The following is a 459,465-nucleotide window of genomic DNA, read 5'->3' as shown; positions in this document are numbered from 1 at the left end:
GTGATCGTCGTAGGTGTCGATCGCTGCGTTCGGCGTGAGTTGCTCGGGCGGACGCACGATCAGGTAATCAGGGCCCTCTTCCACGTTCGCGCCCACCTTGCGCAGTTCCGTGGCCATCGCGGCGATGCGGTCGGTTTCCTTCACGCGCCAGCTCGCGATGTTGCGTAGCGTAGTTGCGCCGTCGGCGAAGAGCGCCGCCACGGCGATCGTCATCGCTGCGTCGGGAATCAGGTTGAAGTCCATGTCGATGGGGTCGAGCTTGCCGTGATCGTTGCCGATCCCGCGCACCTCGATCCAGTCATCGGCGACCGTGACGTTCGCGCCCATGCGCATGAGCGCCGCGGCGAACGCAACGTCGCCCTGGATACTCGATCGTCCCACGCCTTCCACACGCAGCGGGCCGCCGCCGATCGCGCCCGCGGCAAGAAAGTACGACGCGCTCGATGCATCGCCCTCGACCATGATCTTGCCCGGCGACTGGTAGCGCACGCCCGCCGGGATCTCGAAGCGGTGCCAGCCGTGGCGCTCGACCTTCACGCCGAAGCGCTCCATCAGCTTGATCGTGATTTCGATGTAGGGCTTGGAGATCAGCTCGCCGTCCACTTCGACGATCGTCACGCCGTCCTTGGCGCGCACGAGCGGCAGCGTCATCAGAAGCGCCGTGAGGAACTGGCTCGACACATCGCCGCGCACGCGGATGGGCGCCTCGACCGAAACCGGCGCGGGGCGGATGCGCAGCGGCGGATAGCCTTCGTTTTCTTCGTAATCGATCTTCGCGCCGATCTGGCGCAGGCCGTCCACGAGGTCGCCGATGGGTCGCTCGTGCATGCGCGGTACGCCGTGAATGCGGTAGTCGCCGCCGTTCACCGCGAGCGCGGCCGTGAGCGGACGCACCGCCGTGCCTGCGTTGCCGAGGAAGAGATCCGCGCGCACCGCCTGGAACGCGCCGCGCGTGCCCTGCACGACGCAGGTGTCGTCCTCTCGTTTGAGCTTCACGCCGAGCTTTTCCAGTGCGTCGAGCATCACGCGCGTGTCGTCGGAGTCGAGCAGGTTCGTGATGGTCGTTTCGCCCTCGGCCAGCGCGGCGAGCAGCAGCACGCGGTTCGAGATGCTCTTCGAGCCGGGCAGACGGATCGTGCCGGACGCACGGGTGAACGGTCCGAGATCGAGGTGTTCCATGAGCGTGTCCTGAGAATGCCTGGTGTTACCTGAGGTTGCCTGGGTTGCGGCGCTCGCGCCGTCGGGCTGGGTCCTGCTTGCTTATTTGCCTGGTGCTGTATCGATGGCCGCCGCCGCGCCCTTGCCGCCGCGCTCCTGCCACGCCTCGCGCGCCGCGCGCGAGCGCGCGAACACGGTTTCGAGCGCTGCGCCGTCGCCGGCGTCGATGGCCGCGCGCAGCTTCGCCAGCACTTCAGTGTAGCCGTCGAGTTCGGCGAGCAGCGCGGCGCGGTTCGCGAGGCACACGTCGCGCCACATTTCGGGGCTCGACGCGGCAATGCGCGTGAAGTCGCGGAAACCGCCTGCCGCGAACGAAAATTTCAGTTGGGCGTCGGGCGAAGCGAGAATCTGGTCGACGAGCGCAAACGACAACACATGCGGCAAGTGACTCACCGAAGCGAACACGCGATCGTGCTGCGCGGCCGGCATCTCGCCGATCAATGCGCCCGTGGCGAGCCACATCGCGGCGATGCGCTCGACCGATGCCGGCGCGTTTTCCGCGAGCGGGCACAGCACGACGTTGCGGCCGACGTAGAGATCGGGCAACGCGGCGTCGACGCCGCTCGATTCGCGCCCGGCGATGGGATGCCCCGGCACGAACTGGGCGATGCGCGCGCCGAGCGCGGCACGGGCCGCGGCGATCACGTCGCTCTTGGTGCTGCCGGCGTCGGTGACGATGGTTGCTTGCCCCAGGTACGGCGCGATGCGCTCGAGCAGGGCCTGGGTTTGCGCAACGGGAGCGGCGATCAGCACGATGTCGGCGCCGTCGAGCGCGGCGGCGAGCGCCGCTTCGTCGTCGAGCGTCGCGGCGGCATCGATCACGCCCAGTTCGAGCGCGCGCGATACCGACTTTGCACTGCGGCCCACACCGATCACCTGCGCGCCTTCGCCGCCGTGCGAGCCTCGCTCGCGCAACGCGCGCGCGAGCGACCCGCCGATCAGGCCCACGCCGAAAATCACCAGTTTGTTAAACGAAAACGCACTCACGACGTCACCGAAAAAAGTAAGGGTTGCGCGCTCATTGCGCGCCAAGCGCTCGCTCGAGGGCCGCGACGAATGCCGCGTTCTCCTCGGGCAAGCCGATCGTCACACGCAGCCATTGCGGCAGGCCATAGTTGCCCACCGGACGCACGATCACGGCTTGTTTGAGCAGCGCGAGATTCACGCGCTCGCCGGCGCCGTCGTCCGTTGCGTCCTTCGCCACGCGCACCAGCACGAAATTGCCGTCCGAAGGCACGTATTCGAGGCCGAGGCGCTCGAACGCCGCGGTAAGCGTGCGATAGCCCTCGGCATTGAGCGCCGCGCTGCGCTCGAGGAACGGCGTGTCGCCGAGCGCGGCAATCGCAGCGGCCTGCGCGAGCGTGTTGACGTTGAACGGCTGGCGCAGACGGTTGAGCAGATCGGTCAGTTCCGGCTGGGCGATCGCGAAGCCGATACGCAGGCCGGCGAGTCCGTAGGCTTTCGAGAACGTGCGCGAAACGAGCAGGTTCGGATAGCGGCGCACCCACGCGATCGAGTCATAGCGCTTCTCAGCCGCGAGGTACTCCGTGTACGCCTCGTCGAGCACGACCGCGACATGCGCGGGCACCTTCGCGATGAACGCCTCGAGCGTCGCGCCGTCGACGAACGTGCCGGTCGGGTTGTTCGGGTTCGCCACGAACACGAGACGCGTGTCTTCGTCGATCGCCGCCAGCATCGCGTCGAGATCGTGGCCGTAGTGCACGGCCGGCGTCACGATATGGCGCGCGCCGAGGCCCTGGGTCGCGAGTGCGTAGACCGCGAACGAGTACTGCGAATAAACGATCGCCTGACCGCGCTCGACGAACGCATGCGCGGCCATTTCGAGAATGTCGTTGCTGCCGTTGCCGAGCGTGATCCACTCGGGCGGCACGTCGTAGCGCGCGGCCAGCGCAGCCTTCAGCTCGAACGCGTTCGAATCGGGATAGCGGCCCAGTTCGCTCGCGGCCTGCACGATCGCGCGCTGCGCCGATTCGGGCATACCGAGCGGATTCTCGTTCGACGCGAGCTTCACGATGCGCGCTTCGTCGAGTCCAAACTCGCGCGCGACTTCGGAAATCGGTTTGCCGGCGATGTAAGGCGCGATGGCGCGCACATACGAGGGGCCGAATTGCGTGGTCATGCGTCTCTCCAGGGCTCAAGGCGCCGGGCGTACAACGGTCTCTACCGGACGGATCGGAAAGGCGCGCCGCCCGGCATTCTCATGCGGCGGGCGGCGATTGGCGGCGGGCCGCCCGCACCTTCCACGCCTTAGCGTGCGCGCGGATACGAACCAAGGATCTTCAGATACGCGGCTTTCTTGCTGAGTTCGTCGAGCGCGGCGGCCACGGCGGGTTCGTCACGATGACCTTCGAAGTCGATGTAGAAGTAGTACTCCCACGTGCTGCCAAGGCGCGCCGGCCGCGACTCGAATCGCGTCATCGACACGCTGTGGCGCGCGAGCGGCTCGAGCAGCTTGTACACCGCGCCCGGCTCGTTCTTCACCGACACGATCATCGAGGTCTGGTCGCGCCCCGTCGCGCCCGCCGGCTGCTTGCCGATCATGACGAAGCGCGTGCGGTTGTGCGGGTCGTCCTGGATCAGCGCGTTTGCGATCAGGAGACCGTAGTGCGTGGCGGCGCGATCGCCCGCAATCGCGGCGACCGTCGGGTCGGCGGCGGCGAGGCGCGCGGCTTCCGCGTTGCTCGACACGCTCTGGCGCTCGAGCTGCGGCGCGTTCGCCGTCAGCCAGTGCTGACACTGTGCAAGCGCCTGCGGATGCGCGCACACGCGCGTAACGCCTTGCAGGTTGCCGCTTTGCGTCATCAGATTGTGCTGAATCGGCAACGCGATTTCGCCGCCGATGACGAGCTGCGTTTCGAGGAACAGGTCGAGCGTGCGCGAAACGGCGCCCTCGGTCGAGTTCTCGACCGGCACGACGCCGAACTCGGCGGCGCCCGCCTCGACCGAGCGGAACACCTCATCGATCGACGGGCACGGCAGGCCTTCGATCGACTGACCGAAGTACTGGTACATCGCCTGTTCGCTATAGGTGCCGACCGGGCCGAGGAACGCGGCCGAAATCGTCTTTTCGAGCGAACGGCTCGCGGCCATGATCTCGCGCCAGATCGCGCTGATGTGATCGTTGCCGAGCGGGCCGTCGCTCATGTTCTGCAGGCGCTCGATCACCTGTTGCTCGCGCTCCGGGCGAAACACCGGCGCGTTGAAGTGCTTCTTGACCTCGCCGACTTCGAGCGCGACCGAGGCGCGCTGGTTCAGGAGCGCGATGAGCTGCGCGTCGATCGCATCGATGCGTTCGCGCAGCGGCTTGAGTTGGGAGTTGAGTTCGTCGTCCATGCGTGAAACCGGCAATCTGAAAGGATGCGCGCGGCGCCGCTTCGCCCGTGAGCGAGGAGCGCTTACGCGTGCTTCGCCTCGAATTCCTTCATGTACTCGACCAGCGCATTCACTGCTTCGAGCGGCACCGCGTTGTAAATCGATGCCCGCATGCCGCCGACGGACTTGTGGCCCTTCAGCTGCAACAGCCCGCGCTCTTTGGCGCCGGCGAGGAAATCTGCGTTACGTGTTTCGTCGGCGAGGAAGAACGGCACGTTCATCCGCGAGCGCGCGCGGCGCTCCACCTTGTTGATATAGAAGCTGCTCGCGTCGATCGTGTCGTAGAGCAGCTTCGCTTTTTCCACATTGCGCGCCTCGATGACTTCGAGACCGCCCTGACGCTTCAACCACTTGAACACGAGCCCGGCGATATAGATCGCGTAGGTCGGCGGCGTGTTGAACATCGAGTTGTTCGCGGCCACGGTCTTCCATTCGAACGCCGAAGGACAGATCGGCATCGAGCGGTCGAGCAGGTCCTCGCGCACGATCACGACCGTCACGCCCGCCATGCCGATGTTCTTCTGCGCGCCGCCGTAGAGTACGCCGTATTTGGCGATGTCCATCGGGCGCGAGAGGATGTGCGACGAGGCGTCGGCCACGAGCGGAATGTCGCCCAGGTCGGGAATCTCGAAGGTCTCGACGCCGTCGATCGTCTCGTTCGTGCACAGGTGCACGTAGGCGGGGTCGCTGGAGAGCTTCCACTCGCTCTTCGGCGGTGAATGCGTGAAGCCGGCCTCGGTGCGGCCCGTGGCGGCGATATGCGCTTCGCCGTACTTGAGCGCTTCCTTCTGCGACTTCTGCGACCAGGAGCCGGTCACGACGAAATCGGCGCGCGGCTTCGAGCCAAACAGGTTGAGCGGCACGATCGCGTTTTCGCCGATGCCGCCGCCCTGCAGGAACAGAATCTGGTGACTTGCGGGGACCTGCATCAACTCACGCAGATCGAGCAGCGCCTCGGCGTGGATCTGCATGAATTCCGGGCCGCGATGGCTCATTTCCATCACGCCCATGCCGCTGCCGTGCCAGTCGAGCATTTCGTCAGCGGCCTGACGCAGGACTTCCTCTGGCAACGCTGCCGGCCCGGCTGAGAAGTTGTAGACGCGCATCGTAAAGAGATCCCCGAGGCAGGCGCTGTGGCAAAAACCGCCGGAAAACACGCCAGAAAAAAGAAAATGGCCGCTTGCGCTCATCGCGCAAACGACCATTATCGCATTGTCGCCGGGAACCCGCCACGCACCGCGCGGCAGTGGGCTTCCCGGTCTATGCGGCCGATCCGGCCCCGCGACCGTGCATCATGGCTGCGGACCTGAAGGGCTTAAGTGCCGGGCTCATTTGCCAGGCTTACTTGCCGACCTTGACCGAAGCGACTTCCTTGTCGGCCTGGTCGCGCGTTGCCTTGATCGACTGCGGCATGTACTTCTGCATCAGGCTGTTCACGACGTCGCGGCCAACCTGGTCTTGAACCTGAATGAACTTGCGGCCGGTCGGGCTGCGGTAGAACGTCGTCAGGTCCTTGATTTCCTGCGTGCTGTAGTACTTCGCGTAGGCGTCGTACTGAGCTTGCATGGCGTCCGTCTTGAACGAGTCGGTCGCGAAGACCTGGCCTGCCGAGTCAACCAGCTTCGGCACGGCGTTCTTTTGCAGCGACGGCACGGCAGCTTGCTTCTGCTTGTCCGTCATCGTCTTGTTTTCCGAGAGCGCGTCCGACAGGATGGCCGGGACGAGCTGCTTGGCTTGCATCTGGGCGCTGTTGCCGATTGCGCCGACGAGCTTCTGTGCGTCGATCGCGTCGAGCAGGTCCTTGATCGCGGCTTGCTTGGCCGGATCGACGGGTGCTGCAGCCGCTGCCGGTGCCTGGGGGGCGGGCGCCTGGTTCTGGAGCGCCTGAGCCATGGCAAACGTCGGCACGAGAGCGGCCAGCAACATCACCTGCTTGAATCGTTTTTGCATCATTACTCCCTTTGAGAAATTAATCGATTTGCGCTGCCGCGCGGACTGCGGGGCGCCGCATTGCGTTCTGCGCCCGCTCACCGGTCCGCCCGGCACACCATTCATTTCGCTGACACTAACAAGGTTCGCTGAAACCCACCTTAAAGTCCGCGTAAGCGCATCGATTGAACACGCTTGTGCGGGCCAGGATGACGCATCACTCTTCGCCTTCGCCCGGTTCGCCCTCACCTTCGGCGTCCACTTCTGCGTCCGCTTCGGCGACCTGCTGCAGTCCGGAAAGCTTCGTACCTTCGTCAAGGCTGATGAGTGTAACACCTTGCGTTGCACGGCCCATTTCGCGAATTTCCGACACGCGGGTGCGAATCAAAACGCCCGTGGTGGTGATCAGCATGATCTGCGCTTCGGAGTCGACGAGTGTGGCCGCAACCACCTTGCCGTTGCGCTCCGACGTCTGGATCGCGATCATGCCCTTCGTGCCGCGGCCGTGGCGCGTGTACTCCGTGATCGGGGTGCGCTTGCCATAACCGTTCTCGGTCGCGGTGAGCACCGACTGCTGCTCGTCGCCCGCCACGAGGAGCGCGATGACCTGCTGATTGTCTTCGAGCTGCATGCCGCGCACGCCGCGCGCTTCGCGGCCCATCGGACGCACGTCGTTCTCGTCGAAGCGCACCGCCTTGCCGGCGTCGGAGAACAGCATGACGTCGTGCTCGCCGTCGGTGATCGCGGCGCCGATCAGATAGTCGCCGTCGTCGAGACCGACCGCAATAATACCCTTGCGCAACGGGCGGCTAAAGGCTTCGAGCGGCGTCTTCTTTACCGTGCCCAGCGCCGTGGCCATGAAAACGAACTTGTCGGCCGAGAATTCCTTGACCGGCAGCACGACCGTGATCTTCTCGCCGTCCTGCAGCGGGAACATGTTGACGATCGGACGGCCGCGCGAGTTGCGCGAACCCTGCGGCACTTCATACACCTTCACCCAGTACACGCGACCGCGATTCGAGAAGCACAGGATGTGATCGTGCGTGTTGGCGATGAAGAGCGTGTCGATCCAGTCGTCGTCCTTCATCGAAGTCGCCTGCTTGCCGCGACCTCCGCGCTTCTGGGCGCGATATTCCGACAACGGCTGCGATTTCACATAGCCGGCGTGCGACATGGTCACGACCATGTCCTGCGGCGTGATCAGGTCTTCGGTGTTGAGCTCCGTGGCGTTCATCTCGATCTTCGAGCGGCGGGCGTCGCCGAATTCGCTCTTGATCGAGGTGAGTTCGTCGGAGATCATGACAGTTACGCGCTCGGGGCGCGCAAGGATGTCGAGCAGGTCGGCGATCTGCGCCATCACTTCGCGGTACTCGCCGATGATCTTGTCCTGCTCCAGGCCGGTCAGGCGCTGGAGGCGCATTTGCAGGATTTCCTGCGCCTGCGTGTCGGACAGACGGTAGAGGCCGTCGGCCTGCATACCATATTGCGGGTTCAGCCCTTCCGGACGGTAGGCTTCGCGCCCGCCTGCCGCCGCATTGTCCTGCTCCGCGCGCGTGAGCATCTCGCGCACGAGCGACGAATCCCACGAGCGATTCATCAACTCCTGCTTCGCGATGGGCGGCGTGGGCGCGGCCTTGATGAGCTCGATGAAATCATCGATGTTCGCGAGCGCAACGGCGAGACCTTCGAGCACGTGGCCGCGTTCGCGCGCCTTGCGCAGCTCGTACACCGTACGACGCGTGAGCACTTCGCGGCGATGCGAGAGGAAATGCTCGAGCATTTCCTTCAGGTTCAGCAGCTTCGGCTGGTTGTCCACCAGCGCGACCATGTTCATGCCGAACGTGTCCTGCAGCTGCGTCGCCTTGTACAGATTGTTGAGGATGACCTCGGGCACTTCGCCGCGCTTGAGCTCGATCACGACACGCATGCCGCTCTTGTCCGATTCGTCGCGAATATCGGAGATGCCTTCGAGCTTCTTCTCGTTGACGAGCTCGGCAATGCGTTCGAGAAGCGAACGCTTGTTCACCTGATACGGCAGTTCGTCGACGATGATCGCCATGCGTTGACCGCGATCAATTTCCTCGAAGTGCGTAGCCGCGCGCATCACGACGCGGCCGCGGCCGGTGCGATAGCCGTCGCGCACGCCGGCGACGCCATAAATAATGCCGGCGGTCGGGAAATCGGGTGCGGGAATGATCTCGATCAGCTCGTCGATCGTTGCCTGCGGACTCTTCAGCAGATGCTGGCACGCGTCGACGACTTCGTTGAGATTGTGCGGCGGAATGTTCGTGGCCATGCCGACCGCGATACCCGACGAACCGTTGATGAGCAGGTTCGGGATGCGCGCCGGCAGGATCTGCGGCTCGCTCTCGCTGCCGTCGTAGTTCGGCCCGAAGTCGACCGTTTCCTTGTCGATGTCGGCCAGCAGCTCGTGGCCGATCTTCGCCATGCGGATTTCGGTGTATCGCATGGCGGCGGCGTTGTCGCCGTCGATGGAGCCGAAGTTACCCTGGCCGTCGACCAGCATGTAGCGCAGGGAGAAGTTCTGCGCCATCCGCACGATCGTGTCGTAGACAGCCGTGTCGCCGTGGGGGTGGTACTTACCGATTACGTCGCCGACGATACGCGCCGACTTCTTGTAAGCGCGGTTCCAGTCGTTATTCAGCTCGTGCATTGCGTAGAGCACGCGCCGGTGGACAGGCTTCAGGCCGTCACGAACATCCGGAAGTGCTCGCCCGACGATCACGCTCATCGCGTAATCGAGATACGAGCGGCGCATTTCCTCCTCGAGGGAGATTGGCAGAGTCTCTTTGGCGAATTGATCCATTATCGATGTCTTATTTGGGCACGCGGTGTGCTAGCGCCTCGCCCCAACTTGTAGAGCGGAGGTCGCCGCAGTCACCGCGGGACGCCCAGCTGTCGCATGGACGCCGCGGACGCAGCGCATCACGCGATTCTACCATGCACGACACCCTCGCCCGCCGCCTGCGTATACCTATTAGAGGAGTGAAGCCGAAGGGCTCAAAAGCGCCTTGAGCGTGGCGCAAACGCCGCAGTGCGAACCGGAATCAGATGCATCGCCACTGATTTGGATGACAATGTGTGACGCTCCCGCTACCCAGGCGCAATACCAGGTAAAATTAAGGGAACTTTTTTGTTGCGGGCGTACCACGTTCGACCAGCAGCAGTGAAAGGGGCGGATTTTTTTTATCGTCGGAGGGGAACGATATGGCAAAATGCCAACGCACAAAGTTAGACACTGCTCGAAGTCTACACAACGCAAAGCGTTCCCCACAACTTGCCAATGTTATACTTCGAGCAATGTATGACTTGTCTTCGTCATATGGCTCGCAGTAAACCTGCGGTAATCTCAATTTCGAGAGGAGAAATATGAATAAACTTTCAAAGCTCGCGTTCATTGCAGCTACCGCAGTTGTGGCTGCATCCGCTCAGGCACAATCGGTGCCGGCGTCGCGACAAGCCGTCAATGACAACTGGGTGAATGGTACCGGCGAATACGTGTGGATGAACGGCACGAACGAGCTTTGCTGGCGCGATGCATTCTGGACGCCGGCCACCGCCAACGCCAAGTGCGATGGCGCCCTGGTCGCCCAGGCACCGCAGCCGCCGGTCGCTCCGCCGCCGCCGGCCATCACCAGCCAGAAGATCACGTACCAGGCTGACGCCCTGTTCGACTTCGACAAGGCCATCCTGAAGCCGGCTGGTAAGGAAAAGCTGGACGACCTGGCAAGCAAGATCCAGGCTCTGAACCTCGAAGTCGTCGTCGCGACGGGCTACACCGACCGTATCGGCTCGGTCGCCTACAACGACCGTCTGTCGCTGCGCCGTGCGCAAGCCGTCAAGTCGTACCTCGTCAGCAAGGGCGTTCCGGCAGAGCGTATCTACACGGAAGGCAAGGGCAAGCGCAACCCGGTTACGACGGGCTGCAACCAGAAGAACCGCAAGGCTCTCATCGCCTGCCTCGCACCGGACCGTCGCGTGGAAGTCGAAGTCGTCGGCACGCAAAAGCAGTAATCGCGAGCGCTCGACCGCAAGTCTCAAAAGCCCCGCTTCGGCGGGGCTTTTTTTATCCCGCGCTTTATCCTTCTTTCATTTCGCCTGTCTGCGCGCGGCGTCATCGCTCCGGAAAGCCTGACGGCACGGCGCGGCATTTTGCTGCCCTGTGCACCCGCCTGTATACTCTGGGCTTATTCTTTCCGACCCGCACCGCGCTTCAGGCTGCCACGACATGACGAATGCCGATCCCCACGAGCTGCAGAAATTCAGCGATCTCGCTCATCGCTGGTGGGACCCGAACGCCGAATTCAAGCCGCTGCACGAACTCAACCCCATTCGCCTCGCCTGGATAGACAGCCATGCGCATCTGCCTTCCAGGCGCGTGCTCGACATCGGCTGCGGCGGCGGCATCCTTTCCGAATCGATGGCGGGACTCGGCGCAACCGTAAAAGGCATCGACCTGTCGCGCGAGGCGCTCGGCGTGGCCGACCTGCATAGCCTCGAGAGCGGCGTGACGGTGGACTACGAGCTGATCGCAGCCGAAGCGATCGCCGCGCGCGAACCGGCGTCGTTCGACGTCGTGACCTGCATGGAAATGCTCGAACACGTGCCGCAGCCCGCCGAAGTCGTGAAGGCCTGCGCGACGCTAGTGAAGCCTGGCGGCTGGGTGTTCTTTTCGACGCTCAATCGCAACGTGAAGTCGTATCTTCTCGCTGTGATCGGCGCGGAATACATCGCGCAGATGCTGCCCAAGGGCACGCACGACTACGCGCGCTTCATCCGCCCCTCGGAGCTTGCCGCGTTCGTGCGTGACGCCGGCATGCACGTCGCCGAGATCAAGGGCATCACGTATAACCCGCTCACGCGGCACTTCGCGCTGTCGAACGACTCCAGCGTCAATTACATGATCGCTTGCCGGCGCGGCGCCTGACGGCTCTTGCGCGAGCGGCGCCGCCGGATCACCCTGCTCCGGCGGCATTCCCTGCACACCGGCGCGCCGCGCCATCGCTTCCAGACATGAATTCACCCACGAACGCCCAACCTGCCGCGGAGAGCGCCGCAGCGCTTGCCGCCTGCGACGCCGTGCTGTTCGACTTCGACGGCACGCTCGCCGATACGGCCCCCGACCTCGCCGCCGCCGTCAACCAGATGCGCCACGCGCGCGGTCTCGTGCCCACGCCGCTCGAGAAGCTGCGTCCGCTCGCTTCGGCGGGCGCACGCGGCCTGATTGGCGGCGCGTTCGGGATCGGCCCCGACGATCGCGAGTTCGCCGCGATGCGCGAGGAGTTTCTCGCCAACTACGAGGCGAATCTGCGCATCGAGACGGCGCTCTTCGCCGGTATCGATGCGGTGCTCGACGACCTCGACGCACGCGGCGTGCGCTGGGGCATCGTGACCAACAAGGTCGCCCGTCTCACCGAGCCGCTCGTGAAACTGATGCATCTGGACACGCGCGCTAGCTGCGTGGTGAGCGGCGATACGACGCCCTATTCCAAGCCGCATCCGGCGCCATTGCTGCACGCGGCCGAGGCGCTCGGCATCGCGCCGCAGCGCGTGGTCTATGTCGGCGACGATCTGCGCGACGTGCAGGCGGGCGCCGCGGCGGGCATGGCGACGATCGCCGCCGCCTACGGCTACTGCGGCAACGACGTACCGCCCTCGCAGTGGGACGCGCAATATGTCGCGGACACCACGGCGGCACTGTTCGCCCTGCTTCAGCACATCGGCAAGGCGGCCTGAGGCGGTGCTACAGCGGCTTTTGATCGCGAAGAGCCCCGCGCGCCCTTGAACCGGGCACGGTTCGCCTCATATGGCGAACTATGGGATAATTGTTTCATCCTCTGGGGCCGACCTGGTTTCGACAGGGGTTATGAAGTAATCAGGGCATGCCGAGGACCCGTCACCTCGTTAATCAATGGGAAAAACGTAACTGCAAACGACGATACGTTCGCACTGGCAGCCTAAGGGCCGCCGTCCTCTGCCTGGCTCACTGACGGGCTAGCGTCGCAAGACCGGTAGCAATACCGCCAGAGGTCATTTACGTCAGTTAAGCCTTGGTGGCGTCACGACGCCAAGGTCGAAAATCCAGTGAATCGCCGTAGCGCAGCGTGTTCGTCCGCGTCGCTCCGGTTAAATCAAACGACAGAACTACGCATGTAGAACTGGTTATGGACTGCTTCTGGACGCGGGTTCGATTCCCGCCGGCTCCACCAGAATTTGACGATAAAACCCCGTAAGTTCAAGACTTACGGGGTTTTCTTTTTTCTGGCCCATCATCTGGCGGGGGCTAGGCGACTCGTTTTTATGTCGTGGTTAGGGAAAGTCCCTTTTGGACACCCTTGGTACGCGCTGGCAGGTTTTGGCGGGTGCCAGGGTAGCCCCTCCGGCGTTGCGCGAAGCAGGAACCGCACAACCCTACGTCGACACATGTTCGGGCCGAAAAAGGATATCGACGCGTACTCGCAGCGCCTGACCGTGCTGGCGGACACCATCATCGAGGGCGACACGCGCGGCGTCGCTTCCGGCCAGAAAAAAAGACGGCACACCCCCGCCCTGTGCGCGGGTCCTTCCAAGCCGGATTGCAATGCGGGTTGCGGAGGCGCGATATTGCACCAGCTACGCGGTGCAAAACTTGTCCTGGGACAACAGCATGAGCGAACGAATCAGCGCATCGGAATTCGCACGTCGCGCAGGTTGCGATGTGAAACAGGTTCGCCGTGCGCTCGCACGCGGGACGCTTGAGCGCGGCGCAGATGGCCTGATTGACGCGGCGATGACCGGGGCTGCGTGGCGCAAGGCGAATCGGCGCACGCTCGCGAAAGGCGCGCTGGCGGCTCGTACAGACCGGGGCGAGCGGACACGGCAACGCGACCGCAGAGAACCCGGCAGGAAGCGCAATCGACCCGTTGCCTAGGATGTTGCCGCTGGCGGAAGCGCTACGCCTGAAAGAGCACTATGCGGCGATGTTGCGCAAGTTCAATACGAGCAACGCGAAGGCAGCCTGATCGAACTTGCGCAGGCCGAGGCCGTGGTGTTTGACGTGTTTCGTGCTGCGCGCGATACATGGCTCGCGTGGCCATCGAAGGTCGCACCGTTCATTGCCGCCGAACTGGGGCGTAGTGGTAGACGCGGTGACGATGCCGCTCAGTGAGTACGTGTACCGCCGGCTCCAGGAGCTTGCCGATCCGCAGCCGCATTCACCGAAAGTTGAACCGGGCCGCCAGCATTGAGCTCCATCAACAGGTGCCACACTTTCGAACTTCGTCTGATTGAGTCCATGCCGTCCGTGCGCTAGAAGTCCCAGGCGGGATGAGATATCGCCCCGCATCGCGGCCTCCCAGCCTGTGCAGTCCTGATGCGTCAGGCCACATGCTGGAAACCCGTCTGGGTGCGCTGCTCGCAAATGGGAGAAATCTGCATTGGCTACACAAGAACGCATTATCCAGCCGAAGATCGCCGACGACGGATCGGTTCACTATTCGTCGGTCATGTCCGCGCCTGACGACAGCACGGCAGTCTGCTACATGGTGCCGGATCGGGTCATTCCAGTGGTCTTTGTGCCGGGTGTCATGGGCACCAATCTGGAATCCAACGGCACGCAACCGAAGCCTGTCTGGCTGCTCGACAGCCTGTCTACCGTCAAGCCTTGGATGACGAAAGGTCCAGACCTGCGCCAGCGCATTCTGTATCCGGATGGAACCCAGGTCCACGGTCGCGGCAAGATCGCGCCCGGTACGGCGCAGACCGACGATGAACTGCGCCGTCGAGGCTGGGGCGAAGTCGCGTACATGAGCTACGGCGAGTGGCTGGTATGGCTTGAAAACGCGCTGAACGACGCTCATGCCGCAACGGATTACGGGCGCAAGGGACTGCGCGAAAGCCTTTGCCATATCGTCACGCCTGGCCTGGAAAAGCTGGAGCGCGATGAGGTGGCGCTCTCGTACAGGTATCAGTTTCCAGTGCATGCGGTTGGCTACAACTGGCTGCAATCAAACGCCGTGTCGGCGCAGCGCCTGAAAACGCGAATCGATGAAATCACGGCCTGGTATCGAGAGAAATTCGGCTGGCGATGCGACAAGGTGATTCTCGTCACCCATTCGATGGGGGGACTGGTAGCCCGCTACTATTCCGAAGTCGCGGGGATGCGGGACAAGGTTCTCGGGATCGTGCATGGCGTGATGCCCGCCACAGGCGCAGCGACCACGTATAAGCGGATGAAGGCGGGCACCGACGGCATGGCAGGGCTGGCACTGGGCCCAACCGCTGCAGCGATGACTGCAGTAGTTGGCAGTGCGCCCGGCCCGCTGCAACTGCTGCCGAGCCGGGACTACGGCATGGGCTGGTTGCAGATTCGGGACGGTGACCGGTTCGTTGCCTTGCCGCAACCGGACAAGGACGGCAACATCGATCCATACAGCCAGATCTATACGGTACGCGGTACCTGGTGGGGGCTGTGCGATGACTCGCTGCTCAATCCGCTCGATCCCGCCAAGAAAACCGTCGATCAAGATTGGAAAGCCTTTGTGGACCTGGTGCTAGGCGATGTTCAGCCATTCCACGAGGACATCAGCGGCAAGTATCACGGCAACACCTATGCCTTTTACGGCGACGATGACAAGCACAGGGCGTACGGCAATGTCACAGTGGACACAGCAAACCCCGCCGCTCCTGCGCGGTGGCACGCCTCCCATTACCGACCTGCTGCGAGCGCGTGGCAGTGATGACCTCTCATCCGGCGGGCAGACGGTCAAGACGACGCTCAACGGGCAATCCATATATTCCACGTTTGTCCTTCGGGATGCGGACGAGCATGGCGACGGGACGGTGCCTGTGCGCTCGGCAGGCGCGCCCGGCCACAAGGTGCGTGCCTGTGTCGCCTTTGCGGCTATCGACCACGAGGGAGGCTTCAAACTGGATGCGACCCGACGCTTCACGCTTCACGCCATTACCCGCATCGCGCAGAGCGTGAAAGGTACGGCACTGGACTACCAGGCATGAGGACAACGCGCGCAATGCTCGCTGTTGCCTGCCTGATATTTACCGTTGCCGCATGCGATCACAAGCCGGCACCGTTGAGCCAACAGGAAAAGCAAATCGTGACTGAACTGACTGCGAATATGAAAACGCGGTGCGTGGGCCGCTATCTGGTTGACATGCCGGGCGATGCCTGGGAATGGGGGCGCGCAAAGATACGGGGCGTCAGCATCGAGGCGAAGGCGATGACGGAAGACGCCTGGCGGCAGGAGGTCGCGCAACGCGAGGCGGCATTGAAAGCCACGACGAGCCGCGATGCGTATCCGTTCCTGTATGCCGCTGGTAAGGCACGGGGAGATAACACCAACTACTTTGTCCATCGCGGCACCATCTACGAAGCTCCGAACAGACGATATATCGAGGGCTACAAGTGGGATCGCGGTTATCGCTTCTTGCTAAAGGTGAAAACCTACGACTACACCCGTCCGGACCGGACCAATGATCCCATCGTCAAGCAGTTCGATGTGAAGAATGAGGTACCCGAGAAAACAGCCGTGGTGTTCAGCCTGATGGATAAGCTGCGAGGCCGCGCACCGGACGAAGTTCCAACGGAGCCAGGCGTGTGCTTTGCAGGCGGGTTTCTGCCAGCGCCTGCGGGGAGCAACGAAGAGGTGGACGCCCAGTTTGGCTGGGACAACATGCAAGATGTGAGTTTCGACATGATGACCACGCCAGATATTCGCGAGAGCACGACCCTGCTGCAACGAGCCGACGGCGCTGAAATGCACGCAGAATTAAAAGCGGCAGACGGTCATCTGGTTCGCACGGGGCCAGTCGCGCTCACTGGCATGAAGGCCGAGGAGTGGCTGGCAGAAAGTCGGATGGAGGGAGGCGGGCGCGGCAACTTGTTCTCGCTCTTCATCAACGAGACCACGAGTGGACCTTCCACGCCGTACCTGTCGCTAGACCTGACCACTGGCGGGCAGATCGAACTTCAAGGGAAGCTTGTAAAACTCGAAAAGGGGTCGCTCACCACTGGCGAAGCCATTGCCTTATGGGACGCCGTATCGCGAACCTTGCGTATGAGGCCCGGCGCGCTATGACGCGCCTCCGAGTTACGTCAGGACGAGAGAACATGCCCCGTCCATGCTTCCATCATCGGGTAGCGCTGTTCGAGCAGGTCTGTGCGGTGATAGGCCGCTTCGACCTTGTTCGCAACCGTGTGTGCGAGCGCCCGCTCGGCATAATCGCGGGCGTAGCCGTTTTCGCTGGCGCAATCCCTGAACGAGCTTCTAAATCAGTGCGCAGTCGCCTCGCGCCGAGGCGTATCGCCTTTCCCTTTCACGCGGCGCAATAGCGCCGTCAAGGTCATATCGGACAGCACCATGCCGCGCACCGATGGAAACACCAGCGTCTTGTGACACTCAAGTTCTTTCAGCGTCTTAAGCATCGCACCGACCGGTACCGCCATCGGGACGCGATGCGGTTCCCCCGCTTTCATCCGCTCGCCGGCGATCGTCCAGATTCCGGCGTCGAGGTCGAACTCGCCCAGGTCGCGCTGCGCACCGGCACAGCGCAAACAAAAAAACTCGCGACGGCCCGTTCAGGCCTCGCGAGTTTTTCTTTACTCCACAAGCGGCGCAACTTTCGCGTGCGCCCCGTGATCATCAATTGTCCTGCGGGCACTGCAGATTACAGCCGTTCTGATCACCCAGATCGCCACGCTTGCGTGCGGCAGTCGGCTTGCCATGCTGATACTTGGCCGACGGCGCCGAAGCGGCGAACTGCATCTGCGGATGCTCGTTAAACTTGAACTGATCGCTCAGAATACCGCCAGGCACGCCCGGCGAATTCTGCGCAAAGGCAACGTTGAACGTAGCAAACAACACTGCCGCCGTTGCGGCCGCGGCACCAACTTTGAGGACAAATTTCATGGTCGATCGGCGCGACGGGCGCGCATCTGAAACGTGAGAGCGAATACAAACTGAAAGTATCACAAAAAGCGCCTCAGTCTGCAGCATAGTCCGACCATTCCATTGCCTTCTGTTACAACGGCCGCGCCTCGCCCTCGAGCGGCCCGCCCCATGCGGCTTCGAGTTCCAACACGTCGCCGCACGACGCCGGATCGTATCCCTCCAGTTGCGCAACGGATGCGCGGAACCCCGCACCGCGCAGCAAACCGAGCACGGTCGCCAGCGGCTCGTGCGCGAGGTGGCCGCGATCACACGCGAAATAGTAGTCTTCGTCGGCGATTTCAATGAAATCGAGCCCGAAATGGTGCGCCGCCGGCGCAACGCCGAAGCCCACGTCGGCCATTCCGCTCGCCACAAATGCGGCGATCGCCGAATGCGTGAGTTCCGACGACGCATAACCGTTCACGCGCTCAGGATCGACGCCGATACGCGTGAGCAGCAGATCGATCAGCATGCGCGTGCCCGAGCCCGGTGGCCGGTTCACGAAACGGATATCGCCGCGCGCGAGGTCGGCGAGACCTGTGATCTGCTTTGGGTTGCCGCGCCCGACGAAGAGTCCCTGCTTGCGCTGCGTGAGATGGATGAGCACGTGCCGCTGCGGGTCGAGCCAGCTCCGGTAGGCGTTGGCGCAGGCGGCCCGAAAATCGCCGCGCGGTAGATGAAAGCCGGCAAGATCGCATTCGCCGCGCGCGAGCGCCGTGATCGCATCGACGCTGTCGCGGTACTTGATCTCCACGGGCACCTGGTCGGCGACGAGCGCCGTCACGAGCGCCGCCACCGCGTAGCCGTGCGAAGCATGGATGCGCAGATCCTGGGCGTCGGGCGCGAGCCAGCGGTTCAGGTCGCTCGCCACTTCACTGGCCAGCGCCTCGAGGTTGCCCTGCAGCCGCTCCCCGCACAGGCGCTGGGAGCGCAGCACAGCCTCGCCCAATTCGGAGAGAACGGAGCCGCGGCCACGCGCTTTCGCGATCAACGCGCCCCCCAGGCGCTCCTCGACTTCACGCAAAACGCCCCACGCATGGCGATAGGACAAACCCTTACGCTGCGCGGCCTGCGCAATGCTTCCTTCCTCGGCGACGAGCGCAAGCAACGGCACAACGTCCGTCAGGCTTGCCTCGCGGCCGTCCGCGTCGCGCACGACTAGCTGCGCATGGCACTCGACCTTGATCATTATGAAATTTTCCTTCCTATTGCGTCTGCCTTTCCACGGGCCTATTGTTCGGTCAGACAACAAGACAACCGCAGCATAGATGCACACTTTATGAATAACAAGTGCATATATGCCCAGGAGAAGCCCCATGATGGAAGAGACAGCTGTTAGCGCGCCGGACGATCTCGTCCTGCGTCACGCACAACCAGGCCGCACGCTGCTTGCGATCCTGCATGCGATCCAGGACGAAGTCGGCTTCGTGCCGCCGTCCACGGTCGTGCCGCTCTCGAAGGCGCTGAATCTCTCGCGCGCCGAGGTCCACGGCGTGATCACCTACTATCACCACTTCCGCACTGCGCCGCCCGCGCCGGTCACGGTTCAGCTGTGCCGCGCCGAGGCCTGCCGCAGCATGGGCAGCGAGGCGCTCGCGCAGCACGTCGAGTCGCATACCGGCTGCCGGTTCCGACAGCACGGCCACGACGCCGAACACGCGCACGCGCACGAAGGCCCGGTCGCGCTCGAATCCGTCTATTGCCTCGGGCAATGCGCGCTCTCGCCCACCATGATGATTAACGGCACGCTGCACGCAAAAGTGACCCCGCAGAAGTTCGACAAGCTCTACGCAGCCGCGCTCGCGACCGTGCGCACCGAGGAGGCCGCATGACTCGCGTCTACGTTCCCCGTGACTCCTCGGCGCTTGCGCTCGGCGCGGATGCCATCGCCGAGGCCATCGAACGCGAAGCCGCCGCGCGCGGCGCGAGCATCGAACTCGTGCGCAACGGCTCGCGCGGCCTGCTTTATCTCGAACCGCTCGTCGAAATCGAAACGCCCGATGGCCGCGTAGGCTATGCGAACGTCGAACCCGATGAAGTCGGCGCACTCTTCGACGCCGGCTTCCTGCAAGGCGGCCAGCACGCACGCAGCGTCGGCCTCGTCGAGCAAATTCCGTATCTGCGCAAGCAGCAGCGCCTCACGTTCGTGCGCATCGGCATCACCGACCCGCTTTCCACCGACGACTACGTCGCCCACGGCGGCCTCGAAGGATTGCGCAATGCGTTGAAGATGACCGGCGCCGATATCTGCGAAGCGCTGCTCGAGTCGGGCCTGCGCGGCCGCGGCGGCGCGGCGTTCCCGGCCGGCATCAAGTGGCGCACGGTTGCGAACGCGCATGCCGACCAGAAGTACATCGTCTGCAATGCAGACGAAGGCGATTCGGGCACGTTCTCCGACCGCCTCGTCATGGAAAGCGATCCGTACGTGCTGATCGAGGGCATGACGATCGCGGGCATCGCGGTGGGCGCGACCGTGGGCCATATCTACGTGCGCAGCGAGTATCCGCATTCGATCGAAGCGCTCGAAGAAGCCATTCGCCGCGCACGTGCTGCCGGCTGGCTCGGCGACGACGTGCTCGGCAGCGGCAAGCGCTTCGAACTGTTCGTGGCCAAGGGTGCGGGCGCCTACGTATGCGGCGAGGAAACGGCGCTGCTCGAGTCGCTCGAGGGCAAGCGCGGCATCGTGCGCGCCAAGCCGCCGCTGCCCGCGCTCGCCGGCCTGTACGGCAAGCCCACGGTCATCAACAACGTCATCACGCTCGCCACGGTGCCGATCATCTTCGCGAAGGGCGCGGCGTTCTACAAGGACTTCGGCATGGGCCGCTCGCGCGGCACGCTGCCGTTTCAGCTCGCGGGCAATATCGCGCGCGGCGGGCTTGTGGAGCTTGCGTTCGGCGTGACGCTGCGCGAGCTGATGGTCGACTACGGCGGCGGCACCGCCAGCGGCCGTCCGGCACGCGCGGTGCAGGTGGGCGGCCCGCTCGGCACCTATCTGCCCGAAAGCCAGTGGGACATTCCCATGGACTACGAAGCGTATGCGGCCGTTGGCGCGGTCGTGGGCCACGGCGGCCTGGTCGTGCACGACGACACGTCGAATCTCGCCGAACTCGCCCAGTACGCGATGGAGTTCTGCACGCTCGAATCGTGCGGCAAGTGCACGCCGTGCCGCATCGGCTCGACGCGCGGCGTCGAGGTAATCGCGAAGATCCGCAAGGGCGACACGTCCGAAAAGCAGGTCACGCTGCTGCGCGACCTGTGCGACACGATGGTGTCCGGCTCGCTGTGCGCGATGGGCGGCATGACGCCCTACCCCGTGATCTCCGCACTCAACCATTTCCCTGAAGATTTCGGTCTCGAACCCGTCGCCCAACAAGCAGGCCAGCAACCGGCGGCCGCCTGAACGAGGAACCACCATGTCCGACACGCTCATGTCCCAAGCCGGTGGTTGCGGTTCCGGCAATTGCGCCTGCAAGTCCCAGGCAAAGAAGCAACGCTCGCCCTTCGACGATACCGATTTCGGCACGCCGCTCGTTCACGCCGACGTGGACGTCACGCTCGAGATCGACGGCCAGTCCGTCACCGTGCCGGCCGGCACGTCGGTGATGCGCGCCTCGATCGAGGCCGGCATCAACGTGCCGAAGCTCTGCGCCACCGACTCGCTCGAACCGTTCGGTTCGTGCCGTCTGTGTCTCGTGGAAATCGAAGGCCGTCGCGGCTATCCCGCTTCGTGCACGACGCCCGTCGAAGCGGGCATGAAGGTGCGCACGCAAAGCAACCAGCTGCAGAAGCTGCGCCGCAACGTGATGGAGCTCTACATCTCCGATCACCCGCTCGACTGCCTCACCTGCCCCGCCAATGGCGACTGCGAGCTGCAGGACATGGCCGGCGTGACGGGCCTGCGCGAAGTGCGCTACGGCTTTGACGGCGCGAATCACCTGAAGGACAAGAAGGACGAATCGAATCCGTACTTCACGTATGACCCGTCGAAGTGCATCGTCTGCAATCGTTGCGTGCGCGCCTGTGAAGAGACGCAAGGCACGTTCGCGCTGACCATCGCCGGGCGCGGCTTCGAATCGCGCGTCGCCGCCGGCGCGAGCGAATCGTTCATGGACTCGGAATGCGTGTCGTGCGGCGCCTGCGTGGCCGCGTGCCCGACCGCGACGCTGCAGGAAAAGACCGTCGTGATGCTGGGCCAGGCCGAGCACTCGGTCGTGACGACCTGCGCCTATTGCGGCGTGGGCTGCTCGTTCAAGGCCGAGATGAAGGGCAATGAAGTCGTGCGCATGGTCCCGCACAAGAACGGCCAGGCGAACGAAGGCCATGCCTGCGTGAAGGGCCGCTTCGCGTGGGGCTACGCTACACATAAGGACCGCATCAAGAAGCCGATGATCCGCGCGAAGATCACCGATCCGTGGCGCGAAGTGAGCTGGGACGAAGCGATCAACTACGCCGCGAGCGAGTTCCGCCGCATCCAGGCGAAGCACGGGCGCGATTCGATCGGCGGCATCACGTCGTCGCGCTGCACGAACGAGGAAACCTACCTCGTCCAGAAGCTCGTGCGCGCCGCGTTCGGCAACAACAACGTCGATACCTGCGCACGCGTGTGTCACTCGCCCACCGGCTACGGTCTCAAGACCACGCTCGGCGAATCGGCGGGTACGCAGACCTTCGCTTCGGTCGATCACTCCGACGTGATTATCGTGATCGGCGCGAACCCCACCGACGGCCATCCGGTGTTCGGCTCGCGCCTGAAGCGCCGCGTGCGTCAGGGCGCGAAGCTCATCGTCGTCGATCCGCGCCGCATCGACATCGTCGATACCGCGCACGTGAAGGCCGAGCATCACCTGCAACTGCGCCCGGGCACCAACGTCGCGATGATCAACTCGATCGCGCACGTGATCGTGACCGAAGGGCTCGTGAATGAGTCGTTCGTGGCGGAGCGCTGCGAGACGCGCGCGTTCGAGCAATGGCGCGATTTCGTCTCGCTGCCGGAAAACTCGCCCGAAACGATGGCCGAAGTGACCGGCGTGCCCGCCGAGCAGGTGCGCGCCGCCGCGCGCCTCTATGCGCAGCAAGGCAATTCGGCGATCTACTACGGCCTCGGCGTCACGGAACATGCACAAGGCTCGACGATGGTGATGGGCATCGCCAACCTCGCGATGGCCACGGGCAACATCGGCCGCGAAGGCGTGGGCGTGAATCCGCTGCGCGGCCAGAACAACGTGCAGGGTTCGTGCGATATGGGTTCGTTCCCGCACGAGCTGCCGGGCTACCGCCACGTGGGCGATTCGATCGTGCGCGGCGAGTTCGAGGCGGCCTGGAACGTCGCGCTGCAAAGCGAGCCGGGCCTGCGCATTCCGAACATGTTCGAAGCGGCGCTCGACGGCACCTTCATGGGCCTCTACTGCCAGGGCGAGGACATCGTTCAGTCCGACCCGAACACGCAGCACGTGGCGGCGGCGCTTGCGTCGATGGAATGCATCGTCGTGCAGGACATCTTCCTGAACGAGACGGCGAAGTACGCGCACGTGCTGCTGCCGGGCTCGTCGTTCCTCGAAAAGGACGGGACGTTCACCAACGCCGAGCGCCGCATCTCGCGCGTGCGCAAGGTCATGCCGCCGATCGCCGGCTACTCGGACTGGGAAGTGACGATCCTGCTCTCGCGTGCGCTCGGCTACGAGATGGACTACACGCATCCGTCGCAGATCATGGACGAGATCGCGCGCCTCACGCCTACGTTCCACGGCGTCTCGTACAAGAAGATCGACGAGATGGGCAGCATCCAGTGGCCGTGCAACGAAGATGCGCCCGAAGGCACCCCGATCATGCACATCGACGAGTTCGTGCGCGGCAAGGGCAAATTCGTCATCACGAAGTTCATCGCCTCGCCGGAGAAGGTCACGCGCCGCTTCCCGCTCCTGCTCACGACGGGCCGCATCCTCTCGCAGTACAACGTGGGCGCGCAAACCCGCCGCACCGAGAACTCGCGCTGGCACGAGGAGGACCGCCTCGAGATCCATCCGGTGGACGCCGAAGACCGCGGCATCCGCGACGGCGACTGGGTGGGGATCGAATCGCGCGCGGGCCATACGGTGCTGCGCGCGCAAGTCAGCACGCGCATGCAGCCGGGCGTGGTCTATACGACGTTCCACTTCCCCGAGTCGGGCGCGAACGTCATCACCACGGATGCCTCGGACTGGGCCACGAACTGCCCCGAGTACAAGGTGACGGCCGTGCAGGTCAGCCACGTGCAGCAGCCTTCGGAGTGGCAGCGCGAATACTCGCGCTTCAACACCACCCAGCTCGAGCTGCTCAGCAAGCGCGAACCGCTTACAACCTCAGGGAAATAAAGCGATGAAAGCGGATCACTTGATCGAAATGGCGAACCAGATAGGCATGTTCTTCGACTCGCTGCCCGATCGCGAGGAAGCGCTCACGGGCATCGCGGAGCACATCCGCAAGTTCTGGGAGCCGCGTATGCGCCGCACGCTGCTCGCGGCGCTCGATGGCGAAGGCGAACAAGCGGGCTTCACGGAGATCGTGCTCGCCTCGCTCACGAAGCATCGCGAGGCGCTGACGCCCGCGGCGGCTTGAGCGGGGCCAGCCGGCCCGTCACATGAGACGCACGGCGCCGCGCGGTTCAAACCGCCGGCGCCTGGGCAAAGCCCGCAGCCGCGTACCACGTCTCGCAGTGGCGCAGCAGGGCATTGAGGTCCGACGCGGGACGCCCCCGCGCGCCGATATAGCCGTCGGGCCGCATCAGATAAAACGCGGGCCGCGTGCGCCCGTACGATTCGGTGAGCGTTGCCGCGCCCTCGCCCGCCAGCGGCGTCTCGCCATTGGCGAGATCGGCGATCCACCACACTCGCAGCGCCTGCGGAAACAGCCGCTCGACGGCTTCGGCAAGACGCTTGAGCATTGCGCTCACCTCTGCACCGTTTTTCGCCGCTGCCGCGTCGGCGTCGCCCTCCACCAGCAGGAACAACGAAAAGCACGCTGGGTCGTGCAGATCGAAGATGCGCCCCTTGCCCGGCGCCTTGCCAAGCGGACCGTTCACCACGCGCACGAATGCATCCGGGGCGCGCTCGCCCGCGCGAGGGCCGCCGTCCAGCACGCGCTCGAGCGTGAGCGGGCTGCGGCGGTACTGGATCGACAGCTCGCTCACCGCCTGGCGCGCCGCGTCGCGCAGCGGCCCGAGCGCGACGAGCGCCGGCATCACGCGCTCGCGCAGCAGCTTGAGCGGGCCGTGATCGGCTTCCACCAGTTGCGTCATGAAGCTCGTCTGTTGCAGCACGAGCCGCTCGATCGGATAACGCTCCGCATGATAGGTGTCGAGCAGGCGCTCGGGCGCGCCGCGCGCGTGCACGCGCGCGATCTTCCAGCCCAGATTGAAGGCTTCCTGGATGCCGGTGTTCAAGCCCTGCGCGCCCGCGGGGCTGTGCACGTGCGCGGCGTCGCCGGCAAAGAAGGTGCGCTCGACGCGCAGCTGCCGCACCATGCGGCTGTTCACGCTGAAGTACGAAGCCCAGCTCATGTCCGAGACCGACACCGGATGGTGCACGCGCTGCAGGATGATGTCGCGGCATTCTTCCAGCGTGGGCACGGGGATCGTGCCTTCGGGCGCGGCGGGCAGCATGGCCTTGTGATCGGCGATCAGGCGGTAACGGCCGTGGCCGAACGGAAAGAGCGCGGCGAGACCGTCGCCCGAGGCGAAGATGTGGAACTCGTCGTCGGACCAGGGCGTGCTCGCGCTCAGGTCGGCGAGCAGGAACGACTGCGCCATCGTCTCGCCGTCGAACTTCATGTCGAGGCGATGGCGCACGGTGCTATGCGCGCCGTCGGCAGCGATCACGTAAGCGCAGCGCACCGACTCGACGCGCCCGTCCGGGCGGCGCACTTCCGCGCTCGCGCCGGCCGAGCCCTGGGTGTACTCCAGCAGTTCGCAGCCGCGCTCGATCTCCACGCCGAGCGTCGCGAGATGCCCGCCGAGGATGCGTTCGGTAACCGTCTGTTCAATGAAGAGCAGATAGGGATAGCGCGTGAAGAGCGGATCGAAGTCGAGCCGCGCGCGGCGCTGACCGTTCGAATAGAGATTCGCAATATGGGCGCGGTGGCCGAGTTCGAGAAACGGCTCGACGATGCGATGCTGCTCGAACAGCTCGAGCGTGCGCGCCTGAATGCCGATCGCCCGCGAGTGGCGTCCGGGCTGCGGCGCGCGATCGATCAGCCGCACGGGGATATGCGCGCGCGCAAGACTCATCGCGGCGGCGAGCCCGGTGGGTCCCGCGCCCACAATGAGCACGGGCGCGAGAGAAGAAGCCACGGCCATGCAGACCTCCATGCGCTCGACACGATACAAGGGCCTGCTCACATGAACAACAGGCTTGCGAACGCGCCTTGCCGGCTGCAGTGCAAGGAGGGCGGCGCGCCGTTTGGCCGAGCCAATCAAGCGACGCGCGACGCTGCAATGCGGCCGGCAAGGCACGTTCCCCAAACCAACTAATTGCATTACAGGGGCTGGCCACCAGAAGGGCCGATCGCTGCGTCATGCTCCTCACGAATACGTTGAGTATTCGCTTCGTCGCAATCCTTGCGCTCGGCCCTTCTGGTGGCCAGCGCAAGCCTGTTATTCATGTGAGCAGGCCCTTAGTGTATCGCCCGCGCCGGGACCGGTCGCGCGGCAGCGCATCAAATGCGCTTTGAATCGAGCGGGAAGTCGCTGCGCGAATGGCCGCGCTTCAGTGCGCGTGCGGATGCCCGCGCGTTGGCGTGTGCCTGTGCGCGACGTCCGGCATCTCCAGTGCGCAGCGATGCTCGCTCGTGCCGAGATCCACCTGCAACGTCACGTGCCGCATGCCGAAGCGCACCTGGAGCGACTCGACCATATGATCGAGCGCGGCGTCGCCGGGGTGCCCAGCCGGCATCACGAGGTGCGCGCTCAACGCACAGCCCGTGGTCGAAAGCGCCCAGACGTGCAGGTCATGCACGTCGACGACCCCCTCCTGCTGCACAAGGAAGCCGCGCACGCGCACGATGTCGACGTTCTCGGGCACGGCCGCGAGGGCAAGCCGCACCGACTCGCGCAACAGCCCCCAGGTGCCGTACACGATCACGAGCACCACGGCGATCGACATGAGCGGATCGATCCAGCTCCAGCCGGTCGCAAGAATCAGCAGACCGCTCACGGCCACGGCGGCGGAAACACCGGCGTCGGCGGCCATGTGCAGGAAGGCGCCGCGAATGTTCAGGTCGTCCTTTTGCCCGCGCATGAAAAGCCATGCCGAAAAACCGTTGACCACCATGCCGATGGTCGCCACGACGAACACATCGAAGCCCGCGACCGGTGCCGGATGGAACAGCCGGCCAAGCGCCTGCGCGAGGATCGCGCCGCACGCGAGCAGGAGCAGCGCGGCGTTGGCGAGCGAGGCGAGGATCGACGAGCTGCCGAACCCGAATGTGAAGCGCGCCGACGGACGGCGCATGGCGAGCCACCCGGCGCCCCAGGCGAGCAGCAGGCCGAGCACGTCGGAGAGATTGTGGCCGGCGTCGGCGAGCAGCGCGGTGGAATGCGCGAGCACGCCGTACACCGCCTGTACGACGACGATGAAGACGTTTAGCGCGACGGCGATGGCGAACGCGCGGCCGTGGCCCGCGACGCTCGCGTGATGATGGTGATGGTGGCCGTGCGCGTGAGCCTGTCCGTGCGGCGCGTGGGCGTCGTGCGCAGGGTCGTGCTCGCCCTCGTGCTTCCCGGCGCCCTCGCCGTCATGCGCGTGTTCGTGATCCGCTGCGCTCATGCGCCCTCCTGCCATTGCGCCGAGGGCTCGGCCACGTGTTCCAGCATGCCGGCGATCATCGCGCTGATATGCGCGTCCGCGGCCGTGTAGAACATCTGTTTGCCCTCGCGTTCGGCGCGCACGACGCGCGCGGCGCGCAAAAGCCGCAGATGGTGACTCACGAGCGACGGCGAAAGACCGAGCGTGTCGGCGATCGCCCCCACCGCGATCCGGTCCTCAACACAGGCGAGCACGATACGCAGACGGGTTGCGTCGCCGAGCAAACGAAAGAGGTCGGCGAGCGGTACGATGCGCTCGTCATCGGAAACTGGGGTCATGACTACACACGATACATATGAACAGATGTTCATATGTTAGTTCGGCAACAGCGGCAGGTCAACTTTCATTCAACATTCGGCCAACTTCGGGAACGGGTCCGCGAGTGTGGGAAAATGCCGCCTTTGTGTCTCGATCGTTTTGCTTCTTCAGTCATGGAACAGCTTTTTGTCCGCGCGTACGCCGCACATCGCGACGGCCGGCTGGACGACGCCGAGCGCGACTACCGCGCGACGCTCGCCGCCGATCCCGTGCACGTCGATGCGCTGCATCTGCTCGGCGTGCTGCGGCATCAGCGAGGCCAGCACGCCGAAGCCGCGGACCTCGTGCGTCGCGCGGTCGCCTTGCGCCCTGACGACGCCGCGCTCCAGCTGAACCTGGGCAACGCGCTCAAGGCACTCGGCGAACTGGAAGGCGCGATCGAGCGCTTTCGCAACGCGCTCACGCTCGCACCCGCCTTTGCCCTCGCGCATTACAACCTCGGCAACGCCTATGCGGCGATAGGCCGGCACGAGGACGCGATGTACGCGCTCGGCCAGGCCGTGCGCCTGCAGCCCGGCGACGCCTCCTCGCACAACAATCTCGGCAACGCGCTGCATGCGCTCGGCCGCCATGCTGAAGCCGCCGACTCGTTTCGCCGCGCGCTCAAGATCCGCCCGGGCCATGCAGGGGCGCACAACAATCTCGGCATGTCGCTCAACGCGCTTGGCGACAGCGCGAGCGCGATCGAACAGTTCCAGAAGGCGCTGCGCGTGCAGCCGCGCTTCGTCGCCGCGCATTTCAATCTTGCGAATACGCTCGATGCGACCGGCCATCACAGCGAGGCCGTGGCCGCCTTCGAAACGGCGCTTTCGCTGCAGCCGCATTTCGGGCCTGCCCTCTTCGGGCTCGGTAATGCGCTCGCCGCGCTCGGCCGCCACGACGCTGCCATCGGACCCTACGAGCGCGCGATCGGCTTCGATCCGAAATTTGCCCTCGCCTGGCTTGCGCTCGGCGTGGCGCATCACGCGCTCGGCCGCCATGCGGCCGCGCTGCGCGCCTTCGACGAAGCGCTGCGCGTGCGGCCCGATCTGGCCGCCGCGCATTTGAATCGCGCGCTCACGTGGCTCACGCTCGGCGACTTCCGGCGTGGACTGCCCGGGTACGAATGGCGGCTCGATCCGGCCGCACGCGACGAGGCGCACGCCAACGCACCGCGCGGCGCGGGCTACACCCCGCCCCCGCAGGTGAGTGCACCGATTGCGCCGCGCACGCCGCAAAGTGCGCTGCCACGCTGGCACGGCGAGCCCCTGAACGGCCGCACGCTGCTGATCGAGGCCGAGCAGGGTTACGGCGACACGCTCCAGTTCGTGCGCTTCGTGCCGCAAGTCGTGGCCGTGGCACAGAAAGCCAGTGCGCGCGTCGTGCTCGAAGTGCAGCGCGCGCTCGTGCCGCTCATCGCGCCCGCGGCCGAGGCCTGGCGTGTCACGCTCGTCGAGCAGGGCGCGCCGCGGCCGGCCGCCGACCTGCACTGCCCGCTCCTCTCGCTGCCGCTCGCGCTCGGCACGAGCATCGACACACTGCCGGCGCGCACGCCCTACCTCAACGCGAGCACTGCCTACAGGCGCAAGTGGCGCGGCTCGCTGGGCGGCCAGGCGCGGCGCAAGATCGGCCTCGCGTGGTCCGGACGCATCCAGAAGCACGAAAATCGCGCGATTGCGCTCGCCGCGCTCGGACCGCTCTTCGCGCTCGACGGCATCGACTGGATCGTCCTGCAGCCCGAACTCAGCGCCGCTGAGCACGCGGCGCTCGACGCGCATCCGCGAGCGCGCTCGATCCACCGGCTGGGCCGCAAGCTGCAGGACTTCGCGGATACCGCCGCCGTGATCGAACGTCTGGACGCCGTCGTGTCGATCGATACGTCGATCGCCCACCTCGCGGGCGCGCTGGGCGCAAAACTTTGGGTCATGCTGCCGTTCGCCGCGGACTGGCGCTGGTTTGCGGGCACCGACGAAAGCCCCTGGTACCCGCGCGCGCGACTCGTGCGTCAGCCGCGCCCGCATGCGTGGACGGAAGTCGTGGAGACGGTCGCGCGCGAGTTGCGCGACGCGTAAGCGACACAATGAAAAACGGGGCGCCTGAGCGCCCCGTTTTTTATTGCTTTTGCCGCGAAATCGCAGATCAACCGATCCGCAAATCAAGCCGCCTTGTACTGATTGCGCGCTTCCGGCGTGCGATAGAGCACGAGCGTCGCGATCAGGCCGCACACGCCCGCGACGCCCATCCACGCCCCCGGCGCAGCCTTGTTGCCGCTCACGTGAATGAGGTAGGTCGAGATCGCCGGGGTGAAACCGCCGATCGTCGTCGCGAGGCTGTAGGCAAGCGAGAAGCCGGCGGTGCGCACGTCGGCGGGCATGACTTCGGTGAGCGCCACGACCATCGCGCCGTTGTAGCAGGCGTAGAGGAACGACAGCCACAGCTCGACCGTGAGCAGGCGGCCGAACGACGGTTCCGCCACGAGCCACTGCACCGTGGGATAGGCGGTGAGGATCGTGAGCACGGTGAAGGTGATCAACATCGGGCGGCGGCCCACACGGTCCGAAACCGCGCCGGAAACCGGCAGCCAGAAGAGATTCGACAAGCCGATGCAAACCGTCACGATCAGCGTGTCGATCTCGTTCAACCTGAGCACTTCCTTGCCGAAGGTCGGCGTATAGGCGGTGATGAGGTAGAACGACACGGTGGTCATGATGACCATGCCCATACCGGCAATCACGACGCCCCAGTTCTGCACCATCGACGCCATGATTTCGCCCATCGAGGGACGATGCTTCCTCTTCGCGAACTCCTCCGTTTCCTGGAGCGAGCGGCGAATGATGAAGAGGAACGGCACGATCAGGCAGCCGATGAGGAACGGCACACGCCAGCCCCAATTCGTCATATGCTCGACCGGCAGCAGGCGATGCAGCAGCACGCCCAGCAGCGCGGCAAACACCACGGCGACCTGCTGGCTGCCCGACTGCCACGAGACGTAGAAGCCCTTGTTGCCCTTGGTCGCGATCTCGGAGAGATAGACCGAGACGCCGCCCAGTTCCACGCCCGCCGAGAAGCCCTGCAGCAGGCGCCCCACCAGCACGAGCGCCGGGGCGAGTATGCCGATGGTCGCGTAACCCGGCACGACGGCAACCGCGAGCGTGCCGAACGCCATCAGGCCGAGCGTGAGCATGAGGCCCTTGCGGCGGCCGTGATGGTCGATGTACGCGCCGAGGATGATGGCGCCGAGCGGACGCACGAGGAAGCCTGCGCCGAACACGGACAGCGTGAGCATCAGCGAAGCGAACGCATTGTCACTCGGGAAGTAGGTCCGGGCGATCGCCGAAGCGTAGTAGCCGTAGACCATGAAATCGTACATTTCCAGGAAGTTGCCGCTGACGACGCGGAAAACTGTCCGGAACTTTGATTCGCTTGGGGATGCGTGGGACGCGGTAGACATGACACTCTCTGAAGAGACTGTCCGGGAAACCTGAGCGGCTCGCGGGACAGTGAAAAACAATCACTCGCGGTAAAGCGAGGGTCGCGCGGGCGCGCGCGCGGGCATTTTATTGTGCGGTACGCGCCGGGACTCAGATATTCGGGCATTTCCTTAAAAGAGGCTAGCAAAAAGCATCAACGGAAGTCATTTCTTCCATTTTTATTACTATTTCACTTCGTCATGCTTTCATGCGTGGCAAGCCCGCCGCGAATATCCTCGAATGGGGCAAAATATCTTGCAGCAGGGCTCGGCGCGCGGCCCCCGACGCGCACCCTGATCCAGACGCCCACACGTCCGCCATCCGCATGCCCGAAATCCCCGCCCTCACGCTGCGTCCGGCCACCGTCGCCGATGCTACCTTGCTCGCCGCCATGCACGCGGCAAGCTGGCAGGCCACGTATCGTGCGCTGCTGCCCGCTGCGTTTCTCGAGCGCGAAGTCGACGCCGAGCGCGCGGCTTACTGGCGCGCGCGCATGGAGGCGCCAGGCGGCGAACGGCGGCTCGTTCTGATCGCCGAGCTTGCATCGGGTGCGGCCGTGGGCTTCGTGTGCGTCGAACGCCAGCCAGGCTCTCCCTGGGGCGTGTTGCTCGACAATCTTCATGCGCTGCCGGCGCATCAGGGCACCGGCGTCGGCAAGCGGCTCATGCGCGCAGCGCAGGACTGGGCGCGCGCCCAGGGCGAGACGCAGCTCTATCTGTACGTGCTCGACGGCAACACGCCCGCGATTGCGTTCTATGAGCGCCAGGGTTGGACCTATTCCGGCTCGGAGCCCGACCGCATGGGCGGCATCGACATTACCGCACTGCGTTACGTATACCGGCTCGACGAGCTCGGAATCGGGTAGGACTCCGAGGAAGGCGACCGAAATAAAAAAGCCGCACGCAGGTTGCGCGCGGCCGGGATGGGGTTGCAGCGTGGTTGGCAATCAGAAGCGGGTTTCGCGCGCGGTTCGCAAGAAGGTGTCGAGCAGCGGCGTGCAGTCGAGCAGTTCGGGACCGCCTGCGCGATGGAACTCCGGGTGCCACTGCACGCCCACGACGAACGGCGAGCGCCGGTAACGCACCGCCTCGATGAGCCCGTCGCCCGCCGAAACGGCCTCGACGGTCAGATCGCGTCCGAGATTCCTCACGGCCTGATGGTGAATCGAGTTGACGATCGCCTCGCGCCGCCCCGGGAACATGGTCGCGAACGTCGAGCCCTCCGGGAACGTGACCGCGTGTCGATGCTGGTCGTAATGCTCGCTCACGTGCACGCCGGCCGTCGGCACGTCGCTCGCGATGTCCTGGTAAAGCGTGCCGCCGAACGCCACGTTGATGAGCTGGCAGCCGCGGCACACACCCAGCACCGGCTTGCCCGATTCGACGAACTCGTGCAGCAGTTCGAGTTCGTACATATCGCGCACACGGTCGCCCGGCCATTCGGGGCGTGGCGAGATTTCCGCATACGTCTGCGGCGAGACGTCGGCGCCGCCCTGGAGCAGCAGGCCATCGAGGTGCTTCGCGTAATCGCGCAGGCGGATATTGCTCGGGTGCAGCATCCCCTGGTGCCCGACCGTCGGAATCATGAACACGATGACGTCCCGGGACATCACCCAGTGTGCGATCGATTCCTCCAGGTACTGCAACGTCTTGCCGCGCAGCCCTTGCGCGCCCGGCTCCGGGTGGAAGATCCGCGCCGAGACGCCGATGCGCAGCGTGCGCTGCGTGATGCGCTGTCCGGCGCGGTCGAACAGTTGCCGCGCTCGCGCCACGACGATGCGGCCGAACACCGCCCAGGCCGAATCGCTCGCGCGCAGATAGCGCGGCGGTTCCGGCGGAATGGCACCGGGCGGCGGAGGATGATGTGCCGTAAAGTCGGGTGCCTGGCCGAAGCCGGCCGGCGCGGCACCAGGACGTTGCGGCGCAGCAGACGCTGCCGCCTCGCCCGTGCTCGCCGGTTCGGTATGCGGGGCCGGCGCGGGCGCGGCCTTGCCGGCCTCGGCGGTTTCGCTGATCGGAATACTCGGCGTCGTACCCGCCGGCGTCTGCTTCGGCAACTCGCCGGGCGTGGAAGCCGCTGCTGCCCCCCCAGCGCTGGGCGTAACGGTCGAAGCGCTTTCGGGCGCGTCGGTCGAGGCACGTTGCGCGGCCTCCCCAGAGGGTGAACCGGAGGGCGATGCGGAGGGAGAACCAGCAGAAGTGCCGGGAGAACCGGCGGGAGGAGAGGACGGGGCCGCGGGAGCGCCGGCGGGACCGGCATCGGCAGGACGGCTTGCGCCGTCAGGGACCTCGGGTTGGTCTGATTTGTTATCGCTCATGACGTGGGGTCAGGCGCGCGGCGCGCGAACGAATGAACAGGCTTTGATTATCCGTCGCACGGCACGCCGCCGCCACCCCCGCACACAATTGCTCACATCCCGTCACACCAGCGGCGTCTCGACCGTGCTCAGGTCAGGCATCCGGACGCTCGTCGAAGGTCTCGCGCAACGCAATCTGCATCGACGCGTGGATCCTCACGCACCAGCGCCACAGCAGCATGGTCAGCGCCGCCGCGCACACCAGCACGCCGACGAGGAACCCCGTGGGCGGCAGGATCGTCCCCGAGAGCGCCGCCACGAGCAGGAACACGCCGAACATCGAGACCACGGGCACCAGTTCCGCAATCACATGACGAATCGCACGTGTGAAGCGCCCTGCCTTCTCCGGCTGCACACTCACTTCGGCGAGCAACAGCGCGAGCGACTGCGTCTTGCGCCACACCGCCACGAGAAACGGCATCGCGAGCACGAGCGCGGCGCTCCAGAGCACGACGCGCTGAATGCGCTCGTCGCCGATCCAGTGTGCAAGCAACGGCGACGCGTAGCGCGCGCCATACGACACGCCGATGAAGATCGCCGAGACGAGCGCGAGATTCACGGCAATCTGCACGACGATGCGCTTCGTGAGCGAAAAGATCGTCGGCCCGTCCGAGCGCGGCACGAGGCAGCGCAGCCATTGGCTGTACATGCCGAACACGTTCGAGACGGCGGGCGGCATGGCGCGCGCGAGGCGCTGCGAGAGCGGATCGGCAATGCGGATGAGGTAAGGCGTGGTGAGCGTCGTGATGGCCGAGACGGTCACGGCGATCGGATAGAGAAACCCGCTCGTCACCTTCAGCGTGAGTCCGAGCGAGGCGATGATGAACGAGAACTCGCCGATCTGCGAGACGGTCATGCCCACGCGCATGGCGGTGCGCCCGTCGCGGCCCGCGAGAAAGGTGCCGAGGCCGCACGACACGAGCTTGCCGAGCACCACGGCAATCGAGATCACGGCGATCGGCCAGGCGTAATCGACCAGCACGAGCGGGTTGAGCATGAGCCCGATCGTCACGAAGAAGATGGCGGAGAACGCATCGCGCAGGGGCGCGACGAGATGCTCGATGCGGTGCAGATGGCGCGACTCGGCCATGACCGCGCCGATCAGGAATGCGCCGAGCGCGATCGAATAGTCGAGCTTCACGACCAGCAGGCAAAAGCCGAAGCAAAAGCCCAGCACCGAGACGAGCAGCATCTCGTCGTTGCCCACGCGCGCGATATAGCCGAGCACGCGCGGCACGATCAGGATGCCCGCGAGCAGCGAGACCAGCATGAAGAGCAGCAGCTTGCCGAGCGTGATGAGCGCGATGCCCGGCGAAAGCTCGCCCGTCTGCGCGATGCCGCCCAGCAGCACGAGCATGGCAATGCCGAGAATGTCCTCGACGATCAGGATGCCGAACACGAGCTGTGCGAACGGCTCGCGCTTCACGCCGAGATCGGAGAGCGCCTTGACGATGATCGTGGTCGAAGAGATGGCGAGAATCGCACCGAGGAACAGGGAATCCATCGTGGCCCAGCCGAACGCGCGACCGATCTCGTAGCCGATCCACAGCATCAGCACGATTTCCGAGAGCGCCGCGACGATGGCGGTCGCGCCCACCTGGAAGAGCTTGCGCAGGCTGAATTCGAGCCCGAGCGAGAACATCAGGAACACCACGCCGAGCTCGCCGAGCGTCTGGATGGTCTGCTCGTCGTGAATGAGCTGGAACGGCGGCGTGTACGGCCCGATGATCACGCCCGCCGCGATATAGCCGAGCACGACCGGCTGCTTCAGGCGATGAAACAGCACGGTGACGACGCCTGCGAGCGCCATCACGACTGCCAGGTCCTGAATGAAGCCGATTCCGTGGTGCATGAAGGTCTTTCCTTACAAATAGCTATCGAGTCTGAGCATGTTACCCGATGCACGGCGTGAGCCAAATCGCACGCGAGGAAAAAAGCCGACCTACAATGATGCGACCCTTGCAGGCGCCGACCGCCCTCGGCGCCCTTCGCCGGCGGCCCGCCCGCCTGCTTTGCTGAACTTCGCGCAGCGCGCCGCCGCGCATTGACCGAGTCTTCCGCCGCCATGACCACCGCTTTTACCCCGTTCCCTCCCCTCGCCCAGCTCGCGGCCGATCTCGCCGCGGGCCGCACGACGAGCCGCGCGCTCGCCGAAGCCGCGCTCGAGCGCATCGCCGACCCGGCCGGCCAGGGCGCGACCGTCTTCACGGAGGTCGACGCCGAGCGCGTGCGCGCCGCCGCCGACGCGCACGACCGCCTGCGCGCGTCCGGCACGGTGCTTTCGCCGCTCGCGGGCATCCCCGTCTCGGTGAAGGATCTGTTCGACGTGGCGGGCGAAGTCACGCGCGCGGGCTCCACGGCGCTCGCGAACGCGGCGCCCGCCAAAGAGGACGCCACCGCCGTCGCGCGGCTGCGCCATGCGGGGGCGGTGCTGATCGGCCGCACCAACATGAGCGAATTCGCGTTCTCGGGGCTCGGCCTGAATCCGCACTACGGCACGCCGCTCTCGCCCTGGCGCCGCGGCGTGGCAGGCGACGCGCGCGTGGCGGGCGGCTCGTCCTCGGGCGCGGCGGCCTCGGTCGCGGACGGCATGGCCGCCGTCGCGCTCGGCACCGACACCGGCGGCTCCATTCGCATTCCCGCCGCGTTCTGCGGTCTCACGGGCTTCAAGCCCACCGCCGGGCGCATTCCGAAAACGGGCGGCGTGCCGCTCTCCCCCACGCTCGACTCGTTCGGCCCGATCGGCAACACGGTGGCGTGCTGCGCGCTCACGGACCGCGTGCTCGCCGGGCTGGCGCCGCACGTACCGGCCACGCGCCACCTCGAAGGCGTACGCCTCGGCGTGCTCACCCACTACGTGACCGACGGCGTGGACCCCGAAGTCGCGGAAACGATCGATACGGCGCTCAAGCATCTGGATGCCGCCGGCGCGATCGTGAGCGAAGTCCGCTTCGCCGCCTTCGAGCGCTTCGCCGAGATCAACCGCATCGGCTTCTCGCCGATGGAAGCGTATGCATGGCACCGCGAGCTGATTGCGAAGCATCGGGACCAGTACGACCCGCGTGTGCTGGTGCGCATCCTGAAGGGCGAGCACGCGACGGCCGTCGACTATCTGGATCTGATCGCCGCGCGCGCGTCGGTCATGGCTGAGGCGCAGGCTACGCTCTGGTCGCGCTTCGACGCCGTGATCGCGCCGACTGTCCCCATCGCGCCGCCGCCCGTCGCCCCGCTTGCCGCCGACGACGATGTCTTCGCGCGCACTAATGCACTCGTGCTGCGCAACCCGAGCGCGTTCAACTTCCTCGATGCCTGCGCGCTCTCGCTGCCATGCCACCACTACGGCGCAGCGCCAGTCGGGCTGATGCTCGCCGCCGCGCCCGACAACGATGACGCGCTGCTCGCCATTGGCCGCGGCGTCGAGGCCGTGCTCGCGCCGCTGCGCTGATTTGAGCGGGAATCGCTTGAGCCCCCCTGCGCGCGGGCAAGGACACGTCCGCGCCGCGCGCAACCTTCGCGCTAGAATCCCGTCACGCCGTCGCAGCCGCCTGTGCGCTGCGCCAGATAACCCGAACGAACGAGCCTCATGAACGACGATAACGCGCTGTTGCGCCGCGAGCGCGGCCTGCTGGTCCTCCTTGGCCTGATCTGCCTCGCGCTCCTGGGCGGCGCCCTGTACTTCCAGTATGTCGAGCATCAGGACCCGTGCCCGCTGTGTATCCTGGGGCGCTATTTCCTGATCCTGATTGCGGTCTTCGCCTTTCTCGGCGCGCGTATGACGAGCTGGCGCGGCGTGCGCGTGCTCGAAGCGCTCGTGGTGCTTTCGGCGGCAGGCGGCGCAGTCGCGTCCGCGAAGCTCGTCTGGGTGCAGGCGTTCCCCAACTACAGCTGCGGTTTCGACACGCTGCAGCCCATCGTCGATAGCCTGCCTTTCGCGCACTGGCTGCCCGGCGTGTTCAAGGTCCAGGGTCTTTGCGAAACCACCTACCCGCCGACGCTCGGCCTGACCATGCCGGTGTGGTCGTTGCTCGCCTTCATCATCGTGTTCCTGGCCGTGATTCTGAGCCTGTGGCGCAACCGGCGCCGCCAGGTGTCGTGGCCCGGCATCCGCCGCTGACCGGTTAAAGGGCGCACCGCGCCATTTCAGGCTCCGCCGGCTCTTCAAACGCTTGCGCCGCCCAGCCATCGGGCGGCCCGCCCGCCAGCGCGAGGCGAGCGTGAGCCTTGCACCATAGCATCGAATCGCGCACGACTTGCGCACCTTCCCCGTCCATCCGGGCGCGATTGCCGCACGCAACGGCGTTGCGCCGCCGTGCGCGCTGTGACGGCGTCATGACCCAAGTCACATAACCCCCATCTTGCGGGGGAAATACTTTCCTGCGGCAAGCGGTGCTATCTTCGGAACTGGATGGCGATCTACGTGCGCGAGGCCGGTGTTGGCGCGCCCCTCTCGTAACGCGCGCCTGATCCGCAATGTCCCCGGGTTCACCATGACAACGCAAACCATCCGCTTCCTCCACCGAGGCGCCGTGCACGAAGTGCGCGACCTGCCTCCCACGCGCACGGTGCTTCAGCATCTGCGCGAGGATCTGCATGCCTGCGGCACCAAGGAAGGCTGCGCGGAGGGCGACTGCGGCGCGTGCACGGTCGTCGTGGGTGAACTCGACAGCGAAGGTCATCTCGCGCTCAAGGCCGTCAACGCCTGCATCCAGTTCCTGCCGACCCTCGACGGCCGCGCGCTCTATACCGTCGAAGACCTGCGCCAGCCGGACGGCGCACTGCACCCGGTCCAGCAGGCGATGGTCGATTGCCACGGCTCGCAGTGCGGCTTCTGCACGCCGGGCTTCGTCATGTCCATGTGGGCGCTTTACGAGAACCAGCCCATCGGTGCGGGCCTGCCGACCCGCGAGGAGATCAACGAGGCGCTCTCGGGCAACCTCTGCCGCTGCACCGGCTACCGGCCGATCATCGAAGCGTCGCTGCGCATGTTCGACGAGACCTGCCATGCACGCGTGGCGCTCGATCGCGCTCGCGTCGAAGCGCAGCTGCGCGCGCTGCAGCGCACCGGCACCTTCGAATATCGCGGCCCCGACGTGCGAGGCGCCGCGCACGGTGAAAGCACGTTCTACGCGCCGCGCACGCTCGCCGCGTTCGCGGCGCTGCGTGCCGCGCATCCTGACGCGCGGGTGCTCGCGGGCAGCACCGATATCGGCCTGTGGGTCACGAAGCAGTTCCGCGACTTGGGCGACCTCATCTACACCGGCAACGTCGCGGAACTGGCGACCGTTTCGCGCGACGCGCAGACGCTCACGATCGGCGCGGCCGTCTCGCTCGAAGCTGCCTACGCCGCGCTCGCCATCGATTACCCCGAACTCGCGGAACTGTGGGCGCGCTTCGCCTCGCTGCCGATTCGCAATGCGGGGACGCTCGGCGGCAACGTCGCGAACGGCTCGCCGATCGGCGACTCCATGCCCGCGCTGCTCGCGCTCGATGCCACGCTCGTGCTGCGCCGCGCGGCGCACGTGCGCACGCTGCCGCTCGCGGCCTTCTACACGGGCTACCAGCAGAACGCGCTCGAAGCGGGCGAATTCGTCGAAGCGGTCCGCGTGCCGCGCCCCGCGCCGACACTGCGCTTTCGCACCTACAAGGTCTCGAAGCGCTACGACCAGGATATCTCGGCGGTGTGCGCCGCGTTCGCACTCGACGTGCGCGAGGACGGCACACTCGCGAGCGCACGTATCGCCTACGGCGGCATGGCCGCGATCCCGCAGCGCGCCGCGCTTGCCGAAGCCGCGCTAACCGGCGCACGCTGGGACGAAACCAGTGCGCAGCGCGCGATGGATGCGCTCGCCACCGACTATCAGCCCCTCACTGACATGCGCGCGAGCGGTGCCTATCGCCTGAAGGTCGCGCGCAATCTGCTGTGGCGCTGCTGGCTCGAAACGCGCGACGAGGCCCCGCTCGCGCTGTGCGACGTCAACGCGTTCGCTTTCGCCGAAGGCGACGACGATGACCAGGGCACTGCAGCCGCGGGAGTCACGCCATGAACGATCAGGCCGAAGCGCTCGTCATGCGCCCGCAGCAAGGCGATGAGCACGCCCACGAGCGCGCGCTCGGCGCACCGCTGCCGCATGAATCCGCCGATGCCCACGTGAGCGGCGAGGCGCGCTACACCGACGACATCCCCGAACTGCACGGCACCGTGCACGCGGCGCTCGGCCTGGCGCGCCATGCGCACGCGCGCATCGTCGCGCTGGATCTCGACCGTGTGCGCTCGTCGCCGGGCGTGCTTGCGGTGTTGACAGCCGCCGACATCCCCGGCGAGAACGACTGCGGCCCGGTCGTGCACGACGATCCAGTGCTCGCGAGCGACGTCGTCCAATATCTCGGGCAACCCGTGTTCGCGGTGATCGCCACGAGCCACGAGCTCGCACGCCGCGCTGCAGCGCTCGCCGCCAGCGAAGACGTCGTGCGCTACGCGCCGCTCGAACCCGTTCTCAGCATCGAAGAGGCGCGCACGCGCCAGCATTACGTGCTGCCGCCGCTGCGTCTCGTGCGCGGCGCACCCGATGCCGCGCTCGCCGCGGCGCCGCATCGCCTCGCGGGCACGTTTGCCGTGGGCGGCCAGGAGCAGTTCTATCTCGAAGGCCAGGTGGCCTACGCGCTCCCGCAGGAGCAGACAGGCATGCTCGTCTACAGCTCGACACAGCACCCGAGCGAAATGCAGCAGGTCGTCGCGCATCTGCTCGGCTGGCCCGCGCATCGCGTGAGTTGCGAATGCCGGCGCATGGGCGGCGGCTTCGGCGGCAAGGAATCGCAGTCGGCGCTGTTCGCGTGCGTCGCCGCGCTCGCGGCGCACAAGCTGCAGCGGCCCGTGAAACTGCGCGCGGATCGCGACGACGACTTCATGATCACGGGCAAGCGCCACGACGCGCTCTACACGTACGAGGCGGGCTACGACGACGAAGGACGGCTGCTCGGCGCGCGCGTCGAGATCGCGCTGCGCGCGGGCTATTCGGCCGATCTTTCGGGCGCGGTCGCCACGCGCGCGGTATGCCACTTCGACAACGCCTACTTTCTTTCGGATGTCGAAATCGTCGCGCTCTGCTGCAAGACGAACACGCAGTCGAACACTGCGTTTCGCGGCTTCGGCGGCCCGCAAGGCGCGCTCGTGATGGAGGTGATGCTCGACGAGATCGCGCGCGCACTGGGCCGCGATCCGCTCGATGTGCGGCGCGCGAACTATTACGGCATCGGCGAGCGTGATGTCACGCCGTACGGCCAGCGCGTGGAGGACAACGTGCTCGCGCCGCTGACCGACGAACTGCTCGCGTCGAGCCGCTATCACGAGCGCCGCGCGGCCATCGCCGCGTACAACCGCACGAGCCCCGTGCTCAAGCGCGGCCTGGCGCTCACGCCGGTCAAGTTCGGCATCTCGTTCAACGTGCCGCATCTGAATCAGGCGGGCGCGCTCGTGCATGTGTACCGCGACGGCTCGGTGCTCGTGAACCACGGCGGCACGGAAATGGGCCAGGGGCTCAACACCAAGGTCGCGCAGGTCGTGGCGGGCACGCTCGGCTTGCCGCTCGCACGCGTGCGCGTGAGCGCCGCCGATACCTCGAAGGTCGCCAATACGTCGGCGACGGCCGCCTCCACGGGCAGCGATCTCAACGGCAAGGCCGCCGAAGACGCAGCGCTCACGATCCGCGCGCACCTCGCGGCCTTCGCGGCGGCGCAATACGGCGGCTCGCCCGAAGACGTCGCGTTCGAAGATGGCCAGGTGCGAGCGAACGGTAAGGCGATTGCGTTTGGCGAATTCGTCGAACTCGCCTACATGAAGCGTGTGCAACTGTGGTCCGATGGCTTCTACGCCACGCCCAAAGTGCATTGGGATGCACGTACGCTGACCGGCCATCCGTTCTATTACTTCGCCTATGGCGCAGCGGTGTCCGAAGTGGTCGTCGATACGCTCACGGGCGAATGGAAGCTCGTGCGCGCCGACGTGCTGCACGACGCGGGCCAGTCGATCAATCCGGCCATCGATCTCGGCCAGGTGGAAGGCGGCTTCATTCAGGGCATGGGCTGGCTCACCACCGAGGAGCTTTGGTGGAACCGCGACGGGCGGCTCATGACGCATGCCCCGTCCACCTACAAGATTCCAGCGGTGAGCGACACGCCCGAGGCGTTCGACGTGAGGCTCTATCGCAGCGGCGGCAACGACAACGTGGAACCGACGGTGTTCCGCTCGAAGGCCGTGGGCGAACCGCCCCTGCTGTTGCCGTTCTCGGTGTTTCTCGCGATTCGCGAGGCCGTGGGCGCGGCGGTGCCCGAGGCGCGCGAGGCCGCGCCGCTGCGTGCGCCCGCGACGCCTGAAGCGATTCTCGATGCGTTGGACGCGCTGCAGGCAAACAGCCGCAAAATGAACTGACCGCGCGAACCGGCCGGCGCCTCGCACACTCCAACCGCGAAGCGCCGCCCGCGCGAGGCCACGAAGATTAACCGGCGGCACAGGCAAGAACGTGCCGCCCCGTAGGGAGAAGCGCCAGATGCAAACCTGGCTTTCCGATCTGCAGCAACTGCTCGCGCACGGCGACGCCGCCGTGCTGGTCACCGTTGCGCGCGTCGAGGGATCGGCGCCGCGCGAGGCCGGCACGAAGATGATCGTCACGCGCGAAGCGGCCCGCCACACCATCGGCGGCGGCCACCTCGAATGGAAGGCCATCGAAATCGCGCGCCAGGTGCTGCGCGACGGCATGCGCACGCCGCACGCGCGACGCCTCGAGCGTCTCGCGCTCGGGCCGAGCCTCGGCCAGTGCTGCGGCGGCGCCGTGGTGCTCGCGTTCGAGCGCCTCGACGTGGCCGACCTCGGCTGGCTCGCCACGCTCGCGCGCCGCCTCGCGGCAGGCGCGTCGACCGTGCGTAGCGTATCATTTCGCTCCTCGCGGAACGGGAGCCCGGAGGGCGAAGGCACCGCGGCCGATCCGGCCATGCTGTCCGAGCCGGAACCGGGCGTGGAAGCGCCCGACTGCCTGCTTTGGGAAACGGGCGGCGCGCTGCTCCTGACCGAAACCATCGCGCCGAACGACTTTCCCGTCGTGCTGTTCGGCGCGGGCCATGTGGGCGCGGCCCTCGTGCGTGTGCTCGGCACGCTGCCCTGCCGCGTGCTGTGGGTCGATGAGCGCGACGCGGCGTTTCCGACGCCCGAGGCGTTCGCGCTGCTGAACGCGCCCAACGTGGCGATCGACGCCAACGACGCGCCCGACGAAGCCGTCGACACGGCCCCGCCCGGCACGAGCTTCATCGTGATGACGCACGATCATTCGCGCGACCTCGATCTCGCCGAGCGCATCCTGCGCCGCGGCGACTTCGTGTTCTTCGGCATGATCGGCTCGCACACGAAGCGCAAGCAGTTCGAGCACCGGCTCGCCGCGCGCGGCATCGATCCCATGCAGATCGCGCGCATGCACTGCCCGCTCGGCGTGGACGGTATCGTCGACAAGTCGCCCGAAGTCATCGCCGTGTCGGCCGCCGCGCAACTGCTGCAGGCGATCGAAGCGGCGAAGCGGGCGAGCGCGGCGCATGCCCCCGCCACCCATTCCGCGTGATGTCAAACACTGAAGAACCCATCAGCGAATCGAACCTAACATGACGATCACGACCACCGCCAACACCGCCGCCAACGCAAAGGCGCTCGTCGAAAAGGCCGCCAATGCGCCGAAGGCCGAGCTGCACATCCATATCGAAGGCTCGCTCGAACCCGAGCTGATCTTCGCGCTCGCGCAGCGCAACAACGTGAAGCTCGCCTACGACTCGATCGACGCGCTGCGCGCCGCCTACGCGTTCACCGACCTGCAGTCGTTCCTCGACATCTACTACGCGGGCGCGAGCGTGCTGCTCTCGGAGCAGGACTTCTACGACATGACGATGGCGTACTGCGAGCGCGCGCTCGCCGACAACGTCGTGCACACCGAAATTTTCTTCGATCCGCAAACGCACACCGAACGCGGCGTGCCGATCGAAACCGTGGTCGCGGGCATCGACCGTGCGCTTGGCGACGCCGAAAAGCGCGGCCTCACGAGCAAGCTGATCCTGTGCTTCCTGCGCCACCTGAGCGAAGCCGATGCGCTCGCCACCTTTGAAGCCGCGCGCCCGCTGTTCGAGCGCTATGCGCGCCTGATCGGCGTGGGCCTCGACTCGTCGGAGCGCGGTCATCCGCCTTCGAAATTCGAGCGCGTGTTCGAGAAGGCGCGGGCGTTGGGGCTGAAGCTCGTCGCGCACGCAGGCGAGGAAGGCCCGCCGTCCTACATTTACGAAGCGCTCGACCTGCTCAAGGTCGACCGCGTCGATCACGGCGTGCGCAGCATCGAAGACGCGGCGCTCGTCACGCGTCTGGCCGACACGCGCGTGGCGCTCACGGTGTGCCCGCTCTCGAACACCAAGCTGTGCGTGTTCGACGACATGACGCAGCACACGCTCAAGGCTCTGCTCGACAAGGGCGTCGCAGTGACCGTCAATTCCGACGATCCCGCCTACTTCGGCGGCTACGTCAACGAGAACTACCGCGCCATCATCGAAGCGCTCGAGCTCGACGACGACGAGGTGTACACGATCCTGCGCAACGGCTTCGAGGCGTCGTTCGTCACGCCCGAAGAGCGCGCCGCGCTGATCGCGAAGCTCGACGCGAACTGGCGTCGCGCAACGGCTTAAGCGTCGACTCAGGCGCAAACTGAAAAGCGGACTCGTTCGCACAGCAAGCCCCAGCCCGGGCTGTCACACGAATCCGGTCCAGCGCGCGAGCGCCGGACCGTGGGCCCTCGCGCGTGCCTTTCTGGCATGGGACCAGAGTAAGCGCTGAAGCGCCAACTCTGGTCGACACGTTTTCAGGAGCGGCACGCGCCATGCGGGCATGCATTGGACGAATACCTGAATTTTTCGGAGACGAAGTTCCCATGACTCAATCGGCTTACCGCGCGAAACTGTTGACGTTCACAGGCGACCCTGCGCAATCGTCCGACGCCGCTGTCTTTGACGAGGACGGCGTCGTGATCGTCGAAGACGGCCACGTGGTCGCCTCGGGCGCGTGGTCCGCGCTCAAGTCGCGCGTCGATGAAAACGCGACGGTCCACAATCTGCGCGACAAGCTGATCGTGCCGGGCTTCATCGACACGCACATCCACTACCCGCAGACGGACATGATCGCCTCGCCCGCGCCGGGTCTGCTGCCGTGGCTGAACACATACACGTTCCCGACCGAGCGCGGCTTCGAAAACGAAGCGGTGGCGCAGGACACGGCGCGCTTTTTCGTCGACGAGCTGCTCGCCTGCGGCACGACTACGGCGCTCGTGTACTGCACCGTCCACAAGCAGTCCGCCGACGCGCTCTTTACCGCGAGCGAAGCGAAGAACCTGCGCATGGTCGCGGGCAAGGTGCTGATGGACCGCCATTGCCCCGAGTTCCTGCGCGACACGCCGCAAACGGGCTACGACGACAGCGCCGAGCTGATCGGGCGCTGGCACAACCGCGGGCGCCAGATGTATGCGCTCACGCCGCGCTTCGCGCCCACTTCGACCGAAGCGCAGCTCGAGGCGTGCGGCGCGCTCGCGAAGGCGCATGGCGATATCTTCATCCAGAGCCACGTGGCCGAAAACCCGGACGAGGTGAAGTGGGTCAAGGAACTGTTCCCGGGCCATCGCAGCTACCTCGACGTGTACGATCACTACGGACTCCTGCGCAAGCGGGCCGTGTATGGCCACTGCATCTGGCTCGACGACGAAGACCGCCGCCGCATGGCGCATACGGGTACCGTCGCCGCGCACTGCCCGACCTCGAACCTGTTCCTCGGCAGCGGTCTGTTCGACTTCGACAAGGCGGGCGAATCGTCGATGCCCGTCACGCTCGCCACCGACGTGGGCGGCGGCACCTCGTTCTCCATGCTGCAAACCATGAACGAGGCGCACAAGGTCGCGCGCATGGGCGGCCACCACCTCACGGCCACGCGCATGTTCTGGCTCGCGACGGCGGGCGCGGCGCAGGCGCTCGATCTCGCCGACAAGATCGGCACGCTCGCGCCCGGCAGCGAAGCGGACTTCGTCGTGCTCGATGCGCAGGCCACGCCGCTGCTCGCGCGGCGCACGGCGCGCGCCGAATCGCTCGAGGAGTTGCTGTTCGCGCTCGCCCTGCTCGGCGACGACCGCGCCGTGTTCGAGACCTACGCGGCAGGCAAACGCGTGCACAGCCGCGACGGCGCGCGGCGCTGAAAGCCCCGCCCAGCGCGGGTTGCAGGAAAAAGCGTCAGACTGCAATCCGCGCCTGGGCGCCGGACACGAGGCCCGGCGCGTCGCTTACTGGGCGAGCACGACGATACGTGCCTATTTCGCCGGCGCGTTACCCGTCGCGGCCGCCCCGCCCTGCCCCGCACCCGCCGCAGCAGCTGTCTCGTTCGGAGCGCCGCCGTTCTTGCCGACCGGGATCTTGACCTCCGTGACCGTGCCGTTGGCCAGCGGGAAATTCCCCAGCGCGCTCTGCACGAGAAATGGCATCACTCGCACGAGCGAGGGATCGTCGCCCGAGGTGCGCGCCTGCACGTTATAGATCTCCTTGCCGCTCGCCTTTTCCGTGATGCGAATGCCGAGCGCATGCGAATACACCGGATAGCTCTGGTTCACGTAGGCGGGCTGATACGGTCCCCACGCGCCCCACGGGTTCCACGGCCCCCAGTACGGGCCCGGCCAGGGGTTGTAGAACACGGGCTGCGCGACCGTCACCGTGTCGGTGCGGCTGCCGTAGGCGAGGCCCACCAGATAGCGCGCCTGCGGCTCGGGCACGAGGCGGAACGCGTGCATGGCGAGCCCGTTGGCCACGAACTGCTCGTAGGTGCTCTGCTCGATGCTCTGGTTCTGCTCGGGGCTGCGTTTGAACGCGAAGGTGCGCGCGGCGTCGCTGCCGCCGTCCCATGCGGAGAAAGCGGTCACCTGGCTCGTCACGTACGTCGTGCAGCCGGAGAGCGTGAGAGCGAGCGCCGCCAGCATCAGGAGGGCGCGGCGGGTCCATCTGTCGTGCATCATGGTCTTCTCGTAGCAGGGTTGCTTCAGTTGGAAAAGTGCAGTCGTGGGGGCCGCTCTCTCCGATACGATCGTTGCGCCGCGCTTATTCCGTGTCCGCTCCGTGCGCATTGCGCGCCGGTCGTGTCTTGTTTTGCGCTCCGCCAGCCGCGCGGCAGGGCCTGATCATACTGACTTGCGGCCCGGCGCGAAAGTTCGGCGGCCGTGCCCCGACGGACAAAGCGGCCCGAGCCTTTGTACAATGAGGCGATCCGCCGCGCCCCCGCGACGGCTGGCAGCGCCCGCTGGCGCGCACGCCGCCGCGGCCGGCCCATTCGATCAACACCGAGCGATCCCCCCCGATCCGACCCGCCCCTATCCAGACCATGTCCGATACCGCCACGCCCACCGTGATCCGCCGCGAAGACTACGCGCCGCCCGCGTTTCTGATCGATACCGTCGACCTCGAATTCGACCTCGTGCCCGAGCGCACGATCGTCAAGAGCACGTTGCGCGTGCGTCGCAATCCCGACGCGCAGCCCACCGCGCATCTCGAACTCATGGGCGAGCAACTCGAATTCATCGGCGCGGCGATCGAGGGCAAGCCTTACGCGAATGTGCGCGCACACGAACACGGGCTCACGATCGAGAACGTGCCCGAAGCTTTCGAACTCACGCTCACCGGCGCGTGCGCGCCCGCCGCCAACACCACGCTCTCGGGCCTGTACGTGTCGAGCGGCAACTTCTTCACGCAATGCGAAGCCGAAGGCTTTCGCCGCATCACCTGGTTCCTCGACCGGCCCGACGTGATGGCGACCTACACGGTGACGCTGCGCGCAGACAAGACCGCCTACCCGGTGCTGCTCTCGAACGGCAACCTGATCGCCGAAGGCGAGCTGCCCGACGGCCGTCACTATGCGAAATGGGAAGACCCGTTCCGCAAGCCGAGCTATCTGTTCGCGCTCGTGGCGGGCAAGCTCGTGGCGCTGGAAGAGCGCATCCAGAGCGGCTCGGGCAAGGAAAAGCTGCTGCAGGTCTGGGTCGAGCCGCACGATCTCGACAAGACGCGCCACGCGATGGACTCGCTCGTCCACTCGATCCACTGGGACGAGCAGCGCTTTGGCCTCGAGCTCGATCTCGACCGCTTCATGATCGTCGCCGTGAGCGACTTCAACATGGGCGCGATGGAGAACAAGGGGCTCAACATCTTCAACACGAAGTACGTGCTCGCGAATCCGGAAACGGCCACCGATGTCGATTTCGCCAACATCGAGGCCGTGGTCGGCCACGAGTACTTTCACAACTGGACCGGCAACCGCGTGACCTGCCGCGACTGGTTCCAGCTGAGCCTGAAGGAAGGCCTCACGGTGTTCCGCGACCAGGAGTTCTCGGCGGCGATGTCGGGCGGCGACGAGAACGAAGCGGCGCGCGCGACTAAACGCATCGAAGACGTGCGCGTGCTGCGCCAGATGCAGTTCGCCGAAGACGCAGGCCCGATGGCGCATCCAGTGCGCCCCGAGAGCTACGTCGAGATCAACAACTTCTACACGATGACCGTCTACGAAAAGGGCGCGGAAGTCGTGCGGATGTATCAAACGCTGCTCGGCCGCGATGGCTTCCGCAAAGGCATGGACCTGTACTTCCAGCGCCACGACGGCCAGGCCGTGACCTGCGACGACTTCCGCCACGCCATGGCCGACGCCAATGGCCGCGACCTCGCGCAGTTCGAGCGCTGGTACAGCCAGGCGGGCACGCCGCGCGTGAGCGTGAGCACGAGCTATGACGAAGGCACGCGCTGCTACAGCGTGACGCTCACGCAGGGCTACGCCAACGGTTCGCCCGCCGCGCGCGAAACGCAGAAGGGCCCGCTGCACATTCCGTTTGCGATCGGCCTGATCGGCCCGGACGGCGCGGACCTGCCGCTGCGCCTCGAAGGCGAAGCCGCCGCGCACGGCACGACGCGCGTGCTGGAGTTGACCGACACACAGCAGACCTTCACGTTCGCCGATGTGATGGCCAAGCCCCTGCCCTCGCTGCTGCGCAACTTCTCGGCGCCGGTCATCGTCGACTACGACTACGGCAACGACGAACTCGCGTTCCTGCTCGCGCACGACAGCGATGCGTTCAACCGTTGGGAAGCGGGCCAGCGCCTCGCCACGCGCGAACTGCTCGCGCTCGCCGGGCGCGCCGCCGCGGGCCAGCCGCTCGACATCAACGACGCGCTCGTCGATGCCTTCCGCCGCGTGCTGACCGACGAATCGCTCTCGCCGTCGTTCCGCGAGCTTGCGCTCATGCTGCCTTCGGAAACGTATCTCGCCGAGCAGATGACCGAATCCGATCCGGCCGCCGTGCATGCCGCGCGCCAGTTCGTGCGCAAGCAACTGGCAACGGCGCTGCAAGGCGAATGGCTCACGGCCTATGAGCGCAATGTCACGCCTGGCGCGTACGAGCCGACGCCCGAGGCGGCCGGGCACCGCGGGTTGAAGAACCTCGCGCTCTCGTATCTCCCGGAACTCGACGACTCCGCGCAAGCGGTACGGCTCGCCACGGCGCAGTACGACGCCGCGAACAACATGACCGACCGTTCGGCGGCGCTTTCCGCGCTGTTGAACGTGCAGGCGGCCACGGGCGGCGACGTCGCGCGCCGCGCGCTCGAAGACTTCTACGTGCGCTTCGAGAAGGAACCGCTCGTGATCGACAAGTGGTTCGCGCTGCAAGCCACGCAACGGGGCACTGCGCAACGCCCGACCATCGAAACGGTGCGCGCGCTGATGGGCCACCCGGCGTTCAACATCAAGAACCCGAACCGCGCACGCTCGCTGATCTTCAGTTTCTGCGCGGCGAACCCCGCGCAGTTCCATGCCGCCGACGGATCGGGCTACGCGTTCTGGGCCGACCAGGTGATCGCGCTCGACGCGCTCAATCCGCAGGTCGCGGCGCGCCTCGCCCGCAATCTCGAACTGTGGCGCCGCTTCACGCCCGCACTGCGTGACGCGATGCGAGCGGCGCTGGAGCGCGTCGCCGCCGAAGCCAAATCGCGCGATGTACGCGAGATCGTCGAAAAAGCGCTGGCTTGATCAGACGAAACATAGCGATTCGGCGAACAACGCGCGGCGGCCGGGCAGCGCCGCGCGGCGATACACGAACCGGCCTTCGCGCCGGTTTTTTTGCGCATTTTTTCACGATTATTTTGGCGGGGTGAAGCGATCCGTCGCCGCGCGAAAAGCCGCTCCAGCAAGCCCAGCCGCGCCCCGGCGCTTTATTTTGCGTGGCTGTGCGGCGGGCGGTCACAGTCGAGCGGGTAGAATTGCGACATCCCTAAGCGTATCCGGAGTACTGCAATGGCTTTGCAACGTCGCACCACCCTCACCAAGTACCTGATCGAGCAGCAGCGCCAGCACAGCAACCTGCCCGCCGACCTGCGTCTTCTGATCGAAGTCGTCGCGCGCGCGTGCAAGGCGATCAGCTTCAACGTCAGCAAGGGCGCGCTCGGTGACGCCCTCGGCACGGCCGGCAGCGAGAACGTCCAGGGCGAAGTGCAGAAGAACCTCGACATCCTCTCGAACGAAATCCTGCTCGACGCCAACGAATGGGGCGGCAACCTCGCCGCGATGGCCTCGGAGGAAATGGAAACGTTCTTCCCGATTCCGGCCAACTATCCGAAGGGCGAATACCTGCTCGTGTTCGATCCGCTCGACGGCTCGTCGAACATCGACGTGAACGTGTCGATCGGCACGATCTTCTCGGTGCTGCGCTGCCCGGACGGCCAGCAGGCAACCGAGGAATCGTTCCTGCAGCCCGGCACGAAGCAGGTCGCCGCAGGCTACGCCGTGTACGGCCCGCAAACGGTGCTCGTACTCACGACCGGCCACGGCGTGAACTGCTTCACGCTCGACCGTGAACTGGGCTCGTGGGTGCTCACGCAGAGCAACATGCGCATTCCGGAAGAGACGCGCGAATACGCGATCAATGCGTCGAACGCACGCCACTGGTATGAGCCGGTGCAGAAGTACATCGGCGAGCTGAACGCCGGCAAGGACGGCGCGCGCGGCGAGAACTTCAACATGCGCTGGATTGCCTCGATGGTCGCGGACGTGCACCGCATTCTGAACCGCGGCGGCATCTTCATGTACCCGGCCGACAAGCGCGATCCGTCCAAGCCCGGCAAGCTGCGCCTGATGTACGAAGCGAACCCGATGTCGTTCATCGTCGAACAGGCAGGCGGCATGGCGACCAACGGCGAAGAGCGCATTCTCGACATCCAGCCGAAGAGCCTGCATGAGCGCGTTGCCGTGTTCCTCGGCTCGAAGAGCGAGGTCGAGCGCGTCACGCGCTACCACCACGAAGCGAAAAAATGAAAAAAGAGGAGGGAAGGGCTTGCATAGTTCGCGGAGACTTCCTATAATCTTTCTTCTCTGATGCGCGCCGGAATAGCTCAGACGGTAGAGCAGCGCATTCGTAATGCGAAGGTCGGGGGTTCGATTCCTCTTTCCGGCACCAGGATTCAAAGCAAAAAGCCCAGTCTTCGACTGGGCTTTTTGCTTTGTGGCGTCGGCGTGCGCGCAGCGGCCTCGCCCGCCTCTGCCATCCCATCCTCCCATCGCCCCCCAAGTCGCGCTACCTGAGCTTAAGCGCCCTCACGCTTCTCGCGCAGAAAGTCGATGAACGCACGCAGCTTGGGCGGCAACTGCGCACGTCCGACCGTATACAAATAGAACCCCGGAAACGATGCGCCCCACGGCTCGAGCACCGGCACGAGCCGGCCTTCCTCCAGCGGCGCGCGCACGTAATCCTCGATCACGTGCAGAAGACCCACGCCCTGCTCCGAGGCGCGCACCATGGTACGCAGATCGTTCGTCACGAAGCGGCCCTCGGTGACCACTTCGAACACGCGCCCAAGGTCGCCCGGCTGCGCGAACTCCCATCGGTAGACCCCGCCCGTCGTGAAGCGATAGTGCAGGCAATCATGCGCGGCCAGGTCGTCGGGGGTGACCGGCCGGCCGTGGCGTTCGAAGTATGCGGGCGAGCCCACCACGACGATGCGAATCGGCCCGCCGATCGGCACCGCCACCATGCCCGGCGCAACCGATTCGCCCAGGCGAATGCCTGCATCGAACCCGTCGCCGACCAGATCGGCAAAACCATCGTCGAGCGCGAGTTCGAGCTTGATCTGCGGATAACGCGTCATGAATTCCGCGAGGTGCGGCATGACGAGCAGCTCGCTCGCCACGCGCGGCAGGTTGATGCGCAGCGTGCCGGCCGGCGCGTCGCGCGAGGCGTCGAGCGCCTCGAACGCCGCCTCGATCTGTGAGAGCGCGGGCTGGACGCGCGCGAGAAACTGCGCGCCGGCCTCGGTCAGCGCGACCCGGCGCGTCGTGCGATTGAAGAGCCTCACGCCGAGTTGCGCTTCGAGCGCACGCACGGTTTGCGATAGCGCCGACGTCGAGAAGCCCGCGGCGGACGCCGCACGCGTGAAGCTGCCGTGGCGCGCGACAGCAGCCACCGCCAGCAGTGCAGGCAGGCGTCCCGCCAGTCCCGAGGTGACGGGCGGCGCTAACGCCGGAGTGGAAACCGGGCTCATCTCGTCTCCATTGTGAAGCCTGACTTCACAGTGCTTTCAGGTGAACCCGATTTTTCCACAAAAAGGAATAGCGCAAGATGAGTTCGCGTTCGCCAATCACTCTTTGAGGAAACCGCCATGAAACTCGACAGCTATACCCTGCTCGGCCGCTCGGGCCTACGCGTCAGCCCCATCGCCCTCGGCACGATGACGTTCGGCACCGAATGGGGCTGGGGCGCCGACGAAGCCGCCGCACAGCGACTCTTCGACCTCTATGTCGACGCAGGCGGCAATTTCATCGATACCGCCGATCTCTATACAGAAGGCACGAGCGAAACCTGGGTCGGGCGCTTCGCGGCGGCACGCGGTCTGCGTGAGCGACTCGTCATCGCCACCAAGTATTCATACAACGCGCAAGCGGGCAATCCGAACGCCGGCGGCAACCATCGCAAGAACCTGCTGCGTGCGCTCGACGGCTCGCTCAAACGCCTCGGCACCGACTACATCGATCTCTATTACCTGCATACGTGGGACCGTATGACGCCCGTCGACGAAGTGATGCGCGCCATGGACGACGCCGTGCGCGCCGGCAAGATCCGCTACGTGGGCCTCTCCGACGTGCCCGCCTGGTACGCGGGCCGCGCGCAGACGCTGGCCGACTGGCGCGGCTTCGAGCCGGTAGCCGCCATGCAGCTCGAATACTCCCTGATCGAGCGCAACGCGGAACACGAATTCGCCGATCTCGCGACGCAACTCGGCATGGGGCTCGTGCCCTGGAGTCCGCTCGGCATGGGCGTGCTGTCGGGAAAATATCGGCCGTCGCAGGCAAGCGAAGGCGTGAGCGGTGCGGGCCGCTTGCACACGATGGGCGCCAAGCCGCCGCCCGGCTTCGACAAGCTCTCGGCGCGCAACTTCGCGATCGTCGCCGAGCTCGAGCGGGTCGCGCACGAGGCCAACCGGCCCATGGCGCAGGTCGCGTTGAACTGGCTGTATCAGAAGCGCGGCGTGGCGAGCATCATCGTGGGCGCGACCAGGTCGGAGCAACTCGAAGAGTCGCTTGGCGCGCTCGACTTCACGCTCGCGCCCGAACTGGTCGCGCGTCTCGATGCGGCCTCCGAGCCCGCACACCCGTTCCCGTACTACATGTTCGCGGACGTCCACCAGTCACGTATTCACGGTCAGGTGGACGTGCGCGCGACGCCCGCAAACCATGCTCACGTGCAGCGCGTGCCGGCGCCGCCGGAGGCCCAAACGTAACGAATTATCGGAGTGCATCAATAGGGCGCGCCCCAATGCGCGGCCATTTACGCACGTTCGGTCATTAATCGCGCCCAAATGACGCGCAACAAAGTATTAATCGCCTAATTGGATAGAAACGGTCGCTTACATAGTTTTAATTCTTATTAACGTTTCGACGTCAACGGCTAAGCATAATCGACCGTTGTACATAGACGGTATGTGCAAGCCAAGCCCCGAGGGACCGGCCCGCCCTTGCGGCGTCGCGCAATACGAACGCGGCAAGGCGGCAGGACCCGCGCCGTGCTCAGACCCAGGGGAAGTGCGCTCGTGGCGTTGTGCGAGTGCAGCAGATGCTGCGCGGGAGTGTTGGGAGAAACGTGGGACGTGCGGTGGGACGTGCGCGATTCACGCAGCATGCGACAGTATGAAGGACATCTCAACAATTATATTCCCGCGCCGTTAATCATTTGTATCGCTGTGCGAAGAAGCAACACGCGTGCGAGAAAAGCACTGTTACCGTAAGCGGGACTAGCGCAGCAGAAGTAGCGAGCCGGATAATCGGCTTACATAGGAGAAAGATCATGGACGCCAAACCGCCAAGGGTTCCGACCCCGGACCAAGTCTTCAGCCCGGATCCGGAACCGGTGGCCGTTGAGTTTCTCGGCGATGAATTGCCCGCTCACGTGCGCGCATTTCTCGACGAGCAACGCAAGGCACACGAACAGAAGTGACGGGGAAACGCACACGTACGCGCTCGCGAGCACGCGGTAGACGTTCGTGTGCCTAAAGACACGCGTAGCTCGGGGACGCGCGTGTCGTGCTGCGCGCAGTTTTGCGCAATAGCAGCTTGCACCCGGCGCGCTCGATCGCGGGCGCGCCTCGATGCGACCATCTCGAAGGTTCGACCTCAGCGCCGTTAGACCAAGCGCGCCATAACCGGCTATGCTTCGGTTTTTATTGCCGGCGTCTCTCTTCCACTCGATGACATTGCTGACCCGTGCGAGCGCGCGTTGCGCTGCAGCGCTGCTCTTCGCCCTGCCGATCGCATCCGTCCACGCCGACGGTGACGACACCGCCCTGACCAACCTCGTCGCGCTCGTTTCCCAGCGGCTGGCGCTCGCCGAACCGGTCGCGCACTGGAAATGGCAGCATCACAAGCCGATCACCGATACGCCCCGCGAAGACGCCCTGCTCGCCGACGTGCAGAAGCGCGCCACGGCAGCCGGCGTCGATCCCGCGTTTGCGCGTGCATTCTTCCGCGATCAGATCGATGCCAGCACGCAAATGCAGAAGTCGCTATTCGACACGTGGCGTGCCTCCCAGGCGCCCAGCGACCCGGCACCCGATCTCGCTACGGCGACACGGCCGCAACTCGACAGACTCACCGGACAATTGATCGGCGCGCTCGCACGCGTGCAGCCGCTGCGCAGCGCACCGGATTGCCCGGCGCGCGTCGCAAGGACGGTGGCGAACTGGAAGGAGCTCACACGATACGACTCCGCGCGCACGAATGCGATGAATCAGGCGCTGGAACACGTGTGCGAAGCGGGCGGCGTGGGCGGAACCGCCTAAGCGCTGCTATGCCGCGCTCGTGAGGCCGTCGGCCTCGGAGGGCTGCAGCACCTGCACGCGAAGGCCGCGTTCGAAGTGCGTCTGCAGGATGCGCCAGGTCGAGAGCTCGAATACCCGCTCGGCGCTGTGGTCCACCAGCGCCTCAGCCTCGGTAGTGGTGGGAAAGGCGCCCATATAGCACCAGCGATCGATCAGGTGATAAACGTCGGCGCCATTCGTCGAGTCCTGCTCGAGCACGACCACTGCGCCGCCGAATGGCCAGGGCGCCGCCCCAAGGTCGGCAGGGTCGCGCTTCGACACACGCGGCATGCGATTGAACGAGGGCTTGAGCGTGGCGATCCATTGCGCCTCGACAAGGAGCGCGCCAAGCTCGCCGCCTGTCGCTCGCCACTCCACGCGACGGACCTGCTGCGCCATCCGTTGTTCGCGCGACGAGCGCCGCTCACCCGAAAGATGCGCACGCACACGCTGGCGCACCCGCACGCTGCGCCCCACATAGAGCGGGACGTCGTTCTCGCCATAGAACGCATACACGCCGTGGCCTGCCGGCGCCGTGTCGATGAGTTCGTCGGTAATGTCGCCGGCGAGTACGTGGCGGCGCGTCGTACGCTCGATCTGCGACGCCAGCGCTTCCCCGGGCACTAGCGCGGGTAGCCGCTGCCAGAATTGCCAGAGGAGATCGGCGTCGGCGAGCGCGCGATGTCGATCGGACGGCACGAGCGCGTGGCGTTCGACCAGCGCGTCGAGCCCGTGGCGCTTCTCACCCGGAAAAAGCGCCCGCGAAAGGCGCACGGTGCACAGCACATCGGGATTGAAGGAATAACCGGCACGCTCGAACTCTGCGCGCAGAAAGCCGCGATCGAAGGCCGCGTTGTGCGCCACAAAGAGCTTGCCGGCGAGTCGCTCGTGGAGTTCCGCGGCAATCTCGTCGAAGCGCGGCGCGCCGCGCACCATCTGGTCCGTAATACCGGTGAGCTGCTGGATAAAGGGCGGGATAGGCTGACCGGGATCGACGAGGGTGCTCCATCGTGTCACCTGTCCTTGGGCCACCTCTACAACGCCAACTTCGGTAATGCGGTGCTCGCCTGGCGAACCGCCGGTCGTCTCGAGGTCCACGAAGACGATGGGAAGATCGCCGGCGGGCTGTGCGGCGCTCGAGGAGGATTCAAACATGGGAAAACGACAGGGGAAATGGAAAACGGCCCAAGTATGCACCGTTTGGACGCCATGCGCCGACGGTTCCGGCAGTGCAACTACGACTTTTGCCTTTTAGTGAAAACCCGAATCAGAAGAATCCCGGATTCCAGGGTTTTCCCGATTAATTCCGCGACTAAAAGCATGACAAGTAGATTTGACTAAATATCAATATGTCAAAATAAAAAACCCCGGGGTTTGCCCGGGGCCTGGTGTCGCATGAGCGTACGCGTAGCGAGCGCTCGCACGCTGTACTTACAGCGGCTGAATGTTCGCGGCCTGCTTGCCCTTCGGACCGACCTTGACGTCGAACGACACACGCTGGTTCTCCTTCAACGACTTGAAGCCGTCGGCGCGGATTTCCGAGAAGTGCGCGAACAGATCGTCGCCGCCCGCGTCAGACGTGATGAAGCCAAAGCCCTTCGCATCATTGAACCATTTGACGATACCGGTTTCCATGTTTCAGTTTCCCTCGAGATTTTAATGACGCGGGTAATAACCCTCACGCCGTATCCAGCCAATTCCCGCCGTCCCGCTTCGCGAATTCCAGGTTTTGAAATGCAGCAGAACGAAAATCAGCCTTGCCGTTATACGGGGAACGACAATCGCCAGTCAAGCGAATTTTTTATAACAGCATTCCCGATTCAGCGATAAAAGCGGTACGCATCAAAAAGCGGCAAGAAAACTGTATGCCATCCGAATGAATATATAAAAGTACGTCGTTTTTACCCGATTATCTCGCTCACGTCATTTCTACCGGGAAGTTTTCCCGAAGTGTAACAATTCGTGTCAAACGTAAGTGTTTCTCCCGGTTGTTCGAGTAATACATTCAATTCATGATTCATATTGTTAGCGGCATCGGAGGTCATCATGCTGACAGCTCTGCAGCGATGGATTCACTGGCTCGTACAAACGGACGGGATTGCGCCAACGGCTGAAGAAGCCGAAACCTACGGCGCATGGCATGGGGACCACTGGCACAACCTGCTGTGTTCCCCTATGGACGCCAGGCACTACGTAATGGAAGACTGGAGCCTGCAGCCGGAACCGCCGCATGCGGGCACCCGATAAGGTACGCGTAGCGCGCGTGGCTGAAGACAGGCAAAAAAAAGCGCGGCTGAAAAGGCCGCGCCGACAAAGGTTTGGAGATCTTTTTCGTCAACGAAAAAGTCTGCTTCGGAAAGCAGCGATTGAAGTATAGCCGGAGCCAGGTCTCACGATTAAGTATACGGCGCGCAATCATCTGTTACGCTGCGCGCAATAATCAGTTGAAATCGTTTTAGGCCGTTTTCCGCAACCGATTGTTGTAGCGATCGCACAACGCTCGATCGGTTGACAGTTTCATCCCTCTCCCGAGAAATCCGCTCAAAGCCTTTACCAGCAGGGCTTAAGACGAGCGAGATAATCATTTCCGATATCGCAATACTTTATTGCGGAATTCGGAATACCCCCTCTTCGAGCACCCTCTCTACACTCTGCCTGTCTGGAAACCGTCTCGGACTGATTGTCTCGGACTGATTAATTCGTACCACGCGAACTTTGCCTCTCGCTGCGCTTCGCATGGTCGGTTTCCCAAACAGGGTTCAACGAAACCCACCTCTGTTCTCGGAGTTACAAAGATGAAAAAGACTCTCATGGTCGCCGCCCTGACGGGCGTTTTTGCAACGGCTGCACACGCGCAAAGCAGCGTTACGCTGTACGGCCTGATCGACGCAGGCATCACCTACGCAAACAACTCCGGCGGCCACAGCCTCTGGAAGGCATCGAGCGGCACCGTCAACGGCAGCCGTTGGGGCCTGCGTGGCGCTGAAGACCTCGGTGGCGGTCTGAAGGCCATCTTCACGTTGGAAAACGGCTTCAACATCCAGAACGGTACGCTTGGCCAGTCGAGCCGCATGTTCGGCCGCCAGGCGTTCGTCGGTCTGGCAAGCGACCAGTTCGGCGCGGTCACCCTCGGTCGCCAGTACGACTCCGTGGTCGACTACCTTGCACCGCTGTCGAACACCGGCACGCAATACGGTGGCACGATCGCTGCCCACCCGTATGACAACGACAATCTGAACAACTCGGTCCGTTTCAACAACACGATCAAGTACTCGAGCGTCAACTACGCTGGCTTCAAGTTCGGCGGCACGTACTCGTTCTCGAACAGCACCGAATTCGCGAACAACCGTGCGTACAGCTTCGGCGCGACGTATAACTACGCCGGCCTGAACGTTGCAGCTGCTTACCTGCACGCAAACAACAACATCAACAACCAGCAGTTCAACTCGTCTTCGTTCTCGGGCGCGCAAGCGGGCGACTACACGTTCGGCGCAGGCCGCCAAAGCACGTTCGGCGGCGGCGTGAACTACACGTTCGGCCCGGCAACGGCTGGCTTCGTCTACACGCAAACCCAACTGGGCAACGCGATCAACATTTCGCCGGCGCAGTCGGGTACGAGCAAGGGCATCTCGCTGGGCGGTAACAGCGCACGCTTCCAGAACTTTGAAGGCAACATCCGTTACGCTCTGACCCCGGCCCTGAGCCTGGCTGGCGCGTACACGTACACCCGTGCGAACTTCGGCGGCGGCGTGAACCCGAACTACAACACGGTCGCACTGCAGTCGGACTACGCACTGTCGAAGCGCACCGACGTCTACCTGCAAGGCGACTGGCAGCACGTGTCGTCGAACCAGGACGGTATCGGCGCGTACCTGAACGGTCTGGGTTCGGCTTCGACCCGTCAAGACCAGGTTGCTGTGACGGTCGGTATGCGTCACCGCTTCTAAGCAGCACGCTGCTGGCCGTCTCGGCCAGCACTGCAGCGGAAAAAGGCACCCGCGGGTGCCTTTTCTTATTTCTGCGGCAACCGATACGCTCAGCCTCGCGGCGGCGGATAGCGCACGTCCAGGACGTCGATCGGCTCCGGCCCCGCCGGCGTGTGCAGCGTGACCTGATCGCCGATCTTCGCCTTCAGAAGCGCCCGCGCGATGGGTGACACCCAGCTCACGTGGCCGAGGTCGAGATCGACCTCGTCGATGCCGACGATCGTGATCGAATGCGCCTCGCCGTCCCCGGTGCCGTACTCGACGGTCGCGCCGAAGAACACCTGGTCCACACTCTCCTGCCGGCTGCTGTCCACGACTTCGGCCAGATCCAGTCGTTTCGTGAGGAAGCGGATGCGGCGGTCGATTTCGCGCAGCCGGCGCTTGCCGTAGATATAGTCGCCGTTTTCGGAACGGTCGCCGTTCGAGGCCGCCCACGAAACGAGCTTGACCACTTCGGGCCGCTCCTCGTCGATCAGGTGCAGCAGTTCGCTGCGCATGCGCTCATAGCCGGCGGGCGTGATGTAGTTCTTCGTGCCGGCGGGAATCTCCGGGAGACCGGCTTCGAGATCGTCGTCGTCGTTGTCGGTCGATTCTTTGACAAATGCCTTGTTCATGATGGGATCACTGCGGTACGTGTACTGATTCAGTCATGACTACCAGCGTACACGAACCTCGCCGCAACACAAATCACGACAGGGCCTTCCCTTTTTTTAAAGCCCTGCTATAATCTCTTTTCTGCGTGCGGCTGTAGCTCAGTTGGATAGAGTACTTGGCTACGAACCAAGGGGTCGTGGGTTCGAATCCTGCCAGCCGCGCCACTTATTCGAAACGTTTCTCGTCTGTTCGATCCGGGAAGGGTTTCAAGCAGTATACTGTACTAAGTAGTATCGTTTTAGCGTGCGGCTGTAGCTCAGTTGGATAGAGTACTTGGCTACGAACCAAGGGGTCGTGGGTTCGAATCCTGCCAGCCGCGCCACCAAATAAAGGGCCTTTCCGAATGGAAAGGCCCTTTGTCTTTTCAGCTGCTGAATTGGCTGCGCAGGGTTCGCGCGAGAAGCGGAGCCTAACGCGGTGGCGCGCCGATATCGCCAATCTGGGCGTCGGGACGCGGCAGGTCCTCCACGTCGCCAATCGCACTGGGCTCCGCCACCGGCTCCATGCCCATCCCTAGCAATGCCTGGGGCTGACGCAGCATCTCCCCTACCGTCTCACCAAAGCGGCTCGCGACAAACGCCCGCAGCAGCGCCTCGCGCGTGGTTTCTCCGTAGGCTTGCACTGCACGCGATTCACCCTCGAACTCGGCCGCACAAGAAGCTGGCTCGCCTTCGCGCAGTTCCACGCGCCTCGCGCGGTCGAGCACCACGCCGGCCGCCTCCCACGAATCGGTGGGCATGAAGCGGCCATCCCACGGGCGCCCGCGGTCGTTGCCGCGCACGGCGACGGTCTCGCCGCTGTCGGTGAAATAGATTTCACGCACGAAGTCCGGCAGGCTGCGTGCCACCCAGTAATCGAGTGCGAGGCCGGTCAGTTCAGCTACGTTCATTGCGAGTCCCTCGTTTCGGTTCGAAGGAAGATGGCGCACGCGCCCCGATCAATAATCCGCGCGCTCGCGCTCGATGCGCATGCCGCCGTCGTGGCGATGGTGCCCGTCGTCGCTCGAGCGCTCGCGCGCGATGCGCATCACGTCCGGATTCGTGCGCACGCGGCGCATGACGTTCGCGAGGTGCACGCGATCGCTCACCTGGATCACGAAGCGCAACATGTTCGATTCCTGCGCCAGATCGTCGTCCATCGCGATGTGCACGATATTGGCGTCTGCCGACGTAATGTCGGCCGCCACGCGCGCGAACACGCCCTTGGTATTCTTGACCAGCACCTTGACGGCGACGTCGAACAGACGCCCCGGTTGCGGCGCCCACGCCACGTCGATCCAGCGGCCCGGGTCGCGCCGGTGGATGCGCTGTGCCACGCGGCAGTCGGTCGTATGGATCGCCATGCCGAGGCCGATGCCTATGTAGCCCATGATGTCGTCGCCGGGAATCGGGCGGCAGCAAGCCGAAAGCTGCACCGACATGCCCTCGGTGCCCGTAATGACGACAGGCGGCGCCGGCGGCGCATTCGGGTCGCGCGGCGGATGGTGATGCTCGGCGTCGTCGGCGTCCTGGCCGCTCATCAGCACTTCGATGCGCTTGGCCATAACCGCCGCCACGCGCCGGCCAAGACCGATGTCGGCGAAAATTTCCTGGCGGTTCTTGTTGCCGGTCCACAGGACCAGCTTCTCCCACACTTCCGGCGTGACCTCCGAAAGCTGGTAGCCATAGCCCTTGAGCGCCTGATCGACGAGCCGCTCGCCCAGCTGCACCGACTCCGTGAGACGCATCGTCTTCAGGTAGTGCCGGATCGCCGAACGCGCCTTGCCGGTCCGCACGAAGCCGAGCCACGCCGGATTCGGCTTGGAGTACGGCGCCGTGATCACCTCGACGATGTCGCCGCTCTTCAGTTCCGTACGCAGCGGCAGCAACTCGTTGTTGATCTTCACGGCCACGCACTGGTTGCCGAGGTCGCTGTGGATCGAATAAGCGAAGTCGAGCGCTGTGGCGCCGCGCGGCAGCGCCATGATCCTGGACTTCGGCGTGAAGACATAGACGGCGTCCGGGAACAGGTCGATCTTGACGTGTTCGAGGAATTCGCTCGAGTCGCCCACCTCGCTCTGGATGTCGAGCAGCGACTTGAGCCACTGGTGCGCGCGCTTTTGCACGTCGTTGAGATCGGCGCCGCCGTTCTTGTAGAGCCAGTGCGCCGCCACGCCGGCTTCGGCGATCTCGTGCATCTTGCGCGTACGCACCTGGAACTCGATCGGCGCGCCGAACGGGCCCACGAGCGTGGTGTGCAGGGACTGATAGCCGTTCACCTTGGGAATGGCGATGTAGTCCTTGAACTTGCCCGGAACCGGTTTGTAGAGCGCATGGAGCGCGCCGATGCAGGTGTAGCACTCGAGCGCCGATTCGACCACGACGCGAAAACCGTACACGTCGAGCACCTGCGAGAACGACAACTGCTTGTCGCGCATCTTCTTGTAAATGCTGAAGATGGTCTTCTCGCGGCCGGTGACTTCGGCGTCGAGCTTAGCGTCGGCAATTGCGCGCTGCACCGCTTCCAGAATCTTGCTGACCACTTCGCGGCGATTGCCGCGCGCGGCCTTCACCGCCTTTTCGAGCGTGGCGTAGCGATTCGGATTGAAGTTCGCGAAGCTCAGGTCCTGCAGTTCGCGATAGGTGTTGTTCAGGCCTAGACGGTGCGCGATGGGCGCGTAGATGTCGATGGTCTCGCGCGCCACGCGGCGGCGCTTTTCGGGCGGCACCGCACCGAGGGTGCGCATGTTGTGCAGCCGGTCGGCGAGCTTCACCAGAATCACGCGCACGTCGCGCGCCATCGCGAGGAGCATCTTGCGGAAGTTCTCCGCCTGCGCTTCCTCGCGGTTGCGAAACTCCATCTTGTCGAGTTTCGACAGGCCATCGACCAGTTCCGCGACCTTCGCGCCGAAGCGCTCGGCGAGTTCCGCCTTGGTCACGCCCTGGTCTTCCATCACGTCGTGCAGGAGCGCGGCCATGATGGACTGCGCGTCGAGCTTCCAGCCGGCGCAGATTTCCGCGACGGCGACGGGATGGGTGATATAGGGTTCGCCGCTCTGGCGATATTGCCCGAGGTGGGCCTCATCGCTGAAGTGGAACGCCGCCTTGACCTCCTTGATTTCCTCGGGAGTGAGGTAACCGGAGAGCGCGGCGGTCAGATTGGCGATGGAGACGACCCCGTGCTTGCGGGGCTGCTCCGGCGTCGCGGTCGGACCGAACAGATGTCGAAACGACTGTTCGAGGACCGCGTCGATGTAATTGCGCGCAGGGCTCGCAGTCTCGGCTTCCTGGTCCACGTCGGTGGCCGGCGAGGGCGTGATGCTCATGTTCCCCTCCGTATCAGGTTTGGCGTTGACGGTTAAGCGGCTGCGGCGGTACGAACTACATGGCGATCGACAATGCCTCGGAACGCGCCCTTAGACGGGCACCTTCTTCAGCATTTCGAGGCCGACCTGGCCAGCCGCGATCTCGCGCAGCGCGACAACGGTTGGCTTGTCGCGGCTTTCGATCTTGGGCGTGTGACCTTGTGCGAGCTGGCGGGCGCGATACGTCGCGGCGAGCGCCAGTTCGAAGCGGTTCGGAATCTGTTTCAGACAATCTTCGACGGTGATGCGGGCCATGTCGGGTTCCTTCTCATTCTCAGCAGGTTCTTATTCTACCTTATGTGCCCGACGCGCCGGGCTGCGGGTGGTGGATACCGAGCTGCACGAAGAGCTCGGTATGCCGCGCGTATTGCGAAGCGAAGCGCAGGCGCGTAGCACTCACGATATTGCGCAGCTCCTGCAACGCGCGATCGAAGTTCTCGTTGATCACGACATACTCCGATTCGCTCGCGTGCGCGATCTCGCTGCCCGCTGCGAGCAGGCGCCGCGTGATGACGTTCGGCTCGTCTTCGCCGCGCTTTTTCAGGCGGTCGGCGAGCGCTTCGAGCGAGGGCGGCAGGATGAAGATTTCCACCGCATTGCGGAACTGCTTCTTCACTTGCTGCGCGCCTTGCCAGTCGATTTCGAGCAGGACGTCATGGCCGATTTTCATCTGGTCTTCGATCCACACGCGCGACGTGGCGTAGTAGTTGCCATGCACTTCCGCGCTCTCGAGAAACTCGCCCGCGGCGTGGCGCGTGAGGAAGTCGTCGACGGTCGTGAAGTGATAGTGCTCGCCGTCGCGCTCCTTCGAACGCGGCGCGCGCGTCGTGTACGAAACCGACAGGCGGATCGCGCTGTCTTCAGCGAGCAGCGCGTTCACGAGCGTCGACTTGCCCGCCCCCGAAGGCGCCACCACCATGAAGAGGTTGCCGGGGTACATGCCCGCATACGGATTGCGCTTTTTGTCGTGCTTCGCGTCCGTTTTGGGGGCGCTGCTTTGGTCGGTCATGTTCGTTGCTTCCTTCATTCGAGATTCTGAACCTGCTCGCGCATCTGCTCGATGAGCAGCTTGAGCGTCATCGAGGCGTCCGCGAGTTCCTTCGCCGCCGCCTTCGAGCCGAGCGTGTTCGCTTCGCGGTTGAGCTCCTGCATCATGAAGTCGAGACGCTTGCCGACCCGGCCGCCCTTCTCGATCACGTGACGCGTTTCGTTCAGGTGCGCCGTGAGGCGCGAGAGCTCTTCGGCGATGTCGATGCGAATGCCATACATCGTCACTTCCTGGCGAATGCGCTCGGCGATTTCTTCGCGCGAGATGTTACCGATGCTGCCGCCGTTGCCGTTGCTGTCCGGCGCGGCGATGCCGAGCGCTTCCTGCAGGCGCTCGACGATCTTCTGCTGGTGCTTCGCGATCAGCTCCGGCACGAGCGGCGTGATGCGTGCGACGATCGCCTCCATTTCGGTCACGTTCGCGAGCAGCATGTTGGCGAGCTGCGCGCCTTCGCGCGCGCGCACTTCGATCAGGTCGGCGATGGCCTGCTTGCCACAGCCGAGCACGGCGTCGCGCAGCACTTCGGGCGCCACGCCGCTTTCCGCCAGCACGCCGGGCCAACGCAGGATCTCGCCCGTGCGCAGACGACCCGACTCGGGAAACGCTTCGAGCACCGCACGCTCGAGCCCGGCGAGTTGATCGAGCGCATCGCGGTTGAGCGCGCCCGCATTGGCGCCCTGCTCGCTCTTCTGGATGTTGATGCGGATGTCGACCTTGCCGCGCGAGAGCTTCGTCATCAGCATTTCGCGCAGCGTGGGCTCGCACACGCGCACGTCTTCGGGCATGCGGAAATTCAGATCGAGAAAGCGCGAATTCACCGTGCGAAATTCGACGGAGACACTCGCGCCGCCCGTGCCCGAAGCCGCAGCAAGCTCGCGCGTGGCGCTGGCATAGCCGGTCATGCTGTAAATCATGGTTCGTCTCGCGAAGAAAGCCGTGGCGTCGTGCGCTGGGCGCGCGGGTCACGGCGAGGAAATCGAGGCGCCCGGCGTGTTGTCGCGAATGGACGAAAAGCGCGGGGCGGAGAAATCGCATTATCCCATTTTTGAGGGCGCGCCTTCGCAAGCGCGGGCTGCGCGGTCCGCCTGGCCGGGGCGACCCCGTTTTCGCGCTCCCGCCGCCTTCCGGGCGTGCCCGTCGCGAGGCGCGCGGAGGCGGTAAAATCACGCTTTCCCCTTCCCTCTCGTGCCCTCGCGCACCTTCACGATGACCCAATCCATCCAGCGCCCCTCCGGCCGCGCCGCCGACCAGCTTCGCGAAGTCCGCATCACCCGCAACTACACGAAGTACGCCGAAGGATCGGTCCTCGTCGAGTTCGGCGACACCAAGGTGCTGTGCACCGCGAGCGTGTCCGAAAGCGTGCCGCCGTTCCTGCGCGACAAGGGCCAGGGCTGGCTCACCGCCGAATACGGCATGCTGCCGCGCGCCACGCACACGCGCAGCGACCGCGAAGCCGCGCGCGGCAAGCAAACGGGCCGCACACAGGAAATCCAGCGCCTGATTGGCCGCGCGATGCGCGCCGTGTTCGACCTCGAAGCGCTGGGTGCGCGCACCATCAACATCGATTGCGACGTGCTGCAGGCCGATGGCGGCACGCGCACGGCGAGCATCACGGGCGCGTTCGTGGCGGCCCACGACGCCGTCTCGAAGCTGCTGGCCACGGGCCGCATCGAACGCTCGCCGATCTCCGACTACGTCGCCGCAATTTCGGTGGGCGTATACGACGGCGTGGCCGTGCTCGACCTCGACTACGACGAAGACTCGCAGTGTGACACCGACATGAACATCGTCATGACGGGCTCGGGCGGCATGGTCGAAGTCCAGGGCACAGCGGAAGGTGCGCCGTTCTCGCGAGAAGAACTGAATGCACTGCTCGATCTGGCGCAAAGCGGCATCCGCTCGCTGATCGAGAAGCAAAAGGCGGCGCTGGAGATTTCGCATGGCTGATCTGCAGCCGGATTCAGCGGCTAAAACCGCGGCAGACGCGCTCTCGCGCGTCGTGCTCGCTTCGAACAACGCAGGCAAGCTGCGCGAGTTCGCGGCGCTGCTCGGCGCGGCCGGCATCGAGCTCGTGCCGCAAGGCACACTCAACGTGCCCGAGGCCGAGGAACCGCACCCCACCTTCGTGGAAAACGCGCTCGCCAAGGCACGCCACGCGGCGAAGCTCACGGGGCTGCCCGCGCTCGCCGACGACTCGGGCCTGTGCGTGCGCGCACTGCACGGCGCGCCGGGTGTGTATTCGGCGCGTTACGCGCAGCTTGCGGGGGGCGAGAAGAGCGACGCGGCGAACAACGCGCTGCTCGTCGCGAACCTGAGAGATCGCGCGGATCGCCGCGGTTACTACTATTGCGTGCTCGCGCTCGTGCGCCATGCCGACGACCCCGAGCCGCTCATCGCCGAAGGCCGCTGGCACGGCGTAATACTCGACGTGCCGCGCGGCGACAACGGCTTCGGCTACGACCCTTACTTCTACATTCCGGAACTCGAGGCCACGGCCGCCGAGCTCGATCCGGCGCTCAAGAACGCGTCGAGCCATCGCGCCATCGCGCTGCGCCAACTGCTCGCGCGCCTCCAGGAGGAAGCGTGAGCCAGCAGCATCGAATCGGCATCGAAGTGGTCCAGTCGTTCACGATGCCTGGCAGCATTCGCCTCACGTCGCTGCCACCGCTCGCGCTCTACGTGCATTTTCCGTGGTGCGTGCGCAAGTGCCCGTATTGCGATTTCAACTCGCATGAATGGAAGGGCGAACGCTTCCCCGAAGACGATTACCTCGACGCGCTGCGCGCCGATCTCGAACAGGCGCTGCCGCTCGTTTGGGGGCGCCAGGTGCATACGGTGTTCATCGGCGGGGGCACGCCCAGCCTGCTTTCCGCGGCGGGTCTCGATCGACTGCTTTCGGACGTGCGCGCCCTGCTGCCGCTCGACGCTGACGCCGAGATCACGCTCGAAGCGAATCCAGGCACCTTCGAAGCCGCGAAGTTCGCGCAGTTTCGCGCGAGCGGCGTGAACCGGCTTTCGGTGGGCATCCAGAGCTTCAACGAGGCGCATCTGAAGGCGCTCGGACGCATTCACGACGCGGCGCAGGCGCGCCATGCGGTCGAGGTCGCGGCGAATACTTTCGACAACTTCAACCTCGACCTGATGTTCGCTCTGCCGCAGCAGACGCTCGCGGAATGCCAGGCCGACATCGATACGGCGCTCTCGTTCAAGCCGCCGCATCTGTCGCTGTATCACCTGACGCTCGAGCCGAACACGCTGTTCGCCAAGTTTCCGCCCGCCCTGCCCGACGACGACCAGTCCGCCGACATGCAGGACTGGATTCACGAGCGCACGTCGGGCGCGGGATACGGACGCTATGAGGTTTCGGCTTACGCACAGCCGGATCGCCAATGCCGGCATAACCTTAACTACTGGCGCTTCGGCGACTATCTCGGGATCGGCGCCGGCGCGCATACGAAGCTCTCGTTTCCGAACCGTATCGTGCGCCAGGCGCGCTACAAGCATCCGGCGACCTTTATCGAACAGGCGCGCGCGGGCACGCCGGTCCAGGAAGAGCACGAAGTGAGCGCGCGCGATTTGCCGTTCGAGTTCATGCTCAACGCGCTGCGGCTCGTGGAAGGGTTTCCGGTACATCGTTTCATCGAGCGCACAGGCCTGCCGATCACAACGATCGAACCGGCGCTGCAGGAAGCGGAGCGGCGCGGGCTCATCACGCGCGATTACGAGAAGATCGCGCCGACCGAGTTGGGGCAGCGCTTCCTCAACGACTTGCAGGCGCTGTTCCTGAAAGACCCGCACTGAGGTCGACGCCGGTCGCCTGTGCGACTGCCGTCGCGCGTGCGTTTCGGGTTACAATGCGCGGCTTCGGAGGTGTGGCAGAGTGGTTGAATGCACCGGTCTTGAAAACCGGCGAAGGGGTAACCCTTCCGTGAGTTCGAATCTCACCGCCTCCGCCAATTCGTGAAACCTGGCGCGACTGAACGCCAGCGTGTCGTCAAGATGCCGGCCCTCAGGCCGAAACGCCATCGATCAACGAGATGCCTGCCCTGCGCTACGCGAAAATGCGTGGTCAGCATTGCACCCTCAGTAATCAGGACTGCGAGTTATTTTGCGCTGATCATCTCGCGCCGAGCGTATGACACGGCAATCAACAATTAAAGGGTCAAACCCAAAAATCGCCCCAGAAAATCGCGCTCAATTCACTAGGTGAAAACCCTAACCATGAGGTAAAATGCTACCCATTGATGGGAAAGATCGCCATGCCGCACCAATACCAACTGCTCGAGAAATTCGCGTTTTCGCTCGTCGTCCTGTTCGCCGTGATGTGCTCCAGCTACATCGCGTGGGAAAGCTCGCCCAATCTGCGTGACAACTTCCAGGTCGGCAAGGAGCTGTTCCTGAAGAGCGGCGAATACTCGTACGCCTGCGCAACCACCGCGGCCGATCCCTGCGCGCAGTTCCCGGTCGAATAAGCACCTCGAATACCCTCGCCGTTTCGCCAGTCCCGTGACTACGCGGGACAGTTCTGATTGCTTCCCGCTGCGTATCGTCTAAGCTCGATTCAGGTTCCGCTTCCGAGCTTGTTCGACATGCTCATCCGCGTCCAGTGGTCTTGCGGTTCGTCCGCACACAGCGCCTCCCTCGCACGGCGCCTCGGTCTGGTTTTGCTGCTCGCGATGCTCGGGTGCCTCGGCGCCTGCACGATCACGCCGCCGCCCAGGCCGCTTCTCGTCATTCCCCCCGCGGCGATCAATAGCGCCACACTCGACGACTACCGCACCACGGTGGCGAAACACATCGTCGAGCACAACCCGTCCTACGTTCTGCACGGCGCGCCCCAGGCCATGCTGCGCTCGCTCGTGGTCGTGTCGTTCACGGTCAATCGCAATGGCCAGATCGTGAAGTCGTCGGTTTACCGGACCAACGGCGACGACGAAGCCGAAGCCACTGCCCTCGCAACGTTGCGCCGCGCCGCGCCTCTGCCGCCGCCGCCGGGCGGCCTGCTCAATTCCGCGGGCCAGCTCGAGATGTTCGAGGACTGGCTCTTCAACGACAACGGCAAGTTCCAGTTGCGCACGCTCGCCTCGCCGCAGGCGCAGAACTACCAGTGACCAACGCGCTTCGCGCGATACCTGACGCGCGCGAGCCTGCTTACGCCCGCCTTGCTGCACGGCGCGCACGGTCGTTATAATTTTTCGCTATCCCCAGCCGGCGCCCGCCGGCCATACCTCTTGCCATGCGCCATCCGCGCGGCCGCGTGAGGCTTCGACCGCGCTTTCGCCTTCTTGCGCCTATCGGCGCGCGCTTTGGCCGGTCGGGAATCAACGCGCACGGCCCGCGCTGTGCGTTGCATACTGGCGAAGCGTCGCCGCCTGACGGACGCTGCCGGAGCGTCGAGCATCAGGCACGCGCCCCGCTACGCTTCGAGCCTGTACAAAGACGCCCGCGCAAAGCCACGCAAGACTCAGGCGCAAGCGCGTCACAACGACTGGAGACCCTTGAATGTCCACCTCACCCATTTCGCCCGCGCGCGCCGATCAGGCAAACGCAGCGAAGCAGCAAAGCACCGCGCGCGTGATCTTTGCGAGCTTTATCGGCACCGCGATCGAGTTCTACGACTTCTATGTGTACGCAACGGCCGCCGCGCTCGTGATCGGCCCCGTGTTCTTCCCGCACGGTTCGGCTACGGCGCAGGCGCTCTCGGCGTTCGTCACCTTCGGCATTGCGTTCGTCGCGCGGCCGATCGGCTCGTTCATCTTCGGCCACTTCGGCGACCGTATCGGCCGTAAATCGACGCTGGTGGCGTCGCTGCTCGTCATGGGCCTCTCCACCACGCTGATCGGCTTCCTGCCCGGCTATGACGCGATTGGCAGCCTCGCGCCGATCCTGCTGTGCATCCTGCGCTTCGGCCAGGGCATTGGCCTCGGCGGCGAATGGGGCGGCGCCGCGCTCCTCGCGACGGAATACGCGCCGCAAGGCAAGCGCGGCTGGTTCGGCATGTTCCCGCAGCTCGGGCCGTCGGTGGGCTTTCTCGCCTCGAACGGCCTTTTCTTCGGCCTCGCTTCGACGCTCTCCGACCAGCAGTTCCGCGACTGGGGCTGGCGCGTGCCGTTCATCGTCTCGGCGGTGCTCGTCGCGCTCGGTCTGTACGTGCGCATGAAGATCGCCGAAACGCCCGCCTTCAAGGCCGCTGTCGAGCGCGAGGAACGTGTCAAGGTGCCGGTCGCGACGCTGCTCTCGCAGTACTGGTGGCCGACGCTGCTCGGCGCGCTCGCCATGGTCGTGTGCTACACGCTCTTCTACAACGCCACGGTGTTCTCGCTCTCGCACGGCGTGACGGCGCTCCACATTCCGCGCCCGACCTTCCTCGGCATGCTGTGCATCGCGGTGGTGTTCATGGGTATCGCGACGCCGATCTCGGCCTGGCTTTCCGACCGCTTCGGCCGCAAGCCCGTGCTGATCGTCGGCTGCATTCTGGCGATTCTCTCGGGCTTCACGATGGAGCCGCTGCTCGGCAGCGGTGCCACGCCGCTCGTGCTGCTCTTCCTCGTGATCCAGCTGTTCCTGATGGGCGCCACGTTCGCGCCGATGGGCGCGCTGTTGCCGGAGCTGTTCCCGACCAGCGTGCGCTACACGGGCGCGGGCGTGGCGTACAACCTGGGCGGCATTCTTGGCGCATCGGTTGCGCCGTATATCGCGCAGGTGCTGGCCGCGCGCGGCGGACTCTCGTGGGTCGGCGCGTATGTGTCGATCGCCGCCTGCGTGAGCCTGTTCGGTGTCCTGTGCATGCGCGAGACGCGCCATACGTCGCTCTCGTAACGCAACGCCGCAACAATGAAAAAGCGGAGGCCGCCAGGCGGTCTCCGCTTTTTTTATGCCTTTTTTGATCGCTTTGGGTACGCGCGAGGCGTGTCTATACTCGAATCAGCTAGCGGGGAGCGATCTCCCGGGGGAGCCGACGATGAACCTGCATCTGAGCAACGCCGACATTGTCCTGATCATCGCCCTCGCCCTGGGCATCTCGCTCCTGCTGGCGTTTCGCCTGCGCACCGCGAGCTGGCGTGCGGTCCTGCTCGAAGCGCTGGCCGCGAACGCCGCGGCAATTGCCGCGGTTATCGCGATTGAAATGCTGCTTGCCTGAAGGCTGCTGTGCCGCTGGTACCGTTGGTGCGGCACCGTCCGGCGGCGATCAGCGATAGTAATAGCCGTGATGGTAGCCGCCGCCGTAGTAGCCGCCGGCCGGCACCACGACGCAGCCGCCCAGCGAAGCCGCGAGCAATGCGCCGGCGATGAGGGTAAGCGTCAATCGTTTCACAGTGGTCTCTCCCTTCAAGTCAGTGTCTGTGTCCGGCCATGCGATGTCGGGCTGGACGGTTACGATTGAACACGACGGCGAAGGCGTGAGGCGTTGCAATTTGTAAGCAGCGGTATGGCCCGTGTAACAGCATCGGAGCGCAAAGCCTTTTGCACGCGCTGTCAGGCGCGCCCCTGCAATACAGGCACGACACTTTTAACAAGCTCGTAATGGGAAACGGCGGGGGAATGCCCGCCGCAACGCGCGTGGCGACCCGCCAAAATCAAGCGGCGTGAACGCGCGATGACGGCACGGACACGCCGCCGTCGCGCACCGGGTAGATGCGATCGACGGCATCGATCGCCACCTGCACGGGCGGCACGTGACGGCCATCGCCGATCGAGATCGAGCGATTGGGCGCACGCACGCCGCTGTGTTCGGCGTCGGTCGAAACGAAGACCATCACCGTCGGCTTGATGAGCGCGTGCGAGAGATGCACGAACCCCGTGTCGGTGCCGACCACGAGCGCGCAATCCTCGATGCGCTGTGCGACCTGAGAAACCGTGAGGCGCGGCAGCACCGTCGCGCCCGGGATGAGCGCCGCGATCTCGCGCGCCGTGGCGTGCTCGGTATCGGATCCCCACGGCAACTCGATACGCAGGCCACGCGCGATCAACGCATTGCCCAGTTCCCCCCAATGCGCGACCGGCCACTTCTTCTCGTCTTTCGAAGTCGCGTGAAAGAGCAGCGCCGTGGGCGCGTCGGGCGCGGGCAGCGCGGTGCCGTCGCGCGGAACGCGCATCTGGAATTCGGGCGGCGTGTCGACCGTATAGCCGAGCGCCTCGCCGGCGCTGATGCGCATGCCGTGCCATGCATCGCACTTCGGACGCGGCCCGAAACGGCCGTTGTACGCGAAGGCTGCGCCACGCTCGCCGAGGTCCTGCGTGAGATAGCCAAAGCGGCGCCGCCCGCGCGCGAGAAACGCGATGATCGCGCTCTTGTACACGCCGTGAATGTCGACGATGGCGTCGTAGCGGTAGGCGCGCAACTCCGAAATCGACGCCCAGATCGACTTGAAGTCGCTCCAGCGGCGCGCCTTCTTGAAACGGCGCAGCGGCGCGCAGAGCACGCGGTCGATGCCGGCATTCCAGCGCACGATATCGGCAAAGGCCTCATCGGCGGCCCAATCGACCTTCACGCCGGGGAAGGCGCGCTGCACGTCGGCCACGACCGGAAGCGCCTCGACGATATCGCCGAGCGAAGTCACTTTGACAATCAAAACTCGTTTCATTGTGCTGCGGGCCTCAGGGCCCGATATTCCAGTCTTCAGGGGATTGGCGGAGATTTTAGCGGACGAACCTTGCGCCAACCTGCGAATGGGCGATTCGGCACGAGCGAAATCTGTCCCTTTCTTACAGGTTCCCTGTGCGGCGTCGACAAAGTACGCCGCAAAACGCACCGGGCCCGACACGCCAATGCGTGTCGGGCCCGGTCGGGACGATCCGTCGAGGAGCGATAGAAACGGTCGACGGCTAGTAGACGACGACCGGTGCGGGTCTCACGTACATGGGCCGCGCCGGCACGACGATGCAGCCCGCCAGCATAAGCGCGAGCACGGCCGCCGCGAGCAATTTTTTACTCATGATAGGGCTCCCCTCAGGCTTGAAGGATCAGACGGCCCAGTGGCCTTCGACCCAGCGCCAGTTCGGGCCGTGCGCGATCCAGTGGCCCGGCACCCAGTGGTAGCCGACACGCTCGGCCTGCCAGTGGCCCCTCACCCACACGTACTGGCCGTGGTCCCAGCGCCAGTGGCCCTTGTCCCACACGTAGCCCACGCGCGGCGCCGGCGCGACTTCCACACGTTCGGCAGGCGGCGGCGCGCTCGGCTCGACCACGACGATTTCGGCAAGCGCCGGAGCCGCGACCGCGCAGGTGCCAGCGGCAACGATTGCGACCTTGGCGATGAAGAGGCGAATAGAGTTGTTCATGTTGGCCACCCTTGATTGTTTGACGCCTTGATTGGCGTTACCCGATCAATGCGCGAGCACGGCGTTGCGCTGACAGCGGCGGTGTTACGGCGCGGGGTGATGTGAAACGGAATATTTCGGTAAGACAGGCGACCGGGCCAAAGCACGGCGCAGGAGAAGGGAAGGCGCGAAGGAACAGCGGGGCGATACGACGAACGACGCGCGCAGCGCAGTGGCTGCGCGCGTTGAAACTCAAGCCTGCGGAATCTCGATCTTGACCTCGAGCACTTCGAGATCGTCCTGACGTTCGAGGCTCACGCGAATGTCTTCATCGGAGATCTTCACGTACTTCGAGATCACCGCGACCAGTTCGCGTTGCAGGGCCGGCAGATAGTCGGCGGGCGGATGGCCGCCTGCGCGCTCGTGAGCAATGATGAGCTGCAGGCGTTCCTTCGCTACCGAGGCGGACTTCTTCTTCTCGCCGAGAAAAAACGAAAGAAACGACATGACGTTCGCCTCCCTTACTTGCTACCGAAGAGGCGCTGCAAGAGGCCCGGCTTCTGGTAATCGGTGAAGCGAAGCGACTTGTCCTCGCCGAGAAAGCGCGACACGACGTCCTTGTACGACTCGGCGACGTCGGTGCCGTCCAGATGCACTGCCGGCAGACCCTGGTTCGATGCGTGCAGCACCGCTTCCGATTCGGGAATCACGCCGATCAGTTCAATGCGCAGGATTTCCTGAATGTCGTTCAGCGAGAGCATTTCGCCTTCGCTCACGCGCTTCGGGTTGTAGCGGGTGATGAGCAGGTGCTCCTTGATCGGGTCCTTGCCTTCGATCGCACGCTTCGTCTTCGACGACAGCATGCCGAGGATACGGTCCGAGTCGCGCACGGAAGAGACTTCCGGGTTCGTCACGATGAGCGCTTCGTCGGCGAAGTGCATCGCGAGCAGCGCGCCCGACTCGATGCCCGCGGGCGAATCGCACACGATGTACTCGAAGTCCATCTTGCGCAGGTCCTCGATCACCTTCTCCACGCCTTCTTTCGTGAGCGCGTCTTTATCGCGCGTTTGCGAGGCCGGGAGAATGAAGAGGTTTTCGCACTTCTTGTCCTTGATGAGCGCCTGATTGAGGTTCGCCTCACCCTGGATCACGTTGATCAGGTCGTACACGACGCGGCGCTCGCAACCCATGATGAGGTCGAGATTGCGCAGGCCCACGTCGAAGTCGATGACCGCGGTCTTGTGGCCGCGCAACGCGAGGCCCGATGCGAAACTCGCGCTCGTGGTCGTCTTGCCGACACCACCTTTGCCCGAAGTCACCACAATGATTTTTGCCATTCCCTTACCTTGCGTTCGTCAGTTTCTCAGTTTGGTCTCATCGCGTGCCGCTCATGCCCCTGATCGCCTGCGCACGACGCTCGAGCTGCGACTCAGGTGAGCCTCAACGGTTCGATCAACAGCTTTTCTTCCTCGAGCCGGATTTGCGCCGGCTTGCCCCGCACGTCGTCGGCGAGTGGAACTTCAGTCGTACGGTAGATGCCCGCAATCGAAATCAGTTCCGCCTCGAGGCTCGTGCAGAAAATGCGTGCGTCGTGGTTGCCGTGCACACCCGCGAGCGCGCGGCCGCGCAGCGGCGCGTAAATGTGGATGTTGCCCTCGGCGATCACTTCCGCGCCATTGGATACGAGGCCGAGCACGACCACGTCGCCCTTCGCGTAGATGCGCTGGCCCGAGCGCAGCGGCCGGTCGATCACGAGCGTGGGTTCCGCACGCGTGCCCGACGCGCCGGCGTCGAGGGCCGCCGCGGCACTCACCGTTGCCGCTGCGCTCGCTTCGGCGGCGGCCGGGTCCGTTTCGGCCGTAAAGAGTTCGGGCTGTGCAGCGGTGGCGTGCGGCGCGGCCGAACCGGTGGCGGATGCGCTCGCCGATGCATTCGCTGCCTCGCCTTCGCTTGCGCCTTCTTCGGCGGCCGGCTTCGCGCCCGCGCCGCGGCGGTCGCGGGCCTCGAGGAACGGCAGGCCTGCCGCAGCGGCCCAGCTGTGTTGTTCAGGTTGCGCAACCACGCCTACCGGACGCATGCGCACGCTTTCGAGCAGGCGCGCGATGTCGCCGAGCGCGACCTGCTCGCCGTCGGCGAGACGCCGCACGTCGATCGCGACAGTGTCGTTCGCGAAGAATTCGGGCGTCGCCTCGAAGCGCCGCGTGAGCTCGGCGCGCGTGGCGTCGAGCTCGGTCGTCTTGACCACGAACAGAAGCGTATCGACTGAACCGCTCTTCAGTTCAAAATATGGCGATTTCTTGGGCGACATGGCGTTCGGCTAAAAATTTTGCGTATTTTACAGGCGCGGACGCACACGGCCATTATTTTTAATGGTGTTTCGGTGTGACGTGCGGAGGGCAGCGGAACGCGCGCGACGCCGCACGCAGCGGCGCGAACGCCGGGCGTTACGGCGAGGAAGCGGACTTCGTATGCTCGCCGAGCGTGCGCATGAGCAGCGTTTCCCACTGCTCGGGCTGCTGCTGGCTGCGCGCGTGGTCGCCGGTGGCGACAAAGCCGAGGCGCTCGTAGAAGCGCATGGCCGTGGCGTTCGTGTCGGTGATCCAGGCGTAGACCTGCGTGGCGCCTTCGCTCACGAGCCAGTCGATGGCGCTGTTCAGCAGCAGTTCGCCGCCGCTCAGATGACGCACCGCAGGCGCGACCCACAGCGCCGAGACGAACGCGCGGCGCGCCGGCGCGCTTTCGAAGCTCGCGCCGATCAGACCGGCCGGATGGCCCTCGGTATAGAGAATGAACGACGTGCCCGTGTGCGAGACCGCATGCCGGGCCGCCGCGGCGTCGAAAACGGCGACATCGGCGGATAGCGCGTCTTCGAGCGTGTCGCCGAATGCATAAGGCGCGTCGCGCAGCGAAGCTGTTCGAAGCTCGCGGAGCACGGCACCCTGATCGGCGGCGATACGGCGAACGGTCAGTGACGGACTCATGCAGTCGTAAACCCCAATAAAGCGCTAACGCGTAGCTTTAACCGAACTGGCTTGAGAGTCAAATCCTTATTTGACAATTGCCGGCACGCGACGCCCCGCGCGCGAGCCTTGACAGACGGCCCCAGAGGCCGCACAGCCACGCTCATGGGGCCTCGTAGGCGCCTGTGCCGTCCGGCCAGGGCGTGAGGAGTTCGTAGCCGTCGTCGGTAACCGCGACCATGTGTTCCCACTGCGCCGAAAGCGAGCGGTCCTTCGTGACGACCGTCCAGCCGTCGCGCTGCACCGATGTGCCGGCGCGGCCCGCGTTGACCATCGGCTCGATCGTGAAGACCATGCCCGGCTTCAGGCGCACGCCCTGCCCCGGCTGGCCGTAGTGCAACACCTGCGGTTCCTCGTGGTAGACCTTGCCGATGCCGTGGCCGCAGTACTCGCGCACGATCGAGAAGCCGTCCGCCTGGGCGCGCTTCTGGATGGCGTTGCCGACGTCGCCGAGCGTCGCCCCCGGCTTCACCTGGCGGATGCCCGCGAGCATCGCCTCGTAGGTCGTGTCGATCAGCTGGCGGCCCACCGAACTCGGCGTGCCGACGCAGTACATGCGGCTCGTGTCCCCGAAATAGCCGTCCTTGATCACGGCCACGTCGATGTTGATGATGTCGCCGTCCTTGAGCACCTCGCCGCGATTCGGAATGCCGTGGCAGACCACGGAATTGACGGACGTGCAGATCGTCTTCGGAAAGCCGAGGTAGCCGACATTGGCCGGCACGGCCTTGAGCGTGTTGACGATGTAGTCGCTGCAGATCGCGTCGAGGTCGTCGGTGGAGACGCCCGGCTTCACGTGCTCGCCGATCATCGCGAGCACGTCGGCGGCGAGCCGGCCCGAAATGCGCAGGCGGGCGAGATCATCGGCAGACTTGTAGGTGATAGGCATCGATGGACCGGAGTGGGCGCGGCGGTGGCAGAGAAGCCTGCGCCGCAATTCAAAGGAGCGATTGTACCGGCGCTGCGGCGTCGCCAGCGCAGCAACCCGCAGCAATCTGTGTCATCCCGATGACGCCGGACGCAGAATTTTCAGAGATCTCCGATCGTTCGAGCAAAAGCCGCCGTCAAGAATGAGAAATATCTTACATCGCGCGCTGGCAGTCCGATCATGACCCCAAGTGCAAGTGAATGCGCGCGCCGGCCTGCATGCCGGATCTCGAGCAGAAAAGCAAAAACCCCTGCAGCGGTTAAGCATGCAGGGGTTTTCTGAATCTGGCGGAGAGGGTGGGATTCGAACCCACGGTACGGGGAAACCGTACGCCTGATTTCGAGTCAGGTACATTCGACCACTCTGCCACCTCTCCGGTGTACGGCTCTTTACTGCTTCCCCGGTGTTGGTCGGCAACCGGAGAAGCGAAGATTATAGAACATTTTTTGACTTCTGCAAGCCCTCATCGGAAAAAAGTTTCGAGGGCAAGGAATCACATGTCCTGCGCGCGAGACAGCGCCTCAGGCGCCGGCTTCGAGACGCGCCACGCCACCCATATACGGCCGCAGCACCTCCGGCACGGCGACCGAGCCATCGGCTTCCTGATAGTTCTCCAGCACGGCAACCAGCGTGCGGCCGACGGCGAGGCCCGAGCCGTTGAGCGTGTGCACGAGTTCCGGCTTGCCCTGCGCGTTGCGATAGCGCGCCTGCATGCGGCGCGCCTGGAACGCTTCCGTGTTCGAGCAGCTCGAAATTTCGCGATACGTGTTCTGCGCAGGCAGCCACACTTCGAGGTCATACGTCTTGGTGGCCGAGAAACCCATGTCGCCCGTGCACAGCGTGATGACGCGATACGGCAGGCCGAGCTTCTGCAGGATGGTTTCCGCGTGGACGACCATCTGCTCGAGCGCGTCGTACGACGTTTCGGGCGCAACGATCTGCACCATCTCGACCTTGTCGAACTGGTGCTGACGGATCATGCCGCGCGTGTCGCGGCCATACGAACCCGCTTCCGAGCGGAAGCACGGCGAATGCGCCGTGAGCTTGATCGGCAGCGCGCTGCCTTCCACGATGCTCTCGCGCACGGTGTTCGTGAGCGAGATTTCCGAGGTCGAAATGAGGTACTGCGTGACCGTGTTTTCGCCGCCGCCCTTTTCCACGCGGAACATGTCGTCGGCGAACTTGGGCAGCTGGCCCGTGCCGTACAGAATTTCCGGGTTGACGATGTAGGGCGTGTACGTTTCCGTGTAGCCGTGGTGGAGCGTGTGGGTGTCGATCATGAACTGCGCGAGCGCGCGGTGCAGGCGCGCGATCTGGCCGCGCAGCATCGTGAAGCGCGCGCCCGAGAGCTTCGCGCCCGTTTCGAAGTCCAGACCCAGCGGCGTACCGACGTCCACGTGATCCTTCACCTCGAAGTCGAACGCGCGCGGCGTGCCCCAGCGGCGCACTTCCACGTTGTCGGCCTCGTCCTTGCCCGCGGGCACGCTTTCGTGCGGCAGGTTCGGCACGCCGAGCAGCAGGTCCGAGAGCTTCGACTGGATCTCGTCGAGCTTGGCCGCCGACGTCTTCATCTCGTCGCCGATGCCGCCCACTTCGGCCATGACCGCCGAGGTGTCCTCGCCACGGCCTTTCATCGCGCCGATCTGCTTCGACAGGCTGTTGCGGCGCGCCTGGAGCTCTTCGGTGCGGGTCTGGATGGCGCGGCGTTCCGCTTCGAGCGCGGAGAAGGCCGCGACGTCGAGGGTGTAGCCGCGGTCGGCGAGGCGCTTCGCGACGCCTTCGAGGTCTTTGCGCAGCAGCTGGATGTCGAGCATGGGATTGTGAGACGCAGTTTCGTTGTGTGAAGGGACGATTTTAGCGCACCGGCCGGGCAGCCCGGCGCGGCGGGCATCGCCGTTGTTTGGGGCGATTCAGCCCTTGCGCTTCCTCTCGCGGATGTCCGCGCGGTGCTCCTCGCGCCAGTGCGCGTCGAGGTCGGCCAGGCGCGCGAGCTTTTCGCCGATCTTGCCCTCGAGCCCGCGCGGCGTGGGCTGATACCAGCGCGGCTCGCGCATGCCGTCGGGCAGATAGGTCTCGCCGGCTGCGTAGGCGTCGGGTTCGTCGTGCGCGTAGCGATATTCGTGACCGTAGCCCAGCTCCTTCATCAGCTTGGTCGGCGCATTGCGCAGATGGATGGGCACCGCGCGCGACTGGTCCTTGCTCACGAAGCGCCGCGCCTCGTTATAGGCGTTGTAGCCCGCGTTCGACTTCGGCGCGACGGCCAGATAGATCACGGCCTGCGCGAGCGCGAGTTCGCCTTCGGGCGAACCGAGGCGCTCGTAGGTTTCAGCGGCATCGAGCGTGATGCGCCCGGCGCGCGGGTCGGCCAGGCCGATGTCCTCCCACGCCATGCGCACGATGCGCCGCGCGAGATAGCGCGGGTCCGCGCCGCCGTCGAGCATGCGGCAGAACCAGTAGAGCGCGCCGTCCGGATTGCTGCCGCGCACCGACTTGTGCAGCGCGCTGATCTGGTCGTAGAAGGCGTCGCCGCCCTTGTCGAAGCGGCGCAGGTTCTCCGCCAGCGCGCTGCCGAGCAATTCGCCGTCGATCTCGGTTTTCTTTTGCTGGGCGGCCGCGCGCGCGACGATTTCGAGGTTGTTCAGGAGCTTGCGCCCGTCGCCGTCGGCGGAACCGATCAACGCCTTCTTCGCTTCATCCGTGAAAGTCAGGCCGCCCAGTTCCTCGCTCGCGCGCGCGAGCAGTTCGCCCTGCTCTTCCTCGTCGAGGCTCTTGAGCACGTACACGGCGGCGCGGGACAGCAGTGCGCTGTTCACCTCGAACGACGGGTTTTCCGTCGTCGCGCCGACGAACACGAAGAGGCCCGACTCCACGTGCGGCAGGAAGGCGTCTTGCTGGCTCTTGTTGAAACGATGGACCTCGTCGACGAACACGAGCGTCTGGTGGCCATGCGCACGATGCAGCTGCGCCTGCTCCACGGCCTCACGGATGTCCTTCACGCCCGAAAGCACCGCCGAGAGCGCAATGAATTCGGCGTGGAAGGCATCGGCCATGAGGCGCGCGAGCGTGGTCTTGCCCACGCCCGGCGGCCCCCAGAGAATCATCGAATGCGCTTCGCCGGACTCGAACGCGACGCGCAGCGGCTTGTTGGGCCCGAGCAGATGCTTCTGGCCGATGACCTCGTCGATGGAGCGCGGGCGCAGCCGTTCGGCGAGCGGGACGTTGGCACGGGTTTCTTCAAACATGACGTTTTCGCGATAATGACGGCTTTCCGGCTGGCCGCACATGTGCGGCAAATTCGGTGGCAGATTCGGGGACACAGCGCCCCGCTCCACAAAACGGCGCGCCGCACCGGATGCAGTCGTGCATTATGACAGCGTGCGCCGCGGCGCGAAGCGCGGGCCGAGCTGCTGAAGCCGACGCACCCGGACAAAACAGACAAAACAGACGATACAGAGGAAAGCGTTCCACATGACTCAAGATTCGCACGCCGGCGAGACCGGCTCCACCTACGCGCCGAATGTGCCCGTGCCCGACGCGCGCCGTCAGTTCCGCACCGGCGACGCCTTCGCGCTATGGTTTTCGCTCGGCATCGGCCTGCTCGTCGCGCAGGCAGGCGCACTGCTCGTGCCGGGCCTCTCGCTGCCCCACGCGCTCATGGCCATCGTCATCGGCAGCGTGATCGGCGTCGTGCTGCTCGCGCTCGCGGGCGTGATCGGCACGGACACGGGCCTCGCCGCCATGTCGTCGCTGCGCCCGACGCTTGGCGTTCGTGGCGTGTCGGTGCCGGCCGTCATCAACATGGTGCAGCTCGTGGGCTGGGGCTCGTTCGAGATCATCGTGATGCGCGATTCCGCCGATGCGCTCGCCAAACAAGCCTTCGGCCTGTCGATGCCGCTCGTCTGGACCGTGATCTTCGGCGTGCTCGCCACGCTGCTCGCCGTGAGCGGGCCGCTCTCCTTCGTGCGGCGCTTCCTGCGCACGTGGGGCATCTGGCTGCTGCTCGCGGGCGCCGCCTGGCTCACGTGGAGCCTGCTCGTGAAGCAGGACCTGGGCGCGCTGATGCGCCGCCCCGGCACGGGCGAAATGCCGTTTGGCAGCGCCATCGACCTCGTGGTGGCGATGCCGCTCTCGTGGCTGCCGCTCATCGCCGACTACACGCGGTTCGGCCGCAAGGCGGGCGAAACCTTCCGCGGCACGCTGTTCGGCTATGGCATCGCGAACCTGTGGTTCTATGCGCTCGGCGCGATCTACGGCCTCGCCGCGGGCGGCGGCGACGCCCTCCTCACCACGGCGCTCGCGCAGGCCGGCGGCGGCTTCGCGCTGCTGCTCGTGCTGATCGACGAAATCGACAATGCCTTCGCCGATATCCACTCGGCCGCGGTCTCGACCGGCACGTTCTGGACGCGCGCCAGTGTGCCCTGGCTCTCGGCGGCGTTCGGCGCGCTGTGCACGCTGATCGGCCTCGTCGTGCCGATGGCGAAGTACGAGAACTTCCTGCTCTTTATCGGTTCGGTGTTCGCGCCGCTCTTCGGGGTAGTGCTCGCCGATCACTTCATCGTGCGCCGCCGCCGCATCGACACCCAGGCCCTCGCCGATCTGAACGGCGCCTATGGCTATTCGGGCGGCTGGCACGTGAGCGCGTTCGTCGCGTGGGTGGTCGGTTTCGGCGCGTATCAGGCGCTCAACCAGTGGCTGCCGAACCTCGGCGCGACGCTGCCTTCGCTCGTGATCGGCGCGCTGTGCTATCTCGTGCTCGCGGGGCGCCGGCGCGCGGCTTACGCGTAACGCGCCGTACTTTCGCTGGACAATAAAAAACGCCAGGCTTCGCAGCCTGGCGTTTTTGCTTTTGGCGACATGCGCAGCATCACTCGCAATGGCCGCAGCCGCCGTGCGCATGGCCGTGGTGGCCGTGATGGTCGTGATGAGCGTGGTCTTCGGCGGGCAGATGCTGCGCGGCCTGCGCCGTGATGCCCAGACGCTGCAGCAGCTTGCGGTCGGCTTGCGCCTGCGGGTTGCTCGTGGTGAGCAGCTGGTCGCCGTAGAAAATCGAGTTCGCGCCTGCCATGAAGCACAGTGCCTGGAGCGCGTCGTCCATCTGCTCGCGGCCCGCCGAGAGGCGCACCATCGCCTTGGGCATCGTGATGCGCGCCACCGCGATCGTGCGCACGAATTCGAACGGGTCGATCGGTTCCGTGCCTTCGAGCGGCGTGCCCGCGACCTGCACGAGATTGTTGATGGGCACCGACTCCGGATACGGCTCCATGTTCGCGAGCTGGGCGATCAGGCCCGCGCGTTCGCGGCGCGACTCGCCCATGCCGACGATGCCGCCGCAGCACACGTTGATGCCCGCGTCACGCACGCGTTCGAGCGTCTCGAGGCGGTCCTCGTAGGTGCGCGTCGAAATGATCTTGCCGTAGAACTCCGGCGACGTATCGAGGTTATGGTTGTAGTAGTCGAGGCCCGCATCGGCCAACGCCTTCGCCTGGTGATCTTCGAGCATGCCGAGCGTCACGCAGGTTTCGAGACCCATCGCCTTCACGCCGCGGATCATGTCCTTGATCGGTTCGAGGTGGCGATCCTTCGGATTGCGCCACGCCGCGCCCATGCAAAAGCGCGTCGCGCCGTTTGCCTTGGCCGCGCGCGCCGCGTCCAGCACGGCGTCGACTTCCATCAGCTTGCCGGCTTCCAGTTCCGTGTCGTGATGCGCCGATTGCGGGCAATACGCGCAGTCTTCCTCGCAGCCGCCGGTCTTGATCGAGAGGAGCGTGGAGAGCTGCACGGAGTTCGCATCGAAATGCTCGCGATGCACCTGCTGCGCGCGGAACATCAGGTCGTTGAACGGCAACTCGTAGAGTGCGGCGACGTCGGCGACTTTCCAGCGTGCGGCGGCTTCGGCGGCGGCCTGGGCGCTCGGCGCGGTGGCCTTGAGCGTTGTGATGTCGATGTGGGTTTGCGTCATGGTGTCGGGTCCTTCTTTACGTGACTGTGCTTGACTGTGCTTGAGTGCATTACGCGTTGGCGCGCAGGCGTGCGAGCAACGCATCGATGTTCAGATGTCCGGCTGCGTCGTCGGCGCTCGCACCGCGCATGTGCGGCACGACGCCGACGAGCGGCGCACCGTACTGAGCGGCGAGGCGCTCGCGCAGCGTGCCGATGTTTTCCTCGGGGAACGTCATGGCCGGGTCGATACGGTTCGCGACCCAGCCCGCGAGCGTCAATCCGCGCGCGGCAATCGCTTCGGCAGTGAGCAGCGCGTGGCTGATGCAGCCGAGGCGCATGCCCACCACGAGCACGACGGGCAGACCGAGCGCGACGGCGAGATCGGCGGTGTCTTCGGTCGGCGTAAGAGGCACGCGAAAACCGCCCACGCCTTCCACGACGACGGCATCCGCGCGCTCGCAGGCCGCCTCGTAGCAATCGACGATGCGCGCCATATCGAGCGTCACGCCTTCGAGCGCGGCGGCGATGTGCGGCGCGGCGGGCTCCTTGAGCAGGAACGGCGTGCGGATCTCGGGCGGCAGCAGCACGCTCGCGGCGGCGTCGAGCTGATCGGCGTCCTCGTTGTGCCACACGCCGTCGCGCTCGTAAGCGCCCGCGGCGATCGGCTTGAGCGCCGTGGCGCGCAGCCCCGCGCGGGCGAAGCCGCGCAGCAGCGCCGCGCTCACGAAGGTCTTGCCGATCTCGGTATCGGTGCCGGTGACGAAAAGCGAAACCGTCATTGCACAAGCTCCCGTGCTTCGAGGCTCGCGCGTTGCAGCGATGCGTTCAGCCGGTCGAGGTCGGCATCCGAATGCGCAGCGGAGAGCGAAATGCGCAGACGCGAGGTGCCCTCGGGCACGGTCGGTGGACGAATGGCGGGCACCCACAGGCCGTCGCGCTCGAGCGTGGCCTGCAGCGCGAGCGTCGCCTCGTTCGCGCCGATGACGAGCGGCTGCACGGCGGTATGCGAATCGACGGGTTGCCAGCAGGTATCGCTGAGCAGCGCACGCGTGCGCGCGATCAGATGCTTGAGATGCGCGCGGCGCGCATTGCCCTCCTCGCCTTCGATCAAACGCAGGCTCGCGGACACCGCATGCGCAACCGCCGGCGACGAAGCCGTGGTGAAGATGTACGGACGCGCACGCTGCACAAGCCACTCGATCACGGTGCCATGCGCGCAAATAAACGCGCCCGACACGCCCGCCGCCTTCCCGAGTGTGCCGACCATCACGAGATGCTCCGAGCGCAGCGCGGCTTGCGCGAGCGAGCCGCGGCCCTGCGGGCCCAGTACGCCGAAACCATGTGCGTCGTCGACCACGAGCCACGCGCCATGCTGTTGCGCGAGTTCGACGAGACGCGCGAGCGGCGCGACATCGCCGTCCATGCTGAACACCGTGTCGCTCACGATCAGCTTCGCGCTCGCGTCGGAGGCTTCGAGCATCGCGGCGAGCGCCGCCATGTCGGCATGCGGATAGATCTGGATGTCGGCGCGCGAGAGCCGCGCGCCGTCGATCAGCGAGGCGTGGTTGAGCGCATCGGAAAAGATCGTCGTGCCGCGCCCGGCGAGCGCCGTGAGCACGGCCAGGTTGGCCATGTAGCCGGTGCTGAAGTACAGCGCGCGCGGCGCAGCGACGAAGGTGCCCGCGAATGCCGCGAGATCGTCTTCGAGCTGGGCGTGAGCGCGCGAGTGGCCACCGAGCAGATGCGAGCCGCCGCTGCCCGCGCCGTAACGCTGCGCGCCTTCAGCGATGGCCGCGACCAGTTGCGGGTGCGCGGCGAGGCCGAGATAGTCGTTGCTGGCAAAACCGATAGTCGCGCGGCCGTCCACCTGCATATGGGCGCTGCAAGGCGTGTCGGCGGTGCGGCGGCGGCGGCGCAGGCCGTGCGCGTCGATATCGCGCAAGCCCTGTTCGAGGATATCGAGCAATGCCATGTCAGAGGTCCTCCGCGACGGTGGCGTCGAAAGTCTCGCGCGTGCGTGCAGCGAGGAACGCCTGCATTTCGTTGTCCAGAATATACGGCGGCATGACGTAGACCGTCGTGCCGATCGGGCGCAGCAGCAGTTCGCGCTGCAGTGCGTTTTCGAAGAAGCGGCGCGAAAACGTCGCCGCGCGCTGCGCGTCTTCGAGCGCCACGTCGAACGCGAGAATCGTGCCGCACTGGCGCAGGTTGCGCACGAGCGGATGCGCGGCGAGAGGATCGAACAATTCGCGCAGATGCGCCGATTTGCGGGCGTTCGCAACCAGCACGTCATCGCGCTCGAACAAATCGAGCGTGGCGAGCGCGGCGCGGCACGCGAGCGGATTGCCCGTGTACGAATGCGAATGGAGGAAGCCGCGCGTCGTGTCGTCGTCGTAGAACGACTCGTAGATCGCGTCGCGCGACAGCACGATCGAAAGCGGCAGATAGCCGCCGCTGATGCCCTTCGAGAGCGTGAGCAGATCGGGCCAGATGTCGGCCTGCTCGCACGCGAAGAAGGTGCCGGTGCGCCCACAGCCGACGGCGATTTCATCGGCGATCAGGTGAACGCGATGGCGGTCGCACAGCGCGCGCAGGCCCTTGAGATACGCGGGATCGTGCATCGCCATGCCGGCGGCGCACTGCACGAGCGGCTCGACGATCAACGCAGCGATGCGCCCCTCGCGCTCGATGAAAAGACGCTCGACATCGGCCAGCGCGCGCACGGCGACATCCGCCGCCGTTTGGCCGGGTTGCGCCGCGCGGGCGTCGGGCGAAGCGACCACATGCGCGTGATGCAGCAACGGATCGTACGCATCCCTGAAGAGCTTCACATCGGTCACGCCGAGCGCGCCGATGGTCTCGCCGTGATAGCTGTTGGCAAGGCAGACGAATTCACGCTTGCCGCTCTCGCCGCGGTTGCGCCACGAATGAAAGCTCATCTTGAGCGCGATTTCGACGGCCGACGCGCCGTCGGAAGCGAAGAACGCGTGGCCGAGCACGCCGCCCGTGCGCGCCGACAGCCGCTCGGCGAGCTCCACGGCGGGCTCGTGCGTGCAGCCCGCGAGCATGACGTGCTCGAGCGTGTCGAGTTGCGCCTTGAGCGCGGCATTGATCGAGGCGTTGGCGTGGCCGAAGAGGTTCACCCACCACGAACTGATCGCGTCCAGGTAACGGCGGCCCTCGCGGTCATGCAGCCACGGGCCTTCGCCCCGTGCGACGGCCACGAGCGGCAGGCGCTCGTGATGTTTCATCTGGGTGCAAGGGTGCCACACGGCGCGCAGGCTGCGAGCGACCCAATCGGTCGCGGCGCGATCTTCGCGGGCAATGTGAGATTGCGAATTCAAATACGACTCCCGATACGACAGCGGGACCGAGATTAACGTGTTAGCTGCCGCAATGCACTACCCCGGAAATCGCCCTCCAACGCACGGCGGTGCGGCGTTTCGCGCCGTTCGGGACAACTCCGGACCGATGGAAAAGAAAGACCAGAAATGCGCGGAGATGACGACGGCAAAGTGAACCCGCCTTACGCAAAAAAATCTGCGCGGCGGTGCGAAATTGCAGAACGCAGGACGGCACGGCGGATATTTTTGGCGACGCGTCCGCCGGCGCAGGCGCGCGAAAGTCAGCCGATAGTGGGCGGCACAACGGGTTGCGTGCGAGGCAATGGGCCGCGCAAAAGCAAAGCGGCCCGCTCTGGGGCCGCAAGCTTCAAACGCGATGGAGAGTGTGAGCCCGGCGCTCGCCGGGCAGCGGTCCTTACCGGCTCGCCAGCGGGTGGTCGCTGTCGTTGGCGGTGTTGTCCGCCGTGGCGCGCGTGGTGTCGCTCTCGTCGGTCTGGGCGGTCTGCGTGCCGCCGTTGTTCCAGACCACCGTGTTGTTGACGGCATAGAGGCGGCAAGGATCGGCGCTGTGCTTTTCACAGTTCGAGATCGCCACGGCCATCGGATTGTCGCCGCCTTCGGCCCACGACCACGCGCCGGAGTCGGACACCGCGAAGGCGCGGCTCGGATACTGCTTGAGGAAGTTGCGATAACCGTCGCGGCCCGCCTGATCGACGAACGGCACCGCGCCGACCGAGTCGATCTGCGCGAAGCCGGTGCCGCGCGGCGCGACCGGCGTGGCCACGCGATACTGCACCGCCGTCGGCAGGCCGCGGTTGGCGAGGAACGCCTCGACCGTGGGCCACCAGATCTTCACGCCGTCGCGATCGCCCACGAGGCGATGCGCGTCGTTCTTGTAGGCGCCGAAGTCCACGAGCTTGGCCGTCGCGGCCGGGTGATCCTCACCCGTCTGCGCGTCGCGGTAAGCGGCGAACATCTTCGCGACGAGATCGGGCGACCAGACCGAGTCGTTGTCGCCGTAGAGCCAGAGCGAGGCCACGCGGGCCTTGCCGCCGTAGTCGCCGAATGCCTGCGTCAGGTTGTTCTGCCAACCCGTGCAGGCGTCCTGGCGCAGGCCGCCCGAGAAGTTGATGAGTGCGCGCACGCCGTTGGCCGCCTCGGTGCCATAGGCCATGGTGGCAAGGCCGCCGTGCGAGGTGCCCGCGACGATGATCTGGCTCGCGTCGACATAAGGCTGCTTCGACATGTACGCGATGGTCGAGGCAACATCGGCCGCCTGGCCGAGGCCGTTGTTCGCGACATCGCAGCCGTCCTGCTGATACGAGCCACCTGACTCCGCGAAGCCCTGGCGGTTCGGCGCGACGACGACGTAGCCGCGGCGCACGAATTCGCGCGCGAACGAGAGCGGGTCGCTGCGTGACTGGAGGTGCGGGTCGCCGGGAATCTTGCCGTGGTTGAAGATCACCATCGGGAACGGGCCGGGGCCGTTCGGGCGGTAAATCGTGGTTTCGAGCGTGACGTCACCCGATGCATCGACGGGAACGCGGATCACCTGCTCGTTCATGCTGGCGGGCACGACGGGCAGATACGCGTCGTCGAGCGCGATGCGCGGCACGTTGGCGCTGCCGAGGGGACCGCCTGCGAGGCTGGATTGGGGGCCGTTGGCGGAATGCGTGGCCGGGGTGTTGGCGGCGAGTTGCGCGTTCGCGCTCGCACTTGCCGGATCGGAAAGCGACGCTGCGTGAGCCACCGAAAGCACACACGCGGTGCCGGCTACGACCCATCCGGTAAGGAGCTTCCTGAACGCCATGCGCTACACCACCTGCAAAAGACCTGCTGCTGTGAATCCGACAACCGTCCGACCATTACCCACGCTTCAGCCCTTTCAGGGCACAACGAGACACCGTTGCGCCTGGCCGCGACGCCAGGAGCGGGCGTGTACCCGTAACGTGGAATTGCATCGATCGGAACACCTGCGCGGCGCAGTTCTATCGTCGATCAGACCCGCCGCCAGCACCCGTTGCAGTCGATACACGCATCACGTGAAAAAACTTCTTCACTATGCACTTACGTATCGTGCGGGGCACCGTGATTAGATACTCGCACGACAAATATTTGTTGTGCAATTCAGGGCTAACCCGGCATAAGGCATGCCACCCTCGCGCGGCCCTACGAGGCAAGGCGGACAAGCACTTTCGGCCCGCGCCGGACGCGCGCGTTTTAAAAAAGGTCCGGGTGGTGAGCGTCGCGCGCGGACAACAGCCGCGGGATTCTGCAGCAAGCGCCTGTTTGCAAAGGCATCAATTTCGGCGTCGTTAGCGAACCGGCGAGGGAATTCGCTGCGGAAAATATTGCCGGCAGTCAGTTATTCGTTAGCCCGACGAAACGTCGCCGTCAACATAACGCCAGCGGCCGTCGTCGCCGCGCGTAAAGCGGCTCGTCTCGTGCAGCCGGAACGCGCGGCCGCCCGTTTTGTAGCGCGCGACGAATTCGACGATCGCGTGCGCGTCGTCGCGTTGTTCGTGGCGCTTCACCGCGAGACCCAGCCAGCGCGGGGCGCCTTCGGCTGCGGGATCGACGTCGAGATCGGCGGGACAGGTTTCTGACGCCCACGTCGAGCGCAGATACGCCTCTTCACCCAGCACGTAGGCCGTGTAGCGCGAGCGCATCAGTTCGAGCGCCGTGGCGGGGATCGCCGCTGCGTCGATGAAGCGGCCACAGCACTGCGCGTAACGCGGCGGCTTGCTGACCGCCTTCTGGTTGGGCGCAGCGCCGCCGCAAGGACAATCGGTGGGCCGGGTGGCGGGCGAGACAACGCGCGCGGTTTCAGCGTTCATGGGTCGAGGCTCCGTTGCGAGAGGCCGCAAGCGTAGCGCAGACGGGCGGCGCTTTACCAGTCGAGTTCGGTGCCGTCGTACTGGAAGAAGCGGCCATTGAAGACGTCGCGCGCGGCGGCCGCCTCGGCCACCACCTCGCGCATGCCGGCGACGCTCACCGCCGGGTCGATCGCCGCGTGCGCGCCGCCCATGTCGGTGCGCACCCAGCCCGGATGCAGCGCGACGCAGGTGGCGCGGCGAGTTTGCAGCGAGGTGATCTTCAGCACGTCGTTGAGCGCGGCCTTGCTCGCGCGATAGAGCCAGCCCGTCGTGCCCGTGGTCTCCGCAATGCTGCCCATGCGGCTCGACAGCACGCCGAGCACGCCGTGGGCGTCGTCGACGAGCGGCAACAGAACGGGGATCAGTTGCATCGGACCGCGCACGTTGGTGTTCATCACGTATTCGAAGTCTTCGGCCGTGATGGTCTCCACGCCCTCGGTGCGCGGGCCGTAGACGCCGCAGACGACGAGCGCCACGTCGAGCCGTTCGCCGTCGAGCTTCCAGCCGAGCGCAGCAATTTCCTCGGGCCGCGCGATGTCGAGCTGGAAGGTCTGCGCGCCGATTGCGCGCAGGGCTTCGAGCGCTTCGGGCCCACGCGCCGTGGCCAGCACGCGCCAGCCGGCTTTCGCATACTGCCGCGCGAACTCGAAACCCAGGCCCCGCGACGCGCCCGCGATCAACGCTGTTTTCATCTCGTCACCTTGCTTGTCCGTGCATGGAAACCGCTGCAGCGCGCCGCCCGCCTTGCAATGCGGCGCGCTTCGTCTGGCGCCAGCCTACAGCAGTTCGACGCCCATCGCCGTGGCCTCTCCGCCGCCGATGCACAACGTCGCCACGCCGCGTTTGCCGCCGCGTGCGCGCAATGCGCCGATCAGCGTCACGAGAATGCGTGCGCCCGAAGCGCCGATCGGGTGACCGAGCGCACACGCTCCGCCGTTCACGTTGACCTTCTCGTGCGGCAGATCGTGCTCCTTCATCGCGGCCATCGTGACCACGGCAAAGGCCTCGTTGATCTCGTAAAGATCGACGTCGCCGGCCGTCCAGCCGGTCTTCTCGAACAGCTTCCTGATCGCACCCACCGGCGCCGTCGTGAACTTCGCGGGCTGCTGCGCAAAGGTCGAATGGCCCGTCACGCGTGCGAGCGGCTTGAGGCCGAGTTGCTTCGCCGTCGATTCGCGCATCATCACGAGCGCCGCCGCGCCGTCCGAAATCGACGACGAATTCGCCGCCGTCACCGTGCCGGTTTTGCTGAACGCGGGCTTGAGCGTCGGGATCTTGTCGAGATTGGCCTTGAACGGCTGCTCGTCGCGTTCGATGGTCGTTTCGCCTGCGCGCGAGGCCACCTTCACCGGCGCGATCTCCCATGCGAACGAGCCGTCCTCGTTGGCGCGTTTCGCGCGCTTGAGCGACTCGATCGCGAACGCGTCCTGGCGCTCGCGCGAGAAGTCGTACTCGCCCGCGCATTCTTCCGCGAACGTGCCCATGAGGCGGCCCTTGTCATAGGCGTCTTCGAGGCCGTCGAGGAACATGTGGTCGAGCACCTGGCCGTGGCCCATGCGCATGCCGGAGCGCGCCTTCGGCAGCAGATAAGGCGCGTTCGACATGCTCTCCATGCCGCCCGCGACGATCACATCGGCCGAGCCCGCCAGCAGCATGTCGTGCGCGAACATCGCCGCGCGCATGCCCGAGCCGCACATCTTGTTGACGGTCGTGGCGCCCGCTGCGAGCGGCAGCCCCGCGCCGAGCGCCGCCTGGCGCGCGGGCGCCTGGCCCTGCCCCGCGGGCAGCACGCAGCCCATCACGACCTCGTCGACCTGTTCGGGCTTCAACCCGGCGCGCTCGACGGCCGCCGCGATCGCGGCCGCGCCAAGCTGCGGCGCGGTGAGCGTCGCGAAATCACCCTGAAAGCCCGCCATCGGCGTGCGCGCCGCCGAAACGATCACGATGGCGTCCTGCTTTTGCGTCTCACTCATGTTTGTGCTCCTTGATGAATCCGTTTGCATTCGCTGTTGGCCGCACGCGCGTTCAGGCAACGCGCGCGACCGGCGCGTCTTCACGCCCGAAACGTTCTGGGTAACACACGCTAAAACGAATCGATGCGTCGTAGGGAAAGCAGTCCGGCACTTCGCCCGCGATGAGCCTCGCGCGGCTTTCCTGCCAGAGCCCGGGCTCGAAGAAGTCCGCGTGATGGGCGAGAAATGCGCGCTTCACGCGCGGATCGCCGAGCAAAAATGTGCCGTACGTCTCCGGAAAGATGTCGCGCGGGCCGACCGGGTACCATGGCTCGCCCGATAGTTCGTCTTCCTCATTACGCGGCGGCGGCACGGCGCGCACGTTGCAGTCGGTGAGATATTCGATCTCGTCGTAGTCGTAAAACACCACGCGGCCGTTGCGCGTCACGCCGAAATTCTTGTAGAGCATGTCGCCCGGAAAGATGTTCGCGCGCAGCAGGTCCTTGATCGCGTTGCCGTATTCGCGAATGCCATGCTCGACTTCCGCGTCGCTGCCGTTCTGCAGATAGAGATTGAGCGGCACCATGCGCCGCTCGATGTAGACGTGACGGATCACGAGGTTATCGCCCTCGTACTCGAGCATCGAGGGCGCCAGCGTCTGCAGCTCACGCACGAGCGCGTGGTCGAGCCGCGCGATGGGCAGCGCCACGCTCGAATATTCCAGCGTGTCGGCAAGGCGCCCAAGCCGGTCGTGGCGCTTCACGAGCTGATACTTCGCTTCGACCTGCTCGCGCGTAGTCTCTTTCGGCGCGGGAAAGCTGTCCTTGATGACCTTGAACACATACGGATACGAGGGCAGCGTGAACACGATCATCACCATGCCGCGGATGCCGGGCGCGACGATGAACAGGTCGCTCGAATGCGAGAGGTGGTGCAGCAAGTCGCGATAGAACAGGTTCTTGCCCTGCTTCTGCAACCCGAGCGACGTGTAGATTTCGCCCTTGGCCTTGCGCGGCATGATGGTGCGCAGAAACTCGACATAGGCAGACGGCACTTCCATGTCCACCAGAAAGTACGAGTGCGAGAAGCTGAAGAGGATGAGCAGCTGCTCCGTGCGCAGCAGCACCGTGTCCAGTGCAAGCTTGCCCGACTCCACATGACGGATCGGCACGACGAACGGCGCGAGCAGATCGCCGTTGATGATGCGCCCGACGATATACGCGCCTTTGTGCCGGAAAAACAGCGACGACAGCACGTGAATCTGGAAGTTCGGCTTGGGCTCGACCACACCAAAGGTGTCGAGCATCGTCTGCATGATGCAGTCGACGTCGCGCCCGAGATCCTCGAACGGCGTCTGCAGCTGGAAGTTCGTGACGATGCGCTCGAGCGTCGCCGCGACGCCGTCCTTGCCCGGATAGTACGCGCGGTAAGTGGGCTTCGCGGCGGGCTCGTCGTTCTCGATGTATTCGGTCGAGATGGCGGGCCGCACGAAGATGAAATCGTTGTTGAAGTACGAGCGATGCAGGATCTTGCAGCACACGGAGTTGAAGAACGTCTCCGCGCATTCGGGCTGCCGGTGCGTCGTGAGCAGGCCGATGTAGTGCAGCTTGATCTGCTGCCACACCTCGTCGTCGATGCTCTCGGCACCGTATTCGTCTTCGAGCGCGACCACGCATTCCTTCACGCGATCGTCGTAAGAGGCGATGCGCTCGCGCGCAAGCTGCTGCAGGGCGCGCCAGTCGGCGGCCTCGAAGAACGTCCGCGCCCTCGCCGCCGCGTCGCAGAAGTTGTGGTAGTGACGGTTGAAGCCGTCGAGCATGGTCTGCGCGACATCGAAGCCGATCTGCGAAGAAAGCAGTTTCGGGAAGTGTTTCATGGCGGCCATGCCCGTTGCGCGGGCGTCAGGGTTTCGCGCGAGCGACGGCGGGAGCGTCGCTTTCGTGCGCCACATTCCTGTCGAGCAGCGCGCGCGCCTGGGACTCGTACTGCGCGAGGTCTTCGAGCGTCGCGTCGAGGTCCGCGCGCTGGCGCTCGAGTATCTCGCGGTGATGCACCACGGTGTCGAGGAACGCCTGGAGTTGCGGGAGCGTGTCGGTCGGCGACTCGTAGAGGTCGAGCAGCGTGCGGATCTCCGAGAGCGTGAAGCCGAGGCGCTTGCCGCGCAGCGTCAGCTTCAGCCGCGTGCGATCGCGCCCCGAAAAGACGCGCTTCAGGCCACCCGCGCCTTCCCGGCTGGGTGCCAGAAGGCCCTGGTCCTCGTAGAAACGGATCGCGCGCGGCGTTACGTCGAATTCCCGGGCGAGTTCGGTAATCGTGTACTGGGTTGTCATGGTGTGCAAAAGGCGGCTGGCCCGGCTGTTGTCTGCACGACAGCGCGCGGGACGATAGAATCGACGTTTACGTTATCGTCAAGTACGCGGTTACGCAACCGGCAGGAGCGACGCGCAAGACGCGCTTTGCATGGGGCCGGAGTCGGTGCTCAAGCGCTAACTCTGGTCGACCGTTTTACATGGGACCAGAGTAAGCGCTAACTCTGGTCGACAGGAGAAGACACCCCCAATGAACGCCCTCGAACACCAGCTCGACTATCCCTACGCCGACACCCTGCCGGAGCCCGGCCTCGCCTTCGACGTCGCGCCCGGCGTGAAATGGCTGCGCATGCCGCTGCCGTTCGCGCTCGACCACATCAACCTCTGGCTGCTGCGCGACGAGATCGACGGCCAGCAAGGCTGGACTGTGGTGGACTGCGGCATCACCAACGACACCATCAAGGCCCGCTGGGAAGCCGTGTTCGAGAATCAGCTGGAAGGCCTGCCGGTGCTGCGCGTGCTCGTCACGCATTGCCACCCCGACCATATCGGCCTTGCACACTGGATTTGCGCGGGCGGGGACAAAGCGCGCTGGGACGTGCGCCTGTGGACCACGCTCGGCGAATACATGCAGGCCCGCGTGATGGCGGCCGGCGACGGCTCGAACGCGGGCGGCGAAGGCGCCGCGCGTCATTTCGCGCGTCACGGGCTTAAGGACGAAGCCTCGCTCGACAAGCTGCGCAACCGCCGCGGCTACTACGGCAGCCTCGTGCCAGCGCTCCCCACGCAGTACCGCCGCCTGCGCGAAGCCGATACGGTGGCGATCGGCGGCCGCGACTGGCGCGTCATCACAGGCTACGGCCACTCGCCCGAGCATTGCGCGCTGTTCTGCGAAGCAACCGGCGTGCTGATCTCCGGCGATATGGTGCTGCCGCGCATCTCGACCAACGTCTCCGTGTTCGACATGGAGCCGGAAGGCAATCCGCTCGGCCTCTACCTCGAATCGCTCGGCCGCTACGAAACGCTGCCCGAGAACACGCTCGTGCTGCCCTCGCACGGCAAGCCGTTTCGCGGCGTGCGCATGCGCATCGCGCAGTTGCGCGCGCACCATGACGCGCGTCTTGCCGAAGTGATCGAAGCGTGCGGGCGAGCGCCGCAAAGCGCCGCCGACATCGTGCCGATGATGTTCAAGCGCGAGCTCGACATCCACCAGATGACTTTCGCGATGGGCGAGGCGCTCGCGCACCTGAACCTGCTGTGGCTCGAAGGCAAAGTCACGCGCACGACCGGCGCGGACGGCGTGATCCGCTTCACGGCCTGACAAACCGCTGCGCACAAAGAAAAACGGGCGGCCTGCAAAGAGCCGCCCGTTTTTACGTGGTGCGTGAGGTGAACGGCTTTAGTTCGAGCCGCCCGTGATCAGATCGGCGCCTGGCGGCCGCACGAACTTGAAGGTCGAAGCCGGCAGCGTCGGGTTCTTCTCGATGTTGGAGAACGTGAGCAGCGTCACGTTGCCGAACACGTCGTGCAGCTCCATGGCTTCGAGGTTGCCGTCGCGAAAGCCGATGCCCACGCTCTTGAACTGCGTGTCCTTCGACTTCGGAATCAGCTCCAGCCAGTCGATGCCGTTCTTCACGCCCGCGTCGGAGAGCGTGAAGTTCTTGTCGAGATCGTTGCTGCCGAACAGGATCGCCGCCGGGCTCGCGCCGAGCGCGCCGCCGAGCTTGCGCTCGGTCACCTGGTTCAGGTCCTTGTCATAGACGTAGAGGTTGTCGCCGTCCGACTGCAGCACCTGCTGATACGGCTTCTCATACGACCAGATGAACTTGCCGGGCCGCGCGAACACGAATGTGCCGCTCGAAGTCTTGGCGTTCATCGTGGCCGTGGCAATGGCGTCGCTGGCGTTCTTCGCGCCCGAGGGCGCCTTGAGTTCCCGCTGCACGAAACTGCCGCGCGCGGAATGGACCTGTGAGACGAACTGCTTCAGTTGATCGGTGCCGCTCGCATACGCCTGCGAGACCATCAGGACCGACGCGCCAAGCGCAGCGAAGAGCGCGCGGCGCGCGGCGCGCGCAAAGCGGGTCGGTAGTCCAGCCGGATACTGCATCTATCGTTCTCCAAGAGGTGTGTCTTTGGCCGTCGGGTTGCCGCAGCCGCTGCCGGGCCGTTGCCAAGGCGCGCGGCGGCCTGGCATGGCTTATTCGGCGTCGCCGCGGTTGGGCACGAGGATCTCGCGGTTGCCGCTCGACGACATCGCCGAAACGAGCCCGGACTGCTCCATCTGTTCGAGCAGCCGCGCCGCGCGGTTGTAGCCGATGCGCAAGTGCCGCTGCACGAGCGAAATCGACGCGCGGCGATTCTTGATGACCACTTCGACGGCCTGGTCATACAGTGGATCGGACTCGTCGCCAGTGCCGCTGGTTCCCGCAGCGGTGCCCTCGTCGCCTTCGCCGCCCACCCCGCCTTCGAGAATGCCCTCGATATAGTTCGGCTCGCCCTGCTCCTTGAGCTTCTCGACGACGCGGTGCACCTCGTCGTCGGCGACGAACGCGCCGTGCACGCGCACGGGCAGACCCGTGCCCGGCGGCAGGTAGAGCATGTCGCCCATGCCCAGCAGCGACTCGGCGCCCATCTGGTCGAGAATCGTGCGCGAGTCGATCTTCGAGGAGACCTGGAACGCAATGCGCGTCGGCACGTTGGCCTTGATGAGGCCGGTGATGACGTCCACCGAAGGCCGCTGCGTCGCGAGAATCAGGTGGATGCCGGCGGCGCGCGCCTTCTGCGCGATACGTGCGATCAGCTCTTCGACCTTCTTGCCGACCACCATCATGAGGTCGGCGAGTTCGTCGATCACGACCACGATATGCGGCAGCTTCTGGCACGGTTCCGGATCGTCAGGCGTGAGGCTGAACGGGTTCGGGATCTTCTCCTCGCGCTTGTTCGCCTCTTCGATCTTGTTGTTGTAGCCGGCGAGATTGCGCACGCCCAGCTTGCTCATGAGCTTGTAGCGGCGCTCCATCTCGGCCACGGTCCAGTTCAGCGCGTTGCCGGCCTGACGCATGTCGGTCACGACCGGGCAGAGCAGATGCGGAATGCCCTCGTAGACGCTCATTTCGAGCATCTTCGGATCGATCAGGATCATGCGGACCTGCTCGGCGCTCGCCTTGTAAAGGAGCGAGAGGATCATCGCGTTGATCCCCACCGACTTGCCCGAGCCGGTCGTGCCGGCCACGAGCAGGTGAGGCATCTTCGCGAGATCGGCGCATACCGGCTTGCCGCCGATGTCCTTGCCAAGGCCCATGGTGAGCGCCGAAGGCGCGTCGGAATAGACCGCCGAGCCGAGGATTTCCGAAAGACGCACAGTCTGGCGGCGCTGGTTCGGCAGTTCCAGCGCCATGAAATTCTTGCCCGGAATCGTTTCCACCACACGGATCGAGACGAGCGAGAGCGAACGCGCGAGATCCTTCGCGAGGCCCACGATCTGGCTGCCCTTCACGCCCGTGGCCGGCTCGATCTCGTAGCGCGTGACGACCGGGCCCGGATACGCGGCCACCACGGCGACGTCCACGCCGAAGTCCTTGAGCTTCTTCTCGATCAGGCGCGAGGTGAATTCGAGCGTGTCGTCGGAGATGGTTTCCTGGGTGGCCGAAGCCGGGTCGAGCAGCGAGATCGCCGGCAATGTGGAATCGCCCGGCAGATCCTTGAAGAGCGGCACCTGACGCTCTTTCTCGACGCGCTCGGAGCGCTGCGGCGTGACCACCGGCGGCACGATCGTAACCGGCTCGTGTTCCTCGATCTTCACGCGGCCACGCTCGACCTTGCCTTCGCGCTTGACGGCCGCCGCTTCGCCGAGCTTGCGGTCGCGGCCCGCCTCGCGGCGCAGCCTCGCCATGGTCACGGCGTTGATGATGTATTCGCCGACCTTTTCGGCGACCGAAAGCCACGAAAAGCGGAAGTAGAGCGAAAGACCGATCGCGAGCCCGAGCAGCAGCGCGAGCGTACCGCCCGTGAAGCCGAGCGCGTGTGAAACGCCGCGCGCCACCGCGCCGCCCACCACGCCGCCGGGCGTCTGGGGCAGTTGCACCTTGAGCGACCACATGCGCAGCGCTTCGATGCCGCAGCTCGACAGCATGACGAGCACGAACGACAAGGCTTCGGCGACCCAGCTGATGTCGCGCGGCTTGTCCTCGTCATCGTCGGCAATCGCTTCGTGGCGCGTGATGCGCTGGTAGTTTGCCGAGATGAGGCGCCCGAGCAGCACGATCCACCAGTAGGCGGACAGGCCGAACAGCAGCAGCAGGATGTCCGAGACGCGCGCGCCGACGCGCCCCGCCCAGTTCGAGATGTGATCGACCTGGGCCGCGTGCGTCCAGCTCGGGTCGTGGCGGCTGTAACTGATGAGCGCCATCAGCAGGAATACGCCTAGCGCGACCTGCAGAATCCAGCGAATTTCGGTGAAAAGGCGCGACATGCGGTGAGGCAATGCCTGCGCCTGCGCGGAAAAGGGAGCTTTGGCCATTGAATCCTGGGCTGATTCTTGATGCGTTTGCGGTCCGCCAGTCCTTCCGTATGCCCGAAACCCCGGGCAGACGGGCGCGGCCGCCGTCGTCCGATCGGGCCTATTGTAAACGCGTTGTTTCGGCCCCGGCGGCCCCTCGCTGTAAATGACGGTAACTGACAACGCTGCGGGCGCGCCACAAAGCGACATCCGGCCGCGCCGCACCCGCCGATCCGCACTGCGCGCCCCGCCCGCGACGCCCAGGCTATCGCGCCGATGAGGAAGCTTCATCGAGCGGCGAACGTCCCCCGCCTTTATAATTGCCGGCTGATGCCCAATTACATGCGTGAGCCCCGCCGCAATGCCGGGCGGCCCTCGCCGGGCGCCCGACCTTACGCGCCACGCAGCGTCTTTCTACGGAATTCGATCATGTCTGCAACCAAACACGCCAAAGTCCTGATTCTCGGTTCCGGCCCCGCCGGCTACACGGCCGCCGTCTATGCGGCGCGCGCGAACCTGTCGCCGCTGCTCGTCACCGGCCTGGCCCAAGGCGGCCAGCTCATGACGACGACCGACGTCGAAAACTGGCCCGCAGACCCGAACGGCGTGCAAGGCCCCGAACTGATGCAGCGTTTCCTCGAGCATGCCGAACGCTTCAATACGGAAATCGTGTTCGATCACATCCATACGGCCAGGCTCGACGAAAAGCCCATCCGCCTGATCGGCGATTCGGCCGAGTACACCTGTGACTCGCTCATCATCGCGACCGGCGCGTCGGCGCAATACCTCGGCCTGCCGAGCGAAGAGCTGTACATGGGCCGCGGCGTCTCGGCGTGCGCGACCTGCGACGGCTTCTTCTACCGCAACCAGCACGTCGCCGTGATCGGCGGCGGCAACACGGCCGTCGAAGAAGCGCTCTACCTCTCGGGCATCGCGAAGAAGGTCACGGTCATTCACCGCCGCGACAAGTTCCGCGCCGAGCCGATCCTGATCGACCGCCTGCTGGAAAAGGAAAAGGAAGGCGTGGTCGACATCAAGTGGGACCACGTGCTCGACGAAGTCAAGGGCAACGAAGGCGGCGTAAACGGCCTGCGCATCAAGAACGTGAAGACGGGCGAGACCACCGAGCTCGACCTGCAGGGTCTGTTCGTTGCGATCGGCCACAAGCCGAACACGGACATCTTCGAAGGCCAGCTCGAGATGAAGAACGGCTACATCATCACGAACGGCGGCCTGAACGGCAATGCTACCGGCACGAGCGTGCCGGGCGTGTTCGCGGCCGGCGACGTGCAGGATCACGTCTATCGCCAGGCGATCACGAGCGCGGGTACGGGCTGTATGGCCGCACTCGACGCGCAGCGCTACCTCGAGACCGTCAACGAGCTGGGCCAGGCGCACGTGATGAGCGCCGAAGCCGACCGCTGAGCCGGACGAGCGGGCTTCACCCAGCGTTTTTCGTCATGCCCAAGAACGTGCCCCACCCGGGCGAGCCCAGGCGCCCCGCCCCGGCTCGCCAGGCTCCAGCGCCCACGCCGGCTCCGGCAACGGAAGAAGCCACGCCAGGCAAGACGGCTTCTGGCTTCGCCGGCCTCGGCAGCCTGCGCGACGCGCTCAAGGTGCAAACCCGCCAGCGCGAGCGCGAACGCGTGGCCGCGCAGGCGGCGCGTGTCGAAGCCGCCGCCGACAGTGATCTCTTTCGCCGCGAGATCGGCCAGATCGCGCCGCTCAAGCAGCCCGCGCGCGCGCAGCCGCGCCGGGCAGCACCCGTGCCGTTGCCGCTGCAAACGCGGCTCGACGAGCAGGCCGTGCTGCACGAAGCGATCTCCGACGAATTCGACCCGGAAGCGTTTCTCGACACCGACGACTCGCTCTACTATCACCGCCCCGGCGTGAGCGAGGAAGTCGTCAAGAAGCTGCGGCGCGGCACGTGGATCGTGCAGGCGCAACTCGACCTGCACGGCATGCGCCGCGAGCAAGCGCGCGAGGCGCTACAGGACTTCATCCGTGAAGCGGGCAAGCGCGGGCTGCGCTGCGTGCGCGTGATCCACGGCAAGGGCCTCGGTTCCGTCGGCAAGGAGCCCGTGCTCAAGGGCAAGGTGCGCGCGTGGCTCGTGCAGAAGGAAGAAGTCATCGCGTTCTGCCAGGCGCGGCCGCACGACGGCGGCGCGGGCGCCGTGCTCGTGCTGTTGCAGCCGCACCCGGTCGGACACGGGCAGCATCATACGCACGCGCCCTGACCGAACCCGTCATCGTCGCGCCGATACGAAAAAACCCCGTTGCTGCTTGCGCAGCGAACGGGGTTTTTTTATCGCGCCGGACAAACCGGTGAACGAAGATCAGGCGATACGTGCTTCCGTCTTCGGGTCGAACAGCACGGCCTTCGAAACGTCGAACAGCAGATCCATGTTGTTGAGCGGCTGCGGATTCGCGCCCGGGTGCACGCGGCTCACGATGCGCTTGCCGTTGACCTGCGCGAACACGAGCGTGTCCGGACCGGTCGGCTCGATCACATCGACCTGCACCGCGTGGCGCTGCAGTTCGTGGCCGTGGCCGTCGTGCGAGCTGCGCGCGTCGGTGATGCGCTCGGGGCGCAGGCCCAGCACCACATTCTGGCCGATATGGCCGCGCACCTTGTTCGCGTCGAACGGCAGGTTCAGCACGTTGCGCGCCACGCCCGTGTCGAGCTCGATGCCGATGCCCGAACCCTGCTCCACCAGCTTGCCTTCGATGAAGTTCATCGGCGGCGCGCCGATGAAGCCCGCGACGAACAGGTTCGACGGCGAGTCGTAGATGTCCTGCGGCGCGCCGAACTGCTGCACGATGCCGTCCTTCATGACCGCGATGCGGTCGCCGAGCGTCATTGCCTCGATCTGGTCGTGCGTCACGTAGACGATGGTCTTGCCCACGCGCTGATGCAGCAGCTTGATTTCCGAACGCATCTCGATACGCAGCTTGGCGTCGAGGTTCGAAAGCGGTTCGTCGAACAGGAACATGATCGGATCGCGCGCCAGTGCGCGGCCCATGGCGACGCGCTGACGTTGGCCGCCCGAAAGCTGGCCCGGCTTGCGGTCGAGCAGATGCTGGATCTGCAGCATGCTCGACACGCGGTCGACGATCTGGGTCTGCTCGGCCTTCGGCACCTTGCGGATGTTCAGGCCGAACGAGATGTTCTCGCGCACCGTCATCGACGGATAGAGCGCGTACGACTGGAACACCATCGCGATATCGCGATCCTTCGGCGAGAGGTTGTTCACCACCTTGCCGTCCATCATGATCTCGCCCTTGGTCACGGTTTCGAGACCCGCGATCATGTTGAGCAGCGTCGACTTCCCGCAGCCCGAGCCGCCGACCAGAATCAGGAACTGGCCGTCTTCGATGTCGATGTTGACGCCCTTGAGGACGGGCACCCCGTTCGGGTAGGTCTTGTAGACGTCGCGAATGGAAAGGCTTGCCATGCTATGAATCCTTTAATCGAATGCGCGTTCTGTCGCGCAGTTAGCCCTTCACCGCGCCCGCCGTGAGGCCACGCACGAAGTAGCGGCCGGCGATTACGTAGACGAGCAGCGTGGGCAGCGCGGCGATGATCGCGCCGGCCATGTCGACGTTGTATTCCTTCACGCCCGTGGACGTGTTCACGAGATTGTTCAGCGCCACCGTGATCGGCATCGAATCGACGCCCGAGAACACGATACCGAACAGGAAGTCATTCCAGATCTGCGTGAATTGCCAGATCAGGCACACCATGAAGATGGGCAGCGAGATCGGCAGCATGATGCGCGTGAAGATCATGAAGAAACCGGCGCCGTCGATGCGCGCGGCCTTCACGAGTTCAGCGGGCACGCTCACGTAGAAGTTGCGGAAGAACATCGTGGTGAACGCAATGCCGTACACGACGTGCACCAGCACCAGACCGCCGATCGTGTTCGACAGGCCGAGGAAGCCTTCGAGACGCGCCATCGGCAACAGGATGGCCTGGAACGGGATGAAGCAGCCCACCAGCAGCATCGTGAAGAGCGCGTCCGCGCCGCGAAAGCGCCAGTGCGTGAGCACGTAGCCGTTGAACGCGCCGATGATCGACGAGATCAGCACGGCCGGAATCACCATCTTCACCGAGTTCATGAAGAACGGCTGCATGCCGTCACAGCGCACGCCGGTACACGCTTCGCTCCACGCCTTGACCCACGGCGCGAAGGTCGGGCTCGTGGGCAGCGAGAGCATGGTGCCCGTGTGAATCTGGTCGAGCGACTTGAACGACGTCGACAGCATCACGTAGAGCGGGAACAGGAAGTACAACGCGAACAGGATCAGCGCCGCATAGATGACCACGCGGCTCACGTTCATCTTAGGCTGCATTGCGCGTGCTCCTCGATTCCAGATACATGAGCGGCACGAGCACGGCCACGACCGTGGCGAGCATCATCATCGACGAAGCTGCGCCGACGCCGAGCTGCCCGCGGTTGAACGAAAACGTGTACATGAAGATGGCCGGCAGCGACGACGACGTGCCCGGACCACCGGCCGTCAAGGCGACGACGAGGTCGAACGTCTTGATCGTGATGTGGCACAGGATCAGCAGCACGGAGAAAAACACCGGACGCATGCTCGGAATCACGATCTTGCGGTAGATCGTGGGCAGCGTCGCGCCGTCCACCTGGGCCGCCTTGAAGATCTCGCTATCGACACCGCGCAGACCGGCGAGGAACAGCGCCATGCAAAAGCCCGTGGATTGCCACACGGCGGCGACCACGATACAGAAAATGGCCTTGTCCGGGTCGTTGAGCCAGTCGATGTGGAAGCTCGTCCAGCCGATGCTGTGCATCACCTGCTGAATGCCGAGGTCCGGATTGAAGATCCACTGCCATGCCGTGCCCGTCACGATGTACGAGAGCGCCATCGGATAGAGGAACACCGCGCGCAGCGCGCCTTCCTGACGAATCTGCTGGTCGAGCAGGATCGCGAGGAACAGCCCGAGCCCTACGCAGATCGCGATGAACGGGATGCCGAACCATCCGAGGTTCTGCGCCGACGTCCACCAGACGTCGTTCGCGAACAGCTCGCGATAGCGGTCGAGACCCGCGAATTCATAGCGCGGCATCAGTCGCGAGGTCGAGAGCGACAGATACCCGGTAATGAGAATGAAGCCGTAGACGAATACGAGGCTGATCAGAATGCTGGGCGAAAGCACCAGCTTCGGGATCCAGCGGTCTGCGAGCGCCGCCATGGGCGACGCGCGGCGGGTAGCAGGCGTGGCCGCCTTGCCGTTGCCGCTAAGAGAAGCAGTCACTGCGCAACTCCTGGTACGGTGCGAAAACCGCTTTCGCACGATGATGGGGTTCAGAGAGTGAACCGTCATGCCCGGGGCGCGCCACGTATGGCGCCCCCCGTCTTACAGCACTAACCTGCTACGCTCACTTCGTCTTCGCAGCCTTCGCGAGCGCTTCGACCGCGCTCTTCGAATCCTGGTTCGAGTTCATGAACTTCGTCACGACGTCGGTGATCGCACCGGCCGTTGCGTCCGGCTGAGCCATGCCGTGAGCGAGCGACGGCACATAGCCGCCGGCCTTGATCGCGACCTGCTCATCCGCGTACGACTTCTTCGCGCATGCGTCGAACTTGCTCATGTCCACGCCGAGACGAACCGGAATCGAACCCTTGTACAGGCTGAACTGCTCCTGGAAGCCCGGGCTCATGATCGTCTTCGCGAGGGCGAGCTGGCCAGGCGTTGCCTCCTTCTGGCCCTTCTGCTGGAAGAACACGAACGAGTCGACGTTAAAAGTGTAGGCCTTTGCCGTGCCCGGCACGGCTGCGCAAACGTAGTCCGTATCCGGCTGCTTGTTCGCGTTCGCGAACTCGCCCTTGGCCCAGTCGCCCATGAACTGCATGCCGGCCTTGCCGTTGATGACCATGGCCGTGGCGAGGTTCCAGTCGCGGCCCGTGCGGCCGTTATCCATGTACGACTCGATCTTGCGGACCGTGTCGAACACGCCGACCATCTGCTGCGACGTGAGGGTCTTCTGGTCGAGGTCGACGAGTGCCTTCTTGTAGAAGTCCGCGCCCTGCGAGAGGACCACGTCTTCCCACAGCGTCAGGTCCTGCCACGGCTGACCACCGGCGGCGACCGCCTGGATGCCCGCGGCCTTCATCTTGTCGGCCAGCGCGAAGAATTCCGGCCACGTGGTCGGCGCCTTGCCGCCCACCTTGTCGAGCGCTGCCTTGTTGATCCACACCCAGTTCACGCGGTGCACCGAGAACGGCGCTGCCACGTAGTGGCCGTCGGCGTGCATGATCTTGTCGATCTGCGGCGGCAGATTCGCCTTCCAGTCGCCGGCGACGGAGTCGACGTTCACCAGCACGCCCTGCTCAGCCCATTCCTGGATCAGCGGACCCTTGATCTGGGCGGCCGTCGGTGCGTTGCCCGAGATCACCTGGGTCTTCAGTGCGGTCATGGCCGCCGCGCCCGCGCCACCGGCGACCGCGAAGTCCTTCCACACATAGCCCTGCTTCGTCATGTCGTCCTTGAGCACGCCGACGGCCTTCGACTCGCCGCCCGAAGTCCACCAGTGCAGCACTTCGAGGGACTCGGCCGCTTGCGCCGTGGCGACGCCACCCAACAGACCTGCTGCGCACAGGGCGCCCATGATCGCGCGGAATTTCATTGCTTATCTCCTCCAGACACCTGAACAAAAAACGATTGGCCCCTGATCACCAGGGTGCGGTGGTTGGTCAAACAGGCAAAACAGGCAAAACACTGGACGGACGGGCGCCGGAGTGCCGCGCGCGCGTGCTTTTCATTAGATGCGCGCGGGCCGCGTGCCGGTTACCGGCCGCAGGACGCTCAAGAGATGAGTGGTTCGGAATGCAACTTGACTGTCTCCTCTTTTGATTTTCACCGGTCACCCGACCGGCCGAGGCGCCGCTTGCGTCACGCGGCCTTGAAGCCTCCGCACGGCGGGGAACCGGGCGCACGGCTCGCTGGCAAGCCGGGCTGAGTCCCGCGTGGTTCTCCGTTAACATGAGGGGGCATTCCGTCCGCTCGCGAAACCGCGCAAACCGCCTAGCTGGCTGCGTTCCACGCTTTTTTCATCGAATGAACGTTACCTCTTGATTTGGATTGTAGTTAAACTACAATTCAGTGTCAAAAAAAATTTTATCGGACTACGGCCGCCCGATCGCCCACACAGACGGGCACCCGTTGTACCCTGCAGCGGCCCCCAGGACTCTGACCGAGACTCATGCAAACCCCGATCGATTCAGGTTTCACGTTCGTGCTCTTCGGCGCCACCGGCGACCTGTCGATGCGCAAGATCCTCCCCGCCCTGTATGAAGCGCACCGTTCAGGCATGCTCGCCCAGGCCGGCAAGATCGTGGGCGTCGCGCGCCACGAAGAGGATCGTGCAGCGTACATCCAGTGGGTCGACGAGCACGTCAAGCCGCACGTGAAGAAGAACGGCGGCTTCGACGACAACGCGTGGGCCAGCTTCCTCGAACGCATCGTCTATGTGAAGCTCGACCTCTCGCGCGCCGAGGACTTTACTCACTTGCGCGACGGCATCGCGTCGCTGCCCGGCATTCGTGTGTTCTATCTGGCGACGGGCCCGTCGCTGTTCGTGCCGATCTGCCGCGCGCTTGCCGCCGTGGGGCTGAACGAGAATTCGCGCATCGTGCTGGAAAAGCCGCTCGGCTACGACCTCAAGTCGTCCAACGCGATCAACGACGCCGTGGGCGAGATCTTCGCCGAAGGCCAGATCTACCGGATCGACCACTACCTCGGCAAGGAGCCGGTGCAGAACCTGCTCGCGCTGCGTTTCGGCAACGCGCTCTTCGAGCCGCTGTGGCGCCGCGAATGGGTCGAGAGCATCCAGATCACGATTGCCGAAGAACTGGGCGTCGAAGCGCGCGGCGACTTTTATGACAACACTGGCGCGCTGCGCGACATGGTGCAAAATCACCTGTTGCAGTTGCTTTCGATCGTCGCCATGGAGCCGCCGCATTCGATGGATTCGGATTCGGTGCGTGACGAAAAGCTTCGCGTGCTGCGCGCGCTCAAGCCGATCAACCCGCTCGACATCAGCAAGGTCGCCGTGCGCGGGCAGTACCATGCGGGCGTGATCCGCGGCCAGGCGGTGCCGGGCTATGCGACCGAGCATGGCGTGAAACCCGAAAGCCACACGGAAACCTTCGTCGCGCTCAAGGTGGAGATCGAAAACTGGCGCTGGGCGGGCGTGCCCTTCTTCCTGCGCACCGGCAAGCGTCTTGCCGACCGCGTGGCCGAGATCGTCGTGAACTTCCGTCCGGTGCCGCATTCGGCGCTCGGCGCACCGGCGCTGCGCCCCGGCGCGAACCGCCTCGTGATCCGCCTGCAACCGAACGAGAACATCCGCCTCTACTGCCTCGCGAAGCAGCCCGGCGAAGGCATGAATCTCGCGAGCGTGCATCTGGATCTCGCGTTCGACCAGTTCTTCCGCGAAGGCCAGATGGAGGCCTACCAGCGCCTGCTGCTCGACGTGATCAACGGTCGCCTCGCGTTGTTCGTGCGGCGCGACGAGCAGGAAGCGGCGTGGACGTGGGTCGAGCCGATCCTCAACGAGTGGGCGGCAACGCCCCGCGCGCCCAAGCCGTATGCGGCCGGCACATGGGGACCGGCGGCCGCGAGCGCGATGCTTGCGCAGCACGGCACCTGCTGGCTCGAAGAAGAGAATTGATGGGATTGCATGGCGGCGCGCACAGCGAGCGCGACGCCGGACCGGACAGATGAACTACCCCGTAGACCTACAAAAAAGCAGCATGGAGGAGAAGTGATCGAGCTTCACGTATTCGACGACCCGCGCGTCCAATCCGACGCGCTGGCGCGAGCCGTGGGCGACGCGCTACATGCGTCGCTCGCCGCTCAGCAGGCGGCGCCCGGTACTGCCGCGCGCCGTGCAACGCTTGCCGTCTCCGGCGGCACGAGCCCGCGCCCCTTCCTCGAGGCCCTTTCGACGCACCGTTTCGACTGGGCGCACATCGACGTCACGCTCGTCGACGACCGCTGGGTGCCGGACACCGACTCCGCGAGCAACGCGCGCCTCGCGCGCGAGACGCTGCTGACGCACGAAGCGGCGCACGCGCACTTCCTGCCGCTCGTCGACGTGGCGCAAGACCTCGACGCGCGTGTCGCCGCGCTCAACGCCGACCCTGCCCGCAAGCTGCCGAACGTCGCCGTACTCGGCATGGGCGAGGACGGCCACACGGCCTCGATCTTCGCCGACGCCCCCGAATGGCACCAAGCGATCACCACGGCGCGCCCGTTCGTGGCCGTGCATCCGCAGGCAGCGCCCCATGCGCGCGTCTCGTGGTCGATGCAGGCGCTGCGCCAGGTCGATCGGCTGTTCCTGCTGATCGCGGGACAGCGCAAGCTCGAAGTGCTGCAACAGGCCGCCGCGGCCGAACAAAACAACGCCATCTCGAAGCTGGCGAACGACAAGGGAGTGAGACTCGATGTCTACTGGTGCGCCTAATAAAAACGCCCCTGGCGCAGGCCAGCACGCCGACGGTCCGAGGCTGCTCGCCGACATCGGCGGAACCAACGCGCGCTTCGCGCTGGAAACGGGTCCGGGCGAAATCGGCCAGGTGCGCGTGTATCCGTGCGCACAGTATCCCGGCGTCGCGGAAGTAATCCAGCAATACCTGAAGGACAACAAGATCGGCCGCGTGAATCATGCGGCCATCGCGATTGCGAATCCGGTCGACGGCGACCAGGTGCGCATGACCAATCACGACTGGACCTTCTCGATCGAAGCGACGCGTCGCTCGCTCGGCTTCGACACGCTGCTGGTCGTCAACGACTTCACCGCGCTCGCCATGGCGCTGCCCGGCCTGACCGACTCGCAGCGCGTGCAGGTAGGCGGCGGCCAGCGCCGCCAGAACAGCGTGATCGGCCTGCTCGGGCCGGGCACGGGTCTCGGCGTCTCGGGCCTGATTCCCGCCGACGACCGCTGGATCGCGCTCGGCAGCGAAGGCGGCCACGCAAGCTTCTCGCCGCAGGACGAGCGCGAAGACATCGTACTGCAGTTCGCGCGCAAGAAGTGGCCGCATGTGTCGTTCGAGCGCGTGTGCGCGGGGCCCGGCCTCGAGCTCATCTACCGTGCGCTCGCCGCACGCGACAAGAAGAAACTGCCTGCCGATCTCGGCACGGCTGAAGTCGTGCAGCGCGCGCACGACGGCGACGCGCTCGCGCTCGAGACCGTCGAATGCTTCTGCGGCATTCTCGGCAGCTTCGCGGGCAACATCGCGATGACGCTCGGCTCGCTCGGCGGCATCTATATCGGCGGCGGCGTGGTGCCGCGCCTGGGCGACCTCTTCACGCGCTCGTCGTTCCGCCAGCGCTTCGAAGCGAAGGGCCGTTTCGACACCTATCTCTCGAACGTCCCCACCTACGTGATCACGGCGGAGTATCCGGCGTTCCTCGGCGTGTCGGCGATTCTCGCGGAGCAGCTGTCCAATCGCGCGGGCGGCGGCTCGTCGGCCGTGTTCGAACGCATTCGCCAGATGCGCGACGCGCTCACGCCCGCCGAGCGCCGCGTGGCCGACCTCGCGCTCAACCATCCGCGCTCGATCATCAACGATCCGATCGTCGATATCGCGCGCAAGGCCGACGTGAGCCAGCCCACGGTCATCCGCTTCTGCCGCTCGCTGGGCTGCCAGGGCCTCTCGGACTTCAAGCTCAAGCTCGCCACGGGCCTCACGGGCACGATTCCGGTGAGCCACAGCCAGGTGCATCTGGGCGACACCGCCACCGACTTCGGCGCGAAAGTGCTCGACAATACCGTCTCGGCGATCCTGCAACTGCGCGAGCACCTGAACTTCGAGCAGGTCGAGAATGCGATCACGCTCCTCAACGGCGCGCGCCGCATCGAGTTCTACGGCCTCGGCAACTCGCATATCGTCGCGCAGGACGCGCACTACAAGTTCTTCCGCTTCGGCATCCCGACCATCGCCTATGGCGACCTGTACATGCAGGCCGCTTCCGCCGCGCTGCTCGGCAAGGGCGACGTGATCGTGGCCGTGTCGAAGTCGGGCCGCGCGCCGGAACTGCTGCGCGTGCTCGACGTCGCCATGCAGGCGGGCGCGAAGGTGATCGCGATCACGTCGAGCAACACGCCGCTCGCCAAGCGCGCGACCGTGGCGCTCGAAACCGATCACATCGAGATGCGCGAATCGCAGCTTTCGATGATCTCGCGCATCCTGCATCTGCTGATGATCGACATCCTCGCGGTGGGCGTCGCGATTCGCCGTGCTTCACCCGATGCGGACCTCGGCAACGCCGTCGAAAAGGTGCGCGAGCATGCCGACGACGATGCATCGGCCGTGCTCGACTGGCTGAGCCACGGTGCTTCGCCCACGGCGCGCGACTGAGGTCGGCTCATTCATCGACTCATTCGAGCGATGAAAAAATGGGACGCTTCGGCGTCCCATTTTTTATTTTGCACGTCAGATCGACGTACGGCTCACGGCGTTGCCGTTCGCACCGCGTCCGGCGCCGGCGTGCCGTGCCACTTCACGACGAGCGCGCGCCCCACCCACGTGAGCAGACCGCATACGCCGATCGTCACGCCCATGCCGAACGGCGAGATGCCCGGGAACCAGCCGACGACGGCGCTCGCGAGCGCGCCGAGCGCGAGCTGCGTCGCGCCGAATACCGCCGCCGCCGCGCCCGCGTTCTTCGGATAGCGGTACATGAGATCGGTCGCGCAGTTCGCACCGAGCAGCCCCACCACGCTCACCACGAAGAACAGGCCAAACACGATCGACCACAGGCCGCCCCAGCCCGTCACGCACATGAGCGCGACGAAGAGCGACGCGACGATGCTCACGCCCGAAGCGATCGACACCATGCGCAGGGTGCCGAGCCGCCCGATGAAGCGCGTGTTGAGGAAGTTGCCGAGCATGATGCCGAACACGTTCGCGCCGAAGAAGAAGCCGTAGTGCTGCGGCGAAACGTGGAAGTACTCGATATAGACGAACGGCGTGGCCGAGATATAGGTGAACATCGCGGCGAACGCCATGCCGCCGCAGAGCATGTGCCCCCAGACGAGCGGATCGCGCAGCAAGCGCCCATACGCCGCGAACGAGCGCAGCACGGCCGCGCTTTCGCGCTTTTCCGGCGGCCAGGTTTCCGGTACGCGCAGATAGGCCGCCACGGCGCACGCGAGGCCGAACAGCGTGAGCGCAACGAACACCACGCGCCAGCCGCCGATCAGCAGCAACTGTCCGCCGATCAGCGGTGCGAGCAGCGGCCCGATCGCCGTGACGATCGCGACCATCGAGAGGACTTTGGCAGCGTCCGATGGCTCGTGGGCGTCGCGCGCGATGGCCCGCGAGAGCACCGAGGCCGCGCCCGCGCCGAGCGCCTGCAGAAAGCGCACGATCACGAGCTCGCCCACCGAGAACGAGAGCCAGCAGGCAATGCTGGCCACCGTGAAGAGCGCGATGCCGCCGAGCAGCACGGGGCGGCGGCCGTAAGCGTCGGAAACCGGGCCGTAGAGCAGCATGCCGATCGAAAAGCCGGCCATGAAGCTCGTGAGCGTCGAGGCCGCAGCGGCAGCGCTCACGCCGAACGACTGCGCGATGGCGGGCAGGCTCGGCAGATACATGTCGGTGGCGAGCGGGCCGCAGGCGGCGAGTGCGCCGAGCAACAGGATCAGCCGGCCATCGGGCCGGCGGCGCGGGGAATGGGACATGGTGTGTGTGGCGGCGAAACTCGCGCGGCTCGCGCGGTCTCGATGTCAAGGGCCGATTCATCCGTCGCTGCAGGAGCGGACGAAAGCGGACAAAAACAGCAACGGAGTGCCGCCGAATTGTACCTGACACCCCTTGCCCGCCATCTGCCGCCCTACATGCGGCGGCGGCGCGGCTTTGCGCTAAGCTGCCCGCTTTCGCTCAACTTGCCGCGTTGCCGACATGACCGCCTTCCTGCTCATCTGGAGCCCCAAGAAGTGGCCCTGGCCCGAACTGCCCGACTTCGCGCTCCGTGTGCGCGCCGGGGAAGCCGTCGCCGACACCTGGGGATGCGGCTTCGCACGCGGCATCCTGCCGGGAGACCGGGTGTTCCTGCATCGTGTGGCTGCCGAGCCGCGCGGGCTCTTCGGTTCCGGCTACGTCACGCGTGCACCCTACGAAGTGCCGGACGCCGCGTACAAGCGCGGCTACCGGCTGTGTATCGACTTCGTCTACGACTGGCTCGTCGACGCGGGCGAGGATGTCGTCATCGCGCGCGACGACTTGCGCGTGCACCCGTTTTCGATCCAGACCTGGGACGCACAGAGTTCGGGCACCGTCATCAAGCCGGCGGCCGAAGGCGCGCTGGAAAAACGCTGGGCCGAACTGACCGGGCGGCGGCCCATGCCGGCGCCGGCCGTCGCGGCCATGCAGGCATGGCACGACAATCTGCGCGACACGGCGCCGCACCTCGCGCCGCCAGCCCGCAAAGGCAGAAAGTAGCAGGAAAAAAGGGGCCGTCAGCGCGCTGACCCGGGGCGCGCCGGGGACCGCCCAGACCGACCGGACGGGCCGGCCCGATCCGCGCGACTCCGGTACAATTTCAAGAGAACAGCCCCATCGCCCGCGCCCCTGCGGCGCCGCATGGGTCCGTACGCCGGCCCGTTTCGTCAGCGCCGCGCGCCACACCACTTTCGCAGGTCCAGCACTCATGTCCAACACCCAGTCCAGCACGCAGAACCGCAACGAAGCCCTCTTCGAACGCGCCCAGCGCACCATTCCGGGGGGCGTGAATTCGCCCGTGCGCGCGTTCCGCTCGGTCGGCGGCACGCCGCGCTTCATCGAGCGTGCGCAAGGGCCGTACTTCTGGGACGCCGAAGGCAAGCGCTATATCGACTACATCGGCTCGTGGGGCCCGATGATCGTCGGCCACGTGCATCCGGAAGTGCTCGAAGCGGTGCACCGCGTGCTCGCGAATGGCTTCTCGTTTGGCGCGCCCACCGAGGCCGAGATCGAGATCGCCGAAGAAATCTGCAAGATCGTCCCGTCGATGGAGCAGGTGCGCATGGTGTCGAGCGGCACCGAGGCGACCATGAGCGCGCTGCGTCTCGCGCGCGGCTTCACGAAGCGCGACCGCATCGTGAAGTTCGAAGGCTGCTACCACGGCCACGCCGACAGCCTGCTCGTGAAGGCCGGCTCGGGGCTGCTCACGTTCGGCAACCCGACGTCGGCGGGCGTGCCGGTGGACATCGCGAAGCACACCACCGTGCTCGAATACAACAACGTCGCGGCGCTCGAAGAAGCGTTCAAGGCGTTCGGCGACGAGATCGCCGCCGTGATCGTCGAACCGGTCGCGGGCAACATGAACCTCGTGAAGGCCACGCCCGAGTTCATCGGCGCACTGCGCAGCCTCACGGCGAAGCACGGCAGCGTGCTGATCTTCGACGAAGTGATGTGCGGTTTCCGCGTCGGCCTGCGCGGCGCGCAGGCGCTCTACGGCGTCGAGGCCGACATGGTGTGCCTCGGCAAGGTGATCGGCGGCGGCATGCCGGCGGCGGCCTTCGGCGGCCGTCGCGAAATCATGGATCATCTCGCGCCCAACGGCTCGGTCTATCAGGCAGGCACGCTCTCGGGCAATCCGATCGCGGTCGCGGCGGGCCTGAAAACGCTGCAGCTCATCCAGGCGCCCGGCTTCTACGAGCAGCTCACCGCGAAGACCGAACGTCTCGCGAAGGGGCTGTCGGCCGCGGCGCGCGAAACGAAGGTGCCGTTCGTGGCGGATTCGGTGGGCGGCATGTTCGGCCTCTATTTCGCCGACAACGTCCCGGGTAGCTTCGCCGAGGTCACGAAGAGCGACATCGCGCGCTTCAACCGCTTCTTCCACCGCATGCTGGACGCGGGCGTCTACTTCGCGCCGTCGGCCTACGAGGCGGGTTTTGTCTCGAGCGCCCACGACGACGCGATCCTCGACGCGACCATCGCCGCGGCGCGCAGCGCGTTTGCAGCGGAAGCCGCGGCGGAAAACGTCACGCAATAAGGCATCACGCCAACGACCGCCGGCGCGGCGCGCGCCTCGCCGGCCCCATCTGACCGCCGCCCGGGAGAAAGCCCGACGATGTTTTCGCAATCCGATTTCGTCCACATGGAGCGTGCGCTCGCGCTCGCCCACCGCGGCCTGTACACGACCGACCCGAACCCGCGCGTCGGCTGCGTGCTGGTGAAGGACGGCGTGGTGATCGGCGAAGGCTTTACGCAGCCGGCCGGCCAGGACCACGCCGAAATCCAGGCGATGAAGGACGCCCGCGCGCGCGGGCACGACCTGCGCGGCGCGACCGCGTATGTGACGCTCGAGCCGTGCAGCCACTTCGGCCGCACGCCGCCCTGCGCGAACGCGCTGATCGAAGCGAAGGTCGCGCGCGTGATTGCAGCGATGGAAGACCCGAACCCGCTCGTGTCGGGGCGCGGGCTTTCCATCCTGCGCGACGCGGGCATCGACGTGCGTTGCGGGCTGCTGGCCAACGAGGCGCGCGAACTGAACATCGGCTTCGTTTCGCGCATGACGCGCAAGCGTCCGTGGGTGCGCATGAAGGTGGCTGCATCGCTCGACGGCCGCACCGGCCTGCCCTCGGGCGAAAGCCAGTGGATCACGGGCGAAGCCGCGCGCGCCGACGGCCACGCCTGGCGCGCGCGCGCCTCGGCCATCCTCACGGGCATCGGCACGGTGAAGGAAGACGACCCGCGCATGACCGTGCGCGCCGTCGACACCCCGCGCCAGCCCAAACGCGTGCTGATCGACAGCCGCCTCGACGCCTCGCCGCTCGCGCAGATTTTCGTGGGCGCGCCCACGCTCGTGTTCTGCTCGGCGCTCGACGCGAGCAACGAAGAGCGCGCCGAAGCGTTGCGCGTGCGCGGCGCCGAGATCGTCGCGCTAGGCAACGAGCAGGGCAAGGTCGATCTGCCGGCCATGCTCACGGAGCTCGCTGCGCGCGGCGTGAACGAACTGCACGTGGAAGCGGGCTACAAGCTCAACGGTTCGCTGCTGCGCGAAGGCTGCGTGGACGAACTGCTCGTGTACGTGGCGCCGTCGCTGCTCGGCACGAATGCGCTCGGCATGATCGACATCGCTGCGCCCGCAACGCTCGACGAGCGCACGCGCCTCGCCTTTCATTCCGTCGATCGTCTCGGCAGCGATCTGCGCATTCTTGCGCGTGTCGTCACGACGCAAGACGCCTGACCCTCACTGAAGCACTGAACACAAGGAACAGCACGATGTTTACCGGAATCGTCGCGGCAGTGGGCCGCATCGAATCGATCAAGCCGCTCGGCACGGGTGCCGACGCAGGCGTGCGCCTCGCCGTCAATGCAGGGAGCCTCGGCCTCGACGACGTGCAGCTCGGCGACAGCATCGCGATCCAGGGCGCCTGCATGACCGTCATCGAGAAGTCGGCAACGGGCTTCGACGTCGATGTTTCGCGCGAAAGCCTGAACCGCACCGTGGGCCTCGCGGCGACGGGCGAAGTGAACCTCGAAAAGGCGCTGCGCGCGAACGACCGCCTGGGCGGCCACATCGTCTCGGGTCACGTGGACGGCCTTGGCACCGTCACGCGCTTCGCGCCCGTGGGCGAGTCGCACGAACTGCGCATTCTCGCGCCGGCGGATATCGGCCGCTATCTCGCCTACAAGGGCTCGATCACCGTGAACGGCGTGAGCCTCACGGTCAACTCGGTCGACGATCGCACGGACGGCTGCGAATTCTCGATCAACCTGATTCCCCATACCGTGGAAGTCACCACGCTCAAGCATCTTCAGACCGGTACGAAGGTGAATCTCGAAATCGATCTGATTGCGCGCTATGTGGAGCGGATGCTCTCGGCGGAGAAGGCCGCCAATTCGGCCGCACAGGACTAAGCGCCGCCTGGCCGGCGCCATGCCGGCCCCGGACGCGCGCAAGCACGCGGGCCGGGGCGCTGATAGAATCTAGCCTTTCCCTACGCGCTCGCCGCACGGCGTGCCGCGTTCCCATCACCCGAATCGAACCAGGAGGCACAGTTGGCAACGATTGACACGAGCGCCGCCATGCCGATGGTCCGGGTGATGTTGCACGTTGCGTCGCGTCACGCAACCGTCCCGCTTCCAGCGCAGCCGTAGCGCGTCCCGCGCGGCATGTTTTCAGACGCCGCGCCGTATTCAGCGAATTCGAGGTCAGGCCGTCCGGCAACCGATGCCCGGGCGTGCGAAGCCCGTTTTCCGTCTTAACGCTTCACGCTTGCTTCAGGAGAGTCTTCGGGCATCACGTCCGGAGCATGCTGTCCATGACAGAGCTAAACAACAAACCCGAATCGGGCGGACAAACCTTCCGCAAGGTCCTCGGCTTCACCTTCCGGCACTGGGCGCGCCAACCGGTGCGCGTCACGGCCGTCGCACTCGCCTCGCTCCTCGGCGCGCTCGCCGACGTGCTCACGCCGCACTACGCCGGCCAGCTCGTCGACGCCCTCACGCACAGCGGCGCAGCCAGCAGCGCCGCCGCCTGGCATGCGGCGGTCGTCGCGTTCTGGGCGCTCACGGCGCTCGGGCTCGGCGGCACGATCATGCGCCAGGCTGCGTACCGCAACATCATCACGCTGACGCTGCGCATGATGAGCGAGATCGCCACGCAAGCCTTTCACCGCGTGCAGCGCTTCTCGACGGACTGGCACGCGAACAGCTTTGCCGGCTCAACGGTGCGCAAGGTCACGCGCGGCATGTGGGCGCTCGATCTGCTCAACGACACGCTGCTCGTCGCCCTCTTCCCGTCGCTCGTCATGCTGGTCGGCTCGACCATCCTGCTCGCGGTGCAGTGGCACGTGATGGGCCTCGTTGTCGGCCTCGGCTCGGCCGTGTATCTGGCGATCACGGTCTCGCTCTCGCTCTTTTACGTCGCGCCCTCGGCCCGGCTCGCGAACCAGTGGGATACGAAGATGGGCGGCGCGCTTGCCGACGCCATTTCGTGCAACGCCGTCGTCAAGGCGTTCGGCGCGGAAACGCGCGAAGAAGCGCGGCTCGCGCGCGTCGTCACGAAGTGGAGCAGCCGCACGCGGCGCACGTGGCAGCGCGGCACGCTCAACGGCGGCGTGCAGGGCGCGCTGCTCGTGGGCATGCAGGCGGCCATCCTCGGCGCGGCGCTGCTGCTCTGGGCGCGCGGTCTCGCGAGCGTCGGCGACATCACGTTCGCGCTGACGCTGTTCTTCCTGCTCAAGGGCTACCTGCGCGATGTGGGCATGCACGTGCGCAACCTGCAGCGCTCGGTCAACGACATGGAAGAGCTCGTCGCGCTCGACGCGGCGCCGCTCGGCATCGAGGACCAGCGCGATGCGCCGCCCATCGTGATCGATCAGGGCGACATCCGCTTCGAGAACATGACGTTCCGCTACGGCGATCACGCGGACGCGAGGCCGCTCTACGAGAACCTCACGCTGCGTATCGCGCCTGGCGAGCGCGTGGGCCTCGTCGGCCATTCGGGCTCGGGCAAGACCACGCTGATCAAGCTGATCCAGCGCCTTTACGACGTGTCCGAGGGGCGCATCACGATCGACGGCCAGGATATCGCGCGCGTGCAGCAGGCGTCGCTGCGCTCGCAGATCGCCATCGTGCAGCAGGAGCCGGTGCTGTTCCACCGCTCGCTCGCCGAGAACATCGCTTACGCCCGGCCCGGCGCCACGCACGCCGAAATCGAGCGCGCGGCGAAGCTCGCGAGCGCCCACGACTTCATCACGGCGCTGCCGCACGGCTACGACACGCTCGTGGGCGAGCGCGGCGTGAAGCTCTCGGGCGGCGAGCGCCAGCGCGTGGCGATCGCGCGCGCGTTCCTCGCGAATGCGCCGATCCTGATCTTCGACGAAGCGACCTCGAGCCTCGACAGTGAAAGCGAGGTGCTGATCCAGCAGGCCATGGAGCGGCTCATGGAAGGCCGCACGACCGTGGTCGTCGCGCACCGGCTCTCGACCGTGCGCGCGCTCGACCGGCTGCTCGTGCTCGAGCGCGGACGCGTGGCGGAGGAAGGCACGCACGACGCGCTCGTGCGCCGCGAAAACGGCCTGTACCGGCGCCTGTTCGAGCGCCAGGCGCTGGAACTGACGAAGGGACTCGCCGACGATGTGATCCTGCGCTGACGCCTCGCCCGTTCGTGCCCCGTCGCGCCCGCGCCCTCCCGCCGCAAGCCGGCTCAGGCGGGAGCCGCGCCCGCGTGCGGCGCGATGCGCGCGAGCACGCGAGATGAACCACGAATAGGAACGTTTCACCTGAATGACGCATGGCGTTACTAGCGTGAAACAGACGCGATTCGCGCCTTCCCGCGTTCTGGGCGACGCGCCCGCCCGCGTGGCGTAAAATGTGGCCTTTCCAGCCAGAATCCCAACATGACGCTCGCCTCCACCCCTGAGATCATCGCCGAGCTCAAAGCCGGCAAGATGGTCATCCTCGTCGACGAAGAAGACCGGGAAAACGAGGGCGACCTCGTCATCGCTGCGGAGTTCGTCACGCCTGAAGCCATCAACTTCATGGCGAAGTACGGCCGCGGGCTGATCTGCCTCACGCTCACCCAGGAACGCTGCAAGCTGCTCAACCTGCCGCTCATGACCTACCGCAACGGCACGCAGTACGGCACGGCGTTCACGGTCAGCATCGAGGCCGCCGAAGGCGTTACGACCGGCATTTCCGCCGCCGACCGCGCCCGCACGATCAAGGCGGCCGTCGCGCACGACGCGCGCGCCGAGCACATCGTGCAGCCCGGCCACGTGTTCCCGATCATGGCGCAGCCAGGCGGCGTGCTCGTGCGCGCGGGCCACACCGAAGCGGGCTGCGACTTCACGGCGCTTGCCGGCCTCACGCCGGCCTCGGTGATCTGCGAGGTCATCAAGGACGACGGCACGATGGCGCGCCTGCCCGACCTCATGGAGTTCGCCCAGGAGCACGGCCTGAAGGTCGGCACCATCGCGGACCTGATCCACTACCGCAGCCGCACCGAATCGATCGTCGAGCGCGTGGCGGAACGCACCATGCAAACCGCGCACGGCCAGTTCCGCGCAATCATGTACGTCGATCACCCCACGCGCACGCCGCACATCGCCCTCGTGCGCGGCACGCCGAAGCCCGACGTCGATACGCCCGTGCGCGTGCACGAGCCGCTTTCGGTGCTGGATCTGCTCGAAACGGGTTCGTCCACGCACTCGTGGACGCTCGACGCCGCCATGCGCGAAATCGCCTCGCGCGACGTGGGCGTGATCGTCATGCTCAATTGCGGCGAACCCAAGGAACATCTGATCGACGTCTTCAAGGCGTTCGACCAGAAAGAGCGCGCGGAGGCGCTCGCACGCCGGCCCGTGGACTTCAAGACCTACGGCATCGGCGCGCAGATCCTGCGCGAACTCGGCGTGGGCCGCATGCAGGTGCTCTCGAAGCCGCGCCGCCTCGGCAGCATGTCGGGCTACGGTCTAGAGGTCACCGGCTTCGTGCCGATGCCTGGCGGGGACGCGCAAGCGCCCTGCCCGCCTGAAGCGGCTGACCCAGCCTCGTCGCGCGCCTGAAGTCGCATCGCGCTCTTTTCACGCGTCACCACGCTCAACCGAACTTACGGACACCACATGGAAATCGGACAATACCAACCGAACCTCGACGGCGACGGACTGCGCATCGGCATCGTCCAGTCGCGCTTTAACGAACCCGTCTGCAACGGCCTCGCCGACGCCTGCATCGAAGAACTCGAACGCCTTGGCGTGACGGGCGAAGACGTGCTGCTCGTCACCGTGCCGGGCGCACTCGAAATCCCGCTGGCGCTGCAAAAGCTCGCCGAAAGCGGCCAGTTCGACGCCCTGATCGCGCTCGGCGCGGTCGTGCGCGGCGAGACGTACCACTTCGAGCTCGTCTCGAACGAGAGCGGCGCGGGCATCTCGCGCGTTTCGCTCGACTTCAACGTGCCCATCGCGAACGCCGTGCTCACCACCGAGAGCGACGAGCAGGCCGTGGCCCGCATGACCGAGAAGGGTCGTGACGCCGCTCGCGTCGCCGTGGAAATGGCGAACCTGACGGTGGCGTTGGAGCAGCTCGACGGCGGCGACGACGACGAAGAAGACGAGGAAGACGAAGAGGAACAGCAATGAAGAGCGCGCGCCGCCGCTCCCGCGAACTGGCCACGCAGGGGTTGTATCAGTGGCTGCTGTCGGGTGTGCCCGCCGGCGAGATCGACGCGCAGCTGCGCGGTTCGCAGGGCTACGACAAGGCCGATCACGAGCATCTGGACGCGATCCTGCACGGCGTCATCCGCGAGTCGGACGAACTGTCCGCCGCCATCACGCCGTGCCTCGACCGTCCGATCGAGCAGCTTTCGCCCGTCGAACGCGCAGTGCTGCTCGTCGCGACCTACGAGTTCAAGCATCACGTCGACATTCCGTACCGCGTCGTGATCAACGAGGCGGTCGAGCTCACGAAGACCTTCGGCGGCTCGGACGGCTACAAGTACGTGAACGGCGTGCTCGACAAGCTCGCGGCGCAACTGCGCGCCACCGAAGCGCAAAACGCCCGCAAGTCGTAAGAACGCGAGCCGCCGGGGCGAGCGGGTGCGCCTGAGCGCCCTGCCCCGCGCGCCGCGTGATCTGTCAGTATTGGAAAGACCCGCATGAACACCGTTGCCGAACCGCTGCTGCGGCTAGCCGCGCGCGTCGACGAGATCCAGCCTTTCTACGTCATGGAACTGGCGAAGGAAGCCGCGAAGCTCGAACGCGCTGGACGCGACATCATCCACATGGGGATCGGCGAGCCGGACTTCACGGCGCCCGAGCCCGTCGTCGAGGCGGCCGCCGCCGCGCTGCGCCGCGGCGTCACCCAATACACGAGCGCGCTCGGCATCCACGCGCTGCGCGAGGCGATCGCCGCGCACTACCAGCACGCGTACGGCCTCACGGTCGACCCCGCGCGCATCGTCGTGACGGCCGGCGCCTCGGCGGCGCTCCTGCTCGCCTGCACCGCGCTCGTCGACCGCGACGACGAAGTGCTGATGCCCGACCCCTGCTATCCGTGCAACCGCCACTTCGTGGCCGCCGCGGAAGGCAAGCCGGTGCTCGTGCCGAGCGGCCCGCAAGCGCGCTTCCAGCTCACCGCCGCCGATGTCGAGCGCCTGTGGTCGCCGCGCACGCGCGGCGTGCTGCTCGCCTCGCCGTCGAACCCGACCGGCACCTCGATCGAGCCCGACGAACTCAAGCGCATCGTGCAAAGCGTGCGTGCGCGCGGCGGCTTCACGATCGTCGACGAAATCTATCAAGGCCTGTCGTACGACACGCCGCCCGTCTCCGCGCTGTCGTACGGCGACGACGTAGTGACCGTCAACAGCTTCTCGAAGTACTTCAACATGACCGGCTGGCGTCTGGGCTGGCTCGTGGTGCCGCCTTCGCTGGTCGGCGCATTCGAAAAGCTCGCGCAGAACCTGTTCATCTGCGCGTCGGCGCTCGCGCAGCATGCCGCGCTCGCCTGCTTCGACCCGGACACGCTGAAGCTCTACGAAGGCCGCCGGCTCGAATTCAAGCGCCGCCGCGACTTCATCGCGCCGGCGCTCGAGTCGCTCGGCTTCACGGTACCCGTGATGCCCGACGGCGCTTTCTACGTCTACGCCGACTGCTCGAACGTTGCGCACCCTGCCGCCGGCGACAGCGACGCGCTCACCCGCGCAATGCTGCACGACGCGGGCACGGTGATGGTGCCCGGCATGGACTTCGGCGTCGCCGCGCCGCATCAGTACGTGCGGCTCTCGTATGCCACGGCGTACGAGCGCCTCGAGGAAGCGGTCGAGCGGCTGCATACGTTCTTCGGACGCTAATGCGCTAGTGGTCGAGAAATGGAAAAAGGCACCCGCGGGTGCCTTTTTGTTTGGTCCGGTCTTTCAGCTAGCTGCTCAGGCACCCAGTTCGGACGAAGCGTGCTTCTGGGCCGTCGTGCTGGTGCTGGCGTCGTCCTGAGCGGAACCGCTGTTCGCGGACGACGACTTCTCGACGATTGCGTGGGCGTTGTCGAGCGTCACGTGCACGCGCTTCTCGCCGTTGATGCTCGCCACCTTCTGCGCAGACGTGCTGGCCGTGGTGGTGACGGGCGCCTGCGGCGCGTTGATCGGCACGTTGCGGCCGCGTGCGACGTCACGCAGACGCCCGCGCTCGGCCATCACCTTGGCGCCGTAGCCGCCGTCGTCCGGCGACGTCGAACCGACGTAGAGACGCAGGCCGCCCGGCAGCGAACCGCCGCGTGCGATGCAATCCTTGAGCACCAGCGCGCCGACCTTGATGTTGGCGAGCGGATCGAGCGCCGCGCGCTGACCGCCGAAGTACTGGAACTTGTCCGAGTGCACCTTCGACATGACCTGCATGAGGCCCTGCGCGCCCACGCCACTCTCGGCGTACGGGTTGAAGCCCGATTCGATCGCCATCACGGCGAGCAGCAGCAGCGGATCGAGCCCCACTTCACGGCCGGTGTCGAACGCCGCCTTCACGAGTTCGCCGACCGGCTCCTGTGCGACCCGGTAGCGGCGCGCCAGATAGGTGGCGACGAGCGCCTGTTCACGCGCCGAAACGAGCACGCGGTCATCGCGAGCGTCGGGCGTGACGCGCTGGGGCGGAATCATGCGCGCGAGCGAGCCGACGCTGGTCGGCAGCGCACGCGGATCGAGGCCGTTGAGCGTGACGGCATCGAGCGTGGCGATGCCGCCGTTCGACACCGAGCTCGCGACCTTCGCGACCGTGCCGTTGGAGCCTGCGGGCGAAATTCCCGTGGCGCCGGCGGCGGCAGTGACGCCGGCAGCACCGGCATCGGGCGCGAGCGCCGTGGGCAGCATCGCGCCGTCGGCGTTGTCGTCGTTGTTCGTCACGCCGGGGGGCGCGAACGAGGGCAGCGGGTTGCCTTGCAGCAGACGTGCCGGGCCGGCCTGCACCGCCGCCGAGACGAACGGCATCACGCGAGCGGCGAGCGTGCCACGCAGCGTGGGCATGAGCCAGACGGCAACAGCGAACAGAACGGCACAGCCGCCAACAATGCTGAACAGGTGATGGCTAAGACGCGTGCCACGACGCAGCAGCGCACGCAGGCCAAGCGCTACACGCTCGTCGGCGCGCCACCACGATAACCAGGTATTCATCTACAGATCTCCCATGTTGCATGATCCAGCGGGAGGGTCGGCGCGAAGCAGACGACCAATCGCAGGATCAAGACACCGCGCGCCCTGGCTGGTGCGGCAGCGGCGTCGGGAAAACGGCAAGTCGCCGTGGGTGGAACTCCTTTTGTACGACCAGGCACGCAGTGTGCGCGCGCGGAGTTCTCACGCGAAAAGCCAGCGCGAAGAGGCGCTGACGAGAACAGCCAATCTAAACCGTGGACAGCCGTGCAGGGATGCGGCTAAACGGCGACGCGTTGCGTCTGAAGGACCGGGAAGGTGGCTAAAAATTTCAAAACCTGCAACCAATGTGGACGGATTCTAGCAGCGTTTTATAGATCGTCAATACTATAGAATCCCGAAAACATAACCAATAGTAATAATAAACACTGTTCAATCGGGCGGAATCCGCGTCGCACGCGCGTCTGCGGGCGCTTATGCAGATTGGCACCCAGCGTGCGCTAGCCAACGCAGGTAAAATCGACAATCGTTACGCCGCGTCTGCCCGGCCAGATGTCTGATACGTCTTGATACGTCTGATACATCTGATACGGCGCCCGCGGAACCCGTGCCGCCGCCCCATGCGGCCCCCAAGCCGGCCATCCCCGTTGGCCACGATTGGTTCCCAATGAAATACAAAGACCTGCGCGACTTCGTTGGTCGCCTGGAGACGCTCGGCGAATTGCGCCGCGTCCCACAAGCTGTCTCTCCGGTGCTGGAAATGACCGAGCTGTGCGACCGCGTCCTGCGCGCCGGCGGCCCGGCCCTACTCTTTGAGAACCGTTCGACGCACGCGTTCCCGGTGCTCGGCAATCTGTTCGGCACGCCCCGGCGCGTCGCGCTCGGCATGGGCATCGACGCGCCGGAAAGCGGCGGCGACGGCGCCGCGCTCGAGTCGCTGCGCGACGTGGGTCGGCTGCTCTCGGCGCTGAAAGAGCCCGAGCCGCCGCGCGGCCTGAAGGATGCGGGCAAGCTCCTCACGCTCGCCAAGGCCGTCTGGGACATGGCACCGAAGACCGTGAACGCGCCGCCCTGCCAGGAGATCGTCTGGGAAGGCAACGATGTCGATCTCGCGAAGCTGCCGATTCAGACCTGCTGGCCCGGCGACGCCGGCCCGCTCGTCACCTGGGGCCTCACCGTCACGCGCGGTCCCAACAAGACGCGCCAGAATCTCGGCATCTACCGCCAGCAGCTGATTGGCCGCAACCAGCTCATCATGCGCTGGCTCGCGCATCGCGGCGGCGCGCTCGACTTCCGCGAGTTCGCGCTGAAGAACCCCGGCAAGCCTTACCCGGTGGCGGTCGTGCTCGGCGCCGACCCGGCGACGATTCTCGGCGCCGTCACGCCGGTGCCCGACACGCTCTCCGAATACCAGTTTGCGGGCCTGTTGCGCGGCGCCCGCACCGAGCTCGCGAAGTGCCTGACACCCGGCGTCGACACGCTGCAGGTGCCCGCGCGCGCCGAGATCGTGCTCGAGGGCTTCATCTACCCGCAGGCGGGCGAGCCCGGCCCGGCCCCCGCTGGCGCGCCGCCCCGCCCCGCCAAGGGCGCGAGCGCCGCGTACGAACACGCGCTCGAAGGCCCCTACGGCGACCACACGGGCTACTACAACGAACAGGAGTGGTTCCCCGTCTTCACGGTCGAGCGCATCACCATGCGCCGCGATGCGATCTACCATTCGACATACACGGGCAAGCCGCCCGACGAGCCCGCGGTGCTCGGCGTGGCGCTCAACGAAGTGTTCGTGCCGCTCTTGCAGAAGCAGTTTGCCGAGATCACCGACTTCTATCTGCCGCCAGAGGGGTGCAGCTATCGCATGGCGATCGTGCAGATGAAGAAGAGCTACCCCGGGCACGCAAAACGCGTGATGTTCGGGGTATGGAGCTTCCTGCGCCAGTTCATGTATACAAAGTTCATTGTCGTGGTCGACGATGACGTGGACATCCGCGACTGGAAGGAGGTGATCTGGGCGATCACCACGCGTATCGATCCGGCGCGCGACACCGTGCTCGTCGAGAACACGCCGATCGACTATCTTGACTTCGCTTCGCCGGTGGCCGGCCTCGGCTCGAAAATGGGGCTCGACGCCACCAACAAGTGGCCCGGCGAGACGGACCGCGAATGGGGCCGCGCAATCGAGATGGACGCGGCCGTGAAGACGCGCGTCGACCGTCTCTACGACGAGCTAGGCTTTAGCCGCAGCTAGCGCAACCCGGCGCAGTGCCCTCGGCGCCACGCCGGCCGATCCATCCGCGACGCCTTTTCGCGACGCCGCGCTTACCGCGTCACGCCTCGTGCATGGCATGAGCCGCGGCGCCAGTGAACCTGAAGGAGACTCGAGGATGATGCCCGCATCGGAGCGCCTGACGCAACTGAACGACCCCGCCCTCTTCAAGACCCGCGCGTACATCGACGGCGAATGGAGCGGCGGTGCGGCCACGTTCGCCGTGCTCGACCCCGCCGACAACGCCGAGATCGCGAGCGTGCCCGACTTTGGCGCCGACGAGGCGCATCGCGCGATTGCCGCCGCGAACGCCGCGTTGCCGACGTGGCGCGCGAAGACGGGCAAGGAGCGCGCAGCCATCCTGCGGCGATGGTTCGATCTCGTGATCGAACACGCCGACGACCTCGCTGCGATCATGACCGCCGAGCAAGGCAAGCCGCTCGCCGAGGCGCGCGGCGAAGTGATCTATGGCGCGTCCTTCCTGGAATGGTTTGCCGAAGAGGCCAAGCGAGTGAACGGCGACGTCCTCGCGAGCCCCGCCAGCGACCGCAAGCTCGTCGTGCTCAAGCAGCCGATCGGCGTGTGCGCCTCGATCACCCCCTGGAATTTCCCGATCGCGATGATCACACGCAAGGTCGCGCCGGCCATCGCCGCGGGCTGCACGATCGTCGTGAAGCCCGCCGAGCAAACGCCGCTTTGCGCGCTCGCGCTCGCCGAACTGGCGCAGCGCGCAGGCGTACCCAAGGGCGTGTTCAACGTGCTCACCGCCGACTCCGCGAACTCCATCGCAATCGGCAAGGCACTGTGCGAGAGCGACATCGTGCGCCATCTCTCGTTTACGGGATCGACGCCGGTGGGCCGCATCCTCATGCAGCAGTGCGCGCCGACGGTCAAGAAAATCGCCCTCGAACTGGGTGGGCACGCCCCCTTCATCGTGTTCGACGACGCCGACATCGACGCCGCCGTGGAAGGCGCGATGATCTCGAAGTACCGCAACGCAGGCCAAACCTGCGTCTGCACGAACCGCTTCTATGTGCACGACAAGGTGTACGACGTTTTCGTCGAGAAGCTCGCCGCCGCCTCACGCAAGATCAAGGTGGGCAACGGCTTCGAGGATGGCGTGAACCAGGGGCCGTTGATCGACGACGCGGCCGTCGCCAAGGTCGCGCAGCACATCAGCGATGCGACCGCCCAGGGCGCCAGAGTCGTCGCGGGCGGCAAGGTCAGCTCGGGACGCTATGTCGAGCCCACCGTGCTCGCAGACGTCACGCGCGACATGCTGATCGCGCGCGAGGAGACCTTCGGCCCGGTCGCGGCGGTGTTCCGCTTCAACGACGAAGCCGAAGTCGTCGGCCTCGCCAACGACACCGAATTCGGCCTCGCCTCGTACTTCTACAGCCGCGACATCGGCCGCGTCTGGCGTGTGGCGGAAGCGCTCGAGTACGGCATGGTCGGCGTCAACACCGGACTCATCTCGAACGAAGTCGCGCCGTTTGGCGGCGTGAAGCAGTCGGGTCTCGGGCGCGAAGGTTCGAAGTACGGCATCGACGAATATGTCGAACTGAAGTACCTGTGCATCGGCGTTTGAAGCACGCCTGAAGCTGATTTGAGCCGCGACGCCCGCTTGCTCACAGGCGGGCGTGTGCGGTGCGCAGTCCATACCAACAAGAAATCGTTTTCATGTCTCACGTTTCCCTGCTTTCCGACGGCTTTTTTCTGTCGCTTTCGCTTTGCCTCGACATCGGTCTCGTCAACGTCGCCATCATCTCGCTCACGCTCACGCACGGCTTCCGCCCGGGCTTCTGGCTGGGGCTCGGCTCGTGTTTCGGCGACCTCATCTACGCCGCGCTCGCGCTTGCGGGCATGGCCGCGCTGCTGCAGTTCTCGGCCGTACGCTGGGTCGTGTGGATCGGCGGCTCGGCCCTGCTGCTCATGCTCACATGGAAGATGGCGCGCGAAGCGCTCAATCCAGCATTGGCGCCGCCCGTGGAAGGCGAAGCCGATAACGCCGCGCCGCTGCCCAACCCGTGGCGCAGCTTCATGCGCGGCGTGCTGCTTGCCCTCTCTTCGCCGAGTGCGATTCTCTGGTTCGCGGCTGTCGGTGGCGCGCTCATCGCCAAGTCGGGGGCGACGAGCGCCGGCGCGGCCTCGCTCTTCCTGCTGGGCTTTTTTGCGGGCGGTCTCGGCTGGACCTTTTTCCTCTGCGGACTGGCCAGCCATGGCCGCAAACGCGCCGGCACCGGTCTGCTGCGCGCCTGCCACGTGCTTTCGGCGCTGCTATTCGCGTATTTTTCGTACAGCGTGATCGTGCACGGCTATCGCGAACTGATCCTGCAGGGCGCGGGCGCGTCGTAATCCATGTCGGGCGCAGGTGCGCCTATGGATCGATCCGCGCGCATCGATCTAGCATGCCATGCACGCGGCGAAAGCGAGCGCCAAAAACAAACAGCGCAACGCGGCGTGAGCCGGCGTTGCGCCGTTCGTGAAAACGCAGCCGGGCGGCGTGCGCCGCCCGTCACACTCAATGACGGTAGTAGCCGCGGCCGTAGTAACCGTGGCCGTAGTAGCCGTGATGCCAGTACGGACGGCCGTAGTACCCGTAGCCACCGTAGCCGCCTACGACGACGGCGGGCGGCGGCGCGTACACCACCGGCGGCGGCGCATAGACCACGGGCGGGGGCGGCGGTGCGTAGACCGGCGCAGCATAGACGGGATAAGCCGGGGCCACCGGAATGCCAATGCCGATACCCACCGAGACGTGCGCCTGGGCCGCGCTGACGAACCCCACACCCAGCGCCGCGGCAACGATGAACGATACGGTCTTTTTCACTTCTCTTCTCCTGGCGGCCGCCAGCGGCGACGCGCATATGACGGGCAGTGCCCACGCATTCAATGTATCGAAAATGGCGGCCGCCATTGGTAGCCATTTGTTTCGAATTGCAATCCTGTTTTGGGGGCGCTAAATAGCGCGTCAAGCCCGGTGGGCGCGGCAGCCGCGAAAAATCGCCGCACGCGCGCCCGAATACGCCGACATTGGTTACAAAAACCAGGGCGCTGTCATTGTTACCTGCGCGAGGGCATCGGGGGGCCAATCTCCCGGTAATGTTTGATTACAAATTGGTTCACCGGACTACGTTCGGCCTGCGGTCGCCACGCGCGACGAGGCTGTAAACGACGATGCCCGGTCATGGAACCGGGCATCTCATCCGACCCAGCCGGCGGCACACGAATCGCCGACCAGACAAGGCAAACTCTCCGCTATCCGACCTTCACGTAGGTGAACTCGCGCGTGACGTTCGGTGGGACATAAGCGCCGCTGATGCGCACACGTGGCGTCAGGCGCTTCTTCTGATCCCACCAGCGGCGACGCTGAAAGGGCGTGAGAAACCGCAGATGCTTTCGGTAAGCGAAGATGCTCATGGTGAACTCCCCGAATCGGACTACCGACAGGAACAAACCCAATTGCACGACTGCAACGACGAAACCGAAACGATGAAAAGTATTGTGCTCAGATTTCTAGACAAAAATGGCAGTGTTGCGAGATAGCCTCACAGGCGCCGTATATGCATTGCGCACTGTTCGTTACGGCTTCCGCGTGCTGGGTTTGAGTTGCGGCGCATAAATGCGCCGCGAGCCAACAGCAGAAATCGTGCCGCGTCAGGCTATTGGCGCGGCGCCGCGGCCACCCCCCTCATTTGTAGTCGCACCATCGGCGCGTGATCGGTACGAAGGCGAACACTTCGTGCGCCGCGCGGCTGTGGCGCAACACTCGCGCCGTCCGGCGCCTTCCCTGCGCTGCCTGTCAGAATCACTGTAGCCGTTCGCCGAAAAGCCTGCCGTGAGCGCAGCCATTTTGCGCGGCGCGCGCGCCGCGAGCACCGGCCGCCGCCTCGCGCGAGGCCCTCGCGGCGGCATCGCTCGCGGATACTGGCGAGGCGTAAGCCGTGTTAATGTGGCGACGGCGCGCATCGCAGCGGCAGGCAACGCGCGCCCATGGGACTCACCGACGAGCACGCACAATGATCAAGGTCAGCATCCTCTATCCCTATCGCGAGAACGGTCGTTTCGACAGCGGGTACTACTGCACGCACCACATGCCGCTCGCGGCGAAGCTCTTCGGCGAATCGCTCAAGGGCTGGTCGGTCGACATCGGCATCAACGCGGGGCCGCCGGGCACGCCGCCGCCGTACGTCGCGGCCGGACACTTCCTGTTCGAGACGGTCGATGCGTTCTACGCGGTGTTTCAGCCGCATGCCGACACCCTCCTCGACGACATTCCCAACTACACCGACGGCGGAAATGGCACCATTCTGATCAGCGAGGTCAAGGTGTCCGTCTGACGTGCTCCGCGTGGTTGAACGGGGCAAACGGAACCCCGACTGACCTTTTATCGGCCGCCACACGCCAAGCGCGCCGCCACCCACACAAGAAGGAAACAACACCGATGTTCGGCGATATCGCCCGCTTTCTGCTCAATACGGTCTTCACGCTGTTCGGCGCCGCCCTGCTGCTGCGCGCCTGGCTCCAGTACGTGCGTGTGCCGCCGTACAACCCCGTGACCCATGCGATCCAGCAGGTGACCAACTGGCTGGTGCTGCCGCTGCGGCACGTGATTCCCGGCGTACGCGGCATCGACTGGGCAAGCGTGGTCGGCGCGCTGATCGCGGCCATTGCCTACGTGCTGCTGATGGTATGGATCGCAGGCGTGGACCCATTGGGTCTTTTGCCGACACTGCTGATCGTCGCGTTGCTCACGCTCGTGAAATGGGCGCTCAACCTGCTGATCTGGCTGACGATCCTGATGGCGCTGCTCTCGTGGCTCAATCCGCGCTCGGCGGCAATGCCCGTGCTGTTCCAGCTGACGGCGCCGTTCCTCAACCCGCTGCGCCGAATCCTGCCGAACCTGGGCGGCCTCGATCTCTCGCCGATCCTGCTCTTCGTGATCGTGCAGGTGCTGCTGATGATCGTCACCCGCGCGGCGGTTTCGCTCACGCTGTTCGGGATTTGAGGGCATCGGCAAACGGTCTGATGCATCTGGCGGCGCGCCTGGCGCGCCGCGTCTCTTGAGCGCGTCATTGCGCAAGAAGGCCAAAAACGCGTAAAATAGCGCGCTCTGCGGGCGTCGTATAATGGCCATTACCTCAGCTTCCCAAGCTGATGACGTGGGTTCGATTCCCATCGCCCGCTCCACGTCGGCTTACCGACCTCTCTTCGAGGCTTGGGCTTCCAGACAGCGCTCCTGCCGGGACACCCTCGGGACGCCAAGCCCGCCCGACCGGCACACGCCGGGCACGACCTGAATTCCTCCGTTGCACAATGCACTCCGGCGCTCGTCGGGTCCTCCCGCACGCGCCGCGAGCTGGTCCGCCGACACGTATTTCGCACGACTTCGTCGTTTCAGCCGATTGAGGCACGGACCGTAGCCTGGCGAGGTACTGCCGCCCTCCTCAGCCGCCAGAGCCGTGCAAGCGCGCTGATATAATGCGCGACGGCTTCGGAGCCGCTTAGCTTCGAGCGCGCCGCGCCCGCCTGCCGGGCCCAAGGCCGTCGCCGATTCCGGCGAGCGCGAAAGCGGCCAACGAGGCGTCCGGCCACGCCGGCCCGCGTAGCTTCCGGCACCGCGTCGCCGCGTATGGCCCGACATGCCTCGCACCGAGCCGAAGGCGCAGCCCGCCCCCATTATCGACAGCCGCGACTTCCGCCGCTCTCACACCACCCGCGAAGATGAATCACGATCCCAACGACGCCGCCCGTCCCGACGCCACGCAGTCCGACGCACAAGACGCCGCCTCCGACACAAACGCGCACGGCGACGCGCTGCACCACCGCCGCATCCGCAGCTTCGTGACGCGCGCCGGCCGCGTCTCGACGGGCCAGCGCCGCGCGCTCGACGAACTGGGCCCGCGCTTCGTCGTGCCCTACGCGCCCGAAGCCGCCGACTGGGACGCCGTGTTTGAACGGCACGCACCGCGCATTCTGGAGATCGGTTTCGGGATGGGCGCAAGCACAGCGGAAATCGCCGCCTTGCGCCGAGAGGACGACTTCCTCGGCGTCGAGGTCCACGAGCCTGGCGTTGGCGCGCTGCTCAAACTGATCGGCGAGCAGAATCTGGAGAACATCCGCATCATCCAGCACGACGCCGTGGAAGTGCTCGAGCACATGATCGCGCCCGCGAGCCTCGACGGCGTGCACATCTTCTTCCCCGATCCGTGGCACAAGGCGCGCCATCACAAGCGCCGCCTGATTCAGCCGAAGTTCGTCGCGCATCTCGTCTCGCGCATGAAGCCGGGCGCGTACCTGCACTGCGCGACGGACTGGCAGAACTACGCCGAGCAGATGCTCGAAGTGCTCAGCGCGGAGCCCGCGCTCGAGAACACGGCCGCCGACTACGCGCCGCGCCCCGACTACCGCCCGGTGACGAAGTTCGAGCGCCGCGGGCTGCGGCTCGGTCACGGCGTGTGGGATCTCGTGTTCCGCCGCCGCGCGGACTAAAACCGCAACCGTGAAGAAAAACGGGCGCCGTGATGTCACGCGGCGCCCGTTGCGTTTTCAGTCGTCCCAGCCTAGCCCGCCGCCATAACCGAACAGCAGGACCACGAGACCGAAAGCGATCCGGTACCAGGCGAAGGCGGTGAAATCGTGCGAAGCCACGAAGCGCAGGAGCCAGCGCACACACGCGAACGCGCTGACGAACGCTGCGACGAAGCCGATGCCGAAGAGCCCGAGCCAGTCCATGGAAAGCTCGTGCCAGCTCTTGTACAGCTCATAAACGGTCGCGCCGAAGATCACGGGAATCGCAAGGAAAAACGAGAACTCGGTCGCGACGCGCCGCTCGAGGCCGAACAGCATCGCCCCGATGATGGTCGAGCCCGAACGCGACATGCCCGGAATCAGCGCGAAGCACTGCGCGCAGCCCACCTTGAAGGCGTCGAGCGGTGTGATCGCGTCAATCGAGTTCACGCGCGCGCCGCGCTGCTCGGCGACCGGCAGCCCCTTCGGGCCACGCAGGCGATTCTCGACCCACAGGATGACGAGGCCGCCGCCAACAAGGGCGAACGCCACCGGCACCGGCGCGAAGAGCACCGACTTGATCGTCTTTTCGAACATCAGACCGAGCACGACTGCCGGAATGGTGGCGACGATCACGTTGAGCGTGAAGCGCCGCGCATCGGGCCGCGAGGGCAACCCTGTGACCACTTCGCCGATCTTGCGGCGGAACTCCCAGCACACGGCGAGAATCGCGCCAAACTGGATCACCACGTAGAAGGTCTTGGCATAGGCGCCGTCGAAATTGAGCAAGCTGCCGGCGACGATCAGATGCCCCGTGCTCGATACGGGCAGAAACTCCGTCAGCCCTTCGACGATGCCGAGAATCAAGGCCTTGCAGGTCAACATCCAGTCCATCCCTTTTATCCCTCTTCCTTGAGCGTGGGGGACGGCGCACGCCGCGCCACGCGACCGACAACGGCCGCGTGCGCCGGACGGCGTCTCGTCGGTTTACTTCTCGACGATCTGCACGCGTATGCCGTTTGTAAGGATGGTGATTGTACCGGGTTCGTAGTTGACGCCGGCAAATTGGAGCTGGTCGGGCTTGAACGTATAGACGGGGTAATTGTTGAGCAGCTGGGTGGCGACGAGCGCGGCGACCGCGCTCACCTGCGGCGCGTAGGCGGCGGCGTTGCCCGCCATGTCGACACCATCCACCGAAGGCGAGCGCAGCACCACGGCGCGGCTCGTGCTGTCGTACGCGAGTTCGCTCGACACCGTAAACGCGCCGCTCACGGGTTGCTGCATCAACGGGCTTTCGAGGTGTGCGTCGAGGCGCACGGCCACGCGATTGCGATCGGGCTGCAGCGTGACCACCGGGTTCGTGAGCGAGACGTCGAAGATCTGCTGCATCGAGCGGTGATAGGGAAACTTGCGCTGCACCGCATCCTGCACTTGCTGCTGTGAAAACGTGTAGTGATCGGGAATGAACGGGAAGATCCCCGTCGCACACGCGCCGAGCGACATCGCCGTACCCGCCGCAGCGCAGGCTGAGAACAGGAAGGCGCGCCGGGAAACGCGCGTTGCGGTGTGGGCCATGCGAAATCTCCTTGTTGGGCCGGGACTGGCGCGCCGTCATTCTGGCGCATGGCTGCTGACCGACGCAGTTTGCGCCGGGTTCAGCGCGCCGCTGGCGCTTGTGGCTCGGTTCGCGGCTGAACTTGCGGCTGGGTTTGCGCCTCGAGACGCGTGAGCCAGAACATGGCCTCCTCGCGCGACTCGCCGCACATCTCGAGCTGCGGCTGCAGCCCCGAGCAGCACGCCGGCCGCAACGGCGAGCCGAAGATCATGCAGCGCAGGTCCTGGCCGAGTTGAACACAGCGCACGCCGGCCGGCTTGCCTTCAGGCATGCCCGGAATCGGGCTCGTAATGGACGGCGCAATGCAGCACGCGCCGCAACCGGGACGGCAGGCGTGCACTGAGGCATCGGCGGGAAAATCGGTACTCACTTCGGTTTCTTGGAACGCTGACAAATCGTGTCCGCGCGGCAGCGGACCAGACGGCATTGTGCCATCGCTCGCGTGCGACCTTTTTACACAATCGCTTCTTCCTACGCGCTCGTACACTTTGTCCATCTGGCGCTGTAGGACAAGGGACAGGCCACCTGTGCGCGGCGTTCCGCGGCACCGAACGCTGCCCACCCGTGCGCCGCCCTTCCCAGTGAGCTTTGCATGAGCGACGCCGACCTGCTCTTTCGCCCCGACCTGCTTGCCAAATACGGCGCCAACGGCCCGCGCTACACGTCCTACCCCACCGCCCTGCAGTTCCGCGACGACTTCGATCCCGCCGACTACCGGCGCGCGGCAGCCGATCCGGGCGCGAGCGAAACCGATCTCTCGCTGTACTTCCACATCCCGTTCTGCGACACCGTCTGTTTCTATTGCGGCTGCAACAAGGTCATCACGAAGAACCGCGGCCGCGCGAAACCGTATCTCGCGCAGATGATCCGCGAAGTGCAGTTGCAGGCCGCGCTCTTCGACACGAAGCGCCCCGTTTCGCAGCTGCATTGGGGCGGCGGCACGCCCACTTTTCTCTCGCTGGACGAAATGAGCACGCTCATGGCCGCCACGCGCGAACACTTCGCGCTGCAGCCCGACGACGCCGGCGAATACTCGATCGAGATCGACCCGCGCGAAGCCACGGCGCAGACCATTGCGCATCTGCGTTCGCTCGGCTTCAACCGGCTGAGCCTGGGCGTTCAGGACTTCGATCCGGTCGTGCAGAAGGCGGTCAACCGCATGCAGCCGCTCGAACTGACCGTCGACGTCATGAATGCCGCGCGCGCGAACGGCTTCGAGTCGATCAGCGTCGATCTGATCTACGGCTTGCCGTACCAGAACGTCAAAACCTTCGGCCGCACGCTCGAGACGATGCTGCTGCTCGCGCCCGATCGGATCTCGGTGTTCGGCTACGCGCACATGCCGCATCTCTTCAAGATGCAGCGCCAGATGGACGAAGCCACCTTGCCCACGCCTGCGGAGCGCATGGCGCTGCTCAGGCTCGTGATCGAGCAGCTCACCGAGGCGGGCTACGTCTACATCGGCATGGACCATTTCGCACTGCCCACCGACGAACTCGCGCGCGCCCAGGCGCAGCGCACGCTGCACCGCAATTTCCAGGGCTACAGCACGCGCGCCGACTGCGATCTGATCGGCTTCGGCGCCTCGGCCATCGGCAAGGTCGGCGACGTCTACGCGCAGAACGCGAAGGAGCTGATCGGCTACGGTGCGGCCATCGGCGCGGGCAAGCTCGCGACTGCGAAAGGCGTGCGCCTCACCGCCGACGACCGTCTGCGCCGCGACATCATCACGGAACTCATGTGCAATCTCGAACTGCGCTACGACGAGTTCGAGGCCGCCTACGGCATTCGTTTTCCGGCGACTTTTGCGACCGAACTCGAACGCCTGCGCGAGTTCGAACGCGACGGGCTCGTTGTGCGCAGCGCCGACCGCCTCGAGGTGCTGTCCGCTGGACGCATGCTGGTGCGCAATATTGCGATGGTGTTTGACCGCTACCTTGGCGCACAGCAGCCCGAGCGGTTCTCGCGGACGATTTGACGGCTTTCCGGCGCCGCACAGTTGCCTGGGAGGGCGATTTGCGTCATAATCACCGGCTACTTCGAGCGCTTGCATGTTTGCTCGAGTGCGAGAAACTCGCAAAAACACACGCCTCGGTGGTGAAATTGGTAGACGCGCCGGACTCAAAATCCGGTTCCGAAAGGAGTGCCGGTTCGATTCCGGCCCGAGGCACCAGAATGCTTTCCGGCAATGGCCGCCGGAGTCCTGAAACCCGCGAAAGCTCGACGCTTCGCGGGTTTTTTGTTGCCGGTCCGAATCCAGCACACCCTTCTTTGGACGAAGATCAAGCGTCCTGCGGATGCCGCGCGGCGTGCCGCGCCCCGCTGCTATCGTTGTCGATGTTATTGAGATAGCAAACCGGGAGCGCACAATGGACCGCATTTTCATGACGCGAGAGGAAGCCATTCGCATCCTCATCGAGGCCCACGAGTCCGTCTCGGGACGCGCCGCCGCCACGTTGATCCGCTCGAGCGCAGACAGATCCGCAAGGCTCGAAGCGCTGGACCGGCTGCTGCTCGACGTGCGCGCGGGCCGCGTCGATGAATTTCGCACCTGGCCAGAGGACAGCACCTGCGTCTCGATCACTGACTGACGCAGGTCTGTCGCACGAACCTCAGCGCAAATTCGTCTGCGCCAGCTCCACCACTTCGTCTCCGCGCCCGCTCAGCACCGCACGCAACATGTAGAGGCTGAACCCTTTCGCCTGCGCCCACTGCAGCTTCGGCGGCATGGCCAGTTCGTGCTTCGTCGTCACCACGTCGACGAGCGCCGGCCCTGCGTGAGAGAACGCCGCGCGCAACGCCTCATCGAGCGCTTCGGACGTCTCCACGCGCACGCTGAAAAGTCCCGCGCCTTGCGCGATATCCGCGAAGTTGGTGGCCGCCAGATCGGTGCCAGTCTCCACGTAGCCGCCCGCCTTCATCTCCATGGCGACGAAACCGAGCGAACTGTTATTCAGGACAACGATCTTGATCGGCAGATCGAGCTGACGCGCCGTGAGAATGTCGCCGAGCAGCATCGAAAGACCGCCGTCGCCGGAGAGCGAGACGACCTGGCGCCCGGCGTGGGCTGCCTGCGCGCCGAGCGCCTGCGGCATGGCGTTCGCCATCGAGCCATGGTTGAACGAGCCGTGCAGGCGGCGCCGGCCATTCATCGTCAGATAGCGCGCGGCCCAGAGCGTGGGCGTGCCAACGTCGACCGCGAAGATTGCATCGTCCTCGGCGAGCGCGTCGAGACGCGCCACCACATACTGCGGATGCAGCGGCTTGCCCGCGGCCGCCGGGCGCGCAAGTTCGTCGAGTCCCTTGCGCGCGTTCGCGTAGTGCTCGCGCGCATGCTCGATAAAGCGCCGGTCGGTCTTGCGCGTGAGCTTCGGCGTGAGCGCGCGCAATGTTTCGCGTACGTCGCCGATGAGTCCGAGCGTGAGCGGCGCGCGTTTGCCGAGCGCGGCCGCGTCGCGGTCGATCTGCACGATATTCGCATGCTGCGGATAGAAGTTGCGATACGGGAAGTCGGTGCCGAGCATGACGAGCGTGTCGCACGACATCATCGCGTGGTAGCCCGAGCTGAAGCCGATTAGCCCGGTCATGCCCACGTCGAATGGGTTGTCCCATTCGACGTACTGCTTGCCGCGCAGCGCATGCACCGTCGGCGCGCCGAGCGCGTCCGCGAAAGCCACCACTTCGTCGTGCGAGCCCTTGCAGCCGCTGCCGCACAGCAGCGTCACCGCTTCGGAGCGATTGAGCAGTTCGGCGAGCCGGTCGATATCCGCCGACGAAGGCAAGGTCGCCGGACGCGCCGCCTGAGCCCATGCGGGCTCCTCGTCGGACGCGTCCAGAAGCGCCACGTCGCCGGGCAGCACGATCACGGCGACGCCCTTCTGGTCGATCGCGGTGCGCAGCGCGGTGTCGAGCACGCGCGGAAACTGCGAAGCGTTCGTCACCAGCTCCACGTAATGGCTGCACTCGCGGAAGAGTTCGGTCGGGTGAGTCTCCTGGAAATAGCCGAGGCCGATTTCCGTCGAGGGGATGTGCGCCGCGATCGCGAGCACCGGCGAGCGGTTGCGATGGCAGTCGTAGAGACCGTTGATGAGATGCAGATTGCCAGGCCCGCAACTGCCCGCGCACACCGCGAGCCGGCCGGTTGCCGCCGCTTCGGCGCCCGCCGCGAAGGCGGCGACTTCCTCGTGCCGCGTGTGCATCCAGCGGATCGTGCCGAGCTTGCGCAGGCTCGCCGACAGCCCGTTCAGGCTGTCGCCGGTCACGCCCCAGATACGCTCGATGCCGACTGCCTCGAGCGTTTTCGCCAGATGATCCGCTATTGTCTTCGCCATGGTGTTCTCCACGTGAGCCGAATGGCGCAGCGCGCGCTCCGAGACCGGGCGCTGCGCGAGAAGAAAATTGGGGGGCAATTTCGTACGTGTCCAGGCGGTGCGAGCCGGCCGGACCTGCCGATACCTTGCGCTACGTTACGCCATCCGCCCGAAAAACGCGGTCAAGCCGTGCGAAGCGCACAGGCGGCGGGCACGGCGGCGCGGACCACGTCGCCACGGATAAAATAGCCGGCTCTACGCTGTCAGCCGTCCGTCATGAATCTCGAAAGCATCCTCTTCACTCAGGGTTTCGGCTCACGCCGCCAATGCCGCGCGCTCATCGCCGACGCGCGGGTCGCCGTCGCGGGCGAGCCCTGCAACGACCCCCTCGCAACGTTCGACACGGCAGGCCTCGTCTTCAGCGTGGACGGCACGCCGTGGCCGTTTCACGCGCGCGCCTACCTTGCGCTCAACAAGCCCGCGGGCTACGAGTGCTCGCGCGATCCGCAGCATCACTTGAGCGTGTTTCATCTGCTGCCGCCGCAGTTCGGAGAGCGCAACGTGCAGTGCGTGGGCCGCCTCGATCAGGATACGACCGGCCTCCTGCTGCTTTCCGACGATGGCCAGTTCGTCCACGCCTTCACGTCGCCCAAGCGCAAGGTGCCGAAGGTCTACGTGGCGAGCACGCGCCATCCGCTCGACGAGGTCCAGCTCAATGCCCTGCGTGCAGGCGTGCTGCTGCACGGCGAGCGCGAGCCGATTGCCGCCGTCGCTGCCTGCGCACGTTCAGATCACGAGCTGGAGTTGACCGTGCTCGAAGGCAAATATCATCAGGTCAAACGGATGGTGGCCGCGGCCGGCAACCGCGTCGAGGCGCTCCACCGCGAGCGCATTGGCGGCTTTTCCCTGCCCGCCGGTCTGGCGCCGGGCGCCTGGCAATGGCTCGACGCCGCGGCGCTCGACGCGTTGCGCAACAACGGGTAAACCACCACCGGGCGGCGCGGGCGCCCGCCGCTCAGTGGGTTGACGCACCGATGCTTGCAAACAGGCATCGTTTTCGCCGCGCCGCAGCATGTCCTTGCCGGGCTTCCGCCCTATACTCGTCTCAAGAACGATTACAAGTTGCAAGGAGGGGCATCATGATCATCAACGGCTCATTCGAAATCTCATTCGTGTTGATGGCCTTCATGGCGCTAGGGGCGGTTCTGATTGGTGGCCTGCTCGCGTCGATGCATATGCGACATCAGTATCATCCGAACCTCATCGGGGCGCTCATCGGAGCGCTATTGTGCTTCCTCCTGCTCGAAGCGCTGCCGGCCATCACGTGAACGGCACGCTTTGCGCCGCGCCGCCCGCCCGGAGTCACGGGTGCGGCGGCAGCGTGCGCAAGAACGCATCTACGTCGGGATAACGCAAACGCACGCGCAGTTCGCGCTTGAGGCGCGTATTGGCGAGCCGTCTCGACTCCCGCATGAACGACAGCAAGACCGGCTCGAGTTCGCGCTCGGCCTCGGCGCGGCTCACGCGCGGGGCGCGCGCGAGGCCGAAGGCATCGGCCACGCGGTCGAAGTACTCGCCCATCTTCAGTTCGCTGTCGTCCGTCGCGTGGATCGTGCGCCCCGGGCGGCCGTGCGTCGCGAGGCGCAGGAGAATCGCCGCGAGGTCGTCTGCGTGGATGTGGCTCGTGTAGACGTCGTCGCTCGCTACGAGCGCTGGCGTGCGCTTTTCCAGCCGGGCGAGCGGGAGACGGTTCGCGGCATAAATGCCGGGAATGCGCGCGATCGTGGCGCTGAGCGCGCCGCGCGCCGTCGCGCGGCGCAGTTGCCGTTCGGCCGACACCCGGCGAATGGCGCGGGCGTTGGCGGGCTGCACTGTGCGTGTTTCGTCGATGCGCGCGCCGCCGCAATCCCCGTACACCCCCGTCGTGCTCGCGTAGACGAGCCTCGGGCGTTCGAGCCGCTTGCGCCGGGCGCCGGAAAACCGCCGGATGCGCTCGGGTACAATGACGGATGCTCCAAAGGCTGCGGCTTGGCCGACAGCGCTGCGGCGCATGCGGTCCACGAGGCAATGCAATGGGGGCCGCAAGGCGCGCGGCGCGGCGCCCGCCAGCGCAGGCCGCGACACCGCGCGACGCCGCGCCGCCAGCGCCGCGATCAGGCGGCGCGTGCGCAGGTCGTCGTCGCCGGATTGTTGCGGTGGCGCGAGGTGCAGGACGGTGCGAGCCAGGCCCGCGATCCGCGCGAGACTCCTGCGGGAATCGAGGTCGCCGCGCACCGGCGTGGCTCCCGCGGCCCGTACGACGTCTGCGCGCTCGGCACGGCGCGCGAGCGCGAATACGCGCGCGCGGTCTGGCCGCTCGCGCAACTGGGTGACGCCGCGCAGGCCGACGTCGCCGCAACCGACAATCAGGATGCGCGCACGGCGCAAGGTTCGTGTGGCGATCATGGTGGAACCATTTTAGCGGCCCGGGCCTCGCGGCGAAGGCCGGCAAGAAAGCGCGGCAACCTACCCAAAGCGACCCGCGCCCGGAATCAACCCTCGGATACAGACTTACGCTTCCCTGAATATGGCTTTCAACGTAACGCTCAAGCAAAGCGGCCGGCAATTCCAGGTCGAGCCCGACGAACCCATTCTCAACGCGGCCCTGCGTCAGGGCATCGGCCTGCCGTATGGCTGCAAGAACGGCGCGTGCGGCTCGTGCAAGGGCACGGTCTGCCACGGCGAAGTCGAGCAGCGCGCCCACGCGGCTTCGGCGCTTTCCAATGACGAAAGAACGCGCGGCATGGCCCTCTTCTGCTGTGCGACGGCGCAAACCGACCTCGAAATCGACATCCGCGAAGTGGCGGGCGTGGGCGACGTGCAGGTGCGCAAGCTGCCTACCCGCATCGCCGCCATCGAGCGCCGCGCCGACGACGTCGTCGTCCTCAAGCTGCAACTGCCCGCCAACGAGCGCCTGCAGTATCTCGCCGGCCAGTACCTCGAATTCATCCTCAAGGACGGCACGCGCCGCAGCTACTCCATGGCGAGCGCGCCGCACGAGCAAGGCCCGATCGAGCTGCATATCCGCCACATGCCGGGCGGCAAGTTCACCGACCACGTCTTCTCGCAGATGAAGGAGCGCGACATCCTGCGCTTCGAAGCGCCGCTCGGCACCTTCTTCCTGCGCGAGGAATCCGATAAGCCCATCGTGCTGCTGGCCTCCGGCACCGGCTTCGCGCCGCTCAAGGCGATCGTCGAGCACGCGGTCCACAAGAACCTGAACCGCCCGATGACGCTCTACTGGGGCGCGCGCCAGAAGAAGGACCTGTACCTGATGGAACTCGCCGAACAATGGGCGAAGGAGATTCCGAACTTCCGCTTCGTGCCGGTGCTCTCCGAGCCCGCCGCCGGCGACGACTGGACCGGCCGCACGGGCTTCGTGCACCGCGCCGTGATCGAGGATCTGCCCGATCTTTCGGGCCACCAGGTCTATGCGTGCGGCGCGCCGGTGATGGTGGAGTCCGCGCAGCGCGACTTCACGCAGCACCACGGTCTGCCCGAAGAGGAGTTCTACGCGGACTCGTTCACGAGCGCCGCCGACCTCGCGAACGCCGTCTGAAGCTCGCCCGAGCGGGTCGTTGCGTGTGCAATGCATCGACCCGCCGGGCAGTCGTCACGAAAAATTCTTCGGCCGCCTGGAAAAATTCGGCACATTGATGGTTTACATCGCCATTCGGCTTGTCGTATTCTTGCGCCCATGAACTGCATCCTGTCCGCCCTTCGACGTCGCCGCTCGCCCCATCTTTAGGGCCTGGCTACTCGCGGACGCGCGTTGTACATCTCAACGCACAGCAAGTTCGAATCACGAAAGCCACGGCCAGTCCGTGGCTTTTTGTTTTTCCGCCGTATCTTCTTCAACCCTTGTGCAGCCCCAACGCGGAGCCCGTTGCCATGAATTATTCCGAATACCCGATCGAGTCGCTGATGTACATCACCAACCGGCCCGAAATCGTTTTCACGCATGGCAAGGGGTCGTGGCTCTACGACAACGAGGGCAAGCGATACCTGGACTTCATCCAGGGGTGGGCCGTCAACAGCCTCGGGCATTGCAACGACGGCATGATCGAGGCGCTGGAGCAGCAGTCGCGCCTGCTCATCAACCCGTCGCCGGCCTTCTACAACGAGCCGATGGCGAAGCTCGCGGGCCTGCTCACCGAGCACAGCTGCTTCGACAAGGTATTCTTCGCCAACAGCGGCGCCGAAGCCAACGAAGGCGCGATCAAGCTCGCGCGCAAGTGGGGCAAGAAGCATCGTGACGGCGCCTACGAGATCATCACGTTCGACCACAGCTTCCACGGCCGCACGATCGCGACGATGTCGGCAAGCGGCAAGCCGGGCTGGGACACGATCTACGCACCGCAAGTGCCGGGCTTCCCGAAGGCCGATCTGAACGACATCGCCTCGGTCGAGAAGCTCATCACCGCGAAGACCGTCGCCGTGATGCTCGAGCCGATCCAGGGCGAAGGCGGCGTGATTCCCGCCACGCGCGAATTCATGCAGCAACTGCGCGCGCTCACGAAGAAGCACGGCATCCTGCTGATCGTCGACGAAGTGCAGAGCGGCTGCGGCCGTGCGGGCACCCTCTTCGCCTACGAACTCTCGGGCATCGAGCCGGACATCATGACGCTCGGCAAGGGCATCGGCGGCGGCGTGCCGCTCGCTGCACTGCTCGCGAAGAAGGAAATCTCCGTGTTCGAAGCGGGCGACCAGGGCGGCACGTACAACGGCAACCCGCTGATGACCGCCGTGGGCTATTCGGTGATCTCGCAACTGGTTGCGCCCGGCTTCCTCGAAGGCGTGCGTGAGCGCAGCGAGTATCTGCGCGAAAAGCTGCTCGAGCTTTCGGCCGAACGCGGCTTCCAGGGCGAGCGTGGCGAAGGCTTGCTGCGCGCGCTGCTGCTCGGCAAGGACATCGGGCCGGAGATCGTCGAGAAGGCGCGTCTCATGCAGCCGGACGGCCTGCTCCTCAACGCCGCGCGCCCGAACCTGCTGCGCTTCATGCCGGCGCTGAACGTGACGACGCAGGAAATCGACCAGATGATGGCGATGCTGCGCACGATCCTCGACTCGCTGTAATTCGAGGGGAGCACGAGCGATGTCCGTCACGATCCGCGTGTTCAGCGAAGCCGACACCGAAGCGGTGATCGCGCTCTGGCTGCAGGCGTTTCCCGAGTACAACGATGCGAGCCGGCCGCATCGCAATCCGCGTCTGTCGATCGCGAACAAGCTCGGCACCCAGCCGGAGCTGTTCTTCGTTGCGGTTCGCGACGGTGGCGACGTCGACGGCGCGCTCATCGGCACGGCCATGGCCGGTTACGACGGGCATCGCGGCTGGCTCTATTCGGTCGCCGTCGCGCCCGATGCGCGGCGCCACGGCCTCGGCACGCGGCTCGTGCGCCATGCGGAAAACGCGCTCGCCGCGCTGGGTTGCCTCAAGCTCAACCTTCAGGTGCTCACCGACAAAGCCGAGGTGCTCGCGTTCTACGAGCAGCTTGGCTATCGCACCGATGCCGTGGTGAGTCTCGGCAAGCGCCTCGCCGTGCAGGAGTCCGAAGCGCTCGTCTGAGCATCATTGGTCGACGCCATCAAAAAAGCCGCATGGGTTTCGCACCCATGCGGCTTTTGTTTTGATGCGGCCGCGCGGACCGCAATGCCATGCAGCTTACTCGCCCAGGTACGCGGCCCGCACCTTCGGATCGTCGAGCATCTGCTTGGCCTCGCCTTCCATCGTCACGAGGCCCGAGTCCATCACGTAGCCGCGATTGGCCGCCTGCAGCGCGAGGCGCGCGTTCTGCTCCACGAGCAGCACCGTGATGCCTTCCGACGAGATCGTGCGCACCACTTCGAAGATCTTCTCCACCATGATCGGCGAGAGACCCATCGACGGTTCGTCGAGCAGCAGAAGCTTCGGCTTGCTGATGATCGCGCGCGCCATGGCGAGCATCTGCTGCTCGCCGCCCGAGAGCGTGCCTGCGAGCTGCGTGGCGCGTTCCTTCAGGCGCGGGAAGAAGCCGAACATACGCTCGACGTCCTTCTGGATGCCGTCGTTGTCGCTGCGCAGGTACGCGCCCATCTGCATGTTTTCGAGAATCGACATGCGCGCGAAGATGCCGCGGCCTTCCGGCACCATCGCGAGGCCCCGCTTGAGCAGTTCATACGCGGGCACGCCCTTGATCGACTGGCCCATGTACTCGATGTCGCCAGCCGAGTACGGCTTCAGACCCGTGATGGCCTTCATCGTCGTGGTCTTGCCCGCGCCGTTCGCGCCGATCAGCGTGACGAGTTCGCCCTGGCGAACTTCCATGTCCACGCCCTTGACTGCCTGGATCCCGCCGTAGTTGACCTGCAGACCCTTGATTTTCAGAACCGATGTCGACATCAGTGAACCCCCGCACCCAGATATGCCTCGATCACCTTCGGGTCCTTCTGCACGTCTTGCGGCAGCCCTTCGGAGATCACCTTGCCATAGTCGAGCACTGTCATCCGGTTGCACAGGCCCATCACCAGTTTCACGTCGTGCTCGATCAGCAGGATGGTCTTGCCATCGGCGCGGATCTTGTCGAGCAGGCGCGTGAGTTCGACCTTCTCGGTCGCGTTCATGCCGGCTGCCGGCTCGTCGAGCGCGAGCAGCTTCGGATCGGTCGCGAGCGCACGCGCAATTTCCAGACGGCGCTGGTGGCCGTACGAGAGATTGCGCGAGGTGTAGTCCGCGTATTGCGCGATGCCCACGTATTCGAGCAGCTCGATCGCACGTTCCTTGATCTCGCGCTCTTCCTGACGTTCCGAGGGAGTCTGGAACACGGCGCCGAGCAGGCCGTGCTTCGTGCGCACGTGGCGGCCGACCATCACGTTCTCGAGCGCGGTCATACCGCCGAACAGACGGATGTTCTGGAACGTACGCGCAATGCCGGCCTGCGCCACCTGATAAACGGCGGTCGGCGTGTAGGCCGTGCCGTCGAGCTTGAATTCGCCCGAGTCAGGCGTGTACAGACCGGTAATCACGTTGAAGAACGTCGTCTTGCCGGCGCCGTTCGGGCCGATCAGGCCGTAGATCGTGCCTTCCTCGATCTGAAGGCCGACGTCGGACAGCGCCTGCAGGCCGCCGAAGCGCTTGTTCACGCCCTTCACGGACAGGCGGATAGCTTTGTTGCTCATATTCTGTTCTCCCCGTTATGCGCGAACCGGCTTCTTGCTGGCGCGCTTGGCGATCTTCGCGATCTTGTCTTCGTGCTTCGCCGCCGGCCACAGGCCTTCCGAGCGATACAGCATGATGACGACCATGGCGAGGCCGTAGAGCAACTGGCGAATGACTTCCGTATCGACGACTTCGTGGCCGAACAGCATGTGCTGGAGCGGGCCCATCGTCGAGCGCAGGAACTCGGGGAAAATGGCGAGCAGCACGGCGCCGAGAATCACGCCGGGGATGTGGCCCATGCCGCCGAGCACCACGCAGGCGAGCACGACGACCGACTCCCAGAAGGTGAACGATTCCGGCGACACGAAGCCCTGGAACGCACCGAACATCGCGCCCGACAGCCCGCCGAACGACGCGCCCATCGCGAACGCGAGCAGCTTGACGTTACGGGTATTGATACCCATGGCCTTGGCGGCGATTTCGTCTTCGCGGATCGCGGCCCATGCGCGGCCGATACGCGAGTGCTGCAGACGCGTACACACCCAGATCACGAGCAGCGCGCAGATCACGAACACGTAGTAGTACATGTAGACCGACGTGAACGTGAAGCCCAGAATCTCGTGCGGCTGCGCGAGATTGAAGCCGAACACCTGCAGCGGCGCGACGCCGGTAATGCCCTGCGGCCCGTTGGTGATGTTCACCGGACGGTCGAGGTTGTTCATGAAGATACGAACGATTTCCCCGAAGCCCAGCGTCACGATGGCGAGGTAGTCGCCGCGCAGGCGCAGCGTCGGCGCACCGAGCAGCACGCCGAACAGCGCGGCGAGCGCCATGGCGCACGGAATCACGATCCAGTACGGCGTATGCATGCCGCCCGGGAACATGTTGGCGATCCATGTGAACTGCGTGGTCAGGTGCGGCGAAGTCAGCAGCGCGGCGACGTAGGCGCCCACCGCGTAGAACGCGATGTAGCCCAGGTCCAGCAGGCCGGCGAAGCCCACCACCACGTTCAGGCCCAGCGCGAGCATCACGTACAGCATCGCGAAGTCGAGCACGCGCACCCAGTAGTTGCCGCCCGCGGCGCCCACCACGAAGGGAAGCGCTGCCACGACGATGGCCGTCACGATGCCGACCGTGAGGGTCTTCGTCATGTTCTTTTCGGGGATGAGCGTCGTCGACGGCTCGATCGGTTGAATTGAAGTCATGTTGTGTTACTCCCTCTTATGCGCGGTCCGCGACACGTTCGCCCAGCAGCCCCGACGGACGGAACACGAGCACGACGATCAGCACGATGAATGCGAAGACGTCCTGATAGTTACTGCCGAACACCCCGCCGGTCAGGTTGCCGATGTAGCCTGCGCCGAGCTGCTCGATCAGACCGAGCACCACGCCGCCGACCATCGCGCCGCCGAGGTTGCCGATACCGCCCAGCACCGCGGCCGTGAAGGCCTTCATGCCGGGGATAAAGCCCATGTAGAAGTGCGCGTTGCCGTATTCCGAGGCGATCATCACGCCGGCCAGCGCGGCGAGCGCCGAGCCGATCATGAACGTGGCCGAGATCACGAAGTTCGGGTTCACGCCCATCAGCGAAGCATTGTTCGGGTTCTCGGCGATGGCGCGCATGGCGCGGCCGAGCTTGGTCTTGTGCACGAGGAGCAGGAGCCCCGCCATCACGACGAACGCGACGACGATGATGACGATTTCCGTCATCGAGATCACGGCGCCCACGCCGGTTTCAGTCGGCTTGATGACGTTGATCGGGTCGGTCGAGATGAGCTGGGGAAACGCGAGCGGATTGCGGCCCCAGATGATCATGGCGAGGGTCTGCAGCAGGATCGACACACCGATCGCGGTGATCAGCGGTGCGAGGCGCGGCGCGCGGCGCAGCGGCCGGTACGCGACCTTTTCGATCGTGTACCCGACGACCGCACACACGAGCGCGGCAACCGCGAGCGCAATGCACAGCGTGGGGATGTTCCCGAGGCCCGGGAAATGGTTATGGAGCACGTTGATCGCGGAGAGCGCGACCATGGCGCCCACCATGAGCACGTCGCCGTGCGCGAAATTGATGATGCCCAGAATCCCGTACACCATGGTGTAGCCCAGTGCGATGATGGCGTAGATGCTGCCAAGCACCAGCCCATTCAGGATCTGCTGGATGAAAATATCCATTTAATGCTCCTTAGCCCGTGCAACCGGATTCGCGCTCGTCATCGGCCGGTGGGCGATGTTTTACGGAACCGCAACGACACTTTCGGGTATTGAAGTAAAAACCGGTAACGGTTGGCCGCCCCGGTTCGCGTTGCCGCTGTGTTGCAGCGGCAGGCTCGCCAAAAGCGGATGCAAAAACGGCACCGTCGGATGGTTCGGTGCCGTCGGGTTCAATCAACTACGCGTCATATTCACGTTGGCGTATTCGCGGCGAGCCTTGCGGCCGGCAAACGCGAATGCGTCAAACGCCATGACTCCCACTCCCCGGCCGCCCGCGCACTGCGGGATCTCGGCTGCGAGACCCGTCGCACCCAGGCGGCGAACCGGCATGACAACGCCGCTGCATGCAAAAGCAATCTGCATGCCAGAAATGATCGATGTTGTGCTCGTGCCCGTCTCGACATTGCGGCTAAGCCACGCATTGCGCGGCGCAACCGCATTTGCCGATGACGCGGCAAAAGCCGACTTGAATTGCATTAATCAGGTCTCCTGCGCCTTCCGAAATGCTTGTCTGATGGCCTTCGCATGGAATGTCCAGCCTTCAGAACGCGCGCATTGTAACGCCAATTATGCGACGGGCAATATTGTTGAACCGGCAGGGTTTTCCTGCATTGCAACCATATTTTTAGATAACCGCATGGGGTGGGTTGCACCACCGGTTGCGCCGCATTTTCGTGCACCAGTTGCACCAAAAATCGACGCGCTTCGCATCATGTGTTGCAGATAATGGCCGCAATGCCTTGTCGCGCGGGCATTGGATCAAATGAAGGGTATTTAAGGGAGAGCATAATAATGCCGCCCCGGCGCGGTGCATTCGTATCGAAAGCATGTCAATTGCCCCCTATATTATGGGGTCACACCACGTAATTCGGTCCCGCACTCTAGAGAAAACACTGATAAGAACACCCGCCGAATGTGAGGTTAACCTGCCTTTCCCCATCATGCGACCCTTATTACTCGCGCGCAGTATGTGTCGCGGGCATAAAAAAACGCGCCACCTGGGCGCGTTCGTGCGGAGTGCAGCAGGCGTCAGACGGGTTGACCGAGTCCGCGCGGCAACGGGAATGCAATGTTCTCCTCGATGCCTTCGAGCGCACGCACGTTGCGCGCACCAAGTTCGTGCAGGCGGCGAATGATTTCCTGCGCCAGCGCCTCGGGAGCCGACGCTCCAGCCGTCAGGCCGATCCGGCGCTTGCCGGCTAGCCACTGGGGGTCGATCTGCTCGGGCGCGTCCACCATATAGGCAGGAATGCCGCGTTTCTCGGCCACTTCGCGCAACCGGTTCGAATTGGAGCTGTTCGGGCTGCCCACCACGATCACGACGTCGCACTGCGGCGCCATGAACTTGACGGCGTCCTGGCGATTCTGCGTGGCGTAGCAGATGTCCTGCTTCTTCGGCTCGCGAATGGCGGGAAAGCGCGCCTTGAGCGCCGCGATGATTTCCGCGGCGTCGTCCACCGAGAGCGTGGTTTGCGTGACGAATGCCACACGCTGCGGGTCGCGCAGCTTGAGCGCCTCGACATCGGCAATGTCTTCGACGAGATACATGCCCTCGGCCACCTGCCCCATGGTGCCTTCCACTTCCGGATGGCCCTTGTGCCCGATCATGACGATGTCGAGCCCTTCGTCGCGCATCTTCGCGACTTCCACGTGCACCTTCGTGACGAGCGGGCAGGTCGCGTCGTAGACACGCAGGCCGCGCGCCTCGGCGTCGGCGCGCACCGACTTGGAGACGCCGTGCGCGCTAAAGATCACCGTGTTGCCGGACGGGACCTCTTCGAGCTGCTCAATGAAGATCGCCCCCTTCTTGCGCAGGTCTTCGACGACATAGGCGTTGTGAACGATCTCGTGACGCACGTAGATCGGTGCGCCGTGGAGCTGGATGGCGCGCTCGACGATCTCGATGGCCCGATCGACGCCGGCGCAGAAGCCGCGCGGCTGGGCGAGCAGGATTTCCGCGTCGGCCAGTTCTGCGATGAGGGACGTGTCCGTGTTGGTCATGGGCTTTAAAGGATTCCGATGATTTGCACTTCGAACGCAACCGCCTGGCCTGCGAGCGGGTGGTTGAAATCGAACAGGGCGGAGGTCTCGTTCACTTCCTTGAGCACACCCGCGTAGCGCCCGCCGTTCGGGGCATTGAATTCGATCAGGTCGCCCGGGCTGAACTCCTCGCCGATCATGCCGTTCTCGCGCAGGGTCTTGAGCGAAACGCGCTGGATCAGGTCGGGGTTGCGCTGGCCGAATGCGACGCCGGGTTCTAGCTGAAAGGTCGAGTGGTGACCCACCTTCAGGCCCTGCAAAATCTCTTCCAGCGGCGGCGCAAGCTGGCCGGCGCCCATCAGCAGAGTGGCGGGACGGTCGACAAAGGTATTGACGATTTCGGTGCCATCGGCGAGTGAAAGCCGGTAATTCAGCGTCACGTGGGAACCGGATTTCACTTCGGAGATGTCGATGATGCTCATGCGTAACTCATTTCGTCGTAACGCGCGCTTCGCGCGTGCGCGCCGCAAGGCGCCGGTCCGGCCTGCCTCGGGCGGCAGGAAAGCATCTATTGTAAGCCACTTGGCCGAGGCGGTCGCGGCACGATTGTGCACTGCCAACGCTCGCGCTCGCGCGCGCCGGGCATGCCTTATTTGTCTGTGGAGAATGCCATGACGGAACGCGCCTGCATCCTGGACACGGCGCCCGATGCCGTCGGCGGCGCCCTCCCCGCGCCGGCAGCGCCTGCGGTTTCGAGCCCCGAGAGCGCGGCGCCTGCGGCGCCACGCCGCGACATGCCTCGCGAGCGACTGCGCACGGCCGGCGCCAGCGCGCTTTCGGACGTAGAGCTGCTCGCGATCCTGCTCGGCTTCGGCTTGCCGGGCCACGATGTCTTCGAAGTCGCCCGCACGCTGCTGGCCCAATTCGGCTCGCTGCGCGCCATGCTCGATGCGCCGCCAGAAGAATTCGAGGCCCTGCGCGGCATCGGGCCCGCAAAAGCCGCGATGCTGCAAGCGGTGACGGAACTCGCTCGCCGGGCGCTTGCGCAAGCGCTCGACGACAAACCGCTCGTCGATTCACCCGGTGCGGTCGAAGACTACTTGCGCCTGCTGATCGGCGGGCGGCCGCACGAGGTGTTCGTTTGCCTCTTCCTGGATGCGCGCCATCGGCTGATCCGCCTGGAGGAAAGTTCGCGCGGATCACTCACTCGCATGGCGGTGTACCCGCGTGAAATCGTGCGGCGCGCGCTGACGCTCAATGCCGCGAGCCTGATCGTCGCCCATAATCACCCTTCGGGCGCGGTACAGCCGAGCGCGAGCGACCGGCGCCTCACACGGGTGTTGCGGGAAACGCTGGCACTCGTGGAGGTTCAACTCATCGATCACCTGGTCATCGGCACCCGGGACACGTTTTCCTTCGCGCGCCATGGCTGGAGCTGAGGCGACACAGCGCCAGACGCGACGGCACACAACAATTGTGCAAATCGGGTTTGATTTTCCAGGCTTTTTCCTGCTAGAATTGTGGTTTGCCTATTTCCAACCCTGTTCCGAAGCCCATCGAGGCGTTCCAGGGGAAATATGGCCTGGGTTCGAGGTTGTCTCTCATCCATACGTGAGCGCGCTCTTATTCCGGCTATTTCTCGCCTGGGAAACCTAAGCGGCTCTCGAACTCAGAATTTCCGTAGGAGTGTCTCATGGCACGTGTATGCCAAGTCACTGGGAAAGCGCCGATGAGCGGCAACAACGTTTCCCACGCTAACAACAAAACCAAGCGCCGTTTCCTCCCGAATCTGCAAAACCGCCGTTTCTGGGTTGAAAGCGAAAACCGTTGGGTGCGTCTGCGCATCTCGAACGCAGGCCTGCGCCTGATCGACAAGAACGGCATCGATTCCGTGCTCGCAGACCTGCGTGCACGCGGCGAACTGTAAGGAGTAAATCATGGCCAAGGGCGTCCGCGACAAGATCAAGCTGGAATCGACCGCAGGTACGGGTCACTTCTACACGACCACGAAGAACAAGCGCAACATGCCGGAAAAAATGTCGATCAAGAAGTTCGACCCGGTTGTTCGCAAGCACGTCGAGTACAAGGAAACCAAGATCAAGTAATTGATCGGGTTTCCAGCCTGACGAAGACGGAAAAACCCCGCTTTTTAGCGGGGTTTTTCTTTTGGCTCGCCCGCCCCGCCTCGGTTCGCGCCCGGCAACGGTGTTTTAACGGCAGCGCCCAAACTGGCGCTATCCGTTCGCTCCTCTCTCGGAGTATGCTTCCCGCTTTATACCGGCTGCCACACGCGTGTCATATGGCATCACAGCGGGCATGACAGCGGCCATGACAGCGCAGCCCCGCGGCAAATGCGGCGGCCGGAAAGCGCAGAACAAGAGAGACGGAGAAGCAGGATCATGAATTTCGATGTAGCGATCGTCGGCAGCGGCCTCGCAGGACTGAGCGTCGCGCTGAATCTCGCCGGTTCGCGCCGCGTCGTGATCATCGCCAAGCGCGCGATGACCGAAGGCGCGAGCGACCGCGCGCAAGGCGGCATTGCCGCCGTGCTCGATTCGGCCGACAGCGTGGAGAACCACGTGGACGATACGCTCGTCGCCGGCGGCGGCCTGTGCGACGAGGCAGCCACGCGCTACATCGTCGAGCATGGCCGCGAGGCCATCGAATGGCTGATCGCCCAGGATGTCCCGTTCACGAAGGACGCCGCCGCCGAACTCGGCTTTCACCTCACGCGCGAAGGCGGCCACAGCCATCGCCGCATCATCCACGCCGCCGACGCCACCGGCCACGCAGTCGTGCAAACGCTGCTCGAGCGTGCGCGCTCGCACCCGAACATCACGATCCTCGAGGACCATCAGGCGATCGACGTCATCACGTCCGACCGGCTGGGCCTGCCTGGCCGTCGTTGTCACGGCCTCTATGCGCTCGATCTGAAGAATGACCGCACGGTGACGATCCAGGCGCCGCACACGGTGCTCGCCACGGGCGGCGCCGGCAAGGTCTACCTGTACACGACGAACCCCGACACGGCCACCGGCGACGGTATCGCCATGGCGTGGCGCGCCGGCTGCCGGGTGGCGAACATGGAGTTCATCCAGTTCCACCCCACCTGCCTGTTCCACCCGCACGCCAAGTCGTTCCTGATTTCGGAAGCCGTGCGCGGCGAAGGCGGCGTGCTGCGCCTGCCCGACGGCACCCGCTTCATGCCCTCGCACGACGCGCGCGCCGAACTGGCCCCGCGTGACATCGTCGCCCGCGCGATCGACTTCGAGATCAAGAAACACGGCATCGACTGCGTGCATCTCGACATCAGCCATCAGCCGCCGGCATTTCTCGAAGAACATTTCCCGACCATCCTCGCGCGCTGCCGCGAGTTCGGCATGGACATCACGAAGGCGCCGATTCCCGTGGTACCCGCCGCGCACTACACCTGCGGCGGCGTCGTCACCGACCTGGCTGGGCGCACCGACCTCGCGGGCCTCTACGCCGTGGGCGAGACCTCGTACACGGGCCTGCACGGCGCGAACCGCCTCGCAAGCAACTCGCTGCTCGAGTGCCTCGTGATCGGCCGCTCGGCAGCCGAGGCGATCGAGGCGGAAGGCTTCAGCGCGGGGGCGCATGCGCCGCTGCCCGACTGGGACGAAAGCCGCGTCTCCGATTCCGACGAGGAAGTCGTCGTGGCCCACAACTGGGACGAGCTGCGCCGGCTGATGTGGAATTACGTCGGCATCGTGCGCACCGACAAACGGCTCGAGCGCGCGCAACATCGCCTCGCCCTGCTGCGCGACGAAATTCTCGAGTACTACGCGAATTTCCGCGTCACGCGCGACCTGCTGGAATTGCGCAACCTCGTCGAAGTCGCTTCGCTGATCGTGGAAAGCGCGCGCTCGCGCCGCGAGAGCCGTGGCCTGCACTACAGCCGCGACTGGCCGAACTCGCTGCCCAAGGCGCTGCCGACCGTGCTCGCGCCGGAGCGCGTACGCAATCGCACGGTTTCATGAGTCGAGCGAACTGAAAGCGCCGCAAAAAACAAAGGCCGCCTCAATCGCGAGGCGGCCTTTTTCCTTCCGGTTCAGCTCAGCGAACTCGCGGCTTCAGACAATACGCATCGAAAAGTCCGTCGCGCGCACGTCCTTTGTGAGCGCGCCAATCGATACGCGGTCCACGCCCGTTTCCGCGATCGCGCGCACCGTGTCGAAACTCACGCCGCCCGAGACTTCGAGCACCGCACGCCCCGCCGTGAGCTTCACCGCGTCGCGCATCATGTCGGACGAGAAGTTGTCGAGCAGCACCGACTTCGCGCCGTGCGCGAGCGCCGTGTCGAGCTGTTCGAGCGTCTCCACTTCGATCTGGATCGGCACGCCCGCATCGAGCGCGAGCGCGGCGTCCATCGCCGCGCCAACGCCACCCGCCGCAGCAATGTGGTTTTCCTTGATCAGGATGCCGTCGTAAAGCGCGAGACGCTGGTTGACGCCACCGCCCACGCGCACTGCGTACTTCTGCGCGAGGCGCAGGCCGGGCATCGTCTTGCGCGTGTCCAGAATGCGCGTGCGGGTGTGCGCGATCATCTCGACGTAGCGGCGCGTCACGCTAGCCACGCCCGAAAGCAGCTGCAGGAAGTTCATTGCGTTGCGCTCGGCCGTGAGCAGCGAGCGCGCCGGACCGCGCAGCGAGCAGACGGTCGTATCGGCGGCCATGCGCTCGCCTTCGCGATAGTGCCAACGGACTTCGATGCGCGGATCGACCTGCTTCACCACGCCGTCGAACCAGAGCACGCCGCACAGCACCGCTTCTTCGCGCACGATGATGCGCGCGTCGCGCATTTCGTCGGCGGGCACGAGGCGGCCGGTCTGGTCGCCGGGGCCCACGTCTTCTGCGAGCGCGTCGGCCACGTTGCGTGCGATCGCGGCGTCGAACGCCGCGCCGTACTGCGAGCGCACTTCATCGAGCACGGGCGAAACGGCATCGACTGCGAGCAATTCGAGTGCGCCCATTTACGCCGCCCCCACTTGCGAGAACAGCGCGGTGTCGCGCGCGAGGTCGCCGCTTGCCTGCACGCGGCGCTTGTGCTCGGCCGCGAACGCCAGCATGCGATCGATCGGCAGACGCGCGCGCTCACCGATCGCGCTGTCGACGTGGATCTCGTTGTGACCGCGCTCCAGCACGTCCACGAGATTCGTCAGACCGTTCATGGCCATCCACGGGCAATGCGCGCAGCTCTTGCAGGTGGCGCTGTTGCCAGCCGTGGGCGCTTCGATAAAGGTCTTGCCCGGCGCCGCGAGGCGCATCTTGTGCAGAATGCCGAGATCGGTCGCGACGATGAAGCGTTGCGCGTCGAGCTTCACGGCCGCGTCGATCAGCTGCGTGGTCGAGCCGACCACGTCCGCGAGCGCAACCACGCTCTCGGGCGATTCGGGGTGGACCAGAATCCTGGCGTCCGGATATTCGGCACGCAGCAGATCGAGCTCGATGCCCTTGAACTCGTCGTGCACGAGGCAGGAGCCTTGCCACAGCAGCATGTCGGCGCCGGTCTTCTTCTGGATGTAGCTGCCCAGGTGCCGGTCCGGCGCCCACAGAATCTTTTCGCCCTTCGCGTGCAGGTCAGCGACGATCTCGAGACCGATGGACGACGTGACCATCCAGTCCGCGCGCGCCTTCACGGCCGCGCTCGTATTCGCATAGACGACCACGGTGCGGTCCGGATGCTCGTCGCAGAACGCCGAGAATTCGTCGATGGGGCAGCCGAGGTCGAGCGAGCAGGTCGCGTCGAGGTCGGGCATGAGAATCCGCTTGTTCGGACTCAGAATCTTCGCGGTCTCGCCCATGAAGCGCACGCCCGCCACGACGAGCGTCTGTGCCTCGTGGTCGCGGCCGAAACGCGCCATCTCGAGCGAATCGGCCACACAGCCACCGGTTTCGTCGGCGAGCTCCTGCAACTCAGGATCCACATAATAGTGCGCGACAAGCACTGCCTTCTCGCGCTTGAGCAACGCGCGAATCCGCTCCTTCAACGCAACGCGCTCTGCCGCGGACGGCGCATCGGGCACGCGCGCCCAAGCCTGTCCAACGCTGCAGACGGCACCCTGCGGCCGGTCATATTCGACCTTCCTGATCGCCTGACTCATCATCTCCTGCCCCTACCGATCGCCGCGCCATGAAGCCATTGTGGGGACTCCGGCTTTTTTTGCGGCCCAAAAAGAAAAACCCCGCCAGCGCGGGGTTTTGTGACGTCTCGTCATTCTAAAGGATTTTCCTGCGCCCCACTGAGGGGCCGAAATCCGCTCGGGACGATCGAGCCGATGATCAGGCGTAACGGCGCAGGCGCGAAGCGAATTCCTGCAGCGCCTTGATACCGCTTTGTTCAGCGCGATGGCACCAATCCTGAAGCTGCGTGAGCAGTTGTTCGCGCGAGGCGCTCGAACGCTCCCAGATTGCCGCGAGTTCATTGCGCAGTTCGATGAACGTGCGCAGCTTCTGGCTGTTCGCGAAGATTTGCGGCAGCTGGCGCTTTTGCGGTTCGTTCAGGCTGGCTTCTTCCTTGTCGAACCACTTGCGCGCGCCGCGCATGACCTTGTACTTCTCGCGTTCGCCCACTTCCTTCAGGTGCGCCAGTTCCTGGCGATAGGCCTGCTTCACGGCCTTCGCGTAGCTCGCCATGACTTCATAGCGGTTCGAGAGCACGGCCTGCAGCGTTTCGTGATCGGCCACGAGCTTGCCCTTGGCGAGACGCGGGGTAGGCGCGACCTTCTTCACCTTGGCAAGACCAACGGCCTGCATCATGCGGATGTACATCCAGCCGATGTCGAACTCGTACCACTTGTTCGACAGCTTCGCGGAAGTCGCGAACGTGTGGTGGTTGTTGTGCAGCTCCTCGCCGCCGATGATGATGCCGAACGGCAGAAGGTTCGTGCTCGCGTCGGACGAATTGAAGTTCCGGTAGCCCCAGAAGTGGCCGAGGCCATTCACGACACCCGCGGCCCAGAACGGAATCCACGCCATCTGCACGGCCCACACGGTGAGGCCGACCGCGCCGAACAGCGCGACGTCGATCACCATCATGATGCTCACGCCGAGAATGGGGTAGCGCGTGTAGACGTTGCGCTCCATCCAGTCGTTGGGCGTACCGTGGCTGAAGCGGCGCAGCGTTTCTTCGTTTTTCGCTTCGGCGCGATATAGTTCGGCGCCTTCGAGCAGTACCTTCCAGATGCCGCGCGTTTGCGGGCTGTGCGGATCTTCTTCCGTTTCGCACTTGGCGTGGTGCTTGCGATGGATTGCGGCCCACTGGCCCGTGAGCATGCCCGTGGTCATCCACAGCCAGAAGCGGAAGAAGTGGCTCGCGATGGGGTGCAGATCCAGCGCGCGGTGCGCCTGGCAGCGGTGCAGGTACACCGTCACGCCGATGATCGTGATGTGGGTGACCACCGCCGCGAACAGCACGATCTGCCACCACGAGAAATGGAGCACCCCGTGGGCGAGGAAATCAAGCAGGGAGTTCAACAAGGCATTTACCTGTGAAGCGAAGCGCGTCGGCCTTTCGGCCAGGCGCCGGTGTCAAGAAAGTGAAAGCGACTAGATGCGGTTGGACGGCATTCTACTAGAACCGTTCCAAGTGTTTGTAACAAAGGGAGATTTTTTTCTTTATTGGTTACGGCGTCAACGTCTGAAGTGCGTTTCGAGGCGCTTTGCCGCACCTCAACTGGCACTTTCCATGATATCTGACCCCATCTAATCTTTCACCGCGATCCCATGTGTCGCGCGCTCTACTGAGAATGCTAGTTCGAGCTGCACGGCATCGCCTGCTTATTCGATGCAGCAGGCCAGCGCGACTGTCGCGGACCATCCGGCTTCTCCCGCCGGACGGTCCCGCAAACGTCGTACCTGCGCCGCTTACTCCAGCGCGGCGTCCGGCTCGGCCGCTTCGCTTTCCTGCGCCTTCGCGATCGCGTCGGACGCCTCTTGTTCCGCGGCGGCTTCTTCAGGCGTGGTCTGCGCGCCGGCGGCCCTGGTCTTCGGCTTCGCTTCGCCGCGACGCTCCAGCACGGCGGCAAAGAAGCCGTCGGTGGCGTGGCGGTGCGGCCACAGCGAGAGGTAGTCGCCGGTATCGAGGCCCACACGCTGCTCGGCCAACACGTCGCGCGCACTCACCAGCACGAACTCGGGGTGCGCCTCGAGGAACTGCTTCACGACCGCTTCGTTCTCGGCTTCGAGAATGCTGCAGGTCGCGTAGACGAGACGGCCGCCACGCTTGAGCAGGCGCGCCGCGCTCGTGAGAATCGAAAGCTGCTTGGGCGCGAGTTCGGCGATCGACTCCGGCGACTGGCGCCACTTGAGGTCGGGGTTGCGGCGCAGCGTGCCGAGGCCCGAGCACGGGGCATCCACGAGCACGCGGTCGATCTTGCCGATCAGCCGCTTGATCTTGGCGTCGTGCTCGCTGTCGATCAGCACGGGATTGACGTTCGACAGGCCACTGCGCGCGAGGCGCGGCTTGAGCTTGGCGAGGCGCCGGTCGGACACGTCGAAGGCGTAGAGACGGCCGGTCGAGCGCATCATCGCGCCGAGCGCCAGCGTCTTGCCGCCCGCGCCTGCGCAGAAGTCCACGACCATCTCGCCGCGGCGCGGCGCCAGCAGCGTGCACAGCAGCTGGCTGCCCTCGTCCTGCACCTCGAACCAGCCGTTCTTGAACGAGTCGAGTTTCGCGAGCGCGGGCTTGCCCGTCACGCGCACGCCGAACGGCGCGAACGGCATTTCCCCGCCTTCGATGCCCGACTCGGACAGCGCGCGGATCAGCTCCTCGCGACTCGCCTTGATGGGATTGGCCCGCAGATCGAGCGGCGCCGGGTAATTGAGCGCGGCGGCCAGTTGCGCGAGTTCGGTGGGCTCAAAGCGCGTTTCCAGCGCCTTCATGATCCACTCCGGCAGATTCAGCTGCACGCGCAGCGGCAAGCTCGCCGGGTCGATCTTCGCGACGTGCTCGAGCCAGGTCGCCTCGGCGTCCGATACGAAGGGCCGGATCGCCGAGCGGCCCGCCGTCGCCATGAGGCCGAGCAGCGTGAGGCGGCGCGTCGGGCTGCCCGTGCCGCTTTCGGCCAGGTGCGCGAACTCCATGCGCCGGCGCAGCACCGCGAACACGGCTTCGGCGATCACACCGCGCTCGGCGTGGCCGAGCTTCGGATGCTCGCGGAAGAAGCGGCTCGTCACGGCGTCGGCCGGGCCCGTAAATTTGAGGACGTCGGCGAGCAACGTTTCGGTCTGTCCAATCAGAAATCCATGCAGTCTCATGCGCCCTCCCCGGCGGCTTGCGAGTCGTCAAAGAAGAGCCACTGTGGCTCGGCCGGCGTGAGCGTCACGCGTTCGCCGTCGAGCGCGAGGCGCCCTTCGACGAACCAGCGCACCGCGCGCGGGTACATCAAATGTTCGGTCTTGAGCACGCGCGCGGCGAGTGCCGCGGCGTCGTCTCCCGCGCGCACCGGAATTACCGACTGTGCGACGATCGGACCATGATCGAGCGTAGGCGTGACGAAATGCACCGTCGCGCCGTGCACGCGGCACCCGGCGTCGAGCGCCTGCTGGTGCGTCTTGAGGCCCGGAAACATCGGCAGCAGCGAGGGATGGATATTGAGCATCCGACCCGCATAATGGCCGACGAACGATTCGGTCAGCACGCGCATGAAGCCCGCCAGCACGACGAGGTCCGGCGCGTAGCCGTCGATGACTTGAGCGAGCGCCGTGTCGAAGCTGGCGCGATCGGGAAACTGGCGGTGATCGACGACCGCCGTGGCAATGCCGTTCGACGCCGCGAACGCGAGGCCCGCAGCGTCAGGACGGTTGGCAATCACGGCGGCGATACGCGCGCCCCAAGCTTCCTGCGCGCAAGCGCGCACGATGGCTTCCATGTTGCTGCCCCGCCCCGAAATCAGGATGACGAGATTTTTCATCCGCGGATTTTATCATCGGGGGGCCGGCTCAACGCTCGTGCGGCGGCGATCGTCGCCTCGTGCGTTTATAATCTTCTGTTTCGTCGCGGTCCTTGGGGCCGCGAGTGGCCAGGTCACCCGGTCAGCAGTCGATCATTAGCACGCGTGCTGCGCCAGCGCGCTTTTCGAGGTTCCACCAGGTTCCGCTATCGTGAGAGTCTTCCGCGGTCTTCCCAATGCCGAAAGCCGCGCGCCCTGCGCGCTGACCATCGGCAATTTCGACGGTGTCCACCGCGGGCATCAGGCATTGCTCGCGCGCGTGCGCGCGGCAGCCGACGCGCGCGGCCTGCCCGTCTGCGTGATGACCTTCGAGCCGCATCCGCGCGAATTCTTCAACCCGGCCAGCGCCCCGCCGCGCATCGCCATGTTGCGCGACAAGCTCGAAGCGCTGCGCGAGAACGGCGTGGACCGCGTCGTGGTCGAGCATTTCAACCACACGTTCGCGAGCCAGTCGCCCGAGGCGTTCGTCGAGCGCATCATCGTGGGCGGGCTGCACGCGCGCTGGATGATGATCGGCGACGACTTCCGCTACGGCGCGAAGCGCGCGGGCGACTTCGCTTCGCTGCAGGCCGCGGGCGCGCATCACGGCTTCGAAGTCGAGCAGATGGCGACCGTGGCCGACCCTTCGGGCGTGCGCATTTCCAGCTCTGCGGTGCGCGCGCAACTGAACGCGGGCGACCTCGACGCCGCGCGCGCTTCGCTTGGCCGCGGCTATCACATCAGCGCACACGTCACGCACGGCCTGAAGCTCGGGCGCGACCTGGGCTTCCCCACGATGAACCTGCTGATCGGCCACAAGCGGCCGGCGCTCAAGGGCATTTTCGTCGTGATGGTGCATGGCATTGCCGATCATCCGCTGCCCGGCGTCGCGAGCCTCGGCCTGCGCCCGACCGTGGACGACTCGGGCCGCGTGCTGCTCGAAGTGCATCTGCTCGACTGGCACGGCGACGCCTACGGCAAGCTCGTGCGCGTCGAGTTTCTCAAGAAGCTGCGTGACGAGGAGAAGTTTCCCGACCTCGAAACGCTCACCGCCGCGATCGCTCGCGACGTGGCGAACACCCGCGCGTGGTTCGCCGCCGTGGGCGCAGACGTGGCCGGCGGCGCCTCCACCGGCTTCGCCACCTCGGCCACCGACCGAATTAGGTGACCTGCGGCCCGCATGCGCGGGCTGCCCCGCCCCCAGGCGCCGCGTGCCCCCAGCACGGCATGCAGCGCCCGAGGCGACGGTTGCGCGGCATCGGCCGCAACGCTGACGCCATGCATCCCCCGAATTCCACGTGATCTCACCATGAGCGACAAGAAAGCATCCTCCGGCAAGCCGCAGAAGTCCGAATCGAAGTACCCCGTCAACCTGCTCGACACCCCGTTCCCGATGCGCGGCGACCTGCCCAGGCGCGAACCGCAATGGGTCAAGGAATGGGAAGAGAACCAGGTCTACGAGAAGATCCGCGCGGCTTCGAAGGGCCGCAAGAAGTTCATCCTGCACGACGGGCCGCCGTATGCGAACGGCGACATCCACCTCGGCCACGCGGTGAACAAGATCCTCAAGGACATGATCGTCAAGGCGCGCAATCTCGCGGGCTTCGACGCGGTCTACGTGCCGGGCTGGGACTGCCACGGCATGCCGATCGAAATCCAGATCGAAAAGCAGTTCGGCAAGTCGCTGCCCGCCCAGGAAGTGATGCAGAAGGCGCGCGAGTACGCGGCCGGCCAGATCGAGACGCAAAAGAAGGGCTTCAAGCGCCTGGGCGTGCTCGGCGACTGGAACAACCCGTACAAGACGATGAACTTCGCGAACGAGGCCGGCGAGATCCGCGCACTCGCGAAGATCATCGAGAAGGGCTATGTGTTCCGGGGCCTGAAGCCCGTGAACTGGTGCTTCGACTGCGGCTCGGCGCTCGCCGAGGCCGAAGTCGAGTACAAGGACAAGACCGATCCCACCATCGACGTGCTGTTCACGTTCGCGCAACCCGCCGAAACGGCGGCCGCGTTCGGCCTGCCCGCGCTGCCGCGCGAGGAAGGCGGCATCGTGATCTGGACCACCACGCCCTGGACGATTCCGTCGAACCAGGCGCTGAACGTGCACCCTGAGATCGACTACGCGCTCGTGGACACACAGCGCGGCCTGCTGATCCTCGCCGTCGAGCGCGTGGAAGCGTGCATGAAGGAGTTCGGGCTCGAGGGCAAGATCGTCGCCACGACGAAGGGCAAGAAGCTCTCGCTGCTGCGCTTCAATCACCCGCTCGCCTCGGCGCATCCGGGCTACAAGCGCACCTCGCCGATCTACCTCGGCGACTACGTCACGACCGACACCGGCACGGGCATCGTGCACTCTGCGCCCGCTTACGGCGTGGAAGACTTCGTGTCGTGCAAGGCGCACGGCATGGCGGATTCCGACATCATCAGCCCGGTGATGGGCGACGGCCGCTACATCGAATCGCTGCCGCTGTTCGGCGGCCTCTCGATCTGGGCCGCGAACCCGAAGATCGTCGACGCACTCGACGCCGCCGGCACGCTCCTGCGCAGCGAGAAGTACCTGCACAGCTACATGCACTGCTGGCGCCACAAGACGCCGATCATCTACCGCGCGACTTCGCAGTGGTTCGCGGGCATGGACGTGACGCCCAAGGACGCCGGCAAGACGCTGCGCGAAACGGCGCTCGAAGGCATCGAGGCGACGGCGTTCTACCCATCGTGGGGCAAGCAGCGCCTGTATTCGATGATCGCCAACCGCCCGGACTGGACGCTCTCGCGCCAGCGCCAATGGGGCGTGCCGATGGCGTTCTTCGTGCACAAGGAAACCGGCGAGCTGCATCCGCGCACGCTGGAGCTGCTCGAACAGGTCGCGCAGCGCGTGGAAAAAGAAGGCATCGAAGCGTGGCAGACGCTCGACCCGCGCGAACTGCTCGGCGACGACGCCAACCTGTACGAAAAGAACCGCGACACGCTCGACGTGTGGTTCGACTCGGGCACGACGCACTGGCACGTGCTGCGCGGCTCGCACAAAGATGAACTCCAGTTCCCGGCCGACCTGTACCTGGAAGGCTCGGACCAGCACCGCGGCTGGTTCCACTCGTCGCTGCTCACGGCATCGATGCTCGACGGCCGGCCGCCCTACAACGCGCTGCTCACGCACGGCTTCACCGTCGACGGCGAAGGCCGCAAGATGTCGAAGTCGCTCGGCAACGGCGTCGATCCGCATGAAGTGGCGAATCGTCTGGGCGCGGAAATCATCCGTCTGTGGATCGCCTCGACCGACTACTCGGGCGAACTGGCCATCTCCGAAGAGATTCTCAAGCGCGTGACGGAAGGCTATCGCCGTATTCGCAACACGCTGCGCTTCCTGCTCTCGAACCTCTCGGACTTCGACTTCGAGAAGCACGCGCTGCCCGCAAGCGAATGGCTCGAGATCGACCGCTATGCCGTCGCGCTCACGCATACGTTGCAAAACGACGTGCTCGCCCACTACGACCGCTACGAGTTCCACCCGGTCGTGGCCAAGCTCCAGACGTTCTGCTCGGAAGACCTGGGCGGCTTCTACCTCGACGTCCTGAAGGACCGCCTCTACACGAGCGCGGCGGATTCGAAGGCCCGCCGCGGTGCGCAAACGGCGCTGCATCACATCACGCACAGCCTGCTGCGCATCCTCGCGCCGTTCCTCTCGTTCACGGCCGAAGAAGCGTGGAAGGTGTTCCAGCCGCAAAGCGAAACCATCTTCACCGAAACCTTCCACGCCTTCCCGGACGTCGAAGGCGCGCCGGAGCTGATCGCCAAATGGACGCTGCTGCGCGAAGTGCGCGGCAACGTGACGAAGGCGCTCGAAGAGGCGCGCGTGGCGAACCAGATCGGCTCGTCGCTGCAGGCCGAAGTGCGCATTCTCGCGAGCGGCGCGCGCTACGATGCCCTCGCCTCGCTCGGCGACGACCTCAAATTCGTGCTGATCACCTCGGCGGCGGAAATCGTGAAGGTCGATAGCGAAGCCGAGGAAGGCGTCGAAGTGGTCACCTCGAAGTACCTCAAGTGCGAGCGCTGCTGGCACTACCGCGAAGACGTGGGCGCGAACGCGGAGCATCCGGGCCTGTGCGGCCGCTGCGTCGCGAATCTGTTCGGCGACGGTGAAAAGCGGAGCGCGGCATAATGGCAAAAACCCTGCCGAAGCAGTCCAGGTCGAATGGCGCGGGCGGCACGCTCGCGCCGTGGCTCGGAGTCGCGGTGATCGTGATCCTCGCCGACCAGCTCACGAAAATCGCCATCAACAAGGTGTTCAGCTACGGCGAAGGCCGCGTGATCACGCCGTTCTTCAACCTCGTGCTGGTCTACAACAAGGGCGCGGCATTCAGCTTCCTGTCGGCTGCGGGCGGCTGGCAGCGCTGGGCGTTCACGCTGCTCGGCGTCGTGGCGGCGCTCGTGATCTGCTATCTGCTCAAGCGCCACGCTACGCAGAAGCTCTTTTGCACGGCGCTCGCGCTCATCATGGGCGGCGCGCTCGGCAATGTGATCGACCGCCTGCTTTACGGCCACGTGATCGACTTTCTCGATTTCCACGTGGGCGGCTGGCACTGGCCGGCGTTCAACCTCGCCGATAGCGCGATCTGCATTGGCGCGGCGCTGCTGGTGTTCGACGAATTGCGGCGCGTGCGCGGCGCGCGCTGAGCGTGCGGGCTGCAGTCGGGCGCTAAAGCGCCAACTCTGGTCGACATAGGAGCTGTGACTTGAACACGTCCGCTGCAAACCCAGGCGAACTGGCCGGCCGCCACCTCGTGCTCGGCATGACGGGCGGCATCGCCTGCTACAAGATCGCCGAGCTCACGCGCCTGCTGACCAAGGCCGGCGCGACCGTGCAGATCGTGATGACCGAGGCCGCCACGCAGTTCATCACGCCGGTCACCATGCAGGCGCTCTCGGGCCGCCCCGTCTACACGAGCCAGTGGGACGGCCGCGTGCCCAACAACATGGCGCACATCGACCTCTCGCGCGAAGCCGACGCCATCGTCATCGCGCCGGCCTCGACCGACTTCCTCGCCAAACTCGCCCACGGTTTCGCCGACGACCTGCTCTCCACGCTGTGCGTGGCGCGCGACTGTCCATTGCTGGTCGTGCCCGCGATGAACCGGCAGATGTGGCAAAACCCGGCCACGCAGCGCAACGTCGCGCAACTGCGCGCGGACGGCATCGAAACGCTCGGCCCCGATTCCGGTCCGCAGGCGTGCGGCGAGATCGGCGACGGGCGCATGCTCGAACCCGAGGCCGTGTACGAGGCGATCGTCTCGTTCTTCGCGCCGAAGGTGCTCGCGGGCCGCAAGCTCCTGATCACCGCCGGCCCGACCTTCGAGCCGCTCGATCCCGTGCGCGGCATCACCAACCGCTCGAGCGGCAAGATGGGCTTCGCGCTCGCGCGCGCCGCGCAGCAGGCGGGCGCCGAGGTGCATCTCGTCGCCGGCCCGGTCGCGCTGGAAACGCCGTGGGGCGTGTATCGCGAAGACGTGCAGACCGCCCAGCAGATGTACGACGCGGTCATGCGCGCCGCGACCGACGCCGATGTCTTCATCGGCGTGGCGGCCGTGGCCGACTGGCGCGTCGATCACGTCGCCGAACACAAGATCAAGAAGACGGCCGAGCACCGCATGCCGACGTTCACGTTCGTCGAGAACCCGGACATCCTCGCCTCGGTCGCGGCCTTGCCGAATCCGCCGTACTGCGTGGGCTTCGCCGCCGAAAGCGGCGACCTCGACGTGCATGGCGAAGAAAAGCGCGCGCGCAAGAAGGTGCCGCTGTTGATCGGCAATCTCGGCCCGCTCACCTTCGGTCGGGACGACAATGAAGTCGTGCTGTTCGAGGCGGGTGGCCGCAAGCCGCTGCCGCGCGCGGCCAAGCAGGCGCTCGCGCAGACGCTCGTCGCCGAAATCGCGCGGCGTCTGCCGGACCCGAGCATCATCTCGTGACGCGCGCGCCGGCGCACCCGCGTGCCGGCGTGCGGCGCCGCGAACCCAGGCAAGGAGCAGTACTGCCATGACACTGCTTTCCGTACTCGACCAGTCGCCCGTCATCGCCGGGCACAGTGCGGCGGACGCCATCGCCGCCACCATCGAGCTTGCACAGCTCGCCGACGACCTCGGCTACACGCGCTACTGGTGCGCCGAGCATCATGGCCTGCTGGGCGTGTGCAACCCCTGCCCAGAAGTCATGCTCGCGCGCCTCGGCAGCGTCACGAAGCGCATCCGGATCGGCTCGGGCGGCATCATGCTGCCCTATTACAGCCCCTTCAAGGTCGCCGAGCAGTTCATGATGCTCGAAGCGCTCTTTCCCGGACGCGTCGATCTCGGTGTCGGACGCGCGCCGGGCGGCGACATGCGCACGGCGCAGGCCGTGGCCGCGGGCTCGTACAACCGCGGCGACCAGTTCGCGCAGCAAGTGCAGGATCTCGTCGGCCTGATGGACGGCACGCTCCCCGCCGATCATCTCGCGAGCGGCGTCGTGCTGCAGCCGCAGATCCAGACGCGCCCGCAGCTCTGGGTGCTCGGCTCGAGCGATTTCGGCGGCAACCTCGCCGCGCAGCTCGGGCTGCGCTTCTCGTTCGCGCACTTCATCAACGCGCACTTCGGGCATCTCGTGGCCGAGGCCTATCTCGACCGCTTCAAGCCGGGCCACGAAGCGAAGCCGTATCTCGCGTGCGCCGTGTTCGCGATCTGCGCCGACACCGAAGCGGAAGCCGCCGACCTCGAAAAGGCCGTCGACCTGCGGCGCGTGCAAATGGCCTACGGACTGAACGCGCCGATCCCGAGCCTCGAGCAGGGGCGCGCGCAGGAGTACGGCGAGCGCGAGCAGATCGTGATCGACCGCGAGAAGCCGCGCAGCGTCATCGGCACGCCCGAAAGCGTCACCGAGCGGCTTCTCGCCATCAAGGACAACTTTCGCGCCGACGAACTGATCGTGCTGACCGTTGCGGGCAGCTACAAGGCTCGTCTGCGCTCTTATGAACTGCTCGCCGAGGCCTTCCAGCTACCTCGCGCCTGAGCGATCCACCACCGCCCCCTCATCCTGACTTCATGAAAATCGACATCAAGATCCTGAACGAGCGCATGCGCGACCAGCTGCCCCACTACGCCACGCCGGGCAGCGCCGGCCTCGACCTGCGCGCGTGCCTCGACGCGCCGATCACGCTCGAACCGGGCGAAACGAAGCTCGTGCCGACGGGCCTCGCCATCCACGTGGCCGATCCCGGCTACGCGGCGCTGATCCTCCCGCGCTCGGGCCTCGGCCACAAGCACGGCATCGTACTCGGCAATCTGGTCGGCCTGATCGACTCGGACTACCAGGGCGAACTGATGATTTCGACCTGGAACCGCGGCCACACCACCTTCACGCTCAACCCGCTCGAGCGCCTTGCGCAGCTCGTGATCGTGCCGGTCGTGCAGGCGCAGTTCAACATCGTCGACGACTTCGAGGCGAGCGAGCGCGGCGCGGGCGGTTTCGGCAGCACGGGCAAGCACTGATCCAGGCGGCTGCGCCGACAACAAAAAAGCACGCCTTGGCGTGCTTTTTTGCGTTTAGACGGAGGCTTCGGTTCGCTGCGCCGCGCCGGGACGCCGACGATACCAGAGCGCATACACCACGACGAGCACCGCGAGAAACGCGAGGCCATAGGCGAGCGTCATGCGGAATTCGCGCGTGAAGGCCGTGCCGGCGAGAATGCCGAGCATCAACAGCGCACCCAGCACGCTCGTGAACGGAAAGCCCCACATGCGAAACGCGAGCGGCGCGCCGCCTTCGCGCGCCTGGCGCACGCGGAAAAAGATCTGCGTGACGAAGATCATGAACCACGTGAACATCGCGCCGAACATCGCGATCGACATCATCAGCGTGAACGCTGCCTGCGGCCAGAGCGCGTTGAGCACGGCCGCCACCGCAATGCCGATGGTGGACAGCGAAAGCGCTGCCGTCGGCACGCCGTGACGCGTGAGGCGCCCGAACGCCGCCGGCGCGTAACCCGCGCGCGAGAGACTGAACATCATGCGCGTGGTGATGTAGAGCTGGCTGTTCATGGCCGAGAGCGCCGCCACGAGCACGACGAAGTTGATCGCACCCGCCGCGTAAGGCACGCCTGTTGCGGCCATGACCTTCACGAACGGGCTCTCGTTGCCGCCCGCCTGGGTCCACGGCACGATGGCGAGCATGAGCGCGAGCGTGAGCAGGTAGAACAGCACGAGGCGCAGCACGGTTGCGCGAAACGCGCGCGTGACGGCGCGCTGCGGATCCTGCGCCTCGGCAGCCGCCACGGCGATCGTCTCTACGCCCAGGTAGCTGAAGAGCGAGACGATCGTCCCCACCCACACGCCCCACCAGCCTCGCGGCAGCAAGCCGCCGTGCGACGTGTAGTTCGCGAAGCCCACGCCGGAGCCGGCCGGCGCGCGCCATACGAACCATGCGCCCAGCACGATGAACGCAACGATGGCCGCGATCTTGAGGCTCGAAAACAGATATTCGATGGTGCCGTACGCGCGCACACTCATTGCGTTCACAACGATCAGCGCTGCTGAAAATCCGACGATCCAGTAGAGCCCCGGCACGTGGGGAAACCAGAATTTCATGTAGACGGCGATTGCCGCAACCTCGGTGCCCACCGCCAGCACGTACGCCGACCAGTACGCATAGCGCACGACAAACCCGGCGAGCGGCCCGACGTAGTGCTCGGCATACGCGCCGAACGAGCCCGATACGGGGTGCGCGACGGTCATCTCGGCGAGCGCGCCCATCAACAGCAAGGCGATCAGCGCGCCGATCGCGTAGGAAATCAGCACGCCCGGACCGGCAAAAGAGATCGCGAAGCCACTGCCGAGAAAGAGTCCGGTGCCGACTGCGCCGCCGATGGCGATCATTGTCATCTGCCCGGCGGACAAGCCCTGACGCAGCCCCTGTTCGCGCTCGACGATGGCTTCGAACGCGCCCGATTTACGTGGTACCACTGTTACACCCCTGCTACGCGCGAGACGCTACTCAGCGCCGCGCATCAAAAAACGCCGACGGCGGACAAACGTGCATTTTACCGGCTGATTGCCGGCAAACGGCGGGCGCGCCTGTGCGTCACGGCGCAACGTCTCTACCCGCCGGCGCCAAAGAAAAACGGCGCAGTCCTTTCGGACTGCGCCGTCTTGCCTGAAGGCTGTTTGCGCCGTAGCGCTGCCGCTTACTCCACTTCCACCGCTTCCGGATTGCGCGGCGCCGGCTGCTCGTCGAACGTGAGCTGGACCTTGTCTTCCGCATCGACGTCCACGGTCACGCGGCCGCCGTTCATGAGCTTGCCGAACAGCAGTTCGTCGGCGAGCGCACGGCGGATCGTGTCCTGGATCAGGCGCTGCATCGGCCGCGCGCCCATGAGCGGGTCGAAGCCGTGCTTGGCCAGATGCTTGCGCAGCGCGTCGGTGAAGACCGCGTCGACCTTCTTCTCGTGCAGCTGGTCTTCCAGTTGCATGAGGAACTTGTCGACCACGCGCATGATGATTTCCTCATCGAGCGCACGGAAGCTGATCGTCTGATCGAGCCGGTTGCGGAACTCGGGCGTGAACAGGCGCTTGATATCGGCCAGTTCGTCGCCCTGCTCGCGCCGGGTCGTGAAGCCGATCGTCGACTTGTTCATTGCCTCGGCGCCCGCATTCGTCGTCATGATGATGATGACGTTGCGGAAATCCGCCTTGCGGCCGTTGTTGTCGGTCAGCGTGCCGTGGTCCATCACCTGCAGCAGCACGTTGAAGATGTCCGGGTGCGCCTTCTCGATTTCGTCGAGCAGCAGCACGCAGTGCGGCTTCTTCGTGACGGCTTCGGTGAGCAGACCGCCCTGGTCGAACCCGACATAGCCCGGCGGCGCGCCGATCAGACGGCTCACCGCATGGCGTTCCATGTACTCCGACATGTCGAAGCGGATCAGCTCGATGCCGAGCGTGAACGCGAGCTGGCGCGCCACTTCGGTCTTGCCGACGCCGGTCGGGCCCGAGAACAGGAACGAGCCGATCGGCTTGTCCGTCTTGCCGAGACCCGCGCGCGCCATCTTGATCGAAGCCGAGAGCGCGTCGATGGCCGGATCCTGGCCGAACACCACGGCCTTGAGATCGCGGTCGAGCGTTTGCAGCTTGCTGCGATCGTCCTGCGACACGCTTTGCGCCGGCACGCGCGCGATCTTCGAGATGATTTCCTCGATCTCGCTCTTGCCGATGGTCTTCTTCTGCTTCGACTTCGGCAGGATGCGCTGGGCCGCGCCCGCTTCGTCGATCACGTCGATTGCCTTGTCGGGCAAGTGACGGTCGGTGATGAAGCGCGCCGACAGTTCAGCCGCCGCGTTCAGCGCGCCCGACGAATATTTCACGCCGTGGTGCTCTTCGAAACGCGACTTCAGACCGCGCAGGATCGCCACGGTTTGCTCGACGGTCGGCTCGACCACGTCGACCTTCTGGAAGCGCCGCGACAGCGCCGCGTCCTTCTCGAAGATGCCGCGGTATTCCGTGAACGTCGTCGCGCCGATGCACTTGAGCGTGCCCGACGAGAGCGCCGGCTTGAGCAGGTTCGACGCATCCAGCGTGCCGCCCGACGCGGCGCCCGCGCCGATCAGCGTATGAATTTCGTCGATGAACAGAATGGCGTGCGGACGCTCTTTCAGTTCTTTCAGCACCGTTTTGAGGCGTTGCTCGAAGTCGCCGCGATATTTCGTGCCCGCCAGCAGCGCGCCCATGTCGAGCGAGTAGACCTGGGCATCCGCGAGAATGTCCGGCACTTCGCCGCGCGTAATGCGCCAGGCGAGCCCTTCCGCGATCGCGGTCTTGCCGACACCGGCCTCGCCCACGAGCAGCGGATTGTTCTTGCGGCGGCGGCACAGCACCTGCACCACGCGCTCCACTTCCAGTTCGCGACCGATGAGCGGATCGATCCGGCCGTCCTTCGCCATCTGGTTCAGGTTCTGCGTGAACTGGGCGAGCGGGGTTTCCTTCTGGCCGGCGGCGTCTTCGGCTTCGGCATTCGCGTCGCTGGCCTTGGCGGCTTCGCCGCTGCCCGTCTTCGCGATACCGTGCGAAATGAAATTCACGACATCCAGACGCGTGACGCCCTGCTGCTGCAGGTAATACACCGCGTGCGAGTCCTTCTCGCCGAAGATGGCGACCAGCACGTTCGCGCCCGTCACTTCCTTCTTGCCGTTGGAAGTGGACTGAACGTGCATGATCGCGCGCTGGATCACGCGCTGGAACCCGAGCGTCGGCTGCGTATCGACGTCATCCGTGCCGGGCACCGTAGGGGTGTTGTCGTGAATGAAGTTGCGCAGGTTCTGTCGCAGGTCTTCGATATTGGCGGCACACGCGCGCAGCACTTCCGCCGCTGTTGGGTTGTCCAACAGCGCCAGCAGCAAATGCTCGACCGTTATGAACTCGTGCCGTGCCTGACGTGCTTCCATGAACGCCATGTGCAGGCTGACTTCCAGTTCCTGGGCAATCATGCTTCCTCCATCACACACTGCAGCGGATGCCCGGCCTGCCGTGCGTGGGTAACGACTTGCTCAACCTTGGTCGACGCGATGTCCCGCGTATAGACCCCACAAACACCCCTGCCCTCGCGATGGACCTTCAACATGATCTGCGTTGCGGTCTCGCGGTCCTTATTGAAATATTCCTGCACGACCATCACGACGAATTCCATCGGCGTGTAGTCGTCATTCATTAGCACGACCTTGTACATGGAGGGCGGTTTGACCTTTTGCTCCTGCCGCTCCAGTACGGTTGAATCCTGCTTGTCCGGGATAATCGCCATACACCCATTCTAAACAACTCGGACAGGCCCGCAATCCTGCCGTAACCTGACCGGCCGGCCGGTGAACCCGGCGCTCCCGACCTGCGACCCGCTGCAAGCAATTCATGCGCCCTGGCCCGGCTCCGATCCCTTGGACCGGCTGCGGGGCCGGTACACAATCCTGCTCTCAGCAGCTTTCACGCCACCGTTGAATCGAGTATCGCACAACCTTGCCGTTGCCGTGGGAAGCGACTGTAGGCGCCCGCACGCTCAGTGTCAGATTACATGGTGCGGTGCATCGCATATGCGTCACCTGTGCAATTTTTCAAGACGCTGTCCTGCACCTGCTTTATGCACCGGTGCTCAGCGTCGGCGAAAAGCAGGAAAAACCCTGGAAATGCGCTCTTTACAACGTGTCAAGGACCGTCTCAAAATATTCTTGACAGCAGATTAAAGACCCTCAACAATCAAGCTGGCACTTTTTTCAACCGCCTTAAATTCGAAAAAATGCCGTTGGTGAGCTTGTGAGGAGGGGGCGATCGCACCGCGATCGTTTAGCTTTTCGAACTGCTCGTGGTAGTGACATGAGTTACAGGGGAAGTTGGTATGGCAACCGGTACGGTCAAGTGGTTCAACGACGCGAAGGGTTTCGGGTTCATTACGCCGGATGAAGGCGGTGAGGACCTGTTCGCTCACTTTTCGGCTATTCAAATGAATGGCTTCAAGACCCTCAAAGAAGGGCAGAAGGTGAGCTTCGAGGTCGTGCAAGGCCCGAAGGGTAAACAGGCATCGAACATTCAGGCAGCAGCCTGATCTGTTCGGTACCCGTACCTTGGAAACCCGGCTTCGGCCGGGTTTCTTTTTGGTGTCATGGTTTTTTAACGTTCGCGTGCTAGCTCACCCGCAACGTACCCATCATGCCGAGATCCTCGTGCTCGAGGATGTGGCAATGAAACATGCGATCGCCCGCCTCGTGCTGGACGGTCGCGATGTGCACCGTTTCGCCGCGCCGCACGTTCACGGTGTCGCGCCATGCCAGCAGTTCCTCCTCATTGCGTACACCGCCACGCTCGCGCGCCAGCACCTGAAATTGCGTACCGTGCAGATGAAACGGATGATCCATGTCCGTGCCGTTTGCTATCGTCCAGTGCTCGACTTCCCCGCGCCGGCTCGCCAGCGTCACGCGCGCCGGATCGAATACCGCCCCGTTCACCATGAATCGCATGCCGCGCGGCATGGGCTGCGCTGAGGCACCCGGTGCGTGCATCGCTTTCATGTCCATCGCTTCGCTGAACACCACGCTCTTTTTCGGGACCGTTAGAAGACCTGACGAAATGAGCGGCGCAATCTCGCGCAGGCGCAACGGCAGTGCCGATTGCGTCGCGCTCGCCGGTGCGAAGCCAACGCTCGCGAGGATCAGCGATGGCCCCGCGGGCAAGCTGCCGTGCGTCATCGCCATCTTGTGGCGGTCGTACTGCGCGGCAATCAGCGACGCACGCGAGGCGCCCTGCCCCGCGCGCACGATCAGCTCCGCGCGCTCGCCCGGCGCGAGCAACAGCGAGGTGACGCCCTCGCGCGGCGCGCCCAGCAGCCCGCCGTCGGTGCCCACCTGCGTGAAGGCGCGACCGTCGTCGAAGGCGAGTTGCAGATAGCGCGCGTTGCAGCCATTCCAGACGCGCCAGCGCTCGTCGCGCACGACCTCGATGTGCGGCTGACGAGCGCCGTTGACGAGCACGTACTGACCTTCGCGGCCGTTCATCCAGTCCATCATGCCGTTCGCGGCAATCGCGCCGTCTGCCGCGAGCTTCAGGTCGGACACGAACAGATGCCGCTCCGGCCACGACGCGAGTGGATCATCGGCGGCGCGCACGACGAAGGGGCCCGCCAGTCCCCGGAACACCTGCTCCGAACTCAGCATGTGCGGATGCGGGTGATACCAGTAGGTGCCCGCGCTCCCCTGCGGCAGCGTGAAGCGATAAACGTGCTGCTCACCCGGCGCGACCGGTTTCGAGGGATTGCCGTCCTGATCGGGCGGCACGGGCAAGCCATGCCAATGAATCGTCGAAGGCTGCGGCAGCCGGTTCACGAACGTGATTTCGACAGTGTCGCCTTCGCGTACGTCGATCATCGGGCCGATGACCGGGCCGTCGTTTTCGGCCGCTGCGAGCGCGTCGTATTGCCAGAAGACCGTTTGCGGCTGTCCGGGCAGGAGCGCACGCGCCGCGGGCTGCGCAACGAGCGTCGCGCGAAACAGGCCCGGCTCCCGGCTCTGATTGGCGAGCGTGCGCAGCGCGGCAAGCGGCGCGCCGGCGGGCAACGCATCGGCAGGCGCAAGCGGGACTTGCGCGTGCATCATGCCGCCCGACATCGACGGCATGTCCGTCATGCCGTGCATGGCGTGCATCGCATCGCCCGCATCTTGTGCGAATGCGCGGCGCGCGAACAGGGTCGCGGTGGCGGCGCTCAATGCGCCGGATAGAAATGCTCTTCGTTTCATCGATGAAATCCTCATACCTCGTTCATGCCTGGCACGCGACGCGCGATAACACGCACGCCTGGCGCGCGGGAGTCGTTTTGCTCGCGAAAAAGCGCGAGCGCAGTACGCCGCCCGTAGCGAGCGGCCCGGCTCAGGCGATGGGAGGAGGCAAAGGAGGCGCGTGCGTAATGCCGGCACGCAAGGCCGCGGGAAGCACGACAAGCGTGGAACGGGCGCCGGTTTGCGCGTCGAATGCAGTCACGGCAGAAGGCACGCTGCAATGCGCGCAGCAGCCCGCGACACAGCAACTCGCGCCACAACTGGAATGCGAGCCGTGACGACGGTTGCTCGTCGCGGCGCAACGATCCGCGACGACGTGCGGCGTGAGTGCGGCGTGCGCCGCCATTGCATCGTGCTGCGTGTGCTCGCACGCCATCGCGCCGCGCATGGAAAGCAGCGCGAGCAGGCAGACGAGAAGGAAGCGATAGACGACTGGCACGATGAACGAAACCGCGGAGTGACTCGATTGACCAATGCCATGATAGCGCACGGACTGATCGAAGTCGGCTAGCCCATCCATCCGTGACGAATTTGCGGCGAGCCGGATAAAAAACCGGCAGAACTTTCGGTCTGCCGGTTTTTTCTGCTGGGACAGCGATGAACCGTCTTGCGCCTACATATTCTCGATCATCACCTGCCCGAAGCCCGAGCACGACACCTGCGTCGCCCCTTCCATCAAACGCGCGAAGTCATAGGTCACGCGCTTTTGCAGAATCGACTTCTCCATCGAAGCAATGATGAGGTTGGCCGCTTCGAACCAGCCGAGATGACGCAACATCATTTCCGCCGAGAGAATTTCGGAACCCGGATTCACATAGTCCTTGCCCGCATACTTGGGGGCCGTGCCGTGCGTCGCCTCGAACATCGCCACGGAGTCCGAAAGATTCGCACCCGGGGCGATACCGATGCCGCCCACCTGGGCCGCCAGTGCGTCGGAAATGTAGTCGCCGTTCAGGTTCAGCGTGGCGATCACGTCGTATTCGGCCGGGCGCAGCAGGATCTGCTGCAGGAAAGCATCGGCGATCACGTCCTTGACCACGATGTCGCCGCCCGTCTTCGGATTCTTGATCTTCATCCACGGGCCGCCGTCTATCAGTTCCGCTGCGAACTCCTTCTGCGCGAGCGCATAGCCGTAGTCGCGGAACGCGCCTTCGGTGTACTTCATGATGTTGCCCTTGTGCACGAGCGTGACCGAGCGGCGCTCGTTGTCGATCGCATACTGGATCGCCTTGCGCACGAGACGCTCCGTGCCCTCGCGCGACACCGGCTTGACGCCGACGCCGGAACTGTCCGGGAAGCGGATCTTCGCCACGCCCATCTCTTCGCGCAGGAACTTGATGAGCTTCTTCGCGCCTTCGGACTCCGCGGGCCATTCGATGCCCGCATAGATGTCCTCCGAGTTCTCGCGGAAGATGACCATGTTGACCTTCTCCGGCGCGCGCACCGGCGAGGGCACGCCCTTGAAGTACTGCACGGGACGCAGGCACACGTACAGATCGAGCTGCTGGCGCAGCGCGACGTTGAGCGAGCGGATGCCACCCCCCACCGGCGTCGTGAGCGGCCCCTTGATCGACACCACGTATTCCTTCACGACGTCGAGCGTTTCTTCGGGCAGCCACACGTCGGGACCGTAGACGCGGGTCGCCTTCTCGCCCGCGTAGATTTCCATCCAGTGAATCTTGCGCTTGCCGCCATAGGCCTTTTCGACTGCCGCATCGACCACCTTCAGCATGACCGGCGTAATGTCCACGCCCGTGCCATCGCCTTCGATGTACGGGATGATCGGCTGGTCCGAGACGTTGAGCGAGAAGTCCGGATTGACGGTGATCTTTTCACCGCCGGTCGGAACCACGATGTGCTGATACGGCATGATCGACTCCAGTAAGGGCAAGGCTGTTGTAGCGGGTGTGACGCGCGCTCGGCGGCTCGCGGCGGCGGCGAAGCCTGTTCGCCCGGCGAGAGCGGGCGGCTTGCCTTGGTGGCGCGAACAGCCCGTCGGCGTGAGGATCTGGCGGCTATTCTAGCCCACGCCTCGCGCATGCGTGGCGCGCCCTTCACACGAACGCCGGCGCAAGGCAAGCCGCTTGCGCCCCGATGGGTGATCGGTTCCGCTCGTGTCTTATATCTTATATAAGACATAGCAAACCGCTTAATGTAATATGCATTAAGATCTCGGCGCCAGCCCGTCATCTATTCGTCCCCGTCGCCCTGTCATGCGTTTAATCGCCCTCAATAAACCGTTCGGCACCATCTGTCAGTTTTCGCCGCACGAAACACGTCAGTCTCTCGCAGACTGGGTGAAGGTACCGGGCGTCTATCCCGCGGGCCGGCTCGACTCCGATAGCGAAGGTCTCCTGCTGCTCACCGACGACGGCGCCTTGCAAGCGCGCATTGCCGAACCGAAACGCAAGCTCGTGAAGCGCTATTGGGCACAAGTGGAAGGCGAACCCGATGCGGGTGCGCTTGCCGCACTCGAACGCGGCGTCGATCTCGGTGACTTCGTGACACAGCCGTGTCGAACAAGAATCATTGTTGAGCCCGACAATCTCTGGTCGCGTAATCCGCCGATTCGCTATCGCGCGTCGATACCCACCACGTGGGTCGAGATTGCGATCAGCGAAGGCAAGAACCGGCAGGTGCGACGCATGACCGCGGCAGTGGGCTATCCAACGTTGCGGCTCGTACGCGTCGCGATCGGCGCGCTCGATATTTTTTCGCTGGGCCTCGCTCCCGGCGAAAGCATCGACGTGCCTACCAATGCGCCCTGGCAAAACACCCCTGACAAACACAAGTGATTGTTGTGCAAGCACTTTTCGCGTGCTGATCATTTTTTTTCGAATTACGCGGCACGTCCCGCGCCTTTCTGTTGCGTCTCGTTACGAAGCAAATGAAAAGTTTGCGTCAACCGTCTCGCGAGACCATGCGTTATTCGACGCAGATGCCGCCAGAAGCTATCCGGCATTCAGCCTTCAGGGTCCTCGCAGCAATGTGCGGTCCCGACCGCTGGCAGACGCAAAAATCAAATTCACGCGAATTTGTCGAAAGCGACTGTCAACCGAAAGGTGGATGGCACGTTTACCGACCTGACTCCAAAAACCGGGTCACTTGGTTAATTAACTCAAGCTTGAGGATTCACAACATGAACAAACTGATCGCTGCTCTGGTCGCTGGTCTCTTCGCATCGGCTGCATTCGCACAAGCTTCGGCTCCGGAAGCTGCTTCGGCTGCTCCGGCTGCTGCTGCTTCGGCTACTCACAAGTCGTCGCACAAGAAGGCCCACAAGAAGTCGTCGCACAAGAAGGCAGCGAAGGCTGAAGCCGCTTCGGCAGCTTCGGAGTAAGCTTGTTGTAAGACGCATGAAGAAGCGGCACGCGTTGCCGTTCTTCAGCGCGACGAAAGGCAGAGCGCTGCAAGGCGTTCTGCCTTTTTGTTTGGCTGCCTGTTTTTTTAGCCAGTTTTTCGTCACGCACGCTCGCCGTATCACGTCGATGACGTGAACCGCGCCGCGCATTTTGACCCGCTCTGACCCGGTCGCGTAACATGCGCGGATTAACCTACAGCAAGGAGTCTCTCGTGCGATTTTCCCTGCGCTCGTTCTTCGTGCGCTGCGCGCTTGTCGTCGCATTGCCATTGGCCGCTTTCGCGGCGCTCATGTTCACCGCGACAGCCACGTCGAGCATCGCGCAGGCGCAGCAGATGCCGCCGGGCGCCAGGCAGCCGGGCGAATTTCCGCGCGTGAAGCTCACGGCAGGCATGTTCGTGATCGACGCAGCGGTCGCCGCCAACGACGCGGACCGTGAACAAGGCCTCATGTACCGTTCGCAGCTCGGGCCCAATGAAGGCATGCTGTTCGTGTTCGGCGAAAACGCCGTGCACTGCTTCTGGATGAAGAACACGCTGATCCCGCTATCGATCGCGTTCATTCGCGCCGACGGTACGATCACCGACATCGACGAGATGCAGGCCGAAACGACCAACAACCACTGCCCGCGCAACAACGGCGTCTTCGCGCTCGAAATGCCGAAGGGCTGGTTCACGGCGAAGGGCATCAAGCCCGGCATGAAGATTCAGGGACTGCCGCCGCTGCAGTAAGCGCGCGTTGTCCCAGCGCGCGCCATTCGCGCGCTGCGCGAAAAGCGCAAGCCGGCCCCGCACGTACGCGGCGCCGGCTTTTTTTGCGCCCGCCTGCCCGCCGGCGCACCGCCTGGCGCCGCTGTACAGCGCTGTCGCCGCTTCCCGCGCCGCGGCATACGCCCTGCAAAACCGGCGCGCAAGCGCTATCCTATAAATCCCCCGCATGACGCGTGCCACCAGGGCGCGCCCATGCGGCGCATCGGGCCGCGCGCTGGCCGCGCCGCGTGCCGCCCGGCAGCTTCCATGGCGCGTCATTCCTAGGAGATCACCGTGCCTCGCAAGACCCCCATCGAGCGCTATCGCAACATCGGGATCAGCGCTCACATCGACGCCGGCAAAACCACGACGACCGAGCGCATCCTTTTCTACACCGGCGTGAATCACAAGCTCGGCGAGGTTCACGACGGCGCGGCGACCATGGACTGGATGGAGCAGGAACAGGAACGCGGCATCACGATCACCTCGGCCGCGACCACTGCGTTCTGGAAGGGCATGGCCGGCAATTACCCCGAACACCGCATCAACATCATCGACACCCCGGGGCACGTGGACTTCACGATCGAGGTCGAGCGCTCCATGCGCGTGCTCGACGGCGCGTGCATGGTGTACGACTCCGTGGGCGGCGTGCAGCCGCAGTCGGAAACCGTGTGGCGTCAGGCGAACAAGTACAAGGTGCCGCGCATCGCGTTCGTCAACAAGATGGACCGCGTGGGCGCGGACTTCTTCCGCGTGCAGCGGCAGATCGGCGAGCGCCTGAAGGGCGTGGCCGTGCCTATCCAGATTCCGGTGGGCGCGGAAGATCACTTCCAGGGCGTGGTCGATCTCGTGAAGATGAAGGCGATCGTCTGGGACGACGAGAGCCAGGGTGTGAAGTTCGAGTACGAGGACATTCCCGCGAATCTCGTCGAGCTCGCGCACGAGTGGCGCGAGAAGATGGTCGAAGCCGCCGCCGAAGCCGACGAAACGCTGCTCGAAAAGTACCTTCACGATCACGAAAGCCTGACCGAAGAGGAAATCAAGGGCGGCCTGCGCAAGCGCACGATCGCCAACGAGATCGTGCCGATGCTCTGTGGCAGCGCGTTCAAGAACAAGGGCGTGCAGGCCATGCTCGACGCCGTGATCGACTACCTGCCCTCGCCGGTGGACGTGCCCGCGATTCTCGGCCACGACCTCCACGACAAGGAGATCGAGCGCCACCCGAGCGATGACGAGCCGTTCTCCGCACTCGCCTTCAAGATCATGACCGACCCGTTCGTCGGCCAGCTGATCTTCTTCCGCGTCTATTCGGGCGTGGTGAATTCGGGCGATACGGTGCTCAACGCGACCAAGGACAAGAAGGAGCGCCTGGGCCGCATCCTGCAGATGCACGCGAACGAACGCAAGGAAATCAAGGAGGTGCGGGCGGGCGATATCGCCGCGGCCGTGGGCCTGAAGGAAGCGACGACGGGCGACACGCTTTGCGATCCGGCGCATGCCATCGTGCTCGAACGGATGATCTTCCCCGAGCCGGTGATCTCGCAGGCCGTCGAGCCGAAGACCAAGGCCGATCAGGAGAAGATGGGCATCGCCCTCAATCGCCTCGCGCAGGAAGACCCGTCGTTCCGCGTGCAGACCGACGAAGAGTCCGGCCAGACCATCATCTCGGGCATGGGCGAGCTGCACCTCGAAATTCTCGTCGACCGCATGAAACGCGAGTTCGGCGTGGAGGCGACCGTCGGCAAGCCGCAGGTCGCGTATCGCGAGACCGTGAAGAACAAGGTCGAAGATGTGGAAGGCAAGTTCGTCAAGCAGTCGGGCGGGCGCGGCCAGTATGGTCACGCCGTCATCACGCTCGAACCGCAGACGCCGGGCAAGGGCTACGAATTCGTCGACGCCATTAAGGGCGGCGTGATTCCGCGCGAGTTCATCCCGGCGGTCGACAAGGGCATTCAGGAAACGCTCAAGGCAGGCGTGCTCGCGGGCTACCCGGTGGTCGACACGAAGGTCACGCTCACGTTCGGCTCGTACCACGACGTGGACTCGAACGAAAACGCCTTCCGTATGGCCGGTTCGATGGCCTTCAAGGAAGCGATGCGCAAGGCGAAGCCGATCCTTCTCGAACCGATGATGGCCGTGGAAGTGGAGACGCCCGAGGACTTCATGGGCAACGTGATGGGCGATCTGTCGAGCCGTCGCGGCATCGTGCAGGGCATGGAGGACATCGCGGGCGGCGGCGGCAAGATCGTGCGCGCCGAAGTGCCGCTCTCGGAGATGTTCGGCTACTCCACGTCGCTGCGCTCGCTCACGCAAGGCCGCGCCACCTACACGATGGAGTTCAAGCACTACGCAGAAACCCCGCAGAACGTGGCCGAAGCGGTCATCAACGCGAAGAAGACGTAAAGCCGGCGACGTGCAGGCGTTGCTGTGCACACGAAAGCCCGTCCCCTGCGGACGGGCTTTTTTTGCTTGCGCGCGGCGCAATTTTGACCATGCCACAATGCGGCGATGACGCTGCGCCGCCCACAGTCAAGGAGACACGACGATGAGTCACGAACACGACCATGAGCATCCTCGCGACGACGCGCCGATCGACTGGCGCGAAAACGGCGTCAAGGTGATACGCGGCGACCAGCTCGACACGAACACGGCGCAAACGCCCGGCATGAACCGCGCGGCCGCGATCAATGCGGCGCGCGTGGGCGCGCAGAAGATCTGGGCGGGCACGGTGACGATCCATCCGAACGCGAAGACCGGCGCGCATCATCACGGCGCGCTGGAAAGCGTGATCTACGTCGTGCGCGGTCACGCGCGCATGCGCTGGGGCGAGCATCTGGAGTTCACGGCCGAGGCGGGCCCGGGCGACTTCATCTTCGTGCCGCCCTACGTCCCGCACCAGGAGATCAACGCCAGCACCGACGATCCGCTCGAATGCGTGCTCGTGCGCAGCGACAACGAGGCCGTGGTGGTGAACCTGAACATCGACGCCGTCGAAGCGCCGGAAACCGTGTACTGGGTCGATCCCATCCACCGTCATCCGCACGACCATTGAGCGCGCGGCAGCCCGTTCCGCCTACCACGACGCAATGATCCACTGACGATGCCCGCCGCCTCGCTCCGCGCCCGCCTGATTCCGCTCTATGCCGCGCTCATCGCCGCCAACCTCGGCGCGTGGGCGTGGGCGCTGATCGCGTTTCGCCACTATCCGCTGCTGCTCGGCACGGCGCTGCTCGCCTACGGCTTCGGCCTGCGTCACGCGGTGGACGCCGACCACATCGCCGCCATCGACGCCGTCACGCGCAAGCTCATGCAGCAGGGCCAGCGCCCGCTCGGCGTGGGACTCGCGTTCTCGCTCGGCCATTCGACGGTCGTGATCGTCGCCACGCTCGGCATCGCGCTCACGGCGCTCTCGCTGCATGGCCGCTTCGAGCAGTTCCACGAGATCGGCTCGACCATCGGCACGCTCGTTTCGTCGACGTTCCTGCTCGTACTCGCGGGTGTGAACCTCGTGATCCTGCGCGACGTGTGGATGCGTTACCGCCGCGCGCAGCAAGGCGACGACGCAGCGCTCGCCGCCGCCTCGAATACACCCGCGCCCGCCGGCCTCTTCTCGCGCGCGCTCAGGCCGCTCTTTGCGCTCGTCACGAAAAGCTGGCATCTGTACCCCGTGGGCGTGCTGTTCGGCCTCGGCTTCGACACGGCCACCGAAATCGGCCTGCTCGCCATCGCCGCCGCCGAAGCGGGCAAGGGCCTGCCGATCTATTCGATTCTCGTGTTCCCCGCGCTCTTCACGGCGGGCATGACGCTCGTCGATTCCACCGACAACGTGCTGATGGTCCACGCCTACGGCTGGGCGATGGACGATCCCAGGCGCAAGCTCTACTACAACGCGAGCATCACGTTCGTCTCGGCGCTCGTGGCGATCGTGATCGGCGGCGTGGAAGCCCTCGGGCTCATCGCCGACAAGCTCGGCGCGAGCGGCGGCGCGTGGACGCTCATCGCAGGTCTGAACGAGCGCTTCGGCGAACTGGGCTACGGCATCGTTGCGGCATTCATCGCCTGCTGGATCGGCTCGGTGCTGTTCCATCGCTGGCGCCGGCCCGCCGCGGCCCGCTAGGACACTCGCGCCCCTCTCACGACTGCACGGCGCGCCACGCGCGCGCAACCCCGCGAAACCCTACCCTTCGCCTCGTTTGCCGAAAGCGCGTAAACTAGGCCCTGCTATTGCGCGCCTCGTGCGCCCGATAGCCCCGTCAATCGTTTCACCTTGCTGCACCCATTCGTCGTCTGCCGTACCGCATCCCGCCGTCGCGCACGCCCCCGGGCCTCGCGCGCCCCCTGAACGGAAAACGCACGGAATCCCGCACCGATGAAACGACCGCAGTCCCGCCGTCCGCTCCTCCCCAGCCTCGAAGCGCTGCGCCCCCAGGCCGGCGATCACGGCAACCACGCACTCGACGAATTCGCTGCCGGCCGCCTCACGCGCCGCGAGCTGCTGCGCTATGCCAGCGCAGTAGGCCTCACGGCACTGCCCGCGTTTGCGGGCTTCGCCGTGCCGCGCGGCGCGCATGCCCAGGGCGCGGCAAAGCCCGGCGAGCAGACCATCCGCGTGGCGCACCTGATGCCCGCGGGCGCGGTCGATCCGCTCACCGTGACCGATGCGGGCGCGCTGTGTCTCCTGAACCAGACCGGCGAATTCCTCGCCAACGACGACGCGCAAGGCCATCTGCAACCCGCCCTCGCGCTCTCCTGGCAAGCCAACGCCAAAGCAGACGTCTGGACGTTCAAGCTGCGCCCCAACGTGAAATTCCACGACGGCCAGCCGTTCGGCGCGAAGGACGTGGTGGCGACCTTCGATCGCCTCGCCGACCCCGCAAGCGGCTCGGCGGCGCTCTCGGTGCTCAAGGGCGTGCTTTCGAAAGGCGGCACGAAGGCCGTCGACGATCACACGGTCGAGTTCCACGTCGACGCGCCCAACGGCAACTTCGCCTACTACGTTTCTTCGGACAACTACAACGCCGTGATGCTGCCCGCCAACTATGCGGGCAATTACGAAAAGAGCTTTATCGGCACCGGGCCGTTCAAGCTCGACAAATTCGAAGCGCGGCGCGGCGTGAGCTTCGTGCGCAATCCCGACTATTGGGGCGACAAGGCGCTGCCCGCGCGCGTGGAGTTCGCCTTCTACGCCGACGAGCAGGCGCAGTTGCTCGCGCTGCAAGGCCACCAGGCCGACGTGATGGGCACCTTCACCGTGCAGGGCGGCATCGGCATCCTGAACAATCCCGACTTCAAGGTGATCGGCGTGCGCTCGAGCGCGCATCGCCAGATCCACATGCGCAACGACTCGCCCACGTTCAGGGACAAGCGCGTACGCCAGGCGCTCGCGCTTGCGCTCGATCGCGACGTGCTCGTGCGCGGGCTGTTCAAGGGCCGCGCCGTGGTGGGCAACGACAGCCCGTTCGCGCCCATCTTCCCGTCCACGGCGACCGACGTGCCCCAGCGCAAGATCGACGTCGCGAAGGCACGCCAGTTGCTCGCGCAGGCGGGCGTGCCCAACGGCTTCGACGTGACGCTCACCACCGAGAAGTACATGGAGATACCGGACCTCGCCGTGGTCGTGCAGAACGCGGCGAAGGCGGTCGGCATCCGCATCGCGCTCAAGGTGGAAAGCCAGTCGCAGTACTACGGCGCGGGCACGTTCGGCAAATCGGACTGGCTCGACTCGCCGCTCGGCATTACCGACTATGGGCACCGCGGCGTGCCGAACGTGTTTCTCAACGCGCCACTCACCTCGGGCGGCACGTGGAATGCTGCGCACTTTCGCAATGCGCAGTACGACAAGCTGGTCGCGCAGTTCGCGGCGACGCTCGACGTAGCGGCCCAGAAGCAGGTGGCGAGGCAGATTCAGACGCTGCTGCTCGACGAGACGCCCGTGATCATCCCGTACTTCTACGACCAGTTGATCGCACAGCGCGCCGTGCTTTCGGGTGTGCGCTTCACGGCGCTCGCCCAGCTCTATTTCGACCGCGCGACGCTCGCCGCCTGAACCGGCCCAAGCGCACCCGAAACGGAGGTCCGATGGCTACTCCGCTCCCGCCCATATCGAATCCGGCCGGCACCGCGCGCGCATTCGCCCCACGCGCCGGCGTCGCGCGCTTTCTCGGCCGGCGCGCCGCCTGGGCGATCTTCACGCTCTGGCTGCTCTCGGTACTCGTGTTCGCGGGCGGCCAGCTGCTCCCCGGCGATATCGGCCGCGCGGTGCTGGGCCCGCTCGCCGACGCGCGCGCCGTGGCCGCCCTCAATCACGAACTGGGCGCGGACCGGCCGGTGCTCGACCAGTACGTTTCGTGGATCACGCATGCGCTGCGCGGCGACTTCGGCATGTCGTGGAGCTACAAGCAGCCCGTCGCGCCGTTCGTGGGGGACGCGCTCCTGCAGTCGGCCAGGCTCGGCCTGCTCGCATTCGTCGTGGTGGTGCCGCTCGGCATTGCGGGCGGCGTATGGGCGGCGCTCCACGAAGGCCGCCTGATCGACCGTGCGATCAGCACGGGCGGCCTGTGCGCGAGCGCAGTGCCGGAATTCGTCTCGTCGATCGTGCTGATCCTCATCTTCGGCGTGTGGCTGCGCTGGCTGCCTATCGAGGCCACCGCGCCCAGCGGCGCGGGCGCGCTCGAACAATTGCGGCACCTCGTGCTGCCCGTGCTGCCGCTCGTGCTCGTGTTCTTCGGCTATCTCGCACGCATCGCGCGTGCGGGCACGATCACGGCGCTCGATGCCGACTACACGCGCACCGCGATTCTCAAGGGGCTGCCGAGCCACGTCGTGATCGTGCGGCACGTGCTGCGCAATGCGCTGCTGCCCAGCGTGACGGTGGCGGCCACGCAGCTCGGCTATCTGATTGGCGGGCTCGTTGTGGTCGAATCGCTGTTCCGCTATCCTGGCGTAGGCTCCCTCATCTTCAACGCGGCGAAGGCCAAGGACTTCCCGTTGCTCGAAGCGGGCGTGCTTGCGGTGGGCGCAGTCTATACACTCGCCAATCTCGCAGCCGACGCCCTGCACGCACTGCTCGACCCGCGCCTGCGCGCGCCGGGAGGCACATGAACGATACGGCATCCGAAGCAATTCTCCCGGGCGGCGAACCGGGCGAAGAAGCGCTCGCCGACACGCGTCTGCGCGACACGCTGCATCTGCTGCTGCGCTCGCCCTCGTTCGTCGCGGGTGCGCTGATCCTCTTATGGTGGATCGGCTGCGCACTCGCGGGCCCGTGGTTCGCGCCGCACGACGCCTACGCGTCCGATCCGCTCAGCTCGCTCCTGCCGCCGGACCATACGCACTGGTGCGGCACCGACCAGCTCGGCCGCGAGATCTGCTCGCGCGTGATCGTGGGCGCACGCGACATCCTCACGATCGCGCCGCTCGCCACGCTCGTCGGCACGCTCGCGGGCGCGGCGCTCGGACTGGTGACGGGCTATTTCGAAGGCGCCTTCGGCACGCTCGTCGCGCGCACGCTCGATGCCGTGCTCGCGCTGCCGCTCGTGATCGTCGCGCTGCTCGTGCTCGCGGCCGTGGGCGCCTCGAATCTCGCCGTGGTGCTCGTCATCGGCATCACGTTTGCGCCGCTCATCGCGCGCACGGTGCGCGCGGCGGTGCTCGCCGAGCGCCATCTCGACTACGTGGCGGCGGCTCGCCTGCGCGGCGCGAGCGCGTTCGCCGTGATGTTCACGGAGATTCTGCCCAACGTCTGGCCGCCCATCGTCGTCGAGGCGACGGTACGCCTCGGCTATGCGATCTTCGCGGTGGCGACGCTCTCGTTCCTCGGCTTCGGCATCCAGCCGCCATCCGCCGACTGGGGGCTCGCGCTCGCCGAGTCGTACACGCTGCTCGCGGGCGGCGCATGGTGGACCGTGGCGTTCGACGCGCTCGCCATCGCCTCGCTCGTGGTGGCCGTGAACCTGATCGCCGACAGCCTGCGCGAGGTGCTCCAATCGTGAACCGCCCCGCTTCTTCACGCCCCGCTCTCGCCACCTTCAGCGCGCCGCGCGACGACGACGCGCTCGCGCTCGTCGGCCTCACCGTCGCTTACCGCGTGCGCGGGCGCGACCGCGACGTGCTCACCGACGTCTCGCTGCGCATCCGGCGCGGCGAAGCGTATGGGCTCGTCGGCGAATCGGGCTGTGGCAAGTCGACGGTCGCGCTCGCCGCGCTGCGCTATCTCCCGCGCAACGGCCGCGTGAAGGCCGGGCGCATCGCGATCGCGGGCGACGACGTGCTCGCGCTCGACGCCGACGGCCTGCGCGCGCTGCGCGCCAACGCCGTTTCGATGGTCTATCAGGACCCCGCCAGCGCACTCAATCCCACGCTCACGATTGCCCGCCAGCTGAACGAAGCGTTCGAAGCCGCGGGCGCCGACGCGAGCGTGGCCCGCTCGCGCTCGCACGCGATGCTCGAACGTGTGCGCATTGCCGATCCGGGCCGCGTGCTGGCGAGCTATCCGCATCAGCTCTCGGGCGGCATGCAGCAGCGCGTGGTGATCGCGATGGCGCTCGCGTCGAACCCCACGCTCCTGATTCTCGACGAACCGACCACGGGCCTCGACGCCACCGTCGAGGCCGAGGTGCTCGACCTCATCGCGAAGCTGCGTGCGGAACTGGGCATGGCGGTGCTGCTCATCAGCCACGACCTCGCGGTGATCGGGCGCATGTGCGAACGCGTGGGCGTGCTCTACGCGGGGCGGCTCGTCGAGGAAGGCGCCACGCGCGACGTGTTCGAGCGCGCGCGGCATCCGTACACGGTCGGCCTGCTGCGCTGCCTGCCGGCGCAGGGCCGCAACAAGCATGCGGGCGCGCTCGACACGATACCGGGCGAGTTGCCAGCGCCTGGCGTGAGCTCGCCCGGCTGCATCTACGCACCGCGCTGTCGCCTCGCCGACGCGCGTTGCCGCGTGGAAGCGCCGCCGCCGCATCGCATGGCCTCGCCGCACGGCGAACAGATGTCGCGCTGCCACTATCACGAACGCGCGATCGACTTGCCGTTCGGGAATCTGATCGGAGGCGGCGACGGTTCGCAGACTTCGAGCGGTGGTCCGTCGAATGGCGAAGACGAACCGCGCGTCGTATTGCGCGCGCTCGACGTCTCGCGCACCTTCGGACACGGCGCGCAAGCCGTGCGCGCACTCGACGGCGTGTCGATCGAGCTGCATGCGGGCGAGACGCTCGGCGTCGTGGGCGAATCGGGCAGCGGCAAGACGACGCTCGCGCGCATGCTGCTCGGCCTGCATGCGCCCGACGCGGGCGGCGCCGTCGAACTCGACGGCAAGCGCCTGCACGCCCACGTCGCGCGGCGTCGCGCCGACGAGCGCGCGGCGCTGCGCGTCGTGTTCCAGCATCCGGACGCCTCGCTCAATCGCGCGCTGCCCGTGAAACGGCTGATCGAGCGCGCGCTGTCCCGGCCGCGCGACGACACGCCGGCAGTTCACCAGGCCTCAGACGAATCGCGCATCGCGGGACTGCTCGAGGCCGTACGCGTACCGGCACGCTATCTCGTGGCACGCGCGCGGCAACTCTCGGGCGGGCTCAAGCAGCGTGTGGCGATCGCCCAGGCGTTCGCGGGCGAGCCGCGCATCGTGATCTGCGACGAGCCCACCTCGGCGCTCGACGTCTCCGTGCAGGCCGCGATTCTCAACCTGCTCGCACGCCTGCAGCGCGAACGCGGCGTGAGCTACCTGTTCATTTCGCACGACCTGGATGTCGTGCGCTATCTCGCCGATCGCATCGTCGTGCTCTATGCGGGCCGTGTCGTGGAAAGCGGCCCGGCCGGCGCAGTCTTCGACGGCCCGTGGCATCCGTATACAGAAACGCTGCTGGCTGCGCGCGCGCTCGGTGCGGCAACGGCCAACGGCGCGAACGCCGCGGGGCGCGGCTGCATTTTCAGCGCGCACTGCCCGCGCAAGCTCGGCGCCATTTGCGACGAAGCGCCTCCACCGCTCGCCGACGCGGGCGGCGGCCATCGCATTCTCTGCCACATTCCCGTAGACGAATTGCGCGCGCAACAGAGCGCCACCGCGGCCACACAAGCGGCGACCTGACGGCGCGATAGTCCGCATATCGCATCCGGCTTCGTTGCGCTGTCCGCTTTCGCAACGCGATTCGCGCCATTCAGCGCGCGCGTTTCATCGCCGTAACGTTTTCCGCGTTTTTTCCGCCACGCGGGCGACACATCAATTGTCAAGTCCACCCCACACGCCTCTCCCCGGCCGATGGCACAAAACTGGCTATATCGCCACCAGGCATCCGGCCGCTGCAATCCAGTGCAATCCGCCCCGACACGCGCGGGGCGTCGCACCGGGCGGACGAATGACCGGTCGCTCGACGCGCTTGTAATCTGCCGTCCCACGCCAATGGGTCCCGACAATCCACAAGCAGTCCTGCGCAAACCGGTCATCCTGCGCACGGCCTGACCGGGTGCCTTTTGTTTGGCGAGTACCGCTCCAGCCGGATCGAACCCAATACGCCGGCGCGAAGCGGGTTGCGAGCCTGACGGAGTCGGCGCACGCGCACGAGGCGTGCGGCCTGCACGGGGGGCATGGGAGACGACAGCGCATCACGCTGCCGCCTTGCGGGGAGAACAAGATGAAAAAGATCAATATTCATCAGTACTGCGATTGGATAAGCCGGGGAGCTGGCATGTGCGCGGTGGGCGCGGGGGTTTTACTTGCCGTGATCTCTGCGCACGCTGCAGGGGATGCCATCACTCCGGTGATCCTGCTCGCCGACGCACCTTTGCCGGCGAGCGGGGTCGAGGGCTTCGGGGCTTTCGGCGCACCGGTTGCTGCCGATTCGCCTGCTGCCAGCATCTCGTCGAAAACTGATTCGGAGTCCGATTCGGCTGCGCTGGCGAGCGACGTCTCCACGGTATTCGCGCCGAACGATTGCATTAGCCGGACGGGTAGCGCATGTTTCCGGGGCAACGGCGGCGGCCGTGGCGGCCCGGGTTCATCGAGCGGCAGCAACGGCGGCAGCGGCGGCGGTGCGGGCGCCGCGACGGCCAGTACGGGAGGGCTTGGCCGCAGCGGCAGCTCTAGCGTGGGAGGGACGGGACCGAGCGGTTCGGGAGGCGGTTCCAGCAACTCCAGCGGCGGGAAAGGCGGCAGTGGGAAAGGCGGCGGTGGAAGCAACGGCGGTAGCAACAGCGGTGGCAGTAACAGCGGTGGCAGCAACAGCGGCGGTGCCAACAACGGTGGCGGAAGCAGCGGCGGTAGCAACAGCGGCGGCAGTTCAGGCGGCTGTGGCTGCGGCAGCCACGGCGGATCGGCTAGCGGCCCTTCGGGCGGCCCAGCAGGCGGATTCGGCGGCGGCTTTGGCGGGGGTTTCGGCGGATTCGGCGGTGGCTTCGGAGGTGGATTCGGCAAAGGTGGACCGTCGGGCGGCCCGGGCGGCGGGTACGGCGGCGGACACGGTGGCGGCCATGGCAGCGGTCATTGAACCTGTACGGCGGTGCAGGCAGACCGCCGCAGCCACTCCGATCTGGCGCGACGGCCAGGCGCGCCAGTCCTGGCGTCGGCGGCGGCGTCCCGGTCCCCCGGCCGGGCACCGCCGCCGTGGGCCGGTAGCCGGATGCGCGATGCGCGTGGCGTTCCCGGGCGGCCACACCGGCTGTCTGCTCGCCATACGCCGATGCCTGGTATGACCGCGCATGCAAACGCCTACCCCATTCGCGCCCTACAGCATCTCGAGCGGACGCTTGCTGCGCGGCGGCTTGAAATACGCGTCGAGCGCCGCGTGCTCTTGCTCGCCGAGTGCGAGATCGAGCGCCGCGCGGTTGTCGCGCACGTGCTCGACGCGCCCCGCCTTCGGAATCGCACAGACCCCGCTTTGACCCAGCACCCACGCCATCGCCACGCGATAGACCGACACCCCGTGTGCGTGAGCGATATCGTCGAGCGGCGAGCGCCTCGGCAAGCGCGCGTGATCGACGGGGCTATACGCCATCACCGGCATGCGATGCGCGGCGCTCCACGGCAGCAGGTCGAATTCCGCGCCGCGCCGCGCGATGTTGTAGAGAATCTGGTTGGTCGCGCACGCGTCGCCGCCAGGTGTGGCGAACAGCTCCTCCATGTCGTCGGTGTCGAAGTTGCTCACGCCCCAGTGACGGATCTTGCCCGCGCGCACGAGCGCTTCGAACCCTTCGACCGTCTCTTCGAGCGGCACCCCGCCGCGCCAGTGCAGCAGATAGAGATCGAGCCGGTCGGTGCCGAGACGTTTCAGGCTCGCCTCGCACGCGCGCGCGACGCCGCTGCGGCTCGCGTTGTGCGGATACACCTTGCTCACGAGAAACACCTCGTCGCGCAGGCCCTGCAAGGCCTCGCCGACGAGGCGCTCGGTCGCGCCGTCGCCGTACATCTCGGCGGTGTCGATGAGCGTCATGCCGAGCGCCACGCCTTCGCGCAGCGCGGCGATTTCCGCCGCGCGATGCGCGCTGCGCTCGCCCATTTCCCACGTGCCCTGCCCCAGCTTCGGAATGCGTTCGCCGTCCGGCAATGCGACGCTTGCGATATCGGTCGTCATGATCTCCCTTTGCGCGCTGCAACGGCGCCCACTGGCAAAGAACGGCCAGTGTATCGCCTCGCGCGCAATGCGGTCATACGCACTCTCGCAAGCCGTTCATTTCCGCGATTGCGCATCGATGACATAAAATTGCCGTTCGCCTTTCATGCCTGCCTCCCATGAACGCACCCACGGAAGACCGCTGGCGCGACCTGCGCCCGGACCCGGACAACGACACGCCGCTCTATCTGCAGCTCGCGCGCAAGCTGAGCCTCGCGATCCACGACAATCGCTGGAACGCGGGCGAAGCCCTGCCTTCGGAGCGCGTACTCGCGGAGTCGCTCGGCGTTTCGCGCATCACGGCGCGCAAGGCGATCGCGCTACTCGTCGAGCAGGGCCTGATTCGCCGCACGCAAGGCGCGGGCAGCTTCATCACGCCGCGCATCGAAGACCCGCTCTCGCGCCTCACGAGCTTCAGCGAGATGCTGCGCCAGCGCGGCTTCACGCCGAGCTCGCGCTGGCTCTCGCGCGAAATCCAGCCCGCGAGCCGCGATGAAGTGATCCAGCTCGGGCTCTCGCCGGCGGCGGCCGTCACGCGCCTGAAGCGCCTGCGTCTGGCCGACGGTATCGTCATGGCCGTCGAAAACTCCACCTTTCCCGCCGCGCTGATTCCCGACCCGAACGCGATCGGCGATTCGCTCTATAGCTTTCTCGAACAGCGCGGGCTTTCGATCGTGCGCGCGCTGCAACACTTTCGCGCCGTGAACGCGAGCGACGAAATCGCGCGGCAGATGAGCATCGCGCCCAACGAGGCGCTGCTGCTCATCACGCGCGTGGGCTATACGTCCGATCAGCGCGCCATCGAACTCACCGATACCTACTGCCGCAACGATTATTACGATTTCGTCGCGGAACTGCGCAAGTAGCGCGCGAAAACGCGGTGGCGTCTAGTCGTTCCATGCCGGCGCATCGCTGCCGATCGGCACCGGCGGCCGCGCATGAAACGCAGGCGTGAGTTCGAGCCGCTCGGCGGGCGCCACCGCGCGCACGCGCCCGAACGGCGAGTCCATTTCCTCCAGGCAATCGGCGAGATCGGCGGCGCCCACCTCGGGCGCCTGCTGGCCGTCTTCGAGCGTGCCCATCGTCTGCAGCCAGCGGCCCGTTTGCGCGAGCGAAAGGCGAACGTGCCAGCTGCCGCCTTCGCGCACGCGCCGCGCGAGCGCCACCATCGCGCCGAACGCGGCGAGATAGCCCGTGGCGTGATCGAGCGCCTGGCACGGCAACGGGCGGGCCGCGGTGAACGGCTGCGCGCCGGCTGCGCCGTTGCCGTGTTTTGCCGCGGCGACGCTCTCGGCCCACACGATGCCGCTCGCCGACTGCACGAGGCTGTCGAAGCCGCGCCGCTCGCGCCACGGCCCGCGATGCCCATACGCGCCGATCGACACGCACACGATGCCGGGCCGCACCTGCGCGAGCGCTTCGGGCGCGAAGCCGCGCGCGGCGAGCGCGCCCGGCCGGTACCCTTGCACGAACACATCGGCGTCGCGCGCGAGTGCGCGTAACTGCTCGCACGCGGCTGCGTCACGCAGGTCGAGCGTGGCCGAGCGCTTGCTGCGGCCGTTGTCGATCACGAGCGGCGCGATGTTCGGCAGATGCGGGCCGTTGATGAGCAGCACGTCCGCGCCGTGTTGACCGAGCGTGCGCCCCGCCACCGGCCCCGCGATGATGCGCGTGAGGTCGAGCACGCGTACGCCTTCCAGCGGACGCGCGCCGCCACCCGCTCGCGGCGCCTCGGCGGGCGCGTCGCCGATGCGCTCGATCTCGAACAGCGGCAGGCTCGCCACCGCCTTCGCCTGCTCGTGCGCGGCCCATTCGCGTGGTGCGCGCACGAGCGCGGCGCACAGGCCCGCTTGCGCGAGCGCGTCGTCGAGCGCCGCGCCTTCCCAGCCAAGAATCGCGCGCGCGACGGCGTCGCGGTCGTCCGCGCATTGGAGCACGCGCAGGATGCCCGCGAGGTGATGCGGGAAGTTCGCGTGCAGCTGGATCCAGCGGCCGTCGCCGGTCGGGAAATGGCCCGTCACCGGATGACGCAGCTCCGTGGGCGGCTTCCCGTCCACGCTCAAATAGCGCTCGCTGCGAAACGCGGCGAGCGCGCGGCGCACGTCGATCGCCACGCGCTGCATCCGGCCCGTGCGCAGCGCGTGCAGTTGCGCCGCCGCGAGCCCCGCCGCGCCGATGCTCGCCGCCGCGAGCGTGCCCACGCGAAAAATCGACGGCAAGCCCGGATCGGCGCCTTCGATGTCGAGCCAGTCGAGCGCGGACGGGTCGCAGCCCGCCAGCATCCAGAGGTGATCGAGCGCGTCGCGTGGCGTCATGGCGTGCAGTCCTTTTGCTAGGCAAGCGTGGAGAAAACGGGCCGTAGTGATGTCACGCATCGTCGCGCCGCTCGAATCCCGGATCAATCTTGATTATGATGATCAACATAGATTGATTTCTCCGGTTCCAGGAGGCGAGCCACCATGTCCAGCTATATGACCGCGGAACAAGCCGCTATCGAACTCGGCATCAGCCGGGCCACGCTCTACGCCTATGTGAGCCGCGGACTCATCGCCTCGGCACCCTCGCCCCATGGCCGCCACAACCGCTACGACGCCGCCGAGGTGCGCCGCCTCGCGCGCCGCAAGGCCGATGGCAAGCGCGCGGGCAAGGTCGCGCAGAAGGTGCTCGACTGGGGCGTGCCCGTGCTCGAATCGTCGATCACGTTGATCGCCGACGGCAAGCTCTTTTATCGTGGCGAGGACGCCATCGCGCTCGCGCGTCAGGCCTCGCTCGAAGAGGTCGCGGCGCTGCTGTGGCAATGCGCGCCGCGCCGCGTGCTGCAGGCGCCCGAGGCGCCCATCGCGGCCGCGCAATGGTCCGCATGGCTGAAGATCTGGAGCGGGCACACACCGCTCGAACGCGCGCTCGTGCTGTTGCCCGCCGCCGCCGCGCAGATGCCGCGCATCTGGGCGCAAGGCCGCGACGCGCAAATCGACACCGCTGCGATGCTCATGCGCCTGCTCGCGGCGGCGCTCGTTTCCACCGCGCCGTCGAACGAGCCGCTGCACCGCCAGCTAGGCGAGGCGTGGGGCGTGCGCTCGCGCGCGCAAACCGACCTGCTGCGCGCCGCACTCGTGCTGTGCGCGGACCACGAGCTGAACGCTTCGACTTTCACGGTGCGCTGCATCACCTCCACCGGCACGCATCTGTTCGGCGCGGCAACGGGCGGCCTGGCCGCGCTGGCCGGGCCGCGCCACGGCGGCGAGACCACGCGCGTGGCCGCGCTGTTCGACGAAGCCGCGCGCGCCGACGACCTGCATCGCTATCTTGCCGACCGTCTCGCGCCCGACGAACTCGGCGCAGCCGTGCCGCTGTCCGGCTTCGGCCATCCGCTCTATCCCGATGGCGACCCGCGCGCGCGCCTCCTGCTGGACCTGCTCGCCCAACGCGCGCCGGCGCGCTCGCCGATGGACGAAGTCGACGCGCTCGCCCAGGCCGTGGCCGAGACGAGCGGCGCGCGGCCGACGCTCGACTACGCGCTCGCGGCCATCGAGCGCGTGCTGGGGCTGCCGCGCGGCGCGGCGTTCACGCTGTTCGCCGCGGGCCGCGTGACGGGCTGGATCGCGCATGCGCTCGAACAGACCGCCGACGGCAGGCTGATCCGTCCGCGCGCGCGCTACGTGGGGGAAATGGCAGGCGATACGACGCCTGCCGCCCGGCACATCGCGTAGCACGAGCAACGACGCCAACCCGGCTCAACCCGCCGCCCGGACGCCCCACTGCCTGCGCTGCACCCAGCCGCGCAACGCCTCGCCGATGCGCGCCGCGACACCGCTCGCACCCGCCGCGCGCACGCGTTCCATGTCGACCGGCGCCACCGTCCACGCCGGCGCAGCGGCGCTTGCGCCGCCCAGCGCGAGCACGAAACGCGCCCCTTCGCGGCCCGCGCTCACGTGCACGCGCACGCCCGCGGCCAGTCCGATCGACTCGCCGGCGCGCAGCCAGTAGTCGCCGGCGTCGCCCGCGATCGTGAGCCACAGTTCGCCCTCGCTCACATGCAATTGAATTGCCTCGCCGAGCCGCCAGGTTTCGACGGGCTCGCCATGTTCCAGTTCGAAGATTCGGATTTCGCGCATTGCCGTGCTCCTTGCAGACTGGCCGCCGAGTCACCCTCGGACGGCCGTGGGAAGGCTGGCTGACAAGGACTTGAAGCGCCTTCCCGGTAGGAGCATTATTGCGATCAGTGACGCACGATCCCATGTACAGTTCCGAACAGTTCATCTGGAACTGTGCAGCCAAAAAACCGAACAGTCACTGCCGTTTCAAACCGCAGCCTCAAGCGGCCTACCCAGCGAGACCCAGATGAAACTCGAACTCGACCGCGCGAGCGATGTGCCGCTCACCGACCAGATCGTCACCGGCGTGCAGACGTGGATCCGCTCGCGCGCGGCGCACCCGGGCTCGCGCCTGCCGTCGATCCGCCAGTTCGCCGCCGATTACGCCATCAGCCGCTTTCCCGTGATCGAGGCCTATGACCGGCTCGTCTCGCTCGGCTATCTGGACTCGCGCCACGGCTCGGGCTTTTACGTAAGCGAGCACGCGCGCGCGGGACTCTCCGGCATGGGCACCTGCGACCTCTCGAACGCCGCCGACGAATCGGGTCACCTGCTCAGCCAGCTCGAACGCGAGGGCGAACTGCTGCAGCTCGACAGCGGCTCGATCCCCCAGGCGTGGCGCGACATCGACGCGCTTGGCCAGGCGATCCGCCATGTGTCGCGCAGCGACCCCGCGAGCCTCGTCGACTACGGCACGCCAACGGGCGACGCCACGCTGCGCGAGCATCTGCGCAACCGGCTCGCGCCGCTTGGCATCGTCGCCGAGACGCAGCAGATCCTCATTACCGAAGGCGCGAGCGAAGGCCTCGACCTGCTCATGCGCTACATGCTCAAGCCCGGCGACACGGTATTCGTCGAGGACCCAGGCTACTACAACCTGTACGGTCTGCTCAAGCTGCACGGGGTGCGCCTCGTGGGCATCCGCCGCACGGCGAGCGGACCCGACCTCGACCATTTGCACGCGATGCTCGCCGAGCACCATCCGCGCGCGTTCTTCGTCAACACGGTGTTCCACAACCCGACCGGCTCGACGATCTCGCCGCCTGTCGCGTTCCGCCTGCTGCAGCTCGCGCGCGAGCACCGCTTCACGATCGTCGAGGACGACATCTACGCCGACTTCCAGGCCGATCCCACCGACCGGCTCGCGGCGCTGGACCAGTTCGAGCACGTCGTGTACGTGGGCGGACTTTCGAAGACGCTCTCCTCGGCGCTGCGCGTGGGCTACGTGGTCGCGAACCCGGCGATCGTGCGCGATCTCGCGGCCATCAAGGCGCTCACCAGCATCAGCGGTTCGCGCTTCTCGCAGGCCGTGGCCGCCACGCTGCTCGAGCGCGGCGCGTATCGCAAATACCTCGAACGACTGCGCCGGCGCATCGCCGAGGCGCAAGGATCGGCCACGCGCACGCTCGAAGCGCATGGGTGGGAGCTGTTCGGCAGCGCGGCGGCGTCGACCGCCGCGGCGAGCGCGGCGCGCGGCTATGCGCAAACGGGCGGCAAGTTCGTCTGGGCGCGCGTGCCGCACGTGGAGGACTCCACCCGCCTCGCCGCCTGCGGCGAGCCGCTCGGCGTGGCGGTCTCGCCGGGCAGCCACTTCCGCCCGCAAGGCGAGGCGAGCCCGTGGATTCGCATCAACGTGGCGCTCACGCTCGATCCGCGCGCCCAGGCTTTCTTCGCGGCGGCGGCGCGCCTCGACGGATAAACGCGCGAGGCGCCGCACGCCCCGGCGCCTCGGCCGCTTACGCCACATTTGCGGCAGCCGGCCCGGCCGTCTGCGTGCGCGCGCCGTTTTCCCTACAATGGCGCTTGCCTGCGCGCCCCTCTCCTCGCCCATGTCCGAATCCACCGCTGCGTCCAGCACCACTGCGTCGCCCCGCTCGCTGTCCGTGATGCTGTGGCTCGTCGCCACCGGCTTCTTCATGCAGACCCTCGATTCGACCATCGTCAACACGGCGTTGCCGGCGATGGCGAGGAGCCTCGGCGAACTACCGTTGCGCATGCAATCAGTCGTGATCGCGTATTCGCTCACGATGGCGGTGATGATTCCCGTATCGGGCTGGCTCGCGGACAAGCTCGGCACGCGGCGCGTGTTCCTCGGCGCGATCTTCGTGTTCACGGTCGGCTCGCTCCTGTGCGCGAGCGCCCATACACTGAACCAGCTCGTGGCCTCGCGCGTCGCGCAAGGTGTGGGCGGCGCCATGCTGCTGCCGGTCGGCCGTCTTGCCGTGCTGCGCACGTTTCCCGCGGAACGCTATCTGCCCGCGCTCTCGTTCGTGGCGATTCCGGGGCTGATCGGCCCGCTCATCGGCCCGACGCTCGGCGGCTGGCTCGTGCAGATCGCCTCGTGGCACTGGATCTTTCTCATCAACGTGCCGGTGGGCGTGGTGGGCTGCATCGCCACCTTCATCTTCATGCCCGACAGCCGCAACCCCGACACGCCGCGCTTCGACCTGCCGGGCTACCTGCTGCTCGTGATCGGCATGCTCGCGATTTCGTTCGCGCTCGACGGGCGCAGCGAATTCGGCATTCAGCACGCCACCGTGCTCGTGCTCTTCATCCTTTCGCTCGCCGCGTTCGTGGCCTACGGTCTGCACGCGGTGCGCACGCCACAGCCGATCTTTTCGCTCGACCTTTTCAAGATCCACACCTTCAGCGTGGGGCTGCTCGGCAACCTGTTCGCGCGCATCGGCAGCGGCGCGATGCCGTATCTGATTCCGCTGCTGCTTCAGGTGGCGCTCGGCTACACGGCGTTCGAGGCCGGCCTCATGATGCTGCCCACGGCCGCTGCGGGCATGTTCTCCAAGCGCCTCGTGACGTATCTCATCATGCGCTACGGCTACCGCAGCGTGCTGGTCTCGAACACGGTGCTCGTGGGTCTCATGATGGCGAGCTTCGCGCTTTCCACGCCCCACGAGCCGCTGTGGATGCGCATCGCGCAACTGGCGATCTTCGGCGCCGTGAACTCGATGCAGTTCACGGCGATGAACACGCTCACGCTCAAGGACCTCGGCACGGGCGGCGCGAGCAGCGGCAACAGCCTTTTCTCGCTCGTGCAAATGCTCTCGATGAGCCTTGGCGTGACCGTCGCGGGCGCGCTGCTCACCACCTTCACGGGCATCATGGGCCACAAGTCGGGCGAGAACGTGATTCCGGCGTTCCACGCCACCTTCATTTGCGTGGGCATCATCACGGCGGGCTCGTCGTGGATCTTCGCGCAGCTCGCGTCGGACCTGCGCCGCACCGCGAAGAAGACCGATCCGTCCGAGCGGACCTGACAGCGCGCCTGACAAGCCGGGCCCGGGGTCGTTGCGGTCGCATCCTCACCGCCGGCGCGCGCACCGCAAAGGTGCGGCGCGCCTCGTGGCTGTGCGTCGCCTGGTTTCGCGCCGAATTCACGCACCATCCCGCACGCTATCCCGAAATAGCGCGTGCGCCACCGCACGGGCCAACGGGCACGGGACTTGGGACTCGCATACTTTTTGCTGTTCTATCCTGTAAACTTGACGCTCACGCGTCCCGCCCGTCACGTCCGTCCCGAGCGCCATCGAAACGAAATGACCAGCATGATCGACATCGATCCCCCCGGTTTCCAGTCTCGCCCCATCGCCGGCGAAGAAGGCGCCCGCCGCACCGTGCTATACGGCGGCTACACCGTCTTCAGCGTGTTCCAGCCCGTGTTTTCGGTCGCGCACCGGCGCGCGATCGGCTATCACGCGTCGCTGCGCGCGCACGACGAGCAAGGCCAGCACGTGCCCTCGCAGGAGGTGTTCACGCAGGCGGCGCGCCGCGGCGACCTGCTCGAACTGGGGCGTCTCGCGGAATCGCTGCATCTGGGCAACTTCAACGCGTTCGATTCGCATGACGAATGGCTCTTTCTGAGCCTGCACCCGGCCGCGCTCATGGACACGAGCTACGGCGACGCCCTGCTCGCCGGCCTCAAGGCGCTCGGCCTGCAGCCGCAGCGCGTGGTGCTGGAAGTGTCGGAACAGGCGGGCGGCGAGAATTCGCGCTTCGCGGAGATCATCGACGGATTGCGCAAGGCGGGCTTCGTGATCGCGCTGGATGGCTTCGGCGCGAAGCATTCGAACATCGACCGCGTGTGGCAGGTGCGGCCCGACATCGTCACGCTCGACCGCAGCCTGCTCGCCCAGGCGAGCCGCCACGCGCATATCGAGCGCGTGCTGCCGGGGCTCGTCTCGATGCTGCACGAGTCGGGTCAGCTCGTGCTCGTAGGCGGCCTTTCGACCGAGCGCGACGCGCTGATCGCGCTGGAAAGCAACGCCGACTTCGTGCAGGGCGCGTATTTCGCGCGGCCCGACGTCGAGCCCGTGCCGCCGGCCAAGGCTGCGCAGCTCATGGACGATCTTTCGTCGCGCCTGCGCGAGCGCGTGGCCGCGCGCGAGCGTTCGCAGTCGGCGCGTCTCGCGCCGTACGTGAGCGCCATCGAAGCGGCGGCAAAGCAGCTTGCCGAGGGCGCGACCATGAGCGACGCCACGCTGCCGCTGCTCGGCCTCGACGACACGGCGCGCTGCTTCCTGCTCGACGCGTCGGGCCGCCAGATCGGCGACAACGTGCTGCCCGACGGCCGCACGTCGCAGCGCGCCAAGCGCTTCCGGCCGCTGCTGCATTCTGAAGGCGCAAGCTGGGAACGGCGGCCTTACTTCATCGGCGCAAGGAAGGCGCCAGGCCGCGTGCAGTTCACGCCGCCCTATCTGTCGATCAACGAGGCGCACCTGTGCGTCACGGCCTCGGTCGCCTTGCAAACGGAGCACGGCGTGCAGGTACTGTGCGTCGATATCAACTGGGACGCCGCGTTGCGCGGCTAGCGCCCATTCAGGCCGAGGCCTGGCTTACGCGAGGACGAGCGGCTCGGTGAGCAGCGTCGCGCAGCCGTGTGTGGTGGACGCGCGAGCGGTGACGGTAAGCGTGGACACGCACGCCGCGCCGTCGCTCGAGGCGAGCCGGGCCAGCATCTTGCGCACCGCCTCGCCGCCGAAAGCCCGGTTGGCGGCCTGAAGCCGGTTGGCCGGCCCCGCGCTTCCCCCTTCCGTTGCCGCGACACAAACCACCGGCTCGGGCAGCCCGTCGCGGTCGTCGCGCACATGCAGCCAGGCGGCGAGCGCGCCATCCTGCGCGACGAGCGCCACGCCCGGCTCGCCGTCCAGCGCCAGCGCTTCGGCACGCAGAACGCGCGCAACGGGCGCTTCTTGCGGGACCTCGCTGCGAGACTCTTCGGCCGCGCTCGCCACGACCAGCGCGTTTGCCGTCACCCCCAGCAAATCCATCAATCCCACGCGATCCTGTGCTTGCAGTACGTCACGCAAGCGCTCGACCGTGCGCGCGTGCCGCACTTTGTCTGCTGGCGCCGCTTGCGGCACGGCCTCGCGAGCGAGCCGAACACGGGCACGCCGCACGATCTGCCGGCAATGCTCGTTGGTGCAGCCGGTAAGCGCGCCGATCTGCGCGTAGTCGCAGTCGAAGGCCTCGCGCAGCACGAACACCGCCTGCTCGAGCGGTCCCAGCCTTTCGAGCAGCAGCAGCAGCGCGTCCGAGAAGCGCCGCGCGCGCAAGCCCGCCTCTTCCGCAGAAGGCGCCGCGTCGTCGAGCCACGCGGCCTCGTGCTCGCCCGCTTGCTCGCGACGCAAACGCCGCAGCCGGTCGATCGCAAGGCGCACGGTGACCGTGGCGAGCCACGCCTGCGGTACGCGCAGGGCTTGTGCGTCGGCGTCGCGCCAGCGGAACCACGCGTCCTGCACGACGTCCTCGGCCTCCGCACGGCTGCCCAGCACGCGTGCGGCCAGCGCAATGAGCCGAGCGCGCGCCTCGCCGAAGGCGGCGGCGCGGCGCGCGTCGGTCCACGCTGCCGGCGCCGGATCGGCTTCGTCGCTCACTGGGGTCGCTGCCTCATTACACCCGGTGCCTTCCGGACTCGTTCCTTCGATTGTGTCGATCGCCTGCGTCATTCGCTTCGCTCCTTCGCCATGCGTGCTCGCTGCCGCCCTTTCCCTCATGACGTCCGGCACGCGGCCGGCGTGACAGCCTCACGCAAAAATATTTTCGTCACGGGCGACCCGCGGCGGGCGTCATGGCAGCAGTGGCGCAATCGCGCCGCCTACGGAAAAAACACGAGGCCCGTCATGCCATCCTTTGCACTGAATCATGCAGCATTGCCGCCGAACGCGCTCAATCTCGTCCCGACCGTGATCGAAACCTCGGGGCGCGGCGAGCGCGCCTACGACATCTACTCACGCCTCCTGCGCGAGCGCATCGTGTTCCTCGTCGGGCCGGTGACCGAACAAAGCGCGAGCCTCGTGGTCGCGCAACTGCTCTTTCTCGAAGCGGAAAACGCGGACAAGGACATCAGCTTCTATATCAACTCGCCGGGCGGTTCGGTCTACGACGGACTCGCCATTTACGACACGATGCAATTCATCAAGCCCGATGTCTCGACGCTGTGCACGGGTTTCGCCGCCAGCATGGGGTCGTTTTTGCTCGCCGCGGGTGCAAAGGGAAAACGCTTCGCACTACCGAACGCACGCATCATGATCCATCAACCTTCGGGAGGCGGCCAGGGCACCGCCGCCGATGTCGAGCTGCAGGCGCGCGAGATCCTGTACCTGCGCGAGCGCCTGAACGCGATACTCGCCGCGCGTACCGGACGCGGCATCGAGCAGATCGCGCACGACAGCGACCGCGACAACTTCATGTCGGCCCACGCGGCCGCCGAGTACGGCCTGATCGACCGCGTGCTCGAGTCGCGCGACGACCCGTTGCTGCGCTAAAGCGCTGTGTCCGCGGCTCGCGGGCTCACGCGAGCCGCACGGCGAGCCACGCCGCCAGCACGCCCTTGTACTCGGCGACCAGCAGCTTGCGCTCCTTCGGCTTCGCCGCGGCGTATAGTGGGTTGAGGCTCTTGATGACCTGCAGCATGACTTCGGCCACGCGATAGGCCTCGTCCGACGCAAGCGCCGGCTGATAACGCAGGAAGAGCGCCGTGAAACGCTGGCGCAGCAGATTGCGCACGGCCGCATCGCGCTTGAAGCCGAGCGGCACGGAAAGCAGCGGCAAATACGCGGGATAGTCGTGCATCAGATCGACCATCAGGTCGAACAGACGCTCGACCAACTGCGCGAGCGCAAGCTGGCCTGCATCGTCGTGCGCGGCGATGAGCGCGCTCCAGCGCGCGTCCATTTCGTCGCCATAGCGCTTGCGCAGCGCGAGGGCCAGTGCCTCCTTGTTCGGAAAGTACTGATACGCCGCGCCCACCGAAACGCCCGCCTGCTGCGCGATCTGCGTCATCGTCGCCGCTTCGAAGCCGCGCTCGGCGAAGGCTTCGCCTGCGGCTTCGAGCAGCGCGTCGACCGTGCGCGCCGCGCGTTCCTGACGCGGCACGCGCCGGGCGTTGTCGCGTGCCTCTTCCTTTTGCGCCTCTTTGCGCGCAAGCGGGTCTGCCGCCATATCTGAAGCCTCCTTCACATTCGTGTATGATTATGTGAAGCCATCCTCACATATAGGTGAACCATGACGCAAGCACTTTCACTGAATGCGCGCACCACGGCGCTCGTGATGATCGACCTTCAGCACGGCATCGTAGGCCGCCAGATCGCGCCCCATAGCGGCGCGCAGGTCGTCGCCAACGCCAAACCGCTCGCGGACGCACTGCGCGCCAAGGGCGGCACCGTCGTCTGGGTGCACGTGCTCCTGAACGAACTGCTCGCGTTGCCCGCCGACGCGCCCGGCCGCACGCCCGACACGCCGCCCGCACCGGCCGAAGCCTCGGAACTCGTGCCCGAGATCGGCGCGCAACCCGAGGACGTGATCGTCGCCAAGCGCCAGTGGGGCGCGTTCTACGGCACGAACCTCGAGCAGCAACTGCGCCGCCGCGGCATCGACACCATCGTCATCGGCGGCATCGCCACGAACTTCGGCGTCGAATCCACCGCGCGCGCGGCGTTCGATCTCGGCTTCAAGCTCGTGTTCGTCGAAGACGCCACCTCGGGTCTGAACGAAGAGATGCATCACTTTTCGTTCGAGAAACTGTTTCGCCGCATGGGCCACGTGCGCTCGACGCAGGAAACCATCGCCGCGTTTGCGTAATTTCGTTTGTATAAAACGCTTCGCACAAAACAAAAAAGCCCTCGACTCGCATCGAGGGCTTTTGCATGTGCCGCAGCCAGTGCGGCGCATTCAGCAGGGCTTCGTATTACGCGAAGTTCTGTGCTGCGAAGTTCCAGTTCACGATGTTCCAGAACGCTTCGACGAACTTCGGACGCGCGTTGCGGTAGTCGATGTAGTAAGCGTGTTCCCACACGTCGATCGTGAGGAGCGCCTTGGCGTCGGTCGTGAGCGGGGTGGCGGCGTTGCTGGTCGACACGATGTCGAGCGAGCCGTCAGCCTTCTTCACGAGCCACGTCCAGCCCGAACCGAAGTTGCCCACGGCAGCCTTCGTGAAGGCCTCCTTGAACGCGTCGTAAGAGCCCCACTTGGCGTTGATCGCGTCGCCGAGCGCGCCCGACGGTGCGCCGCCGCCTTGCGGCGAGAGGCTGTTCCAGAAGAACGTGTGATTCCAGATCTGCGCCGAGTTGTTGAACACGCCACCCGACGACTTCTTGACGATCTCTTCGAGCGAGAGCTTTTCGAACTCGGTGCCCGGAATCAGGTTGTTCAGATTCGTGACGTAAGCCTGGTGGTGCTTGCCGTAGTGGAACTCGAGCGTCTCTTCCGACATGTGCGGAGCGAGGGCGTTCTTCGCGAACGGCAGCGGCGGGAGCGTAAATGACATGATGCGGTTCCTTCGTCGTGTTATGGGGAGTTCTGCGTGATAACCGGCATGGAGCACTCGATTGTAGGCGAGTTGGAATAACCCCGCAAACGAGCGGCCTTTATGCCGGATATCGTTTGCGCAGGGCTTTTCCGAATGAACCGCGATGCGTTTTGCGCCGATGCAACGACGCTCGAACAACGCTTTCCATGCCTGCTTGGCGCGCAGGCGAGACGGCTGCAATCGCGTTGCAATCTTCGCGCAACCGGTGTGCAAACTTCCTGCAACGAGACTGCAACAATCGCTTGCCTCGACGATATTTCGTCGAGGCGAAGCGATCGGGCGATTGCGCCGGTGCCTCGCTGAGCAGCAAGCAACGGGCCCGGCAGGCCGGCTGCGAGCCCAGATCAGAAACCGTCGGCGAGACGCGGCTGGACATCGGCGAGCGCGACGTCGGCGCTGCCCTGCGCGAGATGCACGGTGAGCCGCTTGCCGGGCTTGAGCGTGGCGGGCGAGCGCACCGCTGCACCGCTTTGCGCATCGAGCAGCGCCGCGTAGCCGCGCTCGAACGTGCGTTGCGGGCTCAGCACTTCGAGGCGGGCCGTGAGCTCCGAAACGCGCGCCGCTTCGCGCTCGCGCTGGCGCGCGAAGGCGCCGTCCAGACGCCGGCCGAGCGACTCCAGCTGGGCGTGCTGCGCGGCGGCGTCGGGCCGCGCGCGCTGCCAGCGCATCTGCATGACGTTCAGGCGCGCACGGGCCTCGGCGCTGGCACGCGAGCCGGCCGAAGCGAGCCGTATCGTCAGCTGGCGCAGGTGCGTGCGCTGCTGCGCGAGCCGCTCGACGGGCGAAACGAGCCGGCGCGCCAGCCAGTCGAGCTGCTGCGCGCGCCGCTCGAGCAGACGGCCGAAATCGCGTGCGAGCGTGGCATGGCGCTGGTCGAGGTCGCGCAGCAGCAGCGTGCGCTGCGGACTGACGAGTTCCGCCGCGCCAGTGGGCGTCGGCGCGCGCACGTCGGCGGCAAAATCGGCGATCGTGAAATCGGTTTCGTGCCCCACGCCGCTCACCACGGGAATGGCGCTGGCCGCGATCGCGCGGGCAAGCGCCTCGTCGTTGAACGACCACAGGTCCTCGATCGAGCCGCCGCCGCGGCACAGCACGAGCACGTCCACCTCGTTGCGCGCGTTCGCTGTCTCCAGCATCACCGTGAGTTTTTCCGCCGAGCCCGCGCCCTGCACCGGCGCGGGGTAGACGATCACCGGCACGTGCGGCGCGCGGCGGCACAGCGTGGTCAGCACGTCGCGCAGCGCGGCGGCCTGCATCGACGTAATCACGCCGATGGCGCGCGGATGCGAGGGCAGCGCGCGTTTGCGCTCCGGGTCGAAGAGCCCCTCGGCTTCGAGTTGCGCCTTCAGCCGCAGGAAGGCTTCATAAAGGCGGCCCTGGCCGGTACGCCGCACGGCCTCGACATTCAGCTGGAGTTCGCCGCGCGGCTCGTACATCGTGACGAGCGCGCGCACTTCGATACGGTCGCCTTCGCGCGGCGTGAATTCGGCGTACTGCGCACGGCCACGGAACATCACGCAGCGAATCTGCGCCTGGGCGTCCTTGATCGAGAAGTACCAGTGGCCGCTCGCGGCGCGCGTAAAGTTGGAAACTTCGCCGGAAATCCATGCAAGCGGGAACGTGCGCTCGAGCATCGAGGCGATCGCCCGGTTGAGCGCCGAGACCGGCACGACGACGTCGCCCGAAGGCGCGGAGGAAGCGGAGAAGCGGTCGGATAGCATGCGTAAGGGTGTGGAGAAACCTTGGCCGGACAGACGATAGACCGTTCGGGGGGCGATAGTCCAGCACGAATGAGACCCGGCCCGCAAGCCCCGCGAAGTGTCCACATCGGCGCTGTCATGCGGCATGCTGACCGCAGCCGGCCCGCAAACGCTGAAAAAATCGCTCACGCCATTGATTTCTATACGTTTTTTATCGATATCACATCCTTACAGGCCGATGGAGAGGCCGAGGAATGGGCTTTTGCGCCTTCCCGGGATGTACTTCTCCACAAAGTTATCCACAGGCGTCGATTTTTCGGGCGTTTCGCGCGGCTTGCAGGCAACCGACAGTTGCGTGCGGCCCGGCAACTTGCCGCGTAACGCCTACCCGCGCTAGAGTGCCGGGTTCACGAACGCCTGTGCCGCATCACTCGCATGCGCAGGTCATTCGTCTGCCGTCCTGTTTGTCGCTCAGCTCACCTGGAACCGGAGAACCGACCCGATGCCCGCCCTGCCTGTCTGCTTCCCGCATACCGCGTGCGGCGCTTCGCGCGCAAATTACCGCGCATATTGCCGATGAGCGGCCCCGTCTCCAGTCTCAAGGAACGCCTCGAAGCGCAGTTTGCGCACGCCTGGCAACGCCGCGGCGCACTCGCCTGGGGGCTCACGCCGCTCGCCGCCGCGTTCGCCGCCGTGAGCGGTGCGCGCCGCGCCGCCTTCGCGGCGGGCTGGCTCAAGAGCGTTCGTGTGGGCGTGCCCGTGGTGGTGGTCGGCAACGTGACCGTGGGTGGCACGGGCAAGACGCCCACGGTGATCGCGCTCGTCGAGGCGCTGCGCGCCGCGGGCTTCTCGCCGGGCGTGGTCTCGCGCGGGTATGGCGCGAAAATCGCCCGCCCCACGCCCGTCACGGCCGATACGCCCGCGCGCCTTTGCGGCGACGAACCCCTGTTGATCGCCCGCCGCACGGGCGTGCCCGTCTGGGTCTCGCCCGACCGCGTGGCCGCGGCCACGGCGCTGTGCGGCGCTCACGGCGATGTCGACGTGATCGTGAGCGACGACGGCCTGCAGCACTACCGCCTGGTGCGCGACGTCGAGATCGTGGTGTTCGACCATCGCCTGGGCGGCAATGGCTTTCTGCTGCCGGCGGGCCCGCTGCGTGAGCCGCTCTCGCGCCGGCGCGACGCCACGCTGGTGAACAACCCGTTCGAGCGCACGCTGCCGGCCTGGCCGAATACGTTCGCGCTCAAGCTCGAACCCGCCGACGCCTGGCATCTCGCCAATCCGGCGCTGCGGCGTCCGCTCGCGCAGTTTGCCGCCGGCGCGGCCGCAGTGGGGCAAGACGCAGGCACACAGGGATCGCCGGGCGCGCTGCGCCTCGTGGCGGCGGCCGGCATCGGTTCGCCGGAGCGCTTTTTCGCGACGCTGCGCGCGGCCGGCCTCGCGCCGCAAACGCTGCCGCTGCCCGACCACTACGCCTACGCAACCAACCCGTTCGCCGACGTCACCGCCGACGCGATCCTGGTCACTGAAAAGGATGCAGTAAAATTGGGGGCCTGGAACGACGCGCGCATCTGGGTCGTCCCCGTTGAAGCCGCGCTCGATCATCGCCTCATTACCCTGGTTGTGGAGAAACTTCGTGGACGCTCGTCTGCTTGAAATCCTGGTCTGCCCGATCTGCAAGGGCCCGCTCAGCTATGACCGCGCCGCGCAGGAGCTGATCTGCAACGCCGACAAGCTCGCCTACCCGATCCGGGACGGCATTCCGGTCATGCTCGTCGACGAAGCGCGTCAAACCGTGGAAGGCACGCCGGTCGATCCGCACGGGCCGAGCGCCGCGTAAGGCGCGCGGGCGGCGCCACCCGCGCCGCTCACTCCGCTCATCTCGTCTTACTGGCTCGAAACCGGGTCACGCGCGCCGCCCCCCGGCGCGCTGTCGTCTCCCAAGGCGGTTTCCCGAACCGGTTTCCCCAATCCCCCTTTCCTGTCCTAGCTCGAACTGGCCATGACCGCACCCGTGCAACCCTTCATCGCCGTCGTCCCGGCGCGTCTCGCGTCCACGCGGCTGCCGAACAAACCGCTCGCCGACATCGGCGGCAAGCCCATGGTGGTACGCGTGGCCGAGCGCGCGCGCGCTTCGGGCGCGCAGCAGGTGCTGATCGCCTCGGACGCCCAGAGCGTGCTCGACGCCGCCCGCGCCCACGGTTTCGAGGCCGTGCTCACGCGCGCCGACCACCCGTCGGGCACCGACCGCTTAGCCGAGGTCGCCGAGCACTACGGCTGGAGCGACGAGACGATCGTGGTCAACGTGCAGGGCGACGAGCCGCTGATCGACCCCGCGCTCGTGTGCGACGTTGCGTCGCACCTCGCCGCGCACCCCGAATGCGCGATCGCCACTGCCGCGCATCCCATCACGGCGCCCGACGAAATCTTCAGCCCGAACGTCGTGAAGGTCGTGCTGGACGTCCGCGGCGTTGCGCTCTACTTCTCGCGCGCGCCCATTCCCTGGGCCCGCGACGCCTGGCAGCCCCACTGGTCGCCGGCGCGCCTCGATCTCGGCGCAATGCCCGCCCCGCCGGCTCCCGCGACCGTCTACCGCCACATCGGCCTGTACGCGTACCGCGCGAAATTCCTGCGCAGCTACCCCTCGCTCGCGCATTCGCCGATCGAGCAGGTCGAGGCGCTGGAGCAGCTTCGCGCGATGTGGCACGGCGAGCGCATCGCGGTGCTCGTGACGACCGAGGCACCCGCGCCGGGCGTCGACACCCCCGCCGACCTCGCCCGTGTGCAGGCGTTATACCGGCCTTAATTCCGTCCGTGGGGCAAAAATCCCATGGCATAATCAATTGTTTGCGCGAGCCGTCTAAAGCCTTTGTGCGTCGGGGTTTCCCCGCTTTTCGGCACCGTCTTGCAGCGCCGCCCCGTGTCCAGTGCCACTCATGAACACCGGGCGAAAGCCGCGCGGGACATGCCGTCGCCCCCGCCAGCACTGCCTCGACGGCCGTGAGCGAACGGGCGAGGAGACGCACGACGCTGACGATGCCGCCCCACCGCGCGTGCGGGGCAGCCGCCGCGCCGCAAGAATTCACACAGATCGGAGATTGTTCACATGCGTTTGATCCTGTTGGGCGCCCCGGGCGCGGGCAAGGGAACCCAGGCAACCTTCATCAAGGAAAAGTTCGGCATTCCGCAAATCTCGACGGGCGACATGCTGCGCGCGGCCGTCAAGGCCGGTACGCCGCTTGGCCTCGAAGCGAAGCGATTCATGGACGCCGGCGAACTCGTGACCGACGAGCTCATCATCAATCTCGTGAAGGAGCGCCTTCAGGAGCCCGACTGCCAGAACGGCTACCTGTTCGACGGCTTCCCGCGCACGCTGCCGCAAGCCGAAGCGATGAAGCAGGCGGGCGTCGCGATCGACTACGTGCTCGAGATCGACGTGCCGTTCGACGAGATCATCACGCGCATGAGCGGCCGCCGCATGCACCCGGCTTCGGGCCGCACGTATCACGTCAAGTTCAATCCGCCGAAAGTGGACATGACGGACGACGTGACGGGCGAACCGCTCGTCCAGCGCGACGACGACAAGGAAGAAACGGTGCGCAAGCGTCTTGACGTGTACGTCGCCCAGACCAAGCCGCTCATCGCGTACTACAGCGACTGGGCGAAGCGCGGTGAGGAAAACGGCCTGCAGGCGCCGCAGTATCGCGCCATCTCGGGCCTCGGCAGCGTCGACGAAATTCGCGAGCGCGCGTTCGAAGCGCTCAAGTAAGCGGGCCAAAGTCCGCCGGGTCAAAGTCCGCCCCGGAGCCGGTTTCGGCATACTTGCTGGTTTGCCTGCGGGCCGGCTGGCGCCGCACTCCCGAGGTGATTCGGGACGCGACGCCAGCCGGCCCGTTTTGTTTTTGGTGAGTCTCGCGCGCATTGCCTCTCTACGCGGGACAGCATGGCCATAACGACAGGAGACGAAAGATGCAAATCCGCGGCAACGTATTTCTCATCACCGGCGGCGCGTCGGGGCTCGGCGCGGCCAGCGCGCGTCTGATTGCGGCCGAAGGCGGCAAGGTCGTCATCGCCGACCTCAATGAGGACGCCGGCAACGCGCTCGCGAAGGAACTGGACGGCACGTTCGTGAAGTGCAACGTCGCGAGCGAGGACGACGGCGCGCGCGCCGTGGCCGCGGCAACTGCGCGCGGCACGCTGCGCGGCCTCGTGAACTGCGCGGGCATCGCGCCCGCCGTGAAGACCGTGGGCAAGGACGGCCCGCATCCGCTCGACACGTTCTCGAAGACCATTTCGGTCAATCTGATCGGCACCTTCAACATGATCCGCCTCGGTGCGGCCGCCATCGCCCAGACCGCAGCCAGCGAGGGCGGCGAGCGCGGCGTGATCGTCAACACGGCTTCAGTAGCCGCTTACGACGGCCAGATCGGCCAGGCGGCCTACGCCGCGTCGAAGGGCGGCGTCGTCGCAATGACGCTGCCGATTGCGCGCGACCTTTCGCGCAGCGGCATCCGCGTGATGACAATCGCGCCCGGCATCTTCGAAACGCCGATGCTGCTCGGGATGCCCAAGGAGGTGCAGGATGCGCTCGGCGCGATGGTCCCGTTCCCGCCGCGCCTCGGCAAGCCGGATGAGTACGCGATGCTCGTCAAGCAGATCGTCGAGAATCCGATGCTCAACGGCGAGGTGATCCGTCTGGACGGCGCGATCCGCATGCAGCCGAAGTAACGGCGCGCGCTCTCCCCGCGCGAAAAAAAGCCCGCGACTTTTGTCGCGGGCTTTTTTCTGCGGCCAGGCCGCGGGTTTCAGTCGTTATCGAGCGTGCGCTGGCGCAACTCGTGCAGCTGCGACTCGACGACGGTCGCGTCTTCCGCGTCGGGGCGCTCGTCGAGATAGTGTTCGAGGTCTTCGAGCGCCGGGCGCAGATAGTCGAGCCGAGCATAAGCGAAGCCGCGGTCGCGCACTTCCTCGATGTTCTCCGGCAGCAGGATGACGAGCCGCTGCTGGATGGCCAGCAGGCGCTGCCAGCGCTCGGTCTGCAGATAGACCGACTTCAGGTTGCGCAGCATGCGCGCGACGATCTCGCGGCGGGTGGCCGGCTCGAGCAGCATGCGCAGCGCGCGCGCCACGGAATCGCCGGCGTTGGCCACGAACGGCTCGAGCATCTCCACCATGTCGGATTCGGTGAGCGTGCGGCCCGTGGTGGGATCGAGCATCTCGTCGCCTTCGGGCAACGCCACGCGCAGCAGAAAATGTCCCGGAAACGACACGCCCTTCACCGGCAGGCCGAGCTGGGTCGCCATTTCCAGATACAGCACCGCGAGCGAAATGGGGATGCCGCGCCGGCGTTTGAGCACGGCGTTCAGATGGCTGTTTTCGGGGTCGAGAAAGTCGTTGAGGTTGGCCGCGAAACCCATCTCGCGAAAGAAGCAGCGGTTGAGCACGGCAACCTGCTGGCGCACGTCCGCCCCTTCGGGCATGCGGCGGCGCACACGCAGCGCGAGTTCGTCGATCTCGGCAAGCGTGCCTTGCAGATCGAGATCGGGATAAGCGTCCTGCGCGATCGCGAGTGCCGCCTCGGTGAGCGGCAGGCTCTCGTCGTCCGCAACGAGCGCGCTGAAATAATCCAGAACCCGCGTAGTCATCGTCGTCACTTCGCCCGCCTCTTGAAGTACGCGTATTTGAAGCCCATCAGCCAAAGCATACCGAAATATAGCGCCGCGAACAGGACGAGGCACGCACCGAGCAACGCGATGCGCTCGAGCGGCGCATGACGCAGTGCGATCCAGTCGTAGCTGATGGCGCACCAGTGCATCGCCCCGGCCAGCACGAGACATGCCCCGAGCAACTGCACGAAGAACGTCGCCCAGCCGGAGGACGGCATATAGATGCCGCGGCGGCGCAGCCCGATGAACAGCAGCAGCGCGTTCATGCAGGCGCCGAGGCCGACCGAGAGCGTCAAGCCCGCGTGCGAGAAGATCGGCACGAAGAGGTAGTTGCTGATCTGCGTGGCGATGAGCACGCCCACACCGATCTTGACCGGCGTCTTGATGTCCTGACGCGCGTAGAAGCCGGGCGCGAGGATCTTGATGAGGATGAGGCCGACGAGCCCCACGCCGTAGGCCGCGAGCGCGCGACCCGTCATGATGACGGACGTGGCGTCGAACTTGCCGTAGTGAAACAGCGTGGCCGTGAGCGGCTCGGCGAAGAAAAAGAGCGCAACGGCCGAAGGCGCGGCAAGCAGGAACGTCACGCGCAGGCCCCAGTCGAGCAACGCCGAGTACTCGTGCGGATCGGCATCGACGTGCGCTTTCGAGAGGCTCGGCAGCAGGATCGTGCCGAGCGCCACGCCGAGCAGCGCGGTCGGGAACTCCATCAGGCGGTCGGCGTAGTTGATCCACGACACCGCGCCGGGCCCCAGACGCGAGGCGATATTGGTATTGATGATGAGGCTGATCTGCGCGACCGAGACGGCGAACATGGCGGGCACCATCTTCGCGAGCACCCGCTTCACGCCTTTGTGCGCGAGCGCCTTGAGCGGGTTCAGGCCGATGCGCGGCATCATGTCGATGCGCTTCAAGCCCGGCAACTGCACGATGAACTGCAGCACGCCGCCGACGATCACGGCCCACGCGAGCGCGTAGACGGGCTGCTTCATGTGCGGCGCGAAGGCCACTGCCGCCGTGATGAACGAGACATTGAGCAGCACCGGCGCGAACGCGGGCAGCGAGAACTGCTTGTACGTGTTGAGCACGCCCGACGCGAGCGACGTCAGCGAGATGAACACGATATAGGGGAACATGATGCGCGTCATCGTGACGGCAAGCGGGAACGCTTGCCCGTCGCTCTTCAAGCCCGACGCGACCACGATCACGACGAACGATGCGCCGAAAATGCCGAGCAACGAGAGGACGGCGAGCACCCAGGCAAGCACGGTCGAGGTGGCGTCGACGAGCGCGCGTGTGGCGTCGTGGCCCTTCTGGTTCTTGAACTCCGCGAGAATCGGCACGAACGCCTGCGAAAAGGCGCCCTCCGCCGAGATGCGGCGCAGCAGGTTGGGAATACGAAACGCGACGTAGAAAGCGTCGGTGTACTGGCTCGCACCGAAGGCGCGCGCAATCAGCGTTTCTCGGGCCAGACCGGTCACGCGCGACAGCAGCGTGAAGCCGCTGACTGTCAGCAGGGCTCGGAATAGATTCATGGGGCGGTCATTATACGGGCGTCGTCCGCTCCATCGCGGATGCGCAGCGCAAAGGTCGGCGCAAAACCCCGCACGACGCCGCAGGCGAGCGGGAGGCAAAGACCAGGCGCGCTGATTGTGACCGTGTCGCGTGAAAGGCGTTCACGTCCGGCGGCGCTTGTCTTCGCTATCGCACTGTGATTGCCACCATCATGATTCTGTTGCTATAATCATCGATTCGAGTTCTCCCAGAGGGCTCGAAACGCGTCTTGGAAAGAGAGCAGGAAAGCGTCAGCAACCCGGCGTCAGCAACCCGCTCTGGCACAAAAGGCGCGGCTGGTTGAGCGAAACTCAGCTGGCAAATACCGTTTTGAACGTTTCAGGCATCGCTGCCGGTCGTTCAAATCCAGGCAAAGAGCGTCGGTCGCACCACGCTCCGCAATCACAAGGAATCGCAATGGCAAACTCCGCACAAGCACGCAAGCGCGCCCGTCAGGCCGCGAAAGCAAACTCGCACAACTCGGCACTGCGCTCGAAGTTCCGCACCGCCATCAAGGCTGTTCGCAAGGCAATCGACGCCGGCGACCAGGCTAAGGCTGCTGAAGTTCTGAAGGCATCGGGCAAGACGCTCGACATCATCGCCGACAAGAAGATCGTTCACAAGAACAAGGCCGCTCGCCATAAGAGCCGCCTGGCTGCTGCCGTCAAGGCAATGCAGGCCGCGCAGTAAAGAGATCCGGATTGCCGGCCACGGCTGGCATCCCTCTTTGAGCTGCACCACAAAAAACCCGCCTCGGCGGGTTTTTTGTTTCTGCCGGGCGCAAAAAAACCCACCGAGGCGGGTCCGTCCGTTGCCTGCGCCGCGCCGTCAGCGCACGTTGGCTTGCTGCGTGGCGTGGTCGTGAGGCAGTTCGCACGCCTCGGTCACGACGAGGTCGTTGTCCTTCGCGAAGTTCATCACGAAATTGAAGGCCATGGGCTCGATGTCCTTCAGGCGCGAGTCCAGCACGACGACCTTGAGGTCGCCGATCATCGTCGGGCGCACATAGAGCGAGTAGCGCAGATACGCATTCGGGCCGCGAGCATTGGCCGACGCTTTCGGACCAAAGCTCGACATCACCCCGGCGAGGCGCTCCGACCAGTCACTCGGACGAAACTTCTTCCCCGCGCTGGTGATGCCTTGAATGAAGTATTCGGTTGGAGCTTCGTCGGCCATGCAGGAGTACCTGTGTGTGTAGCTGCTGGGTGCGTTTGCAGCGTGTAACGGCGGCACGAGCGCTGCGCCCGCGCGGGTACCGCGGAACGCCGGCCGCGGGGGTCGCCCGCCGCCACACGCATGGACAGTCCGATGGATAGGAAACGGCTGCCGCGCATCCCGCCTGGCGTAAAGTCTCGATCATCGCCGCCGACGCGTGTCGCAAGCAGGTCTCGCAACGGGATCGACAGGACGATTTCGCGGCGCACTGCCAGTCGGCGCACAGGCCGCTCCAGCGGGCTTTCCTGGCGCGGCCGCGAGGTGTTGCCACCTTGCCGTCACACACGTTCAGGGCCCGTTTGTCGTGCCTAAGAAATCTCTGGGATTATAGCGCACTGACCGTTTTGACGCAGTGCACACAAGGCACTTGAAAGGCTGGATCCGGGCTCTCGCGATGCCCGCAAAACAGGCACGAAAGCCGTCGCAAAAGTGCCACCCACCGTACGCCGGGGCGCCCTGCCTATATTTTGGGCAACTCGTCAAAATGCGTAAAATCCTTTATGCTGCTTTGACTTACCACCAACCGCAGCGGCGTCGCCGGCCCAATCCTGTAGTTCGAGGCCGGATCGGGCGCCGTTTTTGTTTCATGACCTCCCGGACCATACGCCATTACCTGCAGTTCAAGGATTTCTCCCTTGACGAATATGAATATGTGCTGGAGCGTGCGCGCATCCTGAAGCGCAAGTTCAAGAACTACGAGACCTATCACCCGCTGCACGACCGCACGCTGGCGATGATCTTCGAGAAGAGCTCCACGCGCACGCGCCTTTCGTTCGAAGCGGGTATCTTCCAGCTGGGCGGCCACGCGGTGTTCATGAACACGCGCGACACGCAGCTCGGCCGCGGCGAGCCGATCGAAGATTCGGCGCAGGTCATCTCGCGCATGGTCGACATCATCATGATCCGCACATTCGGCCAGGACATCCTGCAGCGCTTCGCCGAAAGCTCGCGCGTGCCGGTCATCAACGGTCTCACGAACGAGTACCACCCCTGCCAGGTGCTGGCCGACATCTTCACGTACTACGAGCACCGCGGTCCGATCCGCGGCAAGACCGTGGCGTGGGTCGGCGACGCCAACAACATGCTCTACACGTGGATCGAAGCTGCGCAGATCCTCGGCTTCAAGCTGCGCATCTCCACGCCGCCGGGTTATCCGCTCGATCCGGCGCTGGTCGCGCCGGAAAGCAAACCGTTCTACGAAGTGTTCGACGACCCGCACGACGCCTGCGACGGCGCCGACCTCGTCACGACCGACGTCTGGACCAGCATGGGCTTCGAGGCCGAAAACGAAGCGCGCAAGCAGGCCTTCGCCGACTGGTGCGTGGACGCGCCGATGATGGCCCGCGCCAACGCCGATGCGCTTTTCATGCACTGCCTGCCCGCGCACCGCGGCGAGGAAGTGAGCGCCGAGGTGATCGACGGCCCGCAGAGCGTAGTCTGGGACGAGGCGGAAAACCGCCTGCACGTGCAGAAGGCGCTCATGGAGTTCCTGCTGCTCGGCCGCCTGAACCACTGAGCCTCGCGCACATCACCAAGAAGAAAGCCGACCTGAAAGTCGGCTTTTTTGTGCGCGCTGCGGCGCGCGCCTCGTTCATCAGACCGTTTCACCAAGACGGCGCGCCAGCGACTTCAGAAGCGGCGCCACGCGCTCGCGAAACACCTCGGGGCCCATCGACGAAGCCGGCCCGCTGCAGCTGAGCACGAGCCAGCGACGCTCGCGCGGCTCGCGAAACGGCACCGCCACCGCGTTGACGTCTTCGTGCCAGTCGCGAAACGAATAGCAGCACCCCTCCTTGCCGAACACCTCGATCTCGTGTTTCGCGGCCGCAACCAACGCCGGCCCTTCGGCGCCCGCTGTCTTCTCCAGTTCCGCGAACAACGCCATCCGCACATCGATGGGCTGCACGGCCAGATACGCGCGGCCCATCGAACTCGTCAGCATCGAGAGCCGCGAGCCCGACGCGAGGCCGAGCGTGAGCGCCGTCTCGCTGCGGATCGTCTCCAGATAGATCACGTCGAGGCCGTCACGGCACCCCAGCGACACCGCGGCGCCCACCTCGCGCGCGAATGCGCGCATATGCGGGCGGGCGAGTTCGAGCGTGTCCGTGCCGGAAAGCAGCGCAAAGCCGAGCGACAGCACCCCGGCGTCGAGCGCATATTTGCCTAGCGACTCGTCAAAGCGCAGATAGCCGAGCACGGTGAGCGTGTACGCGAGCCGGTTCACGGTCGCCTTGGGCAGGCCCGTGCGCTCCACGAAATCGCGGTTGCCGAGCAGCGTCTCGCCGGGACGGAATGCGCGCAGCAGGTCGAGCCCGCGGGCGAGCGCCACGACGAACTTGCGCTCGTCGACCGGCCCCTCAGCCAGCGAAGCAGAAAAAGAGGAAGTCGTAGTCATTCCGGATGCAGACATGGGTGCCCTGGTGCTACACTAAAGTCAATTTTCAAAACATTGTTCCGCATAGCGGAACTTACGTCAAGCGCAAATTTGCCCATTTCAAGGATTTGAGGAAAGGAGAGACACCATGGCCGCACACGCCCAGTTCCATTGGGAAGACCCGCTTCTGCTCGACCAGCAGCTCACCGAAGAGGAGCGCATGGTGCGCGACGCCGCCGCCGCGTATGCCCAGGACAAGCTCGCGCCGCGCGTGCTGGAAGCGTTTCGCCACGAGAAGACAGACGCCTCGATCTTCCGCGAGATGGGCGAAGTCGGCCTGCTCGGCCCGACGATTCCCGAGCAATACGGCGGCCCCGGCCTCAATTACGTCGCCTATGGCCTCATCGCGCGCGAAGTCGAGCGCATCGACTCGGGCTATCGCTCGATGATGTCGGTGCAGTCGTCGCTCGTGATGGTGCCGATCTTCGAATTCGGCTCGCAAGCGCAAAAGCAGAAGTACCTGCCCAAGCTCGCCAGCGGCGAATGGATCGGCTGCTTCGGTCTCACGGAGCCGAACCACGGCTCGGACCCGGGCAGCATGGTCACGCGCGCGAAGAAAGTGAACGGCGGCTACGCGCTCTCGGGCGCGAAGATGTGGATCACGAACTCGCCGATCGCCGATGTTTTCGTCGTCTGGGCGAAGCTCGAAGAAGACGGCAAGGACGACATCCGCGGCTTCATTCTGGAGAAGGGCTGGAAGGGTCTGTCGGCGCCGGCCATCCATGGCAAGGTGGGTCTGCGCGCTTCGATCACCGGCGAAATCGTGCTCGACGAAGTGTTCGTGCCGGAAGAAAACCTCATGCCGGGCGTGAAGGGCCTGCGCGGTCCGTTCACCTGCCTGAACTCGGCGCGCTACGGCATTGCCTGGGGCGCGCTCGGCGCCGCGGAATCGTGCTGGCACACCGCGCGCCAGTACGTGCTCGACCGCAAGCAGTTCGGCCGCCCGCTTGCCGCGAACCAGCTGATCCAGAAGAAGCTCGCCGACATGCAAACGGAAATCACGCTCGGGCTGCAGGGCTGCCTGCGTCTTGGCCGCATGAAGGACGAAGGCACGGCGGCCGTCGAGATCACGTCGATCATGAAGCGCAACTCGTGCGGCAAGTCGCTCGACATCGCGCGTCTCGCCCGCGACATGCTGGGCGGCAACGGCATTTCCGACGAGTTCGGCGTGGCGCGCCACCTCGTGAATCTCGAAGTGGTGAACACGTACGAAGGCACGCACGACATCCACGCGCTGATCCTCGGCCGCGCACAAACGGGCATTCAGGCGTTCTTCTGATCGCCGCCCGGCCCGGCTTCGCCGGCGCATGAAAAAACGCCGCACGATTCGTTTCGTGCGGCGTTTCTGTTTCGGCGCCCGTGACGCGGACGCTGGCCGAACGGCTTACTTGTTGGGCTGCGGTGTCATGCGCAGATACGGACGCAGGGCCTTGTAGCCCTTCGGGAACTTCTGCTTGAGGACTTCCTCGTCCTTCAGCGACGGCACGATCACGACGTCGTCGCCCTGCTTCCAGTTGCCGGGCGTCGCGACCTGATAGTTGTCGGTGAGCTGCAGCGAGTCGATCACGCGCAGCACCTCGTCGAAGTTGCGGCCCGTGCTCGCCGGATAGGTGATGATGAGGCGCACCTTCTTGTTCGGGTCGATCACGAAGAGCGAGCGCACAGTGAGCGTCTCATTCGCGTTCGGATGGATCATGTCGTACAGCGTGGACACCTTGCGGTCGCCGTCCGCGAGAATCGGGAAGCCGACGTTAGCGGCTTGCGTCTCGTTGATGTCCTTGATCCACTCGTTGTGCGACTGGGCGCTATCCACCGAAAGCGCAATCGTCTTCACGTTGCGCTTCTCGAATTCGTCCTTGAGCCTGGCGGTCAGGCCAAGCTCGGTCGTGCAGACCGGCGTGAAGTCGGCCGGGTGTGAAAACAGCACGCCCCAGCTATTGCCGAGCCACTCGTGAAACTTGATGCGGCCAATGCTCGAATCCTGCTCGAAGTCGGGTGCGATATCGCCAAGACGTAGACTCATGGTGCGGTTCCTCTGAACGAAGTGAACGGGTTTGATCGAACCGGCGCGCGCTGCCCGTTGATCCAGTAGACGTTTACAACACTCAAGCATACAGGCCCAGGTTGCGCCCCGCGAACGAACATCGGCTCACACCAGTATGAGTTTTTGTAATTTTGAGCCGATTGGAGGAAACTTTAGGTGCCGGATCAAATCAATGACTCACCTCGCGATTATTTGTGAGCGGGATCCAGAGCCCCGTCCATACACGCTCGCGGGAACGGATCGTGCGAACTCGCAGGTCGTGGCGGCGCGTCATGCTTGCCAGCGCCCGTATCTTTGTTACGATTCACGCGTGATGTGACACGATGGGAGCCAGTCAATGTCAGAAGTCAACAAGGAGAGGCTGATGTCCGATATCAAAACCGTCCTCGCGGACGCAGAGGACCTGCTCAAGCAGGCTGCGAGCGCTACGGGTGAGCGCGCTTCGGAATTGCGCGAAACGGCACTCTCGCGTCTGAAGCAGGCAAAAGAGAAGGCCGCCGACGTCCAGGTGGTCGTGGTCGAGAAAGGCAAGAAAGCGGCCCGCGCCACCGACGACTATGTCCACGAGCATCCGTGGGCGTCGATCGGGATCGCCGCCGGCGTGGGCGTGCTGGTCGGATTGCTGATCAACCGCAAATAAAGCAGCGCTCGCCGCGCTACGCGAGTGGGCTCCGGGCCCCTCGCGCGGCGCGCTCGACCAGGCGCTGGCAGCGCTTGCCTGACGGCTTTTCGTTGGCGCGGCCCACCGCACCGCTTGGTCTCGCCGGGCAATTCAGCCCGCTGTCTTTTGTTGCGTTTTTTCTTGCGCATTGCTCGGGCATCCGCCTGCGCCACCTGCCATCGCCATGACGACAGACACCCACTCGCAGCGACACGAACACGGGCCGTTGCGCCGACTGCTCGGCTCCGCGTCCGCGATGCTACAGACGCGGCTAGAACTGATCGGCATCGAACTCGCCGAGGAGAAGGACCGCCTCATCGGCGTGCTCTTTCTTGGCCTCGCGGGGATGATGTTCGCGATGCTTGCCCTGATCGCGCTCACGGCGCTCGTTGCCATCGCCTTCTGGGACACGTACCGCTGGGAGGCGCTCGCCGGTCTCACGGTCGTCTACGCGATCGCGGCCATTTTCTGCGGCCTGAAGGCGCGCCGCGGGCTGCACACCGCGCCACTCGTCTTCCAGGCGACGCTCGAGGAATTCGAGAAAGACCGAGACGCCCTGCGCAACCCCTAGCCGCGAGCCGACGCCATGAATCAACCTCGACCGGACACTGCTTTTCGCCCCCGCCGCGGCCGCGCGCACGATCTGTCGACGCCGCAGCTGCGCGCCCTGCGCAAGGAATTGCTGCTCGTGCGAGCGAGCGTCGAGCGTGCCGAAATGGCCGAAGCGCTCGTCGACATCCGCGCGACGGTTACGAACTTCAGCTGGCTGCGGTTCGTCGTGCCCGGATTCAGTCGCTCAGGCGGCGGCGTGGCTTCCGGCCTCGGCAGCCTGCTCAAGGAATATCCGCTGGTCAGTTCGCTCATCTCGCTCATCGTGGCAAAGCCGCTGCGTACGAGCATCGTCTCGGCTGCGCGCCCCGTCATCAAGTGGGGCGGCCTCGCTTTTACGGCGTGGGAAGCGTATCGCGTTTGGCAGCAGGTGCGGCGTCAGCGCGGCACCTCTGCGAACCGGCCTGCCCGCGACAAGTCCGACGAAGACGACCTCACCGGCTGATCACCGCCGCCCGCGGCAGCCCTCCAGGCCGTTCACCGGTCCCTCCAGCACATCTGCGTAGACGCCGGGACAACGCCGCTGCCTGCAGCACGATTGCTGCGCGCGCCGGTTGCGTCGAGTACGAAGGCGCCGCACGCATCGCCACGCATCGGCCCGGCTTCCACCGGCTCGGCTACGAGGGCGTAGCCGCCGTTGGAATCGTCGGCGGGCATGAGACGCAGGCGGTAGACGGGCGTTCCCGTCGGCGAAGCCTGGTCGAACCCAGTGGGCAAAAGTGCCATCGACGCGCTCTGCGTATCGACGAGTTGCGCTGCGCGATAGAGCGCGGCCACGGCGTCGATGCGATGTCCCCGCGCGATCTGCGCGCTCCACCCCGGCATCGCGAAGGCGGCGACGATGGCGGCCACCGCCAGCGCGATGACCAGTTCGAGCAGTGTGAACGCGTTGTACCGGTTGCTCTTCACCTTACCTCCCGTTTGCCTCGTCAAAAGGGCCTCGCGACGACGTAGCGCCAGTGATGCTCGACGCGTGTCGCGTCGCCCTCGGTTTCGATGACCAACTGGTCCTGCAGCCAGCTTTGGGTGTCTTCCGATGCGCCGAACCCTCGCGCCGTGACGAGATACGCGCGAACCAGCGGACGGCTATCGATGCGCCAGGCCTCGACGAGGCATTGCGGCAAGCGCACGGACCCCGGCCACGCAGCAAGGGGCGCAACCGTCTGCCGCTCGAAGCTGTCCTGCCGCCGCCAGGCTTGCGGCTCGCCTGACTGCGTGGCCGCCGCTGGTGGGGCCAGCGAGCCATTCGTCAGCGCACGCGAGCACAACACGAGCGCGGCGTCGGCGGCATGGAAGGCCTGCAGATGATCGGCGACGGCATCCGCGTTGCGCCGCCCCAGCAGCGCGGCCTCGAACCACGCCGCCGAGGTCGCGAGCATCATCGCGACGACAAGCAGCACGACTGGGAGCGCCACGCCGCGAGCCGTGGCCAGTGTGCGACGCTTCCCGCGCAGGCTCATTTTCATGACGCTGCCGGCAAAACGTTACGCAGCACGATGTGCCGCCAGAACGCTTGTCGCGCTCGCCCATCCGCGCCGAGCGCCTGCACGCCATCGCAATCGACGTATCGGATGCGCCGCGCAAAGGCCGCTCCGCGCACCAGCACGCACAGATCGACCGCGACGACCGACGCCCACTGATCGCGCGCCAGCGCCGAAGCCTCGACCGCTTGCGCCGCGCCCGCCGTCCAGTAGCGCAGGCGCAAACGCTCGACACCCTCGACGAGCGGCTGCGCCGTGCCGACCTTGCCGGAGCCCTCGCAGTAGAGCTCGCTCTCGCCGGTCGACCCGCTCACCTTGGCGTGATAGCGGTTCACGATTTCCACGCCTGCCACGCCAACCGCCTGCCCAAGGCAGTCGGTAACCTGGCCGTTTGCGACGGGCCAGGTCGATATGCTGTCACCTTGATAGCGCACGGCCAACCCATCGGAGCGACTCGGCAGCAGCTCGCAGGCAAGCGCCACATCGGTGCCGACCGGGCGCCCCGCCGTGCAGCCGAAAATCGCTCGGCCGCCAGGCGGCGAACGTGCGTCCGCCGCAACGAAGCCGGCCATCTGGATCTGCTCGCCGATCAGCATCAACGCATTCGTGCCAGCGTCGTGGATGCGCGCGGCGTCGTTCGCCTGCGCGTAAGCCAGACGCTGCGTGCGATAAGCCGAGAGCGCGCCAAGCGTCACCACGAGCCCCAGCGCCACGGCGATCGTCAGTTCGAGCAGCGTGTGGCCCGCCTGCTGGACCCCGTGGGCGCAGCGCATGTTCATCGCAGAAACGCCAGGGCGACGCAGGCGCGCTCGGCGGAAGCCGTGGCATCGAGACACCGCGCAACCCGCGAAACCGGCGTCGATCCCGACGCTGCGCCGAGCGGTGTCGCCGCCCAACTCACGGACGCGATCGATGCGTCGCCGCCCGCGCTCGACATGGTCAGCCGCCCTTCGGGCACGACGCTCGCCGCCAGCGCCTGCCATCGATCGGTCGTGGCGGGCGTTGCCCGCGCCACGCGCGCCGCTTCGGCCACGGCGTCAGCGGCAAAGGCCGCGCGCTCGCGCGCCGCTGCCAGTTGCGCGTGCCGGGCCAGCCCGAGCTGGGTGCTCATCAGGCCGAGCCCGCACATCGCCATGATGCCGAGCGCAATGGCGACCTCCAGCAGCGTCGACCCGCGCTCGCCGCGCTCGATCACCCGGCTCATGACGCCCCCGTGCATGCGCCGTCGCTGATGCGTGCCCGCCCCCCCTGTGCGATGCGTATGCAGCGACGCCAGCCCGCACCGCGTTGTGCCGCCGACGGGACCCGCGGGGCAATCTCGAAGTTGCGCAAGCTGCCGATGGTCTGCCCCGCCGGCGGCGAAAACGTGATGGCGGTGAGGCCCGACGCCACGGAGATCGCATCGAGCGCCGGCTGGATGCGCAACGGGATAGACGCTCCGGCGCGCTCGATCATGACGGCCCAGCCACAGGACCAGTCGGCAATTCCGGACGGACACGCTTTGGCCGCCTCGAGGCAATGGCGCGCGGCGTCGACGCGGCAAACGGTGACGCGCGCCTTGCGCCGTATGGCCTCGTTGCGTGCATAGGCGAGCGTGCCGAGCATGGCGTTGGCGCGCGCGTCGACCTGATCGCGCACGCGCCACGCGGTGAAAACAGGCGTGGAAACCGTTGCGCAGATCGCCAGCAGGACGATGACGACCATCGTCTCAATGAGCGTGAATCCTCCGGACTTCATGAGCAATCCTTAGTTCGAGCGGATTGCCATCAATCTACGGACGAAAACGAAACGAAGCAATTAGCCGAACGGCTAGCTGGTGCGCGCAACGTCGGCTCGCGAGAATGCAAGCGTTACGACAGCGGCCTGGCAGGAGGGAAGAAAAATGGGAATGCGCTCAGCGCTTTTTCGCGGGGTTGTTGGCGCCCGCGCGGCGGAATTCCTCGATCACGTCTTCGAATTCGGAGACGTCCTCGAAGCGTCGGTACACCGAAGCAAACCGTACGAACGCCACCTTGTCGAGTTCGCGCAATTCGCCCATGACAAGTTCGCCAAGGCGCTCGCTGCGCACTTCGCGCTCGCCGCTGCCGAGCAATTGGTCCTCGATACGGGCAACCGCCGCGTCGATCGCATCGGCTGCAACCGGGCGCTTGCGCAGCGCCAGTTGCATGCTCGCCACGATCTTGCGGCGGTCGAATTCCGTGCGGCTGCCATCCTTCTTGACGATCGAAGGCATCGCCAGCTCGACCCGCTCGTACGTCGTGAAACGCTTGTCGCAGGCCGGGCAGCGGCGGCGGCGCCGGATCGCGGCGCCGTCTTCGGACACGCGCGAGTCTACGACCTGCGTGTCCTCGTGCCGGCAGAAGGGGCAGCGCATGGGTTATCGCGTGGCTTAGCGGTAAACCGGGAAACGCTTCGTCAGCTCGGCGACCTGCGCCTTCACGCGCTCGATCGTCGCGGCGTCTTCCGGATTGTCGAGCACGTCGGCGATCAGGTTGCCGACCTGCTCGGCTTCCTTCACGCCAAAGCCGCGCGTCGTCATGGCCGGCGAACCGAGACGGATACCGCTCGTCACGAACGGCTTTTCCGGGTCGTTCGGGATCGCGTTCTTGTTGACCGTGATGTGCGCGGTGCCCAGCACGGCTTCCGCCGCCTTGCCGGTGATGTTCTTCGCGCGCAGGTCCACCAGCATCACGTGGCTTTCCGTGCGGCCGGAAACGATGCGCAGACCGCGCTTGACCAGCGTCTCCGCCAGCACGCGTGCGTTGTCGACCACTTGCTGCTGGTAGGTCTTGAACTCCGGCGAGAGCGCTTCCTTGAACGCCACGGCCTTGCCGGCAATGACGTGCATGAGCGGACCGCCCTGAATGCCCGGGAAGATGGCCGAGTTGATCTGCTTCTCGAACTCCGCCTTCATCAGGATCACACCGCCGCGCGGGCCGCGCAGGCTCTTGTGCGTGGTCGTGGTGACGAAGTCGGCGTGCGGCACCGGGTTCGGGTAGACGCCCGCGGCGATCAGACCGGCGTAGTGCGCCATGTCGACCATGAAGTACGCGCCAACCGCCTTGGCAACCTTGGCGATGCGCTCGAAGTCGATACGCAGTGCGAAAGCCGACGCACCGGCGATGATCAGCTTCGGCCTGGTTTCGTGCGCGCGCTTTTCGAGCGCGTCGTAGTCGATGTCTTCCTTGGCGTCGAGGCCGTAGCTCACGACGTTGAACCACTTGCCGCTCATGTTCAGCGCCATGCCGTGCGTGAGGTGACCACCTTCGGCGAGGCTCATGCCCATGATGGTGTCGCCCGGCTTGAGCACGGCGAAGAACACGCCCTGGTTGGCCTGCGAGCCCGAGTTCGGCTGAACGTTCGCGGCTTCGGCGCCGAACAGCTGCTTCACGCGGTCGATCGCGAGCTGCTCGACGATATCCACGTTTTCGCAGCCGCCGTAATAGCGCTTACCGGGGTAGCCTTCGGCGTACTTGTTGGTGAGCTGCGAACCCTGCGCGGCCATGACCGCGGGCGAGGTGTAGTTTTCCGACGCGATGAGCTCGATGTGCTCTTCCTGGCGGCGGTTCTCGAGTTCGATCGCCTTGAAGAGTTCGGGATCGACGTTGGCGATGGTGCTTTCGGCTCTGTCAAACATACGGATTCCGTTAAGTGTGTTCAGGTTGACCGGGTCTCGCGCGGAACGCGTAGCGGGTACGCGGCGCTGCTGGCGAGGAGGCCAGCCTTGACGTGGCGGAACGAGGTGCCGCACACGCGAGGCAGGACAGCCCCCGCAGCGCAAACGAAAGCGCGCGAAATCAGGCTGCCCAGGCGAACGGCAAAACGGCACCCTGCGCTTCACGGTGGGTCGTTCCACCTTGAGTCCCCAATAACGAGCGCATGGCTACCGCCAACGCCGCCATTTCGGAACCCTATCGCCAGTCACGCAGGGATTGAGCGCGTTAGTTTATTGGAACGGCAGGGAATAGGCAACCGCCCGCCCCCAGTGCGCTCGGGCGTCCCGCGGGCTGCGACGCGCCGTGCGGCGGCGCCGGCCATGCGATCCGCGCGCGTACTGTCCCTTTCTTGCCGCCATGCGGCATTGCAAGTAGGCTCTCCCCTTTTCCCGCCTTCTACCGACCAGAGAGCCACCATGATCGTTTTCGTCACCGGCGCGTCCGCAGGATTCGGCGCCGCCATCGCTCGCGCCTTCGTGAAGGGCGGACATCGCGTCGTCGCCACGGCTCGCCGCAAGGACCGCCTCGACGCCCTCGCCGCCGAACTCGGCGACGCCCTCCTGCCCATCGAGCTCGACGTGCGCGACCGCGCGGCGGTCGAAGCCGCGCCCGGCGCGCTGCCGCCCGGGTTCGCCGGCATCGACGTGCTGGTCAACAACGCCGGCCTCGCGCTGGGCGTGGAGCCGGCACAGAAGGCCGACCTCGACGAGTGGGAAACCATGATCGACACCAACTGCACCGGTCTCGTGCAGGTCACTCACGCGTTCTTGCCCGGCATGGTCGAGCGCAACCGCGGCCACATTTTCAATATCGGTTCGGTGGCGGGCCGCTGGCCGTATGCGGGGGGCAACGTCTATGGCGCGACCAAGGCGTTCGTGCGTCAGTTCAGCCTGAACCTGCGCGCTGACCTCGCGGGCACGGCACTGCGCGTGACCGACATCGAGCCGGGCCTGTGCGGCGGCACCGAGTTCTCGAACGTGCGCTTTCGCGGCGACGACACCCGGGCAGCCAGCGTCTACAAGGACGTGCAGCCGCTCACGGCCGAGGACATCGCCGATTCGATCTACTGGATCGCCACGCGCCCCGCGCACGTCAACATCAACACGATCGAACTGATGCCCGTTGCCCAGACATTCGCCGGTACCAGTATCCACCGCGGCTAAAAATACCTTACAAATTTAATACTTACGTCAGTCGTACGAAAGACGTGGGGGCCTCGCGTTCCGGTAGAATGCGCGGCATGGAAAATTCCACCAGCAAGCCGGACGCGGCGTCGTCACCGGCCGGGCGCGGCTTTACGTGGCCGGTGCGCGTCTACTACGAGGACACCGACGCCGGTGGCATCGTGTTTTACGCGAATTACCTGAAGTTCTTCGAACGCGCGCGCACCGAATGGCTGCGCGCGTGCGGCGTCGATCAGCGTCGGCTCGCCGAGGAAACGGGCGTGCTCTTCGTCGTGCGCAGCACCGCGCTCGACTACCGTTCGCCCGCGCGCCTCGACGACGTCGTCACCACCGTCAGCCGCGTCGAGAAGCTGGGCCGCGCCTCGGTCGACTTCATGCAGGAAGCGTGGCGCGAAAACACGCTGCTCGCCACGGGCACCATTCGCGTCGCCTGCGTCGACAGCACGGCCATGCGGCCCGCCCCCATTCCGGCCCCCGTTCATGAAGCCTTGCAACGTGGACCCCAGAAAGACCTGTACGCCGTGTCAACGGCAGTGCAGTAATTACCGTTGATACGACGCCAGTGAACTCGCGCCGGTCAATGCAGGACCAAGCAGGGTTCGGCCGCGACGGCACGAGAGCTTCCCAACCGCCTACGGGAAGCCTTGCGTTGTCTTGCAGCCGCTCGCCCCTTTCGGGACGTCACAACGAACCTATATGAACACTACACAAGATCTGTCGATCATTTCTCTCGTTCTTAATGCGAGCATACTGGCACAGGCGGTGATGGGGCTTCTTCTGCTCATGTCGCTGATTTCCTGGACTTTCATCTTCCGCAAGTGGTTTGCGATCCGCCGGGCGCGGTCCCAGACAGAGCGCTTCGAGCGCGACTTCTGGTCAGGCGGCGACCTGCAGGCGCTCTACCAGAGCGCAGCCAACAACCGTCACACGATCGGCGCGCTCGAGCGTATCTTCGAGTCGGGCATGCGCGAATTCCTGAAGGCGAAAGAGAAGCGCCTGAACGATCCGAGCCTCGTGCTCGACGGCGCCCGCCGCGCGATGCGCGCCGCCTTCCAGCGCGAAATGGATGCGCTCGAGGCGAACCTCTCGTTCCTCGCTTCGGTCGGCTCGGTGAGTCCGTACATCGGTCTTTTCGGCACGGTCTGGGGGATCATGAACGCGTTCCGCGGTCTCGCGAACGTGCAGCAGGCAACGCTCGCGAACGTCGCGCCCGGCATCGCCGAAGCGCTGACGGCGACCGCGATCGGTCTGTTCGCCGCCATTCCGGCGGTGGTCGCGTATAACAGCTACGCACACGACATCGACCGTCTGGCGATCCGCTTCGAAACCTTCATCGAAGAGTTTTCGAACATCCTGCAGCGTCAGGCCCACTAATCTTCACGAAGCAAGGAGTCGAAGATGGGAGGCTCAGTCCGTTCGAGCATGCGAGGCAGCCGCTCGCGCCGTGCGATGGCCGACATCAACGTCGTGCCGTACATCGACGTGATGCTGGTGTTGCTCGTGATCTTCATGGTGACCGCGCCGCTCGTGGCGCCGTCCATTGTCAACCTGCCGACCGTCGGCGGCGCGTCGCAGCAGCAGCAGGTGCCGCCCGTCGTGGTCAATATTCGCCCCGACGGCAATCTGAGCGTACGCTACAAGGATGACTCCGGCGCCACGCAGCAACAGACCATGACGCGCGCCGATCTCAACGGCTTCGTCGCCGATCGCGAGCAGAGCCATCCCGACCAGCCCGTCGTGATCGCCGCCGACAAGTCCGTCAAATACGAGACGGTGATGAACGTGATGTCCGACCTGAAGTCGCATGGCGTCAAACGTGTCGGACTGCTCGTCAAATCGCAATGATCCGCAAGAACGATTCGTATCCGCTGCAGCCTCCGCGAGAGCGTGGCACGGGACGTGCTATCGCCCTCGCGGTGCTCATGCACGTGCTGCTCGGTCTGTTCCTCTATCACGGCATCCGCTGGCAGAACAGCACGCCGGCGGGTGAAGAGGCGGAACTGTGGACCGAGGTGCCGGACCTGTCGACACCGAAGCCGCTGCCGCCGCCCGCGCCGGTCGCCCCTGCCCCGCCGCCGCCTCAAACCGAGGAAGCCGACATTGCGCTGCAACAGCAAAAGCGTAAGCAGCAGGAAGCGCAGCGCGAGGCGCAACTGGCCGAGCAGCAGCAGCGTCTGAAAGCCCAGCAGGAAGCCGAAGCGAAGCGTCAGCAGCTCGCGGCCCAGCAGGCCGCGCAGCAGAAGGCCGAAAAGCTCAAGCAGCAGCAGGAACAGCAGCAAGCCGCGGCGGAGAGGCAAAAGCAGCTGCAGCAGCAGGACGCGCTCAAGAAGCAGCAGCAGGAAGAAGAGCAGCAGAAGCAGGCGAAGCTCGACGCGCAGAAGAAGGCCGACGCCGAGAAGGCGGCCAAGGCGAAGGCGCAAGCCGACGCCCAGGCGAAGAAGCTCGACGCGGAACGCCGCGCTCGCATCGCGCAGATGCAAGGCTCGATGGGTGGCGGCGAAAGCACGAGCGGCAACGGTCTCGCAAAGAGCGGCACGGGCAGCGGCTCGGGCGGCAACGCGACGTCGCCGGGCTACGCCGACAAGGTGCGCCGCCGCGTGCGTCCGAACATCGTGTGGGCGGGCGAAACGTCGGGTCTCGAAACGGAGATCGCGGTGCGTTGCTCGCCGACCGGCACGCTGCTTTCGGCGACGATCTCGCGCAGCAGCGGCAACGCGTCGTGGGACGATGCCGCGTTGCGGGCAGTTCAGCGCTCGGATCCGATGCCGGTCGATACCGACGGCAAGGCGCCTTCTAGCTTCAAGATCACCTTGCGCCCGGCTGGTTGATGGCGAGCGCAAGGCGCAGAAAGGTTGAGGAAAGCCGCCGCGCAACAGTGGCTAATAAGGAACGATTCGAACGTTTTCGGGTCAGTCTGCTGTTGCGCGTTATGACAAAATTGCTTTTTTCAGGAAATATCACAGCATGACATTGATGACGAAGCTTGGCCTGCGAACCCTCGTCGCGTCCTGCCTGATCACGGCGGGCGGCGCGGCGAACGCACAACTCAACGTCCTCGTCACCGGCGTGGGCTCCACCCAGTTCCCCATCGCCACGGCTAACTTTGCCGGTGAAGCGAATTCGCCCGAGCAGGTCGCGGCCATCGTGCGCGCCGACCTGCAACGCAGCGGGAAATTTACGAATATCGATGCCGGCAGCGCACCGATCTCGGAAAACGACTCCGTCGACCTCGGCAGCTGGAAGGCCAAGGGCGCCAACGCGTTCGTTGCGGGCAGCGTGAACAAGCTCGCCAACGGCCAGTACGAAGTGCGCTTCAAGCTCTACGACACCGTGAAGGGCGAAAGCCTCGGCGGCCTTGTGCTCACGAGCCCGGCAAGCGGCCTGCGCATGAGCGCGCACAAGGTTGCGGACTACATCTATCAGAAGCTGCTCGGCGATCGCGGCGTGTTCGCCACGCGTCTTTCATACGTGATCAAGACGGGCGGCCGCTTCCAGCTGCAGGTTTCGGACTCCGATGGACAAGACGCGCATATCGCGCTGTCGAGCCCCGAGCCGATCATCTCGCCGGCCTGGTCGCCCGACGGCACCAAGGTCGCTTACGTATCTTTCGAAAAGAAGAAGCCGATCGTCTACGTGCACGACCTGCCGACGGGTCGCCGCGTGATCATTTCGGACCAGAAGGGCAACAATTCGGCGCCGGCCTGGTCTCCCGACGGCCGCACGCTCGCAGTAGCATTGTCGCGCACGGGCAACACGCAGATCTTCGCCGTCAATGCCGACGGCTCCGGCCTGCACCGCCTCACGCAAGGCACGACGATCGACACCGAACCCAACTACTCTCCTGACGGACGCTGGATTTATTTCACGAGCGACCGCGGCGGCCAGCCTCAGATTTACAAGATGCCGGCCCAGGGCGAAAGCGCCGCAGCGGCACAGCGTGTGACGTTTACCGGCAACTACAATACGAGCCCGAAGGCCAGCCCGGACGGCAAGCAACTGGCGTACATCTCACGCACGGGCGGCGGATTTAAGCTGTACATTCAAGATCTGCAGTCCGGTGTCGCCACGGCGCTCACTGACACGACACATGACGAGTCGCCCAGCTTCGCGGCGAACGGTCAGTACATTCTTTACGCCACACAGGTGAACGGCCGTGGCGTGCTGGCTGCTGTATCGACCGACGGTCGTACGCGGCAAATCCTGTCCGTTCAGGGCGGCAGCGTACGCGAGCCGTCCTGGGGTCCTTTTATGCAATAACACTTCAGGAGAGAAATAATGATGTCGAAGAAAGTACGCCTGGCCTTGGCCGTCTTGATGATCGGTGCACTGGCAGCGTGTAAGTCGGGTGTCAAGGAAACGAACCCGAACGCCGGTGCGATGAACACCCAGCCGAACCCGAACGCGGTCGCCCAGGTGAACGTCGATGAGCTGAACAATCCGAACAGCCCGCTCGCCAAGCGCAGCGTGTACTTCGATTTCGACAGCTACGCCGTCAAGGACGACTACCAGTCGCTGCTGCAAGCTCACGCACAGTACCTCAAGACGCACCCGGAACGTCACGTCCTGATCCAGGGCAACACCGACGAGCGCGGCACGAGCGAATACAACCTGGCGCTGGGTCAAAAGCGTGCTGAAGCGGTCCGTCGCGCCCTCTCGCTGATGGGCGTGCCCGATTCGCAAATGGAAGCCGTCAGCCTCGGTAAGGAAAAGCCGGTCGCAACGGGCCACGACGAAGCATCGTGGGCGCAGAACCGCCGTGCTGACCTCGTGTATCAACAGTAATTGAGCATTGGATGAAGGGGCGTATGTCGCACCGTTTCTCCCCGCTGCGCGTAGCCGCAGCCGCTTGCGTGGCTGGCGTCGCCTTTGCGGCGCTGCCGGCCCACGCGGGTATCTTCGATGACGATCAGGCGCGCCAGGCGATTCTCGACCTGCGCGCGAAAACGGACAGCCTGTCCAGCCAGCTGTCCGCCGCTCAACGCACGATCCTCGACCAGTCCAACCACCTCGACCAGCTCAACCAGCAGGTCGCGACGTTGCGCGGACAGAACGAGGATATGGCGAACCAGTTGGCGACCCTGCAGAAGCAACAGAAGGACTACTACACGGATCTCGACACGCGACTCAAGAAGTTCGAGCCGCAGCAGGAGACCGTGGACGGCATGCAAGGCACGGTTCAGCCGGGTGAGATGGACGCGTTCAACGCCGCTTCGCAGCAGTTCCGCAACGGCGACTTCAAGAACGCGGCGGCATCGTTCCGTAGCTTCATCGCGAAGTTCCCGCAGAGTCCTTACCAGCCGACCGCGCAGTACTGGCTCGGCAACGCGCTCTATGCGCTGAAGGACTACAAGGGGTCGACCGCGACGTGGCAGAACGTCGTCAACAAATACCCGCAACACCCGCGTGCCCCCGAGGCACTGCTGGCCATTGCAAACAATCAGATCGAGCAGGGGCAAAAGGCTGCGGCCAAACGCACGCTCGAGCAGGTCGTTTCGCAATACGGCAACTCGGATGTCGCCCAGACGGCGCAGAGCAAGCTTTCACAGCTCAAATAAGCGCTGCTGGATGGTTTTGGCGTGACGTGGCGCTGGCTAATGCCAATGCCGCGAAATGCGCCTCTCGCATACAGGGAAGGCCCGGGGCACGGCGTGCTCCGGGCGCTTCCATCGGTTTTATGACGGCAAAAGTTGACGCGTTGACCAGACGCCGCTATAATCCCGCTTCTCTTTTGGGTCGTTAGCTCAGCTGGTAGAGCAGCGGACTTTTAATCCGTTGGTCACAGGTTCGAATCCCGTACGGCCTACCAAAGCATCAAACAAAAAGCCCAGTCTCCGGACTGGGCTTTTTGCTTTGCAGCGTACGGCGCAGGCTCAAGCGTCTTGAGTGACTCGGCGCGCGAGCATGCGTCCAGCATGTATACTCCCTCCCCCGCCGTCCCATCCCCGCTGCACAGGCCACGTCATCATGAAGTTCACGACCCTTGCCTGCGCCCTGCTCGCGCTTTTCTGGCTCAGTCTGCGCGTTCAGGCGCAAATTCAACCGCAACCCGAAGACTACGCATACCTGCGCCGCATACGCGTGCCGGACGCCGTCGTCAATTGCGTTGCCGCGCTCGACCAGTGGGTGCATAAGGCGCAGCGTTACGATTCGCTGCTCGTGCCCGATCGGCGCGCGCTCTCGGCGAAAATCGAGCAGCCCGCGCCCGCGAATGCCACGCCCACGCCCGTCGCGAGCGACGCACTTTCGCCTGCCCCGTCCATCGACACACTGATCCATCTGCGCGCCTTCGCCAAGGTCCGCGGCAAGTACGCCTGGGTGCCCGTGAAGGCCACCTGCGGGATCTGGCATTCACACGTCGTCGACGTCGCGCTGTCGCCGCGCGGCACGCACGCAACGTCGCCGATCCACTGACGACACTTCGTCATCCTTATCGCTTCCCGCAACAAAAAAGCCCGCGCGCCTGACAGCGCACGGGCTTTTTCGCATCGAGCGACGCGCGGCCCATGCCGCGCGCAAACTCAGTCCGCCTTGACGCCTTCGACCTGGATCTGCAGCGTCGTCGCCGTCTTGAAGCCATACGACTGGCCCCAGTTCACGCCGTAGTCCGCGCGGTCGAATTGTGCCGATGCGTCCGCGCCGCACACTTCACGCTTGAGCATCGGGTTCTGGAAGCACTTGAACGAGTCGATCTTCAGGTTCAGCGGCTTGGTCACGCCATGCAGCGTGAACGTGCCGATCACTTCCACGGGCTTGTCGCCTTCGAAGCGGATCGACGTGCCCTTGTAGGTGGCCGTCGGGAACTTCGCGGTGTCGAGGAATTCGGCCGAGCTCACGTGCTTGTCGAGCTTCGCGTTGCCGGTATCGATCGACGATGCGTCGATCGTCACGTCCACCGTGCCCGTCTTCGCCTCGCGATCGAGCGTGACCGTGCCCGAGCTCTTCGTGAACTTGCCGCGCCACACCGAGACGCCGCCGAAGTGATCGGCTTCGAAGCTCGGATAGGTGTGCATCGGGTCGAGGTTATAGGTCGTGGCGGCTGCGAGCGCCGGCGTGGCGACGAAGGCTGCGAGCGAGGCGGCAACGGCCGCGGCGAAAATCGTGGTCTTCATGAATCGATTCCTGGTGCGGGAGAAACGGGATGAAAAAGCGGTGCCGTACGCGCGTCAGTGCGCGGCGGACACGATGTGAAACTTGATCTGCACGTCGTCGGCGACGATCGAGGTGTCCTTCCACTCGCCCGAGCCGATGCCGTAAGCGAGACGCTTGATCGGCAGCGTGCCGTCGAACACCTGGGTGGCGCCGTCCTTGCGGTACTGCACCGGCACGACGACGTCGGTCGTCTTGCCCTTGATGGTCAGCTTGCCGGTCACCGTGAACGCGCCGTTCGCGGCGGGCTTGATCTGTGTGGAGACGAAGGTCGCGTGCGGGAAATGCGAAGCGTCGAACCATTCGTCGCCGGCGACTTCCGTGTTGTATTCCGGCGCGCCGAGGTCGAAGCTCGCCACCTCGACGTCGAGCTTCGCGCTCGATGCCGCGACGTTCGCCGGATCGAAGCGCACGTCGGCGGTGAAGTGGTTGAAGCGCCCTTCGACCGGCACATTCATTTGCTTGAACACGGCGCTCACGGAGTTCTTCGCGGCTTCGGCCGCGGCGTTGGCGTTCGTGGCGAAAGTCGTGGCAAGTGCCGCGCCGGCGGCGAGCGCCGCGCCGAGCGCGACGACGGAAGCAGTATGGGCAAGACGCTGGATCATGGGCAGTCGGTCCAAGGTGGAAGGTATCGGGAAATGGAGATGGCGCATGCGCGCCGCGAAGTCATTCGCGCGGCGTGCCGAACGGCAGCATGCGAGAGAGGATGTTCTGGCGGTCGATCAACTGGTGCTTGATGACGGCGAGCACGTGCAGCACGACCACGGTGAGCAGGGTGTAGTTCAGCGAGATGTGCACGACGCGCAGCACGCCCTTGAGCGCGGTGTCGGGGCCGATCAGCACGGGCATCGGCCAGATGCCGAGGTACACGACCTGAATGCCGGCCGCCGAACTGTAGAGATATCCCGTGACCGGAATCGCGACCATCAGCACGTAAAGCGCGGTATGGCCCAGGTGCGCGGCGAGCCGTTCCCAGCCATGCATAGAGCCAGGCAGCGCGGGCGCGGTGTGCGTCACGCGCCAGAGAATGCGCACCAGCACGAGCGCGAGCACGGTCACGCCAATCCACTTGTGCCACGAGAAGTAGCGCAGCTTCGTGGGCGTGATGCCCGGAATGTCGGTCATGACCCAGCCGAGCGCAAAGCCCCAGACGATCAGCGCGGCGATCAGCCAGTGCAGCAGCATGGCAACGCCGTTATAGCGGCCGGCGGGCTTGACGGTGGGGTTCATCGGCATACGACTCCATTATTCGAGGTGTGCACTTTACCCGGCCAAACCTATTCAAACAATCGGCTAAAATGGATGGTTATCATCCATTTTTTCGATAGATCGAAAAGGACCGTACCTCGTGCACCGCACCTCGGACCGCTCCCCTAGCCTCGAGCAGCTGCGCGCGCTGATCGCCGTCGCCGAGACCGGCAGCTTCTCGGCGGCGGCGCGCCAGCTCGACCGCGCGCAGTCGGTGGTCAGCTATACGATCGCCAATCTCGAGGCGCTGCTGGGCGTCGCGCTGTTCGAGCGCGGCAAGCGCAAGCCGGAACTCACGGCCGCAGGCCGCGCGATCCTCGCCGACGCGCGCCGCCTCGATCTGCTCATGGGTCAGCTTAACGCCAAGGCGGCCGGCCTGCAGAGGGGGCTCGAGGGCGAGGTTTCGCTGGCCGTGGACGTGATGTTTCCGTCGCAGCGGCTCGTCGAGGCCCTGCAGGCGTTCGCGTTCACGTTTCCCACCGTCGCGCTGAATCTCACCATGGAAGCGCTTGGCGGCGTGCTCAAGCTCGTGCTCGACGGCGACTGCGCGGTGGGGATCAGCGGGCCGAACCACAACTGGCCGCACGTGATCGAAGCCCAGTCCATCGGCACCGTGGAACTCGTGCTCGTGGCCGCCCCCTGCCATCCGCTCGCCAAGGCGGAGCACCCCGTGCGCATTTCGGATGCGCGCGAGCATACGCAGCTGGTGCTCACCGACCGCAGCCGCCTTACCGAAGGCCAGAATTTCGGCGTGTACAGCAATCGCGCGTGGAAACTCGGCGACTTGGGCGCCAAGCACCGGCTGCTGCTCGCGGGCCTCGGCTGGGGGTCGATGCCGAAGCACCTCGTGGAAGCCGATCTCGAAGCCGGTCGGCTCGTGCGCGTCGCGCTCGCGGACCGGCGCTCGGTGAACTACAACATCTCGCTGATCCATCGCACCGACGCGGCGCGCGGCCCCGCCAGCGAGTGGCTCTGCCACTACCTCACGCAAGGTACGCCGCCGCAGGCGCCGTTGCCCGACGCGCGCTGAACGCTGAACTGGCGCGGGAGCGAAGCGCGTGCGGGTTGTACGAACGCAAGCCCGCGCACGCCTGAGTCTGCCCCTGGCGAGGTAGGGTGCGCCGCCCGCTTCAGCCCTTCTTGACCTTGGCCGCCTTGGCCGCCTTGGCCGCCTTGGCCGCCTTGGCCGGCGCAGCCGCTGGCGCTGGCGCCGCCGCCGCGGCTGGCACCACGCCCGACCAGCCCGGCAAATAACGCGCGTCGGCATCGTGCGCGTGCGATAGCGCCTCGGCGAGCGCAGCGTCGAAGTCCTTGCGCAGGCGCGTTTCGGATACCTTACGGCGCAGATAGTCGGCCCACAGGAATTCGCTGAACGGCGTCGTGTCCTTCGCGTAGCCGCCCGACGTGCGCAACTCGCCCGCGAGGCTGCGATACGGATCGTCGGCAAGGCCGAGAAGCTGCTTCGGCAACTGGTCGAATTCGCAGCGCTCGCCCGCGGCATCGAACGGATGCACCCACTGGTCGTGCTCCATCATGCGCCAGAAAATGGTGGGCTCGAGCCACGAGAGATCCTTGAGCACCGTCACCCGCACGCTCTGCACCGACTCTTCGAGCCACGCGCGGCCAAGGTGGTGATGATCGACCACGTAGTAGCGCGACTTCGGCCCCAGCACGGCGGGAAACCAGTGCGAGTCGATGGCCGCCGCGCGCCCCTTCTTGTCGAGCGTCTGCCAGTGCGCGCGCTTGGCGTTCACCTCCCGAAAGCCCACTGTGATCTGCGTGGGACGCAACTCGTCGAGCTTCACGGTGATGAGATGGAGATCGGTGTTCGGCAGGTTCATGGCGGGCCTCCTGTTTTAGTGTCGGTTCGTGTCGGGGTCGATCGCGCAACGATACAGCCGAACGGCCATGCACGCCGGTTCAATCGAACGAGCGCCGCGCGCCCCGTGCGCAGGGTCAACCCTGAGACGGGCGGGCACGCTGGATGCACGCTTTCGCCGCTTCGCCTATAAATGCGCCAAGGGACAGACGGCGCGCACCACCGCGCCCGTCATGCTCCCGCCGCTGTCAGTTGCACGTCTTCCAGGCTCAACCAACGACACAAGCGAGGGCATTTTGGATCTCGAAACCATCCGCGTATTCATCATGACCCGGGGCATCGACTTCGGGACCAAGGTCGTGGCGGCGATCGTCCTGTGGATCATCGGACGCTGGGCCATCAACCTCGTCGCCGGTGTGCTGCGCAAGGTGCTCGCGCGCAACGAGCGCGTCGATCCCACGCTCGCGCATTACCTCAGTTCGATCCTCGCCGCCGTGTTGAACCTGCTGCTGGTCCTCGCGATCCTGCAGGTGTTCGGCGTGCAGACCACCTCGTTCGCGGCGCTCCTCGCCGGTCTCGGCCTCGCCATCGGTACGGCGTGGGGCGGGCTGCTCGCGCATTTCGCGGCGGGCGTGTTCATGCAGGTGCTGCGCCCGTTCAAGGTGGGCGACTTCGTGACGGCCGGGGGCGTGACGGGCACCGTGAAGGAACTCGGCATCTTCGGCACGACCATCATCTCGCCGGACAACGTGGTCAACATCGTCGGCAACAACAAGATCTTCTCGGACACCATCTCGAACTACAGCGCGACGCCCGTGCGCCGCGTAGAGCTGACCGCGAAGATCGCCAACGGCGTCGATCCCGTCGATGCCGCCAGCCGTCTGCGCACGGCCATCGCCAAAATTCCGAACGTTTCGCAGGAGCCGCCGCCCAACGTCGAGATTCTCTCGTTCACGCCCGAAGGCCCGCTGCTGGCTGTACGTCCCTACACCAGCAACGACTCCTACTGGCAGGTGTATTTCGACACCAACCGCACGATTGTCGAGACCTTCAAGGACGCGGGCTACCCGACGCCCGAAACGCCCTCGATCATTCGTCGCGTGGGCACCTAGCGCGCCGCGTTCGACGCGAGCGCCAAAACAAAACGGCATCGCCTTCGCAGGCGATGCCGTTTTTCCTTGCGTTGCGGCCCGAAGGCGCCGGACGCTCAACCGCCGTTGGGCTTGCGCACCGCGCCGCCGCGCGAGTCCTTGCGCAGCATCTTCCACACGCCGCCGATCAGGATCGGCACGATCGCCGCGCCGATGCCGACGAGCACGATCACGTTGAGGTACTGGCGAATGAACGGAATGTTGCCGAAGAAGTAGCCGAGCAGCACGAGCAGCAACACCCAGGACAGCGCGCCCGTGACCGTGAAAAACTGAAAGCGTCGCATAGGCATTTGCGAGACGCCCGCCACGAACGGCGCGAACGTCCGCACGACAGGAATGAAGCGCGCGAGCACGATGGTCTTGCCGCCGTGGCGTTCGTAGAATTCGTGGGTTTTCTGCAGCGCGGCGCGGTCGAGGAAGCGTTCGAGCACAGGAATGTGCGTATTGAACACTTTCGGCCCGATGGCGCGCCCAATCAGAAAGTTCACCGTATTGCCGAGGACCGCAGCCACGAGCAGCAGCACGATCAGCACGCCGAGATTCATCTCATGCGTCGCGGCAAACGCACCGCCGATGAAGAGCAGCGAGTCGCCGGGCAGGAACGGCAGCACCACGAGGCCGGTTTCGCAGAACACGATCAGGAACAGCACCGCGTAGACCCAGCCGCCGTATTGCTGGATGAAGACACCGAGAAACTTGTCGATGTGCAAGACAAGATTGACGAACTGCAGAAGCGTATCCAAAAGTGTCCCTTATTGATCGTGGGCCGCGCGCCTGAAAAAGCGCATTCGCCCTGCGTTGCGCGAGAAGCCAAATTGATCGCGCCATGATACCGAAAGTGCCCGTGCGCCACGAAAATTTCCCGCCAATTTCGGTGAATTTGCGCACAAAGCGCTGCTACATGAGGGTTTCGCGGGCGCTGAAGCGCGTCGGGTCGGCTAGCGCCGACTCGCTATAATTGCGCGCATGTCTTCGAACTCCGAACCCACCGGCGCCGTGCCGGATTCCGCCAGCGCCGCCGACACTGGCGCCACGACCGGCGCCGCAGTCGCGTCGCGTGCCGCGCAGCCCGCGCGCGCGATCCAGGCGTTGCCCAACCAGCTCATCAGCCAGATCGCCGCGGGTGAAGTGGTCGAGCGGCCTGCCTCCGTCGTCAAGGAACTGCTCGAAAACGCGCTCGACGCGGGCGCGAGCACGCTGCGCATCCTGCTCGACGAGGGCGGCGTCAAGCGCATCTCCATCGCCGACGACGGCTGCGGCATTCCCGAAGCCGAACTCCCGCTCGCGCTCATGCGGCACGCCACGAGCAAGATCCGCTCGCTCGCCGAACTGGAGAGCGTCGCGACGCTCGGGTTCCGGGGCGAAGCGTTGGCGTCGATCGCCTCGGTCGCCGAGATGTCGATCACAAGCCGCAGCGCCGACGCGCAGCACGCCGTGAAGATCGACGGGCACACCGGCGCGATCTCGCCGGCTGCGGGCGGCCAGGGAACGACCATCGAAGTGCGCGAGCTGTACTTCAACACGCCCGCGCGCCGCAAGTTCCTGAAGAGCGAGCAGACCGAGCTGGGCCATTGCCTCGAGATGATCCGCCGCAGCGCGCTCGCACGACCGGACGTCGCGATCTCGGTGCTGCACAACGGCCGCGCGGTGGAGCACTGGAACGCGAGCGATCCGGCCACGCGCGTCTCGAAGATCCTCGGCGAAGTGTTCGCCACGGCGCATCTGCCGCTCGACGAGCGCGCCGGGCCGCTCGCCGTCTACGGTTGTGCAGGGCTGCCGACGGCGAGCCGCAACCGCGCCGACCAGCAGTACTTCTTCGTGAACGGCCGCTTCGTGCGCGACAAACTGCTCACGCACGCGGTGCGCTCGGCGTATGAGGACGTGCTGCACGGCGAGCGCTACCCGTCGTACGTGCTGTTCCTCGACCTGCCGCCCGAAGCCGTCGACGTGAACGTGCATCCCTCGAAGATCGAAGTGCGTTTCCGCGATTCGCGCTCGATTCACCAGTTCGTGTTCCATGCCGTGCAGCGCGCGCTAGCGCGCCACGCGGGCGCCTCGCCCGAGACGACCTCGGGCGGCCATGCCGCGGCGCTCATCGAGCCGCGGGCGTTGCCGGGCGCCGGGGTGCTGGGCGCCTCGGTCGGGCTGGCTTCGGGCGCGGCCGACTCCGCGCGCGCAGGCGCAGCGCCCGGCTTCGGCGCGGACGGCAAGTTCGGCACCGCGAGCGTGGCAAGCAGCTTCGGCGGCGGCGCGGGTGGCCTGCCTTCGCGCGCGTCGGGCTTCGGTCAGCCAGGCGGCGGCGGTGCAGGCGCGAGCAGCGGCAACACCTGGCTGCGCCAGTCGCGCATGACGCAAGGCAGCCTGCCTGTCGCGCAGCCGCTCGCGCTATATGACGCGTTGTTCGGCCGCAAAGATGTCGGCGCCGGCACGGCGCAAGGTTCGAGCGTCCCGCAGGCGCAAGACGGCGCAGCCGGTGCAGCCGATGCATTCGCCACCGGCGCGCCGCACGCCGCCTTCGAAGCCGGCGAGGACCACCCGCTCGGTTTCGCGCTCGGCCAGGTTCACGGCATCTACGTGCTCGCGCAGAACGCGCGCGGCCTCGTGATCGTCGACATGCACGCCGCGCACGAACGCATCCTGTACGAGCAGTTCAAGCAGGCCCTCGCCGAACGCTCGCTCGCCGTGCAGCCCTTGCTGATCCCGATCTCGATGACGGCCGATCCCGTCGAAACCGGCACCGTCGAGGAAGAAAAGGCCACGCTCGAAGCGCTGGGCTTCGATCTCGCCGTCCTCTCGCCCACCTCGATTGCGATCCGCGCGGTGCCCGCGCTCCTCAAGGACGCCGATCTCCAGGCGCTCGCGCGCGCCGTGCTCGCCGACCTGCACGAGTATGGCGGCTCGCGCGTGCTCACCGAGCGCCAGCACGAGATGCTCGGCACGCTCGCCTGCCATCACGCGGTGCGCGCGAACCGGCGTCTCACGCTCGACGAAATGAACGCGCTCCTGCGCCAGATGGAAGCCACCGAGCGTGCCGACCAGTGCAACCACGGCCGGCCGACCTGGTATCAGCTCACGCTCGCCGATCTCGATCGGCTCTTCATGCGCGGTCAATGACGCAGTCCACGAAACAGGAAGGCGCAGCGCTGCCCGTCGCGTGTCTGCTCGGCCCCACGGCCTCGGGCAAGACGGCGGCCGCGCTCGCGTATGCGGCGCAGTCGGCGGCGCGCGGGCGCACGGTGGAAATCGTGAGCGTCGATTCGGCGCTCGTGTACCGCGAGATGGACATCGGCACGGCGAAGCCGAACGCCGCGGAGCGTGCGGCCGCCGCGCATCATCTGATCGATATCGTCGATCCGCTGGATGCCTATTCCGCCGCCGACTTTCGTGCCGACGCGCTGCGCGTGACGGGCGAAATCGTTGCGCGCGGGAACGTGCCGCTGCTCGTGGGCGGGACGATGCTCTACTACAAGGCGCTCACCCAAGGCCTGAACGACCTGCCCTCGGCCGATCCGGCCGTGCGCGCGCAACTCGACGCCGAAGCCGCGCGCGATGGCTGGCCCGCCATGCATGCCCGCCTCGCGCAGGTCGATCCGGCCACGGCTGCACGCCTCGCCCCGAACGACTCGCAGCGCATCCAGCGGGCGCTCGAAATTTTCATGCTGAGCGGGCAGCCGATGTCGGTGCTGCTCGCCACGCCGTCCACGCGCGAAGATGAAGCCGCGCGCTACCGCTTCGTGCCCGTCGCGCTCGAGCCCTCTGATCGCAGCGTGCTGCACGCGCGTATCGAAGCGCGGTTCGATGCGATGCTCGCCGGCGGTCTCATCGACGAGGTGAAGGCGCTGCGCGCGCGCGGGGATCTGAACCCCAACCTGCCATCCATGCGCTGCGTGGGTTATCGCCAGGTTTGGGAATACCTCGATGGCGAAGTCGACTATGACACCATGCGCGACAAGGGCGTCTTTGCCACCCGCCAGCTCTGCAAGCGTCAGCTCACGTGGCTGCGCGCCATGCCGGAGCGCATCGTCGTGGATTGCTGCGCGCAGGATGCGACCGATCAGGCCGTCGCGGCCGTAGCGCAGATCGGCGGCTGAAGCCGCGTTCCCCTTTCCCCGCTTCGGCTCCCGGGCGCTTTGTGCGCCACAACATCCCCGCTCCGTCCGCAGGCGGCGCACGTGCGTGCGTTGCCCGCGCGCCATCGCCCGCCGCAGCGCGCCACCGAAAACCGCCCTCGCCCGCTTGACTTTCGACCGACCGGATACGATCATTCGTTCATCACTAGAGCAATTGCTCAGGCTTGAGCCGATCGGCCGCTTTGAGTAAGGAGACACCGAATGAACACCGAACGCAGCAATGCGAACGTGATCCTGCACATCGGCGGCGGGTCGTTTCACCGGGCGCATCAGGCGTGGTACCTGCATCGCGTGAACCTCGCGCGCAAGCCCGACGAGGCCGCATGGTCGCTCACCGTCGGCAACATCCGCTCCGACATGAACGCCGTGATGGAGGCGCTGGCCGCGCAAAACGGCGTCTACACGCTCGAAACAGTCACGCCGCAGGGCGAGCGCGCCTACGAGACGATCCGCTCGATTACGCGCGTGCTGCCGTGGTCGGCCGATCTCGCGAGCCTGATCGATGCAGGCGCCGACGCGAACTGCAGGATCATCGCGTTTACGGTGACCGAAGGCGGCTATTACCTCGACGAGCACGACCGCCTCGACACCGCGAACCCCGACCTCGCCGCCGACCTCAAGGGCGGCCGCACGACGATTTACGGCGCGCTCGCCGCGATCCTCGAAGCGCGCATGGCACGTGACGGCGGCCCCGTCACGCTGCAGACCTGCGACAACCTGCGCAGCAACGGCAAGCGCTTTCACGCGGGCATGCGCGAATTCCTCGCGCTGCGCGGCGCAACGGATCTGCGCGACTGGTTCGATGCCAACACGGCGTGCCCCGACTCCATGGTCGACCGCATCACGCCGCGCCCCACGCCCGACGTGCGCGAGCGCGTGAAAGCGGCGACCGGCGTGGACGACGCCTGTCCGGTGATGGGCGAAGCGTTCATCCAGTGGGTGATCGAGGATCACTTCTGCGCGGGGCGGCCCGCCTGGGAGCGCGCCGGCGCGGAAATGGTCGAATCGGTGATGCCCTACGAGGAAGCGAAGATCCGCATCCTCAATGCCACGCACAGCTGCATTGCGTGGGCGGGCACGCTCATCGCGCTCGACTTCATCCACGAAGGCACCCACGACGCCGACATCCGTACCTTCGCGCGCGAGTACGTGAGCGAAGACGTGATTCCCTGCCTCACGCCCAGCCCGCTCGATCTCGCGAAGTATCGCGACGTCGTGCTCGAACGCTTCAGCAATCCGTACATCCAGGACACGAACCAGCGCGTGGCCGCCGACGGCTACTCGAAGATCCCGGGCTTCATCGCGCCCACGCTCGCGCAACGCATCGCCGCGGGCGCGACGCCCGCCGCCACGGCCGTGCTGCCTGCGCTCTTCCTGCGCTTTCTGGAACGCTGGCACAAGGGCACGCTGCCCTACCGCTACCAGGACGGCGTGATGGACGAAGCGGCCGTCCACCGCATGTTCGAAACCGGCGACCCCGTCTCGACGTTTCTCGGCGACAAGCTGCTGTGGGGCGGCCTCGCCGGCAACCCGACTCTGGGCGGCGCGGTGCGCGGCGCGCTCACGCGCGTGGACCAGTGGCTCGCCTCTCGCGGCTGCAGCGTTTGAAAAAAGACCGCAGCGCAATCCGCAACACCCGTGCCACGCGCGCCCTCCGGGTCGGCGCGCATGGCGTCGCGCCCGGCGCGCGGCTAAAGTAGCGCAACTCTCCTCACGACTTCAGCGCGCCTATGTATCTCGGCATCGACCTCGGCACCTCCGAAGTGAAAGTCCTGCTGCTCGCGCCCGACGGCCGCGTGATCGGCACTGCCGGCACGCCCTTCGTCGTCTCGCGCCCTCACCCGCGCTGGTCCGAGCAGAATCCCGCCGACTGGTGGGACGGCACGCGCCGCGCGCTCGCCGCGCTGCGCGAGGCGCATCCTCACGAATTCGCGCAGGTGCGCGGCATTGGCCTCTCCGGCCAGATGCACGGCGCGGTGCTGCTCGACGCGCACGACAACGTCTTGCGCCCCGCGATCCTCTGGAACGATATGCGCGCGGTGGACGAATGCGCCGAACTCACCGCACGTGCGCCGCAGCTGCATCGCATTGCGGGCAATCTCGCCATGCCGGGCTTCACCGCGCCGAAACTGCTGTGGGTCGCGCGCCACGAGCCGCAGATCTTTCGCGAGACGGCCTGTGTGCTGCTGCCGAAGGACTATCTGCGCCTGCAGCTCACCGGCGGCAAGGTCTCCGATCCTTCGGATGCCGCGGGCACGCTCTGGCTCGACGTGGCCAAACGCGACTGGTCCGATGCGCTGCTCGACGCCTGCAACATGACGCGCGCGCAAATGCCCGCGCTCGCCGAAGGCAGCGCGCCCTCCGGCACGCTGCTGCCTGCGCTCGCACGCGAGTTCGGTCTGCGCGAGGACGTGGTCGTGGCAGCGGGCGGCGGCGACAACGCGACGAGCGCCATCGGCATCGGCGCCACGCAGCCCGGCGACGGCTTCGTCTCGCTCGGCACCTCTGGCGTGCTTTGCGTGGTGGGCGACCGCTTCCGGCCAAATCCCGCTTCTGCCGTGCACGCGTTCTGCCACGCGATTCCGGACCGCTGGCACCAGATGAGCGTCGTGCTTTCGGCGGCGAGTTGCCTGCGCTGGGTCTGCAAGCTCACGGGCACGAACGAGCCCACGCTGCTCGCCGAAGTCGAGCAGCTCAACGCGCCAACCCTCGCCGAAGCCCCGCTCTTCCTGCCGTATCTCTCGGGCGAGCGCACGCCGCACAACGACCCGTATGCGCAGGGCGTGTTCTTCGGCATGACGCACGCGACCGACCGCGCACTGCTCGGCTACGCCGTGCTCGAAGGCGTGACGCTCGCGCTCACCGACGGCCTCGACGCGCTCGCGGCCGCGGGCACCGAAGTGGGCGCGCTGTCGATGCTGGGCGGCGGCGCGCGCAGCGGCTACTGGGCGCAACTGGTTGCAGACGCATTCGACACGCCCACGCGCCAGCACGGCGGCGGCGAGACGGGCGCGGCGCTCGGAGCGGCCCGCCTTGGCTGGCTCGCGGCAGGCGGCAACGCGCGTGAAGTGCTGACCAAGCCGCCCGTGGTGGCCGAGTACGCGCCGAATGCGGCGCGCCACGCGGCGCTGCGCGAGCGGCTCACTGCCTACCGCGCGCTGTACCGCCACGTGCGCCCGCTCTTCGAGCCCTCGCGCGAACGCCTCGCGTAACGCGTGAAGTACACTTCGGCCCCGCATCCCCCCGACCCCCATCGTGCCCAAGTCCACCGAAAAACTCGATCTCGCGACCCGCGCCGCCTGGCTCTACTACGTGGCCGGCAACACCCAGAACGAAATCGCCGAGAAGCTGCAGGTGTCGCGCCCGGTCGCGCAGCGCCTCGTCGCGTTCGCGGTCGAGAAGAACCTCATTCGCGTGCGCGTCGATCATCGTCTCGCCGACTGCCTCGCGCTCGCCGACGCGCTTTCGAAGCGCTACGGCCTTTCGGTTTGCGAAGTGGTGCCCGTGGACAATGACACGCCCGAGGAAATCGACCGCAAGCTCGCCGTGGCAGGGGCGCAGGTGATGGAGCGCTATCTGGGCGAAGAGCGGCCGATGGTGGTGGCCGTGAGCAGCGGTCGAACGCTCAAGGCCGCCGTCGATCAGATCGCGCAGCTGGAGCGGCCGCAGCATCGGCTGGTATCGATGGTGGGCGCGATCGCCCAGGATGGTTCGTCGAACCGCTACGACGTCGCGCTGCATATCTCCGAGAAAACGGGCGGCAAGCACTTTCTGCTGCCCGCGCCGCTCATCGCGGATAGCGAGGCCGAGCGCGCGCAATGGTGCAATCACCGGCTCTATCGCATCGTCGAGTCGCTGTCGGGCGAGGCCGATGTCGCGTTCGTCGGCATCGGCAACATCGGCGAGCATTGCCCGCTGCATGAGGACGGCTTCATCACCTCCGACGAAGTGCGCGAACTGATGGACCAGGGCGCCATCGCCGAAATGCTCGGCCTGCCGATCGACGCCGCCGGCAAGCGCGTCGATTCGCCCACGGGCCGCCGCGTGACGAGCGTGTACCTCGATTCGCCGCCGCGCCGCCCGACCATCGGCTTCGCCGGCGGCGCGCGCAAGCGCGAAGCGGTGATCGCGGCGCTCAACGGCGGCTGGCTCTCCGGGCTCGTCACCGACGAGCTGTGCGCGCGCGCCGCGATCGAACGCTAAGCCCCAAAAAAGCGCCCGCACGAAGCGGGCTAACAAAGGCAACCTCAGGTACCTCGCCACACAAGACACCGTCTCACCCTCCTCCGAGGCGGTGCGTCCGGCAAGCCAGTGAATTCACGCAGCCAGTTGCTGCGCGAAGCGACGCTCGAACGCCTGGCCGTTCGCGTCGAAGAGGTGGCAATGGTCGGGCGTCGAGCCCACCTTGAACGCCTCGCCGCGATCGTGACGCTCCAGCGGCGGAATGCGCGCGATCAGGCCATCGGGCGCGACCGGGCATTCGGCGTACAGATAGGCGGCGTCGCCGAGCGACTCGACCGTCATCGCCTTCGCGCTCACGCCCTCCGCGCCCGTCATGATGTGCAGATGCTCGGGGCGGATGCCCACCGTCACCTTGTCGCCCTCGCGCGCCTTGCCCGGCTCGACGCCCACCTTCTGCGTATCGCCCGTTTCGTAGCGCACGACGATGCCGTCGCTGCCGATCTGCTGCACCGTGCCGTCGAGGAAATTCATCTTCGGCGAGCCGATGAAGCCCGCCACGAAGCGGTTTGCCGGCGCGTGATATAGACGGTTCGGACTGCCGACCTGTTCGACATTGCCTGCCGAGAGCACGACGATCTTGTCGGCGAGCGTCATCGCTTCGACCTGATCGTGCGTCACGTAGATCATCGTCGTCTTGAGTTCGTCGTGCAGGCGCGCAAATTCGAGGCGCATCTTCACGCGCAGCGCGGCGTCGAGGTTCGAGAGCGGTTCGTCGAACAGGAACACCTTCGGCTTGCGCGTGATCGCGCGCCCGATCGCCACGCGCTGGCGTTGGCCGCCCGAGAGCTGCTTGGGCTTGCGGTCGAGCAGATGGTCGATGTGGAGGATCTTCGCGGCGTTCTTCACGGCCGCGTCGATTTCGGGCTTCTTCGCGCCCGCGAGCTTGAGACCGAACGCCATGTTGTCGTACAGCGTCATGTGCGGATACAGCGCGTACGACTGGAACACCATCGCAATGCCGCGCTTGGCCGGCGGCACGTCGTTCATGCGCGTGCCGTCGATCATCAGGTCGCCGCCGCTGATGTCCTCCAGCCCCGCGATCATGCGCATGAGCGTGGTCTTGCCGCAGCCGCTCGGGCCCACGAACACGACGAATTCGCCGTCACCGATGTCGAGGTTCACGTCGCGCAGCACTTCGTTGTCGTCGTAGCGCTTCAGTACGTCTCTGAGGATCACGCTTGCCATGATGTGTCTCCGTTTCTGCTTGAGTCTGCCTAAGCCTGCCTAAGCCGGTTCAGTTCGAACGCGTTTGCGCCTTGTTCATCCAGTACGCCACCCGCGCGGGCAGCGTCGTCATATCGTCGAAGATTTCGCTTGCACCCGCTTCGCGCAACTCGTGCGCGTGCGCGTCGCCGCCCACGTGCGTGCCGCCCACGAAGCCGAGCACCGTCATGCCGGCCGCGCGCGCCGCGCTCACGCCCGTCACGCTGTCCTCGACCACGAGGCACGCGGCGGGCGCGACATCCATGCCCTGCGCCGCCGCGAGATAGACGTCGGGCGCGGGCTTCGGCCGGGCGACGATATCGGCGCAGTACACGCGCGCGCCAAAGAAGCGATCGAGCCCGTTGCGCGCCAGCACCTCGCGCACCACCGCCGTGTAGCTGTTGCTCGCACAGGCCTTGGTGAGCGCCACGGCTTCCAGTGCCGCCACGACGCCCGGAAATAGCGGCGCTTCGCGCGCTTCGGCTTCGGCCACGGTGCGGATCGCATCGACGTCGGCGGCGGTGAGGCTGCGCCCGAGCGCTTCGCCCGCGCCGCCCAGCACGCGCTCGATGCGCTGGCCGAGCAGCGGCATGACGACGGGCGCCGCGTCCACGCCGGGCCAGCGCGCTTCGAGTTCGCGCACCAGCACGCGTGCCGCTACGGCTTCGCTGTCGATCAGCACGCCGTCGCAATCGCAGATCAGGGCTTGACTGGACATCGCATTGGCCATTACTTGACCGCCCCGAAGGTAAGGCCGCGCACCAGTTGCTTCTGCGACAGCCAGCCGACGATCAGCACCGGCGCGACCGCGAGCAGCGACGCAGCGGAAAGCTTCGCCCAGAACAGCCCCTCGGGGCTCGAGTACGACGCGATGAACACCGTCAGCGGCGCGGCGTTCGAGCTGGAGAGGTTGATGCTCCAGAACGCTTCGTTCCACGAAAGAATGATCAACAGCAGCGCGGTAGATGCGAGCCCCGGCACCGCCATCGGCATGAGCAGATAGACGATTTCCTGCCAGGTGGCCGCGCCGTCCATGCGTCCGGCTTCGAGAATGTCTTTGGGAATCTCGTTGAAGTACGTGTACGCCATCCACACTGCGATCGGCAGATTGATGAGCGTGTAGACGATCACCAGCCCGCTCACGGTGTCGAGGAGCCCCGAGTTCTTCCACAGCAGGTAAATCGGCACGAGCACGCCCACCGAAGGCATCATCTTGGTGGAGAGCATCCACAGCAGAATTCCCTGCGTGCGCTTGTTCGGGAAGAACGCCATCGCGTAGGCCGCGGGCACGGCAAGGATCAGGCAGACGATCGTCACGCCGGCCGAAATCATCACCGAATTCCACGCGAACGCGAAGTAGTTGCTGCGCGCGAACACCTCTCTGAAGCTGTCGAGCGTGGGCAGGAAGAAGATCGTCGGGATATAGGCCTGCTGCTCGGTCTTGAACGCCGTGATCGTCATCCAGAAGATCGGGAAGAACAGCGCGATCGCGATCAGCCAGGCAAGCAGCCCCGGCAGCACGCGCCCGATGAACTGCATCGGCGACGAATGCTTGACCGCGTCGGGCGATTGCGCGGGCGTAGCGGTAATCTGGCTCATTTTTCGTACTCCCCTTTGAGGTTGCGCGCGAGCATGCGCACGAGGAAGAACGACACGATGTTCGCCAGCACGACGGCGAGAATGCCGCCAGCCGAAGCGATGCCCACGTCGAACTGCTGCAGGCCCATCGAGTAGATCAGGTAAGTGAGGTTGGTGGTCGCGTTGCCGGGACCGCCGCCCGTGGTCGTGTAGATCTCGGCGAAGATCGACAGCAGGAAGATGGTTTCCATCATCACGACGACGGCAATCGCGCGCCGCAGGTGCGGCAGCGTGATGTAGAAGAACAAGGCGATCGGGCCCGCGCCGTCGATCTTCGCGGCTTCCTTCTGCTCCTGGTCGAGCGACTGGATCGCCGTGAAGAGAATGAGGAACGCGAACGGCAGCCACTGCCACGCCACGATCATGATGACCGCGGTGAGCGGATAGACGGCGAACCAGTCGATCGGCGTCATGCCTATCGAGCGCATGGCGATGGCCACGAGGCCGTACACCGGATGCAGGATCATGTTCTTCCAGATCAGCGCGCTCACCGTGGGCATCACGAAGAACGGCGCGATCGCGAACAGGCGCGCGACGCCCTGACCGATGAACTTGCGGTCGAACAGCACCGCCATCAGCACGCCGCCGACCACGGTGATCACGAGCACCGCCACGATCAGCTCGATGGTGTGCACGATCGACGGCACGAACGAGGGATCGGTAGCGAGGAACCTGTAGTTGTCGAAGCCCGCGAATCCCTTGAGATCGGGGTTCAGCAGGTTGTATCGCGTGAACGAATACCAGATCGTCATCGCGAGCGGGATCGTCATCCACAGCAGCAGCACCGCCACGGACGGCGTCACGAGCCAGCGTGAGGCCGAGCGGCGCGATTCGACCTGCTGCGGTTTCTGTGGCGTGCGCGCTCGATTGAATATAGGCATGGGGAGATGGAGATGACGCATGAGGACCACCCTTCTCGGTTGCGCGCCTCTATGGAACACGGCGCGGCATCGGCTGTCGCGAGTGCGCGCGCCGCGCCGGGTCGCCCGGCGCGCGCACTCGCGCTACTACGCTGGCTGCCTGAACGGCGCAGCCCGACTTCCCGCAGTTACTTCTGATACCCGGCTTGCGCCACGGCACGGTTGGCAGCGGCGTTACCGGCGGTCAGCGCCTGATCGACGCTCATCTGCCCTGCCACGGCGCCCGCAATGCTCTGGCCCACGACCGTACCGAACGACTGGAACTCAGGAATCCCGACGAACTGGATACCCGTGTACGGCACCGGCTTCGCGGTCGGATGCGTCGGATCGGCGGTCTGGATCGCCTTCAGCACGAACTCGGAGAACGGCGCGGCCTTCTTGTACTCGGGATTCTGATAGGTCGAAATCCGCGTGCCCGAGGGCACCGAAGCCCAGCCCTCGTCCTGCGCGACCATCTGGACGTACTCTTTCGAGGTGGCCCATTCGATGAACTTCTTCGCGGCGTCCTGCGACTTCGACGACTTCGGCACCGCGAGCGCCCACGACCACAGCCAGTGCGCGCCGTTGGGCGTGGCTTCGGTCGGCGCGGCCGCGAAGCCGATCTTGTCGGCCACCTGCGACTGCTGCTTGTTGTAGAGGATGCCGGCTGCCACCGTCGCGTCGATCCACATCGCGCACTTGCCCGACGACATCAGCGTGAGGTTTTCGTTGAAGCCGTTCGAGCTGGCTCCCGGCGGGCCATCCTTCTTCAGCATGTCGACGTAGAAGTTCACCGCCTTCTTCCACTCTGGCGAAGTGAGCTGCGCCTGCCACTTTTCGTCGAACCAGCGGCCGCCGAAGGTGTTCGCGACCGTCGTCACATACGCCATGTTCTCGCCCCAGCCGGCCTTGCCGCGCAGGCAGATGCCGTAGGTGCCGGCGGACTTGTCGGTGAGCTTGTCGGCGAAGTCCTTGATCTGGTCATAGGTCGGCTGCTCGGGCATCTTGAGGCCCTTCTTGTCGAACAGGTCCTTGCGGTAATACGTCATCGAGCTTTCGACGTAGAACGGCAGCGCGTAGAGCGTGCCGTTGTACGAGAGGCCATCGCGCGCGGTCTTCACCACGTCGTCGAGGTCGTAGCTCGCGGGCAGGTTCGTCATCGGCACGATCCAGCCGCGCTTGCCCCATTGCGGCGCCTCGTAGGTGCCGATCATCATCACGTCGAACTGGCCGCTGTTGGTCGTGATGTCGGTGGTGGCACGCTGGCGCAGCACGTTTTCTTCGAGAATCACCCAGTTCAGCTTGATGCCCGGATTGGCCTTTTCGAAGGCCGGCGAGAGCTTCTTCAGCTCGATCATGTCCGGGTTGTTCAACATCGCGATCGTGACGGTCTGCGCGTGCGCGGCGCTCGCCGCCGCGACGAGTGCACCCACGCTCGCCGCTCGACTTATGCACTTTGCGGCGGTCTTCATTGCTGGCTTCATGACGTTGTCTCCTTGTTCGTTGCGTTATGTCTTGCTGCAGCCGGGCTGCTGTCGTGATGCGTTGGGCAAGGGTTGCGGGAAATTCAGCTCATCCAGTTTCCGCCGTCGACGTTGAGGGTCTGCGCGGTGATGTAATCGGCGTCGGCGGAAGCGAGAAAGAGCGCGGCGCCCGTGAGGTCCTCGGGCAGGCCCATGCGCCCGAGCGGCACGGCCTCGCCCACGAGGCGCTTCTTCTCGCCGGGCGGACGATGCTCGTAGCGTGCGAAGAGCGCGTCGACCTGCTCCCACATGGGCGTGTCGACCACGCCCGGCGCGATGCCGTTCACGTTGATGCGATGGGGCGCGAGCGCCAGCGCCGCCGACTGCGTGTAGCTCAGCACGGCGGCCTTGGTTGCGCAGTAGTGGGAGACGAGCGCTTCGCCGCGGCGGCCCGCCTGCGACGACATGTTGATGATCTTGCCGCCCTGGCCCTGCTCGACCATGCGGCGCGCCACGGCCTGCATGAGGAAGAACATGCCCTTCACGTTCACCGCGAAGAGGCGGTCGTACACGTCCCAGGATTCGTCGAGGAGCGGGCGCATGTCGAAGAGCGCCGCGTTGTTGAAGAGGATGTCGATGCGGCCGAAGCGTTCGACCGCGCTCTCCACGATGCGATCGATGTCCTCACGGCGGGTGACGTCGGCGGAGATCGCGAGCACGCGCTCGGGGTACGCGGCGGCCAGCGTTGGCGCGACGGACCCGGCGGGCTTCACGTCCACTAGCACGCAGCGCGCGCCTTCGTCCAGATAACGCTGCGCGACCGCCTCGCCAATGCCGCTCGCCGCGCCAGTCAGCACGGCTACCTTGTCCTGCAAACGTCCGGCCGCCGGGGTCGCGGTGTGTGCCACAGGTGTCTCCAATTTCGTTCGTGCGGGGCGCGCCCGACAGACGCTCCAGAGGAGCAGCTGAGCGATCGCCCGACATGTGAGCATTTGCTCTGTCGTTGATCGAATGATCGGATACGAGTCGGAGACTGTCAAGGCGAACAAACGCGATTGGCCGAGATTTCGATGGTGCGACGCGCAAGCCTCCACTGGCTGCGGCCTGCAGAACCGGCCCCCTGACCGGAGGACGAGCTGACTCGCCAATCGAAGTGATACGTTATATCATCTCGCCTTCGCGACGCCGACGCGACCGCGTCCGCTTTCAGGCTCCCTATAGACAAGGATAGAACCATGATCACGTTCAGCCGCGCCAACTGCACGCCCCGGTCTGCCACCACAGACGCGCGCCGTCGCGTCACGCTCGCGCGCCTCGCGGGCGGGCTCGCGCTCGCGCTGGTCGGCGCGTTCGGCGGCGCGAGCGCAGCCCTGGCGGCGCAGGCTGTCAGCGCCACGATTCCGGTTGTCGCGGCGGAGAACTTCTACGGCGATGTCGTCAAGCAGATCGGCGGTAATTACGTGAACGTGACGAGCATCCTGAGCAATCCCGACCAGGACCCGCACCTCTTCGAAGCCAGCCCGAAGACCGCGCGCGCGCTTCAGAATGCGCGCGTAGTGGTGTACAACGGCGCCGATTACGACCCGTGGATGACCAAGCTGCTCGGCGCCACCGGCGCCGGCAAGAACGGCGCCAACCGCACGACGATCGTCGCGGCGGACCTCGTCGGCAAGAAAGCGGGCGACAATCCGCACCTCTGGTACGACCCGAAGACGATGCCCGCCGTGGCGCGCGCCGTGAGCGCCGCGCTCGGCGCAGCGGACCCCGCGCACAAGAGCGTGTACGATGCCAACCTGGCAACGTTCCTCGCCTCGCTGCAGCCGGTCGACGCCAAGGTCGCGGCGCTGCGCGCGCGCTACCAGGGGCAGCCCGTCACGGCGACGGAGCCGGTGTTCGGCTATATGTCGGATGCGATCGGCCTCGACATGCGCAACCTGCGCTTCCAGCTCGCGGCGATGAACGACACCGAGGCAAGCGCCTCGGACATCGCCGCGTTCGAGCGCGACCTGCGCGAGCACCGCGTGCACGTGCTGATCTATAACAGCCAGGCGACCGAGGCGCTCACGCGGCGCATGCTGGCGCTCGCGAAGCAGTCGAAGGTGCCGTCCGTGAGCGTGACCGAGACGCAGCCGGCCGGCGTGACCTTCCAGCAATGGATGCTCGCGCAGCTCGACGCGCTCGACAAGGCGCTGGCAGCGGGAACAGCAGGGCAACACTAACCGTATTCAGCAAGGACAGATGTCATGACCGGGGCCGGCTCTTCGCCCACCGATATCGCTTCATCGCGCAACGCACGGCATAACGGCGCGCACCGCGCGCCCACGCCTGTGCTCACGCTAGCGGGCGTGACGCTGACGCTCGGCGAGCGCACGATCCTGCGCGACGCGAACTTCGCGGTGAACCAGGGCGAATTCATCGGCGTGCTCGGCCCGAATGGCGCGGGCAAGACCACGCTCATGCGGGCGATTCTCGGCCTCGTGCCGGCCTCGCACGGCGCGATCCGCGTGCTGGGCGAGCCGGTCGCGCGCGGCAACGCAAGAATCGGCTATATGCCGCAAACGCGCACGGCGCTCGCGAGCCGCCGCGTGCGTGGCCGCGACTTCGTGGCGATGGCCGCCGACGGCCACCGCTGGGGCCTGCCGCGCGCCGACGCCGCCACGCGCGCCGACGTCGCGCGCGTGCTCGATCTCGTGGGGGCGACCGCACTGGCGGACCGCCCGCTTTCGGAGCTTTCGGGCGGCGAACGCCAGCGCCTGCTGCTCGCGCAATGCCTGCTCGGCGACCCGAAGCTGCTGCTGCTCGACGAGCCGCTCATCAGCCTCGACCCCAACCACCAGCGCGGCGTGGTCGAACTCGTGCGCCGCGTGCAGCGCGAGCTCGGCATCGCGGTGCTGTTCTCCGCGCACGAACTCAACCCGCTCCTCAACGCGCTCGATCGCGTGCTCTATCTCGGCAACGGCGTGGCCGCGCTCGGCAGCGTCGATGAAGTCATCACCGCGCCCGTGCTCTCGCGCCTCTACGGCTCGCCGATCGAAGTGATGCGCATGAAGGGCCGCATCTTCGTGATGTCGGGCGACGTGGAAGTCGAAAAGCACGACCACGAGCATGAGCACGACCATGGCCACGACCATGGCCACGACCACGGCGGCCATGGCCACGCGCACGGACATGCCCACGGCGACAACAACGACAACACACACGGCCACACGCACGATGCTTGAATACGATTTCATGGTGAACGCCTTCGCGGCGTCGGGCATCGTCGCGGTGCTCGCGGGCGTGGTGGGCTATTTCCTCGTGATGCGCGGGCAGACCTTCGCGGGCCACGCGCTCTCGCACGTGGGTTTCACGGGCGCGACGGGCGCCGTGCTGCTCGGCGTCTCGCCGCTGTGGGGCATGGTGGGCTTCACGCTCGCCGCCGGCGTTTCGATGGGCGCGCTCGGCGAAAAGCTCGCGGGCCGCGATGTCGCGATCGGCGTGATTCTTTCGCTCGCGCTCGGCTTCGGCCTGCTGTTTCTGCACTTCTTCACGTCGTATGCCACGCAGGTCACGGCGCTGCTGTTCGGCAACGTGCTGGGCGTGAACCGCGAGACGCTCGGCGTGCTGGCCGCCCTCGCCGCGGCGAGCCTGGCGGCGCTGGGCGCCATCATGCGGCCGCTGCTGTTCGCCTCGCTGCAGCCCGAACTCGCCGAAGCGAAGGGCGTGTCGCTGCGCGCGGTCTCGATGCTGTTCCTCGCCATCGCCGCGCTCGCGGTGGCGGCGTGCACGCAGATCGTCGGCGTGCTGCTCGTCTTTACGCTGATGGTCGGTCCGGCCGCCGCCGCGCAGAATCTCACCACGCGTCTGTCCACCGGCCTCGTGCTCGCCGCGCTGCTCGCGCTCGTGCAGGCGTGGCTCGGCGTGACGCTCGCGTTCTACACCGACTGGCCCACCAGCTTCTGGATCACCGCGCTCGCCGCGCTCGTCTACGGCGCGAGTCTGATCGGGCGTCGCTAGAACGCTTCGTGCGCCCAATGAGAAAGGCGTTGCCCCTCGCGGTGGCAACGCCTTTTTTGCTTCTACGGCTTCACCTCGATGAGCACCTTGCCGGCGCGCGGACCGATGCCGGTGCGAACCAGGTTCGAACGCGGCCGTATAGATCGATGAAGCGCGCATAGCGCTGCGCGAGCGCGGCGTCTTCGCGCGGCGACGCCACTTGCGTCGCGGCCGGCGCAAGCACCGCGAGGTCGCTCATGCGCCAGTGTCCACAGGCGAGGCCGCCCAGCATCGCGGCGCCGCGCGCCGCTGCGTTCGGGCAGTCGATCGCGTAGAGGTCCGCGTCGAGCGTGTCGGCGAGCAACTGCCGCCAGCGCGCATCCACCGAGCCGCCGCCCGCGAGCTTGAGCGTCGGCACACTGCGCGCATCCCGCGTGTCTCCATCGGCGGCTTCACGGGTGCTGCGCACGGCATCGAGGCCTGCACGCAACGCAAACGCGACGCCCTCGAACGCCGCGCGCATGAGCGTGCCGCGCGAGTCGCCGAGCGCAGCGCCCAGCCAGCCGCCGCGCGCCGCGGGGTCGAGCCACGGCGAGCGCTCGCCGCTCAGGTAAGGCAGGAACGCGAGCGTCGCCGACGGCGGCACGGCGAACGCATCCGCGTAAGCCGAAGCCCAGTCGTAGGCCAGCCAGCCGCGTGCCGCTTCCAGCGCCACGCCCACGTTCTGCATGGCGGCCATGGTGTACCAGCCGCCCGTCGCCGAGCGGTAGCGATGCAGCCCGCGCCGTGCGCGCGGCTCGCTGCGCGCAGTCACGACGATCTGGCCGCCTGTGCCCGTCGTGAGGAGCGCGTCGCCTTCGTCGGCCAGGCCGCTGCCGAACGCGGCGCAAGGCGTGTCGCCCGCGCCCGTCGCGAGCACGATGCCGGCGGGCAGCCCGAGCGCCTGCGCGGCTTGCGCGCTCAGCGCGCCGCTCGCTTCATGCGACGCGGCCAGCGGCGCAAACCACCGCGCCGGCAGTCCGAGGCGCTCGATCAGCGCGAAGTCCCACATGCCGTCGGGTGCGGCGAGCGCCGTCGCGCACGCATCCGACGGATCGCCTTTGACTGCGCCACCGAGCGCCACGCGCAGCCAGTCCTTCGGCTGCAGCGCCCAGCGCGCGGCTTGTGCGACTTGCGGCTCGTGCTGCAGAACCCAGCGCAGCAGCGGCCCCGCCATGCCAGGGGCCACGGGGTTGGGCTGCGGATGTTCGGGGTCGTCGGGCCACGCGTCGAGCAGCGCATGCGCGCGCGTGTCGGGCCAGAGCATCGCGGGGCGCAACGCGCGGCCCGCTTCGTCGGTGAGCACGACGCCGTGCATCTGTCCGGAAAAGCCGATGCCACGCACCGCGGCGCGCTCGCTCTCCGGCAGTCGCGCGCAGGCCGCGACGAGCGCGTCCCACCACCGATCCACGGCGATCTCGGCCCAGCCGGGCTGCGGTGTTTCGAGCGCATAGGCCACGCTCGCGGCGGCACGCTCGACGCCATCGCCATCGATGATGCCGAGCTTGAGTGAACCGGTGCCGAGGTCGATACCGAGAAAACGCGTCTGCGATGGGCTCATGGGGAACGATGTGCGAGGTGGGTGAGGACGGGAAGAACGATCATACCGGCGAGCACGCCGCCGAATGTGCGTTGAGCGGGGGATTCAAACCTGCCGCGAACCCGCGTGCAACGCAGCCGATTTCGACGCGAATCATGCCCATTTGCGGGTTAACCCGGTGGGTGTTCGCGGGATGCAAAATGGCTCACATTGCGCATTCGAAATAGAGATCATAACGACGCTGCCATAGATGACATGACCCGCTGGGCATCGCCGGCCTCACTTCGAGCCACCTGCACGCGCTCCGCCATGGCGCCGTACCGCCACGCCGCGCCGCGGCACCCACAGCGCGGAGCCGCCCAATCGCCGCAAACAGGGGGCTCCCCGCCTTGCGCCGCCGCACGCGCGGTCCGAACCGGCGCCTCGCGACGCCGCCATGATGCCGCCACGCGCGCCGATCCCACCCTTATGTCGCCGGCCGATCGCGACGGGCGCATATCGTCGCCGGAAAGCACGGAATAGTCTCCAGTGGTCTTGTTGCATATTTTCTTACCGCATACCTTGGAGGCCATACCCTTAAACCAAGAGACGGAGACAGACGACATGCAAGCCAAGGGCATTGAGGACCAGGCCGCCCAGCGGTCTGGCCAGAAGCAGGTCCACCCCTGCGACGAGCGCCTGCCGTTCAGCCAGCTGCTGACACTCGGCATCCAGCACGTGCTCGTGATGTACGCAGGCGCGGTGGCCGTGCCGCTCATCGTCGGCGGCGCGATCGGGCTGCCGAAGGACCAGGTCGCCTTCCTCATCAGCGCCGACCTGTTCGCCTGCGGCATCGCCACGCTGATCCAGACGCTCGGCCTCTGGATCTTCGGCATCCGCCTGCCCGTGATCATGGGCTGCACGTTCGCCTCGGTGGGTCCGATGATCGCCATCGGCACCAATCCGTCGCTCGGCCTGCTCGACATCTTCGGCTCGACCATCGCGGCGGGCGCAATCGGCATCGTGATCGCGCCGATGATCGGCAAGCTGCTGCGCTTCTTCCCGCCTGTTGTGGTGGGCACCGTGATCGCAGTGATCGGCCTCTCGCTCATGGAAGTGGGCATCAACTGGGCCGCGGGCGGCGTGGGCAACCCCGACTACGGCAACCCGATCTACCTCGGCCTCTCGCTGCTCGTGCTGATGCTGATCCTGCTCATCAACAAGTTCGGGCGCGGCTTCATCGCCAATATCTCGGTGCTGCTCGGCATCGTCGCGGGCTTCGCCATCGCGCTTGCGCTCGGTCGCGTGAACCTCGAAGGCATGGCCAGCGCGCCGTGGGTCGGCATCGTCATGCCGTTCCACTTCGGCATGCCGAAGTTCCACATCCTGCCGATCGCGACGATGGTGATCGTGATGTTCGTCACCTTCATCGAATCGACGGGCATGTTCCTCGCGGTAGGCGACATGGTCGAGCGCCCCGTCGATCAGGCCACGCTCGTGCGCGGCCTGCGCGTCGACGGTCTCGGCACGATGATCGGCGGCATCTTCAACTCGTTCCCGCATACGTCGTTCTCGCAGAACGTGGGCTTGATCGGCGTGACGGGCGTGAAGAGCCGCTATGTGTGCGCGATGGGCGGCGTGATTCTCGTGCTGCTCGGCCTCTTTCCGAAGATGGCGCAGATGGTCGCCTCCGTGCCCGCCTTCGTGCTGGGCGGCGCAGGCATCGTGATGTTCGGCATGGTGGCGGCGAACGGCATCAAGGTGCTCTCTCGCGTGGACTTCGTGAAGAACCAGCACAACCTGTTCATCGTGGCCGTGAGCGTGGGTTTCGGCCTCGTGCCGGTGGTGTCGCCGCACTTCTTCGCCAAGCTGCCGCCCGCGCTTTCGCCGCTGCTCCATAGCGGCATCCTGCTCGCTTCGGTTTCGGCGGTGGTGCTGAACCTGATCTTCAACGGTGCGAAGAGCGAGAAAGCCGCCGAGCGCGCCATCCGCCGCGCCGGGCACGATTTCGAAGGCCGCCCCGATGCCGCGCCGACGCCGGATACGGGCCACGAAATGCCGCGCTCGGCCGCGCACTGAGTCGATCTCACTGCACTGATCGAACCGGGTTTGAATGTATTGAGTTGACGCGAGAGGTGCCCCGCTCGCAGGTGCCCATCCATACACAGGCGGGCGGGGTCTTTTGCTGGTTCGGCGCCATGGGAAACCATGGCGCTTTTTTTAACCGCGCTGCGCACGCTCACACGCGAAAAAAAACGCCACGGTCTCCCGTGGCGTTCTGGCTTCCGATTCCGAAACCGTAGAGCGTTATCCCGCCGTCGCCGTAGCCGCCGAAGCCGCTGCGGGCGCGCTGGCCGCGCCGTAATCGGCTGGCGCATCGGGCTCGCGCGGCGTCTCGCCTGCATGCGCGATCCAGCCGCCGCCCAGCGCGCGATACAGATCGACGAGGTTGGTCAGGCGCGCAAGGCGCGCCGTGACGAGCGACTGCTGCGCCGTGTAGAGGCTGGTCTGCGCGGCCAGCACCGGCAGATAGCTGTCCACGCCGTTTTTGTAGCGCAGTTCCGAAAGCGTGAGCGAGCGCTGGTTCGCAAAAGTGCTGCGCTCGAGCGCGGCGATCTGCTCGTCGTAGGTGCCCCGTGCAGCCAGGCCGTCGGCCACTTCGCGGAACGCCGACTGGATCGACTTCTCGTAGTTGGCGATCTCGATGCGCTTCTCGACGTTCGCGAGTTGCAGGTTCGCGATGTTCGAGCCGCCTTCGAAGATCGGCAGCGTGATCTGCGGCACGAAACTCCACGCCGCCGTGCCCGCCTTGAAGAGCCCGCCGAGCGAGAGGCTTTCGGTGCCGAACGCCGCCGTGAGCGAGATCTTCGGGAAGAACGCCGCACGCGCCGCGCCGATATTGGCGTTTGCCGCAAGCAGTGTTTGCTCAGCCTGCATGATGTCCGGACGACGCGTGAGCAGATCCGAAGGCAGGCCTGCCGGAATGTCGTTGACCAGCGGCTGGCCGTCGAGCGGCAGGCCTTGCGGCAGATCCGCCGGCAGCGGCTCGCCGATCAGCAGCACGAGTGCGTTTTCGGCTTGGGCGCGTGCGCGAAGTTGCGCCTGCATGTTGGCCTGCGCGTTCTCGACCACGGTCTGCGCCTGACGCAAATCGAGCTCGGTGCCGGTGCCCGTATCGAACTGCGCCTTCGCGATGTTGTACGAGTCCTGCGCCGTCTTGAGCGTTTCCTGCGTGACCTTGAGCAGCTCGTCGTCGGAGAGCATGGTCAGGTACTGGTCCGCGACTTCCGAAACCAGCGTGATTTCCGCTGCCTTGCGTGCATACGCCGTCGAGAGGTACTGCGCCAACGCCTGGTCCTTCAGGCTGCGGATGCGCCCCCAGAAGTCCAGCTCCCACGACGCCTGCACGCCCACGTTGTAGACGCTGTACGGGTTCGGACTGTTCGGTGTGGTCAGCAGATCCCTCGGTGTGCGCGTGCGCGTGTCCGTGGCCACGCCGTTGATCGCCGGGAACAGCTCGGCGCGCGTGATCTGATACTGCGCGCGCGCCGCCTCGACGTTGAGCACCGACACGCGCAGATCGCGGTTGTTCTTCAGCGCGATGTCGACGAGCTGCTGCAGACGCGGATCGACGAAGAACTCGCGCCAGCCGATGTCGGTAGCCGCGGCGCCATTGGCGCTCGGGGCGGCCTGGCCGTTCTGGCCATTCGCGCCCCCGGCAACCGGCTGCGTCGCGTACACGCCGCCTTGCGGGAAGCTCTGCGACACCGGCGCTTCAGGCCGGTGGTACCACGGCTCCATCGTGCAACCCGCGAGGAGCGCAGCGGCCGCTGCAATTACGGATAGTTTATGCATCTCAATGTCCTTCCTTGCCCGGGCCGTCGCCGTTGCTGCCGCCGTTGCCACCTTCGCCACCACGGTCGTTGCCACCCTGAGCGCCACCACCATTCGCGCCATTGTCCTGGTCGTGGTCGTGCGCGTGGTGCTCTTCGTAGTGCTGGAGCGCGACGTCCGCGTCCTCCTTCTCGCCGGCGAACTTCGCGCGAATCACCACGAAGAACATCGGGATCATGAAGATCGCGAGGAACGTGGCCGTGATCATCCCGCCGATCACGCCCGTGCCGATCGCGTGCTGCGAAGCCGAACCCGCGCCGTTACTGATCGCGAGCGGCAGCACGCCGAGAATGAACGCCATCGACGTCATGAGAATCGGCCGCAGACGCAGTCGCGAAGCTTCGAGCGCCGCCTCGATCGGTCCCATCTTTCCCTCGGCCTGCAGATCGCGCGCGAACTCCACGATCAGAATCGCGTTCTTCGCCGAGAGACCCACGGTGGTCAACAGACCCACCTGGAAGAACACGTCGTTCTCGAGGCCGCGCAAGGTCACCGCCAGCAGCGCACCGAGCACGCCGAGCGGCACCACCATGATGACCGCGAACGGAATCGACCAGCTTTCATACAGCGCCGCGAGACACAGGAACACGACGAGGATCGAGATGCCGTACAGGATCGGCGCCTGCGAGCCCGACTGGCGCTCCTGATACGACAGGCCCGTCCATTCGTAGCCGATACCCGCGGGCAGCTTCGCCGCGATCTGCTCCATGGCCGTCATGGCCTGGCCGGTCGACTTGCCCTGCCCCGCCTGACCCTGGATTTCCAGAGCGGAAATGCCGTTGTAGCGTTCGAGCTTCGGCGAACCGAAGGTCCAGCGGCCTTTCGCGACCGAGCCGAACGGCGCCATTCCGCCCGCGCTGTTGCGCACGTACCAGAGGTTCATGTCCTCCGGCGTCATGCGGAACGGTGCGTCGGCCATCACGTACACCTTCTTGATACGGCCGTCCGTGTCGAGGAAGTTGTTCACGTACGCCGACGCCCACGCGATCGAGAAGGTCTGGTCGACCGCGGCCGCCGTCACACCGAGCGCCTCGGCCTTTTCGCGGTCGATGTCCACGGTGAACTGCGGCGTGTCGTTCAGGCCGTTCGGGCGCACGAGTGCGAGCGTCGGATCCTTCGCAGCCATGCCGAGCAGCATGTTGCGCGCTTCCATCAGCTTCTCGTGACCGAGACCTCCGCGGTCCTGCAATTCGAAGTCGAAGCCCGACGCGGTGCCGAGTTCAGGAATCGATGGCGGATTCACCGGGAACACCATCGCGTCCTTGTAGCCCGCATAGTGCATGAACATACGCCGCACCAGCGCCTGGACCTTCTGGTCCGCGTTCTGACGCTGCTTGTAGTCCTTCATCCGTACGAACACGAGACCCGAGTTCTGGCCACGGCCCGCGAAGCTGAAGCCGTTCACCGTGAACACCGACTCGACGATGCTGCCTTCGTCCTTGAGCAGCCAGTTCTGGATGTTGGCGAGCGTGCGTGCCGTCGTTTCCTGGGTCGAGCCCACGGGCGTCTGCACGATCACGAACATCGTCCCTTGGTCTTCATCGGGCAGGAACGACTTCGGCAGGCGCACGAACAGCAGGCCGACCGCGACGATCACCGCGAGATAGATGATGAGCCAGCGGCCCGAGCGCTTGATCACATGGTGCACGCCGGAGTGATACTTGTCCCGGCTCGTCTCGAACGTACGGTTGAACCAGCCGAAGAAGCCCTTCTTCTCTTCGTGATGACCCTTCGGAATCGGCTTGAGGATGGTCGCGCACAACGCCGGCGTGAGAATCAGCGCGACGAGCACGGACAGCACCATCGCCGCCACGATCGTGAGCGAGAACTGCCGGTAGATGGCGCCGACCGAGCCGCCCGAAAACGCCACCGGCACGAACACCGCGGAAAGCACGAGCGCCACGCCAACGAGTGCGCCGGTAATCTGGCCCATCGCCTTGCGGGTGGCCTCCTTCGGCCCTAACCCCTCTTCCACCATCACCCGCTCGACGTTCTCCACGACCACGATCGCGTCGTCCACCAGCAGGCCAATGGCGAGCACGAGACCGAACATCGACAGCGTGTTGATCGAGAAGCCCACCGCCGCCATGATCGCGAACGTGCCCAGCAGCACCACCGGCACCGCGATCGTCGGAATCAACGTCGCGCGCAGATTCTGCAGGAACAGGTACATCACGAGGAACACCAGCACGATGCCTTCCAGCAGCGTCTTGATCACTTCCTCGATCGACAGGCGCACGAACGGCGTCGTGTCATACGGGTACTTCACGACGAGACCGTGCGGGAAGTACCTCGAGAGGTCGTCGATCTTCTGGCGCACGAGCTTCGCGGTCTGCAGCGCGTTGGCGCCCGTCGCGAGCTGAATGCCCAGACCGGCCGTCGGCGCACCGTTGTACTTCGTGTCGAAGTTGTAGTTTTCGCCACCCAGACCAATACGCGCCACGTCCTTCAAGCGCACCTGCGAGCCGTCCTGGTTCACCTTCAGCAGGATGTTGCCGAACTGCTCGGGCGTCTGCAGCAGCGTCGATTCGGTGATGGTCGCCTGGAACGCCTGCCCCGCCACCGCCGGCGTGCCGCCCAGCTGACCGCCCGCGATCTGCACGTTCTGCGCGGTGATTGCCGCTGTGACGTCGGTTGGCGTTAGCTGGAAGTTCGTGAGCTTGTTTGGATCGAGCCAGACACGCATCGCGTACTGCGAGCCGAACAGCGTGACCGTACCCACGCCGTCGATACGGCTGATCGGGTCTTTCACGTTCGACGCCACGTAGTTCGCGAGGTCGTACTTGGTCATGCTGCCGTCTTCGGACACGAACGCGAGCACCAGCAGGAAGCTGCTGCTCGATTTCGTGACGCTGATGCCAAGTTGCTGCACGACCTGCGGCAGAATCGGCGTGGCGAGCTGCAGCTTGTTCTGCACCTGCACCTGCGCGATGTCGGGGTTGGTGCCCGCCGCGAAAGTCAGCGTGATCGTAGCCGTGCCCGAGTCATCGGAAGTCGACGAGATGTACAGCAGGTGGTCGAGACCGCTCATCTGCTGCTCGATCACCTGCGTGACCGTGTTTTCCACCGTCTTGGCCGATGCGCCCGGATAGTTCGCGCTGATCTGGATGGAAGGCGGCGCGATGGTCGGATACTGCGCGACCGGCAGCGTGAACACCGACGCCACACCCGCCAGCATCAGGATGATGGCGATCACCCATGCAAAGATTGGGCGATCAATAAAGAACTTTGCCATGAAGCAGGCTCCCCGTTATTGCGCTGCGGAGGCGGCAGGTGCAGCCGAGGCAGCCTTCGGCCCCGATGCGGCGCTGGCGGCGTTCGCGTAGCCCGAAGCCGTTGCCATGTCGGCCGAAGGCGCGCCCTGCGGCGGCGGCGGCGGCAGCTGCGCGGGAACCGGCTTGACCTGCGCACCCGGCTTGACCTTGTCGGTGCCCTGAACGATCACGCGGTCGCCGGCGTTCAGACCGCTCTGAACGACCCAGTCCTGACCCTGCGTGCCCGCCGTGGTGATCGGCGTCGGCACGACCTTGTTGTCCTGGTTGACGACGTACACCGAGGCCTGCCCCTTCTGGTCATGCTGCACGCCGATCTGCGGCACGAGGAACGCGTTGTTGTTGATGCCTTCTTCGATGCGCGCGCGCACGAACATGCCCGGCAGCAGCACGCGGTCGGCGTTCGGGAAAATCGCGCGAACCGTGACCGAGCCCGTGGTCTGGTCGACGGTGACGTCGGAGAACTGGAGCTTGCCCTTTTCCGAATAGGTGCGGCCGTCTTCGAGGACGAGCGAGACCTTGGCGGCGTTCGGGCCGTTGGTCTTCAGGCGTCCTTCCTGGATCTCGCGGCGCAGCTTCAGGCCTTCGAGGCTGGACTGCGTGACGTCCACGTACATCGGATCGAGCTGCTGCACCGTCGACATCAACGTGGCCGCGCTCGCCTGCACGTAGGCGCCCGGCGTGACCTGCGAGATGCCGACCTGGCCCGAGACCGGCGAAGTGACGTCGGTGTAGCCGAGGTTGATCTGTGCCGTGTCGACGGCGGCCTTGCCGGCGGCGACGTCGGCTGCAGCCTGGCCCTGGGCGGAAATGGCGTTGTCGTAGTCCTGCTTGCTCACCGCGTTGGCCTGCACCAGCACCTTGTAGCGCGCGACCAGCGCGTTCTGCGTGACGAGGTTGGCCTGCGCCTTGGCGAGCGTGGCCTTGGCATTGTTCAGCGCAGCGATGTACGGCGCCGGATCGATCTTGTAGAGCCGCTGACCGGCCTTGACGAGCGCGCCTTCGGTGAATTCGCGGCGCAGCACGATGCCGTCCACCCGTGCGCGCACTTGCGCGACGAGATAGGCACTGGTGCGGCCGGGAAGCTCGGAGACGACCGGCACGGCGGACGGCTGGACGGTGACGATACCCACTTCGGGGGTTTGCGGCGGCGGCGCCGACTGCTTTTGCCCGCAGGCTGCGAGCACGATGGCAGCCGTCGCGACACTGATTAGGCGGAATGGAACCCGTTCGACGCGCATGGAGCGACCTCTGTCTATAACTGACAATAAAAGCGTGCGGCGTCCTGCAACGAGGAGGACGACCACGCACGCCAGCATCTGGCAAATACCTGACGGATAAACCCGGTACTTCTTCTAGAAGGCGCGTTCCGGTCTGCACATCCGTCCGGGCGATACTGCCGCGCGCCGCCGCGAGAGGCGTCGCGCATTGGGGTTTCTACGACCACTTGGCCAAGGACGGATATTAACCGGACATCACCATTTGAGGCACCCAGGTGGTGGGGTGCTATTATAGATACATTCGCGAACGAATGTAAAAGGACGTTACTTAACCGTTGAGTGGTGCTTCAGGAGCGATCCGCGCATCACCTCCATATTACAAATCAATACATTACGGTTCGCACCCCAAATACGTTCATTCACCCCCAACCTGCTGCAACGCACCGACTTTACAAAATGGCCCGCCGCACGAAAGAGGAAGCGCTGGAGACGCGCAACCGGATCCTCGACGCCGCCGAACACGTCTTTTACGAGAAGGGCGTGTCGCGCACTTCGCTGGCCGATATCGCCCAGACCGCGGGCGTGACGCGCGGCGCGATTTACTGGCATTTCGAGAACAAGGGCGACCTGTTCACGGCCATGTTCGACCGCGTGGTGCTGCCGCTCGACGAGCTGAAGGTGGCATCGACGGATCCCGGCGAGCCCGACCCGCTCGGGCGCATGCGCGATCTCTGCATTCTGTGTCTGCGCAATACGGCGACCGACGTGCGCCGCCGCCGCGTGTTCGAGATCCTGTTCCTGAAGTGTGAGTTCGTCGAGGAGATGGGCCCGGTGATGGCGCGCCATCAGACCGATATGCGCGAGGGCCTGGCGAGCATCGAACAGGGTTTGCGCAATGCGATGTCGAAGGGCCAGCTGCCCGCCGACCTCGACGCCAAGCGCGCTTCGCGCGTGCTCCATTCGTTCATCGGCGGCGCGCTGCGCGATATGGCGATCCTGCCGGACGCGTTCGACGTGGCGAGCAACGCCGAACTGCACGTCGACGCGATGCTCGACGCGCTGCGCTTCAGCCCGTCGCTGCGCATCGGCGCGAGCGCGTCGCAAGCCTGACGCCTACGCGCGCAGTTCCCGGATCGAACCAGGCGGCCCACCGACGGGCCGCCTTTTTCTTGAGCGCTCAGGCCGGCACGCGGGTCGCCCGGGCCCGTTGATTCGACGCGTAGATGTTGTCGCGCGCGAGCGGCACGCCTTGTTCGACGGCGGCAAGCCAGGCATCCGTGTTCACGACCGCAGCGAAACGCGTGTGCATCACTGCGCTGAATACGCGGTGGATCTCCTCGGCGCTCGCCGTTCCCGCCTCGTTTGCATACGGCACCGAACCGGTCGCATCGGCGAGAAACTCCACGGCAAGACCCGCGTGGGTCGCCTCGAACACCGTCGAGGCGTCGCAGTTATGCGTCATGTAGCCCACTACCGTGAGCGTGTCGATGCCGCGATCGGTCAGCCAGGCCTTGAGATCGGTGCCCGCGAAGGCGCTCGGCAGCGCTTTTTCGACGTAGTGATCGCGCTCGCGCGAGGCCACGACCGGATGCAGTTCGGCGCCCACGCTGCCGCGCGCGAACAGCGGCGAGTCCGCCGGGGCGAAGTTCTGCACCACCACGACCGGCACGCCGGCCGCGCGCGCAGCGTCGATCGCGCGGCCGATATTGGCAAGCGACGTCTCGATGGGGGGATATTCGATCGGCAGATCGCCGCTGACATATTCGTTCTGCACGTCGATGACGACGAGCGCCCGGCGCGGATTCGCGGACATGGCCATGCCTCCAGGGGTTGAAAGGAACCGACCGGTCCGAAGACGCGAAGTCGATGGCGGGATTGTGGCGCCGCGAGCGCCCACGCGACAGTGGCCCGGACGACAACTTTCGCTAGAATCGGGCCATTCCTCTTCGGGACTCGTCATGGCCACCGCTATTCGTCAGGCTCCGTCACCGGCCCCCTTGCGCGTCGCCGTGATCGCCTTCGACCGCATCAGTCCGTTCCATCTCTCGGTGCCTTGCGTCGTGTTCGGCGAAGACCGCAGCGAAGGCGGCGTGCCGCCGTTCGAACTCGCAGTCTGCGCGGCGGAGCCCGGCACGCTCACCACCACGGCAGGCTTCACGATCGGCGCGCCGCAGGGCCTCGAGGGGCTGCGCGGCGCGGACGTGATCGTCGTGCCGAGCTGGCGCGACACCCACGAGGCGCCGCCCGCCGCGCTTTGCGACGCGCTGCGTGACGCGCACGCGAGCGGCGCGATCCTCGTCGGGCTCTGCCTCGGCGCCTACGTGCTCGCGCATGCGGGCCTGCTCGACGGCCGCCCGGGCACCACGCACTGGGCCGCGGCGGACGACTTCGCGCAGCGCTTTCCGGCCGTACGCTTCGATCCCGGCGTGCTCTACATCGACGACGGCGACCTGCTGACCTCGGCGGGCACCGCGGCGGGACTCGATTGCTGCCTGCATCTCATGCGGCGGCTGTGCGGCTCGGGCGCCGCGAACTACGTGGCGCGGCGGCTCGTCGTGCCGCCGCATCGCCAGGGCAACCAGGCCCAGTACGTACAACAGCCGCTTGCGGCGCCCGGGCGCGGCGAGCGGCTGCCGAGTCTGCTCGACTGGATTCGCGCCCACCTCGACGCGCCCCACACGCTCGACTCGCTCGCGCAGCGCGCCCTGATGAGCCGGCGCACCTTCACGCGCCAGTTTCGTTCGACGACGGGAACGACGGTGAGCGCGTGGCTGCTCGGCGAGCGCCTCGCCCGCGCGCAGCAGCTGCTCGAAAGCACCGATCAGCCGATCGACGCGATCGCCCAGCGCGCGGGCTTTCGCTCGGCCGCGTCGCTGCGTCAGCATTTCGTGGAGGCGTTCAGGATTTCGCCGTCGGCGTGGCGGCGGGAGTTTAGGGGGGTGTAAGCGGTTCGATGAGCGGTTCGACGCTCGGCGCACCTTGCGCGCGCCGGGCAGCGCCGAATTCAGGTCCCGGTGAACCAGCGCGCAGCATAAAGCAGCAACGCCACGAAAAAGATCATCGCAGCCCACGCCCAATAGGGCATGGCGTGCTGCGGCGGCTCGTGATTCAGCGTGCTTGCGGCGCGGCCCGAGAGCGTTCCGCCCGCGTGGTGCTGTGGCAGGATATGCGCACGCCGGGCGAGACCGGCGAGGTTGATCGGCCGCAGGAACACATGCTGCCGGCGCGGCTGCTCGCCCGCCACGCGGTTCGGCGCCTGGCCGTGCTTGACCGCAACCACGGCGCAGAACTCCGTGAAGAAGTCGTCGGCCAGTTCGTGCAGCGCGTTCTCGATCTGGCGCGGCGGCAGCTCGGAAAGCGGGCCCGTGAGCGTGGCCCACACCGAGTAGTCGATCCGCGTGCTCACATCCTTGCCCGTACCCGGCTCCCGCGCCGTGGCGCGCTCTTCGGGGCGCAGCGCGACGTCGATCTGGCCGCGCAGCGAGCCGATGCCGTCCGCGCGGGCGCGAAAGCTCAGCACGCGCCGGGGCGTGAGGGGCACCTGCGCCGTGTCATTGGCAATGTGGGCGCGCACTTCATAGCGTGCGCGCAGCGGCCCGAGCGGCACCGTGAGGGTGATCGCGTATTCGCCGGGGCCGAGCCGCCTGAACGACTCGCAATGCTCCATGCTCGCGCGCACGAGCGCGACGTCCTGCAGCGCCGCCCAGACGGCGGCCGGTTCGAGCGGAATTCTCAACGCGTCGTTCAGTTCCATGGCGGCTCCCCCTATGCAAGCTACCGGGCCATTTCAGGAGGTCTGGTCGATCCGGTCCACGCGAGTCGCGTAGAAAGCCAGATACCCCTTGATGCCGCTTGCGTCATCGAGCGGCGCTTCGTAGCTCCAGGCCGCGTCGTCGACGCGCCCGTCTTCGGTACGCAAATGGAAATACGTCGCCTCGCCCTTGAACGGGCAATGCGAGGTCTGTCCGGAGCGTTCGAGTCGTGCCATGTTCACGTCTGCGCGCGGGAAGTAGAAGACGTCGGGGTAGCCGGTTTCGCAAAGGGTGACGGCGTGCAGCGTATCGGCAATGGTGATGCCGCCATGAATCACGCGCACGCGGTGACGGTTCGCAACGAGTTCGATGCGATGGTCCGCATCCGGTTCGACCGCCATGTTCGGTTCCCCTGTTGGTTGGCGGCGCCTGCGGCGCCCTGCGCTCACCGGGCGGCAGGCCGCACCGGTTCGCGTGGCACGCCGCCAGGCAGGCGCGTGCCGTGCAATCCCACGGGATGGCCGCTCGCCAGTCGCCTGCCGCCGTACCGGTCACGCAATCGACGGCGACCGACGGCAACGCGCCAACCCGCTCGCGAAACGCCTGAGCGATCGCAGCCTCCCATCGGCTTCATTATCGGCCAAACTCGTCCTGGCTGCGTGAATCTTATGCGCGGCACGCGTGCGGGAGCGCCCCAACACGACCGGCCCGGCCACGCGGCTTACCAGATGAACGCCGCCCGCGCGCTGCCGTTCGAGCCCACCGTCACGGCGCTCGTCTTGTCGACGCCCGCATGGCTCACATGCACGCTGTAGCGGCCAGGACGCACCCTGACGAGCATATAAGGCCCGCGCGAAGTGGTATCGAGCACGCTCGCGCCGTGCGAGTCGGTGATCTGCACGTGCACGTCCGCGACGTACTCACCGCTGCGTTGGGTAAAGCGCAACGCAAGCGGCCACTGGTGTTCCGCGCCGAGCAGCGCCCTGGATTCGTCCAGACCCACGCCGCCGGAAACGAACGACACGTCGCCCTGCTGCTGGACTTGCGGCATGCCGCCGCCATTCGTGTTGCCGGCGCTCGTATTGTCGGTGGTCGTGCCGCCGACGGTGCCCGAGGCATCGGCCTGCTGCGCCGCCGCGCCGCCCGCGTAGCCGAGAGCAAGCGTGGCCGCGAGAATCGTCGCGTAAGCGGTCGTATGGATGGGGCGCGAGTTGCGGAAACGCTTCATCGATCGCTCCTTTCAGTGTGTCCGATGTAATGCTCGCGCAAGGCGCGTACCCGAGTGGTTCGACTAAAAGGTTTTGTGCGCCCCAAAAAAAATCGCCGCCGCCGAGGCCAAAGGCCAACGGGGGCAGCGCAAGTACAACGTAATGAAACCTGCTCTCGCCGCGAATCCGGCGCACGGAGCCGGATTCGCGACAGCAGGGATCAGCCGAGATCGACGGGCACGAAAATCTGTGCGTCGTCTCGCTGGATCAGGAGCGCAATGCTGTTGCCAGCCTTGGAAACCATTTGCTTGAGCTGATCGGCGCTCGTCACCGGGCGGCCATTCACGGCGAGAATCACGTCGCCGGGCTGGACACCCGCATTTTCGGCCGCGCCACCCGACTGCTCGACGAGCAGACCGTGATCGAGCGAGCCGTTGTTCTTCTCTTGCGGCGTGAGCGGGCGCACCGCGACGCCGAGGCGACCCTGCATCTGCGCCTGCGGAGCGTCGTTCGAAGCCACCTTGGCGTCGCCCAGCGCGCCGATGGTTGCGGTGAGGTCCTTCGTGCTCTTGTCACGCCACACCTGAACATCGGCCTTCGTGCCCGGCTTCATGCCCGCGATGAGCGACGGCAGAGCGGACGAATCATCCACGGCCTGGCCGTTTACGGACAGGATCACGTCGCCGGGCTTCAAACCCGCCTTCGCGGCCGGACCGCTCGCGTCCACCGAGCTCACCAGCGCGCCGCGCGGCTTGTCCATGCCGAACGAGTTGGCGAGCGTCTGGTTCATCGACTGCACCGCGACGCCGAGACGCCCCCGGCTCACGTGGCCGGTCTTGACGAGTTCGTCCTTGACCTTGATCGCCTCATTGATCGGGATTGCGAACGAAAGGCCCTGGAAGCCGCCCGTCTGCGAATAGATCATCGAGTTGATGCCGATGACTTCGCCCTGCAGATTAAACAGCGGGCCACCCGAATTGCCGGGGTTGACCGGCACGTCGGTCTGGATGAACGGCGTGTAGTTTTCGTCCGGCAGCGAGCGCGACTTCGCGCTGATAATGCCCGAGGTCACCGTGTTGTCGAAGCCGTACGGCGAGCCGATCGCCACCACCCACTGGCCGACCTTGCTTTGACGCGGGTCGCCGATCTTCACGGTCGGCAGATCCTTCGCGTCGATCTTGAGCACAGCGACGTCCGACTGCTTGTCCGCGCCCACGACCTTCGCCTTGTATTCGCGCTTGTCGGTGAGTTTCACCGTCACGACGTTGGCGCCGTCCACGACGTGCGCGTTCGTGAGAATGTAGCCGTCCGGGCTGACGATGAAGCCCGAGCCGAGGCTCGCGCTCGGCTGGTCGGCCTGCGGACCATTGTCGCCGCCGCCCATGCCGGGCGCGCCGCCATAGAAGTGCTTGAAGAACTGGTAGAACGGATCGCTCGGATCGATCGGCAGTTGCTGCGAGCCGCTGCCGCCGCTGCGCAGCGCCGTCTGCTTCACGACGTGCTTGGCGCTGATGTTGACCACCGCGGGCCCGTAGGTTTCCACGAGACCCGAGAAGTCGGGAATGCCAGTCTTGGCTGCGGCTTCGGCGGGCATCATCGCCGCGGCCTGGGCCTGAGAAATGACCTGCGGAGCAGGCAGATCACGGTGCCCTCCTACATAGCCCGCCGACAATGCGACGACCACGGCGGCTGCCACGGCACTGCGGGAAAGCACTTTTGTATTCATTGCGGACTCCTTGCGCGGGGTACTCATCACGACGTACCGAAGAGTAAGCCGTGTCGCTTAAAGGAGTCTTAAGTACGCGGAAATCGCAATAATCGCGCAAACGCCCGCGCGGCGGGCATTTGCGGGCGATTCGGAGTCAGAACCGCACGTCCACGAGCAGGCCGCCTGCGGGCGAATCGCCGAGTGTGATGGTCGCGTCGTGCTGATCCGCGATTCGGCGCACGATAGCGAGCCCGAGTCCCGTGCCGGCGATATCGGTGCGCGCGCGATTCGCGCCTGCGCCCACGCGATAAAAGCGATCGAACACGCGCGCGCGCTCCTCTTCCGGGATGCCCGGCCCGCTGTCCGCGATGCGCACGTGCGCACGCCCGTCGACGACGGCGAGGCTCACGTCCACGCGGCCGCCCGCGGGCGTGTACTTGGTCGCGTTGTCGAGCAGGTTGTTGAGCATCACGCGCAATGCATCGGCGTCGCCATGCACGCTCGCCGCCGCGCTTTCCTCGATGCCGAGATCGACGCCGCGCTGCTGCGCGAGCGGCGCATGGTTGAGCACGCAATCATCGAGCAGCGCATGCAGATCGACGTTCTGCGCGCGCGCGTGACCGTCGGGTTCGGAGCGCGCGAGGGCGAGCAGCTGCTCGGCAAGACGCGTGGCGCGCGTCACGCCCGCCTGCAGATCGACGAGCGCTTCGCGACGCGTTTCGTCATCCTTTGCGCGCGCAACGAGTTGCGCCTGGATCTGCACGGCCGCCAGCGGCGTGCGCAACTCGTGTGCAGCGTCGGCGACGAAGGCCTTCTGTGTATCGATGGCCTGCGCGAGGCGTTCGAGCAGCGCGTTCAACGCATGCACGAGCGGCGTGACTTCGCGCGGCAGACGCTCTTCGGGCAGCGGATCGAGCGCTTCGGGATGACGCGTGTCGAGCGCGCGCGCGACGCGCGAGAGCGGCCTGAGCCCACGCCCCACCATGATCCAGACCGCGATGCCGAGAAACGGCAGCACCACGATGAGCGGCCAGAGCGTGCGCAACGCGACGTTCGCGGCGAGACGGTTGCGCACCGAAACGGGCTGCGCGAGCTGCACGACGTTGTCGCCGACGATCGCGCCATACACGCGCCAGTCGCCGCGGTCGGTGCGCTCCGTCGAAAAGCCGAGTTCCGCGCGCGGCGCGAGCGGCGCGCGCGGATGCGAGTAGTACATGAGCACGCCGTTGCGATTCCAGATCTGCAGCACGATGCCTTCGTCGCCCGTATCGCGCGAACTGAGGATCTCGTTGAATGGCTCGGAGGGCAGCGCCTCGGCGATTTCCTGCAGCTGGTAGTCGAACAGCTCGTTGGCTTCGGCGAGCGCCTGGCGATAGATCAGCCAGCCCGCGAGCCCAACGCCCGCGACGACGATCGCGAGCAGCCAGAACAGCAGTTGTCGTCGGATGGAACTCATCGGCTAACGGGGTCTCCCTGTCGATCCGGAGCTAGCGCTTTGGCGCTTACGCACTTGATTACCTGCTTCATGCGTCTTTGGAGATCATGTAGCCGAGGCCGCGCACGTTGCGGATCAGGTCGGCCCCGAGCTTCTTGCGCAGCGCGTGAATATAGACCTCGACGGTATTGCTGCCGATCTCCTCGCCCCATCCGTACATCTTCTCTTCGAGCTGGGTTTTCGAGAGCACCGCGCCCGGTCGCGCGAGCAGCGCTTCGAGCAGCGCGAATTCGCGCGCCGAGAGCGCGACGGGCGAACCGTCCTGGGTGACCTGGTGCGAAGCCGGATCGAGCGTGATCGAGCCGTGGCGGATGGTCGAATCGCTGCGGCCCGCCTGGCGGCGGATCAGCGCCCGCATGCGTGCGCCCAGTTCATCGAGATCGAAGGGCTTGATGAGGTAGTCGTCCGCACCGGCGTCGAGGCCCTTCACGCGGTCGGCCACGGCGTCGCGCGCCGTGAGGATCAGCACGGGCAGTGCCGCGCCGCGCGCGCGTAGCGTGCGCAGCACGTCGAGCCCGTCGCGCCGCGGCAATCCGAGGTCGAGCAGCATGAGATCGTAAGAATCCGCGCTCGCGGCCGAGAGGGCGGCTTCGCCGTCTTCGACCCAGTCGACCGCGAAGCCTTCGCCGCGCAGCGCTTTGCGCACGCCTTCGGCGATCATGCGGTCATCTTCGACTAGCAGTATGCGCATCGTAATATTGGCCGGGCGGCGCTGCTGCGCCACGCTGCGTGAGTGGATGAGGATGCGAGCATTCTAGCGCCTGAACAGGGGCGCCGCGCCGCTGCGGCACGCAGCCGGTCGCGAGGCAATGGCGCGCGGCATGGGCACATTAAGGGCAGTGTTTGAATCACGCCACGCAATGTGCAACGTTTTCTTGCGGCAATGCGCGCACGCGGCGCGAGGTCTTTACAATGTGCGCTTTTGCGGCGCTCCACTCGTGATTCGGCCGCGATGCGCGTGCAGGCTTGTACAGTACGTTCAAGCGAGCGCATCGCGCGCGCACCGAGAATCACACGCCGCCCTGATTTTCGCGCCCGCGCGCAGCACCGGTGAGTCCCCTCTTTCCGTGCGCCGCGCCCGGCCCAAGCACCGCCCCTGCACTCGCCCGAACGCTTTTCATGCTGCCCGCTTCGCTGTCCCGCCTACGCTCTTTGTTCAGACTGCCTGCCTCGCGCTCCAACCGCACGCATCGCACCGCCGCCACTGCGCGCCTGCCTCGACCGCTCGCCCTCACGCTCGCCTGCGCCGCGCTCGCCGCGGGCTTCGCCGCCGCGCCGGCCGCGTACGCGCAGCCCGAAGGCGCGCGCATTCCCACGGTCAACGTGACCACGGTGCTGCCGCCCACCGTGATGGCAGGCCTCGAGCGCGCACACGTGCCGCTCTCGTCGGTCAGCGTGGTGATCGAAAAGGTCGGCGACCGCCAGCCGAGCGTCGCCGTGAATGCCGGCCAGCCGATGATGCCCGCCTCGACGATGAAACTCGTCACGACGTGGAGCGGCCTCGCGATGCTCGGTCCCGACTATCGCTGGAAAACGAGCGCCTATACCGACGGCGAAGTCGATGCGAGCGGCACGCTGCACGGCAACCTCTATATCAAGGGCACCGGCGACCCGAAGCTCGTGCCCGAGGAGCTGATCGACCTCGTGCAGAAGATTCGCGCCGCGGGCGTCGCGCGCATCGACGGCGCACTCGTGCTCGACAAGAGCGAGTTCGATCCGTCCACGCGCGACCTGCCCTCGTTCGACGGCGACGACAGCGCGCCCTACAACGTCGGCCCCGATCCGCTGATGTACGCGTTCAAGTCGGTCTCGTTCACGTTCTCGCCCTCCCGCGAGGGGGTGTCGATCGATGTGGTGCCGCCCGTTGCGCAGTGGCAAATCGACAACCAGATCCGCAAGCGCGCCGGCGCCTGCGGCGGCATGCTCCCGAGCCCGCAGGTTTCGCCGGGCGGCAACGGCGTCGTCACCGCGAGCTTCGCGGGCAGCTACGCCATGCGCTGCGGCGAGCGCACGCTCAACATGGCCGCGCCCGTGGACCACAGCACGTTCTTCGCGGACGGCTTCCTCGCCCTCTGGCAGCAAACGGGCAGCAGCCTCTTCGCCACGCCGCCTGGCGCGGTGCGCGAAGGCGTCGTGCCGCCGCGCGCACGTCTGCTCGCCGTGCACCAGAGCCCGCCGCTCTCGGACGTCGTGCACGACATCAACAAGTTCAGCAACAACGTGATGGCGCGCAACCTGTTCCTCACGCTCGGCGCCGTCGAGGGCAAAGCGCCTGCGACTACGGCCAAGGCCGCCACGGCCGTCAATACGTACCTGCGGCGCAGCGGCCTGAACATGCCCGAACTCGTGCTCGACAACGGCTGCGGCCTCTCGCGCGAAGAGCACGTCAGCGCGCTCTCGCTCGCCAACCTGCTGCAGAACGCGAACGCGAGCCCGGTCGCGCAGGTGTTCATCGACTCGCTGCCGATCGTCGGCGTGGACGGCACGATGCGCAACCGCCTCACCAACGCAGGCGTGGAAGGCAACGCGCATATCAAGACGGGCACGCTGCGCGACGTGCGCGCGATCGCCGGTTACGTGGCGGCCGAGAATGGCGAGAGCTGGATCGTGGTGAGCCTCATCAACGATCCGCGCGCCGAGGCCGCACGCGCCGCGCACGACGCGCTGCTCGAGTGGGTCTACAAGGGCATGCCCGAAGAAAAGCCCGTGTATGTCGAGCCGCATCCGAAGCGCGCGGCGAAAGCGTCGAAGGCCGAGAAGGCCACGCACAAAACTCTGGCCAGACGACGCGGCGCGCATTGACCACGCGCATTGACCACGCATTGACCACGTGCCGGGCGCACGCTGATTGCACCCGGCGAGCACGCTGTGTGCACGCCCGGCGAGCGCCGCGGACCTGTCCCCGTGCGCCTCACCCGAGCGCGCCGCCGCGCGCCGGGCTCGAATCTTTCCTCTAGCAAAGCGCCGCCCGTCCTGGGCGCGAGGCGTGTACCCTGACGGGCAAAGGCCGAAGGCGCGTCATAAAAATCTGTCATACGCGCCCGCCAATCGAGCCGCGCGCCCGTAAGAACGCGCACTAACGCGGCCGACAAGACATGAGACTACAACCGCCGCGCTGTCCACCAGCGCCGCCCACGGGACAAGGAGGACGACGTTCGTGCAGTTCGATGCGCAATGGCTGCTGCTCGCCCTCGCCCCCGTATTTCTCGCCTGCATCGGCTGGGAAGCGTGGCATCTCTCCCACACGCGGCCGCGCACTGCATCGAACGCCACCCCCGACAGCGCCCGCTACGCCTGGCCCGATACGCTGTGCAACGCCGCGCTCGCGCTCATGCACCAGGGCGCCGACAAACTTGCGTGGCTCATTGCGGTGCCCGTCTATGCTTACGTCTACCGGCACTTCCGGCTCGTTTCGTGGCAGCCGGGGCTCGTCGCATGGTTCGCACTCTTTATCGCGCAGGACCTGCTCTACTACGTGTTTCACCGCGCGAGCCATCGCGTGCGCTGGCTCTGGGCCGCGCACGTCGTCCACCATTCGTCGGTGCGCCTGAACCTTTCCACGGCGTTTCGCCAGAGCCTCATGTACCCCGTGGCGGGCATGTGGCTGTTCTGGGTTCCGCTCGCCATGCTCGGCTTCACGCCGGAGCAGATCGTCGCGATCGTGCTCGTCAATCTCGCGTTTCAGTTCTTCGTGCATACCCAGGCCGTAGGCAAGCTCGGCTGGCTCGAATACGTGTTCAACACGCCGTCGATGCATCGCGTCCATCACGCGCGTAACGCACGCTATATCGACCGCAATTACGCCGGCGTGCTCGCGATCTGGGACCGCCTGTTCGGCAGCTATGTCGCGGAAGACGCGCACGACGCGCCCGATTACGGCATCGTCAAGCCGCTTGCGTCATGCAATCCGCTCAAGGCGACGTTTCACGAATGGCTCGCGATGGCGCGGGACTTCGCGCGCATGCCCGACTGGCGTTCGCGCCTCGCGGCGCTCTTCGCACCGCCCGATTGGTGCGAGCGCCACGACGCGCTCGGCCTCGCATCCGTGACGGTGCCGGCGACACCCGTGGGAACGCGCTACGGCGTGCCGGAAAACAACACCGAGGGTGAGTTCGGGTCGCGCAATAGCTGAGAGATTGCGTAGTCTGTCGGCCTTGGCCCTGACCCTGGGACAGCAGCACACAGGGGGTGCATGCAAGGCCGGCGATCGAGAAAAACATCGACAACGGGGCAGCTGCTCGTGCCACGAGCACCCGTTGCATGAGTAGGCAGGCATGGCATCAAAGGCCACACACAGAGGAGATGAAGTGAATATGAAGCATCAAGGACCGAGACACCGTAAGCTGTTGCGCGCCACCCAGATCGCTGCCGCGAGCGCCGCCTTTGCGCTGCTCGCCGCCTGCGGTGGTGGCAGCAGTGGGAACAACAACGCGAGCACGCCGCCGCCCTCGGGCGTCAACATGCAGGTGGTGGCGTTCGGCACGAGCCTGACAGACGCGGGCACGTATTCGGAGCAGATTCTGCCGGGCTTCGGCGGCGGCCGCTTCACGACCAACCCGGGCGAGGTCTGGGCGCAGCATGTGTCCGAGTACTTCGGCAACACGCTATCGCCCGCCTTCGAAGGCGGCTTCGGTCTGCCGCTCACGGCCACGGGCGGGCTCGACTACGCGCAAGGCGGCGCGCTGGTGACGGGCGGCGGCGTGGCGAATACCAGCGCCGTGATCTCCGCCGCGAGCGAGCAGCCGGTCACGTGGCAGCTCCAGCAGTACCTGGCGCAGCACGGCAGCTTCAATGCGAATCAGCTCGTGCTCGTGGAAGGCGGCGCGAATGAAATCCTGAATTTGCTGAACGTGCCCACTAACGGCAGCCCCACGGGCCTGGCGTTGTTCGGCGCGGCGCTCGCGGCCACTCCGTTTTCGACGCTCGTCAACGATCCCGCGACGCAGCAGAGCACGGTTGCGAGCCTGATGCAGTCGGGCTTCACCCAAGCGCAGGCAACAGCCTTGGTGCCCGCCGCTATCGCGCTCGGTATCGTCACGAACCCGAACTACGCCTCCAGCTTCGCCTCGATCGCCCCGGTCCTCACAGCGGCGGGCACGCTGGGCGCGCTCGTCCATGCGGATATCGTCCCCGGCAATCCGAAGATCGCGGTCGTCACGGTGCCCGACATCGGCAAGACGCCGGCGGCGCTGAAGGCTGATGCCGCCATCGGCGCAACGCCCGGCTCCGCGAGCTCGGCCGACCAGGCGCTCTCGCTCATTTCGGCGATGTACAACCTGACGCTGATCAAGGCGACCGCAGCCGACGTGCAGGCGAAGAAGGTCGTGCTGGTCGATACGTTCTCGTGGCTCGATCAGTCGATCGCGAACGCGGCCAGCCTCGGCTTCACCGTGACGAACACGGATACGGCCTGTAACCTGACGGCCATGACGAACAGCGCGACCAACTACGCGCTCGCCAATCCGAAGGCTACGTTGGGGCTGGACCCGGCCACGACGCCGCAAGCCACCATCAACGCGTACGCCGCGGCCTACGGCCAGAACTTCGGCAGCTCGCTGTTCTGCTCGCCGCAAACGCTGACGACGGCCAACGCGCCCACGACCTACATGTTCGCGGATCTCGTGCACCCGACCACGGCGCTGCATTCGCAGTTCGCGACGTACGTCGAAAAGCAGCTGGCTGCTGCGGGCATCGGCAAGGCGCCCTGATAAGCGTCGCTTGCACCGGGCCTCCCGGTGCAAGCAAAAAACACCCCACGAACCGTCAGGCTCGTGGGGTGTTTTTCATTGAACGCGCAAGAAGATGATCAGCCCTGCTGCTGCGCCTCGAACGCCGCCGCCGCCCGCCCCAACCGGTCATTGACCGCGATCCACTCGATCGTCTCCGGCAGCTTCTCGATGAGAATGCGCGAGACATTCGCGCGATCGAGCGCGCGCAGCAAGCCATACAGCTCACGCGCATATTCCTGCGGCTCTTCCGGCGCGGTGACGAAATGCACGCCCTTGGCCTGCGCCCAATCGCCCGCGCGCGAGGCGCGCGCCACGAGCGCCACCGTTTCGCCCGCATCGCGCGCTGCCGCCAGCAGCGGCTCCAGCGCCTCGAACGGCAGCAGCGCGAGCGGCGTGCGCGGCGCATAGTGCGCCTTGAGCGTACCCGAGGCGCGCGGCGCCGTGGCGTCCGAGCCGTCGGGCAAGCGCGGCGCCTCGCCCAGCACGCGCGCGATGTCGTGCGGCGTCACGTGGCCGGGCCGCAGCAACGCGGGAAATCCGCGGGAGAGATCGAGAATCGTCGATTCGATGCCCACGTCGCATGCGCCGCCGTCGAGCACATGCACCGCCGCGCCGAATTCGTCACGCACGTGCTGCGCCGTGGTCGGGCTCACGTGGCCGAAACGGTTCGCCGACGGCGCCGCCACGCCGCCATGACCGCCGCGACGCGCAGAAAACGCCGCCAGCAGCTGCTGCGCGACCGGATGCGACGGGCAGCGCAGCCCCACCGAGTCCTGACCGCCGCTCACGGCATCGGGAATGCGTTCGTGGCGTTTGACGATCAGCGTGAGCGGGCCGGGCCAGAATGCATCGACGAGCTTTTGCGCCGCCTCGGGCCACTCCGCTGCCCAGTACTGCGGGTCGCCGCCCGGCGGCAAGTGCACGATCACCGGATGGTTCGCCGGCCGCCCTTTGGCCGCGTAAATGCGCGCGACTGCCTCGGGGCTCGCCGCATCGCCGCCCAGACCATAGACGGTCTCGGTCGGGAACGCTACCAGATCGCCCGCGTCGAGCAGCGCGGCGGCGTGCTCGATGTCGGCATCGGTCAGAGTCGGCGCGCCATCGTGCGGCGCGTTCTGCTGATCAGACATGATGCGGCTCAACCTCAGCTCGTGGCGATGTGCAGCAGGCGCGCGCAGTCGCGTGCGGCCGTGCGCGCTTCGTCGAGCGTCGGCGCAGTGAAGTTCACGTGGCCCATCTTACGGCCCGCACGCGCTTCTTCCTTGCCGTACAGATGCAGGCGCGCGGCCGGCATCGCGGCCACCTGGTCCCACGGCGGCGTGACGGGCGCGGCGCCCTTCTGGGGCTTCGCCTCGCCCACGGCGCAGGGGAACCACACGTCGCCGAGAATGTTCAGCATCACGGCCGGCGAGTGCTGGCGCGTGTCGCCGAGCGGCATGGCCGTCATGGCGCGCACCTGCTGCTCGAACTGGCTCGTGGCGCACGCATCGGTCGTGTAGTGGCCCGAGTTGTGCGGGCGCGGCGCCATTTCGTTGGCGACGAGCGAGCCGTCTTCGAGGATGAAGAACTCCACGCACAGCACGCCCACATAGCCGAGCTTCGCCGCGATCTGGATCGCCGCCTGCTGGGCCTGCTGCACGAGCGCCGGGCTTGCGTCCGGCGCGGGCACGATGGTGTGCGAGAGCACGCCGTTGCGGTGCGTGTTCTGCGCGAGCGGATAAACGACGGCCTTGCCGTTCGTGCCGCGAGCGATCAGCGCGCTCACCTCGAACTTCAGCGGCAGGCGCTTTTCCAGCACGCACGGCACGCCGCCGAGCGACGCATGCGCCTCGCGCACTTCTTCGGCGTTGGAGACACGAATCTGGCCTTTGCCGTCGTAGCCCATGCGCGCGGTCTTGAGAATGCCCGGCAGCACGGCGGCGAGCGTCTTGTCGTCGATGCCGGCGAGCGCCTGCGACGACTCGATCACCACGTGCGGCGCGACCGGCACGCCGGCCGCCGCGATAAAGCGCTTCTCGGCGATGCGGTCCTGCGCCACCGCCACGCAGCGTCCAGCCGGGCTCACGAAGGTCGACTTCGCGAGCGTGTCGAGGCTCGCCGCGGGCACGTTCTCGAACTCGGTCGAGATGGCCGCGCACAGACGCGCGAGTTCGGTGAGCGCCGCTTCGTCGTCGTACGCGGCGCAGATGTGGCGGTCGGCCACGGTACCCGCGGGGCTCGTCGCGTCGGGATCGAGCACGGCGACGCGATAGCCCATCGCCTGTGCGGCAAAGCAGAACATGCGGCCGAGCTGGCCGCCACCCACCATGCCCAGCCAGGCGCCGGGCAGGATCGGTGAAACCGGTGAATTGTCAGGAGTCATCTTCGTGGTCGGCCGCGGGGTGGCCGCGGCGCGTGGGGACGATCAAAGCGGGACGATCAAAGCGGGGGCAGCACCATGGCATGCGCCGCTTCGTTCTGGCGCACACGGAAGGCCGCGAGCTTGTTCGCGTATTCGGTGTTGGTCACGCTCAGGATCGAGACGGCGAAGAGCGCCGCATTGGCCGCGCCCGCCTCGCCGATGGCAAAGGTCGCGACCGGGACGCCCTTGGGCATCTGCACGATCGAGTGGAGCGAATCCACGCCCTTCAGATACTTGCTGACCGCCGGCACGCCCAGCACGGGCACCGTGGTCTTGGCCGCCAGCATGCCCGGCAGGTGCGCCGCGCCGCCCGCGCCGGCGATGATCGCGCGCAGGCCGCGCTCGCGCGCCTTTTCCGCGTACTCGAACATCTCGTCGGGCATGCGGTGCGCCGAGACCACCTTGGCCTCGTACGCGACGCCGAACTCCTGCAGGATCGCGACCGCGTGCTTCATCGTGTCCCAGTCGGAGCTGGAGCCCATCAACACGCCGACGAGCGGCGCCGCATGCTGGTGAGCCGTCTGAACTTCGCTCATTGTGCTTCCTTTTTCCCTCTTCTCGCTCACGCGAGCTTTTGACCCGTAAGACGCTCGAGCGCCTCCTGATACTTTGCCGACGTTTTGGCGATCACTTCGTCGGGCAGCTTCGGCGCCGGCGGCTCCTTCTTCCAGTCCTGGGTTTCGAGCCAGTCGCGCACGAACTGCTTGTCGAACGACGGCGGGTTCGAGCCCACCTGGTACTGGTCGGCCGGCCAGAAGCGCGACGAGTCGGCGGTGAGCGCCTCGTCCATCAGATACAGCTGGCCGTGGTTGTCGAGACCGAATTCGAACTTCGTGTCGGCGATGATGATGCCGCGCGTGGCCGCGTAGTCGGCGGCTTCCTTGTACAGCTTGATCGAAATATCCTTGATGGTGCGCGAGAGCTCGGTGCCGATGCGGCGCTCCATCTCTTCGTACGTGATGTTCTCGTCGTGGTGGCCCATTTCGGCCTTGGCTGCCGGCGTGAAGATCGGCTCGGGCAGCTTTTGTGCATTCTGCAGGCCCGGCGGCAGTTCGACACCGCACACGGCGCCCGTTGCCTGATAGTCCTTCCAGCCGCTGCCGGCCAGATAGCCGCGCACCACGGCTTCCACCAGGATCGGCTCGAGGCGCTTCACCACGACGGCGCGGCCCCTGACCTGCTCGACTTCGTCGGCGGCCACCACCGTTTCAGGCGCGACGCCCGTGAGGTGGTTCGGCACGACGTGCTTGAGCTTTTCGAACCAGAAGTCGGCCATCTGGTTGAGCACCTCGCCCTTGCGCGGAATCGGCTCGCCCATGATGACGTCGAACGCCGACAGACGGTCGGTGGTGACGATCAGCAGCTTGTCATTGCCCACGGCATAGTTGTCGCGGACCTTGCCGCGGCCGAGAAGCGGCAGCGAGCGGAGCGTGGATTCGTAGAGGGTAGACATCGTCGTGATTCGCTAAAAGGACAATCGAAACGGAGGCGGGTTCGGTCCAGAATCGCGGTTGCAACCGCGCGCGGAAACCGTAAAACCGAAGGTATTGCGAGGGTAAACCAAAAACCGGCAAATTTCCCGGAAAAGCCCATCGCCGTTCCCCCAAAACAGGCGGAAACGGCGATGTTTTGCTACTCGAGGCGCACAGCGCCCGGAACAGAAGCTCGCTTAGCGAACGATCTGCGCGAGTTCGCCCGATTTGTACTTCTCGGCGATCCTGTCGAGCGAAACCGGCTTGATCTTGCCGGCCTGGCCTTCGCAACCGAACGCGAGGAAGCGGTCCAGGCACACCTTCTTCGCGGCTTCGCGAGCCGGCTTCAGGTAGTCGCGCGGGTCGAACTTCGACGGGTTTTCATACATATAGCGACGGATCGCGCCCGTGATCGCCAGACGCAGGTCGGTGTCGATGTTGATCTTGCGCACACCGTGACGGATGCCTTCCTGGATCTCTTCCACCGGCACGCCGTACGTTTCCTTCATGTCGCCGCCGAATTCGCGGATCTCGGCCAGCAGTTCCTGCGGCACCGACGACGAACCGTGCATCACGAGGTGCGTGTTCGGGATGCGCGCGTGGATTTCCTTGATGCGCTGGATCGACAGAATGTCGCCCGTGGGCTTCTTGGAGAACTTGTACGCGCCGTGCGAGGTGCCGATGGCGATGGCCAGCGCGTCGCACTGCGTGAGCTTCACGAAGTCGGCGGCCTGCTCCGGGTCCGTCAGGAGCTGCTCGCGCGTCATGGTGCCTTCGGCGCCGTGACCGTCTTCCTTGTCGCCCTTCATCGTTTCCAGCGAACCGAGCACGCCCAGTTCCGCTTCGACCGTCACGCCGATCGAGTGCGCCATTTCGACGACCTTGCGCGAAACTTCGACGTTGTACTCGTACGATGCGACCGTCTTGCCGTCGGCTTCGAGCGAGCCGTCCATCATCACACTGGTGAAACCGCTGCGGATCGCTGCCATGCAGACTGCCGGCGACTGGCCGTGGTCCTGATGCATCACGACCGGAATATGCGGATACGACTCGACCGCGGCTTCGATCAGGTGGCGCAGGAAAGGCTCACCCGCGTACTTACGCGCGCCGGCCGATGCCTGCATGATCACCGGCGAACCGACCTGGTTCGCGGCTTCCATGATCGCCTGGACCTGTTCCAGGTTGTTCACGTTGAACGCGGGCAGGCCATAACCGTGTTCAGCCGCGTGGTCCAGCAGTTGACGCATTGATACGAGAGGCATTGTTGCTACTCCTTTGATTTGAAACGAAATGCTTCTGCCGCCGACTGTCTTGCGCAGCCGGTCGAGGGCGGCCTGGCAGCCGCCGCCCGCGTGACCTGCCGCGGGCTCGATGGCGTGATTTTATCGCGAAGCGCGTCCGATCCCGGCACCAGGCACGTAACTGGCATGAAATTGGCGTATCGGAGCGTCAGAACCGCGAGAAGATGCAAAAAGCGTTACAGCCCGTGCGCCGTGGGGAAAAAGCGTCTAAACGGCACCGATTTGGCGTCGATCTGATACCAGTGTGGTACCAGTCGAAGCCGACCGCATTTATTTTCGGGAGTCGCGAAAATAAAGCGAAAAAAATCGCCGCGAGGTTACCGCACCGAAGTTAGAGCACGTCGCCGACGCGTACGATCTTCAGTGTGTTCGTGCCGCCCGGCTGCCCCATCGGCTCGCCCACGGTCAGCACGACCATGTCGCCGTGCGACGCGTAGCCCTTGCTGACCACCACTTCGATGGCTTGCTGGAGCGCCGTGTCGCGGTCGCTGCTCGTGTCGAGGTGCAGCGGCGTGACATTGCGATAGAGCGACATGGCGCGCTCGCTGCCTGCACGCGGCGTGAGCGCGAAGATCGGCACATGGGTCCAGTGACGCGACATCCAGAGTGCGGTCGAACCCGACTCCGTAAGCGCGACGATCGCCTTTGCGCCCAGGTGATAGGCCGTGAACAAGGCGCCCATGGCGATCGACTGGTCGATGCGCGTGAAGGTGCGGTCGAGGAAATCCTTGTCCAGTTCGGATTGCTCCGACTTCTCCGCTTCCAGACAGATCGCGGCCATGGCCTCGATGGTCTGCACCGGGTACTTGCCCGCGGCCGATTCGGCCGAGAGCATCACGGCGTCCGTGCCGTCGAGAACCGCGTTGGCGACGTCCGAGACTTCGGCGCGCGTAGGCACCGGCGCGTGGATCATCGACTCCATCATCTGCGTGGCCGTGATGACGAGTTTGTTCGAGTCGCGCGCCATGCGGATCATGCGCTTTTGCAGCGCCGGCACGGCGGCATTGCCCACTTCCACGGCCAGGTCGCCGCGCGCGACCATGATGCCGTCCGACGAATCGAGAATTTCCTGCAGCGCCGGAATCGCCTCGGCGCGCTCGATCTTCGCGATCATCTTCGGCTTGATGCCGTACGGCGCGCCCGCGATGTTCGCGAGCTGGCGCGCCATTTCCATGTCGGTGGCGTTCTTCGGGAACGACACGGCGACGAAGTCCGCGCCCAGCGACATGGCCGTGCGGATGTCTTCCATGTCCTTCGCGGTGAGCGCGGGCGCCGTCAGCCCGCCGCCCTGGCGGTTGATGCCCTTGTTGTTCGACAGGTCGCCGCCCACGCGCACGATCGTGTGGATCTCGCTGCCGATCACGCGCGCGACGTCGAGCACGATCAGGCCGTCGTTGAGCAACAGGATGTCGCCCGGCTTCAGGTCGCGCGGCAGATCCTTGTAGTCGAGACCGACGCGCTCGTCATTACCGAGCTCGCATTCGGCGTCGAGGATGAACGGATGGCCCGGCTCGAGCGTCGTCTTGCCATTCTCGAATTTGCCGACGCGAATCTTCGGGCCTTGCAGGTCCGCCATGATCGCAACTTCGCGGCCAGCCTGGCGGGCGCAGTCCCGCACCATTTCAGCACGCTGACGATGGTCGTCGGCGGTGCCGTGCGAAAAGTTGAGGCGCACCACGTCCAGTCCTGCGCGGATCATTTTCAGCAGGATGTCCGGCGTGCTGGAAGCCGGACCGATGGTGGCGACAATCTTGGTGGCGCGATGCATGAGTCTCCTCGTCTGGATAGGATCGCTGGGAAAACCGTTGCTGCGAGAAGTGCTGGCCGGCTGCGCCGCGGGTGCGGATGCGCCGGAACGCGCACCGGGTGTACCCGGCGTCGCTTTCTTGGAGGACACCGCAGGGCTCACATGAGCCGCTACGGCGCTGTCTACATGCGTAGTCGTATTCGATGCGGGCGTGGCTGTGCGCCCTGTCGGATTCTGTGCGGCTGTCGATTCAGCAGTCGACTGCGTCGCCGCAAGGTCCTTTTCGGCAGCGGCGGCGGGGGTCGCGTCGGCCCCCGCCTGGTCCGTCTCTGCCTGGGGCGCTGCGCGCCCCTTCTGTTTTGCTGCGGCCCCGGCTGCGCTGCGCGACTTCTGTGCGCCTGCACGAGGAAGTTTGCTCATGGCCTTCCCGGCCGGGGCGCGCGGCGCCACTTAACCAGCCGCCCGCGTTTCGAGCACTTCGACCGCCGGCAGCTTCTTGCCTTCGAGGAACTCGAGGAAGGCGCCGCCGCCGGTGGAGATATAGCTGACCTTCTCGGCGATGTTGTACTTCGCGATGGCTGCGAGCGTGTCGCCGCCGCCCGCGATCGAGAAGGCGCCCGAACTGGCGATCGCATCCGCGAGCGTCTTCGTGCCGTTGCCGAACTGGTCGAACTCGAACACGCCGACCGGGCCGTTCCACACGATCGTGCCGGCCTGCGCGAGCTGCGCGGCGAGTGCGTTGGCGGTGACGGGACCGATGTCGAGGATCATGTCGTCGTCTGCCACGTCGGCCACGTTCTTCGTCTCGGCCCTGGCCGTCGGCGAGAATTCCTTGGCGGTCACGACGTCGGTCGGGATCGGCACGGAGGCGCCGCGCGCGCGCGCCGCGTCGATGATGGCCTTCGCATCGTCCACCAGATCGGCTTCGGCGAGCGACTTGCCGATCTTCAGGCCCGCGGCCAGCATGAACGTGTTGGCGATGCCGCCGCCGACGATCAGCTGATCGACTTTCTCGGCCAGCGACTTGAGGATGGTGAGCTTGGTCGAAACCTTCGAGCCCGCCACGATGGCCACCAGCGGACGCTTGGGCGCGCCGAGCGCCTTGCCGAGCGCGTCGAGTTCGGCCGCGAGCAGCGGACCCGCGCAGGCGACGCTCGCGTACTTCGCGATGCCGTAGGTCGTGGCTTCGGCGCGATGGGCGGTGCCGAACGCGTCGTTCACGTAGATATCGCAGAGCTTCGTCATCTTTTGCGAAAGCTCGTCCGAGTTCTTCTTTTCGCCCTTGTTGACGCGGCAGTTTTCGAGCAGCACCACGTTGCCCGGCTCGACGTTCACGCCGTTTTCAACCCAGTTCGCGACCAGCGGCACGTCGCGGCCGAGCAGTTCGGCCAGACGCTTCGCGACCGGCGCGAGGGAGTCTTCGGGCTTGAATTCGCCTTCGGTCGGGCGGCCCAGGTGCGAGGTGACCATGACGGCCGCGCCGGCGTCGAGTGCGGCCTTGATGGCCGGCACGGAGGCGCGCACGCGGGTGTCTTCGGTGATGTTGCCGTGGTCGTCCTGCGGCACGTTCAGGTCGGCGCGGATGAATACGCGCTTGCCCTTCAATTTGCCTTCGGAGATCAGATCGGAAAGACGCAGAACCTTGTTCATGGGCATGTCATCTTGATGGTGGGAAGGCGGTGGCAAGGCGATGCGGCGCCGCGGGCCTCATTCTGGCGCGGCAAGACGTGCGGGACGGCACGGCGCGGGATCCGGTGTGAACGCTGTTTCGGGTCGCGGCTCCATGTCGCTGCTCGTCGCTGGCACGAGCCGGCATCGATTGCGAGATCGGTATTTTAGCTGATAGCCAGGACGATCAGAGACGTGTCCAGGCGAATCTCCCGTATTTGGGCAGACGCTGCTCGCCGGGCGGGCGTTCGCGCGATTTGCTGCGATGCAGCATGGGCTAAACCCAAAAAAATATTCATGCGGAACACGCGCGAAACGACCCTAAAATCGCCCGAAATCCCCGCCCCAAGCGCCCGCGGGCGCGCTGGAAGGCGTCAAATGACGCTAAAATAATCGTCTTTGCCAACCGCAGCCACGCGGCGCGCGGCGAAACCCCTATATAAGCCCGATATTTACTGCACTTGTCTGGAGATTCGTATGTCAATGGCCGACCGCGACGGCAAGATCTGGATGGACGGCAGGCTGATTGATTGGCGCGACGCCAACATTCACGTGCTGACCCACACGCTGCACTACGGCATGGGTGTCTTCGAAGGTGTACGCGCCTATCAGACCGCCGACGGCAGCACCGCGATCTTCCGCCTCGCCGAGCACACCAGGCGTCTGCTCAACTCGGCCAAGATTTTCCAGATGGACGTGCCGTTCGACGCGAAGACGCTCGCCGACGCGCAGCTCGAAGTCGTGCGCGCGAACAGGCTCGAGTCGTGCTACATCCGCCCGATCATCTGGGTCGGCTCGGAAAAGCTCGGCGTTTCGGCCAAGGGCAACACCATCCACGTGGCCATCGCCGCATGGCCGTGGGGCGCCTATCTCGGCGAAGACGGCCTCGCCCGGGGCATCCGCGTGAAGACGTCGTCGTTCACGCGCCATCACGTGAACGTGTCGATGGTGCGCGCCAAGGCTTCGGGCTGGTATGTGAACTCGATCCTCGCCAACCAGGAAGCCACCGCCGACGGCTACGACGAAGCGCTCCTGCTCGACGTGGACGGCTATGTCTCGGAAGGCTCGGGCGAGAACTTCTTCCTCGTGAACAACGGCAAGCTGTACACGCCGGACCTCGCGTCGTGCCTCGACGGCATCACGCGCGACACGGTCATCACGCTCGCGCGCGACATGGGCATTCCCGTGATCGAAAAGCGCATCACGCGTGACGAGGTGTACACCTGCGACGAAGCGTTCTTCACGGGCACCGCCGCCGAAGTCACGCCGATCCGCGAGCTCGACAACCGAACCATCGGCAGCGGCTCGCGCGGCCCGGTCACGGAGAAGCTGCAATCGGCCTTCTTCGACGTCGTTTCGGGCAAGAACGACAAGTACGCGCACTGGCTCGCGAAGGTCTAAGACAAAAGGTCCGGGCGCGCCAACGCCTGGCCCCCACAGCTACACAGAGAATCGTCCTCATGAGCGAAATCAAGGAAATGCCGCTGGTCGAACTTTCGGCCAAGGATCTGCCCGCTTACTGCCCGAATCCGTCGATGCCGCGCTGGAGCAACCACCCGCGCGTGTTCCTCGACGTGACGCACGGCGAAGCGAAGTGCCCGTACTGCAGCACGCGTTACAAGCTGCGCGCGGGCGAGGTCGTCCACGGCCACTGACGCGTTTCGCCTCACTCGCGGCGCGCTGTCGTTGCATGCGGCGGCGCGTTTTACGTGCTGCCGCCGCCCGTTCACCGGCGCGCGGCTTCTCGTCATTTTCCCAACCGTGTTTCGCGCGCGGCCCAATCCGCCCCCATGCCGGCCCGAGCCGGCGCGAGGCGGGCAAGCCGCACGTGCAACCTTTACCCTCTCCGGACCCTGACTCCCGATGCGCCGCGCGCTGGTAATCGCACCGAACTGGATCGGTGACGCACTGATGGCGCAGCCGCTTTTTTCGCGGCTCGTGAAACTGCACCCGCGCATTCAGATCGATGCGCTCGCGCCAACCTGGGTTGCGCCCGTGCTCGAGCGCATGCCCGAGATCCGCGACGTCTACGCCACCGACCTCGGCCACGGCAAGCTGCAGCTGCTGCGCCGCTGGCAACTGGCGGGCGATCTGCGCGCCGAACGCTATGACGCCGCCTATGTGCTGCCCAATTCGCTCAAGTCCGCACTGATCCCGTGGCTCGCCAATATCGGGCTGCGCATTGGCTACACGGGCGAGAACCGTTACGGCCTCTTGAATGTGCGCCATGCGAATCCGCCCAAGGACGAGCGCCCGCCGATGGTCAGCCACTACGCCGCGCTCGCCTACGCGCCCGGCGCGAGCGTGCCCGACGACCTGCCGATGCCGCGCCTCGAGTCGGACCCGAACGAGGCGTCGCGCGTGTCGGCGCGCTTCAATCTCGATACGCGCGTGCCGCTGCTCGTGTTCTGCCCCGGCGCCGAGTACGGCCCGGCCAAGCGCTGGCCGCCCGAGCATTTCGCGGCGCTCGCGAAGATGGTGGGGCAGTCGTTCCCGTACACGCAGATCGTCGCGCTCGGCTCGCCGAAGGACGCCCCGCTCGCCCAGGCGATTGCCGATCGCGCGCCGAACGTGCGCAACCTGTGCGGGCAGACCGCGCTCGGCGAGGCGTGCGCACTGATCTCGCGCGCGAACGCCGTGGTGACCAACGATTCGGGCCTGATGCACGTGGCCGCCGCGCTGCGTCGGCCGCTCGTCGCGCTGTACGGTTCGACGGATCCGCGCCACACGCCGCCCTTGTCCGAGCTTGCAAAGGTACAATGGCTCCATCTCGAATGTAGTCCCTGCTTTGCGCGAGAGTGTCCGCTCGGGCATCTGAACTGCCTGCGTGAACTGAGCCCGGAACAGGTTTTCGGCGATCTACGCGGCATGCTGCTCGGGCAGCGATAAGCAACAGGCATCGCCAGCAGCGTTGGGCGGCTATGTGCCGCCCGCCACGCTGAAAACATCGCGCACACAAATGGATGTGCGCCACGCAACGGACGCCATGCGCGTTGCGCGCGCCCAATAGAGGCAACGAGGCGCGGGAGGGACCCATGCGCCGCATCGGAGCACGTCACAGGCCTGTCTCGCGAAAGCGGCATGCTCGCGGCAAACGCGCGGCACGCAGCGACAGCCGCACAACGACGCAACCGATCAATCGCCAACCCGCGCCCAGGTAGACGCCGAATGCGACACCGAGCGCACAAGACCAACGAGCCATGCCACGTTTTGCCCACATCTTCGAAGCCGCCGCGGACACCCTCAACGCGTACTACCAGGCCGTCGCGGAAGTCAACATCGACAGCTTGATGGGTCTGTGGATCGATGAAGAGTTCGTGAGCTGCATCACGGCGGAAGGCGCGCATCTGCACGGCCTGCCGAGCATCCGCGCTGGCCTCGCCGCACAGCTCGAAGCGGCGCCGGTGTCGATCGAGCCGCTCGACATCCGTGTGTACGACAGCCTCGGCACCGTGGTCTACGCGATCGTGGAGGCGCACCGCCCGGTCGATCCCAGTGCGATTCCCACCATGGTCTTCACGACCTACGTGATGGTTCACGAGCGCGGCGAGTGGCGCATTGCGCACATTCACGCGAGCCGCATGCCCGACGACGCAGCCACCCAGTTCTCGGCCAGATTGCGCCACGGCCAGGGCGCGCTGCACTGACATAAGGGCGCAAAGCAGGGGGCAGTGATGAGTACGACCGACGACACCAGCAGGCCCGGCGACGCAGCCCGCGTCGCGGCCGCGCTCGATGCCCAGACCGCCCTGCTCGGCCCCCACTACGACAACGACTACCGCGCGCCGTTCTGGCTGCCCGGTGCGCACATCCAGACCATCGTGCCGGCGCTGTTCTCGCGCCTGCCCGCGCCAGCCTACCGCCGCGAGCGCTGGGACACACCGGATGGCGACTTCATCGAAGTGGACTGGCTGGACGGCAAGCGTGCCGGTGCGGATTCACACAACGCCCCGCTTTTCGTCCTGTTCCACGGCCTGGAAGGCGGCTCGAGCTCCCACTACGCGCGCGCGCTCGCTGCCGCCGCGCAGGCGCGCGGCTGGCATGCGGCGATCCCCCACTTTCGCAGCTGCAGCGGTCCGCTGAACCTGCTGCCGCGCTTCTACCATCTCGCCGATTCCGCCGAAGTCGACTGGGTGCTGCGCCGCTTCGCTGCCCGCCACGCGGGGCCGCTCGTGGTCGCGGGCGTGTCGCTCGGCGGCAACGTGCTGCTGCACTGGCTTGCCCAGCGTCGGGAAGATGCCGCGATCGTCGCGGCCGCCGCGGCGATCTCCACGCCGCTCGATGTGCATGCAGGCAGCGAGATGCTGACGCAGGGTTTCGGCATGATCTACACGCGCAGCTTCCTGAAGACGCTGAAAGTGAAGGCGCTCCAGAAACTCGAGCAGTACCCCGGCCTGTTCGACGCGCAAGCCGTGCTCGCCAGCCGGACGATGTACGAATTCGACAATGTCGTGACGGCGCCGCTGCACGGTTTTCGCGACACCCACGACTACTACACGCAGGCGACGATCCGCCCGAAGCTCGGCGAAATCGCCGTCCCCACGCTCATTCTGAACGCGCGCAACGATCCGTTCCTGCCGGGCCGCGCGCTGCCCGCGCGCCACGAAGTGAGCGCCGCCGTCGAGCTCGATCAGCCCGCGCACGGCGGCCACGTCGGCTTCATGACGGGACCGTTCCCTGGCCGCAGCGACTGGCTTTCGCAGCGCGTGTTCGCTTATCTCTCGCCTTTCGTCTCTCATGGATGACATCGTCAAACAGGCGCTCGCGCGCTGGCCCAACGTCCCGCATTGCACGGGCTGGCTGCTGCTCGACGCACGCGGCAACTGGCGCATGCGCGACGAGGCCGCCCAGGCGCAGAACGCACCCGGCACCGCGATCCGCCACGAAGCGCTGCTCGGCTTCATCAACCGCAATTACGAGCGCGATGAACACGGCCAGTGGTACTTCCAGAACGGGCCGCAGCGCGTGTACGTCGAACTCGAATACACGCCGTGGATCGTGCGTCTCGCCGCGGGTCACGAGGGCGACGACGCGTTGACGCTCACCGATCAGGGCGGTCAAGCGTTCGAGCCCGTGGCCGCCTACCTCGACGAAGCGGGCAGCGTGATCTTCGCCGATGCGAGTTCGCCGCCGCGCGCGGCGCTGCTGCACGACCACGACCTCGACCTCTTCACCGACCACGCCACGCTCGCGGACGACGCCCACAGCGGCACCTTCCACTGGCGCGCCGGCGCCGCGCTGCCGCTGCAGCCGGTCAAGCGCGCCGACGTAAGCACGCGCTTCGCCTTCGTGGCGAGCCCGGCGCGCGCCGAGCGCGAAGCGCAGGCCGCGGGGCACGGCGCGAGCGGCACGCCGCCTGCATCCGCGGACTGAGCCCCGACTTAGCCGCGGCCCTCATCCTTCTCGTCCTGGCGCTCCTGCTGGTAGCGCGCCTCGAAGTCGTGCAGGCGAGCTTCGATCGTCGACAGATCGTAGTAGCCCACCGATTTCATGTCGCGCGCCTCCTTGAGCTGACGGATAGCCGAGGGCCACGCGCCGTCGAGCGCCAGCTTCTCTGCCATCGCCCGATGCTGAGTGAGCGCGTCGCCGAGTCCGGCGCTCGCCTGCGCCAGATAGAGCCACCAGGCGTCCTGCTGCGGTTCGGCCTCGGTTTCGCTGCGCGCGAGCGTCTGCGCCTCCTTGAAGCGCCGCGCCGCGATCAGCGCCTGCAGCAGCGCATCGGTAGCCGCGTGGGAGCCTGGCCACGCCTTGTGCGCGGCCTCGGCCAGCCGCACGGCGTCGTCGGTGCGGCCTGAGCGGCGCGCGATATCCACGGCGAGCACGTCGAGGCTCGGCGAGCTGCGCGTCTTGCTGCCATCCGCGGCCTCGAACTTCGCGAACGCCGCGCGCGCGTTCGCGAGCGACGCCGTGGCGTCGTCGTAGCGCTCCAGCAGCAACTGCGCGTAGGCAATGCCATACCAGTTCGCGGCGACGTTGAGCGCCGTGCGGTCCTCGAGCTCTGAGCGCAGACGCGAAACCTCGTCGATGTACTCGTTGCGCGTGCGGTCCTGAAGCACACGCACGCGTGCGCGCACGAAACCGTACTCGGGCGCCTGGCGCGGCTGACGGTAAGCGGCGCGGCGCGCGCGATCCTGCATGTCGGCGATGCGCTCGCCGGTGAGCGGGTGCGTGCGCGCGTAGGCCGGCACGCCCGTGTCTTCCATCGAATCGCGCTCGAGCCGCTCGAAAAACGCCACCATGCCCCACGGGTCGTAGCCCGCGCCCGTAAGCAGCTGGAAGCCCACGCGATCGGCCTCGTGCTCCGCGGCGCGCGAGAAACGCAACTGGCTGTCCACGGCATACGCCTGGCTGCCGAGCGCAATCCCGGCGCCGAGATCGCCGCTATGCGCGAGCACGCCCGCGAGAATGCCGAACAGCACGCCGGCCAGCGCGGCCAGGCCCGTGCGCTCGCTCTGCGAAAGCATGCGTGCGATGTGCCGCTGCAAGACGTGGCCCATTTCGTGACCGAGCACGGAGGCGAGTTCGGACTCCGTTTGGGTGACGACGATGAGCCCCGAGTTCACGCCGATGAAGCCGCCCGGCAGCGAGAAGGCGTTGATCTGGCCGTCGCGGATCGCGAACAGATCGAAGTCGGGCCGATAGGCGCCGATGAACTGCGCGCTGGCGGCCGCCGCGAGGCGCGCGGCCACCGAATTGAGGTAGTCGCGCACGAGCCAGTCGCCGATATAGTCGGGGTCGCGGCGAATCTCGCGCATCACGCGCTCGCCGATACGGCGCTCGGCCTGCGGCGTGAGCGCGCCGCCGGAGCCGTCGCCGAGGTCGGGCAGTTGCGGCACCCAGGCGGGGGCGCGCACGCTGGTATTGCCGCTCGACGACGAGGAAGCTGCGCCTGCCTGGCCCTGGGCCGAAAAGCGGCTCTGCGCGCCGCCGTAAGTGCCGAACACGCCCTGCGCGATCGAGGCGGGGACGACGGGGTCCGCCGAGTCGTCGAACGGGCCGCTGACGAGTGCGGGCGCCGCATTGGCCGCGTTCGGTGCCGGGCTGGAGGGGGCCGGTGCCGGCTGCGCGGCCAACGGCGGGGCCGCGCCGGGCTTGAGGACGGCGGCATTCGACGCCTGCGCGTACGCTTGCGGCGAAACCGTAAGCGACGCGCACAACCATGCAGCAAGCAGCCGTTTCAGACGCATTGATGACAGGATCGGGGAATGCGGAACACCGGCGCGGCGGCGCACCCGGTGCGGACCGCCCGCGCGCTTGCGCCAACCCATCGATTGTAGCCCGCCTTACAACTCTTGCGGCACGGCAAGACGCGTAGAAAGCGCGGCGTGCCGCACTGTTAAGATAGGTACCCCTCAAGGAAGAACCCACCATGCCTGAACTCACGCATTTCGATGCAGCCGGCGACGCCCATATGGTCGATGTCGGCGCCAAGGCAGAGACGAAGCGCATCGCGCTCGCGAGCGGCACGATCCGCATGTTGCCGGAAACCTTCGCGCTGATCCGCGACGGCCACGCGAAAAAAGGTGACGTGATCGGCGTTGCGCGTATCGCCGCGATCCAGGGGGCGAAGCGCACCTCGGATCTGATTCCGCTGTGCCACCCGCTCGCCATCACGCGAGTGAAAGTGGATTTCGTGCTCGACGAAACGATGCCCGGGGTTCACTGCACGGCGCAGGTGGAAACGCTCGGCCGCACGGGCGTGGAGATGGAAGCGCTGACCGCCGTGCAGGTCGGACTGCTGACCGTCTACGACATGTGCAAGGCCGTGGACCGGGGCATGACGATCACCGATGTGCGCGTGCTGGAAAAGCACGGCGGCAAGTCGGGAGATTGGGTGGCGGAGCGCTGACGCCATGACGCTCGACGAACTGCTCGCGCAGGTTCTGGCCTTCCGTGACGAGCGCGACTGGGAGCAGTTTCACACCTTGCGCAACCTGATCGTTTCCACCAGCATCGAGGCTGGCGAGCTGCTGGAAACGGTCCAGTGGAAGACCGACGCGCAGATCGACGCACAGCTCGCCGATCCCGCGCAGCTCACGCATCTCAAGCACGAATGCGCAGATGTGTTCATCTACCTGTTGCTGGTCGCCCATACCGCCGGGATCGATCTGGTCGAAGCGGCGGCGGAAAAGCTCAAGCTGAACGCACAGCGCTATCCCGTGGAGAAGGCAAAAGGCAGCGCCGCAAAATATTCCGAGCTTTGATTGCCGGAGCGGCGGCGAGCTGACTCACCGCCCCTTCACGCGCGCGCTGTGAGACTCAATCGTCCGAATCGTCCTCGTCGTCCTGTTCGACCGATTTCGCCGGCGTCCCGTACTTCTTGACGAGTTGCGCCTTGAAGTCCGCGAGCGTGGGCTGCTCGTCGAGCAGGCCGTAGAGCGAAGCGAGTTGCGTCTGCCAGTCGTGCAGTTCCGTGGCGAAAATGCGCAGACGCTCCACCGTATCGAAAGCGCCCGCCGTATCGCCATCCAGCGCCTGCAAGACCGCGTAGCGCCGCAGCACCGTTTCGCCGGGCAGCAGCGCGATGGCGCGCTGGTGCGCGTAAAGCTTGCTCGGCAGGCTCGCGGCGTTCATCGGCAACAGCGTGGCCATACCGTAGTCGCCCCAAGCGCCGAACAGGCGCGAAGGATCGTCGCCGTAGTCGCGCGCCGGGTGCTGACCGTAATACAGCACCTCGGCGCGGTTGTAGTCGCGCAGCACCGGGTACAGCGCCGCGACGCCGCCGAACACGACCACCGCATACACGCCGAGCGAGACGCGCGGCGGCACGACACGCAGCGGCTTCGTCTCCAGCAGGCCGAACACGAACATCGCCGGCAGCAGGAAGAACATGTACTGCTGCGGATATTCGACGAGCGCATGCATGACGAGCACGCCGATCAGCATGAAGCCGAACACGCGCTCGGCGGTATGCGGCGCGCGCAGCCCGCGCACGAACCACGCGACGAGCCCGATCACGACGATGGCAAGACCGACGAGGCCGGTCTTCGCGAGCAGGTCGAGGAAGATGTCGTGCGCGTTGTTGGCGATCTCGACGCCGCCAAGCGAGCGCGCCAGCTCGAACTGGTGCACCGGGAAATCGCCCCAGCCGACGCCTAGCACCGGATGCGACTTGAACATCGTCCAACCGTAGCGCCACAGTGCGAGGCGCGGCGCGATCTGGCTGGCGTCCTTCATGCGCTCGGCGGCGGACTGCGCAAGGTCCAGGCCGTAGTGGACGTTGGCCCAGCGCACGAATGCATTCATGCCGAAGAAGATCAGCACGAGCACGAACGGGATGGCCCAGGCGCGCACGCCGCCGGCCTTGCGGCCCGCACCCGCACCGCGTCCCTCGTCGCCTTCGCTGCGGCAGCCCGTGAGCGCGATCCACAGACCCGCGACGAAAATCACGCCCATCTGCAGCCACGGCCCGCGCGACACGGTGAGCGCGAGACCGCCCGAATAGATCACGGTCAGCACGCCCCACAGCAGGATGTTCAAACGCCGCGTGAGGACGAGGTACATCGCACCCGCCATCGCAAAGGCGATATAGGTGGCGAGGTGATTGGCCTGCGCCATGTTGCCGAACGGCCGGCGATCGACCGTGATGTTGTACGCCACCACGAGCGGCGTGACCTTCGTCTCCAGGTGAAAGAGCTGGATCACCTGGGTGAATACGGCGAAGAGGCCGCCGAACTGCAGCGCGAAAGCCGCCCACACGAGCGCCGATTGCATGAGGCGCGCGCGCGTGATGGTGTAGCCCGCGTGCGTCGCGAGGAACGCGGCGAGCAGATAACCGGCGCCGAGCCAGTTCATCGAAGGCTCGGCAAGCGGCAGTGCGAACGTCTGCACGATCAGCAACAGACCGAAGAAGAGCGGCACGAGCGCGACCGTGGGCGATGCGAAGCCCTCGCCTGCGCGCGCCGGGCGAATGAGCAGCAACGTCGCGGCGCCCATCAGCACATAAAGTGTCAGTGCAACGAATTCCGCGTAGAAAGTCGGAATCGGATAGGTGTGGTTGACGACCGCATAGGGCAGCGTCAACGCGAGGGCCAGCGGGACGAACGTAAGGTAACGCGCAAAATTGGAAGGCATGGTTGGGCGGGGGCGTTCAGCAACGGGGCACTATACAAAACTTTTCCCCCGCTGTGCGGGTGCGGCCGGTCGGGTCGCATCCGCGTGCGCTGCGCGAGTGGGCTTGAAAGCGCTCACGGTTGCCCCCGCACCGATGCGCAAACCTTATGCGCGGCACTCCGGCGGTGCGAGGTTGCCCGCCAGCGTTGCGGCGTCCGTGGGCGATGGGCCCGTGCCCGGCGCGCCAAGAGACGAAGCCGTCTTGCCCGCTGCGAAGCACTCCCACGTGAGCGTGCCGCCCTGCACACTGCCCTGGGCGAGCACGACGCGCGCGGTGGGCGCATCGGCGTTGTCGGGCACCGAGGGTACGAGCACGATGGTGTTGCTGCCCTCGGGCGCCACGCGCGAAGTGAAAGCGACCGTGATCTGACCGGTCGTGTCATCGATATGCAGCGACTGCACGTTGCGCGTGGCGGGCGGCACCGTGTAGCCCGCGCCGAACGCGTTGCCGCTCGCGGCGTTCTCCGCCACGGCGAGGCGCGCGGAAGCCGCGAGCGAAAGGCCCTCGCCCACGCGGCTGCGGGCGAGGTAATCCTGGTACGCGGGAATGGCGTAGGCCGCGATCACACCGACGATCGCGAGCACGATCATCAGTTCGATCAGCGTGAAGCCGCGCGCGGTCCAGCGCCCGGCAATGCTCGCGAGGCGCGAGAGTCTGGCAAAACACGCGCAGCCGTTGGGCGGCTGCGGGTTCATGGGAAGTGCGGATACGATCATCGTCAGGGCTCCTGAAACAAGAAACGCCTGCTCACAGTCGTGAACAGGCGTCTTGATCGTATCGGCGGCCCGTGCTGCGCAGCAGTCGGCCAGATGGCCCAGGCACTATGGCACAGCCATGCGCGCTCAGTGCGACTGCGGCCCCTGCGTCGCGCTGCGCTGCGCGTTGCGGCGCCGAAGCCAGGTGCCGAGCGCGACGACGAACACGGCCCCCGCCACGCACATGCCGTATTCGGCCGCTGGCGTATCGAGCAGCGGCCAGCGGTCGCCGGCGGGATCGTTGACGATGAGCCCGCCCGCAATCCAGCCGAGCAGCGCGGCGCCGAGCGTCACGATCACCGGGTAGCGGTCGAGCAATTTCAGTACGAGTTGGCTGCCCCACACGATGAGCGGAATGCTCACCATCAGCCCGAAGATCACGAGTGCGATGCGATGGCGCGGATCGGCCGCTTCGGCAGCGCCCGCAATCGCGACCACGTTGTCGAGGCTCATCACCGCGTCGGCAACGACGATCGTCTTGATCGCGCCCATCAGCTTCTCGGCAGGCTTCACGTTGGCGTGCTCGAGTTGACTGGGCGCGAGCAGCCGAACGCCGATCCACAGCAGCAGCAGGCCGCCTGTGAACTTGAGGAACGGCACGTTGAGCAGCACGACGGCGAAGGCGATCAGCACCACGCGCAGCGCGATCGCGCCCGCGGTGCCCCACAGAATGCCGCGCATGCGCTGCTGCGAAGGCAGGTCGCGGCAGGCGAGCGCGATCACCACGGCGTTGTCGCCGCCGAGCAGGATGTCGATGACGATGATCTGGATGACAGCGCCCCAGTGGAGCGTCGCGAAAAACTCGAGCATGGAGACGAAGACTCAGCCGTGACTCAGGATAGGCGGCTCATACGGCGAGCCAAATAAAAAAGCGAGGAGGCCATGACTGGCTCCCTCGCTCTTTGTTCGGAAACCTCGTGAAAGGATTCCGCAAGCATATCAAAAAACGCCGGCCGCCCGCGCATACATGATGCACGAGTGGCGGCGCATTTCGAATTTACAGCATCGCCTTCAGCAGACGACCCATTTCCGACGGGTTGCGCGTCACCTTGATGCCGCACGCGTCCATGATTTCCAGCTTCGCGTCGGCCGTATCCGCACCGCCCGAGATCAGCGCGCCGGCGTGGCCCATGCGCTTGCCCGGAGGCGCCGTGACGCCTGCGATGAAGCCAACCACCGGCTTCTTCATGTTGTCCTTGATCCACTCAGCGGCGTTCGCTTCGTCCGGACCGCCGATTTCGCCGATCATGATCACGGCGTCCGTATCCGGATCGTCGTTGAACATCTTCATGACGTCGATGTGCTTCAGACCGTTGATCGGGTCGCCGCCGATGCCGACTGCCGACGACTGGCCGAGGCCGATCGCGGTCAGCTGGGCAACCGCTTCATACGTCAGCGTGCCCGAACGCGACACGACGCCGATGCGGCCCTTGCGGTGAATGTGACCCGGCATGATGCCGATCTTCAGCTCGTCCGGCGTGATCGTGCCGGGGCAGTTCGGGCCGAGGAGCAGCGTCTTGCGGCCTTCGCGGCGCATACGGTCCTTGACTTCGATCATGTCGCGGACGGGAATGCCTTCCGTGATGCAGATCGCGAGATCGAGATCGGCCTCGACGGCTTCCCAGATCGCAGCAGCAGCGCCTGCCGGCGGCACGTAGATGACCGAAACGGTCGCGCCGGTGGCGTCCTTCGCTTCACGCACGTTCGCGTAGATAGGAATGCCTTCGAAATCTTCGCCGGCCTTCTTCGGGTTCACGCCAGCGACGAACGCTTCGCGGCCGTTTGCGTACTCACGGCACGCGCGGGTATGGAACTGACCGGTCTTGCCGGTGATGCCCTGCGTGATGACCTTGGTGTCTTTGTTGATCAGAATCGACATGTATTGACCTCTTTTCGTTTGGCGCCGCGCGTCGCGTCATCCGCGCCTTGCGTTGCGGATTTCGCGCCGGCACGCCGCCATTCGTGTCCGGTGAAAATTACTTGCCTTCGGCAGCCGCGACGACCTTCTGCGCGGCTTCTTCCATGCTGTCTGCCGAAATGATCGGCAGGCCCGATTCGGCCAGCATCTTCTTGCCGAGGTCCTCGTTCGTGCCCTTCATGCGCACGACGAGCGGCACGTTCAGGTTCACGGCCTTCGAACCAGCGATCACGCCTTCCGCGATCACGTCGCAGCGCATGATGCCGCCGAAGATGTTCACGAGGATCGCCTTCAGGCCCGGGTTCTTGAGCATGAGCTTGAACGCTTCCGTGACCTTCTCGGTCGTGGCGCCACCGCCCACGTCGAGGAAGTTCGCCGGCTCGCCGCCGAACAGCTTGATGGTGTCCATCGTCGCCATGGCGAGGCCTGCGCCGTTCACCAGACAGCCGATGTTGCCGTCGAGCGAGATGTACGCGAGGTCGAACTTCGAGGCTTCGATTTCAGCCGGATCTTCTTCGTCCAGGTCGCGGTAAGCGACGATTTCCGGATGACGGGACAGTGCGTTGGAGTCGAAGTTGAACTTCGCGTCGAGCGCGATGACCTTGCCGTCGCCGGAGACGTTCAGCGGGTTGATTTCAGCCAGCGATGCGTCGGTTTCCCAGAATGCCTTGTACAGGCCTTGCAGGATGGCGCGGGCTTGCGGAATCGAAGCAGCCGGCACGCCGATCTTCGCGGCGAGGTCGTCGGCCTGAGCGTCGAGCAGACCCGTCGACGGCTCGACGATGACCTTGTGGATCAGTTCCGGGTGCTTTTCGGCGACTTCTTCGATGTCCATGCCGCCTTCGCTCGAACCCATCAGAACGATCTTTTGCGACACGCGATCGACGACGAGGCTGACATACAGTTCCTGCTTGATGTCGGCGCCTTCTTCGATCAGCAGACGGTTGACCTTCTGGCCTTCCGGACCGGTCTGGTGCGTGACGAGCTGCATGCCGAGGATCTGGTTCGCGTATTCGCGGACCTGCTCGATCGTCTTGGCAACCTTCACGCCACCGCCCTTGCCGCGGCCGCCAGCGTGGATCTGCGCCTTGACGACCCAAACCGGACCGCCCAGCTCTTGAGCGGCCTTGACCGCGTCATCCACCGAAAACACCGGGATGCCGCGCGGGACCGCGACTCCGAATTTCCGCAGGATTTCCTTACCCTGGTACTCGTGAATCTTCATGCGTGATTCCTTCAGTCTGAGAGTTGGAGTGAACTTCGATTCCGCTGTTGTTATTCATGCGAGACGGCGTCGGCCCTGCCCTCTTGGCCCGGGCTCCGGCTGTCGCGCACGCTGGGGGTTTCCGCGCCGCGTGCGATCGAACGCGGCACATGGCCATACCAGCGCGGATAAAACTGCTTCACCGCCTCCCCGTCGAACCGCAGCGCGTGGCAGCGGCCCAGCTGGAAGGGCGGCTTTTCACCGGCGGCCTCGTTGCCTCCGGCGGTCTTGCCGAGTTCCGGTCCGGGCGCTTCACCCGGCGAGCCATTCGATGTGTCCCACACTGCCCCGACGAACGCCTGGATCGCAGCGGTCGGCAAAACGCCCAACATTTCTGTGAGGTGTGTGCAGCCGACCGTGCCGGCGAGGAGCCGGCCCGCTTCACGGCGGAAATTGTCGAGGAGATTGAGCCCGATAAGGGCCCGATAGGCGGGATTGGCGTTCTGGCACTGACCGTCGTAAGGCACCCAGTCGGACGACGCTTCGGCGTCGACGACATTGAGCTTGCGATCGATCTTAATACGCAGCCAGAGTTCATGGATCGGCAGACCATTGGGCCGGACACCGGCGGCAAGCGGCACGTCGCGTGGCTTGTGGTCGGTCAGGCACGCGTCGATGTCCCACAGGCCGTCTTCGCGCTCATAGGCAACCGCCCGGATGGCGCGCTGATGGCGCAACTGGCGGGGCACGGGCGGAGAAAGCGGCATGCTAAAGGTAAGACCGGATTGGAAAACCTCGTGATTTTAACATACCGAGTATTTGAGACAGCCGCGAACACACAGGCCGGGCGGGGACTTGCCTGAGCGGATTTTTCGAGACGGCCGGCTCAGTTATCGGACCAGTCTTCGTCGATTCCCTTGAGGATCTTGCCGATGATCGACATCGAGAAGCCGCGCGCCGCGAGAAAGCGCGCCTGGCGCGCGCGTTCGGCGGGCGTCTCAGGCAACTGGCCGTACTTCTTCTGCCAGACCGTGCGGGCGCGGACGAGCTCGGTCTCACGCAGTTGCGAGCTCACCTCTTCGATGAGCGCTTCGCCCACCGCGTGGCGCTTGAGTTCGCTGACGATACGCCCTGCCCCCACGCGCGACGCGCGCCGGTGCACGACGCTTTCGGCAAAGCGCGCGTCGGAGAGCCAGCCCTCGCGTTCGAGTGAATCGAGCAGCACTTCGAGTGCGTCGGCGTCCTCGGTGTACGGCATGAGCTTGCGCGAGAGTTCGGCGCGGCTGTATTCGCGGCGCGAAAGATAGCCGAGCGCGCGGCCCTTGAGGGAGCGCTCGGGGCGCTGCTTCGCCGTGGACGACTTTTCGCGCTCGCTGGCGCGTGCGGCGCGGCTGGCCGAGCTGCGCTCGTATTGGTCGGCTAGCGGCGCGCTGGATTCGCGCGCTGTTTCGAGAGGCGCGCGACGCGATCGCTTGAATGTGGGTTCGGACAGCGGTTCTGGCGGCACGTTTGCCGCCTCTTCATCCGCCCCGCTGAAGAACGCCTCGAACGGGACTTCGAAGACCGCGCCGCCATCGTCGCTGAGATCGGCGGGCGAAGAAAACGCGGCGCCAGAATGCGCAAAGCCGCGATCGCCCGCCTGGGCGTCGCGGCTCAAATGGCCAGAACGGCTCGTGCGCGAGTCGGCAGGCTTGACGGCGGAGCGCCGCTCGGCGCCCCTGTCCGCAGGCGAACCCGCGTGCGGGTTAGCCTGCTCGCCGGAAGGCGAGGACGTGGGTGACCCGCCCTTGCGCATCAGCTTGCCTTATCTACGAGAGCCTGTGGACTTACTCTTCGTCAGCGACTTCGACTTCGCCGGAGTCCTTGACGCCGTCCGGCATCGTGCTCACGCCAAGCGACTCGCGGATGCGGTTTTCGATCTCGCGAGCAATGTCCGCGTTCTCACGCAGGAATTCACGTGCGTTGTCCTTGCCCTGGCCAATGCGCTCGCCGTTATAGCTGTACCACGCACCCGCCTTGTCGACGATCTTGGCCTGCACGCCGAGGTCCACGATTTCGCCCTGACGCGAGATGCCCTCGCCGTAGAGAATGTCGAACACGGCTTCGCGGAACGGCGGCGAGACCTTGTTCTTCACGACCTTCACACGCGTTTCGCTGCCGATCACTTCGTCGTTCTTCTTGATCGAACCGATGCGGCGAATGTCCAGACGCACCGACGAATAGAACTTGAGCGCGTTGCCGCCCGTGGTGGTTTCCGGGTTGCCGAACATCACGCCGATCTTCATGCGGATCTGGTTGATGAAGATCACCATGCAGTTCGTCTTCTTGATCGTGCCGGTGAGCTTGCGCAGCGCCTGCGACATCAGACGCGCCTGCAGACCCGGCAGCGAGTCGCCCATTTCGCCTTCGATTTCCGCCTTCGGCACGAGCGCCGCGACCGAGTCGATCACGATCATGTCGATCGAGCCCGAGCGCACCAGCGCGTCGGTGATTTCGAGCGCCTGCTCGCCCGTGTCCGGCTGCGAGATGAGCAGTTCGGGCACGTTCACGCCGAGCTTGGCGGCGTATTGCACGTCGAGCGCGTGTTCCGCGTCGATGAACGCCGCCGTGCCGCCGAGCTTTTGCATTTCGGCGATGACCTGCAGCGTGAGCGTGGTCTTACCCGACGATTCCGGACCGTAGATCTCGACCACCCGGCCGCGCGGCAAACCACCCACGCCAAGTGCGATGTCGAGGCCGAGCGACCCGGTGGAGACTACCTGGATGTCCTCGACCGCCTCGCCGTCGCCGAGTCGCATGATCGACCCCTTGCCGAACTGCTTTTCGATCTGCGCGAGCGCGGCGGCCAGCGCCTTGCTCTTTTCAGCAGTCAGCCCAGCCGAGCCTTTCTTGCTATCTTCCATGAATCGTCCTTTGCTATGATGAACGGCGTCTCGTGACCATGCGCACGCCTCATTCGGGCTAATGCACACGAACGCAGACACTGTATAAAAAAACAGTGGTTTTGGCAAGCCTTTCTGGCTATCCAGAACCGCGAATTTCGGGAGACCGCCGCGCGTCGCCTGGCCGCGCCTTCAAGGACGCGGCGCGGCGCGGGTGTTACGAGCCTGACTACGAGGTCTAAAAGCCTCGAAGGCGACGCTGGCGCAACATGCGAATCCTCATTGCCGAAGACGACAGCATACTCGCGGATGGACTCGTGAGATCACTCCGCCAATCGGGCTATGCCGTTGATCACGTGCGTAGCGGCGTGGATGCCGATACTGCGTTGTCGATGCAGTCGTTCGACCTCCTGATCCTCGATCTGGGCCTGCCGAAAATGCCGGGCCTCGAAGTGCTGCGCCGTTTGCGCGCGCGCAATTCCAACCTGCCCGTGCTGATCCTCACCGCCGCCGACAGCGTGGACGAGCGCGTCAAAGGCCTCGACCTCGGCGCCGACGACTACATGGCCAAGCCTTTCGCGCTCAACGAGCTCGAAGCGCGCGTGCGTGCGCTCACGCGGCGGGGTGCGGGCGGCGGCCCGACCGTCGTGCGGCACGGCGCGCTGGCGTTCGACCAGGTGGGGCGCATTGCGCGCATCAACGACCAGGTGCTCGATCTTTCCGCGCGCGAACTGGGCGTGCTCGAAGTGCTGCTGCAGCGGCTCGGGCGGCTCGTCTCGAAGGAGCAGCTCGTCGACCATCTGTGCGAATGGGGCGAAGAAGTCAGCAATAACGCCATCGAAGTCTACGTGCACCGGCTGCGCAAGAAAATCGAAGCGGGCGGCGTGCGCATCGTGACCGTGCGCGGGCTCGGCTACTGCCTCGAAAAGGAGGCGAAGGAAGCGCAGGCCGGCGCAGGCCAGACGCCCGCCCGGACCGAGGCCGGCACGCCCGACGCCGCGCCGGCGATGCCCGCCAGCCACCACTTCAAGTAGGCAGGATCGACGATGGCCGGGCGTCCTCCCATCGCGCGCGCCGTGCCGCCCAAGGGCGCCGCAGGCGTTGCCGGCCCGGCCGGCGACAGCGTTTCGGGCGCGACCGCATTCGCGGCCGACGCCCTCGACGACGACGCGCGCGACGCCCGCTACGCCAATCCGTTCGCCCCGCCCGACGAAGCCGAAGCCGCCGCCGAGGCCCGCCCGCGCTCGCTCTTCGGCGAGATTCTCGACTGGATGCTCGCGCCCCTGCTGCTGCTCTGGCCGATGAGCATCGCGGTCACGTATCTCGTGGCGAAATCGATCGCCAACGCCCCGTTCGACCGCGCGCTCGAAACCGACGCCTATGTGCTCGCGCGCCAGATCCAGCCCGTCAACGGCGTGGCCGAGCTGACACTGCCCGCCTCCACGCGCGACTTCCTGCGCGCCGATAACGTCGACAGCGTGTTCTATCAGGTGCTCGGCAGCCGTGGCGAGCTGATCGGCGGCGATCGCGACATGCCGCTGCCCCACGACGACGACCGCCCGCCGCCGGGCCTCGTCGAATTCCGCGACGACACGCTGCATGGCATCGACATCCGCGTCGCCTATACGACCGTGGAGCCGACGCATCCGAGCGTCGGCGATCGGCAAGGTCAACCCGTGCTCGTGCAGGTCGCGGAAACGCTCGACAAGCGCCGCCAGCTCGCCAACGACATCATCAAGGGCGTGATCCTGCCGCAGTTCGTGATCTTGCCGCTCGCGATCCTGCTCGTGTGGTTCGGGCTCTCGCGGGGCCTCGCTCCCCTGCACGCGCTGCAGTCGAACATCCGCATGCGTCGCCCCGACGATCTTTCGCCGCTCGAAGCGCGCCGCGCGCCGCCCGAAATCGAGCCGCTCGTCACCTCGTTCAACGACCTGCTCACGCGCCTCGAACAGAACATGGAGCTGCAAAAGCGCTTCATCGCCGACGCCGCGCATCAGATGAAAACGCCGCTCGCGGGCTTGCGCACCCAGGCCGAGCTCGCGCTGCGCCAGGACGCGCCCGCCGAAGTGCACCGCTCGCTCGAGCAGATCGCGACGAGCTCCGAGCACGCCGCACGGCTCGTCACCCAGCTGCTCGCACTCGCGCGCGCGGAAAACCGCATGTCCGGACAGGTCTTTACCTCGGTGGACGTGGCCGACGTGGCGCGCCACGCCGTGCGCGACTGGGTGCAGCCGGCGCTCGCCAAGCAGATGGACCTCGGCTACGAAGGCCCCGAAACGGCCGGCGGCAGTGAGGAAGACGATGGCGAAGCGGGGGCGCGCATCGAAGTGGACGGCAACCCGGTGATGCTGCGCGAGATGCTCTCGAACCTCATCGACAACGCGATCCGCTACACGCCCGCGGGCGGGCGCATCACCGTGCGCGTGCGACCCGAGCCCTCGGCGGGCATGGTCCATCTCGAGGTGGAAGATACGGGCATAGGCATTCCGAGCGCCGAGCGCGAACGCGTGCTCGAGCGCTTCTACCGCATTCTCGGGCGCGACGGCGAAGGCAGCGGGCTCGGGCTCGCGATCGTGCGCGAGATCGCCACGATGCACGGCGGCATGCTCGCCATCGACGATCATGTCTATCAGGACACGCCGCGCCTCGCCGGCACGCTCGTGCGCGTGACGCTGCGCTTGCGTACGCAGGCCTGAGCGGCATTGCCGGCGCTTTGGCGGCGAAACCACCGCGAAACTGACGGACCGCGTCAGAAAACCGGGATGGGACTTACCCTTACCCGATACGCTTCGAGCGAGTCAAAATCTGCACGTTAGAAGATACTTGCCGATCGATGCCTGACTTTGCTCGCGAATTCAGCGAAGTTAGCCGACGCCACCCCACGCCGACGCTGCACTCAGAAACCCACACCCGCGTCAGAAGCCCGTAAGTTTCCATTCCAATAATGCTCCGCAGGACCGCCGGTCTACGAGTCGCCTGCCCGACGGACCACACGCATATCAATACTGGAGACATCTATGGCAACCGTTGGCGGACAAGTCTCGCACGCGCCGATGACCAGCGACGAAAAACGCGTGATCTTCGCGTCGTCGCTCGGCACCGTGTTCGAGTGGTATGACTTCTACCTGGCCGGATCGCTCGCGGCCTTCATCAGCAAGAGCTTCTTTTCCGGCGTCAATCCCACTGCCGGCTTCATCTTCACGCTGCTCGGCTTCGCTGCGGGCTTTGCCGTGCGTCCGTTCGGCGCGATCGTGTTCGGGCGCCTCGGCGACCTCGTGGGCCGCAAGCACACGTTCCTCGTCACGATCGTCATCATGGGTATCTCGACCTTCGTGGTCGGCTTCCTGCCCGGCTATGCGTCGATCGGCATTGCGTCGCCGGTGATCTTCATCGGCATGCGTCTGCTGCAGGGCCTCGCGCTCGGCGGCGAGTACGGCGGCGCCGCGACCTACGTCGCGGAACACGCGCCGGCCGGACGACGTGGCTTCTACACCTCGTGGATCCAGACGACCGCCACGCTTGGCCTGTTTCTCTCGCTGCTTGTGATCCTCGGCGTGCGCACCTTCACCGGCGAAGAGCAGTTCGCCGCATGGGCATGGCGCATTCCGTTCGTCGCCTCGATCCTGCTGCTCGCGGTTTCGGTGTGGATCCGTCTGCAACTCGACGAATCGCCGGCGTTCAAGCGCATCAAGGCCGAGGGCAAGGTCTCGAAGGCCCCGCTCACGGAAGCATTCGGCCAGTGGAAGAACCTCAAGGTCGTGCTGCTCGCGCTCTTCGGCGTCACGGCCGGCCAGGCCGTGGTCTGGTACACGGGCCAGTTCTACGCGCTCTTCTTCCTGACGCAGACGCTCAAGGTGGACGGCGCCAGCGCCAACATCCTGATCGCGGTGGCGCTGCTGATCGGCACGCCGTTCTTCCTGTTCTTCGGCGCGCTCTCCGACAAGATCGGCCGCAAGCCGATCATCATGGCTGGCTGCCTGATCGCGGCGCTCACCTACTTCCCGATCTTCAAGGCGATCACGCACTACGCGAACCCCGCGCTCGAAGCCGCGACCGCACGCGCACCCATCGTCGTGATCGCGGATCCGGCCGAATGCTCGTTCCAGTTCAACCCGGTCGGCACCTCGAAATTCACGAGCTCGTGCGACATCGCCAAGAGCGCACTTTCAAAGGCCGGCCTGAACTACGAGAACGTGGCCGCCCCGGCAGGCACGCTCGCGCAAATCAAGGTGGGCGACACGACCATCGACACGTTTGACGGCCGGGCGCCCGGCGCCAAGGAAGCCGGCGCGCTGTTCGAGAAGACGCTCGCGGCTACGCTGAAAGCGGCGGGCTATCCGCTCAAGGCCGATCCCGCGCAGCTCAACTGGCCGATGACGGTGGTGATGCTCACGATCCTCGTGATCTTCGTGACCATGGTGTACGGGCCGATCGCGGCGATGCTGGTGGAGATGTTCCCGACGCGCATCCGCTACACCTCGATGTCGCTGCCGTATCACATCGGCAACGGCTGGTTCGGCGGCTTCCTGCCGGCGACGGCCTTCGCGATCGTGGCGGCGCGCGGCGATATCTACTCGGGCCTCTGGTATCCGATCATCATCGCGCTGGGCACCTTCGTGATCGGCATGCTGTTCGTGAAGGAAACCAAGGACTCGGATATTTACGCGCAGGATTGAGGCTGTGAGCGCTGCCGGGTGGGGCTTCTCGCCCGGCGGCCGCCTTCCCTGCAAAAAAGATGACGAAGGGGGTTGACAGCCTCCGGCTGTACCGCGATAATTCTTTTCTTCGGCGAATTAGCTCAGCCGGTTAGAGCGACGGAATCATAATCCGCAGGTCCGGGGTTCGAATCCCTGATTCGCCACCAGTTGCAAAAGAAAGCCGCTGTCCCACAAGGACAGCGGCTTTTTTCATTGCCGCGTGCCTGGCGAACCGGAGTCCGCCGGACCGCACGGCATTCACCTGATCTGCTTGCGCTCCCGCTTCGTTTCGTACATCGAACGATCTGCGTATTCGATTAGCGCCGTCATCTCGGTGCCGTCGTCGGGCAGGATGGCAACGCCTACGCTCACGCCAAGATCGATGCGATGTCCTTCGAACTCGAACGGCTCGCCCACAGTGTCCACGAGCCGGCGGCTATACGCCTCGGCGTCCCCGCGCCCCGCGATGCCGGGCAGGATCACGGCGAACTCGTCGCCGCCCACGCGCGCGGCCGTGTCCACGCGGCGGCTGTGGCGCGCAATGCGCGTCGCGGTCTCGCGAATCGCCGCGTCGCCGGCGCGATGCCCGTAGCGGTCGTTGATCGGCTTGAGGCCGTCCATGTCGAGATTGAGCACGCCGAGTCCGCCCGACGAGCGCAGCGCGAGGTCCACCGACTGGCGCAGGCGATCGTAAAAGAGCGCGCGATTGGGCAAACCGGTGAGCGCGTCATGCGTCGCGCGCAGATAGAGCTCGCTCGTCTCGTGCCGCGCGGCGTGGAACATGGCTGCGGCGATGAGTTCGGACATCAGCGAGAGCGTGCGGATGTCCTCGTCCTTGAAGGCGTCGACTTCCGAATTCGTGACTTTCAGAACACCGACGGTCGTCTCGAGATGCTTGAGCGGCGTGACGATCATCGAGCGCAGGCCGGCGCGCCGGCACGCTTCGCGGTCCACGCGCGGGTCGGTTTCGGAGTCGTCGCAGCGCAGGATCTCGCCCTCGCGCACGCACAGGCCCGACAGGCTCGTTTCACGCGCGAGGCGCAATCCGAGGAGGTTCGCGACGTTGCCCGAGGCCGCGCGGTAGACCATGTCCTCGCCCTCGGCGAGTTCGACGACCGCACCCTGGGCTCGCGTGAGCTGCTCGGTGCGCTCCGCCACGTAGGCCATCACGCCGCCGAGATCGAGCCCGAGCTTCGCGATGTCCGACTGCGCCTTGATGATTTCCAGCAGGGTTGCGTTGTCCAGTTGCGTGTCTTTCGCTTCGCTCTTCTTCATCGCTTAACCGTTAGCCTTGCCTTTGACTTGCTGACGGCACTGTAAGCCACGGCGCCGTTCGATCGAGCTAAAGCATAGCAAACGTCATTGCATGCGCCAGCGCAATCGTTTTACATCTGCAATTCGCTGCGTTTTTCGCGATTCGTTGCGAAGACACCCATTCGGCATACGCGTTCATCGCTCGATGCGCTCGCGCGTGAGGCGCAGCAACGCCGCCATTGCGCGGCTCGCCGCATAGGCGTCGCGTTGCACGATCGCCTCGTACACGAGGGTGTGGTCGGGCAGCGCGGCGTTGAACACCTCCGCGCGCTTTGCGTTCACGCGCAACTGGCCTTCGAGCGTGCGCTCGATCAGCGTGCCGAGCGGCACCAGCAATTCGTTGCGGCAAGCGCCCAGCACCGCGAGATGAAAGCGCAGGTCGGCGCGCACCCATTCGTCCACATTGCGCGCTTGTGCCATGGCCTCGTGCGCGGCGGCGATCGACGCGAGCGCATCGGAATCATGCGCGTTCGCGGCCAACCCTGCCGCAAACGGCTCGATCATCTCGCGCATTTCCTGGAGCTTGAGCGCAAAAGCAAGCGGCGGCGCCACGCGCGCGTACCAGTCGAGCACGTCGGCATCGAGCAGATTCCACGCTTCGCGCGCACGCACCCGCGTGCCCACGCGCGGACGCGACTCCACGAGCCCTTTCGAGGTGAGCGTGCGCAGCGCCTCGCGCAGCACCGTTCGGCTCACATCGAACGTTGCCATGAGTTCGGCCTCGCGCGGCAGGACCGTCGCGGGCGGGTAGTCGCCACGCAGGATCGCGCTGCCGAGTTCGTAGGCCACCGTGCCGTGCAGATCGCGTTGAATCGCCGTTCTCCTGGATATTGGGAAGCGTTGCGAAATAATACTATTAATAGCACTTAAAGGCGAATTTTGCAGTAGCATGGGCGGATGAAGACGTTGCCGCTCGCGCGTGATGCGAGCGCCGCCCTACCGCTCAAGGTCATGGAGACACCGCATGAAAATCACCAGGCTCGAAACCTTCGTCGTCCCGCCGCGCTGGCTCTTTCTGAAGATCGAAACGGACGAGGGGATCGTCGGCTGGGGCGAGCCGATCGTCGAAGGTCGCGCGCATACGGTGGCCGCGGCCGTCGATGAACTCGCCGACTATCTGGTCGGCAAGGATCCGCTCCTCATCGAGGATCACTGGCAGGTGATGTATCGCGCGGGCTTCTACCGCGGCGGCCCGATCTCGATGAGCGCCATTGCCGGCGTCGATCAGGCGCTCTGGGACATCAAGGGCAAGCATCATGGCGTGCCCGTTCACGCGCTGCTCGGCGGCCAGGTGCGCGACAAGATCAAGGTGTATTCGTGGATCGGCGGCGACCGTCCGAGCGACGTCGCCAACAACGCGCGCGCCGTAGTCGAGCGCGGCTTCAAGGCTGTGAAGATGAACGGCTCCGAAGAACTGCAGATCATCGACACCTTCGACAAGGTGCAGGGCGTCATCAACAACGTCGCGGCCGTGCGCGAGGCCGTGGGCCCGAACGTCGGCATCGGCGTGGACTTCCATGGCCGTGTGCACAAGCCGATGGCCAAGGTGCTCGCGAAGGAACTCGATCCGTTCAAGCTGATGTTCATCGAAGAGCCCGTGCTCTCGGAGAACGTCGAGGCGCTGCGCGACATCGTCAACCAGACCAGCACGCCGATCGCGCTGGGCGAGCGCCTGTATTCGCGCTGGGATTTCAAGCACATTCTCGCGGGCGGCTACGTGGACATCATCCAGCCCGACGCCTCGCACGCGGGCGGCATCACCGAGTGCCGCAAGATCGCCGCGATGGCCGAAGCCTATGACGTCGCGCTCGCGCTGCACTGCCCGCTCGGACCGATCGCGCTCGCCACCTGCCTGCAAATCGACGCCGTGAGCTACAACGCGTTCATCCAGGAGCAGAGCCTCGGCATCCACTACAACAAGGGCAACGACCTGCTCGACTACATCAGGAATCCCGAAGTTTTCAAGTACGAAGACGGCTTCGTCTCGATTCCGCAGGGCCCGGGTCTCGGCATCGACGTGAACGAGGAGAAGGTGCGCGAGATGGCGAAGACCGGTCACCGCTGGCGCAATCCGGTTTGGCGTCACGAAGATGGCAGCGTCGCCGAATGGTGATGCGCAAATGAACGCCGAACGCGCGGCGCGCAGCGTGAAGTGACGCGCTCGATGCTGCGCGTTTCGGCGACGTAACATTTCGCGTGGCTTTGCGGGCTTCGGCGCGCGCGCTCGCGAGACGCGCGCACGCCTTATGTCGTTTGCGCACACAGCCAGTTCATGGAATGCCGCGCCGCGCAAGGCGCGGCCATCATCGAAGACACGCGCCGAACGCGAACGCCACCCACTGGCCTGCTCCTTGCAGATTCCTTTGCAACCCAACCTCGGTGTTGCAAAGGACTCCATGGACGCGTCGCTTCCCGACTATCTGATCCGCGAACAAGCCGCCGTCGGCGCACTCGTCGCCTTCGGCTTCCTGCGCGTGCTCGCTGCCGCAATCGCCTTCACGCGCGGCTGGCGCATTCGCTGGATCGAGTACGCCGCGATCGGCGCCGCGGCGCTATGGTGTGCGCCGCAGTTGATCGCGCTGATCGCTAATCCAACCTCCGTGGCTGCGCTCGCGGAGCTCGAAGGCAACGCCACGGGCTGCGCCCTCGCCCTCTTCTTCTCACCGATCCTCAGTCACCGGCTCGGCTACGAATAAGTTGCGGCGACGACGTTTCAGCCCTGCAACACGTAGGCCGGCACGCTGTGCGCGAGCGCGGCTGCGGCCACCAGCACGCCGATCATCACGATGGCTTCGAGATGGATCACGTTGACGAACCGGCGCGCCGCCGCCGTCGACGCCGCGCGCCGCAACTCGGGCATCGCCACGAGCCGGTTGAAGCCGCCCATCGCGAGCGCGAGCAGCACGAGCACAGCCTTGAGCATCAACACGCGGCCCCAGGTGCTGCCGACGATGGCGTCGATCGAGCCGCCGCTGCCGCGCAGCGCATCGAACACGCCCGTCGCGATCACGAAGCCCACCGCGAAGAACGCCACATTCGAAATCTGGCCCGCCGTGCGGATCAGCACGCCGCGTGCCGTCGATGCGCCGAGCGCCGGCAGCACGGCAAGCCCTCCCGCCATGACGATGCCGCTCCACGCGCTCGCGCTGAGCAAGTGGAGGGTATGCAGCCCGAGCGCAGCCGAGGCGAAGCCCGCATCGGCGGCGTGTCCGAGCCCCGCGCGCCCCGCGGCGATGGCGACGAGCGCGAGCCACAGCACACCGTCGCGCGCCACGCTCGAAGCCGCGAACGCGCAGCCGAGCAGCACGAGCGCACCGACGAACGCGACGGTCCACGCGTGTCCGACGTGCGTTTGCGAGAGCACCGTGCCGACCACGCCGAACGCGCTGGGCAACGGTTCGCCGCTGACCGACGCGCTCTCGTAGAGCATCCACATGATGAGCGCCGCCACGAGCACGAACGCCGCGGCGCGCAGCGAGCGTTGCGCACGCAGCCATGCGAGGCGTGCGGGCGCGACGTGCGTGCGGCCGTCCTTGTCGAGCCAGGCGCCATAGAACGCCGAGCCGAGCGCGAATGCGTAGGCGATGTTGACGATGGCCGCCATGGCGACCTGCCCGATCCAGAGCCAGTCAGCTTTCATCGGACCTCGCCCTCCCGCGTGTTGCGGGTCGCACGGACTTCGCGCGAAGGGGATCGGTCGGCTGGATGCAACGATAGGGAAAGTGCAATTGGAGTCATCGAGACAAGTGGCAAGGAAACAACATGAAAACGGCAACAGCAGCACGCGCAAGCATCACGTCGCGTGACCCGCAAGGGTGCCTGCTTCGATAGCCGCCGCGCCATTCGGTTCAATGCGGGCTCGATGCGGCTTCAACGCGCATTCCATGCGCGAGCATCGAGCCGAGGCACGAGACCGGAAGTGGCGGCGGCATGCGCCCGGCATGATGACATGCATGCACCGGGCAACGAGCGGCTCGCCGAATGGGGCGCGGGTGCGGGACAACCCCGTGTCACCGATTGGCGAACAGGTGCAGAATCATAACCGGCACCGACGCGACGATCGGCCGCAAGCACGTCGCGGTGGCGCCTCGAAGCCATCGGAGGGCGTTTGTGGTGCATGCGGCAAATGGTCACTATGAGTTCCCGATGCTAGAATCTGCTGCGTCGCCGCAGCGCGCACGGTCTGCTGCTTTCATCGCGCGCAGCCTGGAAGCCGGGCCGTTCGAAGCCTGGTCAGGTCCACGATAAAGATGGAGTTACGCGTGTCCCCAAGACGTATCTTCCGACCGCTCATTCCGCTCGTCGCGCCTCTGGCAGCAGCACTTTTGCTCGGGACGACAGGCGTTCTCAGCGCTGCACATGCCCAGACGGCGGCCTCCGCGCCGCAGGCCAAAGCCCCGGACACGATCGCCGCACGCGTGCAGGGCTGCACCGCGTGCCACGGCTCGCATGGGCAGGGCACCGACAACGACTACTTCCCGCGTCTCGCCGGCAAACCGGCCGAGTACCTGTTCAACCAGCTAATGAACTTTCGCGAGGGGCGCCGCAAGTACCCTCCGATGAATTATCTGGTCACCTATCTCTCCGACGACTACCTGCACGAGATCGCAACGTTCTTCTCGCAGCAGCGGCCGCCCTACCCGCCGCCCGCGAAACCTTCGGTCGGCAGCGACACGCTCGCACGCGGTCAGCAGATCGTCCTGCACGGCGACCCGGCCAAACAGGTGCCCGCCTGCGCGGCCTGCCACGGCGCGAAGCTCACCGGCATGGAGCCGGCCATTCCGGGTCTGGTCGGTCTGCACATGGATTACATCAGTGCGCAGATCGGCGCCTGGCGCTCGGGCTCGCGGCATGCGAAGGCGCCCGACTGCATGCATGAGATCGCCACGCGTCTCACCGACGAAGACGTGAACGCGGTCGCGGCCTGGCTCTCCACGCAGAGCGCGCCGCAGAACCCCGTGCCGGCGCCGGCTGGCTCACTCAAGACGCCGCTTGCCTGCGGCAGCGAACCGCAATAAGGCGCCGGGGGAGACAGCCAATATGAACCGCAAGTCCCTGTTCGCACTTTCCGCCGTGATCGTGGCCGCCGCCGCGGCCCTCGTACCAGTGCTCTGGTCGGGCACCCACTATCTGCACAACGCTGCGGCGCTGGCCGCGACGCCCGTCGACCAGGCCGATCTCATCAAGAAGGGTGAGTACCTCGCGCGCGCCGGCGACTGTATCGCCTGCCATACCGTGCGCGGCGGCCAGATGTTCGCGGGCGGCCTGCCGATGGCCACGCCGTTCGGCACGCTCTACACCCCGAACATCACGCCCGACGACCAGTACGGCATTGGCAAGTGGAGCGCCGACGACTTCTATCGCGCCATGCACACGGGCCGCTCGAAGGACGGCAGCCTGCTCTATCCGGCGTTCCCGTTCGCGAGCTACACCAAGGTCACGCGCGCCGACGCCGACGCGATCTTCGCCTATCTGCGCTCGGTCCCGCCGGTCAACGTGCCCAGCCGCCCGCACGAACTCAAGTTCCCGTTCAACAACCGCAACCTGCTGATCGGCTGGCGCACGCTGTTCTTCCGCGAAGGCGAATACAAGCCCGATCCGACCAAGTCGGTCGAATGGAACCGCGGCGCGTATCTCGTGGAAGGCCTCGGCCACTGCGGCATGTGCCACACGTCGATCAACGCGGTGGGCGGCCCGGTCAACTCGGCGGCCTTCGCCGGCGGCCTGATCCCGCTGCAGAACTGGTACGCGCCGTCGCTCACGGGCAGTGAAGGCGGCCTCGGCGACTGGGACATCAGGGACATCGCAAGCCTCCTGAAGACCGGCGTTTCCGAGCGCGGCGCCGTGTTCGGCCCGATGGCGGACGTGATCCACAACAGCCTGCAATACCTCTCGGACGACGACATCCACGCGATGGCCTCGTATCTGAAGACCATCCCGCAGAAGAAGGAAGCGCCCGAAACGATGCAGATGGAGACGTCGGAAGCGTTCGGCGGCGAACTCTTGCAGCAAGGTCAGAAGATCTACCATGACCAGTGTGCAAAGTGCCACGCGGAGAACGGTCTCGGCATGCCGCCGAACTTCCCGCCGCTTGCGAACAACCAGTCGATCCAGATGCATTCGGCCGTGAACCCGATCCGCATGGTGCTCAACGGCGGCTATCCGCCAAGCACGGGGGGCAATCCGCGCCCGTACGGCATGCCGCCGTTTGGGCAGTCGCTCTCGAACCAGGAGGTCGCGGCGGTGGTGACGTTCATCCGCATGTCCTGGGGCAACAAGGGCACGCCGGTGTCCCCGCAACAGGTCGCGGACCTGCGCTCGTCTCCGCTCGACTGACGCAAAGCAGCCCACCGCCGTAAGGGCCTCCGCCCTTACGGCGGTCCCACGCAAGTGGTTACTGTTATAGTGACGGTTGCCTGATAAGGGCGCAGTCCGCGGTGCGCGGGCTGCGCCCTTCGCTATTTGGCGCCGGGGCCGTGCGGTGAAAGCGGCTCCGTGGCCCGTCAGGCCTGGTTTTGAACGCTGCGCTCGAGCACGGCGCCGCACGCGGTGGAACACTGTTCCGCCGGCGCGCGCTGCGCTCAGGAAGAACAAGGAGTGGTCGTCATGCACGCCGGTGAGCGTCTGAACAGCATTACTCACCTCGTGGGCGCGATGTTGTCGGTAGCGGGGCTCGTCTCGCTCGTGACGCTCGCGGCGCTGGATCACGACGCGTACAAGGTCGTGAGCTTTGCGGTATACGGGGCGATGTTGTGCGCGCTGTACACGATCTCGACGCTGTATCACGGCGTGCGCGGCATCCGCCTGAAGGCCGTGCTGCAAAAGTGCGACCATGCCGCGATCTATCTGCTCATCGCGGGCAGCTATACTCCGTTCACGTTGGTGACGCTGCGTGGACCCTGGGGCTGGTCGCTCTTCGGCGTGAGCTGGGGGCTCGCGGCCCTTGGCATCGTCCAGGAACTCACGCTCGGGCGGCGCACGAGAATGCTTTCGATGGCGCTCTACGTGGTGATGGGCTGGCTCGCGGTGGTGGCGGTTCGCCCGCTCGTCGAAGCCTTGCCGGCCGCGGGCACGGCGTGGCTGCTGGCCGGCGGCGTCATTTACAGCGTCGGCATTTATTTTTTCGTCAATGACGAGCGCATCCGGCACGGACATGGAATCTGGCATCTGTTCGTGCTCGCCGGGAGCGTCTGTCAATTCGTGAGCGTCGCGCGCTACGTCGCGTGACGCGTCAATGCGAAGACATCGTACGGCCGCCGCAGTGTCCGCGGCCGCATGATGCAACTTAACGCCAGACGACGGGTCTCGATAGACTTGTCCGTTCCATGAAGAAAAAACGCGGCGCGCGCACTGGCGCGCCGTCCGAACAACGCGAAAAGGCGGCTTCACCGGGCGCATTCGAACCCGGCAACACCGCTTTGGCTGCGCAGCGCGCCTTCGGGCCGCGAAGCGACGCCCGCGCTACTGCAATACAACAGGTGTTTATGTCTTTCGATTCTCTCGGCTTGTCCGAACCGCTGGTCCGCGCAGTCAACGAACTGGGGTACAGCACGCCCACGCCCATCCAGGCGCAAGCGATTCCCGCCGTGCTCGGCGGCGGCGACCTGCTCGCCGGCGCGCAAACCGGCACCGGCAAGACCGCCGGCTTCACGCTGCCGATCCTGCAACGCCTCACGGACATGCCGCCGGCAGCGAACGGCAAGCGCGTGGTGCGTGCACTGATCCTCACGCCCACGCGTGAGCTCGCCGCGCAGGTCGAAGAGAGCGTGCGCGCCTACGGCAAGTATCTGAAGCTCAGGTCCACGGTGATGTTCGGCGGCGTGGGCATCAATCCGCAAATCGACGCGCTCAGGCGCGGCGTGGATATCGTGGTCGCGACGCCGGGTCGCCTGCTCGATCACATGCAGCAAAAGACGATCGATCTGTCGCAGCTCGAGATTCTCGTGCTCGACGAAGCCGACCGCATGCTCGACATGGGCTTCATCCACGACATCAAGCGCGTGCTCGCGAAGCTCCCGCCCAAGCGCCAGAACCTGCTCTTCTCGGCCACCTTCGCCGATGAGATCAAGGCGCTCGCCGACAGCCTGCTCGACTCGCCCGCACTCATCGAAGTCGCGCGCCGCAACACCACGGCCGAAACCGTTGCGCAGAAGATCTATCCCGTCGACCGCGACCGCAAGCGCGATCTGCTCACGCACCTGATCCGCCAGCACAACTGGTTTCAGGTGCTCGTGTTCACGCGCACCAAGCACGGCGCGAACCGCCTCGCCGAGCAGCTCACGAAGGACGGCATCAGCGCGCTCGCGATTCACGGCAACAAGAGCCAGTCGGCGCGCACGCGCGCTTTGAGCGAGTTCAAGGACGGCACGCTCCAGGTGCTCGTCGCGACCGACATCGCCGCGCGCGGGATCGATATCGACCAGCTTCCGCACGTCGTCAACTACGATCTGCCGAACGTGCCCGAGGACTACGTGCACCGCATCGGCCGCACCGGCCGCGCGGGCGCGACGGGTGAAGCCGTGTCGCTCGTCTGCGTGGACGAGCATCAGTTGCTCAAGGACATCGAGAAGCTCATCAAGCGCGCGGTGCCCCAGGAGGTCATTGCGGGCTTCGAGCCAGACCCGAACGCGAAGCCGGAGCCGATCCAGCGCCGCAGCCAGCCCCAAGGGCGCTCGCCGCGCCAGGGGCAAGGCCAGGGCCAGGGCCGCGGTGCGTCTGGCGCCAATGCTGCGAACGGCGGACGCCCCGCGCAGGCGCGTGAACCGCGTGAGTCGCGTGAATCGCGTGAATCGCGCGGCGGTACTCGCGAAGGTGGCCGCGAAGGCAAGCGCGAAGGCGGCCGCGACGGCACCCGCGCACAGGCAGCAACCAACGGTGGCGGCAACGGCGGTCAGCGCCCGGCCAAGCCGGCCTCGAACGGCGGCGTGCGCACCGCCAAGCCCGTGAAACAGCAAGGCGCGAATCACGGCGCACAAGGCGCGCGCGGCGAGCATACGCGTCGCGAAAACCAGCGCGGCGTTTCGCACGAGAGCGCACTGGGCCGCCCGCAACAACGCAAGCCGCAAGGCAACCCGGGCGCGCTGCTCGGCGGCCGCCCAGGCGGCAATTCGCGCCGCGACGGCAACGGCCAGCGCGATCGCTGATCTTCGCGTCCAGAAACGAAAAAGCCCGCTCCAGCAGCGGGCTTTTTGTTTTCGTGCGCCGATGTCCTAGCGGAAGAACACGTGTTGCGTGATCTTCGCGAGCGGATAGTGCACGCCGGGCCGGATCTTCGCGGGCAGGTTGAGCGGCTTGAGCAGCATCTTCACGCACATGTCGGCGGACAGATTGTGGCGTACCAGCCTGTTCACGCGCGCGGTCAGTTCGCGGCTATAGGCCTCGTCGCGCACGCGCTCGGGGTAGCGGCCCGCGTAGACATGACGCAGCGCGATCTCGGAATCCTCGTTCTTGATCTCCATCACGCGGCGCATGAGCGCGCCGAGCACGGCGAGACGCCCGTGCCCTTCTATCTGGTTGTACTTCTTGAAATAGCGGAAAAAGTGCTTGTAGTGGCGCACTTCGTCGCTGCGGATGTTGTCGGTGATTTCCTTGAGCACGGGCTCATCCGAATACTCGCCGATCGCGCGATAGAGCGTGGCGGTGCCGGTTTCGACCACGCAGCGCGCGACCATTTCGAGCGCGCGCGTTTTCTCGAACTCCTCGAACGAACAGGTCTTCGAATACTCTTCGATGAAGGTCTGAAACGCCGCGTCCCAGTCGAACTCGGGCCACACGTACTGGATGTACGTCTTCAGCGCGCGTCCGTGCTGAAGCTCTTCGGGCTCCCATTCGCGAACGAGCCACTCGGAGACCTCGGGGTCGCCTTTGAAGAACACGTTCAGGTTGCTCGTGTAGAGGTCGGAGCCGCTTTCAATGAACGAAGAGGCGGCGAGGAGCAGCAGCAGATCTTCGTTGGCTGCGGCGCGTTGACGGTCGATACGTGTGAGATCGATGTCTTCGATGCGCCAGGGCATCACATGGCGAGGCTCATTGTCGTTACGCATTGTGTCCTACTCCCGAAGCGGCGTTTTACGCTCACGACGCGCGGCGTCCGGCCGGAGGCCCGGCGAACTGCGCCAGTCACGTGCAGTGAACGTTACCAGCCATCCCTATTTCCATCTTAGCTGTACTTTCGCGCAGCTGCAGTCACAAAGCACAGACCGGGCCCAGTTCCCGCAGTTCCGGAAATTGACGACCTCTTCGCGTTACGTCATGTGACGATCACTAACCAACGCGCAAACGCAATACCCACGGGCATACCGTGCGTTTGATGCGTAGCGTATCGAAGCGCATTCGCTCGCTGCGTGCCGCGCTGCGGCACGAACTTCAAGTGATTTCGCGAATCCAGGCGGCTCGCAGCACCGCTGCGTGCGGGCTCGAATGTCAAAGGGAAAATTTTCGGGGCGTGGTTTGTACAACGCAGCGGCGTTGACTACACTCCAGTTCCCCGAGGTAGATCCCGGGCTGGATGCCGTTTGGGCCGCGCATAGGCGGGCCTGATGGCCGGTCCCTCCAGCCAGTCGATCTGCACGGTCGCAGGCTTTCGCTCATACCACCGCATTCCTGTCGCTGCGCCGCCCTGCGGGCCGCAACCGGCGACCTCTGATGCGGCAACACGGAGAGAACGATGCTGAGTCCGCATGAATTCGCCACCCTGCTGCTAGTGCAGGACGCCCCCAACCAGCTCGACATGGAGCGAGAAGAACTGGACGCCTTGCTCGAACGACAGCTCGTCCAACTGGAGCGCCTCGCATCCGGCCTTCAGCAATGGCGACTAACCGAAATCGGCGACTCTGCGTTGCGCGCCATCAAACGGTGTTCGTAGCCTGATCCCGCGGGCCGAGTACCCGCGCAGCCACAGGCTCCATTGCCCTTTATCGATTTGCGCGGACGCATGGATCGTCCGCGAGCCCGGCTTGTCGGGCACGTCCCCGATGCAGGCGCACGGCAGTAGACGTACGCGCCTGCAGTGCATGGTCACGCGGACCCGCGCGCTTCATGCCCGCGTGACCATTTTTTTGCGCATGCCTGTTTGCACTGCTTGCACGCGCGAATGCGCGCACCCTGCCGCGGCACCCTTCGCCTATTCGCCTACCCGGCTCTCAACGTGGGGTCGACCGCCGAGCGCCAGCTCAGCGCCTGGGCGCGCTGTGCGTTGAGGAAGTTCACCCACTCACCCCGCGCCTCGCCGTTGCCGCTCTTGCCGAGCGTGGTGTATTGCTGCGCGAGCTGAGCCTGGAAACCGCAAAACTGGTCCTGGGGCAGCCTGCCGCGGCGATTGGCGACCCACGCGTCGAAAATGGCCGCGTAGACGCCCGGCGCATAGGCACCGAAATCGACCGCCTGGCCGCCGCACATCTGCTGCAAAGCGGCGAGCGACGGCGCGCGCCCCCCGCCTTCCGGGCCCGGCGGCGCGCCCACGCACCCCGTGAGCAGCACGGCTGCACCGATCATCGCAATTGCACGCATGATTGCCTCGTTATCGTTTTCGACTGGTTGGAACGACTGCATCCCGACTCGATTATTGTCGCACCGCGCCGTGCGAGCGACACCTTGACCGTTCCGTTGCGCCGAATCGAGCGCAAATCGCTTTCGGGCTATGCTGGGTCCGATGGCACGCGCCTCGTTGCGCGCCGGTCGACGCGCGTACCCCGCACACCCTCCAGGGAGACTGCACGATGCCTCAGTCGCACGCCGAGTCGTACATCCTCGCGCTGGACCAGGGCACGACGAGTTCGCGCGCCTTGCTGCTCGAGCGCAGCGGTGCAATCGTCGCGCTCGCCCAGAAGGAGTTCGCGCAACGCTACCCGCGACCCGGCTGGGTCGAACATGACCCGCGCGACATCTGGTCGAGCCAGGCAGGCGTCGCGGCGCAAGCGCTCACGCGCGCGGGCGTCGGGGCCGCCGCGATTGCGGGCATCGGCATCACGAACCAGCGCGAAACGACCCTCGTATGGGACCGGGCAACAGGTCAGCCCGTCTACAACGCGATCGTCTGGCAGGACCGCCGCACGGCCGGCTATTGCGACGAGCTGAAAGCGCGCGGCCTCGAGCCGACGGTGCGCACGAAAACCGGCCTGCCGATCGACGCGTACTTTTCGGCCACGAAAATCCGCTGGATTCTCGATCATGTCGAGGGCGCGCGCGATAAGGCGCGCGCAGGCCGTCTCGCGTTCGGCACCGTGGACAGCTGGCTGCTGTGGCACTTCACGCGCGGCGCGCTGCACGCCACCGACGTCACCAATGCCGCGCGCACCATGCTCTTCGACATCCACACGCTGCGCTGGGACGACGACCTGCTCGCGCTCTTCGAGATTCCGCGCAGCATGCTGCCGGAGGTGCGTTCGTCGTCGGAGGTCTATGCGCGCACGGCGGCGTCGCTTTTCGCGGCCGAAATCCCGCTTGCCGGCGTGGCCGGCGACCAGCATGCGGCGCTCTTCGGGCAAATGTGCATGCGCCCCGGCATGGTGAAGAACACCTACGGCACCGGCTGTTTTCTCGTGATGAATACCGGCGCGCAGCCTGTCGAATCGAGCCACAACCTCGTCACGACCATCGCGTGGCAAGCGCTCGGGCAAACGCAATACGCGCTTGAGGGCAGCATCTTTATCGCGGGCGCGGTAGTGCAATGGCTACGCGACGGACTCGGCATCATTCGCAGTGCAGCGGAAATCGAACCGCTCGCGGCCAGCGTGCCGCACAGCGACGGCGTGTACCTCGTGCCCGCGTTCGCCGGCCTCGGCGCGCCGCACTGGAACGCGCATGCGCGCGGCACGCTGTTCGGGCTCACGCGCGGCACGACCGCGGCGCATATCGCACGCGCGGCGCTCGATTCGATTGCCTATCAGTCGTTCGACGTGCTCGCCGCCATGGAGGCCGACTCCGGCATGCGCGTGAACGAGCTGCGCGTGGATGGCGGCGCCAGCGCGAACGATCTGCTCATGCAGTTCCAGGCCGATCTGCTGGGCGTGGATGTGTTGCGGCCGCGCTCCAGCGAAAGCACCGCGCTGGGCGCGGGATATCTGGCCGGGCTCGCGGTGGGGTTCTGGCGCGATATCGACGAACTCCAGCGGCACTGGAGCCTGGAGCGCCGCTTCACGCCCTCGTTGCAGCGCGACGAGGCGGCAAGGTGCCTCGCCGGCTGGCAGCGCGCGATTGGCGCAGCAAAAGCGTGGGCCGACACCCGCGAGGCAAACGCAGCAGACGACGGCTGAGCATCCCAGGCCGCGTGTGCGCTGCTTTCAAAAAGCAAAAGCACGTATGATTGGGGTTTCCACCTTGTCCCCTGCCTGGCTCAGGCGCATGCACGGCCGCCGACCGCTGGCCGCGCGCTGCCCGGCCTCTCGTTTCACGCATGATCGACCATCTCATCTGCGACTGTGACGGCGTGCTCGTCGACAGCGAAGTCATCGCCGACCGCGTTCTGTTCGATACGCTCAGCAGCACCTTTCCCGGCATCGATTTTCACGCCGCCGTGAATGCGGCGTTCGGCCAGCAGACCTCGCGCTTTCTCGCCGACGTCGCCGCGCGCTTCGACCTCACGATGCCCGAGGACTTTCTCGAGACCATCGAACATCGTTGCGAAGCCGCCATTGCCGAATCGGTGAGCCCGATCAACGGCGTGCGCGACGCCTTGCGCCGGGTGACGCTGCCTGCCGCCGTCGTCTCGAACAGCCGGCTCACGCGCGTGCACGCTTCGGTGCGGCGCGCCGGCCTCGACACGATCTTCGGCGAGCGCATCTTCAGCGCCGAGCAAGTTGCGCGGCCCAAGCCTTATCCGGACGTGTACCTGCATGCGGCGAAGCAGCTCGGCGTGGAGCCGGCGCGCTGCATCGTCGTCGAAGACAGCATTTCGGGTTTGAACGCCGCGCGCGCGGCAGGCATGAAGACGATTGCGTTCGTGGGCGCGAGCCACATTCCTTCGGGCTACGCCGACGTGCTGCGCGAGATGGGCATCACGCGCATCATGGCCCACATGGAAGAACTGCCGGCGCTCGTCGAGGCCGGCGTGCGCGGCGAATTCGGCGACGTGCAGTCGTAAGACTGCGCGCCTCAGGCCGGCTCGGCGCAGCGCTCGCGCGCCACGGCGAGCGACTCGCGAAACGCCACCAGCTCGGCAATCGAAAGCACCGGCAGATTGTGCAGCCTGGCGAAGTCGTCGACCTGCTTGCCGCGCGCCATCGTGCCATCCGGGTTCATCAGCTCGCACAGCACGCCAGCGGGCGCGAGGCCCGCGAGCACCGCCAGATCGACGGTACCTTCAGTATGGCCGCGGCGCGCCAGCACGCCGCCCCGCTGCGCGCGCAGCGGGAACACGTGGCCGGGGCGCACGATATCGGCAGGCTTGGCGTCCGGGGCGATCGCGGCGCGGATCGTCGTCACGCGGTCGGAGGCCGACACGCCGGTGCTCACCCCGTCACGCGCTTCGATCGAGACCGTGAACGCGGTGCGGTTGCGGCTCTCGTTGTGGGCCACCATCGGCGGCAGTTCGAGCGCGCGCACTTTTTCGTCGGAGAGACACAGGCAGACGATGCCGCTGCATTCGCGGATGAAGAGCGCCATCGTTTCGGGCGTGAGGCGTTCGGCGGCGACGATCAGGTCGGCCTCATCCTCGCGGTCGTGGTCGTCCTGCAGCACGACCGGGCGGCCTTCGCGCATGGCTTGCAACGCGGCGGCAATGCGCGGCGGCACCGGCTCGGAATCGATGAACGGGAGATCGGCGGCGGCGTCGAGCGGCGCGCCCTGGGATGAAGCGAGAGGGGTACTGGCAGTAAGGGACATGTGAAACGCTCCTCGCGAGAGTTAGGCGAAAAACGTTTCAGGGCATTGCAAACAGGCAGGAATCCCCGGCACGCGTGATTCGGCAGTGACGTGGCGCGCCTCGAAAACGGAGACGCACACGCACCGGCCGAAACGCCGCGGCGGATGGGCAAACATGACCATCTGCACATCTTCTTTCATCCGGACTATGACCGTCGGCTCTGGCTTCGCACCAGATCTGCTGACCCTGCGCACGACACACTGAAGCTCGCGCAGGCGCTCGCGGGCTCGTCGACCTTGCCTTGCGGCGCGGCCGGCATACCGCCGGTGGGGAATTTCACCCCGCCCTGAAGACGCACTGATTACCGGCTTGTTACCTGACTTGACCGGCGGGCAAAGGATACAACAGGCTGCGCAACTGTGCAGCGCGAAAACTTGCGACTAGACGATGTTCTCGAAGGCGCGACGCGGCTCATGCCGGCTGCGCCGTCCCGGCCGGCACGTCCCAGCGCGGCGGCGTCTCGGCGTTGAGCGTCACGCGAAACACGCGCGCCTCGGTGTCGCCCGGGTTGCGCAGGCTGTGCGGCTGGTCGGCGTCGAAGACGATCGCGTCGCCGGTGGCGAGCAGCTGGCGCCGATCGTGCACGCTCACTTCGAGCGTGCCCTCGCTCACCACGAGGTTCACCGTCGTGCCGGGCGGGCGGCGCACGCCGGACTCGGTATGCAGCGGCGCGATGCGCAGTTCGTGGAATTCGGCGGCGGCGGGCTCGCCTTCCGGATAGAGCGCGCGCGCCGAATAACGGCCGTCGGCGGAAACGAGGCGCGATGCCCGCTCGGCGGGCAAATGCTCGAAACCGTTCACGGCATGCCGCCGCAGGAACGCCGAAACCGAGACCTTGAGCGCCGCCGCCACCTTGCACAGCACCTTGATCGAAGGCACGCTGCGCGCCGACTCGACTTGAGCGAGCATCGCGCGCGAGACACCGGAGGCGCGTGCGAGCGCATCGAGCGAAAGCTGGCGTTCGGCGCGCAGCCGGGCGAGGTTGACGCCCACGAGATGTTCAAGCGTCTCGTAAGATCCTTCGGTGTGCGCAATATCGGGTTGTGCATCGCGTACGAGCGCGAGGGGTGAATGCATGGCTGCCTCCAGGCAGCGCCGCGTCATTGCGGCGCAAGAGCATGAATGGAGGCAAGACTAGCATCGCGATTTGCCGCGCCCAACGAAGTTATCTTCACACTGTTATCAGCATTGCAGAGCGCAAATCGTGGATTGCTTTCGCGCCCTGCGCATAAGGCGCATTGCCATCTGCACGGCTGCGCCTTGCCCTCGTCAGGCGCTCACGTATTCTGCCGCGCCGCCACGTGCGCGTCGCGCAGCGTTACGGCACGCGTATCGAGCCGCGCCGCCGCCCATGTGAGCACGAGCGCCGCCACCGAGACGGCCGCAGCCACCCACGGCAGCGAATCGAGCGCCACGCCGTGTGCAATGGCGAGCCCGCCCATCCACGCGCCCATCGCGTTACCCACGTTGAACGCGCCGATGTTCAGCGTCGAGGCGAGATTCGGCGCCGCCGCGGCCTTCGCGACCACGCGCATCTGCAACGGCGGCACGGTCGCGAACGCGGCGATGCCCCACACGAAGACGGTGATCGCGGCCGGCCACATGGCGTGGCTCGTCTTCGTGAAGATGGCCATGACCACGGCGAGCACCACGAGAATGCCCATGAGCGAAGGCATCAGCGCGCGGTCCGCAAGCTTGCCGCCCAGTGTGTTGCCAAGCGTGAGGCCCACGCCGAACAGCACGAGCATCAGCGTCACGCCGCGCGGCGAGAAACCGCCCACCTGTTCGAGGATCGGCGCGATATACGTGAACACGACGAACACGCCGCCAAAGCCGAGCACCGTCATGCCGAGGGCGAGCCACACCCGCGGGTCGCGCAGCACGCGCACTTCGTGGCCGAGCCCGGCCGGGCCGCTGTCGTGATGGTTGGGCAGCAGAGCCGTCACGCCGGCGAGCGAAATCACACCGAAGCCGCTCACGATCCAGAACGCCACGCGCCAGCCGAACTGCTGGCCAATGGCGGTGCCGAACGGCACGCCCAGCACGGTGGCGAGCGTGAGCCCCGTGAACATCAGCGCAATGGCGCTCGCGCGCTTTTCCTGCGGCACGAGCGAGGCGGCCACCACGGCGCCGATGCCGAAGAACGAGCCGTGCGCGAACGACGCGACGACGCGCGCGACCATCAAGAGCGAATAGTTCGACGCGACCGCGCACATCACGTTGCCGACGATGAACACGCCCATCAGCAGTTGCAGCGCGAGCTTGCGCGGCATGCGGCTCGTCAGCGCGGCGAGCAGCGGCGCGCCGGCCGCCACGCCGAGCGCATAGCCGGTCACGAGCAGACCCGCGGCGGGAATCGTCACGTGCAGATCGCGCGCCACATCGGGCAACAGGCCCATGATGAGGAACTCGGTGGTGCCGATGGCAAAGGCGCTGATGGCCAGTGCGAGCAAGGGGATAGGCATCGAAATCTCCGAAAATCAGCCTGGATTCAAATGGGCTTCAGTGGCGTCGAGTGGCCATCAAGCCGCCGCGCCAGCCGCCAGCGACGTCACGAACTCGACGACGACACCGGGCGCAAGCGCAACGAACAACTGCACTTCCTCGCTCGCGGGCACCTCCGCCAGCTGGTACGGCACGCGGCGCGCGGCCAGCCGTTCGACGAGTGCGCGCCATTCAACACCGGGGGCCACGCGAAACGCCACGTGGTCGATGCGCGGCGCCACGAGCGCAGACGATCCGCCTGGCAACCGGGCCGGCTCGGTCGCCTCGACCAGATGGATGACCGGGCGGCCGTTCGCGTAGAGCCAGTGGCCGCCCACGCGAAACGGCGGACGGGTGCCGTCTTCGAGGCCGACGATGTCGCGAAAGAAGCGGCATGTGCCTTCGAGGTCGGGCGTGACGAGGGTGACGTGATCGAGGTGCATGGCGTGCGAGCCGAGGCCGTTGTCCTGAAAACACGCGCATTGTCGCGGCTACACTCGAATTTGATAATTGGCGTAGCATTTGAATCATTTTCAATTCATTTCTAATAATCGCGATGGACAACCTCGGCGACGTGCGCTTGTTCGTGGAGGCGGCACGCCTCGGCAGCCTTTCCGCGGCGGGCCGCAAGCTCGGCCTCACACCCGCGGCGGCCAGTGCCCGGCTCGCGCGGCTCGAAGCGGAGTTGCGTGCGCGTCTGTTCGACCGCACCACCCGCCAGCTGCGCCTCACCGACGAAGGCCGCCTCTATCTCACCTGCAGCGAGCATGCGCTGCGCTCGCTCGACGACGCCAAAGCGGCCTTGCAGGAGGGCCAGAACGCGGTGCGCGGCAAAGTGCGCATATCGGCGACCTCGGATTTTGGCCGCAATCTGCTGATGACCTGGCTCGACGAGTTCCACGCTCTTTATCCCGACGTGCGTTTCGCGCTGATGCTGACCGACTCGCTCTCGAATCTCGTGCTCGAAGATATCGATCTCGCGATCCGCTTCGGCACGCCGCAGGACAGCTCGCTCGTGGCGCGCTGGCTCGCGCCGAACCGCCGTGTGCTGTGCGCCTCGCCCGAGTACCTCGCGCGTTGCGGCGAACCGCGGGAGCCGAACGATCTGGCCCGTTTCGACTGCATCGTGATCGGCTCGGCGGCGGGGCCGGTGAACGAATGGCGCTTCACGCGCGGCAGCGGATCGCAGACGGAAACGCAGACCTATACGGTGCCGCTCGGCGCCGCGCTCGAATCGACGGATGGCGAAGTGGCGCGCCAGTGGGCGCTGTGCGGCTACGGCCTCGCGGTGAAGTCGATCTGGGACGTCGCGGACGATCTGCGCGCCGGGCGGCTCAAGACCGTGATGTCCGAGTGGCGCTACCCCGACGCGCCGCTGCACGCGCTCTATCACCGCAACCGCTTTCTCGCGCCACGCGTGCGGGCGCTGCTCGATTTCCTCACCGAGCGTTTCGCGCAGACTTCGGGCGAACTGGAGGCGCTCGTCCCCTGCACGGATCCGGCCGAAGCGACGCAAAGCCGCAGACGCAAACGGATATAATGTTGGATTGCGCAGAAAGCGATCCGCAGCCGCATACGCGTTGACCCATATTGCAAATATTGGCCAATGCGGCGGTGCCGGCAAAAAAGCGAAAAAGAAGTGAAAAGCAACGCGGATCGTCCCCAACGCATTGCCAGAAGCAGGATGCCAACGCCGGCCTCATAGCCGGTCTCCTCGCATCCCGATTCGGCCCTCATAAAACACCGTAGTCCTGACGTGCAGACCGTGCATCACGCGCGTGCATCAAGCGGACGACGCCCCCAGGTCAACCACTGCGAACGGCGAAACCCGATGACCAAGAAAGTTTATGTAAAGACCTTTGGCTGCCAGATGAACGAGTACGACTCCGACAAGATGGTCGACGTACTCGGCGCCGCCGAAGGTCTCGTGAAGACCGACACCCCCGAAGATGCGGACGTCATCCTCTTCAATACCTGCTCGGTGCGCGAAAAGGCGCAGGAGAAGGTCTTCTCCGACCTGGGCCGCGTGCGCGAGCTCAAGGAAGCGAACCCGAACCTGCTGATCGGCGTAGGCGGCTGTGTGGCGAGCCAGGAAGGCGCGGCGATCGTCGCGCGCGCGCCGTATGTGGACCTCGTGTTCGGCCCGCAAACGCTGCACCGCCTGCCGCAGATGATCGACGCGCGCCGCGCCTCGGGCCGCGCGCAGGTGGACATCAGCTTCCCCGAAATCGAGAAGTTCGACCATCTGCCGCCCGCGCGCGTAGAAGGCCCGAGCGCGTTCGTCTCGATCATGGAAGGCTGCTCGAAATACTGCAGCTACTGCGTCGTGCCCTACACGCGCGGCGAGGAAGTCTCGCGCCCGCTCGACGACGTGCTCACCGAAATCGCGGGCCTCGCCGACCAGGGCGTGCGTGAAGTCACGCTGCTCGGCCAGAACGTCAACGCCTATCGTGGCGCGCTCACGAATGGCGCGCACGACGTCGCCGACTTCGCGACGCTCATCGAATACGTCGCCGAAATCCCCGGCATCGAGCGCATCCGCTACACGACTTCGCACCCGAAGGAATTCACGCAGCGCCTGATCGACACCTACGCGAAGGTGCCCAAGCTCGTGAGCCACCTGCATCTGCCGGTTCAGCACGGCTCGGACCGCGTGCTCATGGCGATGAAGCGCGGCTACACCGTGCTCGAGTACAAGTCGATCATCCGCAAGCTGCGCGCGATCCGCCCGGACCTGTCGCTCTCCACGGACTTCATCGTCGGCTTCCCCGGCGAGACCGAAGAGGACTTCCAGAAGATGATGGCGCTCGTCGAGGAGATGAGCTACGACACGAGCTTCTCGTTCATCTACAGCCCGCGCCCGGGCACGCCCGCCGCGAATCTCGAAGACGACACGCCGCGCGAGGTGAAGCTCAAGCGCCTGCAGCACCTGCAGGCCACGATCGAAGAGAACGTGGCGCGCATCAGCCAGTCGATGGTCGGCAATGTCGAACGCATTCTCGTGGAAGGCCCTTCGCGCAAGGACCCGAGCGAACTCTCGGGCCGCACGCAGAACAACCGTGTGGTGAACTTCCCGGCGCCGCTCGCTTCGCACGCGCGCCTGATCGGCCAGATGATCGACGTGAAGATCAACCACGCCTACCCCCACTCGCTGCGCGGCGAACTCGTGCTCGCGCACGAAGACGCTTCGACGCTCGCGCACTAATCGGCTCGGCGCACCCAGCCAGGAATTCAGGAGTTCAGAGACACCTTGAAGCCCAATCAGCAGCATCTGGAATTCACCGCGCCGCGCGACGACAACGCGCGGCTCGCCAACCTCTGCGGCCCGCTCGACGAAAACCTGCGGCAGATCGAGCAAGCGCTCGATGTGACGCTCGCGCGGCGCGGCCATCGCATCACGATTCGCGGGCGTGGCGCCAAGCTGGCGCTCGCGGCGCTCGAAAACTTCTACAACCAGGCGCGCGATCCGCTCTCCGTCGACGACATTCAGCTCGCGCTCGTCGAAGCCCGGCACCCTGCGAACTTCGGCAGCAACTCGGCGAACGATCCGCGTGGCAACGGCAGCGGCGGCATGCGCGGCAATGTGAATGGCGGCAATAGCGGCGGCAACGACGCTTCCGAGATCGACCCGCGTTTTCGCGGCGACCCCGATCATCCGTTCGACGAGCCCGCGAGCGAAGGCGTCGACGTCGAGGAACTGGGCCCGAAGCTCTACACGCGCCGTGCCGACCTGCGCGGCCGCACGCCTGCGCAGCGCGAGTATCTGAAGCAGATCATCTCGCACGACGTGACGTTCGGCATCGGGCCCGCGGGCACCGGCAAGACCTATCTCGCCGTGGCCTGCGCCGTGGACGCGCTCGAGCGCGACCAGGTCAAGCGCATCGTGCTCACGCGTCCGGCCGTGGAGGCGGGCGAGCGTCTCGGCTTCCTGCCCGGCGATCTGTCGCAGAAGGTCGATCCGTATCTGCGTCCGCTCTACGACGCGCTTTACGATCTGCTCGGCTTCGACAAGACCGCGAAGATGTTCGAGCGCCAGATGATCGAAATCGCGCCGCTCGCCTACATGCGCGGGCGCACGCTCAATCACGCGTTCATCATTCTCGACGAGGCGCAGAACACCACGCCCGAGCAGATGAAGATGTTCCTCACGCGTATCGGCTTCGGCTCGAAGGCGGTCGTGACCGGCGACACCACGCAGATCGACTTGCCGCGCGGCCACAAGAGCGGCCTGATCGAAGCGCAGCATGTGCTCAAGGACGTGCGCGGCATCGCCGTCACGCACTTCACGAGTGCGGACGTCGTGCGCCATCCGCTCGTCGCGCGTATCGTCGAGGCGTATGACGCGCATTCGAAAAAGGACGAAGGCGTTGGCGACGCGCGCTAACGCCGCCGCCTGCGTCGCTTCATAGCTCGAGCCCCATGCCCCGCGCACCAAAACTCAAACTGATCGTGCAGTTCCCCGCCGCGAAGGCGTTCCCCGAGCACAAGGCCGCGCTGCCGCGCGCCACCGTGGCGGCGTGGCTCAAGGCCGCGCTCTTCGCGGACGCGGAACTGGCCGTGCGCTTCGTCGACGCCGAGGAAGGCCGCACGCTGAACCGCACCTATCGCGGCAAGGACTACGCGACCAACGTGCTCACCTTCGCGTACGCGGAGAGCGAGGACGACCCGGTCACGGGCGATCTGATCCTGTGCTGCCCCGTGGTGGAAAAGGAAGCCGCCGAGCAGGGCAAGCCGCTCGCCGCGCACTACGCGCATCTGCTCGTGCATGGCGCGCTGCACGCGCAGGGTTACGATCACGAAGACGAGACCGAAGCCGAAGAGATGGAAGGCATCGAGACCGAGGTGCTCAACTCGCTAGGCTTTCCTGATCCGTACAAGTAAGCCCCCGCCATGAACGACAAACGCACGCCCGATTTCGCCGAACCCTCAGCACTGCCCGAGGCGGGCGATGCGAGCGTGCCCTGCCCCGGCTACCCGCCGGCGCTCGGCGAGTCACGGCTCCTGAGCGAAGACGAGTTGAGCGCCTCGCTCGACTGCACGCTAAAGGCGCAAGGCTGGGACGGCGCGAGCGACATCTGGCTGTTCGGCTATGGCTCGCTGATCTGGAACCCAGGGCTGCCCACCGTCGAGAACGTGCGTTCGCGCGTGCACGGCTACCATCGCGGGCTGTACCTGTGGTCGCGCGTGAACCGCGGCACGCCCGAGCAGCCCGGCCTCGTCCTCGCGCTCGACCGCGGCGGCTCGTGCGCGGGCGTCGCGTTCCGCCTCGCCGCCGAGGGCGTGATGCCGCACCTCGAAGCGCTCTGGCGCCGCGAGATGCCGATGGGCTCGTACCGCCCCGCCTGGCTGCCCTGTGTGCTCGCAGACGGCCGCCGCGTCGACGCGCTCGCCTTCGTCATGCGCCGTGATGTGGCGACTTACACCGGCAAGCTTTCCGAAGCCACGGTGCGCACCGTGTTCGGCTGCGCGTCGGGGCGCTATGGCACAACACTCGACTACGTGCGCCGCACCGTCGATGCGCTGCGCGAGAGCGGCATGCGCGACCGCGCCCTGGAGCGGCTGCTCGCGCGCTGCGCTTGAGGTCGGCGTCACGGGTGACGTCACGGCGCGCCGCTTTTTCGTCCACCGGGCGGCCACGCCGCATCTGCGTTAGGATGGATCTGCCGGTGTGTGTCCAATGTGTGGCATTACACGGTCGCGCCACAGGCATGTTGTATCCTTAACCCTCCGCAACAGCGCGCCCTGCCCCCAGCGGCAAAGGGCGCACCACCATGAACGACTCTTATCCCAGTCGACGCCAGACCGGCAAACCGCAGGAAAAGCGCTCGCTCCTCGAGCGGCTGACCGACTTCATCTCGCCCGAGCCCGACTCTCGCAGCGAGCTTCTCGAAATCCTCCAGGACGCGCACGCGCGCAACCTGATCGACGCCGATTCGCTTTCGATGATCGAAGGCGTGTTCCAGGTGTCCGAGCTTTGCGCGCGCGACATCATGATCCCGCGCGCCCAGATGGACGCGATCAACATCGCCGACAGTCCTGACGAATTCATTCCGTACGTGCTGGAGAAAGCGCACTCGCGCTACCCCGTGTACGACGGCAACCGCGACAACGTGATCGGCGTGCTGCTCGCCAAAGACCTGCTGCGCTATTACGCCGAAGAGGAATTCGACGTGCGCGGCATGCTGCGCCCGGCCGTGTTCATCCCCGAGTCCAAGCGCCTGAACGTGCTGCTGCACGACTTTCGCCAGAACCGCAATCACATCGCCATCGTCGTGGACGAATACGGCGGCGTGGCCGGTCTCATCACGATCGAGGACGTGCTGGAGCAGATCGTGGGCGACATCGAGGACGAGTACGACTTCGACGAGGAAAGCGGCAACATCATCGCCTCGCCCGACGGGCGGTTCCGCGTGCGCGCGCTCACCGAAATCGGGCAGTTCAACGAGGCGTTCGGCACCCATTACCCGGATGAAGAAGTCGATACGATCGGCGGCTTCGTCACGAATCACTTCGGGCACGTGCCGCATCGCGGGGAGAAGGTGCGCATCGACGACCTGATCTTCGAGGTGCTGCGCGCCGACGCACGTCAGGTTCACATGCTGCTGGTGCGGCGCGACCCGATGGCAGGACAGCGCGAAGCCGCGCTGCAGCCGCCGGGCACCTGAGCAAGCGCGAGCGCGCGGCCTACGCTTAGACGACGCCAGCCTTGCGGCTGGCGTTTTTGCTTCAGCCGCGCCTACGCTCCGATCCGTCCCCTGGGGGCCATCCCGGTACCGTCGCACGAAAGTGCTATCGTTGCGCTCGTCGCGCAATCCGCGCTCGCGCTTTTCAGCGCGCTTTCCATCGCATTCCACGCACCGCATGGCCGAACCGATCGATACCCGCACGCACACCGAGACGCGCGCGAGCGAAACCACCAACGGCGCCGCGCGCCGCGCGCTGCCCTTCTGGCACTATCTCGCCGCCGCCGCGCTGGGCGCGCTCAACACGCTGTCGTTCGCGCCCACGCCGCACGGCGGCTGGCTCGCCATTGCGATCTTTGCGCTGTTCTACTTCTGGCTCACGCGCACCACCGGCTGGAAGAGCGCGCTCTTCACGGGCTGGGCGTTCGGCTTCGGCAACTTCGTGAGCGGCGTGTGGTGGCTCTACGTGAGCATGCACTTCTACGGCGGCATGCCCGCGGTGCTCGCGGGCGCCGCGCTCGTGCTGTTCTCGCTTTACCTCGGTCTGTATCCGGCGCTCGCCTCGCTCGTCTGGTCGTTTTGCGCGGGGCATGCGAAGAACGGCCGCAGCGGCGAGTTGCCGTTCTCGCCCACCTGGCACGGCGCCTTTGCATTCGCGAGTGCGTGGGCGCTCGGCGAATGGGCGCGCGGCTATGTGTTCACCGGTTTTCCCTGGCTTTCGAGCGGCTACGCGCAAGTGGACGGTCCGCTTGCCGGTTTTGCGCCGATCGTGGGCGTGTTTGGCGTGGGCTGGGTGCTCGCGCTCGTCGCGGCGCTCATCGCTCAGGCGGTTTTGCGTGCGAGCGACGTAAAAGGCCAAGGCGGCACGTCGCCCCGGCGCGGCGCGGTGGCGACGCCGGCGCTGCTTGCACTCGCCGTGATCGCCGCCGGCCTGCTGCTCTCGCTCGTTTCGTGGACGCAACCCTCCGGCACGCCGCTCAACGTGCGGCTGCTGCAAGGCAACGTCAAGCAGGACATGAAGTTCTCCGAGCAGGGCACGATCGACGCCCTCAACGAATTCCAGAAGTTGATTACCGAAAAGGCCGCCGATCTCGTCGTCACGCCCGAAACCGCGGTGCCGGTGCTCGTGCAGGAAATTCCCCAGAAGTTCGGCCGCGATGTTCGCGCCTTCGCCGACGGCACCAACACGGCCATCCTGTTCGGCGCCGTGGGCGGCACGATCACGTCCGACGGGCGCGTGATCGACTACACCAACAGCCTCTTGGGCATCACGCCGGGACAGAACGGCCTCTATCGCTACGACAAACATCACCTCGTGCCCTTCGGCGAATTCGTGCCCTGGGGCTTCCGCTGGTTCGTCAATCTCATGAACATCCCGCTCGGCGACTTCGCGCGCGGGGCGCCCGTGCAGCCGCCCTTCCATGTGCACGGTGAGCTCGTGGCCGTGAACATCTGCTACGAGGACATCTTCGGCGAGGAGATCGCGCGCACCGTGCGCGAGAGCCCGACCTCGCCGGGCATCCTGATCAATTCGACGAACCTGGCGTGGTTCGGCGACACCATCGCGCTCGACCAGCACCTGCAGATCGCGCGCATGCGTTCGCTCGAAACCGGCCGCCCGATGCTGCGCGCGACCAACACGGGCGCCACCGCCGCCATCGACGCAAAAGGCCGCGTGATCGCACGCCTGCCGACGTTCACGGTCGGTTCGCTCGACGTGAAGGTTGAAGGCACGAGCGGCTTCACGCCTTACGTGACGAGCGGCAACAACACGGTGATCGCCATTTCGTTGCTGCTGCTGGCGCTCGGCTTTGCGTTCGGACCGGCTTTCAAGGACGCGAAGGAACGCAAGCCGACCAACGGAAAATAAGCCGCGCAAAGCACACGAAACCTCGCGCTGAAGACGCAACCACTCCGCTGCCGGCCGCCCGAACCCCGTCCAGGTCTCAAGGCTCCGGCAATCCGGTAAAATTCAACGTTTTAGCACCTGGCCGCCTCCCGGCCCGGGCCACGCAAGGGGAAGGGGCAAAGCGGAGCATCGCCGCCCCGCCGGCGCGCTCGCCTGGCTCCGGCCGCCGCATTCCGCCCCCGAAAGCCCGAAAGACACTGCAGGCACACATGCTCACGTTTCAGCAAATCATCCTGACGCTCCAGTCTTACTGGGACAAGCAGGGCTGCGCACTGCTCCAGCCGATCGACATGGAAGTCGGCGCCGGCACCTCGCACGTCCACACCTTCCTGCGCGCAATCGGCCCCGAGCCGTGGCGCGCGGCCTATGTGCAGCCCTCGCGCCGCCCGAAGGACGGCCGCTACGGCGAGAACCCGAACCGTCTGCAGCACTACTACCAGTACCAGGTGGTGCTCAAGCCCGCGCCGGAGAACATTCTCGACCTGTACCTCGGCTCGCTCGAGGCGCTCGGCTTCGACCTGAAGCAGAACGACGTGCGCTTCGTCGAAGACGACTGGGAGAATCCCACGCTCGGCGCCTGGGGCCTCGGCTGGGAAGTGTGGCTCAACGGCATGGAAGTCACGCAGTTCACCTACTTCCAGCAGGTGGGCGGCATCGACTGCAAGCCGGTGCTCGGCGAAATCACCTACGGTCTCGAGCGTCTCGCGATGTATCTGCAGAAGGTCGAGAACGTCTACGACCTCGTCTGGACCGAGTGGGAAGAGCCGGGCCCGAACGGCCCGGAAATGCGCCGCCTCACGTATGGCGACGTCTACCACCAGAACGAAGTCGAGCAATCGACCTACAACTTCGAGCACGCGAACGTCGACCTGCTGTTCACGTTCTTCAACGCGTACGAAAGCGAAGCGAAGCGCATGATCGATCTGCAGCTCGCGCTGCCCGCGTACGAACTCGTGCTCAAGGCCGGCCACACGTTCAACCTGCTCGACGCGCGCGGCGCGATCTCCGTGACGGAGCGCGCAGCCTACATCGGCCGCATTCGCGCGCTTTCGCGCAGCGTGGCGCAGTCGTACTACGAGTCGCGCGAGAAGCTCGGCTTCCCGATGCTCGGCAACCCCGTGCACGGCGTGCCAGGCCTGACCACCGACGAACAGGACGCCGCGATGCCCGCCTGGGCGCCGCCGCTGAAGGTCGAACGCAAGTTCGACGAGGCATGACCGGATCTCAAGAACAATGACGCAAGCTCATCACGCCACTCTCCTCGTCGAACTGCTGACCGAGGAACTGCCGCCGAAGGCCCTCGCGCGCCTGGGCGACGCGTTCGCCGAAGGCATCGCGCAGCGCCTCGCCGCGCGCGACCTGATCGAAGGCGATCTCTCGTTCGAACGTTACGCGACGCCGCGCCGCCTCGCCGTCACGATCAGGAACGTGCGCAGCGTCGCGCCCGAAAAGCAGGTGCGCGAAAAAGTGCTGCCCGTTTCGGTCGCGCTCGACGCCAACGGCCAGCCCACTGCGCCGCTCGCGAAGAAGCTCGCGGCGCTCGGCTTCCCCGATTTCCCCGTGAGCGACCTCGAACGCGCGAGCGACGGCAAGAACGAAGCGTTCTTCCTGCGCTACTCGGCGCCGGGCGCCATGCTCGCCGACGGGCTTCAGGCCGTGCTCGACGAAGCGCTCGGCAAGCTGCCGATCCCGAAGGTCATGACCTACCAGCGCCCGGACGGCAGCAACGTGCAGTTCGTGCGCCCGGTACATCGCCTCACGGTGCTGCACGGCGACCAGATCGTGCCGGTCACGGCATTCGGCGTCGACGCCGACGACACCACGCGCGGCCACCGCTTCCTCTGCGAAGGCCTGATCGCCATCCAGCACGCCGACGAGTACGCGCACACGCTCCAGCACAAGGGCTTCGTGATCGCGAGCTACGCCGACCGCCGCGAGTCGATCCGCGCGCAACTGATCGAACAGGCCGGCAGCGACAGGGTCGTCATGCCCGAGTCGCTGCTCGACGAAGTGAATTCGCTCGTCGAATGGCCGGTCGTGTACGCATGCAAGTTCGAGGACGAATTCCTGCAAGTGCCGCAGGAATGCCTGATCCTCACGATGCAGACGAACCAGAAGTACTTCGCGCTCACCGACGACCAGGGCCGGCTGCGCTCGCGCTTCCTGATCGTCTCGAACATCGCGACACAAGCGCCCGACGAGATCGTCGAGGGCAACGAGCGCGTGGTGCGCCCGCGTCTGGCCGACGCGAAGTTCTTCTTCGAGCAGGACAAGAAGAAGCCGCTGGCCGACCGTGTGCCGCTGCTCGCGAACGTGGTGTATCACAACAAGCTCGGCTCGCAGCTGCAACGCGTGGAGCGCCTCGAAGCGCTCGCCGGCCGGATCGCCCTGATGTGCAGCGCCGATATCGCGCTCGCGGAACGCGGCGCGCGCCTCGCGAAGGCCGACCTGCTGACCGACATGGTGGGCGAATTCCCCGAGCTGCAAGGCACCATGGGCACCTACTACGCGCGCCACGACGGCGAGCCCGAAGACGTGGCAATTGCGTGCTCCGAGCACTACCAGCCGCGCTTCTCCGGCGACGCCCTGCCCGCCACCACGACGGGCACGATCGTCGCGCTCGCGGACAAGCTGGAAACGCTCGTCGGCATCTGGGGCATCGGCCTCGCGCCCACGGGCGAAAAGGATCCGTTCGCGCTGCGCCGTCACGCGCTGGGCGTGCTGCGTATTCTCGTCGAGAAGCAGCTGCCGCTCGACCTCGTCGAGCTGCTGCGCGCTACCTCCGCGCAATTTGCCGGCATCGAGGCCGTGACGGAGTCGACCCAGGCCATCTACGAGTTCTGCATGGACCGCCTGCGCGGCATGCTGCGCGAACGCGGCTTCGCGGCCACCGAAGTGGACGCGGTACTCGCACTGAACCCCACGCGCTTCGACGACATCGTCTCGCGTCTGGACGCAGTGCGCGAATTCGCAGCGCTCGCGGAAGCAGCCTCGCTCGCGGCGGCCAACAAGCGCATCTCGAACATCCTCAAGAAGTCCGAGGGTGCGCAAGACGCCGGCGTGCAGATCGCCCTTTTCGTCGAATCCGCCGAGAAGGCGCTGTTCGCGCAGCTCGAACAGGTCGCGCCGCGCGTGGAAACGCAACTCGCCGCACGCGAGTACACGGGCGCGCTCACCGCGCTCGCGGCGCTGCGCGAAACCGTGGACACGTTCTTCAACGACGTGATGGTCAACGCCGAAGACCCGGCGCTGCGTGCGAACCGTCTCGCGCTGCTCAAGGCGCTGCATCGCCAGATGAACAGCGTCGCGGACATCTCGCGACTCGCTGCATAAGCGCAAAGAAGCGCAAAGAAGCGGAAACAAGCGGAAACAGGGGAACTGAGCGAAACGCCATGCCGACCAGCACCACCAGAAAACTCGTGATCCTCGACCGCGACGGCGTGATCAACGTCGACTCCGACGCGTTCATCAAGTCGCCGGACGAATGGGTCGCGATACCCGGCAGCCTCGAAGCGATCGCACGCCTGAACCAGGCGGGCTATCGCGTCGCGGTGGCGTCGAACCAGTCGGGCATCGGGCGCGGACTGTTCGACATGGCCGCGCTCAACGCCATGCACGCGAAGATGCACCGCCAGGCGGCAGCCGTGGGCGGCCGCATCGACGCCGTGTTCTTCTGCCCGCACACGGCGCAGGACCACTGCGAGTGCCGCAAGCCGCAACCGGGCCTGCTCAAGATGATTGCGGAACGCTTCGAGATCGATCCGGCCGGTACCCCGGTGGTTGGCGACTCGCTGCGCGATCTGCAGGCAGGCGCGGCGCTCGGCTTTCGCACGCACCTCGTGCGTTCGGGCAAGGGCGAGAAAACGCTCGCCGCCGGCGGCCTGCCCGAAGGCACGCTGATCCACGACGACCTGCGCGCTTTCGCGCTCGACTTTCTCGCGAACGCCCCTGCGTGAAGGCGCAGGCGGTTCACGCGAACATTAAACCGGCTCGACCGATGCGCTTTCTCCGCTCCCTGCTGCTGTTCATCTATTTCATCGTCTACACGATGCCGTACGCCACGGCGTGCTTTATCGCGTTCCCATTCTTGAACGCGACGCGGCGCTACTGGATGGCCGTGGGCTGGTGCCGCTCCACGCTGTTCGTTGCGCGCCACCTCTGTGGCATTCGCTACCGCATCGAGGGCATGGAGAACCTGCCCGACGGGCCGGCTGTGCTGCTTTCGAAGCACCAGTCCGCATGGGAGACGCTGGCGTTCCCCGCGCTCATGCCGCGGCCCATGTGCTACGTGTTCAAGCGCGAGCTGCTGTTCGTGCCGTTCTTCGGCTGGGCGCTGGGCATGCTGAAGATGGTTCACATCAACCGCAAGGAAGGCAAGAACGCATTCACCTCGGTGATCCGCCAGGGCAAGCAGCGCATGGCCGAAGGCGCTTGGGTGATCATGTTCCCCGAAGGCACGCGCATCCCGGTGGGCAAGACAGGCAAGTACAAGACCGGCGGCCCGCGCTTCGCCATCGAAACGGGCGCGCCCGTGGTGCCGATCGCGCACAACGCGGGCCACGTCTGGCCCCGAAACTCGTTCATCAAATATCCGGGTATAGTCACGGTGTCGATCGGCAAGCCGATCGAGACGACCGGACTCACGCCCGACGAAGTGAACACGCGCGTGCAAACGTGGATCGAAACGGAAATGCGGCGGATCGATCCTGAGGCTTATCGCGGAACGGATGGCGCAGCGGCGAAGGCGGCACGGATTTGAGGCACAGAGCGGGCTCGCTCACGCCGCGCGAAGCGTGGTGGCGCGGATGTGGGCGCTGCTCGCTGCACGGCTGGGCGCGCCGCGCAACACTGCGCCAGAAGCTCCGCGCAAACGCCCCGCGAACGGCACACGTCCACGCCGCGCACGCCCATCCGCACCAGGCCTGACGATGCAGAAGTCCCCCGCGCCGCGCCCACCCGCGGCACTCGACAACCGGCAACTCGACTTGCCGCTCTTTGCTGAACCGGCGCCTGTCGTGGCGCCCGATGCATCCTCTCCCTCCCTCACACCGCAGCGCGGGACTCCGCCCTCGCCTGAAAAGCCCGGCAAGGCGCCGCTTGCACCCGATGGCACGCGGCTGCGTTCTCTCGCGCTTGGCGCGCGTACGCTGCATTACCGGCTCAAGCGCTCGTCGCGCAAATCGATCGGGTTCGTGATCGACGGCACCGGGCTCAGCATCACGGCGCCCAGGTGGGTCGCGATCGCCGATATCGAGACCGCTATCGCCGAGAAGCAGCGGTGGATCTTCGCCAAGCTCGCCGAATGGCAGACGCGCACGGAGCAGCGCGCCTTGCCGCGCGTGGAATGGAGCGATGGGGCCGAGCTGCCTTATCTTGGCAAGCCGATTACGGTGAAGCTGGGGGCTTCCTTGCTCGCGTTCGATCAGGAGACGCGCGTGCTTGCGTTGCCGCTGCCGCCGCATGCCGACGCGCAGCAGATCAAGGACCGCGTGACGGGGTGGCTTCAGGGCGAAGCGACGCGGATTTTCGGCGAGCGGCTCGAGGTGTATGCCGAGAAGCTCGGCGTCTCGTTCCGGTCTTACGCGCTTTCTTCGGCAGCGACGCGATGGGGCAGCTGTTCAAGCGAAGGGAGAATTCGCCTGAACTGGCGGCTGATTCATTTTCCGCTCTCCGTCGTGGACTATGTGGTGGCGCATGAGCTCGCGCATTTGCGCGAGATGAATCATAGTCCAAGGTTCTGGCAGACGGTCGAGTCGATTTTTCCGGAGTTTCGCGAGGCGAGGAAGCAGCTTAAGCAGCATCCGCCGGAGATGGTGCCGGGGATGTGATATCCCCGTTGTAAGTTCGCGAATTGAAGTTGAATTTCAATTCATTCGCAGTTCGAAGCAATTCACCGAAGAAACAGGCTGGATTGCCAGCCTGTACTACCAACGCCCTTACTTCTTGCGCTGAATGAACTCGATCTTGTATCCGTCCGGATCGGTCACGAACGCGATCACCGTGCTCCCGTGCTTCATCGGGCCGGCTTCGCGCACCACCGTCCCGCCCTGTTCCTTGATCTTCGCGCAGGCGGCGTAGGCATCCTCCACCTCGACCGCCAGATGGCCGAAGCCCGTTCCAGGATCGTACGAAGCCGTATCCCAGTTGTGGGTCAACTCGATCACAGTGCCGTCGCGCTCGTCCGTGTACCCGACGAAGGCCAGCGTGAACTTGCCATCGGGGTAGTCTTCGCGGCGCAGCAGTTTCATGCCGAGCAGTTCGGTATAGAACTTGATCGAGCGATCGAGGTCGCCGACCCGGATCATCGTGTGCAGCAGGCGCATGGTGTACTCCGTTTTGCCGTCGTCAAAAAACGGACTGTACCAAAAACGGGCCAGCCCTGCCGGCGCCGGCAAGATACGCCGATTTGCTCTAGCATGGACGCCATCGCGAAATTGCCGCGGCAATTTCCCCAGCCAGGCGCAAGCACAGCGTGCGAGCAATGAACGTGAGAACCGAGGAGTAGACATGCGAATTCTGGTAGTCGGTGCGGGTGCGACGGGCGGCTATTTCGGCGGCAGGCTCGCCGCTGCGGGACGTGACGTGACGTTTCTGGTACGCGAGGCGCGCGCCTCGCAACTGCGCGAAGCGGGCCTCGTCATCCGCAGTCCGGCGGGCGATCTCACGCTGCGCGAGGTCAAGACCGTCACGCGCGAAGCGCTCGAATCACAAGGCGGCCAGCCGTTCGATCTCGTCCTGCTGAGCTGCAAGGCCTACGACCTCGACAATGCCATCGATTCGTTCGCCGCAGCCGTCGGTCCCAACACGTTGATCCTGCCGCTGCTCAACGGCATGCATCATCTCGAAGTCCTGCAGGCGCGCTTCGGTACGCAGGCGGTGCTGGGCGGTGTCTGCCTGATTGCGTCCACGCTCAACGACAAGCGCGAGATCGTCCATCTGAACGACGTGCAGGCCATCACGTTCGGCGAACTCGGCAGCGGCGTCTCGGCGCGCGTGCAAGCCGTGGCGGATCAGTTCGGCAATGCCGGCTTTCACGTGAAGGCGAGCGATCACATTCTTCAGGAGATGTGGGAGAAGTGGGTGTTCCTCGCGTCGCTCGCGGGCAGCACGTGCCTTTTCCGCGCGCCCATTGGCGTGATTCTCGCCACGCCCGACGGCGCCACGATCATCGAGCGACTCTTCGCCGAATGCCGCGCGATCGCAGCCGCACACGGCCATGCCGTGCGCGACAGCTTCCTCGAGCGCTCGCGCGCGATGCTGTTCGCCAAGGGATCGTCGCTCACCGCCTCGATGTTGCGCGACGTGCAGAACGGTTCGCGCATCGAGGCCGATCACGTGCTCGGCGACCTCATCCAGCGCGGCGGCGCGGCGCAGCACGCGTCGGCCGAGCTTTCGGTGCTGCGCGTCGTCTACAGCCAGCTCAAGGCCTACGAGGCGCAGCGCGCCGAGGCTGCCTGAGCGACGACGCTTGGTGCACCGGCAAGGCGGCGGCGCGCCACGCGCATATCACGCGCCGCCAGCTGCTTCCAGCGCCTGCGCGAGGCTCACATACTCCTCGACAGGCACTTCCTCGGCGCGGCGCGCCAGATCGAAGCCCAGCGCGTCGAAGTCGAGGCGCTCGCGGTAATCGCCGAGCGTATTGCGCAGCATCTTGCGGCGCTGCGAGAAGGCGGCCGTCACGAGTTCGCCGAGCACGGCGTCGTTGACCTTCGGCAGTTCGTGCGGCGCGTAGGGAATCATGCGCACGATCGCCGAATCCACCTTGGGCGGCGGCTGGAACGATTCGGGCGGCACGTCGATCAGCTTGTCGATCACATAGCGATACTGGAGCATCACCGTGAGACGGCCGAACGCCTTGCTGCCCGGCTCCGCCACCATGCGCTCGACGACTTCGTTCTGCAGCATGAAGTGCTGGTCGATCACGCGCTCGGCGAACGTGGTGAGGTGAAACAGCAGCGGGCTCGAAATGTTGTACGGCAGGTTGCCGACAATGCGCAGCGAGGGCTTCTCGCCCGGCGCCGCGAGCGAGCCGAAGTCGAACGCGAGCGCGTCGCCCGCGTGGAGTTCGAGCCGCGGGCCGAACTTCTTCGTGAGGCGCGCGATCAGGTCGCGGTCCAGCTCGACCGCGTGCAGCGGCGATTCGGGCGTGGCGAGCCGTTCGACGAGCGGCTCGGTGAGCGCGCCGAGACCCGGCCCGATTTCGACCATGCGCTCACCGCGCTGCGGGCGGATGACGTCGACGATCGAATCGATCACGCCCGTATCGACGAGGAAGTTCTGGCCGAAGCGCTTGCGCGCGAAGTGGCCCTGGTGCTGTCTGCTGCTGTTGGACATCTTCTCTGGAATCAATCAGATGGCGCGCCGGTGGCGCGCCATCGAAACGGCGGTGTCGAGGGCGGCGATCAGGCTGCCCGCGTCCGCGCGGCCAGTGCCGGCGAGGTCGAGTGCGGTGCCATGATCGACCGAGGTGCGCACGATCGGCAAGCCGAGCGTGACGTTGATGCCTTCGCCGAACGTCGCGTATTTCAGGACCGGCAGGCCCTGGTCGTGGAACATCGCCAGCACGCAGTCGGCGTCCTTGAGGTAGCGCGGCTGGAACAGCGTGTCGGCGGGGTACGGGCCGCGCGCGTCGATGCCTTGCGCGGCGGCGGCGGCCAGTGCCGGCGAAATCGTGTCGATTTCCTCGCGCCCCAGGTAGCCGTTCTCGCCCGCATGCGGGTTGAGGCCGGTCACGAGGATGCGCGGCAGGGGCACGCCGAAATGATGGCGCAGGTCATGGTCGATGATGCTCAGGGTTTCGACGAGCCCCTCGACCGTGAGCGCCGCCGACACGTCCTTGAGCGGCAAATGCGTCGTGGCGAGCGCCACGCGCAGCGGGCGAGCGCCGGTGCCCGCCAGCATCATGACCACGCGCGGCGTGTGCGTGCGTTCGGCGAGGTATTCGGTGTGGCCGGTGAAGGGCACGCCGGCGTCGTTGATCGTGCTCTTTTGCAGCGGCGCGGTGACGATGGCGTCGAATTCGCCTGCCAGTGCGCCGTCGATGGCACGGTCGAGCAGCGCCAGCACATAGCGACCGTTGGCGGCGTCGAGTTTGCCTGGCTTCGCGGGCGTAGCCAGCGCCACATGCTCGACCTGCACGGGCTGGTTCGCCAGCACGGCGGCCCAGTCGACGCTCGCGGCCTGCGCGCGCGCTTCGAGCAGCGCACTGTCGCCGAGCACGATGAACTGCGCGTCGGGCCAGTGTGCCGAGGCACCCGCCAGTGCGGCGGCGGTCAGCTCGGGGCCGACGCCGGCCGGCTCACCCGTGGTGATGGCAATGCGGATCGGCCCCGCCCTCCGCGGAGCCGGCGACGACGATGCGGAGGCGTTCATGGCTCGATCCCCTGGTGACGCTTAGTTGTGCGGCGGCGTCATGCCCGCGATCTTGTAATCGACGTAGGCACTGTCGCGCAGCTGACGCAGCCAGTCGGCGTAGGCCTGCTCCGCCTTGCGCTGGCCGATGGCCTGGCGCGCCAGTTCCATTTGCTGCGCGATCGAGCCTTCGGCGTCGCGGCGGCCCAGCACCTGGATCAGGTGGTAGCCGTACTCGGTGCGTACCGGCTCGCTCAGCTGGCCGTCCTGCAGCGTATTCATGGCGCGCTCGAATTCAGGCACGGTTTCACCCGGGCTGATCCAGCCGAGGTCGCCGCCCTGCGAAGCCGAGCCGTCTTGCGAGTAAGTGCGCGCGAACTTGGCGAAGTCGCCGCCCGCTGCGATTTCCTGGCGGATTTCGAGCAGCTTCTGGCGCGCCTGGGGCTCGGACATGCCGTCGCCCACGCGCAGCAGGATGTGGCGCACGTGCGTTTGCACGAGCTTGGGCGCGTCGGCGGCCGTGCCCTGGCCCTGGCGGCGCTCGACGAGGCGCACGATCTCGAAGCCGTCGTTGGTGCGGATCACCGAGGGGTTCACCTCGCCCGGACGCAGCGTGGCAGCGGCGGTCACGAATTCGGGCGGCAGCTTCGACTGCGGCAGGAAGCCCATGTCGCCGCCCTTGCCCGCGTCGCTCGCCTGCGAGTTCGACTTCGCGAGGCTCTCGAACTTGCTACCCGACTGGGCTTCCTTGAGCAGCGCATTGGCCTTCGCCTGCGCCGCTTCGATGTCGGTTTCCGAAGCGTTCAGCGGCGCCTTGATGAAGATGTGCTGGAAATGCAGGTCGTTCGACTGGCCCGCGTTCGGTCCGCGCTGGCTCGCGATGTAGTTCGCGACTTCGGCGTCCGTCACCGTGACCTTGCTGTCCACTTCCTTCTCGCGCAGCTTCGAGAGCGTGAGTTCGGTGCGCGCGTCGCGTTGGAACGTGGTCCAGGGCACCCCAGCCGCCTCGATGCGCGCGCGATAGGTCGCGAGATCCATGCCGTTGGCCTGGGCGAGGCGCTCCAGCGTGCGTTGCACGGCGGCGTCGTCTACGGTGATGCCGTCTTCCTTGGCCTTCTGCAGCTGAATGCGCTCGAGCACCATCTGGTTGAGTACCTGCGCGCGCAACTGCTCATCGGGCGGAACCGGCGCGTTTTGCTGCTGCAGCCGGTGAGCGATCATTTCGGCGCGGCTGTCGAGCTCGCGCTGCGTGATCACGCCGTCATTGACGACTGCGGCGATCGTATCGACCGTCTGGCCGTTGCCGGCCGGGAGACCTTGAGCTTGCGCCGGCGCGGCCGGCAACACGCCTGCAACGGCGAAGAGACTCGCAGCGTACGCTGCCAGGCGAAGCTTTTTCATGATTCCCACAGATACTCCAATGTTGGCGGGCACGCTTCGCCCGTCTCTATGCAACCGACACCGCGTTGCCCCGAGGCGCAAGCAATGCACTCCGGATCACGCGTTATTGATAATCAGTGAAGCGCGAGTCCGGCGGCGACTGAGCCGGCAGCTGCGTGTACCCCGGCACTGCCGTGCGGAACGCCGCCACCAGCCCGTTGTCGACGTTCGACAGTCCCTTGAGCGTAAGCTGCGCGAGAAACCGCGTTGACGAATTCGGCGTGCCCGACGTATTGAGCCCGTTCGCGTAACGCTGCAGGCCGACCCCGAGCACCCAGCAGTCGGCGTCGTACTGCATGCCGACCAGGCCGTCGACGATCCGATGGCCGTTCAGATCGTAGTTGAAGCGGCCCACGGCGTACACCCGGTGCGAGAACGGCCATTGAGCCGAGATCAGGACCTGATTGATCGGCTGGAAGTCGAGCGTCGTGTTCGCGCGCGTGTAGCGGTAAGCCACGTTCAGCACGCGGCTCGTTCCCGGGCTGTACCCGAAACCGATGCTCGCCTTGGTGAGCTGGTTGCTGTCGGCATTATATTGGAACGCCGTTTCCGAAGCGAAACCGGCCCCGATTTTCAGTGCAGCGCCCGCAATCAGGTCCGAATGCGTCGCCTGACTCGTGCTTTCGCCCGAGTTGAGCGTGACGCGCTGATCCTGGAAGTAGTACTGCTGCGCGATCACGAAGCGCGCGCGTTCGTCGCCCGAAGCCGGGTCGATGAAGCGCGTGGTGAGCGCGGCAGTCAGGCGGTTCGCATCGGCAATGCGGTCGTTGCCGACGAAGGTATTCGGCGTGAAGATTTCCGCGAGGCCGAAGTCCGACTCGGCGGTATCGAACAGGGGCGCGAACTGCTGGTTGCGATATGGCGTGTACACGTAGTACAGGCGCGGTTCCAGCGTCTGGATGTAGTCCTGACCGAACAGATGGACCGAGCGGTCGAACACGAGGCCCGTGTCGAAGCTGAAGGTCGGGATCGATTCGGTGAAACTCTTCGGCGTGCCCACAGGCGAGCCGAAGGTCGTGCCCGCCGGGCCGATGTTGCTCAGGTTGTACGACGCGAAGTGCCACTGAACCTTCGGCGTGACGAAGTAACCCGGCCCCATCAAGGAGTACGACACGTACGGATTGAAGACGACGCGGTCGCCTTCGGTCGCATTGTCTTCCGTGATGCGGAAGCGCGAGTAGTCGGCTTCCATGCCGTAGTCGAAGCCGCCGACGTTGTACTTCGCGTACTTCACGTTCAACTGCGGCTCGCGGCCATACGGCGGCGTCGACGACTCGACCGTCTGCCAGTGCTGGTAGCGGCCCAGCACGGACCACGGCCCGTTGTTGTACGTGAGGCCGGCTTCCTGCTGGTACAGCGTCTGCGTGCCGTTCAGGAACTGGTTGGCCGGCGACGACAGGTCCGACGGATAGGTGTTGTCCGAGACCTTGTTGTAGTAGACGTAACCGCCGAAGCCGTTGCCGAAGTTCTGGTTGTGCTGGATGAACAGCGCGTAGCGGTTCGTCTTCGTGATCGCGTCGTCCGGCAGGAACGTTCCGGTGATCGAACCCGAGTAATTCGTCGAGAGATACCGGTAGTTGCCCTGCAGGAACACGCCCCGCTTCGAGATGATCTCGGGCGTGAACGTGAAGTCGCGGTTCGGCGCGATGTTGAAGTAATACGGCAGCGAGATTTCGTAGCCGTTCGTCGAGCTGACCGAGAACGTCGGCGGCAACAGGCCGCTGCGGCGGTCGCCCGAAAGCGGGAACGACAGCCACGGGCTCGCGAAGATCGGCACGTCCTGGAAGAACAGCACGGCGTTGTGCGCGACACCTTCGTCGCTGCCGGTGTCGAAATCGAACTCGCTGCCCTTGATGTACCACGCCGGATTGGTCGAGCAGTGGCACGCGGTGTAGGTGCCGGTCGTGAGCACCGAGCGCTCGCTGTCCAGCAGGTCGGCGCGCGCGGCGCTGCCCGAGCCGCCCGTGAGCGTGAAATGGTACTTCGGCGCGGGCATGAAGCCCTCGTTCGCCTCGACCTTCAAATGCGCCTCGGGCCCCGAGAACGTCGTGCCGTTCTGCACGACCGTGACATTGCCGTAGGCATTGGCCATGTCGGTGTCCTGGTCGTAATGCAGGGCGTCGCCCTTCACCACGTTCGAACCCTGACGCAACTCCCCCGCCCCTTTCACGGCGAGGTCGGTATCCACCGTGCCGGTCGTCGAATCGCCGAGCACGAACGTTGCCGGGTGCTGGCCCGACGCATTGGGGTGGTCCTCGAGTTGCGGCGCGAGCCGCAGGCTCCACGGGCCGTCGAGCTGCTCGGGCTGCGCGGCCGCGCCCGAGAGCTGGGCGTGCGCGAGCGCGGGCACCAGACCCGGTACGGCCAGGAGTGCCGCGATGAGCCGCCGCTTGCCCGGCACGCCGTCGTCACTAGGGGAGATCGTCTGGAAAAACTGTCTGGGCGGCATGTATGGTTTTGGCGAATCGGCCCGGGCCGCCTGCCCTCTCCATGATGGTGGCCCGCCTGGGCACCCGCCTCCCGATGAACCGGATCGAGGCCGGGCTGCAAACAAATAATTACAATTCATCGCCCCCCTGGAGCGACGATGAATGCGGCGAGCGAACCGTCATGCGGGCTTTGGCGCGAGTCGCGTCAAAAAAGTCGTGGGGTATTATATGGCAAGACGTTGATCCACTGATTTTGCCTCTGGCTTTCATGACCTTTTCTGCCGCGCATTCTCCCGCCGCTTCCCCTGGCGCCGCTCCGACCGACAATCGCCGCGACCTGCTCGCCGCCTGGCTCGGCAGCCACGCCGGCCAGTACGCCCTCGACCTCGCGACGCTCGCCCCGGCCTCGGCCGACGCGAGCTTTCGGCGCTATTTCCGCCTCGCGAGCGCGGGCGCGCACGGCGCGTCGCTGATCGCCGTCGACGCCCCGCCGCCCGAAAAGAGCCGCGAATTCGCCCAGATCGCGCAGTTGCTCGAGGCGGCCGGCGTGCACGTGCCGCGCGTGCTCGAAGCCGATTTCGACGCGGGCCTCATGCTCGTGACCGATCTCGGCACCGCGCCCTACCTGAATGCGCTGCAGGAAGCCGGCCCCGGCACGCGTTCGCGCGAGCTAATGCGCGACGCCATCGACGCGCTGATCCGCTGGCAGCACAGCTCGCGGCCGGGCGTGCTGCCGGACTTCGACGAAGCCTTCATGCGCCGCGAGATGGAGCTGATGCCCGAGTGGTATCTGGAGCGCCATCTGGGCCGCAAGGTCGACGAAGCCACGCGCGGCGTGCTCGATCGCACCTTCGCCCTGCTCGTGGCGAGCGCCCGCGCGCAGCCGCAAAGCTTCATGCTGCGCGACTTCATGCCCCGCAACCTGATGATCGCCACGCCGAACCCCGGCGTGCTCGACTTCCAGGACGCCGTGTACGGCCCGATCACCTACGACGTCGTCTCGCTGCTGCGCGACGCGTTCCTGAGCTGGGACGAGGCGTTCGAGCTCGACTGCTTCGCGCACTACTGGGAGCGCGCCAAGAAGGCGGGACTGCCCGTCGATGCCGACTTCGGCGAGTTCTACCGCCAGCTCGAGTGGATGGGCCTGCAGCGCCACATCAAGGTGCTTGGCCTGTTCTGCCGCATCAACTATCGCGACGCCAAACCGCATTACATGGCCGACCTGCCGCGCTTTCTCGCCTACGCGAGCAAGGTCGCGCACCGCTACCGCCCGCTCGCGCCGTTCGCACGGCTCATCGACGAGCTACAGGGCAGCGCCGTCGAAGTCGCTTACACCTTCTGAAACGGGCCGTCATGACCCAATCGAATCACACGCCGGCCAGGGCGAGCCACGGCCGCACCGCCATGATCTTCGCCGCCGGACGCGGCGAACGCATGCGTCCGCTCACCGACACCTGCCCGAAGCCGCTCCTCGCGGTGGGCGGCAAACCGCTCGTCGTGTGGCAGATCGAGCGGCTCGCCGCGGCGGGCTACATGCGCATCGTCATCAATCACGCATGGCTTGGCGCGCAGATCGAAGCCGCGCTCGGCGACGGCGCGCGCTTCGGCGTCACGCTCCACTATTCGCCCGAGCACGACGCGCTCGAAACGGCGGGCGGCATTGCCCAGGCGCTGCCGCTCATCGAGTCGACGGGCGCGCCCGAGGTGTTCCTCGCGGTGAGCGGCGACGTCTACAGCGCCTACGATTTCGCGCGCCTGGACACGCACGCACAAGCGCTTGCGGCGCAAGAACAGCCGGGCATGCATCTCGTGATGGTGCCGAATCCGCCGTTCCACCCGAAGGGCGACTTCGCGCTGGGCGCCGACGGCCGGCTCGCGATCGACGGCGCGCCGCGCTACACGTTCGGCAATATCGGCCTCTATGACACGCGTATGTTCCGCGATCTCGCGCCCGGCACGAAGCGCGCGCTCACGCCGTACTATCGCGAGGCGATCGCGCAAGGACGCGTGAGCGGCGAGCTATACGAAGGCGTCTGGGAAAACGTCGGCACGCCCGCGCAGCTCGAGGCGCTCGACGCCGCGCTGCGAGATTCGACGAGCGCGCACCACGGCTGAGACCGGCAACGCAAAGCGCCGCGCCAACGCCGGCGCGGCGCGCTTCGTCAGTTTCCTCCCGCCGCCGGCAACTCCACCTGCCCCTGTTGTGCCTGGGACTGTGACTGCGACTGGGGCGCTTCACCCGCCTTCTGCTGCTGAAGCGCCCACATCTGCGCATAGTGTCCGCCCGCTTGCAGCAATTGCGCATGCGTGCCGCGCTCGACGATGCGCCCATGATCCATCACGATGATCTGCTGCGCGTGCACGACGGTCGACAGCCGGTGCGCGATCACGAGTGTGGTGCGCTCGCGCGCGATCTGGTCGAGCTCGTGCTGGATGGCGCGCTCCGAGCGCGAATCGAGCGCTGACGTCGCCTCGTCGAACAGCAGGATCGGCGGATTCTTGAGCAGCGTACGCGCGATCGCCACGCGCTGCTTCTCACCGCCCGAAAGCTTGAGGCCGCGCTCGCCCACGGACGTGTCGTAGCCCTTGGGCAGGCTCTCGATGAACGCGTGAATGTGCGCCGCGCGCGCCGCGGCGATTACTTCCTCGCGGCTTGCCGTGGGCCGTCCATAGGCGATGTTGTAGTAGATCGAGTCGTTGAACAGCACCGTGTCCTGCGGCACGATGCCGATCGAGGCGCGCAACGAATCCTGCGTGACGTCGCGGATATCCTGGCCGTCGATGGTGATCGCACCGCCGCTTTTGCCGGGATCGGAGCGGTCGAGATCGTAGAAGCGGAACAGGAGCCGTGCGAGCGTGGACTTGCCCGAGCCGCTATGCCCCACCACGGCCGTCGTCGTGCCCGCAGCAATCGTGAAGCTCAGGTCGTGCAGAATCTGGCGCGACGGTTCATACGCGAAGTTCACGTGAGAAAAGCGCACCTCGCCGCCGCGCACCGCAAGCGCCTGCGCGCCGGGCACGTCGGCCACTTCGCGCTCGACGGTGAGCAGCGTGAACATGCGGTCCATGTCGGTGAGGCTTTGCTTGAGCTCCCGATACACCACGCCGAGAAAATTCAGCGGAATGTAGAGCTGCAGCATGAAGGTGTTGATGAGCACGAGGTCGCCGAGCGTGAGCCGCCCCGCCATCACGCCCTGGGTGGCGCGCCAGAGGATGAACACGAGCCCGGTGCCGATGATCGCCTGCTGTCCGAAGTTGAGCGCCGAAAGCGAGTGCTGCGACTTGATCGCGGCCTGCCGGTAGCGGTGCAGGTTTTCGTCGTAACGCTTCGTCTCCCACTCTTCGTTGCCGAAGTACTTCACGGTCTCGTAGTTGATGAGCGAATCGATCGCGCGTGCATTGGCGCGCGAATCGAGCTCGTTCATCGTGCGGCGAAAATGCGTGCGCCACTCGGTTACCTTCACCGTGAACACGATGTACGCGACGAGCGCGATGAGCGTGACGATCGCGTAGTACGCCTCGTACTTCACCACGAAGAAGCCGAGCACGAGGCCCACTTCCACGAGCGTCGGCAGGATGCTGTAGAGCGAGTATGAAATGAGCTGCGTGATGCCGCGCGTGCCGCGCTCGATGTCGCGCGACATGCCGCCCGTCTGCCGCTCGAGGTGAAAGCGCAGCGAGAGTGCATGCAGATGGCGGAACACCTTGAGCGCGAGCTGGCGCACGGCGCTCTCGGTCACCTTCGAAAAGAGGATTTCGCGCAGTTCGGTGAACAGCGACGTCGACAGACGCACGATGGCGTACGCCACCACGAGCAGTCCGATGCCACCCGCGAGCACGATGCCGGGTGCGTGCTCCGCACGACCGAGCGCCGTGAGATGACGCACCGAGGCGAGACCGTCGACGATGTGCTTCATCACGATCGGCACGCCGAGGTTGGCCACCTTCGCGCCGATCAGGCAGGTGAGCGCGAACGCCACGCGCCATTTGTAGGCCGTGAGGTAAGGCAGCAGCGAAACGATCGTCTGCCAGTCGTTGCGCGGCCCGGTGGCGGGCAGCGCGGGTTCGTTGGAAGCGGGAAAGCGGCGCATGGGGCGAGCGGCGAGATGCCAGCGCCGTGCGGCGCGCCAAGGCCGGTTCGGGGACCGGAAGCTGGCGCGGCGCAAACGGCCCGGCGAGTCATGTGGGGCGAATGTGAGGTTCCTGGCGACGGGTTTCGCGAAGGTGGAGGGCTCTAATCGACCGCCCGCCGCGCCTCAGGCTTTCCCGTACAATTCCTGATCAACGTATTGTCGCAGAAGGCGGCACGCGCCGCTGGGCGCCCCGCGCCGCAACGCCTTGCGCCGTTCGATCCCTTTTCATGGAAGCCCGATGACCGACTCCTTCCCGCTCCCCCAAAAATCACCTGCGCTGCGCGTCGTGCCGCAGCCCTCGGACGCCAACGTTCACGGCGACGTCTTCGGCGGCTGGATCATGGCGCAGGTCGACATTGCCGGCTCGATTCCGGCGAGCCGCCGCGCCAACGGACGCGTCGCGACCGTCGCGGTGAACTCGTTCGTGTTCAAGCAACCGGTGTTCGTAGGCGATCTGCTGAGCTTCTACGCCGACATCGTCAAGACCGGCAACACCTCGGTGACCGTCGAGGTCGAGGTGTACGCGCAGCGCATGCGCCTCCAGGAGGAAGTCGTCAAGGTGACGGAAGCCACGCTTACCTATGTCGCCACCGGCGCTGACCGACGCCCGCGTCAGCTGCCGCCGATCGAATAACGGCAACAACCAGCGCAAGCACGAACGCCCGGTCGTGGCGCCGGGCTCAATCCGTCCACGCGAGACCGGGCGTTTCCTCGTAGGTCGCGCTCGCGCGCAACAGCGCCGCCGCCTCGTCGCCAGGCAGCGGCGGCGCGAAAAAGTAGCCTTGCAGCTCGTCGCACGCGCGCTCGCGCAGGAAGGCGAACTGCGCCGAAGTCTCCACCCCTTCCGCGATCACCTGCAACTGCAGCTCGTGCGCAAGCGCGATGATGGCTGCCGTGATCGTTTCGTCGTCGCCGCTCGTGCCGATGTCGGCCACGAACGAGCGGTCGATCTTGAGCCGGTCCACTGGCAGACGCTTCAGGTAGCTCAGGCTCGAATAGCCGGTGCCGAAGTCGTCGATGGCAATGCCGATGCCCAGCGCGTGCAGCTCATTCAACATCGACACGGCTTCTTCGGCGTTGCGCATGAGCGTGCTCTCGGTCAGCTCGATTTCGAGCCAGCAGGCTTCCAGGCCGGTTTCCTGCAGCACGTCCTTCACGAGCTGGGCAATGTCGCGCTGGTGGAACGTCTTCGCCGAGAAGTTCACGGACACGCGCACGGGCGGCAGCCCCGCGAGCTGCCACGCGCGATTCTGCCGGCAGGCCTCGCGTAGCACCCAGTCGGAAAGCGGGCCGATCAGGCCGCTCTCCTCGGCCACGGGAATGAACTGCGCGGGCGAGACGAGCCCCACCTCCGGATCGCGCCAGCGCACGAGCGCCTCCATGCCGATGATGCGCCCGCCCTCGATCTCCACCTGCGGCTGGTAGTGCAGCAGGAACTCGCTGTCGCGCAGCGCACGGCGCAGGCGCCGCTCGAGATTCAGGCGCGCGCCCACATTCGCGTTCATTTCGGGCTCGAAGAACTGGAACGTGTTGCGGCCCATGTCCTTCGCGCGGTACATCGCGACGTCGGCCTTCTTCATGAGCGTTTCGGCGTCGTTGCCGTCCTGCGGGTAGACGCTCGCGCCCATGCTGCAACCCACATACAGCTCGGTGCCGTCGATCCACACGGGCTCCGAGATCAGCGAACGCGCCCGCTCCATCCAGCCGATCAGCGACTTCTCGTCGATCGTGTCGGTGAGCACGATCACGAACTCGTCGCCGCCGTGGCGCGCGACCGTATCGGTCGTGCGCGTGCAGCGCTGGAGCCGCTCGGCCACCACGCCCAGCAGCCGGTCGCCCACGCTGTGGCCGAGACTGTCGTTCACGTTCTTGAAGCCGTCGAGGTCGATGAAGACCACGGCCACGCCCGTGTCGTGCCGCTGCGCCGCGAGCAGCGCGTGCTGGAGACGGTCGCGCAGCAGGTTGCGGTTGGGCAGCAGCGTGAGGCTGTCGTAGTTCGCCTGGTATTCGAGCTGCTCTTGATAGCGGATCAGCTCGGTCACGTCGTTGATGATGCCGATGTGATGCGTGATGCGCCCATCGAGATCGGGCACCGGCGCGATCAGCAGCTGGTTCCAGAAGAGCGCGCCGTCCTTGCGGTAGTTGCGCAGCACGGCGCTCACTTCGCGATTGGAAAGCAGCGCCTTGCGCACCGCGATGAGTCCGTCCTGATCGCGGTCGTCGCGCTGCAGGAGGCGGCAGTCCTGGCCGATCACCTCGGCCGGATCGAAGCCCGTGATGCGGCGAAACGCCGGATTCGCGTACTCGATCAGATTGCTGCCGCCCGGGCCCGGCGCGGTGATCAGGATGGCGTTCACGCACGCGTCGAGCGCGCGGCTTTGCAGGCGCAGCGCGAGGTCGGCGCGCTTGCTTTCGGTGGTGTCCGAGTACGAGCCGAGCACGCCGATCACGCGGCCGTCGCCGTCGAGCAGCGGCAGCTTGCTCGTGAGCGTCGTGCGGTGCAGGCCGTCGATCGTGTGGTTGTCCTCGTAGTTGATGCGCGGCAGCCCCGACTCGATGACTTCGCGGTCCTGCTCGCGCATGCCGTCGGCGTAGGCGCGCCACGGCAGGTCGTCGTCGGACTTGCCGATGATCTGCTCGGGATACGCGAGGCCCGCGTCGCGCGCGAAGGTCATGTTGCAGCCCAGATAGCGCGACTGCGCGTCTTTCCAGAAGATGCGCTGCGGGATGTTGTCGATCACCGACTCGAGCATCTGGTTCGAGCGCTGCGCCTCCGCTTCGGCCTTGATCTGCTCGGTCACGTCGTCGGCGAGCACGAACACGGCGTCGCGGCCGAGGAAGGTGAGCGAGTGATGCGAGATGTCGGCGCTGATGATCGAGCCGTCGCGGCGGCGATGGTGCCAGATGCCGGCCATCATGCGCACGTTTTGCGTGACCATGTCCGAGCGCGTGAGGTGCTGCTCGAGCCGCGAGACGTCCTCGGCGGGACGGATTTCGCGGATCGTCATCGTGAGGAATTCTTCCTCGCTGTAGCCGTACTGCTGGATCGCGGCGGCGTTCACGGCGAGAAAACGCAGCGTCTCGCGGTCGAACACGTACATCGGCACCGGATGCGCGTCGAACAGACCCTGAAAGCGCTCGCTGCGCAGGCGCATGCCGCTCACGGCGCGCAGCTTCTCGCGGGCCGCGCTCTCGCGCGCGCCGAACGTGTAGATGAGGAGCGTCCCGCCCGCGAGCATCGTCACGATCAGCAGCAACAGCGCGCGGCCGCCCGAGCGCGCCGAGTCGGCGAGCGCGGCGGCGAGCGCCAGATCCTGGGCGCGTTGCAGCGCCGCGAGCTGCCCGTCGAGCTGGTCCACGAGGTTGTCGATGCGGATGTATTCGCCGGCGAGCCACGCGGCAGTGGCGGGCGACGGCATTGCCGTGTCAGGCAGCGCAGCGGTCGGCGTGATGGGGTTCTGGGCGCCGTTCGTGACAGCCGGTGCGACTGTTAGCGTATCCAGCGTCACGGCGCTCGCCGCCTCATCCGCCGCGGCGTGCAGCGGCAAGATGGTGCCGGTCACGACATGACCGGCCATGCGCGCGTCGGCGGGGTTCCCGGGTTGCATCGTCTTCGCTGCCGCGACGTTGCGGGCGAGCGCCTCGCGGTCGCCCCACGGCGCTGCGGGCGAACGCGCGGCATTTGCGGGCGTTGCGGTGCCGAATTCCTGGCTGGCCGCACCGTCGGCCGCCACGGCCTGCGTTGCCACGGTCCCGCTTGCCCCCGCCGCCACGGCAGCCTGCCCGCGCTCGTCGGCAACGCGCTGCTCGGCACGCGCAAGCGTCACGTCGATCTCGCCCACAATGACACTCGCCTGCCGCGCCAGCGCGTCGAAACGGGCTGCGAGGTCGGCGTTACCGCCCAGCTCAGCGCGCAGGGCGCGGGTGGTTTCGTCGAGCATGGCGGCGCGCGCGTCGTGCGCGGCGGCCGACTCCGGCTGGCCCTGCACGGCGAAACGGCCCAGCGCGCTCATGCCGCTGCCAAGCGCGTCGCGATAGCGGTCGAGGTCGTGACGGATCGTCGCCGCCTGGCTCGCGCGCTGGTCGATCTCGCGCTGACCGTCGATCTGCGTCCACGCGACAAAAGCGTTCGCGCCAACGGCCGCCGCGACGACGGCCAGATTGATGAGTTGGCGCTTCGAAAAAAGAAGGTTCATGAATGCCGAGCGTCGTTCGCGCCCGCGCCGTGAGCGCGGGATGATGGGTCACGACTGCGCGCGACCGGTCGGCGCCTGACGCGCCAACCCGAAATAACGGCAGGGCCGGCCGGGTCTTGAGGGTCAATGTGGAGAAAGAAGCGGAAAACGACCCGCGGCGGCGCGAGGCTGCCGCGGTCAGCGGGAATCGGGTAGGGATCGGCGATGAATCGTGGCGGGCAGGCGCGGCGGGAAACAGCGGGGCAAAATCACCGCGGCACCGCCAGCCCGAACTCGTGCATCGCCGGCGCGAAGTCGTGATTGCTCTCGGGCTTGCGCGCGAGCTTTGCCAGCACGTAGCGCTGGAACGGGTCGAGCTGCGCCCAGTCTTCGAGGTCGGGCGCCTGCAGGCTGGCAAGCTCGGACTGCAGCGCAACGCCGCCGGGCACCGCGTTCACGTCGCGCCAGGCCGGCGCTTCTTCGGGCGCGAACCATTCGGGTTCGACGTTCGCGTGCGTGCGCATCATCTCGAAGAGCGCGTGGTCGAAATTGGGCTCGATTTGCGTGTCCTCGTCCACGGGGAAACACGCCAGCAGCCGGCGGTCCTCGTAGGGCAGCAGTTGCCATTGCGCGAGCGAAATGCGCAGACCAAAGCGATCCAGGTTGAAGCGCACGCACATCGGGATAAAGGTGAGATTTTCCGACGAGTCGACCTCGAACCGGAAAAGCAGCGGAGCTTCGTTCAATGCCATGACGGTGTCCTCGCGAGGCGGGCATAAGCGCGGGCGGCCCGCTTGAGGTATTTTAGAACCTTCCGCGCGCGGCGCGGCCCCGCTGTCCCCCGGCGGCGCTGCGGTACCGCGCCGCACAAGGACCGATGGAGTTTTGCGCTTGTCCCCCTCAACTCGCCCCCCTACCCGCACGCCAATGAGCACCGCAGACCGGCCGCAGATCGCGACGACGCATCCCCTCGAAACCGAAGGCCAGCCCGGCGCCATCGAATTGCGCGTGCATCGGCACCGCGGCGGCGCCGTGCAAACGCGTGAGGACCACGTGGGTCAGGAATGGCCCGTCGCGCTCGTCTTCAACGGCATTTCGCACGCCGTCATGATGTGCACGCCGCGCGACCTCGAAGCGTTCGCCGTGGGCTTTGCGATCTCCGAAGGCATCGTCGGGCGCAATGCCGACATTCAGGACATCGAGGTGTACTGGCACGAGGATGCGGACCTGCCGCACGCCGAAGTCCACTTGACCGTGGTGCAACAGGCGTTCGTCGAGCTCAAGGAAAAGCGCCGCGCGCTCGCCGGGCGCAGCGGCTGCGGCGTGTGCGGCATCGAGAGCATCGACCTGCTCGATCTCGAGCCCGAACGGGTGCCCGATACGGGCTTCGTTGCGCGCCTGGCTCCCGACGCCATCGCGCGCGCCGCACGCGAACTGCCGCGGCATCAGGCGCTCACGAAGCTCACCGGAGGCCTGCACGCGGCCGCGTGGTGCGACGAAAACGGCGCGATCCTGCGCGCCTTCGAAGACGTGGGACGCCATAACGCGCTCGACAAGCTCATCGGCCAGCTCGTGATGGAGCGCGCCGACACGCAGCAGGGCTTCGTCTTCCTCTCGAGCCGCGCGAGCTACGAACTGGTGCGCAAGGCCGCGCGGGTGGGCATTCCGATGGTCGCGACGATCTCGGCGCCCTCCTCGCTTGCCATCGCCATCGCCAGGCGCGCCGGACTGCGGCTCGTGAGCTTTTGCCGCGAGTCCGGGTACGTCGATTACGAAACGGCCTGAAGCACCGTTAGCGCTTAATCGAACTGCCGGAAATCCGGCTTGCGCTTTTCGAGGAAAGCCGTGAACGCCTCGCGCGCTTCGGGCGCGAGCAGCATCTTGCCGAAGTGCACGAACTCTTCGCTCATGCGCGTCTTGACCTCGTGCGTGTCCGCGCGCTTCATGAGCGACTTCGTCACGCGCAGCGACGACGCGGGCAGCGCCACGAGCTTCGCCAGTTGCGCGCTAACGAACGCGTCGAGTTCGGCCGCCGGCAGCACGCGATTCACGAAGCCCATGCGATGCGCTTCCGCCGCGTCGAAGGTCTCGCCGAGCAGCAGCTTTTCCGCCGCGCCCTGGTGGCCCGCAATGCGCGGCAGCAGCAGCGACGAAGCCGCTTCGGGGCACAGCCCGAGTTGCGAGAACGGCACAGCGAAACGCGCGTTGTCGGCGGCATAGACCATGTCGCAATGCAGGAGCAGCGTCGTGCCCACGCCGATCGCCGGCCCCTTCACCGCGGCGACGAGCGGTTTTTCGAACGCCGCGATGGCATCGAGAAAGCGGATCACGGGCGAATCGGCGCCCGCGGGCGGCCCCTTCAGAAAGTCTTCGATGTCGTTACCGGCCGTAAAGATCTCGGCGTGGCCGCGCAGCAGCGCCGCGCGCACCGAGGTGTCCTTGTTCGCGCCGTTGAGCGTGTCGGCCATCGCCTGATACATCGCGGGCGTCAGCGCGTTCTTGCGCGCGGGCCGGTCGATGGTGATCGTGAGCACGCCGTTTTCGTGTGCTACCAAAATTTCGTTGCTCATAAACCTGTCTCCTCGCATCCCAATCGTGATACGAAAAACGGTCCGCAGACCGCGAAGTCTGCGAACCGTGTCGATAACGCCAATGCGCTAATCAGATGAACGCTTACAGCCGCTCGATGATGCCCGCCGCACCCATGCCGGTGCCGACGCACATCGTCACCATGCCGTACTTGTAGTTGCGGCGGCGCAGGCCGTGGACGACCGTCGAGGCGCGGATCGCGCCCGTCGCGCCGAGCGGGTGGCCCAGCGCAATCGCGCCGCCAAGCGGGTTGATCTTCGCAGGATCGAGGCCGAGGTCCTGGATCACCGCCAGCGACTGCGCGGCGAACGCCTCGTTCAGTTCGATCCAGTCGAGATCGTCCTGCTTCAGGCCCGCAGCCTTCAGCGCCGCCGGAATCGCTTCCTTCGGACCGATGCCCATGATCTCCGGCGGCACGCCGCGCACCGCGAAGCTCACGAAACGCGCGAGCGGCGTGAGGTTGAACTGCTTGAGGATCTTCTCGGAGACGACGATCAACGCGCCCGCGCCGTCCGACGTCTGCGAGCTGTTGCCGGCCGTGACCGAGCCCTTGTTGGCGAACACCGCGCGCAGCTTCGCGAGGCCTTCGAGCGTGGTATCCGCACGCGGGCCTTCGTCCAGCTCGATCAGGCGCTCCTTCACCTTCACTTCGCCCGACGCGAGATCGGGGGAACGCTCGACGATCGTGTACGGCGCGATTTCGTCCTTGAACTCGCCGGCCTGCTGCGCGGCGAGCGCGCGGCGATGCGATTCGACCGAGAACGCGTCCTGCGCCTCGCGGCTCACCTTCCAGCGCTCCGCCACTTTCTCGGCCGTGAGGCCCATGCCGTAGGCGATGCCGACGTCTTCATTGCGATCGAAGATATGCGGCGAAAGCGACGGCTTGTTGCCCATCATCGGCACCATGCTCATCGACTCGCAGCCGCCCGCGATCATCGCGTCGGACTCGCCCACGCGGATGCGGTCCGCGGCCATGGCGAGCGCCGTGAGGCCCGATGCGCAGAAGCGGTTGACGGTCACGCCGCCCACGCTTTGCGGCAGACCCGCGAGCAGCGCGCCGATACGCGCCACGTTCAGGCCCTGCTCGGCTTCGGGAATCGCGCAGCCGACGATGGCGTCTTCGATCACGCTCGTGTCGAGGCCGGGCACCTGCGCCACGGCCGACCTGATCGCGTGAACCAGCAGCTCGTCCGGGCGGGTATTCCTGAACACGCCGCGCGGCGCCTTGCCGATGGGCGTGCGGCTCGCGGCGACGATGTATGCGTCCTGCAACTGTTTGCTCATCTCTTACTCCAGTATCTGGTGTGCGTCGTGCCGCTTAGTTGCGCACCGGCTTGCCGGTTTGCAGCATGCCCATGATGCGTTCCTGCGTCTTCTGCGTGCCGAGCAGATCGACGAAGGCGCGGCGCTCGAGCTTGAGCAGCCATTCTTCGTCGACGAGACTGCCCGCCTCGACGTCGCCGCCGCACACCGCTTCCGCGATGCGGCTCGCGATCAGGAAGTCGTGATCGCTGATGAAGCGGCCGTCGCGCATGTTCACGAGCGATGCCTTGATGGTCGAGATCGCCGAGCGGCCCGCCACCGGAATCTGCGTGGCGCGCAGCGGCGGGCGGTAGCCCGCAGCGGAGAGTGCGCGCGCTTCCTTCTTCGCCGTGTCGAGCAGTTCGAACACGTTGAAGACGATCGTGTCCGACGGCTTCAGATAGCCCATTGCGCGGGCTTCGTGCGCCGAGGCCGAAACCTTCGCCATCGCCGCGTTTTCGAACGACTTCTGCAGGAACCGGAGCAGATCGCTCGGGGCCGCGCCGATCGCCGCTGCGCCTTCGGCTGCACGAATCGCCGCTTCCTTCAGGCCGCCGCCCGCGGGCACGAGACCCACGCCCACTTCCACGAGGCCGACATAGCTCTCGACATGCGCCACGCGCTTCGCGCTTTGCAGCATGATTTCGCAGCCGCCGCCGAGCGCGATGCCCGACACCGCCGTGATCACCGGCACGTTCGCGTACTTCACGCGCAGCATCGTGTCCTGGAACTTCTTCACGAACGGCTCGATGCCCTTCGCCCCGCCCATCATGAACGCGGGCATCGCCTCTTCGAGGTTCGCGCCTGCCGAGAACGGGCCGCCCGGCGCGCCGAGCTTGAACGACGTCGGTTGCCAGATCACGAGGCCCTTGTAGCCGTCTTCCGCGATGTCGATGGCCTTCACGAGCGAGTCGAGCAGGCCCGGGCCCATCGTGTTCATCTTGCTCTTGTACGAGACGATGACGACGTCGTCCTCGCCCGCGCGGTCGTCCACCCAGGCGCGCAGGTTGTCGTTCTCGAACAGCGTCTTGCCGTAGGTCTTCGGATCGCGTGCGCTCGTTTCACCGAACAGCGCCGCACGGAACACCTGACGCTCGTACACCGGCAGCGTCGAGCGCGGCACGAAGCGCGCTTCAGCGGGCGACCACGAACCTTCCGCGCCGTGCACGCCGCCGTTCGCGGCGACCGCGCCTTCGAACACCCAGGCGGGCAGCGGTGCATTCGACAGCGCCTTGCCTGCATCGATGTCTTCCTTCACCCACTCTGCGACCTGTTTCCAGCCCGCGGCCTGCCAGCCTTCGAACGGACCTTCGTTCCAGCCGAAGCCCCAGCGGATCGCGAGATCGACGTCGCGCGCGTTGTCGGCGATCGACTGCAGATGCACGCCGATGTAGTGGAACACGTCGCGGAAGATCGACCACAGGAACTGCGCCTGCGGATGCTGCGTTTCGCGCAGCAGCTTCAGACGCTCAGCGGGCGGGCGCTTGAGGATGCGGCCCACCAGTTCGTCGGCCTTGCCGCCGCCGTCGACGTACTCGCCCGTGTTGGCGTCGAGCACCTTGATCGCCTTGCCTTCCTTGCGATAGAAGCCGCCGCCCGTCTTCTGGCCGAGCGCGCCCTTCGCCACGAGACCCGCGAGCACGGCCGGCGTCTCATACACAGGGAAGAACGGGTCGTCCTTCAGGTTGTCCTGCATCGTCTTGATGACGTGCGCCATCGTGTCGAGACCCACGACGTCCGCGGTGCGGAACGTCGCCGACTTCGCGCGGCCAAGGCGCGCGCCCGTGAGGTCATCGACTTCGTCGAAACGCAGACCGAACTTCTTCGCCTCGGCGATCACCGCGAGGATCGAGAACACGCCCACGCGGTTCGCGATGAAGTTGGGCGTGTCCTTCGCGCGCACCACGCCCTTGCCTACCACGCTCGTGAGGAACGATTCGAGCTGGTCGAGGATTTCGGGCTTCGTTTGCGTCGTCGGGATCAGCTCGACGAGGTGCATGTAGCGCGGCGGGTTGAAGAAGTGCACGCCGCAGAAGCGCGCCTTCAACGCATCGTCGAAGCCATGCGAGAGTTCGGTGATCGACAGGCCCGAGGTGTTGGTCGCGAAAATCGCGTTCGGGCCGAGGTGCGGCGCGACCTTCTTGTAGAGGTCGTGCTTCCAGTCCATGCGCTCGGCGATCGCCTCGATCACCACGTCGCATTCCGCGAGCTTTGCGATGTCGTCTTCGTAGTTCGCGGGCGTGATGTATTGCGCGTCGTCCTTCATGCCGAAGGGCGCGGGCGAGAGCTTCTTGAGCGTCTCGATCGCCTTCAGCGCGATGGCGTTCTTCGGGCCTTCTTTCGCGGGCAAATCGAACAGCAGCACGGGCACGCGGGCGTTGATCAGGTGCGCGGCGATCTGCGCGCCCATCACGCCGGCGCCGAGCACGGCCACCTTGCGAATATTGAGGTTGCTCACGTTGTTCCTCCAGCGGGTATGCAATGTCGAGCGGATTGAGGTGTGAGGGCGGCGCGTTTCAACGTGGGCCGCCTCCGGACATCGTGTTGACGGCGCGCGCGCCTTTGAAAAGCGCGCGCCCGTTGGCTTTTAGAACAGCGCTTCGTCGACTTCCATCAGCGTCTTCGAACCCGCGCGCGCCTGGCGGATCGACGTGGCCGTTTCGGGCAACAGCTTCGCGAAATAGAAACGCGCCGTGGCCAGCTTCGACTTGTAGAACGGATCGCCCGAGCTTTCCTTGTCGAGCGCGATGCGCGCCATGCGTGCCCAGAAGTAGGCGAACACGAGGTGGCCCGCCGTGCGCAGATACGGCACCGCGGCCGCGCCCACTTCGTCCGGGTTCTGCATCGCCTTCATGCCGATTTCCATCGTGAGCTTCTGCATCTTGTCGCCGATGTCGGCGAGCGGATTCACGAACTCCTGCATTTCCGGCTTGACGCCTTCGGCTTCGACGAAATCCGTCACGAGCTTGCCGAACTTCTTGAGCTTCGCGCCCATATCGCCCAGCACCTTGCGGCCCAGCAGGTCGAGCGACTGGATCGTGTTCGTGCCTTCGTAGATCTGGTTGATACGCGCGTCGCGCACGTACTGCTCCATGCCCCACTCGGAGATGAAGCCGTGGCCGCCGAACACCTGCATGCCGAGGTTGGTGCTCTCGAACGCGTTGTCGGTGAGGAAGGCCTTGATGATCGGCGTGAGCAGCGCGACGAGGTCGGCCGCTTCCTTGCGCTCGCCTTCGTCGCCGTGCGAGAGCTCCTTGTCGATCTGCAGCGCGGACCAGTACGTGAAGGCGCGCGCGCCTTCGGCCCAGGCCTTCTGCGTGAGCAGCATGCGGCGCACGTCCGGATGCACGATGATCGGGTCAGCGGCCTTTTCGGGCGCCTTCGGGCCCGTCAGCGAGCGCATCTGCAGGCGCTCCTTCGCATAGACGAGCGAGTTCTGGTACGCGACTTCGGTGAGGCCGAGACCTTGCATGCCGACGCCCAGACGCGCCGCGTTCATCATCACGAACATGGCGTTCAAGCCCTTGTTCGGTTCGCCGACGAGCCAGCCCTTCGCGCCGTCGAGATTCATCACGCAGGTCGCGTTGCCGTGAATGCCCATCTTGTGTTCGATCGAGCCGCATTTGATGCCGTTGCGCTCGCCCACTTCGCCCGCTGCCGTGGGGATGAACTTCGGCACGACGAACAGCGAGATGCCCTTGGTTCCCGGCGGCGCATCGGGCAGTCGAGCGAGCACGAGGTGGATGATGTTCTCGGCCATGTCGTGCTCACCGCTCGAGATGAAAATCTTCGTGCCGGTGATCGCGTACGAGCCGTCGCCGTTCGGCTCGGCCTTCGTGCGCAGGATGCCGAGGTCGGTGCCGCAGTGCGGCTCGGTCAGGCACATCGTGCCGGTCCATACGCCTTCGACGAGCTTCGGCAGATAAGCCTTCTGGAGCTCGGGCGTGCCGTGTGCATGCAGACACTCGTAGGCGCCATGCGAGAGACCCGGATACATGGTCCACGCCTGGTTCGCCGAGTTCAGCATTTCGTAGAGCGCGTTGTTCACGAACGCGGGGAGGCCCTGGCCGCCGTATTCGGGATCGCAGCCGAGCGCGGGCCAGCCCGCTTCGACGTATTGCTTGTACGCTTCCTTGAAACCAGCAGGCGTGGTGACGACGCCGTCGCCGGCGTACGTGCAGCCTTCACGGTCGCCGACCTGGTTCAGCGGAAACAGCACCTCGGAGCAGAATTTTCCGGCTTCTTCGAGCACCTGGTTGATGGTGTCGGCGTCGAGGTCGGCGTGCTTCGGCATCTGCTTCACTTCGCCTTCCACGTTCAGCAGTTCGTGCAGAACGAACTGCATGTCGCGCAGCGGCGCGGTGTACTGTCCCATGTCTTCTCTCCAAAATTTGAGCTTCGGGTCCCTCGCGCGCCGCCGCGACTTCGATGTTGCGGCCGGGCGCTACTGGGTCTCGCTCTGATACGAAACAATCAGCTTCTCGAACGCAGCCCACGTATGCTCGACCGCGTCCGGCAGATGCAGGAAGCGGCCGTCATGATGCAGGCCGAGCGTCACGCTATACAGTTCGAAGAGCATCAGCGCGGGATCGGTCTCCTTGCGCAAATGGCCTTCTTCGATTGCCTGCGAAATGGCCCTCAGGAGCGCCGCGCGCCACATCGACACGCTCGCGACCAGCGTCTCGCGCACCTGGCTGTCCGCGCGGTCGTCGTACTCGACGGCGCCGCTGATGTAGATGCAGCCGGTCGTGACTTCGTGAATGCGCTTCTCGAACCATCGCGACAGCATCGCACGCAGACGCGGCAAACCGCGTGGCTCGCGCAAACTCGGAAAGAAGACTTCTTCCTCGAATCGACGGTGGTACTCGCGCACCACCTCGACCTGCAGGTCTTCCCGAGACCCGAAGTGAGCGAAGACGCCACTCTTGCTCATCTGCATGCGCTCGGCGAGCAGGCCGATGGTCAAGCCTTCAAGGCCATCGCGACCTGCGAGGTCGAGTGCTGCATCCAGAATGGCGGCTCGTGTCTGTTCGCCTTTTCGCATAGCTTTCTTTACCGTAACGATGTGGCCGCGATGTCGCTGTCAACTGCTCATTAACTGCTTACATCTCGGCTGAATTAAATCGAACGGCCGTACTATTGTTGAGGACGGCCGTCCGCGAAACAAGGACTTTATTAGAAACCGATTTCTAACCGGTACTCTAATTTTCGGGGTTCGGGCGCCGCGCGCAAGCCGACATTCTCTCGATTGCACGAGCGGGGATTCGTATGGCAGCTTTCTGTTTCTAGTCGTAGCCGCCCACGGTGATGAGCTTCATGAGCGCACGATAGAACGCCCAGGCGAGCCAGTTCACGGCGCGTACGTGCCACGGCCGCGCCTCGTAGCGCGCACGGTCGATCTGTGCGGCGTCGCCGAACGCCGCGAGGATCTCGCAGCGCAGCTGTTCGATCTGCGGATGCTGCACGAGCAGCACGTTGGCCTCGTTATTGAGCACGAGGCTGAGCGCGTCTAGGTTCGAGGAACCCACGGTGCCCCAGCTCGAATCGACGACGGCCACCTTGCCGTGGAGCATCGTTTTCTCGTACTCCGCAATCTGCACGCCCGCGCTGAGAAGCTGGTGATAGAGGAACGGCACCCCGTAGTCGAGTACCTTGAATTCCTTTCGTCCGACCAGAAGCTTGACCGCCACGCCGCGCTCCGCGGCGCTCACGAGCGCGCGACGCAGCCGCCGGCCCGGCATGAAATACGGATTGGCGAGCAGCACTTCCTTGCGCGCCTCGCCGATGGCGTCGAGATAAGCCTTTTCGATCGCACGCCGGTTCACCACGTTGTCGCGCGCGACGAACGCCACGCAGGGCACCTGCGCCGCGCGCGGGTCGCGCACGCTCGCGCGCAGGCGCTCGCGCAGACGCGTGAAGAAGCGTTTCGCCCGCGGCGAGCTAACAGTGGGTGCAAGCGCGCGCAGCGCGTCGTCGACGATCTGCGTGGGGCGCCCCACCGTGTGGCCGGTGGGATGCGGCGACATGAAACCCGCGCTCGCGGGCACGCCGGGCGAGAGTTGCTGGGGCAGCGGCGGCCGGTAGCCGAGCCGGATACGCCGCCACTGCTGCTCGATCGCAAGGCGCACGTCCACGACCACGGGACCGTACAGCTCGACGGCGAAATCCCAGCGCGCGTAGGGCAGCCTGTGGCCGTCCTGCTCGAAATCGTCGATCACGTTGATGCCGCCGCAGAAGGCGAACTGGTCGTCGATCACGGCGAGCTTGCGGTGCGTGCGCGAAAAACCGAAGCGCCCGAAGATATGCGGGTTGTAGACGCGGTGCTCCACCCCCCCGCCCGGCCAGGTCTCGAACAGCGCGATGCGTGGCGAGCCGATGCCGTCGGTGATGACGCGCACGCGCACGCCGCGCGACGCCGCGCGCATGAGCGCATCGGAGAGCGCGCGGCCAATGTCGTCGTCGCAGAAGATATAGGTTTCGAGCGCGACGTCCCGCTCGGCGGCGTCGATGCGCTCGATCATCGCGCCGAACAGACCGGCGCTCGAGCCGAACAGGCGCACGTCGTTGCCGCTCGTGAAGCGATAGCGCGAACGATAGCGCCGGCCAAGCAGCGCCTCGCGTAGCCGCACCACGCGCTGCGATTCAATGCCGGGATCGGTACTGGTTTCGCTCATGTCGCGTTCACCCACGCCCTTCGCGTAGCCGCATGGGCAGTTGCAGAATGGCTTCGCGGTTCGACCACGAGAAGCACTTCGCCGCCGCCTGCTCGTAAGGCAGCCACAGATAAGCCGTATGCTCGCGCGGCGCGAGCGTGACGACTGTGCCCGTTGGCACTTCCAGGCTGAACCAGTGCTCGGTGTTGCGCGTGACGCCGGGCGCATAGCGATGGCGCCAAACGGGATAGATTTCGTACTCGATCTCGTGATGCCAGTCGAGCAGCGCCGCCTGCGGAACGTTCCCGGCGCCCACCGCAATACCCGTCTCCTCGCCCACCTCGCGCACGGCGGTTTCGGCGAATGGCTCGCCTGGACGATCTTTCGAGCCGGTGACCGACTGCCAGAAACCCGGCCGGTCGGCGCGTTCGATGATCAGGACCTCCAGTTGCGGCGTATGGATGACGACGAGTACGGATTCCGGAATCTTCGGCGGCTTCTGCATGGTGATGGAGCGTGGGGAGGAACGCGCGCTGCGCGCTTGCGGCGCGTCTAAAGGTAATTTAACGCAAAAAGCGAAAAAGGCGCACGATGCGCCTTTTTTGTTGTTGCGATGCAAAAGCCCTGACGGGCCTTCGCAGCAGGAGGGCGGCTTACTGCGCCGTCTTCTGCTCGGGCTGACGCAGACGGATGTGCAGTTCGCGCAGCTGGCGCTCGTCCACCGGGCTCGGGGCCTGCGTAAGCAGGTCCTGCGCGCGTTGCGTCTTCGGGAACGCGATCACGTCGCGAATCGAATCGGCGCCGGCCATCATCGTGACGATGCGGTCCAGACCGAACGCGATACCGCCGTGCGGCGGCGCGCCGTATTGCAGCGCGTCGAGGAGGAAGCCGAACTTCGCGCGCGCTTCTTCCGCATTGATCTTGAGCGCGCGGAACACCTTGCTCTGTACGTCTTCCTGATAGATACGCACCGAGCCGCCGCCGATTTCCCAGCCGTTGAGCACCATGTCGTAAGCCTTGGCGAGGCAGCGGCCCGGATCCGTTTCGAGGTATTCCAGGTGCTCGTCCTTCGGGCTCGTGAACGGGTGGTGCGCGGCCACGTAGCGGTTTTCTTCCTCGTCGTACTCGAACATCGGGAAGTCGATCACCCACAGCGGCTTCCAGCCCTTCTCGACGAGGCCGTTGGCACGGCCGAACTCCGAGTGGCCGATCTTCAGGCGCAGTGCACCGAGGCTGTCGTTCACGACCTTCGCGCGGTCTGCCGCGAAGAAAATGATGTCGCCGTCTTGCGCGCCGGTGCGCTCGAGGATCGCGGCGATCGCGGCGTCGTGCAGGTTCTTGACGATCGGACTTTGCAGACCGTCACGGCCCTTCGCGGCTTCGTTGACCTTGATCCACGCGAGACCCTTCGCGCCGTAGATACGCACGAATTCCGTGTAGCCGTCGATGTCGCCGCGCGACAGCTCGCCGCCCTTCGGCACGCGCAGCGCCGCGACGCGGCCGTCCTTCGTGTTGGCCGGTGCGCTGAACACCTTGAAGTCGACGTCCTTCATGGCGTCGGTCAACTCGGTGAATTCGAGCTTCACGCGCAGGTCCGGCTTGTCCGAACCGAAGCGGCTCATGGCTTCCGCATACGGCATGATCGGGAACTTCGCGTCGAGCTCGACGTCGATCGTTTCCTTGAACACGTGACGCGCCATGTCTTCGAACAGGTCGCGGATTTCCTGCTCGCCGAGGAACGACGTTTCGCAGTCGATCTGCGTGAATTCGGGCTGACGGTCGGCGCGCAGGTCTTCGTCGCGGAAGCACTTGACGATCTGGTAGTAGCGATCGAAGTTCGCCACCATCAGGAGCTGCTTGAAGAGCTGCGGCGACTGCGGCAGCGCGAAGAACTGGCCCGCGTTTACGCGCGACGGCACGAGGTAGTCGCGCGCGCCTTCCGGCGTGCTCTTCGTGAGCATCGGCGTTTCGATGTCGATGAAGCCGAGCGCGTCGAGATACTTGCGCACGGCCATCGTCACGCGGTAGCGCAAACGCAGGTTGTGCTGCATCTGCGGACGGCGCAGGTCGAGCACGCGATGCGTGAGGCGCGTGGTTTCCGAGAGGTTGTCGTCGTCGAGCTGGAACGGCGGCGTGACCGACGCGTTGAGCACCACGATTTCGTGGCACAGCACTTCGATCTTGCCGCTCGTGAGGTTCGCGTTGACCGTGCCTTCCGGACGATTGCGAACGAGACCCTTGACCTGCACGCAGAACTCGTTGCGCACGCCTTCGGCGATCTTGAACATCTCCGCGCGGTCCGGGTCGCACACGACCTGAACGAGGCCCTCGCGGTCGCGCAGGTCGATGAAGATGACGCCGCCATGGTCGCGGCGGCGCTGCACCCATCCGCACAGCGAAACAGTTTGGCCCAGCAGCTGTTCGGTCACCAGACCGCAGTATTCAGATCTCATCGACATGATGTTCGTCTTTCGTTATGCATGAATGAACGGGAGCGGCGCGCAGCAGCGCGTCGTCCGGTATTAAAGCGGAGGATCGATGGGGCGGCGTGGTGAGGTTGCCGGCGCGACCACGCCCATCGAAACAATATACTTGAGCGCGGCGTCGACGGTCATGTCCAGCTCGACCACCTCGCTCTTTGGCACCATCAGGAAAAAGCCCGACGTCGGATTCGGCGTAGTCGGGACATAGACGCTCACGTGATCTTCCTGCAGGTGGTTGACTACGTCGCCGCCGGGAATGCCGGTGAGAAACGCGATCGTCCACGAACCCTTGCGCGGGTATTCGATCAGGAGCGCTTTGCGAAATGCATTGCCGTTGCTCGAAAGCAGTGTATCGGAAACCTGCTGGATGCTGCCGTACAGCGGTCCGATGATCGGAATGCGGCGCACCAGCGCGTTCCACCACTCCACCAGCTTCTGCCCGATGAAGTTGTGGGTGAGCAAACCGACCCCGAAGATGAACGCGAGCGTGAGCACCGCGCCGAGTCCCGGCAGGCGCACGCCGAACATGCGCTCCGGCCGCCACGATTCGGGCAGCAGCAGCAGCGTCTGATCCATCGTACCGATGACGAGGTTCAGCACCCACAGCGTGATGGCCAACGGCACCAGCACCAGCAGGCCGGTCAGGAATACCGATTTGAACGTCGCTTTCTTGATCGTCATGTACACCGCCATGCGGGCCGTGCGCGGCAAACGGGCTGCCGGCGCGGCTACGGCGCGGCGCGTGTCCCGGAAATAGAGGAATCGCGCCGCAGGTTGTCAGGTCGAGGCTGCCGGGCTGGGCGTACTCGCTGGGGTGCTCGCGGCGGGCGCGGCTGCGCCCGAATCGCTGGAAGCACTCGCGGCGCCCTCGCCGGCCGGCTTGCCGGCTTCCGACGACGGCGCGTTTTCGCCAGCCTCCTTCGCGCCGGCCGCCGCGCCGCTCTTGCTGCCGTTGCCGCCGCGGAAATCGGTGACGTACCAGCCCGAACCTTTCAGCTGAAAGCCCGCTGCGGTCACCTGCTTGCGAAACGTGTCCGCACCGCAGCTCGGGCACTGCGTCAGGGGCGCATCGCTCATCTTTTGGAGCACGTCCTTGTCGAAGCCGCACGACTCGCAGCGATAAGCGTAGATCGGCATGATCTCTATCCTGATGAAAATCTGATAATTGCTTGCAAAGCCTTGAATTATAGCCGCAAACCAGGATCGCCCCTGGCATTTACCGGGGTTGGGTGTCCAGCGGGGAAGGTCGGAGGGTTGCGGCCGCCTCGGCTTACATGAGCGCAGGTTGCGCGCACATCAAGAGCGCGCGCGGTCATGCAAGGCGGCAAGCGCACGGCGTGCCGGCCCGAGACAGCTCCAACCCCGCTCAAACGGGCGACGGCGCGACGTCGTTGCGGCGCCACACGAGCCATCGCTCGCGCCCGACGAACACGGGCAGCGAGTCGGCCACGGGCTGATCGTCGGCCAACGTGAAGTACGGCGTGAGCAAGGCGTCGAGTTCGTCGCGCGCGATCGCGAACGGCGGGCCCTTGGGCGTCTCGCCGATGAAGAAATAGCCCGCGAGCAATGCGCCGGGCTGCAACAGCTGGGCCATGCGGGTGGCGTAGCTCGCGCGCTGCGTTTTGGGCAGCGCGCACAGGAACGCGCGCTCGAACACCCAGGCCGGCATGAACGGCGGCGTGTAGGCGTAGAAGTCCGCCTCTTCGACGACACCGGCGTACTGCCCCAGCGCCGTGCGCGCGCTCGCGACCGCGGCCGGCGCGAAGTCGATGGCGCGCACCGTACGGCCGCGCTCGGCGAGCCAACGTGCTTCCCAGGCATTACCACAGCCCGGAATCAGCACCGCGGCGCCAGGGTGCGCCGTGGCGAAGGCTTCGAACTGGCGCTGCACGCCCGCCTGATCCCACGGCGTGAAGCCGCGCGCAAAGCGCTCATTCCAGAACGAGGGCGACGCCGGGTCGCGGGTTTCGAACTCGGGCACTTCGCCCGGTTGCGGCGGCAGGGTCGGGTCGCTCATCGTCTCACTCCTTGTTCACGTGGTCCGTCAGCCGCCGTAGGCAAACGCGAGCCACACGCGCGCGGCCACCATGCCCACGCCCACGGCAACGCCGAACAGGAGCAGGCCCTGCAGCAGGCGGTTCGTGCGGCGTTGCTCGGCGAGCATCGCGCGGATCGTCTCGTCGTTCGCGAAACCGCCCGGTTCCTGGCGATGCAGGAGCGCCTGGTGCACGAGGCGCGGCAATTGCGGCAGCGTCTTGCTCCATTGCGGCGCTTCGATCTTGAAGCGCTCGTACCAGCCGCGCAGGCCGATCTGCTCGGTCATCCAGCGCTCGAGATACGGCTTCGCCGTTTTCCAGAGATCGAGCTCCGGATCGAGCGAGCGCCCGAGACCTTCGACGTTGAGCATGGTCTTTTGCAGCAGCACGAGCTGCGGCTGGATTTCCACGTTGAAGCGCCGCGAGGTCTGGAAGAGGCGCAGCAGCACCTGGCCGAGCGAGATGTCCTTCAACGCCCGGTCGAAATACGGTTCGCACACGGCGCGAATCGCGCTTTCCAGCTCCTCCACGCGCGTGTTGGGCGGTACCCACCCCGATTCGATATGCAGCGTCGCCACGCGGTGATAGTCGCGCTTGAAGAACGCGAGAAAGTTCTGCGCGAGATAATTCTTGTCGAAGTCGGACAACGCGCCGACGATGCCGAAATCGAGCGCAATATAGCGGCCGAAATGCACGGGATCGAGACTCACCTGAATGTTGCCGGGGTGCATGTCGGCGTGAAAGAAGCCGTCGCGGAACACCTGCGTGAAGAAGATCTCGACACCCTCGCGCGCGAGCTTCGGAATGTCCACGCCTGCCGCCCGCAGCTTGTCCACCTGGCTGATCGGCACGCCGACCATGCGCTCCATCACCAGCACGTTGGCCGTGCTGAATTCCCAGTACATTTCCGGCACGAGCAGCAGGTCGAGGCCCGCGAAATTGCGGCGCAACTGGCTGCCGTTCGCGGCCTCGCGCATGAGGTCGAGCTCGTCGTGCAGGTACTTGTCGAATTCGGCCACCACTTCGCGCGGCTTCAGACGCTTGCCGTCGGCCCACAGGCGCTCGGCCCACACGGCGATGTCGCGCAGCAGCGCGAGGTCGGAGTCGATCACCGGACGCATGTTCGGGCGCAGCACCTTCACCGCCACCGGCTTGCCCGCGTGCTGGCCCGACTTCACCTTGGCGAAGTGCACCTGGGCAATCGATGCGCTCGCCACCGGCACACGCTCGAACTCGTCGAAGATCGTGTCGACCGGTGCGCCTAGCGACTTCTCGATCAGGCCGATCGCCACGTTCGAATCGAACGGCGGCACCTGGTCCTGCAGCTTCGCCAGTTCGTTGGCGATATCGGGCGGCAGCAGATCGCGGCGCGTGGACAGCACCTGGCCGAATTTCACGAAGATCGGGCCGAGGCTTTCCAGCGCGAGACGCAGACGCAAACCGGGCGGATCGTCGAAGCGACGGCCGATCGTGGTGATGCGCAGAAGCAGCGCGACACGCCGGTCGTTGATCCGGCTCAACATCATCTCGTCCAGGCCGAAGCGGATGACGGTGAAGAAAATCTTGAGGAAACGCAGAAAACGCATGTCTGGGGGGCCTGTTGACTAGCGCGAGCCGCGCGGCGCAGCGCTTTGGCTCCCGCCGCCGGCCTGTGATTTTTGTTCGAGCCGCTCGATGCGCTTTTCCACGCGCGCCAGCGCGTCGCGTGCGCGCGACAGCTCTTCATTGAAGCCGTCGAGCTCGGCGCGCCGCACGAGCTGCGGATTTTCATCGAGCAGATATTCCGTGACCGAGCCGAGCACGTTGCGCCCGGTGCGCAGGGCCTGCTCGCTCGCGGCGCGCGCGAGCGTGGCGATGCGTGAAGCCGGCGCGTCGCCGATCAGCTTCGCGAGGTCCTCTTCGGGCTCCCAGCGCAGATGCTCGGCGAGCTTGCCGATGACCTGCGCAAACTCGGCATCGCCCTCGATCTTCACGTGCTTCATCACGGCCGCCTGGCCGCCCTGCATGAACGACGAGAGCGCGCCTGCGGGCAGCGAGAGCGTCACATCGACGTCGCCCGCATCGTGGTCCTCGACCGCGCCCAGATAGCCGTCCGGCTGCACGAGCAGCGTGAGCACGATGGGCGCACAGGTGAGACGGGCCGTCTTGCCGGCATAGGGGGCGAGACGCTCGCGTGCCCACGTTTCGCGGGCGAGCAGGTGATTGACGGCGGCAGCGAAGGGCTTGGCGGCAAGAGTCATCGGCTTGGAATAAGAAAACCCGCACGGGCACAAGCCCGGGCGGGTTCCTATTGTAACGTTCGAGCCACAGGATCGCGCCGCCGCCCTGCCCTGTCGAATGCGGCGGGGCGCCTGGAAGGCACCGCACTGCGATCTGGATCAAGTCACGAGACGCTCGGCCCGGCTACCGGCTCAGTGAGATTCGACCTGCTGGATGCCCGCGAGCAGCCAGCCTTCGCCCGACGTGCGCGACTTCGAGAGATTCCATACCTCGACGAACGGCGCGGCCGGCTCACCCATGGCTTCGCGAATCAGGCCGGAGAAGCGCACGCTCGCAAGGTATTCGCTGCCGCGGTCTTCCACGCCGAGCAGGTCCGCGTTGAGCTGCACGACGTCGGTCTGGTTGGGCTGCGCGCCGCGGCCCGCGAGATCGACGCGGATTTCGGCGAACATCTCGGGCGTCGTGAATTCGCGGATGTCGTCCATGTTGCCCGCGTCCCATGCGGCCTGCAGGCGCACGAAGTAAACCTTGGCATTGCGTACGAAGGCTTCCGTGTCGAAGCCGGCCGGGATCGACGCCGCCGCCGGCGTATCGATTTGCGGCGTGCTCAGCGGATTGGCTTCAGGCGCGAGGTACTGCCCCGTGGGCGGCGCGGTGTAGCGCGGCTCCTGCGGCTGATACCCGCCCGACGACGGGTTCATGCTGTTCGACGCATACCCGCCCTGGTACGCGGGTTCCGCGGCACGGCGGCGGCTCATGAACTTGCGGATCAGCCAGACGGCGATAAAGGCGATGATCGCAATGACGATCATGTTGGCCATCATGCCGGCAAACGCCTCGCCAAGACCGAAGTGAGAAAGCAGCGCGGCGATGCCGAGACCCGCTGCGAGGCCCGCGATCGGCCCAAGCCAGCGATTGCGCGCCGGTGCGGGCGCGGGCGTGGGAGCCGGCGTGCCGGGAGCGCGCTGGGCGCCGGCCTGCTGCGCGGGATTCGCGGGGGTGGGCTGGGCCGGCGGCGGCGTGGTGCTGCGCTGCGTAGCCGTGGACGACTGCTTGCCGAAACTGCGGCCGCCACCCATGCGGCGAGCCTCTGCGTCGAACGATGCGAGGCTGCCGGCAACCATCACGCCGGCAAGGGCCAGGACGCCGATTCGTCTGGCCCATGACGATGAAAGCTTTTTGGAAGCAACGTTGCAGGGCTCAGACATGGCGAAAATTCCTTTAAAGACAGTGAGTTGGGAACACTAATACTTTGTGCCGACGTGTAAGGCTACCACGCCAGCTGACAAATTGTAATATTTGACGGCTTCGAGGCCGACTTGTTCCATCATCGTCTTGAGTGTTTCCTGGTCCGGATGCATGCGGATCGATTCCGCGAGGTACTGGTAGCTGTCCGCGTCCTGGGCGAAGCGCCGGCCAAGCCACGGCAGCACCTTGAACGAATAGACGTCGTACGCCTTCTTGAGCGGCTCCCAGACCTTCGAGAATTCGAGCACGAGCACGCGGCCGCCCGGCTTGAGCACACGGCGCATCTCGGCGAGCGCAGCGTCCTTGTGCGTCATGTTGCGCAGCCCGAAAGCCACGGTCACCACATCGAAATAGTTGTCCGGAAAGGGAATTTTCTCGGCGTCGCAAAGGAGCGCCGGCGTGATCACACCATTGTCGATGAGGCGGTCGCGGCCCACGCGCAGCATCGACTCGTTGATGTCGGTGTGCCAGACCTCGCCCGTCGGGCCCGCTTTCTTCGCGAACGCCATGGAAAGGTCGCCGGTGCCGCCCGCGATGTCGAGCACCTTCGCACCGGGCCGGATGTTCGCCTGCGCGATCGTGAACGCCTTCCACGCGCGGTGCAGCCCGCCCGACATCAGATCGTTCATCAGGTCGTAGTTCGAGGCGACCGAGTGAAACACGCCGGCCACCTTCTTCGCCTTGTCCTGTTCGTCGACTGTCTGATAGCCGAAGTGGGTTTTGCTCATCGCGCTCGTCCTTTCGCGGAAGGGTGTTCTATTGGTGTGCTGCGCCGCGTCTGTCAGAGATGCGGCGGGGCTGGATCGTAACAGGAAGCGTCAGTGGCAGTGGCCATGCGCGGCAGGAGGCGCCGCCATCGGAGCGTCGCGCTCGACGCCCGCTGCCTTCAGTCTGGCGAAATATTCCGCCCAGAGCTCGTCCTGGCGTGTGGCGAGCTCATAGAGCTGGTCCCACGAGTAGATGCCGGTGTTGTGACCGTCGGAGAACGTGGGCTGCAGCGCGTAGTTGCCGACACCTTCCAGCGCCGTAATCGTCACCTCGCGCTTGCCCGTCTGCAGCGTTTCCTGGCCGGCGCCGTGCCCGCGCACCTCCGCCGAGGGCGAATACACGCGCATCAGCTCGAAGGGCACGCGGTAGCTCTCCCCGTTCGCATACTGGAGTTCCAGCACGCGCGAGACGGCGTGCACCACGACGCCGCTTGGCACCGGCGTATCGGATTTCAGTCCACTCATGATCGTTCCCGCTGTTGGATGCGTGTTGGACGCGTATTGGACGCAATTGGACGCTCACCGCCCCCGCCCGCTCAGGCCTTAAGCCTGCTCCATTTCGTGGCGCACCGCGTCGCGCAGCAGCGTGGCCTGCGCGCGGCGCTGGCCCAGCATTGCCTCGGACACTGTGCGCTGGCGCGGTGCCCAGACGGGCAGCGGGAAATGGGCATCGTTCGTGAAGCGCGGAATGACGTGCCAGTGCACGTGCGGCACCTGGTTGCCGAGGCTCGCCAGATTCACTTTCGAAGGCTGCATGACGCGGCGCAGCGCACGCTCGACGGCGTACACCGCGCGCATCAGATGTTCCCGGTCGGCCGCGCCCAGGTCCGAGAATTCGGCGACGTGCGCATTCCAGATGACCCGGCAGAAGCCGGGATAGTCGGCCTCGGCAGTCGCGAGCACGACGCGCATGCGCTCGTCCTGCCACAGCACGTCGCCGCCTTCCTCACTGCAGAATACGCATGTCATCGTCGTCCTCGAACCCGTTCACGGAAAATTGAGCGCAGCCATTAGACCAGCACGCGCTCGATTCCGCCATTGTTCGCGTTCTGAACGTAGTCCGCCATCCAGTTTTCGCCAAGTATGTGGCGGGCGATTTCCACCACGATGTAATCGGCTTCGATGTTGGCGTCCTCGTTGTACCGCGACAGACCCTGGAGGCACGACGGGCAAGAGGTGAGAATCTTGACGTCCTGCGTCGTACCCTGCCCGCCCGCTTCCTGCTGCGTCGCCGGCTGCACCCCGTTCGCGCCGTTGCCGACGATCGGAATGCCGCGCAGCTTCGCCGCGCCCTTGCGGATTTCCTCTTCCTTGCGGAAACGCACCTGCGTCGAAACGTCCGGGCGCGTCACGGCCAGCGTGCCCGATTCGCCGCAGCAGCGATCGTTCTTCTCGATCTTGTAGCCGTCGTGTTCAGCACCCATCAGCTCATTGACGAGCTTGACCGGATCCATCGTCTTGATCGGCGTGTGGCACGGGTCGTGATACATGTAGCGCGTGCCCGTCACGCCGTCGAGCTTGATGTCCTTCTCGAGCAGGAACTCGTGGATGTCGATGATGCGGCATCCCGGGAAGATCTTGTCGAATTCATAACCCGCGAGCTGGTCGTAGCACGTACCGCACGACACCACGACGGTCTTGATGTCGAGGTAGTTCAGCGTGTTCGCGACGCGATGGAACAGCACGCGGTTGTCGGTGACGATCTTCTCGGCCTTGTCGTACTGGCCCGAGCCGCGCTGCGGATAGCCGCAGCACAGGTAGCCCGGCGGCAGCACCGTCTGCACGCCCGCTTCCCAGAGCATCGCCTGGGTGGCGAGGCCCACTTGCGAGAACAGACGCTCCGAGCCGCAGCCGGGGAAGTAGAACACCGCTTCCGAATCGACGTTCGTCGTCTTCGGGTTGCGGATGATCGGCACGATCTTGTTGTCTTCGATGTCGAGCAACGCGCGCGCCGTCTTCTTCGGCAGGTTGCCCGGCATCTTCTTGTTGACGAAGTGGATCACCTGCTCGACCACGGGCGGCTTGCCCGTGGTGGCGGGCGGCAGCGCCGTCTGCTTCTTGACGAACTTCTTCAGCACGTCGTTGCCAAGGCGCTGCGCCTTGTAGCCCACGCCCATCATCGCGGTGCGCGCGAGGTTGATGGTCTGCGGGTTCGTGGCGTTCAGGAAGAACATGCCCGCCGCGTTGCCCGCGTTGAACTTCTTCTTGCCCATCTTGCGCAGCAGATTGCGCATGTTCATGGTCACATCGCCGAAGTCGATCTTGACCGGGCACGGCGTCACGCATTTGTGGCAGACCGTGCAGTGGTCGGCCACGTCGTTGAACTCGTCCCAGTGCTTGATCGACACGCCGCGGCGCGTCTGCTCTTCGTACAGGAACGCCTCGACCAGCAAGGAAGTCGCGAGAATCTTGTTGCGCGGGCTGTAGAGCAGGTTCGCGCGCGGCACGTGCGTCGCGCACACGGGCTTGCACTTGCCGCAGCGCAGGCAGTCCTTCACCGAATCGGCAATCGCGCCAATGTCGGACTGCTGCATGATGAGCGACTCGTAGCCCATCAGGCCGAACGACGGCGTGTAGGCGTTGCGCAGGTCGGCGCCTTCGAGCAGCTTGCCCGCGTTGAAGCGGCCTTGCGGATCGACGCGTTGCTTGTAAGCGCGGAACTCGGCGATCTCTTCGTCCGTGAGGAATTCGAGCTTCGTGATGCCGATGCCGTGCTCGCCCGAGATCACGCCGTCGAGCGAACGCGCGAGCTTCATGATGCGCGCGACCGCATGGTGCGCGTCCTGCAGCATCTCGTAGTTGTCGGAGTTGACCGGCAGGTTCGTGTGCACGTTGCCGTCGCCGGCGTGCATGTGCAGCGCCACGAATACGCGCCCGCGCAGCACCTTCTTGTGGATCGCCTGCGTCTCGTCGAGGATCGGCTTGAATTCGCCGCCGTTGAAGATCTTGCGCAGTTCCGCGCGGATCTCCTGCTTCCACGAAATCCGCACCGTGCGGTCCTGAGTCACGTGGAAGACGTTGGCGTCGGGCTGCACGTCCACGCGGTCGGCGAACTTCTCCGCCAGCGCCTCGTAGCCCAGCTGCACGAGATAGTGCTGCGCCTCGCGCAGCGACAGATCGAGCTTCTCGCCCACGAAGGTCCAGCGTTCGCGCACGCGCTTGAGCAGGTCGAGCGCCTGCTGCACGCGGTCTTCGAGCAGTTCCGCGGAGGGAATCTCGTTCGCGTCGTCGGTCTTGCCGAGCGGCAGCTTGCCCGCCTTGAAGAACGCTTCGAGCGCGTCGACCAGTTGCAGCTTGTTCTTGATCGACAGCTCGATGTTGATGCGCTCGATGCCGTCCGTGTACTCGCCCATGCGGTTGAGCGGGATCACGACGTCTTCGTTGATCTTGAACGCGTTGGTGTGCTTGGCAATCGCGGCCGTGCGGCTGCGGTCGAGCCAGAAGCGCTTGCGCGCCTCGGCGGACACCGCGACGAAGCCTTCGCCGCTCTTGCCGTTGGCCATGCGAATGACTTCCGAGGTCGCGGCGGCCACGGCATCGGCGTCGTCGCCGACGATGTCGCCGATCAGCACCATCTTCGGAAACGCGTTGCGCTTGCTCTTGGTCGCGTAGCCCACGGCGCGCAGATAGCGCTCGTCGAGGTGCTCGAGACCCGCGAGAATCGCGCCGCCCTGCTTCGACGTTTCGAACAGGTAGTCCTTGATCTCGACGATGCTCGGAATCGCCTCGCGCGCCTGGCCGAAGAATTCGAGGCACACCGTGCGCGTATGCGCGGGCATCTTGTGCAGCACCCAGCGCGCGGACGTGATGAGCCCGTCGCAGCCTTCCTTCTGCACGCCCGGCAGGCCGGCGAGGAACTTGTCGGTGACGTCCTTGCCGAGGCCTTCCTTGCGGAAGCGCTTGCCTTCGATATCGAGCGATTCAGCGCGCAGCAGCTTTTCGCCCGGCGCGTATTCGCCGTCGAACCACTTCAGCTCGAAGCGCGCCACGGGAATGTCGTGGATCTTGCCCATGTTGTGGTCAAGACGCGTGACCTCGAGCCAGTTGCCCTGCGGGTCGACCATGCGCCACCAGGCGAGATTGTCGAGCGCCGTGCCCCACAGCACCGCCTTCTTGCCGCCGGCGTTCATCGCGACGTTGCCGCCGATGCAGGACGCATCGAGCGAAGTCGGATCGACGGCGAAGACGAAGCCCGCGGCGTCGGCGGCCTCGGTTACGCGGCGCGTGACCACGCCCGCGCCCGAGAAAATCGTCGCGACCTTGCGGTTCACGCCCGGCAGGTCGGTCATCTCGACGGGGCCGAGCTGCTCGAGCTTTTCGGTATTGATGACGGCCGAGAACGGCGTGAGCGGCACCGCGCCGCCCGTGTAGCCCGTGCCGCCTCCGCGCGGAATCACGGTGAGGCCGAGTTCGAAACAGGCCTTGATGAGGCCCGCGATTTCGGCTTCGGTATCGGGCGTGAGGACGACGAACGGATATTCCACGCGCCAGTCGGTCGCGTCGGTCACGTGCGAGACGCGCGAGAGGCCGTCGAAACGGATGTTGTCCTTGGCCGTGCGCTTGCCGAGCACCTTCGTCGCGCGGCGGCGCAGGTCGGCCATCTTCTCGAACTCGCCCGCGAAGGCGTCGATGGCGCGGCGCGTGGCGCCGACCAGTTTTTCGACGCGCGCGGCACGATCCACGCCTTCTTTGTCCGTGTGCTCCTGCAGATCGGCGCGGCGGCGCTTCTCGATTTCGGCGAGGCGGTGGTTCAACGCCTCGATCAGGAGCGCGCGGCGCTTCGGATTGTCGAGCAGATCATCCTGCAGATACGGGTTGCGGCGCACGACCCAGATGTCGCCCAGCACCTCGTAGAGCATGCGCGCCGAGCGGCCGGTGCGGCGCTCCGCGCGCAGCTCGGCGAGCGCGTTCCATGCGTCTTCGCCGAGCAGGCGGATGACGATTTCGCGGTCCGAAAACGACGTGTAGTTATAGGGAATCTCGCGCAGGCGCGGTTCGATGTCGGCGGCCACGGCGGCGGCGGCGCCGTGAGGATCGAAAACTTGAGGTGCGTTCATGGTTGGACGACTCTTTGGGCCAGTCCCGTGCACGGCTCGCGGCCGCTGCGACGGATACTGACGGGGCGCGTGGGGCGCTATTCTGAAATCGTGTCCGCCTGTGGCAGGCTGCGGACGAAAAGGGTGGGGAGGCACATGGCGGCAACGCTCACGCCGATGGTTCCCCGGCGCTCGGATTTAGCGACACGATCGTGCGTGGCGGGCGTGCCGCTGCGCCGCCGGGCGGGTTACGCGCCGTGCGGGCATCAAATGGGCTGTCCGAGGTTGCCAGTGCATCATCCGATCCTTGTTTCGAAAAAGGATTTTACCGCATGATCCGCACCCGCGCTGACGCTGCGTGGGAACCTGGTGAACACGCAAGATTCACTTGCGTTGACGGGCGATTCGCGCCCGATTGCGCGCGCTTTGACGATGATTTGCCTTCCGGCCGGTCGGCGAATCGCGCCGCCGCATCCGGCGCCAGCCGCCAGGCCGCGCCGCCAGTGCTGGAGCGGTTGGCGCTATCATTTACGCTTTCCCGCCCTAAACCCGCGCCCGGCGCGCCCTCGCATGGCCTCCCACGACGATTACCTGAAGAAGATCCTCACCGCCCGCGTGTACGATGTCGCCCGCGAAACCGAACTCGAGCGCGCTCCGAACCTCTCGGCGCGTCTGCGCAACGCCGTGTTCCTCAAGCGCGAGGACAACCAGCCGGTGTTCTCCTTCAAGCTGCGCGGCGCCTACAACAAGATGGCGCATCTCTCGCCCGCGCAGCTCGAGCGCGGCGTGATCACCGCCTCGGCGGGCAACCACGCGCAGGGCGTCGCGCTTTCGGCGGCGAAGCTCGGCGTGAAGGCCGTGATCTGCGTGCCGGTGACCACGCCGCAGGTGAAGGTCGATGCCGTGCGCGCCCACGGCGGCGCCACCGTCGAGGTCGTGCAGGCCGGCGAGTCGTACAGCGACGCCTACGCCCACGCCGTGCGCCTGCAGGAAGAACGCGGCCTGACCTTCGTGCATCCGTTCGACGATCCCCACGTGATCGCCGGCCAGGGCACCGTGGCCATGGAGGTGCTGAGCCAGCATCAGGCCCCGATTCACGCGATCTTCGTGCCGATCGGCGGCGGCGGGCTGGCTGCGGGCGTGGCGGCGTACGTAAAAGCCGTGCGCCCCGAGATCAGGGTGATCGGCGTGCAGACCGACGATTCCTGCGCGATGGCGCAGTCGATCAAGGCGGGCAAGCGCGTGGAACTCACCGAAGTCGGGCTGTTCTCCGACGGCACGGCCGTCAAGCTCGTGGGCGAGGAAACCTTCCGCCTGTGCCACCATTATCTCGACGAAGTGCTCACGGTCGATACGGATGCCCTTTGCGCCGCGATCAAGGACGTCTTCCAGGACACGCGCAGCGTGCTCGAACCCGCAGGCGCACTGGCCGTGGCGGGCGCGAAGCAGTACGCGGAGCGCGAGGGCATCGAGGGGCAGACGCTGGTGGCGATCACCTCGGGCGCGAACATGAACTTCGACCGCATGCGCTTCGTGGCCGAGCGTGCCGAGGTGGGCGAGGCGCGCGAAGCGGTGTTCGCGGTGACGATCCCCGAGGAGCGCGGCAGCTTCAAGCGCTTCTGCGAGCTGGTCGGTACGCGCAGCGTGACCGAGTTCAACTACCGCATCGACGACGCCGAGCGCGCGCACATCTTCGTGGGCGTGCAGATCCGCAACCGCGGCGAGTCGCAGCAGATCGCGAGGACCTTCGTCGATCACGGCTTTCCGAGCGTCGATCTCACGGGCGACGAACTGTCGAAGCAGCACATCCGCTACATGGTGGGCGGACGCTCGCCGCTCGCGCACGACGAACGCCTGTTCCGCTTCGAGTTTCCGGAGCGCCCGGGTGCGCTCATGCGTTTCCTTTCGTCGATGGCGCCGAACTGGAACATCAGCCTGTTCCACTACCGCAACCAGGGCGCCGATTACAGCTCGATTCTGGTGGGCATCCAGGTGCCTGCCGCCGAAGACGCCGAGTTCCGCCGTTTCCTCGCCACGCTCGGTTATCCGCACTGGGAAGAGACGCAAAACCCGGCGTATCGATTGTTCCTCGCGTAACGAGCGGCCATCGTGTCCGTATCGCTTTCCGACAAGCTCGTCGTCGCCATTTCGTCGCGTGCGCTCTTCGATTTCGAGGAGGAAAACCACGTGTTCGAGGCGGGCGACCTGCGAGCCTACGAGGCGCTCCAGCGCGAGCGCCTGAACGTGCCCGCGCGGCCAGGCGTGGCGTTCGCGCTGATCCGCAAGCTGCTCGCGCTCAATAACGGCGCGCATCACGTGGAAGTGGTGATCCTCTCGCGCAGCGATCCCATCAGCGGTCTGCGCGCGTTCAGTTCGTGCCGCGAGCACGGGCTCGACATTCAGCGCGGCGTGTTCACGCGCGGGCGCGAGCCTTGGCATTACCTCAAGCCGCTCAACGCGTCGCTGTTTCTCTCCGCGAATCCGGCCGATGTGAAGAGCGCGCTCGACGCTGGATTCCCCGCTGCACGCGTCTTTCCAGAATCGGCGACAATGTCGGAACGCAACGCGCACGAGATTCGCATTGCCTTCGATGGCGATGCGGTGCTGTTTTCCGACGAAGCCGAGCAGATTTTCCAGAGCAAGGGGCTTTCCGCCTTCGTGAGCCACGAGCGCGACAACCGCGAACTGCCGCTCGCGCAAGGCCCGTTGCAGCCGCTGCTCGCAGCGCTGAACCGTCTGCAGAAGCTCGCCGACGCGAACGCGCAAATGCGCATCCGCACCGCCCTCGTCACCGCACGTTCGGCGCCCGCGCACGAGCGCGCAATCCGTACGCTGATGGCCTGGAACATCGAGATCGACGAAGCGATGTTCCTTGGCGGACTCGACAAAGGCCCGTTCCTGCGCGAGTTCGAACCCGATTTTTTCTTCGACGACCAGATCCGCCATTGCGAATCCGCGCGCTCGGTCACGGCCACCGGGCACGTGGCGAGCGGCGTGACCAATCTCGCAACCGAAGCCAACGCATCATGACTCCCGATCAATCTCCGCTCGGCAAGGCCTCCACCTACACCGAGCAATACGACGCTTCGCTCCTCTTCCCGATCCCGCGCGCGGGCGCGCGCGAGCAGATCGGCATTGGCGCGCAACTGCCCTTCTTCGGCAGCGATATCTGGAACGCCTACGAGCTTTCGTGGCTCAACGCGCGCGGCAAGCCGCAGATCGCGATCGCCACGTTCTTCATTCCCGCCGACTCGCCGAACATCATCGAATCGAAGTCGTTCAAGCTCTATCTGGGCTCGTTCGCGCAAACGCCGTTCGAATCCGCCGAGGTGGTGCGCGAGACGATCAAGCGCGATGTGACGGCGGCCTGCGGCGCGTCGGTATCGGTGCGGCTCGAGCAGCCGGGCGCGTTCGGCAAGATCCCGTTCGAGGAATTCGAAGGGCTCTCGCTCGATCGCCTCGATCTCGACACGGAAATCTATCACCCGGAGCCGACGCTGCTCAAGGCGGCCTTCGACGAAGCCCCGGTAGAAGAAACGCTGATCTCGAACCTGCTCAAGTCGAACTGCCCGGTGACGGGCCAGCCCGACTGGGGCAGCGTGCAGATCCACTACGTCGGGCCGCAGATCGATCAGGCGGGCCTGTTGCGCTACATCATCTCGTACCGCAATCACACGGGCTTTCACGAGCAGTGCGCCGAGCGCATCTTCATGGACATCCTGCGCGAGTGCAAACCGGACCGGCTCGCTGTCTACGCGCGCTACACGCGGCGCGGCGGCCTCGACATCAATCCGTTTCGCACCAACTTCAACATGCCGATGCCGGATAACGCGCGGCTCGCTCGCCAGTAAGCCGAAGAAACGCAGACAATCAAAGGAAAACGCGCCGCAAAGACGGCGCGTTTTTCATTGGCGTGGCGATGCGACGGCGCTTCAATGCGGCAACTCGGCCGCCCCCATGCGCCGCGCAATCACGGCGGTGCGCTGCGCGAGATAGGCCGAGTTGCGATGCTCGTCGAAGTACCTGGGACGCGGCAGCATCACCGCGAGCCGCGCCGACTGCCACGGCGTGAGCTTCGCGGCGCTCGTGCGGTAGTAGTAGCGCGCGGCGGCTTGCGCACCGTACACGCCATTGCCCCACTCCACCGAATTCAGATAGATCTCGAAGATGCGTTCCTTGTCGAGCAGCGTCTGCAGCATCCACGTGATGATGAACTCCTGGCCCTTGCGGATGTAGCTCTGCTCGCGCGAGAGGAACAGGTTGCGCGCGAGCTGCTGCGTGATGGTCGAGCCGCCGCGCACGATATGGCCGCGCTGCTTGTTCCTTTCCCAAGCCTGGAGGATGGCGTCGGTTTCGTAGCCGTTGTTGTTGACGAAGTTCGCGTCCTCGGAAGCGATGATCGCGCGCTTGAGGTTGCGCGAGATCTGGTCGTACGGGACCCATTCGTGCTGGATCGAGAGACCGGGGCGGTCGGTGGAAAGACGCGCGGCGTCGGTGCGCATGAACGCCGTGGTTTGCGGATCGACGAAGTTCCAGAGCGCGATTTGCGCGAAGTAGAAGAGTTGCGTGGCGATCCACGCAATCGCGCACACCGAGACGACCCAGGTCAGCCAGCGCAGCGCGCCAGGACGTTTGCGCGACTGCGCGCGCCGCCCGCTGCCGCTCGCGACCGCCGCGGCCTGCGCACCGATGGCTTGCCTGCGCATGGCGTCGTCTCCGTTTTGTGCGAGAGGCGCCGGGCGTTACGCGGCCTGCGCGGCGAGCTGCGCGCGCAACGCCGCCAGCACCGGCGCGCCCTCGGGCCGCACGCCGCGCCACACGAAGAACGACTCGGCGGCCTGCTCGACCAGCATGCCGAGGCCGTCGGCCGCGCGCGCGCCGAGTGCCTGCGCGTGGCGCATGAACACGGTGGGCTGCGCGCCGTACATCATGTCGTAGGCGAGCGTACCGGTGCCGAACGCGCGCTCGTCACACTCGGGCAACGCCGCATCGAGGCTGCCCGCCGTCGCGTTCACGATCACGTCGTAAGGCTTGGGATCGACGTCTTGAGGACCGCCACCGTTGAGAATGCAGCCGAACTCGCCCGCCGCGCCTGCGAACTGTTCGATGAGCGCGTGCGCCTTGGGCGCCGTGCGGTTCACGATGGTGATCTCGCGGGGCCGGCGCTCGAGCATCGGCAGCACGACGCCGCGCGCCGCGCCGCCCGCGCCGAGCAGCAGCACGCGCGCGCCTTCGAGCGCAACGTCGAGGTTCACCTCGATGTCGCGCACGAGGCCGAAGCCGTCGGTGTTGTCGCCGAAGATGCCGTCCGCATCGAAGCGCAGCGTGTTCACCGCGCCCGCCGCCGCCGCTCGCGGCGAGAGCTTGTGCGCAAGCGCGTGCGCTTCCAGCTTGAACGGCACGGTCACGTTCAGGCCGCGCCCGCCAGCCGCGTGAAAGGCCTGCACGTGCTGGACGAAGCCGTCGAGCGGCGCGAGCAGGCGGTCGTATTCAACGCGCTCGCCCGTTTGCAGCGCGAACTGCGCGTGGATGTACGGCGACTTGCTGTGCGCCACCGGATTGCCGACTACGGCGTAGCGGTCGGCGTGCACAACAGGCTTCGACTCCCTGACGCTCATTCGCGCGGCTCCGTGGCGTGCTGTTCGCTCGATTGCTCTTCTGCCGCGGGCGCATCGCTTGCCGCCTCGCCGTCGGCGTCGCCCGCTTCTGCGACAGCTTCTGCTTCGCTTTGTGCGGACTCGTCGGCGGCCTCGATCAGCTCTTCGTCTTCGCCCGCATCCTCTTCGGCCTGCTCGCCGCTCGTCACGACGGGCGCATCGAGCACGCGCAGCATGCGCACCGAAGCCTCGATGGTCAGCTCGTCGATCGACAGCACTTCCATCATCAGGCGCGTGCCGCGCGCGTGCACGCCGAGTGCAGGCACGTGCATGAGCAGCGGCACTTCTTCGAAGCGCACCAGGTCGTCCTTCACCACGCTCGCCGGGAACTCGCGGCGCGGCTCGCGCCCAGCTTCACCGCGCATTTCCTGCTGCAACCAGCGCAGGCACCAGAAGTACTCCATGCGGCGCTGATGGTCGGCGTAAGCGGTGTAAGTCTCGTCGAAGCCCTGCACGACGGCGAACAGATCGGCGTCCTTGGGCTTGAACGGCGCGACGAGCTTGGCGGCCACGCCGTGCTCCACACAGGCGAGCAGCTGCCACTGGTTCACGAGGTCCACGTAGCGGCGCAGCGGCGAGGTGCTCCACGCATACTGCGCGACGCCGAGGCCTTCGTGCGGCGCGGCGTTGGTCTGCATGCGCGTGCGCTTGGGGCCGGTCGGCGCGCCGAACGCGCGCTGCGAGCGATAGATGCCCGGCACGCCATGGTCGTGCAGGAAAGCGCCCCACGTGGAGTTCGCGAGAATCGCCAGCTCCGCGACGATCAGGTCGAGCGGCGAGCCGCGGCGGCGCGGCGAGATGGTGACATGCTCGCCTTCCACGTAGAAGTTGAAGTCGGTGTTGCGCTGGACCTCGCGGCGCAGGCCGTAACCGGCGCGCGCCTGCTGGCGCTTCTCGAACAGGGCCTGCGCGAACGGCCACAGCACGGCGATGTCGTCCTTGTGCGGATACTCGCCCGTGCCCGCGGCGAGCGTCGCTTCGGTGACGACTTCGTCGAGCGTGTTGTGACGCAGATTGCTCTTCACGAACACGCGCTCGGCGCGCGTTTCGGTCGCGACGATCTCCTGCGTCTCGCGGTTCACGATGCAGTAGAGCGAAAGCGCCGGGCGCAGACCGCCTTCCTTGAGCGTGAAGGCGTCGACGAAATCGTCGGGCAGCATCGTGATCTTGTCGCCGGGCATGTAGACCGTCGAAAGACGCGTACGCGCGATCGTATCCGCCGTGTCGCCGCGCTGGATGCCAAGTGCGGGCGCCGCGATGTGAATGCCGATGCGCACGCGCCCGTCGGCCAGATGCTCGATCGAGAATGCGTCGTCGATTTCGGTCGTGGTGACGTCGTCGATCGAGAACGCCTGCACGTGCTCGGCGGCATCGGGCAGATCCTCGGGCAGCGTGCCCACTTCGACCGGCGGGAAGCCGGTGCCGTGCGGGAAAAAGTCCGCGAGGAAGCGTGCCTCGTGCAGCGCGCGCGGCGAAGCGATGCCGCCGTTTTCGAGCATGAGACGCGGCATCGAAATGCCGCGCGCAGCGGCCGCCGCTTCGAGCGCCTTGTATTCGATCGAGTTCTTGTCCGGCTTCGTGAGGAGTCCGAGCGCCTTACCCTTGAACGCCTCGGGCAGTCCACCCGCCTTCAGCTCCTCCTCGTAGCCGGCCTGCACCAGCGCCTGCTGACGCTTGCGCTCGAGCGAGGCCAGCGCCATCTTGAGCTGCTCTTCGGGCGCGCGCTGATACTGGCCGCGCCCCTTGCGGCGAAAGTACACGGGCGAGCCATGCAGGCGCAGCACGAGCGCGGCGCGCTCGACCGGACCGTAGGTCTCGCCGAAGTACTCGCTCGCAAGCGCCGTGTACGCAAATTCGTCGGCAGGCGCGCATTCCCACAGGAAGTCGAGATCGATCTCCTGGGCGGCGGCGTCCGCCTGCTCCAGCAGTTCGCTCGCAGCCGGCTTCTCGAACTCGATCAGCACGTCTTTTGCGCGCACCTTGGCGCGCCGGCCGCCCGGCAGCTCGACCTGAAATGCATCGCCCTGGCGCGACAGCACGCTGCCGGCCTTGAAACTGCCCGATTCCTCAAAGAAAACGTTCACTCAATACTCTCGTTCAGACTTGCTTCGACCGCCGGCGCGGCGCGCGGGCGGTGCTGTATACATATAGGCGTTCGCACGCATCAAGCGGCGTCGCAGAAACGGATCACTTCGTCGACGTAATCTGCGAACTCGCTGATGCCATGATCGCTGCCTTCGATCAGGTGTGTGGGCACACCCGGATAGTGCGCGAGCATCTCGCGGTAATCGAGCACTTCGTCGCCGGTCGCGGCGATTAGATAGTAGCGCGCGGGTTGCGTCACCGACGTAACGGCCAGCGCGCGCAACTCGTCCAGGTGACGCGGTTCGACGACGATGCTGCCGCCGCCGTGCCAGAGCGGCTGCTCGCCGAAATACTTCGACAGATCGCGGTCAGGCACCACCGCCGGGTTCAGCAGCGCGGCGCGCCAGCCGTGCTTTTCCGCGAGATGCGTGGCGAAGTAGCCGCCAAGCGAGCTGCCGATGAGCGTGACGCGCTCGCCCGGCTTCATTTGCGCGCCGATCTCCTGCTCAGCGAGCGCAATCGCCTCGCGCGGCGAAACCGGCAGCGTCGGGCACAGCCATTCGCCGCTGCGTCCCAGCTCGGCCATGCGCGCCGCCAGGAGGCGCGCCTTGAACGACTGGGGCGACGAGCGAAAGCCGTGCAGATAGACGATCACGCCGCGCTCCGTGCCGAGAGCGCATCGAGCAGCTTTTGATGCACGCCGCCGAAGCCGCCGTTGCTCATCACGAGCACCTGGTCGCCAGGGCGTGCGGCTGCGACGACCGCCTTCACGAGCGCTTCGAGATCGTGGAAAGCGCGGGCCTTCTCGCCGAGCGGCGCAAGCGCACCGGCGAGATCCCAGCCGAGCGCGTCCTTGCCGCTCGGTGCGCCGTAGCCGAACACGAGGTCGGCGTCGGCGAGACTGGCGGGCAGTTGCGCCTTCATCACGCCGAGCTTCATCGTGTTCGAGCGCGGCTCGAGCACGGCGAGGATGCGCGTGTTTTCGTGACCGACGCGCGTGCGCAGGCCGGCGATCGTCGTTTCGATGGCCGTGGGATGGTGCGCGAAATCGTCGTAGACGGTCACGCCGTCAACGCTGCCGCGCACTTCCATGCGGCGCTTCACGTTGCGGAACGTGGCGAGCGACGCCGCGGCCTGCGCAGGCGGCACGCCCACGCTGCGCGCGGCGGCGATCGCCGCGAGCGCGTTCAGGCGGTTGTGTTCACCCTGGATCTGCCAGTCCACCACGCCTGCACGTTCGCTGTTGTGATAGACGGCGAAGCGCTCGTCCACGGCCACGCCGTCTTCCGCCGGCAGCGCCTGCCAGCCGCCATCCACGCCGAAGCGCTCCACGTCGCTCCATACGCCGCGCGTGAGCACGCGTTCGAGCGCGTCCGAACGGCCGTTCGTGACGATGCGGCCAACGCCCGGAATCGTGCGCACGAGATGATGGAACTGCGTTTCGATCGCCGCGAGATCGGGGAAGATGTCGGCGTGATCGAATTCGAGATTGTTGAGCAGCGCCGTGCGCGGACGGTAATGAACGAACTTCGAGCGCTTGTCGAAGAACGCCGTGTCGTACTCGTCGGCTTCGATCACGAAGAAGCTCGAATCGGTCAGGCGCGCCGACACGCCGAAGTTCAGCGGCACGCCGCCGATCAGGAAGCCCGGATTAAGGCCCGCGTCTTCGAGCAGCCACGTGAGCATCGAGCTCGTGGTGGTCTTGCCGTGCGTGCCCGCCACCGCGAGCACCCACTTGTCGCGCAGCACGTGGTCGCCGAGCCACTGCGGACCCGACGTGTACGGCAAGCCGCGATTGAGGATCTCCTCCATCAGCGGGTTGCCGCGCGTGACCACGTTGCCGATCACGTAGAGATCGGGATTGAGTTCGGTCTGGCTCGCGTCGTAACCCTCGATGAGGCGGATGCCCTGCGCTTCGAGCTGGGTGCTCATCGGCGGGTACACGCCGGCGTCGCAGCCGGTCACCGTGTGGCCCGCGCTGCGCGCGAGCACCGCGAGTCCGCCCATGAACGTGCCGCAGATGCCGAGGATATGGATGTGCATAAGCCTGTCGCGCCGCGCGGGCGTCGTGAACGCGTTGATCGGATTGATCAGGTTGAAAAGGACGGAGAAGCTGGAACGTCGGCAGTCCTGCGCCGCCGCAGCAAAGAACGGGTATTGTACCCGAGGCCCTGAGCCCTATTGGCTCGACCTCGGTCCCCGCAGCGACGGAAAATCCCTGCGCACCCGGCAGCGGACGCGGCGCAGTGGCTGCGTGCAGGAGCCAGGGCGATCTCTAGTATCATTAAAAGATGGTTCGCAGATCACATTTCGATCCCCAGCGCGTGCGCGAGGAAATCGCCATCGCGGCAGCAAGGATGATCGCCGAGGACGGCCTCGACTACGCCACCGCCAAACGCAAGGCCGCCCGGCAGGTGGTGGGGGAAACGCGCATCGAAGGCACCTGGTTGCCCGACAACGATCAGATCGAGGAAGAGATCCGCGAATATCAGGCCCTCTTTCAAAGCGACAGCCAGCCTGCGGTGCTGCGCCGCCTGCGCGAGATCGCGCTCGAATGGATGCAGCGGCTCGATGCGTTCAATCCGTTTCTGACCGGTGCGGTGCTCAACGGCACGGCGGGCGAGCACTCCGACATCCATCTGCAGATTTTCTGTGACAACGCGAAGGATGTCGCGATCTGGCTCCTGAATGCGAACGTGCAGTACGACGTGTCGGAGACGCGCCATTTCGCGGCGCGCGGCCTCGTGGAAACTCTCAGCTTCATGTGGCGCCCGTCACGCGCCGAGGAGCCGGTGGGCATCCACGTTGCGCTCTACAATACGGACGACTTGCGCGGCGCCGTGCGCGCCGACGCGCGTGGCAGGCTGCCGCGCGCCAATGCGCAGGCCCTCCAGGCGCTGATCGACGAGAGCGGCGCCACTTCTTCCACAACCTGATAACGGCAGCGATGAATACGAAGCGGATTCTGGCCGGCGTGGCAGTGGCGGCAATCGCCGCAGGCGGCGGCCTACTGGCTGGGCACTGGGCAACGAGCGGCAGCGCCGACGCGGCCGACGCGACCTCGGTAAGCGCGGCGTCGGCGAGCGGCAAGCAGAATGCGCTCACCCAGCTCTGGTCGGCGGCAGTCACGAACCCGGACGGCAAGGCGCAATCGCTCGCCATCTACAAGGGCCGGCCGATCGTGGTCAACTTCTGGGCTTCCTGGTGCGGCCCGTGTGTGGAGGAAATGCCGGAGCTTTCCGCGCTCCAGCGCGAGTACGCGAAGAAGGGAATTCAGTTCGTCGGCGTCGGCGTAGATTCTGCCGCGAACATCAAGACGTTCCTCAAGAAGGTGCCCGTCGATTACCCGATCTACATCGCCGGTTTCGGCGGCGCGGATGTCGCACGCGCATTCGGCAACAGCGCGGGCGGCTTACCTTACACGGTCGTAATCGACGCGAACGGCGCCGTTCGTGCGACAAAATTAGGGCAAATCAAGCCGGACGAGCTTCGGCGCACCCTCGACGCGCTTTGACGCAGCAGATCGTCTGACAAGATCTTAGGCGCCATAAATGGGCTTTTGCCGTGAAAATCCTGTCATTTGACCGAAGATCGACCCAAACCCTCGCCGCAGCGGGTAGTCGGGGCCATATCTCCTTATCGGAAAACTAGACAAATTTCTCTAATCGGCGCTAAAGTTCGCGCAATTCCACGGAAAAAGAAGCGACCATGACGCGACTGCTGGTTCTGCACGGCCCCAACCTCAATCTTCTCGGCACCCGGGAACCGGAGGTGTATGGGCGCGTGACGCTGCCGCAGATCGATCAAGCGCTCTCGGACCGTGCAGGGGACGCCGGCGTCGAACTCGCGACCTTCCAGAGCAATCACGAAGGCGCACTGGTCGACCGCATTCAGTCGGCCCGCACCGAGCAGACCGACTTCATCCTGATCAACCCGGCCGCGTACACGCATACGAGCGTTGCGATCCGGGATGCGCTGGCAGGCGTCGGCATCCCGTTCGTCGAGATTCACCTGTCGAACGTGCATCGCCGCGAGTCCTTCCGGCACCATTCGTATTTTTCTGACCAGGCCGAAGGTGTGATTTGCGGCCTCGGCTGGAAGGGTTATCTCTACGCGCTCGAATACGCGCTCGACCGGCTCGCTGCCCGGTCGGCGGCCTGATTCCTGCGTCGGATGACCGTCAATACCTGAACAACAACCCGTGTCGGGACGCGCGCGCCCCGGCACTTCACGTATTCAAAGTAAAAGGGGCTGCACCATGGATCTACGTAAGCTGAAGACTCTGATCGACCTCGTCTCCGAATCGGGCATCTCGGAGCTCGAAGTGACCGAGGGTGAAGGCAAGGTGCGCATCGTCAAGAACGCGCCGCCCGTTTACGTGCAGCCTGGCCCCGCGCAATACGCGGCGCCGGCCATGGGTGCCCCGCTCGCAGCGCCCGCCCATGTGGGCGAAGCTGCCGCTGCGGCTCCCGCCGCGCCCCCCGTGCCGCAAGGCCACGTCGTGACCTCGCCGATGGTGGGCACGTTCTACCGCGCGCCGTCGCCGGGCGCCGACCCGTTCGTCCAGGTTGGCGACACGGTCAAGGAAGGCCAGACGCTTTGCATCATCGAGGCGATGAAGCTGCTCAACGAGATCGAGTCGGACACGGCCGGCGTGGTCAAGGAAATCCTCGTCGAGAACGGTCAGGCAGTCGAATACGGCCAGCCGCTCTACGTGATCGCCTAAGCTTTTCTGCGCGCGGCGGCGGCCTTCTTTTTTGGCCGCCGCCGCGTTTGTCGCGTTTGGCGCCCCATGACGGCGACGCACGCGACCGATCCTCTGAGGCGTACGCACATACGACTTGCGACGCCCTTTGATGAGTCGAATACCCACCATGTTTGAAAAAATCCTCATTGCCAATCGTGGCGAAATCGCGCTCCGCATCCAGCGCGCATGCCGCGAACTCGGCGTCAAGACGGTCGTCGTCTATTCGGAAGCCGATAAGGAAGCCAAGTACGTGAAGCTCGCGGACGAGGCGGTCTGTATCGGCCCGGCGCCTTCGAACCTCTCCTATCTGAACATGCCGGCGCTCATCAGCGCGGCCGAAGTCACCGACGCAGAAGCGATCCACCCCGGTTACGGCTTCCTCTCCGAGAACGCCGATTTCGCCGAGCGTGTCGAGCAGTCGGGCTTCACGTTCATCGGCCCGCGCCCGGAAACGATCCGCATGATGGGCGACAAGGTCACGGCGAAGCAGACCATGATCAAGACCGGCGTGCCCTGCGTGCCGGGCTCGGAAGGCGCGCTGCCCGACGATCCGAAGGAAATCGTGAAGATCGCGCGCGCGATCGGCTACCCCGTCATCATCAAGGCGGCGGGCGGCGGCGGCGGGCGCGGCATGCGCGTCGTGCATACGGAAGCGGCGCTCGTGAACGCGGTCAACATGACCCGCGAGGAAGCCGGCCGTGCGTTCGGCAACCCGCAGGTCTACATGGAGAAGTACCTCGAGAACCCGCGTCACATCGAAATCCAGATTCTCGCGGACTCGTTCAAGAATGCCGTGTGGCTCGGCGAGCGCGACTGCTCCATGCAGCGCCGCCACCAGAAGGTGATCGAGGAAGCGCCGGCGCCGGGCATCGCGCGCCGCCTGCTCGATCGCATCGGCGATCGCTGCGCCGACGCCTGCAAGAAGATGGGCTACCTCGGTGCGGGCACGTTCGAGTTCCTGTATGAAAACGGCGAGTTCTACTTCATCGAGATGAACACGCGCGTGCAGGTCGAGCACCCGGTCACCGAGCTGATCACGGGCATCGACATCGTGCAGGAGCAGATCCGCATTGCTGCGGGCGAAAAGCTCTCGTTCCGCCAGCGCGACATCCAGTTGAAGGGTCACGCGATCGAGTGCCGTATCAACGCGGAAGATCCGTTCAAGTTCACGCCGTCGCCGGGCCGTCTCACGTCGTGGCACATGCCGGGTGGCCCTGGCGTGCGCGTCGACTCGCATGCCTACAATGGCTATTTCGTGCCGCCGAACTATGATTCGATGATCGGCAAGCTGATCACCTACGGCGCCACGCGCGAGCAGGCTATTCAGCGCATGCGCATCGCGCTCTCGGAAATGGTGGTCGAAGGCATCCAGACCAACATCCCGCTGCACCGCGAGCTGATGCTCGATGCGAAGTTCGTCGAGGGCGGCACGAGCATTCACTACCTCGAAAGCCGTCTGGCCGAACGTCAGGCAGTGAAGAAGGACGAAGCGTAACTCATGAGCTACCGGGAACTGATCGTCGAGCTCGAGCGTGACCGCGCGGAAGAACTTTCCGACGCGTTGATCGAGCTTGGCGCCCTCTCGGTGTCGGTGGAAGACGCCGACGCCGACACGCCCGACGAGCAGCCGCTCTTCGGCGAGCCGGGCTTAACGCCCGAGCGCACCGCGTGGCAGCATTCGCGCGTGATTGCGCTGATCGGCGCCGATCAGGATCCCGCCGTGCTGCTCATGGCCGCTTCGAACGAGTTGGGTCTCGCGCAAACGCCGAAGTTCTCGCTGCGCGAAGTCGAGGAGCAGGACTGGGTGCGTCTGACGCAATCGCAGTTCGACCCGATCCAGATCGGCGAGCGCATCTGGGTCGTGCCGTCGTGGCACGATGCCCCGGACCCGAACGCGCTCGTGCTCGAGCTGGACCCGGGCCTCGCGTTCGGCACAGGCAGCCATCCCACCACGCGTCTGTGCATGGAATGGCTCGAACAGCACGTGCAGCCGGGCAATTCGCTGCTCGATTACGGCTGCGGCTCGGGCATCCTCGCGATCCTCGCGAAGAAGTGCGGAGCGAATCCGGTGATCGGCATCGACATCGACCCGCAGGCAGTCGAGTCGGCGCGCCACAACAGCGAGCGCAATCGCGCGGAGGTTACCTACGGCCTGCCCGACGATTGCCCCGCCGGCGAGTTCGACATCGTCGTCGCCAATATTCTGTCGAATCCGCTCAAGCTGATGGCCTCGATGCTCTCGTCGCGCGTGAAACCGGGTGGGCACATCGCACTTTCGGGCATTCTCGCGCGCCAGGCCGAGGAAGTCGCGCAGGTGTACGCGCAGTGGATCGAGATCTCGGTCTGGCGCGAACACGAAGGCTGGGTCTGCCTCGCGGGCACGCGGCGCGCCTAGTCCCTTCCCGTTCCGATCAGGCTCGCACGAGCCTGATCGCGCCCCAAGCGGCAAGACCGAAGTCGTAGACTGCGGTGGATTGCCAGTAGAATGCGGGTATCACCAATCCTCCGGTCTACCCAGATCTTCGGCCCACATGCTTCTGGCAACGCGCTGCCCCTTCTGTGAAACCGTATTCCGCATCCAGCCAACGCAGCTCGCCGTGCGGCGAGGCCTCGTGCGTTGCGGACATTGTCAGGAAGCGTTCGACGCGTCGGGCAGTTTGTACGAGATGCCCGAAGGGGGCGACTTCACGCGCGCGGTGCCCCTTGCAGCCGAAATCGCGGCCAGCCTGACCTCGCCGCCATCGGAGCCCCCTTCGCGCTTTGCCGCGCAGCCCGCTTCGGAACCCGCCTCACAATTCGCATCGCAGTCTGCATCACAAGCCACATCGCAGCAGCCCGATGATCAGGCGTATCAACCCGCAGCAGCAACGCCATCGCAAGAGCCGCCCCCCACGCTGGGCGCCACGCCCAATTTCACGAATCGCACGTGGGACCCGTGGGCGCCGCCGCAGGACAGCCAGCGCGATCCGCGCCTGAAATACGACGCCGACAAACTGCCTGGGGCAAGCGTTGCCCGCGGCGCCTCGCCTGAAATTACGCCCGGAGCCGAGTCGCGGGTCGCCTTCGACGACGAACCGACGCCTGGACGCGCTCCACAAGATGCGCCGCGTGTGCCGGCGGCACCTGCAGCAGAACCGGTACCGCCCCCCCGGCAGCCCGCAGCCGCCGAACCCTTCCCGCCCGCCGCGCGCTGGACGCGCAGCGAGCCGAACCTGGGCACGAGCGGCCCGAAAGAGCCGACCTTTTCGGCCAACGAAGCATCGGCTGCGGCTCGCATGAACGACCCTGAGCCCGCGCTCGGTCCCCGCACCCGCGAAGCCGCGCCAGAGCCCGCGTTCAGCGCGCTCTCGCCCAACGACGGCGCCTCACCCTTCGCCGTCACCCGCGAAGCGCCCGCCCGCCCGCGCGGTTCGCGCGGCCTCGTCTGGCGCATTCTCGGCACGCTCATCGCCATCCTGCTGTTTGCGCTGCTCGTCGTGCAGCTCGCGTGGTGGCAGCGTGAAACGGTCATGGTCTACTGGCCCGACTCGCAGTCGCTCTATCAGCAGGCGTGTGAGCAGCTTGGCTGCCGCGTGCTGCCGCCGCGCGACATCGACGGTCTGCTGGTCGAGCCGTCCGATCTGCGCCAGGTCGACAACGAGCCGCATCACCTCGAACTGAAGGTGCCGCTGCGCAACCGCTTCAACGTGGCGCTCGCGTACCCCGCGATCGAGCTGTCGCTGCTCGACCGGCAGAACAACATCGTCGTGCGGCGCGTGCTGTGGCCGCAGGACTACGTCACGCCCGGCACGTCCATCGAAGCCGGTTTGCCCGCACGCACCACGCAGACCATGATCGTGCGGCTCGACACGGGCGACGTGGTGGCGTCGAACTTCCGCATCGAGATTTTCTACCCCTGATTTTCCGTCTGTACGCGGGTGCACTGGCGTGCCCCGCGCATTTCCCGGCGTCCCGTATCGCGCGGGTGCGCCATTCACCACACCATGCATTCCCGGAGAGCACATCATGAGTCAAGTCACGCTAGGCGGTAACCCGATCGACGTCGCCGGCACGTTCCCGAGCGTCGGCCAGAAGGCCCCGGCGTTCTCGCTCGTCGGCAAGGATCTGAAGCCTGTCTCGCTCGCCGATTTCGCCGGCAAGCGCAAGGTGCTGAACATCGTGCCGAGCCTCGACACGCCGACCTGCGCCACCTCCACGCGCAAATTCAACGAAGCCGCCGCCGGCCTGAGCAACACGGCTGTCGTCGTGATCTCGGGCGACCTGCCGTTCGCCGCCGCGCGCTTCTGCACGACCGAAGGCATCGCCAACGTCGTCACGGCCTCGACCTTCCGCGGCCATGAATTCGCGCAAGCCTATGGCGTGGACGTGACGAGCGGCCCGCTCACCGGTCTGACCGCGCGCGCCGTCGTCGTGCTCGACGAAAACGACAACGTCCTGCACGCCGAGCGCGTGAGCGAAATCAAGAACGAACCGAACTACGACGCCGCACTCGCCGCGCTGAAGTAATCCGGCGGCGGCGCACACGCGCCTCGCGCCTGCGCTTTCAGATCAATGCGCAGGCGACGCGCAGGCCGGTGCGCCGCCCCCTTCCCCTACCACGCCCTACAGGAATTTCCGCCTTGGCTACGCTGATCTGCGGCTCGCTCGCCTACGACAACATCATGACCTTCGAGGGTCGCTTTCGGGAGCACATCCTGCCCGAGCAGGTGCACATCCTGAACGTGAGCTTTCTCGTGCCGACGATGCGCCGCGAGTTCGGCGGCTGTGCCGGCAACATCGCGTACGCGCTCAATCTGCTCGGCGGCGACGCCCGCATCATGGCGACGCTCGGCGCAGCCGACGCGCGCCCGTACCTCGAACGCCTCGACACGCTCGGCCTCTCGAAGGCGCACGTGCGCGTGCTGGAGGATACGTGGTCCGCGCAGGCGATGATCACGACTGACCTCGAGAACAACCAGATCACCGCGTTCCACCCGGGCGCGATGATGCAATCGCATTTGAACCGCGCCGACGAAGCGCCCGGCATCAAGCTCGGCATCGTCGCGCCGGACGGCTTCGACGGCATGGTCCAGCACGTCGAGCAGTTCGCGAAGGCCGGCGTGCCGTTTATCTTCGATCCGGGCCAGGGCCTGCCGCTCTTCGACGGCGCTTCTTTGCGCCGCGCGATTGAACTTGCGACCTACGTAGCGGTCAACGACTACGAAGCCAATCTTGTCAGCCATCGCACCGGCTGGTCGTTCGACGAAATCGCCGGCCATGTCGACGCGCTGATCGTCACGCGCGGCGAGCACGGCTCGCAGATCTACCACAGCGGCAAGATCGAGGAAATTCCTCCGGTCAAGGCCGCTCAGGTGCTCGATCCGACCGGCTGCGGCGACGCTTTCCGCGGCGGCCTGCTCTACGGCATCGAGAACGGCCTCGACTGGGCAACCACGGGGCGTCTCGCGAGCCTGATGGGCGCGCTCAAGATCGAGCATCTCGGTCCGCAAAACTATGCGCCTACGCGAGCGCAGATCAACGAACGGTTCAAGGAGGCATTCGGCTACGAACTGCCGAACTGAACGCGGGAGCCGCACACGAACGGCGCCCATTGGAGCTACGGGAATGAAAATAACAAGTCGTCTGATTGTTGCAGCCATGCTCGCGGGGTCGCTCGCGATGTCGGGCTGCGCCTATAACAGCAGTTCCGCCGATGTGTACACGGCCTCGCAGGCGCAGCGCGAGCAATCGGTGCGCATGGCCACGGTCGAAAGCGTGCGCGCGGTGAAGATCAGCTCCAACAACGGCCAGCCTAGCGGCCTTGGCGCGGTCGGTGGCGGCGCGCTCGGCGCGGTCGCCGGCAGCCGGATCGGCGGCGGCACGGGCTCGATCGTCACCGGCATCATCGGCGGCATTGCGGGCGCCGTGGCCGGCAACGCGGTCGAGAACGGCGTGGCCATGCGCGACGGCCTCGAGATCACGGTGCGCCTCGACAACGGCGACTACCGCGCCATCACGCAATCGGCGACCGGCGAAGTGTTCAACGCGGGCGAGCGCGTGCGGCTGCTCTCGAGCGGCGGCGTGACGCGCGTCACCCACTAAAGCTTTCCCCTGTACCGCAGCGGCGCCTCGCGCCGGATGCGGAACCTCAGGCGCATGTGCTCCCCTGTGCATGCGCCTTTTTTCATGCCCGCACGCGGCATGCAGGCGCCCTCACCCCGACTATTACGAACTCCAGACGAAAAAAATCCCGCCGCGGGACAACCCAGCGACGGGATTGGGATCGAGCCTGGCGCTCCATGCCGCCCGGCCCGGCCAACGAAGCGCGCGTACGATGCAGCCTGCGCGCTTCGTCTCGGACTGCTTACGGACGGCTGCCGGTCGGGAACGGCCATGCTGCGGCCGGATTCAGGGCAGTCTTGACCGTTGCTGCGGGCGCGGACGGTTGCGCAGCAGGGGCAGCAGGTGCGGCAGCGGCCTTCGCAGGCGCCTTCTTGGCAGCCTTCTTGGCGGCAGCCTTCTTCGCAGGCGCAGCCTTCTTGGCAGCAGCCTTCTTCGCAGGCGCCTTCTTGGCTGCAACCTTCTTCGCAGCGACCTTCTTGGCGGCGGCCTTCTTCGCCGGTGCTGCCTTCTTCGCAGCAACCTTCTTCACGGCGACTTTCTTGGCTGCAACCTTCTTCGCTGCGGCCTTCTTCGCCGGTGCTGCCTTCTTCGCAGCGACCTTCTTCACGGCGACTTTCTTGGCTGCAACCTTCTTCGCTGCGGCCTTCTTCGCCGGTGCTGCCTTCTTCGCAGCAACCTTCTTCACGGCGACTTTCTTGGCTGCGACCTTCTTGACCGCGACCTTCTTCGCTGCGGCCTTCTTCGCCGGAGCTGCCTTCTTCGCTGCAACCTTCTTCACTGCGGCCTTCTTAGCCGCCGGTTTCTTCTTGGCAGTAGCCATTTTTTTCTCCTTCAGGTTCAGATGAGAGTCAGTTCAAACTACACCCTTCGTCAAAACCCGCTTCCCGCGAACGCTTCTCACGGCGCACGCTGCGAAGCGGGCTATTCATCGGCGTACGCTGATCCCGCGCGCTTACGCTAATGAATGCGGTAAGGCGCGCCGTGCCACGAGGCACAGCGCGCCAAGTCATTCCGGCGTCGGCTACCGACACCGGGCAACGTTCGTTGAAAGCGGCGGCCTCACGACACGCGAAGCCTGCGCGCTTTTCCGGGGGGAAGTTTGCCCATCCCTCTGAAGGGTTCGCAAAGTGCCTGTCACGTCGGTGAGCCAGCCTGGCTCCGGGCATGCTTTGCATCAGGCGTTCCTGCTCCTAATCATCATGCCGGTCGAGGCGCCTGCACGGCGCCTCGCGGCAACCCCAAAAGACTTGCACCGCAGTGCGCCCGGGTTATTCCCAGGACAGCGCACCACCCGTCTGATATTCGATCACGCGCGTCTCGAAGAAGTTGCGTTCCTTCTTCAAGTCGATCATCTCGCTCATCCACGGGAACGGATTCTCTTCGTTCGGGAACAGCTGATCGAGACCGATCTGCTGGCAACGGCGGTTGCAGATGAAGCGCAGATAGCTCTTGAACATCGATGCGTTCAGACCGAGCACGCCGCGAGGCATGGTGTCCTCGGCGTAGCGGTACTCGAGGTCGACCGCATGCTTGAACAGTTCGGTGATTTCCGCACGGAACGCCGGGGTCCACAGGTGCGGGTTTTCAAGCTTGATCTGGTTGATGAGGTCGATGCCGAAGTTGCAGTGCATCGACTCGTCACGCAGGATGTACTGGTACTGCTCAGCGGCACCGGTCATCTTGTTCTGGCGGCCGAGCGCGAGAATTTGCGTGAAGCCTACATAGAAGAACAGGCCTTCCATGATGCAGGCGAACACGATGAGCGACTTGAGCAGGTTCTGATCGGCTTCGAGCGTGCCGGTCTTGAACGACGGATCAGTCAGCGTCTGGATGAACGGGATCAGGAACTCGTCCTTGTCGCGGATCGACTTGACCTCGTGGTACGCGTTGAAGATCTCGCTCTCGTCCAGACCCAGCGACTCGACGATGTACTGGTAGGCGTGCGTGTGGATCGCCTCTTCGAACGCCTGGCGCAGCAGGAACTGGCGGCATTCGGGCGCCGTGATGTGCCGGTAGGTGCCGAGCACGATGTTGTTCGCGGCGAGCGAGTCGGCGGTCACGAAGAAGCCGAGGTTGCGCTTGACGATGCGGCGCTCGTCCTCGGTCAGACCGTTCGGGTCCTTCCACAGGGCGATGTCGCGGGACATGTTGATTTCCTGCGGCATCCAGTGGTTCGCGCAGCCTGCCAGGTATTTTTCCCAAGCCCACTTGTACTTGAACGGGACCAACTGATTCACGTCGGTCTGGCCGTTGATGATGCGCTTGTCGGCGACATTCACGCGCGCTTCGGTCGAGACCGGCGCTTGCGGCGGCGGTGCAACGGCGAAGTCGCTGGCGAAGATGTTGGTCGCCGTGGAAGCCTGAGGAGCGGAACGCAGACCAAACTGCACCTCGGCAGCCTGGACAGCCTGACCCGCGGGGTTGCGCATTGCGTTTTGCTGCGCACCGCTCGACGGAGTTACGGCCGTGATCTCGTCATCCCAGTTGAGCATAAATGTCACCATCAATTTAGATCGGTTTGTACCATCTTTTCGTGAGCGATAAAAGGGTTCGCACACGAAAAATCCTGTTTTCGATTCGCGTTGCGACCTCGATACAACACTTTGTTATCGCATCGTGTCGATTGCATCGCGTGAGCACTGTGTAGAGAGCACTGATTCGTCGTGCTCACTTCGCATGTGCGATGTGCTTCGAAGGTCTTCGCGACATCGAGAGCGTGTGTGAAAGACGGGGTTCGCCGCGCGCTTTTCTCTCGCGCTGCGAGCGCGTTTTCACTCGCCGCTCACTGCCTGCCGCGCGCGGCGCTGGAAGCTCGCGCGGCCATGAGTCTTGTCCCTGCGAGAAACTCCAGGGATTCCTTCCTGTTGCCTCTTTCGCGTACCGCAACGCGCGTGGTGCGAGTTGCCGGGAGAGCCGGCGCGCATTGCGCGCGCCTCGTTCGTTGTTACATCTCGCTACGACTGCTTCGACTACTGTTTACTACTGATGCTGCAGTCCTCGCATGATGCGAGCGGCGTTGCACCGCACGCATCATGCGCAGCCAGCTTTACTGGCAAGCCTCGCACTCTTCGAAGCCGGGGTCGCCCGGACGCATCATGCACACCGGACCATCGGCTTCCGGCGCCGCCTCAACCGCGGCTTGCGGTGCGGCCTGCATCGTGGTCGACCCTGCTGCACCGCCGAATGCGCCGCCCGTTGCACCGCCGAACGCGCCGCCTGCATTGCCGCCGCCCTCGCCGCCCGTCGGCACGGCGTTGAGCGCGCCGTGCGCAACCGTCGACTTCTCGACGTGCGTCGCCCCCATCGTGCGCAGGTAGTACGTGGTCTTCAGACCGCGCACCCATGCGAGCTTGTAGATCTCATCGAGCTTCTTGCCCGATGCGCCCGCCATGAAGATGTTCAGCGACTGCGCCTGGTCGATCCACTTCTGACGACGCGATGCGGCTTCGACGAGCCACGTCGGGTCGACTTCGAACGCCGTTGCATACACAGCGCGTAGATCGGCCGGCACGCGGTCGATGCGCGAGAGCATGCCGTCGAAGTACTTCAGGTCGGCGACCATGACTTCGTCCCACAGGCCGCGCGCCTTCAGGTCGCGCACCAGGTAGTCGTTCACCACCGTGAATTCGCCCGAGAGGTTCGACTTCACATAGAGGTTCTGGAACGTCGGCTCGATGCAAGGCGACACGCCGATGATGTTCGAGATGGTCGCGGTCGGGGCGATCGCGATGCAGTTCGAATTGCGCATGCCGTGCGTCGCGATGCGCTCGCGCAGCGACGTCCAGTCCATCGATTCGCTCGAGTCGACTTCGACGTAGCCGCCGCGTGCTTCAGCGAGCAGCTTGAGCGTGTCCTGCGGGAGGATGCCGCGATCCCACAGCGAGCCGCGGTAGGTCGAGTAGCGGCCGCGCTCGGCTGCCAGCTCCGTCGACGCCCAGTACGCGTAGTAGCAGACGGCTTCCATCGAGCGGTCGGCGAACTCCACGGCTTCCTGCGAAGCAAACGGCGTGCGCAGAACGTGCAGGCAGTCCTGGAAGCCCATGATGCCCATGCCCACCGGACGGTGCTTCAGGTTCGAGTTGCGCGCCTTCGACACCGCGTAGTAGTTGATGTCGATGACGTTATCGAGCATGCGCATCGCCACGCTGATGGTGCGCTTGAGCTTGTCGTGGTCGAGCGCGAACGTGCCGTCGGCCTGTTCCACCATGTGCGCGACGAGGTTCACCGAGCCCAGGTTACACACGGCGATTTCGCTGTCGCTGGTGTTCAGCGTGATTTCCGTGCACAGGTTCGACGAGTGGACGACGCCCACGTGCTGCTGCGGCGAACGGATGTTGCACGGATCCTTGAACGTGATCCACGGGTGACCCGTTTCGAACAGCATGCCGAGCATCTTGCGCCACAGTTGCGCGGCCGGCAGCTTCTTGAACAGCTTGATCTCGCCGCGCGCGACCTTTTCTTCGTAAGCCGTGTAAGCCTGTTCGAACTCGGCGCCGAACTTGTCGTGCAGATCCGGGCAGGTCGAGGGCGAGAAGAGCGTCCAGTCGCCGCCTTCCATCACGCGCTTCATGAACAGGTCGGGAATCCAGTTCGCCGTGTTCATGTCGTGGGTGCGGCGGCGGTCGTCGCCGGTGTTCTTGCGCAGCTCGAGGAATTCTTCGATGTCGAGGTGCCACGATTCCAGGTAGGCGCACACCGCGCCCTTGCGCTTGCCGCCCTGGTTCACGGCGACAGCCGTGTCGTTCACGACCTTCAGGAACGGCACGACGCCTTGCGACTTGCCGTTGGTGCCCTTGATGTGCGAGCCGAGCGCGCGCACGCGCGTCCAGTCGTTGCCCAGACCGCCGGCAAACTTCGAGAGCAGCGCGTTGTCCTTGAGCGCTTCGTAGATGCCGTCGAGGTCGTCGGCAACCGTCGTGAGGTAGCACGACGAGAGCTGCGAGCGATGCGTGCCCGAGTTGAACAGCGTGGGCGTGGACGACATGAAGTCGAACGACGAGAGCACGTTGTAGAACTCGATCGCGCGCGCTTCGCGGTCGATCTCGTTGAGCGAGAGGCCCATCGCGACGCGCATGAAGAATGCTTGGGGCATTTCGATGCGCGTGCCGCCGACGTGCAGGAAGTAGCGGTCGTACAGCGTCTGCAGACCGAGGTAGCCGAACTGCAGGTCGCGGCTCGCGTCGAGCGCGTTGCCGAGACGCTTGAGGTCGAACTGCTGGAGCTTGTCGTCGAGCAGGCCCGCTTCCACGCCGCGCTTGATGAACTGCGGGAAGTAGTCGGCGTAACGCACGGCCATTTCGGCTTGCGTCACTTCCTCTTCGAGAATTTCGCGACGGATCGTGTGCAGCAGGATGCGCGAGGTCACCTGGCTATACGCCGGGTCCTTTTCGATCATCGTGCGCGCAGCGAGGATGGCCGAGTCGTAGACCTGGCTCATCGGCACGCCGTCGTACAGATTCTTGACCGTCTCCGCGACGATCGGGTCGGCGTTGACCGCGTCGCCGAGACCGTCGCACGACGAGTCGATCAGTGCGCGCAGCGCCTGCATGTCGAGCGGGCGCGTCACGCCGTTGTCCGTGACGTTGATGCCGGGCGCTGCGCTCGCTGCCGTTTCCGGCGCGTTGGCGCGCTCCTGGTTGCGCTTCTCGCGATACAGCACGTAGGCGCGCGCGACGTTGTGCTCGCCGCCGCGCATCAGCGCGAGTTCGACCTGATCCTGGATGTCTTCGATGTGGAACGTGCCGCCGTTCGGACGGCTGCGCACGAGTGCGCGCACGACGTTCTGCGTGAGCTGTTCGACGAGCTCGCGAATGCGCGCAGACGCCGCGCCCTGGCCGCCGTTTACGGCGAGGAAGGCCTTCGTCATCGCGATCGCGACTTTCGAAGGTTCGAACGACACCACGCTACCGTTGCGGCGAATCACCTTGTGGTCGGCGAACTGCTGCGCGCTCGTCTGGCCGTCTTGCGGTTGGCCACCCAGCGTGTGCGCGGCGGGCGCGCCTTCATACCGGGTCGAGACGTTATCGGTCGTTTGCATGTGCAAAGCTCCTGGGTCCTGGAAAGGTGCGAAGAGAGTTCGCGGATTAAGACGGACGCCGACGTCGTGCCCCCGTGTGCACGCTCGATCGGGCAGAGAATAAAGTCCAGCCTGGCGAGGCTGCCGGATGCGACAAGGCAGATGAATCACGGACTGCTTCGGTCTTCATCGTGGATGTCGCGATCATTGGCTGTACCTTCTCTCTCGATTACAGCCGGTGCGCCGGTTCTCTCGGCCGGCGGCACCGTACAAAGTTTCTGTTTTTTCTATGCCGGTAACGCGCGCGGCGCCTTGCGAGTGAAGCGGGGCGCCGCGGTACAACACAACATATGGTGTGAAGCCTTGTTTCGGGTACCAAGTATAGTGGAAGAAACAGTACGATCAAATGGCTTTTTTTGCTGGTCCTATCTTGACAAGACCACAAGCCAAGCGGCGCGGGGCCTGGCGGCGAATGCCCCTTCGAGTGGTCTGCGAGGCGCGCGCGAAGACCCTGCGTTTGCGCGCAAAAGGTGCTTATTTCTTGTGCAGCTTGAGAGGTTCAGCAGGCGATCGAACGTGTCACGACGCCGCGTCCTGCGCGCCGTGCCCCTGGATATAGGGGAAGCTGGCATCGGCGAGCTGCGTATCGTGTTTGAGGCGCGCCCAGTCGAAGTGCGGGCCGGGATCGGTCTTGCGCCCGGGCGCGATGTCCGAATGGCCCGCCAGCGCCTCGATCGGATAGTGCGCGATGAGCGCCTTCACGAGCGCCGCGAGCGTCGCGTATTGCGGCGCCTCGAAGGCCGTCGTGTCGCTGCCTTCCAGTTCGATGCCGATGGCGAAATCGTTACAGCGCTCGCGCCCGAAGAAGCTCGACGCGCCCGCGTGCCACGCACGCTCGTCACACGAGACGAACTGCTCGAGCGTGCCATCGCGATGAATGACGAAGTGCGCCGAGACGCGCACGCCGCGCAGGTTGGCGTCGAAGTACGGATGCGCGTCGCAGTCGAGGCGGTTGAGAAAGAGATCGGCGATCTCGGGGCCGCCGAAGACGTTGGGCGGCAGGCTGATGTTGTGGACGACGATGAGCGTCGGCACGGCGCCTGGCGGGCGGGCCTCGAAGTTGGGCGAAGGCAGTTGGCGCGCGCCGGGCACCCAGCCCTGCGCATCGACTGCGTACGCGCGCGATCCTGGCAGTCCTGGCGATCCAGCAGCGCTCATCGTGCGGGGCGATCCTGGGCCGTGGTGCGCGCGTCCCAGGCACGCGCGTGCTCGGAACTGCAGAACGAGCGCGCGCCGACACTCACCGATTCACTGCGCGGCGCATGCACGCCACACTCGGCGCAGCGCACCATCGGCTCGGGCAGCGCAGCCTTGCCGCTCGTGCTCGCGCCGCCAGTGGCGCTTTGCGCGGCGCCCTGTCCCGGCTGCGCGCCCTGTCCCGGTTGCGCACCGGCGCGCGTCTGCGTCTGCGCACGGCGCAGCGCCTTGACGAACCACTGTCCGACCACGAACAGCAGGACGAGGAGAAGAATCTGTCTCATCGGAACACGCGACTCACACGACTCAAACCACAGGGCGGTGCAGCAGCACCTCGAAGACGAAACGGCTGCCCACATAAGCGAGCAGCAAGGCGATGAACGATGCGATCACCCAGCGCAGCGCAGCGCGGCCGCGCCAGCCGGAAATCTTGCGCGCGGTGAGCAACGCGCCGAACATCAGCCACGAAAGAATCGCGAAGACGGTCTTGTGATCGAGCGAAAGCGGCCGGTCGATCAACTGCTCGCTGAACACGATGCCCGAGACGAGCGTGGCCGTGAGCAGCACGAAGCCCGCGCCGATCAGGCGGAACAGCAGCTTTTCCATCGTGAGGAGCGGCGGCAACGTCTCGATCCAGTTCGAGAGCCAGCCGCCGCCGCGATTGCCCGCGTTGCGCTGGAAGCCGGCGCCCTTGAGCGCATGCAGCCGGCGCTCGACGGCGAGCATCAGCACCGCATGCAGCGCGGCGATCGCAAAGAGCCCGTAGGCGACGTTCGCGATGACGAAGTGCAGCTTGAACATCGGCGCGGCCGCGTAGGGCAGCACGCGCACGCCGCCGAACACGAGCGGCAAGATGGACGCGACGGCCGCCAACGGCAGCAGCAACAGACGCAGGCCGTCGAGCGAAAAGAAAAAGCTCTCGATCCAGTAGATGCCCGCGCCGAGCCAGAACATGGCCGACAACGCGAAGGCGAAGCCGAACACCATTTCGTTGGCGGGGAAGATCGTCATGTGCAGGAGCACGCCGTGCGCGGCGAGCGCGGCGAACAGCAGCGCGCGCGAAAGCGGGCCGAAGGTCCGCGCGCGCAGGGCGTCGCCGCCCGCGCCGAGCGTCACCGGAACGGGAGGCACGCTGCCGAGCAGCGGCGCGGTGCCCGCGCGGCGCAGCGCGCGCCAGTCGGCGGCGCACAATCCGCCGTACAGGAGCACGGTGAGGGCATACAGTACAATATCCATGTTCGAAGTTTACTATAGGCCCCCTGGCCGCGCGCTCACCTAACGAATCGGCGACGAAACGCGGCGCATTCCCGTTTTGCGCGCGCGGGCCGGGCCGCACTGCTCACCGCCTCCCCATGCTCGACAATCTCACTCAACGGATGGCGCGCGTCGTCAAGACGCTGCGCGGCGAAGCCCGGCTGACCGAAGCCAATACGCAGGAAATGCTGCGCGAGGTGCGTCTCGCCCTGCTCGAAGCGGACGTGGCGCTGCCCGTCGTGCGCGAATTCATCGCCAAGGTGAAGGAGAAGGCGCTCGGCGAAGAAGTGATCTCCAGCCTCTCGCCGGGCCAGGCGCTCGTCGGCGTGGTGCAGCGCGAGCTGACCGCCGTGATCGGCGGCGACTACGAAGGCCGTGCCGCCGAACTCGATCTCGCCGTCACGCCGCCTGCCGTCATCCTCATGGCGGGTCTGCAGGGCGCCGGCAAGACCACCACCACCGGCAAGCTCGCCAAGCTCCTGCGCGAGAAGTACAAGAAGAAGGTCCTCACCGTTTCGTGCGACGTCTACCGCCCTGCCGCTATCGCGCAGTTGAAGACGGTGACGGAACAGGTCGGCGCCGACTTCTTCCCCTCGCAGCCGGACCAGAAGCCCGTCGAGATCGCCGCCGCCGCGGTCGACTGGGCCAAGCGCCACTATCACGACGTGCTGCTCGTCGACACGGCCGGCCGGCTCGGTATCGACGAGGCGATGATGAACGAGATCACCGCGCTGCACGCCTCGCTCAAGCCCGCCGAAACACTGTTCGTGGTCGACGCCATGCTCGGTCAGGACGCGGTCAACACCGCGAAGGCGTTCAACGACGCCCTGCCGCTCACCGGCGTCGTGCTCACCAAGCTCGACGGCGACTCGCGCGGCGGCGCGGCGCTCTCCGTGCGCCACATCACGGGCAAGCCGATCAAGTTCGTCGGCGTCGCGGAAAAGCTCGATGGCCTCGAGGTGTTCTACCCGGACCGCATGGCGAACCGTATTCTCGGCATGGGCGACATTCTCGCGCTCGTCGAGGAAGCGCAGCGCGGCGTGGACGTCCAGGCCGCGCAAAAGCTCGCCGACAAGGTCAAGAAAGGCGGCGACTTCGACCTCAACGACTTCCGCGCGCAGCTCTCGCAGATGAAGAGCATGGGCGGCCTGTCGTCGCTCATGGACAAGCTGCCCGCACAGTTCCAGCAGGCCGCCTCGGGCGCCAACATGGGCCAGGCCGAGAAGCAGATGCGCCGCATGGAAGGCATCATCAATTCGATGACGCCCGCCGAGCGCGCCAAGCCCGAGCTCATCAAGGCCACGCGCAAGCGCCGCATTGCGGCGGGCGCTGGCGTGCAGGTTCAGGAAGTGAACCGCATGCTCAACCAGTACGAGCAGATGCGCACCATGATGAAGAAGCTCAAGGGCGGCAATCTGCAAAAGATGATGCGCGGCATGAAGGGCATGATGCCCGGCATGCGCTGATCTTGCGGGCCGCGCGGCGCACATCGCGCGCACGGCGGCCCCATTCGACGCGGCGCGCGACGGACCGAATGCGCGGGTTTATGCTGTAGCGCGCGCCGCCGTTATTTTCCACACTTCAATAGCTACAGCTACCTTCCCGCCAGAGTCATGAATCGCGAAGAAGCCCTGCACATTTTCCGCCACTCCGAAGAGATCGTTTCGGAGGGCGACGTCAATGCGTCGATCGGCCGGATGGCCGAAGCCATCCGCGCCGAAATCAGCGAGGACTTCCCGCTCGTGCTGTCGGTGATGGGCGGCGCCGCCGTGTTCACCGGCATGCTGCTGCCGCACCTCGACTTCCCGCTCGAGTTCGACTACATCCACCTCACGCGCTACCGCAACGCGATCAAGGGCAGCGCCGAGATGCAGTGGCGCGTGGCGCCGCGCGAGTCGGTGAAGGACCGTGTGGTGCTCGTGCTCGACGACATCCTCGACGAAGGCGAGACCATGGCCGCGATTCGCGACCGCATCATGGACATGGGCGCGAAGCGTTTCCTTTCGGCCGTGCTGTGCGAGAAGACGCTGACGAAGGCCAAGCCGCTGCATCCCGACTACTGCGGTTTTTCGGTGCCGGACCGCTACGTGTTCGGCTGCGGCATGGACGCCAAGGGATACTGGCGCAATCTGCCGACTATCCGTGCGCTGACCGAAGGCGCGTGAAGCGCGCATCGACTGTCTGACGCACCATGAAAAAAGCAGCCCGCGGGCTGCTTTTTTGTTGCCTGCGACGCGCGCTGCACGCGGCGTCAGAGGTGATGCACGAAGGTCGCGATGCCCGCGAGGATCATCTCCACCGATATCGCCACGAGCACGAGGCCCATCAGCCGCTCGAAGGCCGTCACTACGCGCTCGCCGAGCCACTGCTGGATGCGCTCCGCCATCACCAGCACGACCGCGCAGATCACCATCGTCACGACGAGCGCGGTCATCCATTCGTAGAGTTTGCCCGGCGCCTGAGAGGTGAGCAGCATGACCGTGGCAAGCGCCGAAGGCCCGGCCAGCGCAGGAATGGCGAGCGGCACGATGAGCGGCTCGCCGCCCTTGTCGCCGCCACCGAACGGGCCGCCCGGATGCGGAAAGATCATCCGCAGCGCGATGAGGAACAGTACGATGCCGCCGCCGATGCGCAGCGATGTATCGGTGAGCCCCATCATGCGCAGGAAGCTGTTACCGGCGACCATGAAGATCAGCAGGATCACGAACGCAATCGCGACCTCGCGCAGGATCACGACCGCGCGGCGCTGCTTGGCAACGCCGCGCAGGCAACTGATGAAGAGCGGAATATTCCCGAGCGGGTCGGTGATGAGGAGCAGCAGGACCGTAGCGGACAAAAAACTGTACTCCACGCTCGCAGCGCTCCTTTAACCGGGATGGATCGTCGTTAAACCGCGAGTGCCGCGCGGATCTTCTGCGCCACCGTCTGCGCGGCCTCATCGGCCGCGAGCAGCGTCGCTTCGGTATCGCGGCGGCCCTGGTACTCGATCTTGCCGTCCTTCAGGCCCCGCTCGCCGATCACGAGACGATGCGGCACGCCGATCAGTTCCCAGTCGGCGAACATCACGCCCGGGCGCTCGCCGCGGTCGTCGAGAATCACGTCGACGCCCGCTTCGAGCAGTTCGTTGTAGACGCGCTCGGCGTGCTCACGCACGAGCTCGCTGCGGTCCATGCCCATCGGGCACACGACGACCTGGAACGGCGCGATCGACTCAGGCCAGATGATGCCCTTCTCGTCGAAGTTCTGCTCGATGGCTGCACCGAGGATACGCGTGACGCCAATGCCGTAGCAGCCCATCTGCATCGGCGCGGGCTTGCCGTTCTCGGCGAGGAACGTGGCGTTCATCGCTTCCGAGTACTTCGTGCCGAGCTGGAACACGTGGCCCACTTCGATGCCGCGGCAGATGTCGATCACACCCTTGCCGTCCGGCGAGGGATCGCCCTTCTTCACGTTGCGGATGTCGGCGACGACCGGCTCCGGCAGGTCGCGGCCCCAGTTCACGCCCGTGGTGTGGAAATCGACTTCGTTCGTGCCCACTACGAAATCGCTCATGTTCGCGACCGTGCGATCGGCGATCACCTTGACCGGCTTCTTCGTGCCCAGCGGTCCGAGGTAGCCCGGCGGCGTGCCGAACCACTCGACGATTTCCGCTTCGGTCGCGAAGCGGAAGCCGCTCAGACCTTCGAGCTTGCCGACCTTGATCTCGTTCAGATCGTGGTCGCCGCGCAGCATCAGCAGCCAGATCGTGGGCTCGGCGCCTTCGTTGTCCGTCGCGAGGATGATCGACTTGATCGTGCTTTCGAGCGGGATGCCGAGAAGTTCAGCCACAGCCTCGCATTTCGCCGCGCCCGGCGTGGGCGTCTTCGTGAGCGCTTGCGTGGGGGCGCCGCGCTGCGCGATGAGCGGCAACGCTTCGGCGGCTTCGACGTTGGCCGCGAAGTCCGAGGTCGGGCAGTAGGCGATGTCGTCCTCGCCCGTTTCCGCGATCACGTGGAATTCGTGCGAGCCGCTGCCGCCGATCGAGCCGTTGTCGGCCGCGACTGCGCGGAACTGCAGGCCGAGACGCGTGAAGATGCGCACGTAGGCGTCGTACATTTTCTGGTACGAGAGCTTGAGACCTTCGACGTCCTTATCGAACGAATACGCGTCCTTCATGATGAATTCGCGCCCGCGCATCACGCCGAAACGGGGACGGATTTCGTCGCGGAACTTCGTCTGCACCTGGTAGAAGTTCACCGGCAGCTGGCGATAGCTCTTGATCTGGCCGCGCGCGATGTCGGTGACGACCTCTTCGTGCGTCGGGCCCATCACGAAGTCGCTCTGCTTGCGATCCTTGAAGCGCAGCAGTTCCGGCCCGTATTGTTCCCAGCGACCCGATTCCTGCCACAGCTCGGCCGGCTGCACGGCCGGCATGAGCAGCTCGATGGCGCCGGCGCGGTTCATTTCTTCGCGCACGATCTGCTCGACCTTGCGAATCGAACGCAGGCCGATCGGCAGATAGTTGTAAATGCCGCCAGCGATGCGACGGATCATGCCCGCGCGAACCATCAGCTTGTGGCTGACGATTTCCGCGTCAGCGGGCGCTTCCTTCAGGGTGCCGATAAAGAAACGGGAGGCTTTCATTCAAATTATCCAAAAGCGGCGGCCCGGTGCAGACCGCCCGAAGAAGTGACCAACGGAGGAGTTCACGAACCCGCCATTATGACAACGTGCCGCATGCCGCGCCGATGACGCGGGCCAGATGCCAGACCGATCGCGCCCCGAGACCGTTTTGCGCGGCCGCGGCCATTCGCTCGACTTTCCGGACGGCGGGTCACGGACGGCGGGTGCGTGAGGGCCGTTATCTGTTTATAATCAAAGCAATTTTAAAGGATTCGAAGGTGGTTGTATGCTGGATCGTGAGGGGTTTCGCCCGAACGTCGGCATCATCCTCTTGAACGCGCGAAACGAGGTGTTTTGGGGCAAGCGGGTTCGCGAACATTCCTGGCAGTTTCCGCAAGGGGGCATCAAGTATGGTGAAACCCCCATGCAGGCAATGTTTCGGGAGTTGCACGAAGAAACCGGTTTGCATCCGGAGCACGTCAAGATCGTCGGTCGCACACGCGACTGGTTGCGTTATGAGGTGCCGGACAAGTTCATCAAGCGCGAAGTGCGCGGCCATTATCGCGGCCAGAAACAGATCTGGTTTCTGCTGCGTATGGTCGGGCGCGACTGCGATATCTGCCTGCGGGCAACGGAGCATCCTGAGTTCGACGCGTGGCGCTGGAATGAATACTGGGTGCCGCTCGAGGCGGTCATCGAGTTCAAGCGTGACGTCTATCAACTCGCGCTGACCGAACTCTCGCGCTTCCTGCGCCGGCCCGCGCCGCGTCAGGAGCGTCTGGGCGTGCAGGCTCACGAGGTGCGCTACCCGCGCATCGTGACGTCGGCGCACGCAGACGCGGTGCACGCCGAGCCGTATGAGGCCATGCCGGAAGGCGTAGCCGCACGGACAGCGCGTACGCCGATCGAAAGCGATTGCGAGTCGGCGCAGAGTATCATCGAGCCTGCGCAGGACGAGCAGGATCAAGGGGCTTGAGCCAACGCAAAGAACGCCCGAACCGGCGGGGTCCGGCGCATCACGCGCCGGGCCCCGCCGGTTCGCATTCGCGGCGCAGTTCGTTCGTAACTGACGCCCGTGCTTCGAGGAAAACCAATTTGAAACGATTTGCTCTTGCTGCGGCATGCGCCGCAGGCGGTGTGCTGCTTGTGTCGGGACTGGCCGCGTGCTCCAGTTCCGGTCCCACGAACAAGGACGACAGCGCGTTCGTCTACCTTCTGGACCGCAAGGGCGAATGGCAGGAGAACAAGCTCGAAGGCCTGCCGCCGCTGCCGCAGGCCGGCGCGACGCTGCTGCCGTTCGATGTCTCGAACAACTCGCCGCTCAAGTTCGCCATCGACCCCGCATCGCTCACGGTCGGCACGGATGGCGTCGTGCGCTACACCATCGTCATCTCGAGCCCGAGCGGCGCGCGTAACGTGAACTACGAAGGGATTCGTTGCGACACCTACGAGTGGCGCCTCTACGCGAGCCTCGACGCCGATCACAACGGCTGGGACCAGACCGTCGCGAACAACTGGTCGCGCATCGAGAACGGCACGCTCAATGCGTACCAGTCGAGGCTCTATCAGGACTACTTCTGCGCCAACAAGATGCCGATCGCGAAGGCGTCGACCCTTATCGAGAACCTGCGCTACGGCCGAACGCAGTCGACGCTGGTGCGTTAAGCCGCGCCATGCCATGCTGCGAAGGGCATGAAAAAAGCCGCTGCGGCCTTTGGCCACAGCGGCTTTTTGACGTTTGGCGCTGCGCGGCTGCGCGGGAACGCCCGTCAAACCAGCACGAGATTGTCGCGGTGAATCAGTTCCGGCTCGAGCATATAGCCCAGGATCCCCTCGATCTCGCCGCTCGGATGACGCTGGATCAGCTTGGTTTCCGCGCTGCTGTAGTTGGTGAGTCCGCGCGCCACTTCCACGCCCGCGCCGTTCAGGCAAGCGATCACTTCACCTCGCGCGAACGCACCCTGCACGCCGGTCACGCCGATGGGCAGCAGGCTCTTGCCGTCCGCCGTGAGCTTCTGCACCGCGCCGTCGTCGATCACGACGTGGCCGCGCACCTGCAGATGGTCGGCCATCCACTGCTTGCGCGCCGCCATGCGCGCCGTACGCGCGATGAGCTGCGTGCCGATCGCCTCGCCCGCAGCCAGACGCACGAGCACTTGCGCTTCGCGCCCGCTTGCGATCACCGTATTCGCGCCGCTATGTGCGGCGCGCTTGGCCGCGAGGATCTTGGTGAGCATGCCGCCGCGGCCGATGCTCGACCCCGCGCCGCCCGCCATTGCCTCGAGTTCCGGCTTGCCTGCATCGGCTTCCTGCACGAGCGTCGCACCCGGGTCCTTGCGCGGATCGGCCGTATACAGGCCGCTCTGGTCGGTGAGGATGATGAGCGCGTCGCCTTCGATCAGGTTCGCGACGAGCGCGCCGAGCGTGTCGTTGTCGCCGAACTTGATTTCGTCGGTGACCACGGTGTCGTTCTCGTTGATGATCGGCACGACGCCCAGGCGCAGCAGCGTGAGCAACGTCGAGCGCGCATTGAGATAGCGTTCGCGGTCAGCCAGGTCGGCATGCGTGAGCAGGATCTGCGCAGTGCGGATATCGTGCTCGGCAAAGCGGCTCTCGTAGACCTGCGCGAGCCCCATCTGCCCGACTGCCGCGGCAGCCTGAAGCTCGTCGATTTCGCGCGGCCGCTTCGTCCAGCCGAGCCGTTGCATGCCTTCCGCGATCGCGCCCGAACTCACGAGCACGACTTCCTTACCCTGCGCACGCAGCGCCGCAATCTGCGCGGCCCAGCGGCCGATTGCCGCATGATCGAGCCCGCGGCCGTCGTTGGTGACGAGGCTCGAACCGACTTTCACTACCAGACGCCGCGAATCGGCGATGACGGAACGCATGCTGCGCGGTCTCCCAAATGACTGATGACGCGTGAAGTTTCCTTGGCGCGACCGGCGCGGCTCGCGCACCGGCCGGTGCGGCGAATTACTCCTGCGGCTGCTGCGCGTTCCCGCCCTGCCCCTCGCGGAAGCGCACGTCCGAGGCGAGGTCTTCGGCTTCGGCCGCACGGCGCGCGTCCGAGTGCGAGGAGACGTAGTCGTACACCGCGTAACACAGGTTTTCGCAGCCCTGCCCCGTGAGCGCGGAAATCTCGAACACGGGACCGTCCCACTCGAAGCGCTTCACGAAGTCGGCAATACGCTCGGCGCGCTCCTCCTCCGGCACCATGTCGAGCTTGTTCAGCACGAGCCAGCGCGGCTTGTCGTAGAGCGTCTCATCGTACTTGCGCAGCTCGCCGACGATCGCCTTTGCCTCCGCAACCGGATCGACGCTTTCATCGAACGGCGCGAGGTCGACCAGATGCAGCAGCAGGTTCGTGCGCTGCAGATGTCGCAGGAACTGGTGACCGAGGCCCGCGCCTTCGGCGGCGCCTTCGATCAGGCCCGGAATATCGGCGATCACGAAGCTCTTGCTCGGCCCCACGCGCACCACGCCCAGATTCGGCGCAAGCGTCGTGAACGGGTAGTCGGCGATCTTGGGCTTCGCATTCGACACCGAGGCGATGAACGTGGACTTGCCCGCGTTCGGCATGCCGAGCAGGCCGACGTCGGCCAGCACCTTCAGTTCCAGCTTGAGCATGCGGCGCTCGCCGGGCTTGCCGTCGGTCTTCTGACGCGGCGCGCGGTTCGTTGACGACTTGAAATGCAGGTTGCCGAGGCCACCTGCGCCGCCCTTCGCGACCATCACCTGCTGCTCGTGCTCGGTCAGGTCGGCGATCAGCTCGCCCGTGTCCTGGTCGGTGATGACCGTGCCCACCGGCATACGCAGCGTGATGTCGTCGCCGCCCTTGCCGTAGCAGTCGGAGCCGCGGCCGTTCTCGCCGTTGCGCGCCTGGTGCTTCTTCGTGTAGCGGTAGTCGATGAGGGTGTTGATGTTGCGGTCGCCGACAGCGTAGACGCTGCCGCCGCGCCCGCCGTCACCGCCGTCCGGCCCGCCGAACGGGACGAACTTCTCGCGTCGCATCGACGCGCTGCCATCGCCCCCATCGCCGGCGATGACTTCGATCTTCGCTTCGTCAATGAACTTCATGAGTTACTCCGTCCCGTGGATATCGATATTTTGCCCGCCATGGCCAAAAGTGGCCAACAACGCACCGCAAGTCAAACGCAAGCCTGTTACGACCCCGAAAGACTGCGGATAAATAAAAAGGCCCCGCAAACTTCGCGGGGCCTTCCTTGCGTCGCGTGCAGCCCGCTCGCGAGCGGTCTAAAGCTTGAAAGCTCAGGCCGCTGCCGGGACGACGTTGACCGTGTGCTTGTTGGCTGCGCCCTTGGTCGTGAACGAGACATGGCCGTCGACCAGCGCGTAGAGCGTGTGGTCCTTGCCGATGCCGACGTTGTTGCCCGGGTGCATGCGCGTACCGCGCTGGCGAACGATGATGCCGCCGGCGAGGATGGCCTGGCCGCCGTACACCTTCACACCAAGTCGTTTCGACTCTGAGTCGCGGCCGTTACGTGACGACCCGCCTGCCTTTTTGTGTGCCATTTGTTTGCTCCTTTACCTGCGTGCGCTTACGCGTTGATCGCGTCGATGCGCAGTTCGGTGTAGTTCTGGCGGTGGCCGCCATGCTTCTGGTAGTGCTTCCGGCGACGCATCTTGAAGATGGTCACTTTGGCATGCCGACCTTGCGACACTACGGTGGCCTTGACGGAAGCCCCACTCACCAGCGGCGTACCGAACTTAATCGATTCGCCTTCGCCCACTGCGAGAACCTGGTCGAGCGTGATTTCTGCGTCAATGTCAGCCGGTATCTGTTCTACTTTAAGTTTTTCGCCAACGGCAACCTTGTACTGCTTGCCGCCGGTTTTTATGACCGCGTACATTGAGAACCTCACTCTTCAATAATTTCGGGACACACTGCGCGCCCGAAACCTTAGATTATACATAGAGTTAGCTGCGTGGTCAAAAGGTGTGCAAGTCCGTTGCGCGGGTGCGCGCGAGGGATCTGGCGCCCGTCGGACGGGCGCCTGGGCTATCCGTACGGCATAGCGCCAGCATCCATGCGGCCGTCGGGCCCGCGAGAAAATAGAGGGAGCCATCGGCAGGACGGTAGCGGAGCGTCCGGCATGCAGTCGATTCGCCTTATAATCCGCGGCACTACCCCTATTTGCCATCATGTCGTCCACCGCCACCCCATCCCCCAGCGCAGCCACCCTGCTTGCCCCCATCGCCAGTGACATGGAGCAGGTGAATCGTGTCATCCGGCAGAGCCTGGCGTCCGAGGTGATGCTGATCAACCAGATCTCCGAGTACATCATCGGCGCGGGCGGCAAGCGGCTGCGTCCGGCGCTCCTGCTGATGGTGGCCGGCGCGCTCGGCGACCACGGCACGGAGCGCCATGTGCTCGCAGCGGTCGTCGAGTTCATTCACACGGCCACGCTCCTGCACGACGACGTCGTCGACGAATCGGACCTGCGGCGCGGCCGCCAGACGGCCAACGCGCTGTTCGGCAACGCCGCCAGCGTGCTGGTGGGCGATTACCTGTATTCGCGCTCGTTCGAGATGATGGTGGGCGTCGGCAAGATGCGCGTGATGGAAATCCTGTCCGCCGCCACGACGATCATCTCCGAGGGTGAAGTCCTGCAGCTGCTGAACATGCACGACGCCGACGTGGACACCGACCGCTACATGCAGGTGATCCGCTACAAGACCGCCAAGCTTTTCGAAGCCGCGGCGCAGCTCGGGGCGGTGCTTTCGGGAGCGGATGCGCGCACCGAGGAAGCGGCCGCCGAATACGGGCGGCGCATCGGCACGGCATTCCAGATCATGGACGACTGGCTCGACTACACGGGCACGCCTGAATCGATGGGCAAGAACGCGGGCGACGACCTGCGCGAAGGCAAGCCCACTCTGCCGCTTATCTGGCTGATCGAGCACGGCACGGCCGCGGAAGCCGCGCTTGCACGCGAAGCGATCGAGCAAGGCGGCACGACGCGCTTCGACGAAATCTTCGCGGCAATCACGCGCTCGGGCGCGCTCGAGCACACGCTGCAATGCGCGCGCACCGAGGCCCAGGCCGCCGCCGACGCGATTTCAGCGTTCCCCCCTTCCATTTACAAAGATAGCCTGCTAGAATTATGTTCTTACTCAACGACGCGCCAGTCTTGAAACAGACGAAGCGAGTTGTGGAGTCCAGCAGTCAATTCGGGGTGTAGCTTAGCCTGGTAGAGCGCTACGTTCGGGACGTAGAGGCCGGAGGTTCGAATCCTCTCACCCCGACCAGAATTCGAGAAAAACCGCGCATGCATTGCGCGGTTTTTTTTCGCCTGTATCTCCCGCACTTCCACCCTGTCCGGCAACTCGCGGCGCGTAACCGGCAACCGCCTTGTCCGTTCGGCCAACCGCCCTGGAACTGCGGTACCCCTCTGTTATAGTTTCCCCATCCGCCCCCCTCATTGTCTCGACGCGTGGACCACCTTCCCTTATGGGCGCAGATATGCGCCGTCTTCGTCCTGCTCATCTGCTCCAGTTTCTTCTCCATCTCCGAAACGGCGATGATGGCACTCAATCGCCATCGGCTCAAATACCTCGCCAATCACGGCACGCTCGGCGCGAAGACCACCCAGAAGCTGCTCGCGCGCACCGACCTGCTGCTTTCGGTGATCCTGATCGGCAACAATCTCTTCAACACCATCATCCCGGTCCTCACGACCTCGATCGCGCTCCATACGTTCGGCCGCAATAACCTCGTGCTCTCGATCGCGACGGGCATCGTCGCGTTCCTCATCATCGTGTTCGCGGAAATCACGCCGAAGATTGTGGGCGCAACGTTTCCGGAAAAAATCGCGCTGCCCGCGAGCCTCCTGATCGCGCCGCTCATGCGTGTGACGAAGCCACTCATCTGGTTCGTCAACATGTTTGCGAACACCATCCTGCGCATCCTGCACATCAATACGCACAAGGCGCATGACCAGCGGCTTTCCACCGAGGAGTTGCGCACCATCGTGCTCGAGTCGGGCAGCTTCATGCCGACCAAGCACCGCAGCATCCTGCTCAACCTGTTCGACCTGGAGAACATCACCGTCGACGACGTGATGATTCCGCGCCGGCGCATCGAGGCGCTCGACTACGACGCCCCGCTCGAAGACATCCTGCATCAGCTCGAGACCTGCTATCACAACAAGCTGATCGTCTATCAAGGCGACATCGACCGGGTGCTCGGCGTGCTGCATGTGCGCAAGACGTTGGCCGCGCTGCACAACCAGGAATTCGAGCGCGAGACGCTGCGCGAACTGCTCGCCGAGCCGTACTTCGTGCCCACGGGCACGCCCGGATTCCAGCAACTTCAGTACTTCCAGGAAAGCCGCCATCGCATCGCGCTCGTCGTGAACGAGTACGGTGAGATGGAAGGACTCGTGACACCCGAAGACATCATCGAGGAGCTGATCGGCGAATTCACCACCTCGATGCCGCGCAGCGGCACCGGACGCGGCGGCTGGAACGACGAAGGCGAATGTATCGTGCCGGGCAGCATGCCTTTGCGCGAACTCAATCGCTGGCTTCATATCAAGCTGCCCACGGATGGGCCCAAGACGCTCAACGGCCTAATCCTCGAAGTGCTCGAAGAGATTCCCGAAGGCGACGTGTGCCTGCAGATCGGCGACGTGAAGCTCGAAGTGCTACGCAGCGACGACCAGGCCGTACGCACGGTCAAGCTCTTCAAACCCGGCGCCAAGCCGCGCCAGGGCACGCTGCAAAAGGCGAAGAAGCTGCTGCCGGGACGTTAGCCGTTCGGCCGGGTGGCGGCGCAGTGCGCCTCGCGCCATGATGAAGGCGTCATCTGTTCGAGGCGGCTTCGCGCCGGCATGTCGATGCTTTCTACTCCTTATCGTGCGCGCCCTTTCGCCGCCGCGGTTGCCGAAGGCGGTACGGGTGGTGGCTCGACGGCGCGCACATCTGCGCCTGTCTCTGTACCGCAGCTAGACGACGCACCCGCCGTTCGGCTGCTCTCCGAAACGCTGCGCGAAGCCGCGCGGCGCAACGCCTCCGATCTGCACATCGAGCCGATGGAACACGGCTGGCGCGTGCGTCTGCGCATCGACGGCGTACTGCACGAAATGGCGCGCCCGCCCGCGCATCTGCGCGATGCGTTCGTCACGCGCATCAAGGTGCTCGCCCGCATGGACATCGCCGAACGGCGCATTCCGCAGGACGGCAGGCTGCGGCTCCCACTCTCGGGGGCGTCGCAAGCCGCCGAGGACTATCGCGTGAATTCGCTGCCCACACTTCATGGCGAAAAGCTCGTCTTGCGCAGGCTCGAAGCGCTTCCCGCCGAACTGTCGCTAGCCGAACTCGGGCTCGATGAAGCGCAACAGCACGCCGTAGCCGAAGCGATCGGCGCGCCGCATGGTCTTGTCCTCGTCACGGGCCCTACCGGCAGCGGCAAGACGCTCTCGCTCTACTGTTTCCTGCAAAGGCTCAACGGCACGGCACACAATCTCTGCTCGGTGGAAGATCCCGCCGAAATCCAGCTTGCGGGCATCAATCAGATCAACGTGCGCGAGAAGGCCGGGCTCACCTTTGCGGTGGCACTGCGTGCGCTGCTGCGCCAGGATCCCGACGTCATCATGATCGGCGAGATTCGCGACGAAGAAACCGCCAGCGTGGCCGTCAAGGCCGCGCAGACCGGCCACCTCGTCCTCTCGACCGTGCACACGAACGACGCCAGCGCGGCTTGCGCACGGCTCGTCGACATCGGCGTAGAGCCGTACAACCTGGCGGGCTCGCTGCGGCTCGTCACGGCGCAACGCCTCGTGCGGCGGCTATGTCCGCAATGCCGCGTGCGCGGCGAGGCTTCGCCGGCGGCGCTCGTCGCGGCAGGCCTGACCACGCACGGCGGTAACATGATGCAGCCTTATGTCGCGCGCGGCTGCGAGGCTTGCCACGGCATCGGCTATCGCGGCCGCGTGGGAATCCACGAGGTCTTGCCGATCTCGGAAACCATACGCGACCTGATCGTCACAAGGCGCGGCGCGCACGAAATCGCTCGGGAAGCACGCAGAAGCGGTGTCGCAACCTTGCGCGACGCGGCGCTCGCGCGCGTGCGCGACGGCACCACGAGCCTCGCCGAAGCGCTTGTCGCAACGGATGCGCCATGAGCGCTGCGCACGCCCCTCAAGGCCCATCCGAGTGGCGCTTCGCGTGGCGCGGTCTCGATGCATCGGGCGCGACGAGGCGTGGCACACTGATCGCGCTCGACGCCGCGGCGGTGCGCGACGCACTCAAGCGCGAGCGCATCACTGTGCTCGCCATCGAGCGCAGGTCGAGCGCGGGCGCGCCTAAAGCACGCCACGCGGACGTCACGTGCTTTACACGCCAGCTAGCGAGCCTCCTGCGCGCCGGCCTGCCACTTGCGAACGCGCTCGAACTGCTCGCGCTCTCGCCCGGGCCAAACGGCATGCCGCGCATTGCCGCGGCGCTCGCGCGCGACATCGCCGGCGGACTGCGCTTCGCCGACTCACTCGCGCAACATCCGGCGCGTTTCAACGCGCTGTATTGCCAGCTCGTTGCCGTAGGCGAAGCCTCGGGAGCGCTCGCCGCCGTACTTGCCCGCCTCGCCGACGACCGCGAGCGTGCCGCTGCGCAGCGCGCCAAAGTGCGCGCCGCGCTCACCTACCCCGTCGCGGTGCTGCTGCTCGCGCTTGTCATTACCGCGGCGTTGCTGGTCTGGGTCGTACCCACGTTCAAGCAGATCTTCGACGGCTTCGGCGCCGCACTGCCCGCGCCCACGCAAATCGTGCTGATGCTGTCGGCGGGCGCCGCGCGCTGGAGCGTGCCGGCCGCCGTAGCTGCAGCCACCGGCGCGCTCGCCATGCAAGCGGCCTTGCGCCGCTCGGAAACCGCGCGCATCGCTTTCGGACGCACGCTGCTGAAGCTCCCGCTTTGCGGCACGCTGCTCACAACGCTGTGCGCCGCCCGCTGGAGCCGCGCGCTCGGCACGCTCCTCGCCGCCGGCACGCCACTCGCCGACGCCTTCGATTCGCTCGCGCACGCAAGCGGCAACGCATTCTTCGATCGCGCGAGCGCAGGTATCAGCGAGCGCCTGCGGCACGGCGAGCGGCTCGCCGCAGCCATGCGCGCGGCGGGATGCTTTCCGGCCGATGTGGTTCAGCCCGTTGCGGTTGCGGAAGAATCGGGCGCGCTCGACGCGATGTTGCTCGATGTGGCCTCGCTCGCCGACCGTCAGGTCGACGAAAAGATCGCGCTCGTCTCGAGCCTGTGCGAGCCGCTCGTGATCGTCGTGCTTGGTGCGCTGGTCGGCGGCCTCGTCGTCGCGATGTATCTTCCCATCATTCAACTGGGCAACGTGGTGTAGCATCGCTGCCAGATTCCGGTTCCGTCTCATGCCCGCCCAACTCCTGTCCGCGCCCGATACCGCAACGCCGCTCGCAGCCGCTCTCGCCGGTCTGCCATTCGGCGTGCTCATGGTTTTCGCCATTGCGTTCGGGCTCGTCATCGGCAGCTTTCTCAACGTCGTCGTGCACCGGCTGCCGATCATGCTGGAGCGCGCGTGGCGCGCCGATGTGGCCGAAGCGACCGGCACGCCCGGTCCGCTCTTCGAAGAAGACGGGTTGCCCGCGCGCTACAACCTCTGGCTCCCACGCAGCGCGTGCCCGCACTGCGGCCACGTCTTGCGCGCCTGGGAGAACATCCCTGTGCTCAGTTGGCTCGCGCTGCGCGGGCGCTGCTCTCACTGTCATGCGCGCGTGAGCGTGCGCTACCCGCTCATCGAAATCGCGAGCGGGGCCTGCGCGGTCGGCGCAGTGCTCGCCTTCGGGCCCACCGGCAAGGCGCTCGCCGCCTTCGCGCTGTGCGCCACGCTCATCGCCGCAAGCGCTATCGACCTCGAACACCAGATGTTGCATGACGAGATCACGCAGCCGCTGCTGTGGGCCGGGTTGCTGGTCAATTTTGCCGGCACCTTCGTCACGCTGCGCGAAGCGGTGATCGGTGCGGTCGCGGGTTATCTGGCGCTCTGGTGCGTCTATTGGGTCTTCAGGCTGTTGCGTGGCGTGGAAGGCATGGGCCACGGCGACTTCAAACTGCTCGCCGCGCTCGGCGCGTGGCTCGGCTGGAGCGCGTTGCCGCAGATCGTCGTGATCGCCGCAGTGGCCGGCGCGCTCGTCGGCATCATCGCTACGTTGACGGGACGCATGCGTTTCGAAGAACCGTTGCCGTTCGGCCCGTATCTGGCCGCTGGCGCGCTCGTCACATTGTTTGCAGGCACACCGCTGTATGGCGTATTTGCGTGGGGGAACTGATCAAATGTTCGCGGTCGGATTGACGGGTGGCATCGGTAGCGGCAAGTCCACGGTTGCTGATGGCTTTGCCGCGCGCGGCGTAACGATCGTCGACACCGATCTCATCGCGCATCGCATTACCGCGCCGCACGGCGTCGCGATGGCGCAGATCGCTGCGGAATTCGGCCCTGAATTCGTCGCGCCCGACGGCTCGATGGACCGCGCGCGCATGCGCACGCTCGTGTTCGGCGACGAGTCCGCGCGCAAGCGGCTCGAGGCCATCACGCACCCGCTGATCCGCTCCGAGACCGAACGCGAAACGCGGGAGGCCAGCGGGCCTTACGTCATCGTGGTCGTGCCCCTGCTCGTAGAGTCGGGCACCTGGAAGACGCGTGTCGATCGCGTGCTCGCCGTCGATTGCAGCGTGGAAACGCAGATCGAGCGCGTCATGCGCCGTAACGGCTTCGCACGCGAGCAAGTGCTCGCGATCATCGCGCGGCAGGCCACGCGCGAGGCACGCCTCGCGGCCGCCGACAACGTGGTGGTAAACGACAACGGCGCAACGCTCGAATCGCTCGATCAGGACGTCGACGCATTGCATCAGACGTATCTCAGGCTCGCGGCCGAAAAGGCCGGCAAGACGTAAAACGCGCCATCGGCGCGCGATTAGCGGGTCACATCGGCATAGCGCCGGGCCGGCGCGATTGCGACCGTGGTCCCACGGCATTAGAATGTCCTGCAATCCGTCACCCACCACGCCCGAGGCGAGCGCGCTTGATTCTTTACGAGTATCCCTTCAACGAGCGAATCCGAACGCTGCTGCGCCTCGAAGACCTGTTCGAGCGCTTCACGTTTTTCCTGACCCAGGAGGATCCGAGGGAACATCACGTCGCGCTCACGACGCTCTTCGAAATCGCCGAAGTCGCAGGCCGCGCCGATCTGAAGTCGGATCTCATGAAGGAACTCGAGCGGCAGCGCCAAACGCTCGCGCCGTTCCGCGGCAATCCCGGCATCGAGCAGAATGCGCTCGAAACCGTGCTGGGCGAAATCGAGCAAACGCTCGCCGGCCTCACGCAGATGCAAGGCAAGACGGGCCAGCATCTGATGGACAACGAGTGGCTCACGAGCATCCGCAGCCGCGCGATCATTCCCGGTGGCACCTGCAAGTTCGATTTGCCGTCGTATTACGCCTGGCAACAGTTGCATCCCGATCAACGCCGTCAGGACATCGCGAAATGGGTCACGCCGCTGCTGCCGCTGCGCGACGCCGCCGCCATCGTGCTGCGTCTCGCGCGCGAGTCGGGCCAGGCGTCGAAGGTGATGGCGATGCAGGGCAGCTATCAGCAGATGCTGTCGGGCCGCGCGTATCAGCTCATGCAGGTACGCGTGGCACCGGAATTGCGCATGATTCCCGAAGCGAGCGCCAACAAGTACATGCTGTGGGTGCGCTTCACCGTGCAGGACGGCGATCTGCGTCCGCGAGCCGTCGATCAGGACGTGCCGTTCCAGCTCACGCTCTGCAGCTTGTGAAAGCAAACGCGTCGCCAGGCCAGACTCAACGCAAACCAAGTTCTATCGCATGACCACTGTCGTCAAATGTCCGAGCTGCGGCAAGGAAGTCCGCTGGGTGCCGGAGAACCGCTTCCGGCCGTTCTGCTCCGAGCGTTGCAAGCAAATGGATCTCGGTGCATGGGCAGCCGAAAAGTACCGCATTGGCGGCGCCGACGATGAAACGCCGCCGGAAGACGCGCCGCCCACGGATACGCGCCAATAAGCGAGCGCCGCGACGCGCTTGCGCCAGGCGAAAAAAAGGCCGCTGTGCGTGATGCACAGCGGCCTTTTGCATCGTGGCGGCCTCGTAGGCCGTTATTCCGCCGCAAGCCACTCCAGCACAGGAATCGTCGCAGGCAAGAGCGGCTCGACGCTCGCCGGCAGCGACTGCCAGACGAACGCCTGACCTTCGCGACCGTGCGGCTCGCCGGTCCACTCGGTCACCTTGCAGAAGTAGAGCCGTACGTAGGCGTGCGGGTAGTCGTGTTCGAGCGTGTGCCACAGGTGGCACGCCTTCACGTCGATGCCCAGTTCCTCGTGCAACTCGCGCGCGAGCGCCGCTTCGACGCTCTCGCCCGCTTCCAGCTTGCCGCCCGGAAACTCCCAGTAGCCTGCATAAGGCTTGCCTTCGGGGCGCTGGGCGAGCAGGTAGCGGCCATCGGGCTGCACCAGCACGCCCACCGCGACTTCCGTCACGGGGCGCGTCGTTGCGGAAGCGTCGTTTGCGCTGTTGGCCTCGGCGCTCATGCCTCTTGCGCCTTCTTGCCCGACCAGTCGCGTGCGAATTGCCACGCCACGCGGCCCGAACGCGAGCCGCGCTCCAGCGCCCAGACGAGTGCGTCGCCGCGCGCCGATTCGACTTCGGCGTCGTCGCAGCCGAAATGGCGCAGCCAGTGGGCGACGATCGTCAGATAGTCGTCCTGCTTGAACGGATAGAAGCTCACCCAAAGCCCGAAGCGCTCGGACAGCGAGATCTTTTCTTCCACCACTTCGCCCGGATGAATCTCGCCGTCGGGCATGTGCTTGTACGTCTCGTTGTCGCTCATGTACTCGGGCAGCAGATGACGCCGGTTCGAGGTCGCGTAGATCAGCACGTTGTCCGACTGCGCGGCCACCGAACCGTCCAGCGCCACCTTCAGCGCCTTATAGCCCGATTCGCCTTCCTCGAACGAGAGGTCGTCGCAGAACACGATGAAGCGCTCGGGGCGCGTCGAGATGAGATCGACGATATCGCCGAGGTCATGCAGATCGTCCTTGTCGACTTCGATCAGGCGCAGGCCCTGTTGCGCGTACGCGTTCAGGCAGGCCTTGATCAGCGACGACTTGCCGGTGCCGCGCGCGCCGGTGAGCAGCACGTTGTTCGCGGGCTTCTTCTGCACGAACTGGCGCGTGTTGCGGTCGATGAGATCTTTCTGCCGGTCGATGTTCTGCAGGTCGTCGAGCGAGATCAGCGAGATCGCGGGCACCGGCTGCAGGAAGCCGCGCCCCTGGCGCTTGCGCCAGCGAAACGCGACGGCCGCGTTCCAGTCGACATCGGGTGCCGACGGCGGCAACACGGCTTCGAGGCGGCCGAGCAGCGCTTCGGCGCGGGTCAGAAACTGTTCGAGCTTGTCCATGTGGTGAGCGCGCTTGAAATCAGGAGCGGTAATCCGCGTTGATGCTCACGTAGTCGTGCGAGAGGTCGCAGGTCCAGATCGTGGCCTGCGCGTCGCCGCGGCCGAGCAGCACGCGGATCAGGATCTCGCTCTTCTTCATGACGCGCTGGCCGTCTTCTTCGCGGTAGTCCGGGTTGCGACCGCCCGCTTTCGCCACGAGCACGTCGTCGAGATACAGGTCGATCTTGTCGACGTCGAGGTCCGTCACGCCGGCATAGCCGATCGCGGCGAGGATACGGCCGAGGTTGGGGTCCGATGCGTAGAACGCCGTCTTCACGAGCGGCGAATGGCCGATCGCGTAAGCGATCTGGCGGCACTCGGCCACGTCCTTGCCGCCTTCCACCTGCACGGTCATGAACTTGGTTGCGCCTTCGCCGTCGCGCACGATGAGCTGCGAGAGTTCCTGGGCGACGGCCGTCACGGCGTCGCGCAGCGCGGCGTAAGCGGGCGTGTCCGTCGACGTGATCGCGGGCAGGCTCGACTTGCCCGAGGCGATCATGATGAACGAGTCGTTGGTCGAGGTATCGCCGTCGATGGTGACGCAGTTGAACGAGCGGTCGGCCACGTACTTCACGAGTTCGTCGAGCACGGGCTGCGCAACGTTCGCGTCGAAAGCGAGGAAGCCGAGCATGGTCGCCATGTTCGGCTTGATCATGCCCGCGCCCTTGCTGATGCCCGTGAACGTGATGGTGTGGCCGTCGACCGTGACCTGGCGCGACACGGCCTTCGGCAGCGTGTCGGTCGTCATGATGGCCTGCGCGGCGTCGTACCAGTTCGCGGCCCGGCGATTCGCCAGCGCGGCGGGAAGGCCCGCCTTCAAACGGTCGATCGGCAGCGGCTCGAGGATCACGCCGGTCGAGAACGGCAGCACCTGCGAGGACTCGAGGCCGGCCAGGCGCGCGAGTTCATCGCAGGTCTCGCGGGCGTGCTTCATGCCCGGCTCGCCGGTGCCCGCGTTCGCGTTGCCGGTGTTCACCACCAGCGCACGAATGCCCTTGCCGCCCGCGCGCACCTTCGCGAGATGTTCGCGGCACACCGTCACCGGCGCGGCACAGAAGCGATTCAGCGTGAACACGCCGGCCACGCTCGCGCCTTCGTCGACGGAGATCACCAGGACGTCCTTACGATTGGGCTTGCGAATGTTGGCTTCCGCCCAGCCGAGCGTCACGCCCGCGACCGGATGAAGTTGTGCGGGATCAATCGAGGGGAAATTGACAGCCATGGTGGCGACCTGTCGAAATGGCGATGCCGGCCAGGGCGCTGGAGCCTGGCCGGCATCGGGAATCAAAACGCAAGGCCCGCCATGGGAAGCGGGCCACCGGAATCTACGTTCAAGCCTGCGTCACGCGATCTTGCCGTGACACTGCTTGTACTTCTTGCCGCTGCCGCACGGGCACGGATCGTTGCGGCCCACCTTCGGCATTTCGCTGCCCACCGGCGGCGTATGGCTCATGGCCGCGCCCACCATTGCAGCGGCGGCGTCGGCAGCCACCGGTGCGGCAGCCGCCGGAGCCGGCGCCGCGTCGGCTTCGGCGAATTCGGCATGGCGGAACTCGACGTTCTCGACATGATGGCCCTGCTCTTCGATCTGCTCGGCCGCCTGTTCGAGCTGCTCCGGCGACTGGATCTGCACGTTCATCACGATACGCGTGACTTCGAGCTTCACGGCTTCGAGCATCGCGGCGAACAGTTCGAACGCCTCGCGCTTGTACTCCTGCTTCGGGTTCTTCTGCGCATAGCCGCGCAGATGGATGCCCTGACGCAGGTGGTCGAGCGCCGCGAGGTGTTCGCGCCAGCTGCGGTCGAGCGTTTGCAGCATGACCGAGCGCTCGAACGCGCTGAACGATTCGCGGCCCACGAGCGCCACCTTCTGCTCGTAAGCTTCGTCGCCCGCGGCGAGCACGGCCTCGAGAATTTCATCGGCATCGATCGACGACGACTCGTTGATCATCTCCTGGATCGCGAGGTCGAGCTGCCATTCGTTGCGCAGCACTTCTTCGAGCTCGGGCACGTCCCACTGCTCTTCGATACTGCCGTGCGGCACGAACTGGCGCACGATGTCGGTGATCACGCCATGACGCATCGCGCAGATCGTTTCGGTGATGTCATGCGCTTCGAGCAGTTCGTTGCGCTGCTGGTAGATCACCTTGCGCTGATCGTTCGAGACGTCGTCGTATTCGAGCAACTGCTTGCGGATGTCGAAGTTGCGCGCTTCGACCTTGCGCTGCGCCGACTCGATCGAACGCGTGACGATACCCGCCTCGATCGCCTCGCCTTCCGGCATTTTCAGGCGGTCCATGATCGCGCGCACGCGGTCGCCCGCGAAAATGCGCAGCAGCGGGTCTTCGAGCGAGAGATAGAAACGCGACGAGCCCGGGTCGCCCTGACGGCCCGCACGACCGCGCAGCTGGTTGTCGATCCGGCGCGACTCGTGACGCTCGGTGCCGATGATGTGCAGACCGCCCGCGGCCTTTACCCGATCGTGCAGCGTTTGCCACTCGTCGTGCAGTTGCTGGATGCGGCGCGCCTTTTCGTCGGCGGGAATCGCTTCGTCGGCTTCGATAAACGCTGCCTGCTTCTCCGCATTGCCGCCCAGCACGATGTCGGTACCGCGGCCTGCCATGTTGGTGGCGATGGTGACGCGCTGCGGACGGCCCGCTTCAGCGACGATCGCGGCTTCACGCGCGTGCTGCTTCGCGTTGAGCACTTCGTGCGGCAGACCGGCCTTCGTGAGCAGGTTCGAAAGCAGCTCCGAGTTTTCGATCGACGTCGTGCCGACCAACACCGGCTGACCACGCTCGTAGCATTCGCGGATATCGCGAATCACGGCGTCGTAGCGTTCATTCGCCGTCTTGTAGATCTGATCCTGCTTGTCGATCCGCTTGGGTGTCCGGTTCGTCGGGACCACCACCGTTTCGAGGCCGTAGATCTCGTTGAATTCGTACGCTTCGGTGTCGGCCGTACCCGTCATGCCCGAGAGCTTCGCGTACATGCGGAAGTAGTTCTGGAACGTGATCGAAGCGAGCGTCTGGTTCTCGCTCTGGATCTTCACGTGTTCCTTCGCTTCCACGGCCTGGTGCAGGCCGTCCGACCAGCGGCGGCCGGCCATCAGACGGCCGGTGAATTCGTCGACGATGATGACTTCGCCGTTCTGCACCACGTAGTGCTGGTCCTTGTGGAACAGCGTGTGGGCACGCAGCGCGGCGTACACATGGTGCATCAGCGTGATGTTCTGCGGCGCATAGAGGCTTTCGCCCTGGCCGATCAGGCCCCACTCGGAGAGCATGCGCTCGGCCTTCTCGTGGCCCGATTCCGTGAGGAACACCTGGCGCGCCTTTTCGTCGAGCGTGTAGTCGCCCGGCTTTTCCACGCCCGTGCCGTCGGCCTTCTCTTCGCCGATCTGCTGCTCGAGCAGCGGCGGCAGCGCGTTCATGCGCACGTAGAGTTCGGTGTGGTCTTCGGCCTGGCCCGAGATGATGAGCGGCGTACGCGCTTCGTCGATCAGGATCGAGTCCACCTCGTCGACCACCGCGAAGTTCAGCGTACGCTGCACGCGCGCCTCGGTCTCGTAGACCATGTTGTCGCGCAGGTAGTCGAAGCCGAACTCGTTGTTCGTGCCGTAGGTGATGTCCGCGGCGTATGCTTCCTGCTTCGTCGCGTGGTCCATCTGCGACAGGTTGATGCCGACGGACAAACCGAGGAAGTTGTAGAGGCGCGCCATCCATTCGGCGTCGCGCTGCGCGAGGTAGTCGTTCACCGTCACGACGTGCACACCGCGGCCCGACAGCGCATTCAGGTAGACGGGCAGCGTGGCGACGAGCGTCTTGCCTTCGCCGGTGCGCATTTCAGCGATCTTGCCGTAATGCAGCACCATGCCGCCGATCAGCTGCACGTCGAAGTGGCGCATTTTCAGCACGCGCTTGCTCGCCTCGCGGCAAACGGCGAACGCCTCGGGCAGCAGTTCGTCGAGCGATGTACCTTTGGCCACGCGCTCGCGGAACTCGGCCGTCTTCGCGCGCAGCTGCTCGTCGGTGTACTGCTCGATCTTCGGTTCGAGCGCGTTGATCGCCGCGACCGTCTTCTGATATTGCTTGATCAGGCGCTGATTGCGGCTGCCAAAGATTTTCTGTAAGAAACCGGTGGTCATCGGATCGGTGTCTGCGTCGCGGCTTCGGCCGGGATTCCTGAGGGTGGGTTCAGCGGGTTGTGCAGAATGTGCACTACGCATCCGGACCGGCGGGACCTCGGCGGCTTTAGCCCAAAATGGTGGATTCGAATCGGGCATTTTAGCACGCGCCCTCTCACCCGCCTGTGTCAGCGCAAAGACGGCTCTGGCGCGCGCGGTGCCCGCACGGACGGCCTTCCCGCCGGGCGGCGAAGGGCCGCGATGCGGCCCTGGCCGAATGGCCTGAAGGCGCTTGAATGAGCGGTGCGCAGGCTACAATGACGACATCGCAGTGCCGCCTGCGCGCTCGCCCATCCTTACGCCACATGAGCCGTTTCTCGCCGTTTTCAAGGTCCAGGGGACCCCGCGCCCCCCAGCCGCTCGCCGAAGTGCTGAGCCGCACGGACGCGTTCGCGCCGCTGCGCGCCGGCGTGGAGCAGATCGCGGCGATCCAGCGCGACCTGAATGCGCTGCTGCCCGACTATCTCGCGGCGAGCGTCGAGCCCGGCTTCATCAAGGACGGCACGCTGGCCCTCTTCACTGCGCACAACGCGCTCGCCGCGCGGTTGCGGCATCTGGAGCCGCGGCTCGTGGCCGATCTGCAGGCGCGCGGCTGGGCGTTGAACAGCGTGCGCATCCGCGTGCGTCCTCAGGCCGTGAAAGATCCGGCACCGCCCAAGCAGGCGCGCATGACGCCGGTTGGCGCGGCAGCGCTTCAGGCGCTGAGCGAAACGCTCGAGGCCTCGCCGCTGCAGGCAGCCCTCGCGAAGATGGCGGCGCGCCACATGAAAAAGCGCTGATCCGGTGCGCCCAGGTCTCGCGACCGCGCTCACGAAGCCGCGCAAAAAGAAAAAGGGCAGCATATCGCTGCCCTTTTTACTGCCTATACGCTCGAAACTCAGGCGAATGCGGTCTGTGCCTCGTAGCCGAAGCCGCGCGGCGCCTTCTGCGGATCGTCGAACGTGACGATCTCGTAGGCGTCCTCATTCGCGAGCAGCTCGCGCAGCAGCGCGTTATTGAGGCCGTGGCCCGACTTGTACGCGTCGTACGCTGCCAGCAGCGGATGGCCGACCACGTAGAGGTCGCCGATCGCGTCGAGCATCTTGTGCTTCACGAACTCGTCGTCGTAGCGCAGGCCGTCGTTGTTCAGAATGCGGTACTCGTCCAGCACGATGGCGTTGTCCATGCTGCCGCCGCGTGCGAGGCCGAGCTCGCGCATCATCTCGACTTCGTGCGCGAAGCCGAACGTGCGGGCGCGCGCGATTTCACGCACGTACGAGGTATTCGCGAAGTCCACTTCGAGCGCCTGGCCCGTCTTGTCGACAGCCGGATGGCGGAAGTCGATCGTGAACTTGAGCTTGAAGCCGAAGTAAGGCTCGAGACGTGCGAACTTGTCGCCGTCGCGGATCTCAACGGGCTTCTTGACCTTGATGAACTTCTTCGGAGCGTTCTGCTCCTCGATACCCGCCGACTGGATCAGGAACACGAACGAAGCCGCGCTGCCGTCCATGATCGGAATTTCCTCGGCGGTCACATCCACGTAGAGGTTGTCGATGCCAAGGCCTGCGCAGGCGGACATGAGGTGCTCGATCGTCGAGACACGTGCGCCGTCTTTCTGCAGCACCGAGGCGAGGCGGGTATCGCCAATCGCCATCGCCGAGGCGGGGATGTCCACCGGCGTCGGCAAATCCACGCGCGAAAACACGATGCCCGTGTTCGGCGCCGCCGGACGGAGCGTCAGGTCGACCTTGCGCCCCGAATGCAGGCCGAGGCCGACTGTCTTCACGATTGATTTGATGGTTCGCTGCTTCAACATGGTCTTCTTGCTCATTGAAAATCCCAATCGGGACTTTTTAATTCATAGCACGAATTATACTCCAGTTGCGCCGAGTCCGTCTTTTTCACCGGCGTGACAAACTGTTTCCCCGTGTTACCCAATGGGGATGGAGCGCGGGCCGATGCCCGGAACGGAGGCGTTCCCGGGGTAATCGGCCCGCTGGGCTCACGTAATGGCCTGTCACATTTACGCCGCAGGTGCACGTTGCTTCGGGGCAACGCCGCGCCCGCGAACGCGCTCATGCGCGGGTCAACGTGGCGAGTATGCTCGCAGCATCGCTCATTTCGAACTTGCCGGGTGCTTCGACGTGCAGCGTCTTGACCACGCCGTCGTCGACCACCATCGCATAGCGCTGGGAGCGGATTCCCATGCCACGCGCCGACAAATCCTGCTCCAGTCCGAGTGCACGAGTCAACGCTGCGCTGCCGTCGGCCATCATGCGTACCTTGCCCGAGGTACGCTGATCGCGTCCCCACGCGCCCATGACGAACGCGTCGTTGACGGACACGCACCAGACCTCGTCGACGCCCGCCGCGCGCAGCGCGTCGAAGTGTTCGACGTAACCCGGCACGTGCTTCGCGGAGCACGTTGGCGTGAATGCGCCCGGCAATCCGAAGATCACCACGCGCTTGCCCGCCGCTTCCTTTTGCACGTCGAAGCTGTTCGGCCCCAGCGTGCAACCCTCGCGCGCGTCTTCGACGAACTCGAAGAGGGTCGCTTCGGGCAGCGTTTCACCCTGTTTGATCATGACTCGTCCTTCGCAACGATGCGCAAGCGTGTCGCGCTGGCGTCGTGCAATGTTGGGCAACGATGTACTCCAAGGTTACACAGGAACGCCTGGCGACACCGCGCCTTTCCCCCACGCTCAACGCGTGGCGGGCAACCGTCCCTGCCGCGCATCCTCGCGGATGCGGCCTCGCTGGTCCTGCTCGCCTTCATTGCTACGCAGCGCGCTGTCTGTCTGCGGGCGAGGGCAACACGTGCCCTGCCGCAGTCAGATCGGCTCGCGTGTCAGTCCGCCTGCTTGCGCAGGAACGCCGGGATATCGTACGTGTCGACGCCCTTTTCCTGCAGCGCCTGCACGTGCGAAGCCGCGGTGTCGCGCGACGTGCGCCACACTGCCGGCGTGTCGAGCGCGCCGTAGTCGGCCGTGTTGCCGTGGCCGCTGTGCTGCGGTGCGTACGAACCCGCCGGAGCCGGGATCGGCTGGTTGTCCGTGCCCGTGCGCAGCAGTTGCATCGGCGCGGCTTGCTGCTTCTTCGCAGCGCGGCCGAGGCCCGTTGCCACCACCGTCACGCGCAGAGCGTCGCCCATCGCGTCGTCGTACACCGCACCGAAGATCACCGTCGCGTCTTCTGCAGCATAGCTCTTGATGGTGTTCATCACTTCGCGCGTTTCCGACAGACGCAGCGAACGGCTCGACGTGATGTTGACCAGCACGCCGCGCGCGCCCGACAGATCGACGCCTTCGAGCAGCGGGCTCGCCACGGCCTGTTCCGCCGCGAGGCGTGCGCGATCGACGCCGGCGACCGTCGCCGTGCCCATCATCGCCTTGCCCTGCTCGCCCATCACCGTCTTCACGTCTTCGAAGTCGACGTTCACGAGACCGTCGACGTTGATGATTTCGGCGATGCCTGCGACTGCGTTGTTCAGAACGTCGTCCGCGCACTGGAAGCACTTGTCCATCTCGGCGTCATCGCCCATCACGTCGAACAGCTTGTCGTTCAGGACGACGATCAGCGAGTCGACGTGATCCTCCAGTTGCTGCGAGCCGGCTTCCGCCACGCGCATACGCTTGCCGCCTTCGAACTCGAACGGCTTGCTCACCACGCCAACGGTGAGAATGCCCATCTCCTTGGCGATCTGCGCGACGACCGGGGCTGCGCCCGTGCCGGTGCCGCCGCCCATGCCGGCGGTGATGAACACCATGTGCGCGCCGCGCAGTGCGTCGGCGATGCGCTCACGGGCTTCTTCTGCTGCTGCGCGGCCCATCTCCGGCTTCGCACCGGCGCCGAGGCCCGTGTTGCCGAGTTGAATCACGGCCGATGCACGCGAGCGCGAGAGCGCCTGTGCGTCCGTGTTCATCACGATGAAATCGACGCCTTGCACGCCGCGGTTGATCATGTGCTGCACGGCATTGCCGCCCGCACCACCAACGCCTACCACCTTGATGATGGTGCCGTTGGTTTCGGTTTCCAGCATCTGGAATTCCATGTTGCCTCCGTCAAGAAAAAGATTCCGCTCCTCGGCCGTTATCCAGTGGAAGATCGGGCAACCTTCCACTGCGCGCTAGCCGCCGTCACCAGCGCGATTTTCGAAGCTTGTACTTCGCCTTCTGTCCTGCGACTTCTGTCGTTAGAAGTTGCCGAGGAACCAGTCCTTCATGCGTGAAAAGACCTGGCCCATCGACCCCGACTGCACTGCAACCTTGCGCCCGCGCATACGCTGCGAGCGGCCTTCGACGAGCAGGCCCATCGCCGTCGAGTAGCGCGGATTGCGCACCACGTCGGCCAGACCGCCTGCGTATTCCGGCACGCCGATGCGCACCGGCTTCAGGAAAATGTCCTCGCCCAGCTCCACCATGCCCGGCATCATCGCGGCGCCGCCCGTCAGCACGACGCCCGAGCTCAACAGTTCTTCGTAGCCCGACTCGCGCACCACCTGCTGCACGAGCGAAAAAAGCTCTTCCACGCGCGGCTCGATCACGGCGGCAAGCGCCTGGCGCGACAGCGTGCGCGGACCGCGCTCGCCCAGCCCCGGCACTTCGATCATCTCGTCCGGATCGGCGAGCGCCTGCTTCGCGATGCCGTAGCTCACCTTGATGTCTTCCGCGTCGGGCGTGGGCGTGCGCAGCGCCATGGCGATGTCGCTCGTCACCTGGTCGCCCGCGATCGGAATCACCGCGGTATGGCGAATCGCGCCTTCGCTGAAGATCGCGATGTCGGTCGTGCCGCCGCCGACGTCGACGAGCACCACGCCCAGTTCCTTCTCGTCCTCGGTCAGCACCGCCAGCGACGAAGCGAGCGGCTGCAGGATGAGGTCGTTCACTTCGAGACCGCAGCGGCGCACGCACTTCACGATGTTCTGCGCCGCGCTCACCGCGCCCGTCACGATATGCACCTTCACTTCCAGACGGATGCCGCTCATGCCGATCGGCTCGCGCACATCTTCCTGGCCGTCGATGATGAATTCCTGCGTGAGGATATGCAGCACCTGCTGGTCGGTCGGGATGTTGATCGCCTTCGCCGTTTCGATCACGCGCGCGACGTCCGCCTGCGTGACTTCCTTCTCCTTGATGGCAACCATGCCGCTCGAGTTGAAGCTGCGAATATGGCTGCCCGCAATGCCGGTGAATACGTTAGTGATCTTGCAGTCGGCCATGAGTTCCGCTTCTTCGAGCGCTCGCTGGATAGACTGCACAGTGGCCTCGATGTTCACCACCACGCCCTTCTTGAGACCTTTCGATTCGCTCTGGCCGAGACCGATCACTTCGTAGTGGCCTTCGCCCTTCAATTCGGCGACGACGGCCACCACCTTCGACGTCCCGATGTCGAGGCTGACCAGCAGATCCTTATAGTCTTTACTCATATCGTGCTCGTTGCGTGTGATGTCCTGTTACTTCTTGCCCGGAGCGGGCGTGTCACTGATGAAGCGCATACCGGCCGCCCTTATCGCAAACCCGTTCGGATAACGCAAGTCCGCGTATTCGATTGCTTTGCCCCAACGTTGCGTCACCGCCGACCATGCCGCGATGAGGCGGTGCGAACGCTCGCTCAGTGTGTCGGCGTTGCGCTCGCGGCCCAGCTCCACCTGCATGCCGTTCGAGAGCTTCACCGTCCATGCGTAACGCGGCGAGAGCGTCACTTCGTCGGGCGTGAGCCCGAGCGGCGCGAACCACTTCTCCAGGTCGCGGTAGCGCGCAACCACCTCGGGCGCGGTGCCGTCGGGGCCGTCGAACGCGGGCAACTCTTCGTCGAGTTCGCCCTGGTTCGCCGTGAACAGCTCGCCGTCCGTGCTCACGAGCTGATCGCTGCCCCACGTGCCCAGCGGTTTGTACTCTTCGAGCGTGACAGCCAATGCGTTGGGCCACACGCGGCGCACGCTCGCATGACGCACCCACGGCATCTGCTCGAACGCGGCGCGCGCCGTATCGAGATCGACCGTGAAGAAGTTGCCCTTCAGTCGGCCGACCACGCTCGCTCGCACGGTGGGCGAATTGATGTGCTCGGTATCGCCCTCGATGCGGATCTCTCGCAGCGCGAAGTTCGGACGCTGCACGAGCCAGTAGCAGCCCGCCGCCAGCAGCGCGAGCGCGAGCAGCGCGTGCAACGCGTTGGCGGCAAGGTTGAGCTGGCGTACGTTATTCCACATTTCGAGATTGTCGGTTCACTTCCGGTTCGGCAATTCGTCAGTCAGAGATTAATCAGGGGTTCAATCTTTTAGCGTCTGTGCCAGCACGCGCACCACCAGATCGCGATACTCGATGCCTACCGAGCGCGCGGCCTTCGGCGGCAGCGAGTGATCGGTCATGCCCGGCGCCGTGTTCACTTCGAGGAAGTACGCGTTGCCTGCGCCGTCCATCATGAAATCGGCGCGGCCCCAGTCGGTGCAGCCGAGCACGTCGAATGCGCGGCGCGCGAGCTTCTTCAGTTCCGCCTCTTTCTCCGGCGCGACGCCGCAGGGAATCAGATACTGCGTCGTGTCGAGGATGTACTTCGCGTCGTAGTCGTAGAACTCACCCGCCGGCACGATCTTGATGATCGGCAGATCGAGGTCGCCCGCGATGCACGCGGTGTACTCGCCGCCGCCTTCGATGCTCTTTTCCACCAGCACGATCTTGTCGAACTTCGCGGCTTCTTCGAGCGCCGGCACGAGTTGGCTTTCCGCCTTAACCTTGATCACGGCCACGCTCGAGCCTTCGCTCGCGGGCTTCACGAAGAGCGGCAGGCCGAGCTTCGCGACGATCTGCGGCGCGCGCGCCGCGTAGTCGTCGCCGCGCAACACCGCTTCGAACGGCGGCGTGGGAATGCCGAGCTGCTGCCACACGAGCTTGCTGCGGAACTTGTCGAGCCCGAGCGCGGAGCCGAGCACGCCCGTGCCCGTATAGCGAATGCCGTAGAAGTCGAGCGCGCCCTGGATCTGGCCGTTCTCGCCGTAGCCGCCGTGCAGCGCGTTGAACGCGCGCACGAAACCTTCGTCCTTGAGCGCGGAAAGCGGGCGCTCGGACGGGTCGAACGGATGCGCGTCGATGCCGGCGCTCTGCAGCGCCTGCAGCACCAGCGTGCCCGACTTGAGCGATACCTCCCGCTCAGCGGACACGCCGCCGTACAGCACCGCGACCTTGCCAAATTGTTTCGGATCGATACTGCTCATGTCACTCACGCCTTCTGTTCCTGTTGGGCGATTCGACCCGGCACGCCGCCGATCGAACCCGCGCCCATCGTAATCACCACATCGCCGTCGCGCACGACCGCTGCGAGCGCCTCCGGCACTTCATCCACGGTCTCGACGAACACCGGCTCGACCTTGCCCGCCACGCGAATCGCGCGTGCGAGCGCGCGGCCATCGGCTGCGACGATCGGCGCTTCGCCGGCCGCATAGACATCGGTCAGCACGAGCGCATCGACGGTCGACAGCACGCGCACGAAGTCTTCGAAACAGTCGCGCGTACGCGTATAGCGGTGCGGCTGGAACGCCAGCACGAGACGGCGCTCGGGAAACGCGCCGCGCGCCGCTGCGATCGTCGCGGCCATTTCCACCGGGTGATGGCCATAGTCGTCGATCAACGTCCAGGCGCCGCCGCCGTTGACGGGAATTTCGCCATAGCGCTGAAAACGACGGCCTACGCCGTTGAATTCCGCGAGCGCGCGTTGAATATCGGCGTCCTTCACTTCGAGTTCGGTCGCGATCGCAATCGCGGCGAGCGCGTTCTGCACGTTGTGCGTGCCCGGCAGATTCAGCACGATGTCGAGCGACGGCGCGTCTTCGCGCATCACCGTGAAGTACATCTTGCCTTCTCGGGCAATCACGTTGACCGCGCGCACCTGCGCGTCGGACGCGAAGCCGTAACGGATGATCGGCTTCGAGACGAACGGCAGAATCTCCTTCACGTTCGGGTCGTCCACGCACAGCACCGCAATACCATAGAACGGCAGGCGATGCGTGAACTCGATGAACGCCTGCTTCAGGCGCGCGAAGTCGTGCCCGTAGGTGTCCATGTGATCGGCGTCGATGTTCGTAATGACTTCGATCACCGGAAACAGGTTCAGGAACGATGCGTCCGATTCGTCGGCTTCCGCCACGATGAAATCGCCCGTGCCGAGGCGCGCGTTCGCGCCCGCACTGATCAGGCGCCCGCCGATCACGAAGGTCGGATCGAGCCCGCCCGCGGCCAGCACGCTCGCCACGAGCGAGGTCGTGGTGGTCTTGCCGTGCGTGCCTGCAATTGCGATGCCCTGCTTTAGACGCATCAGTTCCGCGAGCATCACGGCGCGCGGCACGATGGGAATGCGGCGATGGCGTGCCGCGAGCACTTCGGGGTTGTCGCTGCGCACCGCGGTCGAAACGACCACGGCATTCGCGCCTTCGATGTTTTCTTCGGCATGGCCGATCGCGATGCGCGCGCCGAGCGCGGCGAGTCGATCGGTGACCCCGTTCTTCGCGAGGTCCGAGCCGCTTACCTGATAGCCGAGGTTGACGAGCACTTCGGCGATGCCGCTCATGCCCGCGCCGCCGATGCCAACGAAATGGATATGTTTGACGATGTGTTTCATTGCTTTCCTCCCGCACTTACGCCCGCCACAGCCGCGCAGATGCGCGCGACCTGATCGGCGGCGTCGGGTTTCGCGAGCGCGCGAGCGCGCCCGGCCATTTCCGCCAGCGATGTTCTGGTCTGATGCCGCAACCAGTCGGCGAGTCCTTCCGCCGTCAGGTCGCGTTGCTGCACCACGAGCGCTGCGTCCTTGTCGGCAAGGAACGCGGCGTTGGTGGTCTGGTGGTCGTCCACGGCGTAGGGGAACGGCACAAAGCATGCCGCCACGCCCACGGCCGCGATTTCGGCCACCGTCATTGCGCCCGAACGGCAGACCACGAGATCCGCGTTGCGGTAGGCGCTCGCCATGTCGTCGATGAACGGCACGAGCTGTACCGTGTCATTCAGTTCGAGTCCGGCGTCGAGATAGTTTTGACGCAAGGCGTCGATGTGCTTCGCGCCCGCCTGATGCACGATATGCGGACACTCTTGCGGCGCGAGCAGCGACAGCGCGCGCGGCACCACTTCGTTGAGCGCCGTGGCGCCGAGACTGCCGCCCACTACGAGCACGCGCAGCGGACCGCTGCGCGCGGCGTAGCGCGCCGCCGGCGCGTCGACGTGTTCGAGCGCCTCGCGGATCGGGTTGCCGGTCCACTCGGCATTCGGCAAGGCGCCCGGAAACGCCACGAGCACGCGCCTGGCCAGTTTCGCGAGCACCTTGTTCGCGAGACCCGCAATCGAATTCTGTTCATGCAGCACGAGCGGACGGCCCGAAAGCGCGCTCATCACGCCCGCCGGGAACGTGATGTAGCCGCCCATGCCGAGCACGACGTCGGGCTTCACGCGGCGCAACGCCGCGAGGCTCTGCGTGCAGGCGCGCAGCAGGTTCAGCGGCAGCATCAGCTTGGTCTTGATACCCTTGCCGCGCACGCCGCCAAAGCGCACGTATTCCATCGTGATGCCGTGCTTCGGAACGAGCGTCGCTTCCATGCCTGCGGGATTGCCGAGCCACACCACGCGCCAGCCCCACTGCTCCATGCGATGTGCGACGGCAAGGCCCGGGAACACGTGTCCCCCGGTGCCGCCGGCCATCACCATGAGAGTGCGCGTTGCTGCGGTCATACCTTGCCTCCGCGCATCAAGACCCGGTTCTCGTAGTCCACGCGCAACAGCAGCGCCACCGCGATGCAGTTCAGCAGGATGCCCGAGCCGCCATAGCTCACGAGCGGCAGCGTGAGACCCTTGGTCGGCAACAGCCCCAGGTTCACGCCCATGTTGATGAAGGCCTGCGCACCGAACCACACGCCAAGCCCCTTGGCGACGAGACCGGCGAACGTGCGGTCGAGCGCGAGCGCCTGGCGGCCGATCTCGAACGAGCGGCGCACGATCCAGTAGAACAGCAGGATCACGACGAGGACGCCGACGAAACCGAGTTCCTCGCCGATGACGGCGAGAATGAAGTCGGTGTGCGCTTCCGGCAGATAGTTGAGCTTTTCGACGCTGCCGCCAAGACCCACGCCGAACCACTCGCCGCGACCGAACGCGATGAGCGAGTGCGTGAGCTGGTACGCCTTGCCCTGCGCGTAACGGTCGTCCCACGGATCGAGGTACGCGAAGATCCGCTCGCGGCGCCACGGCGACGCCCACACGAGCAGCGTGAAGGTGCCCACTGCCGTGGCCACGAGGCCGCCGAACAGCTTGCCGTTCACGCCGCCGAGGAACAGCACGCCCATGGCGATCGCGGCGATCACCATGAATGCGCCCATGTCAGGCTCGAGCAGCAGCAGCGCGCCGACCACGCCCACGGCGAATGCCATCGGCAGGAAGCCTTTCGCGAAGCTATGCATGTATTCCTGCTTGCGCACCGTGTAGTTCGCAGCGTAGATCGTCACGGCGAGCTTCATGATTTCCGACGGCTGCATGTTCGTGACGCCGAGCGGAATCCAGCGACGCGCGCCGTTCACGCCCTTGCCGATGTGCGGAATCAGCACGACCACGAGCATGGCGAGCGAGATGAGAAAGAGCTTGGGCGCGTAACGCTCCCACGTCGAAACGGGAATACGGAACGCAACGAGCGCCGCAACGGTAGCGATCACGAGCGAAACGAGGTGGCGCACGAGAAACGCCCAGTCGCGGTACGAGGCGTACTTGGGCGAATCGGGCATGGCGATCGAGGCGGAGTACACCATCACCACGCCGAGGCCCAGAAGCGCGATGACGGCCCACAGCAGCGAGTGGTCGTAGTCGAGCATGCGCGAGCGTCCGGGACGCACGCCGTTGACGACGCTCGCAAGACCGCCCGAGCGCGCGCCGCCGCTCGACGAGCCGCCGGCCTGGCCGTTTTCGCGCGAGAGGCGCGCACCGAATCGCTCGGACCAGCTCATATCATCGTCCCCCGTTCTGCAGCGATTGCTTCTACGGTGTCGTGGAACACGGCTGCGCGATGGGCGTAGTTGCGGAACATGTCGAGGCTCGCGCAAGCGGGCGAAAGCAGCACGACGTCACCGGGTTGCGCGAGCGCCGTCGCCGCGCGCGTGGCTTCTTCGAGCGTGGCGTGGTCGCTCATCGCGATGCCGGTTTCTTCGAGCGCCGCGCGGATCTTCGGCGCGTCGCGGCCGATCAGCATCACGGCGCGGCACCAGCGCGCAACCGGCGCGACGAGCGGATCGAAGTCCTGGCCCTTGCCGTCGCCGCCGGCGATCAGCACCGTGCGCTGCGCGAGGCCGTCGAGCGCCGCCACCGTCGCGCCGACGTTCGTGCCCTTGCTGTCGTCCACGTAGTCGATGCCGTCGATCGATGCGATCAGCTCCACGCGATGCGGCTCGCCGCGATACTCGCGCAGGCCGTGCAGAAGCGGCGCGGGCGCGAGATCGATCGCGCGCGTGAGCGCGAACGCCGCGAGCGCGTTGGCCGCGTTGTGCAGACCGCGAATGCGCAGGGCGTCGGCGGGCATGAGGCGCTTCATGCCGAGGTTCACGGGCGCCGCTTCCTGCTGCTTGCGACGACGCGGGGAGACAGGCACGTCGGCCGCGTCGAGGTCGTGGGCCTGCACGAGCCACTGCATGCCGTTCTCGCGCAACAGACCCAGGTCGCCGTCGTTCTCGGGTTCATTCAGGCCGAAGGTCACGACCTTCGCGTCGCCGCTCGCCTTCACGCTCGCGAGCGACATGACGCGGGCGTCGTCGCGGTTGAGCACGCGCGTCGTGCGCGGCCCGAAGATGCGGCCCTTCGCGGCCGCATAGGCGTCGAGGCCGCCGTGCCAGTCGAGATGGTCCTGCGTGATGTTGAGGACGGCCGCGGCGTCCGGCTCGAACGTGTGCGCCGTCTCCAGCTGGAAGCTCGACAGTTCGAGCACCCAGACGTCGGGCAGCGCGGTGTTGTCGATGGCTTCGGCGAGCTTGTCGAGCATGGCCGGGCTGATGTTGCCCGCCACCGCGACGCGCTTGCCCGCGCGCTCGCAAAGCATGCCTGTGAGGCTCGTCGTGGTGGTCTTGCCGTTCGTGCCGGTGATGGCGAGCACCTTCGGTGCGTAGCCGCTCTCGCCGAGATGGCGCAGCGCCTGCGCGAAGAGTTCGAGTTCCCCCCACACTTCGATGCCGCGCTCGCGCGCCGCCGCGATCAGCGGCACGAGGTCTTCGGCGAGCGGCGAGAGGCCCGGGCTGATTGCGACGAGCTCCACGCCGTCGAGCAGCGCCGTCGTGAACGGACCGCCGACGAAATCGGCGTCGATGCCGCGCGCGGCGAGTTCGGGAAGATTGGGCGGCGCTTCGCGCGTGTCGGCAATGCGCAGGCGGCAACCATGCCGCGCGCACCAACGCGCCATCGCGAGACCCGATTCCCCGAGTCCCAGCACGAGCACCATCGGCTTTTGCCGATCCCGAAACTTCTCGCCGAACATCGCTTGCTTCCCTTGCTTACTTAGAGGCTCAACGCAGCTTGAGCGTGGACAGACCGATCAGACACAGCATCAGCGTGATGACCCAGAAACGCACGACAACCTGCGTTTCCTTCCAGCCAGACAGCTCGAAATGGTGATGCAGCGGCGCCATCTTGAAGATGCGGCGCCCTTCGCCGTAACGCTTCTTCGTGTACTTGAACCAGGTGACCTGCAGCATCACCGAGAGCGTCTCCGCAACGAAAATGCCGCCCATGATGAAAAGCACGATTTCCTGACGCACGATCACCGCAATGGTTCCCAGCGCGCCGCCGAGCGCGAGCGCGCCCACGTCGCCCATAAACACTTGCGCTGGATACGTGTTGAACCAGAGGAACGCGAGCCCTGCCCCGCCCATCGCCGAACAGAAGATGAGCAGTTCGCCAGCGCCGGCAATGTGCGGAAAGAGCAGATACTTCGAGTAGACCGAGCTGCCCATCACGTAGGCGAACACGCCGAGCGACGCGCCAACGAGCACGACCGGCATGATCACGAGACCGTCGAGGCCATCGGTGAGGTTCACGGCGTTGCTCGCGCCGACGATCACGAAGTACGTGAGCGCGATGAAGCCCCACACGCCGAGCGGATAGCTGATCGACTTGAGGAACGGCAGCAGCAAGTCGGCGCGCGCGGGCAGGCCCATCGACAGGCCGCTACGCACCCACGCCGTGAAGAGATCGAACACGCGCACGTTGCTCGCTTCGGACACACTGAACGCGAGGTACACCGCCGCGAACAGACCGATCACCGACTGCCAGAAGTACTTCTCGCGCGAAGACATGCCGCGCGGGTCCTTGTAGACGACCTTGCGATAGTCGTCGACCCAGCCGATCGCGCCGAAGCCGAACGTGACGAGCATCACGATCCAGATGAAGCGGTTCGTAAGATCGCCCCACAGCAAGGTGGAAACCGCGATGCCCAGCAGAATGAGCACGCCGCCCATGGTGGGCGTGCCGGACTTCACGAGGTGAGTTTGCGGGCCGTCCGTGCGCACGGCCTGGCCGACCTTCATTGCGGTGAGCTTGCGGATCACCCACGGGCCGAGGAAAAGCCCGATCGCCATCGCGGTGATGGTGGCCATCACCGCACGGAACGTCAGATAACTGAACACGCGCAAGAAGCTTGCGTCATTCTGCAGCCATTGCGCCAGCGCCAGTAGCATGCCTTGTATTCCTTCGTATTTCAGTGCGCACCGGACTTCGCGTCCGGCGCAGGGTTTTGCGGATTCGTGAGTGCCGCTACTACGCGCTCCATCTGCATGAAGCGCGAGCCTTTCACGAGAATCGTTGCGCCAGCGCCGTAACCGGCACCAGCCAGTGCGCGCACGAGTTCGCTCACGTCGGCGGCATGCAGCGCCTGCGCGCCGAACGCCGTCGCGCTGTCACGCGCTGCGTCGCCGAGCGTGTAGAGCGCGTCGATGCCGCGTTCCTTCGCGTAAGCGCCCACCTCGCGGTGAAAGGCGGGACCGTCGTCGCCGACTTCGCCCATGTCTCCGAGCACGAGCACACGCGGCGACGTGCGCGAAGCCAGCACGTCGATCGCTGCACGCACCGAGTCGGGATTCGCGTTGTAGGTGTCGTCGATCACCGTCGCGCCCGTCAGCTCGCCAAGCGCCGCGCGCTTCACCTGCAAGCGGCCCTTCACCGGCTCGAACGCCTCGAGCCCGCGGCCGATCGCTTCGAGCGAGACGCCCGACGCAATCGCCGCCGCCGTGGCCGCGAGCGCGTTGTGCGCGTTGTGTGCGCCCAGCACCTTCAACTCCACTTCGAGATGGCCTTCCGGCGTCGCGATCGCGAGACGGCTGCCCGCGAGCTTGTCGACGAGCTTGCCGGTGACTGCCGCTTCAACCGCACGCGTATCCGTATGCAGCGCGAAGTCGAGGATGCGCGAACCCGTCGCCGCCACGCGCCAGATGCTCGCGTAGGCATCGTCGGCGGGAAACACCGCGACGCCCGTGGGCTTGAGCGTGTGAATCACGCTCGCATGCTCGAGCGCGACGGCTTCCACCGTCGCCATGAATTCCTGATGTTCGCGCTGCGCGTTGTTCACCACCGCGACCGTCGGCTCGGCGAATTTCGCCAGCAACTCGGTCTCGCCAGGATGATTCATGCCGAGTTCGACCACCGCCAGCCGATGAGCGCCGCTCAAACGCAGCAACGTTAACGGCACGCCGATGTCGTTATTGAGGTTTCCGGTGGTCGCGAGACGCAAATTTTCTCCAACGGCCGCCGCGAAGATCGACGCGATCATTTCCTTGACCGTCGTTTTGCCGTTACTGCCCGTCACGGCGACGAGCGGCATCGAAAAGCGGCGGCGCCAGCCGAGCGCGAGCGCGCCGAGCGCCTTGCGCGTGTCGTCCACGCGCAGCGCAGGGATGCGCCAGTCGCCGGGGCTGCGCGAAACAAGCGCCGCGCTCACCTGGCGGTTCGCAACTTCGCCGAGAAAGTCGTGCGCGTCGAAGCGGTCACCCTTGAGCGCGACGAAGAGATCGCCGGGGCCGGTGGTGCGGCTGTCGGTCGAAATGCGCTCGAACGTGGCGTTCTCGTCGCCGAGTACGCTCGCGCCGGGAATCAGCGCCGCGGCTTCCCGCAGGGAAAGCATCGTCATTCACCACCTCCGCGCCCGTGCGTGGCACGGGCGGCGAGTGCAAGCCGCGCGTGGTCCTGATCGGAGAACGCGCGCTTCTTGCCCATGATTTCCTGGGTCGCCTCGTGGCCTTTGCCGGCCAGCACGACGACGTCTTCGCGCGCCGCGCCGCGCACCGCCTGCAGGATCGCACTCGCGCGATCCTCGATGCGGCGCGCCTTCGCGGCGTCGCGCATGCCTTGCGCGATCTGCTCGATGATCGCGGCCGGCGACTCGCTGCGCGGGTTGTCGCTCGTCACGACGACCTGGTCGGCGAGGCGTTCCGCGATCGCGCCCATGAGCGGGCGCTTGGTCGCGTCGCGATCGCCGCCGCAGCCGAACATGCAGACGAGCTGGCCGCCGCGTGCGGCCGCCATCGGGCGCAGCGCTTCGAGCGTTTTTTCGAGCGCGTCCGGCGTATGCGCGTAATCGATCACGATGAGCGGCTCGTCGTGATCGGCGCGGCCGCCAAGACGCTCCATGCGGCCGTTCACCGGCTGCAGCTTCGAGATCTCGTTGAGCGCCGCGACGAGCGGCACGTTCGCCGCAAGCAGCGCGCCGAGCACGCCGAGCAGATTGCTCACGTTGAAGAGGCCGAGAACATGCGCCTCGACTTGCGCCTCGCCCCAATCCGACGTTTCCAGATGGAACGCCGTGCCGGTGGCAGTCGCGCGCACGTCGTTCGCGCGCAGCCACGCGTCGGCGACGGGTGCGTCGGCGGCGGGCGTCGCCACGCCATACGCAATCGTGCGAGCCTTGCCGCGCGTCGCGGCGATCAGGCGGCGGCCCGCTGCGTCGTCGGTGTTGATGATCGCGGCGCGCAGGCCCGGCCATGCGAACAGACGCGCCTTCGCGGCCTCGTAGGCCTCGAACGTGTGGTGATAGTCGAGATGGTCTTGCGTGAGATTCGTGAAGACGCCGATGTCGAACGACGTGCCGTTCACGCGGCCCTGATGCAGCGCGTGCGAGGAGACTTCCATCGCGATCGCCTGTGCGCCAGCGCCGCGCAATTGCGCGAGGCTGCGCTGCAGCTGCGGCGCGTCGGGCGTGGTGAAGCCCGTATGCACGAGCTGACCCGGAAAGCCCGTGCCCAGCGTGCCGACGATCGCGCACTTCTGGCCGATGGCCGTCAACGCCGAGGCGATCCACTGGCTGCACGACGTCTTGCCGTTTGTTCCCGTCACGCCGACCACGAGCATGGCATCGCTCGGGTCGCCATACCAGCCGCTGGCGATTTCGCCCGCGAGCACGTCGAGCTGCGGTACAGCCAGCGCAATCGACGCGTCGAGCTTCTCGCCTGCATACCCTTCCGGCTGATACAGCACGGCTGCAGCGCCCCGCTCGATCGCGTTGGCGATGTGCGGGCGGCTGTCCGCGCCCTCGACGGCGTAGGCGAGAAACACATCGCCCGGCTTGAGCGAGCGCGTGTCGGCGTGCAGGCCCGCTTCTGGCGCGACGTGCGCGCGCAGCCATGCGAGCGCGTCCGCGATCTGCCGGTGCGCGGGATGCTGGTTGCGCGTGGCGCTCATCGGACGACTCCGGGTCGATTTTTCGCGTTGTCCGCGACGGTCATGTGATGCGCGGCTGCGGCGCTTTTCGCGGTAGGCGTGTTCGCCGCGTGCTTCACGGGCGCAGCGGGCGCGTTCGCGACGGCCGGGGCCGAGGCGGCGGCGCTGTTGTCCTCGACGACGAGCTGCTTCACCGGCATATCCGGCGGAACGTTGAGCGAGCGCAGCGTATCGCCGACGATGCCAGAGAACACCGGGCCCGACACGGCACCGCCGAAGTGGCTGCCGGCCGTCGGTTCGTCGACCGTGACGGCCACGACGATGCGCGGATTCGGCATCGGCGCCATGCCGACGAACGACGCGCGGTATTTCGAATGATCGTAGCCGTGCGGGCCGTGCTTGTACGCCGTACCGGACTTGCCGCCCACGCGGTAGCCGGGCACGGCGGCGTCGGGCGAAGTGCCGTCCTTCGACACCACACTCTCCAGCATCGTGCGCACTTCACGCGCCGTGGTCGGCGCGAAGACCTGGGTGCCCTGCACCGGCTGCGTGTCGCCGGGGTGGCGGAAGATCGTGACCGGCAGAATCTGGCCGTCGTGCGCGATCGCCGTGTACGCGCGCGCAAGCTGGAACAGCGAAACGGAGAGGCCGTAGCCGTAGGACATCGTCGCCTGCTCGATGCGGCGCCAGCTTTTCCACGGACGCAAACGGCCCGCCGCCGCGCCGGGGAACCCGACCTTCGGCGCCTGACCGAGACCGATGCTGGTGTACATGTCCCACATTTCTTCGGGCTTGAGCGTCATCGCGATCTTGGTCGCGCCGATGTTGCTCGACTTCTGGATCACGCCGCCCACCGTCAGCACGCCAAAACCGGCGTCGTCGGTGATGGTCGCACCGTCGAGGGTGAAGTGGCCCGCGCCCGTATCCACCAGTGTACTCGGCGAGACGCGGTGCAGATCCAGCGCAAGCGACACCGTGAAGGGCTTCATGATCGAACCCGGCTCGAACACGTCGGTGAGAATGCGGTTGCGAAGCTGCTCGCCCGTGAGATGCGAGCGGTCGTTCGGGTTGTAGGTCGGATAGTTCACGAGCGCGAGCACTTCGCCCGTGCGCACGTCCACCACCACCGCAGCGCCGGCCTTGGCCCTGAACTTCTCGACGGCAGCCTTCAGGTTCGAATAGGCGATGTACTGAATCTTGCTGTCGATCGACAGTTCGACGTCCTTGCCATCGTGGGGCACGACCGTCTCGTCGACGTCCTCGACGATGTGGCCCATGCGGTCCTTGATGACGTGGCGAATGCCCGGCACGCCCGCGAGCACCTTCTGGTCCGACAGCTCGACGCCTTCCTGGCCCTCGTCCTCGACGTTGGTGAAGCCGATCAAGTGCGCGGTGACGTCGCCTTCCGGATAGAAGCGCTTGTATTCGTTGCGCTGGTAAATACCCGGAATGTCGAGCGCCGTCACTTTCTGCGCGACGTCGAGCGGCACCTGGCGCTTCACATAGACGAAGGTCTTGTCTTCGTGGAGCTTCGCACGCAGCTCTTTCGTGTTCATGCCGAGCAGCGCGCCGAGCTGGTTGAGCTTGTCGGCGCCGAGATCGTCGGGCACGGCTTCGGGAATCGCCCAGATCGCGCGCACGGGCAGGCTCGTGGCGAGCACGAGGCCGTTACGGTCGAGAATCTTGCCGCGCGTGGCCGGTAACTCGATCGTGCGCTGGTAGCGGCTTTCGCCCTGCTTCTGATAGAACGCGTTGCCTGGCCCCTGAATCCAGAACGCGCGCGCGGCAAGCGCGACGAACGCCATGAAGAGCAGGAATACGACGAGCTTCGAGCGCCACATCGGCAGGCGCACGGAGAGAATGGGGTTGGCGCTGAAGGCAACGCTCTTGCGGCGATTGTCCTTTTTCATCGCGTGCCTCCGCGGCGGGCAGGCGTAGGCGCGGCGCCCTGCGGGGGCGCCGAGGTCGGCACGGGTGCGTCGACGGCGGTTGCGCTGCCGGGCGCGAGCGTCAGATATTGCGTGCGTCCGGTCGTGACGGGCTGCATCTTGAGCGAGTCGGTGGCGATCTGTTCGATGCGCGACGTTCTCGACAGCGCGCTCTGCTGATATTGAAGCTGTGCGTAGTCCTGCTGAAGCTGATGCTCCTGCGACTGCGCACGTTGCAACTGGATGAAGATCTGGCGCTGCTGATTGGTGGCGTTCACGACGGAAAGCGCGCACCCCATGACGACAATCAGCAGGAAGATGTTCAGACGATTCATGGCGTGACGCGCTCCGCGGTGCGCATCACGGCCGAGCGGGCGCGCGGATTCGCGGCGACTTCTTCGTCGCTCGCGAATACGCGGCCGAGCAGCTTGAGCGGCGGGCTCGGCAGGTCGACGGCGCGGATCGGCAAGCGGCGATCCACCGCCGGCGCGCTTGCGTGCGCCTGCATGAACCGCTTGACGATCCGGTCTTCGAGCGAATGAAAGCTGATGACCACCAGCCGCCCCCCCTGTTCCAGCAACGACAGTGCTGCTTCTAGAACGACCTGCAGCTCCGCAAGCTCTTGATTGACGTGAATCCGTATAGCTTGAAAGGTGCGGGTTGCCGGGTCCTTACCCTTCTCACGGGTTTTGACGACGTTAGCCACGATTTGGGCAAGCTCGCCCGTGCTGTCGAGAGGCCCGAGACGGTCGGACTCTGCCCGGCGAGCAACAAGCGCCTTTGCAATCTGAAAAGCAAACCGTTCTTCCCCATAATCCCGAATTACCTCCGTCAGTTCCTGCAACGTGGCCCGAGCGAGCCAGTCAGCGGCGGACTCGCCGCGCGTCGGGTCCATCCGCATGTCGAGCGGGCCATCCGCGCGGAAACTGAAACCGCGCTGCGGATCGTCGAACTGCGGCGACGACACGCCAAGGTCCAGCAATATTCCCGACACACGCCCTACCCCGCGCGACGCGAGCTCGTCGCGCAGCGAAGCAAAACTCTCATGCACGATCGAGAACCGCGCGTCGTTCACGGTTTGCGCCGTCGCGATCGCCAGCGGGTCCTTGTCGAACGCGATCAGGCGCCCGGCCTCGCCGAGACGCCCGAGGATCGCGCGACTGTGCCCGCCGCGACCGAACGTGCCGTCCACATAGACGCCGTCCGCGCGCGTGACCAGCGCGTTCACCGCTTCGTCTAGCAGCACCGTGCGATGCTGCAGTCCCTGTCCCATCGCAGATGCCATAGCGTTTTGAACCGCGATCAGAACGTGAAATTTTTCAAGGCGTCGGGCATGCCCTGCGCCATCGCCGCCTGTTCCTTGGCGGCGTAGGTCTGCGCATCCCACAACTCAAAATGACTACCCATGCCGAGCAGCATGACTTCCTTTTCCATTCCTGCCGCCAGACGCAATTCAGGTGAGACGAGCACGCGGCCAGCACTATCGACATCGACGTCGGACGCATTGCCCAGAAAAATACGGCGCCACCAGTGCGCGTCCATCGGCAACGCGGCGACCTTCGAGCGGAACACTTCCCATTCGGGGCGCGGAAATAGCAACAGGCAGCCGTCCGGGTGCTTGGTGATCGTCACCCGTCCTTCTGCCTGTTGTTGCAGCGCTTCCCGATAGCGAGACGGAATCGACATCCGTCCTTTCGCATCGAGTGTCAGCGCCGACGCCCCCTGGAACAATTTGCTCCCCCTTATGCGGCGCTTTTGGCCGCCCGCCTAAATCCCGGAAAATCTACCTGAATACGCGCCTGAAATCACACAAAAATACACTTTCTCACACTGTCTCCCACTTTAGAGGAACGCCCAACGAGGGTCAAGGGAGACCGGACGTTTTTTGACGAAATTTATCCGCTAGAACAAGGACTTAGCGGCACTTGTTGAAGTCGAGACAAAAGCCAAAAACCGTTATGAATGAATGAGCTAACGCAGGTTCTGAAGGTGATACGTGAAAAGCGCGGCGATAAACGGCCTACGGAGGGATCGAGCGGGGGGCTTGCGGGGATTAAAACCGGGGGCTGAAAGCTCTGAAAGATTAATCCGAGTATGGGCCGACAGCGATTGCCGGCCCATACGCATTAATCAGATGTAGTAGGCGGTTCGCGTCATCACTTTCGATGCTACACGCATTAGCGAACGCACCGGCAAAGGCAATTCGACTCCGCCCAGATCGGCGGCCGATTTTGCGTGCGAGATTTCGTCGGCGCGCATTTGCTCGACGACCGCGCGCGACTCGAGATCGGCGGGCGGCAAGCTGTCGAGGTGGCTGTCGAGATGATGCTCGACCTGGCGCTCGGTTTCGGCCATGAAGCCGAGGCTCACCTTGTCACCCAGGCGGCCGGCGGCGAAGCCGATCGCGAGCGCGCCTGCGTACCAGAGCGGATTAAGGAGGCTCGGACGCGAGTCGAGCGCCTGTAGCCGGCGCGAGGTCCACGCGAGGTGGTCCTCTTCCTCGCGCGCGGCTTGCTCGAAGGCCGCCCTGAGCGAGGGCGAGCGCGCCGAGATTTTCTGCGCCTGATACAGCGCCTGCGCGCACACTTCACCGACGTGATTGACGCGCATGAGGCCGGCGGCGTGCGTGCGCTCGGCAGCCGTGAGTTCGCTGCCGGCTGGTACGGCATCGCCCTCGGGCGTCACTTCGATGGTCACGGGGGAAGGCTGCGGCATCGGACGCGTCATGCGCGACACGCCGGTGAGAGAGCGCAGGCCCCGGTCGAATTCGGTAATCAAGTCATCTAGCGTCATCCAGCCTCCCTTTCATTTCGTTGGCGAGCCGGATTGGTCGCTCGCCCGGACTGCCCTTTCACCACTACACAAACTCACGGACATCCGTCAATCCGGGGCAGCGCCGATAGATAGCTGCATATTCTAGACCATGTTGTGTAAACGAAACAGGTACTTAGCGAGGTCCAGGCTTTTCCTTTGTGACTGTTAACCCTTTTGTTACATTACGTGCAACTTCTCGCGAAGTTAGAAGGACAGGACCCTACGCAAGATAAAAAACTGGTCCCGTTAAAAGACGCAAAAGATTCGCAAACACTGGAGATCATTCAATGAAGAAGTCGCTTCTCGCGCTGGCTGCGCTGGGCGCGTTCGCGGGCGTTGCTCACGCTCAGAGCAGCGTCACGCTGTACGGTATCATCGACGAAGGTTTCAACATCAACACGAATTCGGGTGGCAAGCACCTGTACAACCTGTCGAGCGGCGTGATGCAAGGCAGCCGTTTCGGCCTGCGCGGCGCTGAAGACCTCGGCGGCGGCCTGAAGGCAGTCTTCGTGTTGGAAAATGGTTTTGACGTGAACACCGGCAAGCTCGGTCAAGGCGGCCTGATGTTCGGTCGTCAGGCTTATGTCGGCCTCTCGAGCGCACAGTTCGGCACGGTCACGCTGGGTCGCCAGTACGACTCCGTCGTCGACTACGTCGGCCCGCTCGAAGCAGGCGACCAGTGGGGCGGCTACATCGCTGCTCACCCGCAGGATCTGGACAACTTCAACAACGCCTACCGTACGAACAACACGGTCAAGTTCACCAGCGCCAACTACGCTGGCCTGACGTTCGGCGGCACGTACAGCTTCGGTGGCCAGGCAGGCAACTTCTCGGCGAACCAGATCTGGTCGTTGGGCGCTGGCTACAACAACGGTCCCCTCGTCCTCGGCGTGGGCTACCTGAACGCACGTACGCCGAACGCTACCGGCGGCCTGTTCAACAACGGCGGCTCGGCTGGTGCTTCGGCAGCGCTGACGGCTGCTGGCAATCCGGTGTACGGCGGCTTCGCATCGGCCAACACGTACCAGGTCATCGGCGCAGGCGGCGCATACACGTTCGGCGCAGCAACGCTCGGCCTGACGTACTCGAACGTCAGCTTCCGCAACCTCGGCCAGACGTCGACCTCGCTGTTCCAACGCGGCACGAATGCCAACTTCAACAACGTCGAAGCGAACATCAAGTACCAGTTCACGCCGGCCCTGCTGGCAGGCTTCGCGTTCGACTTCACGGACGGCAGCAGCGTCACGCGTGCGAACGGCACGAGCGAAAGCGGCGCGAAGTACTTCCAGTACGCACTGGGCACGGACTACTTCCTGTCGAAGCGCACGGACGTCTACCTGATCGGCGTGTACCAGCACGCTACGGGCTCCGACTCGACGGGCAACACCGCTGTCGCGTCGATCAACGGCCTGACGCCGTCGAGCACGAACAACGTGTTCACGGCTCGCGTTGGTATCCGTCACAAGTTCTAAGAAGAACAGTCGCTGTAATCTCGAAGGCGCCTCCGGGCGCCTTTTTTCTTTGGTGCTTCGTGTCGTTTCGCGACAGTGCGCACGACAAAAAAGCGGCCTGCCCTCGATGGGCAGGCCGCTCTTCGCTTTTGACTCGCTGGCCTTTCGCTTCGCTCTTGCGTTTTCAGGCGCGACCGTCGCGCAGCTCGCGGCGCAGGATCTTGCCGACGTTGCTCTTGGGCAGATCGTTGCGGAACTCGATGATCTTCGGCCGCTTGTAGCCGGTGAGCTGCGTCTTGCAGTACTCGAACACGTCCTTGTCGGTGAGCGCCGGGTCCTTCTTGACGATATAGAGCTTCACCGCCTCGCCCGAATTCTGGTCCGGCACGCCCACCGCCGCCACTTCGAACACGCCCGGCAGCTTGGCCACGACATCCTCGACTTCGTTCGGATACACATTGAAGCCCGAGACCAGAATCATGTCCTTCTTGCGGTCGACGAGCTTGATGTAGCCGCGCGCGTTGATGAGACCGATGTCGCCCGACTTGAAGTATCCGTCCGGCGTCATGACCTTCGCCGTTTCTTCGGGCCGCTGCCAGTAGCCCGCCATCACCTGCGGCCCACGGATGCAGATCTCGCCCGCCTCGCCGATCGGCAGTTCGTTGCCGGCGTCGTCGCGAATCGAGATTTCAGTGGAAGGCAGCGGCAAGCCGATCGTGCCGGTGTATTCCGTCGCCGTGACCGGATTGCAGGTTACGCTGGGTGAGGTTTCCGAAAGGCCATAGCCTTCGACGATCGGCGTATGCGTGCGCTCGTACCAGCGCTTGGCCACCGCTTCCTGCACCGCCATGCCGCCGCCGTTCGCAACGAGCAGGTGCGTGAAGTCCAGATTGCCGAATTCCGGATGGTTGAGCATCGCGTTGTAGAGCGTATTCACCGCGGGGAAACACGTGATCGAGTACCCGCGCAGCTCTTTGATCATGCCCGCGATATCGCGCGGATTCGGAATCAGGATCGCGAGACCGCCGGTGCGCAGCGTCAGCAGCCCGCAAACGGTCAGGGCGAACACGTGATAAAGAGGCAGCGCCGCGACCGTCACCGGTTGCGTACCGGACGGCAATTTCGCCAGCGCGGGCTCGGTCCATGCCGCCGACTGCAGCACGTTGGCGATCAGGTTGCGATGCAGCAGCGTCGCCCCCTTGGCCACACCGGTCGTGCCGCCCGTGTACTGCAGGAAGGCGACGTCCTCGGGCGTCTGTTCGACGCGCTTGAAGCCAGTGCGCGCACCTTCGGCGAGCGCGTCGTTGAAGCGCACGTGGCCGGGCAGGTTCCAGGCAGGCACCATCTTCTTCACGCTTCGCACGACAAAGTTGACGATGAAGCCCTTCGCGCCAAGGAGGTCGCCCATCGCCGCGACCAGCACGTGCTTCACGCGCGTATTGGCGACGACCGCGCTTACGGTTCCGGCAAAATTCTCGAGGACGACGATCGCCTCGGCGCCGCTGTCCTTCAACTGGTGTTCGAGTTCGCGCGGCGTGTAGAGCGGATTGACGTTCACGACGACATATCCCGCGCGCAGCACTGCGGCGAGCGCGACCGGATACTGGAGCACGTTGGGCATCATGAGCGCGATGCGCGCACCACGTGCGATGCCGCGCGACTGGAACCACGCGGCCAGACGCTGGGAGAGCTGGTCCAGCTCGCCGTAGGTGATCGTCTTGCCCATGCAGGCGAAAGCGGGCTTTGCACGGAATTCGCTGAAGCTCTCCTCGAGCAGCGCAGTGATGGACGCGTAACGGCTTGCATCGATTTCAGCGGGAACGCCGGGCGGGTACGATTTCAGCCAGACTTTTTCCATGCAGCGTCTCCTCCTTGATTTTTCGAATGGTCGTGCTAAAAAATTGGATCGTAGCATGGCGACCCAGCTTTTATGTCAGCAAATCAGCGAGTTAGAAAGGCCCCTCGAACGCACGTTGCGGGGCGGCTAGCGGTAGCTTGAGGCGCTTTCAGGCGCGCTCGACCTCGACGAGGCAGTCATAGAAAGTCGCTGAGCCGCCAAGATCGGTAAGCGCCTGGCTCGTCACTTCGTTGGCGTTGCGGCCATCTGGCGCAAGCTTCTTCCACCAGATCGACAGGCCGACCACGAGACCGCTGCGCGCCCGATCGGTCACACGCGCCCGCGCGCGCATCGAGCCGCGGTCGTTGAACACGCGAACCTCGTCGCCGTCGGCAATCTCGCGGCGGGCGGCGTCGGCCGGATGGAGGTCCACGTGCGGCTCCCCTTCGGTCGCGCGCAAGCTTTCCACGTTCACGAAGGTACTGTTCAGGAAGTTGCGCGCAGGCGGCGAGATCATCGCGAGCGGATAACGCGCGGCGAGTTCGGGCGCGCCATCCGCCGACTCGTGCGGCGGCAGGTAATCGGGCAGCGGATCGAGCCCGGCCTTCGCAAGCGCCTCGCTATGGAACTCGCACTTGCCCGTCGGCGTGCGAAAACCGCCGTTCGCAAACGGCGCTTCGGGGATGTTCAGCTTCAGCCAGCCTTCGCGCTTGAGCGCCGCCCAGTCGGCGCCGCCCAGTGCGGGATCGTTCCAGTCGAATGCATGGGCCGCCACGTCTTCATCGCTTTCGAACAGCGCCGGCTCGGTCAGACCCATCGCGCGTGCGATGCAGCGGAAGATTTCGGTATTCGGCCGCGCCTCGCCAACGGGCGCGATGGCCGGCAAGTTCGCCATGACGTGCGTGTGGCCGTACGACTTGTGGACGTCGAGATGTTCGAGCTGGGTCGTGGCCGGCAGCAGTAGATCGGCGTAATCGGCGGTGTCGGTCTGGAACTGCTCGAGCACGATCGTAAAGAGGTCCTCGCGCGCGAAGCCAGCCGCGACCTTCGCCGACTCGGGCGCAACCGCAACCGGATTCGAGTTGTAGACGACGATCGCTTCGACCTTCGGCCCGAATGCGGCGTCGCCTGCGTGCGTGAGCGCGTTGCCAATCTGGTTCATGTTGACGATGCGCGGCTGATGCTGCGGCCAGCCCGGGATCAGATCCGGACGCTGGAGCGCGTTCGCATCGACGGGCGCCCAGCCAGACGACGAAAGCAGCACGCCGCCCGCGCGCTCGCGCCATGCACCGGTCAACGCGGGCAGGCAGGCGATGGCACGCACGGCGTTGCCGCCGCCGCGCACGCGCTGCAGGCCATAGTTCATGCGAATTGCCGCCTTGCGCGTCGAGGCGTAGAGGCGCGCGAGATCGACGACTGCCTGCTCCTCGATGTCGCAGATCGCGGCGACACGTGCGGGCGTATAGGTCAGCGCACGCGCCTTCAGCGCGTCGAAGCCGTGCGTGTGGGCCGCAATGTAATCGTGATCGAGACGGTCCTCGGTGATCAGCACGTGCATCATGCCGAGCGCGAGCGCGCCGTCCGTGCCGGGCTTAAGCGCAATGTGCTGATGGCACTTTTCGGCCGTCAGCGAGCGATAGGGGTCGATCGCGATCAGCTTCGCGCCGTTGCGTTTCGCTTCCTGCGCGCGGGTCCAGAAGTGCAGGTTCGACGCAATAGGGTTGGCGCCCCAGATCAGGATCACTTCGCTTTCCGCGAAATACTCGGTGAGCATGCCGAGGCTCGAGCCGAACGTATAACGCAGGCCGGCGGCGCCCGCCGCCGCGCAGATCGCGCGATCGAGACGCGATGCGCCGAGCTTGTGGAAGAAGCGCTGGGCGATGCTATCGCCCTGAACGAGTCCCATCGTGCCGGCATAGCTGTACGGCAGGATCGCTTCGGGCGCGCGCTGCGCGATTTCGCCGAGGCGTTCGGCTGCGATGCGACAGGCTTCCTCCCAGCTGATCGGCTCGAAACGCCCTTCCCCCTTGCGCCCCACACGCTTCATCGGCTGCGTCAAACGTTTCGGATGATGGACGCGCTCCGCATAGCGGGTCACCTTCGTGCACAGCACGCCTTGCGTGGGCGGGTGGTCGGGGTCGCCGCTCACCTTGATCGCCCGGCCATTTTCGACGCTCACGCGCATCGCGCAGGTATCGGGACAATCGTGCGGGCAAACTGCACGGGCAAATTCGGCTGGGGCGTTCATCGGAAATCCGTGGGTGAGGCGTTTTGTCGTAAAAGCGATTTTATTATGTTCGGGGTGCGGGCCCTGTACGCACCCTGTGCTTGGCGCGAAAAAAAAGGTTCGGCGTAGAATGGTCCGTCTAGACCCGGCCTATTTTGGAGACGAAGGCCGGGCGACCACTTTTCGAGCACCGTCCGCCATGAAACTGATCCCGGAAATCCAGGCCGCCCAAGGCGAAATTCAGGGCCTCCGACGAACGATCCACGCGCATCCCGAACTGCGCTACGAAGAAACCCAAACCTCCGACCTCGTTGCGGCAAAGCTCACGGAATGGGGCATTGAAGTGCATCGCGGCATGGGCCAAACCGGCGTTGTCGGCGTGCTCAAACGCGGCACCGGCAAACGGATGGTTGGATTACGCGCCGATATGGACGCGTTGCCGATCCAGGAACTCAATACGTTCGACCATCGCTCGCGCAACGAAGGCAAGATGCACGCGTGCGGCCACGACGGCCATACCGCGATGCTGCTTGGCGCGGCGCAATATCTCGCGCGGCACGGACAGTTCGACGGCACGATCGTCTTCATTTTCCAGCCCGCCGAAGAAGGCGGCGCCGGCGCGAAAGCCATGATCGAAGATGGCCTCTTCAAACAATTTCCCGTGGACGCCGTCTTCGGCATTCATAACTGGCCGGGCATGCCGGCCGGCTACTTCGGCGTGACCGAAGGGCCGATTATGGCCTCGAGTAACGAATTCCGCATTGAAATCAATGGTGTAGGTTCGCACGCCGCGTTGCCGCACAACGGCCGCGATCCGGTCTTCACGGCGGTGCAGATCGCGAACGGGTTGCAGAGCATCATCACGCGCAACAAGAAGCCGCTCGATACGGCCGTGCTCTCGATCACGCAGATTCATGCGGGCGACGCGGTCAACGTGGTGCCGAATACGGCATGGCTCGCGGGAACGGTGCGTACCTTCACGACGGAAACGCTGGATCTGATCGAATCGCGACTGCGCAAGATCGCCGAGAGCACAGCTGATGCGTACGACTGCTCGGTCGACATCACCTTCCATCGCAACTATCCGCCGACGGTGAACAGCAGCGCGGAGGCGCAATTCGCCGCGGAGGTCATGCGCGAGGTTGTCGGCGCCGATCACGTCGATGCGAACGTCGAACCGACCATGGGCGCCGAGGACTTCTCGTTCATGCTGCTGGAGAAACCGGGCTGCTACGCGTTTCTCGGCAACGGCGAAGGCGGTCACCGTGATGCAGGGCACGGCGCAGGCCCTTGCATGCTGCACAACGCGAGCTATGACTTCAACGATCAACTGCTGCCGGTCGGTTCGTCGTTTTGGGTGCATCTGGCGACGAAATTTCTGGCGCAGCAGTAATTCGAGGCACCAATGCAAAAAGCCGTCCATTGGACGGCTTTTTTGTTTTCCTGCATCTGAAGAAGCCCAAACGCCAGAACCCCGGCTCTCTTTCGGAGACACCGGGGTTCTGGACGTTACAGCATAAGGAGCCTGACGATTACCTACTTTCACACGGGCAATCCGCACTATCATCGGCGTGGAGCTGTTTCACGGTCCTGTTCGGGATGGGAAGGGGTGGGACCAGCTCGCTATGGTCATCAGGCTTGACGGGTTGCTGCGTCGCGGTCTTGCTCGCGCCACAGCCAATCGGGAAGAAGCGTAAAGAGGGTGCTGCTGAATTGGGGTTGTGTTGTTTCAGGCACAACACACATAGTGTGGGTTCTACGTAAATGCTGAAGCATTAACGTAGACCGACACG

General features: G+C 65.6%; 403 protein-coding genes, 10 tRNA genes, 1 rRNA gene, 1 other RNA gene, 3 pseudogenes and 2 riboswitches (1 of these 420 only partly in view). Of the genes and pseudogenes, 204 read left to right on the top strand and 214 right to left on the bottom strand.

The features are described from left to right. From aroA to gyrA, 7 genes are all read right to left on the bottom strand, one after another. On the bottom strand, window positions 1-1,179 hold the 5' portion of the coding sequence (gene aroA / locus AB3X99_RS02090; protein WP_368616011.1) for a 3-phosphoshikimate 1-carboxyvinyltransferase. Its footprint begins 126 nt before the window's first position; the window shows 1,179 of its 1,305 coding nt (coding positions 1-1,179); the start codon lies at window positions 1,177-1,179; the stop codon falls past the left edge of the window. 81 nt (window positions 1,180-1,260) lie between these two features. Continuing rightward, window positions 1,261-2,250 (bottom strand): prephenate dehydrogenase, encoded by a 990-nt coding sequence (locus AB3X99_RS02085; RefSeq protein ID WP_368616010.1) that lies wholly within the window; start codon window positions 2,248-2,250, stop codon window positions 1,261-1,263. Further along, window positions 2,237-3,358, bottom strand: a complete 1,122-nt coding sequence (gene hisC / locus AB3X99_RS02080; RefSeq protein WP_368616009.1) for a histidinol-phosphate transaminase — start codon at window positions 3,356-3,358, stop codon at window positions 2,237-2,239. Before hisC ends, AB3X99_RS02085 begins: the two co-directional genes overlap by 14 nt. Before the next feature lie 128 nt (window positions 3,359-3,486). Then, window positions 3,487-4,572, bottom strand: coding sequence for a prephenate dehydratase (gene pheA / locus AB3X99_RS02075; RefSeq protein WP_069262643.1), 1,086 nt, complete (start codon window positions 4,570-4,572; stop codon window positions 3,487-3,489). Window positions 4,573-4,634: 62 nt separating this feature from the next. Beyond that, the gene (serC, locus tag AB3X99_RS02070; protein ID WP_069262943.1) at window positions 4,635-5,717 is read right to left on the bottom strand and encodes a 3-phosphoserine/phosphohydroxythreonine transaminase; all 1,083 of its coding nucleotides are present in this window, start codon (window positions 5,715-5,717) and stop codon (window positions 4,635-4,637) included. 235 nt (window positions 5,718-5,952) lie between these two features. Further along, window positions 5,953-6,561 (bottom strand): DUF2059 domain-containing protein, encoded by a 609-nt coding sequence (locus AB3X99_RS02065; protein ID WP_069262944.1) that lies wholly within the window; start codon window positions 6,559-6,561, stop codon window positions 5,953-5,955. A 196-nt stretch (window positions 6,562-6,757) separates the two neighbouring features. Next, entirely contained in the window at window positions 6,758-9,367 is a 2,610-nt protein-coding gene (gene gyrA / locus AB3X99_RS02060; RefSeq protein WP_368616008.1) for a DNA gyrase subunit A, read from the bottom strand. Between the two features lie 563 nt (window positions 9,368-9,930). On the opposite strand from gyrA, the gene ompA reads away from it, so the two are divergent. The 8 genes from ompA to AB3X99_RS02020 all read left to right on the top strand — a co-directional run bounded on the left by ompA (window position 9,931) and on the right by AB3X99_RS02020 (window position 16,634). Then, window positions 9,931-10,575: an outer membrane protein OmpA gene (gene ompA, locus AB3X99_RS02055; protein ID WP_042260999.1), complete on the top strand. Its 645-nt coding sequence runs from the start codon at window positions 9,931-9,933 to the stop codon at window positions 10,573-10,575. A 214-nt stretch (window positions 10,576-10,789) separates the two neighbouring features. After that, window positions 10,790-11,488, top strand: a complete 699-nt coding sequence (gene ubiG / locus AB3X99_RS02050) for a bifunctional 2-polyprenyl-6-hydroxyphenol methylase/3-demethylubiquinol 3-O-methyltransferase UbiG (RefSeq protein ID WP_069262645.1) — start codon at window positions 10,790-10,792, stop codon at window positions 11,486-11,488. Window positions 11,489-11,574: 86 nt separating this feature from the next. Next, the gene (locus tag AB3X99_RS02045; protein WP_069262646.1) at window positions 11,575-12,297 is read left to right on the top strand and encodes an HAD-IA family hydrolase; all 723 of its coding nucleotides are present in this window, start codon (window positions 11,575-11,577) and stop codon (window positions 12,295-12,297) included. Between the two features lie 103 nt (window positions 12,298-12,400). Beyond that, window positions 12,401-12,770: a transfer-messenger RNA gene (gene ssrA / locus AB3X99_RS02040) on the top strand. 437 nt (window positions 12,771-13,207) lie between these two features. Further along, window positions 13,208-13,471, top strand: coding sequence for a hypothetical protein (locus tag AB3X99_RS02035; RefSeq protein ID WP_368616007.1), 264 nt, complete (start codon window positions 13,208-13,210; stop codon window positions 13,469-13,471). A 505-nt stretch (window positions 13,472-13,976) separates the two neighbouring features. Then, on the top strand, window positions 13,977-15,278 hold the full coding sequence (locus tag AB3X99_RS02030; protein ID WP_368616006.1) for an esterase/lipase family protein: 1,302 nt from the start codon (window positions 13,977-13,979) through the stop codon (window positions 15,276-15,278). Next, window positions 15,193-15,555 (top strand): hypothetical protein, encoded by a 363-nt coding sequence (locus tag AB3X99_RS02025; protein WP_368616005.1) that lies wholly within the window; start codon window positions 15,193-15,195, stop codon window positions 15,553-15,555. Before AB3X99_RS02030 ends, AB3X99_RS02025 begins: the two co-directional genes overlap by 86 nt. Before the next feature lie 14 nt (window positions 15,556-15,569). Then, window positions 15,570-16,634, top strand: coding sequence for a T6SS immunity protein Tli4 family protein (locus tag AB3X99_RS02020; protein WP_368616004.1), 1,065 nt, complete (start codon window positions 15,570-15,572; stop codon window positions 16,632-16,634). 194 nt (window positions 16,635-16,828) lie between these two features. Here the strand turns inward: AB3X99_RS02020 and AB3X99_RS02015 are convergent, their stop codons facing one another. The 3 genes from AB3X99_RS02015 to AB3X99_RS02005 form a co-directional block, all read right to left on the bottom strand. Next, window positions 16,829-17,110, bottom strand: a complete 282-nt coding sequence (locus tag AB3X99_RS02015) for a hypothetical protein (protein ID WP_368616003.1) — start codon at window positions 17,108-17,110, stop codon at window positions 16,829-16,831. An 88-nt stretch (window positions 17,111-17,198) separates the two neighbouring features. Continuing rightward, the gene (locus AB3X99_RS02010) at window positions 17,199-17,465 is read right to left on the bottom strand and encodes a hypothetical protein (RefSeq protein WP_069262647.1); all 267 of its coding nucleotides are present in this window, start codon (window positions 17,463-17,465) and stop codon (window positions 17,199-17,201) included. Between the two features lie 112 nt (window positions 17,466-17,577). Further along, window positions 17,578-18,675 carry a substrate-binding domain-containing protein gene (locus AB3X99_RS02005; RefSeq protein ID WP_069262648.1) on the bottom strand — a complete coding sequence of 366 codons (1,098 nt, stop codon included), beginning with the start codon at window positions 18,673-18,675 and terminating at the stop codon, window positions 17,578-17,580. Between the two features lie 130 nt (window positions 18,676-18,805). Here AB3X99_RS02005 and AB3X99_RS02000 point away from each other — a divergent pair, with 130 nt between their 5' ends. The 4 genes from AB3X99_RS02000 to AB3X99_RS01985 are packed head-to-tail and all read left to right on the top strand — an operon-like array spanning window position 18,806 to window position 24,080. Next, window positions 18,806-19,318 carry an NAD(P)H-dependent oxidoreductase subunit E gene (locus AB3X99_RS02000; RefSeq protein ID WP_069262945.1) on the top strand — a complete coding sequence of 171 codons (513 nt, stop codon included), beginning with the start codon at window positions 18,806-18,808 and terminating at the stop codon, window positions 19,316-19,318. Beyond that, window positions 19,315-20,886, top strand: coding sequence for a formate dehydrogenase beta subunit (locus AB3X99_RS01995; RefSeq protein WP_368605534.1), 1,572 nt, complete (start codon window positions 19,315-19,317; stop codon window positions 20,884-20,886). Before AB3X99_RS02000 ends, AB3X99_RS01995 begins: the two co-directional genes overlap by 4 nt. Before the next feature lie 13 nt (window positions 20,887-20,899). Continuing rightward, window positions 20,900-23,836 carry a formate dehydrogenase subunit alpha gene (gene fdhF, locus AB3X99_RS01990; protein WP_368616002.1) on the top strand — a complete coding sequence of 979 codons (2,937 nt, stop codon included), beginning with the start codon at window positions 20,900-20,902 and terminating at the stop codon, window positions 23,834-23,836. A 4-nt stretch (window positions 23,837-23,840) separates the two neighbouring features. Further along, window positions 23,841-24,080, top strand: coding sequence for a formate dehydrogenase subunit delta (locus AB3X99_RS01985; RefSeq protein WP_042260984.1), 240 nt, complete (start codon window positions 23,841-23,843; stop codon window positions 24,078-24,080). Between the two features lie 46 nt (window positions 24,081-24,126). Here AB3X99_RS01985 and AB3X99_RS01980 read toward each other — a convergent pair whose 3' ends face one another. The 3 genes from AB3X99_RS01980 to AB3X99_RS01970 all read right to left on the bottom strand — a co-directional run bounded on the left by AB3X99_RS01980 (window position 24,127) and on the right by AB3X99_RS01970 (window position 27,600). Beyond that, window positions 24,127-25,815: an FAD-dependent monooxygenase gene (locus tag AB3X99_RS01980; protein WP_342948567.1), complete on the bottom strand. Its 1,689-nt coding sequence runs from the start codon at window positions 25,813-25,815 to the stop codon at window positions 24,127-24,129. A gap of 409 nt (window positions 25,816-26,224) precedes the next feature. Next, entirely contained in the window at window positions 26,225-27,283 is a 1,059-nt protein-coding gene (locus AB3X99_RS01975) for a cation diffusion facilitator family transporter (protein WP_342948566.1), read from the bottom strand. Continuing rightward, on the bottom strand, window positions 27,280-27,600 hold the full coding sequence (locus AB3X99_RS01970; protein WP_368610226.1) for an ArsR/SmtB family transcription factor: 321 nt from the start codon (window positions 27,598-27,600) through the stop codon (window positions 27,280-27,282). The genes AB3X99_RS01975 and AB3X99_RS01970 overlap by 4 nt, the downstream gene beginning before the upstream one ends. A gap of 153 nt (window positions 27,601-27,753) precedes the next feature. Between AB3X99_RS01970 and AB3X99_RS01965 the strand changes: the two genes are divergently transcribed. Continuing rightward, the gene (locus AB3X99_RS01965) at window positions 27,754-29,691 is read left to right on the top strand and encodes a tetratricopeptide repeat protein (protein ID WP_368616001.1); all 1,938 of its coding nucleotides are present in this window, start codon (window positions 27,754-27,756) and stop codon (window positions 29,689-29,691) included. A gap of 83 nt (window positions 29,692-29,774) precedes the next feature. On the opposite strand, the gene AB3X99_RS01960 is transcribed toward AB3X99_RS01965, so the two are convergent. Beyond that, a complete protein-coding gene (locus AB3X99_RS01960; RefSeq protein WP_368616000.1) occupies window positions 29,775-31,070 on the bottom strand; it encodes an MFS transporter in 1,296 nt (431 codons plus the stop codon). Between the two features lie 344 nt (window positions 31,071-31,414). Between AB3X99_RS01960 and AB3X99_RS01955 the strand changes: the two genes are divergently transcribed. Continuing rightward, complete coding sequence (locus AB3X99_RS01955; protein WP_368615999.1) at window positions 31,415-31,954, top strand: N-acetyltransferase family protein; 540 nt, start codon at window positions 31,415-31,417, stop codon at window positions 31,952-31,954. An 81-nt stretch (window positions 31,955-32,035) separates the two neighbouring features. Here AB3X99_RS01955 and AB3X99_RS01950 read toward each other — a convergent pair whose 3' ends face one another. Then, window positions 32,036-33,406: a gamma-glutamyl-gamma-aminobutyrate hydrolase family protein gene (locus tag AB3X99_RS01950; protein ID WP_069262657.1), complete on the bottom strand. Its 1,371-nt coding sequence runs from the start codon at window positions 33,404-33,406 to the stop codon at window positions 32,036-32,038. A 133-nt stretch (window positions 33,407-33,539) separates the two neighbouring features. After that, entirely contained in the window at window positions 33,540-35,297 is a 1,758-nt protein-coding gene (locus tag AB3X99_RS01945) for a cation:proton antiporter (protein ID WP_069262658.1), read from the bottom strand. A gap of 213 nt (window positions 35,298-35,510) precedes the next feature. Here AB3X99_RS01945 and AB3X99_RS01940 point away from each other — a divergent pair, with 213 nt between their 5' ends. The 7 genes from AB3X99_RS01940 to guaD all read left to right on the top strand — a co-directional run bounded on the left by AB3X99_RS01940 (window position 35,511) and on the right by guaD (window position 45,699). Beyond that, window positions 35,511-36,890, top strand: coding sequence for an amidase (locus AB3X99_RS01940; protein ID WP_368615998.1), 1,380 nt, complete (start codon window positions 35,511-35,513; stop codon window positions 36,888-36,890). 138 nt (window positions 36,891-37,028) lie between these two features. Continuing rightward, window positions 37,029-37,559: a disulfide bond formation protein B gene (locus tag AB3X99_RS01935; RefSeq protein WP_069262660.1), complete on the top strand. Its 531-nt coding sequence runs from the start codon at window positions 37,029-37,031 to the stop codon at window positions 37,557-37,559. A gap of 373 nt (window positions 37,560-37,932) precedes the next feature. Then, window positions 37,933-39,489, top strand: coding sequence for a xanthine dehydrogenase small subunit (gene xdhA, locus AB3X99_RS01930; protein ID WP_368615997.1), 1,557 nt, complete (start codon window positions 37,933-37,935; stop codon window positions 39,487-39,489). Then, window positions 39,486-41,870, top strand: a complete 2,385-nt coding sequence (xdhB, locus tag AB3X99_RS01925; protein ID WP_368615996.1) for a xanthine dehydrogenase molybdopterin binding subunit — start codon at window positions 39,486-39,488, stop codon at window positions 41,868-41,870. The genes xdhA and xdhB overlap by 4 nt, the downstream gene beginning before the upstream one ends. A 118-nt stretch (window positions 41,871-41,988) precedes the next feature. Then, window positions 41,989-43,047: a xanthine dehydrogenase accessory protein XdhC gene (gene xdhC, locus AB3X99_RS01920; protein ID WP_069262663.1), complete on the top strand. Its 1,059-nt coding sequence runs from the start codon at window positions 41,989-41,991 to the stop codon at window positions 43,045-43,047. A gap of 40 nt (window positions 43,048-43,087) precedes the next feature. Next, complete coding sequence (locus AB3X99_RS01915; RefSeq protein ID WP_083245121.1) at window positions 43,088-44,149, top strand: adenosine deaminase; 1,062 nt, start codon at window positions 43,088-43,090, stop codon at window positions 44,147-44,149. Window positions 44,150-44,391: 242 nt separating this feature from the next. Further along, window positions 44,392-45,699, top strand: coding sequence for a guanine deaminase (gene guaD / locus AB3X99_RS01910; RefSeq protein ID WP_342948556.1), 1,308 nt, complete (start codon window positions 44,392-44,394; stop codon window positions 45,697-45,699). 111 nt (window positions 45,700-45,810) lie between these two features. Here guaD and AB3X99_RS01905 read toward each other — a convergent pair whose 3' ends face one another. Further along, window positions 45,811-46,506 carry a DUF4136 domain-containing protein gene (locus AB3X99_RS01905; protein ID WP_368615995.1) on the bottom strand — a complete coding sequence of 232 codons (696 nt, stop codon included), beginning with the start codon at window positions 46,504-46,506 and terminating at the stop codon, window positions 45,811-45,813. Between the two features lie 362 nt (window positions 46,507-46,868). Between AB3X99_RS01905 and pepN the strand changes: the two genes are divergently transcribed. The 3 genes from pepN to AB3X99_RS01890 all read left to right on the top strand — a co-directional run bounded on the left by pepN (window position 46,869) and on the right by AB3X99_RS01890 (window position 50,982). After that, a complete protein-coding gene (gene pepN / locus AB3X99_RS01900; RefSeq protein ID WP_368615994.1) occupies window positions 46,869-49,559 on the top strand; it encodes an aminopeptidase N in 2,691 nt (896 codons plus the stop codon). A 264-nt stretch (window positions 49,560-49,823) separates the two neighbouring features. After that, window positions 49,824-50,840 (top strand): class 1 fructose-bisphosphatase, encoded by a 1,017-nt coding sequence (locus tag AB3X99_RS01895; RefSeq protein ID WP_368603982.1) that lies wholly within the window; start codon window positions 49,824-49,826, stop codon window positions 50,838-50,840. A 66-nt stretch (window positions 50,841-50,906) separates the two neighbouring features. Further along, window positions 50,907-50,982, top strand: a tRNA-Thr gene (locus AB3X99_RS01890). 127 nt (window positions 50,983-51,109) lie between these two features. Here the strand turns inward: AB3X99_RS01890 and AB3X99_RS01885 are convergent. Further along, entirely contained in the window at window positions 51,110-52,063 is a 954-nt protein-coding gene (locus tag AB3X99_RS01885) for a LysR family transcriptional regulator (protein WP_368615993.1), read from the bottom strand. Window positions 52,064-52,180: 117 nt separating this feature from the next. Here AB3X99_RS01885 and AB3X99_RS01880 point away from each other — a divergent pair, with 117 nt between their 5' ends. The 3 genes from AB3X99_RS01880 (at window position 52,181) to AB3X99_RS01870 (ending at window position 54,853) form a co-directional block, all read left to right on the top strand. Further along, window positions 52,181-53,299, top strand: a complete 1,119-nt coding sequence (locus AB3X99_RS01880; protein WP_368615992.1) for an aldo/keto reductase — start codon at window positions 52,181-52,183, stop codon at window positions 53,297-53,299. Window positions 53,300-53,862: 563 nt separating this feature from the next. After that, window positions 53,863-54,012, top strand: coding sequence for a hypothetical protein (locus tag AB3X99_RS01875; RefSeq protein WP_176732842.1), 150 nt, complete (start codon window positions 53,863-53,865; stop codon window positions 54,010-54,012). Window positions 54,013-54,262: 250 nt separating this feature from the next. After that, the gene (locus AB3X99_RS01870) at window positions 54,263-54,853 is read left to right on the top strand and encodes a chorismate mutase (RefSeq protein WP_342948551.1); all 591 of its coding nucleotides are present in this window, start codon (window positions 54,263-54,265) and stop codon (window positions 54,851-54,853) included. Between the two features lie 6 nt (window positions 54,854-54,859). Here AB3X99_RS01870 and AB3X99_RS01865 read toward each other — a convergent pair whose 3' ends face one another. Further along, window positions 54,860-56,026 carry an exonuclease domain-containing protein gene (locus AB3X99_RS01865; protein ID WP_368615990.1) on the bottom strand — a complete coding sequence of 389 codons (1,167 nt, stop codon included), beginning with the start codon at window positions 56,024-56,026 and terminating at the stop codon, window positions 54,860-54,862. A gap of 276 nt (window positions 56,027-56,302) precedes the next feature. After that, window positions 56,303-56,506: a cold-shock protein gene (locus tag AB3X99_RS01860; RefSeq protein ID WP_028205165.1), complete on the bottom strand. Its 204-nt coding sequence runs from the start codon at window positions 56,504-56,506 to the stop codon at window positions 56,303-56,305. A gap of 411 nt (window positions 56,507-56,917) precedes the next feature. Here AB3X99_RS01860 and AB3X99_RS01855 point away from each other — a divergent pair, with 411 nt between their 5' ends. Together AB3X99_RS01855 and AB3X99_RS01850 are read left to right on the top strand one after the other, a co-directional pair. Continuing rightward, complete coding sequence (locus tag AB3X99_RS01855; RefSeq protein ID WP_083245145.1) at window positions 56,918-57,118, top strand: hypothetical protein; 201 nt, start codon at window positions 56,918-56,920, stop codon at window positions 57,116-57,118. A 548-nt stretch (window positions 57,119-57,666) separates the two neighbouring features. Next, entirely contained in the window at window positions 57,667-58,818 is a 1,152-nt protein-coding gene (locus AB3X99_RS01850; protein WP_069262673.1) for a porin, read from the top strand. Between the two features lie 89 nt (window positions 58,819-58,907). Here the strand turns inward: AB3X99_RS01850 and greB are convergent, their stop codons facing one another. Next, entirely contained in the window at window positions 58,908-59,471 is a 564-nt protein-coding gene (gene greB / locus AB3X99_RS01845) for a transcription elongation factor GreB (RefSeq protein WP_368615989.1), read from the bottom strand. A gap of 127 nt (window positions 59,472-59,598) precedes the next feature. Between greB and AB3X99_RS01840 the strand changes: the two genes are divergently transcribed. Next, window positions 59,599-59,675: transfer RNA gene (locus AB3X99_RS01840), tRNA-Arg, on the top strand. A gap of 81 nt (window positions 59,676-59,756) precedes the next feature. Then, window positions 59,757-59,833 (top strand) — tRNA-Arg (locus AB3X99_RS01835). 87 nt (window positions 59,834-59,920) lie between these two features. On the opposite strand, the gene AB3X99_RS01830 is transcribed toward AB3X99_RS01835, so the two are convergent. The 5 genes from AB3X99_RS01830 to AB3X99_RS01810 all read right to left on the bottom strand — a co-directional run bounded on the left by AB3X99_RS01830 (window position 59,921) and on the right by AB3X99_RS01810 (window position 64,816). Next, entirely contained in the window at window positions 59,921-60,400 is a 480-nt protein-coding gene (locus AB3X99_RS01830; RefSeq protein WP_368615988.1) for a phage protein NinX family protein, read from the bottom strand. Between the two features lie 48 nt (window positions 60,401-60,448). Then, complete coding sequence (locus AB3X99_RS01825) at window positions 60,449-62,815, bottom strand: bifunctional (p)ppGpp synthetase/guanosine-3',5'-bis(diphosphate) 3'-pyrophosphohydrolase (protein WP_342948547.1); 2,367 nt, start codon at window positions 62,813-62,815, stop codon at window positions 60,449-60,451. Window positions 62,816-62,905: 90 nt separating this feature from the next. Next, on the bottom strand, window positions 62,906-63,109 hold the full coding sequence (gene rpoZ / locus AB3X99_RS01820) for a DNA-directed RNA polymerase subunit omega (RefSeq protein ID WP_006400783.1): 204 nt from the start codon (window positions 63,107-63,109) through the stop codon (window positions 62,906-62,908). A gap of 40 nt (window positions 63,110-63,149) precedes the next feature. After that, a complete protein-coding gene (gene gmk, locus AB3X99_RS01815; RefSeq protein WP_069262947.1) occupies window positions 63,150-63,863 on the bottom strand; it encodes a guanylate kinase in 714 nt (237 codons plus the stop codon). A gap of 14 nt (window positions 63,864-63,877) precedes the next feature. Beyond that, window positions 63,878-64,816, bottom strand: coding sequence for a YicC family protein (locus tag AB3X99_RS01810; RefSeq protein WP_368615987.1), 939 nt, complete (start codon window positions 64,814-64,816; stop codon window positions 63,878-63,880). Window positions 64,817-65,108: 292 nt separating this feature from the next. Between AB3X99_RS01810 and rph the strand changes: the two genes are divergently transcribed. The 8 genes from rph (at window position 65,109) to AB3X99_RS01770 (ending at window position 71,043) form a co-directional block, all read left to right on the top strand. Further along, window positions 65,109-65,849 carry a ribonuclease PH gene (rph, locus tag AB3X99_RS01805; protein WP_342948546.1) on the top strand — a complete coding sequence of 247 codons (741 nt, stop codon included), beginning with the start codon at window positions 65,109-65,111 and terminating at the stop codon, window positions 65,847-65,849. Next, complete coding sequence (gene rdgB / locus AB3X99_RS01800; RefSeq protein ID WP_368615986.1) at window positions 65,842-66,489, top strand: RdgB/HAM1 family non-canonical purine NTP pyrophosphatase; 648 nt, start codon at window positions 65,842-65,844, stop codon at window positions 66,487-66,489. The genes rph and rdgB overlap by 8 nt, the downstream gene beginning before the upstream one ends. Before the next feature lie 44 nt (window positions 66,490-66,533). Continuing rightward, a complete protein-coding gene (gene hemW, locus AB3X99_RS01795) occupies window positions 66,534-67,703 on the top strand; it encodes a radical SAM family heme chaperone HemW (protein WP_141710614.1) in 1,170 nt (389 codons plus the stop codon). Between the two features lie 65 nt (window positions 67,704-67,768). Next, window positions 67,769-67,858: transfer RNA gene (locus AB3X99_RS01790), tRNA-Ser, on the top strand. 303 nt (window positions 67,859-68,161) lie between these two features. Next, complete coding sequence (locus tag AB3X99_RS01785) at window positions 68,162-68,374, top strand: hypothetical protein (protein ID WP_028205175.1); 213 nt, start codon at window positions 68,162-68,164, stop codon at window positions 68,372-68,374. 204 nt (window positions 68,375-68,578) lie between these two features. Then, window positions 68,579-69,013 (top strand): TonB family protein, encoded by a 435-nt coding sequence (locus AB3X99_RS01780; RefSeq protein ID WP_256094568.1) that lies wholly within the window; start codon window positions 68,579-68,581, stop codon window positions 69,011-69,013. A 391-nt stretch (window positions 69,014-69,404) separates the two neighbouring features. Beyond that, a complete protein-coding gene (locus AB3X99_RS01775; protein WP_069262692.1) occupies window positions 69,405-70,721 on the top strand; it encodes an MFS transporter in 1,317 nt (438 codons plus the stop codon). Between the two features lie 142 nt (window positions 70,722-70,863). Next, window positions 70,864-71,043 (top strand): hypothetical protein, encoded by a 180-nt coding sequence (locus tag AB3X99_RS01770; RefSeq protein ID WP_069262693.1) that lies wholly within the window; start codon window positions 70,864-70,866, stop codon window positions 71,041-71,043. Window positions 71,044-71,091: 48 nt separating this feature from the next. Here AB3X99_RS01770 and AB3X99_RS01765 read toward each other — a convergent pair whose 3' ends face one another. The 11 genes from AB3X99_RS01765 to AB3X99_RS01715 form a co-directional block, all read right to left on the bottom strand. Next, window positions 71,092-71,217 carry a hypothetical protein gene (locus tag AB3X99_RS01765; RefSeq protein ID WP_256094537.1) on the bottom strand — a complete coding sequence of 42 codons (126 nt, stop codon included), beginning with the start codon at window positions 71,215-71,217 and terminating at the stop codon, window positions 71,092-71,094. Window positions 71,218-71,479: 262 nt separating this feature from the next. Then, window positions 71,480-72,487 carry a lipopolysaccharide heptosyltransferase I gene (gene waaC, locus AB3X99_RS01760; protein ID WP_368615985.1) on the bottom strand — a complete coding sequence of 336 codons (1,008 nt, stop codon included), beginning with the start codon at window positions 72,485-72,487 and terminating at the stop codon, window positions 71,480-71,482. A 379-nt stretch (window positions 72,488-72,866) separates the two neighbouring features. Further along, entirely contained in the window at window positions 72,867-73,184 is a 318-nt protein-coding gene (locus AB3X99_RS01755) for a YXWGXW repeat-containing protein (protein WP_368615984.1), read from the bottom strand. A 231-nt stretch (window positions 73,185-73,415) separates the two neighbouring features. Next, entirely contained in the window at window positions 73,416-73,670 is a 255-nt protein-coding gene (gene minE / locus AB3X99_RS01750) for a cell division topological specificity factor MinE (RefSeq protein WP_027795398.1), read from the bottom strand. Between the two features lie 14 nt (window positions 73,671-73,684). Next, window positions 73,685-74,500 carry a septum site-determining protein MinD gene (minD, locus tag AB3X99_RS01745; protein ID WP_042260914.1) on the bottom strand — a complete coding sequence of 272 codons (816 nt, stop codon included), beginning with the start codon at window positions 74,498-74,500 and terminating at the stop codon, window positions 73,685-73,687. Window positions 74,501-74,592: 92 nt separating this feature from the next. Beyond that, complete coding sequence (minC, locus tag AB3X99_RS01740; protein ID WP_368615983.1) at window positions 74,593-75,471, bottom strand: septum site-determining protein MinC; 879 nt, start codon at window positions 75,469-75,471, stop codon at window positions 74,593-74,595. Window positions 75,472-75,607: 136 nt separating this feature from the next. Continuing rightward, window positions 75,608-76,144, bottom strand: a complete 537-nt coding sequence (locus tag AB3X99_RS01735) for a GNAT family N-acetyltransferase (RefSeq protein WP_069262697.1) — start codon at window positions 76,142-76,144, stop codon at window positions 75,608-75,610. A 142-nt stretch (window positions 76,145-76,286) separates the two neighbouring features. Continuing rightward, window positions 76,287-77,072 carry a type I methionyl aminopeptidase gene (gene map, locus AB3X99_RS01730; protein ID WP_368615982.1) on the bottom strand — a complete coding sequence of 262 codons (786 nt, stop codon included), beginning with the start codon at window positions 77,070-77,072 and terminating at the stop codon, window positions 76,287-76,289. A 324-nt stretch (window positions 77,073-77,396) separates the two neighbouring features. Continuing rightward, window positions 77,397-77,487, bottom strand: a tRNA-Ser gene (locus AB3X99_RS01725). Between the two features lie 145 nt (window positions 77,488-77,632). Beyond that, window positions 77,633-78,925 (bottom strand): serine--tRNA ligase, encoded by a 1,293-nt coding sequence (serS, locus tag AB3X99_RS01720; protein WP_368615981.1) that lies wholly within the window; start codon window positions 78,923-78,925, stop codon window positions 77,633-77,635. 96 nt (window positions 78,926-79,021) lie between these two features. Then, a complete protein-coding gene (locus AB3X99_RS01715) occupies window positions 79,022-80,353 on the bottom strand; it encodes a replication-associated recombination protein A (protein WP_342948541.1) in 1,332 nt (443 codons plus the stop codon). A 226-nt stretch (window positions 80,354-80,579) separates the two neighbouring features. On the opposite strand from AB3X99_RS01715, the gene cytX reads away from it, so the two are divergent. Continuing rightward, entirely contained in the window at window positions 80,580-81,896 is a 1,317-nt protein-coding gene (gene cytX / locus AB3X99_RS01710) for a putative hydroxymethylpyrimidine transporter CytX (RefSeq protein WP_069262700.1), read from the top strand. 79 nt (window positions 81,897-81,975) lie between these two features. Here cytX and bioB read toward each other — a convergent pair whose 3' ends face one another. From bioB to AB3X99_RS01660, 10 genes are all read right to left on the bottom strand, one after another. Then, a complete protein-coding gene (gene bioB, locus AB3X99_RS01705; RefSeq protein ID WP_368615980.1) occupies window positions 81,976-83,070 on the bottom strand; it encodes a biotin synthase BioB in 1,095 nt (364 codons plus the stop codon). Between the two features lie 49 nt (window positions 83,071-83,119). Further along, window positions 83,120-83,830 (bottom strand): dethiobiotin synthase, encoded by a 711-nt coding sequence (gene bioD / locus AB3X99_RS01700; protein ID WP_368603996.1) that lies wholly within the window; start codon window positions 83,828-83,830, stop codon window positions 83,120-83,122. After that, on the bottom strand, window positions 83,827-85,023 hold the full coding sequence (bioF, locus tag AB3X99_RS01695; RefSeq protein WP_368615979.1) for an 8-amino-7-oxononanoate synthase: 1,197 nt from the start codon (window positions 85,021-85,023) through the stop codon (window positions 83,827-83,829). The genes bioD and bioF overlap by 4 nt, the downstream gene beginning before the upstream one ends. Window position 85,024: 1 nt before the next feature. Next, on the bottom strand, window positions 85,025-86,395 hold the full coding sequence (gene bioA, locus AB3X99_RS01690) for an adenosylmethionine--8-amino-7-oxononanoate transaminase (protein ID WP_368615978.1): 1,371 nt from the start codon (window positions 86,393-86,395) through the stop codon (window positions 85,025-85,027). Window positions 86,396-86,810: 415 nt separating this feature from the next. Beyond that, window positions 86,811-88,205, bottom strand: coding sequence for a dienelactone hydrolase family protein (locus tag AB3X99_RS01685; protein ID WP_368603998.1), 1,395 nt, complete (start codon window positions 88,203-88,205; stop codon window positions 86,811-86,813). Window positions 88,206-88,767: 562 nt separating this feature from the next. Then, complete coding sequence (locus tag AB3X99_RS01680; RefSeq protein ID WP_368615977.1) at window positions 88,768-89,232, bottom strand: YchJ family protein; 465 nt, start codon at window positions 89,230-89,232, stop codon at window positions 88,768-88,770. Between the two features lie 53 nt (window positions 89,233-89,285). After that, window positions 89,286-89,963, bottom strand: a complete 678-nt coding sequence (locus AB3X99_RS01675; protein WP_368615976.1) for an SDR family oxidoreductase — start codon at window positions 89,961-89,963, stop codon at window positions 89,286-89,288. 84 nt (window positions 89,964-90,047) lie between these two features. Continuing rightward, complete coding sequence (locus tag AB3X99_RS01670) at window positions 90,048-91,244, bottom strand: acetyl-CoA C-acetyltransferase (protein ID WP_368615975.1); 1,197 nt, start codon at window positions 91,242-91,244, stop codon at window positions 90,048-90,050. A gap of 52 nt (window positions 91,245-91,296) precedes the next feature. Continuing rightward, on the bottom strand, window positions 91,297-93,099 hold the full coding sequence (gene aceK, locus AB3X99_RS01665) for a bifunctional isocitrate dehydrogenase kinase/phosphatase (RefSeq protein WP_368616246.1): 1,803 nt from the start codon (window positions 93,097-93,099) through the stop codon (window positions 91,297-91,299). A gap of 25 nt (window positions 93,100-93,124) precedes the next feature. Next, window positions 93,125-93,553, bottom strand: coding sequence for a MerR family DNA-binding transcriptional regulator (locus AB3X99_RS01660; protein WP_368615974.1), 429 nt, complete (start codon window positions 93,551-93,553; stop codon window positions 93,125-93,127). A 229-nt stretch (window positions 93,554-93,782) separates the two neighbouring features. Between AB3X99_RS01660 and AB3X99_RS01655 the strand changes: the two genes are divergently transcribed. Further along, on the top strand, window positions 93,783-94,853 hold the full coding sequence (locus tag AB3X99_RS01655; RefSeq protein ID WP_368615973.1) for an MBL fold metallo-hydrolase: 1,071 nt from the start codon (window positions 93,783-93,785) through the stop codon (window positions 94,851-94,853). A gap of 78 nt (window positions 94,854-94,931) precedes the next feature. On the opposite strand, the gene lolA is transcribed toward AB3X99_RS01655, so the two are convergent. Together lolA and AB3X99_RS01645 are read right to left on the bottom strand one after the other, a co-directional pair. Then, window positions 94,932-95,639: an outer membrane lipoprotein chaperone LolA gene (gene lolA / locus AB3X99_RS01650; protein ID WP_368615972.1), complete on the bottom strand. Its 708-nt coding sequence runs from the start codon at window positions 95,637-95,639 to the stop codon at window positions 94,932-94,934. Window positions 95,640-95,729: 90 nt separating this feature from the next. Beyond that, on the bottom strand, window positions 95,730-98,051 hold the full coding sequence (locus tag AB3X99_RS01645; protein ID WP_069262711.1) for a DNA translocase FtsK: 2,322 nt from the start codon (window positions 98,049-98,051) through the stop codon (window positions 95,730-95,732). Between the two features lie 408 nt (window positions 98,052-98,459). On the opposite strand from AB3X99_RS01645, the gene trxB reads away from it, so the two are divergent. Continuing rightward, window positions 98,460-99,455: a thioredoxin-disulfide reductase gene (gene trxB, locus AB3X99_RS01640; RefSeq protein WP_342948530.1), complete on the top strand. Its 996-nt coding sequence runs from the start codon at window positions 98,460-98,462 to the stop codon at window positions 99,453-99,455. 35 nt (window positions 99,456-99,490) lie between these two features. Further along, entirely contained in the window at window positions 99,491-100,267 is a 777-nt protein-coding gene (locus AB3X99_RS01635; RefSeq protein ID WP_069262713.1) for a Smr/MutS family protein, read from the top strand. Window positions 100,268-100,366: 99 nt separating this feature from the next. Here AB3X99_RS01635 and AB3X99_RS01630 read toward each other — a convergent pair whose 3' ends face one another. The 4 genes from AB3X99_RS01630 to AB3X99_RS01615 all read right to left on the bottom strand — a co-directional run bounded on the left by AB3X99_RS01630 (window position 100,367) and on the right by AB3X99_RS01615 (window position 104,686). Further along, complete coding sequence (locus AB3X99_RS01630) at window positions 100,367-101,485, bottom strand: ABC transporter ATP-binding protein (protein WP_069262714.1); 1,119 nt, start codon at window positions 101,483-101,485, stop codon at window positions 100,367-100,369. A 40-nt stretch (window positions 101,486-101,525) separates the two neighbouring features. Further along, entirely contained in the window at window positions 101,526-102,383 is an 858-nt protein-coding gene (locus tag AB3X99_RS01625; RefSeq protein WP_368615971.1) for a carbohydrate ABC transporter permease, read from the bottom strand. Next, on the bottom strand, window positions 102,373-103,314 hold the full coding sequence (locus AB3X99_RS01620; protein ID WP_069262716.1) for a carbohydrate ABC transporter permease: 942 nt from the start codon (window positions 103,312-103,314) through the stop codon (window positions 102,373-102,375). The genes AB3X99_RS01625 and AB3X99_RS01620 overlap by 11 nt, the downstream gene beginning before the upstream one ends. 124 nt (window positions 103,315-103,438) lie before the next feature. After that, window positions 103,439-104,686, bottom strand: a complete 1,248-nt coding sequence (locus AB3X99_RS01615; protein WP_069262717.1) for an ABC transporter substrate-binding protein — start codon at window positions 104,684-104,686, stop codon at window positions 103,439-103,441. 576 nt (window positions 104,687-105,262) lie between these two features. Here AB3X99_RS01615 and zwf point away from each other — a divergent pair. From zwf to AB3X99_RS01600, 3 genes are all read left to right on the top strand, one after another. Continuing rightward, on the top strand, window positions 105,263-106,732 hold the full coding sequence (gene zwf / locus AB3X99_RS01610) for a glucose-6-phosphate dehydrogenase (protein ID WP_069262718.1): 1,470 nt from the start codon (window positions 105,263-105,265) through the stop codon (window positions 106,730-106,732). A 93-nt stretch (window positions 106,733-106,825) separates the two neighbouring features. Further along, a complete protein-coding gene (pgl, locus tag AB3X99_RS01605; RefSeq protein WP_368615970.1) occupies window positions 106,826-107,527 on the top strand; it encodes a 6-phosphogluconolactonase in 702 nt (233 codons plus the stop codon). Beyond that, window positions 107,508-109,424 carry a bifunctional transcriptional regulator/glucokinase gene (locus AB3X99_RS01600; RefSeq protein ID WP_342948527.1) on the top strand — a complete coding sequence of 639 codons (1,917 nt, stop codon included), beginning with the start codon at window positions 107,508-107,510 and terminating at the stop codon, window positions 109,422-109,424. Before pgl ends, AB3X99_RS01600 begins: the two co-directional genes overlap by 20 nt. 92 nt (window positions 109,425-109,516) lie before the next feature. Here the strand turns inward: AB3X99_RS01600 and AB3X99_RS01595 are convergent, their stop codons facing one another. After that, the gene (locus AB3X99_RS01595; protein WP_368604003.1) at window positions 109,517-110,749 is read right to left on the bottom strand and encodes a Bcr/CflA family multidrug efflux MFS transporter; all 1,233 of its coding nucleotides are present in this window, start codon (window positions 110,747-110,749) and stop codon (window positions 109,517-109,519) included. 220 nt (window positions 110,750-110,969) lie between these two features. Here AB3X99_RS01595 and AB3X99_RS01590 point away from each other — a divergent pair, with 220 nt between their 5' ends. The 9 genes from AB3X99_RS01590 to AB3X99_RS01550 all read left to right on the top strand — a co-directional run bounded on the left by AB3X99_RS01590 (window position 110,970) and on the right by AB3X99_RS01550 (window position 120,849). Beyond that, window positions 110,970-111,509 (top strand): hypothetical protein, encoded by a 540-nt coding sequence (locus AB3X99_RS01590; RefSeq protein ID WP_368615969.1) that lies wholly within the window; start codon window positions 110,970-110,972, stop codon window positions 111,507-111,509. A gap of 208 nt (window positions 111,510-111,717) precedes the next feature. Further along, on the top strand, window positions 111,718-113,043 hold the full coding sequence (gene hemL / locus AB3X99_RS01585) for a glutamate-1-semialdehyde 2,1-aminomutase (RefSeq protein ID WP_368615968.1): 1,326 nt from the start codon (window positions 111,718-111,720) through the stop codon (window positions 113,041-113,043). A 78-nt stretch (window positions 113,044-113,121) separates the two neighbouring features. Next, complete coding sequence (gene ribD, locus AB3X99_RS01580) at window positions 113,122-114,240, top strand: bifunctional diaminohydroxyphosphoribosylaminopyrimidine deaminase/5-amino-6-(5-phosphoribosylamino)uracil reductase RibD (protein ID WP_342948524.1); 1,119 nt, start codon at window positions 113,122-113,124, stop codon at window positions 114,238-114,240. 35 nt (window positions 114,241-114,275) lie between these two features. Beyond that, window positions 114,276-114,914 (top strand): riboflavin synthase, encoded by a 639-nt coding sequence (locus AB3X99_RS01575; protein WP_342948523.1) that lies wholly within the window; start codon window positions 114,276-114,278, stop codon window positions 114,912-114,914. A gap of 404 nt (window positions 114,915-115,318) precedes the next feature. Continuing rightward, window positions 115,319-117,154, top strand: coding sequence for an ABC transporter ATP-binding protein (locus AB3X99_RS01570; RefSeq protein ID WP_342948522.1), 1,836 nt, complete (start codon window positions 115,319-115,321; stop codon window positions 117,152-117,154). Window positions 117,155-117,400: 246 nt separating this feature from the next. Beyond that, window positions 117,401-118,567 (top strand): bifunctional 3,4-dihydroxy-2-butanone-4-phosphate synthase/GTP cyclohydrolase II, encoded by a 1,167-nt coding sequence (gene ribBA, locus AB3X99_RS01565; protein ID WP_069262725.1) that lies wholly within the window; start codon window positions 117,401-117,403, stop codon window positions 118,565-118,567. A 57-nt stretch (window positions 118,568-118,624) separates the two neighbouring features. Further along, window positions 118,625-119,140, top strand: coding sequence for a 6,7-dimethyl-8-ribityllumazine synthase (gene ribH, locus AB3X99_RS01560; protein ID WP_069262726.1), 516 nt, complete (start codon window positions 118,625-118,627; stop codon window positions 119,138-119,140). Continuing rightward, a complete protein-coding gene (gene nusB, locus AB3X99_RS01555) occupies window positions 119,137-119,571 on the top strand; it encodes a transcription antitermination factor NusB (protein ID WP_042260852.1) in 435 nt (144 codons plus the stop codon). The genes ribH and nusB overlap by 4 nt, the downstream gene beginning before the upstream one ends. A gap of 84 nt (window positions 119,572-119,655) precedes the next feature. Further along, window positions 119,656-120,849, top strand: coding sequence for a pyridoxal phosphate-dependent aminotransferase (locus AB3X99_RS01550; RefSeq protein WP_342948521.1), 1,194 nt, complete (start codon window positions 119,656-119,658; stop codon window positions 120,847-120,849). A 75-nt stretch (window positions 120,850-120,924) separates the two neighbouring features. On the opposite strand, the gene AB3X99_RS01545 is transcribed toward AB3X99_RS01550, so the two are convergent. Further along, window positions 120,925-122,154 carry a lytic transglycosylase domain-containing protein gene (locus AB3X99_RS01545; RefSeq protein ID WP_342948520.1) on the bottom strand — a complete coding sequence of 410 codons (1,230 nt, stop codon included), beginning with the start codon at window positions 122,152-122,154 and terminating at the stop codon, window positions 120,925-120,927. A gap of 643 nt (window positions 122,155-122,797) precedes the next feature. On the opposite strand from AB3X99_RS01545, the gene AB3X99_RS01540 reads away from it, so the two are divergent. The 3 genes from AB3X99_RS01540 to AB3X99_RS01530 all read left to right on the top strand — a co-directional run bounded on the left by AB3X99_RS01540 (window position 122,798) and on the right by AB3X99_RS01530 (window position 126,748). Beyond that, entirely contained in the window at window positions 122,798-124,375 is a 1,578-nt protein-coding gene (locus AB3X99_RS01540; protein ID WP_069262729.1) for a UbiD family decarboxylase, read from the top strand. A 136-nt stretch (window positions 124,376-124,511) separates the two neighbouring features. Continuing rightward, window positions 124,512-125,981, top strand: coding sequence for an NAD-dependent succinate-semialdehyde dehydrogenase (locus AB3X99_RS01535; RefSeq protein WP_368615967.1), 1,470 nt, complete (start codon window positions 124,512-124,514; stop codon window positions 125,979-125,981). A 92-nt stretch (window positions 125,982-126,073) separates the two neighbouring features. Then, window positions 126,074-126,748, top strand: a complete 675-nt coding sequence (locus tag AB3X99_RS01530) for a LysE family translocator (RefSeq protein WP_368615966.1) — start codon at window positions 126,074-126,076, stop codon at window positions 126,746-126,748. Between the two features lie 166 nt (window positions 126,749-126,914). Here the strand turns inward: AB3X99_RS01530 and AB3X99_RS01525 are convergent, their stop codons facing one another. Then, on the bottom strand, window positions 126,915-127,223 hold the full coding sequence (locus AB3X99_RS01525) for a hypothetical protein (protein WP_069262732.1): 309 nt from the start codon (window positions 127,221-127,223) through the stop codon (window positions 126,915-126,917). A 428-nt stretch (window positions 127,224-127,651) separates the two neighbouring features. Beyond that, window positions 127,652-127,813 carry a hypothetical protein gene (locus AB3X99_RS01520; RefSeq protein WP_165822777.1) on the bottom strand — a complete coding sequence of 54 codons (162 nt, stop codon included), beginning with the start codon at window positions 127,811-127,813 and terminating at the stop codon, window positions 127,652-127,654. Window positions 127,814-128,412: 599 nt separating this feature from the next. On the opposite strand from AB3X99_RS01520, the gene AB3X99_RS01515 reads away from it, so the two are divergent. The 4 genes from AB3X99_RS01515 (at window position 128,413) to trmB (ending at window position 130,885) form a co-directional block, all read left to right on the top strand. Continuing rightward, window positions 128,413-128,733 carry an EthD family reductase gene (locus tag AB3X99_RS01515; RefSeq protein WP_069262733.1) on the top strand — a complete coding sequence of 107 codons (321 nt, stop codon included), beginning with the start codon at window positions 128,413-128,415 and terminating at the stop codon, window positions 128,731-128,733. A 104-nt stretch (window positions 128,734-128,837) separates the two neighbouring features. Next, window positions 128,838-129,401, top strand: coding sequence for a YggT family protein (locus AB3X99_RS01510; RefSeq protein ID WP_069262734.1), 564 nt, complete (start codon window positions 128,838-128,840; stop codon window positions 129,399-129,401). A 107-nt stretch (window positions 129,402-129,508) separates the two neighbouring features. After that, a tRNA-Gly gene (locus AB3X99_RS01505) sits at window positions 129,509-129,583 on the top strand. A gap of 534 nt (window positions 129,584-130,117) precedes the next feature. Further along, on the top strand, window positions 130,118-130,885 hold the full coding sequence (trmB, locus tag AB3X99_RS01500) for a tRNA (guanosine(46)-N7)-methyltransferase TrmB (RefSeq protein WP_368615965.1): 768 nt from the start codon (window positions 130,118-130,120) through the stop codon (window positions 130,883-130,885). 57 nt (window positions 130,886-130,942) lie between these two features. Here trmB and AB3X99_RS01495 read toward each other — a convergent pair whose 3' ends face one another. The 3 genes from AB3X99_RS01495 to AB3X99_RS01485 form a co-directional block, all read right to left on the bottom strand. Continuing rightward, a complete protein-coding gene (locus tag AB3X99_RS01495; protein WP_342948518.1) occupies window positions 130,943-131,797 on the bottom strand; it encodes an undecaprenyl-diphosphate phosphatase in 855 nt (284 codons plus the stop codon). A gap of 93 nt (window positions 131,798-131,890) precedes the next feature. Continuing rightward, on the bottom strand, window positions 131,891-132,478 hold the full coding sequence (locus AB3X99_RS01490; RefSeq protein ID WP_069262737.1) for a DUF1439 domain-containing protein: 588 nt from the start codon (window positions 132,476-132,478) through the stop codon (window positions 131,891-131,893). Window positions 132,479-132,558: 80 nt separating this feature from the next. Further along, on the bottom strand, window positions 132,559-132,888 hold the full coding sequence (locus AB3X99_RS01485; RefSeq protein WP_368615964.1) for a YkgJ family cysteine cluster protein: 330 nt from the start codon (window positions 132,886-132,888) through the stop codon (window positions 132,559-132,561). A gap of 222 nt (window positions 132,889-133,110) precedes the next feature. On the opposite strand from AB3X99_RS01485, the gene hemN reads away from it, so the two are divergent. The 3 genes from hemN to AB3X99_RS01470 all read left to right on the top strand — a co-directional run bounded on the left by hemN (window position 133,111) and on the right by AB3X99_RS01470 (window position 135,109). Next, a complete protein-coding gene (gene hemN, locus AB3X99_RS01480; RefSeq protein ID WP_368615963.1) occupies window positions 133,111-134,496 on the top strand; it encodes an oxygen-independent coproporphyrinogen III oxidase in 1,386 nt (461 codons plus the stop codon). Between the two features lie 110 nt (window positions 134,497-134,606). Continuing rightward, window positions 134,607-134,691: transfer RNA gene (locus AB3X99_RS01475), tRNA-Leu, on the top strand. A gap of 196 nt (window positions 134,692-134,887) precedes the next feature. Beyond that, window positions 134,888-135,109, top strand: a complete 222-nt coding sequence (locus AB3X99_RS01470) for a hypothetical protein (RefSeq protein WP_069262739.1) — start codon at window positions 134,888-134,890, stop codon at window positions 135,107-135,109. Between the two features lie 21 nt (window positions 135,110-135,130). On the opposite strand, the gene poxB is transcribed toward AB3X99_RS01470, so the two are convergent. Next, the gene (gene poxB / locus AB3X99_RS01465; RefSeq protein WP_069262740.1) at window positions 135,131-136,849 is read right to left on the bottom strand and encodes a ubiquinone-dependent pyruvate dehydrogenase; all 1,719 of its coding nucleotides are present in this window, start codon (window positions 136,847-136,849) and stop codon (window positions 135,131-135,133) included. A 255-nt stretch (window positions 136,850-137,104) separates the two neighbouring features. Here poxB and AB3X99_RS01460 point away from each other — a divergent pair, with 255 nt between their 5' ends. Next, complete coding sequence (locus AB3X99_RS01460) at window positions 137,105-137,812, top strand: pseudouridine synthase (protein ID WP_368615962.1); 708 nt, start codon at window positions 137,105-137,107, stop codon at window positions 137,810-137,812. A 155-nt stretch (window positions 137,813-137,967) separates the two neighbouring features. Next, entirely contained in the window at window positions 137,968-138,156 is a 189-nt protein-coding gene (locus tag AB3X99_RS01455) for a hypothetical protein (protein ID WP_042260822.1), read from the top strand. 34 nt (window positions 138,157-138,190) lie between these two features. On the opposite strand, the gene AB3X99_RS01450 is transcribed toward AB3X99_RS01455, so the two are convergent. Further along, entirely contained in the window at window positions 138,191-139,273 is a 1,083-nt protein-coding gene (locus tag AB3X99_RS01450) for an NAD-dependent epimerase/dehydratase family protein (protein WP_342948512.1), read from the bottom strand. A 121-nt stretch (window positions 139,274-139,394) separates the two neighbouring features. Between AB3X99_RS01450 and AB3X99_RS01445 the strand changes: the two genes are divergently transcribed. The 3 genes from AB3X99_RS01445 to AB3X99_RS01435 all read left to right on the top strand — a co-directional run bounded on the left by AB3X99_RS01445 (window position 139,395) and on the right by AB3X99_RS01435 (window position 142,433). Further along, window positions 139,395-140,426: a CDP-6-deoxy-delta-3,4-glucoseen reductase gene (locus AB3X99_RS01445; RefSeq protein ID WP_368604036.1), complete on the top strand. Its 1,032-nt coding sequence runs from the start codon at window positions 139,395-139,397 to the stop codon at window positions 140,424-140,426. 332 nt (window positions 140,427-140,758) lie between these two features. Beyond that, entirely contained in the window at window positions 140,759-141,943 is a 1,185-nt protein-coding gene (locus AB3X99_RS01440) for an acetylornithine transaminase (protein ID WP_069262744.1), read from the top strand. 19 nt (window positions 141,944-141,962) lie between these two features. Then, window positions 141,963-142,433 carry a GNAT family acetyltransferase gene (locus AB3X99_RS01435; RefSeq protein WP_069262745.1) on the top strand — a complete coding sequence of 157 codons (471 nt, stop codon included), beginning with the start codon at window positions 141,963-141,965 and terminating at the stop codon, window positions 142,431-142,433. A gap of 96 nt (window positions 142,434-142,529) precedes the next feature. Here the strand turns inward: AB3X99_RS01435 and AB3X99_RS01430 are convergent, their stop codons facing one another. From AB3X99_RS01430 to AB3X99_RS01415, 4 genes are read right to left on the bottom strand one after another with little or no spacing between them, the layout of a single operon-like run. Then, a complete protein-coding gene (locus tag AB3X99_RS01430) occupies window positions 142,530-143,246 on the bottom strand; it encodes an ABC transporter ATP-binding protein (protein ID WP_112173207.1) in 717 nt (238 codons plus the stop codon). Continuing rightward, on the bottom strand, window positions 143,246-144,022 hold the full coding sequence (locus AB3X99_RS01425; RefSeq protein WP_069262747.1) for an ABC transporter ATP-binding protein: 777 nt from the start codon (window positions 144,020-144,022) through the stop codon (window positions 143,246-143,248). Before AB3X99_RS01425 ends, AB3X99_RS01430 begins: the two co-directional genes overlap by 1 nt. Before the next feature lie 15 nt (window positions 144,023-144,037). Next, complete coding sequence (locus tag AB3X99_RS01420) at window positions 144,038-145,207, bottom strand: ABC transporter ATP-binding protein (protein ID WP_069262748.1); 1,170 nt, start codon at window positions 145,205-145,207, stop codon at window positions 144,038-144,040. Window positions 145,208-145,223: 16 nt separating this feature from the next. Continuing rightward, entirely contained in the window at window positions 145,224-146,174 is a 951-nt protein-coding gene (locus tag AB3X99_RS01415) for a branched-chain amino acid ABC transporter permease (protein WP_069262749.1), read from the bottom strand. A gap of 367 nt (window positions 146,175-146,541) precedes the next feature. Here AB3X99_RS01415 and AB3X99_RS01410 point away from each other — a divergent pair, with 367 nt between their 5' ends. After that, window positions 146,542-146,940 carry a hypothetical protein gene (locus AB3X99_RS01410; protein WP_368615960.1) on the top strand — a complete coding sequence of 133 codons (399 nt, stop codon included), beginning with the start codon at window positions 146,542-146,544 and terminating at the stop codon, window positions 146,938-146,940. Window positions 146,941-147,242: 302 nt separating this feature from the next. Here the strand turns inward: AB3X99_RS01410 and ispH are convergent, their stop codons facing one another. Together ispH and AB3X99_RS01400 are read right to left on the bottom strand one after the other, a co-directional pair. After that, a complete protein-coding gene (ispH, locus tag AB3X99_RS01405; RefSeq protein WP_042271909.1) occupies window positions 147,243-148,214 on the bottom strand; it encodes a 4-hydroxy-3-methylbut-2-enyl diphosphate reductase in 972 nt (323 codons plus the stop codon). 5 nt (window positions 148,215-148,219) lie between these two features. Further along, window positions 148,220-148,675 carry a peptidylprolyl isomerase gene (locus AB3X99_RS01400; protein ID WP_028205261.1) on the bottom strand — a complete coding sequence of 152 codons (456 nt, stop codon included), beginning with the start codon at window positions 148,673-148,675 and terminating at the stop codon, window positions 148,220-148,222. A 189-nt stretch (window positions 148,676-148,864) separates the two neighbouring features. Here AB3X99_RS01400 and radC point away from each other — a divergent pair, with 189 nt between their 5' ends. The 4 genes from radC (at window position 148,865) to nadB (ending at window position 152,194) form a co-directional block, all read left to right on the top strand. Then, window positions 148,865-149,632, top strand: a complete 768-nt coding sequence (gene radC, locus AB3X99_RS01395; RefSeq protein ID WP_069262751.1) for a DNA repair protein RadC — start codon at window positions 148,865-148,867, stop codon at window positions 149,630-149,632. Between the two features lie 254 nt (window positions 149,633-149,886). After that, window positions 149,887-150,120, top strand: a complete 234-nt coding sequence (gene rpmB, locus AB3X99_RS01390) for a 50S ribosomal protein L28 (protein ID WP_027794135.1) — start codon at window positions 149,887-149,889, stop codon at window positions 150,118-150,120. 10 nt (window positions 150,121-150,130) lie between these two features. After that, the gene (gene rpmG / locus AB3X99_RS01385) at window positions 150,131-150,298 is read left to right on the top strand and encodes a 50S ribosomal protein L33 (RefSeq protein WP_027794136.1); all 168 of its coding nucleotides are present in this window, start codon (window positions 150,131-150,133) and stop codon (window positions 150,296-150,298) included. Window positions 150,299-150,592: 294 nt separating this feature from the next. Continuing rightward, window positions 150,593-152,194, top strand: a complete 1,602-nt coding sequence (gene nadB / locus AB3X99_RS01380) for an L-aspartate oxidase (RefSeq protein ID WP_368615959.1) — start codon at window positions 150,593-150,595, stop codon at window positions 152,192-152,194. 93 nt (window positions 152,195-152,287) lie between these two features. Here the strand turns inward: nadB and nadC are convergent, their stop codons facing one another. The 5 genes from nadC to purN form a co-directional block, all read right to left on the bottom strand. Continuing rightward, window positions 152,288-153,187: a carboxylating nicotinate-nucleotide diphosphorylase gene (nadC, locus tag AB3X99_RS01375; protein WP_069262753.1), complete on the bottom strand. Its 900-nt coding sequence runs from the start codon at window positions 153,185-153,187 to the stop codon at window positions 152,288-152,290. Continuing rightward, window positions 153,188-154,318: a quinolinate synthase NadA gene (gene nadA, locus AB3X99_RS01370; RefSeq protein ID WP_342948594.1), complete on the bottom strand. Its 1,131-nt coding sequence runs from the start codon at window positions 154,316-154,318 to the stop codon at window positions 153,188-153,190. A gap of 178 nt (window positions 154,319-154,496) precedes the next feature. Continuing rightward, window positions 154,497-155,693: an acyl-CoA desaturase gene (locus AB3X99_RS01365; protein ID WP_069262754.1), complete on the bottom strand. Its 1,197-nt coding sequence runs from the start codon at window positions 155,691-155,693 to the stop codon at window positions 154,497-154,499. 387 nt (window positions 155,694-156,080) lie between these two features. Continuing rightward, window positions 156,081-157,472 (bottom strand): RsmB/NOP family class I SAM-dependent RNA methyltransferase, encoded by a 1,392-nt coding sequence (locus tag AB3X99_RS01360; RefSeq protein ID WP_368615958.1) that lies wholly within the window; start codon window positions 157,470-157,472, stop codon window positions 156,081-156,083. Continuing rightward, window positions 157,469-158,128, bottom strand: coding sequence for a phosphoribosylglycinamide formyltransferase (gene purN / locus AB3X99_RS01355; protein ID WP_069262756.1), 660 nt, complete (start codon window positions 158,126-158,128; stop codon window positions 157,469-157,471). Before purN ends, AB3X99_RS01360 begins: the two co-directional genes overlap by 4 nt. A 190-nt stretch (window positions 158,129-158,318) precedes the next feature. Here purN and AB3X99_RS01350 point away from each other — a divergent pair, with 190 nt between their 5' ends. From AB3X99_RS01350 to dut, 6 genes are all read left to right on the top strand, one after another. After that, window positions 158,319-159,314, top strand: a complete 996-nt coding sequence (locus AB3X99_RS01350; RefSeq protein WP_342948507.1) for a bifunctional riboflavin kinase/FAD synthetase — start codon at window positions 158,319-158,321, stop codon at window positions 159,312-159,314. Window positions 159,315-159,455: 141 nt separating this feature from the next. Then, window positions 159,456-162,305: an isoleucine--tRNA ligase gene (ileS, locus tag AB3X99_RS01345; protein WP_368615957.1), complete on the top strand. Its 2,850-nt coding sequence runs from the start codon at window positions 159,456-159,458 to the stop codon at window positions 162,303-162,305. Further along, on the top strand, window positions 162,305-162,820 hold the full coding sequence (gene lspA, locus AB3X99_RS01340) for a signal peptidase II (protein ID WP_069262759.1): 516 nt from the start codon (window positions 162,305-162,307) through the stop codon (window positions 162,818-162,820). Before ileS ends, lspA begins: the two co-directional genes overlap by 1 nt. Before the next feature lie 59 nt (window positions 162,821-162,879). Continuing rightward, window positions 162,880-164,109, top strand: coding sequence for a bifunctional phosphopantothenoylcysteine decarboxylase/phosphopantothenate--cysteine ligase CoaBC (coaBC, locus tag AB3X99_RS01335; RefSeq protein WP_342948505.1), 1,230 nt, complete (start codon window positions 162,880-162,882; stop codon window positions 164,107-164,109). Window positions 164,110-164,176: 67 nt separating this feature from the next. Continuing rightward, on the top strand, window positions 164,177-165,181 hold the full coding sequence (locus AB3X99_RS01330) for an LLM class flavin-dependent oxidoreductase (protein WP_368615956.1): 1,005 nt from the start codon (window positions 164,177-164,179) through the stop codon (window positions 165,179-165,181). A 32-nt stretch (window positions 165,182-165,213) separates the two neighbouring features. Further along, the gene (gene dut, locus AB3X99_RS01325; RefSeq protein WP_028205273.1) at window positions 165,214-165,660 is read left to right on the top strand and encodes a dUTP diphosphatase; all 447 of its coding nucleotides are present in this window, start codon (window positions 165,214-165,216) and stop codon (window positions 165,658-165,660) included. A gap of 54 nt (window positions 165,661-165,714) precedes the next feature. Here dut and AB3X99_RS01320 read toward each other — a convergent pair whose 3' ends face one another. The 3 genes from AB3X99_RS01320 to clpS all read right to left on the bottom strand — a co-directional run bounded on the left by AB3X99_RS01320 (window position 165,715) and on the right by clpS (window position 169,954). Further along, entirely contained in the window at window positions 165,715-167,130 is a 1,416-nt protein-coding gene (locus tag AB3X99_RS01320; protein WP_368615955.1) for an amino acid permease, read from the bottom strand. A 221-nt stretch (window positions 167,131-167,351) separates the two neighbouring features. Continuing rightward, window positions 167,352-169,643, bottom strand: a complete 2,292-nt coding sequence (gene clpA, locus AB3X99_RS01315; protein ID WP_069262762.1) for an ATP-dependent Clp protease ATP-binding subunit ClpA — start codon at window positions 169,641-169,643, stop codon at window positions 167,352-167,354. Next, the gene (clpS, locus tag AB3X99_RS01310; protein ID WP_028213389.1) at window positions 169,640-169,954 is read right to left on the bottom strand and encodes an ATP-dependent Clp protease adapter ClpS; all 315 of its coding nucleotides are present in this window, start codon (window positions 169,952-169,954) and stop codon (window positions 169,640-169,642) included. Before clpS ends, clpA begins: the two co-directional genes overlap by 4 nt. A 585-nt stretch (window positions 169,955-170,539) precedes the next feature. Here clpS and cspD point away from each other — a divergent pair. Next, window positions 170,540-170,746, top strand: a complete 207-nt coding sequence (cspD, locus tag AB3X99_RS01305; RefSeq protein WP_017776809.1) for a cold shock domain-containing protein CspD — start codon at window positions 170,540-170,542, stop codon at window positions 170,744-170,746. 79 nt (window positions 170,747-170,825) lie between these two features. On the opposite strand, the gene AB3X99_RS01300 is transcribed toward cspD, so the two are convergent. From AB3X99_RS01300 to icd, 3 genes are all read right to left on the bottom strand, one after another. Beyond that, window positions 170,826-172,430 carry a multicopper oxidase family protein gene (locus AB3X99_RS01300; RefSeq protein ID WP_368615954.1) on the bottom strand — a complete coding sequence of 535 codons (1,605 nt, stop codon included), beginning with the start codon at window positions 172,428-172,430 and terminating at the stop codon, window positions 170,826-170,828. A gap of 130 nt (window positions 172,431-172,560) precedes the next feature. After that, on the bottom strand, window positions 172,561-172,989 hold the full coding sequence (locus AB3X99_RS01295; protein WP_368615953.1) for a hypothetical protein: 429 nt from the start codon (window positions 172,987-172,989) through the stop codon (window positions 172,561-172,563). A gap of 93 nt (window positions 172,990-173,082) precedes the next feature. Then, window positions 173,083-174,339: an NADP-dependent isocitrate dehydrogenase gene (gene icd, locus AB3X99_RS01290; protein ID WP_069262766.1), complete on the bottom strand. Its 1,257-nt coding sequence runs from the start codon at window positions 174,337-174,339 to the stop codon at window positions 173,083-173,085. Window positions 174,340-174,682: 343 nt separating this feature from the next. Here icd and AB3X99_RS01285 point away from each other — a divergent pair, with 343 nt between their 5' ends. The 11 genes from AB3X99_RS01285 to AB3X99_RS01235 all read left to right on the top strand — a co-directional run bounded on the left by AB3X99_RS01285 (window position 174,683) and on the right by AB3X99_RS01235 (window position 188,059). Next, window positions 174,683-175,264, top strand: a complete 582-nt coding sequence (locus AB3X99_RS01285) for a pseudouridine synthase (protein ID WP_368615952.1) — start codon at window positions 174,683-174,685, stop codon at window positions 175,262-175,264. A 344-nt stretch (window positions 175,265-175,608) separates the two neighbouring features. Further along, window positions 175,609-175,809 (top strand): hypothetical protein, encoded by a 201-nt coding sequence (locus AB3X99_RS01280; RefSeq protein ID WP_368615951.1) that lies wholly within the window; start codon window positions 175,609-175,611, stop codon window positions 175,807-175,809. A 233-nt stretch (window positions 175,810-176,042) separates the two neighbouring features. Then, window positions 176,043-176,561, top strand: coding sequence for a DUF192 domain-containing protein (locus tag AB3X99_RS01275; protein WP_368604047.1), 519 nt, complete (start codon window positions 176,043-176,045; stop codon window positions 176,559-176,561). A 312-nt stretch (window positions 176,562-176,873) separates the two neighbouring features. After that, a complete protein-coding gene (gene fusA, locus AB3X99_RS01270; protein ID WP_342948498.1) occupies window positions 176,874-178,982 on the top strand; it encodes an elongation factor G in 2,109 nt (702 codons plus the stop codon). 142 nt (window positions 178,983-179,124) lie between these two features. Beyond that, window positions 179,125-179,631, top strand: coding sequence for a cupin domain-containing protein (locus AB3X99_RS01265; protein WP_069262769.1), 507 nt, complete (start codon window positions 179,125-179,127; stop codon window positions 179,629-179,631). 48 nt (window positions 179,632-179,679) lie between these two features. After that, the gene (locus AB3X99_RS01260; RefSeq protein ID WP_368615950.1) at window positions 179,680-180,696 is read left to right on the top strand and encodes a HoxN/HupN/NixA family nickel/cobalt transporter; all 1,017 of its coding nucleotides are present in this window, start codon (window positions 179,680-179,682) and stop codon (window positions 180,694-180,696) included. A gap of 252 nt (window positions 180,697-180,948) precedes the next feature. Beyond that, window positions 180,949-182,625, top strand: coding sequence for an ABC transporter substrate-binding protein (locus tag AB3X99_RS01255; protein WP_368615949.1), 1,677 nt, complete (start codon window positions 180,949-180,951; stop codon window positions 182,623-182,625). Window positions 182,626-182,657: 32 nt separating this feature from the next. Beyond that, the gene (locus tag AB3X99_RS01250; RefSeq protein ID WP_069262772.1) at window positions 182,658-183,680 is read left to right on the top strand and encodes an ABC transporter permease; all 1,023 of its coding nucleotides are present in this window, start codon (window positions 182,658-182,660) and stop codon (window positions 183,678-183,680) included. Beyond that, window positions 183,677-184,570 carry an ABC transporter permease gene (locus AB3X99_RS01245; protein ID WP_368615948.1) on the top strand — a complete coding sequence of 298 codons (894 nt, stop codon included), beginning with the start codon at window positions 183,677-183,679 and terminating at the stop codon, window positions 184,568-184,570. The genes AB3X99_RS01250 and AB3X99_RS01245 overlap by 4 nt, the downstream gene beginning before the upstream one ends. After that, on the top strand, window positions 184,567-186,663 hold the full coding sequence (locus AB3X99_RS01240) for a dipeptide ABC transporter ATP-binding protein (RefSeq protein ID WP_368615947.1): 2,097 nt from the start codon (window positions 184,567-184,569) through the stop codon (window positions 186,661-186,663). The genes AB3X99_RS01245 and AB3X99_RS01240 overlap by 4 nt, the downstream gene beginning before the upstream one ends. 544 nt (window positions 186,664-187,207) lie before the next feature. After that, on the top strand, window positions 187,208-188,059 hold the full coding sequence (locus AB3X99_RS01235; protein ID WP_368615946.1) for a hypothetical protein: 852 nt from the start codon (window positions 187,208-187,210) through the stop codon (window positions 188,057-188,059). Between the two features lie 237 nt (window positions 188,060-188,296). Here the strand turns inward: AB3X99_RS01235 and AB3X99_RS01230 are convergent, their stop codons facing one another. Continuing rightward, a complete protein-coding gene (locus AB3X99_RS01230) occupies window positions 188,297-189,142 on the bottom strand; it encodes an aldo/keto reductase (RefSeq protein WP_368615944.1) in 846 nt (281 codons plus the stop codon). A gap of 158 nt (window positions 189,143-189,300) precedes the next feature. On the opposite strand from AB3X99_RS01230, the gene AB3X99_RS01225 reads away from it, so the two are divergent. After that, complete coding sequence (locus AB3X99_RS01225; RefSeq protein WP_342948490.1) at window positions 189,301-190,047, top strand: GntR family transcriptional regulator; 747 nt, start codon at window positions 189,301-189,303, stop codon at window positions 190,045-190,047. A 21-nt stretch (window positions 190,048-190,068) separates the two neighbouring features. Here the strand turns inward: AB3X99_RS01225 and AB3X99_RS01220 are convergent, their stop codons facing one another. After that, the gene (locus tag AB3X99_RS01220; RefSeq protein WP_368615942.1) at window positions 190,069-191,496 is read right to left on the bottom strand and encodes a CoA transferase; all 1,428 of its coding nucleotides are present in this window, start codon (window positions 191,494-191,496) and stop codon (window positions 190,069-190,071) included. Window positions 191,497-191,640: 144 nt separating this feature from the next. Between AB3X99_RS01220 and AB3X99_RS01215 the strand changes: the two genes are divergently transcribed. Further along, window positions 191,641-192,891, top strand: a complete 1,251-nt coding sequence (locus AB3X99_RS01215) for a citrate synthase family protein (protein ID WP_069262779.1) — start codon at window positions 191,641-191,643, stop codon at window positions 192,889-192,891. Window positions 192,892-192,915: 24 nt separating this feature from the next. Here AB3X99_RS01215 and AB3X99_RS01210 read toward each other — a convergent pair whose 3' ends face one another. Beyond that, window positions 192,916-193,296: a DUF2917 domain-containing protein gene (locus AB3X99_RS01210; RefSeq protein WP_368615941.1), complete on the bottom strand. Its 381-nt coding sequence runs from the start codon at window positions 193,294-193,296 to the stop codon at window positions 192,916-192,918. A 226-nt stretch (window positions 193,297-193,522) separates the two neighbouring features. Here AB3X99_RS01210 and AB3X99_RS01205 point away from each other — a divergent pair, with 226 nt between their 5' ends. The 3 genes from AB3X99_RS01205 to AB3X99_RS01195 all read left to right on the top strand — a co-directional run bounded on the left by AB3X99_RS01205 (window position 193,523) and on the right by AB3X99_RS01195 (window position 198,098). After that, window positions 193,523-194,974, top strand: a complete 1,452-nt coding sequence (locus tag AB3X99_RS01205) for a PLP-dependent aminotransferase family protein (protein WP_342948486.1) — start codon at window positions 193,523-193,525, stop codon at window positions 194,972-194,974. A gap of 130 nt (window positions 194,975-195,104) precedes the next feature. Continuing rightward, entirely contained in the window at window positions 195,105-196,547 is a 1,443-nt protein-coding gene (gene mdtD / locus AB3X99_RS01200) for a multidrug transporter subunit MdtD (protein WP_368615940.1), read from the top strand. Between the two features lie 279 nt (window positions 196,548-196,826). Then, window positions 196,827-198,098: an EAL domain-containing protein gene (locus AB3X99_RS01195; RefSeq protein ID WP_368615939.1), complete on the top strand. Its 1,272-nt coding sequence runs from the start codon at window positions 196,827-196,829 to the stop codon at window positions 198,096-198,098. Window positions 198,099-198,122: 24 nt separating this feature from the next. On the opposite strand, the gene AB3X99_RS01190 is transcribed toward AB3X99_RS01195, so the two are convergent. Next, a complete protein-coding gene (locus tag AB3X99_RS01190; RefSeq protein ID WP_368615938.1) occupies window positions 198,123-199,235 on the bottom strand; it encodes a sigma-70 family RNA polymerase sigma factor in 1,113 nt (370 codons plus the stop codon). 174 nt (window positions 199,236-199,409) lie between these two features. Here AB3X99_RS01190 and clpP point away from each other — a divergent pair, with 174 nt between their 5' ends. Then, window positions 199,410-200,054: an ATP-dependent Clp endopeptidase proteolytic subunit ClpP gene (clpP, locus tag AB3X99_RS01185; RefSeq protein WP_069262785.1), complete on the top strand. Its 645-nt coding sequence runs from the start codon at window positions 199,410-199,412 to the stop codon at window positions 200,052-200,054. A 25-nt stretch (window positions 200,055-200,079) separates the two neighbouring features. On the opposite strand, the gene AB3X99_RS01180 is transcribed toward clpP, so the two are convergent. Beyond that, a complete protein-coding gene (locus tag AB3X99_RS01180; RefSeq protein ID WP_368615937.1) occupies window positions 200,080-200,730 on the bottom strand; it encodes a TetR family transcriptional regulator in 651 nt (216 codons plus the stop codon). Between the two features lie 63 nt (window positions 200,731-200,793). Between AB3X99_RS01180 and AB3X99_RS01175 the strand changes: the two genes are divergently transcribed. Continuing rightward, window positions 200,794-201,369 (top strand): isochorismatase family protein, encoded by a 576-nt coding sequence (locus AB3X99_RS01175; protein ID WP_368615936.1) that lies wholly within the window; start codon window positions 200,794-200,796, stop codon window positions 201,367-201,369. Between the two features lie 106 nt (window positions 201,370-201,475). Here the strand turns inward: AB3X99_RS01175 and sodB are convergent, their stop codons facing one another. Together sodB and xseA are read right to left on the bottom strand one after the other, a co-directional pair. Beyond that, a complete protein-coding gene (gene sodB, locus AB3X99_RS01170) occupies window positions 201,476-202,054 on the bottom strand; it encodes a superoxide dismutase [Fe] (RefSeq protein WP_042266176.1) in 579 nt (192 codons plus the stop codon). A 386-nt stretch (window positions 202,055-202,440) separates the two neighbouring features. After that, a complete protein-coding gene (gene xseA, locus AB3X99_RS01165) occupies window positions 202,441-203,817 on the bottom strand; it encodes an exodeoxyribonuclease VII large subunit (protein ID WP_368615935.1) in 1,377 nt (458 codons plus the stop codon). 555 nt (window positions 203,818-204,372) lie between these two features. Here xseA and lpxK point away from each other — a divergent pair. From lpxK to AB3X99_RS01140, 5 genes are all read left to right on the top strand, one after another. Beyond that, window positions 204,373-205,452, top strand: a complete 1,080-nt coding sequence (gene lpxK / locus AB3X99_RS01160; RefSeq protein WP_069262789.1) for a tetraacyldisaccharide 4'-kinase — start codon at window positions 204,373-204,375, stop codon at window positions 205,450-205,452. Further along, complete coding sequence (locus tag AB3X99_RS01155) at window positions 205,433-205,636, top strand: Trm112 family protein (protein WP_042266182.1); 204 nt, start codon at window positions 205,433-205,435, stop codon at window positions 205,634-205,636. Before lpxK ends, AB3X99_RS01155 begins: the two co-directional genes overlap by 20 nt. A gap of 162 nt (window positions 205,637-205,798) precedes the next feature. After that, entirely contained in the window at window positions 205,799-206,602 is an 804-nt protein-coding gene (kdsB, locus tag AB3X99_RS01150) for a 3-deoxy-manno-octulosonate cytidylyltransferase (RefSeq protein ID WP_342948480.1), read from the top strand. A gap of 300 nt (window positions 206,603-206,902) precedes the next feature. Continuing rightward, the gene (gene adk / locus AB3X99_RS01145; protein WP_069262791.1) at window positions 206,903-207,565 is read left to right on the top strand and encodes an adenylate kinase; all 663 of its coding nucleotides are present in this window, start codon (window positions 206,903-206,905) and stop codon (window positions 207,563-207,565) included. A gap of 200 nt (window positions 207,566-207,765) precedes the next feature. After that, a complete protein-coding gene (locus AB3X99_RS01140; protein WP_069262792.1) occupies window positions 207,766-208,524 on the top strand; it encodes an SDR family NAD(P)-dependent oxidoreductase in 759 nt (252 codons plus the stop codon). Between the two features lie 77 nt (window positions 208,525-208,601). On the opposite strand, the gene AB3X99_RS01135 is transcribed toward AB3X99_RS01140, so the two are convergent. Both AB3X99_RS01135 and murJ read right to left on the bottom strand, forming a co-directional pair. Further along, a complete protein-coding gene (locus AB3X99_RS01135) occupies window positions 208,602-209,441 on the bottom strand; it encodes a SirB1 family protein (protein WP_035513442.1) in 840 nt (279 codons plus the stop codon). A 5-nt stretch (window positions 209,442-209,446) separates the two neighbouring features. Next, on the bottom strand, window positions 209,447-210,997 hold the full coding sequence (gene murJ / locus AB3X99_RS01130) for a murein biosynthesis integral membrane protein MurJ (protein WP_069262793.1): 1,551 nt from the start codon (window positions 210,995-210,997) through the stop codon (window positions 209,447-209,449). Window positions 210,998-211,433: 436 nt separating this feature from the next. On the opposite strand from murJ, the gene rpsT reads away from it, so the two are divergent. Continuing rightward, window positions 211,434-211,706, top strand: a complete 273-nt coding sequence (gene rpsT / locus AB3X99_RS01125; protein WP_069262794.1) for a 30S ribosomal protein S20 — start codon at window positions 211,434-211,436, stop codon at window positions 211,704-211,706. 138 nt (window positions 211,707-211,844) lie between these two features. Here the strand turns inward: rpsT and AB3X99_RS01120 are convergent, their stop codons facing one another. Further along, complete coding sequence (locus AB3X99_RS01120; RefSeq protein WP_069262795.1) at window positions 211,845-212,192, bottom strand: DUF3579 domain-containing protein; 348 nt, start codon at window positions 212,190-212,192, stop codon at window positions 211,845-211,847. A 625-nt stretch (window positions 212,193-212,817) separates the two neighbouring features. Here AB3X99_RS01120 and argF point away from each other — a divergent pair. Next, on the top strand, window positions 212,818-213,747 hold the full coding sequence (gene argF / locus AB3X99_RS01115; RefSeq protein WP_069262796.1) for an ornithine carbamoyltransferase: 930 nt from the start codon (window positions 212,818-212,820) through the stop codon (window positions 213,745-213,747). 78 nt (window positions 213,748-213,825) lie between these two features. On the opposite strand, the gene AB3X99_RS01110 is transcribed toward argF, so the two are convergent. Further along, on the bottom strand, window positions 213,826-214,626 hold the full coding sequence (locus AB3X99_RS01110) for an IclR family transcriptional regulator (protein WP_305120751.1): 801 nt from the start codon (window positions 214,624-214,626) through the stop codon (window positions 213,826-213,828). Window positions 214,627-214,753: 127 nt separating this feature from the next. Here AB3X99_RS01110 and AB3X99_RS01105 point away from each other — a divergent pair, with 127 nt between their 5' ends. Beyond that, the gene (locus tag AB3X99_RS01105; RefSeq protein WP_069262798.1) at window positions 214,754-215,944 is read left to right on the top strand and encodes an acyl-CoA dehydrogenase; all 1,191 of its coding nucleotides are present in this window, start codon (window positions 214,754-214,756) and stop codon (window positions 215,942-215,944) included. 105 nt (window positions 215,945-216,049) lie between these two features. Here the strand turns inward: AB3X99_RS01105 and AB3X99_RS01100 are convergent, their stop codons facing one another. Beyond that, on the bottom strand, window positions 216,050-216,688 hold the full coding sequence (locus AB3X99_RS01100) for a peroxiredoxin (RefSeq protein ID WP_069262799.1): 639 nt from the start codon (window positions 216,686-216,688) through the stop codon (window positions 216,050-216,052). Between the two features lie 358 nt (window positions 216,689-217,046). On the opposite strand from AB3X99_RS01100, the gene AB3X99_RS01095 reads away from it, so the two are divergent. From AB3X99_RS01095 to AB3X99_RS01085, 3 genes are all read left to right on the top strand, one after another. Beyond that, a complete protein-coding gene (locus AB3X99_RS01095; protein ID WP_007584918.1) occupies window positions 217,047-217,349 on the top strand; it encodes a YqjD family protein in 303 nt (100 codons plus the stop codon). Between the two features lie 205 nt (window positions 217,350-217,554). Beyond that, a complete protein-coding gene (locus AB3X99_RS01090; protein WP_069262800.1) occupies window positions 217,555-217,941 on the top strand; it encodes a phage holin family protein in 387 nt (128 codons plus the stop codon). A 15-nt stretch (window positions 217,942-217,956) separates the two neighbouring features. Further along, window positions 217,957-218,424, top strand: a complete 468-nt coding sequence (locus AB3X99_RS01085; protein WP_069262801.1) for a DUF3318 domain-containing protein — start codon at window positions 217,957-217,959, stop codon at window positions 218,422-218,424. A 32-nt stretch (window positions 218,425-218,456) separates the two neighbouring features. Here AB3X99_RS01085 and AB3X99_RS01080 read toward each other — a convergent pair whose 3' ends face one another. From AB3X99_RS01080 to glyA, 7 genes are all read right to left on the bottom strand, one after another. Further along, window positions 218,457-218,888 (bottom strand): type IV pilin protein, encoded by a 432-nt coding sequence (locus tag AB3X99_RS01080; protein WP_368615934.1) that lies wholly within the window; start codon window positions 218,886-218,888, stop codon window positions 218,457-218,459. Between the two features lie 20 nt (window positions 218,889-218,908). After that, window positions 218,909-219,445, bottom strand: coding sequence for a hypothetical protein (locus tag AB3X99_RS01075; protein WP_368615933.1), 537 nt, complete (start codon window positions 219,443-219,445; stop codon window positions 218,909-218,911). Next, window positions 219,442-220,233: a PilW family protein gene (locus AB3X99_RS01070; protein ID WP_368616245.1), complete on the bottom strand. Its 792-nt coding sequence runs from the start codon at window positions 220,231-220,233 to the stop codon at window positions 219,442-219,444. Before AB3X99_RS01070 ends, AB3X99_RS01075 begins: the two co-directional genes overlap by 4 nt. Window positions 220,234-220,235: 2 nt before the next feature. Next, window positions 220,236-220,664, bottom strand: a complete 429-nt coding sequence (locus AB3X99_RS01065) for a hypothetical protein (protein ID WP_368615932.1) — start codon at window positions 220,662-220,664, stop codon at window positions 220,236-220,238. Further along, entirely contained in the window at window positions 220,661-221,197 is a 537-nt protein-coding gene (locus AB3X99_RS01060) for a GspH/FimT family pseudopilin (RefSeq protein WP_069262805.1), read from the bottom strand. Before AB3X99_RS01060 ends, AB3X99_RS01065 begins: the two co-directional genes overlap by 4 nt. Before the next feature lie 157 nt (window positions 221,198-221,354). Next, on the bottom strand, window positions 221,355-221,834 hold the full coding sequence (gene nrdR / locus AB3X99_RS01055; protein ID WP_069262806.1) for a transcriptional regulator NrdR: 480 nt from the start codon (window positions 221,832-221,834) through the stop codon (window positions 221,355-221,357). 15 nt (window positions 221,835-221,849) lie between these two features. Next, the gene (gene glyA / locus AB3X99_RS01050) at window positions 221,850-223,097 is read right to left on the bottom strand and encodes a serine hydroxymethyltransferase (protein WP_069262807.1); all 1,248 of its coding nucleotides are present in this window, start codon (window positions 223,095-223,097) and stop codon (window positions 221,850-221,852) included. Between the two features lie 160 nt (window positions 223,098-223,257). Continuing rightward, a riboswitch (ZMP/ZTP riboswitch) is annotated at window positions 223,258-223,395 on the bottom strand. 197 nt (window positions 223,396-223,592) lie between these two features. Between glyA and ydfG the strand changes: the two genes are divergently transcribed. From ydfG to AB3X99_RS01000, 10 genes are all read left to right on the top strand, one after another. Next, window positions 223,593-224,339 carry a bifunctional NADP-dependent 3-hydroxy acid dehydrogenase/3-hydroxypropionate dehydrogenase YdfG gene (gene ydfG / locus AB3X99_RS01045; protein WP_342948472.1) on the top strand — a complete coding sequence of 249 codons (747 nt, stop codon included), beginning with the start codon at window positions 223,593-223,595 and terminating at the stop codon, window positions 224,337-224,339. Window positions 224,340-224,407: 68 nt separating this feature from the next. Further along, window positions 224,408-224,902, top strand: a complete 495-nt coding sequence (gene ybgC, locus AB3X99_RS01040; protein ID WP_069262809.1) for a tol-pal system-associated acyl-CoA thioesterase — start codon at window positions 224,408-224,410, stop codon at window positions 224,900-224,902. A gap of 154 nt (window positions 224,903-225,056) precedes the next feature. After that, complete coding sequence (gene tolQ, locus AB3X99_RS01035; RefSeq protein ID WP_028205324.1) at window positions 225,057-225,734, top strand: protein TolQ; 678 nt, start codon at window positions 225,057-225,059, stop codon at window positions 225,732-225,734. 24 nt (window positions 225,735-225,758) lie between these two features. After that, a complete protein-coding gene (gene tolR / locus AB3X99_RS01030; RefSeq protein WP_035513412.1) occupies window positions 225,759-226,205 on the top strand; it encodes a protein TolR in 447 nt (148 codons plus the stop codon). Further along, window positions 226,202-227,188, top strand: a complete 987-nt coding sequence (tolA, locus tag AB3X99_RS01025) for a cell envelope integrity protein TolA (protein WP_368615931.1) — start codon at window positions 226,202-226,204, stop codon at window positions 227,186-227,188. The genes tolR and tolA overlap by 4 nt, the downstream gene beginning before the upstream one ends. Window positions 227,189-227,324: 136 nt before the next feature. Next, complete coding sequence (gene tolB / locus AB3X99_RS01020) at window positions 227,325-228,617, top strand: Tol-Pal system beta propeller repeat protein TolB (protein ID WP_069262811.1); 1,293 nt, start codon at window positions 227,325-227,327, stop codon at window positions 228,615-228,617. Between the two features lie 18 nt (window positions 228,618-228,635). Continuing rightward, on the top strand, window positions 228,636-229,142 hold the full coding sequence (gene pal, locus AB3X99_RS01015) for a peptidoglycan-associated lipoprotein Pal (protein WP_042266217.1): 507 nt from the start codon (window positions 228,636-228,638) through the stop codon (window positions 229,140-229,142). Window positions 229,143-229,165: 23 nt separating this feature from the next. Next, window positions 229,166-229,915: a tol-pal system protein YbgF gene (gene ybgF, locus AB3X99_RS01010; RefSeq protein ID WP_069262812.1), complete on the top strand. Its 750-nt coding sequence runs from the start codon at window positions 229,166-229,168 to the stop codon at window positions 229,913-229,915. 175 nt (window positions 229,916-230,090) lie between these two features. Then, a tRNA-Lys gene (locus AB3X99_RS01005) sits at window positions 230,091-230,166 on the top strand. Window positions 230,167-230,324: 158 nt separating this feature from the next. Then, a complete protein-coding gene (locus AB3X99_RS01000) occupies window positions 230,325-230,771 on the top strand; it encodes a BspC domain-containing protein (RefSeq protein WP_069262813.1) in 447 nt (148 codons plus the stop codon). Window positions 230,772-230,878: 107 nt separating this feature from the next. Here AB3X99_RS01000 and AB3X99_RS00995 read toward each other — a convergent pair whose 3' ends face one another. The 3 genes from AB3X99_RS00995 to AB3X99_RS00985 all read right to left on the bottom strand — a co-directional run bounded on the left by AB3X99_RS00995 (window position 230,879) and on the right by AB3X99_RS00985 (window position 232,736). After that, window positions 230,879-231,469: a YceI family protein gene (locus AB3X99_RS00995; protein ID WP_069262814.1), complete on the bottom strand. Its 591-nt coding sequence runs from the start codon at window positions 231,467-231,469 to the stop codon at window positions 230,879-230,881. A gap of 54 nt (window positions 231,470-231,523) precedes the next feature. Continuing rightward, entirely contained in the window at window positions 231,524-232,111 is a 588-nt protein-coding gene (locus tag AB3X99_RS00990) for a YceI family protein (RefSeq protein WP_342948592.1), read from the bottom strand. 61 nt (window positions 232,112-232,172) lie between these two features. Further along, complete coding sequence (locus tag AB3X99_RS00985) at window positions 232,173-232,736, bottom strand: cytochrome b (protein ID WP_342948468.1); 564 nt, start codon at window positions 232,734-232,736, stop codon at window positions 232,173-232,175. 118 nt (window positions 232,737-232,854) lie between these two features. Between AB3X99_RS00985 and AB3X99_RS00980 the strand changes: the two genes are divergently transcribed. Then, window positions 232,855-233,784, top strand: a complete 930-nt coding sequence (locus tag AB3X99_RS00980; protein WP_368615930.1) for a LysR family transcriptional regulator — start codon at window positions 232,855-232,857, stop codon at window positions 233,782-233,784. A gap of 190 nt (window positions 233,785-233,974) precedes the next feature. Here the strand turns inward: AB3X99_RS00980 and AB3X99_RS00975 are convergent. Then, window positions 233,975-234,595: pseudogene (locus AB3X99_RS00975) on the bottom strand (ParB-like protein); the annotation flags it as partial. A 274-nt stretch (window positions 234,596-234,869) separates the two neighbouring features. Between AB3X99_RS00975 and AB3X99_RS00970 the strand changes: the two are divergent. Beyond that, the gene (locus tag AB3X99_RS00970; protein ID WP_069262818.1) at window positions 234,870-235,685 is read left to right on the top strand and encodes a mechanosensitive ion channel family protein; all 816 of its coding nucleotides are present in this window, start codon (window positions 234,870-234,872) and stop codon (window positions 235,683-235,685) included. A 95-nt stretch (window positions 235,686-235,780) separates the two neighbouring features. Here AB3X99_RS00970 and AB3X99_RS00965 read toward each other — a convergent pair whose 3' ends face one another. Beyond that, entirely contained in the window at window positions 235,781-236,467 is a 687-nt protein-coding gene (locus AB3X99_RS00965) for a DedA family protein (protein WP_069262819.1), read from the bottom strand. A 223-nt stretch (window positions 236,468-236,690) separates the two neighbouring features. Between AB3X99_RS00965 and mutL the strand changes: the two genes are divergently transcribed. The 5 genes from mutL (at window position 236,691) to AB3X99_RS00940 (ending at window position 244,057) form a co-directional block, all read left to right on the top strand. Continuing rightward, complete coding sequence (mutL, locus tag AB3X99_RS00960) at window positions 236,691-238,838, top strand: DNA mismatch repair endonuclease MutL (protein WP_368615929.1); 2,148 nt, start codon at window positions 236,691-236,693, stop codon at window positions 238,836-238,838. Continuing rightward, window positions 238,835-239,815: a tRNA (adenosine(37)-N6)-dimethylallyltransferase MiaA gene (gene miaA, locus AB3X99_RS00955; RefSeq protein WP_368615928.1), complete on the top strand. Its 981-nt coding sequence runs from the start codon at window positions 238,835-238,837 to the stop codon at window positions 239,813-239,815. The genes mutL and miaA overlap by 4 nt, the downstream gene beginning before the upstream one ends. 240 nt (window positions 239,816-240,055) lie before the next feature. Beyond that, on the top strand, window positions 240,056-241,462 hold the full coding sequence (gene dalD, locus AB3X99_RS00950) for a D-arabinitol 4-dehydrogenase (RefSeq protein WP_368615927.1): 1,407 nt from the start codon (window positions 240,056-240,058) through the stop codon (window positions 241,460-241,462). 122 nt (window positions 241,463-241,584) lie between these two features. After that, a complete protein-coding gene (xylB, locus tag AB3X99_RS00945; protein WP_069262822.1) occupies window positions 241,585-243,066 on the top strand; it encodes a xylulokinase in 1,482 nt (493 codons plus the stop codon). A gap of 43 nt (window positions 243,067-243,109) precedes the next feature. After that, window positions 243,110-244,057: a sugar-binding transcriptional regulator gene (locus AB3X99_RS00940; protein WP_342948464.1), complete on the top strand. Its 948-nt coding sequence runs from the start codon at window positions 243,110-243,112 to the stop codon at window positions 244,055-244,057. A gap of 114 nt (window positions 244,058-244,171) precedes the next feature. Here AB3X99_RS00940 and AB3X99_RS00935 read toward each other — a convergent pair whose 3' ends face one another. From AB3X99_RS00935 to AB3X99_RS00910, 6 genes and pseudogenes are all read right to left on the bottom strand, one after another. Further along, window positions 244,172-245,281 (bottom strand): sn-glycerol-3-phosphate ABC transporter ATP-binding protein UgpC, encoded by a 1,110-nt coding sequence (locus AB3X99_RS00935; RefSeq protein ID WP_342948463.1) that lies wholly within the window; start codon window positions 245,279-245,281, stop codon window positions 244,172-244,174. 49 nt (window positions 245,282-245,330) lie between these two features. Then, the gene (locus AB3X99_RS00930) at window positions 245,331-246,017 is read right to left on the bottom strand and encodes an HAD family hydrolase (RefSeq protein WP_368615926.1); all 687 of its coding nucleotides are present in this window, start codon (window positions 246,015-246,017) and stop codon (window positions 245,331-245,333) included. An 11-nt stretch (window positions 246,018-246,028) separates the two neighbouring features. Beyond that, window positions 246,029-246,898, bottom strand: coding sequence for a carbohydrate ABC transporter permease (locus AB3X99_RS00925; RefSeq protein WP_069262826.1), 870 nt, complete (start codon window positions 246,896-246,898; stop codon window positions 246,029-246,031). Continuing rightward, window positions 246,895-247,752 (bottom strand): annotated as a pseudogene (locus tag AB3X99_RS00920) (carbohydrate ABC transporter permease); the annotation flags it as partial. The pseudogene AB3X99_RS00920 and the gene AB3X99_RS00925, both read right to left, overlap by 4 nt. A 233-nt stretch (window positions 247,753-247,985) precedes the next feature. Then, window positions 247,986-249,320: a sugar ABC transporter substrate-binding protein gene (locus AB3X99_RS00915; RefSeq protein ID WP_342948460.1), complete on the bottom strand. Its 1,335-nt coding sequence runs from the start codon at window positions 249,318-249,320 to the stop codon at window positions 247,986-247,988. Window positions 249,321-249,403: 83 nt separating this feature from the next. Beyond that, window positions 249,404-250,207, bottom strand: coding sequence for an L-iditol 2-dehydrogenase (locus AB3X99_RS00910; RefSeq protein WP_368607031.1), 804 nt, complete (start codon window positions 250,205-250,207; stop codon window positions 249,404-249,406). A 327-nt stretch (window positions 250,208-250,534) separates the two neighbouring features. Here AB3X99_RS00910 and AB3X99_RS00905 point away from each other — a divergent pair, with 327 nt between their 5' ends. The 3 genes from AB3X99_RS00905 to AB3X99_RS00895 are packed head-to-tail and all read left to right on the top strand — an operon-like array spanning window position 250,535 to window position 253,295. Continuing rightward, on the top strand, window positions 250,535-251,518 hold the full coding sequence (locus AB3X99_RS00905) for a metal ABC transporter solute-binding protein (RefSeq protein ID WP_368615925.1): 984 nt from the start codon (window positions 250,535-250,537) through the stop codon (window positions 251,516-251,518). Window positions 251,519-251,542: 24 nt separating this feature from the next. Further along, window positions 251,543-252,520, top strand: a complete 978-nt coding sequence (locus tag AB3X99_RS00900; protein WP_368615924.1) for an ABC transporter ATP-binding protein — start codon at window positions 251,543-251,545, stop codon at window positions 252,518-252,520. Next, window positions 252,513-253,295, top strand: a complete 783-nt coding sequence (locus tag AB3X99_RS00895; RefSeq protein ID WP_368615923.1) for a metal ABC transporter permease — start codon at window positions 252,513-252,515, stop codon at window positions 253,293-253,295. The genes AB3X99_RS00900 and AB3X99_RS00895 overlap by 8 nt, the downstream gene beginning before the upstream one ends. A 70-nt stretch (window positions 253,296-253,365) precedes the next feature. Here AB3X99_RS00895 and AB3X99_RS00890 read toward each other — a convergent pair whose 3' ends face one another. After that, complete coding sequence (locus AB3X99_RS00890) at window positions 253,366-254,874, bottom strand: xylulokinase (RefSeq protein ID WP_368615922.1); 1,509 nt, start codon at window positions 254,872-254,874, stop codon at window positions 253,366-253,368. Window positions 254,875-255,456: 582 nt separating this feature from the next. On the opposite strand from AB3X99_RS00890, the gene AB3X99_RS00885 reads away from it, so the two are divergent. Then, window positions 255,457-256,911, top strand: a complete 1,455-nt coding sequence (locus tag AB3X99_RS00885) for a nucleobase:cation symporter-2 family protein (protein WP_069262833.1) — start codon at window positions 255,457-255,459, stop codon at window positions 256,909-256,911. A gap of 228 nt (window positions 256,912-257,139) precedes the next feature. On the opposite strand, the gene AB3X99_RS00880 is transcribed toward AB3X99_RS00885, so the two are convergent. From AB3X99_RS00880 to AB3X99_RS00870, 3 genes are read right to left on the bottom strand one after another with little or no spacing between them, the layout of a single operon-like run. After that, the gene (locus AB3X99_RS00880; RefSeq protein ID WP_368615921.1) at window positions 257,140-258,687 is read right to left on the bottom strand and encodes an efflux transporter outer membrane subunit; all 1,548 of its coding nucleotides are present in this window, start codon (window positions 258,685-258,687) and stop codon (window positions 257,140-257,142) included. Between the two features lies 1 nt (window position 258,688). Further along, window positions 258,689-261,961, bottom strand: coding sequence for an efflux RND transporter permease subunit (locus AB3X99_RS00875; RefSeq protein WP_069262835.1), 3,273 nt, complete (start codon window positions 261,959-261,961; stop codon window positions 258,689-258,691). Between the two features lie 15 nt (window positions 261,962-261,976). Then, entirely contained in the window at window positions 261,977-263,239 is a 1,263-nt protein-coding gene (locus AB3X99_RS00870; RefSeq protein WP_368615920.1) for an efflux RND transporter periplasmic adaptor subunit, read from the bottom strand. A gap of 435 nt (window positions 263,240-263,674) precedes the next feature. Between AB3X99_RS00870 and AB3X99_RS00865 the strand changes: the two genes are divergently transcribed. Continuing rightward, window positions 263,675-264,328 carry a TetR family transcriptional regulator gene (locus AB3X99_RS00865; RefSeq protein ID WP_069262837.1) on the top strand — a complete coding sequence of 218 codons (654 nt, stop codon included), beginning with the start codon at window positions 263,675-263,677 and terminating at the stop codon, window positions 264,326-264,328. Window positions 264,329-264,395: 67 nt separating this feature from the next. Here the strand turns inward: AB3X99_RS00865 and AB3X99_RS00860 are convergent, their stop codons facing one another. Beyond that, window positions 264,396-265,031 carry a cysteine hydrolase family protein gene (locus AB3X99_RS00860; protein WP_069262838.1) on the bottom strand — a complete coding sequence of 212 codons (636 nt, stop codon included), beginning with the start codon at window positions 265,029-265,031 and terminating at the stop codon, window positions 264,396-264,398. 145 nt (window positions 265,032-265,176) lie between these two features. Between AB3X99_RS00860 and AB3X99_RS00855 the strand changes: the two genes are divergently transcribed. Beyond that, window positions 265,177-266,163 (top strand): helix-turn-helix domain-containing protein, encoded by a 987-nt coding sequence (locus tag AB3X99_RS00855; protein WP_368615919.1) that lies wholly within the window; start codon window positions 265,177-265,179, stop codon window positions 266,161-266,163. 59 nt (window positions 266,164-266,222) lie between these two features. On the opposite strand, the gene AB3X99_RS00850 is transcribed toward AB3X99_RS00855, so the two are convergent. The 6 genes from AB3X99_RS00850 to AB3X99_RS00825 all read right to left on the bottom strand — a co-directional run bounded on the left by AB3X99_RS00850 (window position 266,223) and on the right by AB3X99_RS00825 (window position 272,072). Beyond that, the gene (locus AB3X99_RS00850) at window positions 266,223-266,972 is read right to left on the bottom strand and encodes a CoxG family protein (RefSeq protein ID WP_069262840.1); all 750 of its coding nucleotides are present in this window, start codon (window positions 266,970-266,972) and stop codon (window positions 266,223-266,225) included. A gap of 33 nt (window positions 266,973-267,005) precedes the next feature. Further along, window positions 267,006-267,371 (bottom strand): DUF427 domain-containing protein, encoded by a 366-nt coding sequence (locus AB3X99_RS00845; protein WP_069262841.1) that lies wholly within the window; start codon window positions 267,369-267,371, stop codon window positions 267,006-267,008. 320 nt (window positions 267,372-267,691) lie between these two features. Then, a complete protein-coding gene (locus tag AB3X99_RS00840; RefSeq protein WP_256094552.1) occupies window positions 267,692-268,198 on the bottom strand; it encodes a carboxypeptidase-like regulatory domain-containing protein in 507 nt (168 codons plus the stop codon). 200 nt (window positions 268,199-268,398) lie between these two features. Then, on the bottom strand, window positions 268,399-269,904 hold the full coding sequence (locus AB3X99_RS00835) for a DegQ family serine endoprotease (RefSeq protein ID WP_368615918.1): 1,506 nt from the start codon (window positions 269,902-269,904) through the stop codon (window positions 268,399-268,401). A gap of 136 nt (window positions 269,905-270,040) precedes the next feature. Then, complete coding sequence (locus AB3X99_RS00830) at window positions 270,041-271,342, bottom strand: ATP-binding protein (RefSeq protein WP_069262843.1); 1,302 nt, start codon at window positions 271,340-271,342, stop codon at window positions 270,041-270,043. Between the two features lie 67 nt (window positions 271,343-271,409). Continuing rightward, the gene (locus tag AB3X99_RS00825) at window positions 271,410-272,072 is read right to left on the bottom strand and encodes a response regulator (RefSeq protein WP_368605581.1); all 663 of its coding nucleotides are present in this window, start codon (window positions 272,070-272,072) and stop codon (window positions 271,410-271,412) included. Between the two features lie 428 nt (window positions 272,073-272,500). On the opposite strand from AB3X99_RS00825, the gene dacB reads away from it, so the two are divergent. The 3 genes from dacB to AB3X99_RS00810 all read left to right on the top strand — a co-directional run bounded on the left by dacB (window position 272,501) and on the right by AB3X99_RS00810 (window position 277,089). Next, window positions 272,501-274,183 (top strand): D-alanyl-D-alanine carboxypeptidase/D-alanyl-D-alanine-endopeptidase, encoded by a 1,683-nt coding sequence (gene dacB / locus AB3X99_RS00820; protein WP_368615917.1) that lies wholly within the window; start codon window positions 272,501-272,503, stop codon window positions 274,181-274,183. Window positions 274,184-274,538: 355 nt separating this feature from the next. Next, complete coding sequence (locus tag AB3X99_RS00815; protein ID WP_368615916.1) at window positions 274,539-275,513, top strand: sterol desaturase family protein; 975 nt, start codon at window positions 274,539-274,541, stop codon at window positions 275,511-275,513. Between the two features lie 181 nt (window positions 275,514-275,694). Next, the gene (locus AB3X99_RS00810) at window positions 275,695-277,089 is read left to right on the top strand and encodes an SGNH/GDSL hydrolase family protein (protein WP_069262845.1); all 1,395 of its coding nucleotides are present in this window, start codon (window positions 275,695-275,697) and stop codon (window positions 277,087-277,089) included. 98 nt (window positions 277,090-277,187) lie between these two features. Here AB3X99_RS00810 and AB3X99_RS00805 read toward each other — a convergent pair whose 3' ends face one another. The 7 genes from AB3X99_RS00805 to AB3X99_RS00775 form a co-directional block, all read right to left on the bottom strand. Continuing rightward, a complete protein-coding gene (locus AB3X99_RS00805) occupies window positions 277,188-278,240 on the bottom strand; it encodes an L-threonylcarbamoyladenylate synthase (protein WP_368615915.1) in 1,053 nt (350 codons plus the stop codon). A 14-nt stretch (window positions 278,241-278,254) separates the two neighbouring features. Beyond that, window positions 278,255-279,472: a 5-(carboxyamino)imidazole ribonucleotide synthase gene (locus tag AB3X99_RS00800; RefSeq protein WP_069262846.1), complete on the bottom strand. Its 1,218-nt coding sequence runs from the start codon at window positions 279,470-279,472 to the stop codon at window positions 278,255-278,257. A 56-nt stretch (window positions 279,473-279,528) separates the two neighbouring features. Further along, window positions 279,529-280,047, bottom strand: coding sequence for a 5-(carboxyamino)imidazole ribonucleotide mutase (gene purE, locus AB3X99_RS00795; protein WP_028205944.1), 519 nt, complete (start codon window positions 280,045-280,047; stop codon window positions 279,529-279,531). Window positions 280,048-280,073: 26 nt separating this feature from the next. Then, on the bottom strand, window positions 280,074-280,964 hold the full coding sequence (locus AB3X99_RS00790; protein ID WP_342948449.1) for a phosphoribosylaminoimidazolesuccinocarboxamide synthase: 891 nt from the start codon (window positions 280,962-280,964) through the stop codon (window positions 280,074-280,076). Between the two features lie 216 nt (window positions 280,965-281,180). Continuing rightward, window positions 281,181-282,245, bottom strand: a complete 1,065-nt coding sequence (gene fba / locus AB3X99_RS00785; protein ID WP_368615914.1) for a class II fructose-bisphosphate aldolase — start codon at window positions 282,243-282,245, stop codon at window positions 281,181-281,183. A 370-nt stretch (window positions 282,246-282,615) separates the two neighbouring features. Next, entirely contained in the window at window positions 282,616-284,052 is a 1,437-nt protein-coding gene (pyk, locus tag AB3X99_RS00780; protein ID WP_069262849.1) for a pyruvate kinase, read from the bottom strand. A 429-nt stretch (window positions 284,053-284,481) separates the two neighbouring features. Beyond that, window positions 284,482-285,681, bottom strand: coding sequence for a phosphoglycerate kinase (locus tag AB3X99_RS00775; RefSeq protein WP_368615913.1), 1,200 nt, complete (start codon window positions 285,679-285,681; stop codon window positions 284,482-284,484). A gap of 495 nt (window positions 285,682-286,176) precedes the next feature. On the opposite strand from AB3X99_RS00775, the gene AB3X99_RS00770 reads away from it, so the two are divergent. The 6 genes from AB3X99_RS00770 to AB3X99_RS00745 all read left to right on the top strand — a co-directional run bounded on the left by AB3X99_RS00770 (window position 286,177) and on the right by AB3X99_RS00745 (window position 291,072). Further along, entirely contained in the window at window positions 286,177-287,100 is a 924-nt protein-coding gene (locus AB3X99_RS00770) for a branched-chain amino acid transaminase (RefSeq protein WP_342948446.1), read from the top strand. Between the two features lie 59 nt (window positions 287,101-287,159). Further along, window positions 287,160-287,354 carry a zinc-finger domain-containing protein gene (locus AB3X99_RS00765; RefSeq protein ID WP_028205950.1) on the top strand — a complete coding sequence of 65 codons (195 nt, stop codon included), beginning with the start codon at window positions 287,160-287,162 and terminating at the stop codon, window positions 287,352-287,354. A gap of 208 nt (window positions 287,355-287,562) precedes the next feature. After that, window positions 287,563-288,588, top strand: a complete 1,026-nt coding sequence (gene waaF, locus AB3X99_RS00760; protein WP_069262852.1) for a lipopolysaccharide heptosyltransferase II — start codon at window positions 287,563-287,565, stop codon at window positions 288,586-288,588. Window positions 288,589-288,899: 311 nt separating this feature from the next. Then, a complete protein-coding gene (locus AB3X99_RS00755) occupies window positions 288,900-289,346 on the top strand; it encodes a nuclear transport factor 2 family protein (protein WP_069262853.1) in 447 nt (148 codons plus the stop codon). Window positions 289,347-289,373: 27 nt separating this feature from the next. Beyond that, the gene (locus tag AB3X99_RS00750) at window positions 289,374-290,444 is read left to right on the top strand and encodes a YheT family hydrolase (protein ID WP_368605576.1); all 1,071 of its coding nucleotides are present in this window, start codon (window positions 289,374-289,376) and stop codon (window positions 290,442-290,444) included. After that, window positions 290,437-291,072, top strand: a complete 636-nt coding sequence (locus AB3X99_RS00745) for a DUF2946 family protein (protein ID WP_069262855.1) — start codon at window positions 290,437-290,439, stop codon at window positions 291,070-291,072. The genes AB3X99_RS00750 and AB3X99_RS00745 overlap by 8 nt, the downstream gene beginning before the upstream one ends. Before the next feature lie 8 nt (window positions 291,073-291,080). Here AB3X99_RS00745 and AB3X99_RS00740 read toward each other — a convergent pair whose 3' ends face one another. Next, on the bottom strand, window positions 291,081-292,886 hold the full coding sequence (locus AB3X99_RS00740) for a M48 family metalloprotease (RefSeq protein WP_368615912.1): 1,806 nt from the start codon (window positions 292,884-292,886) through the stop codon (window positions 291,081-291,083). A gap of 182 nt (window positions 292,887-293,068) precedes the next feature. On the opposite strand from AB3X99_RS00740, the gene moaC reads away from it, so the two are divergent. Then, window positions 293,069-293,548: a cyclic pyranopterin monophosphate synthase MoaC gene (gene moaC / locus AB3X99_RS00735; protein WP_368615911.1), complete on the top strand. Its 480-nt coding sequence runs from the start codon at window positions 293,069-293,071 to the stop codon at window positions 293,546-293,548. A 4-nt stretch (window positions 293,549-293,552) separates the two neighbouring features. Continuing rightward, entirely contained in the window at window positions 293,553-293,903 is a 351-nt protein-coding gene (locus AB3X99_RS00730) for a nucleotide pyrophosphohydrolase (protein ID WP_368615910.1), read from the top strand. Window positions 293,904-293,958: 55 nt separating this feature from the next. On the opposite strand, the gene AB3X99_RS00725 is transcribed toward AB3X99_RS00730, so the two are convergent. The 8 genes from AB3X99_RS00725 to recA all read right to left on the bottom strand — a co-directional run bounded on the left by AB3X99_RS00725 (window position 293,959) and on the right by recA (window position 302,593). Beyond that, window positions 293,959-295,773: a PglL family O-oligosaccharyltransferase gene (locus AB3X99_RS00725; RefSeq protein ID WP_368615909.1), complete on the bottom strand. Its 1,815-nt coding sequence runs from the start codon at window positions 295,771-295,773 to the stop codon at window positions 293,959-293,961. A 144-nt stretch (window positions 295,774-295,917) separates the two neighbouring features. After that, window positions 295,918-296,529 carry a pilin gene (locus tag AB3X99_RS00720; RefSeq protein ID WP_342948440.1) on the bottom strand — a complete coding sequence of 204 codons (612 nt, stop codon included), beginning with the start codon at window positions 296,527-296,529 and terminating at the stop codon, window positions 295,918-295,920. Between the two features lie 126 nt (window positions 296,530-296,655). Beyond that, window positions 296,656-297,378: a TerC family protein gene (locus tag AB3X99_RS00715; protein WP_069262861.1), complete on the bottom strand. Its 723-nt coding sequence runs from the start codon at window positions 297,376-297,378 to the stop codon at window positions 296,656-296,658. Window positions 297,379-297,565: 187 nt separating this feature from the next. Beyond that, window positions 297,566-298,447 (bottom strand): succinate--CoA ligase subunit alpha, encoded by an 882-nt coding sequence (sucD, locus tag AB3X99_RS00710; protein WP_069262862.1) that lies wholly within the window; start codon window positions 298,445-298,447, stop codon window positions 297,566-297,568. A 97-nt stretch (window positions 298,448-298,544) separates the two neighbouring features. Further along, entirely contained in the window at window positions 298,545-299,711 is a 1,167-nt protein-coding gene (gene sucC / locus AB3X99_RS00705; protein ID WP_321930262.1) for an ADP-forming succinate--CoA ligase subunit beta, read from the bottom strand. A gap of 50 nt (window positions 299,712-299,761) precedes the next feature. Then, the gene (locus AB3X99_RS00700) at window positions 299,762-300,457 is read right to left on the bottom strand and encodes a DUF2889 domain-containing protein (protein ID WP_368615908.1); all 696 of its coding nucleotides are present in this window, start codon (window positions 300,455-300,457) and stop codon (window positions 299,762-299,764) included. A 119-nt stretch (window positions 300,458-300,576) separates the two neighbouring features. Further along, a complete protein-coding gene (gene recX / locus AB3X99_RS00695; protein WP_368615907.1) occupies window positions 300,577-301,485 on the bottom strand; it encodes a recombination regulator RecX in 909 nt (302 codons plus the stop codon). A 31-nt stretch (window positions 301,486-301,516) separates the two neighbouring features. Beyond that, the gene (gene recA, locus AB3X99_RS00690; protein ID WP_069262865.1) at window positions 301,517-302,593 is read right to left on the bottom strand and encodes a recombinase RecA; all 1,077 of its coding nucleotides are present in this window, start codon (window positions 302,591-302,593) and stop codon (window positions 301,517-301,519) included. A 248-nt stretch (window positions 302,594-302,841) separates the two neighbouring features. On the opposite strand from recA, the gene AB3X99_RS00685 reads away from it, so the two are divergent. The 4 genes from AB3X99_RS00685 to AB3X99_RS00670 all read left to right on the top strand — a co-directional run bounded on the left by AB3X99_RS00685 (window position 302,842) and on the right by AB3X99_RS00670 (window position 307,436). Next, entirely contained in the window at window positions 302,842-303,606 is a 765-nt protein-coding gene (locus AB3X99_RS00685; protein WP_069262866.1) for a response regulator transcription factor, read from the top strand. 12 nt (window positions 303,607-303,618) lie between these two features. Continuing rightward, window positions 303,619-305,268, top strand: a complete 1,650-nt coding sequence (locus AB3X99_RS00680) for a sensor histidine kinase N-terminal domain-containing protein (RefSeq protein WP_368615906.1) — start codon at window positions 303,619-303,621, stop codon at window positions 305,266-305,268. Window positions 305,269-305,589: 321 nt separating this feature from the next. Then, window positions 305,590-307,248, top strand: coding sequence for an MFS transporter (locus AB3X99_RS00675; RefSeq protein ID WP_342948437.1), 1,659 nt, complete (start codon window positions 305,590-305,592; stop codon window positions 307,246-307,248). A gap of 111 nt (window positions 307,249-307,359) precedes the next feature. Next, window positions 307,360-307,436, top strand: a tRNA-Met gene (locus tag AB3X99_RS00670). Between the two features lie 91 nt (window positions 307,437-307,527). Here the strand turns inward: AB3X99_RS00670 and AB3X99_RS00665 are convergent. Together AB3X99_RS00665 and AB3X99_RS00660 are read right to left on the bottom strand one after the other, a co-directional pair. Beyond that, the gene (locus AB3X99_RS00665) at window positions 307,528-308,544 is read right to left on the bottom strand and encodes a sensor domain-containing diguanylate cyclase (RefSeq protein ID WP_069262868.1); all 1,017 of its coding nucleotides are present in this window, start codon (window positions 308,542-308,544) and stop codon (window positions 307,528-307,530) included. 174 nt (window positions 308,545-308,718) lie between these two features. Beyond that, the gene (locus AB3X99_RS00660; RefSeq protein ID WP_342948436.1) at window positions 308,719-309,474 is read right to left on the bottom strand and encodes an FCD domain-containing protein; all 756 of its coding nucleotides are present in this window, start codon (window positions 309,472-309,474) and stop codon (window positions 308,719-308,721) included. A gap of 73 nt (window positions 309,475-309,547) precedes the next feature. On the opposite strand from AB3X99_RS00660, the gene dgoD reads away from it, so the two are divergent. Both dgoD and AB3X99_RS00650 read left to right on the top strand, forming a co-directional pair. Then, window positions 309,548-310,696 carry a galactonate dehydratase gene (gene dgoD, locus AB3X99_RS00655; protein WP_368615905.1) on the top strand — a complete coding sequence of 383 codons (1,149 nt, stop codon included), beginning with the start codon at window positions 309,548-309,550 and terminating at the stop codon, window positions 310,694-310,696. Between the two features lie 283 nt (window positions 310,697-310,979). Beyond that, complete coding sequence (locus AB3X99_RS00650; protein WP_368615904.1) at window positions 310,980-311,279, top strand: hypothetical protein; 300 nt, start codon at window positions 310,980-310,982, stop codon at window positions 311,277-311,279. Window positions 311,280-311,296: 17 nt separating this feature from the next. On the opposite strand, the gene AB3X99_RS00645 is transcribed toward AB3X99_RS00650, so the two are convergent. After that, complete coding sequence (locus AB3X99_RS00645) at window positions 311,297-312,223, bottom strand: CopD family protein (RefSeq protein ID WP_368615903.1); 927 nt, start codon at window positions 312,221-312,223, stop codon at window positions 311,297-311,299. 610 nt (window positions 312,224-312,833) lie between these two features. On the opposite strand from AB3X99_RS00645, the gene AB3X99_RS00640 reads away from it, so the two are divergent. From AB3X99_RS00640 to AB3X99_RS00625, 4 genes are all read left to right on the top strand, one after another. After that, window positions 312,834-313,601, top strand: a complete 768-nt coding sequence (locus AB3X99_RS00640; protein WP_069262871.1) for a c-type cytochrome — start codon at window positions 312,834-312,836, stop codon at window positions 313,599-313,601. 22 nt (window positions 313,602-313,623) lie between these two features. Then, complete coding sequence (locus AB3X99_RS00635; protein WP_368615902.1) at window positions 313,624-314,919, top strand: c-type cytochrome; 1,296 nt, start codon at window positions 313,624-313,626, stop codon at window positions 314,917-314,919. A 270-nt stretch (window positions 314,920-315,189) separates the two neighbouring features. Further along, complete coding sequence (locus tag AB3X99_RS00630) at window positions 315,190-315,810, top strand: hemolysin III family protein (RefSeq protein WP_368615901.1); 621 nt, start codon at window positions 315,190-315,192, stop codon at window positions 315,808-315,810. Window positions 315,811-316,067: 257 nt separating this feature from the next. Continuing rightward, window positions 316,068-317,726, top strand: a complete 1,659-nt coding sequence (locus tag AB3X99_RS00625) for a DEAD/DEAH box helicase (protein ID WP_368615900.1) — start codon at window positions 316,068-316,070, stop codon at window positions 317,724-317,726. 66 nt (window positions 317,727-317,792) lie between these two features. Here the strand turns inward: AB3X99_RS00625 and AB3X99_RS00620 are convergent, their stop codons facing one another. Next, complete coding sequence (locus AB3X99_RS00620; RefSeq protein ID WP_069262874.1) at window positions 317,793-318,626, bottom strand: ferritin-like domain-containing protein; 834 nt, start codon at window positions 318,624-318,626, stop codon at window positions 317,793-317,795. Window positions 318,627-319,249: 623 nt separating this feature from the next. Between AB3X99_RS00620 and AB3X99_RS00615 the strand changes: the two genes are divergently transcribed. Continuing rightward, on the top strand, window positions 319,250-319,447 hold the full coding sequence (locus AB3X99_RS00615) for a hypothetical protein (protein ID WP_028205977.1): 198 nt from the start codon (window positions 319,250-319,252) through the stop codon (window positions 319,445-319,447). A gap of 266 nt (window positions 319,448-319,713) precedes the next feature. Here AB3X99_RS00615 and AB3X99_RS00610 read toward each other — a convergent pair whose 3' ends face one another. Beyond that, a complete protein-coding gene (locus AB3X99_RS00610) occupies window positions 319,714-320,091 on the bottom strand; it encodes a hypothetical protein (RefSeq protein WP_176732846.1) in 378 nt (125 codons plus the stop codon). 209 nt (window positions 320,092-320,300) lie between these two features. Here AB3X99_RS00610 and glpK point away from each other — a divergent pair, with 209 nt between their 5' ends. Then, window positions 320,301-321,836: a glycerol kinase GlpK gene (glpK, locus tag AB3X99_RS00605; RefSeq protein ID WP_368615898.1), complete on the top strand. Its 1,536-nt coding sequence runs from the start codon at window positions 320,301-320,303 to the stop codon at window positions 321,834-321,836. 140 nt (window positions 321,837-321,976) lie between these two features. Then, entirely contained in the window at window positions 321,977-322,663 is a 687-nt protein-coding gene (locus tag AB3X99_RS00600) for an HAD family phosphatase (protein ID WP_069262876.1), read from the top strand. Window positions 322,664-322,674: 11 nt separating this feature from the next. Here AB3X99_RS00600 and ribB read toward each other — a convergent pair whose 3' ends face one another. The 4 genes from ribB to AB3X99_RS00580 form a co-directional block, all read right to left on the bottom strand. After that, entirely contained in the window at window positions 322,675-323,403 is a 729-nt protein-coding gene (ribB, locus tag AB3X99_RS00595) for a 3,4-dihydroxy-2-butanone-4-phosphate synthase (protein WP_368615897.1), read from the bottom strand. Between the two features lie 164 nt (window positions 323,404-323,567). Beyond that, window positions 323,568-323,741: riboswitch (FMN riboswitch) on the bottom strand. A gap of 113 nt (window positions 323,742-323,854) precedes the next feature. Then, on the bottom strand, window positions 323,855-324,520 hold the full coding sequence (locus AB3X99_RS00590) for a helix-turn-helix domain-containing protein (protein WP_069262878.1): 666 nt from the start codon (window positions 324,518-324,520) through the stop codon (window positions 323,855-323,857). Between the two features lie 200 nt (window positions 324,521-324,720). After that, window positions 324,721-325,908, bottom strand: coding sequence for an MFS transporter (locus tag AB3X99_RS00585; protein WP_368615896.1), 1,188 nt, complete (start codon window positions 325,906-325,908; stop codon window positions 324,721-324,723). A gap of 57 nt (window positions 325,909-325,965) precedes the next feature. Beyond that, complete coding sequence (locus AB3X99_RS00580; protein WP_342948431.1) at window positions 325,966-326,370, bottom strand: VOC family protein; 405 nt, start codon at window positions 326,368-326,370, stop codon at window positions 325,966-325,968. Window positions 326,371-326,483: 113 nt separating this feature from the next. Between AB3X99_RS00580 and AB3X99_RS00575 the strand changes: the two genes are divergently transcribed. From AB3X99_RS00575 to AB3X99_RS00520, 12 genes are all read left to right on the top strand, one after another. Continuing rightward, window positions 326,484-327,467 carry a LysR family transcriptional regulator gene (locus AB3X99_RS00575; RefSeq protein WP_368615895.1) on the top strand — a complete coding sequence of 328 codons (984 nt, stop codon included), beginning with the start codon at window positions 326,484-326,486 and terminating at the stop codon, window positions 327,465-327,467. Between the two features lie 291 nt (window positions 327,468-327,758). Further along, on the top strand, window positions 327,759-329,132 hold the full coding sequence (miaB, locus tag AB3X99_RS00570; protein WP_342948429.1) for a tRNA (N6-isopentenyl adenosine(37)-C2)-methylthiotransferase MiaB: 1,374 nt from the start codon (window positions 327,759-327,761) through the stop codon (window positions 329,130-329,132). Window positions 329,133-329,177: 45 nt separating this feature from the next. Continuing rightward, window positions 329,178-330,311, top strand: a complete 1,134-nt coding sequence (locus AB3X99_RS00565; RefSeq protein ID WP_368615894.1) for a PhoH family protein — start codon at window positions 329,178-329,180, stop codon at window positions 330,309-330,311. Window positions 330,312-330,346: 35 nt separating this feature from the next. Beyond that, window positions 330,347-330,808 (top strand): rRNA maturation RNase YbeY, encoded by a 462-nt coding sequence (ybeY, locus tag AB3X99_RS00560; RefSeq protein ID WP_368615893.1) that lies wholly within the window; start codon window positions 330,347-330,349, stop codon window positions 330,806-330,808. A 9-nt stretch (window positions 330,809-330,817) separates the two neighbouring features. Further along, a complete protein-coding gene (locus AB3X99_RS00555; RefSeq protein ID WP_342948426.1) occupies window positions 330,818-331,507 on the top strand; it encodes a gamma-glutamylcyclotransferase in 690 nt (229 codons plus the stop codon). 191 nt (window positions 331,508-331,698) lie between these two features. Then, window positions 331,699-332,592, top strand: a complete 894-nt coding sequence (locus AB3X99_RS00550) for an HlyC/CorC family transporter (RefSeq protein ID WP_368615892.1) — start codon at window positions 331,699-331,701, stop codon at window positions 332,590-332,592. A 196-nt stretch (window positions 332,593-332,788) separates the two neighbouring features. Then, a complete protein-coding gene (gene lnt / locus AB3X99_RS00545; RefSeq protein ID WP_368615891.1) occupies window positions 332,789-334,480 on the top strand; it encodes an apolipoprotein N-acyltransferase in 1,692 nt (563 codons plus the stop codon). A 248-nt stretch (window positions 334,481-334,728) separates the two neighbouring features. Then, the gene (glyQ, locus tag AB3X99_RS00540) at window positions 334,729-335,736 is read left to right on the top strand and encodes a glycine--tRNA ligase subunit alpha (RefSeq protein WP_083245137.1); all 1,008 of its coding nucleotides are present in this window, start codon (window positions 334,729-334,731) and stop codon (window positions 335,734-335,736) included. A gap of 16 nt (window positions 335,737-335,752) precedes the next feature. Continuing rightward, complete coding sequence (gene glyS, locus AB3X99_RS00535) at window positions 335,753-337,852, top strand: glycine--tRNA ligase subunit beta (RefSeq protein WP_368615890.1); 2,100 nt, start codon at window positions 335,753-335,755, stop codon at window positions 337,850-337,852. A 59-nt stretch (window positions 337,853-337,911) separates the two neighbouring features. Beyond that, complete coding sequence (gene gmhB, locus AB3X99_RS00530; protein WP_368615889.1) at window positions 337,912-338,475, top strand: D-glycero-beta-D-manno-heptose 1,7-bisphosphate 7-phosphatase; 564 nt, start codon at window positions 337,912-337,914, stop codon at window positions 338,473-338,475. A gap of 41 nt (window positions 338,476-338,516) precedes the next feature. After that, on the top strand, window positions 338,517-339,278 hold the full coding sequence (locus AB3X99_RS00525) for a 1-acyl-sn-glycerol-3-phosphate acyltransferase (protein WP_069262889.1): 762 nt from the start codon (window positions 338,517-338,519) through the stop codon (window positions 339,276-339,278). 169 nt (window positions 339,279-339,447) lie between these two features. Further along, window positions 339,448-340,347 carry a M48 family metallopeptidase gene (locus AB3X99_RS00520; RefSeq protein ID WP_368615888.1) on the top strand — a complete coding sequence of 300 codons (900 nt, stop codon included), beginning with the start codon at window positions 339,448-339,450 and terminating at the stop codon, window positions 340,345-340,347. Window positions 340,348-340,455: 108 nt separating this feature from the next. Here the strand turns inward: AB3X99_RS00520 and gloA are convergent, their stop codons facing one another. Next, window positions 340,456-340,842 (bottom strand): lactoylglutathione lyase, encoded by a 387-nt coding sequence (gene gloA, locus AB3X99_RS00515; RefSeq protein ID WP_342948422.1) that lies wholly within the window; start codon window positions 340,840-340,842, stop codon window positions 340,456-340,458. A gap of 184 nt (window positions 340,843-341,026) precedes the next feature. Here gloA and panE point away from each other — a divergent pair, with 184 nt between their 5' ends. Beyond that, window positions 341,027-341,977: a 2-dehydropantoate 2-reductase gene (gene panE / locus AB3X99_RS00510; protein ID WP_368615887.1), complete on the top strand. Its 951-nt coding sequence runs from the start codon at window positions 341,027-341,029 to the stop codon at window positions 341,975-341,977. A gap of 48 nt (window positions 341,978-342,025) precedes the next feature. Here panE and rsmA read toward each other — a convergent pair whose 3' ends face one another. The 4 genes from rsmA to AB3X99_RS00490 form a co-directional block, all read right to left on the bottom strand. Then, window positions 342,026-342,853, bottom strand: a complete 828-nt coding sequence (rsmA, locus tag AB3X99_RS00505) for a 16S rRNA (adenine(1518)-N(6)/adenine(1519)-N(6))-dimethyltransferase RsmA (RefSeq protein ID WP_368615886.1) — start codon at window positions 342,851-342,853, stop codon at window positions 342,026-342,028. Window positions 342,854-342,868: 15 nt separating this feature from the next. Continuing rightward, entirely contained in the window at window positions 342,869-343,891 is a 1,023-nt protein-coding gene (gene pdxA / locus AB3X99_RS00500; protein WP_342948420.1) for a 4-hydroxythreonine-4-phosphate dehydrogenase PdxA, read from the bottom strand. A 21-nt stretch (window positions 343,892-343,912) separates the two neighbouring features. Further along, complete coding sequence (locus AB3X99_RS00495) at window positions 343,913-345,280, bottom strand: peptidylprolyl isomerase (RefSeq protein ID WP_176732847.1); 1,368 nt, start codon at window positions 345,278-345,280, stop codon at window positions 343,913-343,915. Between the two features lie 94 nt (window positions 345,281-345,374). Then, entirely contained in the window at window positions 345,375-347,759 is a 2,385-nt protein-coding gene (locus AB3X99_RS00490) for an LPS-assembly protein LptD (protein WP_368615885.1), read from the bottom strand. A gap of 248 nt (window positions 347,760-348,007) precedes the next feature. On the opposite strand from AB3X99_RS00490, the gene AB3X99_RS00485 reads away from it, so the two are divergent. Together AB3X99_RS00485 and murU are read left to right on the top strand one after the other, a co-directional pair. Further along, on the top strand, window positions 348,008-349,081 hold the full coding sequence (locus tag AB3X99_RS00485) for an aminoglycoside phosphotransferase family protein (RefSeq protein ID WP_368615884.1): 1,074 nt from the start codon (window positions 348,008-348,010) through the stop codon (window positions 349,079-349,081). Window positions 349,082-349,143: 62 nt separating this feature from the next. Then, window positions 349,144-349,854, top strand: coding sequence for an N-acetylmuramate alpha-1-phosphate uridylyltransferase MurU (gene murU, locus AB3X99_RS00480; protein ID WP_368616244.1), 711 nt, complete (start codon window positions 349,144-349,146; stop codon window positions 349,852-349,854). Between the two features lie 47 nt (window positions 349,855-349,901). Here the strand turns inward: murU and AB3X99_RS00475 are convergent, their stop codons facing one another. Then, the gene (locus AB3X99_RS00475; RefSeq protein ID WP_342948416.1) at window positions 349,902-351,830 is read right to left on the bottom strand and encodes an ABC transporter ATP-binding protein/permease; all 1,929 of its coding nucleotides are present in this window, start codon (window positions 351,828-351,830) and stop codon (window positions 349,902-349,904) included. A gap of 280 nt (window positions 351,831-352,110) precedes the next feature. On the opposite strand from AB3X99_RS00475, the gene AB3X99_RS00470 reads away from it, so the two are divergent. Next, entirely contained in the window at window positions 352,111-352,506 is a 396-nt protein-coding gene (locus AB3X99_RS00470) for an acyl-CoA thioesterase (protein WP_028206008.1), read from the top strand. 46 nt (window positions 352,507-352,552) lie between these two features. Here the strand turns inward: AB3X99_RS00470 and AB3X99_RS00465 are convergent, their stop codons facing one another. Beyond that, entirely contained in the window at window positions 352,553-356,068 is a 3,516-nt protein-coding gene (locus AB3X99_RS00465) for an EAL domain-containing protein (protein WP_256094560.1), read from the bottom strand. Between the two features lie 248 nt (window positions 356,069-356,316). Next, on the bottom strand, window positions 356,317-356,799 hold the full coding sequence (locus tag AB3X99_RS00460) for a nitrate reductase associated protein (RefSeq protein WP_342948415.1): 483 nt from the start codon (window positions 356,797-356,799) through the stop codon (window positions 356,317-356,319). A 175-nt stretch (window positions 356,800-356,974) separates the two neighbouring features. Here AB3X99_RS00460 and fdhD point away from each other — a divergent pair, with 175 nt between their 5' ends. Next, window positions 356,975-357,832: a formate dehydrogenase accessory sulfurtransferase FdhD gene (gene fdhD, locus AB3X99_RS00455; RefSeq protein WP_368615883.1), complete on the top strand. Its 858-nt coding sequence runs from the start codon at window positions 356,975-356,977 to the stop codon at window positions 357,830-357,832. 14 nt (window positions 357,833-357,846) lie between these two features. On the opposite strand, the gene AB3X99_RS00450 is transcribed toward fdhD, so the two are convergent. From AB3X99_RS00450 to AB3X99_RS00365, 18 genes and pseudogenes are all read right to left on the bottom strand, one after another. Beyond that, window positions 357,847-358,617, bottom strand: a complete 771-nt coding sequence (locus AB3X99_RS00450) for an enoyl-CoA hydratase (RefSeq protein ID WP_368605552.1) — start codon at window positions 358,615-358,617, stop codon at window positions 357,847-357,849. Between the two features lie 103 nt (window positions 358,618-358,720). Next, complete coding sequence (locus tag AB3X99_RS00445) at window positions 358,721-359,920, bottom strand: acetyl-CoA C-acyltransferase (RefSeq protein WP_069262901.1); 1,200 nt, start codon at window positions 359,918-359,920, stop codon at window positions 358,721-358,723. 34 nt (window positions 359,921-359,954) lie between these two features. Then, window positions 359,955-362,396, bottom strand: coding sequence for a 3-hydroxyacyl-CoA dehydrogenase/enoyl-CoA hydratase family protein (locus tag AB3X99_RS00440; protein ID WP_368615882.1), 2,442 nt, complete (start codon window positions 362,394-362,396; stop codon window positions 359,955-359,957). A 129-nt stretch (window positions 362,397-362,525) separates the two neighbouring features. Next, window positions 362,526-364,313 (bottom strand): acyl-CoA dehydrogenase C-terminal domain-containing protein, encoded by a 1,788-nt coding sequence (locus tag AB3X99_RS00435; protein WP_069262903.1) that lies wholly within the window; start codon window positions 364,311-364,313, stop codon window positions 362,526-362,528. Window positions 364,314-364,382: 69 nt separating this feature from the next. Further along, window positions 364,383-364,982: a TetR/AcrR family transcriptional regulator gene (locus AB3X99_RS00430; protein ID WP_028206015.1), complete on the bottom strand. Its 600-nt coding sequence runs from the start codon at window positions 364,980-364,982 to the stop codon at window positions 364,383-364,385. Window positions 364,983-365,223: 241 nt separating this feature from the next. Further along, window positions 365,224-366,516 (bottom strand): annotated as a pseudogene (locus AB3X99_RS00425) (phosphatidylserine/phosphatidylglycerophosphate/cardiolipin synthase family protein); the annotation flags it as partial. A gap of 103 nt (window positions 366,517-366,619) precedes the next feature. Then, a complete protein-coding gene (nudB, locus tag AB3X99_RS00420) occupies window positions 366,620-367,096 on the bottom strand; it encodes a dihydroneopterin triphosphate diphosphatase (protein WP_342948410.1) in 477 nt (158 codons plus the stop codon). 148 nt (window positions 367,097-367,244) lie between these two features. Then, window positions 367,245-369,050, bottom strand: a complete 1,806-nt coding sequence (gene aspS, locus AB3X99_RS00415) for an aspartate--tRNA ligase (protein WP_069262905.1) — start codon at window positions 369,048-369,050, stop codon at window positions 367,245-367,247. Window positions 369,051-369,113: 63 nt separating this feature from the next. Continuing rightward, window positions 369,114-369,755, bottom strand: coding sequence for a DUF502 domain-containing protein (locus AB3X99_RS00410; protein ID WP_042266455.1), 642 nt, complete (start codon window positions 369,753-369,755; stop codon window positions 369,114-369,116). 96 nt (window positions 369,756-369,851) lie between these two features. Further along, window positions 369,852-370,211, bottom strand: a complete 360-nt coding sequence (locus tag AB3X99_RS00405; RefSeq protein ID WP_368615881.1) for an FmdB family zinc ribbon protein — start codon at window positions 370,209-370,211, stop codon at window positions 369,852-369,854. A gap of 229 nt (window positions 370,212-370,440) precedes the next feature. Beyond that, the gene (locus AB3X99_RS00400; RefSeq protein ID WP_368605547.1) at window positions 370,441-371,091 is read right to left on the bottom strand and encodes a methyltransferase domain-containing protein; all 651 of its coding nucleotides are present in this window, start codon (window positions 371,089-371,091) and stop codon (window positions 370,441-370,443) included. Between the two features lie 27 nt (window positions 371,092-371,118). After that, window positions 371,119-372,696: a ubiquinone biosynthesis regulatory protein kinase UbiB gene (gene ubiB / locus AB3X99_RS00395; RefSeq protein WP_069262908.1), complete on the bottom strand. Its 1,578-nt coding sequence runs from the start codon at window positions 372,694-372,696 to the stop codon at window positions 371,119-371,121. 18 nt (window positions 372,697-372,714) lie between these two features. Beyond that, window positions 372,715-373,350 carry an SCP2 domain-containing protein gene (locus tag AB3X99_RS00390; protein WP_069262909.1) on the bottom strand — a complete coding sequence of 212 codons (636 nt, stop codon included), beginning with the start codon at window positions 373,348-373,350 and terminating at the stop codon, window positions 372,715-372,717. Between the two features lie 171 nt (window positions 373,351-373,521). After that, a complete protein-coding gene (locus tag AB3X99_RS00385) occupies window positions 373,522-374,538 on the bottom strand; it encodes a Tim44 domain-containing protein (RefSeq protein WP_069262910.1) in 1,017 nt (338 codons plus the stop codon). Window positions 374,539-374,574: 36 nt separating this feature from the next. Continuing rightward, on the bottom strand, window positions 374,575-375,306 hold the full coding sequence (gene ubiE, locus AB3X99_RS00380) for a bifunctional demethylmenaquinone methyltransferase/2-methoxy-6-polyprenyl-1,4-benzoquinol methylase UbiE (protein ID WP_069262911.1): 732 nt from the start codon (window positions 375,304-375,306) through the stop codon (window positions 374,575-374,577). Window positions 375,307-375,396: 90 nt separating this feature from the next. After that, window positions 375,397-375,810, bottom strand: a complete 414-nt coding sequence (locus AB3X99_RS00375; protein ID WP_069262912.1) for a gamma-butyrobetaine hydroxylase-like domain-containing protein — start codon at window positions 375,808-375,810, stop codon at window positions 375,397-375,399. Window positions 375,811-375,888: 78 nt separating this feature from the next. Next, window positions 375,889-376,314, bottom strand: a complete 426-nt coding sequence (locus AB3X99_RS00370) for an HIT family protein (protein WP_069262913.1) — start codon at window positions 376,312-376,314, stop codon at window positions 375,889-375,891. Between the two features lie 41 nt (window positions 376,315-376,355). After that, on the bottom strand, window positions 376,356-380,402 hold the full coding sequence (locus AB3X99_RS00365) for an FAD/FMN-binding oxidoreductase (RefSeq protein ID WP_342948404.1): 4,047 nt from the start codon (window positions 380,400-380,402) through the stop codon (window positions 376,356-376,358). Window positions 380,403-380,951: 549 nt separating this feature from the next. Here AB3X99_RS00365 and ilvA point away from each other — a divergent pair. Genes ilvA through queF form a run of 3 tightly spaced genes read left to right on the top strand, consistent with a single transcriptional unit; the run spans window position 380,952 to window position 384,232 of the window. Further along, a complete protein-coding gene (ilvA, locus tag AB3X99_RS00360) occupies window positions 380,952-382,478 on the top strand; it encodes a threonine ammonia-lyase, biosynthetic (protein ID WP_368615880.1) in 1,527 nt (508 codons plus the stop codon). 12 nt (window positions 382,479-382,490) lie between these two features. Beyond that, window positions 382,491-383,411: a 5'-nucleotidase gene (locus tag AB3X99_RS00355; RefSeq protein WP_368615879.1), complete on the top strand. Its 921-nt coding sequence runs from the start codon at window positions 382,491-382,493 to the stop codon at window positions 383,409-383,411. Continuing rightward, window positions 383,408-384,232: an NADPH-dependent 7-cyano-7-deazaguanine reductase QueF gene (gene queF, locus AB3X99_RS00350; RefSeq protein ID WP_069268529.1), complete on the top strand. Its 825-nt coding sequence runs from the start codon at window positions 383,408-383,410 to the stop codon at window positions 384,230-384,232. The genes AB3X99_RS00355 and queF overlap by 4 nt, the downstream gene beginning before the upstream one ends. Before the next feature lie 81 nt (window positions 384,233-384,313). Here queF and mtgA read toward each other — a convergent pair whose 3' ends face one another. From mtgA to mpl, 5 genes are all read right to left on the bottom strand, one after another. Then, window positions 384,314-385,087 (bottom strand): monofunctional biosynthetic peptidoglycan transglycosylase, encoded by a 774-nt coding sequence (mtgA, locus tag AB3X99_RS00345; protein ID WP_368615878.1) that lies wholly within the window; start codon window positions 385,085-385,087, stop codon window positions 384,314-384,316. 36 nt (window positions 385,088-385,123) lie between these two features. Beyond that, entirely contained in the window at window positions 385,124-385,999 is an 876-nt protein-coding gene (aroE, locus tag AB3X99_RS00340) for a shikimate dehydrogenase (RefSeq protein ID WP_368615877.1), read from the bottom strand. Continuing rightward, complete coding sequence (locus AB3X99_RS00335; RefSeq protein ID WP_342948399.1) at window positions 385,996-388,122, bottom strand: RNB domain-containing ribonuclease; 2,127 nt, start codon at window positions 388,120-388,122, stop codon at window positions 385,996-385,998. The genes aroE and AB3X99_RS00335 overlap by 4 nt, the downstream gene beginning before the upstream one ends. Window positions 388,123-388,202: 80 nt before the next feature. Further along, window positions 388,203-388,778, bottom strand: coding sequence for a YqiA/YcfP family alpha/beta fold hydrolase (locus tag AB3X99_RS00330; RefSeq protein WP_368615876.1), 576 nt, complete (start codon window positions 388,776-388,778; stop codon window positions 388,203-388,205). Beyond that, window positions 388,775-390,166, bottom strand: coding sequence for a UDP-N-acetylmuramate:L-alanyl-gamma-D-glutamyl-meso-diaminopimelate ligase (gene mpl, locus AB3X99_RS00325; protein ID WP_133182944.1), 1,392 nt, complete (start codon window positions 390,164-390,166; stop codon window positions 388,775-388,777). Before mpl ends, AB3X99_RS00330 begins: the two co-directional genes overlap by 4 nt. Before the next feature lie 248 nt (window positions 390,167-390,414). Here mpl and AB3X99_RS00320 point away from each other — a divergent pair, with 248 nt between their 5' ends. The 10 genes from AB3X99_RS00320 (at window position 390,415) to AB3X99_RS00275 (ending at window position 398,951) form a co-directional block, all read left to right on the top strand. After that, window positions 390,415-391,059 carry a UDP-N-acetylmuramate--alanine ligase gene (locus AB3X99_RS00320; protein WP_069268523.1) on the top strand — a complete coding sequence of 215 codons (645 nt, stop codon included), beginning with the start codon at window positions 390,415-390,417 and terminating at the stop codon, window positions 391,057-391,059. An 11-nt stretch (window positions 391,060-391,070) separates the two neighbouring features. Continuing rightward, entirely contained in the window at window positions 391,071-391,637 is a 567-nt protein-coding gene (locus tag AB3X99_RS00315) for a TlpA family protein disulfide reductase (protein WP_368605978.1), read from the top strand. Between the two features lie 194 nt (window positions 391,638-391,831). Then, entirely contained in the window at window positions 391,832-392,284 is a 453-nt protein-coding gene (gene aroQ / locus AB3X99_RS00310; RefSeq protein ID WP_069268521.1) for a type II 3-dehydroquinate dehydratase, read from the top strand. A gap of 97 nt (window positions 392,285-392,381) precedes the next feature. Next, complete coding sequence (gene accB, locus AB3X99_RS00305) at window positions 392,382-392,849, top strand: acetyl-CoA carboxylase biotin carboxyl carrier protein (protein WP_069268520.1); 468 nt, start codon at window positions 392,382-392,384, stop codon at window positions 392,847-392,849. A gap of 148 nt (window positions 392,850-392,997) precedes the next feature. Next, window positions 392,998-394,365, top strand: a complete 1,368-nt coding sequence (gene accC, locus AB3X99_RS00300) for an acetyl-CoA carboxylase biotin carboxylase subunit (RefSeq protein WP_028214031.1) — start codon at window positions 392,998-393,000, stop codon at window positions 394,363-394,365. A gap of 3 nt (window positions 394,366-394,368) precedes the next feature. Further along, window positions 394,369-395,265, top strand: a complete 897-nt coding sequence (gene prmA, locus AB3X99_RS00295; protein WP_342948394.1) for a 50S ribosomal protein L11 methyltransferase — start codon at window positions 394,369-394,371, stop codon at window positions 395,263-395,265. 136 nt (window positions 395,266-395,401) lie between these two features. Then, the gene (locus AB3X99_RS00290) at window positions 395,402-396,769 is read left to right on the top strand and encodes a DUF3426 domain-containing protein (protein ID WP_368615875.1); all 1,368 of its coding nucleotides are present in this window, start codon (window positions 395,402-395,404) and stop codon (window positions 396,767-396,769) included. 106 nt (window positions 396,770-396,875) lie between these two features. After that, complete coding sequence (gene tpx / locus AB3X99_RS00285; RefSeq protein ID WP_042270386.1) at window positions 396,876-397,376, top strand: thiol peroxidase; 501 nt, start codon at window positions 396,876-396,878, stop codon at window positions 397,374-397,376. Window positions 397,377-397,489: 113 nt separating this feature from the next. Then, window positions 397,490-398,431 carry a carbohydrate kinase family protein gene (locus tag AB3X99_RS00280; RefSeq protein WP_342948392.1) on the top strand — a complete coding sequence of 314 codons (942 nt, stop codon included), beginning with the start codon at window positions 397,490-397,492 and terminating at the stop codon, window positions 398,429-398,431. 43 nt (window positions 398,432-398,474) lie between these two features. Then, a complete protein-coding gene (locus AB3X99_RS00275; RefSeq protein WP_069268516.1) occupies window positions 398,475-398,951 on the top strand; it encodes a glycine zipper 2TM domain-containing protein in 477 nt (158 codons plus the stop codon). A gap of 262 nt (window positions 398,952-399,213) precedes the next feature. On the opposite strand, the gene AB3X99_RS00270 is transcribed toward AB3X99_RS00275, so the two are convergent. The 7 genes from AB3X99_RS00270 to AB3X99_RS00240 form a co-directional block, all read right to left on the bottom strand. After that, the gene (locus AB3X99_RS00270) at window positions 399,214-399,792 is read right to left on the bottom strand and encodes a histone H1-like DNA-binding protein (protein WP_069268515.1); all 579 of its coding nucleotides are present in this window, start codon (window positions 399,790-399,792) and stop codon (window positions 399,214-399,216) included. 28 nt (window positions 399,793-399,820) lie between these two features. Next, window positions 399,821-400,147, bottom strand: a complete 327-nt coding sequence (locus tag AB3X99_RS00265; RefSeq protein ID WP_083245612.1) for a hypothetical protein — start codon at window positions 400,145-400,147, stop codon at window positions 399,821-399,823. A 93-nt stretch (window positions 400,148-400,240) separates the two neighbouring features. Next, the gene (locus AB3X99_RS00260) at window positions 400,241-401,464 is read right to left on the bottom strand and encodes a ribonucleotide-diphosphate reductase subunit beta (RefSeq protein WP_028207823.1); all 1,224 of its coding nucleotides are present in this window, start codon (window positions 401,462-401,464) and stop codon (window positions 400,241-400,243) included. Between the two features lie 554 nt (window positions 401,465-402,018). Then, entirely contained in the window at window positions 402,019-405,009 is a 2,991-nt protein-coding gene (locus AB3X99_RS00255) for a ribonucleoside-diphosphate reductase subunit alpha (RefSeq protein ID WP_342948391.1), read from the bottom strand. Window positions 405,010-405,567: 558 nt separating this feature from the next. Continuing rightward, entirely contained in the window at window positions 405,568-406,206 is a 639-nt protein-coding gene (gene ampD / locus AB3X99_RS00250; protein ID WP_368615874.1) for a 1,6-anhydro-N-acetylmuramyl-L-alanine amidase AmpD, read from the bottom strand. Further along, complete coding sequence (locus AB3X99_RS00245) at window positions 406,203-406,529, bottom strand: PP0621 family protein (protein ID WP_368615873.1); 327 nt, start codon at window positions 406,527-406,529, stop codon at window positions 406,203-406,205. The genes ampD and AB3X99_RS00245 overlap by 4 nt, the downstream gene beginning before the upstream one ends. A 22-nt stretch (window positions 406,530-406,551) precedes the next feature. After that, window positions 406,552-407,481 carry an inner membrane protein YpjD gene (locus AB3X99_RS00240; RefSeq protein WP_368615872.1) on the bottom strand — a complete coding sequence of 310 codons (930 nt, stop codon included), beginning with the start codon at window positions 407,479-407,481 and terminating at the stop codon, window positions 406,552-406,554. 116 nt (window positions 407,482-407,597) lie between these two features. Here AB3X99_RS00240 and ffh point away from each other — a divergent pair, with 116 nt between their 5' ends. Then, window positions 407,598-408,965, top strand: a complete 1,368-nt coding sequence (ffh, locus tag AB3X99_RS00235; RefSeq protein WP_368615871.1) for a signal recognition particle protein — start codon at window positions 407,598-407,600, stop codon at window positions 408,963-408,965. A gap of 147 nt (window positions 408,966-409,112) precedes the next feature. Beyond that, the gene (locus AB3X99_RS00230; RefSeq protein WP_028207817.1) at window positions 409,113-409,664 is read left to right on the top strand and encodes a hypoxanthine-guanine phosphoribosyltransferase; all 552 of its coding nucleotides are present in this window, start codon (window positions 409,113-409,115) and stop codon (window positions 409,662-409,664) included. Window positions 409,665-409,750: 86 nt separating this feature from the next. Here AB3X99_RS00230 and AB3X99_RS00225 read toward each other — a convergent pair whose 3' ends face one another. Both AB3X99_RS00225 and AB3X99_RS00220 read right to left on the bottom strand, forming a co-directional pair. Further along, window positions 409,751-410,350, bottom strand: coding sequence for a MarC family protein (locus AB3X99_RS00225; protein WP_069268509.1), 600 nt, complete (start codon window positions 410,348-410,350; stop codon window positions 409,751-409,753). Between the two features lie 35 nt (window positions 410,351-410,385). After that, on the bottom strand, window positions 410,386-412,122 hold the full coding sequence (locus tag AB3X99_RS00220; RefSeq protein WP_342948387.1) for a proline--tRNA ligase: 1,737 nt from the start codon (window positions 412,120-412,122) through the stop codon (window positions 410,386-410,388). A 265-nt stretch (window positions 412,123-412,387) separates the two neighbouring features. On the opposite strand from AB3X99_RS00220, the gene AB3X99_RS00215 reads away from it, so the two are divergent. Next, on the top strand, window positions 412,388-413,077 hold the full coding sequence (locus AB3X99_RS00215) for an RNA pyrophosphohydrolase (protein ID WP_069268507.1): 690 nt from the start codon (window positions 412,388-412,390) through the stop codon (window positions 413,075-413,077). Between the two features lie 119 nt (window positions 413,078-413,196). Continuing rightward, window positions 413,197-413,766, top strand: a complete 570-nt coding sequence (locus AB3X99_RS00210) for a CNP1-like family protein (RefSeq protein ID WP_342948386.1) — start codon at window positions 413,197-413,199, stop codon at window positions 413,764-413,766. Window positions 413,767-413,870: 104 nt separating this feature from the next. Here the strand turns inward: AB3X99_RS00210 and proB are convergent, their stop codons facing one another. The 4 genes from proB to rplU form a co-directional block, all read right to left on the bottom strand. Continuing rightward, a complete protein-coding gene (gene proB, locus AB3X99_RS00205; protein WP_342924461.1) occupies window positions 413,871-414,989 on the bottom strand; it encodes a glutamate 5-kinase in 1,119 nt (372 codons plus the stop codon). Between the two features lie 85 nt (window positions 414,990-415,074). Beyond that, on the bottom strand, window positions 415,075-416,178 hold the full coding sequence (gene cgtA / locus AB3X99_RS00200; protein WP_069268504.1) for an Obg family GTPase CgtA: 1,104 nt from the start codon (window positions 416,176-416,178) through the stop codon (window positions 415,075-415,077). Window positions 416,179-416,370: 192 nt separating this feature from the next. Then, complete coding sequence (gene rpmA / locus AB3X99_RS00195) at window positions 416,371-416,634, bottom strand: 50S ribosomal protein L27 (RefSeq protein WP_042270345.1); 264 nt, start codon at window positions 416,632-416,634, stop codon at window positions 416,371-416,373. Between the two features lie 26 nt (window positions 416,635-416,660). Then, window positions 416,661-416,972, bottom strand: a complete 312-nt coding sequence (gene rplU / locus AB3X99_RS00190; RefSeq protein WP_007180329.1) for a 50S ribosomal protein L21 — start codon at window positions 416,970-416,972, stop codon at window positions 416,661-416,663. A 292-nt stretch (window positions 416,973-417,264) separates the two neighbouring features. On the opposite strand from rplU, the gene AB3X99_RS00185 reads away from it, so the two are divergent. The 9 genes from AB3X99_RS00185 to AB3X99_RS00145 all read left to right on the top strand — a co-directional run bounded on the left by AB3X99_RS00185 (window position 417,265) and on the right by AB3X99_RS00145 (window position 425,163). Beyond that, window positions 417,265-418,257, top strand: a complete 993-nt coding sequence (locus AB3X99_RS00185; protein ID WP_069268503.1) for a polyprenyl synthetase family protein — start codon at window positions 417,265-417,267, stop codon at window positions 418,255-418,257. 37 nt (window positions 418,258-418,294) lie between these two features. Then, a tRNA-Pro gene (locus tag AB3X99_RS00180) sits at window positions 418,295-418,371 on the top strand. A gap of 185 nt (window positions 418,372-418,556) precedes the next feature. After that, window positions 418,557-419,876, top strand: a complete 1,320-nt coding sequence (locus AB3X99_RS00175; RefSeq protein WP_083245610.1) for an HlyC/CorC family transporter — start codon at window positions 418,557-418,559, stop codon at window positions 419,874-419,876. 84 nt (window positions 419,877-419,960) lie between these two features. Next, window positions 419,961-421,247, top strand: coding sequence for a GspE/PulE family protein (locus tag AB3X99_RS00170; protein ID WP_368615870.1), 1,287 nt, complete (start codon window positions 419,961-419,963; stop codon window positions 421,245-421,247). Further along, a complete protein-coding gene (locus tag AB3X99_RS00165; protein WP_368605974.1) occupies window positions 421,244-422,464 on the top strand; it encodes a type II secretion system F family protein in 1,221 nt (406 codons plus the stop codon). The genes AB3X99_RS00170 and AB3X99_RS00165 overlap by 4 nt, the downstream gene beginning before the upstream one ends. A gap of 28 nt (window positions 422,465-422,492) precedes the next feature. After that, on the top strand, window positions 422,493-423,410 hold the full coding sequence (locus AB3X99_RS00160; RefSeq protein WP_368615869.1) for an A24 family peptidase: 918 nt from the start codon (window positions 422,493-422,495) through the stop codon (window positions 423,408-423,410). 4 nt (window positions 423,411-423,414) lie between these two features. Beyond that, window positions 423,415-424,035 (top strand): dephospho-CoA kinase, encoded by a 621-nt coding sequence (coaE, locus tag AB3X99_RS00155; RefSeq protein WP_368615868.1) that lies wholly within the window; start codon window positions 423,415-423,417, stop codon window positions 424,033-424,035. Window positions 424,036-424,163: 128 nt separating this feature from the next. After that, complete coding sequence (gene zapD, locus AB3X99_RS00150) at window positions 424,164-424,919, top strand: cell division protein ZapD (RefSeq protein WP_028207804.1); 756 nt, start codon at window positions 424,164-424,166, stop codon at window positions 424,917-424,919. A gap of 49 nt (window positions 424,920-424,968) precedes the next feature. Then, window positions 424,969-425,163: a DNA gyrase inhibitor YacG gene (locus AB3X99_RS00145; RefSeq protein WP_069268498.1), complete on the top strand. Its 195-nt coding sequence runs from the start codon at window positions 424,969-424,971 to the stop codon at window positions 425,161-425,163. Window positions 425,164-425,255: 92 nt separating this feature from the next. Here the strand turns inward: AB3X99_RS00145 and mutT are convergent, their stop codons facing one another. The 4 genes from mutT to secA form a co-directional block, all read right to left on the bottom strand. Then, window positions 425,256-425,687 (bottom strand): 8-oxo-dGTP diphosphatase MutT, encoded by a 432-nt coding sequence (gene mutT / locus AB3X99_RS00140; RefSeq protein WP_069268497.1) that lies wholly within the window; start codon window positions 425,685-425,687, stop codon window positions 425,256-425,258. After that, a complete protein-coding gene (locus AB3X99_RS00135; RefSeq protein WP_069268496.1) occupies window positions 425,684-426,556 on the bottom strand; it encodes an ATP-binding protein in 873 nt (290 codons plus the stop codon). Before AB3X99_RS00135 ends, mutT begins: the two co-directional genes overlap by 4 nt. A gap of 19 nt (window positions 426,557-426,575) precedes the next feature. After that, window positions 426,576-427,817 (bottom strand): bifunctional glutamate N-acetyltransferase/amino-acid acetyltransferase ArgJ, encoded by a 1,242-nt coding sequence (gene argJ, locus AB3X99_RS00130; protein WP_368615866.1) that lies wholly within the window; start codon window positions 427,815-427,817, stop codon window positions 426,576-426,578. 120 nt (window positions 427,818-427,937) lie between these two features. After that, window positions 427,938-430,742 (bottom strand): preprotein translocase subunit SecA, encoded by a 2,805-nt coding sequence (gene secA / locus AB3X99_RS00125; RefSeq protein ID WP_368615865.1) that lies wholly within the window; start codon window positions 430,740-430,742, stop codon window positions 427,938-427,940. A gap of 344 nt (window positions 430,743-431,086) precedes the next feature. Between secA and AB3X99_RS00120 the strand changes: the two genes are divergently transcribed. Next, window positions 431,087-431,560, top strand: coding sequence for a DUF721 domain-containing protein (locus AB3X99_RS00120; protein WP_069268493.1), 474 nt, complete (start codon window positions 431,087-431,089; stop codon window positions 431,558-431,560). 98 nt (window positions 431,561-431,658) lie between these two features. Here the strand turns inward: AB3X99_RS00120 and lpxC are convergent, their stop codons facing one another. From lpxC to coq7, 18 genes are all read right to left on the bottom strand, one after another. Beyond that, the gene (lpxC, locus tag AB3X99_RS00115) at window positions 431,659-432,576 is read right to left on the bottom strand and encodes a UDP-3-O-acyl-N-acetylglucosamine deacetylase (protein WP_368616243.1); all 918 of its coding nucleotides are present in this window, start codon (window positions 432,574-432,576) and stop codon (window positions 431,659-431,661) included. A 259-nt stretch (window positions 432,577-432,835) separates the two neighbouring features. Beyond that, on the bottom strand, window positions 432,836-433,345 hold the full coding sequence (locus AB3X99_RS00110) for a peroxiredoxin (protein ID WP_368615864.1): 510 nt from the start codon (window positions 433,343-433,345) through the stop codon (window positions 432,836-432,838). A gap of 263 nt (window positions 433,346-433,608) precedes the next feature. Further along, window positions 433,609-434,811 (bottom strand): cell division protein FtsZ, encoded by a 1,203-nt coding sequence (gene ftsZ / locus AB3X99_RS00105; RefSeq protein WP_028207795.1) that lies wholly within the window; start codon window positions 434,809-434,811, stop codon window positions 433,609-433,611. 141 nt (window positions 434,812-434,952) lie between these two features. Next, window positions 434,953-436,185, bottom strand: a complete 1,233-nt coding sequence (gene ftsA, locus AB3X99_RS00100) for a cell division protein FtsA (protein ID WP_042270315.1) — start codon at window positions 436,183-436,185, stop codon at window positions 434,953-434,955. Window positions 436,186-436,212: 27 nt separating this feature from the next. Beyond that, entirely contained in the window at window positions 436,213-436,968 is a 756-nt protein-coding gene (locus tag AB3X99_RS00095) for a cell division protein FtsQ/DivIB (protein WP_069268491.1), read from the bottom strand. 60 nt (window positions 436,969-437,028) lie between these two features. After that, window positions 437,029-437,970 carry a D-alanine--D-alanine ligase gene (locus AB3X99_RS00090; protein WP_324158721.1) on the bottom strand — a complete coding sequence of 314 codons (942 nt, stop codon included), beginning with the start codon at window positions 437,968-437,970 and terminating at the stop codon, window positions 437,029-437,031. A 5-nt stretch (window positions 437,971-437,975) separates the two neighbouring features. Next, on the bottom strand, window positions 437,976-439,370 hold the full coding sequence (gene murC / locus AB3X99_RS00085) for a UDP-N-acetylmuramate--L-alanine ligase (RefSeq protein ID WP_069268489.1): 1,395 nt from the start codon (window positions 439,368-439,370) through the stop codon (window positions 437,976-437,978). Further along, on the bottom strand, window positions 439,367-440,470 hold the full coding sequence (gene murG, locus AB3X99_RS00080; RefSeq protein ID WP_368615863.1) for an undecaprenyldiphospho-muramoylpentapeptide beta-N-acetylglucosaminyltransferase: 1,104 nt from the start codon (window positions 440,468-440,470) through the stop codon (window positions 439,367-439,369). Before murG ends, murC begins: the two co-directional genes overlap by 4 nt. Next, window positions 440,467-441,732, bottom strand: a complete 1,266-nt coding sequence (ftsW, locus tag AB3X99_RS00075) for a putative lipid II flippase FtsW (protein WP_069268487.1) — start codon at window positions 441,730-441,732, stop codon at window positions 440,467-440,469. The genes murG and ftsW overlap by 4 nt, the downstream gene beginning before the upstream one ends. After that, window positions 441,729-443,246: a UDP-N-acetylmuramoyl-L-alanine--D-glutamate ligase gene (gene murD, locus AB3X99_RS00070; RefSeq protein WP_368615862.1), complete on the bottom strand. Its 1,518-nt coding sequence runs from the start codon at window positions 443,244-443,246 to the stop codon at window positions 441,729-441,731. The genes ftsW and murD overlap by 4 nt, the downstream gene beginning before the upstream one ends. Window positions 443,247-443,274: 28 nt before the next feature. After that, complete coding sequence (gene mraY / locus AB3X99_RS00065; RefSeq protein WP_069268485.1) at window positions 443,275-444,444, bottom strand: phospho-N-acetylmuramoyl-pentapeptide-transferase; 1,170 nt, start codon at window positions 444,442-444,444, stop codon at window positions 443,275-443,277. 20 nt (window positions 444,445-444,464) lie between these two features. Further along, window positions 444,465-445,889: a UDP-N-acetylmuramoyl-tripeptide--D-alanyl-D-alanine ligase gene (gene murF, locus AB3X99_RS00060; RefSeq protein WP_342948378.1), complete on the bottom strand. Its 1,425-nt coding sequence runs from the start codon at window positions 445,887-445,889 to the stop codon at window positions 444,465-444,467. Beyond that, window positions 445,886-447,436, bottom strand: coding sequence for a UDP-N-acetylmuramoyl-L-alanyl-D-glutamate--2,6-diaminopimelate ligase (locus tag AB3X99_RS00055; RefSeq protein ID WP_368615861.1), 1,551 nt, complete (start codon window positions 447,434-447,436; stop codon window positions 445,886-445,888). The genes murF and AB3X99_RS00055 overlap by 4 nt, the downstream gene beginning before the upstream one ends. Then, window positions 447,433-449,325 (bottom strand): penicillin-binding protein 2, encoded by a 1,893-nt coding sequence (locus AB3X99_RS00050; protein WP_069268482.1) that lies wholly within the window; start codon window positions 449,323-449,325, stop codon window positions 447,433-447,435. Before AB3X99_RS00050 ends, AB3X99_RS00055 begins: the two co-directional genes overlap by 4 nt. Further along, on the bottom strand, window positions 449,322-449,678 hold the full coding sequence (ftsL, locus tag AB3X99_RS00045; RefSeq protein WP_028207784.1) for a cell division protein FtsL: 357 nt from the start codon (window positions 449,676-449,678) through the stop codon (window positions 449,322-449,324). Before ftsL ends, AB3X99_RS00050 begins: the two co-directional genes overlap by 4 nt. Beyond that, window positions 449,675-450,628, bottom strand: a complete 954-nt coding sequence (gene rsmH / locus AB3X99_RS00040; RefSeq protein ID WP_069268481.1) for a 16S rRNA (cytosine(1402)-N(4))-methyltransferase RsmH — start codon at window positions 450,626-450,628, stop codon at window positions 449,675-449,677. The genes ftsL and rsmH overlap by 4 nt, the downstream gene beginning before the upstream one ends. 17 nt (window positions 450,629-450,645) lie before the next feature. Continuing rightward, a complete protein-coding gene (mraZ, locus tag AB3X99_RS00035; protein ID WP_028207782.1) occupies window positions 450,646-451,074 on the bottom strand; it encodes a division/cell wall cluster transcriptional repressor MraZ in 429 nt (142 codons plus the stop codon). Between the two features lie 399 nt (window positions 451,075-451,473). Then, the gene (gene coq7 / locus AB3X99_RS00030) at window positions 451,474-452,136 is read right to left on the bottom strand and encodes a 2-polyprenyl-3-methyl-6-methoxy-1,4-benzoquinone monooxygenase (RefSeq protein WP_368615860.1); all 663 of its coding nucleotides are present in this window, start codon (window positions 452,134-452,136) and stop codon (window positions 451,474-451,476) included. Window positions 452,137-452,444: 308 nt separating this feature from the next. On the opposite strand from coq7, the gene AB3X99_RS00025 reads away from it, so the two are divergent. Further along, entirely contained in the window at window positions 452,445-453,629 is a 1,185-nt protein-coding gene (locus AB3X99_RS00025) for a porin (RefSeq protein WP_069268479.1), read from the top strand. Between the two features lie 163 nt (window positions 453,630-453,792). On the opposite strand, the gene AB3X99_RS00020 is transcribed toward AB3X99_RS00025, so the two are convergent. After that, the gene (locus AB3X99_RS00020) at window positions 453,793-455,466 is read right to left on the bottom strand and encodes a long-chain fatty acid--CoA ligase (RefSeq protein WP_069268478.1); all 1,674 of its coding nucleotides are present in this window, start codon (window positions 455,464-455,466) and stop codon (window positions 453,793-453,795) included. Window positions 455,467-455,614: 148 nt separating this feature from the next. Next, window positions 455,615-457,693, bottom strand: a complete 2,079-nt coding sequence (locus AB3X99_RS00015; RefSeq protein WP_368615859.1) for a molybdopterin-dependent oxidoreductase — start codon at window positions 457,691-457,693, stop codon at window positions 455,615-455,617. A 178-nt stretch (window positions 457,694-457,871) separates the two neighbouring features. On the opposite strand from AB3X99_RS00015, the gene AB3X99_RS00010 reads away from it, so the two are divergent. Further along, a complete protein-coding gene (locus AB3X99_RS00010) occupies window positions 457,872-459,065 on the top strand; it encodes a M20 aminoacylase family protein (RefSeq protein WP_368615858.1) in 1,194 nt (397 codons plus the stop codon). A gap of 130 nt (window positions 459,066-459,195) precedes the next feature. On the opposite strand, the gene rrf is transcribed toward AB3X99_RS00010, so the two are convergent. Further along, window positions 459,196-459,309 (bottom strand): 5S ribosomal RNA (gene rrf, locus AB3X99_RS00005). Window positions 459,310-459,465: the final 156 nt, after the last annotated feature.

This window comes from Paraburkholderia sp. BR10882, assembly GCF_040948855.1.
In the GTDB taxonomy this organism is placed as follows: Bacteria; Pseudomonadota; Gammaproteobacteria; order Burkholderiales; family Burkholderiaceae; genus Paraburkholderia; species Paraburkholderia nodosa_A.
The sequence above is the reverse complement of the archived record's forward strand: the minus strand, read 5'-3'. Positions and strand labels throughout refer to the sequence as shown.

Coding starts and splice junctions, on each gene's coding strand:
- xseA (WP_368615935.1), bottom strand. CDS start 203,817: ATGCTATCCGACCGCTTCTCCGCTTCCTCCGCGCCTTCGGGCGACGTC.
- AB3X99_RS01600 (WP_342948527.1), top strand. CDS start 107,508: ATGTCTACTGGTGCGCCTAATAAAAACGCCCCTGGCGCAGGCCAGCAC.
- waaC (WP_368615985.1), bottom strand. CDS start 72,487: ATGAAACGAGTTTTGATTGTCAAAGTGACTTCGCTCGGCGATATCGTC.
- AB3X99_RS01945 (WP_069262658.1), bottom strand. CDS start 35,297: ATGCACCACGGAATCGGCTTCATTCAGGACCTGGCAGTCGTGATGGCG.
- AB3X99_RS00410 (WP_042266455.1), bottom strand. CDS start 369,755: ATGACGATCAAGAAAGCGACGTTCAAATCGGTATTCCTGACCGGCCTG.
- nudB (WP_342948410.1), bottom strand. CDS start 367,096: ATGCAGAAGCCGCCGAAGATTCCGGAATCCGTACTCGTCGTCATCCAT.
- AB3X99_RS01830 (WP_368615988.1), bottom strand. CDS start 60,400: ATGAACGTAGCTGAACTGACCGGCCTCGCACTCGATTACTGGGTGGCA.
- AB3X99_RS01440 (WP_069262744.1), top strand. CDS start 140,759: ATGAATTATTCCGAATACCCGATCGAGTCGCTGATGTACATCACCAAC.
- AB3X99_RS00055 (WP_368615861.1), bottom strand. CDS start 447,436: ATGAGCGCCACGCGCAACCAGCATCCCGCGCACCGGCAGATCGCGGAC.
- aspS (WP_069262905.1), bottom strand. CDS start 369,050: ATGTCGATGAGATCTGAATACTGCGGTCTGGTGACCGAACAGCTGCTG.
- AB3X99_RS01090 (WP_069262800.1), top strand. CDS start 217,555: ATGACGACAGACACCCACTCGCAGCGACACGAACACGGGCCGTTGCGC.
- bioB (WP_368615980.1), bottom strand. CDS start 83,070: ATGACGCAAACCCACATCGACATCACAACGCTCAAGGCCACCGCGCCG.
- AB3X99_RS01330 (WP_368615956.1), top strand. CDS start 164,177: ATGACACTGCTTTCCGTACTCGACCAGTCGCCCGTCATCGCCGGGCAC.
- AB3X99_RS00745 (WP_069262855.1), top strand. CDS start 290,437: ATGGATGACATCGTCAAACAGGCGCTCGCGCGCTGGCCCAACGTCCCG.
- AB3X99_RS00270 (WP_069268515.1), bottom strand. CDS start 399,792: ATGGCTACTGCCAAGAAGAAACCGGCGGCTAAGAAGGCCGCAGTGAAG.
- AB3X99_RS01100 (WP_069262799.1), bottom strand. CDS start 216,688: ATGAGTCTACGTCTTGGCGATATCGCACCCGACTTCGAGCAGGATTCG.
- coq7 (WP_368615860.1), bottom strand. CDS start 452,136: ATGACGCTAGATGACTTGATTACCGAATTCGACCGGGGCCTGCGCTCT.
- AB3X99_RS00860 (WP_069262838.1), bottom strand. CDS start 265,031: ATGTCCGCGAATCCGCGCCGGGCGCTCGTCGTCATCGACGTGCAGAAC.
- AB3X99_RS00275 (WP_069268516.1), top strand. CDS start 398,475: ATGAAAATAACAAGTCGTCTGATTGTTGCAGCCATGCTCGCGGGGTCG.
- mtgA (WP_368615878.1), bottom strand. CDS start 385,087: ATGCGCAGGCAAGCCATCGGTGCGCAGGCCGCGGCGGTCGCGAGCGGC.
- AB3X99_RS00090 (WP_324158721.1), bottom strand. CDS start 437,970: ATGAGCAGTATCGATCCGAAACAATTTGGCAAGGTCGCGGTGCTGTAC.
- argF (WP_069262796.1), top strand. CDS start 212,818: ATGACCTCCCGGACCATACGCCATTACCTGCAGTTCAAGGATTTCTCC.
- AB3X99_RS00215 (WP_069268507.1), top strand. CDS start 412,388: ATGCTGGATCGTGAGGGGTTTCGCCCGAACGTCGGCATCATCCTCTTG.
- ybeY (WP_368615893.1), top strand. CDS start 330,347: ATGCCCCGCGCACCAAAACTCAAACTGATCGTGCAGTTCCCCGCCGCG.
- AB3X99_RS00805 (WP_368615915.1), bottom strand. CDS start 278,240: ATGTCTGATCAGCAGAACGCGCCGCACGATGGCGCGCCGACTCTGACC.
- AB3X99_RS01250 (WP_069262772.1), top strand. CDS start 182,658: ATGGCTACTCCGCTCCCGCCCATATCGAATCCGGCCGGCACCGCGCGC.
- AB3X99_RS01280 (WP_368615951.1), top strand. CDS start 175,609: ATGAACAAACTGATCGCTGCTCTGGTCGCTGGTCTCTTCGCATCGGCT.
- dut (WP_028205273.1), top strand. CDS start 165,214: ATGAAAATCGACATCAAGATCCTGAACGAGCGCATGCGCGACCAGCTG.
- AB3X99_RS01195 (WP_368615939.1), top strand. CDS start 196,827: ATGACCAGCATGATCGACATCGATCCCCCCGGTTTCCAGTCTCGCCCC.
- waaF (WP_069262852.1), top strand. CDS start 287,563: ATGCGCCGCGCGCTGGTAATCGCACCGAACTGGATCGGTGACGCACTG.
- argJ (WP_368615866.1), bottom strand. CDS start 427,817: ATGGCTGTCAATTTCCCCTCGATTGATCCCGCACAACTTCATCCGGTC.
- ribD (WP_342948524.1), top strand. CDS start 113,122: ATGTTTTCGCAATCCGATTTCGTCCACATGGAGCGTGCGCTCGCGCTC.
- AB3X99_RS01260 (WP_368615950.1), top strand. CDS start 179,680: ATGCCCGCCGCCTCGCTCCGCGCCCGCCTGATTCCGCTCTATGCCGCG.
- AB3X99_RS01540 (WP_069262729.1), top strand. CDS start 122,798: ATGAAATACAAAGACCTGCGCGACTTCGTTGGTCGCCTGGAGACGCTC.
- AB3X99_RS00990 (WP_342948592.1), bottom strand. CDS start 232,111: ATGATCCAGCGTCTTGCCCATACTGCTTCCGTCGTCGCGCTCGGCGCG.
- AB3X99_RS01590 (WP_368615969.1), top strand. CDS start 110,970: ATGACCGCCTTCCTGCTCATCTGGAGCCCCAAGAAGTGGCCCTGGCCC.
- nadC (WP_069262753.1), bottom strand. CDS start 153,187: ATGGGCGCACTCGAATTGCTCGCAGTCGATGCCGTTTCGCCCGTGCTC.
- tolR (WP_035513412.1), top strand. CDS start 225,759: ATGGGAGGCTCAGTCCGTTCGAGCATGCGAGGCAGCCGCTCGCGCCGT.
- AB3X99_RS00635 (WP_368615902.1), top strand. CDS start 313,624: ATGAACCGCAAGTCCCTGTTCGCACTTTCCGCCGTGATCGTGGCCGCC.
- serC (WP_069262943.1), bottom strand. CDS start 5,717: ATGCGCGTCTACAACTTCTCAGCCGGGCCGGCAGCGTTGCCAGAGGAA.
- AB3X99_RS00585 (WP_368615896.1), bottom strand. CDS start 325,908: ATGCCTATCCCCTTGCTCGCACTGGCCATCAGCGCCTTTGCCATCGGC.
- AB3X99_RS00590 (WP_069262878.1), bottom strand. CDS start 324,520: ATGCATTCACCCCTCGCGCTCGTACGCGATGCACAACCCGATATTGCG.
- map (WP_368615982.1), bottom strand. CDS start 77,072: ATGCCTATCACCTACAAGTCTGCCGATGATCTCGCCCGCCTGCGCATT.
- AB3X99_RS01425 (WP_069262747.1), bottom strand. CDS start 144,022: ATGAGCAACAAAGCTATCCGCCTGTCCGTGAAGGGCGTGAACAAGCGC.
- xdhA (WP_368615997.1), top strand. CDS start 37,933: ATGACAACGCAAACCATCCGCTTCCTCCACCGAGGCGCCGTGCACGAA.
- AB3X99_RS01655 (WP_368615973.1), top strand. CDS start 93,783: ATGAACGCCCTCGAACACCAGCTCGACTATCCCTACGCCGACACCCTG.
- ompA (WP_042260999.1), top strand. CDS start 9,931: ATGAATAAACTTTCAAAGCTCGCGTTCATTGCAGCTACCGCAGTTGTG.
- recX (WP_368615907.1), bottom strand. CDS start 301,485: ATGCGCAAGGGCGGGTCACCCACGTCCTCGCCTTCCGGCGAGCAGGCT.
- clpA (WP_069262762.1), bottom strand. CDS start 169,643: ATGATTGCCCAGGAACTGGAAGTCAGCCTGCACATGGCGTTCATGGAA.
- ydfG (WP_342948472.1), top strand. CDS start 223,593: ATGATCGTTTTCGTCACCGGCGCGTCCGCAGGATTCGGCGCCGCCATC.
- glpK (WP_368615898.1), top strand. CDS start 320,301: ATGCCTCAGTCGCACGCCGAGTCGTACATCCTCGCGCTGGACCAGGGC.
- AB3X99_RS00755 (WP_069262853.1), top strand. CDS start 288,900: ATGCCACGTTTTGCCCACATCTTCGAAGCCGCCGCGGACACCCTCAAC.
- prmA (WP_342948394.1), top strand. CDS start 394,369: ATGAGCTACCGGGAACTGATCGTCGAGCTCGAGCGTGACCGCGCGGAA.
- AB3X99_RS01785 (WP_028205175.1), top strand. CDS start 68,162: ATGCCGCACCAATACCAACTGCTCGAGAAATTCGCGTTTTCGCTCGTC.
- AB3X99_RS00680 (WP_368615906.1), top strand. CDS start 303,619: ATGGCCGGGCGTCCTCCCATCGCGCGCGCCGTGCCGCCCAAGGGCGCC.
- AB3X99_RS00640 (WP_069262871.1), top strand. CDS start 312,834: ATGGAGTTACGCGTGTCCCCAAGACGTATCTTCCGACCGCTCATTCCG.
- proB (WP_342924461.1), bottom strand. CDS start 414,989: ATGCGTTCCGTCATCGCCGATTCGCGGCGTCTGGTAGTGAAAGTCGGT.
- AB3X99_RS00740 (WP_368615912.1), bottom strand. CDS start 292,886: ATGCGTCTGAAACGGCTGCTTGCTGCATGGTTGTGCGCGTCGCTTACG.
- gmhB (WP_368615889.1), top strand. CDS start 337,912: ATGCCGACCAGCACCACCAGAAAACTCGTGATCCTCGACCGCGACGGC.
- murD (WP_368615862.1), bottom strand. CDS start 443,246: ATGTTCGGCGAGAAGTTTCGGGATCGGCAAAAGCCGATGGTGCTCGTG.
- lolA (WP_368615972.1), bottom strand. CDS start 95,639: ATGCAGTATCCGGCTGGACTACCGACCCGCTTTGCGCGCGCCGCGCGC.
- murF (WP_342948378.1), bottom strand. CDS start 445,889: ATGACGATGCTTTCCCTGCGGGAAGCCGCGGCGCTGATTCCCGGCGCG.
- AB3X99_RS01615 (WP_069262717.1), bottom strand. CDS start 104,686: ATGAAATTCCGCGCGATCATGGGCGCCCTGTGCGCAGCAGGTCTGTTG.
- AB3X99_RS01995 (WP_368605534.1), top strand. CDS start 19,315: ATGACTCGCGTCTACGTTCCCCGTGACTCCTCGGCGCTTGCGCTCGGC.
- AB3X99_RS01235 (WP_368615946.1), top strand. CDS start 187,208: ATGAAAAAGATCAATATTCATCAGTACTGCGATTGGATAAGCCGGGGA.
- pyk (WP_069262849.1), bottom strand. CDS start 284,052: ATGCATCGCGCCACCAAGATTGTCGCCACCATCGGTCCGGCTTCCAGC.
- AB3X99_RS00890 (WP_368615922.1), bottom strand. CDS start 254,874: ATGAGCCCATCGCAGACGCGTTTTCTCGGTATCGACCTCGGCACCGGT.
- AB3X99_RS00650 (WP_368615904.1), top strand. CDS start 310,980: ATGGACGCGTCGCTTCCCGACTATCTGATCCGCGAACAAGCCGCCGTC.
- miaA (WP_368615928.1), top strand. CDS start 238,835: ATGACGCAGTCCACGAAACAGGAAGGCGCAGCGCTGCCCGTCGCGTGT.
- AB3X99_RS01120 (WP_069262795.1), bottom strand. CDS start 212,192: ATGGCCGACGAAGCTCCAACCGAATACTTCATTCAAGGCATCACCAGC.
- AB3X99_RS00660 (WP_342948436.1), bottom strand. CDS start 309,474: ATGCTACTGCAAAATTCGCCTTTAAGTGCTATTAATAGTATTATTTCG.
- AB3X99_RS01000 (WP_069262813.1), top strand. CDS start 230,325: ATGAAGTTCACGACCCTTGCCTGCGCCCTGCTCGCGCTTTTCTGGCTC.
- AB3X99_RS00450 (WP_368605552.1), bottom strand. CDS start 358,617: ATGAGCAACGAAATTTTGGTAGCACACGAAAACGGCGTGCTCACGATC.
- nrdR (WP_069262806.1), bottom strand. CDS start 221,834: ATGCGCTGCCCCTTCTGCCGGCACGAGGACACGCAGGTCGTAGACTCG.
- pheA (WP_069262643.1), bottom strand. CDS start 4,572: ATGGACGACGAACTCAACTCCCAACTCAAGCCGCTGCGCGAACGCATC.
- AB3X99_RS00840 (WP_256094552.1), bottom strand. CDS start 268,198: ATGAAGCGTTTCCGCAACTCGCGCCCCATCCATACGACCGCTTACGCG.
- AB3X99_RS00255 (WP_342948391.1), bottom strand. CDS start 405,009: ATGCAAACGACCGATAACGTCTCGACCCGGTATGAAGGCGCGCCCGCC.
- AB3X99_RS01780 (WP_256094568.1), top strand. CDS start 68,579: ATGCTCGGGTGCCTCGGCGCCTGCACGATCACGCCGCCGCCCAGGCCG.
- AB3X99_RS01510 (WP_069262734.1), top strand. CDS start 128,838: ATGTTCGGCGATATCGCCCGCTTTCTGCTCAATACGGTCTTCACGCTG.
- AB3X99_RS00095 (WP_069268491.1), bottom strand. CDS start 436,968: ATGTGGAATAACGTACGCCAGCTCAACCTTGCCGCCAACGCGTTGCAC.
- rph (WP_342948546.1), top strand. CDS start 65,109: ATGACCCAATCCATCCAGCGCCCCTCCGGCCGCGCCGCCGACCAGCTT.
- AB3X99_RS00835 (WP_368615918.1), bottom strand. CDS start 269,904: ATGAATACAAAAGTGCTTTCCCGCAGTGCCGTGGCAGCCGCCGTGGTC.
- AB3X99_RS00665 (WP_069262868.1), bottom strand. CDS start 308,544: ATGAAGAAGAGCGAAGCGAAAGACACGCAACTGGACAACGCAACCCTG.
- murJ (WP_069262793.1), bottom strand. CDS start 210,997: ATGAATCTATTCCGAGCCCTGCTGACAGTCAGCGGCTTCACGCTGCTG.
- AB3X99_RS00520 (WP_368615888.1), top strand. CDS start 339,448: ATGCAGAAGTCCCCCGCGCCGCGCCCACCCGCGGCACTCGACAACCGG.
- fdhF (WP_368616002.1), top strand. CDS start 20,900: ATGTCCGACACGCTCATGTCCCAAGCCGGTGGTTGCGGTTCCGGCAAT.
- recA (WP_069262865.1), bottom strand. CDS start 302,593: ATGGAAGATAGCAAGAAAGGCTCGGCTGGGCTGACTGCTGAAAAGAGC.
- AB3X99_RS01870 (WP_342948551.1), top strand. CDS start 54,263: ATGACATTGCTGACCCGTGCGAGCGCGCGTTGCGCTGCAGCGCTGCTC.
- AB3X99_RS01460 (WP_368615962.1), top strand. CDS start 137,105: ATGAATCTCGAAAGCATCCTCTTCACTCAGGGTTTCGGCTCACGCCGC.
- AB3X99_RS01595 (WP_368604003.1), bottom strand. CDS start 110,749: ATGTCCCATTCCCCGCGCCGCCGGCCCGATGGCCGGCTGATCCTGTTG.
- AB3X99_RS01955 (WP_368615999.1), top strand. CDS start 31,415: ATGCCCGAAATCCCCGCCCTCACGCTGCGTCCGGCCACCGTCGCCGAT.
- AB3X99_RS01575 (WP_342948523.1), top strand. CDS start 114,276: ATGTTTACCGGAATCGTCGCGGCAGTGGGCCGCATCGAATCGATCAAG.
- trxB (WP_342948530.1), top strand. CDS start 98,460: ATGTCTGCAACCAAACACGCCAAAGTCCTGATTCTCGGTTCCGGCCCC.
- AB3X99_RS01490 (WP_069262737.1), bottom strand. CDS start 132,478: ATGGCCCACACCGCAACGCGCGTTTCCCGGCGCGCCTTCCTGTTCTCA.
- AB3X99_RS00905 (WP_368615925.1), top strand. CDS start 250,535: ATGATCACGTTCAGCCGCGCCAACTGCACGCCCCGGTCTGCCACCACA.
- AB3X99_RS00240 (WP_368615872.1), bottom strand. CDS start 407,481: ATGGATATTGTACTGTATGCCCTCACCGTGCTCCTGTACGGCGGATTG.
- glyS (WP_368615890.1), top strand. CDS start 335,753: ATGACGCAAGCTCATCACGCCACTCTCCTCGTCGAACTGCTGACCGAG.
- AB3X99_RS00580 (WP_342948431.1), bottom strand. CDS start 326,370: ATGCACCTCGATCACGTCACCCTCGTCACGCCCGACCTCGAAGGCACA.
- ribH (WP_069262726.1), top strand. CDS start 118,625: ATGGAAATCGGACAATACCAACCGAACCTCGACGGCGACGGACTGCGC.
- AB3X99_RS00935 (WP_342948463.1), bottom strand. CDS start 245,281: ATGGCAAGCGTGATCCTCAGAGACGTACTGAAGCGCTACGACGACAAC.
- AB3X99_RS01715 (WP_342948541.1), bottom strand. CDS start 80,353: ATGTTTGAAGAAACCCGTGCCAACGTCCCGCTCGCCGAACGGCTGCGC.
- rpmB (WP_027794135.1), top strand. CDS start 149,887: ATGGCACGTGTATGCCAAGTCACTGGGAAAGCGCCGATGAGCGGCAAC.
- AB3X99_RS01885 (WP_368615993.1), bottom strand. CDS start 52,063: ATGAGCCCGGTTTCCACTCCGGCGTTAGCGCCGCCCGTCACCTCGGGA.
- ribB (WP_368615897.1), bottom strand. CDS start 323,403: ATGTCCCTTACTGCCAGTACCCCTCTCGCTTCATCCCAGGGCGCGCCG.
- AB3X99_RS01810 (WP_368615987.1), bottom strand. CDS start 64,816: ATGATTTACAGCATGACCGGCTATGCCAGCGCCACGCGCGAGCTTGCT.
- ftsL (WP_028207784.1), bottom strand. CDS start 449,678: ATGAATCGTCTGAACATCTTCCTGCTGATTGTCGTCATGGGGTGCGCG.
- AB3X99_RS00010 (WP_368615858.1), top strand. CDS start 457,872: ATGAAACTGATCCCGGAAATCCAGGCCGCCCAAGGCGAAATTCAGGGC.
- AB3X99_RS01895 (WP_368603982.1), top strand. CDS start 49,824: ATGGCTTTGCAACGTCGCACCACCCTCACCAAGTACCTGATCGAGCAG.
- AB3X99_RS01515 (WP_069262733.1), top strand. CDS start 128,413: ATGATCAAGGTCAGCATCCTCTATCCCTATCGCGAGAACGGTCGTTTC.
- AB3X99_RS00720 (WP_342948440.1), bottom strand. CDS start 296,529: ATGATCGTATCCGCACTTCCCATGAACCCGCAGCCGCCCAACGGCTGC.
- adk (WP_069262791.1), top strand. CDS start 206,903: ATGCGTTTGATCCTGTTGGGCGCCCCGGGCGCGGGCAAGGGAACCCAG.
- AB3X99_RS01410 (WP_368615960.1), top strand. CDS start 146,542: ATGACAACGCCGCTGCATGCAAAAGCAATCTGCATGCCAGAAATGATC.
- tolA (WP_368615931.1), top strand. CDS start 226,202: ATGATCCGCAAGAACGATTCGTATCCGCTGCAGCCTCCGCGAGAGCGT.
- AB3X99_RS01850 (WP_069262673.1), top strand. CDS start 57,667: ATGAAAAAGACTCTCATGGTCGCCGCCCTGACGGGCGTTTTTGCAACG.
- AB3X99_RS01860 (WP_028205165.1), bottom strand. CDS start 56,506: ATGGAAACCGGTATCGTCAAATGGTTCAATGATGCGAAGGGCTTTGGC.
- AB3X99_RS01905 (WP_368615995.1), bottom strand. CDS start 46,506: ATGATGCACGACAGATGGACCCGCCGCGCCCTCCTGATGCTGGCGGCG.
- AB3X99_RS00620 (WP_069262874.1), bottom strand. CDS start 318,626: ATGCGTAACGACAATGAGCCTCGCCATGTGATGCCCTGGCGCATCGAA.
- AB3X99_RS01935 (WP_069262660.1), top strand. CDS start 37,029: ATGAACGACGATAACGCGCTGTTGCGCCGCGAGCGCGGCCTGCTGGTC.
- guaD (WP_342948556.1), top strand. CDS start 44,392: ATGACTCAATCGGCTTACCGCGCGAAACTGTTGACGTTCACAGGCGAC.
- AB3X99_RS00880 (WP_368615921.1), bottom strand. CDS start 258,687: ATGCATAAACTATCCGTAATTGCAGCGGCCGCTGCGCTCCTCGCGGGT.
- AB3X99_RS00985 (WP_342948468.1), bottom strand. CDS start 232,736: ATGAACCCCACCGTCAAGCCCGCCGGCCGCTATAACGGCGTTGCCATG.
- AB3X99_RS00770 (WP_342948446.1), top strand. CDS start 286,177: ATGTCAATGGCCGACCGCGACGGCAAGATCTGGATGGACGGCAGGCTG.
- sucD (WP_069262862.1), bottom strand. CDS start 298,447: ATGTCGATTCTGATCAACAAAGACACCAAGGTCATCACGCAGGGCATC.
- AB3X99_RS00925 (WP_069262826.1), bottom strand. CDS start 246,898: ATGAGCCAGATTACCGCTACGCCCGCGCAATCGCCCGACGCGGTCAAG.
- pal (WP_042266217.1), top strand. CDS start 228,636: ATGATGTCGAAGAAAGTACGCCTGGCCTTGGCCGTCTTGATGATCGGT.
- mutT (WP_069268497.1), bottom strand. CDS start 425,687: ATGAGCGCCGAGGCCAACAGCGCAAACGACGCTTCCGCAACGACGCGC.
- AB3X99_RS00400 (WP_368605547.1), bottom strand. CDS start 371,091: ATGAGCGACCCGACCCTGCCGCCGCAACCGGGCGAAGTGCCCGAGTTC.
- rpsT (WP_069262794.1), top strand. CDS start 211,434: ATGGCAAACTCCGCACAAGCACGCAAGCGCGCCCGTCAGGCCGCGAAA.
- AB3X99_RS00550 (WP_368615892.1), top strand. CDS start 331,699: ATGAACGACTCTTATCCCAGTCGACGCCAGACCGGCAAACCGCAGGAA.
- aroQ (WP_069268521.1), top strand. CDS start 391,832: ATGACGCGACTGCTGGTTCTGCACGGCCCCAACCTCAATCTTCTCGGC.
- AB3X99_RS01960 (WP_368616000.1), bottom strand. CDS start 31,070: ATGTCTACCGCGTCCCACGCATCCCCAAGCGAATCAAAGTTCCGGACA.
- AB3X99_RS00405 (WP_368615881.1), bottom strand. CDS start 370,211: ATGCCGATCTACGCTTATCGCTGCGAGTCGTGCGGCTTCGACAAGGAC.
- rpmG (WP_027794136.1), top strand. CDS start 150,131: ATGGCCAAGGGCGTCCGCGACAAGATCAAGCTGGAATCGACCGCAGGT.
- AB3X99_RS01965 (WP_368616001.1), top strand. CDS start 27,754: ATGGAACAGCTTTTTGTCCGCGCGTACGCCGCACATCGCGACGGCCGG.
- aceK (WP_368616246.1), bottom strand. CDS start 93,099: ATGAAACACTTCCCGAAACTGCTTTCTTCGCAGATCGGCTTCGATGTC.
- AB3X99_RS00485 (WP_368615884.1), top strand. CDS start 348,008: ATGACCTTTTCTGCCGCGCATTCTCCCGCCGCTTCCCCTGGCGCCGCT.
- AB3X99_RS00845 (WP_069262841.1), bottom strand. CDS start 267,371: ATGGCGGTCGAACCGGATGCGGACCATCGCATCGAACTCGTTGCGAAC.
- AB3X99_RS00220 (WP_342948387.1), bottom strand. CDS start 412,122: ATGAAAGCCTCCCGTTTCTTTATCGGCACCCTGAAGGAAGCGCCCGCT.
- gloA (WP_342948422.1), bottom strand. CDS start 340,842: ATGCGCCTGCTGCACACGATGATCCGGGTCGGCGACCTCGATCGCTCG.
- AB3X99_RS01110 (WP_305120751.1), bottom strand. CDS start 214,626: ATGACTACGACTTCCTCTTTTTCTGCTTCGCTGGCTGAGGGGCCGGTC.
- clpS (WP_028213389.1), bottom strand. CDS start 169,954: ATGGCGATTATCCCGGACAAGCAGGATTCAACCGTACTGGAGCGGCAG.
- ybgF (WP_069262812.1), top strand. CDS start 229,166: ATGTCGCACCGTTTCTCCCCGCTGCGCGTAGCCGCAGCCGCTTGCGTG.
- lpxK (WP_069262789.1), top strand. CDS start 204,373: ATGAGCGGCCCCGTCTCCAGTCTCAAGGAACGCCTCGAAGCGCAGTTT.
- AB3X99_RS01415 (WP_069262749.1), bottom strand. CDS start 146,174: ATGGATATTTTCATCCAGCAGATCCTGAATGGGCTGGTGCTTGGCAGC.
- AB3X99_RS00995 (WP_069262814.1), bottom strand. CDS start 231,469: ATGAAGACCACGATTTTCGCCGCGGCCGTTGCCGCCTCGCTCGCAGCC.
- AB3X99_RS00245 (WP_368615873.1), bottom strand. CDS start 406,529: ATGAGACAGATTCTTCTCCTCGTCCTGCTGTTCGTGGTCGGACAGTGG.
- AB3X99_RS00895 (WP_368615923.1), top strand. CDS start 252,513: ATGCTTGAATACGATTTCATGGTGAACGCCTTCGCGGCGTCGGGCATC.
- AB3X99_RS01520 (WP_165822777.1), bottom strand. CDS start 127,813: ATGAGCATCTTCGCTTACCGAAAGCATCTGCGGTTTCTCACGCCCTTT.
- AB3X99_RS00900 (WP_368615924.1), top strand. CDS start 251,543: ATGACCGGGGCCGGCTCTTCGCCCACCGATATCGCTTCATCGCGCAAC.
- AB3X99_RS00465 (WP_256094560.1), bottom strand. CDS start 356,068: ATGAACCTTCTTTTTTCGAAGCGCCAACTCATCAATCTGGCCGTCGTC.
- cgtA (WP_069268504.1), bottom strand. CDS start 416,178: ATGAAGTTCATTGACGAAGCGAAGATCGAAGTCATCGCCGGCGATGGG.
- AB3X99_RS00315 (WP_368605978.1), top strand. CDS start 391,071: ATGAATACGAAGCGGATTCTGGCCGGCGTGGCAGTGGCGGCAATCGCC.
- fdhD (WP_368615883.1), top strand. CDS start 356,975: ATGAGCACCGCAGACCGGCCGCAGATCGCGACGACGCATCCCCTCGAA.
- AB3X99_RS00610 (WP_176732846.1), bottom strand. CDS start 320,091: ATGCGTGCAATTGCGATGATCGGTGCAGCCGTGCTGCTCACGGGGTGC.
- AB3X99_RS01535 (WP_368615967.1), top strand. CDS start 124,512: ATGATGCCCGCATCGGAGCGCCTGACGCAACTGAACGACCCCGCCCTC.
- AB3X99_RS01065 (WP_368615932.1), bottom strand. CDS start 220,664: ATGAGCCGGGTGATCGAGCGCGGCGAGCGCGGGTCGACGCTGCTGGAG.
- AB3X99_RS00320 (WP_069268523.1), top strand. CDS start 390,415: ATGGTTCGCAGATCACATTTCGATCCCCAGCGCGTGCGCGAGGAAATC.
- AB3X99_RS02010 (WP_069262647.1), bottom strand. CDS start 17,465: ATGAAATTTGTCCTCAAAGTTGGTGCCGCGGCCGCAACGGCGGCAGTG.
- AB3X99_RS01755 (WP_368615984.1), bottom strand. CDS start 73,184: ATGAACAACTCTATTCGCCTCTTCATCGCCAAGGTCGCAATCGTTGCC.
- murG (WP_368615863.1), bottom strand. CDS start 440,470: ATGACCGCAGCAACGCGCACTCTCATGGTGATGGCCGGCGGCACCGGG.
- AB3X99_RS01950 (WP_069262657.1), bottom strand. CDS start 33,406: ATGAGCGATAACAAATCAGACCAACCCGAGGTCCCTGACGGCGCAAGC.
- AB3X99_RS01295 (WP_368615953.1), bottom strand. CDS start 172,989: ATGGATGGGCTAGCCGACTTCGATCAGTCCGTGCGCTATCATGGCATT.
- AB3X99_RS00375 (WP_069262912.1), bottom strand. CDS start 375,810: ATGAGTGGACTGAAATCCGATACGCCGGTGCCAAGCGGCGTCGTGGTG.
- rdgB (WP_368615986.1), top strand. CDS start 65,842: ATGGCTGATCTGCAGCCGGATTCAGCGGCTAAAACCGCGGCAGACGCG.
- AB3X99_RS00915 (WP_342948460.1), bottom strand. CDS start 249,320: ATGAAGCCAGCAATGAAGACCGCCGCAAAGTGCATAAGTCGAGCGGCG.
- aroE (WP_368615877.1), bottom strand. CDS start 385,999: ATGAGCGTCAGGGAGTCGAAGCCTGTTGTGCACGCCGACCGCTACGCC.
- AB3X99_RS01400 (WP_028205261.1), bottom strand. CDS start 148,675: ATGAGCATCATCGACATCTCCGAAGTGAAATCCGGTTCCCACGTGACG.
- AB3X99_RS01215 (WP_069262779.1), top strand. CDS start 191,641: ATGTCCAGCTATATGACCGCGGAACAAGCCGCTATCGAACTCGGCATC.
- dgoD (WP_368615905.1), top strand. CDS start 309,548: ATGAAAATCACCAGGCTCGAAACCTTCGTCGTCCCGCCGCGCTGGCTC.
- AB3X99_RS01230 (WP_368615944.1), bottom strand. CDS start 189,142: ATGACGACCGATATCGCAAGCGTCGCATTGCCGGACGGCGAACGCATT.
- poxB (WP_069262740.1), bottom strand. CDS start 136,849: ATGGCGAAGACAATAGCGGATCATCTGGCGAAAACGCTCGAGGCAGTC.
- AB3X99_RS00490 (WP_368615885.1), bottom strand. CDS start 347,759: ATGCCGCCCAGACAGTTTTTCCAGACGATCTCCCCTAGTGACGACGGC.
- rsmA (WP_368615886.1), bottom strand. CDS start 342,853: ATGTCCAACAGCAGCAGACAGCACCAGGGCCACTTCGCGCGCAAGCGC.
- nadB (WP_368615959.1), top strand. CDS start 150,593: ATGAATTTCGATGTAGCGATCGTCGGCAGCGGCCTCGCAGGACTGAGC.
- xdhC (WP_069262663.1), top strand. CDS start 41,989: ATGCAAACCTGGCTTTCCGATCTGCAGCAACTGCTCGCGCACGGCGAC.
- sucC (WP_321930262.1), bottom strand. CDS start 299,711: ATGAAGATTCACGAGTACCAGGGTAAGGAAATCCTGCGGAAATTCGGA.
- hemW (WP_141710614.1), top strand. CDS start 66,534: ATGCCTGGCAGCATTCGCCTCACGTCGCTGCCACCGCTCGCGCTCTAC.
- accC (WP_028214031.1), top strand. CDS start 392,998: ATGTTTGAAAAAATCCTCATTGCCAATCGTGGCGAAATCGCGCTCCGC.
- AB3X99_RS01570 (WP_342948522.1), top strand. CDS start 115,319: ATGACAGAGCTAAACAACAAACCCGAATCGGGCGGACAAACCTTCCGC.
- zwf (WP_069262718.1), top strand. CDS start 105,263: ATGCAAACCCCGATCGATTCAGGTTTCACGTTCGTGCTCTTCGGCGCC.
- ampD (WP_368615874.1), bottom strand. CDS start 406,206: ATGAGCGCTGCTGGATCGCCAGGACTGCCAGGATCGCGCGCGTACGCA.
- AB3X99_RS02035 (WP_368616007.1), top strand. CDS start 13,208: ATGAGCGAACGAATCAGCGCATCGGAATTCGCACGTCGCGCAGGTTGC.
- AB3X99_RS00775 (WP_368615913.1), bottom strand. CDS start 285,681: ATGAACAAGGTTCTGCGTCTTTCCGATCTGATCTCCGAAGGCAAATTG.
- icd (WP_069262766.1), bottom strand. CDS start 174,339: ATGCCGTATCAGCACATCGTGGTTCCGACCGGCGGTGAAAAGATCACC.
- miaB (WP_342948429.1), top strand. CDS start 327,759: ATGACCAAGAAAGTTTATGTAAAGACCTTTGGCTGCCAGATGAACGAG.
- AB3X99_RS00165 (WP_368605974.1), top strand. CDS start 421,244: ATGAGCGCTGCGCACGCCCCTCAAGGCCCATCCGAGTGGCGCTTCGCG.
- coaE (WP_368615868.1), top strand. CDS start 423,415: ATGTTCGCGGTCGGATTGACGGGTGGCATCGGTAGCGGCAAGTCCACG.
- AB3X99_RS01180 (WP_368615937.1), bottom strand. CDS start 200,730: ATGGCGGCAGACCCGCTTGCGCGCAAAGAGGCGCAAAAGGAAGAGGCA.
- radC (WP_069262751.1), top strand. CDS start 148,865: ATGACGGAACGCGCCTGCATCCTGGACACGGCGCCCGATGCCGTCGGC.
- trmB (WP_368615965.1), top strand. CDS start 130,118: ATGAATCACGATCCCAACGACGCCGCCCGTCCCGACGCCACGCAGTCC.
- AB3X99_RS01205 (WP_342948486.1), top strand. CDS start 193,523: ATGAAACTCGAACTCGACCGCGCGAGCGATGTGCCGCTCACCGACCAG.
- AB3X99_RS00025 (WP_069268479.1), top strand. CDS start 452,445: ATGAAGAAGTCGCTTCTCGCGCTGGCTGCGCTGGGCGCGTTCGCGGGC.
- queF (WP_069268529.1), top strand. CDS start 383,408: ATGACTCCCGATCAATCTCCGCTCGGCAAGGCCTCCACCTACACCGAG.
- ispH (WP_042271909.1), bottom strand. CDS start 148,214: ATGACCAACACGGACACGTCCCTCATCGCAGAACTGGCCGACGCGGAA.
- AB3X99_RS01645 (WP_069262711.1), bottom strand. CDS start 98,051: ATGGCCAAAGCTCCCTTTTCCGCGCAGGCGCAGGCATTGCCTCACCGC.
- AB3X99_RS01255 (WP_368615949.1), top strand. CDS start 180,949: ATGAAACGACCGCAGTCCCGCCGTCCGCTCCTCCCCAGCCTCGAAGCG.
- rplU (WP_007180329.1), bottom strand. CDS start 416,972: ATGTACGCGGTCATAAAAACCGGCGGCAAGCAGTACAAGGTTGCCGTT.
- AB3X99_RS01420 (WP_069262748.1), bottom strand. CDS start 145,207: ATGACTTCAATTCAACCGATCGAGCCGTCGACGACGCTCATCCCCGAA.
- lspA (WP_069262759.1), top strand. CDS start 162,305: ATGGCAAAAACCCTGCCGAAGCAGTCCAGGTCGAATGGCGCGGGCGGC.
- AB3X99_RS00870 (WP_368615920.1), bottom strand. CDS start 263,239: ATGCGCGTCGAACGGGTTCCATTCCGCCTAATCAGTGTCGCGACGGCT.
- minE (WP_027795398.1), bottom strand. CDS start 73,670: ATGTCGTTTCTTTCGTTTTTTCTCGGCGAGAAGAAGAAGTCCGCCTCG.
- AB3X99_RS01735 (WP_069262697.1), bottom strand. CDS start 76,144: ATGAGTCCGTCACTGACCGTTCGCCGTATCGCCGCCGATCAGGGTGCC.
- AB3X99_RS01825 (WP_342948547.1), bottom strand. CDS start 62,815: ATGAGCATCACGCCCTCGCCGGCCACCGACGTGGACCAGGAAGCCGAG.
- AB3X99_RS00715 (WP_069262861.1), bottom strand. CDS start 297,378: ATGCTCGAGTTTTTCGCGACGCTCCACTGGGGCGCTGTCATCCAGATC.
- AB3X99_RS01085 (WP_069262801.1), top strand. CDS start 217,957: ATGAATCAACCTCGACCGGACACTGCTTTTCGCCCCCGCCGCGGCCGC.
- ubiE (WP_069262911.1), bottom strand. CDS start 375,306: ATGAGCAAAACCCACTTCGGCTATCAGACAGTCGACGAACAGGACAAG.
- lpxC (WP_368616243.1), bottom strand. CDS start 432,576: ATGTTGAAGCAGCGAACCATCAAATCAATCGTGAAGACAGTCGGCCTC.
- AB3X99_RS01220 (WP_368615942.1), bottom strand. CDS start 191,496: ATGACGCCACGCGACGCGCTCGATCACCTCTGGATGCTGGCGGGCTGC.
- AB3X99_RS01285 (WP_368615952.1), top strand. CDS start 174,683: ATGCGTTTAATCGCCCTCAATAAACCGTTCGGCACCATCTGTCAGTTT.
- cytX (WP_069262700.1), top strand. CDS start 80,580: ATGACTCAAGATTCGCACGCCGGCGAGACCGGCTCCACCTACGCGCCG.
- AB3X99_RS00600 (WP_069262876.1), top strand. CDS start 321,977: ATGATCGACCATCTCATCTGCGACTGTGACGGCGTGCTCGTCGACAGC.
- AB3X99_RS01495 (WP_342948518.1), bottom strand. CDS start 131,797: ATGGACTGGATGTTGACCTGCAAGGCCTTGATTCTCGGCATCGTCGAA.
- AB3X99_RS00445 (WP_069262901.1), bottom strand. CDS start 359,920: ATGAGCAAACAGTTGCAGGACGCATACATCGTCGCCGCGAGCCGCACG.
- ftsZ (WP_028207795.1), bottom strand. CDS start 434,811: ATGGAATTCCAGATGCTGGAAACCGAAACCAACGGCACCATCATCAAG.
- AB3X99_RS00185 (WP_069268503.1), top strand. CDS start 417,265: ATGTCGTCCACCGCCACCCCATCCCCCAGCGCAGCCACCCTGCTTGCC.
- AB3X99_RS01875 (WP_176732842.1), top strand. CDS start 53,863: ATGGACGCCAAACCGCCAAGGGTTCCGACCCCGGACCAAGTCTTCAGC.
- AB3X99_RS00460 (WP_342948415.1), bottom strand. CDS start 356,799: ATGGCATTGAACGAAGCTCCGCTGCTTTTCCGGTTCGAGGTCGACTCG.
- AB3X99_RS00050 (WP_069268482.1), bottom strand. CDS start 449,325: ATGAAAAAGGACAATCGCCGCAAGAGCGTTGCCTTCAGCGCCAACCCC.
- glyA (WP_069262807.1), bottom strand. CDS start 223,097: ATGTTTGACAGAGCCGAAAGCACCATCGCCAACGTCGATCCCGAACTC.
- AB3X99_RS01530 (WP_368615966.1), top strand. CDS start 126,074: ATGTCTCACGTTTCCCTGCTTTCCGACGGCTTTTTTCTGTCGCTTTCG.
- AB3X99_RS00725 (WP_368615909.1), bottom strand. CDS start 295,773: ATGCCTTCCAATTTTGCGCGTTACCTTACGTTCGTCCCGCTGGCCCTC.
- AB3X99_RS01685 (WP_368603998.1), bottom strand. CDS start 88,205: ATGGCGTTCAGGAAGCTCCTTACCGGATGGGTCGTAGCCGGCACCGCG.
- ftsA (WP_042270315.1), bottom strand. CDS start 436,185: ATGAGTAAAGACTATAAGGATCTGCTGGTCAGCCTCGACATCGGGACG.
- AB3X99_RS00260 (WP_028207823.1), bottom strand. CDS start 401,464: ATGCTCAACTGGGATGACGAGATCACGGCCGTAACTCCGTCGAGCGGT.
- AB3X99_RS02045 (WP_069262646.1), top strand. CDS start 11,575: ATGAATTCACCCACGAACGCCCAACCTGCCGCGGAGAGCGCCGCAGCG.
- AB3X99_RS01450 (WP_342948512.1), bottom strand. CDS start 139,273: ATGATCGCCACACGAACCTTGCGCCGTGCGCGCATCCTGATTGTCGGT.
- AB3X99_RS00765 (WP_028205950.1), top strand. CDS start 287,160: ATGAGCGAAATCAAGGAAATGCCGCTGGTCGAACTTTCGGCCAAGGAT.
- lnt (WP_368615891.1), top strand. CDS start 332,789: ATGGCCGAACCGATCGATACCCGCACGCACACCGAGACGCGCGCGAGC.
- AB3X99_RS00160 (WP_368615869.1), top strand. CDS start 422,493: ATGCCCGCCCAACTCCTGTCCGCGCCCGATACCGCAACGCCGCTCGCA.
- pdxA (WP_342948420.1), bottom strand. CDS start 343,891: ATGAACGCCTCCGCATCGTCGTCGCCGGCTCCGCGGAGGGCGGGGCCG.
- AB3X99_RS01660 (WP_368615974.1), bottom strand. CDS start 93,553: ATGACAACCCAGTACACGATTACCGAACTCGCCCGGGAATTCGACGTA.
- AB3X99_RS01770 (WP_069262693.1), top strand. CDS start 70,864: ATGAACCTGCATCTGAGCAACGCCGACATTGTCCTGATCATCGCCCTC.
- murU (WP_368616244.1), top strand. CDS start 349,144: ATGATCTTCGCCGCCGGACGCGGCGAACGCATGCGTCCGCTCACCGAC.
- AB3X99_RS01775 (WP_069262692.1), top strand. CDS start 69,405: ATGTCCACCTCACCCATTTCGCCCGCGCGCGCCGATCAGGCAAACGCA.
- AB3X99_RS00875 (WP_069262835.1), bottom strand. CDS start 261,961: ATGGCAAAGTTCTTTATTGATCGCCCAATCTTTGCATGGGTGATCGCC.
- AB3X99_RS00475 (WP_342948416.1), bottom strand. CDS start 351,830: ATGCGCCGCTTTCCCGCTTCCAACGAACCCGCGCTGCCCGCCACCGGG.
- AB3X99_RS00575 (WP_368615895.1), top strand. CDS start 326,484: ATGGACAACCTCGGCGACGTGCGCTTGTTCGTGGAGGCGGCACGCCTC.
- AB3X99_RS00850 (WP_069262840.1), bottom strand. CDS start 266,972: ATGGAACTGAACGACGCGTTGAGAATTCCGCTCGAACCGGCCGCCGTC.
- AB3X99_RS01940 (WP_368615998.1), top strand. CDS start 35,511: ATGACCACCGCTTTTACCCCGTTCCCTCCCCTCGCCCAGCTCGCGGCC.
- AB3X99_RS00700 (WP_368615908.1), bottom strand. CDS start 300,457: ATGCCGCTTTCTCCGCCCGTGCCCCGCCAGTTGCGCCATCAGCGCGCC.
- AB3X99_RS01975 (WP_342948566.1), bottom strand. CDS start 27,283: ATGAGCGCAGCGGATCACGAACACGCGCATGACGGCGAGGGCGCCGGG.
- AB3X99_RS01265 (WP_069262769.1), top strand. CDS start 179,125: ATGAGTCACGAACACGACCATGAGCATCCTCGCGACGACGCGCCGATC.
- AB3X99_RS01210 (WP_368615941.1), bottom strand. CDS start 193,296: ATGCGCGAAATCCGAATCTTCGAACTGGAACATGGCGAGCCCGTCGAA.
- AB3X99_RS01300 (WP_368615954.1), bottom strand. CDS start 172,430: ATGAAACGAAGAGCATTTCTATCCGGCGCATTGAGCGCCGCCACCGCG.
- AB3X99_RS00630 (WP_368615901.1), top strand. CDS start 315,190: ATGCACGCCGGTGAGCGTCTGAACAGCATTACTCACCTCGTGGGCGCG.
- AB3X99_RS01970 (WP_368610226.1), bottom strand. CDS start 27,600: ATGACCCCAGTTTCCGATGACGAGCGCATCGTACCGCTCGCCGACCTC.
- AB3X99_RS01095 (WP_007584918.1), top strand. CDS start 217,047: ATGTCAGAAGTCAACAAGGAGAGGCTGATGTCCGATATCAAAACCGTC.
- AB3X99_RS01105 (WP_069262798.1), top strand. CDS start 214,754: ATGGCCGCACACGCCCAGTTCCATTGGGAAGACCCGCTTCTGCTCGAC.
- AB3X99_RS00885 (WP_069262833.1), top strand. CDS start 255,457: ATGCAAGCCAAGGGCATTGAGGACCAGGCCGCCCAGCGGTCTGGCCAG.
- AB3X99_RS01445 (WP_368604036.1), top strand. CDS start 139,395: ATGGCTTTCAACGTAACGCTCAAGCAAAGCGGCCGGCAATTCCAGGTC.
- clpP (WP_069262785.1), top strand. CDS start 199,410: ATGCCATCCTTTGCACTGAATCATGCAGCATTGCCGCCGAACGCGCTC.
- ileS (WP_368615957.1), top strand. CDS start 159,456: ATGAGCGACAAGAAAGCATCCTCCGGCAAGCCGCAGAAGTCCGAATCG.
- AB3X99_RS02025 (WP_368616005.1), top strand. CDS start 15,193: ATGTCACAGTGGACACAGCAAACCCCGCCGCTCCTGCGCGGTGGCACG.
- mpl (WP_133182944.1), bottom strand. CDS start 390,166: ATGCACATCCATATCCTCGGCATCTGCGGCACGTTCATGGGCGGACTC.
- minD (WP_042260914.1), bottom strand. CDS start 74,500: ATGGCAAAAATCATTGTGGTGACTTCGGGCAAAGGTGGTGTCGGCAAG.
- AB3X99_RS00435 (WP_069262903.1), bottom strand. CDS start 364,313: ATGGGACAGTACACCGCGCCGCTGCGCGACATGCAGTTCGTTCTGCAC.
- rsmH (WP_069268481.1), bottom strand. CDS start 450,628: ATGGCATCTGCGATGGGACAGGGACTGCAGCATCGCACGGTGCTGCTA.
- rpmA (WP_042270345.1), bottom strand. CDS start 416,634: ATGGCACACAAAAAGGCAGGCGGGTCGTCACGTAACGGCCGCGACTCA.
- AB3X99_RS00470 (WP_028206008.1), top strand. CDS start 352,111: ATGACCGACTCCTTCCCGCTCCCCCAAAAATCACCTGCGCTGCGCGTC.
- AB3X99_RS00685 (WP_069262866.1), top strand. CDS start 302,842: ATGCGAATCCTCATTGCCGAAGACGACAGCATACTCGCGGATGGACTC.
- hemN (WP_368615963.1), top strand. CDS start 133,111: ATGAGCGACGCCGACCTGCTCTTTCGCCCCGACCTGCTTGCCAAATAC.
- AB3X99_RS00020 (WP_069268478.1), bottom strand. CDS start 455,466: ATGGAAAAAGTCTGGCTGAAATCGTACCCGCCCGGCGTTCCCGCTGAA.
- AB3X99_RS00170 (WP_368615870.1), top strand. CDS start 419,961: ATGCTTTCTACTCCTTATCGTGCGCGCCCTTTCGCCGCCGCGGTTGCC.
- AB3X99_RS00615 (WP_028205977.1), top strand. CDS start 319,250: ATGCTGAGTCCGCATGAATTCGCCACCCTGCTGCTAGTGCAGGACGCC.
- AB3X99_RS00730 (WP_368615910.1), top strand. CDS start 293,553: ATGACGCTCGACGAACTGCTCGCGCAGGTTCTGGCCTTCCGTGACGAG.
- hemL (WP_368615968.1), top strand. CDS start 111,718: ATGTCCAACACCCAGTCCAGCACGCAGAACCGCAACGAAGCCCTCTTC.
- ubiB (WP_069262908.1), bottom strand. CDS start 372,696: ATGCGTTTTCTGCGTTTCCTCAAGATTTTCTTCACCGTCATCCGCTTC.
- AB3X99_RS01675 (WP_368615976.1), bottom strand. CDS start 89,963: ATGAAAACAGCGTTGATCGCGGGCGCGTCGCGGGGCCTGGGTTTCGAG.
- secA (WP_368615865.1), bottom strand. CDS start 430,742: ATGACCACCGGTTTCTTACAGAAAATCTTTGGCAGCCGCAATCAGCGC.
- AB3X99_RS00930 (WP_368615926.1), bottom strand. CDS start 246,017: ATGTCCAGTCAAGCCCTGATCTGCGATTGCGACGGCGTGCTGATCGAC.
- AB3X99_RS00110 (WP_368615864.1), bottom strand. CDS start 433,345: ATGATCAAACAGGGTGAAACGCTGCCCGAAGCGACCCTCTTCGAGTTC.
- pepN (WP_368615994.1), top strand. CDS start 46,869: ATGTCCGATACCGCCACGCCCACCGTGATCCGCCGCGAAGACTACGCG.
- AB3X99_RS00825 (WP_368605581.1), bottom strand. CDS start 272,072: ATGCGCATACTGCTAGTCGAAGATGACCGCATGATCGCCGAAGGCGTG.
- AB3X99_RS01980 (WP_342948567.1), bottom strand. CDS start 25,815: ATGGCCGTGGCTTCTTCTCTCGCGCCCGTGCTCATTGTGGGCGCGGGA.
- AB3X99_RS00385 (WP_069262910.1), bottom strand. CDS start 374,538: ATGTCTGAGCCCTGCAACGTTGCTTCCAAAAAGCTTTCATCGTCATGG.
- mraY (WP_069268485.1), bottom strand. CDS start 444,444: ATGCTACTGGCGCTGGCGCAATGGCTGCAGAATGACGCAAGCTTCTTG.
- hisC (WP_368616009.1), bottom strand. CDS start 3,358: ATGACCACGCAATTCGGCCCCTCGTATGTGCGCGCCATCGCGCCTTAC.
- AB3X99_RS01545 (WP_342948520.1), bottom strand. CDS start 122,154: ATGAATACCTGGTTATCGTGGTGGCGCGCCGACGAGCGTGTAGCGCTT.
- dacB (WP_368615917.1), top strand. CDS start 272,501: ATGCTGCCCGCTTCGCTGTCCCGCCTACGCTCTTTGTTCAGACTGCCT.
- ffh (WP_368615871.1), top strand. CDS start 407,598: ATGCTCGACAATCTCACTCAACGGATGGCGCGCGTCGTCAAGACGCTG.
- AB3X99_RS01075 (WP_368615933.1), bottom strand. CDS start 219,445: ATGAAAATGAGCCTGCGCGGGAAGCGTCGCACACTGGCCACGGCTCGC.
- purE (WP_028205944.1), bottom strand. CDS start 280,047: ATGAGCGAAGTTCAGACGGCTCACCAGCATGCGGCGCCGCTCGTCGGC.
- AB3X99_RS01140 (WP_069262792.1), top strand. CDS start 207,766: ATGCAAATCCGCGGCAACGTATTTCTCATCACCGGCGGCGCGTCGGGG.
- AB3X99_RS01175 (WP_368615936.1), top strand. CDS start 200,794: ATGACGCAAGCACTTTCACTGAATGCGCGCACCACGGCGCTCGTGATG.
- gyrA (WP_368616008.1), bottom strand. CDS start 9,367: ATGGATCAATTCGCCAAAGAGACTCTGCCAATCTCCCTCGAGGAGGAA.
- AB3X99_RS01915 (WP_083245121.1), top strand. CDS start 43,088: ATGACGATCACGACCACCGCCAACACCGCCGCCAACGCAAAGGCGCTC.
- fba (WP_368615914.1), bottom strand. CDS start 282,245: ATGCCTCTCGTATCAATGCGTCAACTGCTGGACCACGCGGCTGAACAC.
- AB3X99_RS00855 (WP_368615919.1), top strand. CDS start 265,177: ATGGCCACCGCTATTCGTCAGGCTCCGTCACCGGCCCCCTTGCGCGTC.
- AB3X99_RS00750 (WP_368605576.1), top strand. CDS start 289,374: ATGAGTACGACCGACGACACCAGCAGGCCCGGCGACGCAGCCCGCGTC.
- sodB (WP_042266176.1), bottom strand. CDS start 202,054: ATGTCATTTACGCTCCCGCCGCTGCCGTTCGCGAAGAACGCCCTCGCT.
- AB3X99_RS01855 (WP_083245145.1), top strand. CDS start 56,918: ATGCTGACAGCTCTGCAGCGATGGATTCACTGGCTCGTACAAACGGAC.
- AB3X99_RS01865 (WP_368615990.1), bottom strand. CDS start 56,026: ATGTTTGAATCCTCCTCGAGCGCCGCACAGCCCGCCGGCGATCTTCCC.
- rpoZ (WP_006400783.1), bottom strand. CDS start 63,109: ATGGCCCGCATCACCGTCGAAGATTGTCTGAAACAGATTCCGAACCGC.
- AB3X99_RS01455 (WP_042260822.1), top strand. CDS start 137,968: ATGATCATCAACGGCTCATTCGAAATCTCATTCGTGTTGATGGCCTTC.
- greB (WP_368615989.1), bottom strand. CDS start 59,471: ATGAACAAGGCATTTGTCAAAGAATCGACCGACAACGACGACGACGAT.
- AB3X99_RS00810 (WP_069262845.1), top strand. CDS start 275,695: ATGAAGCATCAAGGACCGAGACACCGTAAGCTGTTGCGCGCCACCCAG.
- serS (WP_368615981.1), bottom strand. CDS start 78,925: ATGCTCGACATCCAGCTGCTGCGCAAAGACCTCGAAGGCGTCGCGAAG.
- gmk (WP_069262947.1), bottom strand. CDS start 63,863: ATGACCGACCAAAGCAGCGCCCCCAAAACGGACGCGAAGCACGACAAA.
- AB3X99_RS00865 (WP_069262837.1), top strand. CDS start 263,675: ATGGCCCGCCGCACGAAAGAGGAAGCGCTGGAGACGCGCAACCGGATC.
- bioF (WP_368615979.1), bottom strand. CDS start 85,023: ATGGCATTGCTCGATATCCTCGAACAGGGCTTGCGCGATATCGACGCG.
- ubiG (WP_069262645.1), top strand. CDS start 10,790: ATGACGAATGCCGATCCCCACGAGCTGCAGAAATTCAGCGATCTCGCT.
- AB3X99_RS01625 (WP_368615971.1), bottom strand. CDS start 102,383: ATGCAGCCTAAGATGAACGTGAGCCGCGTGGTCATCTATGCGGCGCTG.
- AB3X99_RS01060 (WP_069262805.1), bottom strand. CDS start 221,197: ATGAAGTCCGGAGGATTCACGCTCATTGAGACGATGGTCGTCATCGTC.
- moaC (WP_368615911.1), top strand. CDS start 293,069: ATGCCTGAACTCACGCATTTCGATGCAGCCGGCGACGCCCATATGGTC.
- mdtD (WP_368615940.1), top strand. CDS start 195,105: ATGTCCGAATCCACCGCTGCGTCCAGCACCACTGCGTCGCCCCGCTCG.
- AB3X99_RS01430 (WP_112173207.1), bottom strand. CDS start 143,246: ATGTCGACATCGGTTCTGAAAATCAAGGGTCTGCAGGTCAACTACGGC.
- murC (WP_069268489.1), bottom strand. CDS start 439,370: ATGAAACACATCGTCAAACATATCCATTTCGTTGGCATCGGCGGCGCG.
- nadA (WP_342948594.1), bottom strand. CDS start 154,318: ATGAGTCAGGCGATCAGGAAGGTCGAATATGACCGGCCGCAGGGTGCC.
- AB3X99_RS00135 (WP_069268496.1), bottom strand. CDS start 426,556: ATGGACAAGCTCGAACAGTTTCTGACCCGCGCCGAAGCGCTGCTCGGC.
- tolQ (WP_028205324.1), top strand. CDS start 225,057: ATGAACACTACACAAGATCTGTCGATCATTTCTCTCGTTCTTAATGCG.
- AB3X99_RS01550 (WP_342948521.1), top strand. CDS start 119,656: ATGAACACCGTTGCCGAACCGCTGCTGCGGCTAGCCGCGCGCGTCGAC.
- glyQ (WP_083245137.1), top strand. CDS start 334,729: ATGCTCACGTTTCAGCAAATCATCCTGACGCTCCAGTCTTACTGGGAC.
- tpx (WP_042270386.1), top strand. CDS start 396,876: ATGAGTCAAGTCACGCTAGGCGGTAACCCGATCGACGTCGCCGGCACG.
- tolB (WP_069262811.1), top strand. CDS start 227,325: ATGACATTGATGACGAAGCTTGGCCTGCGAACCCTCGTCGCGTCCTGC.
- AB3X99_RS01680 (WP_368615977.1), bottom strand. CDS start 89,232: ATGAACGCTGAAACCGCGCGCGTTGTCTCGCCCGCCACCCGGCCCACC.
- AB3X99_RS00525 (WP_069262889.1), top strand. CDS start 338,517: ATGCGCTTTCTCCGCTCCCTGCTGCTGTTCATCTATTTCATCGTCTAC.
- mutL (WP_368615929.1), top strand. CDS start 236,691: ATGTCTTCGAACTCCGAACCCACCGGCGCCGTGCCGGATTCCGCCAGC.
- xdhB (WP_368615996.1), top strand. CDS start 39,486: ATGAACGATCAGGCCGAAGCGCTCGTCATGCGCCCGCAGCAAGGCGAT.
- ybgC (WP_069262809.1), top strand. CDS start 224,408: ATGCGCGGCATGGAAAATTCCACCAGCAAGCCGGACGCGGCGTCGTCA.
- AB3X99_RS00370 (WP_069262913.1), bottom strand. CDS start 376,314: ATGACATGCGTATTCTGCAGTGAGGAAGGCGGCGACGTGCTGTGGCAG.
- cspD (WP_017776809.1), top strand. CDS start 170,540: ATGGCAACCGGTACGGTCAAGTGGTTCAACGACGCGAAGGGTTTCGGG.
- nusB (WP_042260852.1), top strand. CDS start 119,137: ATGAAGAGCGCGCGCCGCCGCTCCCGCGAACTGGCCACGCAGGGGTTG.
- AB3X99_RS01435 (WP_069262745.1), top strand. CDS start 141,963: ATGTCCGTCACGATCCGCGTGTTCAGCGAAGCCGACACCGAAGCGGTG.
- ribBA (WP_069262725.1), top strand. CDS start 117,401: ATGACGCTCGCCTCCACCCCTGAGATCATCGCCGAGCTCAAAGCCGGC.
- AB3X99_RS00830 (WP_069262843.1), bottom strand. CDS start 271,342: ATGAGTTCCATCCGACGACAACTGCTGTTCTGGCTGCTCGCGATCGTC.
- AB3X99_RS00645 (WP_368615903.1), bottom strand. CDS start 312,223: ATGAAAGCTGACTGGCTCTGGATCGGGCAGGTCGCCATGGCGGCCATC.
- AB3X99_RS02020 (WP_368616004.1), top strand. CDS start 15,570: ATGCTCGCTGTTGCCTGCCTGATATTTACCGTTGCCGCATGCGATCAC.
- purN (WP_069262756.1), bottom strand. CDS start 158,128: ATGAAAAATCTCGTCATCCTGATTTCGGGGCGGGGCAGCAACATGGAA.
- AB3X99_RS00675 (WP_342948437.1), top strand. CDS start 305,590: ATGGCAACCGTTGGCGGACAAGTCTCGCACGCGCCGATGACCAGCGAC.
- AB3X99_RS01630 (WP_069262714.1), bottom strand. CDS start 101,485: ATGGCAAGCCTTTCCATTCGCGACGTCTACAAGACCTACCCGAACGGG.
- AB3X99_RS00120 (WP_069268493.1), top strand. CDS start 431,087: ATGAGCCGTTTCTCGCCGTTTTCAAGGTCCAGGGGACCCCGCGCCCCC.
- AB3X99_RS01670 (WP_368615975.1), bottom strand. CDS start 91,244: ATGAGTGAGACGCAAAAGCAGGACGCCATCGTGATCGTTTCGGCGGCG.
- AB3X99_RS01245 (WP_368615948.1), top strand. CDS start 183,677: ATGAACGATACGGCATCCGAAGCAATTCTCCCGGGCGGCGAACCGGGC.
- panE (WP_368615887.1), top strand. CDS start 341,027: ATGCGAATTCTGGTAGTCGGTGCGGGTGCGACGGGCGGCTATTTCGGC.
- AB3X99_RS00430 (WP_028206015.1), bottom strand. CDS start 364,982: ATGCGAAAAGGCGAACAGACACGAGCCGCCATTCTGGATGCAGCACTC.
- AB3X99_RS00625 (WP_368615900.1), top strand. CDS start 316,068: ATGTCTTTCGATTCTCTCGGCTTGTCCGAACCGCTGGTCCGCGCAGTC.
- AB3X99_RS01190 (WP_368615938.1), bottom strand. CDS start 199,235: ATGACGCAGGCGATCGACACAATCGAAGGAACGAGTCCGGAAGGCACC.
- AB3X99_RS01470 (WP_069262739.1), top strand. CDS start 134,888: ATGGACCGCATTTTCATGACGCGAGAGGAAGCCATTCGCATCCTCATC.
- AB3X99_RS00390 (WP_069262909.1), bottom strand. CDS start 373,350: ATGACTCTTGCCGCCAAGCCCTTCGCTGCCGCCGTCAATCACCTGCTC.
- AB3X99_RS00365 (WP_342948404.1), bottom strand. CDS start 380,402: ATGAACGCACCTCAAGTTTTCGATCCTCACGGCGCCGCCGCCGCCGTG.
- ilvA (WP_368615880.1), top strand. CDS start 380,952: ATGGCCTCCCACGACGATTACCTGAAGAAGATCCTCACCGCCCGCGTG.
- bioD (WP_368603996.1), bottom strand. CDS start 83,830: ATGACGGTTTCGCTTTTCGTCACCGGCACCGATACCGAGATCGGCAAG.
- minC (WP_368615983.1), bottom strand. CDS start 75,471: ATGTCGCCCAAGAAATCGCCATATTTTGAACTGAAGAGCGGTTCAGTC.
- AB3X99_RS01070 (WP_368616245.1), bottom strand. CDS start 220,233: ATGCGCTGCGCCCACGGGGTCCAGCAGGCGGGCCACACGCTGCTCGAA.
- AB3X99_RS02000 (WP_069262945.1), top strand. CDS start 18,806: ATGGAAGAGACAGCTGTTAGCGCGCCGGACGATCTCGTCCTGCGTCAC.
- AB3X99_RS01880 (WP_368615992.1), top strand. CDS start 52,181: ATGAAACTCGACAGCTATACCCTGCTCGGCCGCTCGGGCCTACGCGTC.
- AB3X99_RS01985 (WP_042260984.1), top strand. CDS start 23,841: ATGAAAGCGGATCACTTGATCGAAATGGCGAACCAGATAGGCATGTTC.
- xylB (WP_069262822.1), top strand. CDS start 241,585: ATGTATCTCGGCATCGACCTCGGCACCTCCGAAGTGAAAGTCCTGCTG.
- AB3X99_RS01225 (WP_342948490.1), top strand. CDS start 189,301: ATGAACGCACCCACGGAAGACCGCTGGCGCGACCTGCGCCCGGACCCG.
- AB3X99_RS00230 (WP_028207817.1), top strand. CDS start 409,113: ATGAATCGCGAAGAAGCCCTGCACATTTTCCGCCACTCCGAAGAGATC.
- AB3X99_RS01635 (WP_069262713.1), top strand. CDS start 99,491: ATGCCCAAGAACGTGCCCCACCCGGGCGAGCCCAGGCGCCCCGCCCCG.
- AB3X99_RS00800 (WP_069262846.1), bottom strand. CDS start 279,472: ATGACTCCTGACAATTCACCGGTTTCACCGATCCTGCCCGGCGCCTGG.
- ftsW (WP_069268487.1), bottom strand. CDS start 441,732: ATGAGCTGGTCCGAGCGATTCGGTGCGCGCCTCTCGCGCGAAAACGGC.
- AB3X99_RS00555 (WP_342948426.1), top strand. CDS start 330,818: ATGAACGACAAACGCACGCCCGATTTCGCCGAACCCTCAGCACTGCCC.
- accB (WP_069268520.1), top strand. CDS start 392,382: ATGGATCTACGTAAGCTGAAGACTCTGATCGACCTCGTCTCCGAATCG.
- AB3X99_RS00145 (WP_069268498.1), top strand. CDS start 424,969: ATGACCACTGTCGTCAAATGTCCGAGCTGCGGCAAGGAAGTCCGCTGG.
- AB3X99_RS00790 (WP_342948449.1), bottom strand. CDS start 280,964: ATGTCTACCCTCTACGAATCCACGCTCCGCTCGCTGCCGCTTCTCGGC.
- AB3X99_RS00290 (WP_368615875.1), top strand. CDS start 395,402: ATGCTTCTGGCAACGCGCTGCCCCTTCTGTGAAACCGTATTCCGCATC.
- kdsB (WP_342948480.1), top strand. CDS start 205,799: ATGACCGCACCCGTGCAACCCTTCATCGCCGTCGTCCCGGCGCGTCTC.
- AB3X99_RS01135 (WP_035513442.1), bottom strand. CDS start 209,441: ATGACTACGCGGGTTCTGGATTATTTCAGCGCGCTCGTTGCGGACGAC.
- dalD (WP_368615927.1), top strand. CDS start 240,056: ATGAACACCGAACGCAGCAATGCGAACGTGATCCTGCACATCGGCGGC.
- AB3X99_RS01360 (WP_368615958.1), bottom strand. CDS start 157,472: ATGAGACTGCATGGATTTCTGATTGGACAGACCGAAACGTTGCTCGCC.
- AB3X99_RS02005 (WP_069262648.1), bottom strand. CDS start 18,675: ATGATCAAGGTCGAGTGCCATGCGCAGCTAGTCGTGCGCGACGCGGAC.
- AB3X99_RS00015 (WP_368615859.1), bottom strand. CDS start 457,693: ATGAACGCCCCAGCCGAATTTGCCCGTGCAGTTTGCCCGCACGATTGT.
- AB3X99_RS02065 (WP_069262944.1), bottom strand. CDS start 6,561: ATGCAAAAACGATTCAAGCAGGTGATGTTGCTGGCCGCTCTCGTGCCG.
- AB3X99_RS00265 (WP_083245612.1), bottom strand. CDS start 400,147: ATGCAAAGCATGCCCGGAGCCAGGCTGGCTCACCGACGTGACAGGCAC.